The organism is Ferrovibrio sp. (assembly GCF_041906005.1).
Classification (GTDB): domain Bacteria; phylum Pseudomonadota; class Alphaproteobacteria; order Ferrovibrionales; family Ferrovibrionaceae; genus Ferrovibrio.
On sequence record NZ_JAYRJY010000001.1, the window covers coordinates 1,624,302 to 2,066,719 of the forward strand.

A 442,418-nucleotide genomic window follows, 5' to 3' on the forward strand; every position below is an offset into this window, starting at 1 on the left:
GACGCTGGCGATCGCCATTGCCGCCATCGTTGCGATCATTGTGATCGGCCGGCGCGTGCTGGGACCGCTGTTCCGCCTGGCCGGCGGCGCCAGAAGCCCTGAGATGTTCATGGCACTGATCCTCCTGGTGGTGATCGCCATGGCGGCGGCCACCGGTATTGCCGGCCTATCGATGGCATTGGGCGCCTTCCTGGCGGGCCTGCTGTTGGCGGAAAGCGAATACCGCCATGCCGTCGAAGTCAGCATCGAACCCTTCAAGGGCCTTTTGCTGGGGCTGTTCTTCCTGTCGGTCGGCATGGGCATCGACCTGCGCGTCGCGGCCAATGATGTGCTGTGGATCCTGCTGTCGGTGATAGGCCTGTTCGTCATCAAGGGTGGCATCATCGCCGCGCTGGCGCTGCTGTTCGGGCAGAGCCGCGCCACTGCGCTGGAAATGGCTTTGCTGCTCGGCCAGGGCGGCGAATTCGCCTTCGTCGTGGTGGGCCTTGGCGAACGGTATCGCCTGCTGCCGACTGAGACAGCGCAGTTCATGCTGCTGGTCGTATCCTTGTCGATGCTGCTCACTCCCTTCATCGCCCAGGCGGCACGGCGGTTGGCGCAGAAGCTGGCCGATGGCGTCGCGCAGGCGACGCATGGCATCGGCGAGAATGCCGAACACCAGGAGGGGCATGTTGTGATCTGCGGCTATGGCCGCGTCGGCCGCATGATCGCCAGCCTGCTGGATGCCGAACAGATTCCCTGGGTGGCGCTGGATGCCCATGCCGAAACCGTGGCGACCGAACGGCGCGCCGGACGTCCGGTGCATTATGGCGATGCCAGCCGCGTCGAACTGCTGGAGAAACTCTCTGCCGGCCACGCCCAGGCCCTGGTGGTGACGCTGGATGATCCGGCCGCCGCCGGCCATCTGGTCGCCACCGCCCATCGCGCCTGGCCGCATCTGCCGGTTTTCGCCCGCGCCCGCGACCATGGCCATGCCGAGCACCTGCGCAGGCTGGGCGCCGCCCAGGTGATCGCCGAGGCCGCCGAGGCCTCGCTGCAGCTCGGCGCGCTGGCGCTGGAGCAGGCGGGATTGCCCGAGGATGCCGTGCGTCAGCGGCTGGAACGGGCCCGCAGCACCAGACAGGAACCGGCGGAATGACCGGGCCGGACCTGAATACAGGAATAATATCCAATTTTGTTCTCTTTATGTATTGACAATCAGACAGGCTACCCGCATATTACGGTATCTACAGCCAACCCAAGCCATGCCAGATCTCAGCCCGGACGCCGCATCGTCACCAGCAGGATCGCCGCCAGACAGCAGCGGCCGAGGCTGGCGGCTGCTGACCATTCTGCTCTGCGTCCTGCTGGCAATCCCCTTACTGTCCATGATCATTGTCGCCATCGAGGCCTCAGCAACGGTGATCGCCAAGGATTTTGCCCATCCCTATTTGGGATACTGGGTCATACGCGTGAGTGCCTATGCCGCGCTTCTAACATTGGCCGCCTTTGCCATCTTTCGCTTTGTGCCGCAGGGGCGCCGGCGGCCCTACTGGATCGGGCTGGGCATTGCCGCTCCGCTCCTTATCGTGGACGCGAGCGCCAGGGTTCTGGCTCTTTTGATTGGTCTGGTCACGGCCCTGATATTCCGGGCAATTGGCTGACGCCGGCCCGCTTTATTTAAGAAAAAATCATGATCATTTGGAATGGGAGATTTGCATGCCCTCTCGTCGCCCCTCTTCTGCCGAGCAGCGTAGCGCCCTGGACGTCGCCCGCGCCCGTCTGAAAGATGGCGACATCGACGGCTATTGGGCGGCGCTGGAGAAACAGGATTCCTATGCCGGGCTGGCACGCAACGTCGCCGCCAATCGCGGCAAACAGGGCGAGATCGCCAATACGCGATTGGAACGGTTTGCCCGCGAGGCACGCGGCCGGCCGTTGAACGAGGATGAGCGCGATGCCATCCGGCGCGATGTGGCCGCCGCCGACCTGGCGCAGCGCGAACGCAATCTCGCCGAGACCGGTGATCATCGCGTCACCGGCCCACAGAGCGTGGCGTATCACCGCGATGTCTTCGAGGCGCGCGGCATTCCGAACGAAGCCTATTTTCCGACGCTGCTGCAGCCGGCGATCGGCAGCGTCTGGGGTTTCCCAGCCGGGATACATCTGCGCGATGCACCGGATCTGCCCAGCGATCCATTAAACTGGGAAAACTGGGAGCAGGTTGTCGACGGCATGCAGCATGATGTGAAGCCGATCAGCGACCGCTATTTCCGCGACGAAGTCGCCGAGCAGTCGAAGACCCTGCCCCGCCAGGGCCTGATGGAGATCGAGGGATTTCATGGCGATCCGCAGCAGGAAGCGCGGGAAACGCCGCGCAGCGATGCAAATGTAAGTCCTGCATCCTTCGAATCCCGCCTTGCCGCGCTACCGCCGACGCCGGAACGCTGGCTGGATTTCACGCTGGACAAGCAGCCCGCCGATCTGTCTCGTCGCGATCTGCATGCCCTGCAGGCGCATGAGGCCTATCTGAAACCCCAGCATCCGCGCCATGACGACGCTTTTCGTCTGGTCAGCGACACCTATCGCCATCTTTATGGCGACGCGCCGCAGAATACCGATGCCACCGGTCGGCCACAGCGCGACATGCCGCAACGCGATCTGCCTGAACATGCGTGCCGCAGCCGCGTGGAAGTCCGGCGTGAGGATACGTTGCGCGCCTTCGGCCGCGAACTCGATGATTGGTACAAGGCGATGAAGCAATCGCCGCAGTATATGGGCGAGGCCGGAAGCGAACTCGTCAAGCTGATGCAGGATGGCCTGAACGACCTGCTCTGGCCCAACCAGTCCGCGCCACGGCCACAACAGGTGACGCGCGGGCCCTATCGCGGCGGCCCGGTGCTGGTGGATGGCGATCTGGGACCGGTGACCGGGGCAGCGCTGGACCGGGCCGAGGCCGAGGGCCTGCTACCACCCTTGCAGGAAGAGATGAAGCGCAGCCTCAATACCATCCGGGGCCTGATGTTCGTCTCCCCCGCACAACTCGGCCTGCCCGGCGATCTGCTGCAACAGCAGCGTGAGCAGGCCGGACCACTGCCGGACGCCGTGGTCCGCGCCATGCCGGCATACGAGATGGATCGGTAGCCGATTTTCTTTTTCACCATAATGGCTTAGGCGGCTTGGCCAAAGCCCGGCTTTGGGCTACTCTCGCCGGCCAGTGTTTCGAGCCAGGAGCGCCCCAGCGGCTGCGCCGGCCGTCTCGCGCCACAGCCTTACCGGGGGATTTATGTCGCAACCGCAACCGCTCATGCATGGCAAACGCGGCCTTATCATGGGCGTCGCCAACGACCGTTCGCTGGCCTGGGGCATCGCCAAGGCGGTGCATGCCCAGGGCGCCGAACTGGCCTTCACCTATCAGGGCGAGGCGCTGGAGAAACGCGTGAAGCCGCTGGCCGCCACCATCGGCGCCCAGCATGTACTGGAATGCGACGTCACCAATCCGGTCTCGATCGATGCCACCTTCACGGCGCTGGAAAAGGCCTGGGGCAAACTCGATTTCCTGGTCCATGCCATCGGCTTTTCGGACAAGAACGAGCTGAAGGGCCGCTATATCGACACCAGCTTCGACAATTTCGCGCTTACCATGAACGTGAGCTGCTACAGCTTCACCGCCGTGATGCAGCGTGCCGAGAAGCTGATGACCGATGGCGGCAGCGCCATCACACTGACCTATTACGGCGCCGAACGCGTCATGCCGCATTACAACGTGATGGGCGTCGCGAAAGCCGCGCTGGAAGCGAGCGTGCGTTACCTCGCCGCCGATCTCGGCAAGCAGGGCATCCGCGTCAACGCCATCTCGGCTGGCCCGATCAAGACCCTGGCGGCCAGCGGCATCGGCGACTTCCGCTATATCCTGAAGTGGAACGAGTTGAACGCTCCCCTGCGCCAGAACGTGACCATCGAGCAGGTTGGCGGCGCCGGCCTGTATCTGCTGTCCGATCTGGGCTCGGGCGTCACCGGCGAAGTGCATCATGTCGACAGCGGCTATCACAGTGTCGGCATGGTGGCGGTGGACCAGGCCGCCCAGGTGGCCGACCTGCTGCTGTCGCTCGGCGGCAAGAAGGTCGAGTAAGCAGGCCCAATGTTAGGCAATAAGCCCTATGTCGGATAACAGCTTCGGCCGGCTCTTCCGCGTCACCACATGGGGTGAAAGTCACGGGCCGGCGCTGGGCTGCGTGATCGACGGCGCGCCGCCGCGCGTGCCGCTGAGCGAAGCCGACATCCAGCACTGGATGGACCAGCGCAAGCCGGGCACCTCGCGTTTCGTGACGCAACGGCGTGAGCCGGATGAAGTGAAGATCCTGTCGGGCGTGTTCGAGGGCCAGACCACCGGCACGCCGATCTCGCTTCTGATCGAGAATGTCGACCAGCGTTCGAAGGACTATGGCGAGATCATGGACAAGTTCCGTCCCGGTCATGCCGACTATACCTACTGGAGCAAATACGGCATCCGCGACTATCGCGGCGGCGGGCGCAGCTCGGCGCGCGAGACGGCGGCCCGCGTGGCGGCCGGCGCGGTGGCGCGCAATGTGCTGAAGACCCTGATCGACTCAACCGTGCAGATCCGCGGTGCGCTGGTGCAGGTGGGCGAGAAGACCATCGACCCGGCGAACTGGAGCTGGGACAGCGTGACGCAGAATCCCTTCTGGTGCCCCGATCCGAAGATGGCCATGGAATGGGAATACTATCTGGATGGCATTCGCAAGGCGGGCTCCAGTGTCGGCGCCGTGGTCGAGTTGCGCGCGTCCGGGATTCCCGCAGGCCTCGGCGAACCGATCTACGGCAAGCTGGACGCCGATCTCGCCGCCGCGATGATGAGCATCAATGCCGTGAAGGGCGTGGAGATCGGCGCGGGCTTTGCTGCGGCACGTTTGAGCGGCGAGCAGAATGCCGATGAGATGAAACTGGGCCAGGACGGCCGCGCGGATTTCACCTCCAATCAGGCCGGCGGCATCCTGGGCGGCATTTCGACAGGCCAGGAAATCGTGGTGCGCTTCGCCGTGAAGCCCACCTCCTCGATCCTCAATCCGCGTGCCACCATCGACCGTTTCGGCACCGAGACCGAAATCGTCACCAAGGGCCGGCACGATCCCTGCGTCGGCATCCGCGCGGTGCCAGTGGGCGAGGCCATGCTGGCGCTCGTGCTGGCCGACCATCTGCTGCGCCATCGCGGCCAGGTTGGCGGCTTTAAACAGGGTTTCGATCAGAAATAAAACCCGACCGTATTGAAAAGAACTGTCATGCCCGGGCTTGACCCGGGCATCCGCATGATGCCGTTAGGAAAGACGTGGATGGCCGGAACAAGTCCGACCATGACAATGCCGGTTGGGTATTGCTTACCCCCGAGCGGCCGATCTGCGCCCTACTGCAGCACCGGCGCAACAGCATCGCCCACCTGGCGGCAGAGCCGTTCGCAATGACGGCAGGCCGCGGCACAGATGCGGCAATGGCCATGCACCTCGCCATGGTGTTCGCATTCCTCGCCACAGACGCGGCAGGCTTCGGCGCAGGCCGCCAGCAGGGCGCGCAACGTGGTCTGGTTCGCGCCGGTGCGCCGCGAGGCGACCGTGGCCGTCACCTTGCACAGATCGGCGCAATCCAGATTGAGGCGGATGCATTGCCGCAATTGCTCGACGGTGTCTTCCGCCAGGCAGGCATCGGCACAGGCGATGCAGGTCTGGGCACAGTCGAGGCAGGCCTCGATACAGCGGACCAGATTCTCATCGGGCGCGACGTCGCTGCCGACCCGGGGATGCGTGCGGATCATGGATGCAACATGCATGAAAGCCTCCTGCGTCAGATTGCCTTCGGGTAACCCCTGGCAGGACGCTTTGTTCCCTGCGGGTTTCGCCCTAGTCTGGCGCCATCAACGGAGGAAACCATGAGCCAATCCCCAAAGGGCGGAAAACCGCACCCCCATGCGCTGAACATCCCGGTGCCCGCGCGCCAGGAACTCGATCCCGACACCCAGGCCTATTTCGCCAAATGCGACGAGAAGATCGGCTTTGTGCCGAATGTGCTGCTCAGCTACAGCTTCGATGCCAAGAAGCTGCGCGGCTTCTCGGAGATGTATAACGAGCTGATGCTGGCGCCGTCGGGGTTGAGCAAACTCGAGCGAGAGATGATCGCCGTGGTGGTCAGCAGCATCAACCACTGCTTCTACTGCCTCACCGCCCATGGCGCCGCCGTCCGCCAGATTTCGGGCGATCCGAAACTGGGCGAACTGATGGTGATGAACTGGCGCGCCGCCGATCTGACGCCGAAGATGCGTGCGGCACTGGAATTCGCCACCAAGCTGACCGAGAGCCCGGACAAGATCGTGGAGGCCGATCGCCAGGGCCTGCGCGATGCCGGCTGGAGCGACCGCGACATCTGGGACATCGCTGCCACGATCAGCTTCTTCAACATGTCCAACCGCATGGCGGCCGCCATCGAGATGCGGCCCAACGACGAGTATCACGGCAGCTTCCGCTGACCCCGGCCTATAATCAGGCGTATCGCAGGCCCGCTCCCTCATCCGGAGCGGGCTTTTTGCTGCCGGCCTGGATCGTCGATCGGACCGGCCATACAGGTCCGATTCGTCCGTCTACAGCCTTCTGCCCGCTCGTCACAGGCTGGTTAAAAAAGCGGCTGCCTGTGTTCCGGGCGCAACACTCTCGAGTTTTTCGCTACTGCACAAAAGAATGTGGGCTAACAATCTGTCGCGGGATGGGCCGATTCGGCTCAAAAAATATCTCAAGTATATGTTTTTGTTAATGTGACGTCCGACACGACATTTCCCTCTTGCGCTGCAATGGCGAAGGCATTAGTTTGTGCATCGCAACAAGCTTCCGGTTTGTTGCATGCCCTTCTCGGGCGTTTCCTCCCTAGACTTGGGCCGCATCATTGATGCGGCCCCTTTTTTTGCCCGGGTCAGACGCATCCGGACCATCCCCCATACAATGGCGGAATTCCACGCAGGTTCCGGCGCGACCGAAAATTACCTGAGCCGTCTTGCGGTTTGAGAGGAAAGGCCGGCCCGGCCTTGATCAGGAATCATGGGCAGCCACCGCCTCGCGCGGCGGCACCGCCAGCACCTTGTCAATGCGGCGGCCATCCATGTCCATCACCTCGAAGCGCCAGCCATGCCACTCCACCGCGTCGCCGGCCACCGGCAGGCGGCCGAAGCGGGCGAGCAGGAACCCGGCCACGGTATGGCCCTCTTCCTCGGGCAGATGCAGCCCCAGCTTTTCGGCCATGTCTTCGCGCGGCAGGCTGCCGTCGATCAGCCAGGAGCCGTCCTCGCGCTGCACCAGGTCGGGCGCCTCACCATCGGGGAAGGCGAAATCGCCGGCGATGGTCTGCAGGATGTCGTTGGCGGTGACCACGCCTTCCAGGCTGCCGAATTCATCCACCACGAAGGCCATGCCGGCCGGCGAGGCTTTCAGCAGCGTCAGCACATCCAGCACATCGGCGCTTTCATGCACGGCCGGCACCGGCTGCACGAAGGCGGCGAGGCCCTTGGTGGCGAGCTGGTCGCGGCCGCCATCGAGCAGCGCGTCGAACACATCCTTCACGCCGACGATGCCGACCGGCTCGGAGATAGAGCCATGGGCCGCCGGCAGGCGCAGATGCATGGTCTGACGCAGACGCTGCACCTGTTCGTCATGCGGCGCATCGAGATCGAGCCAATCGAGATCATGGCGCGGTGTCATCACGCTGCGCACCGCGCGGTCGCCCAGCTTCAGCACGGCCGCGATCATCTGGCGTTCTGCCGGTTCCACCGTGCCCGCGCTTTCGGCTTCCGCCACCAGATGACGGATTTCCTCTTCCGTCACGGCTTCGGTGTTGCTGGCGCCGGCGCCAAGCAGTCGCAGCACCAGCTTGGATGAGATATCGAGGAGCGACACGACCGGACTGGCGATCCAGGCCAGACCGGCCAGCAGAGGCGCCATGGCGGCGGCGATGGGCTCGGGCTTCTTCAACGCGAGCTGCTTGGGCACCAGCTCGCCGATGATCAGCGACAGGTAGGTGACGGAGCCGACCACCACTGTAAAAGCGATGCCATCGGCAATCGGTTCGGCCAGCAGATACGTGGCCTCGATCCAGGTGGAGAACCGATCCGCCAGCGTCGCGCCAGAGAAGGCACCGGCCAGGATGCCGACCAGAGTGATGCCGATCTGCACGCTGGACAGGAAACGGCCGGGATCACCGGCCAGTTTGATCGCCAGCCTGGCGCCGCGCGACACGGCGCTTTTCTGGCGCGCCATCGCCTCCAGGCGGGCACGGCGAGCCGATACCACCGCCAGTTCCGACATGGCGAGCAGGCCATTGAGCAGGATCAGCGCCGCGATCAGCAACAACTCAAGCGCCAGCGACATGATGCGCCTTCAAGCTAAGCTGGGATGAATGCGGGGCAGCGGGAAGACGGGCGCGGCCGGTGGCGGGCACAACGCCCGGACAAGGTCGGTCTGGCATAGCCGGGGCAATATAGGCGACTGCCCCGGCCGATGGCTAGGGGCTAAGCCGCCGCAGGGTTGTACGGGAAAAGATCAGGACTCTGCTTTGGCTGTGTCGGCCGCAACGCTGCGGCGCCCGCGCTTCGCGGCAACTGGCTGTTCCGCCGCGGTTTCCGCAGCCAGGCGCTTTTCCGCCAGGCGTTGGGCCGCCATTTCCGCCTGTTGGGCATCGCGGGCCAGGCGCAAAGCGCGCAGGCGGTCTACCTTGGCGGTTTCCGCGCGCTGGTTCTCCTCGTGATGTTTGCGCGCTTCGGCCGCTTCGCGTTCGCGCAGGGCGGTCTTCTTGAAACGCTCCTCGGCGCGGAGACGGGCGACTTCGGCGGTGGTGGCGGTCGACATGCGATATCCTTTGTTGAAAACGGCAATTTGCACCATGCCGGCAGGAATGGCGGGGCAGCAGTCGTATGCAGAGATGCGCGTGGCGGCCCGAAAGCGGGACTGCGACGGCCTGGAGTGGAATGGCGCTTCGCGGCCTTGTCCGGCGAAGGGCTACGCTGCCCACGAGAATGGGCCTGAAAATGGCGCCTGCGCCGCGAAGGCGTGGGCTACAAACTTATAATAATATAATGCATCGGGTGCAGATTTACCAGTCCGGCACGGCTCAGACAGATTCAGTCAACGGAATCAACGGCCCAACACGCCATTCCACAATTCGGCGAAGCCCGCGCGGGTGAATCCCGGCCGCTCGGCCAGACGTTCGGGTTCGCCCAGCACACGATGCTGCGCGTCCAGCCGGAAGCGCAGGCCCCAGAAACCCAGGATGCTGTCGCCCGGCATGCCATAGCGATAATCGCGCGCCTCGGCGATGAAACCACCGGCATTGCCCGCCGCCGGATCGGGTTTCAGCGTCCAGTGCAGCCGGCCATCGGCGAACCAGCGGAACACACCCGCATCGTAAGTCGCCTCAACGGCCTGCAAGGCGGCATTTCGGTCGGGCCGCGGGATCGTCTGCCAGACGATCGGCGCCTTGGCGAAGGGCGAAGCGAAACCGATCAGGATGGCATCGGGCAAATCAACCACGATGCGGCGCCACCAGGGCTGGAAGATCACCGGATAGGCGGCGATGCGCGCGACATCGGCCTGCACCAAATTTTGCGCGTGCAGTTCTGCTCGCGCGCGCTCCTGCATATGCAGGCCGATGCCCCAGGCCATGGTGGTGTAGAGCACCACATAGACCAGCGCGAGACGCGCCATGCGCTGAATGTGTCGGGCCTTCTCGCGGCTGACCAGGCCGAACAGGAATACGATCAACAAGGGCAGGGAATAAAACGGATCGATGATCGGCATCGCATCGATGGCAAATCGCGCGCGGCTGAACGGTGCCAGCAGCTGCGTGCCATAGGCCGTAAAGAGATCGAGGATGGGATGCGTCACGCAGGCCAGCGCGCCCAGCCACATCCAGCAATGACGGCGGTTGCGATCCTCTTCCGTATCGGCCGGCTTGCGACGCAGGCGCTCGGCTTTCCACATCAGCCAGCCGATCGCCGTGCCGTAAACCAGCGTGGCCGGAATCGAATGACTGATGGCGCGATGATACAGCCAACCATCGGTGATGCTGGTTGGGCCAAACAGATCGGAGAGCACGTCAAGATCGGGCAGGGTGGCGATCAGCGCGCCAGCGGCCACCGCGCGGCGCCCGAGGATGCGGCGCGCGCCAGCCTGAGCGACCACGCCACCGAACAGAAGCTGGGTCACACTATCCATGGCAGATCATCGGGAAAGTAAAACGGAGGGATCACACATGCCGCGACAATCTGGCATGGCCGGAGACGATTTCAAGGCGCCGCGCTTTGGGGGATGCGAGCCGTGATGGCGGCCGCCGCGGCCTGCAGGCGCGACAGATGCGCGGCCACGATCTGCTCCAGCGGCACGGCACCCGCCACCCAGGTCAGGTTGATGGCCGCCAGCACGCGGCGGCCCTGCCGCACCGGCACGGCAATGGCTTCGGCACCGCGGCCGGGCAGCCACCAGCCATAACCCGGCTCGCGCGTGGCATAACCGCGGCGGCGGCATTCCGCCAGTTCCGCCGCGACGGCGGCGCGATTCCGTGCCTTGCGGTCATAGGGATCGTCCGAGTGCCGCAGCCGCGCCAGGATCTCCTCGCGTTCCCCAGCCGGACAGAACGCAAGATAGGCGCAGCCGACGGCACTCATCAGCATATGGACGCGATAGCCCATGCGGCCGCGATTGACCAGAAAGGGTGTCTGTGGCCGGCTGGTTTCGAGGATCTCCATGGCGCCGTCCTTGTAGACCGCGATGTCGGATGGCCACAGCAGCTCGCGGCACAGCCGGTCGAGTTCCGGCGCGGCCTGTTCGGCAATGGCATCATGCTCGCCCAGATCGCGGCCGAAGAAACGCACATTGGCGCTGACGCGGTAGCGCCCGTCGCCCAGCGAGCGGCGGGCCATTCCGCCTTCCTCCAGGGTTTTGAGGATGCGCAGCAGGGTAGGTTTGGAGAGGCCGGTATCGCGATGCAGGTCCTGCAGGCTGGCCGCCGGCTGCTGCTGCAGGGCCTTGAACACCTCCAGGCCACGCGCCAGCGCGCGCACCGATTTCACGCTGTCGGCCATGGTGCCTCCCGCCGGCAGTGTTACACCAGGTGAAACGCTGATGGAAGGTGGTTTTGCTTTCGCCGCGCCGGGATCACCCTGCAGGGTCAAGAGCCGGACGACCGGCCCCCGGGAGAACCGGAGACGAGGGAGGAAACCAATGATCACACGCCGTTCCATGCTGACGCTGACCGCGTCCGCCGCCCTGGCGGGCATGGCCGCTCCTGCGGCCCTGGGCCAGATCGTCGCCCAGCCGATGCGGATCGTCTTTCCCTTCACCGCCGGCGGCTCGGGCGATGCTCTGGCCCGCCTGCTGGCCGACCGGCTGCGCATGGCCTTGGACCAGCCCGTGATCGTCGACAACCGCACCGGCGCGGCCGGGCGCATCGGGGTGCAGGCCGTGACCTCAGCTGCGCCCGACGGCAAGACACTGCTGCTCACGCCGATCGCCCCGGTCACGGTCTACCAGCATGTCTACCGCGATCTCGCCTATGACCCGATCAAGGATCTTGCGCCGGTCTCGCAGGTCAGCACCATGGACTTTGCGCTGGCCGTCGCCACCATGCTGCCGGTGAAGACGCTGAAAGAGCTGGTCGCCTGGTGCAAGGCCAATCCATCGCAGGCCAATTACGGCACCCCCGGCGCCGGCACGCTGCCGCATTTCTTCATGGTGCTGTTCGGTCGCGCCGCCGGCCTCGATCTGCAGCATGTCGGTTACAAGGGATCGGCCGGCGCGCTTTCCGATCTTGCCGGCGGCCAGGTGCCGATGGTGTTGAGCACCACACCCGACGTGATGGGCCTGCACAAGGCGGGCAAGATCCGCGTGATCGCCACTTCGGGCACAGCACGGTCGCCTTTCCTGCCCGATGTGCCAACCTTCATCGAGGGCGGCCACAAGATCCAGGGCGACACCTGGTATGGCCTGTTCGCGCCGGCCGGCACGCCGACCGACATGATCGCGCGCATCAACGGCATCGTCACAGCCGCGCTGAAGACACCCGAGCTGCAGCAGCAGATCACCAACCTCGGCATGCAGCCCACCGGCACCAGCGCAGAGGAGCTGCGCACGATCCAGCAGCGCGATTCCGCTTACTGGGCGCCGGCCGTGGCGGCATCGGGCTTCAAGCCTGACAACTGACACAGCGTTCCTGCCCGGGCTTCATAAAAAAAGACATGACCGTGATCCGCAACATCCTGTTCATCATGGCCGACCAGCTGCGCGCCGATTATCTGTCCTGCGCCGGCCATCCCACCCTGAAGACACCCAATATCGACGGACTGGCGCGGCGCGGCGTGCTGTTCGACCGCGCCTATTGCCAGGCGCCGGTCTGCGGCCCGTCGCGCATGTCCTTCTATACCGGCCGCTACATGACCAGCCATGGCGCGACCTATAACAACGTGCCGCTGCGCGCCACCGAACTCACGCTGGGCGACTACCTGCGGCCGCTGGGCCATCGCGTCGCCCTGGTGGGCAAGACCCATATGAAAGCCGACGAGGCCGGCCTGAATCGGCTGGGCATCGACCCGCGCTCGTCGCTTGGCGTGCTGGTGTCGCAATGCGGCTTCGAGCCCTATGAACGCGATGACGGCCTGCATCCCGACCAGCTGGTCGATCCAGACCTCGCCTATAACCGCTGGCTGCGCGCCAAGGGCTATGACAGCCCCAATCCCTGGCACGATTTCGCCAATGCGGCACAGGGCGCCGATGGCGAAATCCTGAGCGGCTGGTATCTGCGCCATGCCCGGCTGCCGGCGCGCATTCGCGAGGAGGATTCCGAAACACCCTACATGACCGACCGGGCGATCGACTTCATCCGCGAACAGGGCGAACAGCCCTGGTGCCTGCATCTCAGTTATATCAAGCCGCACTGGCCCTATATCGCGCCGGCGCCCTATCACGACATGTATACTGCCGCCGACCTGCCGCCGCCGCGGCGCAGCGAGGCCGAGCGGAACAACCCGCATCCCGTGGTCGCCGCTTTCATGCAGCACGAGGAATCGGTCAATTTCAGCCTCGACGAGGTGCGCGAGACCGTGATCCCCACGTATATGGGGCTGGTCAAGCAGCTTGACGATCATCTCGGCCGCCTGTTCGCCTTTCTTGAGTCAGCAGGTCGAATGGACGACACGCTGATCGTGCTGACCAGCGACCATGGCGATTACCTTGGCGATCATTGGCTGGGCGAGAAGGAACTGTTCCACGAGGAAAGCGTGCGCATCCCGATGATCCTGTATCATCCGGGTCGCGAAGCCGATGCCACGCGCGGCAGCATCGATTCCGCGCTGGTGGAAGCCATCGATCTGGCGCCGACTTTCCTGGAAGCGGCCGGCGGCGTGGCGCAACCGCATCGCCTGGAAGGCCGATCCCTGCTGCCGCGTCTGACCGGCACGCCGACGCCGGATTGGCGCGATGCCGTGTTCAGCGAATGCGATTATGCCTTCCGCCCGGCACGCAGGACTCTGGGCCTGCCGCCAGACCGCGCACGGGCCTGGATGCTGCGCGACGACCGCTGGAAATACATCGCCTATGACGGGTTCCGCCCACAGCTTTTCGATTTACAGCAAGATCCGCATGAATATGCCGACCTGGGCCTGAGCACGGCTCATGCCGGCATCCGCGCCCAACTGGAGGCGCGGCTGACTGACTGGTTGCGGCACCGGCGCATCCGCACGACGATGTCGGATGCCGAGGTCGAGGCACGCACCGGCAGCGCCAAGGGGCGCGGCATCCTGTTCGGCGTGTGGTGAGGCCGCGCTAGGGCTTGCCAGCGGCGGAGGGTTCGCTGTAGGCGACGAAGACCTCGACGGTATAGAGGCGGAAGAACTTGAGATAGCGGATCAGCATGCCAAGCGCGACCATGGCGGCGAACAGCGCCAGCCACAGCTTGGCGCCCACCATCTCCGACCATCCCTGCTGCCACCACAGCCATAATGCGGCTGCCAGAAAGCCGGTCATCGCCATGGCGGCCGTGAAGGCGATGTTGCGGCAAAAGCTGTATAGGCGGATGAAGATTTCCATGCGGCGATAGGTCTGCTCATCGCGTTTGGCGACGGCATAGGCGGTCCAGTACAGCGACTCGGCCTCCTTGACCGGCTTATGCTCGTGCTCCGCCCGCGTGATGATGCGCTGGCGCATGCCCGCGTCCAGTGGCGTGTAGTATTCCATCAATACATTCCGCTGCAACCAGCCGTGTATGCCACGATGGCTCTCACCGAACAGGATCCGCTTCGGCTCGCCAAACAGCCGCGGCACCAGTTTCCGCTCGATGAGATATCCCGCCGGACCGGCGATGATATGGCCAAGCACATAACCGATCGGAATGGTGATCACCGCCTGCGCCACGTTCCAGTTCGCGCCAATCACCCATGTGGTGCCAAACACCTCATCCCAGGCCGCCATCGCTGCAAGGCCGGTGGCGAGATAGGCAAAGACATCGAAATCCGACAGACCGCCCAGCTTGTCCATGACAGCCTCCGACCCTGCGGCATACGTGGATATGCCGGCCGCGTGTCGAATATAGCATGCCTCTGGCGCGGCGCTCACGCCTCGCAGGATGGCCGGCTGCGCTGGGCCTTTTGCCATTTCGCGCGCAGGGCGCTGGGCCGGTCGGGATAACGTTCGTCGAGGAAGCTGGCGCCCAGGACGCGGTCGGTGCGGAAGGTGCGGAAATCGCCACGCAGCTCGCACCAGGCCACGATCATGCGCACGGTGTCGAAATAGCCCACCGTGACCGGCCAGATCACGCGTTTCGTCTCGCGGCCCTGCTCGTCACGATAATTCAGCGCGATCTTGCGACCGGTGCGGATGGCAAGTCGCGTCTGCACCATGTCGATGGCGTCGGGCTGCAGGTTCCAACTCGGCGGCGCGATGGCCGCCGGTTCGGCCGCATAGGGGCGCAGCCGTTCGGGCACCGCCTGGCCGATCTTGGCGATCAGGTCCAGGGCGGCGCGCGCCAGTTCCGGATCGGCGCGGCGCGACACCCATTGCGCGCCGAGCACCGCTGCCTCGATTTCATCCGGCGTGAGCATCAGCGGCGGCAGGTCGAAGCCATGATCCAGCACATAGCCCATGCCGGCCTCACCGCGGATCGGCACGCGCTGGGCCATCAGCGCCGCGATATCGCGATAGACGCTGCGCTTCGAGGTTTCCAGTTCCTGCGCCAATGCCTCGGCCGTCACCGGATGGCGTTTGGCGCGGCGCAGGATCTGCACGATCTGGAACAGGCGGTCGGCTTTTCTCATGGAACAATGTCTATCCGGGCACTGCTGACAGCATGGTGGCAGCAGGGGGTTGCTACAAGCTTTTCCGACGACATCGCGCCGTCGCCTCCCATTTTCAGACCCCCGGAGCCGCCATGACCCATCTGCCGCCCGCTGCCCGCCAACCGATCCGTTTGCATGGCGGCGGCCCCGCCTTCGGCCTGCCCGAGGTGAGCCCCTATACGATGAAAACCGAGATACAGCTTCAGCTGGCCGGGCTGCCCTATGTGCATGTACGTGCCCAGCCGGCGGAATCGCCCAAGGGCCAGCTGCCCTTCATCATCGATGGCGATGCCCCCGACAGCCGGGTGACAGTGGCCGATTCCACCTTCATCCGCAGCTATATCGAACAGAAATACGGCGTCGATCTGGATGCCGATCTGACGGTCGAGCAACGCGCCGTCGCCTGGGCGGTGGAGCGCATGGCGGAAAACCAGCTTGGCTGGGTGATGAATTATTTCCGCTATGCCGACGAAGCGAGTTTCAATCACGGTCCGGCGCGCTGGTATGACGCCGTGCCAGAACCCCGGCGCACCGAACTGCGCCATGACTTGCGCGAGAAGGTAATGGCCAACCTGTTCGCCGTGGGCATCACGCGCCACAGCCATGACGAGATCGTGCTGCTGGGCGCGCGATCGCTGCGCTCGCTGTCCGTGCTGCTGGGCGCCAAACCCTATCTGTTCGGCGTCCGCGCCACGGGCAGCGAGGCCATCGTGTTCGCCCAGCTCGCCAATATCCTCTCGCCATATTTCGACAATGCGCTGCGCCGTCGCGCCGAGGCGTTTGTCAATCTGGTCGATTACGTGGACCGCATGATGGAACGCTTCTATCCGCATTTCGCCTGGCGCGCCTGCCAGAGGGCGGCTTGAGGCATGCTATCCGTTCTTGCGGAAAATCACCGTGAGATTGTTGGCCGGCATCTCGACCACCTGCATCCGCGTGAAACCGTGCCGCGCGGCCAGCGGTGACACTTCGCTGTCGAGGCAGCGCACGCCCCAGTTTGGGTCGCGCGCCTTCAAACTGTCGTCAAAGACGGCATTGGAGGGTGCGGTATGCTGGCCGTGGCGACGGAACGGGCCGTAGAGGATGAGCGGCGCATTCGGCTCGCTTAACAGCCGCGCCGCGCCGGCCACCAGCCCCTCGGCCGCGACCCACGGCGCGATATGGATCATGTTGCAGCAGAGCAGGGCATCGGCGCGCTGCACCGGCCAGTCCGCCGCGGTGACATCGATGCGCAAGGCCGGGCGGATGTTGGTGGCCTTGCTGTCGGCCGCATGGGCATCGATGGAGGGCAGGGCCTCGGCCTCGGAATCGCTGGGCTGCCAGAGCAGCGGCATGAGCTGTGGCGCCATGAAGGCGGCATGCTCGCCGCTGCCGCTGGCGATTTCCAGCAGGAGGCCGTCTTTTGGCAGCACATCGCGCAATACGGCCAGAATGGCCTCGCGGTTGCGCAACGTGGCCGGGGCATGGCGGCGCGGATCGGTGGTCATGGTCTTGTGGCCTCTCCCGGTTCAAGGCTGCGTAACCGGCATCACAGCCCGTGCGACAAAGCGTCCCGCCGGCTGCGATCCCCGATTGACGGCGACGCGATGCGGCGCTTAGACTTCGCTCCATGACCGCGACCTACCGCTTCTGGCATTATTTTACCACCTCCCATACGGGCGGCGCGCTGGTCATTGTCTGAACCATTGCAGCCGCCGAGGTCGGCGGCTTGCAACATCACAAAAGGTCTCCGGCCCGGCGGCTCAGAACCCGGTCCTCAAGGAGACCTCTCATGCAAAGCCCGCAAAATCCTGACCTGAACCCGGCGCCCGAACTCGGCCTGCCGCCTGACCTGAACCTGCCTGAGGTCGCGCTGCAGAAATCGCATCTGGCCGAAGGCGTATCGCTGGCCGAACTCCTGGTGCTGACTGGCCTGGCGGTGAACCGCGAGGCCGCGCGCAAGCTGATCACCCTGGGCGAGACCAGCATCGACGACCGCCTGATCGACAATGCCATGGAGCGCGTGCGTCTCAGCGACGGCGCCATCCGCATCGCCGCCGGCGCCGCCCAGGTGCTGCTGCGCGCGGTGTGAGGACCGACAGAATGGCGCTCTTGCCAATCCAGCCAAATGTACTATATTTGTTCTCAATGCCGCCCCACCCGGCAGAGCAATCGAGAGTGAACGTGCACAATACCGTATGCCGGCCTGGCATTTCCCCCGCTGGACCGGCATACGGGCTTTGTTCCGTAAACGGCGAATTTCGGGCAAAGCCTTCTGAAGGCCTGCCAAAACAGGCCCAAACACCCGGTCCGCGATGATAAACGGCCTCAGGTCGCCATAAGCCGCTACAAGCAAAACGAACCCGAACGAAGCGTAACGAGCATAAACGAACCGAAACGAAGCCAAACGAACACAAACGACGCGTGACGAATACAGGTGAGCCGGAACGGCCCCGCGCGAACCAAAACAAAGGCCCGTATACCCCCTTCCTCGTGTCGCCCCTTTACTGCACCGGCGGCGGCTGGCTACTGTGCCCGTCCCGCTTTTCGTAGGCGCAACAACGATTTTGGGAAGGAAACCGGCCTTGTCCGTTCAGGCCATGCCCTCGGATCACTCCTCGTCTTCCGCCGTCACCGGACCCTCAACCGGGCCCGTCGCTTTCGCCCAGCCCAACCCGGCCGCCCAGGCGGTGCGCTTCGCCGGGCTGGACATCACCTTTCAATTGCAGACCGGCGGCGTGCACCGCGCTGTCTCCGGCATCGATCTTTCGGTGGCGCGCCATGAATTCGTCGCCATCGTCGGCCCCACCGGCTGCGGCAAGTCCACCCTGCTGAATGCAGCCGCCGGCCTGCTGAAGCCTTCCGCCGGCAGCGTGGAAATCCTGGGCGCGCCGCTGGTCGGCCTGAATGGCAAGGCCGGCTATCTGTTCCAGGCCGATGCCCTGATGCCGTGGAAGACGGCGATCGACAATGTGGCCGTGGCGCTGGAGCCGCAGGGCGTGAAACGCGCGGATACGCTGGAGCGCGCGCGGGTCTGGCTGGGCCGCGTGGGACTGAAAAGCTTCACCGACCGCTATCCGCATATGCTGTCGGGCGGCCAGCGCAAGCGCGTGGCGCTGGCGCAGATGCTGATCCGCGATCCGCAGATCCTGCTGATGGACGAACCTTTCGGCCCGCTGGATGCGCAGACCCGGCAGATCATGGGCAACCTGCTGCTGTCGCTGTGGGCCGCCAATGACCAGGCCGGGGACCAGGCCGGGGACCAGGCCGGCGACCGCAAGGCCGTGCTGTTCGTCACCCATGATCTGGAAGAGGCCATCGCCCTGGCCGACCGCGTGATCGTGATGTCGGCCGGCCCGGCCGCAAAGATCGTCGGCGATTTCCGTGTCGAGCTGCCGCGCCCGCGCGACATCGCCGAAATCCGCACCGAGCCGGCCTTTCACCAGATCCACAAGGCAATCTGGGCCAGTCTGCGTGTGGAAGTGCAGAAAACCTATGAGATGAGCGAGGAGGCCCGGTCGTGAAGCGCAGTATCCTGCTCGCACTCCAGGTACTGGTGGGCTTGGCTTTCCTGGTGCTGTGGCATCTGCTCACCACCATTCCCGTGATCGATGGCAAGCCGCTGCTGCCGCCTTTCTTCTTCTCCACGCCGCTGGATGTGCTGGCCCGCACGGCCAAGGATTTCGCCGGCACCGAAATCTGGCGCCACCTGGGCATCACGCTGCTGGAAACCGTGCTGGCCTTTGCCATCGGCGCGCTGGGCGGCATCGTGGTGGGCTTCGCCTTTGCGCGGCGCGCCTTGTTGGCCGCCGTGTTCGACCCCTACGTAAAGGCGGCGAATGCGCTGCCGCGCGTGGTGCTGGCGCCGATCTTTGCGCTGTGGTTCGGGCTTGGCATCTGGTCGAAGGTGGCGCTGGGCTTCACGCTGGTCTTCTTCATCGTGTTCTTCAATGTCTATCAGGGCATCAAGGAGGTCAGCCCCACCGTGCTGGCCAATGCGCGCATGCTGGGCATGAACGAGCGCCAGCTGCTGCGGCATGTCTACTGGCCGGCGGCGCTGACCTGGATGTTCTCCTCGTTGCATACCAGCGTGGGTTTCGCGCTGGTCGGCGCCGTGGTGGGTGAATATCTCGGCTCGGCCGGCGGTCTGGGCTACAAGATCCATGAGGCGGAAAGCGTGTTCGACGTCACCGGCGTGTTCTCGGGCATGCTGATCCTGGCGATCTTCGTGATCGTGATCGATACCGTGGTGACGATGATCGAAAACCGGCTGCTGGTCTGGCGGCCCGACACGGCGGCAAAGACCGTCTGACTTTCAAAACGGAGGAAACGACATGAAGATCAAGATGCTTCTGGCCGCTGCCGCCGCCGTCATGCTGACGGCTGCCGCTGCCCCTGATACTGCGCAGGCCGCGCCGGAAAAGGCCAAGCTGACGCTGGGCGTCGGCGGCAAGCCGCTGCTGTATTACCTGCCGCTCACCATTGCCGAGCAGAAGGGCTATTTCAAAGCCGAGGGCCTGGATGTCGAGATCAACGATTTCGGCGGCGGCGCCAAGTCTCTGCAGGCGCTCGTCGGCGGCAGCGTGGATGCCGTGACCGGTGCCTACGAGCATACTATCCGCATGCAGGAGAAGGGCCAGGACATCCGCGCGGTGATCGAGCTGGGCCGCTTCCCCGGCATCGTGCTGGCAGTGAAGAAGGAACACCAGGGCAAGGTGAAGACCGCCGCCGACCTGAAAGGCATGAAGATCGGCGTCACCGCGCCGGGTTCGTCCACCAACTTCTTCGTCAATTACCTGATCGCCAAGGCCGGGGGCAATTACAAGGACAGCGCCTTCATCGGTGTGGGCGCCGGCGCCGGCGCGGTGGCCGCGATGCAGAAGGGCGAGATCGATGCGATCTCCAACCTCGATCCGGTGATCTCGAAGCTGGAGATGGACAAGAATGTGTTCGTCCTGGCCGACTCGCGTACCGAAGCGGGTACCAAGGCGATCTTCGGCGGGTCGAACCCGGCGGCCGTGCTTTACCTGAAGAACGAATTCATTGAGAAGAATCCGCAGACCACCCAGGCGCTGGTCAACGCCTTCCACAAGGCGTTGGTCTGGCTCGCCACCGCCAAGCCGGAGGACGTGGCTGCGACCGTGCCCGAGGCTTATTACCTGGGCGACAAGCCGCTCTATATCGCGGCGGTGAAAAACTCGATGGAGACTTATTCGCGCACCGGCGTGATCAGCGCCGATGGCATGAAGAGCGCCTTCAACATGCTGGCGCAGTTCGACGAAGCGCTGGCGAAATCCAATGTCGACCTGAACAAGACCTTCGTCGACAAATTCGTCAAGGCTGTGAAGAAATAAAAGCTTCGCCCTATACAGCCTGCAGGCGTGCGGCCGGGGTTAACATCCCGGCCGCTTTTTTATTTGCGCCATTTTTCATTTGCAATTGCCCGATGCCCGGGCGCGCCTATACTGGATGCCGGGTGGATCTGTTCCATGCGCCATGGGGGGGACAGCCATGGAGAATTTCCTTACGCATCTGCCGGGGCCGCTCTCGGTGCCAAGCCGCCGCTTCTTCGCGGTGTGGAACCGCTGGCGCCACGGCCGGCCGCTGCCCGAATACCGCGATGCCGATCTGACCGATCTGGGTGAGTTGGCGCACAACTGCCTGATGCTGGAAATCCGCAGCCGCGACAACATGCCCATCCTGCTGGCCGGCCCCGGCGTCGCCGAGCGGATCGGCTTCGATCCCACTGGCGGCGACTACCTCGACCTCACCACGCCGGAAAACCGCGCCATGCGCGCGGAGCTGGTGCTGGAGCAGATCCTGCAGCCCTGCGGCGCCATGATGTATTATTGGCTGCGTTATCCTGATGAAAGCATACTGCCGGTGGAAGTGGTCTGCGCGCCGTTCTGCCGCGACGGCGCCGCCATTCCGGACCTGATCCTTGGCTGTCTGACGCCGCTGGCCCATGTCACAGTCGATGGCGTGGCCGACCCGGATTCCTATATGATCGCCGACGGCATGCGGTTCATCGATATCGGCTTCGGCATTCCGCCGGCCAATCCGAATGTTCCACGCAGGCTGCAGCATACCCATTAAGGCAGCATACCCATTGAGTGAGTCGCGATGATTGGTTTTCTGGATGCTTTACCCGCGCCGCTGTCGCAGCGGGCCAAGGATTTTTTCGCCCTGTGGGATGAATGCCGTCGCGGCCGCAAGCTGCCGCTGCGCAGCGATATCACCCCGGAAGTGCTGGGCAGCTTTTTCGAGACCTGCGTGCTGCTCGAGCTGCGCGGCCATGACGACATCCGCGTCGCCATGGCCGGCAACACGGTGAATGCCCATCTGGGTTATGACCTGACCGGCTTCAACTATCTTGATCTGACCAGCGCCGAGAACCGCTCCTGGCGCGCGCATCTGACCATCGCCCAGGCCGCCCAGCCCTGCGGCGTGGTGATCTATTACTGGCTGCGCTTCGCCGACGGTTCGGTATTGCCGGTGGAGTTCTGCGGCGCGCCCTATTGCGAGGATGGCGTCGAAGAGGCCAGCCTGATCCTGTGCTGTGCCACCGGCCTGGCCAAGACCGACATGCGCGGCCTGCCGATGGACCCCGATTCGTATGAGGAAGGCGACGGCATGCGGTTCATCGACTTGGGCTTCGGCGTGCCGCCACTGGTGCCAAGCCAGCGCCAGGCCGCGCGGCCGGTGCAGTGAAGCCCTAGCCTTCCAGTTCCTCTCGCAGCATTTCCAGCTCCAGCCACTGGTCTTCTGCCGCGGCCAGTTCTGAGGTTGCTTTTTCCAGCCCGGCGCTGGCGGCCTGGAATTTCGCCGGGTCGCGGGAGAAGAGTTGCGGGTCGTTCAGCGCCGCCTGGTGTTTGGCGATTTCGGCCTGCAAGTCGGCCATGCGCTTGGGCAGGGTCTCCAACGCGTGCTTTTCCTTGAAGCTGAGCTTGCGTTTCGGCGCGGCGCGCGGCGCTGACGGCGCAGAGGTGTCTTCCGCCTCGGCTTTCTTCTGCACCGGTGCGGCCTTCGCCTGCACGCCAGATCCGCGCTGGGCCACCATGTCGGAATAACCGCCGGCATAAAGCTGCCACCGTCCCTGGCCCTCGGATGCCAGAACAGATGTGCAGACACGATCAAGGAAATCGCGGTCGTGGCTGACCAGCAGCACGGTGCCTGGATAATCGGCCAGCATTTCCTGCAAGAGATCGAGCGTTTCAAGATCGAGATCGTTGGTCGGCTCGTCGAGCACCAGCACGTTGGAAGGCTTGCTGAGCGCGCGGGCCAGCATCAGGCGCCCGCGTTCGCCGCCCGAGAGGACACGCAAAGGCGTGCGCGCCTGTTCCGGCGTGAACAGGAAATCCTTCATGTAGCTCATCACATGACGCGGCTGGCCGTTGATGGTCACCTTGTCGCTGCCGCCGGCCAGCGCGTATTGCAGCGTCATTTCGGGATCCAGCGCATCGCGCTTCTGATCCAGCGCCACCAGTTCCAGATTCATGCCCAGCCGCACGCTGCCCGCATCGGGCTTGAGCTTGCCGGTGAGGATATTGAGCAGCGTGGTCTTGCCGGCACCGTTCGGCCCGATGATGCCAAGCCGGTCACCGCGCTGGATTTTCAGCGACACATCCTGCAGCACCACCTGATCGCCCCAGGCCTTGGAAATGCCCTTGGCCTCGACGATCAGCTTCGACGAGGTTTCGGCCTCTGAAACCGTGAGCGTGACACTGCCGGCCACCTTGCGCTGTTCGCGGCGATCCTTGCGCAGATCCTGCAGCGCGCGCATGCGGCCCATGTTGCGCTTGCGCCGGCCCGATACGCCGTGGCGCACCCAGTCGAGCTCGGCGACGATCTTGCGGTCCAGCTTGTGGCGTTCGGTTTCTTCCTGCTCCAGCAATGCATCGCGCCAATCCTCGAAGGCCGCGAATCCCTGGTCCAGCCGCCGCGTGGCGCCGCGATCGAGCCAGATGGTGGCGCGGGTGAGATTGGAGAGGAAGCGCCGATCGTGGCTGATCAGAACCAGCGCCGAGCGGATGCGTTTCAGCTCGGCTTCCAGCCATTCGATGGCAGGCAGGTCGAGATGGTTTGTGGGTTCGTCCAGCAGCAGGATATCGGGCTCGGGTGCCAGCACGCGGGCCAGGGCGGCGCGGCGGGCTTCGCCGCCCGATAGCGTCCTCGGATCTTCCGCGCCGGTGAGGCCCAGCGCTTCGAGCAGGGTGCGGGCGCGATGAGCGTCGTCGCCCGGCATCAGTCCGCCGAGCACATAGGAGAGCGTGTCGGAGAAGCCGGAGAGATCGGGTTCCTGCGGCAGGTAGCGCATGGTGGTGCCACTCTGCACCACGCGGTCGCCGCTTTCCGGCTGCACCATGCCGGCCGCCACCTTCATCAGGGTGGACTTGCCCGAGCCGTTGCGGCCGACCAGGCAAAGCCGGTCGCCCGCCTGCACCGACAGTTCGGCACCGTCCAGCAAAGGCTGGCCGCCGAAGGTGAGGTGGATGTCGCGCAGAATCAGGAGCGGTGGCGCCATGGCAATCCTTCAATCAGGCCAGGGTGATAGCAACCCCGTGCGGCGGCGGGAAGGATTGGGATGGCCGGAATGGCATGGACTCACTACGTCATCAGTACACACACTATTTTTGTGGGGATTTGTGTTTCTACCATCAGTTACCGGAAAATAACTGATGCAGCTGGTGAGGGTGTCCTAAAACACATCCCGTTACCCCCGTTCCTGAAAATTTCAGACCTTTTCAGCCATATCCCCTGAAGGAGGGGGTAGCGACATGAAGAATTTGCGCCTGGCGCCCCGCTTCTGGATCATCCTTGGCATCAGTGTGATCGGCCTGCTGCTGGTAGGCGCCCTGGGTCTGAACCGGCTCCACACCGTCCTGCTGGAAGACCGCATGATGAAGACGCGCAACCTTGTCGAGGTGGCGCATGGCGTGATCCTGCGTTACCACGGCCGCGCCCAGGCCGGCGAACTGAACGAGGCCGATGCCAAACGACTCGCCCTCGCCGATCTTGAGGCCCTGCGCTACGACGAGAAGGAATATTTCTGGGTCAACGATATGGGCCCGGTGATGGTGATGCATCCCTTCTCCAAACAGCTGGTCGGCAAGGATCTGAGCGAAAACAAGGACCCGAACGGCAAGCGGCTGTTTGTTGAATTCGTCAATGTGGTGAAGAAGGACGGCGCCGGTTATGTCGATTACCTCTGGCCCAAGCCTGGTCTCGACAAACCCGTGCCGAAGATTTCCTACGTGAAGGGCTTCGCACCCTGGGGCTGGGTCGTCGGCACCGGCATCTATATCGACGACGTCGATGCGATTTTCCGGATGCAGCTGATTACCAATGGCAGCATCATCGTTGTTGTCATCCTGTTGCTGGTGGGTCTGAGCTGGGTCATGGTGCGCAGTATCAGCCTGCCCTTGGCTGCACTGACAAACACGCTGGGACGCCTAGCCAAGCGCGATTGGCAGGCCGACGTGGCCGGCCAGGATCGCGGCGACGAGGTTGGCGATATCGCCCGCGCCGTCAGCGTGCTGAAGGAAAACGGCATTGAGGCCGACCGCCTGCAAGGCGAGATAGAGACCGAGCGGAAGCGCAACGAGGAAGCCCGCGTCGCACAGGAAGCAGCCCTTGACCGCGCCATCGGCCAGGTGGTGAGCGCGGCTTCGGCCGGCGAACTGGGCCAGCGCATCGATACATCCACGCTGGCCGGTGTGACCGCCAAGATCGGCGGGCAGATGAACAGCCTGCTGGATACGCTGAGCGATGCCATCGCCAATGTGCAGACCGCCGTGGCCGGTCTGGCCAAGGGCGACCTGCGCAGCCGCATGCAGGGCCGCTATCAGGGCGTGTTCGCCAACCTGCAATCCGACCTGAACAGCATGGCCGACACCCTGACCGGCGTGGTGCAGAACATCACCAATGCCGTCGAGGCGCAAAGCAGCGCGGCGGCCGAGATCTCGACCGGCAGCCAGGATCTGGCCAGCCGCACCGAGCAGCAGGCGGCCGCGCTGGAAGAAACCGCAGCCTCCATGCATGAAGTGACGACGACAGTGAAGCAGAATGCCGACAACGCCCAGGCCGCCAATCAACTGGCCGTCGCCGCGCGCGACACGGCAGAGAAGGGCGGCAATGTAGTGAACGATGCCGTCGCGGCCGTCAGCCAGATCGAAACCAGCGCGCAGAAGATCGCCGATATCGTCTCGCTGATGGATGAAATCGCCTTCCAGACCAACCTGCTGGCGCTGAATGCCAGCGTGGAGGCGGCGCGGGCTGGTGAAGCCGGCAAGGGCTTTGCGGTCGTTGCGCAGGAAGTGCGCGCACTGGCGCAGCGTTCGGCCAATGCGTCGAAAGACATCAAGGCGCTGATCACCGAGTCGAATGCTCAGGTCAAGACCGGCGCAGCCCTGGTGAATCAGGCCGGCAGCTCGCTGACCGAGATCGTCACGGCGATTAAGAAAGTGAGCGACATCGTGGCCGAGATCGCCGCCGCTTCGCGCGAACAGGCCACCGGCCTGGAAGAGGTGAACGTCGCCGTCGGCAACATGGACGAGATGACCCAGCGCAATGGCGCACTGGTGGAACAGACCTCGGCCTCCGCGCAATCGCTGTCAGCCCAGGCGCGTGAATTGTCGAAACTGGTCGGATTCTTCCGCACCGCCTAGCCAAGCCGGCACTTTTGCGAGATCATGGCAGGCAACGCGATAGGAATCGGAGCCTGCCATGACAACCGACTTGACCATGCTGATCGCCAGCGCCGTGCTCTGCCTGCTGCTGGCTTTCCCCTATACGCTCGGCTTCATTTTCAGCCGCGGCCTGTTCGTGGTGGCCGGCAACCGCGAAGACTTTCCGCCCGGCCATGGCTGGATCGGCCGCGCCCATCGCGCCCATCTCAACATGGTGGAAAACCTGGTGCCTTTCGCCGTCCTGGTGCTGGCGGCGGCGGTGACGAACAAGGCCGATGCCTGGACCGCGCTGGGCGCCCAGGTGTTTTTCTACAGCCGCGTGGCGCATGCCGTGGTCTACACCATCGGCGTGCCGTGGCTGCGCACACTGGCCTATGCCGGCGGGTTGGCCGGTATGGCCATGGTGCTGTACGGCATCGTGACCTGAGGCGTGCTACCAAAACTCCGGATCAACCCGGGTTTACCTTGCAGGTCTGGCCTACGGTGATGGTGGCTGTTTTCGGCGCCACCGACTGGCGGCAGCGCATGCGACGTGCGGCGGCATCGTAGATTTCCACCACGATGCCATCGGGCTTGCGCGGGATGTAGCAATCGCGCTGGCCCGGTTTGATCTCTTTCACATAGATCGGCATCGGCGGGCCGCCGGCCTGGATCACGATGTTACCACCGGTCTCGTTCACCACGCAGAAGGCGAAGGCGGGCGAGGTTAGCAGACAACCGAGCATGACAAGGCTGAACAGGCGCATGGCCCGAAGATAGGCCGGACTGGTTTATGAAACAAAAACGCCGCCAGATTTTATCTGGCGGCGTTTCCGCTTCCCTGGAACCCGGCCGATTGGGGCAGGCCGGAACCAGAAGCCTGTATGGCTTACGCGCGCTTTTCTACGCTGGCCGCCGGCGCATCCGACAGCGGATGCTCCAGCCGCGACACCATTTCCTTCGGGCAGACCTGCCAGATCCTGGCCTTCACCGCATCCCAGTCGGCGAACAGGTTGGAGGCATAGACCGACTGGGTCTCGCGGATATGCTCGTCGATCATGCCGCGCAGCACACCTTCCCAGTAACTGGAGGCGAGCCGCTGATAGACAACGCTCTCGTCGTTGATGGCGATCGGCAGCATATCCTCGGGATCGTAGACGAAGGCCATGCCGCCGGTCATGCCGGCGGCGAAGTTATCGCCCACGCTGCCCAGGATAGCGACGCGGCCGCCGGTCATGTATTCGCAGCCGTTTGAGCCGCAGCCCTCGATCACCGCGACCGCGCCCGAGTTGCGCACGGCGAAACGCTCGCCGGCCTGACCCGCGGCGAACAGCTTGCCACCGGTGGCGCCGTAGAGCACCGTGTTGCCGATGATGGTGTTTTCGTTGGTCTTGGCCACCAGCGGCGAAGACGGCGAAGGCCGCACCACGATCATGCCGCCCGACAGACCCTTGCCGACATAGTCGTTGGCATCGCCGAAGACTTCCAGCTTGAGACCCTGCACGGCAAAGGCGCCGAGCGACTGGCCGGCCGAACCGGTGAGGCGCACGGTGATATGGCCGGGCTTGAGCCCCGTCATGCCGAACTTGCGCACCAGATGCGACGACAGCCGCGTGCCGATGGCGCGATGGGTGTTCCGGATATTGTAGGCGAGCTGCATCTTCTCGCCATGGCTGAACACCGGCGCGGCATCGCCCAGCATCTGGGCATCCAGCGTGTCGGGCACCTCGTTGCGGCCTTCCAGGGTGCAATGGCGCGCATGGTCGCCGGTATCGGCCTGGGCCAGGATCGGGTTGAGGTCAAGGTCGTCGAGATGCGCGCCGCCGCGGCTGACCTGGGTGAGCAGGTCGGTGCGGCCGATGATCTCGTTCAGCGACTTCACGCCCAAGGCGGCGAGGATTTCGCGCACCTCCTCGGCGATGAAGCTGAACAGGTTGACGACTTTCTCCGGCGTGCCGGTGAACTTCTTGCGCAGGGCGTCATTCTGCGTGCAGATGCCGACCGGGCAGGTATTCGAGTGGCACTGGCGCACCATGATGCAGCCCATCGCCACCAGGGCCGCCGTGCCGATGCCGTATTCCTCGGCGCCCAGCATGGCGGCGATGACGATGTCGCGGCCCGACTTCAGCCCGCCATCGGTGCGCAGCTTCACGCGATGCCGCAGCTTGTTCAGCGTCAGAACCTGGTTGACTTCGCTCAGGCCCATTTCCCACGGCGTGCCGGCATACTTCACCGACGTTTGCGGGCTGGCACCGGTGCCGCCGACATGGCCCGAGACCAGAATCACGTCGGCCTTGGCCTTGGCGACGCCGGCCGCGATCGTGCCGATGCCGGCTTCCGACACCAGCTTCACGCACACTTGCGCATCGGGATTGATCTGCTTGAGATCGTAGATGAGCTGCGCCAGATCCTCGATCGAATAGATATCGTGATGCGGCGGCGGCGAGATCAGCATCACGCCCGGCGTCGAATGGCGACGCTTGGCGATCAGCTCGGTAACCTTGAAGCCGGGCAGCTGGCCGCCCTCGCCGGGCTTGGCGCCCTGGGCGACCTTGATTTCCAGTTCGCGGCAGTTGTTGAGATATTCCGCCGTCACGCCGAAGCGGCCCGAGGCCACCTGCTTGATCGCGGAATTGGCGTTGTCGCCATTGGGGCGCGGCTTGAAATTCTCCGGTGCTTCGCCGCCTTCGCCGGAATCCGACTTGGCGCCGATGCGATTCATCGCAATCGTCAGCGTTTCATGCGCCTCGGGGCCGAGCGCGCCGAGCGACATGCCCGGTGTGATGAAGCGCTTGCGGATTTCCGTCACGCTTTCCACCTGCTCGATGGGCAGCGGAGTGGTGGCCGGCTTGATTTCCAGCAGGTCGCGCACCGAAATAGGCGGCAGGTCGCGCAGGCCGGCGGTGTATTTCTTGAACAGGGCGTAGTTCTCCGTGCCCACCGCCGTCTGCATCATGTGGATCAGGTTGGCTTCCCAGGCATGGGCCTCGCCGCCGCGGCGGTATTTGTAGATGCCACCCACGGGAAGCGCCGTCACATCCGAGCGGAAGGCCCGCTCGTGCAGCGCCAGCACCTTCTTCTGGATGCCGATCAGGCCGATGCCGGAAATGCGCGAGGGCATGCCGGGAAACAGGTCGGCCACCAGCGAGCGGGACAGGCCGAGCGCCTCGAAATTGTAGCCGCCGCGATAGGAGCTGATCACCGAGATGCCCATCTTGGACATGATCTTGAGCAGACCGCCATCGACCGCTTCCTTGAAGCGGCTGATGGCTTCGTCTGCCGTCAGCTTGCCGAGCAGGCCGCGATTGACGCGGTCGACCAGGCAGGCTTCGGCCAGATAGGCGTTCACCGTGGTGGCGCCAACGCCGATCAACACGGCGAAGTAATGCACGTCGAGGCACTCGCCCGAGCGCACGGTGAGCGAGGTGAACGTGCGCAGGCCCTGGCGCACCAGATGGCTGTGCACCGCGCCCGTGGCCAGGATCATCGGCATGGCCGCGCGCTGGGCATTCACGCCCTCGTCGGTCAGCACGATATGGGCGGCGCCGCCGCGCACGGCATTCTCGGCCTCCGCCCGCACGCGCCTGATGGCGTCGCGCAAAGCGCCCTCGCCGCCATCGACCGGGAAGGTGCAGTCGATCCGCGCCGTGGTCTTCTCGGCGTATTTGATCACCTTGGCCAGGTCGGTATTGGACAGGACCGGGCTCTCCAGCAGCAGGATGGCGATCTGCCTGGCATCCTCGTCCAGCACGTTGGTCAGGTTGCCCATGCGGGTGCGCAGGCTCATCACCCGCTTTTCGCGCAGGCTGTCAATCGGGGGATTGGTGACCTGACTGAACTGCTGGCGGAAGAAATGGTGCAGGCCGCGATACTGTTCCGACAGTACCGCGATCGGCGTATCGTCGCCCATCGAGCCGACCGCTTCCTTGGCATCTTCGGCCATCGGATGCAGGATCAGCTCCATGTCTTCCAGCGTAAGGCCGAAATTGAGCTGGGACCGACGCAGCTCGTCCTTGGAGAAGGTCTTGGCGACCGTGCTGGCATCCTTGATCTTGTCGAGGGTGACGATGTTCTTCACCCACTCGCCATAGGGGTGCTCGGCGGCCAGCTTGTCCTTGATCTCGCGGTCGAGATACATACGGCCCTTCTTCAGGTCCACCGCGATCATCTCGCCGGGGCCAACACGGCCCTTCTTCAGCACCTTGTGCTCGGGCACCGTGACCATACCGGTCTCGGAGCCGACGATCAGCAGGTTGTCGGTGGTCATGGTATAGCGCACCGGGCGCAGGCCGTTGCGGTCCAGGCCGGCGATGGCCCAGCGGCCGTCGGTGGCGCAGATCGCCGCCGGGCCGTCCCAGGGCTCCATGATCGAGTTGCAATAGGCATAGAGGTCGCGGTGCGATTGCGGCATCAGCGGCTTGTTGGAGGCCGATTCAGGAATCAGAAGCGTCTTGACCATCGGCGCGACGCGGCCGGCGCGCACCAGCACCTCGAACACCGCATCCAGCGCGGCGGAGTCGGACGAGCCCGACTGCACGATCGGCTTGATGTCGTCGGACAGATCACCGAAAGCCTCGGAGGCCATCTTGATCTCGTGGCTCTTCATCCAGTTGACGTTGCCGCGCAGCGTGTTGATCTCGCCGTTATGGGCGAGCATGCGGAAAGGCTGCGCCAGCCGCCAGGTGGGGAAGGTGTTGGTGGAATAGCGCTGGTGATAGATGGCAAAGGTGCTGACGAAGCGTTCGTCCTGCAGATCGGGATAGAAATAATCGATCTGCTCGGCCAGGAACATGCCCTTGTAGATCACGCTGCGGCAGGAGAGCGAGCAGATGTAGAACTCGCTGATATGGGCGGCCAGCACCTGCTTCTCGATGCGGCGACGGATCAGGAACAGGTCGCGCTCGAAGGCGTTGTCGTCCTTGGCCAGGCGGTTCTCGATCAGCACCTGTTCGATCTCGGGCCGCGTGGCATTGGCCTTTTCGCCAATGATGGTGGCGTCCACCGGCACCTGGCGCCAGCCATAGATGCCATAGCCAAAGTCGAGGATCGCCGTCTCGACGATGGTGCGGCAGGTTTCCTGTGCGGCCAGATCGGTCTTGGGCAGGAACACCATGCCAAGGCCCAGCTTGCCCTCGCCCGGCTCGAAGCCCGAGCGGCGCACATGCTCGCGGAAGAAATCCTGCGGGATCTGCACATGGATGCCGGCGCCGTCGCCGGTCTTGCCGTCGGCGTCCACCGCGCCGCGATGCCACAAGGCCTTCAGCGCCTGGATGCCGGCCGCCACCACGCGGCGATGCGGCGCGCCATCCAGGGATGCGATCAGGCCGACGCCGCAGGCGTCATGCTCTTCCTCCGGCCGGTACATGCCGGTCTCGGCCAGGTGCTTGGCGGTATCCTGCCACTGCTCGACGTAATTCTGCTTCATCATGTCGGTCATGTCAGGGCACTCCTTACTCTGCGGCCTGCGCGGCGGGCTGCGCCTTGGCCTGGATATACTGGTGAATGGCCGCGGCCGCATCGCGGCCGTCGCGGATCGCCCAGACCACGAGGCTGGCGCCGCGCACGATGTCGCCAGCGGCAAACACGCCGGGCATCGACGTCATCTTGCTGCGGGCCGAAATCTTCACGGTACCCCAGCGGGTGGTTTCCAGATGCGGCGCCTTGAAATGCTGCGGCAATTCTTCCGGATCGAAACCCAGCGCCTTGATCACCAGATCGGCGGGCTGATCGAAATCGGCGCCTTCGATCTCCACCGGCATCTGGCGGCCCGAGGCATCGGCGGGGCCGAGCTTCATGCGGCCGGCATGCACGGCGGTGACCTTGCCCTCGCCGCGGAAGCTCTTGGGCAGCGACAGCCAGACGAATTCGACGCCTTCTTCCTCGGCGTTCTTCACTTCGCGCATCGAGCCCGGCATGTTGGCCTTGTCACGGCGATAGAGGCAATGCACGGCGGTCGCGCCCTGGCGGATCGCGGTGCGCACACAATCCATCGCGGTATCGCCACCGCCGATCACGACGACTTTCTTGCCCTTGGCGTTGAGCTGGCCGTTCTCAAACTCCGGCACCTTGTCGCCCAGGCCATGCTTGTTGCTGGCCGTCAGATAGGTCATCGCCGGCACGATGTTGCTTAGACCCGAACCCGGCGCCTGAATGTCGCGAGCCTTGTAGACGCCGGTGGCGATCAGCACGGCATCGTGCCTCTTGCGCAACTCGTCCAGCGTGGCGTCGCGGCCGACCTCGAAATTCATGTGGAACTGCACTCCGGCCTCGGCCAGCAGCTTGCTGCGGCGCTCGACGACATCCTTCTCCAGCTTGAAATTCGGGATGCCGTAGATCAGAAGGCCGCCGGGGCGGTCATACCGGTCGTAGACATGCACGGCATAACCCAGCCGGCGCAGCTTGTCGGCGGCAGCCAGTCCGGCCGGACCGGCGCCAACGATGCCGATGCTCTGAGGGCGTTCGGCATGCACCGGCTTGGGCGCCTTCACCCAGCCCGAGGCCCAGGCGGTTTCGGTGATGTATTTCTCGATGGCGCCGATGGTGACGGTGCCATGGCCCGACTGCTCGATCACGCAGTTGCCTTCGCACAGGCGATCCTGCGGGCAGATGCGGCCGCAGACTTCGGGGAAGGTGTTGGTGGCCTGGCTCAGCTCATAGGCTTCTTCCAGCCGGCCTTCGGCCGTCATGCGCAGCCAGTCGGGGATATTGTTGTGCAGCGGGCAATGCACCTGACAGAACGGCACGCCGCATTGCGAGCAGCGCGAGGCCTGTTCGCCCGCCTTCTGGGCGGCGAATTCCCGATAGATCTCGTCGAAATCCTTGGCGCGGTCCGCCGCCATGCGCTTTTCCGGCATGGCCTGGGCGGTCTGCACGAATTTCAGCATCTTCTCGGCCATGGCGCTTCCTCGACTCAAAGCTTCCCGGGGACGGGACACAGGGAACAGGGACACCCCGGGCGGCAGGCGCAATGACTGAAGACGCAAAGAACCAATCGCTGGGGCGGAGGGCAACATTTATTGCCTGCTGTCGCCGCAATCAAGCAAAAAATGGACGATAGGTCATGTTTGTTGACCTTTTTCTGGAGACAGCCCCGGTTTTATAGGCCTGCGAATGGCTCTCAGGTCATCCGGGACTCGAAGAAAGGTCCGAAATGATACTAACTTCTGTATAAAATATTGATATTAAAGGAAGGTACGAGAGTAGGTCCATTCGCCAGGCCGAACCACGGCCTGAGCCAGCCGATCCGCCGGATCACTTCGTATCCCAGCCAGCAGGCCAATAGCGTGACCGGCACCAGGATCATCCCCTCCGCCCAGGCTGGCAGGGCGAGCCCGGTCAGATGATGGCCGGCCACCACGATCACCGTCTGGTGCAGGATGTAAAAGGGGAAGACGGCCTGGGTCAGATAACCCCGGGCGGGGTGGTCGAAAGCCAGCAGCCGCCGCGCGAATCCCAGCAGCATGAGGATCCAGGCCCAGAGGTCGAAAGCCCAGAGCAGGCTGCGCCAGGGCGTGAGGGCTGGATTGCCTTCCAGCATGAACCACACCAGCCCGCCATAGCAGAGCATAGCCATGCCCAAGGCGACCCAGCGCAACCGTTCGATGGCTGACCAGACCGCGTCGGCCTTGGCGATGCCATAGCCGAACAGGAACAGCGGCAGATAGACGGCATGCAGGTACCAGTCGTCGACCAGCGCATGGGTTTCACCAAACAGCGGCCGCAGCCAGAGGCGAATTGCCGTGATGAGCAGCGGCGGGGCAAGCAGGAGTGCTGTGCCATTGAGCCGATCGGCCAGCCAGCCAGCGATGCGGCGCACCGGTGTCGACAGCAGCATCGGCCGCAGCAGAATCACCATCATGCTGTAGACCCACAGATAGGCGACGAACCAGAGGTGATTCCAGGTGGGCACGATCAGCGGCCTGCCACCCGGCCGCCAGCCATCGTGAAAGGCGATATAGTTCACGTAAAAGGCCAGCCAGCCGTCTTGGAAGCCCAGTTTTTCGACGATCTCGTAATAGGTCTGCGGCGGCACGATCACCAGCATGCCGAAAACCAGCGGCAGCAGCAGGCGCTGACTGCGGCTTTTCAGCATCGTGGCCCGATCCAGCCGGTCGGCCATGAAGCGTGTGGCGCAGCCGGCGATCAGGAACAGCAGCGCCAGCCGCCATGGACTGGTCAGCAGCATCAACGGCTGCAGGCCAAGTGGATCTCCTGGGCCGGCATGGGCACTTTTCACATGCCAGTCCCACGAGACGAAAAACATGCCGATGTGATAAAGGATCAACAGCCCGAAGGCGCCGATGCGTAGCCAGTCGAGGTCGTAGCGGCGCGTTTGTAACGATGCGATTTCCCGGCCCGAGGACATGGTCATCAACAACTCCAGCGACATTGCAGTGCCGACCGGTGTGTCACACGGTCCCTGCCGCGCAAATGCCGACGGGACGAATGGACGGCTGGCCGACACGAACCGCGGAATGCCATGACCGCGCCGGTGACGAATGGCGGGCCACCCGGGATGAATGGCGTGACGAACGGCGACAGAACTGCAATGTCGGAAATCCGCGCTTTCCGCTTTCCGCTATGGATGTGGATCGCCTATGCCGGCATCCTGCTCGCCGTGGCGGCCCTGGTCGGTTCGTCCTACTGGATCGAGGCCGGTCGCGTCGGGCTCGATATCCCGCTGGGGCATATCGTCACCAACGAATTGACCAGCATCGTGATCGTCTTTGCCGTCACGCCGCTGGTATTTGCCTGGACGGCGCGGCTGGACCCGCGCCGGATCGGCTGGCCGCGCGCGTTGTTGGGCCACGGCGCCGGCATGATCGCCTTCGGCGCGGCGCATATCGGCGGCATGACTCTGCTGCGGCTGGCGCTCTATCCGCTGTTCGGCGGCTCATACGACCTGGGCGAAGACCCGCTGGTGACCGGCCTGATCTATGAAGGCCGCAAGGATGCGCTGGCCTATATCGCCATGGCCGTCGGCGCCTGGCTGCTGGCGGCGGCCCTGCGCAAACCGGCGACGATTGTCGAACAGGCGGCGCAGGCAGGCCAGCAGGCAGTCCGGCGACTGGAAATCCGCGATGGCGCGCGCCGCGTCTGGCTCGATCCGGCCGATATCCTGTGGATAGAAGCAGCCGGCAATTATGTCGAGCTGCAACTGGCCGACCGCAGCTGGCTGCAACGGCAAACGCTCGCGGCGCTGGAAGAACAACTGGCGGATCACGGCTTCGTGCGCATCCATCGCTCGCGGCTGGTGAACCGCCACCGCGTGCGCGGCATCGTCAGCAATGACAGCGGCGATTTCACCGTGACGCTCGATGATGGCCGGCAGATCGCCGGCGGCCGGCGCTGGCGCGATGCACTGCTGCAGGCCGGATGATCATGGCTTACTGCGTGCCGTGCTCCAGTTCTCGGACGATATAGTCACGCAACCGCTCAGCCGGCGCGGAAAGCTGTGGCGCGGCGATTAGCGCGATTTCGGTATCGGCCAGCACCGGCAGTCCGAGCATCTCGTCGTTGAGCACTGTCAGGTCGGTTGGCACCATGGCCTTGGGCAGCACGGTGAGACCGAGGCCCGCGCGTACGGCGGCGTGATTGCCGGTCAGCGAACCGCAGGTATAGGCGATGCGCCAGGAACGGCCCTCTGAATCGAGGGCGTCGGTGGCGCGCTTGCGGTACACACAGGGACGAGGAGAGACAACAAGCGGAAGCGGATCGGCGGTTTCGGCCACCGCGCGGCTGGCCGCGACCCACACCAGCGGTTCGCGCCAGACCCGCACGCCGCCGAGATGCCCCATCGGCTCGCGTTTCACCAGCGCCAGATCGAGGCCGCCGGCATGAAAGCGCTCGAGCAGCTCCAGCGTCAATTCACAGGTGACCTCCAGCGCCACCCTCGGATGGCTGCGGGAAAAACGTGCGAGCACATTGGGCAGATGGCTGGTGGCAAAATCCTCCGGCGCGCCGAGCCGCACCAGGCCGGAGAGTTCGGGCTCGCGCAGGCGGGCGAGCAGTTCGTCATTGAGGCTGAGAATCCGGCGCGCGTGGTCGAGGATCAGTTCGCCCTCGCTGGTCAGCACCACCCGGCGCGGATTGCGATCAAGCAGGCGCACGCCCAGCCGCTCCTCCAGGCGCTTGATCTGCAGCGACACGGCCGACTGGCCCCGCAGCAGCCGTTCGGCGGCCTGCGAAAAGCCGCCGCATTCGACCACCGCCACAAAGGCGCGCAGCAGGTCGGGATCAATATGCGACGGCAGGGTCATCCGGCGACTCATATCATTGAGTTTCTCAATATTTGATCTTTTTATTATCAATTTCAACAATGATATGTGCCCCGGTAGGGTGCCGCTCCGTCAGATCCGCCGTCATAACCCCAGGAGCGATGCCATGACCATCCAGCTGAAACAGCCGAACCAGATACTGGCCCAGGCCAGTCCCGTTCCCGTTCCCATCACGGTCGCCCCCGGCGACGGGATCGGGCCGGAGATCATGCAGGCCAGCCTGAAAGTGCTGCTGGCCGCCGGCGCCAACATCGCGCTGGAGCCGATCGAGATCGGCAAGGCGGTGTATCTGGCCGGCGAGACTTCGGGCATTCCCGCCAACGCCTGGGACAGCCTGCGGCGCAGCCGCGTCTTCTACAAGGGCCCGGTTACGACGCCGCAGGGCGGCGGCTACAAGAGCCTGAACGTGACGGTGCGCAAGGCGCTCGGCCTGCTCGCCAACGTGCGGCCCTGTGTCGCCCATGCCCCGGCGATCGCCACGCGGCATCCGGACATGGACGTGGTGATCGTGCGCGAGAACGAGGAGGATCTTTATGCCGGCATCGAACACCGGCAGACCGACGAGGTCTACCAGTGCCTGAAGCTGATCTCGCGGCCGGGCTGCGAACGGATCGTGCGCTACGCCTTCGACTATGCCCGGGCGCATGGCCGCAAAAAGGTCACCTGCTTCACCAAGGACAACATCATGAAGCTGACCGATGGCCTGTTCCATCAGGTGTTCAACGAGGTTGCCGCCGATTATCCCGACATCGCGAGTGATCACATGATCGTGGATATCGGCGCGGCGCGGCTGGCCGACACGCCACATCTCTTCGACGTCATCGTGATGCCGAACCTGTATGGCGACATCCTGAGCGACGTGGCGGCGCAGATCACCGGGTCGGTGGGCCTGGCGCCATCGGCCAATATCGGCGAGCATTGCGCGATGTTCGAGGCGATCCATGGCTCGGCGCCCGACATCGCCGGGCAAGATATCGCCAATCCTTCAGGGCTTCTGCTGGCCGGCGTGATGATGCTGGTGCATATCGGCCAGCACGAGGTTGCGGAAAAGGTTCATAATGCCTGGCTGGCAACCATCGAGGCGGGCATTCATACCGCAGACATCTTCCGCCCCGGCCATTCCGCGCAGAAGGTCGGCACCGCCGCCTTCGCCGAGGCAGTGATCGCCCGGCTGGGGCAGATGCCGAAGATACTGGCGCCCGTTTCCTATGCTACCGATGCGCCGCCGGTCGCTGTCTGGCCGGCGCAAAAACGCAAAAAAGCCAATAAAGACCTGGTCGGAATCGATGTCTTCATCCACGCCGAGGCATCAGCCTCAGATTTGGCTGCCGCATTGAAGAGCGCCGAGAACGGCTTGTTCGAACTTGCGATGATCACCAACCGCGGCATCAAGGTCTGGCCCAATGGCCTGCCGGAAACCTTCTGCACCGATCACTGGCGCTGCCGCTTCATGGCAAGGGAAGGCAAGCAGTTCAACAGGGCCATGGTGGTGGAACTGCTGCGCCAGCTGACGCTGCAGGGGCTCGATTTCATCAAGACCGAGCATCTCTATACTTTCGATGGCGTGCCGGGTTTCTCGCTCGGCCAGGGTCAGTAGCTAAATGCTTCAGACATGAAAAAGGCCGGGCGCATGGCGCCCGGCCTGTTCTGGTTTTGCCGCCGCGATCAGCTGAAGCGCGGCTCGAACTTGCCGCCGCCACGGCGGAAGCGGAAGAGATACGACTCGATGGTGCCTTCCACCGGCACTGGCACATCGATCCCCAGATCCTTCAGGCCCCTGGCATTCGCCGCCACCACGTTATCGGCTTTCAGCAGTTCGATCTGGTCACGCGTGATCGGCGGCGCGAAGATCGGCTGCAGCTCCATGAAGAAGGCGGCGGGTTTCAGCAGCGCGCCCGGCACGGGCAGCAGCAGGCGCTTCTTGTGGATGGTGGCGAGGGTAAGCTCCAGCAGCTCGCGGAAACTGTACACCTTCGGGCCGCCAAGCTCGAAAGTCTGGCCGGCGGCCTTTGGATCGGACAGAGCGCGGATCGCGGCCTCGGCCACGTCGCCGACATAAACCGGCTGCATCTTCGTATGGCCGCCATCGACCAGCGGCAGGGCCGGCGAGATACTGGCCAGGGCTGCGAAGCGGTTGAAGAAATCGTCTTCCGGGCCGAACACGATGCTGGGGCGCAGGATGATCGCCTGCGGCATGTGGCGGCGGATGCCGGCCTCGCCCTGGGCCTTGCTGCGCGCATAGGCCGAGCCGCTTTCGGCATCGGCGCCGATGGCCGAGATATGCAGCATCTGCTGCACGCCGGCTTCCCGAGAGCACAGCGCGATCACTTCGGCGCCGCGCGCCTGCACGGCGGCGAATTTCTGCGCGCCGCTCTGATACAGGATGCCGACGCAGTTGATCACGATGTCAGCGCCCTTCACGGCCTGCTGCACCGACATGGGCATGCGGATATTGGCCTGCACGATGTCGATCTGGCCGACGCCGCCCATGGGCTTGAGGAACAGGCCCTCGTCGGGGCGACGGATGGCGACGCGCACGCGGGCGCCCTGCTGGGCCAGCTTCTGCACGATATAGCGGCCGACGAAACCAGAACCGCCAAATACGGTGACGAGCTTGTTGCGCAGCGACATGACGCGATCCCCTGCCTGACGCGAAAAACGACTGCCCCGGACTATAGCCAAATCCGCCCTGCCGCCAATGGTTTGACCCGGTTTTGAGACGGCCCGGACCGTAGGCAGGATGGCAGCCGGTCGCTACTCTGCCGCCATCATGGGCGCCGGATTTCCCACCCTTGTCGGCCTGCTGCTGCTGGCGGCCGTTTATTTCCTGCCCAGCCTGCTGGCCTGGCGGCGGGCCCATCCCTGGCGTCAGAAGATCTTCCTGACCAATCTTGCCGTCGGCTGGACCGTGATCGGCTGGGTGGTCTGTCTCGGTCTCGCCCTGCGCCGTCCCTCCTAAATCATTGATAATTCAAAGAGAGTTTTAATCAGCATACCGCTCTATGCTGTTCGTTTGACGTCATGAAACTTTCATGTGAAAGTCATCTCAACGAAAAGAACGGTCTTCAATGTTCATACGAACATGATGCGCCGATTGGGACAGGAAACGATTTCGGGGACCGGGATGCTGGCGGAAGACCGCGCGCGCGCCATCGTTGAGCTTGTCCGCAGCGAGGGTTTCCAGGCCATCGACGCCCTGGCGATCCAGTTCGGCGTCACCCCCCAGACCATCCGCCGCGATGTGAACCTGCTGTGCGACCGCGGCCTGCTGCGCCGGAAACATGGCGGCGTCGAATTACCGCCCGAGGGCGAGAACCTGGCCTATCCCGCGCGTCAGGTGCTGAACATCGAGGCCAAGCGCCGCATCGCCCAGCTGGTGGCACGCGAGGTGCCCGAAGGCGCATCGCTGTTCTTCGGCATCGGCACCACGCCCGAGCAATGCGCGCTGGCGCTCACCGATCATCCCGGCCTGCGCGTGATGACCAACAACCTGAACGCCGCCCTGGCACTGTCGCGCAATCCATCCTGCGAGATCACCATCGCCGGCGGCCGCCTGCGCAACCTGGACCGCGACGTGGTGGCCGGCGAGGCACATGGCTTCTTCAGCGGCTTCGCCGTGGATATCGGCATCTATGGCGTGGGCGGCGTGGCGGAAGACGGCACGCTGCTGGATTTCAGCGCCGACGAGATCACCATGCGCAGCGAACTGGCGCGTCATTGCCGCCAGCGTTTTCTGGTGCTGGATCATTCCAAATTCGGCCGCGGCGCTACCATGCGCGGCGGCCAGATCACCGAGGCGAGCGTCGTTTTCACCGATCGCCCGGTGCCGCCCGCCATCGCCGCGCAGTTGCGCGATGCAGGCGTGCGCCTCGTCGTCTGGTCCGACGACGCCGTTTCCACCGCAGCAGTAAACCATAACGGCAGGAGGGGTTGACCCCATGTTGAAACGTCTCGCTTTCGCAACCGCATTGGGCATCGCCGCGCTCGGCAGTGTCATGGACGCCAACGCCCAGCAACGGGCGATCTGCTACAACTGCCCGCCGGAATGGGCCGATTGGGGCTCGCAGCTCAAGGCGATCCAGTCCAAGCTCGGCATCAGCGTGCCGCCCGACAACAAGAATTCCGGCCAGGCCATCGCCGCCCTGATCGCCGAGAAGGCCAATCCGGTGGCCGACGTGACCTATCTGGGCGGCATCGCCGCCGACCCGGCCAAGGATGCCGGCGTGCTGACGCCGTATAAGCCGAAGAATTGGGAGAAGATCCCGGCGGACCTGAAGGATGCCGATGGCAACTGGTTCACCATCCACTCCGGCACGCTGGGCCTGTTCGTCAACAAGGCGGCTTTGGGCAACAAGCCGGTGCCGCAGAGCTGGGCCGACCTGCTCAAGCCCGAATACAAGGGCCTGGTCGGTTATCTCGATCCGACCTCGGCGGCCGTGGGCCAGCTGGGCGTGATGGCCGTGAACCTCGCGCTGGGCGGCACGTATGACAACCTCGATCCGGCGATCAAATACTTCAAGGATCTGGCCAAGAACCAGCCGATCGTGCCGAAGCAGACCTCTTATGCCCGCGTGATCTCGGGCGAGATTCCGATCCTGTTCGATTACGACTTCAACGCCTATCGTGGCCAGTATACCGACAAGGCCCCGGTGCAGTTCGTGATCCCGAAGGAAGGCACACTGGTCTTCCCGTATGTGATGGGCCTGGTGAACAAGGGCCCCAATGCCGAGAACGGCAAGAAGGTGCTGGACTTCGTGCTGTCGGATGAAAGCCAGGCGATGTGGGGCAATGCCTATCTGCGCCCGGTCTTTGCCGATCGCCTGTCGGCCGAAGCCAAGGCCAAGTTCCTGCCCGATGCGGAATATGCCCGCGCCAAGGCAGTGGACCTGAAGAAGCTGGCCGCCGCGCAGGCCAAGATCGTCGAGCGCTACAAGAACGAAGTGAACTGAACCACGCGTAGTTTAAGGTATGGCGGGGCGGTCGCATGACCGTCCCGCCTTTACCCGTTAGAGGCAAGATGCGCCGCGATACCCAACGCCTGATTTTCCTGCTGTTGCCGGCTGGCATCTTCTTTGCCGCGTTTTTCCTGTTGCCGATGGCGCGGCTGTTTTTCATTGGCGGCAGCGGCAAGACCGGCTGGGCCGCCTATGCCGCGATCCTGACCGACCCGAATTACCTCAACAGCCTGATCGCCACGCTGGGCGTTGCCGCCGCCACTACCTTCGCCACACTGGTGATCAGCGGCATTGCCGGCGTTTTTCTGCAGCGTCACAAATTTCCCGGCAATGGCGCGCTGGTGGCGATGCTGACGTTTCCGCTGGCCTTTCCCGGCGTCGTGATCGGCTTCATGGTGATCATGCTGGCTGGCCGCCAGGGCCTGATCGGCCAGATCACGCAATTCCTCACCGGCGACAAGCTGGTCTTTGCCTATTCGCTGACCGGCCTGTTCATGGGCTATGTCTATTTCTCGATCCCGCGCACCATCCTCACCGTTATGGCCGCCGCCGAAAAGCTCGACCCCAAGCTGGAGGAGGCCGCGCGCTCGCTGGGTGCCTCGCCCTGGCGCGTGGTGCTGGATGTGATCATCCCTGGTCTGAAGCCCGCCTTCATTTCGGCCGGCGCAATCTGCTTTGCCACCGCCGTCGGTGCCTTCGGTACGGCTTTCACACTCGCCGCCCGCATCAACGTGCTGCCGATGGTGATCTATACCGAGTTCACGCTGTCGGCCAACATCGCCATGGCGGCGGCCCTGAGCTTTGTGCTGGGCGCGGCAACCTGGATCGTGCTGGCCGTGGCGCGCACGGCCGCCGGCGGCACCGTCGCGGCGGCAGGCTGAGGGAGAGCAAGGCATGAAACATCGCGGCCTTTTCCTTCTGCAGCTGGGTTTCACATTGCTGGTCTGCGCCTTCCTGATCGTGCCGGTGATCCTGTCGATCATGGCCGGCCTGACGGTGAATTACTTCATCGGCATCGAAAGCGGCCTGACCCTGCGCTGGGTGTTCGAGGTGTGGAACGGCTATCGCGACACCATCTTCCTTTCCATCGGGCTGTCGATTGCCTGCCTTGCCGTGACGCTGCTGCTGGGCGTACCGACCGCCTATGTACTGGCCAAACGCCAGAGCGCGCTGACCCGGGCCATCGAGGAATTGCTGGTGATGCCGGTGGCCGTGCCCGGCTTGGCTACCGCGTTGGCTCTGATCGTCACCTATGGCGCGCTGTCGGGTTTCCGCACCTCCTGGGGCTTCATCCTGGTCGGCCATGTGCTGTTCACCCTGCCGTTCATGGTGCGCAGCGTGCTGGCCGTGCTGATGGCAATCGACCTGCAGACTCTGGAGGAAGGCGCCGCCTCGCTGGGTGCCGGCTTCTGGCAGCGCTTCCGCGACATCGTGCTGCCCAATTGCAGCGCCGGTATTCTGGCCGGTTCGCTGATGGTGGTGACGCTCTCGATGGGTGAATTCAACATGACCTGGCTGCTGCACACGCCGCTGACCAAGACGCTGCCGGTGGGTCTGGCCGATGCCTATGCGTCGCTCAGACTCGAAATCGGCAGCGCCTATACCCTGGTGTTTTTCCTGATGATCATGCCGCTGCTGCTGGCGATGCAGCATTTCGCCAAGCCGCGTGCGCCGAAATTCGTGGCGGAGGAATCCGAATGACCAATACGACCAAGCCGCTCGCCATCGCACTGACAAACTGCGCGAAAACCTTCCCCGATGGCACCAAGGCACTGGAGCCGCTGGACCTTGCCATCCATGCAGGGGAAACGGTGGTGTTCCTCGGTCCCTCGGGCTGCGGCAAGACCACCACCTTGCGCATCATCGCGGGACTGGAAGAGCCAGATGCCGGCGGTCGCGTGCTGTTCGACGGCGAGGATGTGACGCGCCTGCCGATCGAGCAGCGCAACGTGGGCATGGTGTTCCAGTCCTACGCGTTGTTTCCCAACATGACAGTGGCCGAGAATATCGGCTATGGGCTGAAGATCCGCAAAACGCCGGCCGCCCAGATCAAGGCCCGCGTGGCCGAGATGCTGGGCATGATGCGCATCGAGAAACTGGCCGATCGCCGCATCGACCAGCTTTCCGGCGGCCAGCGCCAGCGCGTGGCCCTGGCGCGCGCCATCGCCGTGCGGCCGCGCGCCCTGCTGCTGGACGAACCGCTCACGGCGCTGGACGCCAAGCTGCGCGACACGTTGCGGCTGGAGATCGATACCCTGCTGCGCAGCCTGCAGATCACGGCGATCTATGTGACGCATGACCAGGCCGAGGCGATGGCGCTGGGCGACCGCATCGTCGTGATGGAACACGGCCGCGTGGCGCAGATCGGCAAGCCGCGCGAAATCTATCAGCGCCCCAGCACGCGCTTCGTCGCCGAATTCATCGGCACCATGAACCGCCTGACCGGTGCGTCGCGCGACGGCATGTTCACTTGTCGCGCCGGAGACCTGGCCTGGGCCGAGGTGCCGCAGCATGCCACCGAGATCCTGTTCCGTCCCGAAGACATCCGCATCGCCGAAAGCCATGAGCAGACCGGCCTGCAGGGCACCGTTGCCGCCGCGTTTTTCCTGGGCGACCGTACGCGGCTGTTCGTCGAGGTGGGCGAGGCACAGCCGTTGGTGATCGAAAGCACCGCGCGGCGTGATTTCAGCCACGGCGAAACCGTGCGACTGGCCATCGACCCGCGTGGCCTGCTGGTTCTGTAAGGAGTATCGTCATGCTGATCGCGCAGATCACCGACACCCATATCAAGCTGCCCGGCAAGCTGGCTTACAAGAAGGTGGACACCGCGGCGATGCTGGAACGCTGCGTGCAGGAGCTGCTGGCCCTGAAGCCGCAGCCTGACCTGATCCTGCTGACCGGCGATCTGGTCGATCTGGGCCGGCCGGAGGAATATGACCATCTGAAATCGATCCTCGCGCCGCTGCAGCAGCGCATCATTGCCGTGCCCGGCAACCATGACGAACGCAACGCCATGCGCGATGCCTTCGCCCATAGCGGCTATCTGCCGGCGCAGCGCGACAGCTTCCTGCAATTTTCCATCGACAATGACTATCCGCTGCGCATCGTGGGGCTGGATACCCTGATCCCCGGCCAGGGCGGCGGCGAGTTATGCGCCGAGCGTCTGGACTGGCTGGACAAGACGCTGGGGCAGAAGCCCGATGCGCCGACCCTGGTGATCATGCATCACCCGCCTTTCGAGACCGGCATCGGCCATATGGACAAGATCGGCCTGAAGGGCCGCGAGGATTTCGCCACGATCATGGCGCGCCATTCGCAGGTGGAACTGATCCTGTGCGGTCACCTGCATCGCACCATCCGCGCCGATGTGGGCGGCCGCCCTGCGCTGACCTGCCCCAGCCCGGCCCATCAGGTGGCACTCGACATCGACCCGGAGGCCCCGAGCCAGTTCCGCATGGAACCGCCGGGCTTCATGCTGCATTGGTGGAATGACGGCCGGCTGATCAGCCACACGGCCTTCATCGGCGATTACGACGGGCCCTATCCGTTTTTTGATGCCAGCGGCAAGCTGATCGACTGACGCCGTCAGTCCTTCAGCGCGTCCTTCCAGAACGGACGGATCGCGGCGAAATCGTCCCAGGCATCACCAAGCTGGGCAAGCTGCAGCTGCTGGCGGCCGGCAAACCACGCGGTGATCGCCGCCGTCGCCGTGCCATGGCCGGCATCGGGCAGAAGGTCGCGCACCAGTCGCCCGCCCACATCGGCATCATTCAATGCGCCCAGACAATCCTGCAGGCGGCTGAGGGCGGCAATGAAACGGCGCGTATCCTTCCGGCTGAATAACGGCCGGAAGAATTCGGCGGCATAACGCAGTTTCTTGGCGCGGATGCGCAACTCATGCAGGCTTTCGATCGGCAGCTCGGCATGCTGCACACCCAGCGCCTTCACCTTCTTGCGCCGTTTGCGCAGCATCTGCGCGGCGAACCGCTCGGCCGGCTGGGCGGCCAGATCCGCATCGGCCAGCGCGCTGCCATCCATCACGCGATCGGCCAGCCTGGCGAAGCCGAGCCGCAATGCGGCCAGCCGCGGCGATTGCAGCGCCGAGACCAATGCCACCTGGGCGGCGGCACGGTGGTCTTCCAGGATGATGCGCAGATGCTGCAACGCTTTGACGTCGTCGAGTTCGCGATGCAGCGGTGCCAGCGTTTCGGCCAGGAAGACATCGAGATCGCGTTTGCGTCCCAATGGCCCGTTCAGCCAGCGCAGTTCCTCGACCAGCGGCATCATGACGGCTTCGCGCAGCATCGGCGCGAAGAGGCCCAGCGCCGAACGCAGCCGGCGCAGCGCCACCCGCATCTGATGCACGCCTTCGGCATCGAAGTCGCGCAGCACCGGCAGCAGGTTGGCATCGAATTGCAGCAGGCAATGCCGCAGGATCGCGGCGCAGGCCGATGCCGCGTCGCCATCATCGGTCAATTCGAAGGGGATGGTGCCGGCGCGCTGCGGCTGCGGTTCGATCAGGCCCAGCGTGGCGGCCAGATGCACCAGCGGGGCCGGGCCGCTCCAATACGCCGGCAGATCGGCGTCAAGCTCGGCAGCGAGCCTGTGCAGGATCGGCAGTGTGCCCGGCGGACCCTGCAGCAGGATTTCGCCCGCCTCGGCATTGCGATCATCGCAACGCAGCGTCAGCTTGGCCGTTTCGATGGTGATCTGATGTCCATCGCGTTCCAGGCTGCTGGCTTGCGCGGTGCGGCGCAGCGCGGCCAGACCTTCCAGGGCAAGGTGGGCATCGAAAGCCGGCGGATCGGCCAGAGCCAGGCCGGCCACCGGCAGCAAATCATGCTCGCCACCATGGCTGCCGGCGAGACAGAGCCAGCCGGCGGCGGCGAAGCGGCGGTTGTCGGTATCGCAGAGCATCATGCCGGTCTGGTGGCGGCGCGCGGGCAGGCCCTGCAATAAGGGGGCGCGGCGCGCCTGGGCGAGGCTGCCCGCGGCGAGACCGAGACGCAGCAACGCGGGCTGATCGCTCATGGCGGCGGACTCTACCGGAGCCTCAGAAAAAAAGTCAAACAACTCAGATGTTTACAATTGTTACAGTTCTGCGAAATCAGACTTTTACGCCCTAATTCCGCCCCTTTTGCCCGCTTATATAGCGTCATTGCAGCAGGCGGCTTTCGCAAGCCTGTCTCCGTGCCGCCCGGTTCCCTCCGCCTATCCCCCCAGGCCAGAACCGGGCGGCTTTTTTTATCGCCTGGCCCCGTCCATCATGCACCCCGGTATCCTGCTTAATACTCTCGTTACGCTTGTGCGGCAGGCTTCCAGCCACAGCCGCCATGGCTGCGAGTGAGGTCGGATGGACAAGACCAATGCGGCAATCCGCGCCACCAATAGTGGCGCTCAGGGGCTGGAGCCGATCTACGAGGCGATCTGCCACGACATCGCGGCGCAGTTGGGCTGCACGCGGGCAAGCGTGTGGCTGTTCAGCCTGGCCGGCGATGCCATCCACTGCCAATGCCTGCTGGATCGGCGCGAAACCAATTTTCCGGCCGACATGATCCTGACAGCGGCCAGCATGCCGTTGTATTTCGACATGATCTGCACGGACCGCCTGCTGGTGATTCCCGATTACGCCCAGCATCCGGCCACCCGCAATCTGGCCGCGCCCTATGCCCGCACCAGCGGCATCCGCGCCCTGATCGACATCATGGTGCCCGATCAGCAAGGCCTGCCCATCGCCATCGTTTCCGCCGAACAGGATCGCCCGCGCGAGTGGAGCGAGGCCGATATCCTCTACATGTATCAGATCGCCAACCTGCTGACGCTGACGTTCAAATACCGCGGTCGGGTCGCGGCCTGAGCATTTCCCGGCTTATTCGCCCAACAATACCTTGATCGCTTCGGCCAGTTCGGCCTTGCGGACCGGCTTGTTCAGAATCCGCGTGACATCCTGGAACCGGGTGCCGTGCAAGCGATCCCCTTCGCTGGAACCCGACATGAACAGGATCGGCATGTCAGGCTTCTTCGCCAGGATGCGGTCGGCCAATGCAATACCATCCATGCCGCCGGGCATCTGGATATCGGTCAGCACCAGATCGATCGGCAAACCGCGCCGCATTTCATCCAGGGCGGCGGCAGCCGTGGCGGCAGGCAGCACCGCAAATCCCAGACTGCCGAGCAGGGCTGCCATGGTGGCGCGCACATCGGGATTGTCATCGATGCACAGCACCAGACGGCGGCCGGATTCCTGCTCCGGCCGCAGATGCGCCGCACCGGCATCCAGCGCCGGCAGATAGAGCCGGAATTCCGTGCCCTGGCCCGGTTGACTGTCGACTTCGACATATCCCCCCGATTGGGCAATGAAGCCGTAGACCATCGACAGGCCGAGTCCGGTGCCCTTGCCGATATCCTTGGTGGTGAAGAAGGGCTCGAAAATCCGGGCCAGAACCTCGGGCGTCATGCCGGCGCCCGTATCGCGCAGCCCGATCATCACATAATGGCCTTCGGGCACCGTGCGCGAGGCAATCACCCTCGGCTCATGCAGGTAGGTGGAAGCCGTGCGGATGGTGAGATGACCAGCCCCCTGCATGGCATCGCGGGCATTGAGAGCGATATTCAGGATTGCATTTTCAAGTTCGCCGGTATCGGCTTCCACGACCTGCGAGCCGGATGCCAGGCGCAGGTCCATCGAAATGCTGCCGCCCAGGGTGCGTTCGAGCATATCGAGCATGCCGCCGATCTGCGCGTTGATGTCGATACGCGCCGGATTGAGTTTCTGCCGCCGGCCGAAAGCCAGCAGACGGCGCGTCAGATCGGCACCGCGGCTCGCGTTGCGCAAGGCCTGCTCGATCAGGCGTGTGCTTTCGCCGTCATGCACCCGATCACTCAGCAATTCCAGATTGCCGACGATCACGGCCAGAAGATTGTTGAAATCATGGGCTATGCCGCCAGTGAGCTGACCCAGCGCCTCCATCTTCTGCGCCTGACGCAACTGGTCGCGTAATTCTTCGGCTTGGCGACGTTCCGTCATGTCGCGGGTTATGTTCACGAAGCCGGTCAGGCTGCCCTCGGCATCACGCAGGGCCGTGATCACCACGCTGGCCCAGAAACGGCTGCCGTCCTTGCGCTGGCGCCATTCCTCATTCACATAACGGCCCTTCTCGGCCGCGATGCGCAAGGCCTGGCTGGGTGCATCGATATTCAGATCGTTGTCGATGTAATATTGATCGCGCGGCTGGCCGATGGCTTCTGCGGGGCTGTAGCCGGTCAGGTTCTGCGCACCGGCATTCCAGGTCATCACCTTGCCCTCGGCATCCATCATGAAGATGGCGTAGTCGGTGATCGAATCGACCAGCAGCCGAATGCGCGCTTCGCTCTCGCGGCGCCGTTCCTCGCTGCGGCGATACTTGCTCAGATCATGAATCACACCGACGAACATCGGCCCGCCATCCTCCTCGAAGGAGCCCACCGCGAGTTCGAAGGGGAACACGGTTCCATCCTTGCGCTGGCCCAGCACTTCGCGGCCGATGCCGATAATGCGTTTGTCGCCAGTATCCAGGTGGTGGCGGATATAACCATCATGTGCCGAACGGTGCGGCTCCGGCATCAGCATGGAGACATTGCGGCCCAACACTTCGGCCGGGGCATACCCGAACAGTTTCTCGCAGGCAGGATTATACAGCTTCACACTGCCACGCGCGTCGATCAGGATCAGGCCGTCGATGGCCGTATCCACCACCTGCTTGAAGCGCTCCTCGCTGCGCCGGTATTTGCTCAGATCATGGATCACGCCGACAAACATCTGACGACCATCACGCTGATATTCGCCGATCGCCAGCTCAAACGGGAACGCCGTGCCGTCCTTGCGCCGGCCCCACACTTCGCGGCCGATGCCGATGATGCGTTTTTCGCCGGTATCGCGGTAACGCCGGATGTAGCCGTCATGGGCGGAATGGTCCGGCTCGGGCATCAGCATCGAGACGTTGCGGCCCAGCACCTCCTCGGGGCCATAGCCGAACAGTTTCTCGCAGGCCGCATTGAACAGAGCGATACGGCCGTCGGCCTCGATCAGGATGAGGCCGTCAATGGCGGTGTCCACGACGGCTTGGAGAAAATCGTCGTTCATGCCCATTGCCGTAGATCGTTGATATTACAAAAAAATTCTATCTGAAATAGAGGTTTTCCGATCTGAATTCCCGGCTAGAATGGAAAAAACCCTGTCCAAAGACAACATTTATTTCCATGTCCTAGCGAGCCGATATCTGGATCAACACCATGCCGCGTATTCTGGTGGTCGACGACAATGCCGAATTCGGGCGCATCCTCCAGGCCCATCTGACCGCCCATGGCCATGAGGTCGTGACGGCGCGGGACGGCGATCATGGCCTGGCCCTGATCGAGCAGGAGAGCTTCGATATCGTCCTCACCGACATCCTGATGCCGCAGCGTGACGGCATCGAGGTGCTGCGCCAGGTGAAGCAGCGCTGGCCGGCCCTGCCAGTGATCGCGGTGTCGGGCGGGGGCTGGATCAAGGCCGGGGACCTGCTCGACATGGCCGAGCGGCTGGGCGCCGACCGCGTGTTGCAGAAGCCGGTGCGGCGCGACGATCTGCTGGCCGCCGTCGATGCCCTGCTGAATGAGGTGCTGCCCGACGAGGGCTGACCGCGCTCAGGACGCGCGGATCGCTGCGGCCCTTATTCCGCGATCATGCCACCGCCGACCGGATGAGGTCAGCGGCCTTTTCCGCGATCATGATGGTGGGCGCGTTGGTGTTGCCGCCGATCAGGCTGGGCATCACCGAGGCATCGGCAACCCACAGGCTCTCCATGCCGCGCAGGCGAAGCTGAGGATCCACCACGGCCTGCGCATCATCGGCCGCACCCATGCGGCAGGTGCCGACCGGATGATAGATCGTGTCGGCGCGCCGGCGGATCTGTTCCAGCAGACCGGCATCGTCGGTGATGCCGGCGGTATACAACTCGCGCGGATTGAGGGCCTGGAACGGTGTGGCTTCCATGATGCGGCGGGCCAGCTTCACGCCCTTGAGCAACAGATCGATATCGTCGGGATGACTGAAGAATTGCGGATCGATGCGCGGCGGCAGCAGCGGATCGGCGCCTTTCAGGCCGACACTGCCACGACTTTTCGGTCGCAGCACGCAGGTATGCAGGCTGTAGCCATGGCCCAGATGGGTCTTGCGCGCGTGGTCATCGACCAGCGCGTTGACGAAATGCAGCTGCAGGTCGGGGCGCGGCTGCGACGGGTCGGAGCGCAGGAAGGCGCCGGCCTCGGCGAAATTCGTGGTGAGCATGCCGCGCCGCTCGCGACGCCAGCGTCCGATCTCGCGCAGCAGATGCGCAAGCCCACGCAGCGACACGCCCGGCAGGGTGGGATCGTCGGTCTTGTAGAGCAGGATGAAATCGACGTGGTCCTGCAGGTTCTGGCCCACGCCCGGCAATTCGTGCAGCACCGGCAGACCATGGCGCGCCAGTTCCTCACCCGGTCCGATGCCAGACAGCATCAGCAATTGCGGCGACTGGAAAGCCCCCGCCGCCAGTACCACACCGGCTCGTGCCCGCAACGCGATCTCGCGGCCCTTCTGGCGGCAGGCGACGCCAACGGCACGGCGGCCGGCAAACAGGATGCGCAGCACGCGGGTATCGGTTTCGATATGCAGGTTGGTGCGGGCGCGCACCTCGGGCGGCAGATAGGCGCGGGCGGCCGACCAGCGTTCGCCATTCTTCTGTGTCACCTGGAAATAGCCGACGCCATCCTGGCTCGGGCCATTGAAGTCGCCGTTGCGCGCCAGTTGCAGCGTGTCGCAGGCGGTCAGGAAGGTTTCGTTGATCGGGTGCGGCGAAACCAGATCGCTGACCTGCAGCGGGCCGTCGCTGCCATGCAGGGAATCATCCGCGGTGATGCGCACATTGGCTTCGGCCCGCTTGAAATAGGGCAGCACATCGGTAAACGACCAGCCGCCTGCACCATGAAGCTGCGCCCAGTCGTCGTAATCGGAGGCATGGCCACGGGTATAGATCATCGCGTTGATGCCGGATGAACCGCCCAGCATGCGCCCGCGTGGCTGATAGCCGCGACGCCCGGAAAGGCCGGGCTGCGGCTCGGTCTCGAAGCCCCAGTTGCGCCATTTCACCGGCATGAAGGCGGCAGCCCCCAGCGGCACGCGGCACAGGATATGATTGTCGGCGGGGCCGGCCTCGATCAGGCACACCCTTGTCGTGCCGTCATCGCTGAGGCGCCGCGCCAGGACACAACCGGCCGAACCGCCTCCGATCACGATATAATCGTATTCCATGGCGTTCCCCCTTTTATGCCGGCCGTTTGCCCGACTGACGCGGGCTTGGTGACGGCCTTACATGGTGGTGATCACGACGATCAGCAGCCAGATGGCCGTGATCAGGATCATGCTGAACGTAAGAAGAGTTCCAACGAAGCGGCCGAACGACAGACCGGCCGAAGTGGACAGGCCGATGGCATGCAGGATGCGCCCGAGCAGCAAACCTGCCCCCAGCACATGCAGGGCCCAGAGCGGTGCCTGCCGGCTGAGTTCCAGCAGAAACAGCAGCAGCAGCGCCATCGGCACGTATTCAACGAAATTGCCCTGCACCCGGATCGCCTTCTGCAATGCCCGTTCGCCGCCGTCGCCCAGAGCGACCTTCAGGCTGCCGCGCAACCGCGCCACGCGAAGCGACAACGCGATCAGCAGAATGGCGCAAAGCCCGGCGTAAAGCGGCGTGACGGCAAAAGGCGGCATGATGACTCTTTTCTGGTTCCGGTTTCAGTTGCACGACCCGCCATGCGGGAAGTCCGAGGCGATTCTTCGCTGAATCATACCGTTTTTGTGATCTAGCGGCCACAGGTCGTGTTTTCCGGCCCCGTGATGATCTCCCGATGCTTCCCCCGCGTAAGATTACCAAATCGAAACTTTACCCCTGTCCGCCATCCTGTCTCATTGCCATTATGACACTCCGTCCCCCTTCGCCGGCCCGACGCGGCCTTGCCGCCGTCTTTGGCATCGCCGCAATCGCGATCCTGCCTCTGCTGGCGCTGCTGCTGCCCTCCGCCCCATCGCAGGACGCCGGGCAGGCCCGCGCCGCCAGGCTGATTGTGCTGTTGCCCGGCGCAGCCGCATCCCTGCCCCAGGCCGTTGCCCTGCTGGATCGTGCCGATGCCCGGCCGCTGGGCCAGGGCGCATGGCCCAATCTGTGGCTGGTCGCCAGCAGCGATCCCACCGCCGTATCGCATCTCTATGCCGCCGGCGCGCGGCTGGTGCTGGCCGGCGATGGCCTGCTGGCCGGTTGCCTCGGTTTTTCTGCTAAGACTGTCCGTAGCTAAGGTCCGATAAAAGGAAACACCATGCTCGCCGCCCTGCTTCAACTCGCCTCGCTCGAGGAGCTGCGCCGTCGGGCCAGTTCGGTTTTCATCGTCTGGCTGTGGCTGCATCTGCCGCTGATCGCCGCCGTGGCCTGGCTCAACGGCACCAACCTGCTGGTCAGCGGCATTGGCGCCGCCCTGATTGCCCTGATCGCCACCTGGTTCTGCCGCACCGATCCGGTCGGCACCGCCACCCGCCAGGTGGTAGCGGCCGCCTTCGTCGGCATGGCCTCGCTGCTGGTCTTCGCGGCAAGCGGGCCCTGGCAGATCGATATGCATATGTATTACTTCGCGATCTTCGCGGTGTTGGCGGCCTATTGCGACTGGCGCGCCATCCTCACCGCCGCGACGCTGACTGCCGTGCATCACCTGTCGCTGAACTTCATCCTGCCCTTTGCGATTTTCCCTGATGGCGGCGACTTCGGCCGTGTCGTGGTGCATGCCGTGATCGTGGTGGCCGAATGCGGCGTGCTGATCTGGCTCTGCCTGGTGCTGGAGAACCTGTTCGCCCGCACCGCGACCAGCCTGGCCGAGATGAAAGCCAGCATGGCCGAACGTGAAAAGCTGGAAACCGAAGCCGCCGCCCAGCGCGAACGGTTCGCTGCCGAACAGGCCGCCGCCGAACGGCGGTTCGAACAGGCCATCGGCCAGGTGGTGGCCGCGGCTGCCGATGGCGATCTGGCCCAGCGCGTCAATACCGGCGATCTGAGCGGCGTGATGCAGCGCGTCGGCGAATCCGTGAATACCCTGCTGGCCCGCACCGAGGCCGTGTTCGGCGCCGTGCAGGATGTGACCGGCGCGATGGCCGGCGGCGACCTGCGTCGCCGCATCAAGGACAGCTTCCGCGGCCGCTTTGGCGCGTTGGCCACCGATATCAACGCCATGGGCGACAAGCTGCGCGACTTCGCCGGCCGCCTGGCCCAGAGCGCCGAAGCGGTAAAAAACGCCTCGACCGAGATTTCCTCGGGCTCGCAGGATCTGGCGCAGCGCACGGAAAGCCAGGCAGCCAGCATCGAGGAGACGGCCGCCTCGATGCATGAGATCACCACGACGGTGAAGCAGAATGCCGACAACGCCCAGGCGGCCAACCAGTTGGCGGTCGCCGCGCGCGACACCGCCGAGAAGGGCGGCAGCGTGGTGGCCGATGCGGTTTCGGCGGTGACGCAGATCGAGGAAAGCGCCCGCAAGATTTCCGACATTGTCGGCCTGATCGACGAGATCGCCTTCCAGACCAACCTGCTGGCGCTGAATGCCAGCGTGGAGGCGGCGCGGGCTGGTGAAGCCGGCAAGGGCTTTGCGGTCGTTGCGCAGGAAGTGCGCGCCCTGGCGCAGCGTTCGGCCAACGCGTCGAAAGACATCAAGGCGCTGATCCAGGAGTCGAATGCCCAGGTGAAAACCGGTGCGACGCTTGTGAATCAGACCGGGTCTTCACTGACCGACATCGTCACGTCGATCAAGAAGGTGAGCGACATCGTGGCCGAGATCGCCGCCGCCAGCCGCGAGCAGGCCACCGGCCTGGAACAGGTGAACACCGCCGTCGCCGGCATGGACGAGATCACCCAGCGCAACGGCGCCCTGGTGGAAGAGACCACGGCTGCCGCCCAGGCCCTGGAGGGTCAGGCGCGGCAACTCGCCGATCTGGTCGGCTTCTTCCGCACGGATGCGGCGACAACGCTGTCCGCCGCCACGGGCAGCACCAAGGTGGTGCCACTGAAAGCCGCCACGCGCCCGCCCATGACGAAGCCCGTGACAAAGCCGGCGGCAAAACCCGCAGCCAGGCCGCAGCCCGCGCCGGCCGCGGCGGGCGCAAACGCCGCCGCCGATGAGGATTGGCAGGAATTCTGAGCATAGTTCGCAGTCTGCCGGCCGCTACAGATCGTAGCGGCCGACACGCTCGGGCTGATAGGCCACCTTGTGCAGGGTGATGCGGCGCTGCTCGCCGCTCGCCAGCGTCCAGCCGATGCTGTCGCCTTCGCGCAAACCGATCAGGGCGGCGCCTACCGGCGTGGTCACGGCTATTTTCGCCAGGTCGAGATCGGCTTCGCCAGGATAGACCAGGGTGAGCCAATGGCTGCGCTGGCTGTGCTCGTAGCCGAACACCACATGGCTGTTCATCGTCACCACATTGGGCGGCACCTGCTGCGGCACCACGATGCTGGCCCGCTCGATTTCCTGCTCCAGCATCCCGGCGATGCCGGGCTGGCGCGGGCGTATCTGGCCGCTCAGGGCCAGTAGGCGGTCGGCATCGGTTTCGGTGAGCGTGATGGCGGGACGCGGATCGACGAAAGACATGATGGCTCCAATGGCAGAAGGCCGGCGCCGTCATGGGACGGCCCGGGCGGAAGAACGGGATCAGAGGGATCGTGTTAGCCCCGGCGCGCGAGAAAGCCGGGACGGCGACGCGCGACGAGGCTCAGGCGCCTGCGTGCAGGCGACCGGCGCGGAAAAGCTGCAAATGGCGGCGCGCAAAGATCATGGTGACAGATATATGGAGCCGTTGCGCCGGGCTTTCAAGTCAAAGCCGAAACCGCCGGCAAGCTGCGACAAAGCCGCGCATTCTTGACAGGGGTCAATTTCCTGACCCCCAAAGTGGAGCGGAGATTGATCCAGATCGACCGGCAAGGCGGGCACCGCTCTAGATTGCGCGCCTGTAATTCTGACGGAGCCTTCTCATGCTGCGGTCGATAAGAAGCCGGATCGTTTTTGCCCTCCTGATCCCGAGCCTGGCCTTGCTCGGTTTTGCCGCCCTGGTGATCCAGGAGCGGATGGACAAGCTGCAACAGGCCGAGGCCGTGCAGGCCCTGGCCGGCTATGCCGTGGCGGCCAGCGCCTTTGTGGACGAACTGCAGAAGGAGCGGGGCGGCTCGGCCCTGTTCCTGGGCAGCGGCGGCAAGCAGTTCGGCGCCGAGTTGCAGGCCCAGCGCGGCCGGACCGACGCGGCGCGCGGCAGGCTGGATGCAACCCTGCGGCAGCAGGCGGCCGGCGACGTGGCCACGGCGGCACGGCAAAGCCAGCAGGCTTTGGCGCAACTGGATGCCACGCGTCGCGGCATCGATGCGCTGAGCCTGCCCGCACCGCAATCCTTCGCCTTCTACACGAACGCCATCCTGGCCCAGCTGGATGTGATCCGTCAGGCGATCCATGCCAGCGACAATGCCGACATCAGCCGCGCCACCCAGGCCTATTATTCCCTGCTGCAGGGCAAGGAACTGGCCGGACAGGAACGCGGCCAGGCCGCCGGCGCCTTCGCCGCCGGCAAGTTCGAACCCGCCGTCTATCGTCGTGTGGTCGCCTTGTCAGCCCTGCAGACCCAGATGCTGGATGAAGCGGCCCGGATCGCCGCGCCGACGCCGGCTGCCTTGCTGCAGCGTCTGCCGCAACAGGCCGAGCAGGCCGGCGTGAGCAATTTCCGCCGCATCGCCTACGAAAGCGTTTATGCCGGCAACACGGGCGACGTCGCCGCGCCGGCCTGGTTCGCCGCGATGACCCGTTACATCGACCACATGAAATCGGTAGAGGAGGCCATGAGTGCCGAACTGCTGGCGCTGGCCGATATGCTGCGCGGCGAAGCCGCACGCCAGACGATGCTGGCCGGTGCCGCGATTGCCGCCCTGCTGCTGTTGACGGCGGTGATCGGCACGCTGTTCGTGCGCGCCATCACCGGACCACTGGCTCGGTTGACGAACGCGATGCACCGGCTGGCGGGGGGCGATCTGGCCTGCGAGGTGCCGGCACAGGAGCGGCGCGACGAACTGGGCGCCATGGCCAAGGCCGTGCAGGTGTTCAAGAAGAATGCCGAAGAGAAGGTCGCGCTGGAGCAGACCGCGGAAGACCAGCGCCGTGCGTCCGAACAGCGGCGCCATGAGCGCGAAACCCGCGAAGCGGCGGCGGCGGCCGAGATCGCCGCCTTGTGCGAACGCGTGGCGGAGGGCGATCTGAGCGGCCGGCTCAACGAGGCCGGCAAGGACGGCTTCCTGCTGACATTGGGCCAGCGGCTCAACCAGCTTGTCGCATCGCTGCATGGCATCACCGACGAGCTGGCCGCCAGCATGACGGCGATGAGCAATGGTGACCTGACGAAACTGATCACCGGCGAATACCACGGCGTGTTCGGCGAATTGAAGACCGGCGCCAACGGCATGGCGGCGCGGTTGACCGATCTGGCCGGCCGGCTGGCCGCCAATGCCGCCACCGTGCGCGATGCCGCCGGCGAGATTTCGGCCGGCAGCAGCGACCTGGCGGCACGCACTGAAAGCCAGGCCGCAAGCCTGGAGCAGACCGCCGCCTCGATGCAGCAGGTGACCACCACCGTGCGGCAGAATGCCGACAATGCGCAGGCCGCCAATGCCCTAGCCATGCAGGCACGCAGCAGCGCCGAACAGGGCGGGCAGGTGGTGCATGACGCCGTGGCCGCCGTGCAGCGCATCGAACACAGCGCGCAGAAGATTTCCGACATCATCGGCCTGATCGACGAGATCGCCTTCCAGACCAACCTGCTGGCCCTGAACGCCAGCGTGGAAGCGGCGCGGGCGGGCGAAGCCGGCAAGGGTTTTGCCGTGGTGGCGCAGGAAGTGCGCGCGCTGGCGCAGCGCAGCGCCAATGCCAGCAAGGACATCAAGGCGCTGATCGTGGAATCGAATGCCCAGGTGAAGACCGGCGCGGCGCTGGTGCAGCGCACCGGCGAACAGCTGGCCGGCATCGTCGACGGCATCGCCCGCGTCTCGGATATCGTGGCCGAGATCGCCGGCGCCTCGAAGGAACAGGCCACCGGCCTGGAGCAGATCAATGCCGCCGTGAGCCAGATGGACGAGATGACCCAGCGCAACGGCGCACTGGTGGAGCAGACCTCGGCCTCGGCCCAGGCCCTGGCCGGTCAGGCCCGTGACCTGGCCGAGCTGGTCGGCTTCTTCCGCACCCGGGCCCCGACACAGGCCCCGACACAGGCGCCGACACAGGCGCCGACGTTGCGGCGCGTGGCGTGAGTCTTATTCGGCGGCAGCGGTCCGGCGCTGCTGACGGATCAGCTTGACGATTTCGCTGGCGGCCTGCGGGATGTTGGTGCCCGGGCCGTAGATGCCGGCGACGCCGGCGGCACGCAGGAAATCGTAATCCTGCGGCGGGATCACGCCGCCGGTGATGACGAGGATGTCGCCGGCGCCCTGGTCGTGCAGGGCCTTGATCAGTTGAGGAACAAGAGTCTTGTGGCCGGCGGCCTGGCTGGACACGCCGATCACATGCACGTCGTTCTCGATGGCGTCCTTGGCGGCTTCTTCCGGCGTCTGGAACAGCGGACCCACATCGACGTCAAAGCCCAGATCGGCGAAAGCTGTGGCGATCACCTTGGCGCCGCGATCATGGCCGTCCTGGCCCAGCTTGACCACCAGCATGCGCGGGCGGCGGCCTTCCTCGGCGGCGAACGCCTCGATGTCCTTCTGGATCTGCATGAAGCCCTCGTCATTGGCATAGGCCGCGCCGTAGACGCCGGAGATCGAACGGATGGTGGCCTGATGACGGGTGAAGACGCGCTCCATGGCATCCGACATCTCGCCCACCGTGACGCGGGCGCGGGCCGCCTGCACACACAGCTCAAGCAGGTTGGCCTTGCCGGCGGCGCCGGCTTCAAGCGCCTTGATGGCCGCTTCGGCTTTCGCCTTGTCGCGGGTGTTGCGGATGGTCTTCAGCCGGGCGACCTGCTGCTCGCGCACGCGGGTATTGTCGACCTCGAGCAGGTCCGGCACGTCCTGGCTGGCGGCGCGGTATTTGTTGACGCCGACGATCACATCCTCGCCGCGATCCACGCGGGCCTGGCGGCGGGCGGCGGCTTCCTCGATCTTCAGCTTGGGCATGCCGGATTCGACCGCCTTGGTCATGCCGCCCATGGCCTCGACTTCCTGGATCAATGCCCAGGCGTGGGTCACCAGCGCATGCGTCAGCGCCTCGACGTAATACGAACCGCCAAGCGGATCGACCACCTTGGTGACGTAGCTTTCTTCCTGGATGATGAGCTGGGTGTTGCGCGCGATGCGGGCCGAGAATTCGGTGGGCAGCGCGATGGCTTCGTCCAGCGCGTTGGTATGCAGCGACTGCGTGCCGCCGAGGACTGCGGCCATCGCCTCGATCGCGGTGCGCACCACGTTGTTATAGGGGTCCTGTTCGGTGAGCGAGACGCCAGAGGTCTGGCAATGGGTGCGCAGCATCAGCGACCCGGCCTTCTTCGGGTTGAACTGCTTCATGATGCGCGCCCACAGGAAACGGGCGGCGCGCAGCTTGGCGATTTCCATGAAGAAGTTCATGCCGATGGCGAAGAAGAAGCTCAGACGACCGGCGAAGGCATCAACATCGAGGCCCGAGTTGATCGCCGTGCGCACGTATTCCAGGCCGTCGGCCAGGGTGAAGGCCAGCTCCTGCACGGCGGTCGCGCCGGCTTCCTGCATGTGGTAGCCGGAGATCGAGATGGAATTGAACTTCGGCATATGCTGCGCGGTATAGCCGATGATATCCGAGATGATGCGCATGCTGGGCGCGGGCGGATAGATATAGGTGTTGCGCACCATGAATTCTTTCAGGATGTCGTTCTGGATGGTTCCTGAAAGCTGGTCCGGCTTCACGCCCTGCTCCTCGGCGGCGACGATGTAGCAGGCCAGCACGGGCAGCACGGCGCCGTTCATGGTCATCGACACGCTCATCTTGTCGAGCGGGATGCCGTCGAACAGGATCTTCATGTCCTCGATGGAATCGATCGCCACGCCGGCCTTGCCGACATCGCCCACCACGCGCGGGTGATCGGAATCGTAGCCGCGATGGGTGGCGAGATCGAAGGCGACGCTCACGCCCTGCTGGCCGGCGGCGAGATTCTTGCGATAGAAGGCGTTGGATTCCTCGGCGGTGGAGAAACCGGCATATTGCCGGATGGTCCAGGGCCGGTTGGCATACATGGTGCCGCGCACGCCGCGCGTGAAGGGATCGAAGCCCGGCAGGGAATTGAGTGTCTCCAGACCCTCGAGGTCGGCGGCGGTGTAGAGCGGCTTGACCGTGATGCCCTCGGGCGTCTGCCACAGCAGCTCGGAGAGCGGCTTGTCGCCCAGTTCCTTCTGGGCCATTTTCGCCCAGGCTTCAGGGAAGTTTGCCGGCGCGGTCTTCTCGGTCATCTCTCGCATCCCACTCTCCGCAGGCGTGCTGTACGGAAATCTCCGTTGCTGCGGTGCAAAACCCAGTATGGCCGGGTTTTAACCCCTGTCAATTTGACGTCCCGGCAATTCACAGCGCCAGATTGTGCGTCCCCCGCGTTTTGGCGGGCCCATGCAGGCGAAAGCCACCGCCGTCGCACCGTTTCCATGTCGGTTTCCATCGTTTTGCGATGGTTTTGATGTGTTAAACCATTGAAAAAGCATAAGCGGGTCATATTCCGCCACGCAGACGGCCCATCGCAATCAATACTAGAACAATATAGCAACAAATGGCTGCCGGGAAAAGGCCATTCGAGGCCGCCCCTCATGATTTTGTCGGGGCCCCACAGCGGCTATAACCGCGGCCCCATGCCCGCCGCCTTTCATATCCGCAGTTATACCGACGCTGACGCCGAGCCCCTCGCACAGATTTATCTGCGTGCCGTGCGGCTAACGGGGCCGCGCGACTACACGCCGGCACAGGTGGCGGCCTGGACCTCGCTGGCGCCCGATGCCGCCCGCATCCGCATGCTCAACGGCGATGGCCGCGAAACCTTCGTTGCCGAGGCGGCCGACGGCACGCTGCTGGGCTTCACCGATCTGGAGCCCGACGGCCATGTGAATTTTCTTTACGGTGCGCCGGAGGCGGCCGGGCGTGGCGTCGCCGCAGCCCTGACCGATGCATTGCAGGCACGCGCCCAGGCACGCGGGATGGTGCGGCTGCATGTGGAGGCAAGCGAGGCGGCGCGACGCTTCTACCTGAACCGCGGCTGGAGCGAGCTGGCGCGGCGCGATTTCGAAATCGCCGGCGTCGCCATCCACAATTATGCCATGGAAATACTGCTGTAGTCCGATATCCACTCTGCCGCCGCCCGGCGGAGCCGGCCGGGCCTCTGGCCTGAACGGACCAGCCATGCTGTAGTCCGCCCATGGTCAAGAACGTGAAGAAAAAGACCCCAGCCAAAGCCGCAACCCAGAAACCCGCCGCCCGCCTGCGCGTGGTGCTGGCGCCGGATGTGTTCCTCGGGCCGGGCAAGGCCGATCTGCTGGAAGGCATCGCCGAGACCGGCTCGATCGCGGCGGCCGGGCGGCGGCTGGGCATGAGCTACAAGCGCGCCTGGATGCTGGTGGAGACACTGAACGGCTATTTCGCCAAGCCGCTGGTAACGGCCGCCACCGGCGGCAAGGCCGGTGGCGGCGCGCAGCTCACGCCCTTGGGGCAGGACGTATTGATACGCTATCGCCGCATGGCGGCCGCCACCGAGACAGTCATCGCCAAGGATGTGGCGGCGTTGCGGAAGCAGCGGCAGAAATAAGACAGTTTCATTGATCTTCGTCATGCCTTGGCATCGCCGGGGAGGACAGTAATTTTTCACCCATAAACCGTCATGCTCGGGCTTGACCCGAGCATCCATGAGTTTTTCTTGAAAACAAAAAAGACGTGGATGGCCGGAACAAGTCCGGCCATGACTTTTCAGGATTGACGGCTTGGCCGGCATCGCTATTGCCAGCCGGATATAACGGCCGTTATGGTTGCGTGGACATAACGGAGACCGCCATGCGCTTCCATGCCTTTGTGTTTGCAGCCCTGCTTGCCATCGGCCTTTGCTCCGCCTCGCAAGCGCGGGCGCAAGCGCCAACCAGCGATATCCCCATTGTCGCGGCCGCAGCAGATCTGGCTTTCGCGCTGGAGGACGCGGCAAAGGATTTCACGGGACAAAGCGGCCGGCAGGTGAAACTCTCGCTCGGCTCGTCGGGCAACTTCTTCCGCCAGATCCAGCAGGGCGCGCCGTTCCAGATATTCCTTTCGGCCGACGAGGATTTCGTGTTCAGGCTGGCCGATGCCGGACTGACCAAAGATCGCGGCGTGCTGTATGCCATCGGCCGCCTGGCCCTGATCGTGCCGCCGGGTTCGCCGCTGCAGCCCGATGGCAGCCTGGCCGACCTGAAGGCCGCTTTGCAGGCCGGCCGGGTGACGCGGTTCGCCATCGCCAATCCCGAGCACGCACCTTACGGCCGCCGCGCCGAGGAAACCTTGCGCCATCTCGGCCTGTGGGATGCCATACATGACAAGCTGGTGCTGGGCGAAAACGTGTCGCAGGCGGCGCAATTCGCGGTCAGCGGCGGCGCGCAGGGCGGCATCGTGGCCTATTCGCTGGTGCTGTCGCCGCAGATGGAGCAGCGCGGCCGCCATGCCCTGATTCCCGCCGAATGGCACCAGCCTCTGCGACAGCGCATGGTACTGCTGAAAAATGCGGACGATACCGCGCAGCGGTTTTACGATTACCTGCAAAGCACGGCCGGGCGCAGAATCCTGGTGCGCTACGGCTTCGTACTGCCGGGCGAACAGAGCTGATGCACCGGGACTAGGCAAAAGCAGCAAGCAAGCCCAGACTGCCGCGTATGGACTGGACCGCCCTTCGCCTGTCCCTGCTGCTTGGCCTGTGGACGCTGGCCCTGCTGCTGCCTGCCGCCCTCTGGATCGGCCGCTGGCTGGCCTATAGCGAGTTCCGCGGCAAAAGCCTGATCGAGGCGATGCTGGCCCTGCCACTGGTGCTGCCACCCACCGTGCTGGGCTTCTATATCCTGGTAGCAACCGGCGGCGGCTCCGCGCTGGGCCGGATTTGGCAGGGCCTCTTTGGCGGGCCACTGGCCTTTTCCTTCGAGGGCCTGGTTTTCGCCTCGCTGATCGCCAACCTGCCATTCGCCATCCAGCCGATTCAGCAGGCCTTCGCCGGCATCCCGCGCGACCTGCGCGAGGCCGCGGCCTGCTGCGGCCTGTCGCCCTGGCGCGGCTTCCGGCTGATCGAACTGCCGCTGGCCTGGCCCGGCCTGCTGACGGCCGCCGTGCTGACCTTCGCCCATACGCTGGGGGAATTCGGCGTGGTGCTGATGGTGGGCGGCAGCATCCCCGGCGAGACGCGCACGATCGCCATCGCCATCTACGACCGCGTGCAGGCATTCGACGACACGGCCGCCGGCCTGATGTCGGCTACCCTGCTGGTTTTTTCGCTGGCCGCCATCGCCGCCACCACCGCGCTGTCGAAACGCATCGGCAAGCGCCATGGCTGAAGGACTGCATGTTGAATTGCGGCAGGCCGCGCCCGTGCCGCTGGACGTGCGGCTGGATTGTCCGCCCGGCGAGGTGATGGCGCTGCTGGGCCCTTCGGGCAGCGGCAAGACCACGATCCTGCGTGCCATCGCCGGGCTGCTGCAGCCACAACAGGGACATGTCGCCTGCGGCAAGACCATCTGGCTGGACACGGCGCGCAACATCAATGTGACGCCGCAGCAAAGACGCATCGGCTATCTGTTCCAGCATTTCGCGCTGTTTCCGCATCTGAGCGCGCGGCAGAACGTGATGGCCGCGCTGGAGCACCGGCCGGCGGCAGAACGCGCGGCGCGCGCCGACGACCTGCTGGCGCGCGTGCATCTCGGCGGTTTGGGTCATCGCCGCCCGGCGCAATTGTCTGGCGGGCAGCAGCAGCGCGTGGCGATGGCCCGCGCGCTTGCCCGCGACCCCGCCGCCCTGCTGCTGGACGAGCCGTTCTCCTCCGTTGACCGCGCCACGCGCGACAAGCTGTATCGCGAGGTGGCTGCTCTGCGCCGCGACCTGGCAATGCCCACGATCCTGGTGACCCATGATCTGGGCGAGGCGGCGATCCTGGCCGACCGGCTGGCGGTGCTGCATCGCGGGCAGACCCTGCAGACGGGCAAACTTGGCGACGTGCTGGCCCGCCCCGCCAGTGCCACCGTGGCCAGGCTGATCGATATCCGCAACATCTTCACGGCCCGGGTGTTGGCGCAGGATACGACACGCACGGTGATCGACTGGAGCGGCCTGCCGCTGGAGGCGGCGGCGCAGCCGGATTTCGCGGTTGGCAGCGCCAGCGCCTGGTGCATTCGCGCATCGCAGATCGTGCTGCACCGGCGCGACCGGCCGAGCCAGGGCGAACGGGAAAATCCGGTGCCCGGGCGGATCGCCGAACTGGTGCCCATGGGCGATACAGTCAGCATCGTTTTCGCCGCCGATCACAATGGCGACCGCCTGCAATTCAGCCTGTCCAGCCATGTGGCTGCACGCAACGGCCTGGCGCCCGGTATTGCCGCCATGGTGTCGCTACGGGCCGAAGGCGTTCATCTGATGCCGCCGGAACCCGCCGAAGGCTGACCCGGCCGCCCCCGGCGGGTTGAGCCGCCTGCACACCCGGTCCTATACTGGCGGGCAAAACCGGAGCCTCCGTCCATGTCCGCCCGCTTCGACCCCGCGCTCGCCGCCTGGGTCAGGCCCTTTGCCGAAAACCTGATCGGCCAGACCGCCTTCCACCGCTGGGCCGGACTGGAGCTGCAGCTTGTCGCGCCGGGCCGCTCGGAAGTGGGCTTCACGGCGGCCGGCGACATGCTGATCTACGGGCAGTATGTGCATGGCGGCGTGCTGAACGGCCTGCTGGAGCCGCCGGCTTTGCTGGCGATGCTGGGCGATCTGCGCGAGGATGAGCATGCCATGACGGTGGACATCCATGTGCAGCACATCCGCTCGGTGCAGGCGGGCGAGCGCGTGACCATGGCCGGCAGGCTGCTGAAGCGCGGGCGCAGCACGGCCTTCTGCGAAGTGACGGCATCTGTGGGCGATGTGCTGTGCACCTCGGCGCGCATTACAAAAACGATTCAGAGCAAGACGAGTTGACACCGTGACAGATCTCAAGACCGCCGAAAAAGGCCGCATCCTCTGCGTGCTGGGTCCGACCAACACCGGCAAGACCCATCTGGCCGTCGAGCGGCTGTTGAGCCATCGCAGCGGCATCATCGGCCTGCCGCTGCGCCTGCTGGCGCGCGAGGTCTATGACCGCGCGGTGAAGATCAAGGGCGAGCGCAGCATCGCGCTGGTGACCGGCGAGGAAAAGATCGTGCCGAAGGGCGCGCAGTGGTTCGTCTGCACCGTGGAGGCGATGCCGCTGGACCGGCAATATGACTTCCTGGCCGTGGACGAGATCCAGCTCTGCGCCGATGCCGAGCGTGGCCATGTCTTCACCGACCGCCTGCTGCATGCGCGGGGCGCGGACGAAACGATGTTCCTTGGCTCGGATACCATGCGCGCGCTGGTGCGCCGCCTGGTGCCCAATGCCGAATTCATCGCCCGGCCGCGCCTGTCGCAGCTTTCTTACGCCGGCCAGAAGAAGCTCTCGCGACTGCCCAAGCGCTCGGCCGTGGTGGCGTTTTCAGCCAACGACGTCTATGCCATCGCCGAAGCGATCCGGCGCCAGCGCGGCGGCGCGGCGGTGGTGCTGGGCGCGCTCAGCCCGCGGGCGCGCAACGCCCAGGTCGAGCTGTTCCAGAACCGCGACGTGGATGTGATGGTGGCGACCGACGCCATCGGCATGGGCCTGAACCTCGATATCGAGCACATGGCCTTTGCCGCGCTGTCGAAATTCGACGGCGTGGGCATGCGGCCGCTTTATCCTTCCGAAGCCGGCCAGATCGCTGGCCGCGCCGGCCGCCATCTGCGCAACGGCACCTTCGGCACCACAGGCGACTGCCCACCGCTGGAACCCGAGCTGATCGAGCGGATCGAAAACCATCGTTTCGATCCGGTGACGGCGGCGCGCTGGCGCAACCCGAACCTGGATTATTCCAGCATCGCCGCCCTGGTCGCCAGCCTGGAAGTGGCGCCGCCGCGCGAGGGACTGACCCGCGGCCGCGATGCCGATGATTTATTAAGCCTGCAGGCTTTGCGCACCGATGCCGCCGTCACCGAGCGCGCCACGCGCCGGGATCGCGTGGACCTGCTGTGGCAGGTCTGCGCCATTCCCGATTTCGCGAAAGACCTGCATGACAGCCATGCGCGACTCTTAAGCCAGATCTATGTGCATCTGGTCGACCGCGACGGCCGCCTGCCGCAGGACTGGGTGGCCGGGCAGCTGCGCAACATCGACCGCACCGATGGCGACATCGACACCCTGTCGCAGCGCCTGGCGCATATCCGCACCTGGACGACGGTGGCACATAGAGCGGGCTGGCTGGAGGATGCGCAGGGCTGGCAGGCCAGGACGCGGGCGATCGAGGATCGCCTGTCCGATGCCCTGCATGAAAAGCTGACCGAGCGTTTCGTCGATCGCCGCACCAGCGTTTTGAGCCGCGGTCTGGCGGAAGATCCGGCCAGCCTGAATGTGCAGCTGGGCGAAGACGATGCCCTGACCGTGGAAGGCGAGATCATCGGCCATGTGCGTGGCCTGCGTTTCCGCGCCGTGGGCCATGAAACCGTTGAGCAGCGCCGCATCCTGCGCTCCGCCGCCCTGCGCGTGCTGGGCCCGGCGCTGCAGTCCCATGCCGAGGCGTTGCTGACGCTGCCGGACGAGAATTTCGCGCTGTCGCCCGAGGGTGGCCTGCTGCTGATCACGGCGGAAAAGGAAAGCGTGCCGCTGGCCGTGCTGGTGAAAGGCACGGAGGTGCTGGAGCCCAAGCTGCAATTGCTGGCCGACGACCAGTTGCCGGCGGAGACGCGCAAGGCGGTGGAAGAGAAACTCGGCAGCTGGCTGAAGCGCCATCTGCGCCAGCACTTAAGCGACCTCTATCGTTTGAGGGATGCCGAGCTGAAGGGGGCTGCGCGCGGCCTGGCCTTCCAGCTGGCAGAGAATCTGGGCGCGCTGCGCCGCGACGACGTGGCCGATCTGGTACGCCATATGGGCCAGGCCGAGCGGCATCCTCTGCGCAAGATGGGCGTGAGCTTTGGCGAGACGCATATCCTGGTGCCGAAACTGCTCAAGCCCAAACCGACGCAACTCAAGACGCTGTTATGGGCGGTGGCGCAGGGGCATGAACCCGAGGCGCCGCCGACGCCGGGCCTGACCTCGCTGCCCATCCTGGAATGGCGCGAGGATGCCTGGTGGATGGCCGCCGGTTTCCTGCGCGCCGGCCGCCATGCCTTCCGCCTGGATGTCGTGCAGCGCATCGCCGAGGGCGCGCGCAAGGCCGAACAGGAATCGCGGCAGCCGGTACAGAAGGATGCGCCGAAGCCAGACGATGCAACGCCGCCGGTGGACGCGGCCGATATCGTGCCGCCGGAGCAGCAGCAGGTTGAGCCGGTGGGCGAGCAGATCGAACAGCCGGTGGAAGCGCCGGCCGAGGTGCCGACACCGGAGATTCATGCTGAACAAGCGGCCGCCCCTGCGACCGAGGTGCCGAGGAAAAAACGCCCCCATTCTGATCGTTTGGGCCCGCCCGGCAGCTTCCTGCCCGACACCGCCTGGATGAACCTGGCCGGCTGCGGCCAGGACGAGCTGCATCGCCTGCTCTGGGCGCTGGGCTACAAGCCGATCACCGCGCGCGATCCCGAAACCAAGGCCGATGTGACGCTGTATCTGCGCTCGCACAAGGCCATCGTCGCCAAGCGCAAGCGCGAGCATGAAAAGCGCCGCGAGGACGAGGCGAAGATGGCCGACAGCCCGTTCGCCGCGCTCATGGCGCTGAAACAGCAGCAGCAGACGCCGCCGAAAAAACGCTGAGGAGTCAGCGTTCGCCGGTCATGTGACAGCCGAGCCGGCGGGTGAGGCCGTCCAGCGTGGCCTGCAACTCGGCCAGCACATCCGTATCCAGCGCCGGCTCGTGTTCAAGCAGCGTGCCGTAGACCACGCGCAGCGCCTGCAGCAGCAGCGACAGCAGGGTGATGCGGCCGCCGGGGCTGAGCCGCGCCAGGCGGCAGTCGGCCTGGCTGGTGAAATCGGCCAGCAGGTCGCGGAACAGCGCGCCGCAATGATGACGGTCGCTGGCCTGCAGGATCTCGGCCAGCGCCACCGGGCGGCCGGCGAACAGGCTGGCCTCCACGCTCATCAGGCAGAGCAGCGCGTAATACAGGTTTTCGATGGCGATGCCCCAGTTTTCGCGCTCGGCCTCGCCATGCAATGGCGCATCGAGCGCCGTCATGATCGGCGAATATTCCACAGCACTCAGGAAGCTGGCGCCATCGCGCAGACGGGCCCGCAGATGGGCGCGCAAATATGCGTCATGGCCATCGCCGTTGACCTGCCCCGCCGGTTCCGCCGCCATATGCCCCTCTCCGCCTGCCTGAAATCCGCCAACCTGGAAACCAGAGCCAGTCTTAAAACCGGGGCCAGTCTGGCAGGGCCGGCCCGGGCCGGCAGCGTTACCATTCGGATAGCTGGGGTTATTTTCCGGATACCGGGCGCACGGGGCCGGGGCGGGAATGGTTGAAGCCGGGGACGGTTGAAGGATGGCGGCGGCGCGGCTAGGTTGCCGGCATTCCAAGCCTTGCGTCCCCGTAGCTCAGCTGGATAGAGCGGCTGCGTCCTAAGCAGCGGGTCGGGAGTTCGAATCTCTCCGGGGACGCCAATTTTTCTTATTTTCTGGCTAATGCCTCTTCCACTTCTTGACCTCGTCCACCCTTTTGCCGCCCTTTGCCATCTATATGGCGTCGAATCAATGCATCTCCGCGCGAAACGAATCTGAACCAATGGCGCAATCTGATCGCAACTGTTTTGTTTAATTATCGTACCGTGTGGTGCTGACGACGCTTTTGTTTCTTCTCTCGTACTTCGTTAGACGCAACACGCTTTGATAGATTCACGAGACTGCGGTTTCGCCGCTCATAGAATTTACGAAGATCGATGAATTCTCTGTGAAGAGGAATTTCTTCCAACACAATCTCATCTTCTCCTTCGATCACAGCAGCAAGGCCAATAATCGAATCTTTCCCCTCCGGCGTTTGAGCAAATGCATCGATCGCCTTGAGGATAATCATTTCATGCTCCTCAATCTTCTTAGCAAGAAGCTGGCGAATGCGTACATGGATATTGCCAAGACTTTCAATATAACGGCGGATCATTTCTTGAAGATCGATCTCTTCCTCTAATGCTTCCAGTTCCGCCAAAACCGACGCCTTGAATTTCCCATCTTCTTTCAGGACTGTGCTATCTATAGACAAGCCTATAGAGAAAATAAGCTTCCCATTGTCATCTAAGGAACTCCAACCACTGCTGTAAATTAGGCTATGGAAAGGGAAGCCCCGATGCTGAACATGATTTCGAAGGGCCTCCATAAAGCGATAGGCGAATGATCTGTCATATTCATCCCTGAAATAACGCCCCACATCTTCATTAAGTTCAGCTAGGCGCGATATCTCACTCAAATGGTGTTTGACATGGTCGGTATATAGGCGGCATGCAGACAGTAAATTCACAACACGGCGCGATATACTGTTTTTCTCAATAAAGAGAGACCTAGATTCAGTGAGGCCCGTCAACATGTTCTTGGCTGCTAAGGCCAATATGTCTGTTTCAAAGTCCAGAAGGTCACCAACAATCAGGTCAAATTTTTGTTCGATATATAGCGTCTCAATCAACAAACGCTTTGCCAGACCTATTTTTTCATATTCGGATTTTGTTATCGGAACAAACTCGGCTGCCGAGAGGACCATTGCTGTAAGACCGTACCGCATTTCCCGCTCCAATAATTATTGTCTACTATCAGTCATCAAGTTTCCGATGCAAAAAAGCATTAATGAAGGTGTGAGTGTACTCTTGGGCCGCACGGGCCCAGGTCAGAAGCTCGTCGGGGTCGTCGAACAATCGTTCCGGCGCACGCCAGAAGGCCAGATCGATGGTCTCGCCGCGCTTTTTCGTAATTGAGAGGCGGAAAGGCTTCGGCTTCTTTGAAGACGGCCCGGTTGTCGTCGTCGACGCGGAAATGGAGCGTGTTGTCGCGCACCATTCCGAGCATGACGCCATCACAGAATACGCCGGTCTTGCCGAACATGCGGCGGAGAGCGACATGGCCGAGCGGCGCAAGCTGCTCGCGCAGTAATTCGGCGAAGCTGTCGCTGGCAACCATTCGATCCCCCGTACCACCACACGCTCATTGCGACGACGCCATGATGCTCCGTTCCGGCGATCCAAGGCGCAAGTCTTTTTTGATACCAGAAAAAAACCGCATACCAGATCATCCGCTTCCCCAGGTCGGCCGCATCGCGCTCGGCAGTACGCGATGCGGCCCTGCCTGGCGGTCAGATCACCGCCGCCGCCTTGGCCATGCCGGTGGGGGAGCATGGGCCGGCGCGGCGCGCGGTGAAGAAGTCCTGCATGCGCAGGGCCAGGTGCGTGTTCCAGGTGCGTGTGGTCAGACCGCCGCATGGCGGCGGCGGTCAGGCGATCGGGATCACCAGGCCTTTCCGGATCTTGTAGAGCGTGAACATTTCAACGGTGGCGCCATCCAGCGCCTGCAGCCGCGCCGGATCGACCACCAGCACGCCCTGCAGCGGATCGAGCAGAAACGTTTTGCCGCCATGAGTGACAGCGGCGGCGGCAAGGCTGCCGGCGCCCTTGCCGGCGAAGACGATCAGCACCATCGGCGGCCAGGCGGCCGAAGCCTTGAGGCCCTGCTGGATGCGCGTCGCCATGTCGCCAGCCGTTGAAAAGCCATCCTCGGGCGCGAGCCGGCAGGCGCGACGGCCCTTGCGCGAGGCCAGCTCGACCAGTTCGCTGGCGGGCTGAAACCAGTCGCCGGCGGCGAAAAACCGCGTATGGGCGAGCTGCTGCTGGGCGAGTTGCCTCAGATACCGCAGGCCGGTCTTGCTTTTGATGTTGTCGCGCATGGCGCCCCAGACGAGGCTGGGCGTCTTGGCCGTGGACAGGCTGCAATTCATCGCCCAGGTGATGCCCAGCATCAGGCACAACCCGCCCACAGTCTCCGCATTGCCGGCCACCCGGAGCAATTCGGCCTGGCAGCCGCCATCCGCCGGACCAACATAATCCCTGATCGACATCCTTTTCTCCCTGCTGGCGTCACATTGCGACTGGCAATCCATCGGCGTGGCGCGGGCCGCAGCGCGCGGCGGCGTTGCGGCCCGGCCGGCGATCAGCCGGTGACGATGGACACCACGATGCCGCTGCTGATCCCGTAATCGTCGAACAGGCGGGCAGTGGCGCCATCCAGCGAACGGCTCTTCGCCGGATCGACGATCATCACGCCGTAATTGGGATCGAAGATGTAATGGACATCCCCGACCTTGGCGGCGGCGATGCCATGGGCACCGCCCCGGCATTTGAAGATGATCAGCACCAGCGGCGGCGTGGTGGTGGATGCCGCCAGACCCGAGACGATGCGTTCGGCCATCCCGGTTTTCGTGGTGTAGGAATCATCCGGCGTGAGTTTTTTCGCCTGGCGTGCCTTGCGCGACCCCAGATCCACCAGATCGGTGGCCGACTGCAGCCAGCCGCCGGTGTTGAAATGCCGGGTGTAGCCGACCTGCTGCTGGCCGATCTGCTTGAGATAGGCCTGGCCGGCCTTGCTCTTGATGTTGTCGCGCATGTCGGCCCAGACGGCGTTCGGCGCCTTGGCCCCGGGCTGACTGCAATTGATCGCCCAGTTGATGCTGAGCATCAGGCACATGCCGCCGGCATTCTCCTCGTTGCCGACGACGGCAAGGATCTCGGACTGGCTGCCGCTGTCTTTCGGATCAACATAATCACTGATGGGCATGACTGCCTCCTGTGTTGAGATGGCCGGCTATGCCAGCCGTTCAGCCGGCGCCGCGCCCCACCGCCACGCGGCCCGGATTCCGTGTTGCGCCAGCCGTCAGGCAGCGCCGTTTGCCGGTTTGGCGGCCGTATCGGCCGCGACCGATGCATCGTTCTGCACCAGCAGCCACTTGGCCCGCGCCAGGAAATCGGCGCGGTCGGCCAGGCCGTTGAAGCCGCCATTCACCCGGCGCGTGATCTCGCGCAGGTCATCGCGGTCGGCCAGGGCGTTGAGCTGGCGCCTGTCCCAGAACCAGCCGGCAACATCCACGGCAAGGTCAGGATCGGTGGCCACCAGGGTCGGCTTGTCGGTGGTTTCGAAATTCCTGCCGCAGGCCTTGCCGTATTCGCGGTAATTGGTGCGACCGGTGAGCTGGATCAGGCCGCGGCCCTTGAACAGCGGCCCGTCGCCCGGCTGGGTGTTGCCCAGATCGGCCCGGCCTTCATAGGCTTCGCCGTCGGCGATCTCCTCGGTATAGCGCAGGCAGCCGCTTTCATGGGCGATCTGGGCCAGGAAATGCGCCATGCGCAGCGGCGTGTTGATCTGGTAGCGGTTCATCGTCGCCAGGATGGCCTCGAAGAAGGCGTCGATCTTGGCCGCCTGCGCGCTGGTCATGATGATCCACAGCTTCTGCCGCACCAAGGCGGGTGGCAGGCCGCGCCGCAGGGCGACGAGAATCTCGTCGTTGGCCGTGACCGGCGTGTCGCTGCGGGCGCCGATCGCCTTGCAGAAGGTGGCGAGCGCCGCGGCGCTGCTGGGGCCCCAGGCGCCATCGACCTTGAGATCGCTGGCCAGGCCGCAGCGGTCGCGGTTCATGTTGAGCAGAAGCTGGATGCAGCGCACGTCGTTGGACGCATTGACGCCGCCATTGCCGACCGAATTGCTGATGCACATGAAACACCTCACTGATTGCGGGCCTGTTTGCGGGCACGGCATCCCCGTGCGGCAAAGCGCAACCGCGTTGCCGTGGATCGACCTGTGCCGTGAAGGATGGGCCGGCGGGTCAGGCGCGATCAGCGCCAGCCCGCGCAGCTTTCAGTCGCGCTTCTGCGCCGGCTGCAACTGGATCTTCTGGCTGGCGCCGCGATCGGCACCGACCAGTTCAAGCTGCAGGTTGGCACCGTCGCTCTGCACCCGCGCGTAACCCTGGGTGTAAGGCCGGCAGGCACCGGCGCCCGAACCCTTGAAGGAATAGACCGCGGCCTTTTCGCGGATGCCGGAGTATTCCAGCTCGAAACCGCAGACCCAGGGTTCCTGGAAGCGGATGCGTCCGCCGGCATCGCCGGGCGCCTTGGCGGTTTCCAGGCTCAGGATCACCACCACCGGGCGGCCACGATCTTCCAGGCTGCCGCGATATTCGCCGTTATAGGGCTGGGCCAGAGCAGGCTGAACCAGGGCCGGTGCCGCAGCCAGCAGGGCGGCGGCGAAGAAGGTGAAGGCGGTGCTTGTCATGTTTGTCTCCCGTATCGTCAGGCGTTGGATCAGGCGGCGCGGCGTCAATTCGTCAGCAGCGCCAGGGTTTCGGCGATCATGCGGGCCAGCCGGGGCTGGAACAGGCCGATGGCGATCACCGCCAGCACGAACAGCAGCAGGATCGCGATGGTGATCTGGAGCAGGCGGGCCTTGTCCCCGGCCGCCAGAGGGGGATCGACGATGTCGCGCAAGATGGATGCCTCCTTGTCCGAGAGAACGAGCAGCAAGGTGTCGTCAGAGCGTTTCGCCATCTGTGGTTTTCTCCCCCTGTATGATGGTCTCGGCATTGATGGTGCGGCCGTAGCGGCTGAGCAGCTTGCCTTCCAGCCGCACCTCGATCTGCTCGCCGTCTGCATCGCGCACGCCGATGGAGAGCCGCAGCAGGTTGCCGTCGCGGTCGACGGTCTGCAGTTTCGGTCGCCCGATGCGCAGGGCGAAGGCGCCGGGTTCGGCCATGCCGCCGGTGGCGGCGGCCTCTTTCGGGCCGAGGCGCTCCAGCGTGGCAGCCAGATCGACATCCATCGAGGTGACCTGGGCCTCGGCACCGCCGCGCGTCTGTTTGTGCGCCAGTCCGAAGGCGATGCCGATGGAGCGCGCGAAATCCTCCAGACGACGGATCGTCATGACGTTGCCTTGTCCTCGAGCCAGTAGGGTTTGCGCGGGAACCCGATGTGATAGACCATCGCCTGCAGCACCACCTGGTGTTCGCCGATATTGAGCAGGCTGAAATTCTTCTCGATGCCGATGATGCGGCCGCGCGCCGTGGGCTCGAGGCATTTGTTGAGCAGATCGGCTTCCGCCTGGATGGCCTCTTCCGACGACAGCCTTTCCGGGTCGGTACTGCCGACCGTGATGCGTTTCACGTATCTCACATCCGTCAAATCAAACATTGTGAAACACCTTCCCGGAAAAGCCCGGCCGTTTAGGCCCCCTACGCGTTACCTGCCCTGCACGCGGCTTAGTGCTGGGTGATCGCCTTCGGCGCGACCGAGGTGGCGATCATGTCGAGCACGCGCGCCAGGCCTTCGGGCATGCCGTCGTCGCTGGCATGCACCTCGACATGGTATTTGGCCGACTGGTCGGTGGAGCGGGTGTTCTCCTTGTGCGAGGAGACCGAGCCCGAGATCTTGACCGTGGCGCTGATCGGGCCCCAGCCGATCTTGGCCTGGGCTTCCATCGCCGCCTGCATGTCGGTGGCTTCCTTCGAGGTCTCGGAGTTCTTCACCTCCATGTCGAAGGTGATGTCGACCTTGTTGATCGACAGGTTCGGCACCTTGACCACCGCCAGCAGCGGCACGCTGAGTTCCACCGTCTCCATCGGAAGGGTGGCCGCGCCATCCTCCGGAGCCTTCTGGGTCGAAGGCCGGTCGAACTTGAAGGTGACGTTGCGCACGTCGCCCACGGCATTCGGATCGGCGACGGCACCCTGGGCCGGCGCGGGCGGCGGCAGGAAGCCGATCACCTTGATGAAGTTTGCCGTGGCGTTGGCCAGGCGGATCTGAGCGTCGCAGGCCGCGGTGAGCGGACCGCCGATCAGATCGCCCATGGGCAGGCCGCGGAATTGGTCGGCCATTGAGAAATTCGGCATGGAACGGACTCCTCTGGTTGGTTAGATGGACTTGTCGAGATGGTGGATCAGCCGCGCCATGCCTTCTGACGGAGGCTGACTCTCGACCCGGAGGGTGATGTGGGCCATCGGCCCGCCATCACGATTCTTCGAAGCGCTCATATCGACGCTTAAAGGCGCATGGGTATCGCTGGGCCAGACATCGGGCTTGGCGGCATCCTGGCCGTCCTTCGCCGCGTCGTCCTTGCCGCTGGCACCTTCGGTGGCGGCATCGGCTGCTTTCGCAGGGCTCAGCTTTGGCTCTGGCTTGCCGGGTTCCGGCTGGCCGCCCAGACCGACATCGAAACTGATTTCCATGTCCTTGACGGCGAGCAGCCGCGCACCGATCAGCGACAGCAGCGGCACGCGCACCAGGCGTTCGTCGCCGTCCTGGGCATCCGGCGCCATGGAGGGCAGCCGCACATCGACGCTGACCGGCCGGTTGTCGGCGTCGAAATACTGCCGCACGGTGGAAATCTGATAGCGATGGATCTTGTCCTGCGCCTCGGCGACGGCGCCGGCGATGCTTTGGATCAGATGATGCAGAGACAGGTTGGCCACGTTCCGCTCTCCCCCTTAGCCGTTCCCCGTTGATCACGCGGAGCGGTGCTGCTGGCGGTTCGGGAGGCGGCACATCCGGAGGTGATCCCTTGTGCCCTGCGCCCTATCCGCTTGCGGGTGATCAAAGCGCAAGCGTCCAGGAGCGTCGCGGGATCAGCGTTTCAAAAACTTGGACAGGCGTCCCAAAGGCGGAATGGTGCGTATTGGTACTCTTGTATGCACTCACGCAATCGCCAATTCTCTGATCCAATGGGCGAAAGGTGCCTGCTCGCCGGCAGCGGCAGCGGATGCCGGCGGCAGCACGGCGGCCAGCAGCGCGGCATCGCCACGCTGCACCGCCTGCCGCGCCTCGCGCGGCGAGAGGCCGAAGGCATCGCGGAACAGGCGGCTGAAATGCGCCTCGTCGCTGAAGCCTTTTTCATAAGCGATGTCGGCGATGCGCTGGCCCGATTGCAGCGGATTGCAAATCGCCAGCAGACTCTGGCGCAGGCGACGGCGGCGCACGTAATGGCGTACGCCGCCGAAGGCTTCGAACTGGCGGTAGAGCTGACTGCGCGAGATCGCCAGTTCCTTGACGATCAGCTCTGGCGTCAGCGTCTCGCGATGCAGGTTCTGTTCGATATAGGCACGGATGCGGCGTGCGACGGGTTCCTTTGTCGCCTGCTGCGATGGTGGCGCGCGGGCCGTGGACGGCATGTCGAATCCCAGACAGACGGCGATCAGCCCGAGCACCGTGTTGGCCAGCGCCATCGCCTCGTGCAGGCCGAACCGTGGCGCAACGCTGTTCAGGGCGATGAGATGCTGCGCCAGCATCGCGCCCATCGGCTGGTCGCGGCGCAGGATGCGGCCATGCTGCTGGTCGGGATTGCGCAGCAGCAGCGAGAGGCCGGCACGCGGCACGATCAGACTGATCGTCTCGCCGGCGCCGGCGATGTAGGCCGATGGCAGCGCCAGATCGAAGATTCCCACATCCATCGGCCGCAGGCGACGCGCGACACCGCCGCCGAAGCCGCCACTGAAACCGCCCGCCTGCTGCAGCGGCAGATGAATCAGGTAGTGATCGAGGTCGTCGAGGCGGCTGCGCTGGGCGGAGCGGATGTAGCGGGCGGCATCGGCGCGGCTGTGGCAGAGCAGGAAGGCGCCGAAGTGATAGGCAGTGAGGGAGGCCGAAAAACCGGCCATGCCACGCCGCGGATGAGGCGCGCAGAGATCGAACAGGGCCGAGGTCGCACGGCTCCAGGCGGCAAAACGGTCCCCCGCCGGCAGCCCCGCCGTGGTGAACCGAACGACCGGTATGCGATCCGCTCCCCCGGCGGCCCGGTCCATCTCGCCTGAAGGGAAAGCCATGATTTCCTCCCCCTGAGAGGGAGGAAAAGCCAGATTGATCTATTTTTTATATATGTTTTGCCTATTTCTGGATGTAACAGATGAAATTCTTAAACCTTAGCTTGCATGTTCTTGTATGTAGCTGATGCCTCTGACCTGTCATCGCGGTGGCACGGAACCTGTCATTGCTTGCTGCGTTAATCCCGGTGAAGCCGCCGAGGCCGAAGCCAAGGCCGGAAAAATCCGTCTCCTGCCCCGGATTATGGCTTCCGTCACAGCGGCGCGGCCCGCGCCGCCCTACATGCTTCTTCCGTCTGTTGAAGGAGTACCCGTCATGCTGATTCCCGACTGGAAGATCGACCCCGCCGCCCGCATCGTGGAGAACGAGGATTACGTCGTCTCGCTCTACGATCTGGCCGAAGGGGATTACGGCGTGGCGCATATCCGACCCAAGCATGCCAACGATGACGGCGGGAGCGAAGACCGCGGGCATGATGCCAGCATCGCCCGCGAGGCGCGCGTGGCCTTCACGCTGGCGATGCGCCAGCGCCAGGCCGCCAATTTCTGACGGTCATGCCAGCCTGAAATCGCGCGCCAGCAAGTCGTAACTGCGCCGGCGCGCGGCCTGGTCATGCGTCCAGGTCAGGATCACCAGTTCATCAAGCTGCATCGTCTGCGCATAGGCGCGCAGGCGTTCGCTCACCTGCGCCGCCGATCCCGCGAAGCTGCGCTGCCATAACGCGTCGATCTCGGGCTGCTCGTCGGCTGAGATCTCGACGGCATCGGGTGGCTGGATCTGCTTGAGCAGGCCGCGATTGCGATCAAGCCGCCAGCGCGCGCGGCTGCGGAACAGATGCCGGGCCTCGTCTTCCGTTTCGGCCGCCAGCGCCCAGACGCAGAGCGTGGCCTTCGGGGCGGGGCAGAAGGCTGAGGGCCGGAAATTCTGGCGATACAGCGCCAGCGCCTGCTCGGCGCCGCGCCCGTCGGTGATGAAATGCGCAAAGGCATAGGGCAGGCCGAGATGGGCGGCGAGCTGCGCGCCGTAATCTGAACTGCCCAGCATCCACAGCTCCGGCGCGCTGACGGCGCGCGGATGCGCTTTGATGCTGCGGAAGGCATGGCCCTCGGGCAGCGGCAGACCATGCAGCCAGTGCAGCAGGTCGCGCGTCTGCGCCGGAAAACTCTCGCCGCCGTCGCCATGGGGATTGAGCGCATAGGCGGTGCGGCCGTCGGAGCCGGGCGCGCGGCCGACGCCCAGATCGATGCGGCCCGGCGCGATGGCATCCAGCACGCGGAACTGCTCGGCCACGTGCAGGGCCGAATAATGCGGCAGCATCACGCCGGCCGAGCCGAGCCGGATACGCGACGTGACGGCGGCCATCGCCGCGATCAGGATTTCCGGCGCGGTGCCGACGATGCTTTCGTGATTGTGATGCTCGGAGACCCAGAAGCGGCGATAGCCCAGGGCCTCGCAATGGCGCGCCATCGCGATGGTGTCGCGGATGGCCTGGTCTTCACTGCTGCCGGAAACGGCAATCGACTGGTCGAGGACGGACAGGGCGAGATCGGTCATGGCCCACATCTAGGGCCATGACCGGCCGGCGGCAAGCGGCACGACATCAGCCGTTCAGCCTATCACCCGTTGAGCGCCGCCCACATGGCCTGGTCGCGTTCCGCCGTCCAGATACGCGGATGATCCAGGCCCAGCGCCTCGTCATAGGCACGGGCGACGTTGAAGGGCTGGCAATGTTCGAAGATGGCGAAATTGCCGAAGCGCGGCCGCATGGCATCGTTGCAGCGATCGAACGCCTCTTTCAGCGGCAGGCCCTTGGCGGCCGATTCCGACACCGAGCCGTATAGCGTGGTGAGGAAGTCGCGGGTGAGCGACAGGCCGTCGGACACCTCCTTCGGATTGCGCAGGGCATCGCCGCGGCCGGGCACGATGGCTTTCGGGCTGAACTCGGCGATCTTGTCGAGCGTCCTGGGCCAGTCCTTGAAATGGGCGTCGCCGCAATAGCAGGCCGAGTGGTATTCCACCAGGTCGCCCGAGAACAGCACGCCGGCATCGGGTACCCAGGCCACCGTGTCGCCCGCCGTGTGGCCACGGCCCAGATGCATGATCTCGACGCGGCGCTTGCCCATGTAGAGGGTGAACTTGGTGGGGAAGGTCATGGTCGGCCAGGTGAGGCCCGGGATGCTTTCGGCCGAGCGGAACAGGCGCGGGAAGCGGCCGTATTCCGAATCCCAGTCTTCCTTGCCGCGTTCCACGATCAGGCTGCGGGTCGCCTCGGAGGCCAGCACCTGCTGCGGATTGTAGGCCGAGGCGCCCAGCACGCGCACGGCGTGGTAATGCGACAGCAGCACATACTTGATCGGCTTGTCGGTCACTCTGCGGATATGCTCGATCACCTGGCCGGCCATTTTCGGCGTGGCCTGGGTGTCGATCACCATCACGCCGTCGTCGCCGACGATCACGCCGGTATTGGGGTCGCCCTCGGCGGTGAAGGCATACAGGCCCTCGCCGAGCTGGGTGAAGGAGACCTTCTTGTCTTCCATATCGGCGGTGGAAGCGAATGCTTTCGACATGCTGGATACTCCTTATTTCCCGAACAGGCGTTCCGGCAGCCACAGGGCCAGCTGCGGAAACATGATACACAACAGCAGCGCGATCAACTGGATGATCACGAATGGGATGATCCCTTTGTAGATGATCTTGGTGCCGATCTCGGCCGGCGCCACGCCACGGATGTAGAACAGGGCATAGCCGAAGGGTGGCGTGAGGAAGGACGTCTGCAGGTTCACCGCGAACAGGATGGCGAACCACAGCAGGATCTGCTCCTTGCTCAGCCCGCCGAAATCCAGTCCGGCCATGATCGGCGCGATGATCGGCATGACGATGAAGGTGATCTCGACCCAGTCGAGGAACATGCCCAGCACGAAGACGAAGGCCATGATCACGAACATCACCCAGTAGGGATTGGTGCCGGCCTCGTCGACGCCGAGAGCATCGGCAATCATCACGTCACCGCCCAGCTTGCGGAAGATCACGCTGAAGATGGTGGCGCCGATCATCACGAACATGATCATCGCCGTGGTGCGCGTGGTTTCATTCAGCACCGAGAGGAACTGCTTCCAGGTAAGCTGGCGGGAGGCCAGCGCCAGCAGGAAGGCGCCCAAAGCGCCAAGCGCCGCGGCCTCGGTGGGCGTGGCGATGCCGGCGATGATCGAGCCCAGCACCACCAGGATCAGGATCATCGGCGCCATCAGGTCGCGCGCCAGCCGCGTCGCGGCCTGGCCCAGAGGCAGGCGGTCGCGCGCGGGCAGCGGCGGCATGGTCTCGGGCCTGAAGATCGCCAGGAACACCAGATAGACGATGTACAGTCCACCCAGCATCAGGCCGGGGATCATGGCACCGGCGAACAGGTCGCCCACCGAAATGCGCATGGTGTCGCCCAGCACCACCAGCATGATGCTGGGCGGGATGAGAATGCCCAGCGTGCCGGTGGAGGCGATGATCCCGGTGGCGAGTTTCGGGTCGTAGCGGCTTTCCAGCATCACCGGCAGGGCCAGCACGCCCATCAGCACGACGGAAGCGCCGATGATGCCGGTGCTGGCGGCCATGACGATGCCGATGATCGCCACCGCGAAGGCATAGCCGCCGGGCAGCGGCCCGAGCAGGCCGGCCAGCGAGCGCAGCAGGCGTTCGGCGATGCCGGATTTTTCCAGCATCAGGCCCATGAACACGAACAGCGGCACGGCAATCAGCAGCCAGTTGCTCAAAATGCCGGAGAAGGTGCGCGACACGCCGGTGGACAGGAAAATGATCGGCACGTCGGCGGCAAAGGCGAAGATCACGCCGATACCGGCCAGCGCGATCGCCACCGGATAACCGGAAAAAATGCCCAGCAGCAGGGCAACGCACATCAAGAGGGGCCAGAAATAATCCATGACGGTGATCCTTATGCCCCGATCTTTTTCTCGGCGACGGCGCCACGGGTGAGGATGAGCTGGACGATCAGGCGCAGGGTGCGCGCCAGCCCCAGCAGGCCGAGCAGGCCGAAGCCCAGCGGCATCACCGCCTTGACGATCCAGCGGTCGGCCAGGCCGTCATAGGACGAGCCTTCATGGGACAGGTAGGCCGAGGCCATGAATTTCCAGGCGAACCAGGTCATCACGGCGGCGAACGGCAACAGGAAAATAATATCACCGAGGATGACGATGATGCGGCGCGTGCGCTCGGTGAAATTGCTGGCGATGAAATCGACGCTGACATGGCTGTCGGTATGCAGGGCATAAACGCCGCCCAGCATCACCATCACGGCGAACAGATGCCATTGCAGGTCGGTCAGTCCGTTCATGGTGATCTTGTGCCCGAACAGCGGCACGGTGAAATCCCATTCGAACAGCGTATTGATGCGCAGATGCACCATCAGCACGCTGAGGCAGACACTGATCACCAGGATAGGCGTGGCCCAGCCGACGGCCCGCCCGAACCAGGCGCAGCCTTCCTCGATCCGTTTCAGCAGCGCGATCACCGATCCCTCCCCTGAAGGATCGCGCCGCCGGTGGCACAAGCCACCCGGCGGCGCGGACTCTTTCGTTTTACTCGGTCACACTCAATTGCGCGGAATGGCCTGCAGGTCATTCCAGCGGCCGACGCGCTTCACATAGGCGCTCAGCGACTTGTAGGCCTCGGCGAACAGGGCGTCCTTCTTGGCCTCTTCCTCCATCACCTCGGTGGAGGCCTTCTGCAGCGCGGCCAGCACCTCGTTGGGGAAACGCTGCACCTTCACGCCGGCCGCCTCGATCTTTTCGATCGCGTCGACCTGGGCGTTGATCTGGTCGTAGCTGTTGTAGGTGATGTTGGCGTAGCAGGCCTCGACCATCGCCTTCTGGTGCTTCTCGGGCAGCGACTTCCACACATTCATGTTGACGATGATGGTGTCCCAGCTCGCCGGCTGGTGCCAGCCCGGGAAGTAGTAGTGCTTGGCGATCTTCTGCAGGCCGAGACCGAAATCGAGCTGCGGCGCGGAGAATTCCGCCGCCTCGATGCGGCCACGTTCCAGCGAGACGAAGATTTCGCCGGCCGGCACCAGCTGCACATTGGCGCCCAGCTTGGCCATCGCCTTGGCGCCCAGGCCGGCGATGCGCATGTTGAGGCCCTTGATGTCGGCGACCGTCTTGATCTCCTTGTTGAACCAGCCGCCGGCCTCGGGCACGACGAGATGGCAGGGAATGATCTTCACGTTATGCGGATCATAGGCCTTCTGGATGATCTCCAGACCGCCGCCCTGGAACATCCAGCCCAGGAACAGCTCGGGGTTCGGGCCGAACGGCATCGAGCCGACCAGATTGGCGACGGGAATCTTGTCGGCCCAGTAGCCGACCCAGTCGAAACCCATCGGGATCGAGCCGTTGGAGACCGCGCCGAACACCTCGAACGGCGGCACGAACTCACCGGCGCCATGCACCTTGATCTTGACCTCGTTGTTGGTCATCAGCGCGACGCGCTCGGCCCATTTCACCGGGCTCTGGCCGATCGACGGCACTTGCAGGCCGAACACGCTCTGCAGGTCGAAATTCTTGGCCTGGGCCAACGCCGCCTGCGGCGCGACAAGGCCAAGGCCCAGCGCGGCCACGGCCGCTGCCTTGAGAAATAGCTGACGCATGATCCCTCCCTCGGGGTTTTGCAAACCGACCGAATGACCCGTCCTTATGTGTCCGGACGGGGCGTTTCCTCCAAAGACCGCGATGCAGCCGTCCGTGCGAAACGGATCGCTTGCATTCGCGTCGAGTCGACTATATGAAATAACGAATAAGTTCGCAATACACGAATTGCGGGAGGAAACCGGATGGAAAAGCCTTTACTGGCCGGACAGGTTGTCGTCGTCACTGGCGCGGCCCAGGGCAATGGCCGGGCCATCGCGCTGGGACTGGCCCGGGCGGGCGCCGCCGTGGCGGTGGCCGACATCAACGGTGCCGGGGCCCAGGCCGTGGCGGCCGAGATCGCGACAACCGGCAGCAAGGCATTCGGGGCCGCGCTGGATGTGAGCGATGCAAAAGCCTGCGCCGCCTTTGCCGCCGCGGCCGAAGCCGCTTTGGGTGCGGCTTGCAGCGTGCTGGTCAACAACGCGGGCATCATCCGCCGCGTTGCCATCGACGATCCCGATTACGACCGGCATTGGCTGGAAACCCTGACGGTGAACGTTACCGGCATGAAGAACGTGACACGCGCCCTGCTGCCGCAATTGCGCAAGACGAAAGGCCGCATCGTCAATCTCGGTTCGATCAACTCCTTTGCCACCGGGCCGCGCGCCACCACCTACACCGCCAGCAAGGGCGCCGTGCTGCAATTCACCCGCGCGCTGGCCGCCGAACTGGCGCCGGAAGGCATCCGCGTGAACGGCATTGCGCCCGGCGTGATCGACACGCCGATGACGGAAGCCACGCGCAGTGATCCGGCGGCCATCGGACGCTTCATGGCGCATACGCCGATGGGCCGCACCGGCAAGCCCGAGGAACTGATCGGCCCGGTGCTGTTCCTGGCCTCCGACATGTCGAGTTACGTCACCGGCGCGATGTTGCCGGTGGATGGCGGCTATCTGACGGTTTGAGTGGAGTGACGATGATGAAGACCCATGATTGCGACCTGCTGGTGGTGGGCTCGGGCGCCGGCGGCATGGCCGCCGCGGTGACGGCGAAGCTGCATGGCCTGGATGTGCTGGTGGTGGAGAAGGAAGCCGTCTATGGCGGCACCACCGCGCGTTCGGGCGGCTGGCTGTGGATTCCGGCCAATCCGCTGGCCGCGCGCGAAGGCATTGCCGACAGCAAGGAAGCCGCGCGCACCTACCTGCAGCACGAGGCCGGCAACCATTTCGACGCCGAACGCGTCGATGCCTTCCTGCAGAACGGCCCGCAGATGGTCGATTTCTTCGAGAGCAAAACAGCCGTGAAATTCGTGCTGGGGCCGCAGTTTTCCGACTATCACCCCGACGCGCCCGGCGCGCTGGCCGGCGGCCGTTCGATCTGCGCCGAGCCGTTCGACGGCAACGAGCTGGGCGACAATATCAAGACCCTGCGCCCGCCACTGAAGGAGATCACCTTCGTCGGCATGATGATCGGTTCGGGCAAGGAGCTGCTGCATTTCTTCAATGTCACCCGCAGCGTGGTGTCGGCCGTCTATGTGGCGAAGCTGCTGGTGAAATACATGCGCGACGTGACCCTGCATGGCCGCGCCATGCGGCTGACCAACGGCAACGCGCTGGCCGGCCGGCTGGCGAAATCGGCGTTCGACCTGGGCATTCCGCTGTGGCTGGAGGCGCCGGCGCAGGAGTTGCTGCGCGAGAATGGTGCAGTGACGGGTGCGGTGATCGGCACCAAGGACGGCCCGGTGCGGGTGAACGCGCGCAAGGGCGTGGTGCTGGCCACCGGCGGCTTTCCGCATGACATCGAGCGCCGCAAACAGCTTTATCCCCATGCGCCGACCGGCCAGGAGCATTGGTCGCCGACGCCGAGCAGCAACACCGGCGACGGCATCAAGCTGGCGCGGCCCCTGGGCGCGCATACGGCCGACGAGCTGCCCAATGCCGCCGCCTGGGTGCCGGTCAGCCGTGTGCCGTGGTCGGATGGCAGCTTCGGCACCTTTCCGCATTTCATCGACCGCGCCAAACCCGGCGTCATCGCCGTGACCCGCACCGGCAGGCGTTTCGTGAACGAGGGCAACTGCTATCACGATTTCTGCCAGGCGCTGGTGCAGGCGACCAAGGGCCAGAGCGGCGAGATCTGCGCCTGGCTGATTTGCGACCATCCCACGCTGCGCCGCTATGGCCTGGGCCATGTGAAGCCTTTCCCGGTGCCGATCGCGCATCAGCTGAAGAACGGCTATCTCAAGCGTGGCCGCACGCTGAGCGAACTGGCACAAGCCTGCGGCATCGATCCGCAGGCCTTCGGCCACACCGTGGCGGAATACAACAGGCACGCGGCGCGCGGCGAGGACCCGGAATTCCATAAAGGCAGCACGGCCTATAACCGCTATCTCGGCGATCCGACCGTGAAGCCCAATCCCTGCATCGCGCCGGTGCAGACCGGGCCGTTCTACGCCGTGCAGGTGGTGATCGGCGATCTGGGCAGCTTTGCCGGCCTGAAGACCGACGCGCAGGCCCGCGTGCTGGGCGAAAACGGCCAGCCGGTGCCTGGCCTGTATGCGGCCGGCAACGATATGGCGAGCATCATGGGCGGCAATTATCCCGGCGGCGGCATCACCCTGGGTCCGGCCATGACCTTTGGCTATATCGCCGCGCGCCATGCGGCCGGCATCGCCACGTGACACGACACGCGCCGGCAGCTATGCAATAGGCATGGGGGACGCCATCGACCCGGCTTCGGCCATTCCGCTCTATGGCGGCGAGGACAGCGAGTCCACGCCGCTGAAAGGCCGTGGCGTACAGTCGGTGGAAATCGGCGGCCGGCTGCTGGGCATCCTGGCCCAGCATGGCCAGCCGATGATGCTGCGCGACCTGGCGCAACAGGCCGAACTGACGCCCGGCCAGGCCCATGCCTACATGACCAGCCTGCGTAAACTCGACCTCGTTGAGCAGGATGCCGCCTCGGGCCGTTATCGCCTCGGGCCTTTCGCCTTGCAGCTTGGGCTGGCGCGGCTGCGTGGCAGCGATCCCTATCGCCTGGCCGCCGAACAGGTGGCGGAACTGGCCGAGCGGCTGAACCTGATGGTGGCGATCACGGTCTGGGGCACCCATGGCCCAACCATCGTGCTGGTGCAGGAATCGTCGAACTACATCCACGCCAATGTGCGCCCCGGCGGCATGTTCACCGTGACCGGCACGGCGACGGGCAAGATCTTTGCCGCCTGGCTGCCGCCCAAGCTGGTCGAGCCGGTGATCGAGGCGGAATTGCAGGCGGCGCAGAAGGGCTGGAGCGATGTGGGCGCGCTGGCCGGCGAGGCGCTGGCCCGCGAAGTGGAAAAGGTGAAGCGCGACGGCATCGCCGCCACCACCGACCTGCCGGTGCCGGGCATCAGCGCATTGAGCGCGCCGGTCTTCAACCATAGCGGCCACCTGCAGCTGGCGATTACCGTGATCGGTCCGACGCGCAAGATCGATGTCGCGCTGGGTGGCTCGCATGCCTCGGCGCTGCTGGCCTTCACGCGTCGGCTGTCGGCGCAGCTCGGCTATACCGCCTGACGCAAAAAATATGGCGGATGCCGAAACATCCGCCGAGTTGGGGGGAAGGACCTACAGGGAAAAAGACAAAAGAAGAAGGCACGGCCTGCAAACCGCGCCCGGGAATACCGCCTAGACCGTGGGAGGCCGACGGCCGGTGACCAGATGCGCCACCAGGCTGATGACGAAGACGGCCAGAAAAATGAAAAACAGAATCTGCGCGATGCTGGCCGAGGCAGCCGCAATGCCGCCGAAACCGAACAGGCCGGCGACCAGCGCCAATACAAAGAAAATCAACGCCCAATACAGCATGGTATTCACTCCTTTGCCGTTCTCGCGAAGCTGCGAATAAAACGGCCCAGGCCGACCCTGGTTCCGGCCGGGTTCTGGCTGGCAGGAGTGAAACTGCCTGGAAAATGCGGCGGCAATCGTGGCGGAATGTGGCGATTCCGCGGCGATCTCACACCATGGACGGGTGAAAGGACGCGTCAGCCGTGCAGGATGGTTTCCACCACGCGCTGCACTTCGGCAGCCTCGGCGAGCGTGGCGAGATCCTGCGTCGTGCCATGGGTCAGCGCCGCCACCTTGTCGAGCTGGCGCTTGAGTACCAGGGGGCGCATCTTCTCGTTGGGCAACGCATCCGGCGCCTCGCGCCATGCGCCATCGACCAGGCGTTCGGCAATGGACCAGTCACGCAGACGAACGCGACCCTGCGGCCCGATGATCTCAAAAATGTTGTGGTCGGGCTTGTCGGTGATGCCGACGCCGCCCTTCAGCGTCACCGGCAGGTCGCCGGCGCGCAGGGTGGCAGCAATGGCGCGCTCGGATTTGCCGTCCTCGGGATAGGCGACGCTGTGCGTGAGCAGCGCCAGCGGGCCGAACAGGCGGCGGGCGAGGAACAGGAAATGCGAGCCGACCTCGCGGGCGAAGCCACCCTGGGCGCGGGCATCAAGCCAGCCGGCGGCATCCACCTGCCATGGGCGCGGCCAGGCGGCGAAACCGATCTCGATCTCGACGCGCTGCACCGGCCCGGTAACGCCCTGCTGCATCCATTGCCGCAGCTGGTCGACGGCAAAAGACGAGGCGAAGGGGAAATTGATGCCGCCGCGTCCTTTCTGTCTGGCCGCTTCGGCCACGAAGGCTTCGGCGTCAGCGACATCGACGGCGAGCGGCTTTTCGCAGAACACCGCCTTGCCGGCAGCAAAAGCGGCGCGGGCATAGGCCAGATGCGAGGCCGGCGGCGAAGCGATGTAGAGACAATCACAGGCCGCGATCACGGCAGCGGCGGAATCCAGCCGCGGCACCTGCGGCAGGTCGGCGGCCAGGCGCTGCATGGCAGCAGCGGAGGGATCCCACAGGCCGGCGACAGTCAACACCGCCGGATCGTGATTGAGGGCGGCACGCAGCAGGCGCTCGCCCATGATGCCATAACCGATGATGCCGAGGCGGATGGAGGACATGATGCAGACTTTCACGACTGGGACAAAGGCGGCGCATTATATGCGCCGGGCAATCCGCTGGTGCAACCGCCGCTGCCGGTCTGGCGTGATCGGATAGCGCCGCATCAGCAGGATCGCGGCCAGCTTGAAGCCCACCGGCGCCAGCGCATACAACGCGGCCAATGCGAACAGCGCCGCACCGTCGTTGCCGCCATCGGCCGAAAAGCCCGCCAGGTCAAGCAGCGGAAAGGCGAGGCCCACGGCCGCCGCCAGCGCGAGCTTGGTTGCCATGCCCCAGATGGCGAAGAACAGACCGGCGCGCTGGCGGCGCGTCCTCGCCGTATCAAGATCGACCACATCGGCCTGCATGGCCGGCGGCAGGGCAAGATCGGCACCCAGGCACAGGCCGGTGAGCAACGAAATGGCAAGAAACAACAGCGTATCGCCGGCGCCGAGCAGCGGCACACCGGCAAAGACCACGCAGTTCCACAGCATGGCGCCGATCCAGACACGGTGCTTGCCATGCCGCTGGGCCAGTTTCAGCCACAGCGGCACGGCGGCGATGCCGGCACCGAAGTAGATCAGCAGAACAAGACCCGCGAAGTCGGCCGGCGCCTGCAGCACATGCGACACATACAGCAGGACCAGCGTGGCCGGCAGCCCATTGGCGATGCCGTTCAGCAGCCAGGCCAGCAGCAGGCGGCGGAACGGTCCGTTGCGCCACACCGCTTTCAGGCCGGCAAGGTCAAGGCGCTGCGGCGTGCCGGCATGACCGGCCGGCACATGGCGCAAAGCCAGCAACACGCAGAGCGGCAGCAGCACGGCCACGGCGATGCCGATAGTGCCGATGCCGGCGCGGCTGTTGTCACCGAATAACGCCGGCAGAGCCGCGGCAAACAAGGTGCCGATCACGCCGGCCGCCTCGCGCCAGCCGGCAATACGCGTGCGCTGGTGATAATCGGACGAGAGTTCCGCACCCCAGGCCAGATAGGGAATCTGGATCATGGTGGCTCCGAGATAGAGCGCCATGGTCCAGCCCAGCAGCCAGAGACCGCCGCTGCCATCGGGCGGCAGGAACAGCATAACGGCCGCCAGCATGCAGAGGGGCAACCCAGCCAGCAGCCAGGGCTTGCGCCGGCCCCAGCGCGTGTGGATGCGATCCGACCAGACGCCGATCAGCGGATCGGTGAGCATGTCCCACAGCCGCGCCACAAACAGCAGGCCGCCGACCAGCGTGAGCCCCAGCCCGAGCGTGTCGGCATAGAGAACCGGCAGATGCACATAGAGGGGCAGCAGCAGCATCGCGCCGGGCAAGGCCGGCGCGGCATAGGCGGCAAGCGTGAGGCGGGAAAGCGGTGGGGAAGTGGTCACCGGCGGAGACATAGTCCGCCATGCCGCTGCGGCAAAAGCGGTGCTTACTTCACCCGGCCTATTTCACCCGGAAGGGCAGGTTGGCGGTGGCGGCGGCGCCCTTGCCATCGCGGATGGTGGCGAACAGGCGGTAATTGCCCGGCTGCAGGCCGACGACGGACACGCCCTTTGGGCCCGGTTCGCGCAGGGCCTGCGGGAAGCTGGGCGGCACGGCTTCAGCATCGCCCGAGGTTTTCAGGTCGGTGCTTTCCGCCATCACGCTCCACACCACGCCGATCTGGTCGCCATCGGGATCCTCCACCGCGATCTCGGCGCGGATGGTGTCGCCCCGGTTCCATTCATTGCCATTGGCAAACCGGAACAGCGAAATGCGAGGGGCGCGGTTGCCCTGTGGTGTGTTGCCGCCCCAGGCCAGCGCCATCGCCTCGGCCGCGCGCGTGTATTCTCCGGTGGGCAGCAGCAGGCTGTGCCAGGTGGGCGTCACTTCCTGCTTCTGGCCCCAGTAGAACACGATCTCGCCCTGCACATGAGGCTGCAATGCGCTGAACCAGCGCGACAGCAAGGCCGCCTTTTCATCGCTGTTGGGTTCGATGGCGGCATTCCATGGCGTGCGCTTGGCCTGCCACTGGCCCATCGGCCCCATCTCGCTGACGATCAGCGGGCCTTTCCAGCCCTGGGCGCGCACGCGGGAGGGCAGCGAGGGCAAGGCATCGCCGTAGGAATTCACCCCGAGCACCTGGATGCTGGGCGCATGGCGGATCAGCTTGGCCACCTTTTCGTTGCCGGCTTCGGCCAGCACGGCCAGCGTGGGATGGTGCGGATCAAGCCGGCGCACCAGCCGCGCGGCTTCCTCGAGGCCGGGCCAGACCTGGGTGTCGTCGGCCAGTTCGGCCTCCACCTCGTTGCCCAGGCCCCACATCAGCAGGGCGGGATGGTTCTTGTGGCGATTGACGAACTCGGTGAGGCGCTGGAGCTGCGGCCCGACCTGGGCGAGATCGCGATAGTTGAAACCGCGTCGCGGATGTTCGAGCCAGAAACCGGCGATCACCTTCAACCCGGCCTTCTGCGCCTCGTCGAGCACGAAGCCGGTCTCGTCGCCATAGGTGCGAATGGTGGTGGCACCGAGCTGTTTCAGCAGGCCGAAACGGCTCTGCCCGGCGACACCCAGCACCGCGAAGGCCTTGCCATCCACAAGAATCTTGTCGCCATGCACGGTGACGGTGGCCGCCGCTACAGGCGCCGGCGCGGCGAAGAGCAGGGCAAAAGCGGCAAAGGCAGGTAACAGGAGCTGGCGCATGGCGAGACTCATGCCGTTAAGCCGCGGAGCTTGCAAGCGCTTTGACGCCGCAGCGGAGAATAACATCGGATCGGCGGCACAGGGGGTACCTCTGGCGGCAGCGGGCCGCTTGGGCTAGCGTGCCGGCGGATTTCGACCCCTTTGCCGGATTGCCGCCATGCGCCAGATCGAACGCCTGCTTGAAAAGACCCTGTTCGCCAGCCGCTGGGTGATGGCGCCCTTCTATCTGGGCCTGGCCGTCGCCCTGATCCTGCTGCTGGTCAAGTTCGCCCAGGAGCTGTTCCATACCATCCCGATCGTTTTCAGCATGAGCGAAAGCGATCTGGTGCTGTCGATCCTGGCCTTGATAGACCTGTCGCTGGCCGGCAATCTGCTGCTGCTGGTGATTTTCTCGGGCTACGAGAATTTCGTTTCCAAGATCGATACCGGCGATCACCAGGACCGGCCGGGCTGGATGGGCAAGATCGATTATTCCGGCATGAAGCTGAAGCTGGTGGCCAGCATCGTCGCCATCTCGGCGATCCAGTTGCTGCGCGCTTTCATGAATATCGGCCAGATGAGCCATGCCGATCTGGCCTGGCTGGTCGGCATCCACATGACCTTCGTCGTCTCGGGTGTGCTGCTGGCCCTGATGGACCGGCTGACCGAAAGCAGCGAAGGCCACAAGAAAACCGGCGACAAGAAGACTGGCGCCAACAAGACTGGCGACTGAACCGATGCTGCGCGCGGGGATCGTCGCCGCGCTGCTGCTGCTGGCCGGCTGCGCCGGCGATGCGGGCTACCGCGCATTGCCCGATGCGGTGCAGCGGCCGCATCCGCATACCGTGCCGCATACCGACCGCCAGGGCGTGGCGCTTTCCGCCTATGATCCGCTGCGTTCCTTCCTGCCCCTGGCCCTGGGCGGCGCGCTGGCCGACTATGCCGCCGGCCCCAGCCGGGGCTTCCAGGCGGCCTTCGCCGCCGATTTCAACGCCGTGTCGGCCGATCCCGGCCAGCCATTGCCCGCCCTGCTGAGCGCCGCCAACGGCTCGCGCGTGCAGCTGCTGGTGCCGAAGATCGAAACCGCCGATGCGGCGCTGCTGGATGCAGGCCGCGCCGTGGTGATCGAGATGCCGCGCGATCCGATGCAGGCAGGCCGGTTCGCCGCCAGCGCGCGCGCCCATCCGGACAGGCCGGTCTGGGCCCTGCTGCCAGCCTATGCACGCGGCGAAGAAAAACTGATCGATCCGGCGCAGGCACGGGCGCTGGCCTTTGCCGCGCTGGTGCATGGTGCAACCGGCCTGATCTGGCAGGGCGAGGATAATTACGCCGCGCGCAATGCCGGCGCGCTGGGGATCAGCGCCGCACCCCGGCTGGATTACGGCATCACGATCAACGGCGCCGACATGCCGCCGCCGCGCCGGGTCGGCGCCGACGAAGCGGCGGCCTCAAGGCGGCTGTGGGATGCCGTGGCGCAACTGAACCGGCGCATCGGCCGCCTGCGCGCCGCCCTGCTGCAATCCGATGTCGATGCCGGCTACAGCGTGGAGATCCGCAGCGCCACGGCAGTTGGCGGGCCTGTCCTGCGCACCGCATTGAAACCCTGGGAGGGTGACTGGCTGCTGATCGTCGTGAACCTGCAGGACAGAAGCCATGACATGCGCATCCGCTTCGATGACGGCTTTCGGCGCGTGTTGCATCTGGATAGCGAAATCCCGCTGCAACAGGATGCCGCGCGCGGCCTGTTGCACGACACCATCGAGCCCTGGGGCCTGCGACTTTACAAGGTCACGCGTTAGTTCGCCGCAGAGCCGCGTCGCAAGGCCAGGGCGCAGAGTGCCGGCACGGCTGTCTTGTCCCTGCCTGTCACCACGCAGCTTTGCGCCGGGCGATCAGGCGCGGTGACAGTGACGGCGACGCCCTGCTTGGGACAAATGCCCAGGCACCGCACCCGCGCCACTCGCACATCCTTCTTGTGGCCCGCCGCCTTCACCACATCTTTCAGCTCGGCCGCCAGATCGATGCCGCGCCCGTGATCGCATTCCGAACAGACCAGCACCAAGGCCGTGGACCAGTCGGGTTCGACCGGTTCGATGACGGGCTTCGGGTTGTGGCGCGACATGGCAGGCCTGCAAACAAGAGGAACTGCAGCGCAGCCGCAGCGGAAAACAGAGAAATCCGCCAATCAGGTAGGAAGCAAGCCTCACGATGGCAAGCAGGCGCGTTATGAAAAAATCTGGCGCAACGCCGCAGAAAACGTCCAGTTCCCCCGTGTTGCCCAACCGACACGGTTTTCATCAATGCTTGGCATTGCAGGGCCACGCCATGATTTCGCCACCATAGCTTCGTTCATTCACGGTGACCGCCAGAGACAAAGGCGGCAAGCCTCGCCATCTTTTGTACAGGAGTATTGTCATGACCCGTTACGCTCCGCTCGCCTTCGCGGCGGCCTTGCTGACCACCACCGCCATCGCCCCCGCTTTCGCGCAGGATAACACGACCCTGCGCACCGGCAGCTATGGTGGCCTCAGCTTTGGCGCATTGATGCCGGAGGATACTGATGGTGCCGGCGGCTCGGAAGTCGAGCGCGATACCGGCTATGCCATCTTCGGCCAGTATGGCTATCGCTTCCCCAACCAGCTGCGCCTGGAAGCCGAGCTCGGCTATGGCAACAGTGAATACGATCGCTTCCGCGCCGGTGGCGCCAGCAGCAGCCTGGGCGACGACACCGACATGTATTCGCTGACCGGCGCCGCCTACTACGACTTCACCACCGGCACGCCGCTGACACCGTATCTGGGCGCCGGCGCCGGTGTGGTGCATCAGCGGTTCGACCGCAACACGGTCAGCGCGGGCGGCACCACCCTGGGCGGCAATGACGGCAGCAGCACCGACCTGACCGCCTTCGGCGAAGTCGGCCTGTCGTACCAGCTCTCGAGCAATTTCGAACTGGTGCCAAGCTATCGTTATCAGTGGATCAACGATGGCGAGCAGGGTCTGGAAGACACCACGATGCATCTGGCCCGCATCGGCCTGCGCACCTGGTTCTGACGGCAGCGAATGCCACCGAAAACGGCGGGCCATGCCCGCCGTTTTTTTGCGTCTAATGACAGGCTTTGGCCGGCGGGCCGCCAAGATCGTCGAGGATCGGGCAATCGGGCCGCGCATCGCCATGGCAGGCCTCGGCCAGATGCTGCAACGTGCGTTTCATCGCCTGCAATTCGGCGATCTTGGCCGTCAGGTCGTCGATATGCTTGGTGGCGATCTCTTTCACTGCCGCCGAGGGCCGCGAGCGATCACGCCACAGTCCGAGCAGCAGGCGGATGTCGTCGAGCGCGAAGCCGAGGTCGCGCGACCGCCGGATGAAGCGCAGCATATGCACATCGGACTCAGTATAGACGCGATAGCCGCTGGCACTGCGGCCCGCCTCGGGCATCAGGCCGACACTTTCGTAATAGCGGATCATCTTGGCGCTGACGCCCGAAGCATCGCTGGCCTGACCGATATTCATCTCGCGTCCTCCTGTGCTGCCGGCCGCCACCGCTTGAGCAGCAGCGCGTTGCTCAACACCGATACCGAACTGAGCGCCATGGCGGCACCGGCCAGCATCGGATTGAGCAAACCGAAAGCGGCCAGCGGAATGCCGATCACGTTATAGGCGAAGGCCCAGAACAGGTTCTGGCGGATCTTGGCATCCGTCTCCCGCGCCAGCCCGATCGCTTCGGCCACCAGGGCCGGGTCGCCGCGCATCAGCGTGATGCCAGCCGTCTGCATCGCCACATCCGTGCCGGTGCCCATGGCAATGCCGACATCGGCAGCGCCTAAAGCAGGCGCGTCGTTGATGCCATCGCCCACCATGGCGACAGCCCCACCGCTTTCCTTGCGCAGGGCCGTGATCAGCGCGGCCTTGTCCTGCGGCAGGATCTCGGCCTCCACGCGCTCGATGCCCAGCCGTGCCGCCACGGCCTGCGCCGCGCCCTTGCTGTCGCCCGACAGCATCACGGTATGGATGCCCATGGCCTTGAGCCGCGCGATGGCATTGGCGGCCTGCGGCTTGGGCTCGTCGCCGAAGGCGATCAGGCCCAGCGCGCGCTTGCGCTGTGCATCAGCCAGCCACGATACAGTGCGACCCTGGCCGGCCAGCCTTTCCGCAGCGGCCAACAAGGCAGACGGGTCTATGCCCTCCTCACGCATCAGCCGGGCGTTGCCGAACAACAGCGGCGTACCATCGATCCGGCCGCTGACGCCGCGGCCGGGCCGGTCGCGGAAATCATCCATAACGCCGAGCGGACAGCCAGCAGCCCTTTCACGCAGGGCCTGGGCCAGCGGATGCTGCGAGCCGGCCTGCAGCGCCGAGGCCTGCATCAGCAGAGCCTGTTCGTCGATGCCCGATGCCGCAACAATGTCGGTGACCACCGGCTTGCCCGCGGTGAGCGTGCCGGTCTTGTCGAAGGCCACCAGCTTCACGTTGCGCGCGACTTCCAGTGCCTCGGCATCGCGGATCAGGATACCATGCCGCGCCGCCAGTCCGGTGCCGACCATCAGCGCGGCCGGCGTGGCGAGGCCCAGCGCGCAGGGGCAGGCGATCACCAGCACGGCGATGGCATGCACCAGCGCCATTTCCATGTCGCCACCAGCCAAAGTCAGCGTGAAGGCGAAGGTGACCAGAGCGATCAGGATCACCACCGGCACGAAAACCGCACTGATCTGGTCAACCAGTTTCTGAATCGGCGGCTTGCTGGCCTGGGCGGTTTCCACCAGGCGCACGATGCGGGCGAGCGCGGTTTCGCCGCCCACCGCCATCACGCGCGCCACGATCAGACCGTCGCGGTTCAGCGTGCCGGCATGTACGACATCGTCGATGCCTTTTTCCACGGGCAGGCTTTCGCCGGTGAGCATCGATTCATCGACGCTGCCGCGACCCTCGACGATCAGGCCGTCGGCGGCGAAGGCCTCGCCGGCGCGGACCACCAGCCGGTCGTCGGGCTGCAGCATGACGGTGGCGATTTCCTCCTCGCTGCCATCGGGCCGCCGCCGCCGTGCCGTGGCGGGTTTCAGCTTCATCAGGGCGCGCAGGGCAGCCACGGTCTGGCCCTTGGCGCGCGCCTCCAGCCACTTGCCCAGCCGCACAAAGGCGATGATCGCCGCCGCGCCTTCGTAATACAGATGCGGCATCTCGCCAGGCGCCGCGCGCCACCACAGCCATGTGCTGAGACCCCAGGCCGCCGTGGTGCCGAGCGCCACCAGCAGATCCATGTTGCCGGTGCCCGCCCGCAGCGCGCCCCAGCCGGCACGATAGAAACGCCAGCCGAGGATGAACTGCACCGGCGTGGCGATGACGAACTGCCAGAATGGCGGCAGCATCAGGTCATGCCGGCCGCCCAGCTCGAATACCATGCCGCCGGCCAGCGGCAGGGTGAGCAGGATGGCCAGCAGGGCCAGATTGCGTTCGCGCGCGACCTTTTGGGCTGCCTCGTCCTCGCGCGCGGAAGCCGACGCGGCAGCATCATCAAAAGGGCGCGCCTCGTAGCCCGCCTTCTTCACGGCCGCCAGCAGAGTGGCGATATCGACGGCGCCGCGCGGCGCGACCACCTCGGCGGTTTCGCTGGCGAGATTGACGCTGGCCTTCTGCACGCCGGGCACGGCGTTCAGCGCCTTTTCAACCCGGCCGACGCAGGAGGCGCAGCTCATGCCGCCGATCTTCAGGGCCAGGCGGTCCTGCGGCACCTGATAGCCGGCCTTCTCCACTGCAGTGACCAGCGGCGCCAGAACCGCGAGGTCGGGCGAAGTGAATTCCACATGGGCGGTTTCGCTGGCGAGGTTCACGCTAGCTGACTGCACGCCGGGAAGGGCGGTGAGCGCCTTTTCGACCCGGCCGGCACAGGAGGCACAGCTCATGCCCGCGACCGGCAGGTCGAGGGCGGCGATAGCAGCAGACATGACGAAAAATCCTTTCGGCAGTGGATCACTGCCCCCTCAAATAAGGCTTCCCATCATGGGAAGGTCAAGCGGAAGTCGCAGGCAGCCGGGCGTTACCACCCTAAATTCCCACAATTGTTCACGAATTTTACAATTCTGAAGTTTTTTCGGCCGGCCGCATCTTTCCAGTGGTCAGGACGCTGAGCAGGTTGGATATTCTGCGCCCATGACTTTCATCGACAGCCTGCCGGCGCCGCTCACCGCGCCGAGCCGCAATTTTTTCGCCCAGTGGCATGCCTGGCGCGGCGACCGGTTGTTGCCGCGGCGCAGCGCCATGGATGCCAATGGCCTGGGCGACCTGCGCGGTTATTGCCTGCTGCTGGATATCCGCGGGCGTGATTCCATTCCGATCTGCTTCGCCGGCAGCATGGTGGCAGACATGCTGGGTACAGATCTGGCTGGCCGCAATTACCTCGACCTCACCGAACCGGAAAACCGCAGCCGGCGCGCCGCCCTGCTATTCGCGGAGATCGCGCAGCCCTGCGCCGCGGTAATTTATTACTGGCTGCAAAGCGATCGTGGCCGCACGATGCCGGTTGAACTGGTCTCCGCACCGCTTTGCGCCGACGACAGCGACCAGCCATCGCTGGTGCTGGCCTGCGCCACGCCGCTCGTCGCGGGCAAAGCCGGCGATGTGATGGACGCAACCTCTTATGCCGAAGGTGAAGGCCTGCGCTTCATCGATATCGGCGCCGGTATTCCGCCGGTGGGCGCCGATCTGGCCATGCTGGGACATAGCGTTCAATGATGTACAGTTTCGAACGGCTTCAGGATGTGCTGTCGCAGCCGACGGCCGAGATCGTGACGGTGCGCGACGAAGCTGTGCAACTGAGCGATGACAGCCGGCAATTCCTGACTGCATGGAACCGCTGGCGCAGTGACCGCTTGCTGCCGCGTCGAGCCGACATGGACATCACCATGATTGCCCGCCTGATGCCGCGCGTGGTGTTGCTGGAGGCCCTGGATTCCGAACGCGTGATTTTCCGTCTGGCCGGCGGCGAGATCGAGCAGTATCTGGGCCTGCGCCTGCAGGGCCGGGATTATGTGACCATGGGCGAACCGGATCAGCGGCCGCGGCGGGCCGAACTGATGTGGCGCATCGTGAGCCAGCCCTGCGCGGCGGTGAATGTCTATCGCGTCGCCGATCCCGATGGCAGCCGGCGCCTGATCCAGTTCTGCGGCGCCCCGATCCTGCCTGACGAGGCCGGCGCGCCGATCCAGCTTCTGGCGGTGGCCAGCAATCTGCGCCGGCTGGGCTGGGGCGAGGGCAGCATGCCCTATGACCCCAACGCCACCGGCCTGTGTTTCATCGATATCGGTGCGGGCCTGCCCGCGATCGGCCCGACGCCGTAAAAGATTTCCCGCGCTGCTACCTGGCCAGAAACAACCAAACTGCTGGCAAAGGCGAATTTTTCCGCTAAACTGAAAAGAACAAATCAGCCGGTCGTTGTGGTGCCGGCTCTGTTGCGGGGAGGTCTACCCTGGCGTCGGAAAAAAACTCTCAACCGCAGCGTATCCTGCTGGTCGAGGACTCGGTGCCCGTGCGCGCCGCCTTGCGTGTAGCTCTGGAAGCCGCAGCCTATCTGGTCGACGAGGCACCGACCGGGCGTGACGGCCTGGCCAAGGCCAATGCCGCCGACCTGCTGCTGCTGGATCTGGGCCTGCCCGACATCACTGGCTTCGACGTTCTGGAAGAACTGCGCAAGGACGCCAGCACGCCGGTCGTGGTGCTGTCCGGTCAGGAAGAGGTCGAGGCGAAAATCCGCGCGCTCGACTTGGGTGCCGACGATTACGTGACCAAACCCTTCGATGCCGGCGAGTTGCTGGCGCGCGTGCGCGCGGCCCTGCGCCGCCGTGGTGAAACAGCCGCGCCCAATGGCCCAGTCAGCATCGGGCCGTTCCAGATCGATCCCCTGACCGGCGATACCCGGCGCGACGACCGGCCGGTACGCCTGTCGCCGATGGAAGCGCGTTTCGTGAAGATGCTGGCACAGAAAACCGGCCAGCCCGTCGCCACCAAGCAGCTCACCGTCACGCTGTGGGGCAACGATTCCGCCGAGATGCGCCAGGCTTTGCGCGTGCTGGCCCGTAAGGTGCGCTGCAAGATCGAGAAAGATCCCGACGAGCCGCGCTTCCTGCTGACCGAGCCGCGGCTGGGTTATCGCCTGATCGATCCGGACTACGCCGCCACCTGAGCGGCCGTATGAAGCAACAGGGCTGGCCTGCAAATCCTGCAAGGCATTGAATCCGGCTTGTGCCTCAGGCGTTTGCGTGATGCCGACGGCTTTCACGGAAATGTGCCCGGAGAATATGGCCATCTGCCTCTTGGCAAGCCCGGCCACCCTTCCCATATCGATGCTATGCGACGGCGACTTGCCGTTGCCGGCCCCGGAGACCCCCCCTTTCCGGTGCCTTTCTGGCGCAGATTTATCTTTGCGCAAAACGCCCGGTTCGCCCCCCGACCGGGCGTTTTCTTTTTTGGTAGGCATTTTCTTTTTGCGTGCCGGATTGAATGGCGGCGGGATTGGGTTTCATCCGTAGTCTGATATTGTAGGCGGCAAGCCCGCGACGGATACCGACAAGCCGGGAGACGAGGATGACGCCATGAGCCAGCACCCGCAAATAGACCAGGCCGTGATGCAAGAGCGCCGGGCCTATTACGACAAGATCGGCACGCGCAAGATGACGCCGCTGTGGGAAGTGCTGCATGCCCTGGTGATCCCGCAGCCCAAAAGTGCCTGCATGCCGGCAATCTGGCATTATGCCGATATCCGCGACGACATCATGGAAGCCGGCCGGCTGATCACGGCGAAGGAAGCCGAACGCCGCGTGCTGATTCTGGAAAATCCCGGCATGCCCGGCCAGTCGCGCATTACCACCTCGCTTTATGCCGGACTGCAACTGATCCTGCCGGGCGAAGTGGCCCCGGCGCATCGCCACACGCAATCGGCTTTGCGCTTCATCGTCGAGGGCGATGGCGCCTATACGGCCGTGGATGGCGAAAAGACCATCATGCATGAAGGCGACTTCGTCATCACGCCGAGCTGGACCTGGCACGATCACGGCAACGACAGCGACAGGCCGATGGTATGGATGGACGGCCTCGATATTCCGCTGATCCAGGCGCTGGACTGCTCGTTCATGGAACGCCTGCCCGAAGACAGCCAGCCGCTCTCGCGCCCCACCGGCGACGCGCTGGCGCGCTATGGTTCGGGCCTGCTGCCCGTCGATTTCGAGGTGAAGACGCCCACCTCGCCGGTCTTCAACTATCCCTACCGCCGCACCCGCGAAGCGCTGGAAACCATGCGGCAGGCCGAGGAATGGGATCCCTGCCACGGGCTGAAGCTGCAATACATCAACCCGGCGACCGGCCAGAGCGCCATGCCCACCATCGGCACCTTCATGCAGCTGCTGCCCAAAGGCTTTGCCGGCGCGGACTATCGCAGTTCGGATGCCACGGTGTTCAGCGTGGTGGAGGGCAAGGGCTATACGCTGGTGGGCGAGGGCGAGACACAGCAGCGTTTCGACTGGGGCAAGCGCGATACCTTCGTGATCCCGAGCTGGGTGTCGCACAGCCACCACGCACCGGATACGGATGCCGTGCTGTTCAGTTATTCCGACCGGCCGGTGCAGAAGGCTTTGGGCCTGTGGCGCGAAAGCCGGGGTAACCGTTAAAGGATTCTCATGGCCAAGATCACCAAGATCGTTGAAGTCGCCAATGACGACGAAGACCTCGACGACGATTTCGATATCGGCGGCGATAGCGACAGCAGCGATCTGGACGGCCTGCGCGCCGTGGCGCGACTGGCCAAGCTGGTTGGCGGCCTGCCATGGTTCTCGGCGGTGGGCCGGCCGCTGACGCGCGGCGAACTGGCCGATGCGGAAGGCTATATTGCCGGCATCGGCTTTCCCGATCTGGGGATTGCCGGCGTGGAAGACTGGCTAGCCGCTTCAAGCGCAGCGCAGGCGCCCGACTGGGGCGACGATTGGTGGCAAGCGGAAGAGCAGATGCGCAGGAGCCTGCTGGACGAGGCCCTGCTGCTCAATCCCGAACACGATCTGATGGTGGCACTGGAGCATGTCTCGACACGGGCCAGCGAAAAGGCTTTCGACCGCGCCACGGCCAGCGCGGCGAAACAGGGCGTGAGCGATCCGGCTTTGCTGCAGGTGGCGGCCGGGGCGGCGGCGCAGGCGGCCTATCAGGCAGCGTTGGTGCTGGCCGCCGATGGTGACTCGGATCATCCCTTTGCGCTGAAATTCCGCCTGTTCGAAGCTGGCCGTCTGCCGCTGGGGATTGTCGGCAACACGTTCAACCTGTTTTAGGCCGATTCCTCATCCTGCCGTGATGGCCGGAGCAAAGAACGGCTTATTCCTCGCCCCTGATTTCCCGGCGGCGGCCATAGAGGAACACACCCACCACGATGGCCCCCAGCACCAGGCTGAGCAGCACGCCCCAGATCAGCGGCCATGTGGCGGCCGGATCGAAATCGGCTTCCATGCCGGTCCAGAAACGGAAGGCCATGACGATGGCCATGCCCAGCGCACCCAGCAGGGCAAGCGTGATGGCAATGGCGAAAACCTTGTCGGTGCGCGTTAACATGCATCTATAATGCTGATTTTCAGGCGCCAATCAAGCTGAGACGTCCGGATGCGACAGCGGGTCGCAACCGAGCCGGCGCGGAAGGCACGCTCAACACAACCTGTTGATCGATGGCGGCCCGGAATATGCGGCAAGATGTGCCCTAAAGAGGAGAACAGCGATGCCGAGTCGGCAGACCGTGGAAGATTTCATCGCCCTGGTGGAAAGCAACCGCCATGACGAGGCGATCGAGCGTTTCTATACCGAAGACGCCAGCATGCAGGAAAACCTGACCGAACCGCCGCGCCAGGGCCGCGACAGGCTGGTGGCCCATGAGCGCGCCGTGCTGGCCCGGGCGAAAACCGTGGCCAGCGAATGTGTGCGGCCGGTTCTGATCGACGGCGACACCGTGGTGGTGCACTGGGTGTTCCATTTCGAATTCAAGGACGGCAGCAAGCGCCGCATCGAGGAACTGGCGCACCAGATCTGGAAAGGCGAGAAGATCTGGCGCGAACGCTTCTACTACGACCCGGCGCAGATGAAGGCGCAGGCGTAAGACATGCCTTATAGTGTCACCCCCCGGATCAAGCCCGGGGATGACGACAAATGAACATATTCGCCGTCACTTCACCCATACCTTGTGCTTCTTGTGCCAGTCGGCCAGCGAGAGCTTTGGATAGAGCTCGTAGGTCTCGTCATGGCGGCCGATCTGCGGTTTCACCCAGTCGGGCTTGTAGCGCAGCATGAGATGCACCTTCGCCGGTGGCCGGGGCAGCGGCGTGTCGATCGCCGAGGCGAAGGGATGGATCAGATCGGGCCAGGTGGGGTCGTAAAGCCAGAGCGCGGTGGCGCAGCGCTTGCAGAAATTGCGTTCGCCCGTGCTGGTCTCACAGTTGCGGCCATCATCGTCGCAGATTTCCGCGCGATACACGCCGATGCTGCGCCGGCCTTTGGCGATTTTCAGGCTGGCGGACAGACCACCCAGATTGATGGCATAACCTCCGCCGCCTGCCGTCTTGCGGCATATGCTGCAATAACAGAGCTGGTAGGGAACAGGCGTGTGGCTGTCGAGGCTGAAGCGCACGGCGCCGCAGCGGCATGATCCTTCAAGATGCATCGGCATGGCGACCTCCGCGCTAGATACCCATTATAACGCGGGAAATCGTAATCGTGCGCCGGGCATGCGTATTTTTCTGGCCGGGCGGCTATGCCAGACTACGGCGGCTTACCTGGGGATTCGCACAATGACAAAATGGATTTTCCGCCTGGCCGGCATTTACGGCCTGCTGGTGCTGACGCCGCTGTATTTCCTGGAAGACCGCCTGACGCCACCGAGCACTCACCCAGAGCAGTATTACGGTTTCCTTGGCGTCGGCATCGCCTGGCAGCTGGCCTATCTTGTCATCGCCACCGATCCGGTGCGTTACCGGTTACTGATGCTGCCCGGGATCGTGTCGAAAGTGACCTGGGCCGGGGCACTGGTGGTGCTGTTCGCCGGTGGACGCGTCGCCGCCGACGCGTTCTGGCTGGGCCAGATCGACTGGCTGCTGGCCGCCCTGTTCCTCTATGCCTTCCTGCGCACGCCACGGCAGCAAGCCCGTCTGACGGCCTGAAGCGGCAGTGGCAGACAGCCGGGCTTTGCGCTAGAAAATCGCCATGCCGAAAAAACCCGTCCTCGACAAACCCTTCACGCTGGCGACCTGGAACATCAACTCGGTGCGGGCGCGCCTGCCGCTGATGGACGCCTTCCTGCGCCAGCACGACCCCGACATCCTCTGCCTGCAGGAAACCAAGGTGAAGGACGAGGATTTTCCGCACGAGCTGTTCGAGCAGCGTGGCTATGCCCATCGCCTGATCCACGGCCAGCCGGGCTATAACGGCGTGGCGATTTTTGCCAAGGCGCCGGTGACGCTGAAGGAAAAGCTGAAACTGGCCGGCCGCGACGATCGCCGCCACATCGCCGCCGAACTGGCCGACGGCACCATCCTGCACAATTATTATGTGCCGGCTGGCGGCGACATTCCGGACGCAAAGAAGAATGACAAGTTCGCCCACAAGCTGGAAGTGCTGGATGGCATGACCAAATGGTCAGCGGCACTGAAGAAAAAGGGCGGCAAGGAAATTCTGGTCGGCGATCTGAATATCGCGCCGCTGGAAACCGACGTGTGGTCGCACAAGCAATTGCTGGACGTGGTGAGCCATACGCCCATCGAAACCGAGGGCCTGCTGAAGATGCAGGCCGCCCGTGGCTGGGTGGATGCCGTGCGCCATATCGTGCCGCCGAGTGAAAAGCTGTATTCCTGGTGGAGCTATCGCTCGCCGAACTGGGAACTGGCCGACAAGGGCCGCCGGCTGGACCATGTCTGGGTCAGCCCGCAATTGCAGCCGCGCCTGAAACATGCCCAGGTGATCAAGGCTATGCGCGGCATGGAAAAGGCATCCGATCACGCGCCCATTATCGTGACGCTGGGGCCGGCCTAGGCGAATTCGGACTTCATCATCTTTTCAGCGATGAAAAACCCGAGCCGGCGATAGCTTTCGAAGCCGCGTTCGCTGAAGAACTGATCGTCCGTCGGGCGATGCGGGAAGTCAGGATGGTCGAGCGCATAGGCCAACAGGTCGACCGGCGCATCGCTGACCAGGGCCGGCTTGAGATAGATCAGCCGGCCTTCGGTCTCCGGCCAGCCATCGGCCGCCGGATAATAGATCTTGGCCGAGACAAAACCGTCATGCAGCAGCTTGGCCCGTACACCGTCGCTGATCCCCGGATAGCCTTTGCCACGATAGGCGTCGGGTTCCTCCGGAGCGCGGTCAAGCTGCCGCCACAAGTCCTGGCTGGCGCTGGGCGGCATCGGATAGAAACGCGCGGTGACGCCGAAATCGATCTGTGCCAGCGCCAGCGCGCGGCCAAGATCGTCGAGCGAATAATCCGGATCGCAGGAGGCGTCCGATAAGACGATGGTGGAAACCCGCCGGCGAAACAGCTCATACAGGCCGGTATTGTCGAAATGCCCGCCGTCGCTGAGCTCGACGAAAGCTTCGCCCTCGCTGCCATAATCCGACAGCAGCGACATGGTGCCCGGCTCCAGGAAATTGGGCGGCGGCGTACCGGCACTATCCGCCGCGACCGGCATGCCGGGATTGGGCTGCCAGTAACCGAGCCGGATATTCAACAACGTCATCAGGAAGCTGATTGCCCAGCGCCGCATCAGGCCGTCATCGCCGGTTGCGGTGTTGGGATTCGCGGCCGCCGCCGAAATCGCCATCGCAGTGGCAAGGCTGAGTGAACTCTGACGGGTGCTTCTGCTCTGCCTTTCGGTCCGCAGCCAGCCGGTCGCCAGGCTGCCGGAATAGAGCGGGGAAAGGATGAAACTGTCGCCGCCGCGCTGGTAATAGCGCGGCTGCCGCGAGCGGTTCAGGATGATGTTCGTGTTGATGATGTGATAGGGCCCGCGGTAGGGCTGGGGCTGCGGTTTGCACATGTCCGACAGGTTGGCCACGTCGGCCTGCGCAAAATCCTTGCCATTGGCGGGCGGCATGAAGGCTTCCATGAGCCGGTCGCGGTAAAAGCGGTGCGGCGAGATATAGTTGGGATTGAAGCGCCGGCTGGCCCAAAAGATAAGCCATGCGGCGAGGATACAGCCGGCGCCGGCAATCAGCGCCTGCAGGATATCCTGCTGCGCGATCCAGCGCAGGAGCATCAGAGCGGCAGCGTAAAGCGCGAAAGCCGCCAGATAGCACAGGATCAGCGCGGCGGCGCGCACCAGCAGGATACGCAGGCGATCATCCAGCCTGGTGATCAGCGATAACAAGCCGCCGAGCCCGCCAGCGAAACCCAAGGAGCCAAGCAGACTCACTATGGAACCGATACCCTGTCCGCTCAGATATTCGTAAAGCAATGGAAACGTGGCGCCCAGAGAAACCGCCAGGATGCATGCCCATTCCTTATTCAGAGACATCAGAATCTTCAGGCGTCCCGCATAGGTCGATTCCGGGTTCGAGGGCCGGAGGGACCGCAGCAAAGGCCACAACAGAATCCCTGCGAAATACACTGCCGCGCCCACGAGCAGGGCATAGGCGCCAGAGACCAGCGATTGAGGCGTCAGATATGTCGCATTGATGTCTGCGCAGCCCAGCGTAACCAAAATCGAATGTACGAAGCTTGAAATAGCGCCAAATCCGGCCGTCACCGGCAGCATGACCGAGAATGCGATCAGGCTGTAAATCAGCAACGAACTGAGGGAAAGCCGTATGGTGTTGCCGATGGCTGTCAGCAGATTCAGATCCTGCGTGGGCGCAAGATAACTGGCGCGTTCGCGGATATGGCCGATCAGGGTGACCTCGGTCCAATCGTCCCGCAGATCTTCTGCCTGTCCGTGGTCATCGGGACGGGCGCGACCGGAGCGGCGCCTGATCTTCAGCTCGGGGAAATCATTCGCGCCATGGCCCATCTGGTCATGCAGGGCCCAGGTCAACGCCGATCCCGAATAGCCACCGCCGGACACGGTGGAGAGATAATCGAAACATTCCAGCTTGGCGTTCTGCGCCATGGCCTGCATGACGCCACAGGCAAACGCCGCCGAACGAATACCGCCGCCGGACAGGGCCAGCGCGGACAGCTCGGCCCGGCGCGCGGCTGTCATGTCGGATTTCAAATACGGATACGGTAAAGGCGGCGGTGCATTCTTTGCGCTGCTTTCACGCGGAGCCGCCATGCGCATCACATCATCGCGTGACGGGGCCGACCCTATTTCCGGAGCCGGCGCAAAGCCATCCTCCGGCAGCGGATTGAGGTCGAGCCTGCAAATGGCATGGCCAAGGCAAAGCCGTTCCAGTTCGGCGTCAAAAACCGTATTGAAGTCCGGCGTATAGCCTTGGCTCGACGTGCTGCCCCGGCGACCGAGCAGCCATTTCACGGCCTTGTTCAGAATCTTGCCGTCCGTCCCTGTCATCATGGCCGCCCCCGTAAGGCCAAGTTTTCCGGGACATGCTATCTTTGCTCAGGGAGGCCACAAAGCATACAATGTCAGTTGCTCGCCGGGCCTGTCCGAACAGGACAGGGGTGGTTAAGCTTTGTCATCGTCGGCAAGCATGAACGGGGGATAATAACGATGCTTCTGCGCAAACTGCTTTTTGTTCTCCTGCCGGCCCTGTTGCTGGCCGCCTGCGCGACCCAGCAGGACAGCGCGGCACCCGCCGGCCCGCCGCAGCCGGCCAGCCCGCAGCCCACCGCCACCCAGCTCAGCCCCGGCCTGGCACCGCTGTATTTCAACGTCACGCTGGAGAATGTCGACAACATGCCACGCGGCGCCGACCTGGCGAAAGGCCGGCGCGGTCCGGCGATCCTGCAGCTGGACAGCGAATCCGGTTCGGGCCGCATGTGGGACTCGCAAAGTGATAAGGGCTATGCCGTGCACATGACCGGGCTGATCCAGCTGGAGGCCGGGATCTATCGTTTCGCCGCCTTCTCCAACGACGGCGTGCGCGTCACCCTCGACAGGACCCGCGTGGTGAACGACCCCTATGTGCATGCCGGCCAGATGTCGCCCGTGACGGAAGTGCGCATCAGTGAACCGGCCTGGTATCCGATCACCGTGCAGTATTTCCAGAAAGGCGGCACGGCAGCGCTGAAACTCTACTGGCAGCCGCCGGGCGCCGGCGGGATGCTGGTGGTGCCGGCGGCGGCGCTGGCTCATATTCCAGCGAGATAATACGCCTTACAGGCTCCAGTCCGGATCGGGGATGGTGGCGAAGACCTTGCGCAGGCCCTCGCCCCACAGGCCGCGGATGCTGGAGAAATACGGATCCTGCTCGGTGATGCGCTTGCGCAGGGAAAAGCGCTGCGTATCCCTGGGCAGGATCGCCAGATCAAGCGGCAGGCCGACCGAGATATTCGAGCGCAGGGTGGAATCCATCGACACCAGCGCGCATTTCGCCGCCTGCACCAGCGGCGTATCGGGCTGGATCACGCGATCCAGGATGGGCTTGCCGTATTTGATCTCGCCGATCTGCAGGAACGGCGTGTCCTCGGTGGCACGGATGAAATTGCCCGCGTAGTAAAGCATGTACAGCTCATGCGGCCGGCCGGCGATCTGCCCGCCCAGCAGCATGGAGAGGTTGGGCTCGACGCCCTGCTGCTTCAACCCCTCGCCATCGCGGCGCGCCACCTCGCGGATCGCGGCACCGACTATGCCGGCCGCTTCGAACATGCTGGTGGCCTGCATCAGGTCATGCGCCTTGCCATCCTCGCCGGCGAAGCCTTCGCGCAGCAGGGCCACAACCGACTGGCTGAGCGACAGGTTGCCGGCCGTGGCCAGCGCGATGGCGCGTTCGCCCGGCTGTTCCCAGACATGCATCTTGCCGAAGGTGGCAATCGAATCCACGCCGGCATTGGTGCGGCTGTCGGACAGCATGACGATGCCGTCATTAAGCAGAAGGCCGACGCAATAGGTCATGGCACGCTTCCCGGTTTCCGGTCCCTGGTGTTTTCTTCCTATATCACGCCGGCTGCATGAAATCGCGGGCGATGGCCGCGCCCAGCTCGATATTGCTGTCGATCGTTTCGGTCAGATATTCGTGCAGGCCGGCATCGAAGATAGCCTCGATATTGCCGTAGCGCACCTTCATCAGCATGCCCTCGGCCTGCCGCACCGAGGGGTAGTCATGACGATAGAACTGCCGCAGCTGCTGGAGGATGGTGACGATCTCGGCGAAGCAGGCATGCAGCGAGCGCGGGAAATCCTCACGCAGGATCAGCAGCTCGGCCACGCGCGACGGCCGGATCGAGTCGCGGTAGATCTGGCGATAGATGCGCAGGGCGGAAACCGAGCGCAGCAGGGCGCCCCACTGGTAGTAATCCACCGCGCCGCCGATATCGCCCGGCGAGGGCAGCAGGATGTGATACTTCACATCCAGGATGCGGGCGGTGGAATCGGCGCGTTCCAACAAGGTGCCCAGCCGCATGAAGCGGTTGGCGTCGTCGCGCTGCATGGTGCCCTCGGCGACGCCACGAAACAGCTGGCTGCGTTCGCGCACCCAGTCGAAGAACGGCGAGAAGCCGTCGGCTTCCACGGTCTTGAGGCTCAATGTCTGCATCTCCAGCCAAGCGGCATTGATGCTTTCCCAGGCCTCACTGGTGATCTGCGCCCGCATGGCCCGCGCATTCTCGCGCGCGGCCTTAAGGCAGGCATGGATCGAAGACGGATTGTCGGGCGCGAAGGCGAGGAAATCGATCACCGCACGGCGTGTCACCGCGCCACCATGCAAGGCGAACGACTTGTCGCAACCGGCGATGATCAGAGCGGCTTCCCATTCGTCGCTGCGGCCGTTGCCGCGGGTATTGCCGGCTGTCTGCAGGCTCATACGCTGGGCCACATCGAGGATTCGCGCCATCGCCTCGGCGCGTTCGATATAGCGCGTCATCCAGTAGAGGTTGTCGGCGGCACGGGAGAGCATGCTCAATCCTCCCCGGCCGCGATGTCGGGCGCGTCTTCCAGCACCCAAGTATCCTTGGTGCCGCCGCCCTGGCTGGAATTCACCACCAGCGATCCTTCTCGCAACGCCACGCGGGTAAGCCCGCCGGGCACCACGCGCATCGTCTCGCCGGTCAGCACGAAGGGGCGCAGATCGACATGGCGCGGCGCGATGCCGCTGTCGACGAAAGTCGGGCAGGTGGAAAGCGCCAGCGTGGGCTGTGCGATATAGGCTTCGGGCTTGGCGACGATCTTGGCGCGGAAAGCCTCAAGCTCGGCCTTGCTGGCCTTCGGGCCGACCAGCATGCCGTAACCGCCCGAGCCGTGCACTTCCTTCACCACCAGTTCGGGCAGGTGATCGAGGGTGTATTTCAGATCGTCGGGCCGGCGCAGCACGTAAGTCGGCACATTGGCCAGCAGCGGTTCCTCACCCAGATAGAACCGGATCATGTCGGGCACATAGGGATAGATCGATTTGTCGTCAGCCACGCCGGTGCCGACAGCGTTGCACAGCGTGACATTGCCGGCCTTGTAGGCCTGGAAGATGCCGGGCACGCCGATCAGCGAGTCCTTGCGAAAGACCTTGGGGTCGAGGAAATCGTCGTCCAGCCGGCGGTAGATCACATCGACGCGTTTCAGGCCGCCGACCGTGCGCATGTAGACGATATCGTCCTTCACCGTCAGATCGCCGCCTTCGACCAGCTCGATGCCCATCTGCTCGGCCAGGAAGACATGTTCGAAATAGGCCGAGTTGAAGACACCTGGTGTGAGCAGAACAACGGTGGGCTCGCCCTGACAATGCGGCGGCGCGCTGTCGCGCAGGGTCTGCAAAAGGGCATCGGGGTAATGCCCCACCGGCGCGACACGTACGGCGGCAAAGAGATCGGGGAAGAGGCGCATCATCGCCTCGCGGTTCTCCAGCATGTAGGAGACGCCCGACGGCGTACGGCAGTTATCCTCCAGCACATAGAACTGGTCTTCCGCCGTGCGCACCACGTCGATCCCGGCGATATGGGTGTAGGTCTGGCGCGCGATGGCCACGTCGCGCATATGCGTCACATAGGCGGCGTTCTTCAGGATCAGGTCTTCTGGAATCGTGCCTGCCTTGAGGATGGCGCGGGCGTGGTAGATATCGTCCAGGAAGGCATTGAGCGCGCGCACGCGCTGCTTCAAGCCGCGGCGCAGCTTACGCCATTCTTTTGCGGCGATGATACGCGGCACGATGTCGAAAGGGATCAGGCGTTCTGTATCGCCGCCCTCGCCATAAACGGCGAAGGTGATGCCAAGGCGGCGGAACAGCAGGTCGGCTTCCTGGCGCCGGCGGGTCAGCAGGTCGGACGGCGCGGCATCGAGCCAGCGCTTATAGTCCTGGTAAGGAGCGCGCACGCCGGATTGGCTGCTGGCGGCGCCGGTGTCCATCTCGTCGAAAGCGGTCATGAAGCTGGGTCTCCGCGACGAGAAATTCAGTCAGTGTCTTCCGGGCTGATTAAATCGGAAAACCGGCGGAGAGAGAAGCAGCTTGCGTGGCGGGTACCGACGGACCGTTGCCGGCTGGCGGCAAGGCCACGCTGCCGCACCCCACCGCAAAGAGGAAAGAAGCAACCCGGGCCGGCGGGTGGGAATGCCGGCCCGGGTGTCTTCGCGTGCCTGTTACTGCACCGTCTCGCCGTGCAGGTTCAGGTCGAGACCATCGCGCTCGGTGGCCTCGTCGACGCGTAGACCGATCGTCCAGTCGATGATCTTCAGGATGATCAGGGTCACGATCGCGGTGAACACGATGGTGATGACCACGCCGTAGACCTGGGTCAGCACCTGGCCGGCATTGCCGTCCAGTAGACCGAGCGGCTCGTCCTTGCCGGCGATCGCCGCCTTGGCGAAGACACCGGTGAGGATGGCGCCGACGATGCCGCCCACGCCATGCACGCCGAAGGCATCCAGGCTGTCGTCATAGCCCAGAGCGTTCTTGACCGTGGTGGCGGCGACGAAGCAGATGATGCCCGCCACAATGCCCATGATCAGCGCGCCCATCGGATCGACGAAGCCGGCGGCCGGGGTGATCGCGACCAGGCCGGCCACGGCGCCCGAGACGATGCCCAGCACGCTGGGCTTGCCGCGGGCCAGCCATTCCGAGAACATCCAGGCCAGCGCGGCAGCCGCCGTGGCGATCTGGGTGACAGCCATCGCCATGCCGGCATTGGCGCTGGCGCCAACAGCCGAACCGGCGTTGAAGCCGAACCAGCCGACCCACAGCAGGCCCGCACCGATGATTGACAGCGTCAGGTTATGCGGCGCATGGCTGACCTTGCCATAGCCCTGGCGCTTGCCGAGCACGAGGCAGGCCACCAGGCCGGCAACACCGGCGTTGATATGCACCACGGTGCCGCCAGCGAAATCCAGCACGCCCATGCTGCCCATCAGGCCACCGCCCCACACCATGTGGCAGACCGGCGCATAGACGAAGATCAGCCACAGACCGATGAACCACAGCATGGCCGAGAACTTCATGCGGTCGGCGAAGGCGCCGGTGATCAGCGCCGGGGTGATGATGGCGAAGGTCATCTGGAAGGTCATGAAGACCGATTCCGGAATGGTCTTGGCCAGATCGTTCACGCTGTCGATGGCGAGGCCGGAGAGGAACAGGTTGCCGAAGCCGCCGATGATGGCATTGCCTTCCGAGAAGGCGAGGCTGTAGCCGACGATCATCCACAGCACGGTGACCAAGCAGGTGATGGCGAAGCTCTGCATCATGATGGCCAGCACATTCTGCTTGCGCACCATGCCGCCATAGAAGAGGGCGAGGCCCGGGATGGTCATCATCAGGACCAGCGCGGTCGAGGTGAGCATCCAGGCGGTGTCGCCGGTATCAAGCTTGGGGGCTTCGTCGGCGGCGAAGCCGAGCGAAGGAATCATGGCAATAAGGGCAGCCAGCACCAGGCCGAAACCGACATAGCTGAGCCAGCCGGGCTGCCGCTGATCGGCCGAGACGGCCGCCGAGACGGTGGGGAGTTGCATGACGATAAAATCCTCCTGTCAGTGAAGGTCACGCCAATTCATCAAACCGGCCGCCGGACCAACCCGGCTCCGCCGGCAGAACCGCGCCGGTTCCCCCCTAACGAGACCCCGGCCGGCCCACCCTTGGCGCATACCTCGGACAGGAGAGTTACAAGAAGCATGCCAGCCTGTTGCGGTGCGGCAGAACCCGGCCAAAGCCCGATTCCGCCGGGGAAGGGGGCCGATTCCGCAGGCAGAGCGCTGGAGCTATGGTCAAAAACTGTGCTGTTGGGGGTGTTTTGGTGCTTTTTTAAGCACAGGTGGGCGTATGGCGTGGAATCCGGCGGCGGCCATCAGGTCAGGCCATTATTGCGGCTGGGGCCCGGTGGGCAGGGGCACGAGGACACGGTCGAGCACCCGACCGGCCTGGTCCGGGCCGCCTTTCAGCTTTGCTTCAATCGCGATGCCGCCTGGGCTGTCGATCCTGAAATAGCGGACATAACCCGCCGGCAGATCGGTACGGCCTGCTGGCGGAAATTCGGCGATGAAACGGCGCGCGGCCGCCTCGGTTTCAAAGACGGCGTAATAGGTTTTCTCCCGGTCATAGGTGACGGGCAGCGGATCGTCGGCCAGCGATACGCCGGTCTGGCGCGGACTGTAGTCCCGGGTGAATTTGACGACATAGCCATAGCCCGGCACCTGCTGGACCAGGCCGTCATCCGCCACCTTGTAGCAGGACGCGCCGCCCAGCTGGATCACGATGACCATCACGGCGAGAAGGCGAAGCAGGATGCGCATCTTTGCTCTCCCTAGAAGCGCCAGACCAAACCGGCGCCGAAACGCGCGGCGTTGCCGCGCGCATTCTCGATATCGCGGTCAGCGCGCAGGCTGAGATCGATTTGCGGCGCGGCCCGATATGTGGCCGACATGCCAAGCGTGCCCCAGTCGTCGTCCAATGCCAGCGAGGTGGCTTGCGTGCGCTGGGATAGCACTTCCGTCCAGCCAAGGCTGGCGCCGATTTTCACGCTGTCGGCCAGCCAGTAGCCTATGGAAAAATCGGCCAGCTGCGAATTCACCTGGCCGCTGTCACTGCTGTTGCCGTTGTTGATCTGCGGGCGCGTGTAATCGGTTTCGCTGCGCAGCCGCGCATAGGCCAACAGCAGCGCGACATCGACAGGGCCGAGCGGGCCGGCCAGCATCAGGAATGGTGCGACGCGGTTGCTGGTGCCATCGCGATCGGTGTGGCTGTCGGCCAGGCCGGTCTTGCTGACGAAGGTTTCGCGGCCATCCTCGCGGCGATGCTGCAGTGACAGGCCGGCGGACAGAAACGGCAGGATGAACATGCCGCCGCTGACACCGAGGATGTTGCTGCCGGAATCGCTGTGCAGCACCTCGTTGGTGAAATCGCGTTTGCCGTCGCGCATGGCGTGACCGATTTCGACACGGCCGAAGCCGCGTTCGCCGATACCGGCTTCCAGCCCGGCCACGACCTGATGGTTGCGGCTGAAACCCAGCCGCGTGCCGGCATCGTCGTTCAGCCGGGCCTGCGCGCCGCCGTAGCTGAACGTCGCCTGCCAGTCATGAAAAAATGGCCGGGCGGCGGGCGCAATGCGATAGCGCGGTTCATCGACAGCTTGCTGCCCCTGAGCCGTTGCCGGCAGGGCGAGCAGCACCAGCACCAGGCCGGTCGTGCGGCGAATCGGCAGCATGCGGAGGGCAGGCTAGCACCGCCCCAGGACCCGGCCAATCCTGAAAGTTGTAGTGGCTGCCCTTGCAACAGCCGGTAGGCGCTATTTTGTGTCCGGCTCGAACTGCAGCGCCGCGCCGTTGATGCAGTAGCGCAGGCCGGTGGGCTGCGGCCCGTCCTCGAAGACATGGCCCAGATGGCCCTGGCATTTCGCGCAATGCACCTCGATGCGGCGCATGCCGTGGCTGGTGTCGATCTGGGCAGCCACATTCTCGGCCACCGCCGGGGCCCAGAAACTGGGCCAGCCGCTGCCGCTTTCATACTTGGTGGCCGAGCCGAACAGTTCGGTGCCGCAGCCGGCGCAATAATACCTGCCAGCGCGCTTCTCATGATTCAGCGGGCTGGAGCCCGGCCGCTCGGTGCCATGACCGCGCAACACGCGCTCGGCTTCGGGGGAGAGGGGTTTGATGCTTTTGCTGTCGGGCATGACGAAGAGCCTCCGGGAACAAACAATAGCGCGCCCGGTTCGGGCATCAACACCATCGTCAGGATGTCACGCCTTCACATCTATAATGCCGGCATGACAAACGAGATACAGACATGCTGATCATTCTCGGCGGGCTGCCGGGCAGCGGCAAAACCAGTCTGGCCCGCGCGCTGGCGCGGCGAATACAGGCCGTGCATCTGCGCGTCGACAGCATCGAGCAGGGGATGATCGCGGCCGGCATGCCGGGCGACAGCATCGGCGCGGCGGGTTACGCGGCAGCGCAGCGGCTGGCCACCGAGAACCTGCGGCTGGGCCATATCGTGGTGGCGGACTCGGTCAACCCGGTGCAGGCCAGCCGTATAGGCTGGCGCCGCGCGGCAACAGAAGCCGGCGTGCCGGCCATCGAGATCGAGGTGATCTGTTCGGATACCGCAGAGCAGCGCCGCCGCGTGGAGATGCGGCAGGCCGATATTCCCGGGCACCGCCTGCCGTCATGGCAGGACGTACTGGCGCGGCCTTATGAACCCTGGGCCGCCGACCTGATGATCGACACGGCACGGCAATTGCCAGAAGCCGCCGCCGACACCATCGTTGAACGGCTCAGCGCCGGCTGAGCTTCTTCGCCAGTTCGTCGAGCTGTTCCAGCTTCTGGTAATGCAGGATCAGGCGGCCGGCTTCCGGGTTGTCCGGCTCCCCTTCCACTTCCACCCTGAGGCCAAGCGCGGCGGCCAGGCCACGCTCGAAGGCCAGCGTGTCGGCGTCCTTTTTCAGGGCCGGTTCGTCGGCCGGCTTCTTTGTGGCGGACGATGGCGGGCGGCCGGGCTTCTTGCCGCTCGGGCCGGCAGCTACTGCCTTGCCCACGGCGACCAGTTTTTCCACCTCGCGCACGGAGAGGCTGCCCTCGATGATGCGCTGGGCGAGCTGCTCGGCCAGCGGATGACCGATCAGCGGCCGGGCCTGGCCGGCCGACAGCTTGCCCTCGGTGATCATCTCCACGACGGGCCGAGGCAACTGCAGCAGGCGCATGATGTTGGCGACATGGCTGCGGCTCTTGCCAATCACCTGGGCGATCTGTTCGGCCGAGTAGCCGAATTCGTCGGTGAGTTTCAGGAACGCGCCGGCCTCTTCGACGGCGTTCAGATCCTCGCGCTGCAGGTTTTCGATCAGGCCGATTTCCAGCGCGTCGCGGTCGGAAATCTCCTTCACCACTGCCGGCAGGGTATGCAGCTTGGCGATCTGGGCGGCGCGCCAGCGGCGTTCGCCGGCGATGATCTCGTAATTGCCCGGCGTGGCCGACTTGCGCACCAGCAGGGGCTGCAGCACGCCCTTTTCCTTGATCGACTGGGCCAGCTCTTCGAGCTGCTCGCGTACAAAGGTCTTGCGCGGCTGGTAGGGATTGGGCTTGAGCTGCTCGATGGGAATCTCGCGCAGGCCACGCGGCGCGGCCGCGGCCTCGCCATCCTTACCCGGCGTCTCGCCCATCAGGGCGGCAAGGCCACGGCCCAGACCGCGGCGTTTCGGATCGTCGATCATCTCTACTCAATACCTTCCTGACCGGTCATCCCGGCCAAGCGCAGCGCGAACCGGGGCCCCATTTGAAAATGGGTGCCGGGTCAAAGCCCGGCATGACGAAAACAAAAAACTACGCCGCCGACCGCAGGGCCTGCTCGCGTTTGATCACCTCGCGGGCCAGCGCCATGTAGGCGGTGCTGCCCGGCGCGCGGTGATCGTAGATCAATGCCGGCACGCCATGGCTGGGCGCCTCCGAGATGCGCACGTTACGCGGGATCACCGTCTCGTAGACCTTGTCGCCCAAGAAGCCGCGCACATCGGCCGCGACCTGGTCGGAGAGGTTGTTGCGCTTGTCGAACATGGTGAGCACCACGCCCTGCACATCGAGTTCGGGATTGAGCGTGGTGCGCACGCGCTCGACCGTGCGCAGCAATTGCGACAGGCCTTCCAGCGCAAAGAACTCGCATTGCAGCGGCACCAGCACGGCATCGGCCGCCACCATGGCATTCACGGTGAGCAGCGTCAGCGAGGGCGGGCAGTCGATCAGCACATGATCGAAACCGCCCACGCGGCCATCGATGGCATCCTTCAGGCGATGCTGGCGACGATCGAGATCCATCATCTCCAGCTCGGCGCCGGCCAGCTCCACATTGGCCGGCACGATCATCAGGTTGGGCACCTTCGTCGGCCGGATCACTTCGTCCAGCTCGGCCGCGCCCATCAGCAATTCATAGGTGCCGGGTTCACGCTCGTCATGCGTCAGGCCAAGGCCGGTCGAGGCGTTGCCCTGCGGATCGCTGTCGATCAGCAGCACGCGTTCGCCCACCGCGGCCAAGGCCGTGGCCAGATTGATGGCCGTGGTGGTCTTGCCCACGCCGCCCTTCTGGTTGGCCACCGCCAGCACGCGGCCCATGCGCAGGTTAGGATTGCCGGCCGTCTGTTCCTGTTCTGTACTGGTCACGCGGCTTCGAGCCCCCTCATCCGCACAATGCGCGCCTGCGCCTCGGTCTGGCTCGGCAGCAGGTCGAGCGCGTGAATTGTCCAATATCGCCGGGCCTCGGTCAATTCATCCCCGGCCTGCCGGCCCTTGGGAAAGAGATAAACCGTGTCGGGCCCGGCCAGGCGATGGGCCAGCGGGATCAGCTCCTTCAGCGATGCAAGCGCGCGGGCCGAGATCACCTGCGGCGCGCCGCCCATGGCCTGATGGAGCGCGGCGGGCTCCACCGCCTCGATGCGTTTCATGTGAACCGTGACATGGGCGCCCAGGCCCATGGTCCGCGCGGCTTCGCGCAGGAAGGTGGCCTTGCGCTGGTCGCTTTCCACCAGATGTACGGTTTCAACGCCTAAAGCGGCAATCACCAGACCAGGGAAGCCGCCGCCCGAGCCGAGATCGAGCCAGCGCCTGATGCCTTCCGGCGCCAGGGGCAGAAGCTGGGCGGAATCCAGAAAATGCCGCTCCCAGAGCTGCGGCAGGGTGTTGGGCGCCACCAGATTGATGGCCTTCTGCCATTTGGCGACCTGAGCGGCATAGATGGTCAGGCGTTCAAGGGCCTGATCGCTGCAGCCAGTGGCTTTCTGGAACTCCTGCGGGGTCATGGCCGGGTTATGGCGCATGGCGTGGGTATTGTCATTCCTCCTCTGCCGTCATGGCCGGGCTTGGCCCGGCCATCCACGTCTTTTTTAAAAGGAACCCGTGGATGCCCGGCACGTGAAGCATGCCGCTGGGCTGGCCTTCGGCCAGACCCGGTGGGCCGGGCATGACGATCTAGTTGGATCGGTGTTTCCCGTGAAAAAGCCGGGCGGCTGATCAGAAAATATCGGAAAACCGCTACTCTGCAGCTTCAATGCCCTGTCGGCGGGCCTTTTTGACGTGGCCCAGCAACGCCGAGAGCGCCGCCGGGGTGACGCCCGAGATACGCGCGGCTTGACCCAGCGTGGCCGGGCGATGCTGCTTCAGCTTGGCCCGCACCTCGTTGGAGAGGCCGCCGATGGCGTCGTAATCCAGCCCCTCGGGCAGCACCAGGCCCTCGTCCTTGCGGAAGGCGAGGATATCGGCCTCCTGCCGCTCCATATAGCCGGCATACCGCCCGTCGATCTCCAACTGCTCGACCACGTCGGGGCGCAGGCCGTGCAGTTCGGGCCAGATATCGGCCAGTCGGGCCACGGTCATGTCGGGATAGCCCAGCAGGGTGGCGGCCGAACGGATCTGGCCGTCCTGGTTCACGTTCAGGCCGCGTTTGACCAGTTCCGGGGGGGTCAGTTTCAGATCCCGGACCAGCGCCCGAGCCTCGGCGAGAGCTTTTTCCTTAGTTTTCCAGGCTGTTTCACGGGAAACATCGATACAGCCGACCTCCAACCCCAGCGGGGTGAGGCGCTGGTCGGCATTGTCGGCACGCAGCGACAGGCGGTATTCCGCCCGGCTGGTGAACATGCGGTAGGGTTCGCGGGTGCCCAGACTGACCAGATCGTCGACGAGCACGCCGATATAGGCATCGGCGCGGTCTAGGATGAAGCTTCTGCCCTCCCCACCCCCGTTTCCACCCAGATTTCCGGCTGAAAGCGCGGCATTCAGGCCAGCGATCAGGCCCTGCGCGGCGGCTTCCTCATAGCCGGTGGTGCCGTTGATCTGGCCGGCCAGATACAGCCCGGGCTGCCGCTTAGTCTCCAACGTCGGCTTCAATTCACGTGGATCAACGAAATCATACTCGATGGCATAGCCCGGCCGCAGCATGACGGCGTTTTCCAGGCCCGGAATGGTCTTCAGCAGTCCGGCCTGGACGTCGCGCGGCAGCGAGGTGGAGATTCCGTTGGGATAGACGGTGTCGTCGTCCAGCCCTTCCGGCTCCAGGAAAATCTGGTGCCGCTCGCGCTCGGCAAAGCGCACCACCTTGTCCTCGATGGACGGGCAATAGCGCGGGCCGGTGCTTTCGATCTGGCCGGAATACATCGGCGCGCGATGCAGGTTCTCGCGGATCAGCGCATGGCCTGCGGGCGACGTATAGGTCACACCGCATTCGATCTGCGGCGTGGTGATGCGCTCGGTCAGGAAGCTGAACGGCACCGGCGGATCGTCGGCGCCCTGCATCTCCAAAGCACCCCAGTCGATGCTTTTGCCGTCCAGCCGCGGCGGCGTGCCGGTTTTCAGCCGACCCAGCGAAAAGCCGCATTTTTCAAGGGTTTTCGAGAGGCCGAGTGACGGCGCCTCGCCCACGCGGCCGGCCGGAATCTTCTCTTCGCCGATATGGATAAGGCCACGCAGGAAGGTGCCAGTGGTGAGGATCACCTTGGGCGCGGCGAAGAAACCGCCGTCGCTCGCCAGCACCCCCTTCACCTCGCCATGCTCGATGCGGATGTCTTCCGCCGAGGCCGCATGAATGGTGAGATTGGCCTGTTCCATCAGCACGGCCTGCATGGCCTGGCGATACAGCTTGCGATCCGCCTGGCTGCGCGGGCCGCGCACCGCGGGGCCCTTGGATTTATTGAGCATGCGGAACTGGATGCCGGCGGCATCGATCACCCGCCCCATCACGCCGTCCAGCGCATCGATCTCGCGTACCAGATGACCCTTGGCGAGGCCACCGATGGCCGGGTTGCACGACATCTCGCCGATCGTCTCGACCTTGTGGGTCAGCAGCAGGGTGCGTGCACCCAGCCGTGCCGCGGCCGCAGCCGCCTCACAGCCGGCATGGCCGCCGCCGATCACGATGACATCGAAAGAACCGCTCATGGCGCGGGGGTATAGGTCAGGTGGCCGAGACCGTCAAAAGGAATCGCGGTGAGTAAGCCGGCCACGGGAAAAAAGGGTGTTTCACGTGAAACACCCCACAGGGAATATTGGAGGGAAATCGGCTGTTTCACGTGAAACACCCGGCTATTTGTAATATGTACCTTATATGTTCTGTATAGTCAAGGGATTTTTTGCTGATGTCTCCGATTAAAGAACAAATGAGAACAAAAGCCCTGCCGCCCCAAGTATTTGTGCCATATTGATCAGCATGCTGGCCTGGTGGAGGGCGCGGAATTTCGCCGTGGCGGTGGCGTCGCCCGCCTCCTTGCCGGCTCGCCAGACTTCGATGCGCGGCAACAATATCTGGCGCGAGACCAGTCCCAGCGCCGCGATGGCACCCAGTACGATCACGCCGAGCACATCCTGCGCCATGGCAAAGGCCAGCGCGGCCAGCAAAGCAAGCACAATCGTGACGCTGTAGTAGAGCGGAAAGATCGCGCGCATGAAGCCTGCTGCCGTGGTCGCCGGCAGGTTGGCGAACACCATCGGCGCGACGACGAACGAGAAGAACAGCTTCGCGCCCAGCAGCATCGCGGTGGCATAGAGGGCGAGCTGATGCGACATGTGGCCTCGCAAACAAATATGAAGGACGATGACACGAAACAGCATCGCGGCGATGATGACAATGTTGCAGCAATTCCATCGTTGACCGCCGCATTGCAGTTCCGCATGGTCTGGGCATGACCCAGCCGCATGCCACCCTCACCCGCATCCACCGTTTCCCCGTGAAGGGCCTGAGCCCGCAGCCGCTGGAACAGGCTGCCCTCACGCCCGACCAGCCGATTGCCGGTGACCGCCGCTTTGCGCTGGCCCATGGTGCCTCCGCCTTCGATCCGCAGAAGCCGGCCTTCCAGAAAAAGGCGCATTTCCTCACCTGGGTGCGCAACCCGAAGCTGGCCGCCCTGCATTGTGCTTTCGATCCGACGGGCACGAAGATCACGGTCGCCGATCCCGATCCGGAAACGCCCAAGGATGGCCGGCTCGACAATGCCGACCTGACCACCAGCGATGGACGCGCCGCGCTGGAACGGCTGGTGCTGCAGACCATGGGCGAGGAGCAGACTCGCGGCAGCGTGCGTGTGGCCGAGGCGCCGGGCGCATGGTTCGCCGATGTGCCGCAGCCTTACCTCTCGATCCAGAACACCGCCACCTTGCGCGACATCGGCGTGAAAACGGGCCTGAATGAACCGCTCGACTGGCGCCGCCTGCGCGGCAACCTGCTGGTGGATGGTTTCGATGCCTGGGCCGAGATGCATTGGATCGGCGCGCGGCTGCAGGTGGGTAGCGCCATCCTGGAAGTAGCCGAGATCATCGGCCGCTGCGCCGCCACCCATGTGAACCCGGATACGGCCGAACAGGATCTCGACCTGCTGTCGGGCCTGCGCGGCCATTACGGCCATACGCAATGCGGTGTCTATGCCCGTGTGATCGAGGGCGGCAGCATCCGCCTGGGCGACAGCGTCGCGCGGATCTACTGAAGCATGAGCAGCGGTGGCATCCTCCTCCTCACCGCCATCCTCGGACTGATCGCTTTTACCATAGCCACAAAACGACCCAGGCCTCGGAGTGGCGACCCTTCAGGCACATCAGACAATGCTCATCATGCCAAGAACGACGATGACAATGGCCACGACGGCGACGGCGACGGCGGTGGCGGTGGCGATGGTGGTGCGGACTAGACGCTGATGGGCCAGCGGCATTTCCTGCAGCGCGACGGGGTGAAACTTTCGTATGTCGATTTCGGCGGCGATGCTTCACGCACGCTGGTCGCCCTGCATGGCCGCGCCGGCTGCGCCCGCAATTACGCGCCGCTCTCGCATGCGCTCAAGCCCGACTGGCGCGTGGTCGGCATGGACCAGCGCGGCCATGGCTGGAGCGAGCATGCCGACGACCGCAGTCGCGACGCCTTCATCAAGGATGCCGCCGCCCTGATCGAGCATCTGGCCTGCGGGCCGGTGATGCTGACCGGACATTCCTTCGGCGGCGTGAATGCCTACCAGCTCGCCGCCCGCCGGCCCGATCTGGTGCGCGGCCTGATCGTGGAGGATATCGGCTGCCGTTTCGGGCCGGCCAAACCAGGCGAATCCTGGCCCCTGCGGTGGGACAGCCTGGATGCCCTGCTCGCGCATATGCACGGCTCGGATTTCGGGCTGGACCGCTATTTTCTCGACAGCCTGGTGGAATACGAGGATGGCTGGGGCTTCCGCTTTTCCGATGCCTGGCACGAGCCGGCCCGCGCCGCTCTGGTGGGCGACTGGAGTGAGGACTGGGCGGCGATCCACTGCCCCATCCTGCTGGTCCATGGCACCACCAGCCGCTTTGTCACCACCGATGAAATTCACCGCATGGCCGCGCTGAACCCGCGCACGGAAACCGCCATTTTCGAGGGCGCCGGCCATGTGCTGCATGACGAGCGGCCCGCCGAGTTCGTGGCCAGGTTAAGCGATTTCCTGCGCCGTTATGGCTGATTGCCGCGCGGTGGTCGGCTTGACGCCGGAATTCGACAGGTGCAGGGTCGCCCGCGGCGCATAATGCGCCGGGAGGATGACCGATGCGTAAGCGTGTGACCCGCCGCCACCTGCTGCTGGGCTCAGCCGGATTGGCCGTCACCGGAGGCGCCGCCATCGCCCTGGCGCCGCAGGCTGCCCGGGCCTGCACCGCGCTGCATGAGGCCGCCACCGAGGAATACACGCGCTTCGCCCGCACCGCCGCGCTGGCCGGCTCCAACGTGATGAGCAGCCTGCGCGACATGGCCTGCCCCTGCTGCGGCGAGCCGGTCGTGCTGTTCGACAAGATCGCGCTCTGATCCGGAAGATTCTCCGCCCGCTGGCGCGCCCTTTGCAGCACCCCGGCTGACCTCGAATCCCCGAAAAGGCCGCAGCCGCGCCCATCCCGCGCCACATTCCGGGCGCCTCATGACAGCATGATCAACCTTGTTTGCAAGGTACTGCCATGAACCAGCTCGCCGCATTGCTGCTGCTGGGCAGCCTGGCTGGCGGCACCGCCGCCGAGCCGGCCCAGGCCCAGATGCCCACGCCGGCCGCCCCCGCAGCCGAAACCCCCGCGACCGAACCGCCCAAGCTGGTTGAGCCAGAGGGTCCACCGGCCGGATCGCTGTCGCTGTCGCAGATCATCATCCAGATCGAGAGCCGGCCTGATTACGCCTTCATCAAGGATATCGACTGGCGGGATGGCCGCTATGAAGTGGAATACCGCACGCGCGATGGCCGCGACCGCAACCTGAAGATCGATCCACGCACCGGCCGCGCCGTGCAGGGCCATCTACCCGTGCCACGCTGGCCGCAGCAGAGCGCGCTTTAAACCGGTTGCGCTTCAGGCTTCGCCGGTCTGTGCCGGCTGCCACTCGCTGCGCAGCAGGGCAAACAGGTCGCTGTCGCGCCAGACGCCGCGCATGTTGAAATTCTGCCGCAGCCGGCCTTCCTGCCGGAAGCCCAGCTTGGCCAGCACCGCGTGGCTGCGCGCATTCTCCACATCGGCCAAGGCCGTGATCCGGTGCAGCTCCAGATCACTGAACCCGAAGCGCAGCACCGCGCGCATGGCTTCCGAGGCATAGCCGCGCCCGCGCAGCGTGCCATCAAACGAAAAGCCGATATTGCCCTGGCGATGCTCCGCTGATGCGATGCTCAGGCGCACCATGCCGATGGCGCGGCCCAGGCTCTGCTCCTCCACGGCGAAGATCCAGTCGCGGCCGGACGGGTTGGCGGCATCCCGCACCCGCGCGGCGATGAACTGCGCCACCAGGTCGGGCGTCAGCGACGGGCCGGGCAGGAAGCGCCAGAATTCCTCCTTCACCGCGAATTCGGCGAAAGCGGTCTCGTCTTCGATTTTGAAGGCGCGCAGCAGCAGGCGGCCAGTGACGAATTGGGGGAACAGGTCGGCCGTCATCTCAGGCCGCCCCTCCTGATGTCGCTTCGTCGGGATGATAGACCGTGCAGAGCATGATCATGTCAGCCGCCTGGTTCGGATGAGGCGTGCCCTCGCGCGCCAGCGGCAGGGCCAGGCCGGTGAACCGCACCCAGTCCAGCCCGTCGCGTCCCACCTTCTGCCGCACGCTGGCCCAGCGCGGCGCGCCGCGCTGCAACACCTCGCGCCAGTCCGCCATCATGGCGGCCAGCCCCTGCTCCGGGCCATTCTTCAGCTCGGTTTCGTCGCGGGTCAGGCCGGTGAGGTCGCGGCCATAGAACTGGCGGAAATTGGTGCCGACCAGGCGAAAGCGGATACGCATGGGTTCCAGCCGCTCAACCTCGATCAGCAGCAGGTATTTCAGCAGCAGCGGGATATCCAGCGGATCGATATCGGCCCGCGACGGCCAGGGCCGGCCGGCGCGCTTGGACTGCCAGTAGGCATGCAGCTCGGCCAGCGGCCCGGACGGCAGGGTCGCCATGTCCCACGAACTGCCCTGAACATCATAGGCGGGAATGATCATCGACCAGCTTCTGCCATCCGACAGCTCCCCCAAAGCCCCTTGAATATCTGCCATGGCAGCAGGCTTGGCTATCGGGATAGCGGGGAAAACGGGCAAATTTTTGGAACAAACTAAATGGCCGAAACCGCTCACTTCCCGATGCAGAAGTCGCGGAAGATCACGTCCAGCAGGTCTTCCACATCAATCCGCCCGGTGATGCGGCCCAAAGCACGGGCCGCCAGCCGCACATCCTCGGCGGCCAGTTCCGGCGCAGGGTTGTTGCGGCCGTTGCCGGTAAGGAAACGGTCCAGCGCCGCCACGCAGTCGGTCAGGGCCTCGCGGTGGCGGGCGCGGGTCAGCGTGGCCGAGCCGCTGATGCCGATGCGCGTCACCACTTCACGCTCCAGCGCCTCCAGCAGCGCGGTCATGCCCGCGCCATTGCGCACCGACACGCCCAGCACCGGCCGGCCATTGATCGCATAACCCGCCGGGATGCTGGCGGCGTCGATCTTGTTGGTCACCACCAGAGCATCCGTGTCGATCAGTGCCAGCGTTTCCTTCGGCACGGTTTTTTGCGTGGCATCCAGCACTACAAGCTTCAGGTCGGCGGCCTCGGCACGTTTCAGTGCGCGGGCCACGCCTTCGCTTTCGATCCTGTCGGCGCTCTCGCGCAGGCCCGCCGTGTCAGCCAGAATCACAGGATAGCCGCCCAGATCCAGATGCACCTCGATCACATCGCGCGTGGTGCCGGGAATCTCGGAAACGATCGCCGCCTCGCGTCGCGCCAGGGCGTTGAGCAGCGACGACTTGCCCACATTCGGCGCACCCAGGATCGCCACCATCAGGCCATCGCGCAGCCGCTCGCCACGCCGGTTGTCGGCCAGATGGGCGGCAATCTCCTCGCGCAGGCGGGCGATCTGCGGCATCACTTCGGCGGCCACGCCGGCGGGCAGGTCCTCGTCGGGGAAATCGATATCGGCTTCGAGATGGGCAAGTGCCCGCGTCAGCTGGTTGCGCCAGCCCTCGTATAGCTGCCCCAGCGCACCCTGCATCTGGCGCAGGGCCTGTTTGCGCTGCGCCTCCGTTTCGGCGTTGATCAGATCGCCCAGGCCCTCGGCCTCGGTGAGGTCAAGCTTGCCGTTCTCAAACGCCCGGCGGCTGAATTCGCCCGGCTCGGCCAGGCGCAGGCCGGGCAACTTCGCCAGCGCCTCGAACAGAGCGGCCAGCACGGCGCGGCCGCCATGCACCTGCAGTTCGACCACGTCTTCGCCGGTGAAGCTGTGTGGTTTGGGGAACCACAGCACCATGCCCTCGTCCAGCAACGTGCCATCGGCGGCGCGCAGCTTGCGCAGGAACGCCGTGCGGGCGCGCGGCAGGTCGGCTCCACACAAAGCGGTCAACGCGTCGGCCGCCTGCGGCCCGCTGACACGGATCACCGCCACCCCGGCGCGGCCGGGCGCGGTGGAGAGGGCGTAGATGGTCTGCGGGGTCATGGTGATCATTCGTCCAAACCCGTCATGCTCGGGCTTGGCCCGAGCATCCACGATTTCATTTTAAAAGTAACACGTGGATGGCCGGGCCAAGCCCGGCCATGACAGTGTAAGTTTAAAGGCCGGGCTGCCCTCATCCTCACTTCAGCTTGGCGCTATGGTCCGGGCCGTCTTCGGGCTTGAGCATCAGCCGCGCTACCCGGCCGCCCTGGCGGACATGCACCTCGAGGATCTCGTCGATATCCTCGAATGTCTCGGCGCGGTACCACACGCCGTCGGGATAGATCACAATGGTCGGCCCCAGTTCACAGCGTTCCAGGCAGCCGGCATTGTTCACCCGCACGCCGTCTTCCAGGCCCATGCCCAGTTCCTTGGCGCGGCTTTTCATGTAGTTGCGCAGCTTCTCGGCGCCCTTGCGCGCGCAGGAGCCGCGCGGATGGTTTTCCGGCCGCTCGTTGGTGCAGACGAAGATATGCGCCCGGTAAAAGGGTTTGGGATCGCTGGGCAATACAGTCATGGCGCTTATTTCTTGTCCGAGCCGCCGCCGGGGAACTGGCTGAAAAAGAATTTCTGGATCTGCTCCAGATTCTGCAGGCCCAGCGGCGCCCAGGTCTTGAGCAGGGTTTCCGGATCCATCGCGCTGAGCGAATTCATCATGCGGTCCTGCATCTGGCGCATGACCGCCTCCTGCAGGGGTTGCACATCGGGCAGGCCAAGGAAGCGCCGGGCCTCTTCCGGGGTGCAATCGACATTGACAGTGACCTTCATTGTCGCACCATACTTGTCTGAAACGCCGAAACGAGAAGCAGGACAAATACCTAGCATGGCCCCCGCCCCCTTGTCAGGGACCAACACCGTGAATCTGGACCGCAACAACCTGGACCGGGCGGCCTCGCCCTATCTTCAGCAGCACCGGGACAATCCGGTGCATTGGCAGGTCTGGGGCCCCCCGGTGCTGGCCGCAGCCCAGGCGGCAAACAAACCCATCCTGCTCAGCGTGGGCTATGCCGCCTGCCACTGGTGCCATGTGATGGCCCATGAAAGCTTTGAGAATCCGCAGATCGCCGCGGTGATGAACGAGCTTTACGTGAACATCAAGGTCGACCGCGAGGAACGGCCGGATATCGACACCATCTATATGAACGCCCTGCATATCCTGGGCGAACAGGGCGGCTGGCCGCTCACCATGTTCCTCACGCCCAAGGGCGAGCCCTTCTGGGGCGGTACATATTTTCCGCCTGAGCCACGCTTTGGCCGGCCCGGCTTCGTCGAGGTCTTGCAAAAGGTGCATGAAGCCTGGCGCGACAAGCCGCAGTCGGTAGCGCAGAACGTGAAGATGCTGGTGGGTGGCCTGCGCAACATGGCCAAGCCGCAATCGCGCGACCGGCTGAATCTGAGCAATGACGTGCTGGATCAGGTGGCGGCGCAGATCCTCACCCATGTCGATCCCGAACATGGCGGCGTGGGCGGCGCGCCGAAATTCCCGCAAACCGGCCTGTTCGACCTGCTGTGGCGCGCCTATCTGCGCACCGGCATCCCCGATTATTCCATCGCCACGATCACCACGATCTCGCGCATGGCCCAGGGCGGCATCTACGATCATCTGGGCGGCGGCTTCGCGCGCTATTCCACCGACGCGGAATGGTTGGCGCCGCATTTCGAGAAGATGCTTTACGATAACGCTCAGCTTCTTTCGCATATGGCTATGGTGGAAGCCGAGACGCTGGATCCGATCCTGCGCCAGCGCGTGATGGAGACCGTGGGCTGGCTGCTGCGCGAGATGATCACGGCAGAGGGTGCCTTCGCCGCCACGCAGGATGCGGACTCCGAAGGCGAGGAAGGCAAATTCTACGTCTGGCACAAGCCCGAGATCGAACAGGTGCTGGGACCCGAGGATGCCGCGCTGTTCTGCGCTGCCTATGACGTGACGGATGCCGGCAACTGGGAACACAAGACCATCCTGCGCCGCTCGCTCGAGCCTGACCTGAAGGATGCCGACACGGAAGCGAAACTCGCCGCCTGTCGCGCCAAGGTGCTGGCGGTGCGCGAACAGCGCGTGAAGCCCGGCTGGGACGACAAGGTGCTGGCCGACTGGAACGGCCTGATGATCGCGACTTTGGCCGATTTGTCACGCCAGTATCGCCAGCCTGCATGGCTTGAGGCGGCTGAACGCGCCTATGCCTTCATCGTGAACACCATGGGCGTGGGCGAGGCCAAGCTGGGCCATAGCTGGCGCAACGACACGCTGATCTTCCCCGGCCTGCTCGATGATTATGCGGCGATGATGCGCGCAGCCCTGGCGCTGCATGAGGTCAGCGGCAGCCCGGATTACCTGCACCAGGCGCAGGCCTGGGCCGAAACGCTGGAAAGCGATTACGCCGATGCCGTAAACGGCGGCTATTTCCTGACCTCCCGGGAAGCCGAGAACCTGGTGGCACGCACCCGCCATGCCGCCGACAACGCCACGCCTTCGGGCAATGGCCTGCTGGTGGGCGTGTTCGCGCGGCTGTGGTACCTGACCGGCGATGTGACCTGGCGCGAGCGGGCGCAGAACCTGCTGGATGCCTTCTCGGCCGATGCGGCGCGCAATTTCTTCCCCATGGGCGCCTATCTGAACGGCTTCGATCTCTTCGCCAATGCCGTGCAGGTGGCGATCATCGGCAAGCGCGGCGATGCCGCCACCGAGGCGCTGATCGATGCCGCCTACAGCGTATCGGTGCCGAACCGTATCGTGCAGGTGATCGACCCGCTCGCCGCCATACCGGAAACTCATCCCGCCTATGGCAAGGCGCAGATCGATGGCACCGCCACCGCCTATGTCTGCCTTGGCCCCACTTGCGGCCTGCCGGTCACCGCGCCGGCCGAACTGGCCGTGGCGATGAAAGCGACCCGGGCGATCTGAAGCAATTCAGATCTGCGCGTCATCCAGCGGCAGGCCCAGGCCCGCGCGGCCGATCACCTCCCAGGTGGCCGGGCCGGTCATCATGTGCTGGGTGGTCACATGCACGTCGCGGAAGGCGCGTTGCAGCGGCGATGTGGCAAACACCGCCGAACCGCCAGCCAGGGTGTAAAGCCGCTTCACGGCTTCGGCACTGGCATGCGAGGCATGCGTCGCTGCCTGGCGCAGGGCCACGCGCCGCTGCAGCGAAACGGCGCTGCCCGCTGCCGCCGGCCCCAGCTCGGCCATTGCCGCCTCGACCATGGCGTAAAGGTGACTGCGCGCCGCCAGCACCATCGCCTCGGCCTGGGCGAACTCGGCCTGCACGGTGGCGCGTTCGGCCAGCCGGCGGCTGGAACCCTGCGGCGTCTTCGCGCCGGCCAGCGCGACGAAATCGCGCAGCGCACCACCGGCGATCCCTAGGGCCACGGCGGCGATGCCCAGGCCCAGCAGGGCAAAGACCGGAAAGGCGAAACAGGCGCCCGGCCGCAGCACCGGGCTGGAAAACAGCGACACGGCATGTTCGTGCGGGATCAGCACATCGCGCACCTCGAAATCGCCACTGCCGGTGCCGCACAAACCCATCGCCTGCCAGGTATCATGGAAGAGCACGTCCTTTGCCGGCAGGATCATCATCGTCACGTCGGGTTGGCCGCTGGGAAGGCGGCGCGGTGTCGGCCGGCCTTCGGCATCGGCTGGACCATCCATCAGCAGGCAGCCGGCGAAAATCCAGTGGGCATTGCGCGTGCCGCTGCCCCAGCCCCAGCAGCCGCGCACCCGCCACTGCCCGTCCTCCGGCAGCGCGCGGCCCATCGGCGCGAACACCCCGGCAGTGACGGTGAGTGGATCGGCGAAAACCTGATGCACCACCCTGTCCGGCAGGCGTCCGGCGGAAATCGCCGCGGTGGCGCCGATCATCAGGCACCAGCCGGCCGCCGCATCCCCGCCGGCAATCGTCTCGATCAGGTGCAGCATCGTGGCGGGATCGACACCGGCACCGCCGCAATCGGGCGGCAGCGGCGCGCGATAGAGTCCGGCCTGGGCCATGGCAGCAGCAATGTCATTGGGCAGATACCGGACCTGTTCGATTTCGGCGCTGCGGGTGCGGAAGGACGCTGCGAGTTCGTTTGCGCGCGCGAGCAGGGCTGCTGCCATTTTTGTCATGGTTCCTCCCGATCTTCTTATCGGACCGAACAGAAAATGTCGGTTCCGTCACATTTTCGCCTTGCCCTCGGGCGTAGGCTAGCTATCTGACCCAAAGAGCAAAAGAGCGGGCCGCACCGCCGGCAGGTCATTTCTTGATATCGGGCATCCTTTTCATGATGCCGGAACCATAGCCGCAGCAAGTCGTTGAATTCGCAGTATTGAATCAAAAAGCATCGCGGCACCGCAGGGAGTAGAGTGGGCCATGAGCGGAACCCTCACCATCGAGGACGGCACCATAGAGGCCGGCGCCCGCAGCGGCAGCAGAGCCGGCAAACATGACGCCGCCCGCGCTGCGCTGCTCGCCGGATACCAGGCCGTGCGCCAGCTCACCGAAACCCTGGCCGCGCCGCTCTCCCCAGAAGACCAGCAGCTACAGTCGATGCCCGATGCCAGCCCGACCAAATGGCATCGCGCCCATACCACCTGGTTTTTCGAGACCTTCATCCTGCAGCCGCACAAGCCCGGCTATTGCGTGTTCGACGAGCATTTCAACTACCTGTTCAATTCCTATTACGAGGCGCTCGGCGCTCGGCAGCCGCGCCCCGAACGTGGCCTGATCAGCCGGCCCGCCGCCGCCGCCGTCGCGCAATACCGCCATTACGTGGATGCGGCGATGACCGACCTGCTTGATTGCGCCGAGGATGCCACACTCGCCACACTCGCGCCGCTGATCGCGCTGGGCCTGGCGCATGAACAGCAGCACCAGGAATTACTGCTTACCGACATCAAGCACGCCTTCTCCAAACATCCCTTCGCTCCCGCCTATCAGCCGCCGCCGGGCTTCACGCGCCACGATCCGCCGCCGATGGGGTTCGTCGATTTCGAAGGCGGCATTGCCGAAACCGGCCACGATGGGCACGGTTTCGCATTCGACAACGAAGGCCCGCGCCATCGTGTGCTGCTGCATCCCTTCCGCCTGGCGACGCGGCCGGTCACCTGCGGCGAATATCTGGAATTCATGGCCGATGGTGGCTATGCGCGGCCGGATTTCTGGCTCTCGGACGGCTGGGCCTTGGTGCAGCGCGAAGGCTGGCAGACGCCGCTTTACTGGTCGCGCGATCCCCACCGCGATAATTGGCAGGTCTTCACCCTGATGGGCCGGCGCGCCGTCGATCCGTCAGAGCCAGTCTGTCATGTCTCGTTCTACGAAGCCGCTGCCTATGCCGCCTGGGCCGGCAAACGCCTGCCCACGGAAGCCGAATGGGAGCATGCCGCCGTCTCCGGACGCGCCGAGCATGGCGGCGGTTTTCTTGACCACCAGCATCCGCATCCGCGCCCGCTGCATCCCCATGATGACTCCAATGGCGCCGCAAGGCTGCGCGGCTATGGCGAGGTCTGGGAATGGACGCGCTCGGGTTACGAACCCTATCCCGGCTTCAAGCCGGCAGCCGGCGCCATCGGTGAGTATAACGGCAAGTTCATGGTGGGGCAGATCGTGCTGCGCGGCGGATCCTGCGCCACACCGCACGGCCATATCCGGCCTAGCTATCGCAACTTTTTCCCGCCGGCGGCCCGCTGGCAGTTTTCCGGCATCCGGCTGGCGGAGGATCTATGAACCATCTCGCACTCCTGCGCCGTGACACGGCGATTTCCAATACGACAACAGCCGCATTCGCCGCCGATGTTCAGGCCGGCCTGTCGGCGCGGCAGAAAAATCTGCCGGCGAAATATTTCTACGACCGGCGCGGCTCGGAACTCTTCGAGCAGATCTGCGACCTGCCGGAATATTACCCGACACGTACCGAGATCGGTCTCTTGCGCCGCCATGGCCGCGAGATGGCCCGGCTGATCGGGCCTGACGCCGAGATCGTTGAGTTCGGTGCTGGCGCATTGGTGAAGATCCGCCTGCTGCTCGATGCACTGGACCGACCGCGCGGCTTTCTCCCCATCGACATTTCCGGCGCGCACTTAAGCGATGCGGCCGCCGCATTGATGCGTGATCATCCCGGCCTGCGGGTGCGTCCCGTGGCCGGCGATTTCACTGCGCCCGATCTTGTCTTGCCGGCGCGGCTGCCCGGCACACGCTGTCGCGCCGGATTCTTCCCCGGTTCCACGATCGGCAATTTCACGCCCGAGGAGGCGCTTGGATTCCTGCGCGGCGCGGCGCGCATGCTGGGCGACGACAATACGGGCAACAGTGGCCTGCTGATCGGCGTCGACCTGGTGAAGGATCCCACGCTGCTGCATGCCGCCTATAACGATGCCGCCGGGGTGACAGCGGCTTTCAATCTAAACCTGCTGCGGCGGATCAATCGCGAGCTGGGCGGCGATTTCGTGCTGGAACGGTTCGCCCATTACGCCTTCTACCAGCCGCAGCACCAGCGCATCGAAATGCATCTGGTCAGCCTGGCCGCGCAGAGCGTGCGCATCGGCAACCGGCGCTACGATTTCGGCGCCGGAGAATCCATACACACCGAGAATTCCTACAAATACACGCTCAGCGGTTTTCACCATCTGGCCGAACAGGCCGGCTTCCGGCCCGTCGCGGTATGGACCGATCCCGACAACCTGTTCAGCCTGCACTGGCTGGCGCTCGACTGATACTCACTGCTGCTGGCTGAGGAAGTCGCGGAAGCGTATTAGGCTGAAGGCAAAGGCCGCGGCACCCATGGCCAGGATCGCCAGGAATTCCGGCCACACCACATCCAGCCCGGCGCCGCGCGACAGGATCGCCTGCGTCAGAGCCACATAATGCTTGGTCGGCAGAAGTTGCACCGCCATCTGCAGCCAATCGGGCATCGCTTCCAGCGGCGTGAAAGCACCCGATAACAACTGCATCGGCATCTGCACCAGCATGAACAGCAGGGCGAACTGCGCCATCGTGCGCGCCAGGGTGGCGAGGAAAATGCCTAAGGCGGCGGCGAAGAACAGGTAAATCGCGGTTCCGGCATAGAACAGCAGTACCGAACCGGCCACCCGCAGGCCCAGCAAAGCCTCCAGAACCACGAACAGTGATACCAGCGACATGCTTAAGATCACGCCGCCATTGGCGAAGATCTTGGCCAGCATGATCTCGCTGGCGCGCACCGGCATCACCAGCAGGTGCTCCAGCGTGCCATGCTCGCGCTCGCGCATCAGCGCCGCCCCGGTCAGCAGGATGGCCAGCATGTTCAGAACCTGCAGCAGGGCCATGGCACCGGTGAACCAGGTGGATTCCAGGGTCTGGTTGAAGGCGACCCGCAGTTTCAGCTCCACGGCATCGCTGCCGGCGGCGGCATCGCGGCGCAGGAAGCGGCCGATCTCGTCGGCCACGATCGAACTGATGTAGTTGCCGCCGATACCGGCCTGCATCACCGCCGTGGCGTCGATCAGCAACTGGATTTCCGGGCCGCGACCCGCCAGCACATCGGCCTGGAAATCGGGCGGGATATTCAGCACGAAGGTATACCGCGCATGGTCCATGGCGCGGTCCACCTCCTGCGGTGCCACCATTACCGGCGCCTGGAAACGCGGCGGCTGAAAGGCATCGATAATCCGCTGGGACAGGGCCGACCGATCCTCATCCACGACACCCAGGGATGCCCGCACCAGATCATGCGAGGTGCCGGTGGCCTGGGCATAGACCATCAGCGTGCATGCATAGATCATGAAGATGAACAGCACGCGGTCGCGCAGCAGACTGGTGATTTCCTTGCGGCAAAGCTGCCAGATGTTGCGCAGGCTCAGCATCGTCATGCCTCCTGCTTGCGCAGGAACAGCCACGCCATGGCGAGCAGAATGGGCCAGAAGGCGGCGGTGGCAAGGATGAAGGGTATCAGGTCAACCAGCCCCAGCCCCTTGGTGAAGGCGCCAACGCTGGTGCGCAGAAAATAGGTGGCTGGGAAGCTCGAGCCGATCAACCGTGCCCCGCCCTGCAGGGTCGAAACCGGTTGCATCAGGCCGGAGAAATGCACCGTGGGCATGATGGTCAATACGGCTGTGCCGAACATGGCCGCAACCTGGCTCTGGGTGAAGCAGGACGTGACCATGCCGATGCCGGTGCTGGCCAGCACATAGAAAAACCCGCCAATCAGCAGGCCGAGCAGGCTGCCCTTCAGCGGCACGCCGAAAATGAACACTGCCATCGCGGTCAGCACCAGCACGTTTACATAGGCCAGCGCCACATAGGGCGCCTGCTTGCCCAGCAGGAATTCCAGTTTCCGTACCGGCGTCACGTACAGGTTCGTGATCGAGCCGCGTTCACGCTCCGATACCACGCCCAGCGTGGCGAGGATCGCCGGGATCAGCATCAGCATCATGGCAAACAGGGCCGGCACCATGGCATCGATGCTGCGGAAAGCCTGGTTGTAGCGATAGCGCATGACCAGGCTGGCCGACGGACTCGCGCTGATGCCTTGCTGTCGCGCCAAATCGGCCAGGAAACTGGCATGCGCACCATTCACATATCCCTCGATGGTCTCGGCGCGGAACGGCATGCCGCCGTCGATCCAGACCGAAACCTCCGGTGCACGGCCACGACGCAGATCGGCGCCGAAATTGGGCGGAATCTCGATGGCCAGGGCGATCCGGTTGCCGCGCAGCCGTTGCACCAGCGTCGCGCCATCGGCCGCATCCATTTCGCGTTTAAAATACGACGATCCAGAATAGGTCTCGACATAGGCGCGGCTTTCCGGCGTGCCGTCGCGGTCCAGCACGGAGAATGTGACATTGTCGACGTCGAAGGTGATGCCGAAGCCGAAAACCAGCATCAGGATGACGGTACCAAACAGCGCAAAGGCCAGCCGAATCGGATCACGCAGCAATTCGATGCTCTCGCGCCAGGCATAGGCACGCAGGCGCCGGCCCGAGAACCAACCGCGCGGAGCAGCGGGCGTTTCCGTTTGCGCAGTCATGATCGCGGGTGTGGGTTCCTCCACGCTGCGGCCGCCCAGTTCCATATAGGAGATGAAAGCCTCTTCCAGGCTGGCAGCATTCTGCGCCTGCTGCAACTCAGCCGGTGCGCCGGTGGCGATCACGCGGCCGGCATGCATGAAGGCGACGCGGTCACAGCGTGTCGCCTCTGTCATGTAATGGGTGGAAATGAAAATGGTGACGCCCTGCTCACGCGCCAGACGCAGCAATTCGCGCCAGAAGCTTTCGCGCGCCACCGGATCGACGCCCGAGGTCGGCTCGTCCAGAATCAGGATTTCCGGATCATGAATGATCGCGACCGCCAGAGACAGGCGCTGGCGCACGCCCATCGGCAGGGTATCCGCCACTGCATCCAGATGATCCTTCAGATCGAAATGGCTCACCATTGCCTTGCTGCGTTCCAGGGCACGGGCATTGTCCAGACCGTAAAGCGCGGCATGCAGCATCAGGTTCTGCCGCACTGTCAGCTCGCCATACAGCGAAAAGCTCTGCGCCATGTAGCCGATGCGGCGACGGATGGAAAAATCCCCGGCCGAAATCGCCTGGCCGAACAGAAAGCCTTCGCCTTCCGTGGCCGACAACAGGCCGGTGAGCATCTTCATGGTCGTGGTTTTGCCGCAGCCATTGGAGCCCAGAAAACCGAAAATCTCACCGCGCCGGATCGCCAGATCGACATGATCGACGGCGGTGAAATCGCCAAAGCGGCGCGTCAGGCCCTTGGCCGCGATCACCGGCTCCTCCGTTTCGCCGAAACGCGGCGGCGGCAGGGCCGGTTCACCATCCAGGCCGCCACGTCTTTCCTTGGGCAGCAGCGCGATGAAAGCCTGTTCCAGTGATGCCGTGCCACTCTGTGCCTTCAGATCGGCTGGGCTGCCGCCGGCGAGAATGCGACCCTGGTCCAGCATCATCACATGGCTGAAACGCTCGGCCTCGTCCATCGTCGAGGTGGCAACCAGCAAGGCCAGTTGCGGCCGGCTCTGGCGGATGGTCTCGATCAGGTCCCAGAATTGCCGGCGCGACAGTGGATCCACGCCGGTGGTGGGCTCGTCGAGAATCAGAAGATCAGGGTCGTGCACCAACGCACAGCACAGGCCCAGCTTCTGCTTCATGCCGCCCGAGAGCTTGTGCATTGGCCGGTCGGCAAAGGGCGACAGGCCGGTGGCCTCCAGCAAAATGGGTATGCGGCGGTCGCGCTCGGCACGGTCATGGCCGAACAGGCGGGCGAAGAAAGCGACGTTCTCGGCCACCGTGAGATTGGCATAGAGATTGCGGCCCAGACCCTGCGGCATATAGGCAATGCGCGGCTGCACGCCCTCGCGCGCGTTGCGGCTGGCATAATCGGCGCCCAGCGCCGTGATACTGCCCTGCTGCAGCTTCTTGGCGCCCGAGGCCAGCGCCAGCAAGGTCGATTTGCCGACGCCATCGGGGCCGACCAGCGCCAGCGCGGCCCCCGGCGCCAGATCGAGGCTCACATCCTCCAGCGCGACGGTCTTGCCGTAACGATGGCTGACATGGGCGATGCTCAGACCGCCATGCGGATCGCCGGCATTCATTGCGTCGCTTGGGTTGCGACTTTCGCCGTCAGGTCGGAGTCAAGCCAGGCCGGCCAAACAGCGCCGGCATCCAGCCGTACATAGGCCATGCCGGTCAGGCCGGTTTTCACCTGATCCAGGTATTCCTGAACCAGACTCTGCGGCACGCGCGCCTTGATGCGAAACATCATGCGTTCACGTTCGCTGCGCGTCTCCACCTGCTTGGGCGTGAACTGCGCCCGCGAGGATACGAACGACACCCGGGCCGGCACCGCACGGGTGCTGGCCGCATCCAGCAACAGCCGTGCCTCGGCGCCGATCGCCACGCGGCCGGCCGATTCCGAGGGTAGGAAGAAGGTCATGTAGACATCGGAAAGATCGAGCAGCGTGGCGACTTTGCCGCCGGCGCCCAGCACCTCGCCGGCCTCGGCCAGGCGAAAGAGGATACGCCCCGCCCGCGGTGCAGTGAGGGTGCCATCCTTCAGCAGGTCGCGAATACGTTCGGCCTCGGCTTCGGCGACATGGATTGCCGCGTCGGCGCCGCCGAGTTTGCTTTCGGCCGCCGCCAGCGCGGCTTCCGCCGTGCGGCGGATGTTGCGCTGCTGGTCGACCTTCTGCTCGGAGACGAAATTCTTGCCCGACAGCACCAGTGCGCGCTGCAATTCCTTGTCGGCGAGGGAAAGTTCGCTCTGGCGCTGGTTGATCTCGGCCAACACCTGATTGCGCGATTGCTGGGCCTGGGCGATCTGCGCCTCGGCCGAGCGCAACTGCGCTTCCAGTTCGCGGGTGTCGAGTCTGGCGATCACCTGGCCGGCCTGCACCAGATCACCTTCCTCCACATTCACTTCCAGCACGCGGGCGGCGTATTTGGTGGCGATGTCGATCTCGTTGGCTTCGATGCGGCCATTGCCGGCGGCAAAGCCGGGCGGCAGGGCGGCCCGACGCTGTTGCAGGTACCACCAGCCGCCGGCACCGCCGGCCAGCACGACCAGCAACAGGATCAACAGAATACGACGCATGTCAGCGGCCCCTCCGTCAGGCCCCGGGCCCCGGATCGGAGCGCATTAAAGACTGCGCTGCCAGCCTTGATGCTGCATTGCGGTAAATCAAGCGAAATCCGGCAACTGACGTCGATTGTGACGGCAGTCACCGGCTTGTCTAGCCGGCCTGCGCCGCCCGGCCACGTTCCTTCAGACCGCCAATGAAAGCGCGGATCGCCGGGCTGAGGGCGGCAAAGAGCGGATCGTCGCGGCGTTTCAGCATCACTTCGGAAAACAGCTTCAACCCGATGCCCAGCGAGGCAGCCTCGTCGGGCTGATACGCGCCGCTGGATTGCAGACGCGCGACGATACCCAGGATATCGTCATGGTTCACCGCCTCGAAACACAGCGGCGGCTGGATCGGCGTATCCTCGCGGGGGCCGCCCAGATGTTCGATGGTGACGCGGTACCGATGGCCTCGCATGCTGTGGCCTTTCCAGGTTGCCAGATCACTGCCCCACATTGATCCCCCCTGCACGCTCACTGCTGTCCGCGAATGTCCTTCGCGGCACGCACCAGGATGTCGATGATGCGGCGCTGTTCCTCGGGCGCGGCATCGGCCTTTTCCAGCAATGCAAGCTTCAGATTGCGCCGCGCCGCACGCATGTTGGTTGACGCCTCTGCTCCGGCATCCTCCATATCCTCGCCGCCGCGGAAGAACTGCTTTGCGCGCGCCACTTTCTCACCGATGCGGGCCAGCTGGCCCAGCATGGCATCGGCCTGGGCGCGATGATCGCCCAGATAGGCGGCGCCCGTTTCGGTCAGGCTGTACAGCTTCTTGGTGCCCTCGGCCGCCACGCTGGCATGGCCGATTTCTTCCAGGTATGTCAGCGCCGGATAGATCACGCCGGGGCTGGGCGCATAGAAGCCCGAGGAATGTTCCTCCAGCGCCTTGATGATCTCGTAGCCATGGCGCGGCTTCTGTTCCAGCAGGGCAAGGATCAGCAGCTGAAGGTCGGCCGCATTGACCATGCGGCTGGCGCGGAAACCATGGCCGCCTAGGCCGCCCTCGTCATCGAAGAAAGCGGCGAATTTGCCCCGGAAACCGCCGTGACGATGGCCACGGCGCATACAGCGATGCGCAGCTTTCTCCCGCATCACGTTGAAAATAAAAGGATTCATGTTTACTCCTGTCATTCGATAGTGTCTTTCGACGTATCTTAAGATATAGTTTGCGATAGTAATGTCAAGACTGGCTTTGAAAATACGGTCTGAAAGGATGGTGCCCGCTGCCGGACTCGAACCGGCACGGCCTTGCGGCCTCGGGATTTTAAGTCCCGTGCGTCTACCAATTCCGCCAAGCGGGCAGGCGCCTCCTCTCTACGGGCGACGACCGGCCGGGTCAATCGGCCGCGTTTTGACACAGTCATATACTTTGTTTCCAGGCAGATACTCGCACACCTCGCTTCCGAAAAAGACGACTCTTCCCATCGCTCTTTCCGTTGTGCAGCGGTATATGCTGCGATCATGGATCCTCAGGTCTTCACCCAGATCGCCCGCTGCATCGCCGATGCCTCGCTGGAAGGCGCCAGCGAGGGCGAGATGCTCGCCACCTTCTGCACCGGCCTGAACCGGGCCGGCATTCCGGTCACGCGCGCCCTGCTCGGCGCCGACACCCTGCATCCCGTGCTGGCCGGCCGCATCTTCGGCTGGCACCGCGACCAGCCGGAAACCGTGCTGCACGAATTCGGCCGCTCGGTCAGTGCCGAAGGCCAGCGCAAATGGCAGGAAAGCCCCTTCTATTACCTGGAGCAGAGCGGCGAGGCCGATTTGCGCGTGCGCATGCTGGGCATGAATGGCAGCTATCCGTTCCCCGTCATTGCCGACCTGGCCGCCGAAGGCTTCACCGATTACTTCGTCACCATGACACGCTTCGGCGAGCGCGCGGTGATCGGCCAGCTCGATTCCATCTATGCGTCCTGGAGCACCGATCACGCCGAGGGATACAGTGACAAGCAGATCGAGACGCTGAGGGCGCTGATCCCGTTTGCGGCCGCCGCCATCCGTTCGGCCAGCGTGCGCCGCATCGCCGATACGCTGGCGGAAACCTATCTCGGCCGCAATGCCGCACGCCGGGTTTTGTCGGGCACCATCGGCCGCGGCGAGGCAGAACGGATCTCGGCCGCGTTATGGTTCAGCGATCTGCGCGGCTTCACCCGTCTGGTCGATACCGTTTCGCCCGAGCTGATCATGCCGCTGCTGAACGATTATGCCGGCGCCGCCGTAGCCGCCGTGCATGCCCATGACGGCGAGGTGCTGAAATTCATGGGCGACGGCGTGCTGGCCATATTCCGCGATGACGGGAATCTCGAGAATGCCTGCCGCGCCGCGTTGAACGCACTGAAATCCTGCACGAAGGAACTGCGCAGCGTGCGCAACCAGCGCGCCAACGCCGGCCTGCCGGTCACCGACATGTCGGTGGCCCTGCATGTGGGCGAGGTGCTGTATGGCAATTTCGGCGGCGAGGATCGACTGGATTTTACCGTGGTCGGCCCGGCCGTGAACGAACTGTCGCGCATCTCGGGCATGGCCCGTTCCGTGGACCAGCCCGCGATCCTGTCGGCGGCATTCCGGGCGGCGGCCGGCGGCCTGCGCGAGGAATGCGTATCGCTCGGCCGCTATGCCCTGCGCGGCGTCGAGGCGCCGCAGGAACTCTTCACCCTCGATCCCGCCATGCTGCGGATCTGAGCCGTAGAAAGCCAAAAAGAAAACGGGCCCGGATAACTCCGGGCCCGCTGTCGTTTCGGTCCTGACCGGCTGTCTTGATCGCCAGACTTCTTATTCGCCGGTCTGCGGCTCCACCGGCGGCACGGCGGCAGCCGTGCTGCGACGACGCACGAAGCCGCGCAACACCACATAGAAGACCGGCGTGAGGAACAGGCCCACCAGGGTCACACCGATCATGCCGGAGAACACCGCGGTGCCCAGCGAACGCCGCATCTCGGCACCGGCGCCCGAAGACACCACCAACGGCAGCACGCCAAGGATGAAGGCGAAGGCCGTCATCAGGATCGGCCGCAGGCGCAGGCGGCAGGCCTCGATCACCGCATCCACCGCGCTCTTGCCTTCATGCTCGATCTGGCGGGCGAATTCCACGATCAGGATCGCGTTTTTGGCCGCCAGGCCGATCAGCACCACAAGGCCGATCTGCACCAGCACGTTGTTATCGATGCCAGCAAGCCAGACGCCGAACAGGGCGAACAGCATGCTCATCGGCACGATCAGCATGATCGCCAGCGGCAGGACCCAGCTTTCATACTGGGCAGCCAGCGCCAAGAAGACGAACACGATGGCCAGCACGAACACGAAGATCGCCGTGTTACCGGTCAGGCGTTCCTGCAGGGCGATTTCCGTCCACTCGAAACCCTGACCCGGCTGCAGCACCTGGCCGGCCAGTTGTTCCATGGCAGTCAGCGACTGGCCGGTGGAATAGCCCGGCGCGGTGTTGCCCTGCAGCGGTACCGACACATACATGTTGTAGCGCTGGATCAGGTCGGGCCCGGCTGTCTCTCGCAGCTCGACCAGGGTACCCATCGGCACCAGGTCGCCGCTGGCGGAACGCACCTTCAGACGCTGGATATCCTCCTTGGTGAGGCGGAAGCCGGCATCGGCCTGGGCGCGCACCTGGAAGACACGGCCAAAGGCATTGAAGTCGTTCACATAGGCGGAACCGAGATTCACCTGCAATGTCTCGAACACATTGGCCAGCGGCACGTTCAGCATCTGTGCCTTCACGCGGTCGATCTCGAGGAAGACCTGGGGCGACGAGGCCGAGAAGGTGGTGAACACGCCGGTGACACCCGGGGTCTGCATGGCCCGGCCCATCATCTGATAGGCCGCCGCCAGGAGCGGCCGGACATCATCGCCGGCGCGGTTCTGCAACTGCATCTTGAAACCGCCGCCCGAACCGATGCCGGGCACGGCCGGCGGAGGGATGGCGATAACGAAGGCCTCTTCAATCGCCTGCAACCGGCCGATCATCTGGCCGACGATGGCATCCGAGGTCAGACCCTTGGCCAGACGTTCCTCGAAAGGCTCAAACGGCGTGAACATCACCGAGGCATTGTTGGAGTTCGTGAAGGTCGCGCCGTTGAAACCGGGGATCGCCACGATGTGGGCCACGCCCGGGGTGCTCTCGATCAGCTTGGTGGCCTTCTGCGTCACCTCGTCGGTGCGGCTCAGGGACGCGCCATCGGGAAGCTGGATGACGACGATGGCATAGCCGCGATCCAGCGGGGGGATGAAACCCTGCGGCACCTTGTAGAACATGAAGCCGGTCGCGGCGACCAGCAGGCCGTAGACACCCAGCATCACCACCCGGCGCCGCACGATGCGGCCTACCGAACGGCCATAACTGCTACCCATGCGGTCGAACCCAGTATTGAACTTGTCGGCCGCAATCTGCAGCCAGCGCAATGGCGGGAAGGCCGGGCTGTGGTGTTCGCTCTTTTCATGCCGGCGCAGCAGGATGGCGCCCAGAGCCGGCGACAGCGTGAGCGAGTTGAAAGCCGAGATGATAGTGGCGGCCGCGATGGTCAATGCGAACTGCTTGTAGAACTGGCCGGAAATGCCAGGAATGAAGGCAGTGGGGATGAACACCGCCGACAGCACCACGGCAATGGCGACCACCGCCGTTCCCACCTCGTCCATGGTTTCATGCGCGGCATCGCGCGGGCTCATGCCCAATGCGATATTGCGCTCGATATTCTCCACCACCACGATGGCGTCGTCGACCACGATGCCGATGGCCAGCACCAGGCCAAACAGGCTGAGCACGTTGAGCGTGAAACCAAAGCCCGCCATCACCGCGAAGGTACCGATCAGCGACACCGGGATGGCGAGGATCGGAATCAGTGCCGCCCGCCAGTTCTGCAGGAAGACCAGCACCACCAGCGCGACCAGGATGATCGCCTCGATCAGGGTCTTGTAGACCTCGTCCACCGACTGGGCAACGAATTCGGTCGGGTTGTAGATGATGGTATATTCCAGGCCGGGCGGGAAATCCTTCTTCAGCTCCTCCATTTTCGCGATCACCTCTTCCGAGGTAGCAAGCGCGTTGGTGCCGGGGCGCTGGAATACGCCCATCGCCACGGCGGTCTGTCCATCGAGATAGCTGCGGCTGGTGTAATCCTTGCCGCCCATCTCGACGCGGGCCACATCTTCCAATTGCACGATACGGCCATCAGTGCCGCTCTTGACGATCACGTTGCGGAACTGCCGCACGTCATCGAAACGGCCCTGCGTTGTCACCATGACTTGCAGCGGGTTGCTGTCAGGCGCCGGCTGCTGGCCCAGCGCGCCGCCGGAAACCTGCACGTTCTGCGCCTGCAACGCGGCCACCACATCGGAACCCGAGAGCCCGTAGGCGGACAGCCGGGTTGGGTCGAGCCAGATGCGGATGGCGTATTCGCTGCCGCCGAACACGGTCACGTTGCCAACGCCATCCAGCCGCAGAAGCTGCTCGCGGATGCGCAGGTTCATGTAGTTGGCGATGTAAAGCTCGTCGTAGCGCTTGTCGGGCGAAAGCAGGTGCACGACCATCAAAAAGTCGCCGGCCTGCTTGCGCGTAGTGATGCCCTGACGGCGCACTTCCTCAGGAAGACGCGGTTCGGCAATGGAAACGCGGTTCTGCACCTGCACCTGGGCGTCGTCCAGATTGGTGCCCGGGCGGAAAGTGACGGTGAGCTGCATCACGCCGGCCGCCGTCGAGTAGGACGACATGTACAGCATGTTTTCCACGCCGTTGATTTCCTGCTCGATCGGCGTGGCCACGGTGCGCGCCACCGTCTCGGCATCGGCGCCGGGATAACTGGCGGTCACGTTGATCTGCGGGGGTGCGATTTCCGGATATTCGCTGATCGGCAATTGGGTATAGGCGATCGCGCCGACAATCACCGTCACGATGGAAATGACGGCGGCAAAAATCGGCCGGTCGACGAAGAAATGTCCAAACTTCATGGCTGCCTCGCGGCGTAAGCGGAAAAGGGATTACTTCGACGCACCCTGCGGAGCACCCGCCTGGGCGCCCGGCTGCGGCAACGCCAGCAGCCCCTGCCAAACCGGTGGCAGGGTTACCGGCTGCGGCGTCACGCGGCCACCGCCCAGACGCACGCGCTGCAGGCCATTGATGACGACCGTTTCATCGCCCTTCAGGCCCTCGCGGATGATGCGATAGCTGTCGGTGCGCGAACCCAGCTTCACCGGCCGCTGCTGCACGGCACCCTCGGCGCCGACGACATAGACATAGCGGCGATCGAGGTCGGTCAGGATCGCCTCATCGGGCAGCAGAACGGCCTGGTATTCCGGGCTGCCCGGCACGGCGATGCGGCCGAACAGGCCCGGCGTGAGGAACAGGTCCTTATTCTCAAACACGGCGCGCAGTCGCATGGTGCCTGTGGCGGCATCGATGCGGTTGTCGGTGAAATCAAGTTTGCCCTTGTGGGTGAAGCTCTTCTCGTCGGAAAGCTGCACGGCCACCGCCAGGCCCTTTCCGTTGCCATTCCCACCATTCTGCTTGGCGATCCGCTGGTAGGCCAGGTACGAGCGCTCGTCGATGTCGAAATAGAAATGCACCGGGTCGAGTTGCACGATGGTGGTCAGCAGCGTCTCGTTCTCGCGCACCAGGTTGCCCTCGGTGACCAGCTTGCGCGAGATGCGACCGGCGATCGGCGCGCGGATTTCGGTGAAGCTCAGGTTCAGCCGCGCGGTCTCCAGGGCTGCGCGGGCGCCGGCGATGTTGGCCTGAGCAGCCAGGAAGGTCTGGCGACGCTGGTCCAGCGTGGCGGCCGCAGCAGCACCGGTCTGGGCCAGGCGCTGGTAGCGTTCGTATTCCACCTTGGCCAGGTCGAATTCGGTCTGGCGGGTGTTGAGGGTGGCCTGGGCCTGATTGAAGCTTGCCTGATAGGTGCGACGGTCGATGGTGAACAGCAGGTCGCCCTGGTTCACCGTGGCGCCATCCTGGAAATGCACGGTATCGAGATAACCGCTGACACGGGCGCGGACTTCCACGGCGCCGACGGCATCGAAGCGACCGGTATATTCGTCCATCTCCACGATGGGCTTGACCACCGGCTTGGCTACCGTCACCGGCGGCGGTCCGCCGGGGCCGCCCTGAGCCTGCGCGGCAGCTGCCGTAAGGGAAAGACAGAACAAAACAGCGGCGGCCAGTGGGCCGCTGAGACGCAAGGAACGCACCGACATCGGGAACCCCCGGTTTTTTTGCATGCGCGAAGAAGTAAAGGGCGCAAATAGTATGGACAAGCTAAAGCTGCGGCCCGCTCTGTGATCAATGCCACGAAAACTTTACGCGGCGGCACCTTAGCGGCAGTTGAAACAGGGTGCCTGTAATAAATTGCACCCTTCCTTTATCACGCCGGTAATCGGTGAATCCCGCGATTGCCTGTTAAATATAGCACATATCAGGAACAACAGTCCGTCGCAAGAGCTTGTCGGCCGATGGAAACCAAGCGATCAGAATGGCTTGACGATCACCAGAATCACGATGCCGATCATCAGTAAGGTCGGCACTTCGTTGATGAAGCGGTAGAAACGCTGGCTGTGCCGGTTGCGGTCGGCGGCAAAGTCGCGCTGCCAATGTACCAGCCCGCCATGAGCCCCCTGCATGCCAAGCACCAGCACCACCTTGGCCCAAAACCACGGCTGGTCCCAATGGTGGCCCAGCCAAGCGATGGAGAGACCGAAAATCCAGGTAGCTCCCATGGCCGGATTGATGATGGCTTTCAGCAGGCGGCGTTCCATCACCTTGAAGGTTTCGGATTCCTTCGAACCCGGTGTCGCCTCGCAGTGATAGACATAGAGCCGCGGCAGATAGAGCATGCCGGCCATCCAGGCGATCACCGATATGACATGCAGGGCTTTCAGCCAGTCGTAGAGCATGCGCCTGCTTAACTCCGGGCGCTCAGACCCGCAAGTCTGACGGCTGCGGCTCGCCACAAGCCCCGTCCACCGGACAGCCATTGCGGAAACACGGGCCGGCATCGCAATAGCGGCAGACGGCATGGGCCTCGCGCCGCGAGACCGGCAGATGGCCCAGAATCTTGCGCAGCAATCCATCGAACTGCTTTCGCTCGGTCGCGCTCAAGTTTTCCAGCAACGCCTGCAGCCGGCGCTGGCGCTGGTTGAGGATGTCACGCCGCCGCTGCCGTCCCAGCGGCGTGAGTTTCAGCGCCATGGTGCGCCCGTCTTCGGCCGAAGGCGTCTTTTCCACCAGATCTTCCGCCACCAACCGCTCGACCAGCCGCACCGTGCCCGGATGGGTAAGTCCCAGCACCTCGGCCAGCTTGCCGATGGAAAGGCCGGGCAGGATGCCAATGGTGGTGAGCGCCGCACCGGCCTGGCCGCCATGCTCGCCAGCGGCATCGACGCCGTCGCGGATGCGATCCGTGACGGCAACGCCCAGGGCGCCCAGCAGATTGACGGTGGTGTCTTCGCGCAATGCCATGGCTTTCTCCGCGGAAATCCTGCCGGCCTTTACCTGGCCGGATTTAAGGCTGCCGTCCGGTGGGGGTCAATGCGAAAAGGCCGGTTGACGAAAATATGTATGAGTAATATATATGAGTGAGTCATACATATTTCAAGGGCCGGTGCCATGCAGCGTGATGACGTTCCCTTCCTGTATCCCTACCGGGTCCGCTGGGCCGACCTGGACCCGCAGGACATCGTGTTCAATCCGAATTACTTCGTGTTTTTCGACAGCGCCGCCAACGAATACCTGCGCGCCGTCGGCTACAGCCTGCGCTCAGGGATGGCCAATGATGGCGCCGATATCCTGGCGGTGAAAACCGAAGCCGAGTTTCGCAGTTCCGCCCGGCTGGACGATGACCTCGAGATCGGGGTCGCGGTGCCGCATATCGGCCGCACCAGTTTCCAGTTTGCCTTCCCCGTCTGGCGCGGGGACGAGTTGCTGGTGCTGGGCCGCATCACCTATGTCGCCGTTGGACTGGCCAGCCGGCGACCGATACCAGTGCCGCCTGCCTTCATCGCCGCCATACGCGACTTTGAAAAGACCATGCAACCCGTGGAGGCCTGAGATGACCTGCAGCGATATGCTCTCCATGCCGCTATCACACGATAGACGCTCTGGAATAATCAAACTCCGGTTCAATCGTCTGGTTGCCCTGCTGCGCTGCTGGCAGCGCCGAACACGTGAGCGGCGCCAGCTTGCCGCCATGGGCAGCCTGGCCTGGCGCGATCTGGGCCTGAGCGACGTGGATGTGCGGCGCGAGGTGAACAAGCCATTCTGGCGAGACTGAATACCTCAGCTTTTGCAGACGCAGCGCCGCCACGCATTCCCGCAGGGCCGTTCGCCGCTGCCGCAACGCGGCGCGCCGTCGAACACATCCTGCCGGCCCATGGCGCCGCGCATCAGGCGAACCAGTCCGGCGATGTATTCCGGCTGCACGCCCACAGTGGGAACCCGTATATAGCCGGCCGCGCCATTATGCTGCGCCAGTTCGGCATATTCGATATCCAGTTCCACCAGTGTCTCGGAATGCTCGGACACGAAAGCCACCGGCACCACCACAACCACGCGGCCGTCCTTCGCGGCATGTTCAATTTCTGAATCGGTGGCCGGTCCGATCCATTCCAGTGGCCCGACGCGGCTCTGGTAACAGATCTGCATTTCCAGATCGGGGCGTTTGAGCTGGCGCTGGATCGCCGCCACGCTTTTTTCCACCTGCATCTGATATGGATCGCCGTCGCTCACCACCTTTTTCGGCAGGCCATGGGCGGAAAACAGGATGCGCGGTTTGCCCATCGCCTCGGCCTGCAGCAAGGCGGCCTGCAGCAGTTGCGTCTGCGCCGCGATGAAACCCGGTTCATCGGGATAACAGCCAATTGCCGCCGTGGGTACATCGAGACCGACCTGCTTTGCCGCACGTTGCCAGTCGGCCAGCGACGATCCGGTGGTGGTGGTGGAAAATTGCGGGTAGAGCGGCAACAGGATCACACGTTCCGCGCCCCAGTCCTTCGCCGCCTTCGCCGCTTCGCCAGCAAACGGATGCCAGTAGCGCATGGCGATGAACACCGCGTAGTCATCGCTGCCCAAAGCTGTTTTCAGAGCGGCAGCCTGCGCTTCGGTCTGCGGCAGGATCGGCGAACGTCCGCCCATCTTGTCGTAAATCTCGGCTGCCTTCGGGGCACGGCGGGATGAAATCAGTTTCGCCAGCAGCCAGCGAAACGGATTGGGCAGCCGGATGATCGCCGGATCGTTGAAAAGATTGAACAGGAAAGGCTGAACAGCCGACTGACTGTCCGGCCCACCGAGGTTGAATAAAATGACGGCGGTTTTCTGGGGCATGATGAACAGGGATTTAGACTGAAACCCCACCTCAGCAACAGCCCAAAACGCCGCAGGACTTGAGAAAAAGAATAGAATACGGCGAATTTTCCGACATAAAAGCGCCGCAATCCGGCTCAGGATTTAAAAATGACAGACTTGTCTGTCGGCAGTATCAAGCCGGAGAAATTTCATGTCCCGCCATCATTCCCGTCTGGTTCCATCCCGTCTGTTTATACTGGGTCTTGGCGTTGCCGTTGCCTTGGCCGGTGTAACGCCCAGCCTGCCGGCTTTTGCCGATCCGCCAGGCGGTCATCCAAACAAGGGTCATCCAAACAGGGATCGCGGCGCCGGTCCTCGCAATGGCGGCCCCCATGGTGGCAGCGACATCACGATCAATTTTTCCTTCAACAATAACGACCGGATGATCGTGCATGACTATTTCGGCGGCGTGGCCCTCAGCGGCCGTTGCCCTCCCGGCTTAGCCAGGAAAAACAACGGCTGTCTGCCGCCGGGCCAGGCAAAAAAATGGACTATGGGCCGGCCGCTGCCGCACGATGTGATCTTCTATGATTTGCCGCACGAGCTGATGATCCGTCTCAGTCCACCGCCAGCCGGCTACCGCCATGTGCGCGTGGCGGGCGATATCCTGATGATCGCGATCGGCACCGGTATGGTGGCAGCGGCAATTGAGGATCTGGGTCGGATGTGACGCACACGTCACGTGGCGGTCGTCACACAGCCGTCTCGGTGCCCTTCACCAGCCGCACCAACTCTTCCACATGCCGCACCGGCGTTTCCGGCACGATGCCATGGCCCAGGTTGAAGATGTGATTGCGACCGGGGAAACTGCGCAGAAGGCGCTGCACGGCTTCCGCCATGGCTTGGCCGCCCACCACCAGCAGACGCGGGTCGAGATTACCCTGCACCGGCGTCTTGTTCCACAGATGGTCACGGGCCCAGGCCAGCGGCACGGTATAATCCAGGCCGATGGCATCGGCGCCGGTCGCTGCGGCATAACCTTCGTACAGCGCACCAGCCCCACGCGGGAAAGCGATCACCGGCACCTGCGGGTGCTTTTGCTTGAGCACCGCGATGATACGCCGTACCGGCTCGATGCAGTATCGCCGGAATTCAGCCTCGGGCAGAACCCCGGCCCAGGTATCGAACAACTGCACGACTTCCGCACCGGCAACGATCTGCCGGTCGAGATAATCGGTGGTCGCCTGCACCAGGATATCCATCAGGGTATCGAGGCCACGGGGATTGCCGAAGGCCCAGGTCTTGGCGGCGGCATGGTCGCTGGATCCGCGCCCTTCCAGCATATAGGTCGCCACCGTCCAGGGCGCCCCGGCAAAGCCGATCAGCGTGCAGTCAGGGGGTAGCTCCCCCTTGATACGACTCACCGCCTCGTAGACCGGTTCCAGACGCTTATGGATGCCCTTGGGATCCAGACGTGCCAGTTCACCCACCGCACGGATGGCATCCAGCACCGGCCCTTCGTTTTCCTTGAAGGCCAAACCCTGGCCAAGCGCCTGTGGCACCAGCAGGATATCGGCGAACAGGATGGCGGCATCGAAGCCAAAGCGACGGATCGGCTGCAGCGTTACCTCGGCGGCCAGCGCCGGGTTGTAGCATAGGTCCAGAAAACTGCCCGCCTGGGCACGGGTGGCCCGGTATTCCGGCAGGTAGCGTCCAGCCTGCCGCATGAGCCACATGGGTGGCCGTTCGCTGGGCAAGCCGGCGAGGGTGCATAACAGGGGTTTGGTTGGCTGTTCAGCCTGAGCGGGGGGAAGACGGGCCATTCCTTATTCCTCTTCTATTTTATTTAAAAATAAAAGGGATGTAGTGGTTTGTTGTGCGGTGTGAGTCGGGGATAACTGCTTCTCCGCCATCCGTCCCGGACTCTGTCCCGAAAGGCTGAATTTGCTCATTCCGGCGGCCGGTTTGGGATAAATCGCACCGACTCGTCGCATAAGCGCCACGAATCAGCCACAGGAATGACGGGGATAACGGGGATGATTGGACATGGCCCGGGGTTTGTTCGGTTTTCCCCGTTTTGCACAGGGTGATACAAAAAACCATCCGCCGGTGACAGGTCTGTTGCATGAAAACCGGCTTGCGGGCATGAAAATAACCAGTTTGGGGAAAAGGCTGGCCTTATCCGCTATTTCCCCGTTTTCCACAGCCGGAAAGGCGCTTCTCACCCGATGCCGAAAACCGCACGGCCGCATATCCATCTGGTTTCGGATGCCACTGGCGAGACGCTGAAATCGGTTGCCAAGGCGGCGCTGGTGCAATTCCAGAAATCTCAGGAAGAGGTGGAAACCCATACCTGGGCGCTGGTGCGCAAGCCCTTGCAGATGGAGCGCGTGGTCGAGGCCATCGCCGCCATGGGTGGGCTGGTATTGTTCACCATCGTCGACCCCCAGTTGCGCGAAATCCTGGTGAAGGGCTGTGCCAAGGCCAAGCTGCCCATCGTGCCCGTGCTGGATCCGGTGATCCTGGCTTTTGGCAAATATCTGGGCGAAAAATCCCAGAATCTGCCGGGCCGGCAGCACGAGCTGGATGCCGAATATTTCCATCGCATTGACGCGATGCATTTCACCATCGCCCACGACGACGGCCAGATGACGGCCGATATCGAGAAGGCCGATATCGTGCTGGTGGGTGTGTCGCGCACCTCCAAGACACCGACCTCGATCTATTTGGCCAATCGTGGCTACAAGACCGCCAATGTGCCCATCGTGCCGGGCCTGGTCATTCCACCCGAACTGGAAACCGCGCGTCAGCCCCTGGTGGTCGGTCTGACCACGTCGCCCGACCGTCTGGTCTCGATCCGGCGAAACCGCCTGATCTCGATGAATGAATCGACCGAGACGGCATATGTGGATGACGAACGCGTGCGGGAGGAACTCAATATTGCGCGTAAGCTCTGCGCCAAGCATAACTGGCCCATGATCGACGTGACTCGCCGCTCCATCGAGGAAACCGCTGCCGCGATCCTCAACCTGCATGCCCGCCGGGAAGAGCAGCGCAAGCAGCAGGCGCTGGATCTGGAAACGCCGCCGCAGAAAGGCCCGCGCGCGTGACCCTGATCCTGGCCTCGGCCAGCCCGTCGCGGGCGGCCATGCTGCGCTCCGCCGGGCTGGATTTTTCCATCCAGCCGGCCCGCGTGGATGAAAGCGAGATCAAGCTGGCCCTGCAAGCCGAAGGTGCACCGGCATCGGAAGCGGCCACCGCACTCGCCGAACTCAAGGCGCAACGCGCGGCCACTGCGGCCGGTGGTGATTTCGTCATCGGCGCCGACCAGATGCTGGTCTGCGAAGGACGCTGGTACGACAAGCCGGAAACCATGCAGGCCGCACGTGATCATCTGCTGTCCCTGCGCGGCAGGACACATGAACTGGTTTCGGCGGTGGTGCTGGCCCGGGGCGGCAGTGTGATCTGGCGGCATGTGGATGTGGCACGACTGACCATGCGCGATTTCAGCGAGGAATTCCTTGACGCCTATCTGGTTCAGGCCGGCGAGGCGGTGCTGTCATCCGTCGGCGCCTATCAACTCGAAGGGCTGGGGGTGCAGCTGTTCAGCCGCATCCAGGGCGATTTCTTCACCATCCTTGGACTGCCGTTGTTGCCGCTGCTGGATATCCTGCGTGAAAACAAGGTCCTGCGGTCATGAGCGCGGCCAATGACGATGAAATCATTCCGCGCGCCGGTGTGATCGGTTGGCCGGTAGCGCATTCGCGGTCGCCAAAGCTGCATGGCTTCTGGCTGAAGCAGCATGGCCTGACGGGCCGCTATGACAAACTGCCGGTGCCGCCGGAGGATTTGGCCGGCTTCATCGCCGACCTGCCGAAAGAACCCGGTTTTCGTGGTGTGAATGTCACCATCCCGCACAAGATCGCCGTGTTGCCGCTGATGGCGCAGATCGATGATGTGGCCCGCCGCATCGGCGCAGTGAATACCGTGGTCGTTCAGCCCGACGGCAGCCTGTACGGCAGCAATACCGATGCCTTCGGCTTTATTGAAAGCCTGAAAGCCGATGCCCCGGCCGGCTGGGTTGCCTCGGCTGGACCCGCCATGGTGCTGGGTGCCGGCGGCGCGGCCCGCGCCGTCATCGTGGCATTGCTGGATGCCGGTGTGGCCGAATTGCGTCTGGCCAATCGCAGCATCGAAAAGGCCGTAGCGCTGGCCGATGAATTCGGCCATGCCGTTCAGCCCGTTGCCTGGGACGACCGTGCGGCAGCTTTGGCTGGCGTCAACCTGCTGGTCAACACCACCAGCCTCGGTATGGCGGGCCAGCCGCCGCTGGAAATCGCCCTCGACGACCTGCCGGCCACGGCTTTGGTCAATGACATCGTCTATTCGCCGCTGGTGACCGATCTGCTGGCGCGTGCCAAAGGCCGCGGTAATCCCGTCGTGGATGGCCTGGGCATGTTGCTGCATCAGGGCCGGCCGGGTTTCGAGGCCTGGTTCGGCGTGGCGCCGTCGGTAACACCTGAATTGCGCGAAGCCGTGCTGGCGGATTGAGGCCGTGATGCTCAAGGTCGCACTCACCGGTTCCATCGGCATGGGCAAGTCCACCGTGGGCAAGATGATCGTGGCCCGCGGTATACCGCTGTTCGATGCCGATGCCACCGTGCATGCGCTCTATGCCCCGGGCGGCGCCGCCGTGGCGCCCTTGCGCAAGGCATTCCCCGCCGCGGTGCCGGGCGACAGCGTGGATCGCGACATTCTTTCCCGTCTTGTGCTGGGCAAGCCGGACGAGATTAAAAAACTTGAATCCATCGTGCACCCCCTGGTCGGGATGGAACGCCAAAATTTCCTGGCCGAGGCCGAAGCGCGCGGCGCGCCCTTCGCGGTGCTGGATATCCCGCTGCTGTTCGAGGGCAAAGGCCGCGCCGGCGTGGACGCGGTGATCGTGGTCAGTGCGCCGGCAGAGAAGCAAAAGGCCCGCGTGCTTGCCCGCCCGGGCATGACGGAAGAAAAATTTGCCGCCATACTGGCCCGCCAGGTGCCGGATGCGGAAAAACGCGCCGGTGGGGATTATGTAATCGATACCGGCGTATCGCTGGCTGAAACCGAGGCGCAGATTGCTGAAGTTCTGGCTGATCTACTGAAACGTGCCGAAGGAAAAGATCGTGCGTGAAGTTGTGCTGGATACCGAAACCACCGGCTTCAATCCGCAGGATGGCGACCGCGTTGTGGAAATCGGCTGCATCGAGCTGGTGAATCATGTGCCGACCGGCCGGCATTATCACGTCTATATCAATCCCGAACGGAGCATGCCGGAAGAAGCCTTCAAGGTGCACGGCATTTCCGACGAGTTCCTGAAGGACAAGCCGTTGTTTGCCGATATTGCGCGGCAGTTCTGCGACTTCGTCGGCGAAGACCCGCTGGTGATCCACAATGCGGCTTTCGATATCGGATTCCTGAATGCCGAGTTGGCGCGGCTGGAAGGCTTTCCGCATATCGCCATGGAACGGGCCATCGACACGGTGAAGATCGCGCGGGCCAAATTCCCCGGCGCGCAAGCCAGCCTGGATGCGCTATGCAAACGCTTCAATATCGACAATTCGGCGCGCACCAAACACGGCGCCTTGCTGGATGCCGAATTGCTGGCCGAGGTCTATCTAGAACTGATCGGCGGGCGGCAACAGGGCCTGGGTCTGGCCGGCATGGATGCCAGCGGGCAAGCCATGGCGACCACGCCCATGCAGCGCGGCCCGGCCCGGCCGCCGCGGCCTCATGCCGCCAGCGAGGAAGAACTGGCAGCTCATGCCGCCTTTGTCGCAAAATTAAAAGACCCGCTCTGGCTCAAGACGGAGTGACGGGGTCCGGCATATCGATGTCGGCACAGCAGAACACCATGTCGACATCCTGCCCGTCGCTGGACAAGGGCAGCAGCAAAGTGCCTTTCTCGCGTACCGGCTTGATGCCGAAAGACCCACCATCCGATGCCGGACCAATGGTCGAATTATAATCGTAGACCAAGCTGTGCCGCTCGATGACGATGCGGTAATTCAGCAGGACCTCGCCCTCTTCTTTGCCCAGATGATGGCCGATGTAGTGGCCCCGCACAGGCTCGCCGGTGGGATCGTGGCCGCGCACGGCCACCTGCTTTGTCCCGACCAGGCGGTAGCGCAGGAAGGGCGGCTCGCGCAACACTTCGGTCAGCACGATATAGGGCAACAGATCAGGGATTTCGGTCGGTTCGATGTCGCGCCGTGATGGCATCGGCCGCGCACCGCGTTTGCTGTTCCAGTAATCCCAGAACCGCCGGATGCGCGGCGAGCAGATGGTCAGGAATTCGGCGGTCAGCAGCCGAGGGTGGGTGGAGGCGGCGATGGCGTCATCCAGGGAAACGGTCATGCCGAACCTTCCGTGCCCTCGCCGCCTTTCCCGTCTGTGCCGCCTCGCGGATGGGCTTGGCCTCAGGCCATGCCCTGTTGTTCGGCTTCCAGCTGCTTGCTGCGCTGGTATTGCTGCAGGAAGTCGATGGGATCGAGCATCAGCGGTGGCATGCCGCCATCGCGGGTGGCATCGGCGACGATGCGGCGGGCAAAAGGGAACAGCAGGCGCGGCGCCTCGACCAGCAGCAGCGGCTCAACATGCTCGGGCGGAATGTTGGCGATGATGAACAGGCCGGCATAGTACAGGTCGACGACAAAGGCGGTTTCCTCGCCGTGCTTGGCCTCGCACAGGATGCGCAGCGTCACCTCGAACAGGGTATCGTTCACCCGTTCGGCCTGCGTGCCGACATTGACGGAAATCTGCGGCGCGCCTTCCATGCTGAAGGTGCGCGGCGCCATCGGATGCTCGAACGACAGGTCCTTGGTGTATTGCGCGTTCAGGCCGAAGCGCGGCGCAGTATCGGGATTGAAACCGGACGGCGGGTTGGCGTAATCGGTCATGGCCAGACAATCTCTCTGCTCGATATGTGGGCTGTCCCTAGCATGCTTTGCGCCATACCGACAAGACGGGCTCCTGCCGGCACGGTGTCGCGGCGCTTGTAAAAGCGCGATTTATTCCTATTTCCTTTTCGCTGCGGAGGCAGGACCGGGTTATGTCCCGGATTGGTCTCGGCCGGTTCGGCTGGACCCAGGACATCCCGGGGGTTAGACTTAACAAAAAGGTAAACGGACAGCGCGATGGGCGACGGCGGTTTCCAGTTTCTCGACATTCTTCTGCTTGGCGCCATCGCCGGCTTTATCGCCCTGCGCCTGCGCGCCGTGCTGGGCCAGCGTGGCGGCCATGAGCAGCGCCGCCGCCGCCCGCCCTTCGCCGGCCCCGAAAGCGAGGTCGACAAAGCCGGGGCCGAGGCTGGGCGGGAGGGCGACAATGTGGTCAGCCTGCCGCGCCGCGATGCCCCGGAACAGCCTGTGGACGAGAAGATCGCTCGCATCCGCGCCGTCGACGCCTCTTTCGATGGCGCCGAATTCCTGGGCGGCGCCAAGGCCGCCTATGAGATGATCGTCACCGCCTTTGCCGCTGGCGACAAGGAAACCCTGCGCCCGCTGCTGTCGCGCGAGGTGTTTAACGATTTCGCCGCCGCCATCGACGACCGCGCCAAGCGCGGCGAAACGGTGGAAACCACGTTCGTTGGCCTGCGCGGCGCCGAGATCACCGAGACCCAGGTGAACAACCGTATCGCCGAAGTGACCATCCGCTTCGAGTCCGAGCTGATCAGCGTCACCAAAGATGCCCAGGGTCACGTCATTGCCGGCCATGCCAACAGCGTCGAGCAGGTCACCGATATCTGGACCTTCGCGCGCGACACTCGCTCGCGCGATCCGAACTGGACGCTGATCGCCACCACCGCACCGAATTGATGCGTCTTCTCGCCGCCGTGCTGCTGGCCGGACTGGCGGCCTGCGCGCCGAAACCGCCGGCGGCACCGCCGCTGGCTTTCCGCGCCGCCAGTTTCGCCGATCTGCCGGGTTATGCCGCCGACCGCGTTGCCGAGGCCCTGCCAGCGCTGAGCCGAAGCTGCACCCGCATGGTGGCGCGTGGCCCCGCCGCACTGGATGGCATCGACCGTTACGGCAGCGGCCAGGACTGGCAACCCTTCTGCACGGGGCTGAATGCGTTGAAACCCGGCGACGATGCCGGTCTGCGCCGTCTGGTCGAACGTGAATTGCAGCCGGTGGCGGTGATCGGCGATGGCAGGGCCGAGGGTTTGTTCACTGGCTATTACGAGCCGATGGTGCGCGGCAGTCGCCAGCGCAGCGGGGCTTATACCGTGCCACTTTATCGCCAGCCGGCCGATCTGGTGCAGGTGGATCTGGGCGAATTTCGCGACAGTCTGAAAGGCCAGCGCATAGCTGGCCGGGTGCGCGACGGGCGCCTGCGGCCCTATGACGACCGCGGCGGCATCGAGACTGGCGCATTGGCCGGCAAGAATCTTGAATTGGTCTGGCTCGACGATGCCGCCGATGCCTTCTTCCTGCAGGTGCAGGGTTCGGGCCTGGTGCAGTTGGCCGATGGCAAACAGATGCGGGTCGGTTTTGCCGCGCAGAACGGCCACGGCTATGTGGCGGTGGGAAAGGTGATGATCGATCGCGGCCTACTCAGTCGCGAAGAGGTCTCGATGCAGAGCATTCGCGCCTGGCTGCGTGCCAATCCTGCCGCCGCGCCCGATCTGCTGCGGCAGAATCCGTCCTATGTGTTCTTCCGGGAATTGCCCGCCCCGAAGGATGACAGCGACGGCCCACCCGGCGCCCAGGGCGTGGCTTTGCTGCCCGGTCGCAGCCTGGCCGTCGACCGCGGCCTGCATGCCATGGGTCTGCCGCTCTGGCTGGCGGCCGTGCGGCCCTCTGCCCAGCCGCCGCACGAGGATCTGCCGCTGCAGCGTCTGATGGTGGCGCAGGATACCGGCGGGGCGATCCGCGGCGCTGTGCGCGGCGATGTGTTCTGGGGCCATGGGCCGGAAGCGGAAAGCATCGCCGGCCGCATGAAGCATCCCGGCAAGATCTGGCTGTTGCTGCCCAGAGGCGTGGCCGCGCGGCTGACGGCACAAAGCTAGACGGTCTGGATGTCTGTTCAGCCCCATTTGCGGCCCATGATGCTGAACACCCCGGCCCCGATGATCATGTCTATGGTGTTGCCATCGCTGGCGAGCGGCATCTGGATGCTTTCGAAATCGATCCATTCCTTGCCGAACCACCAGACCAGCTTGCCGGCGTAACCCACCGGCCCGCGCCGTTGCCGCGCCTGGTCGAAGGCATGGCGGAACAGTGTGGCCTTGTTGCCCATCATCTGCTCGATGGTCTGGCCGGTATAGCTGCCGTTATAGATCACGCTCTGCGCTGTGCTGATCAGACGCACCCGGTAATCTGGCCGGGCATCGCCGGTGCCATCGACATCAATCAGGAACAGATGTGGCAGCAATTGCGGCTTGTCGGCCGGATCAATGTCACCGCGTCCCGGCAAGCGACCGCTAGGTCCGCATTTCGATTGCCAATAGACCAGCAGATCCTGCAACAGCAAATCCTGCGGTGCCGGCATTTCGCGGATCCTGGGGGCATCCGGCCCTGTCTCGTTCATATACGGTTCCGATTGTTCCGTCTTTCAACGCACCGCCAAGTAGCGCCGCAATCTAGCCACAGGCCATTGTCAGAAGGAACTGCGCCGAAAGGTGTAGGCATGTGTCATCTACGCCAAAAGGCCAGCAAACACCCTGTCATCCGCATTTCAGCCGGGCATATCGCCGAAATTCTCAAAGGCCCCGGCGCCGAAGATGCAGTCAATGGTGACGCCGTCGCTCGCCAGCGGCGCATGCAAACCTTCGAACCGCAGCCATTCATGGCTTTGCCACCATGTCACCTGGCCGCGATTGATCAGATAGGTGCGCCGCTTCACTACGGCAGAGTAGAGCCGGTTGAATTCGGCTGCCGAATGGGGCGGAAAGATATCGTCGATGATCCGCCCCACCAGTCCGTGACCATAGACGGCCACATGGGCTTCGCCCAACAACCGCAGCCGGAATTTGCCATCTGGCTGCACATCGATCAGATAGATATTGGGCAGCATGCTGCGCAGATCGAGCGGATCAATATCGGCCCGGCTGGGCAGACGGCCATCAGGTCCGCATTTCGACTGCCAATAAGCCAGCAGGCGGCGCAGGATTGGCGCATTAGGCAACACGTTGCCCGCCCCACCGGCTTTGCGGAATTTCAGGGCGGCGGCCGTTTCCGATGGCGACTGGTCCGACGGTGGTTGATTTTCCCCCATAACCAGAATCTGGAGCCGGACCATACTGTCGGCAAGTGTATTTTGTTTCATGCCGGCCCGGGTCTGGTCGGCGCTTTGCCGGACCGGCCCCCCATGCCATAGTCCGGAAAAAGCCTTTACCCATGATATGCCCATGAGCCAGACCAGCAGCGCGTTACCCCTCATCGTCCGCCCATCCGAGGAGGGCGATCTTCCCGCGATTACTGCCATCTACGGCCATCATGTGCTGCACGGCTTCGGCAGTTTTGAGGAAGTGCCGCCCGATCAGGTCGAGATGGGGCGCCGCCGGGCCGAGATCCTGGGCAAGGGTTTCCCCTATCTGGTGGCCGAACTGGGTGGCCATGTGGTGGGCTATGCCTATGCCAATCATTACCGGCCGCGCATCGCCTACCGCTTTTCGGTCGAGGATTCGATCTATGTGGCCCCCGATGCGCCGCGCAAAGGCATCGGTCGCGCGCTGCTGTCCAACCTGATCGCCCGGTGCACCGGCCAGGGTTACCGCCAGATGGTGGCGGTGATCGGCGACACGCAGAATCTTGGGTCTGTAGGTCTGCATGCCGCGCTGGGTTTCCGTGTGGTCGGCACCCTGCCCTCGATCGGCTTCAAGCACGGTCGCTGGGTCGACAGCGTGTTCATGCAGCGGCCGCTCGGCCCCGGCGACAGCTCCTTACCGAACCAGCAGACCAAGCCGGACTGAAACGGCCTTTATATATATTGAAATAGATAAATAATTCATCTAACTTGTCAGGCAGGTTAGCATGACAGCCCTGCCCGAAATCCGCCTGCCTGCTGCACCACTCGGCTCCCGTGTCGATGCGGTGGTCGAGGCCCTGCTGCAGCCGATCCTCTCAGGCGACTGGCCGCCGCATCATCGCCTGCCGTCCGAACATAACCTCGCCGGCCAGCAGGGGGTCAGCCGGGCCGTGATTCGCGAGGCCATCGCGCGGCTGAAATCCGACGGCTATGTCGAAACCCGGCAGGGCAAGGGCGCCTTCGTTGCCGCCGCGCCCGGCGGCAACAGTTTCAAGCTGGCCGAGGACTCCGAGTCCGATCTGCTCGAACTGCGTGCACTGATCGAGGCCGATTGCGCCGCGCTGGCCGCCGAACGCCACACCCTGGCCGACCTGCAGGCGCTGCGTGACGCCCAGGCCGCCATGCGGCGTGTCATCGACCAGGGCGGGCTGGGCCTGAACGAGGATATCCATTTCCATGATGTGCTGGCGGCGGCGGCCCATAACCCGGCCTTGCGCCGTTTCGCCGCTTTCGTCGGCCGTCATGCCCGCGAGGCGATGCAACTCGCGCGCTTAAGCCGCCTGCGTTACGAAAACCGCCTGGCCGAGATCGATGCCGAACATGGCGCCATCGTGGCCGCCATCGCCGCGCGCGATCCGGCGGCGGCCCGCGCCGCAGTGCTGCGGCATATTTCAAATGGCCTGAAACGCCTTGGCCTGCCGCCCCGCTTCACCTGACGATTTCCCGGAGACCAGCCCCCATGTCGTCCCGCCCCCGCGTCGCGTTATTCGTCACCTGCCTGGTCGATCTGTTCCGGCCCAGCGTCGGCTTTGCCACCATCAAGCTGCTGGAAGATGCCGGCTGCAGCGTGGAGGTGCCCGAGGCGCAGGTCTGCTGCGGCCAGCCGGCTTACAATTCGGGCGACCGCAAGGATACGGTGGCCATTGCCAAACAGGTGATCGCGGCCTTTGAAGGATATGATTACGTGGTGGCTCCATCGGGCTCATGCGGCGGCATGATCAAGGACCATTACCCGGCGCTGTTCGCCGCCGAGCCGGACTGGCAAAGCCGCGCCGCGGTACTGTCGGCGAAAACCTTTGAACTCACCTCTTTCCTGGTCGATGTGATGAAGCAGGATGGCGTGGCCGCGAAGCTGGACGCGAAGATCACCTATCACGATTCCTGCTCGGGCTTGCGCGAACTGGGCGTGAAGCAGCAGCCCCGGCAATTACTGCAGAGTGTGGAGGGGCTGGAGCTGGTGGAAATGCAGACGCCGGAAACCTGCTGCGGTTTCGGTGGCACATTCTGCGTCAAGTACGGCGAGGTCTCCACCGATATCGTTGGCCGCAAGACCGCCGACATCAATGCCACCGGCGCCGACCTGCTGCTGGCCGGCGACATGGGTTGCCTTTTGAACATGGCCGGCAAGCTGCAGCGCGAAGGCAGCAAGGTGCAGGTGCGCCATGTGGCCGAGGTTTTGGCCGGCATGACCGACACGCCGGCCATAGGCGAAAGCAAGTGAGGGCGATGCCATGACCATGCCGATCACAGCCCAGGATTTCGAGGCCAATGCATCCAAGGCGCTGCGCGATCCCAACCTGCGCAAGGCGATGGATATCATTGGCGGGCCAATGGCCAGCCGCCGCGTCGAGACCGCGCGCGAACTGCCGGAATTCGAGGCTTTGCGCGACGAAGGCGTGAAGATCAAGAACCATGTGCTGCAGCATATCGACCTCTATCTGGAAAAATTCGAGCAGCAGGTGACGGCGCGCGGCGGCCGGGTGCATTGGTGCCGCACCCCACGCGAGGCGCGCGAGACGATCCTGAGCCTGTGCCAGTCGCGCAACGCGAAGACCGTCACCAAGGGCAAGTCGATGGTGAGCGAGGAAATCGGCCTGAACGATTTCCTGCTCGAACATGGCATCCAGCCGGTGGAAACCGACCTGGGCGAATACATCATCCAGCTCGCCCATGAGCCGCCGAGCCACATCATTGGTCCGGCCCTGCACAAGACGCGCGAACAGGTCGCGGAGCTGTTCGAGGAACATCACCCCGACTACGAGCTGCATGGCAAAAAAGCCGGCCCGCGGTCCACCGAGCCACAGGTGCTGGTCACCGAGGCACGGGTGGTCCTGCGTGATCGTTATTTCCAGGCCGATGTGGGCATCACCGGCGCCAATTTCCTGATTGCCGAAACCGGTGCCACGGTGATCGTCACCAACGAAGGCAACGGCGACCTGACCCAGTCGCTGCCAAAGATGCATATCGTGGTCTCCAGCATCGAGAAGGTGATCCCCAACCTGGAAGACCTGTCCACCATCCTGCGCGTGCTGGCCCGTTCGGCCACCGGGCAGGAGATGAGCTGCTACACGACGCTGTCCTGCGGCCCGAAACGGCCCGAGGATGTGGACGGGCCCGAGGAATTCCATGTCGTGCTGGTCGATAACGGTCGCAGCGAAATGCTGGGCACCGAACTGCAGCCGCTTTTGCGCTGCATCCGCTGCGGCGCCTGCATGAACAACTGCCCGGTCTACCGCTCGGTTGGTGGCCATGCCTATGGCTGGGTCTATCCCGGTCCGATCGGTGCCGCGCTCGATCCGCACATGATCGGGCTGGAAGCCGGCCGGCATCTGCCCAACGCCTCCACCTTCTGCGGCAAATGCGAGGAAGTCTGCCCCATGCGCATTCCGCTGCCCGACATCATGCGCTGGTGGCGCGAGCAGGCCCATGAAAGGCAGATCACACCACCCCTGCAGCGATGGGGTATCGAGGCCTGGGCCTTCGCCGCGAAAACGCCATGGCTCTATCGGCTGGGCACCCGCATCGCCATCGCGGCGTTGCATATGTTGGGAAAAGATAAGGGCAAGTTCAGATCCCTGCCGCTCGCCTCGGGCTGGACTGGTGGCCGCGACCTGCCGGCGCCGCAGGCGGGCGAAACTTTCATGGCCCAGTACAAAAAGCGGAAAGCATCATGAGCAGCAGCCGCGAGCGCATCTTCGCCACCCTTCGCGCCGGCCTTAAGGACACGGTCAATGACCCGGCACGGCCGCGCGCGGTGGCAGAACGCATTGCCAGCCATCCGCGCAACCTGCTGCCGCAGCGGGCGCAGAAACCCCATGCCGAACAGGTGGCTTTGTTCACCGCCAAGGTGGAGGCGCTGACCGTCACGGTAGATCGGGTTTCATCAACCTCCGACGTGCCTGGCAAGATCAGTGACTATCTGGCCCGTCACAACCTGCCATCGCGGCTGCGCGTCTCGCCCGATCCGCTGCTGCAAAACCTGCCCTGGGACCAGCGGCCGATGCTGCAGGTGGAGTATGGCGGCGGCCGCAGCCAGGACCTGGTCAGCGTGACGCCGGCCTTCGCCGCCATCGCCGAAACCGGCACGCTGATGCTGCACTCCTCATCCACCACGCCCACCACCCTGCATTTCGTGCCCGACCATCACATCGTGGTGCTGAAAAGCAGCCAGGTCACCGGCACGATGGAGGAGGCCTTCCAGCGCCTGCGCGACAAGCTCGGAAGCGTGGAGAACTGGCCGCGCACGGTGAATTTCGTCACGGGCCCGTCGCGCACCGCCGATATCGAGGGCGTGCCGGTGCTTGGTGCCCATGGACCGCGCCGCCTGCATATCGTACTCATCGAGAATGGCGCCGAAACGCAGCAAGGTTAAACCCGCTCCCCTGGTGCCGGATCACGAGGTCTGGCACCAGGTAACCGCCAGCGCGCGCCCACTGAAGAAGAACGTGGTACCCGAGCCGCTGGCGCCGCTGCCCAAACTGTTCCGGCCGGAAGGCCCGGGTACAGCGGCCATGGCCAAAGCCGAGGCGCGGCAAAAGGCGCCGCTTCCCCATGGACGGCACGCCGACAAACCGGCGCCGCAGATGGACAAGCGGCTCAAGCAGCGCTTCCAGCGCGGCGAACTGCCCATCGAGGCGCGTATCGACCTGCACGGTCTGACCCTGGCCAATGCCGAACGCGCCCTCAGCCGGCTGATCCGCGACTGCATCGCCCAGCAGAAACGCTGCCTGCTGGTGATCACCGGCAAGGGCACCGTGCGGAGCGAGGCTGAAATCGAGACCATGCAGAAAGGCCGCGGCGTGCTGCGTGCCTGGCTGCCGGACTACCTGAAACGCGGCCCCTGGCGCGACGAGGTGCTGGGCGTCACGCCGGCCCGGCCCGAGATGGGAGGCAGCGGCGCCTTCTACGTGCTGCTGCGCCGGCAGCGCGAAGAAATGCCCTCGAAACGCTGAGCCAATCCGGACCAAACGCCGTCATGCTTGCCAAGCCGCCATATGCGGCGGAAAGTCATTGCAGCTTATCGTTCCCAAAGGTCCACTATGTCGATCCACGATCATTTCTCTCCCGATTACGCCACTGCACGTCAGAAGTTTCTCACTGCCGCACAGGCTGCCGGCGCATCGATCGAAAGCATCCCGCATCCGCTGAAAGGCATTGCCGGCGAGGAGCTGTTCACCGACGTGGCCTGGATCGGGCCGCGTGATGCCCGCGCCGTGCTGGTCACCGTGTCGGGCACCCATGGCATCGAGGGTTATTACGGCTCGGGCTGCCAGGTCGGCTGGCTGAACGAGGGCCATGCGGCAAAGCTGCCGGCCGATACCGCCCTGTTGCTGATCCATGGCAGCAACCCCTATGGCTTTTCCTGGGGCCGGCGGGTGAATGAAGACAACATGGACATCAATCGCAACTTCATCGATTTCGACAGCAAGGCGCCGCCGGCCAATCCGGCCTATGCCGAAGTGCATGCCTGGCTGGTGCCGGAACAGTGGAGCGATGCGGCCGCCGCCGATATCGGGCAGAAAATCGCGGCCTATTATGCCCGCGTCGGCGCGAAGGCGGCCACCGCCGCCATCGTCGGCGGACAGCACAGCCACAAGGACGGCATCTTCTATGGTGGCACGCAGGCCTGCTGGTCGCACCGCACCATCAAGGCCATCGCCGACAAATATCTGCAGGCGGCCAAGCGCATCTGCGTGCTGGATTTCCACACCGGCCTCGGGCCGTTCGGTTATTCGGAGATGATCTGCCGCCATGCGCCGGATTCCGAGCCGCTTGCCCTGGCGCGCCGCTGGTTCGGCGAGGCCGTAACCTCGCCGGCCCTGGGCCAGTCAGACTCGCCCATCATCGAAGGCAATCTGCGCATGGGTCTGGTGCGCTTCTGCCCGCAGGCCGTGACCGTGGCGCTGAATATCGAGGTGGGTACACTGAGTTCGGAGGAAGTACGGTTGTCGGTGATCGCCGATAACTGGCTGCATTTGCGCGGCGATGTTTTTTCGCCGCTGGGCCAGCAGATCAAGGCGCAGATCCGCGCCGCTTTCTATCCCAATACCGATGCCTGGCGGAACCTGTGTTATCCGCGTGCCGTGGAAATCCAGCACCAGGCCCTGGCCGGTCTGGCGTCAGCCTGATCGATCAGCCCGGCCGCTCGCCCGGATTGCGAAGGGCGCCATTCTGCGCCTGTGGCCCGCTGTCCCAGCGGCGCAGGATCTGGTCGTAGAGGCCACTGCGCCGGATGGCTTCCAGGCCACGGTCGAAACTGGTGCAGAGGGCGGCATCGCGGAAGGCGACGCTGTAGTCGGTGGGCGGGAACAGATCATATTCCTGCAGCGCGGCACTGGTGTCGATGCCGATATCGGGGCTGCGCATCAGGTAGCGGAAGATGCGGCGATCCATGATCACCACGTCAGTGCGGTCGCCGAACAATGCGCGCACCTGCAGCATCTGATTGGCCACCTCGCGATAACGTGGATTGCGCACCTGCACATCTGCCATGGCAGGGCCCAGGATGCGGTGGGCGTTCTGAAAGGCCATCACGTCGTAGCCGACCAGATCGACTACGTCGCGCAGCACCAGCCTGCGGCCGGCCAGGGCAAAGGCGGCATTGCGATAGACCAGCAGGGTACGCGTCAGGCAGCCGGGCAGACCCATGCTGGCATTGGCCGGCGTGATGCCGTCAAAGATGCCGCGGCGAAAATCCTCGCCCAGCCGGCCGAATGGGACCAGCACGGCGCGGAAATCCAGGCCCCCGGCCTGCAGCACTGCGGCCACCAACTCGTATTCCAGACCACTCATGCTGCCGTCGGGTTTCGCGGTCACATAAGGCGCCACCGGGCGCAGACCGATGGTTAGTGGCGTGTGTCCAGACGGTTGCGCCCGGGCTGCGGTCATGGGTATCGCGCCTGCCAGCAGGAGGGCTGCAAGCGGAAAAGTCCGGCGGGCGATCCATAACAGGAGGCCGCCAAGGATGTGGCATCGTAACACGCCCAGATATTAGGATGCGGCCGATGATCCGGCAATGTGAACAGATGTATTCAGGCGGCAGACAGGTGCGGAGGGTTACGCGATGACCCCGTTCGGCGCGCGCATCCGCAGCCTGCGCCAGGCGCGCGGCATCTCGCTTAAGCAGATGGCGGCCGATCTGGGTGTTTCGGCGGCCTATCTTTCGGCGCTGGAACATGGCCATCGCGGCCGGCCAAGCTGGTTGCTGCTGCAGCGTATCTGCGGGTATCTCAACATCATCTGGGACGATGCCGAAGAACTGGCTGAACTGGCCAAGATGTCGCATCCGCGCGTCACCATCGACACGGCAGGTTTAAGCCCCCGGGCGACGCTGCTGGCCAACGAACTGGGTCGGCGCATCGACAAACTGGACGATGCGAAACTGGAACAGATGCTCAAGCTGCTGCGCGGCTGAGGCCCTGAAGATACCCTGCGTCAGCGCCCCGCCGCCGGGCGCGGCGCCGCCAGCCGCATGCCGGCATCGATCATCAACGTCTCGCCGGTGATGTTCGGCGCCGAGGTCAGGAAGAAGGCAATGTTCTCGGCAATGTCGGCGGCGGTGTTGGTGCGGCCCAGCGGCGCCATCGCGGCCCAGCCCGCCCGCAGCGCCTCGTAAGCCGTCTCGCCCATGCCCTGTTTCAGCCACTCGCCCTCGACAAAGCCGGGGCAGACGCTGTTGATGCGTACCTCAGGAGCCAGGACACGGGCCAGGCCCAGGGTCAGGCCGTTCAGCGCTGCCTTTGATGCAACATAGGCCAGCGATGAACCGACGGCGACCACGCCGGCGATCGACGAAACATTGACAATGGCACCTTTCGTGGCACGCAGATAGGGCTCGGCGGCGCGCACCATCTGGAAGGGGCCGATGGTGTTCACGGCATAGATGTCGTGGAAATCCTGCGCCGACAGGCCGGCAAGGTCCTTATGGGCGACGAACTTCGTCGTGCCGGCATTGTTGACCAGATAATCCAGATGGCCGAAATGGCTTACCGCCTCATCCACGATGCGGCGGCAATCGGTGTCACGGGCCACGTTACCCTGCACCAGCAGGGTATCGACGCCGCTCTTGCGGCATTCGGCGGCTACGGCTTCGGCCGCCGTCCGGCTTTTCGAGAAATTGATGGCTATGCCGCAGCCGCGCGCGGCCAACAGCCTGGCCGTGGCGGCGCCGATGCCGCTGGAGGCGCCGGTTATCAGCGCCACGCGCCCTGAAAGATCGGTCATCGCTTGTCCTCCCGTTTCTGCGACTAGCAGACGACGGGAGGACGCGCCGGTCAAGTCGGCTTTACAGGATGAACTTGCTCAGGTCGGCATTCTTCGCCAGATCGCCGATGCGGGCCTTCACATAGGCCGCATCGATGGTCACCGTTTCGCCGGAATGGTCGGCCGCCGTGTAGCTGATTTCCTCCAGCACGCGCTCCAGAATGGTGTGCAGGCGGCGGGCGCCGATATTTTCCACGCCTTCATTTACATCCGCCGCGATCTGCGCCAGCGCATCGATGGCATCGTCGGTGAAGCTGAGTGTCACCTGCTCAGTGCCCAGCAGGGCGACATACTGCTTTAGCAGGCTGGCCTCGGGCTCAGTCAGGATGCGCTTGAAATCCTCACGCGTCAGGCCTTTCAGCTCCACGCGGATCGGCAGGCGGCCCTGCAATTCGGGCAGCAAGTCGCTTGGCTTGGCCACCGAGAAGGCGCCTGAGGCGATGAACAGGATATGGTCTGTTTTCACGGTGCCGTGTTTCGTGTTGACCACCGTGCCCTCGATCAGCGGCAGCAGATCGCGCTGCACGCCTTCGCGCGACACGTCGCCGCCACCGCGATATTCGCTGCGCGCGCAGATTTTGTCGATCTCGTCGATGAAGACGATGCCGTTCTGCTCCACCGAGGCAATGGCCTCCTTCACCAGGTTGTCCTGGTCCAGCAGCTTGTCGCTTTCCTCCTGGATCAGGGCCTTCATCGCCTCGCCCACGCTGGTCTTGCGCGGTTTGCCGCGCAGGCCGCCGAATGCCTTGCCCAGCATGTCCTGCAGGTTGGCCATGCCCATCTGCGCACCCGGCATGCCGGGAATCTCGAACATCGGCATGCCACTGCTGCCGGCATCCTTCAGTTCGATCTCGATCTCGCGCTTGTCCAGTTCACCCTCGCGCAGCATCTTGCGGAATTTCTGCCGCGTCTCGACGCTGGCCTTGTCGCCGACCAGGGCATCCAGCAGACGTTCCTCGGCCGCCAGCTCGGCGCGTGCGGACACTTCCTTGCGTTTGCGCTCGCGCGTCATGGTCACGGCGCTGTCCAGAAGATCGCGTACGATCTGCTCGACATCGCGGCCGACATAACCGACCTCGGTGAATTTGGTGGCTTCCACCTTCAGGAAAGGCGCGTTGGCCAGTTTGGCCAGCCGGCGCGAGATTTCCGTTTTGCCCACCCCGGTCGGGCCGATCATCAGGATGTTCTTCGGCAGCACCTCGTCGCGCAGGGCATCAGGCAGCTGCTGGCGGCGCCAGCGGTTGCGCAGGGCGACGGCGACGGCCTTCTTGGCCTCGTGCTGGCCGACGATATAACGGTCGAGTTCGGAAACGATTTCGCGCGGCGAGAACGAGGTCATGACAGGGTTTCGATGATGATGTTGCGGTTGGTGTAGACGCAGATGTCGGCGGCGATTTCCAGGCTGCGCCTGGCAATCTGCTCGGCGGTCATGTCGGACCGGTCGATCAGCGCGCGAGCGGCTGCCAGCGCGTAGTTGCCGCCCGAGCCGATGCCGATCAGGCCGTCTTCGGGTTCCAGCACGTCGCCCGTGCCGGTCAGCACCAGCGAAACGGATCTGTCGGCCACCGCCATCATGGCTTCCAGGCGCCGCAGGTAGCGGTCGGTGCGCCAGTCCTTGGCCAGTTCGACGCAGGCGCGAGCCAGTTGGCCGGGATGACGCTCCAGTTTCGCCTCCAGCCGCTCGAACAGGGTGAAGGCGTCGGCGGTGGCGCCGGCAAAACCGGCCAGGATCGAACCGTCGCCGATACGGCGCACCTTGCGGGCATTGGATTTGATCACGGTCTGGCCAAGGCTGACCTGGCCATCGCCGGCCAGAACCACCTGATCGCCCTTGCGGACGGCAAGGATGGTGGTGCCATGCCAGGTCGGCACGCGGTCGTCGCTGCTGCTCATGACGGGAAAACCTCAAGCATTGGAATGCCCTATCATGTAGGGAGGCATGCCCGTGCATGCAAGCCGCCCCACATCGCCCAGCCATTGTCACGATCCTGGCCTGCAACCGGCAGTCTATGCTGCTTTGGTGGAGAGGCGAGTACGGGTGTAGGTCGCCCCCTCGACTCCTGTCACGCCCTATCCTAGAATTTTATCCACATCGGCCGATGGTCGCGGCCGGGGGGAATGGATGAACTATCTCATTGATCCAAACGGAAACTGGTGGCGCTGGCCGTCTGCGAACCTGGCCGAGCGCCTCGGATATCCCGACCCCGATTTCGACATGCCGTCTTATGCGGCGCGCAATCTCGGTTATGTCTGGCTGCTGGTGCAGCCGAATGTGACCTTCCTGCAATTCCGCGCCGGCATGCTCAGCCGCTTTTGCCTCGACTCGCTCAAGCCCTATCTGCGCAAGGCGGTGAAAGACAAGCCGGTTGGCCTGGTCTATTTCGCCAGCGGCTGGCTTGAGGAAGCCTATGTGGATGCCGAGCCATTGCTGGCGCGTGTTGACGAACTGGCGTTCCTGCGCGAACCGCGCATGCGGGATTTGTTTATTCGCAAGCCACATGAGCCACGCGACTGGGTGCACCATACCCATCGCGATCTGGCTGGCCTGTTTGAGCTATGGCGTTTTGTTGATGGCCAGTATACTCCGCCGGTCGAACGCTATCTAAAACAGACCGGCCTGATAAACAGAACAGTTCATGTTGAGCCCGGCAGTGACGGCAATCTGTATGTGAATACCAGCGGCGCCGGATTCACTGTTTACGATGATTTCTCCTTTCAGAATTGCATCGGCCGTCTACTGACCGATCAGCCTGACAAGGCGTATGGGCGTTGGGTTGAAAACACATATAAGAACTGTCTGGTGACTGGCGACCCAGTGCTCGACGACGTTGATGCCATCATTGAACAAGATGGGCATGATCCCCGCCGCCGGCGTTATCAGCGCGTCATTTTGCGCTGGCGCACGCCGGACGGCAGGCGACTCATTACCGGTAGCTCGCTGGTCAATGCGACTATCTCGATACCACTGGGTGTCGATAAACCTTCCGCTTAGTTTTAGTTCAGTTGGCAATCGGCCGCTGTTCGCTGGTATCCGGTTTGCGGCGCTGCTTTTCTTCTGCTTCTTCTAGCAGAGCTTCGAAGCGTGCCATGTCCGCCAGCATTTCTGCTTGGGGCATCCATACCAGAGTGCCCTGATAATGCGGACCAACAGGCGAATTATACCAATCCATGGCCGGTTCGACGCGCCGATAGCCATAAGCGGCAGCAACACCCACTTCAACGAGCTTGGTGCTGACAAAGCTGATCGTGTAATCGGCATCCCATTTCGTATAGGCCAATGCCCGTGAGATACGGGGTAGAATAACGGCCATATGGCGGCGACGATAATCAGGATGAATCCAGGTGCAGCCCGAATAGACAACACGACCGTTGATGCGCGCAGCACTTGGCGCACTGATGGTGCAGCTTTCGCCATCGTGCCGCATCTTGGTGGGGTCGGCGTAGAACAACTTCAAACTTTCGATTGCCTCGCCCAGATTGCTGTCGCTGAGATCGAACATATGCGCCGCTTGGGTGCTGATAATCTCGCCATCGCTGTTGCGGCCGATCAGCCAGAATCCCTTGCTGGCGTCGATGCCGCTATAATGACAATCAAAGGTCGGTGGTAATCCGTACCAATGTTTGAGGTTCATGCGGTTCACCTCGCGCAGTAGCTCAAAATCGACACTGAACTCCAGGGAGATACCGCGATCTCGGGCGGCCTTGTCGGCGGCCAGAAAGAAGTGGCCGAGCTTTTCACGAGGGCCGTGATTGAGGGTGATCTGGTCGAGAAGACGCCGGGATTTCTGGGTAAGACGCGGGTAGTGGATAGACATACATGCCTCCGTTGCAGGGTGGTAACGGCGGCGAGTCTACACACTTGCGGTTAGGCTGACATTGGGAATGCGTTTCCTAGGTTGTATCGCTGCAATGATGGCGGCATAAAAAAACCGGGCCGTTGCCGGCCCGGTTTAATTGTCAGTGATTGAGATCGCCGGGGTAGCCCCAGAGAAGATCAGGACTGCACCGTCTCCGGTTCCTCTTCGCCCTCGGGCTTGCCACTGTAAGAGGCAGCCGCAGCTTTGATCAGCTGGAAGATCCGGTCGCGCACCATCGGATCGGTGATCTTGCCGAAATTGCGCACCAACTCCAGCGCCTGCCGCCGCGAGACCGGGCTCTTGTCCTGCTCGATCTCGGAAACCACGGCATGCTCGGGCCGTGCGGTCGGCTGCTGCTCGATGCCGGGCATGTCCTCGAAGAAGTAGGAAGGCGGCACGTTCAGGATCTGGGCGAATTGCTGCAACCGGCTGGCGCCAATGCGGTTCAGGCCCTTTTCGTATTTCTGGATTTGCTGAAAGCTCAATCCCACCGAGGCGCCGAGCCGCTCCTGGCTGAATCCCGCCAAGGTGCGGCAAGCGCGCAGCCTGGCCCCGACATGCGCGTCGTAAGGGTTCGGTTTACGCATCGACTTCTCCATCCAAAGTGAGTCAGTACACCCGTTTGATGTAGTGTTTTTACCACCAGTCGGGCGTCGCTGCTACCCGGTTGCAACTTTAGGCTTGCTCCAAAATCGGGGATATTTCCGGCACTTACACTATGTTTCGCGGGCGGGAATCCGCCTGCAACGAGAATGGTTTAGGTCGGGAACAACTATGGCGTCGGCACCAATTTCATCCGTCACGGCCACATCCATCCCCGGTGTAAAATTTTGATAACCCATTCGCGCCGCCGGTCCCTTGACCGCGCCGCAGCCTATCGCGAGGGTAGAGATCACAGGAGGAAACACCGACTAGGCGCAGTGTCGCAATACCCGGCCTGCCGGCCGGTGATCGGTGTCGAGGAGTTCTGTTCATGCGTGATGTTGCGCCGTCTTTCCCGCCCCCTGATCCGTCCCTGGCCGGTTCCGGCCGCTCCCGCCCCCTCTGATCCTTCCCCTGACCGTCCGGTCCGCCGGCCAAGTGCCGCCGGATGCCCATGGAGAATCCTATGGCCGTTTCGCTTCCCCCTGTCGGCACTGTGTCTGCCGATCCCGCCAACGATATGCCGCAGGCAGACGATCCGACCCAGGATGTGGCCCAAGATTCGGCCCGAGGGCCGGCCCAGAAATCAGCCCGGGCTACCACGGCTCTGGCCGCCCTGCTGGCGCGGCTGGGTATCCGTCTGCGTATCGCCATCGGTTTTGCCGTCGCCCTCAGCTTGCTGGCGGTCGTTGCGGCGGCATCGATCTTTGGCGTGCAGCGGGGCGGCGATGCCTTCCTGGTCTATGACCGGATCACCACCAACAACCAGCGCCTGCAGGAATTTGAACGCGATGTGATCGACCTGCGCCGCAGCCTGCTGCTGTTCGTGGAGCGCGATGATCCGCGCGGCCTGCTGACCACGCGCCGGCTGGAACCGAAAATGACAGAAACCCTGGCCAGCCTGCTGGAAAGCGTGCGCGACCCCCAGCGCAGGGCCGCGCTGGCCGAAATCACGCCGCTGATGCAAGCGACATTCACAAAGCTGTCTCAGGCGTTGACGGCGCGCAACAAGCTCAAATCGGTCAGCAGCGGCCAACTGGAAGTCTATGGACCGATGACGCGCGATCATCTGATGCAGCTGATCCGCTCGGCGATCCGCCAGAACAAATTCGTTGTCGCCACCGAAGCCGGTCTCGTGCTGGACGCATTTTCCGAAATCCGCGTCGCGGCCACGGGTTTTGTCGGCATGGGCGATATGTCGCAGGCGGCAGAAGCGCGCGGCAAGGTCACCCAGTTCGTCGATATGATCCAGGATCTCAAGAATCAACTGGATAACGAAGAACAGCTTAAACTCGCGAGCGATGCCGAACGTTATGCCCGCGAATACGAAACCGGCATCAGTGATGCCGTGAAGGCCGCTGGCGATCTCAATCGCCTTGTCTATCAGGAAATGGAACAGGAAATCGCCCAGATCACGGCCAAGCTGGACGAGATCAAAACCAGCCAAAGCGCCACGCTGGCCACCGAACGCGAAGCAGCCACGGCAGCATTCCGGGCCACCTTCGTTACAGTGCTGGTTGTCTCGCTCGCGGCTTTCGCCGTGGGCCTGCTGTTTGCCTGGCTGATCGGCCGCAGCATCGCCAATCCGGTGACCGCGCTGACCGATGCAATGACGGTGCTGGCAAAGGGCGATTACGGCGTCGATGTGCCAGGCCTGACCCGCGGTGATGAGATCGGCCGCATGGCTGCGGCGGTGGCCGTGTTCAAGCAGAATGGCCAGGAAAACCAGCGCCTGCGCGATGCGGTGGAAGCCGAGCGTCAGGCCGCTGAGCGCAACCGCGCCGAACAGGATGCGCTGCTCGATCGCGCAGTGGGCGAGATCGTCGCCGCCGCGGCCAATGGCGATTTGGCCCAGCGTATCGACACCGTGCCACTCAGTGGCGTGGCTGTCCGTCTGGGCGATGGCGTCAATCGCCTGCTCGATGCCATTGGCGGCGCAATCGATGCAGTCGGCGGGGTCCTGTCCGGTCTGGCCGCCGGCGATCTGACGCGGCGGGTCGAAGGTGAATATCGCGGCGTGTTCGCCAAGCTGCAGGGCGACGTGAACATGGCTGGCAATACGCTGGCCGATGCAATGAAGCATATTGCCGATAATGCCAATGCCGTGCGTGATGCCTCGGCCGAGATCTCAACCGGCAGCCAGGACCTGGCGCAGCGCACCGAAAGCCAGGCCGCGGCCCTGGAGCAGACGGCGGCCTCGATGCACCAGGTTACGGCGACGGTGAAGCAGAATGCCGACAACGCCCAGGCCGCCAACCAGCTCGCCACGGCGGCGCGCGACACGGCGTCATCAGGCGGTACCATCGTCCAGCAGGCCGTGGCAGCGATGGGTGAAATCGAAACCAGCGCGCAGAAGATCGTCGACATCGTGTCGCTGATCGACGAGATCGCCTTCCAGACCAACCTGCTGGCGCTGAATGCCAGCGTGGAGGCGGCTCGCGCGGGTGAAGCCGGCAAGGGTTTCGCCGTGGTGGCGCAGGAAGTGCGCGCCCTGGCCCAGCGTTCGGCCAACGCGTCGAAAGACATCAAGGCGCTGATCCAGGAATCGAATGCCCAGGTGAAGACCGGCGCCACCCTGGTCAACCAGGCCGGCAGCTCGCTGACCGAGATCGTCACCGCGATCAAGAAGGTGTCGGATATCGTCGCCGAAATCGCCGCGGCCTCGGCGGAACAGGCGCGTGGCCTGGAAGAGGTGAACGGCGCAGTGGTCAACATGGACGAGATGACCCAGCGCAATGGCGCCCTGGTCGAGCAGACCAATGCCTCGGCGCAGACGCTGGCCAATCAGTCCGATGCCCTGGCGGGCCTGCTGGCCCGCTTCCGCATCGCCTGACATCTGACCAGGGGCCGGCCGGGAACTATTCCATCCGATTGTCGTTTCCGATTTCCCATGATGAATGGGGAAATCGGATGGATACCCCGTGTCGGTGTCTAAGACATGGTAAATGCAAGGAGAATTGATTTTTATCGAGTTCTAGTTTAATTCTTTCATGTGAATACAAGAGCATTCTATAACCTATCGGAAAAGCAGTATTTTTTCTGTTTTTCACTCGCCAAAAAAGAGCAATGCCGCTAGTCTGGACTCGTTAAGCGAGTCCGGCGGTCTGTAAACAAAGGATTTTTTGCTCGCATATCGAGTGGTAGCCACCCAGACGGCATGACAGGCTGCAACCGAACCGAATGGTTAATGACTACGGTGAATCAAGGAAACTTTTCCGCCATTCCTGCCCGACCTGCCTCGCGCCACGCTCCTGCCCTGCAGAAGTCCGGCGAGAGGCGGCATGACGGCTGAGGCGGACGCCATGGTCGAGCGGCTCCGTCGCGTCCTGGCCCTGTTGCAGGCCACGCCTTTTCCGCTCGATCTGATCGACAATCCGGGGCGGACCGGTCAGTGGCTGGTGGCCTTGCAGAATTTGCAGCAATGCCTGGCGGTGTTGCGTGGCGACAGCCGCACATCGGCCGGCTTGCCGGCAGAAAGTCGCGGCGAGCGCCTGGCCCGCATGTTCAATCGCATGATTGCCGGCCTGCCGATGGCCTGCCTGGTCGAATTGTCGCCGGTGATCAAGCTCGGCCTGCTGCGGCCATTGCTGCAGGACCTGGATATGGCAGAGCGCCGCCTGCGGGGCAGCCCGGTTTATGAAGTGACGGCTTTGGGCGCCTGGCTGTCGCAATACCGCATAGTCATGGCGGAAATGGCCGCCCGCCATGTGGCGCCTGATCCGCCCGTCGATCTGCGACCACCCGAAACCGTGCCGGCTGGTTAACCCGCCGGACAAGTCCGTCCGGCAAATCCAGGATAATCCAAGGGCAAAGCTGCCTAGCCTGACCCGCCGGTTCCTGCTATACCGCGCCCGTCCGCGCCCGCTGGCCCCTTTCAGGCCCGATCCGCCCGGCGGACATGCGTTGCTGTCGTTGCCGTATCAGTGCGAGGAGAGTGCCCCATGGCCGCACGTCAGGCCAGCATTGCCCGGAAAACCAAGGAAACCGAGATCGCGGTGAAACTCGATCTCGATGGCACCGGCGTCTACAAGATCTCCACCGGGGTCGGTTTTCTCGACCACATGCTCGAGCAGCTATCGCGTCACAGCCTGATCGACCTCGAGGTTCAGGCCAAGGGCGATATCCATATCGATTTCCATCACCTGACCGAAGATACCGGCATTGCCATCGGCCAGGCCGTGGCCAAGGCTTTGGGCGAGCGCGCCGGCATTCAGCGTTATGGCGACGCCCTGATCCCGATGGACGAGACGCTGACCCGTGTCGCGCTCGACGTGTCGAACCGGCCGTATCTGATCTGGAAGGTGAATTTCACCCGGCCCAAGCTCGGCGACATGGATACCGAGCTGTTCAAGGAATGGTTCCAGGCTTTCGCGCAGAATGCCGGCATCACCCTGCATGTCGAGAATCTGTACGGCGAGAACAACCACCACATCGTCGAGACCTGCTACAAGGGCCTCGCCCGTGCCCTGCGCGCCGCCTTCACGCTGGATACGCGCAGTCCGCATGCGGTGCCTTCCACCAAAGGCACGCTGTAAAGCGGGGCAATCATGCGTTTCTTCACCTTGCATGAACGCCCCGGCCCAACCGGCGGCGATCCGCAGGTCGTGGCCGTGGGCAATGGCTTTTCCTGGTGGGCGGCAATTTTTCCGCCGCTCTGGCTGCTGCGCCATCGCCTCTGGCTTGGCCTGATCGGCTATCTGCTGCTCAGCATGATCTGGGGCATCGCCCTGGAACTCGGCGATATCGCCGAACCCGCCGCCACCGTACTGGCATTGGGGCTGAGTTTCCTGATCGGCGCCATGGCGGCGGATTACCGGCGCTGGACTCTCGCTCGTCGGGGCTGGCGTTTCGTGGGCGTGCTGCGTGCCAGCGATGCGCAAGAGGCAGAAGAAGGATATATCCGCGGCCATGCCACAGCAGGCGTATCTTCGCCGGCGGGTGCATCGGCTGCGCCGGTTCGCATCCTGCTGCCGCAGCAGCAGACCGACGCATTTCCGAGGTTGGTGTGATGAAGCTGTCCCTGATCGATTACGGCTCGGGCAACCTGCGGTCGGCCGCCAAGGCGATCCAGCGCGCCGCCGATGAAAACGGCCTCGCGCTCGATCTGGCAGTCACCGCCGACACGAAGGCCGTTGCTGCCGCCGATGCCATCGTGCTGCCGGGCGTGGGCGCTTTCGCCGACTGCTATCGGGGCCTGAGCAGTTTGCCCGGCATGATCGAGACGCTGAACGAGCAGGTGATCAAAGGTGGCAAACCCTTTCTGGGCATCTGCGTCGGCATGCAGCTGATGGCCACAGTCGGCCGTGAGCATGGCGAGCATAAGGGTCTGGGCTGGATCGACGGCGCGGTGGAAATGCTCCGACCTTCCGATGCCGCGCTGAAGGTGCCGCATATGGGCTGGAACCAGTTGCGCCTGCTGCAGCCGCAGCACCCGGTGCTGGCCGGCATCACGTCCGGTGATCATGCCTATTTCGTGCACAGCTATCACCTGCGACCCAACGATTCCGCCGTGGTGCTGGCCGAGGCCGATTACGGCGGCCCGGTGGTGGCGGCCATTGGCCGCGACAACATGGTTGGCACGCAGTTCCATCCTGAGAAAAGCCAGGCCACCGGCCTGCGGTTGCTGGCCAACTTCCTGCGGTGGCGACCATGAGCAACGAGCCGGACGAGATGCGCACCATGGCGGTTAAGCTGCAGCAGATCACGCCCAATGCGGTGGTCGAAAAGGTGGTCGCGCTTGGCGATGACGAGATCGACGAGCTTTCCGAAGCCGCAGAGAAGGCGATCATCGACGGCAACGGCTTTGGCTGGCTGAAGGTGCCGCCGCGCCGGGTTCTGGAAAGCTACTGGCGTGGCGTGCTGCTGATGCCACAGCGTGATCTGTTCGTTGCCCGGCTGGATGGCGCCATCGTCGGTTCGGCGCAGTTGTTGCGCCCGCCACCCAATAACGAGGCTCAGGCGCATTCTGCCACGCTGACCACCTTCTTCATCGCGCCCTGGGCGCGGGGTCATGGCTTGGCGCGGGGCCTGGTGAAAGTGGTGGAGGATACCGCCCGCGAGGCCGGCTTCCGCCAGATCGACCTCGATTTCCGCGCCACCCAGACGGCGGCGATCCAGCTCTGTGAGCAGGCAGGCTATAAACGCTGGGGTACCAAGCCACGATATGCTTTTGTCGACGGCGCCTATGTCGACGGTTATTTCTACACCAAGGCTCTGATCAGCGAATGAGCGCCCTCAATCTTTATCCCGCCATCGATCTCAAGAATGGCGAATGCGTCCGTCTGCAGCAGGGCGACATGAACCGTGTCACGGTCTTCAATCGCGATCCCGCTGCCCAGGCAAAACAATGGCAGGATGCGGGCTTTCGATATCTGCATCTGGTCGATCTGGACGGCGCCTTTGCCGGCAAGCCGGCCAATGCCGAAGCCGTGCGCGCCATTCGCAAGGCTGTGACCCTGCCGATCCAGCTCGGCGGCGGCATCCGCGATGAGGCCACCATCGAAAACTGGCTTGAGGCCGGCATTTCCCGCGTGATCCTCGGCACGGTTGCCGTGCGTAATCCCGATCTGGTGAAGGCGGCAGCGAAACGCTGGCCCGGTCGTGTCGTGGTCGGCATTGATGCCCGCTCGGGCCGCGTGGCGGTGGAAGGCTGGGCCGAGGCCAGCGATCTGGATGCCATCGACCTGGCGAAGAAATTCGTCGATGCCGGCGTGGCCGCCATCGTCTACACGGATATTGATCGCGACGGCCTGCTGAAAGGCGTGAATGTCGTGGCCACCGCGGCGATGGCGCGCGCCGTGCCGATCCCGGTGATCGCCTCGGGCGGTCTGGCCGGCATCGAGGATGTGATTGCGCTGAAGAAGGAAGCCGCCAACGGTGCGGCGATCGACGGCGCGATCCTGGGCCGCGCGCTGTATGATGGCCGTATCGATCCGGCCGCTGCGTTGCGGGAAGCGGCCTAGGCCGCTTTCGGCAGGGCCGCGTCGAGGATCGCCCCCGCTGCGGCCGCGGCATGATCGGCCATCGCCGGCTGCTGCGTCACCATCGCGGCGACAATGGCGCCATCCATCAAAAGGCCGATCTGGTGCGCCAGCGCATCGGGAGCATTGATGCCCGCCTCGCGGGCCAGACGGCCGAAAAATTCCAGCACCGCGCCTTTGTGTTTCAGCGTCAGGCCACGCAACCGCGTCTCGCCCTTATCATGTTCGGCCACGGCATTGATGAAGGCGCAGCCGAAATAATCCTCGCGTTCGAACCAGCGGCGTAAAACCGGGAACACCGCTTTCAGCTTTTGCGCCGGCGTGCCGCCCGCAGCTTCCACGGCCGAGAAGAACCAGTCGCGCCATTCCTCGCCTTCGCGTTCCAGCACGGCATAGAGCAGGCCTTCCTTGGAACCGAAGCGGTTATACAACGTCATCCGCGCCACGCCGGATTCCGCAATGATGCGGTCGATGCCGGTGGCATGGATGCCGTCGCGGCAGAACAGCAGCTTGGCGGTGCTCAGCAGGCGTTCAGTCGGCTGGGCGGTGCCGTCGGTCTCGGTAACGGGGGCGGGCTGGGACTGCATGGTGCTCTGAGAAGACTCTGAACGGATCGGTCTGTCTAGGGCTTTGTATAAGCTAGCCCCGGTCGGCTGGATAGTCACAATCCGGACTGTGGAATTGCCCAAGATTCCGGCCTCTGCCCGTCGGCGCTGCATGCTTTGCGGTCAGACTCGATCATCGGGTAGTTCGCAAAATCTCTAAGCCATTGATAAAACAGACTTGGCATCAAGCTTGCTCTAGATAGACCGATCATTCTTGTGACGGGTGATCCAGAAAGGACAATAAAGAATGTTGTTCTATTGGATTCACATTTTAAATGAAGCATACTCTATGTATTCACACTACAATGTGTGTTTATTGGAGTCCCCGCCGCATGGCCGTATTCGCCCGCTCATCCATTCTGCCGCCTCCTGCGGAGCCGGCGCCCATGTATAAGCCGGGCGCGCATATCCAGTTACGGGGCATCGGCCACCAGTATCGCCGTGGCCAGCCGGCCCTGCGCGGCATCGAGGCCGAAATCCAGCCCTGCGAAGCGGTGGCGTTGATCGGCCGCTCGGGCTGCGGCAAGTCCACCCTGCTGCATATCATCGCCGGCCTGCTCAAGCCCGCCGAGGGCCAGGTGCTGATCGACGGCGAGATCGTGCGCGGCCCATCGCCGAAATGGAACATGATGTTCCAGTCGCCGTCGCTCTATCCGTGGATGAGCGTGGGCGAGAATGCAGCGCTCGGCCTGAAATTCGCCGGCGTGAAGCCGGCCGAACGACGTGCCGTCGTGCAGGACCTGCTCAACCTGGTGCAGCTGGGCGAGCATTACGACACCCCGGCCCTGCAGCTTTCCGGCGGCCAGCAGCAGCGCGTCGCGCTGGCCCGCTCGCTGGCGACGCAGCCCGATGTGCTGTTGCTCGACGAACCGTTCTCGGCGCTGGATGCCTTCACGCGCGCATCTTTGCAGCGCGACGTGCGTCGCATCTGCCGCGACCGCAAGATCACCCTGGTGCTGGTGACGCACGATATCGACGAGGCCGTGCTGATGGCTGATTGCGCGCTGGTGATGCAGGCCGATCCGGGCTGCATCGCCGTCGTCACCCGGATTGACCTGCCGGAAGAGCGTCATCGCGCCGATCCCGCCGTGCAGGCCGAACGCGACCGGTTGCTGAAACTCTTTGAAGGCTGCACCGGCGAGCAATTGCCGCGCGGCGGAAACGACGCCGACATTTCCCAGACGACATTCAAGATGAACGAGGTGAGCTATGTGCGAGCAGTGTGACAGCGGCAACCTGATCGACCATAGCGCTGGTGCTGCGAAAGGCGGCCTGACGCGGCGCGGTTATCTCGACCTGATGGCGGCCGGCGGCCTGGCCATGATGGGTGCGCTGAAACCCGGCCTGTCCTTCGCGCAGCCAAAAGACGACGTGGTGCGCATCGGCTATCTGCCGATCACCGACGCCACCGCCCTGCTGGTTGCCCACGGCATGGGCTTCTTCAAGGACGAAGGCCTGGTTGCCGAGAAGCCGACCCTGATCCGCTCATGGTCGTCGCTGGTGGAAAGCTTCGCCGCGCAGAAATTCAACCTGGTGCATTTCCTCAAGCCGATTCCGGTCTGGATGCGCTACAACAACAAGTTCCCGGTCAAGATCATGGCCTGGGCGCATACCAACGGCTCGGCCATCGTCGTTGGCAAGGATGCCGGCATCGATAGCTTCGCCGACCTGCGCGGCAAACAGGTCGCCGTGCCCTACTGGTACTCGATGCACAATATCGTGCTGCAGATGGCCATGCGGGTGAATGGCGTGAAGGCCGTGATCAAGGAGCAGGGCCAGCCGTTAGCGGCCGATGAATGCAACCTGCAGGTCATGGCGCCGTCCGATATGCCGCCGGCGCTGGCCGCCAAGAAGATCGACGCCTACATCGTCGCCGAGCCGTTCAATGCCTTAGGCGAATTGCGCGCCGGCGCCAAGACGCTGCGCTTTACCGGCGATATGTGGAAGAACCATCCTTGCTGCGTCGTTTGCATGCATGAAGCCGACACGAAAGAACGCGCCGAGTGGACGCAGAAGGTGGTGAATGCCGTGGTGAAGGCGCAGGTTTATGCCAGCGCCAACAAGAAAGAAGTCGCCAAACTGCTGTCGCGTGACGGCATGGAATACCTGCCGGTGCCGCAGGATGTGGTCGAACGCGCCATGACGCTGTACGATACCGGCACCTATGCGGCGCCGCCGGCGATCAAGCACCCCGACTGGAAAAACGGCCGCATCGATTTCAACGGCTTTCCCTACGCTTCGGCCACCAAGCTGATCGTCAAGGCGATGAACGAGACCGTGGTGTCGGGTGACACAACGTTCCTCGGCGGCCTCGATCCCGATTTCGTCGCCAAGGACCTGGTCGACGACCGCTTCATCCGCAAGGCGCTGGCCAAGTTCCCCGACTGGCGCAAGGACCCGACCGTGCCAACCGGCAGCGACCCCTTCACCCGTGAGGAGGTCATCGCGCTGTGACGCTGGTGCTCGACATGCCGGCTGCGAAGAAGCTGCCCCGCCTGTCGCCGGGAATGCGGGGACAGTTTGCGTCGCTGGGCAATGCGGCGTTGGGCATCGGTCTGCTGCTGGGCCTGTGGTGGATCGGCGGCTGGATCGTCGCCAGCAACCCGGCCACCGCCAATTTCGCCGGCTTCGCACCCGGCCCGGCCTTCAAAAGCCTGTGGAAGCTGATCTCTGGCGGCAGTCTGTGGTCCACTATGCAGCCCAGCCTGCTACGAATCCTGGGCGGCATGGCCTGGGCGATTGCCATCGGCGTGCCGGTTGGTATCGCCATCGGACGGATCGCTGCCCTGCGCAACCTGACCCATGTGCCGTTCCAGTTCCTGCGCATGATCAGCCCGCTGTCGTGGATGCCGATCGCGGTGCTCAGTTTCTCCAGCTGGGAAGGGGCCATCGTTTTCCTGATCTTTGCCGCTGCCGTCTGGCCGATCACGTTTGCCACCGCCAATGGCATACGCAAGATCGATCCTGCCTGGTTCAAGGTGGCGCGCAATCTCGGCGCGCGCTCCTGGCAGATGCTGCTGCAAATCATCCTGCCGGCAGCGGCGCAGGACGTGCTGACCGGCATCCGTCTCGCGCTCGGCACCGCCTGGGTGGTGCTGGTGCCGGCGGAATATCTCGGCGTCACCAGCGGCCTTGGCTATGCCATCAACGACGCCCGCGACACCCTGGAATATGACCGCCTGGCCGCCATCGTGGTGGTGATCGGCGCGGTCGGCTTCCTGCTCGACTGGATCTGTCTGACCCTGATCAAGCGTTATGGCTGGACCAGGGAAGGATGAAACCCGCGCCACAAGACCGAAAACCCTGAAAGGAGTCTAACAATGAGCGCCAATCCCGTACCCGCTACCGCCATTACCGGCTGTCTCGCCCCGATCGACAAGGACGGCCTGCTGGATCTGATTGCCAAGGGCAAGGAAAACCCGAAAGCGATCAAGACCCTGAAGTGCAAGACCGTGGCCGAAGGCCGTTTCCGGCATCTCAACTACATCCGCAACCTGCCGCCCTATATCGTGGACGAGCCGCCGGGCCTGCTGGGCGACGATACCGCGCCGAACCCTTCCGAAGCCTCGCTGGCGGCGCTGGGTTCGTGCATTGCCGTCGGCATCCATGCCAATGCCGTCGCACGCAACATCACCATCCGCAAACTCGAGCTGGAGCTGGAAGCCGATATCAACATCACGGCTGTCTGGGGCACCGGCGACACCTCGCCCAAGCCGGTGGGCTTCGATGCCGTGCGCATCAAGGTCGATCTGGATGCCGATGCGCCCAAGGCCGATCTGGAAGCCCTGGTCCAGCATGTGAAGAAGTGGTCGCCGGTGGCCAACACCTTCATGAAGCCGGTCGGCGTGGATGTCGTGCTGGGCTGACGCCCGGCCGCATCGCTGATCTCAAGAGACGATCGTCGCAGCCCAAGGAGATGCCCATGTCCGCCGCCCTCGCTTCCGTCACCCTGTCGGAACCGGTGCCCGTTACCGCGGCGGGCATGATCCCCGCCGCATCTCTTTCGGGCCGCGACGATCTGCTCGGCCGCCTGCGCGGCATTGTCGCCAGCGATCTGCTGCCGCAGGTGCACAAGATCGACCATGAAGGCATTTATCCCGATGCCATCATGCGCAGCTTCGGCGAAGCCGGTGCCTATTCAGCCCATATCGGGGCCAAGCCAGATCTGATCACGGCCATCGAAGCCATGGCGGTGGCCGGCGAGCATTGCCTGTCCACGGCTTTCTGCATCTGGTGTCAGGACGCCCTGGCCTGGTATCTGGCGCAGAGCCAGAACGCCGCGCCGCGCCAAGCCCTGCTTGGCAAGGTGGCGCAGGGCGCCCTGCTGGGTGGCACCGGTTTGTCGAATCCGATGAAAAGTTTCTTCGGCATCGAGCCGCTGAAGCTGAAGGGTCGCCGCGTGAAGGGCGGCTACGAAGTCTCGGGCGGCCTGCCCTGGGTTTCCAATCTGGGCGACGATCATCTGTTCGGTGCCGTCTTTGAACTGGCCGATGCGCCGCAGCACCGCGTGATGGCAGTGGTGGATTGCAGCCGTGAGGATATTGTGCTGCGCCAGTCCACTCATTTCCTGGCGCTGGAAGGTACCCGCACCATGGCGGTGACGTTCCGCAAGGCCTTCATCCCAGACAGCATGGTTCTGGCCGAACCGGTGGAAGGTTTCATCAAACGCATCCGTGCCGGTTTCATCCTGCTGCAGGCCGGCATGGCCTTTGGCCTGATTCAGGGCTGCATCAACATCATGCGCGGCACCGAAAAGGGCCTGGGCCATATTAATAAATACATCCCCGAACAGCCGGCGATGTTCGAGGATGCCCTGGCCGCCATGCGTGAAACGGTGCATGGTCTGGCCGCCACGCCATTTGACACCGACCCCGCCTACTGGCGCGCGGTGATCGAGGCCCGCCTGGCGGCCGGTGACTGGTCGCTGAAAGCCGCCCAGGCCGCCATGCTGCATGCCGGCGCCTCGGGGTATATCGTCGGCGCCGCCGCCCAGCGGCGCCTGCGGGAATCTTACTTTGTCGCCATCGTCACCCCGGCGACCAAGCAGCTGCGCAAGATGCTGGCCGATCTGGACGCGAAATAAACGCGAATTTCCCGCGTTTCGGCGCCGGCGCTTTCCTGCCGGTGCCGGGCTCGGTTATGGTGGCGGCAGCAAGAGGAAACCCGAGCCGCCACCATGTCCGAATCCGTGTTCCCCGGTCTGTCCCAGAGCGTTGCCACCCTGCGCGCCTCCGAAATCCGCGAACTGCTGAAGCTGATCGCGCGGCCGGAGATCATTTCCTTTGCCGGCGGCATCCCCGATCCGGCCCTATTCCCGCTGGACAGCATCGGCAAGGCTTATCAGTCCGTGCTGCAGAATCCGGCCATGGCCGGCGAAGCCTTCCAGTATTCGATCAGCGAAGGTTATCCGCCGCTGCGCGAATGGATCATTGGCTACCTGAAAAACCATGGCATCGAAGCGGGCATCGAGCAGGTGCTGATCACCTCGGGCGCACAGCAAGCACTGGATTTCCTCGGTCGCGCCCTGATCAATCCGGGCGATGCTGTCGTGATGTCCTCGCCCAGCTATCTCGGTGCCATTCAGGTCTTCGGCACCTACCAGCCGAAATTCATCTCCGTGCCGATGGATGATGAGGGTGTGCTGCTGAATGATCTGGAAGCGGCATTCAAGCAGAAGCCGAAATTCTTCTACCTCACGCCGGATTTCTGCAATCCGGCCGGCATCACCACCTCGCTGGCCCGCCGTCAGGCGATTCTGGAGCTGGCGCATCGTTATAACGTGGCGATCCTGGAGGATTCGCCTTACGAGGAACTGCGCTACGAAAACGCCCGCATTCCCAGCTTCGCGGCGCTGGAGCAGCAGTATCTCGCCGGCCCGGAAGGCGACGGCAAACGCCTCGTGGTCTATATCGGCAGTTTGTCAAAGGTGCTGACCCCGGCTTTGCGCATCGGCTGGGTCTGTGCCGATCCATCGCTGATCAACAAGCTGGTGCTGGTCAAACAGGCGTCCGACCTGCATTGCAGCACGATCAACCAGATGGTGGCCTGCGACATCGCCAAAGCCTCGCATGCCAGCCAGGTGGAGAAACTGCGCAAGGCCTACAAGGAGCGCCGCGACGTGATGCTCGAGGCTCTGGAACGCTGCCTGCCCAAGGAGGTGCGGTTCACCCGGCCCGATGGCGGCATGTTCATCTGGCTGGAATTCCCCGACAGCATCGATGGCGCCGAGCTGCTGGCCGAAGCGGTAAAGGACATCCAGGTGGCTTTCGTGCCTGGTTCAGCTTTCTATGCCAACGACGTGAAACGTAATACCGCGCGCCTGAGCTTCTCGCTCGGCGAGCCGCCCCGCATCCGCGAGGGCATCGAACGGCTGGCCGCACTGCTGCAGAACAAGCTGCGCGCCAACCGCGCGGCCTGAGCGCCAGAAAAGGCCCATTTTGTCAGTAAAACCGCTTCCTCTTGCGGCGTCTATCCGCTATGACCGGACCCGGAAACTGGATCCCGGATCATGACCCTGAAAGTCCGTGTCATACCCTGTCTCGACGTGAAGGACGGTCGCGTCGTCAAGGGCGTCAATTTCGTCAACCTGCGCGATGCCGGCGATCCGGTGGAGCAGGCGGCGGTGTATGACGCCGCCGGTGCCGACGAACTGACCTTCCTTGATATCACCGCGTCGTCGGATGCGCGCGACACATTATATGACGTGGTGGCGCGCACGGCTGAACGCTGCTTCATGCCACTCACCGTGGGTGGTGGCGTGCGCGTGGTGGAAGACGTGCGCAAGCTGCTGCTGGCGGGCGCCGACAAGACCTCGATCAACACCGCCGCAGTCAACCGGCCGGAATTCGTGCGCGAGGCGGCCGAGAAATTCGGCAGCCAGTGTGTGGTGGTGGCCATTGATGCGCGCAATGTGGCACCCGGCAAGTGGGAGGTCTTCACCCATGGAGGCCGCAATGCCACTGGCCTGGATGCGGTGGAATGGGCCAAGCGCATGGCTGCCTATGGCGCCGGCGAAATCCTGTTGACCTCGATGGATCGCGACGGCACAGAGAAGGGCTTTGATCTCGACCTCACCCGCGCGGTGGCCGATGCGGTCAATATCCCCGTGGTGGCTTCGGGCGGTGTGGGCAATCTGGATCACTTCGTCGATGGCGTCGTGAAGGGCCATGCCTCTGCCGTGCTGGCGGCCTCGATTTTCCACTTCGGCCGGCATAGCATTGCCGAAGCCAAACAACGCATGGCCGCTGCCGGTATTCCGGTACGGCTCTAGGGAAGGAACCGACGCGATGGGCGAGAACCGCGACACGCTGGAGCGCCTTTATGACGTGATCCTCAGCCGCAAGGGTGGTGATCCGGCGGTTTCGCATACCGCCAAACTGTTCGCCAAGGGCCGCGCCAAGATCGCACAGAAGATGGGCGAGGAAGCGGTAGAACTCGCCATCGCCGCCGTGTCGGAAACGCGCGAGGAAATGGTTTCGGAAAGCGCCGACCTCGTTTTCCATCTGCTGGTGCTGTGGGCCGAATGCGGCATCACCATCGAGGATGTGCGCGCCGAACTGCGCCGTCGCGAAGGCCAGTCGGGCATCGAGGAAAAGAAGGCGCGCCAGCTTACGTAGGACGCAAGGGAATCCCACAGGCCATGGCTTACGATCCGAACAACGTGTTTGCGAAAATCCTGCGCGGCGAGATTCCGTGCAAGAAGGTACATGAAAGCCGGCACAGCCTGGCCTTCCACGACATCAATCCGTTGTCGCCCATCCATGTGCTGGTGATCCCGAAAGGCGCCTATGTCGATTTCGACGACTTCTCGGCCAGGGCGAGCGCGGAAGAACAGGCCGACTATATCAAGGCCATCGGCGACACGGCCCGCGTGGTCGGCGCCGAGAAGGGCGGCTATCGCCTGCTCAGCAATTGCGGCGTCAATGCCAACCAGGAAGTGCCGCACCTGCATGTCCATATCTTCGGTGGCCGGCTGCTCGGCCGCATGCTGAAGAAGGACGGGGAATAGGTCGTTCGGCGCATTTCATCAGCTGCGTTTCGTTTAGGCGCCTGCCGGTAATCCCGGCGGGCGCCTGTGATTTCAGGGGCTTGCAGGAATGTAATATTATAAAGTAACGTTATAAAATAACGTTACTGCTTCCTGGGGGTCTGCTCATGTCATCCGCATTTCGTCACCGCCTGCTGCCTGGCGTCAGTCTGCTTGTCCTGTTGCCCGCTGCCGTCCTGGCCCAGGAAAAACCAGTCACGCTCGCCCCCGTCTTGGTCACGGCTCCCTTGGGGGCGAGCCAAGAAGATCTGGTGGAAGGCAGCACGGTGTTGCAGGGCGAGGCGCTGGACCGCCGCCGCGCCGCCACACTGGGCGAAGTGCTGGATGGCACACCCGGCGTGGCTGCCACCCAGTTCGGCGCCGGCGCCAGCCGTCCGGTGATCCGCGGCCAGGGTGGCCCGCGTGTACGTGTGATGCAGAACGGCGTTGATACCTTCGATGCCTCCACCCTCAGCCCCGATCACGCGGTGATGGCGCCGCTCGGTGGCGCCGAACGCATCGAGGTGTTGCGCGGCCCGGCCACGTTGCTCTACGGGTCCTCGGCGATCGGTGGCGTGGTCAATGTGATTGATGGCCGCATCCCCGATGCAATGCCGAAAAACGGTACCAGCGGTAATGCCCGACTGGAATATGGCAGCGGCGCCCATGAAACCAACGGATTTGCCAGCGTCAACGCGGCGGTCAGCGATCGCTTCGTGGTGCACGGCGAAGCAGGTTTCCTCGATTCCGACGATTACAGCATCAATGGTTATGCCTCCAATGCGGCGCGCGCCGCCGGTATCAAGGGCCGGGTCGACAATACCGCAGTGGAAAACCGCAACGGTGCCGTTGGCGCATCCTATCTGGGCGACGCCGGCTATGCCGGCTTCAGTCTGACCCAGTTCAACAGCTATTACGGTGTGCCGGGCGACGACCCCGTGCGGATCGACATGCGGCAGAACCGGCTGGATGGCAAATTCGGCCTTTATGAGCCACTTTCCTTCCTGGACGAGCTGCGGCTGAAATTCGGCTATGCCAATTACGTGCATGATGAAATCGAGGCGACCGGCGCGCGCGCCACGCGGTTCGACAGCGAAAGCTGGGAAGCCCGGCTCGAAGCCGAACACAAACCGCTCGGCGCCATTCGCGGCGTGATCGGTTTGCAAAGCGGCCGGCGCGATCTCACCGCCACCGGCGAGGAAGCTTTCATCACGCCCACCGTCACCGACAGCAACGCCTTGTTCGTGCTGGAACGTCATGAAACCGGCAATTGGCTGTTTTCCTTGGGCGGCCGTATCGAGCATGTCGATGTCGAGGCCAGCAGCCTGGGCCGCAGCCGCGATTTCACCCCGGCCAGCCTGTCGGGCAGTGCCACCTACAAATTCCTGCCCGGTTATGCCACGGGCCTTTCACTGTCGCGCACCGAACGGGCACCGACCGCAGAGGAGCTTTACTCTGATGGCTCGCATCTCGCGACGCAGTCTTACGAGATCGGCAACGCCGCCTTGAGCAAGGAAAGCGCCTTGCATGCCGAACTGAGCCTGCGCAAGACCGATGGCGACGTCACTGGCGCGGCGAATGCCTATGTCACCCGGTTCCAGGATTACATCTATGGCCGTTTTACCGGCGCCCAACAGAACAATCTGAACGAACTGCAATATAGTCAGACCGATGCGCTGTTCCGAGGTATCGAGCTGGAAAGTGGCTGGATCTTCTGGCGCACCGCCGGCTATGCGCTCAAGCTGGATGGCCGCATCGATTACGTGCGTGCCGATGACACCGGCAGCAATACCTCGCTGCCTCTGATTCCGCCGGTTGGCTATGGTCTTGGCTTTAATGCGGACAGTGAAGCCATCGGCTTCCGCCTCGAACTCGCCGGTCGCATGGACCAGGACCGTGCCGGCGTGAACGAGTCGCGTACCGAGGGCTATGCTGTTTTGAATACGACGCTGACCTGGCGGCCCTTTTCTGAGAACCGCAACTTGGCGCTGCAGCTCCAGGGCCGCAACCTGACGGACGAGGAAGGCCGCAACCATACGTCAATGTTAAAGAACTTCGCGCCGATCCGTGGCCGTGAAGTGCGCCTGGGTGGCAGCATCGTCTTCTGAGCGGATCATGCCGCCCGTTTGATTTCGATCAGGTGCAAGGCGATGCGGGCCATGGCAGGATACCGCCATGACCCCGCCGCCTGCCCATGATCCGATCCATACGCTGCCAGCCGAAGCCGCGCTCGCCCGCCTCGATACCACGCGTGACGGCCTGAGTGGAACGGAGGCCGCCGCTCGGCTGCGGCTGCATGGCCCCAACCGGCTGCCCGAGGCCCGTGCCCGCACCATGCTGGGCGTCGTGTTGCATCAGTTCCGGTCGCCGTTCATCTATCTGCTGCTGGCCGCGGCAGGAGTTAGCCTGTTGCTGGGCCACGTCGCCGATGCCGGCTTCATCGCCATTGTGCTGCTGCTCAACGGCAGCATCGGTTTCTGGCAGGAATGGCAGGCCGAGACGCGGGCCCGCGCCTTGAAATCCCTGGTGCGCGGTCATGTGATGGTCTGGCGCGACGCCGAGCTGGTATCGCTCGATACCGAATTGCTGGTGCCTGGCGACGTGGTCGAGCTGGAAAGCGGCGTGAAAATCCCGGCCGACCTGCGGCTGATCGAGGCCGATGCGCTGGAAGCCGATGAAAGCCTGCTGACTGGCGAATCCCTGGCGGTGGCAAAAGATGCCGCCCAGGTCAGCGCGGCTGATGCGCCGATGGGTGACCGGTACGGCATGCTGTTTGCCGGCTCGATGGTGCAAAGCGGGCGGGCGCGCGCCGTGGTGGCCGCGACTGGTCGGCACAGCGAGATTGGCCGCCTGGCACTCGCCATGCAGGTGGCCGGCGCGGCGCCGCCGCTGGTGCGCCGCATGGAGGTCTTCACGCGCCAGATCGCCATTGCCGCGCTGGTGTTGATTGCGTTGATTGCCGGGCTGGAAATCCTGCGCGGTGCCGGTGCCGCCGATATCTTTCTGCTGGCCGTGGCGCTCGCCGTCTCGGCCATACCCGAGGGCCTGCCGGTGGCGATGACCGTGGCGCTGTCCATCAGCGTGCACCGGATGGGGCATCGGAATGTGGTGGTGCGGCATCTGCCGGCGGTGGAAGGCCTCGGTGCCTGCACCATGATCGCCACGGACAAGACCGGCACGCTCACCATCAACCGCCTCACCGTCGAAACCATCTGGCTGCCGGACCTGGTCGAAAATGATGGCCGCGTGTCGCCGCAGGATATGCGCGCGCGTGCGCTGGCGCTGGCGGCGGCGCGTTGCTCGGAATCCCATGGCGGCGCGGTGGACCATACCGGCGACGAGATCGGCGATGCCGTCGATCTTGCCTTCCTGCGGTTGGCGCTGCGTTTCGACTATAATGCGGCAATGGAGGCGGTGGATCATCGCGGCCGCATCGCCTACGAACCGGCACGGCGCTATGCCGCCGATTTTCGCGCCGATGGCGACACATTGGTCGCCTATGTGAAAGGCGCGCCGGAAACCCTGCTCGACCTGTGTGGTGCTGCCGAATGGGATGATGAGCGACGCGAAGCCGCCGAACGCGGGGTGCGGGCATTGGCTGCCGATGGTTACCGCGTGATTGCAGTGGCCGCGGGCCCGGTCACCGAGCCGGAAGCGGAATCGCTGGATGGCTTGATCCTGCTCGGTTTCGCCGGGCTGATCGATCCGTTGCGTCAGGAAGCGCGGCTTTCAGTGCGCGCAGCCCAGGCGGCGGGTATCCGCGTCGCCATGGTCACCGGCGATCATCCTCTCACCGCCCTCGCCATAGCGCGCCAGCTCGATCTGGCCGCCGAAGGTCCGGCCGGTGAAGCGCAGCTGATCACCGGTGCTGACCTCAAGCGACTGGCCGATGACGCGGCTGCCTTCGATGCAGCCGTGGCGCGGGCATTGGTCTTTGCCCGCACTGAACCCTTGCAGAAGCTGGCCATCGTCGAAAGCTTGCGGCGCCAGGGCCATGTGGTGGCCGTCACCGGCGACGGCATCAACGATGCGGCCGCGCTGAAGGCTGCCGATATCGGCGTCGCCATGGGACGTGGCGGCACCGATGTGGCGCGCGAAGCCGCCGACCTGATCTTGGTCGATGACAATTTCGCCTCCATCGTTGCCGGTATCGAGGAAGGCCGCGCGGCCTATGACAATCTGCGCAAGGTGATCCTGCTCTGTATCTCGACGGGCGCCGCCGAGATTCTGCTTATGCTGCTGGCCAGTCTGACCGGCTTGCCGCCGCCATTGTCGGCCGTGCAGTTGCTCTGGCTCAATCTGGTCACCAATGGCATTCAGGATGTGGCCCTGGCTTTTGAGAAACCCGAGCCTGGCCTGCTCACCCGCCGGCCACGGCCGAAGCATAGCCGCATCTTCGACCGCCGTATGATTGAACAGGTGGTGCTGTCCGGTGCAGTGATAGGCTTGGCCAGCTTCGCCTTCTATGCCTGGCTTCTGCAAAGCGAACATTTGCCGCTGGTGGTCGCGCAGGGCCTCACACTTTGGCTGATTGTGTGGTTCGAGAATGCCCATGTGCTGAACTGCCGTTCCGAGCGGCGCTCGCTATTCCGCGTGCCGCTTTCGGGCAACTGGCTGCTGATCCTTGGTGTGATCGCGGCCCAGGTCCTGCAATTTGCCGCAGCATCGTTGCCCAACATCGGCCCGATGTTGCGGCTGGAAGATGTATCGCTGCTGCATGGCGCCCTGCTGGCCTTGCCCGCGCTCATGCTGGTGCTGGCGATGGAAATATACAAGGCGGTGCGCAAGGACGACGGTACCGCCTGAGATTTTACCGTCCCAGCACGCGTTGCAGCTTCTTGAGCAGGCGGCGGCGTTCGGCATCCGATTTCGCGCCGCGCAGTTCAGCCTGCACCTGCAGCATCAGACGGGCATAGTCGTTATGCCAGTCATGGCCCGACAACGCCTCGGCCTCGGCATACCGATCCAGCCGCTTTTGCACCTGCGGCGTCTTCAACAGCTTGGGATGCGCATGGTTCAGGGCATAGAACTCGTCCAGTCGCGGCGCATAGATCTGCGGCAGCTGGCCGAGCGGCAAGGTGCTTTTGTCCCATAACGAGATGGCGGCGCGCAGGGCGGCCACCGCATCGGGTTCGCCATGGGTCAGCATCAGGCCGCGCCGTATCGGCAGGCGGTCTTTCAGCCAGTCCAGCAATTCGTCATGGTCGGCATGGCCGGAATAGATTTCCAGCTTGCGGATGCGCGCCCGCACCTCCAGTTCGTCGCCCTGAATGCGCACGGCCCGCTCACCCCGCTCCAGCAACGAGCCCAGCGTACCCGGCGCCATGTAGCCGATCAGCAGGATGGTGGCGTTCGGCCGCCACAGGTTGTTCTTCAGGTGATGGCGGATGCGGCCAGCCTCGCACATGCCCGATGCGGCAATGATGATGGCGCCGCCGGTCACCTGTTCGATCTGCATGCTTTCCTGCACGCTTCTGGTGAAATGCAGGTTGCCGCCGGTGGATGCCATGGTGGCCGCCTGCATCTCCTTTTCATGGTGGAAATGCCGGGCAAAGACCTCAGTGATGTTCAGCGCCAGTGGTGAATCGACGAAAATCGGCACGCGCTTCACGGCGCCGTCATGCATCAGCGTGATCAGATCGGCCAGCAATTCCTGGGTGCGCTCCACGGCAAAGGCGGGGATCACCAGATTGCCGCCCTGGGCCAATGCCTCGTTCACCTCGGCCGCCAGGGTAGCCCGGCGTTGCTGTGAATCCAGTTTGGGTCGCGGCCGGCCACCATAGGTCGATTCCATGACCACGACATCGAGGTCGGTCGGGGCGGCGGCGCTTTTCTGCAGAACCTTGTGCTCGGGCCCGATATCGCCAGAGAACAGCAGTTTCAGCGGCTCGCGTTCACCATTGGCGATCTTCAGCTCGATCGAGGCGGCGCCCAGGATATGGCCGGCATTCCACAGCCGCGCTTCGATGCCGGGAATCACCTCGAACCAGTTATCGTAATCGCGTTTGACGACCTGCTTCAGGCTATCGACGGCATCCTGCTCGGTGTAGATCGGCTGCACGATGCCGCGTCCGCGCCGCTGGTTGCGCCGGTTCAGCCTTTCGACCTCCATCTCCTGGATGCCGCCGGAATCGGGCAGCATGTAACGCAGCAGATCGGCGCTGCCCTCGGTGGTCATGACCGGGCCGCGAAAGCCTGCCTTCACCAGTTTCGGAATCAGGCCGCTATGATCGATATGGGCGTGGGTCAGCAGCACGGCATCGATCTGACGTGGATCGAAAGGCCAGGTGCTGTAATTCAGCTCCTTGAGGGTTTTGTCGCCCTGGAACATGCCACAATCGATCAGAATGCTGCGGTTGGCCAGTTGCAGGCGATAGCAGGAACCGGTGACGACACCGGCGGCACCATGGAAACTCAGCGTGGCGGACATGACGGAACTCTTTCTGTAACGCGGGCTTTGTTTGTTAGGCCGGACTGCCGTTGACGATGAAACCACTATCCTGCGCGGCTAGGTCGGCGGCGAAGCCCAGGTCGGCCGGCAGGGCGGCGTGGATGCGATAGAGTGGTTCGCCCTTGCGCGCGGTGTCGCCGGTTTTCTTCAGCAGGTCGACGCCGGCTCCCTTGAAGGCCGGTGCGCCGGCCACGCGCGCGATACGCGCGATGCGCAGGCAGTCGATGCTCATCACTACGCCGTCCTTCGGCGCCAGCACTTCATAGCCGGTCGGGCTTGGGGTGATGCTCAGGCCGCTGGGGCCCTGGGCTTCGATGATGCGCTCCATGGCTTTCAGTGCCGCGCCGGAATCCAGCAGTTCGCGGGCACGGCGCAGACCCTGGCCACCGGTGATGCCGGCATCGGCCTCGATCAGTACGCCGGCCAGCAGGATGGCCCGCTCGCGCAGATCCTGCGGCGCGGTTTTCTCGTTGCGCAGAACTGCCATTACGTCGCGGGCTTCCAGCATCGGGCCAATGCCATTGCCGATCGGCTCACGGCCATCGGTCAGCACAACTTCAATCGGCAGGTCCAGTGCGCCCGCGACATACTGGAACAGCTTGCGCAGCCGTACGGCCTCTTCCTGGCTGCGCACCTTCGCCGTTGGGCCGACCGGTATATCGAGCACCAGGAAACGCGCTCCGGCGGTGAGTTTCTTGGACAGGATCGAGGCCACCATCTGCTCGCGGGTGTCGATGCGCAGCGGACGTTCCACGGTGATCAGCACGTCGTCGGCCGGCGAAAGATTCACCCGCCCGCCCCAGACCAGACAGCCGCCGATCTTCTCGACGATGGCGCGCATCTCGTCGGTACCGATATCGACCCGCGCCAGAACCTCCATCGTATCGGCAGTGCCGGCGGGCGAGGTGATGGCGCGCGACGAGGTTTTGGGAATCGTCAGACCATGGGCCATCACGATGGGCACCACGATCATAGAGGTCCGGTTGCCCGGTATGCCGCCGATGCAATGTTTGTCGACCACCATCTTGTGGTCCCATTCCAGGCGATGGCCCACATTCGCCATGGCCTTGGTCAGACTCAATACCTCGTCGGGCGTCATGAAGCTGGCGCAGCCGACCAGGAAGGCGGCTATGTCCATTTTGGAATAACGCTGGGCGGCCACGTCGCGGATCACGGCATGATATTCTGCCTCACTTAGCACCCGGCCCTGGATTTTGGCGCGCACAGCCTCCAGGCTTTCCACCGGACGCGGATGCTCGATGCTCACATGGCTGCCCTCGGCGCGGCCGAACAGGCGGAAGGCTTCTTCCGACAGGCCCAGCTCGTCGGGCGCCAGCAGGCTGGGATCATCCACGATGTTCAGCGTAGCGGGAATGCAGTGGCTGCCCGATTTCACTTCGATGCGGCCCAGCGCCTGGAACTCCTCGGCACGATAGAGCGGGCAGGCGCGGCTGAGATAGGCGATGCTCTCGCGATAAGTGTCGATGGCAACGCGTTTAAGCTTCAGCATATTATCTGGCGCCTTTGTTTTACTCTTTGTGGCTTTCGTTTCTCTGGCCGTCCAGTTTCTCGGCCAGGGTATTCACGGCTTTGGTCAGCGCGAGGATTTCCTGCTCGCGCAACAGATCGATCTTCTGGTGCAGCAGCTCGATCTCCAGTTCGGCCTTGATGTTGATGCTGTAGTCGCTCTCGGCGCGCTGGCGGTCGATATCGGCCTGGCGGTTCTGGCTCATCATGATGATCGGCGCCGTGTAGGCAGCCTGGAACGACAACAGAAGATTCAGCAGGATGAAAGGGTAAGGGTCCCAGGCATCACGCCCGCCTATGGCATTGCCGACCAGCCATGCCACCAGCAATGCCGTCTGCAGCAAGATGAAACGCCAGGAGCCGACCACGGCGGCTACGGCATCCGAAACGCGGGCGCCTATATCGCGTGCCGCGGCCTGCGCTGTGCCGGCGGTACCAGAGCGGGATGTGCGGCGGCGGGCGCTATGGCTGCGCAGGTCGCGCAGCAAGGCGGTATCCTGTTCGGTCAGACGGTGAGCATTCGTCATTGCGCTACTCCGTGCGGCGGATGATGCAGCATTCTAGCCGCAATCTAGCCATTCGGTCAGCCATCGGGATTGATGAAGGTCAAGCCGGCGTTATTCCGCCGGCTGTGGTGCTGCGATCTTCTGTGCCACCAGCACGGCCAGCGGCTCGGATTTGCCGCGCAGATGCACGGTTTCATGTTGCCAGGACAGAGCGGCCAGCGCCGCTGGTCCGGCGCGTTCGGCCACCTCGGCCGAGATCACCAGTTCGGCGGCAAAATCCTTTGTGGCGCTTTCCAGCCGGCTGGCAGTATTCACGGCATCGCCGACGGCGGTGAGGTGCATGGCACTGCCATGGCCCATCTCGCCAACGATGGCGGGGCCGCAATGGATGCCGATGCCCAGCTTCAGCATCTGGTCGAGATCCATCTTCAACGCTTCGTTCAGCCGGCTCAAACCCGCCGCCATGCGCTGGGCCGCATCCAGCGCGCGGCGGCAGCCTTCCTCGGGGCCCTCCTCGATGCCGAATAGGGCCATCACGCCGTCGCCGATGAATTTGTCGAGCCGCCCACCGGCGCCTTCCACCGCTTCGCCCATCGTCTTGAAATACTGATTCAGTACAAACACCACGTCATAGGGCAGTTTGCTTTCCGACAGCTTGGTGAAGCCGCGCAAATCGGCAAACAGGATGGCGATGCGCCGCTCGGCGCCCTGGGCATGGCTGGCCGCGCCATAAACCACTTTCGCCGGCACGCCGGCCGGCAGCAGCGGTGTGATGGCGATATCCGCCTCCGGCCGGATCTGACAGGCCAGCCGCACGCCGGGCGGAGCGCCGATACGGTCCAGCACGCGGCGTTCGGCGGCATCGGGTTGTGGCAGCATCGCGGCACCTTCGCCGCTTATCCGCACGCGGCAGGTGGAACAGCGGCCTTGGCCGCCGCAGACGGCGGCATGGGGATAGCCGATGGCACGGCTGGCTTCCAGCACATTTAAAGCACCGGCCTGGCCGCGATAGCGCCGGCCGTCGGGATATTGAATGGTGATGCTGCCACGCCGGCGCTGCAGCAGCGCGGAGAGGCCGCGGCCGACCAGCGCCGAGCCAAGCAGCAGGATCATCACGCCATAGGCGATTTCGATGGCGCGGATGCCGAATTCCTGTCCGGCGGCGCCGGGCCAGTTCAACCCGGTCCGGAAGGCGTCCAGCCATTCCTCGCGCTGCATCAGCAGCATCACCGAACGGCCGCCGGAAACGAAACCGAGAATGGCCAGCATCGGTAGCAACAGCGCGATGGCATACAGGAAAGGCCAGAGCCGCTCGAAAGCCGGTTTCAGCCGCAGCCAGTAATAAACGCCGATACAGCCATGGCCCCAGGCAACCAGGATCAGCAGATTCTGACGCAGGCCGATCTGCGGTTCCTGCACAAACAGCACCATCAGCACATAGGCGTAGGAATCGTTGAGATCAAAAGCGGCATTCAGCGCCCGGGTGCCGATCACATGATCGACGGCCAGCGGCGGCACCAGGAGACCAAGCGTAATCTGTGTCCAGCCCTGCCACGGAATGCCGCGATAGTGGCCGCGGCGCAGCCAGTTATAGAGTGCCAGCATCGGGTGCAGCAGCACGGCACCATACAGCAGGAGGCTGCCTGGCCAGCTGCGCCACAGCAATGTAAAGAGCGCCGAGCCGGCCTCCATGGCCGAGAGCGAGATCACGCCCAATGCATGGTTGGTCAGATGGGTGATCAGGAAGGTGAACAGCACCAGCCCGGAAGCCAGCTTGGTCCGGCTGTAGATGTCCTCGAAACGTCCGCCCCCTGCCATGGACAGAAGCCTAGGCGCACGCCGCTTCCGCGTCCAGCGGGGCCGGTTTCACACTCCCGCTATTAACGGGAGACGGGGCCATCGGCAGGCATGAACAGCAGTTCGAGATAATTGCGGTAATGCCGGAACTGGGCCGCCACCGCTTTGGGATCGCGCTGCACCTTGGAGAGGATATAGGCGCCCTCGGCCTGCACCAGGCTCATCTCGGCCAGGGTTTTCAGGTCCACCGGCAGGCGCGGACGGTAGAGTTTCATCACCGCTTCCAGCTTGTCCAGGATACGCGCGGTCCAGCTGCTGAACACCGCGCGCGCGACAGCCAGCGTCTGATCGTCGAACAACTGTGCCTCGTAGATGAAGGCGGCATAGAGGCAGCCGGGATAGGGAGCCGTCAGCTTTTCCAGCTCTTCCTCATAAAGCCCCATGCAGATCAGGATCTGCTGCAGCGGATCGCGGCTCAGGGCCTCGGCCCGAGTCATATTGGCGTCCAGCAAGGCCGCGTCATGGGCGGCATCGCGCTGCACCAGGGCCAGAGCCAGATCGGCCTTGGTCTTGAAGTGGTAGAAGAAGGTGCCTTTCGTGATGCCGGCGCGCGCGATCACGGCATCCACCGAAGCGGCGGCGAAGCCGGTTTCCAGGATCAGCGCCTGGGCGGCATCCATGATCGCCGTGCGGGTTGCCGTGCCGTCGCGAGCCATTGGAACTCCTCTAAAGTTTTCAATATAGACCGTCTGGTCGGTTTCACAAGACGGTGAATGACAATCCGCAGAATGTCATGAAATCCATGAAAACTCATTGTATTCAAAGAAATAATGAGTTCCTGCGGTTGCAGGCCAAGGGGCCATATATACCTTGACGGCGGGGAAAATTCTTATTTATACCGACTGGTCAGTTCTATAGTACAGTCGGAGACGGACACGATGATCAAGGATTCTCACGGCCAGGTCTGCAGCGGTGCCACGGCCGATGCCCTGGCGGGCTATGAAGACGCACTCGCCCAGTTTCACTGCTATCGCGGCAACCCGGTGGAAGCGATCGAGACGGTGATCGCCGGCCAGCCCGATTTCGCCATGGCTCATGCCCTGCGCGCCCATCTTTATCTCAGCGGCACCGAGGCGGCCGGCCTGGCGACGGCCCGCGAGAGCATCGCGCTGGCCCGTCGGCACGGCCGCACCGAGCGCGAGAAACTGCATGTCGCCGCCGCCGAGGCGCTGGCCGATGGCCGTTTCGACGATGCCGGCGAACGCTTCGACGACATCCTGCTCGACCATCCGCATGATCTGCTGGCCCTGCAGATGGGTCATCTGTTCGACTTCTATCGCGGCCTGTCGCGCAATCTGCGCGATCGCGTGTTGCGTGTATTGCCGGCGTGGGATGCCCAACGGCCCGGCTGGCATGCGGTGCAGGGCATGCTGGCCTTTGGTCTGGAGGAAAGCGGCGATTATGCCCGTGCCGAGGCCGCCGGCCGCGCAGCCTGTGCGCTGGAGCCGCGCGATGCCTGGGCCCATCACGCCGTGGCCCATGTGATGGAAATGCAGGGCCGCACGGAAGACGGCGTCCGCTGGTCGCGCGACCGCATTCCGCATTGGGCCGAAGACAACATGATGGCGGTGCATAACTGGTGGCATCTCGCGCTGTTCCATCTGGACCGCGACGAGCATGACGAGGTGCTGGCGCTGTATGACCGGCATATCCGCGGTGGCCGATCCACCGTGGTCCTCGACATGATCGATGCTTCCGCGGTGCTGTGGAGGCTCTATCTGCGCGGGCTCGATGCGGGCATGAAGCGCTGGAGCGAACTGGCGGAAGCCTGGTCGGGCCTGGTGCAGGACGGTATCTACAGCTTCAATGACATACACGCCTTGATCAGTTTCATCGGCGCCGGCCGGCGTGACCTTATGGAACAGCAGATGACCACGCTGCGGCGCGCTGCTGCCGACAAACGTGGCGATAATGCTGCCATGGCGGCACAGATTGGTCTGCCGCTGGCGCAGGCGTTGGTGTCCTTCCAGGGCGGGCATTATGCGGATACGGTGCAGCGCTTGCGGCCGCTGCGTTATATCGCCGGCCGTTTCGGCGGCAGCCATGCCCAGCGTGACCTGCTCGACCTTACCCTGATCGAGGCGGCGAAACGCGACGGGGATCTTGGCTTGGTGCAGGCCCTGAGCGCCGAGCGGTTGTTCCTGAAACCGGCCAGCCCGATTGCCCAGCGCTATCGCATGGTGGCTTTGTCAGGCCGTGCGGCGGCGTGATCGCAGCGTGTAGATAATAGCGGCAGGGTCTCTATCTACACCGTGAAGGCGGGCCTCACTTGGTCGGCCAGCGCGCGCATTACGGCTTTCCAGTGCTGCTCGGCTTCCGGCCCGGTCGCGGCAAAGGCCTTGGCAAAGGCTTGGTATTGCAGATCTGTCAGCTTGCTCTCCAGTGCCGCGCCCTTGGGCGTCAGCGTCAGCAAAGCGAGCCGGCGGTTGGTCGGCGCCGCCTTCTGCGCGACATAGCCCTGCTTGACCAGATCGCCCAGCGGCCGGTGCAGCGCCTGTCGCGATACCGCCAGCGTCTCGATCAGACCGGCAATGGCTATGCCGGGATGCCGGGCCACCACATAGAGGATGCGGTGATGCGGGCGGCCGAAGCCGAGCTTGTCGAGCACGCGGCCCGGTCCGGCCACGCCGGCACGGTAGCCCAGATAAAACAGCGTAATGATCTCGTCGACGGATCCCGGCGGCGAATCGAAGATGTCCCTGCCGGCGGCCGGGTCGCGCGGGGCAGGTTGTTTTATGGTGGCCTTCATCGGCGGGACCCTGAAACCGGAAGGGATGCGTCGACGCAGCATACACCAAGGATTCCAGAGGGCTACTGGCAACGACCCCGGGCGGCGGCCGGTCCAGGCAAGGGCCGTTCACGGGAATGTAATATCAACTATATTGATATTATCAATATTGTTGCTATGTATCGGCGCGTTCCGTCGCCTGCATCTCGCAAAGGAGTCGCCCCATGGCCGGATTGCTGTTTGCCCTGTTTGCCTATCTCGGATTTGGCCTCGCCTGCGTGGCCCTGCTGCTGTTCATCGCCAGCCCGCTCAGCACCGCTCTGGGACTGCCGATTCATATCGACGCCTCGATCTTTCCGCCGGTTTCTCCCTGGCTCGCCGGCGCTCTCAATCTCGGCCTGATCGCCCTGTTCGGCCTGCAGCACAGCGTGATGGCGCGGCCCGGCTTCAAGCAGTGGCTGTCGGCAACCGTGCCGGTGCATCTGCAGCGCGCCGTCTATCTGGTGGCGTCGTCAATCATGGTGGCAGTGCTGATCATGCTTTGGCAGCCGCTGCCGGCCATGGTCTGGCAGGTGCAGGATGGCTTCAATGCCACGCTGATCTGGATGCTCCATGGCTTCGGCTGGCTGCTGCTGGTCGCCGCCACCTTCATGATCAACCATTTCGAACTGTTCGGCCTGGCGCAGCCTTTTCGTCAGTGGCGCAACCTGCCGGTGCCGCATGACGAATTCCGCACATCCTGGCTTTATCGCTACATGCGGCATCCGATTTATACCGGCTGGCTTGTGATCTTCTGGGCCACGCCGCAGATGTCGGTGGGCCATCTGCTCTTCGCCATTGGCATGAGCGCCTATATCGTGGTCGGCATCATCTATGAAGAGCGCGATCTAATCGCAACCTTCGGCGGCCGTTATCGCGATTATCGCCGCCGGGTCCCGGTCCTGATTCCTGGCCTGAAAATCTAGGAGCTGCTGCGATGCCGATGCTGGAAACGGCTGCGGGCCGCTTGTCCTGGTTCGACAATGGCTGTGTCGAAAACAATGCGCCACGCCTGATGCTGCTGCATTCCGGCGCTGCTTCGCACCGGCAGTGGCGACCGCTGATCGCAGCGCTTGGTCCTGGCTGGCATATCGTGGCGCCAGATCTGATCGGTCATGGCGAAACGCCGATGCCCGATCACGGCAGGCCCACGCTGGAGGAAGAAATTGCATTGTTGACCGCGCTGCTTGAGCGTATGGAAGCCCCGGTGCATCTGGTCGGGCATTCCTACGGGGGCGCCATGGCGCTGGAACTCGCGCGCCACCAGCCACGGCGCATCGCCTCTCTGGCCATGTATGAGCCGGTAGCTTTCGGCCTGTTGCGTGATAGCAGCCAGTACGATGCCTGGCATGAAATCGCATTGGTGGCGCAGCGCCATATCGAACTGGTGGCAAATAGCGATGCGCGCGCCGCAGCCGTCGCCTTCCTCGATTACTGGGTTGGGCCCGGCGCCCTGCAAGCGATGCCGGAGCATATGCAAGCCTATGTCGCGAGTTGCATGAGCACGGTGGCGAGCCAATTCCGCGAGCTGTTGCAGGCAGGTGGAACCAGGGCAGCCGGCCTGAAATCCCTGGCCATGCCGGTGCTGCTGCTTTGCGGCAGCGAGACCACACTGGCGATGCGCGGCGTGATTGCCGAACTGCGCCGTCTGCTGTCGGCTGCGCATTATATAAATTTGGCCGGCGCGGCCCATATGGCACCAGTCGTCCAGCCGGACCGGGTCAATTCATATCTGATCGATTTCCTGCAGTCGGTGGCAGGGATGCCGGAGCCGCAGATGGCCTGAAATGCATGAATGTTCCCCTCATGATCCGCCCTGTCCGTACCAAAGCGCGGAACCGGGGTTGTAATCCGGCGTTCGGCTTCTAAATCTTCTTGGAAATCCGAGAAAATATTTTCTGTTTTCATCACCCGATTTCCGGGGGCCGTTCGTTTTGATGACCGAACCGTTTTTCACCGGCAACGGCGTGCCGGCATTGCCGCCATTGCCGCAAACTGACTGGGCGCTGTTTCTCGATATCGACGGCACACTGCTCGATATCGCCGAGGCGCCTGATCGCGTGGTGGTGCCGTCCGGCCTGCGCGACCACCTTCGCATCGCAAACATTCGGCTCGACGGCGCGATCGCGCTGGTGTCTGGCCGTGCATTGGACAGTGTCGACCGTCTGTTCGAGCCGTTGCGGCTTGCCGCGGCGGGCCAGCATGGCAGCGAATGGCGGCCTACGTCGCAGGCGGATATCCGTCCGGTCGCATCAGCGCCGCTGCCCGAGGCCCTGCACAATATGGCGGCGGATTTTGCTGCCCAACATCCCGGCATCCTGATCGAACGCAAGAGCCATGCGCTGGCCATCCATTATCGCCAGGCGCCGGCCAGGGGGGCCGAACTCGGCGCGCGGCTGGCCGAATTGCTGGAAGATTATCCTGGCTTGATGCTCTTGCCCGGTCGCGATGTCTGGGAGGTGAAGGATGCCGCCCTGTCAAAGGGCTCGGCGGTGAGCCTCTTTCTGGATCAGCCGGCCTTTGCCGGCCGGCGACCGGTTTTCATCGGCGATGACCGTACGGACGAAGACGGCTTCCGCGTTGTGGAACGTGCGGGCGGTTTGGCTTTGCCGGTGGGGGCTTTGGCCCGGTCCTGGCCCGGGCGGGCCTGTTTTGCCGATGCCGATGCGGTGCGCGGCTGGCTCGCGGCCTTTGCGGAGCGCAGGACATGACAGAACCCAAAACTCTTGATCTGGGCGTGATCGGCAATTGCGTGGTGGCCGCCCTGATCGATCGCAATGGTCGCATCGTATGGCATTGCGCGCCACGACTGGATGGCGACCCCGTCTTTTGCGACCTGCTGCAGCCCAAATTTCCCGATGCTGGCGTTTTTGCCATCGAGCTGCGCGATCTCAAGCAGAAGACGCAGCAGTATATCGACAATACCGCAGTTCTGGTCACCACATTGACCGACGAACAGGGCGGCAGCATCCGCGTCACCGATTTCTGTCCGCGTTTCAAGCAGCATGACCGCATCTATCGTCCGGCCATGCTGATCCGCCGTATCGAACCTCTGAGTGGCACGCCGGTCGTGCGCATTCGCGTGCGTCCGCTGTTCGACTATGGCGCCACACAACCAAGCCGCACCCTGGGCAGCAATCACATTCGATTTACGGTGCCGGGCGCAGCCCTGCGGCTGACCACCGATGCGCCGATCGCCTATATCGATGCCGAAAGCGAATTCGTACTGACCGGCCCGGTGACGCTGATCTTCGGTCCCGATGAAAGCTTTACCGCTTCGATCACCCATATGGCGCGCGAATTCCAGGAGCGTACGGTCGAATACTGGGTCGAATGGGTGCGTTACCTGTCGGTGCCGTTCGAATGGCAGGAGGCGGTGATCCGGGCGGCCATCACCCTGAAACTCTGCGCGGCCGAGGAGACTGGCGGCATCCTGGCCGCTCTTACCACCTCGATCCCCGAAGCCGCCAACACGCCGCGCAACTGGGATTACCGTTTCTGCTGGTTGCGCGATGCCTATTTCACCGTGCAGGCGCTGAACCGTCTGGGCGCGACCAAAACGATGGAGGATTTTCTCCGCTATATCACGACGGTTGTGGCACTCCATCCCGACGCCGAATTACAGCCGGTCTATGCGCTCAATCCATCGGGCAGCCTGGAGGAGCGCAATGTTCCGGGCCTGCAGGGTTATCGCGGTATGGGGCCGGTGCGGCTCGGCAATGCCGCCTTCGCCCAGCGTCAGAACGATACCTATGGCTCCATCGTGCTGGCGGTGGCGCAGATGTTTTTCGACCGCCGCCTGCCGCGCCGCGGCGAGGTCGCCCTGTTCGAACAGCTCGAAGGGCTGGGCGAAAAAGCCGCCGCACTGGCGCTCACGCCCGATGCCGGATTGTGGGAATTCCGCGGCCGTGCCCGGGTGCATACCCATTCGGCGGCGATGTGCTGGGCGGCCTGCCGGCGGCTGTCCAAGATTGCCGGCGTGCTGGGACTGGATGCCCGTGCGAGCTACTGGGCTGACCATGCCCAGCGTATCCGCAAGGCGATCTTGGAACAGGCCTGGAACACGGAACTGAACAGCTTCGTCGAGAGTTTTAACGGTAGGGACCTCGATGCGTCGCTATTGCTGTTGCAAGAAATCGGTTTCGTCGCGGCTGACGATCCGCGTTTCCTCGGCACGCTGGATGCCATCGGGCGGGTGCTCCGTCGTGGCAATCATTTGATGCGCTATGTGGCACCGGATGATTTCGGGGCGCCACACAACGCCTTTTCGATTTGTACCTTCTGGTACGTCGATGCATTGGCCGCCGTGGGACGTCGCGAGGAAGCACGGGAAATATTCGAAGGTCTTCTGGCGGCACGCAACCATCTTGGCCTGCTGTCGGAAGATATCGATACAGCCACAGGTGAGTTATGGGGAAACTTCCCACAGACCTACTCGATGGTTGGCTTGATCGTCTGCGCCATGCGTCTGTCAAAGACATGGGAGGAAGCGTTTTGGCGCGGCTCGTAGTGGTTTCCAACCGCGTGGCGATGCCGCGCGAACGTCTCAGCCGGGCCGGCGGCCTGGCCGTGGCTTTGCGTGAGGCATTGCAGGCACATGGCGGCTTGTGGTTTGGCTGGAGCGGTGAGGTGAGCGAACAATCATCCACCAAACCACGTCACGCCCGTCAGGGTCGCGTCGATTATGCCGTGCTGGACCTGTCGCCCGACGAGCACCGCCAGTTCTATCTGGAATTCGCCAACGCCACGCTATGGCCGCTTTGCCATTACCGGCTTGGCCTGATCAATTTCAACCGCGCCAGTTGGGAAGGCTATCTGTCCGTCAATGCCCGCTTCGCCGATGCGCTGGTGCCGTTGTTGAAACCAGACGACGTGATCTGGATTCATGATTATCATTTTATCCCGCTGGCTGCCGAGTTGCGCCGGCGTGGCGTGCAGAATCGCATCGGGTTTTTCCTGCATATCCCCTTCCCGGCACCCGAAGTACTGGCCGCACTGCCTGGGCACGAGCGGCTGATACGCGACCTGTGTGCCTATGACCTGATCGGGTTCCAGACGGCCGGCGATCTGCGTGCCTTGACCGAATATATCCTGCATGAAGCGCAGGGCAGCGTAAGCGACGATGGTCGCATTTCCGCCTACGGCCGTCAGCTGCGTGTCGGCGCCTTTCCAATCGGCATCGATACCGAAGGATTCGTTCGTCTTGCCAAAATCGGCGCCAGCAGCCCGGAAACCTCGCGCCTGAGCGAAAGCCTGGCGGGCCGAAATCTGGTGATCGGAGTTGACCGGTTGGATTATTCCAAGGGAATCCCGCAGCGCTTCGAAGCCTTTCATCATCTGCTCGGGTCTTGGCCGCAGCATCGCGGCAAGGTCACCTTCATGCAGATCGCCCCAATCTCGCGCGGCGAGGTCGCGCAGTATCGCAAGCTGCGCAATGAACTGGACGGGCTTACCGGCCGCATCAACGGCAAATTCGCCGAATTCGACTGGGTACCGGTGCGCTATCTCAACAAGGCCTTCTCGCGCGAGACGCTGTCGGGATTCTACCGCCACGCCAAGGTCGGTTTCGTCACGCCGCTGCGCGATGGCATGAACCTGGTGGCCAAGGAATATGTTGCCTCGCAGGACCCTGACGATCCCGGTGTTCTGGTGCTCTCGCGCTTTGCTGGCGCGGCACGCGAGATGCATGGTGCGCTGATCGTCAATCCCTATGATACCGAAGCGCTGGCCGAAGCGCTCGACCGCGCACTGACCATGCCGCTGGATGAACGCCGCTCGCGCTGGGAAACGATGATGGCCGTGCTGCGGACCAACACCATCACCCATTGGCGCGAAAATTTCCTCAGCCACCTCAGGGCCTGACGGCGCCCGCCGCGCCGGTTATGCTGACGGCATGGACATGATTCTTGCCAGCAGCCTTTCGTCTCCGCCGGACTCATCTGCCGTGCCGTGGTGGAGTTTCACCAAAACCGCAATCGCTACCGCCGCCCTCGCCCTGGTGCGTGACGGTTTGCTCCATCTCGACGACGCCCAGCCCGATGCACCCTATACATTGCGGCATCTGCTGCAGCATCGGTCCGGCCTGCCCGATTACGGCGGCCTGGCGGAATATCTGGCTGCCGTGGAGCGCGGCGACGAACCGTGGCCTGCCGCCGATCTGCTGATGCGATGCGAGGCCACGCGGCTGCGTTATCCGCCGGGCGAAGGCTGGGGCTATTCCAATATCGGTTATTGGCATCTGGCGCAGATTGTCGCCCATGCCGCGGGCGAGCCGTTGGGCATGGCACTGGATCGGCTGGTGTTCAGGCCATTGGGCATCGATGGCGTGCGTCTGGCGCAGACCCGCGCCGATCTCGCCGGCCTGCCGGGTATCGTCGAAGGCTATCATCCGGGTTGGGTCTATCACGGTCTGCTGATCGGGCCGCTTCATGCCGCCGTACTGCTGTTGCATGGCCTGCTGACCGGCGACTTGCTGCCGCCCGATCTGTTGCGAGCGATGCGAAAGCCGCATTGGCTGGGGGGTCCAGTCACTGACCGGCCCTGGCTGGCGCCGGGTTATGGTCTGGGCCTGATGTGTGGCGAAGCCGCAACCGGCCTGCATGTGGAGGGCCATAGTGGCGGCGGGCCGGGCAGCGTGGTGGCCGTCTATCACCGTCCTGCCGAGGGTATCACGGCGGCGGGATTTTCACCCGGCACCGATATGGCCGCGTTGGAGGCGGCGGTTTTCCGATATACTTGACTCAGTCAAGTAATTTGCCGAGACTGGCCGGGCCAAGTTTGAGGAAACGCCATGGCCGTTAAATCCGCCCGTCCGCCGCGGGCTGCCCTTATGCAGCAGGTTGAGCGCATGCGGCAGTTCAACCGATTCTACACCCACAAGATCGGCGTGCTGGAAGACGGCAAACTCTATGCCCCCTTCTCGCTGGCTGAAACCCGCGTGCTTTACGAGCTGGCGCATCGCGACCGCGTCACGGCCAGCGACCTGGTACGCGATTTGGGCCTGGATGCCGGTTATCTCAGCCGCATGCTGGGGCGTTTCACCAAGCAGGGCATGGTGACGCGCGAGCCGGCCAAGGACGATGCGCGGCAAAATCTGCTGCAAATCACGCCGAAAGGCCGCAGGACCATGGCGCCCCTGGAAGCGGCCTCCAACCGCGTACTGGAACCGCTGTTGGCGCGGCTGTCACCGGCCGAACGAACGCGCCTGGGCGCGGCGATGGACGAGATCGAAAGCCTGCTCGGCGGCGCCGCCAGCGCAAAGCCTGCGAAACCCAAGGTCATCCTGCGGCCGCATCGGCCCGGCGATATTGGCTGGATGGTGCAGCGTCATGCCGAACTTTATAGCGAGGAATATGGCTGGGACGACAGTTTCGAGGCCCTGGCTGCCGAAGTTGGTGCGCAATTCCTGCGTGACTTTGATCCCACCTGCGAGCGAGCCTGGATTGCCGAGCTGAACGGCGAACGGGTCGGCAGCGTTTTCCTGATCCGCAAAAATAAAACGGTAGCCAAGCTGCGCGTATTGATCGTCGATCCCAAGGCGCGTGGCCTGGGAGTGGGCAAGGCGCTGGTGGCGGAGTGCATCCGTTTCGCACGGAAGGTGGGCTACAAGAAGATTACGCTTTGGACCAACAGCGTGCTGACAGCGGCGCGTGGAATTTATGAAAAGGCCGGCTTCAAGCTGGTAGCCAGCGAAAAGCATCGTAGCTTCGGCAAGGATCTGGTCGGCGAGACCTGGGATCTGAAACTGTGAAGCCTTCTTGGCCTATTCTGGCGGCCGCCAGTGTCGGTATCCAGGTCGGCGCCGCCATGGTGGCGACGCGGTTCGTGGTGGGCGAGAGCGGGCCGGCCACGCTGGCGATGTTCCGCTATGCCATCGGCGCGCTTTGCCTGCTGCCGGTGTTATGGTGGCAGAAACAGCCGATGCAGTTTGCCCGGCGCGATATCCTGCCCATTGCCGGCCTTGGCATCGTACAATTCGGCTTGCTGATCGCCTTATTGAATTTTGGCCTGTCATTGATCCCGGCGGCGCGTGCCGCCTTGCTGTTCGCCAGTTTTCCGCTGCTCACCATGATCGTGGCGGCACCGCTGGGTCGTGAAAAACTCACCTTGAACAAAAGCATCGGCGTGCTGCTCACCATTCTGGGTGTGGCGCTGGCGCTGGGTGAGCGATTGCTTGATCCCGCCGGTGGAACCGGGCTTCTCGGCGAGTTTGCCGTGCTGCTCGCTGCGCTTTGCGGCGCCATCTGCTCCGTGCTGTACCGACCTTATCTGCAACGGTATCCGACCCTGCCCATGGGTGCTTTCGCCATGCTGGCCAGTGTGGCGTTCCTGCTGCTGCTCAGCATTCCTGAAGGCCTATTCGCCGGCTGGCAGGGTTACAGCGCGCAAGGCTGGGCGGCAGTGCTGTTCATCGGCATTTCCAGCGGCATCTTCTACGCCGTCTGGCTCTGGGCCCTGCGCCATGCCTCGCCGACGCGGGTAACGATCTTTCTGGGCCTGAGTCCGGTAGCGGCCGGTCTGTTCGGCGCGCTGTTTCTGGCCGAGCCGCTCACGCTGCCTTTACTGGCGGGGCTGGCCGTATTGCTGCTAGGGCTTTGGCTGGCAACCCGGCCCGATGCCCCTGCAGAACGATAAGATGGTCGATGAAGATACTGGCGATTTCAGGCAGCCTGCGCGCCGCTTCCACCAACATGGCCCTGTTGCGCGCCGCCTGCCGCCTCGCGCCGCCCGGCATGATTGTCTCGCTCTATGACGGTCTCGGCCATCTGCCGATTTTCAATCCCGATGACGATATTGAGCCGGGAATTCCGGCAGTGGAGGATTTCCGGCGCCGGCTGCGCCAAAGTGATGGCGTGCTGGTGGCCTGCCCTGAATATGCCCATGGCGTGCCTGGCGGCTTGAAGAACGCGCTGGACTGGATCGTGGCCAGCGGTGAACTCGTCGACAAACCGATGGCGCTGTTCCATGCCTCGGCGCGCAGCGATATCAGCCGCCAGGCCCTGGCCGAAATCCTCGTGACGATGTCGGCGCGGCTTATCCGCGAAGCGACAGTCACCGTGCCGCTGCTCGGCCGCAATGTCGGCGAGATGGATGACATTCTGATCCAGCCCGGCGTGGAGGCGGATATCCGCGCAGCGCTTGTCGGCTTTGCAACGGCTGTTGGGGCCATGCGCCAGACTGTCGCCGTGGCCGGCTAGGTTAACACGCAAAAGGCGTGTCTCACCCGAGTGGACAACTTTTGCGATGCGTCAGCCCAAAACCGTACTGCCCGGCTGACAATCCTCGCCGTCTTTTATTTGTAAAATCAGATATTTAGCCGGCGACCTGCTTCTTGGCGACTTCCAGCAGCTCGGCCAGCTTGGCATGCAGCCGGTGATCGGAAATCTCGACATTCTTGGCCTTCAGGTCGGCCTGCACCTTGCGGATCACATCGGCGTCGCCGGCTTCCTCGAAATCGGCGGCCACGACGTCCTTGGCATAGGCTTCGGCCTTGTCGCCGGTCAGGCCGATCTGCTCGGCCACCCACAGGCCCAGCAGCTTGTTGCGCCGCGCGGTCGCCTTGAAAGCGAGCTCCTCGTCATGGGCATGCTTCTTCTCGAAGGCATCCTTGCGGTCGTCGAAGGTGGTCATCCGGGCCTCGTTATCATGCGGTCTGGCGTGCCCGTTATATAGGAGAGCGGCGGGGCGTGCCGCAAGGGTCGGCGGCTGCGGCATTTTGCGGCGGAAAACCGCCCTTCTGCCCCGGCCGCCCGGTGGAATTTCCGGCGCTATTCTGCCGCCGGCCGATTGCGGCAGCGATCCCCTTGCGCTATTCAAGGGCCGAGCAAATCCCCCCGCTTCCCCTAACAGATTACGGGTGTGCCATGACGCGCCGCAGACAGGTCTATGAGGGCAAGGCAAAGGTCCTGTTTGAGGGGCCGGAGCCGGGCACTCTGGTGCAGTATTTCAAGGACGACGCGACCGCGTTCAACAACAAGAAAAAAGGCACCATCACCGGCAAGGGGGTGCTGAATAACCGCATCTCCGAATACCTGATGACACGGCTGGGCGAGGTCGGCATCCCGACCCATTTCGTGCGCCGCCTGAACATGCGCGAGCAGCTGATCAAGGAAGTCGAGATCATCCCGCTCGAGGTGGTGGTGCGCAATGTCGCCGCCGGTTCGCTGGCGACCCGGCTGGGCGTCGCCGAGGGCACCAACCTGCCGCGCTCCATCGTCGAATTCTATTACAAGAACGACGAACTGGGCGATCCGCTGGTTTCGGAAGAACACATCACCTGCTTCGGCTGGGCCACGCCGCAGGAGATCGACGAGATCATGCATCTCGCGCTCCGTATCAACGACTTCCTGTCGGGCCTGTTCCTCGGCATCGGCATCCGCCTGGTCGACTTCAAGCTGGAATTCGGCCGCTGGTGGCAGAATGACGAGATGCGCATCATCCTGGCCGACGAGATCAGCCCGGATTCGGCGCGCCTGTGGGACCTGAAGACCAACGAGAAGATGGACAAGGACCGCTTCCGCCGCGATCTCGGCAATGTCGCCGAGGCCTACCAGGAAGTGGCGCGGCGCCTGGGCATCCTGCCCGAAGGCGGCCCGCGCGACATCAAGGGTCCGGACACCATGCAGTAAGAGGCGCGATACAGGCGCCGTGAGAATACCGCGGCGGCCCTGCTAGAGGCCGCCGCAGCTTTTTGAGCCGCAGTTTTTGAGAAGGACACAGAATTCCATGAAAGCCCGCGTCCATGTCAGCCTGAAGAACGGCGTGCTCGATCCCCAGGGCAAGGCGATCGGCCAGGCCCTGCATTCGCTCGGGTTCAGCGATGTCGCCGAGGTGCGCCAGGGCAAGCTGATCGAGCTGGAGCTTTCCGGCGCGCTGGCTGCCAAGCCGAAGGCCGAGATCGAAGCCGCGGTGAAGGACATGGCGCAGAAGCTGCTGGCCAACACGGTGATCGAGAATTACTCGGTCGAACTGCTGGGCTGACGCCAGATGAAAGCTGCCCTCATCACCTTCCCCGGTTCCAACCGCGAGCGCGACATGCGTCTGGCGCTGACCAAGGTCAACAATGGCAAGCCGCCGATTGACGTATGGCATGGTGACAGTGCGCTGCCCGAAGGCCTCGACCTGATCGTGCTGCCCGGCGGTTTCTCCTATGGTGATTACCTGCGCTGCGGCGCCATGGCGGCGCATTCGCCGATCATGCGCGAGGTGAAGAAGCGTGCCGAGAGTGGCGTGCGCGTGCTGGCAGTCTGCAACGGCTTCCAGATCGCCTGCGAAGCGGGCCTGCTGCCCGGCACGCTGATGACCAATGCCAGCCTGAAATTCATCTGCAGGGAAGTGAACCTGCGGGTCGAGACCACGGCCAGCGAGTTCACGAAGAAATATCGCAAGGGCCAGACCATCCGTGTGCCAGTGGCCCATCACGACGGCAACTACACCGCCGGTGCCGACATGGTGAAGCGGCTGGAAGACAACGACCAGATCGCCTTCCGCTATGCCGATCCGCTCGGCACCGTGTCGCCCGAAACCAATCTCAACGGTTCGGTCGGCAACATCGCCGGCATCTACAACGCCAAGAAGACCGTGCTGGGCCTGATGCCGCATCCGGAAGACGCCACCGATCCTGTCTGCGGTGGCATGGATGGGTATGGTCTGTTTGAGAGCATCGCGGAGAGCCTGTCGTGAGTGACGTTAAGAAGGCCGTGCAGTATCCCAACGACCTGATGGGCCTGACGCGCGACGAATACGACCGCGTGCTGGAGATCATGGGCCGCGAGCCCAACCAGGTGGAACTCGGCATCTTCTCGGTGATGTGGTCGGAGCATTGCTCCTACAAGTCGTCGAAGAAGTGGCTCAAGACCCTGCCAACCAAGGCGCCGTGGGTGATCCAGGGTCCGGGCGAGAATGCCGGCGTGATCGATATCGGCGACGGCCTGGCCGCCATCTTCAAGATGGAAAGCCACAACCACCCCTCCTTCATCGAGCCCTACCAGGGCGCGGCCACCGGCGTGGGCGGCATCCTGCGCGACGTCTTCACCATGGGCGCGCGCCCCGTCGCCAATCTCAACGCGCTGCGTTTCGGTGCGCCGGATCATCCCAAGACCCGCCATCTGGTGTCGGGCGTGGTGCATGGCATCGGCGGCTATGGCAACTGCGTCGGCGTGCCCACCGTGGCCGGCGAGGTCAACTTCCATCCCAGCTACAACGGCAACATCCTGGTCAATGCCATGACCGTGGGCCTGGCGAAGACCGACAAGATTTTCTATTCGGCCGCCGCCGGTCTGGGCAATCCGGTCGTCTATGTCGGCTCCAAGACCGGGCGCGACGGCATCCACGGCGCCTCGATGGCCTCGGCCGAATTCACCGATGATTCGGAAGAGAAGCGTCCCACCGTGCAGGTCGGCGACCCCTTCACCGAAAAGCTGCTGATCGAGGCCTGCCTCGAGCTGATGAACACCGACACCATCGTCGCCATCCAGGACATGGGCGCGGCGGGCCTCACATCGTCGTCCTTCGAGATGGCCTCCAAGGGCGGCATGGGCATCGAGATCGATCTCGACAAGGTGCCCGCCCGCGAAACCGGCATGACGCCGTTCGAATTCATGCTCTCCGAAAGCCAGGAGCGCATGCTGATCATCCTCAAGCCGGGCTCGGAAGCCCAGGCCGAGGCGATCTTCCGCAAATGGGAACTCGATTTCGCCGTGATCGGGCACCTGACCGATACCGGCCGCATGGTGCTGCGCTTCAATGGCAAGCAGGTCGGCGACCTGCCGATCGATCCGCTGGCCCAGGCCTCGCCGGAATATGATCGCCCCTGGGTGAAAACGCCGTCGCAGAAACCGCTGGGCCGCGTCAACCATCCGCTGCCCTTCGTGGAGGCACTCGGCAAGCTGGTCGGCATGCCCGACATGTGTTCGCGCCGCTGGATCTGGGAACAGTACGATTATCTCGTGCGCGGCGACACGGCGCAGGTCCCTGGTGGCGATGCCGCGGTAGTGCGCGTGGAAGACCATCCGAAGAAGGCGCTGGCGATGAGCGTGGACTGCACGCCGCGCTACGTCTTCGCCGATCCGGTCGAAGGCGGCAAGCAGGCAGTGGCCGAAACCTGGCGCAACATCACCGCCGTGGGCGCGCGGCCGCTGGCGATCACCGACAACATGAATTTCGGCAACCCCGAACGGCCCGAGATCATGGGGCAGTTCGTCGGCGCCGTGGAGGGCATCCGCGAGGCCTGCCTGGCGCTGGATTATCCGGTCGTCTCGGGCAACGTGTCGCTCTACAACGAGACCAATGGCAAGGGCATCCTGCCCACGCCGGCCATCGGCGGGGTCGGCGTGCTCGATGACGTGGCGCAGATGGCGACGCTGGCTTTCAAGCTGCCGGGTGAAGCCATCCTGCTGGTCGGCAACACTCGCGGCCATCTCGGCCAGTCGGTCTACCTGCGCGACATCTGCGGCCAGGAAGCCGGTCCGCCGCCTTCGGTGGACCTGCAGGCCGAAAGGAAAAATGGCGATGCCGTGCGGACGCTGATCGCCAAGGGCATGGTCTCGGCCGTGCACGATTGTTCCGATGGTGGTCTGGCTGTGGCTTTGGCGGAAATGGCCATGGCATCCGGGATCGGCGCCGAGGTGGCGCTGCCCGACGGCGATGCCTTCGAGATGGGCTTCGGCGAGGACCAGGCCCGTTACGTGCTGACCTGCCCGGCCGCCAGGGCGGAAGCCGTGATTGCCGCCCTGGAGGCGGCCGGGGTGCCGGTGCGGAAGCTGGGCCTGACCGGCGGGGACGCGTTGACCTTTGCCGGACTCGGTACCATATCGGTGCAGGCGCTGAAATCGGCCCATGAGGGCTGGATGCCGCGCTACATGGCCGGCGAATTGTAAGATTTTCAAGGACCAGGGGAATCCCGACGATGGCGATGGATGCCAGCGAGATCGAGAAGATGATCAAGGAAGCGCTGCCCGACGCCCAGGTGCGTATCGACGACCTGCGCGGCGACGGCGACCATTACGCCGCCACGGTGATTTCGGCCGCTTTCGCCGGCAAGAGCCGGGTGCAGCAGCACCAGATGGTCTACGCCGCGCTGAAGGGCCGCATGGGTGGTCAATTGCATGCGCTGGCCCTCACCACGCAAACGCCTTAACACGAGCTGCAGGGGACATTCGCCATGAGCGAGAAAGAACAGACATTCGAACGCATCCGCGAGGAACTGGCCGGCAACGATGTCGTGCTGTTCATGAAGGGCACGCCGGTCTTTCCGCAATGCGGATTCTCGGCGACCGTCGTACAGGTGCTCTCGCGGCTTGGCCTGAAATTCAAGGGCGTCGACATCCTGGCCGATCCGGCGATCCGCACCCACCTGAAGGAATTCTCCGACTGGCCGACCTTCCCGCAGCTTTACGTGAAGGGCGAGTTCGTCGGTGGCTGCGACATCGTGCGCGAGATGTACCAGAATGGCGAGCTGCAGGATTTCCTGAAGCAGAAGGGTGTCGCCTATCAGGAGGCGTAAGGGCCGCCTTCGCCCGTCCTATGGCAATCACGGGCGCGGACAGTTATGCTGTCCGCGCCCTTTTCTTTTGCTGAGCGTGCCATGCCCAATACCGATGCCGAAGCCCTGATCCAGGCCTATTACGAGGCCTTCAACGCCAAGGATGTCGAGGGTTTCCTGGGTCTGCTTACCGACGATGTGGTGCATGACGTGAACCAGGGTGGCCGCGAAGTAGGCAAGGCCGCTTTCCGCGCGTTTCTCGAGCGCATGAACCGCTGCTACGAGGAAAAAATCGTCGATCTCTTCGTCATGACGAATGCGGATGGCACGCGTGCCGCCGCCGAGTTCACCGTACTGGGCGTGTATCTGGAAAGCGATGAGGGCCTGCCGCCTGCGGAAGGCCAGCGTTACAGCCTGCCGGCTGGTGCCTTCTTCGAGATCCGCGACGGCAAGGTGGCGCGCATTTCCAACACCTACAATCTCAATGACTGGATCCGGCAGGTCGGCGGATGAGCAGCGCCGGCGGCGCCATCCGTGTTGTCCGTTTCACGGGCGAGCAGATGCGCGCCCGGCTGGATGATCTGGCGCGGCTGCGCATCGAGGTGTTCCGCGCCTGGCCTTATCTGTACGAAGGCTCGCTGGATTACGAGCGCGGCTATATCACGCGGTATGCCCGGGCGCGAACCGGCACCATTGTCGTGGCACTGGATGGCGCCGGAAACGAAGCCCGCGTGGTCGGCGCCTCCACCGCCCTGGCATTGGACGAGGAAGCCGATTACGTGCGCGCGCCGTTTGTGCAGGCGGGCATGGATACGGCGCAGATCTTCTATTTCGGCGAATCCGTGCTGCTGCCGCAATATCGCGGTCATGGCATCGGCGTGAAATTCTTCGCGGAACGCGAAGCGGCAGCGCGCGGCTTCGGCTATCCGCTCTGTTGCTTCTGCGCCGTGCAGCGGCCCGAGAATCATCCGATGAAGCCGGCCGATTACGTGCCGCTGGACGCCTTCTGGGACAAGCGCGGCTATGTCAAACGGCCCGATCTGGTCGCCAGTTTTTCCTGGCGCGATATCGGCGATGTGGCCGAGACATCCAAGCCGATGGTCTACTGGATGAAGGACCTGCGGGCATGAGAATAGCCAGATGAAGATTGCCTGCGCGCAATATCCCATCGGACAATTCGCCGCGCTGGAAGACTGGCAGGCCAATGCTGCAGCATGGCTAGGACAAGCCACTGAAGCCGGGGCGCAGCTGCTGCTGTTTCCTGAATATGGGGGCATGGAACTGGCATCCCTGCTGCCCCAGGCTACGCAGCGCGACCTCATCGGTCAGATCGCGGCGATGCAGCATTATCACGATGCCTTCGTTGAGACCTATGCTTCGCTGGCGCGGCAATATGGCGTGTTCGTCGTCGCACCCAGCCTGCCGGTCAAGCAGGGCGATGGCTTCATCAACCGGGCCTATGTCTTCAGCCCCCATGGTGCGATGGGTTTCCAGGACAAACGACAGATGACGCGCTTCGAGCGCGAGGAATGGATCATCCAGGGCGGCGCCGGGCTGAAAATATTCGAGGCAAAGATTGGCGGCGAGACAATCCGTTTTGGCATCAACATCTGCTACGATATTGAATTCCCGCTGATCGCCCATGCCCAGGCCGTCGCCGGTGCCGACCTGGTTCTGGCGCCCAGCTGCACGGATACGCTGGCGGGTGCCAACCGCGTGCTGGTCGGTGCCCGTGCCCGTGCGCTGGAAAACCAGATCTATGTTGCCGTCGCGCCCACGGTGGGCAATGCCGCGTGGTCGCCTGCAGTGGATGTGAATGTCGGCTGGGCCGGCGTGTTCGCCACGCCGGATCGCGGCCTGCCCGATGATGGCGTGATCGTGCAGGGCGAACTCAATCGCCCCGGCTGGATTTACGCCGATCTTGATTTCGGTCTGCTGCGCCGCGCGCGCGACAATGCGCAGGTCTTCATCCGCCGCGACTGGGACGGCCAGATGCAGCCGTCCCTTGCCGTTGCGGTGGAAACGCTCTGAGGCTTACGCATCCACCAGCTCGCGCGCCGGCTTGTAGGCTTTCGCCGTTTCGGCCACGCGCTGGCCCAGATATTTAGCCGTTTCCAGGTCGCTGGCGATCGGACCATGTTCGGGGCCCTGGTCGGCATTCGACTGCGCCATGGCGCCGAGGAAGCTGCCCAGGCGGTTGAGGTCGTTCACGCTGCCCTTGGAATTGTTGTTGCCCGGCATCAGGCCGAGGCTCACCCAGATCATGCCGTGCTGGGCAGCGAAGACCGAGATCTGCATCAGCGTGTTCAGCTTGTCGCCCGACTGCGAAGCCGAGTTGGTGAAGCCGGCGGCCAGCTTGCCGTTCCACTGGCCCCAGACTTTCGAGGTGCTGTCCATCCAGGTTTTGAACGGGCCCGAGACGCTGCCCATATAGGTTGGCGAGCCGAACACGATGGCATCAGCGGCATTCAGCTCGGCGATGCGGGCCTCAGCCTCGGCTACGGGGATCAGCACGGGCTTGGCGCCGGCGACACGGGCGATGCCATCGGCGACGGCTTCGGCCTGTCGTTGGGTGTGGCCGTAGCCGGAATGATAGACAATGGCGACCTTGGTCATTGGATAAACCCCTGTTCTATATGGAAAATAAAGATTACCTAAAACAATCTAGTTACTTTAGGTAATTGCAAATATGCAGCCTTGATTTCTTTAGTAAAGTAGGTACTTAAAAGTAACCTTTGTTCTCTCGCCAGAGTGTAGCCGCCGTCACGTCCCCGCCGTGCCTGTGGGGTCTGCTGCGGTTCCCCGCAAGGATTATGCTGATGTCCGCCATGCCCGATTCAGTCGCCCCCCTGCCCGCCAAATCGACGACAGCCAAGTCTGCCGCCGCGCTGCCGGATACAAAATTCGCCTGTCCGGTCGATGCCGTGCTGCGACTTTTGATGGGGCCATGGACCACCTACATCCTCTATGTGCTGCGCAACCAGGGGCCACGCCGCTTCGGCGAGCTGAAGCGCGAGATCAACGGCATCTCGGCCAAGGTGCTGACCGAGCGGCTGCGTATGTTGGAGGAGGCGCGGCTGGTGCATCGTGATTATCGCGCCACCATTCCGCCCCAGGTGACGTACTCGCTGGCACCGCGCGGCGAGGAGCTCAATCCGATGCTCGACATGCTGCACGATGTTGCGCTGCGCTGGCGCCGGGAAGACACACCGCAATCTGCACCGCACCAGGCGGCGGAATAACAGACCGCAGGTAATCCGTCCGGTCTTGCGACACATCGATGCGCAACAAAAAAGGCCGCTCTGACGAGCGGCCTTTGGTGTTCGGTATGAACCGTCGGATGATTAGCGCGAGTAATACTCGACGACCATGTTCGGTTCCATCTTGACCGGATAGGGCACATCGGCCAGCAGCGGCACACGGGTAAAGGTGGCCTTCAGCTTGCCCTGGTCCATGTCGATATAGTCGGGCACTTCACGCTCGCTCGACTTCACGGCTTCCAGCACGAAGGGATAATCCTTCGCGGCACCACGCACCTCGATCACGTCGCCGACCTTCACCTGATAGCTGGGGATGGTGACGCGCTTGCCGTTGACCGAGATATGGCCGTGGTTGATGAACTGACGGGCGGCGAACACGGTCGCCACTACTTTCATGCGGTAGACCACCGCATCCAGACGGCGCTCGAGCAGGCCGATCAGGTTCTCCGAGGTGTCGCCACGGCGACGGTTCGCTTCCGCATAGGCGCGGCGGAACTGCTTCTCGGTGATGTTGCCGTAATAGCCCTTCAGGCGCTGCTTGGCCATGAGCTGCACGCCGTAATCCGACGGCTTCTTGCGCTTCTGGCCATGCTGGCCGGGGCCGTATTCGCGCTTGTTCAGCGGGCTCTTGGCGCGGCCCCAGAGGTTTTCGCCGAGGCGGCGGTTAATCTTGTACTTGGATTCCTGACGCTTGGTCATTCTTCAGTCCTGAATTCGGCGCATGAGGGGAAGGCAGCCACGACGACCCGTTCATGCAAGGAATGCCGATCCCCCCGGTGAGGAGCCGGGGAGGGCGCGCGCATCATAGGGATGAACGGCCCCCCGTCAAGCTTGCTTTGTCCGGCACGGCCTGGCGTTTCCCGGCGTGTTCACGGTTTTCCGTCCAATAGATGCGGGGATGGCCTGCCGATTTCTGCTTCATTACTGAAAAGAAGCAATCCCAAGGTCTCGAATACTATATTTCTACTTATAGTATAATTTGAAGGATAGCTAAGCCAGCTTGCGCCGGTCTGGGGCAACCTATACTACTTGAGTACTCGCTCCGGCCACGGAGCAGCGTTGGGGGCATAAGCTGGGGGCAAAAATCCACGGCGTTCAGGCAAATACCGCCCGCCCGGCAAAGCGGCGGCGCGCGGTCTTGTGCGGCTTTCAAACAGGCCGCCGCGCCGGCTGTCGGCCGATGGCAAGTAATTCCCAAGACGAAATCAGAAAAAACAGCCAGAAAAACAGGTGATGCCAATGTATAGCCGGACTATTACGCCCGCTGCCGACGGCCGGGCTGCACGGTTTTTCCCGCAGGTCTGACTCATGCGCAACCTGAGCATCTCGCTGCGCATCTCCGCGGCTTTCGGCCTGATCCTTGCCCTGTTGCTGGCCGTTGCCGGCCTGGCTTATCAGAATGTGCGCTTTCTGGAGCGCGCCCAGCAGGAAACCGCGCATAGTTTCCGCCTGCTCGATGCCCTTGCCGGCCTGGCCCAGGCGATGTCGGACCAGGAAACCGCGGTGCGCGGTTTCGCTCTTTCGGAAAACGAAAGCCATCTCGACACCGTCAATACCGGCCGCGATGCCAGCGCCCGCCTGCTGGAACAGTTGAAAGAGCTGATCGCCGGCAATGCCGAACAGGAAGAACGTCTGACCCAGGTGACCGCCCGGATTGTCGACTGGCAACTCAAATTCGCCGAAACGGCGGTCACCCGGTTGAAGGATGAAGCTCGCCGCGAACAGGCCTTGCGCACCCTGCGTTCGCCGCTCAGCAAGGGCCAGATGGATGAAATCCGTCAGGTGCTGGGCGAAATGCGCGATGCCGAGCGCAGTGATCTCGCGCAGCGCAACCAAGCGCAGGATCTGGCCTTCCTGCGGCTGGTGGAAATTTCCGCCATTGGCCTTGCCGTATTGCTGTTGGTGATTGTGGTCGCCGTCTTGATGGTCCGTCGCAGCGTGGTGCGACCGGTGCAGGACATGACGTCGGCCATGCGTCGCCTGGCCGATGGCGATCTGTCGGTTGATGTGACCGGCGCCGATCATCGCGACGAAGTCGGTGAGATGGCTCGTGCGTTGCAGGTGTTCAAGGACGGCATGGTGGCCCGCCGCGACGCCGAGGCCGAGATCGCCCATCAACGCGAGCAATCCGAGCAGCGTCGTCTGGCGCGTGAGGCACAGGAACAGGCGGCGGCGCGCGAGATTGCCGATCTGGTGGGCGCCGTGGCGGCCGGCGATGTGGCACGCCGGTTGTCGGAAGATGGCAAGGATGGCCTCTATCTCGCCATCGCCCAGGGCATCAACCGCCTGACGGCGGCGGTGGAGGGCATGATCGGCGAACTCGGCACCGTGCTGGGCGCCATGGCCGACGGCCGGCTGGATCGCCGGATCACTGGCGATTACGACGGTGCTTTCCGCCGCCTGAAAGACGACACCAACACAATGGCCGAACGCCTGTCGGGGATTGTCATGCGGCTCAGCCAGACGGCCGGGCAGGTGCGGTCGGCGTCCAACGAGATTTCGGCCGGCAGCCAGGATCTGGCCAGCCGCACGGAATCCCAGGCGGCATCGATTGAGGAAACCGCCGCCTCGATGCACGAAGTGACGGCGACGGTGAAGCAGAATGCCGACAATGCCCAGGCCGCCAACCAGCTCGCCACGGCGGCGCGTGACACCGCCGATCGTGGCGGCAGCGTGGTACAGGAGGCCGTGCAGGCCGTGACCCAGATCGAGCAGAGCGCGCAGAAGATTTCCGACATTGTCGGCCTGATCGACGAGATCGCCTTCCAGACCAACCTGCTGGCGCTGAATGCCAGCGTGGAGGCGGCGCGGGCCGGCGAGGCCGGCAAGGGTTTCGCCGTGGTGGCGCAGGAAGTGCGCGCCCTGGCGCAGCGTTCGGCCAACGCGTCGAAAGACATCAAGGCGCTGATCGCGGAATCGAATACCCAGGTGAAAACCGGCGCGGCCCTGGTCAACCGTACCGGCCAGTCGCTGACCGAGATCGTCACCGCGATCAAGAAGGTGTCGGATATCGTCGCCGAAATCGCGGCGGCCTCGCGCGAGCAGGCCACCGGGCTGGAGCAGATCAACACCGCCGTCGCCGGCATGGACGAAATGACCCAGCGCAACGCGGCGCTGGTGGAGCAGACCACGGCGGCGGCCCAGGCGCTGAACGGCCAGGCGGGCGAATTGGCCGATGCGGTCGGCTTCTTCCAGACCGGACAATCGGCGCCGAAAGCCGCGCCGGCTTCGGCACCGGTCGTGGCCGCGCCAGCCATACCTGTTGTCGCCAAGCCGGCCCCCAGGCCCGAGCAGAAGGCTGAAGCGAAGCCTGCTCCGAAACCGGTGCCCAAACCGGTACTGAAGCGCCCGGCCGCTGCCGCCGTCGCCGTCGCCGTGGCGGACGATGAGGATGACTGGAAGGAATTCTAGCAGCCTCCCGTTTGCATAAGCCCGCTCTGCCGGGCCGAGGCTGCTGCCATTTTCTGGCAGGGGTGTCGTCTATGCTGGCTCCGTCGCAACCACAGGGGCCAGCCGTGCAGGATGCCGTTTTCACTCTTCTCTATGCCCGGAATCCGCCGGCCGCAGCGGCTTTCTATGCCGCCATCCTGCAACCGCCGACCGCCATGGATTTTGGCTACACCTTCCTGGCCGCCGATCCGGATGGCCACCGCCTGCGGGTCTTCGCGCCGGGGGTGGCGTGATGCGCCGGCACTGGATCGGCGTCGCCTCGGCCGAGCATGTCGCGCGCGGCCGCGCCGAGGGCTTCATGCAGGTCTGTCACGGCAAGGGCGGGCCGTTGCGCCGCATCGCGCCAGGCGACTGCGTGGCCTATTACTCGCCGACCGGTCATTTCCGGGGCGGCGACCGGCTGCAGGCATTCACGGCCATCGGCGTCGTGCGGCCTGGCACGCCGTATCAGTATGACATGGGCGGCGGGTTTCATCCCTTCCGGCGCGATGTCGCATGGCTCGGGGTGGATCGCGAAGCGCCGATCCAGCCCCTGCTGGAATGCCTGGACTTCACCGCCGGCAGGCGCAACTGGGGCTACGCCTTCCGTTTCGGCCTGCTTGAGATCAGCGAAGCCGACATGCGGGTGATCGCCGTTGCCATGAAGGCGGCGCTGCCGGCCTGACGGTGCGGCTGGACTTTTTGTCCTGCTGCCCTTCTATTGCGAGTCCGGATCATTTCATCGCACGGACTTGTCATGCTGCTGCATCTGAGCACCTGGAAAGAGGTCGAGGATTATCTCAAACGCTCGACCGGGATCATCATCCCGATCGGCTCGACCGAACAGCATGGCCCCAATGGCCTGATCGGCACCGATGCGATCTGCGCCGAGGTGCTGGCCAAGGCCGTCGGCCAGGCGGCCGGTGCGCTGGTCGGCCCCACCATCAATGTCGGCATGGCCCAGCATCATCTGGGATTTCCCGGCTCGATGACGCTGCGGCCCTCCACGCTGATCGCGGTGATCCGCGACATGGTGGTCTCGCTCAGCCGGCATGGCTTCGACCGCTTCTTTTTTCTCAACGGCCATGGCGGCAATGTTGCCACCGCCACGGCGGCCTTTTCGGAAATCTATGCCGAGGCCAGCATGGCTCATGCTGGCAATAATGCACCCAGTCTGCGCTGCACGATCAAGAACTGGTGGGAGGCACCGGCTGCCAAGCGCCTGTCGGGCGAATTGTTTCCTGGCGAGGAAGGCGCCCATGCCACGCCGTCGGAGGTTTCGCTCACCTTCCACGCCTATCCCGAAGCCGTGAAACAGGCCGAGATGAGCCCGCGCACTGCACCCTGGGGCAGTTTCACCGATGCTGCCGATTATCGCAGTCGTTTCCCCGATGGCCGTATCGGCTCCAACCCGGCGCTGGCAACGAAAGAGCATGGCAAGACCATCATGGACGCCGTGGTCCCTGAATTGGCCGACAGCTACCGCAGCTTCATCGCCGCCTGAAACCGCCCTGACGCCGTTCCATGAGCAAGGCGATCCTGAACGACTATTACGCCGCCCTGCGCGACGGCGATTTCGATGCCCTGGCGCGGATCGTGGCGCCCGATGTGGTGGTGCGTTATTTCGGCCCGCCCGGCCTGCTGCCGTGGGTTGGCGTGCATGAGGGCTTCGAGGCTTATCGCCGTTTCCTGAGCCTGGTGCGCGACGCGCTGGAAATCATCGAGGTGGTGCAGGAAGCGGTGATCGCCGAAGGCGAATGGGTGGTGGTGCTGGGCCGCGGCCGCTGGCGCGCGAAGGCGACGGGGCGCGACATCGCGGTGAACATGACCAACGCCTTCCGTTTTCATGGCGGTCGCGTCGCCGAATACCGCGTCTATACCGATACCGCCGCTTTTGCCGCTGCCCTGAAATAAGCGTGCACCTGAAGCAAGCGCAATAAACGGGAAGTGGCCGGCCGGCGGCGACGGTATAGTGCCGTCATGACCGACATCCTTTCCCGTATCACCTCCCTCGACTGGCCCGCCCTGCAGGCCGCGCTGGACGAGCGCGGTTTTGCCGTCACGCCGCCCCTGCTGTCAGATAAACAATGCCGCGATCTGGTCACGCTGTACGACCGGCCGGAGGGTTTCCGCAGCCGCGTGGTGATGCAGCGTCATGGGTATGGTCAGGGCGAATACCGCTATTTCCAATATCCGCTGCCCGAACCCGTGCAGGCTTTACGCGAGGGCCTGTATCCCCATCTGGTGCCGCTGGCCAACGATTGGCAGCAGCGTATGGGCCTGCCGATGCGCTTCCCGGCCCGGCATGACGACTACAAGGCGCTCTGTCATGCCGCCGGCCAGGCGCGGGCGACCTGCCTGCTCCTGAAATACGGTCCGGGCGATTACAATCGTCTGCACCAGGACCTCTACGGCGAGATGGTGTTTCCGCTGCAGGCCACGCTGCTGCTCAGCGATCGTGGCGATTTCGAGGGCGGTGACTTCGTGCTGGTGGAGAACAAACCGCGCAGCCAGAGTCGGGCCGAGGTGGTTTCGCTGCAGCGCGGCATGACGGTGATTTTCGCGGTGAACCGGCGCCCCATGCGCGGTCCGCGAGGCGACTACCGCGTCGCCCTGCGCCACGGCGTCAGCACATTGCGGCGCGGTACCCGCCATACGCTGGGCGTCATTTTCCACGATGCCGGCTGAGTTACTGCGTGCTGTGACAGCGCTCACGTCATGAAAAGACCGCAATCTCGTCACACCCTCTGCACGCTTGCCCCGCTAAGATGAGCGCCATACCTCACTTACAGTTGGCGTTGAGTGAAAGGAGAGGGCGATGCAGGAGAGGCACGAGACGACCACCACCGTCATGACGGTGACGACGGGCAAGCAGGTCTGCTGGCTTGGCCGCGAGCCGGCTCTCAGCGACATGCTGGCCGATCCGATCACCCAGATGCTGATGCGCCGCGACGGTGTGCAGGAAGGCGAGCTTCGCCGCCTGGTCGCCCGCCTGCAGCAGCGCCGTACAGACGGCCTTGACCAGGCTGTTATCGGCTGACCTGGCGGCGAAAGCCGTCAGGAGAAAAGCCCGCACGGGACAATCATGGCCTGAGCGGGCTTTTTATGGGGCTAAATATGCGACTCATTCTCACTTGCATTCGCAGATGATATTCCGTAGTCTGTCTTTAACACGCCGCTTGCGGGGCTTTGGCCCAGGCTGCGGCGCGACGGGGCAGAGGGTGGTTATGACGGAGCTGAACCAGACGCATCATGCCGGGCGAGCAGAAGCTGAGGCTGGCGATCCACTGCTGGTGCAGAAAGACGGGTTACCACGGCTGTCCAGTCGCGTCCTGTTCCAGGCTGCCCGCGAGATCATCATTGAGCATGATGGCGCCGATTACCGCCTGCGGCTCACCGCCAATGGCAAGCTGATCCTGACCAAGTGACCGGAGGCCAAATGATCAGAGGTAAGAGCATGACCACGCGCACCCCACCGATCAACCTGCTGGGCCAGGCTTTGCTTGGCGTGCTTGAGGCCTGCCGCGACATCCGCGTGATCAGCCGCGCCGGCTGAACGGCCAGACTAAGGAATACACAAAACGGCTGCTGCAGCTCCCTCCCACCCTGCCTGCGGTTGCCGTGCGGCCGGCGATGCTCCCTCAGCATCCCGGCCGCCTTCGTTTCAGGCGGCAATCACCCAGCCCTCGGCATCGAGGCGCACGGCAAAGGGGATCAGGCTCTTGCCCTTGCAGGGGCCGAGGAAGCACTGGCCGCTTTCGGGCGCGAACAATGCACCATGGGTGCCGCATTGCAGGGCCGACATGTCGCGGTTGAAAAACGCATCCGGCCGCCAGTCCAGCGACGTGCGCGCATGCGGGCATTCATTCACATAGCCCAGCACCGCACCCTGCCAGCGCAGCACAAAACATTCGAACCGCTCCTTGCCCGCGCCAAACGTCAGGCCCTTCGCGCCGGGCTCGGGGATCTCGGCCAGCGCGACCAGCCGCGTGCCGGGCGATGGCTGGTTGGGGCGGGTGGTCATGGCACTAGCACCATAACCTTATTCGTCATGCTCGGACTTGGTCCGAGCATCCACGAGTTTTTTTGGAAGCAGGACGCGGATGCCCGGCACGAGGCCGGGCATGACGGTGTTTCGTCACAATCACGCACTCACGCCGCCCATCTTGCAGATCAGCTTCCAGCTCGCCGCATCCACCGGCGAAACCGACAGCCGCGACTGCCGCAGCAGGGCCAGGTCCTTCAGTTTCGGCTCGGCCTTGATCTGGGCGAGCGAGACTGGAGTCTTAAGAGGCATGAGCGCCTTCACGCTCACCATGCCGAACTTGCCGGTCTCGTCGGTGGGATCGGGGTGATACAGCTTGCATACCTCGACGATGCCGACGATCTGCTTCTCGTCGACCGAGTGATAGAAGAAGGCGCGATCGCCGAGTTTCATGGCCTTCATGTTATTGGCGGCCTGGTAATTGCGCACGCCGTTCCAGCTTTCGATCTTCTTTTTCACTTGCTGCTCCCACGACCAGGCGGAAGGCTCGGATTTCATCAGCCAGTAGTTCATGTCAGTCCTCGATTTTGAACGGTCGCGCCAACAGGGCGGTCAACATGGCCTCTATGCCGGCACCTCTATGCAGCACGGCATCCACCGCCTGGCAGATCGGCATCTCGATGTGATGGGCGCGCGCCAGCGTGTCGATGGCCTGCGCGGTATGCACGCCTTCGGCCACGGTGCGCCGGCCGGCCATCACCTCGGCCAGGCTTTTGCCCTCGCCCAGGGCGATGCCCAGCGACAGGTTGCGCGATTGCGGGCCGGTGCAGGTCAGCACCAGATCGCCCAGGCCCGAGAGGCCCATCAGCGTCTCGCGTTTCGCGCCGAGGCTGAGGCCCAGCCGACTCATCTCGGCCAGGCCGCGCGTGATCAGGGCGGCGCGTGCGTTGTCGCCCAGTTTGCGCCCCATCACGATGCCGCAGGCGATCGCCAGCACGTTCTTCACCGCGCCGCCGATCTGCGCGCCGGTCACATCATCGGAGAGATACGGCCGGAAGGTCGGCCGGCCCAGACGCTGCACCAGCGCCGCGCCCAAAGTTGCATCTGCGCAGGCGAGCGTCGCTGCCGCCGGCAGGCCGCGCGCGACTTCCGAGGCAAAGGTCGGCCCGGTCAGGATCGCCACCGGCCGCGCCGGCAGCACATCATGCAGCACTTCGCCGGGCAGCTTGCCGCTGCCGATCTCCACACCCTTGGCGGCGATCACCAGGGGCGCATGGCCGGGCAGGGTTTTCCAGATTTCCTGCGCGAAGGTCCGCAGGGTCTGCGCCGGCACGGCCAGCACCAGCGCGTCGCAGTCTTTCAGCGCGGCCAGATCGCTGGTGGCCTTCAGATTGGCAGGCAGTTCCACATCGGGCAGATACAGCGTATTGCGGTGCTGCGCGTTGATGTCGTCGACGACCTCGGCATTGCGTGCCCACAGCAATGTGTCGCCCTGCCCAGGATCATTACTGGCCGAGAGCGCCGCGAGTGCGGTGCCCCAGGCGCCGCCGCCGATGACGCCGATCCTTTTCATGCCCGCCACCTCATGCCTTGGCGCCGGCGAAGGGTTTCGCTGCTGCTTGTGCATCCAGCGGCCAGCGTGCGCGCGCCGGCGCTTCCAGCGTATCGATCATGTTTAAACGAAACCGCTCCAGCCCGGCCCAGGCGATCATCGCCCCATTGTCGGTGCAGAGTTTCAGCGGCGGCGCCGTGAAGCTCATGCCGTATTCCTCGGCCAGCGCCACCAGCCCCTCGCGCAGTTTCGCATTCGCCGCCACGCCGCCGGCCACCACAAAATGTTTCCCGCGTGCAGCATGAGATTCATCGAACATGGCGATGGCATGCCGTGCCCGGTCGAGGATCACGGCCATCACCGTGGCCTGGAAACTGGCGGCCAGGTCGGCCTTGTCCTGCTCCGATGGCTGCGGACCACAGCTTTCCAGCGCCAGCCGTACGGCCGTCTTCAGGCCGGAGAAGCTGAAATCGCAGCCCGGCTTGCGCCATAACGGCCGGGGCAATTCGAAGCGCGTGGCATCGCCCTGGCGCGCCAGCCGCTCGATGGCCGGCCCGCCGGGATAGCCCAGGCCCAGCAGCTTGGCGGTCTTGTCGAAGGCTTCGCCGGCCGCGTCGTCGATGGTTGTACCCAGCCGGCGATATTGCCCCACATCCTCGACGGACAGGAACTGGCAATGCCCGCCCGAGACCAGCAGCAGCAGATAGGGGAATGGCACGTCATCGCTTAAGCGCACCGACAGTGCATGGCCTTCCAGATGGTTCACGGCGATCAGCGGCTTGTTGGCGGCCCAGGCCAGCGTCTTGGCCGTCATCAGGCCGACCATCACGCCGCCGATCAGGCCCGGCCCGGCGGTGGCGGCGATGGCGTCCAGGTCGGCCAGGCCGATGCCGGCCGCATGCAGGCTTTCGGCCACCAGGCCGTCCAGATGCTCGATATGGGCGCGGGAGGCGATTTCCGGCACCACGCCGCCATAGGGCGCGTGTTCCCTCAGTTGCGAGAACAGGCTATGACTGACAATGCGCCGCGCCGGATCGCCCGTATCCTGCACCACGGCACAGGCGGTCTCGTCGCAACTGGTTTCGATGCCCAGAACAAGCATCCGCCGGTGGTCCGTGTCCGTTTCAGTCGGTAGGAAATATAGAGTAGGCCTAGCATTATGACACCGCCGCAGCAAGCACAGGCCAGACAAACACAGGCCAGGCAAGCAAAGGGCAAGCATGTGACTCCGGGCAAGCCCGTTCTCACCATCGGCACGCGCGGTTCGCCCCTGGCCCTGGCCCAGGCGCACGAAACCCGCGACCGCCTGCTGGCCGCCCATCCCGACCTGCGCGATGGCGACATCGTCATCCGCATCATCAAGACCACGGGCGACCAGATCCAGGACCGCGCGCTGGCCGAGGCCGGGGGCAAGGGCCTGTTCACCAAGGAGATCGAGGACGCCCTGCTGGATGGCGGCATCGACCTGGCCGTGCATTCCATGAAGGACATGCCGACCCAGTTGCCGCCCGGGCTTGCCATGGCCGCCTATCTGCCGCGCGAGGATGTGCGCGACGTGCTGCTGGCCCTGAAACCCACCGCGCTTTCCGCCCTGCCGCAGGGCGCCATTGTCGGCACCTCGTCGCTGCGGCGCAAATCCTTCCTGCTGGCGCGCCGTCCCGATCTGCAGGTGGTCACCTTCCGCGGCAATGTGCAGACCCGCATGCGCAAGCTGGAGGACGGCATCGTCTCGGCCACCTTCCTGGCGCTGGCCGGCCTGCACCGCCTGAAACTCGCGCCGCCGGGCATGCAGGTATTATCCACCGACGAAATGCTGCCTGCCGTGGCGCAGGGTGCCATCGGCATCGAATGCCGCGACGGCGACGCCCGCGTGCTGGATCTCCTCGCACCGCTTGACGATGCCGCCACGCGCATCCGTGTCGAAGCCGAGCGCGCGCTGCTCGCCGTGCTGGACGGCTCCTGCCGCACGCCGATTGCGGCGCTGGCTGAACTCGATGGCCCAGGAGCAAATTCTGCCATGCGCCTGCGCGGCGCCATCGCGCGGCCCGATGGCAGCGAGCTGATCGAGATCGAGCGCAATGGCACGGCGAGGGATGGCGTTGCCATGGGCCGCGATGCCGGCGCCGAACTCAAAGGCCGCATCGGCCCGGATTTCTTCAAACCCTGACATGCGCGCGCTGATCACGCGGCCCGAACAGGAAGCGGAAAATCTGCACCGCAAATTGCAAGCGCGCGGCATCCAGGCCGATTGCGCACCGCTATTGGCGATCGATATTTATCGCGACGTAGCGCTGCCGCTGCAGGATGTGACGGCAGTGCTGTTCACCTCGATCAACGGCGCGCGCGCTTTTTGCGCCAATTCGCCACGCCGGGACCTTGCCGTCTATGCCGTGGGCGAAGCCACGGCGACAGCGGCCCGTGCCGAGGGATTCAGTGTTGTCGAGGCGGCCGGCGGCGATGTCGAGAAACTCGCGGCACTGGTGCGCCAGCGGCATCGCCCGGCAGATGGCGCGCTGCTGCATGCGGCCGGCGCCACGCTGGCGGGCGACCTGCAGGCCATGTTGCAGGCCGATGGCTACGATGTTCGTCGCGTCACGCTGTATGCAGCCAAACCTGCCGTGGCCCTGCCCGCAGCAGTGGCAACGGATTTCGCGGCCGGACGGTATGGCGCAGCGCTGTTTTTCTCTCCCCGCACGGCGGCGGTATTTGTTACGCTGGCCCAGCAGGCCGGTATCGGCGGCGGGGCTGCCGCCTGTACGGCACTGGCCCTGAGTGCGAATGTGGCCGCCATGCTGGCGCCGCTGGGCTGGGCGGAAATCCGCATCGCGGCCACGCCGCGCGAGGATGATATGCTCGCCCTGCTGGATGAATGACAACGAACCGGTCGGATGGATCATGAGCGACAAGCCGGACAAGGACAGGATCATCGATGCCGAGGTCGAGCCGCTCGGCGGCAAGCGTGGCCGTTCTGCCAAGTCCGCTTTGCTGCTGGTCGCGGCGGTAATCGTCAGCATAGGCGTTGCCGTCGGCTGGCATTTCTGGAGTAGCGGCAAGCTCGATACGATGGTCGCCGGCAAGACTGCAACGCAGGCCACCATTGCCGTGCCCCAATCGGCACCGGCATCGGCACCTGCGGCTGCGTCGGCTTCCATGCCCGACGCCGCTTTGCTTGCCCGGCAGGATGAACAGGAAAAGCGCCTGGCCGCGCTTACTGCCAGCCTAGAACGGCTGCAACAATTGCCGGCCGCCAATGCCGGCACCGATCCCGCGCTGTTGCAGAAATTGGCCGAGCTGGAACAGCAGATGGCAAGTCTGCGTCAGGCGCAGGAATCGAATGCCGCGCAGCGCAACGCATTGCAGACCCAGCTCGCCGACCTGCAGGCGCGCTTCACGGCGCTCAGCGAGGCGCGGCTCAATGCATTGCGCGAACCGTTGCTGCAGCTCATCGCCTTTTCCGAAGCGCGCGAGCAGGCACGGCGCGGCAGCACCTTTGCCCGCGAAGCTACGTTGCTGGGCACTTACGCCGAGGCCCAGGGCGGGGCGCTGAAAGCGGCCTTCGCCGGCTTGCAACCTTTTGCCGAACGCCGCATTCCGCCGGTCGCGGTTCTGGCTGCCCGCTTTCCCAGCCTGGCCGAGCAGCAGCGTGTCATGCCGGGCAGCGAAACCGCCGCGGCAGCCGAGAAGCCATGGTGGCAGCGCGCCGTCGATCGCCTCACCGGCCTGGTCAGCATCCGTCGCGTTGGCAGCATCGACAGCGCGTCTGTTGAAGGCAGGCTGGAAGCCGCCGAGGCCGCCCTGCGCGACGGCGATCTGGCCGCCGCGGTGGTGGCGTTGGATGGCATGACCCTGATTCCGGCCTTGCAGGATTGGCGCGATCAGGCGCAGGCGCGGCTCGATCTCGATGCCGCGCTGGATGCCCATGGTGTGGCCCTGCGTTCGCATCTGGCGATCCACTGATCATGCTGCGTCTGGTCAGGACAGCGATTGGCCTTGTTCTGCTGATGGTGGTGGCCGGTTTGGCCGCCTGGATCGCCGACCAGCCCGGCCGCATCCGCATCAGCTGGTTCGATCATATCATCGAAGCGCCGGCACCGCTGCTGGCGCTGGGTGTCGTGCTGCTGGTGGTGGCCGCTTTCATCCTGACATGGATCGTCGCCTGGGCTGTTGCCCTGCCGCAGCGTCGCCGGCTGAAACGCCAGGCCAAGGGCTATGCCAATTTTGCCGCCGGCATGGTGGCAGTGGCCGCCGGAGAGGCGGATCGCGCCGCCAAACTGGCTGCCAAAGCGCAGAAGCAACTCGATGATCCCGCGCTGGCACGCCTGCTGGCGGCCCATGCGGCGCAACTTGCCGGCAGAAACGAAGACGCTCAGCGCGCCTTCACCGCGCTGAGCCAGGATCCGGGCACGGCCTTTCTCGGTACGCGCGGCCTGCTGGCCGATGCACGCGGTCGCGGCGACCGCGTGGCGGCTTTGCAGCTGGCCGCCCGCGCCTCCGCATTGCGTCCAGCCTCGCCCTTCGCCGCCGAAGCCGAGTTGCGGTTGCTGGTCGAATCCGGTGACTGGGCCGGAGCGCGCAAGCGACTGGAGCAGGCGCGGCGGAAAAAAGCCGTCAGCCGCGAAGCGGCCTCGGCGCTGGATGCCCGCCTCGATCTGGCCGAAGCGCAGGCAGCACTGCACTCGGGCGATCTGCGCATGGCGCGCCAGCATGCCGAAAAGGCGGCACGATTGCTGCCCGAGCACCCGGTGCCACCCTTGCTGCTGGCGCGTGCAGCCGACCATCACGCTGCCCGGGAAGCGGCCGCCAAGCTGTTGCGCGTTGCCTTTGCGCGCCGGCCATCCGAAGCATTGGCGAATGCCTGGCTAGCCTTGCAGCAGGATGTGACGTCTGCGGATTTGCTGGCGCGGGCTGAGGCTTTTGTGGCCGAACGCCGGCCAGAGGTTGAAAGCCGCCTGTTGCTGGCGGCTGCCGCATTGCAGGCCCATGATTTCGCCGCCGCCCGTGAAGCCCTGGATCAACTGGCCGGGCGCGGCGGCAGTTGGGCGGCGCGATTGCAGGCGCGGCTGGCGCAAGAGGGGGATGGTGATGACGTCGTGGCGGATCGTTGGCGGGCCAGCATCCGCAGCGACCTGTGGCAGTGCGGCCATTGCGGCACGGGCCATGCCGAGTGGCATTTGCTCTGCCCCGATTGCGGCAGTTTCGACAGCCTAGATCCCACCCGGCTGGGCGAGGCCGCGCCGCTGGCGGCGCCACCGCGGCCGTTACTGCTGGAAAAGCATTGAGGATCAGCGAACCGCGTCCTGGTCGCCTTTGGGCAGCAGGTCGTAGGGCGGTTTGAATCCGGGCAGGGCAACGATGCGGTCCCACCAGGATTTCACATTGGGATAGTCGCTCGGCTCGAATTTCGCCTCGGCCATATGCACCACGGCGGCGAAGACGGCAATATCGGCGATGGTAGGGCGTTCGCCAACCAGGAAGCGTTTACCTTCCAGCAGCGCGTTGAACTGGCCCAGCACCATCTCGGCGTATTTGCGGATATATTCCAGCACGGCCGGATCGGGCTTGGCGAAACGCTCGAAGAACCGGGTGCGGCTGAGCGAGGATTCCAGGCGATCGGTTTCCCACATCAGCCATTCCCGAATGCGCTGATGCTCCTCGGATGTGGCGCCGCCGAACTTGCCGGTCTGCTCTGCCAGATAGGTCAGGATGGCGGCGGACTGACACATCTTCAGGCCGTCATGCACCAGGGCCGGCACCTGGCCAAAGCGGTTGAGCGCCAGGAAATCGGGGGTCTTGTGCTGGCCTTTGGCCAAATCGACATGGCGGTAATCGAATGGCAGGCCGCACAGCGCCAGCATCAGGCCGACCTTGTAGGTCGGCGCAGACAGAAAACTGCCATACAGCGTATAGGCGACAGCCATATATTCCACTCTCCCTCTCGCCCCGTCCGCCCGGCACATGCCGCGCGCGGCTCTCCGGCCAACAACAAGCACTTGTATTGCCGGTATTATTTTGGCCGGTTTTGCGACTTGCCAAGCCGGGCGCCGACCCGTATTTTCCGCGCGCAGCCCGCCCGGGTCAACCCGGGTTCGGCCGCCTGGCCGGCGTAGCTCAGTTGGTAGAGCAAGACTTTCGTAAAGTCGAGGTCGGGGGTTCAAGTCCCTCCGCCGGCACCATTTTGCCGTTTCCCGCACCGGCTATTTCCCGCACCGGCTATTTCCACACCATCGCAACATCTGGGCCGATCTGTGTGCTAGATCACAGCCCGCCAGAGATCGCGCCGTCGCCTGCATCATGTCGCCTGCTATACAGCGCGGCATCCAACAGAACCCGGCCCTGAACCCGGCCCTGAACCCGGCGAAGCCATGCTTGGTCAGTCCAAGTGCGGAGCGTTAGCGAAAAGATGTCTGTTTTCAAATTGCCCATGGTTGCTGAATTCGGCTTCGGCAACATTGATGCCGAACACCAGGACATCGCCGATTGCATCAACGATTGCCTGGTGACCGCGGCAAAGGGCAATGATGCCTTGCCGCTGCAGCATTTGACGATGCTGCGGCAGAAAATGGCCGGACATTTCCGGAATGAGGAGGCCCTGATGGAAGACCTCGGTTTTCCGTTGCTGGCGCCGCACCGCGGCCATCACCGCAATATCCTGGACAAGCTCGATCGCCTGCAGGCGGATTGCGCCCGGAAGGGCGGGGTCAGTCTCAACGATGTGCGCGGTTTTCTCGAGGGCCTGATCGAGGACGTGCTCCACGCGGATCTGCCGTTCAAGACCTTCCTGTATGAGCGCGAAATCCTGCGCTGAATTTCGGCTGCGCGCGTAAATCGTATTGACTCACTAATAAATCGCGGCACTATTCTTTTTTTCGTATGCTTCCAACAGGACGATGCAATCTCTGGCTGCGGTGAATTTTTGCCCATAATCAAAAAAACACGTCGCAAGCGGATGACCTGATGACAATCTTCTGTGATCTTCCAGCCAGCACACTTGCATAGCGTAAAAAGATCGCGAGAGATCAATGCCGCGCCCGCAGCCAACCAAGACAGAACGCACTTTCGGCGATGATGAAATCATCGTCAGCAAGACAGATCCGAAAGGCCGGATTCTGTATGCCAACGAGGTGTTCTGCCGCGTCGGTCTCTATGAGGAACATGAGCTGGTGGGCCAGCCGCATTCCATCATGCGCCACCCCGATATGCCGCGCGCGGTATTCCACTTGCTGTGGCAGACGATCGCGAGCGGACGCGAGATTTTCGCCTATGTGAAAAACATGGCCAAGAACGGCGATTATTACTGGGTGTTCGCCCATGTGACGCCGAGTTATGGCAGGGATGGCCAGATTGATGGCTACCACTCCAACCGCCGCCGGCCGCGTGCGGTGGCGATCCGGCAGATCGAACAGCTTTATGCCAAGCTGCTGGAAGAAGAAAACCGCCATGCCGACCGCAAGCAGGGCTTGGCCGCCAGCGTGAAACTGCTGGAAAATATCCTGGCCGAACGCGGCCAGAGCTATGAAGAATTCGTGTTCTCGCTCGATGAAGCCGAGCGCAACGCCCGCGCCGGCAAGCAGGCGGCCTGAGAGCTGCCGCAAGCTGAGACGCGCGTAAACGATATCGGAGGGTGATAATGGCTCTTTTTGGCAAGGATCGACGACAGAAAGTTCTCGATGAACTTGCAAGTGTCTGTGACAAGGCTGCCGCCGGCGACCTGTCGGTGCGCGTGGTCGACACCCAGTCACATGGCGAGCTGGCGCCGGTGCTGCAGAGTCTGAACCGCCTGCTTGATCGCACCGATGCCTTCATCCGGGAATCCGGCGCCTCGCTGACCTATGCCGCGGAAGGCAAGTTCTATCGTCCCTTCCTGCTGCGCGGCATGCCGGGCGATTTCCGCCGTGGCGCGCAGGTGATCAACAATGCGCGCGAGTCCATGCACCAGAAGGCGCTGGCCGCCACCGCGCTGGAAAAACAGGTGGCCGAGCAGCGCGCCGCCATGGAAAGCCAGGCCCGCAGTGAACGCCAGCAACTGGCCGATCAGTTCGAACGCGACGTGATGTCGATCGTCGGCGCCGTCCAGGGTTCGGCCAGCATGCTGTATGCCAACGCCGCCACCATGGCCGGCGAAATCCAGGCCGTGCATACCAAGGCGGATTCCGTATCGCAGTCGGCCGGCAATGCCACCCATAATGCGCAGGCGGTTGCCGCCGCCGCAGAACAGCTCAGCGCCTCGGTAGCCGAGATCGACCGCCAGGTGCGCGATTCCCGGATCGCCAGTGAAGCGGTGAAAGAGGAAGTGTCGCGCGCCAGCCTGGCCGTGCAGGAACTGGCCAGCGCCAACCGCAAGATCGACGAGGTGGTGGAATTCATCAAGTCGGTCGCCTTCCAGACCAACCTGCTGGCGCTGAATGCCAGTGTGGAAGCCGCCCGTGCCGGTGAAGCCGGCAAGGGCTTTGCCGTGGTGGCGCAGGAAGTACGCAACCTTGCGCAGAAGACGGCTGAGGCAGCCAAGAGCATCGCCGATCAGATTTCCGCGATCCAGCATGCTTCCGACAAGACGGTTGCGGCCATCGAGATCATCAAAAACCAGTCCGAGACGCTGAACGAACGCGTCGGCCTGATGTCGGAATCGGTGCAGGAGCAGGCTGGCGCCACCGAGAATATCAGCAACAACATCCAGGACGCCGCCGCGGGCATCGAAAGCGTGTCCTCGAACGTGCACGAGATCAGCAGCGCCGCCGGCACGGCCGGCGAGGTGGCCGATCAGGTCAGCAGCTCGGTCACCAGCCTCAACGATCAGGCCGGCCAGCTCGGTACCCAGGTGCGCAATTTCCTCGGTTATATCCGCGCGCTCTAAGGGCGCGGGGCAGCGTCACGCCGTTGCCGGCGTCTCCATGCTGTAATTGCGGGCAAAGGCCGGCAGCTCGTCTGCCGGCATCGGCCGCGCGATGAGGAAGCCCTGGCCGTAATCACAGCCGGCGCGACGCAGGAAAGCCATCTGCGCCGGCGTCTCTATGCCCTCGGCCACCACTTCCAGTCCCAGATCGTGGGCGATGTCGATGATGGTATGCACCAAACGCTCGCCGCGATCCGTGCCGATCTCGGAAACGAAGGCGTGGTCGATCTTCACCAGATGCGCCGGCAGGCGCGCCAGATAGCTGAGTGACGAATAACCGGTGCCGAAATCGTCCAGCGCGATTTTCACCCCGGCCCTGGCCAGGCGGTCGAGCGTGTCGAGATGGGCGCGGTCGCCCGACAGCATCAGGGTCTCGGTGATTTCGATGGTCAGCGGTTGGGCAATATCGGTCATCCCTTCCAGGGCGGTCGCCACGCGGTTGTCGAAATCCCCCGCCTTGATCTGCTCGGCCGAGACATTGATGGCAATCTCTATATCAAGGCCGGCATCGTGCCAGGCGCGGCGCTGCCGGATCGCTTCGGCCAGCACACGGTCGCCCAGCAGACCGATCAGGCCATATGATTCGGCAAAGGGGATGAATTGCACCGGGCCCAGCAGGCCGCGTTGCGGATGCAGCCAGCGCGCCAGCCCTTCCGCTTTCACGATCCGGCCGCTGCGCAGGTCGGCAATCGGCTGGTAATGCAGGGTCACGCCCTCTTCCTGTAGCGCGGCCCGCAGCTCGGCCACGATGGTCAGCCGCTCGTCGACACTTTCCTGCATATCCGCGGTGAAGAAGCGGCAGGTATTGCGCCCGGCTTCCTTGGCGGCATACATGGCGGCATCGGCATGTTTGATCAGGTCGTCGCCGGAACGGCCATCATTGGGGAATACGCTGATCCCGATGCTGCCCGAGATGAAATAGTCATGCCCATCGATGCGATAGGCCCGCGACAGCACGGCATTGATCTTTTCGGCCACCAGCCTGGCATCTTCTGCCGTGCCGATCTCGTCCAGCAACACCACGAATTCGTCGCCGCCCAGGCGGGCCACCGTATCGCTTTCACGCACTGCGCTCTGCAGGCGTCGTGCAGTCTGCATCAGCAGCGCATCGCCGGCCGTGTGGCCCAGCGAGTCGTTGATTTCCTTGAAATGATCCAGGTCGATCATCAGCACGGCACCCGGCCGGCCATGGCGCATCGCACGCATGATGGCCTGGTGCAGGCGGTCGTTCAGCAGCCGTCGGTTTGGCAGTTCGGTCAGCATGTCGTAATGCGCCTGCCAGGTCACGCGCGCTTCGGCCTCCTTGCGGCTGGTGATGTCGATGAACATGCCGATATAGCTGGTCGGATTTCCGGCCGAGTCGTTGATCTGCGTGATCGACAACCACTCGCAATACACATTGCCGTCCTTGCGGCGGTTCCACACCTCGCCCTGCCAGATGCCTGTCGTGCGCAGCGTCTGCCACATCGCGGCATAGAATTCGCGATCCTGCCGGCCGGATGACAGCAGCGACGGATTCTTGCCGATCACCTCGATGGCGTCATAGCCGGTAATGGCGCTGAAAGCCGGATTGACCGTCATGATCCGGTTGTCGCGATCGCAGACGATAATGGCCTGCGGCGAATTGTCGAACACGGCAGCGGCCTGGCGCAGTTGCAGCTCCATGGCCTTGCGCGGCGTAATATCGGAATGGGTGCCAATGGCACGCGTGGGCTTGCCATTCTCGTCATGGGATACGACCTTGCCGCGCACCAGCGCCCACATATAGGTGCCGGCCTTGGTCCGCAGCCGCATCTCGATGTTCAAACGCTCGGTCTCGCCGTTGCGAAAGGCATTGATGCGCTGGATCGCCTGCTTGGAATCCAGCGGATGCAGCAGATGAAACACGGTCTGCAGCATCGGTGGCAATTCACTGTTCCGATAACCCATCCGCGACAAAAACAGCGGGCTGAATTCCATATGGTCGTGGACGATGTCGTATTCCCATACGCCTTCTTCGGCACCATCCAGCGCATGCTTCAGCCGCTCCTCGCTCTGGCGTATCGCCTGTTCGCGACTGACAACGGTTTCGATCAGACGGTTGACGCCACGAATGATGGTCTGGATTTCCAGCGCGCCGGTCGGCCGCAGCGCCTCGACGCGCTCGCCCTGGGCGGCGCGATGCAGCAATGCGGCCAGGCCATAGACCGGTTCGGCGACGCGCCGGCCGATCAGGCGCAGGATCGCCAGCATGGCGATGATGGCGGCCAAGCCGAGGCCCGCCTGCAATCCCGCCGACCGCCAGACCTGCGCCAGCAACGGTTCGGCCGGCAGGCTGGCCACCACGCGCCAGCCCACCTGGGGCAGATCGCGACTGGCGGCGATCATGCTGTACGGCATGCGCTCATCCTGCACCAGCGGCTCGTTGGCGAGCTGTTCGGTGGTTTGGGTGAACACGCGCCAGTCCGGCGCCGGACGGCCCAGCCGTATGGCCGGGTTGCTGCTGAAAATCACGTTGCCGCGCGGGCTGATGACGTAGAAATCGCTGCTGGCCGCACGGCCTTCCTGGGCCGGCGGGAATTTCTCCAGATCCAGCGGCAGCAGCACGGCGCCGGTCAATTGGCCGGCGGCATCGCGCAGCGGCACGGCAAAGGCGACCAGCATCCGGTCGGTGATGGTGCCGCGCACCGGTTCGCTGACGGCGAAGTCGCTTTGGGCATTTCCCTGGCCGAACCGCTCCAGCAGCGATGGCCAGGAGCGTGTCTGCGGTGGCCGCGGTGCCAGCGGCGAGGCGGAACAGATCGGTATGCCGTTGCGATCCACCGTGACCAGCGTGGTGTAGCGCGGCAGTAGCAGGGCGGAATCGTCGAAGACTTCGCGGCAGCGCTGCGGATCCAGCGCGGTGACGCCGGGATGGCGAACCAGATTGCGGAGGATGCGCTCGGAATTGTCGAGCACGATGCCGACCTGGGCGGCGGCGGCGGCGGCGGTCAGATCGGCGGTGGCATGGGCGGCGGCGATGCGGGTGCGGTAATCCCCGACAATGTGCAGCCCCAATGCCGCCAGCAGGCAGAGGGCCACGCTGGCGAGCAGGATCTGGACATAATACCGCAACGGCCGGGCCGGCTGTCCGGTGGGGTCGGTTCGCGCCATGGCGCAGGGCTACCCCAGTGATGCCGGAAAAATAAGGTATAGATTTGATAATACGCTGAAAATTGCCCCTTCTGCGGGGTGCGACGGGGACAATCGGGGGTGCAATTTCCCGCTTGCCCTACAGAGCGGGGCAGATGTTTGATCGCGCACCACCCGCAATCATCAACACCCGGTCCGTCCAATGTATGTCCCTGCCCATTTTGCCGTCCGTGACGCGGCCCCCCTGCAGGCCCTGATTGCCGAGAACGCCTTCGGCCTGCTGGTTTCCGGCGGGATGGAAGACATGGTGGCCAGCCATGTGCCTTTCCTGTACGAGCCCGGCCACGGCCCCCACGGCCGGCTGGTCTGCCATCTGGCGGCCGCCAATGGCCAGGCGGCGGCGTTGGACGGGCGGCCGGTGCTCTGCATTTTCCAGGGCGTGCATGGCTATGTGTCGCCGAACTGGTACGCGAAGAAGCCGGCCGTGCCGACCTGGAATTACGCCGCCGTTCACGCTTATGGCCGTGCCACGGTCACCCGCGACCCGGCCCGCTTGCGCGATATCGTCGAACGTCTGACGGCGGTTTACGAGGGAGCGGATGGCTGGAAACTGAGCGATGAGCCGGAGAGTTTCGCCGCCGGCCTGCTGCGTGGCATCGTCGGTGTCGAGATTCCGGTCGAGCGGCTGGAAGGCAAGTTCAAGCTGAGCCAGAACCGGCCGGCGGCTGATGTCACCGGGGTGATCGCCAATCTGCGCCGGCTGGGGGGCGATGCGAATATCGCCCTGGCCGAGGCGATGCAGCAGGCAGCGGAAGACGCCGCCGCCCGCCGATCTCAAGATTAGGCAGGGAAAAGCCGCTTCTAGTCAGCCGCATCCTTTGCGGCATCGTCGCCGTTGTCCATTGTGTCGTCGCCGGCCTCCAGCGTATCGATCTCGGCCTGGGCCAGGCGATCGTTTGCTGCTGCCGTGCCCTCGAAGCGGAAATGTCCGACCAGTTCGGCCAACTGCCGCGCCTGATCGGCCATGGCCTGCGCCGAGGCATTGGTCTGCTCGACCAGGGCGCCATTGCGCTGGGTCATCTCGTCCATGTTGACCACGGCGCCGTTCACCTCTTCCAGGCCACGCGCCTGTTCCGCCGAGGCCGCGGCGATTTCGGCGACGATATCCGACACCTTCTTGATCGCGGTGACGATCTCGGTCAGCGAGCTGCCGGCCTGGTTGACCAGGGTGGCGCCGGTCTTCACCTGGGCATTCGATTCCTGGATCAGCGCCTTGATGTCTTTCGACGCGTTGGCCGAACGCTGGGCCAGGGCGCGCACTTCCTGCGCCACCACGGCGAAACCCTTGCCGGCTTCGCCGGCACGCGCCGCCTCCACGCTGGCATTCAGCGCCAGCAGGTTGGTCTGGAAGGCGATCTCGTCGATCAGCGACACGATGTCGACGATCTTCTGCGCGCTGGTTTCGATCTGCGTCACTGCCGCCACTGCACGGCCGACCACGCCGCCGCCCTTCTCGGCGGTGTCGCGCGCCGCCGTGGCGAGCTGGTTGGCGGCCTGGGCGTTGTCGGCATTCTGCTTCACCGTCGCCGTAACCTCGTGCATCGAGGCCGCCGTCTGCTCCAGGGCCGCGGCCTGGCTTTCGGTACGCTGCGCCAGGTCCTGGCTGCCGGTTGAGATCTCGGCCGAGGCATCACGCACGAGCGCCGCCGCCGACGCCAACTGCTTCATCGTGCCGGCGAGACGGTCGCTCACCTGGTTGGCATCGTTGGCAAGCCGCGCGAACAGGCCTTGATAGTTGCCGCGGATACGATGGGTCAGATCGCCATCGGCCAGCTTGTGCATCATGTTGCCCAGGTCGCCCAGAGCGCGATCCATCGTGGTCAGCAGTTGATTGACGCCTTCGCCCAGTTCCCGCATCACGCCATTGATGCGCGTGGTGTCGATGCGCTGGCTGAGGTCGCCGGCATTGGCGGCGCCGACGATCTCGCCCACGGCGCTCTTCAGCAGGGCTTCCTGCGCCTTGCGCTCCTGTTCAAAGCGTTCGCGGTCGGATTCGATCTGGCTTTGCAGCTTGTCCGCTTCCTGGCCCTGTTCCTTGAACACCTGCACGGCACGCGCCATATCGCCGATCTCATCGGTGCGATTCAGGCCCGTCACTTCGGTTTGCCAGTCACGTTTGGCCAGCCGGTCCATGGTGCCGGTGGTGGCAACGATCGGATCGATTACCCGCCGGCCGATATACAGCCAACCGATCACCACCGCAGAGATCAAGCAGATCACCGCAATGATGGCCATGCTGGTTTGTGCGATGTTGATTGCCGTCATCGAGGCTTTGGTCGAGGTATCGGTCTCGGTGCGCGCCGCCGTGACGAGTTGGTCGACGGCATCCGCCAGCGCGCTGGCAGCCGAGCGGGCTTCGCTCAGCGATGACACCGCCTGACGTGCGGCGGCCAGTTCCTGCATGCGAACCTGGAACAGGCCTGTCTCGCCTTCGCTAGCCCTTGCCATCGCTTCCACCGCTTCGGCGATTTCCTTGTTCGGAAACACCGACTGCACAGTATCCAGCGAGCGCAGCATCTCGGCCTTGGTATTGATGTTGTCGACCTGGATCAGTTCGACCTGCTCGGGCGAGTCGGCCTGGGCCGCCACGGCCAACATGCCGACGGTCAGGTTCACCTTGGCCACCAGATCCTGGATGGCGCGGGCGCCTGCCACCTGCTTGTCGAGAATGCTCTGGATCATTTCCGACGCACCTTGGCCGGTGGCGCGCGACACCAGCTCGAATTCCATCGTCATGTCCATCACGGCCTGATCCACCGCCGGCTGGGCCAGGAACAGGAAATTGGCGTGATTGTCGGTCAGCGTCTTGGTCAATTCCTGGCGTTTGCCGGCCAGCGCCAGACGCTCTTTCACTGCGTCGTCGATGCGCTGCATGGCGTCGGCCAGGCGCACCACGGTGCTTTCCACTTCTTCACGGATTTCCGCCGGGGCATCGCTGCTTTTCACCTGGGCCACTGTGCGGTCGATCTGCACGAGCTTGGCCTGCAATTCACCCAGCGCCGACTTGCGTTCGCCTTCGCCGGCAGCATAGGCCAGGGTCGGGGCGGCTGCGGCCAGATCGGCGCTTTGTGCCGCCAGGGTGAGGGCAGCGCTTACGGCCGGTATGCTGCGCTCCGTCACGCCGCTGAGCGCACCGCGCACCTGGCCGAAGAAGCCGAATGAGATCAGGCTTGAGACCACGGCCATCGCAGCGATCACGCCGACGGCGAGGAAAAGTTTCTGACGGATTCCGAGCCGCATTCTTGCGTCCCCCCACAATGACTCTGTGGATAGAATTTGCGCTTCGGCGCAACGCCATGCAACCCTTAAACGTCATTTCACAACTTATGGTTAAAGCCCCTGCAATGCGCCTGCGGGCACAGCAGCGCGCGGGCTCCCGCTGACGTTGATGGTGACGCAGCGGCAGGGCAATGTGAAGGACAGGCCCATATGCGGGCCTGAGCCCGTGTCAGAGCTTGAAGAAACCGACCAGATTGGCCAGTTGGCGACCCTGATCGGCCAAAGCCTGGGCCGAGGCCGAGGTTTCCTCGACCAGCGCACCGTTGCGCTGGGTCATCTCGTCCATCTGGCCGACGGCGGTGTTGATCTGCTCCAGGCCGGTGGCCTGCTCGCGGCTGGCGGCGGCAATCTCGGCCACGATGTCGCTCACCTTCTTGATCGACGACACGATCTCGGTCAGCGACTGGCCGGTGCGGCCCACCAGATCGGCGCCGGTCTTCACCTGGGTATTCGATTCCTGGATCAGCGCCTTGATGTCCTTGCTGGCATTGGCCGAACGCTGCGCCAGGGCACGCACTTCCTGCGCAACGACCGCAAAGCCCTTGCCGGCCTCGCCGGCCCGCGCCGCCTCCACGCTGGCATTCAGGGCCAGCAGGTTGGTCTGGAAGGCGATCTCGTCGATCAGGCCGACAATATCGCTGATCTTCTGCGCGCTTTCCTCGATGCGGCTCACCGCGGAGACCGCATCGCTCACCACATGGCCACCATGTTCTGCCGTGTCGCGGGCGGCGATCGCCAACTGGCTGGCCGCCTGGGCGTTGTCGGCATTCTGCTTCACCGTCGTGGTGATCTCGTGCATCGAGGCCGCCGTCTCCTCGATGCTGGCTGCCTGGCTTTCCGTGCGCTGCGCCAGATCCTGGCTGCCGGTTGAAATCTCGGCCGAGGCATCGCGGACCTGCCGCGCACTCTCGGCCAGCCGACCGGCGAAATCGCGCATGCGCTCGGCCATGGCATCGGCACCGGTTTTCAGTTGACCAAAAATGCCCGGGTATTGCCGGTCCGAACGGCGTGTCAGATCACCGGCAGCCACGGCCCGGATATCTTCGGCGATTTCCTGGGTCATGGCCTGGCATTTATCCGACATGGCATTGATCGCTTCGCCCAAAGCCTTGATGAAACCGGTGCGGGACGAGGTGTCGATGCGTTCGGCGAAACCCTTGTCGCTGGCGCCCTCGATCATCGCGACCAGTTCATTACCGGTTCGTACATCCTCGGTGCGATCCGCCCATTCCACCACGGTGCCGACGCGATCACCGCGCCGGTTCACGGCGGGATTGGCGGTTAGATCGAAAATGCGCCCGCCCACGGTGATCCGCGCCCTGTAGGCCTCCTTGAGGTTGGCCAGCAGCTTTTGCTGATGGGCGGGGTTCTTGTGGAAAATGTCGATATTCTTGCCGATCAGATCCTCAGCGTCGAAATGCGGCAGGTCCTTGCGGATATCATCCTGCGCCCGTCCCAGTGTTTGCAGCACACCGCGGTTGCAATAGATGATGATGTTGTTTTCATCGGCGATCATCACATTGGTGGAAACGTTTTCCAGCCCGCTTTCGGCGCGGGCCGCGGTTACGGAGGTCTGCTTCAGCTTTTCCACCGCGCGCGCCAGACTGCCGATTTCATCGCCACGATCCTGATAACCGATCTGGGCGGAAAGATCGTGTTCGGCCAAGCGATGCGTCGCTTCGGTCAGGCGCGGCAACGGCCGCATGATGGCACGGGTCAACAACACGGCAATGCCAATGCCGATCGCGATGGCGATGGCGCTGACGGTCAGCACTTCCAGCGCGACAATATTGCTGAAGGCTTCGGCGCGGGACTTCAGCACACCGGCATAAAGGATGCCGATCACCTTCCCGGCCGGATCGTGCACGGGGTGATAAACGGTGTAATAGGGTTTGCCCAGGATCACCGCCTCGCCCAGATAGGTTCGGCCGGCCGCAACCGGCGCATAGGCGGCGCTGGCCTTGCCAAGCGGCGTGCCGACGGCGCGGGCGCCGTCGTCGCGTTTGATGTTGGTGGTTTTACGGAAAAAATCCTGGTCCGCTTCCTGCCAGCGGAACAGGGTGGCCGTCTCGCCGGTCGCGACGCCGACCTCGTCGATCATGGCGTGATCGGCAAAATCGGGAATCTCCGCCATCGTCACCCGGCCGACGCGGCCCTGGGCATCGATCTCGAATTTTGTGTCGGGAAAGTATTTGTGCACCAGGATTGCCAGCGTGCGCAGACTGTTGTTCTGGCGGTCGATGACCTGGCTGGCCACTTCCTTGTGCACTTCCCAGATCGCGCCGCCGCCCACCGCAACGGACGTCAGGGTGATCAGGATGGCGACGATGAGGGCGATTTTGGTGACAAGGGACAGAGGCGCGAAAGGAATGCGCGGCGCTGGGCGAGAAGGGTTGGCAGAGGACATGCGGGCATCTCCGGTACACTGCTTCAACCAGTCGTACGGAGACGCTACCAGAAATCGGCAAATGTCCGATGCGTTATTATACCCGGATCGGTCGATAGGCCGAGGCACTGATCATTGGGCGGACGAATAACGGCGTGTTCTTCCCGGCCTCTGCCGCAATGAGCGCATGGCAGTGACCGCGCGGTCAGCTATCGAGCCGGGCGTATTTCCCGCTGAGGGCCAGGGCCTGCACTGTGATCAGACGTTCTTCGCCGCCGGGCTCCAGTTTGCGGATGGCGGCATGTTCGGGCAGGTTCGGCAGTGCGACGATGCGCTCGACACGCCAGCGCGGCTGTGCATCCCGCGGCAGAAAGCGCGAGTGCTCCACGAAGACGGTGCCGATGGGAATGGCGGTTTCGACAGTCATATCGCCGCCCCGCTACAGGCCGCGCGGCTGCAGACAGACTCATGGAACAGAGGATGACTCATCCTGGACGCCATGCCTGATTGCCCCCCAGTTTGCGCCGGTCGGGATATGCGACAGCATATGGCCCGGGTCATGCTCGGCGCCGGCCGGTTACAACAGTACCGACCGTGTCATGATTATGCTTAATTATGTCTGAATAAAAAAGCCGGTTTTCCGGCTTTTTTGGCGAATATATGCGGATCGAATTCGCGCAAGGGCTGCTGGTGCGCAAATTGGATCGGGCAAAAAATATAGAGATTTGGTCTGGTGCGTGGTGGGCGGTACAAGGATCGAACTTGTGACCCCTACCATGTCAAGGTAGTGCTCTACCGCTGAGCTAACCGCCCGTACGCACAGCCTGAAGCGCCGAACCAGGCCGGGCCGCAGGGTCCGGGGGTCGACCGGACCGGCTGGCTTTTAAACATTGACGGGCCGGTTGGCAAGCCCCGCCCCCTGCCCCATAGTCAGGGGGTATTGGTTCGAAATCTTAAAAATTGCCCAGCCTTCAGTTGTCCTGTACCCGCGTTCCCCTTCAGGTCCTCCATGACAAGCAGCGCCAGTCTGAAATCCCGCCAGTTCCTGCCCGATCCGGAATTCCCGGTCGATCCGCCGATCCGCGTCACCCAGCCGGCCAGCGGCCGTTCGGCCCTGGTGCTGTCCTCGCCCCATTCGGGCGACATCTATCCGGCCAGTTTCCGGGGGGCCAGCCAGCTCGATCCGCTCACCCTGCGCCGCTCGGAAGATGCCTTTATCCACGAACTCTATGCCGCCGGTCCGGCTTTGGGCGCACCTCTGCTTGAAGCCCTGTTCCCGCGCGCCTATTGCGACCCCAACCGCGCCGCCTACGAACTCGATCCCGGCATGTTCGATGCGCCGTTGCCGCCCCATGTTGTGACCGACAGTTCCAAGATCGGCGCTGGCCTGGGCACCATCGCCCGCGTCGTGGCCGGCGGGCTGGAAATCTACAAGGGCAAACTGCCTTTCGCCGAAGCCGAGCGCCGCGTCGAGACCTGCTGGCGGCCCTATCACGATGCCATCGAAAGCCTGCTGGCCGAGGCGAAGGCGCAGCATGGCGTGGCCCTGCTGCTGGATTGCCATTCGATGCCCAGCGTGGGTGGCAGCAACCAGCCCGATGCCGGCCAGCGCCGTGCCGACATGGTGATCGGCGATTTCCACGGCGTGTCCTGCGCGCCGCACCTGGTGGATCGCGTCGAGGATTACCTGAAATCCTGCGGCTTCAGCACGACGCGCAACAAGCCCTATGCCGGCGGCTACATCACCCAGTATTACAGCCGTCGCGACCAGGGCATCCACTCCCTGCAGCTCGAGATCAACCGCGATCTCTACATGGACGAAACCCGCATCGAAAAGGCCGGCGGTTTTGCCCGCGTGCAGAGCGCCATGAGCGGCCTGGTCGAATTGCTGATCGCCTCGGCCACCCCCGATTTCCTGAAAGAGTGATGCCATGACAGCGCACCGCCTCGGTTATCTGCTGGCTTTCGCGCTGTTCGCCACCTGCAGCCAGACGATCCCGGTCGATACGGCGCGCGCTTCCGATACCGCCATGGCAGCGCAGGCCGCCGAAGTGGGCGAGCCCGGCCAGGGCCGCCTGCTGACCGAACGCTGGTGTTCGTCCTGCCACGGCACGACATCGCGCGGCAGTGATGCGGCACCTTCCCTGCCGCGCCTGATGCGGGGCCGGCCGAATGACGAGGCTCGCCTGCGCAGCTGGCTTGCCGCCCCGCATCCGCCCATGCGCGGCATCGAACTATCGCGTCAGCAGACCGAGGATATCGTCGCCTGGCTGCGGCAGCTGAGCCGTGAGTGATGCCTTCCCCGGTCGTTCCCCGCCGGATCCGGTTTGCGCTGGATCGGCTTTCGCCGGATTCCCGTCATCGTGTTCTGGAAATCGGCTGCGGCAACGGGGCGGCAGCGGCAATTCTGCACGATGCAAAGGCGTTCGCTTTCCTGCTTGCCATTGACCGCTCTGCCACGGCGGTAACTGCGGCCCGGACGCGGAATGCCGATGCCATCGCGCAAGGCAGGATGGATATACGGCGCGCGGCTCTTGCGGATCTTCCGTCGCCATCGCGACGTTTCGATCTGGCTTTCGCGATCAACGTCAATCTGTTCTGGCGCGGCGGCGCGCCAGAACTGGCGGTATTGCGGCGGCAGCTTGCATCGCGTGGCAGGTTGGTGCTGATCTGGGAACCGCCGGCAGCGGGACAGGCAGCAACCATCCGCAATGCCGCAGCCGTCCTGCTGTCGGAGAACGGTTTTGTCCTGCGGGACACCGTCTGCGATACCGCCGGCCGGCTGCCTCTGCTGGCGCTCGATTGTCGCTTGTCGACGTGCTAGCCCGACGCCTGCTCCAGCGGCAGTGCCGTTGTCTGCTTGATCCGGTGCAGCACGATGCTTGATCGCACGCTGCGCATGCCCGGCACGCGCAGCAGGCGCTGGCTCAGGAAATCGGCAAAGGCTTTCAGATCGGGCGCCACGATGCGCAACACGAAATCCGCCTCGCCGGTCACCGACCAGCATTCCAGGATTTCCGGGCAGGCCAGCACGGTCTGCTCAAATCCCTGTACGATGCCCTCGGCATGGCGCTCCAGCGATACGGCCGTGAACGCCAGCACGCTCAAGCCCACCGCCTCGGGCCGCAGCAGGGCGGCATAACGCTCCACCACGCCCTCCTGCTCCAGGCGGGCGAGCCGCCGGCTGATCTGGCTGGCGCTCAGGCCCACCGCGTCGGCCAGGGCGGCATTGGGCGCGCGGCCATCCTGCTGCAGGGCGGCCAGCAGGCGCAGGTCGAAGACATCCAGGTCAGGCCGCATGCATGATTTCTCCGATTTTGGATAAAATATGCCAGTTTCATGCATATAGCGATCAAAAACCGCGTCATGTTGCGGAGTTTTTGCGCAGCATTCGCCATATCCTTGCCGCAGTAAAATACGGCAGAGGGAGGCCGTCATGGTGGCGCAAGAGCATCTGGCCGATCTGGAGATTGCCGCCGATTACACCCATGCCCAGCCGCTGGAGCGCTACACGGCTGAGGATCATGCGGTATGGCGCAGCCTGTTTGCGCGCCAGGCTGGCCTGCTGCCCGGCCGGGCCTGCCCGGAATTCCTTGCTGGCCTGAAGGGGCTGGGCATGGCATCCGATGGCGTGCCGGATTTCGAACGCCTGTCCGATGTGCTCGACCGCGCCACCGGCTGGCGCATTGTCTGCGTGCCGGGTCTGGTGCCCGACGAGATCTTCTTTGGCCATCTGGCGCAACGGCGCTTCCCGGTCACCTGGTGGATCCGCCGGGCCGACCAGCTCGACTACATCCAGGAACCCGATGCCTTCCACGACATCTACGGCCATGTGCCGCTTTTGATGAACCCGGTTTTCGCCGATTACATGCAGGCCTATGGCGAGGGCGGGCTGAAGGCGGCAGGGCTGAACGCGCTGCATCGCCTGGCGCGGCTCTACTGGTACACCGTGGAATTCGGCCTGATCGAAACGCGCGAGGGCCCGCGCATCTATGGCGCGGGGATTCTATCGTCAAAAGGCGAAAGCGTGTTCTGCCTCGATTCAGCGGCGCCCAACCGCGTGCGCTTCGATCTGCTGCGGCTGATGCGCACGCGCTACCGCATCGACACGTTCCAGAAAACCTATTTCGTGATCCGCAGCTTCGAGGACCTGTTCGCGGCCACACGGCCCGATTTCACGCCGCTTTACGCGGCGCTGGAAAACCAGCCCGATCTGGGCGCTGGCGATCTCGATGCCAAAGACATGGTGCTCACGCGGGGCACGCTCGATGTCGCCGAGGGCGGCTGGGGCGGGTCTGCGGATGTGTGAGCGATAAGACGTGGATGGCCGGCATGAAGCCGGCCATGACGATCCTCAGGTCTTACTTCCGCCGGTCTTACTTCCGGCGTGCCTTGCGGGCGGCATAGCGCGCGTCGCGCGCCGCCTTCAGTTCGGCTTCGGATTTCACTTTGACATTGGCCTTGGCGGCGCGGGCGGCCTCCAGGGCTTCTGCTTCAGCCTGGGCCGCGGCTTCGGCGGCGGCCTTCGCGGCCGCGCGTTCAGCTGTTTTGCGCTCCGCTTCGGCTAGCCTGGCTGCCTTGCGCTCGGCCTCGGCGGCCTCGCGGCGGCGGCTGGCTTCCAGCCGGGCCGCCTGGCGGGCGGCGAATTCGGGGTCGTTGGCGGGGTTCAGGGCCCGCGCCTTGTCCAGCAGGGCCTTACGCGCCGCTGCCGCCGTGCCGAGCCGTTCGGCAAAGCCGTCCTTATCCTTCATGCATCACCTGGTTGTCGGTCGAAAAGGCCAGCCGTCCGGGGATGGAATGCATCCGGGGCCCGCCGGCGGGCCATAGGCGCAGATGGCGGGGTGTTTGTCCAGCCGGCGGCCGCGATGCGGCTTGACCGGGCAAGCATTATGTACTATATATGTTCTCAAATTTCATGTGCCGCTGTCCGGTTAACCGAAACGGAAGCGAGTAGCGAATTTTGCCTGAAAAAAGCGGTCCGGATACCAAAATCGGCCCCGAAAGCATGGAACTCGACCGAAATCGGCGTAACCGGACTGAAAATCTGCCGTTCCAGCCCCGGAAAATGCCCTGAGGCACCGATTCCGGTCATTTTTGTCCGGCTTTGCTGCCTTGGAGGCTAAAAACAGTGCCGACAAGCGCCGGTAGGCATCGATAAACGGCAATTAGTAATCATACGTCAAATGAACGCGAACGAGCAGTAACGAACTCAAACGAGCAGCAACGAACACAAACGAAGCGAAACGAACCCAAACGAACCGCAACGAACTCAAACGAAGCAGAATGAACCGGAATGAACCCGAAGCGGGCTTTTCCGGTCCATTTCATTCCATAGGCACCATTACATGCCGGGCATAACCCGGGCGGGCGCTTAGCCGGGCATGCCAGGCGGCCAGGTGCGGCAGGTTGGGGCGGGTGATGGGGAAACCCAGCCAGCGCTGCACATGGCAGCCCAGCGGAATGTCGCCCATGGTCAGCCGGTCGCCGCCCAGGAAAGGCCGGCCGGCCAGATGGGTGTCGACCCGGGTCCAGAGTTCGGCCAGCCGGCTTTCGGCGGCGGTCATGGCATTCAGGTCGGCATTCACCGGGTCGCGCACAAAGCCCCAGAACAGCACCCGCATGGGTTCGCCCAGGGTGGTCGGCACCCAGTCCATCCAGCGATCGGCCTCTGAGCGCGCCACCGGGTTCTCGGGCCAGAGTGAGCCGGCCCCGTAGCGGGAGGCCAGATAACGCACGATGGCGTTGCTTTCCCAATGCAGGCTGCCATCGCTGTCCTGAACCGTCGGGATCAGGCCGTTGGGGTTCATGGCGCGATAGGCCGGCGAATCGAGGCCGCCAAACGGCCCGCCGGCGGGAATATGCTCATGGGCCAGCCCCAGTTCCTCGAGCGCCCACAGCACCTTCTGCACGTTCACCGAGCTGCCGCGTCCCCAGATTTTCAGCATGCCCTTGGCACCCCTTGCATTTTTCCGACCTGAATCTTTTTCAGCACTCCGAATACGACTAAACTCCGCCCCCATGCGCAAGCTGTACCATCTGTGGCTGTCGCCCCAGTCCCGCAAAGTCCGCGTCCTGCTCCGCGAGAAGGGGCTCGAATTCGACCTCGAGGTCGAGAAAGTGTGGGAGCGCCGGCCGGAATTCCTGGCCATGGACCCCACCGGCGAGGGCCCCGTGCTGGTCGAGCATGACGGCCGCGTGCTGGCCGAAAGCCAGGCGATCTGCGAATACCTCGACGAGGTCTACCCCAACAAGATGCTGATCGGCTTCGATCCGCCGTCGCGCGCCGAGACGCGCCGGCTGGTGTCGTGGTGGGACCACAAATTCGGTCGCGAGGTTTCCGAGCCGCTGGTGTTCGAGAAGGTGATGAAGCGCTTCCTCGGCATGGGCCATCCCGAATCCGCCGTGATCCGCATCGCGCACAGCAACCTGAAGATCCACCTCGACTACATCGGCTGGCTCACCGAGCGGCGCAACTGGCTGGCCGGCGAGGATTTCAGCCTGGCCGACATCGCCGCCGCCGCGCATCTGAGCTGCGTCGACTATCTGGGCGACATTCCGTGGGACGATTATGCCGGTGCCAAGGACTGGTATGCCCGCGTGAAGTCGCGGCCCAGCTTCCGTCCGCTGCTGGCCGACCACATCCCCGGCCTGCCGCCGCCCCGGCATTACGCCGATCTGGATTTCTAAAAACCCGAACCGCAGAAACCAACAAGGAGCGTTCCCCATGTCCATCCGCCGCATCGATGTCGGCCCCCGCATGAGCCAGGCCGTGGTGCATGGCAAGACGGTCTACCTCGCCGGCCAGGTCGCCGCCGATCCCAAGGCCGATGTCACCGGCCAGACCGAGCAGATCCTTGCGCAGATCGACAAGCTGCTGGCCCAGGCCGGCACCGACAAGACGCGCATCCTCTCGGCCAATGTCTGGGTGGCCGACATCAAGACCTTCGCCGACATGAACAAGGCCTGGGATGCCTGGGTGCCGAAGGGCAACACGCCGGCCCGCGCCACCACCGAGGCCAAGCTGGCCGCGCCGGAATACCGCGTCGAGATCGCCTGTATCGCCGCCCTGCCGGACTGAGCCGCGATGTCGGTGAGGGAGCGCATCCGGGCGCGCGCCCTCGCGGAAGGATTCGATGCGGTCGGTTTCACCACCACCGACCGCATCGGCCCGGACCTGGCCGAAAAACTCGATGCCTTCATGGCGCTCAAACGTCATGGCGAGATGGCCTGGCTGGAAGAGAAGGCCGAGCGCCGCCGCCATCCGAACGCGTTGTGGTCCGAGGCGAAAAGCATCATCGCCCTGGGGCTGAATTACGGTCCCGACGACAATCCCCTCGACGTGCTGGCGCAGCGCGAGCGCGCCGCCATTTCGGTCTACGCCCAGGGTCGCGACTATCACCTGGTGGTCAAGAAAAAGCTGAAAAGCCTGGCCGGCTGGATGCATCGCGAATGGGGCGACGACGTGAAGGTCTTCGTCGATACCGCGCCGCTGATGGAAAAGCCCCTGAGTGCTGCCGCCGGCATCGGCTGGCAGGGCAAACATACCAATCTGGTGTCGCGCGACTTCGGCTCCTGGCTGTTTCTGGGCATCATTCTGACCACGCTGGAGATCGAACCGGAGCAGGCGGAAACCGACCATTGCGGGTCCTGTTCGAACTGCCTCGATGTGTGTCCCACCAAGGCCTTTCCGGCGCCCTACCAGCTTGATGCGCGACGCTGCATCTCCTACCTCACCATCGAATATGGCGGCATCATCCCGCATGAATTCCGCAAGCCCATGGGCAACCGCATCTATGGCTGCGACGATTGCCTGGCGGTCTGCCCATGGAACAAGTTCGCATCCGCCGCGCGCGAGGCAACATTGCAGGCAAGGCCGGAGCTGACCGCGCCCTTGCTGCTGGAGCTGGCTGCGCTGGACGACACGGCATTCCGTGAGCGTTTCAGCACCAACCCGGTGAAGCGGATCGGCCGTGACCGCTTCGTGCGCAATGTCTGCATCGCGCTGGGCAACAGCAATGATGCCGCCGCAATTCCGATGCTGGAGAAACTCAGCACCGATCCGGCGGCACCGGTGCGCGCCCATGCCGTCTGGGCGCTAAGGCAATTGATGCCGGTGGACGAGTTCGCGCACTTCGCCGCTTCGCGGGAAAAGGCCGAATCCGATCCCGCGGTGCGCGCCGAGTTCAGTCCGACTTAACGTCCATTTTCTCGATATACAGTCCGGCCGAGATGGCGGCGGCGCTGTCAGGTGCGATCAGTCGCACCTGGATCAGGTCGGCCCGTGCGGCTTTCTTGTCGCCCGCCTCAAAGCGCAGGATGCCGCGTTCCAGCAAAGCCTCGGGCAGGCGCGGATTGAGTGCCAGCGCGGTTTCGGTATCTTCCAGCGCGCCCTTGGGGTCGCCGGTCTGCCGTCGTGCCGAAGCACGCAGGGCCAGGGCATCCTCGCGCGTCGGATCGAGACCCAGCACGCGGTCGAGATCCACGCGCGCGGCCTGATAGTCGCCCAGGGCCGCCAGGCTGAGCGCGCGGTCGATCAGCAGATCGGGCGTGTCGGGCACCGCCTTCAGCGCGATATCCAGAAGCTGTTTCGCGCGCTGCGGCTGTTCGGCCAACAGCCAGGCATTGGCCGCCTGGTCGAGCAGCGCGACGGTCAGGTGGGGCGCCTGTTTCTCGGCCAGCGGCAGCAACTGCTCGATCCGGTCGGCGGCATCGGCGTAATGCTTCATTTCCACCAGCGCCAGGGCCGCGCAATGGGCCGCCGGCAGGCCGCCGCCGGTGGCCTGCCAGAGCTGGGCTTGGGCGAAGCCTTCCTCGGGATTCTTGCGCATCAACGCCAGGCAATCCTCGTAGGCGGCATCTTCCAGCACGCGCGACTGCGGTTGGGCTGGTGCCGGCGTCTGAGCCGGAGCAGCTGCCTTCTGCGGCGTCTGTGCCGCAGGCAGAGCGGCGGCAAAAAACAGCGCGGCACTGGCGCCGCACAGCGCAGGCACTATCTTGGCGAAGGATGTCATGGTGCCGGAGAGTGGCCGGCCGTCATGGCAAAAGCAAGGCATGCGGCGAAAAGGCAGAGCGTGAATGAGCGTATTGTTCTGTTTCGGTCTGGGATTCAGCGCGAAGGTGCTGGCGGCAAGGCTGAAGGCGCAGGGCTGGGGTATTGTCGGCACCAGCCGCAGCCTGGAGAAGGCCGCGGCTCTGGCGGCGCTGGGTTATGACAGCCACGTCTTCGATGGCAGGGCGCCGTTGAGCGATCCCTCGGTGCTGGGGCCCGCCACACATATGCTGATCTCGGTGCCGGCCGAAGAACAGGCCGATGCGGTGCTGCGCTGGCATGCAGCCGATATCGCCAAACTGAAAAACCTCAAATGGCTTGGTTATCTCTCCACCACGGGCGTCTATGGCGATCGTGATGGTGATTGGGTGGACGAACAAAGCGACCTGCGCCCGACCCAGGCGCGCAGCATGCGGCGCGCCGAAGCCGAGGCCGGCTGGCTGAAGCTGCAGGCCGAGCAGGGCGTGCCGGTGCATGTGTTTCGCCTGGCCGGCATCTACGGGCCGGGCCGCAACCAGCTGGAAGGCGTGAAACGCGGCACGGCGCACCGCATCGTCAAGCCGGGGCAGGTCTTCTGCCGCATCCATGTGGAGGATATCGCGCAGGTGCTGCAGGCCTCGATGGCAAAGCCCAATCCCGGTGCAGTATATAATGTCGCCGACGACGAGCCGGCGCCGCCGCAGGATGTAGTGCAGTATGCCGCCGAGTTGCTGAACCTGCCGGTGCCGCCGGCCATTCCGTTTGATGCGGCGCAGCTGTCGCCGATGCAGGCCAGCTTCTATGCCGACAGCCGCCGCGTGCGGAATGACAGGATCAAGGACGAACTGGGCGTGACGCTGAAATACCCGAGCTACCGCGAAGGTCTGAAGGCGCTGCTGCCGACCCTCAAGGCGTAAGGCTCCACACCGTTTCGATCAGCAGGTCGATATCCTGCGGGCGCGAGAGGCGATGGTCGCCGTCCTTGAGCAGCGTGAGGCGGGTGTCGTTGCCGCGGAAGGCCTCGATGGTTTTCACGGCATGCTGGTAGGGTACATCGGGGTCCTGCATGCCCTGTAGGATGCGCACCGGCTTATCGAAGGCGATACCGGCATTCAGGATGCAGTGGTCACGGCCCTCGGTGATCAGTTTGAGCGTATATTCATAGGGCTGGTCGGAATACTGCGAAGGCTCGCGCAGGATGCCGTCGCGCAGCAGGATGGCGCGCTGCGCTTCGGCCATCTGCGCCCACATCAGGTCCTCGGTGAAATCGAGCGCCGGCGCGATCAGCACCAGGCCGGCGACTTTCTCTGGCAGCGCCAGCGCCGCCAGGGCGGCGAGCCAGCCGCCCATGCTGGAGCCGACCACGATCTGCGGGCCATCGCCGCAGACCTCGCGCAACACGGCCAGCGTGTCGTCCTTCCAGCGCCCGATGCTGCCGTCGAGGAAGTTGCCGTCCGACTGGCCATGGCCGAAATAATCGAAGCGCACGAAGCCGGTGCCGCGCTGCCGGGCCGCCGCTTCCAGCGCCAGCGCCTTGCTGCCCGTCATGTCGGATCTGAAGCCGCCGCAGAACAGCACACCGGGCTGGCGGCCGGCGGTCCGGGCTGGTGAGGCGCAATAGGCGATGCGGGTGCCGTCGGGCCGGATGAGGAATTGCGTTTCGGTCATGCCGCCTATTTAGCGGCCTGGGCGACCGGTTTCCATGCCTAATGCTGTTTCAGCCGGGCGGCCAGTTTTTCGATATAGGCCGGAAAGCCCGGGCGCGGCTGGTCGGGATAGGCTGCGTGCCGCAGCTCCGCCATGATCTCGTGCGCCTGGTACAGGGCGGGCCAGCGCTGCAGGCCCGGCTTCATGCGCTCATCGTAGAGGGTGCGCAACAGCAGTTCGTCGGCCTCCGTCATATCCTGCAGTCCGATATTGCCGTAACTCAGGATAGAGTAGGTGGTGTGCGAATGGCCGCGAAATCCGAAGCCGTGCATCAGTTCATGCACGATGCAGTATTCCGGCGTGATCTGCTGCGTTTGCCCATAGAAGGCATTCGGCATATTGATGTTGAGATGCAGGGTAACCTTGGTCATATGGCCATTGTTATCGGCCATCGGCACGGCATAGCAGAAAGGTCTGGAGGCCGAAGGCAGCCCGAACGCCTCCACATTGCTGAAGACGAGAGCGAAATTGGCCGCCGATACATGCGGCACCCTATAGGCTTCGACACCGGCCATCGCCGCCATGCGCAGGAGGGCCGCTTCGGCATAGGCCAACCGTGCGGCGTCTTCGGTGCGCCCGTCTGTTGCATAACGGATCGGCCCTGCCCATTTCATGACGAATCCGCGCGCCAGGGCTGCTTCATCAAACGCGCGGACCAGCTGGTCGTGGCTCTGCAGCGTAGGCTTCCAGTCGCGGCCGCCACAGGCGGAGAGCAGGATGGCGCAGGCCAGGACGGCGCAGGCCCGGGCGGCGCGGCTATCCAGCCAGCCGGGCATAACGGCGTTGCCGTTCACCTGGCGGCCTGGGCGACGGGTTTCCATGCCCCGGCGCGGCGTTCGGCCTCGCCGCGCTCGTCGTCGGCCAGTTCGGCCGAAAGGCTGTCGCGATTCTTTTCCGCCAGCTTGTTGCCGGCCTTTGCCGACAGGATGAACCATTTCAGCGCCTCGATCTTGTCGGTCGCGAGGCCGTGGCCGTTGCGCAGCATGTTGCCCAGATTGTTCTGCGCGGCTGCCTGTCCGGTATCGGCGATGCCGGCATACAGGCGTGCGGCCCGTTCCTGGTCGCGCGGCACGATGCGGCCGAACTGCAGCGCATAGGCGGCGTCAAAACGCTGCACCGGATCGATGCTGGCCGTGGCCCGGTCGAGCCAGGCCTTCGAGCGTTGTGGGTCAAGCTCTGCGCCCTTGCCGCCACGGAATGCCTCGGTCAGATGCAGCATGGCGCGCACATTGCCGGATTCGGCCAGCGCAACGATGCTGGCCCGGATATCGGCCAGCACGGCGTCGGGCGATGTTGCCGGCGGTGCCGCGGGGTTCAGTGCCCGCCGTTTTTCCTCAATGATCCCATTGGCCAGCACCACGGCCTCCAGCCGCGGCATGCCCGCCTTGATGCGGCGGTCATACAGGGTCTGTAGCAGCACGATATCGGCCTCGGTCGGCTCGAAGACGAAGCGTGTCGTATAGTAGCTGAGGATTGAATGCAGCTTGTGCGGATGGCCGCGCAGGCCGAAGGCATGCAGCAGTTCATGCTGGATGCACTGGCTGATGCCAGCCTGGTAGGCCAGGTTGATCTGCAGCTCCGCCCAGTTCAGACGGCCCGTCCAATTGTCGCTGTTCCACGAGGTCAGGCAGCCGACCTTGCCGCCATTGCTGGCCCGCAGGTTGTCGGTATTGCGGAAGACGATGCGGAAATTGACGTCCTTGCCGCCGACCGCGCCCTCCTTGACCACGATCCCGGCCAGATCGGCGAATTTCTTAAGGGTCTCGACCGTCTCGGCGATGCGGGCCTTGTCGTATTGCAGGCCGTCGAGGCTGTAGACGATCGGATTCTCCCACCGTACGACCACGCCGGTCAGCGTGGCGCCGGAACCGAAGCCGGTGGTGCCCTGTGCGGTATCGGCGTAGAGCGCGCTGATGTCGAAACCGCGCAGGATGTCTTCATGGGACGGATTCTTGCCGGTGGTCTGCGCTGCGGCCATCCCGGCGGCCAGCAGACAGACGCCGCCCAGCAACGCGGCCATGGCCGCCCGCATTTTTGCGACCGGGATGCAGGATTGCTGCTCCATGCACTGACCCCCTCTTGCCCCGTACTCCTGCTCCGCACTCTCTTGCTATGGGGGCGGCTTTGCGCTACCCCCGCAGGCACGGCCTGTCCTGGCCAGCCTTCCACCCTGCCGGCCTTTATGTCCGATACCCATATTTCTACCCCAGAGACGCCTCCTTCGGGAAGACCACCCGCAATACTACAGGTTCTGCCGGCCCTGGTGACCGGTGGGGTCGAGCGGGGCACGGTGGATACCGCCAAGGCGCTGGCCAAGGCCGGCTGGGTTTCCTACGTGGCTTCGGCCGGCGGGCCGATGGTGCGTGAGCTGGAGCGGGCCGGTGCCAGGCATTTCACGCTGCCGCTGGCCAGCAAGAATCCCCTTGTCATGCGCCGCAATGCCGACCGGCTGGAAGAGCTGATCAGAACCCTGCCGGTGGACCTGGTGCATGTGCGCTCGCGTGCGCCGGCCTGGTCGGCCCGGGCGGCGGCGCAGCGCTGCGGCGTGCCCTTCGTCACCACCTTCCACAATGCCTACAAGTCGCATAACTGGTTCCGCAAATTCTGGGCCGGGCCGATGGCCAAGGGTGACATGGTGGTGGCGATTTCCGACTTCGTCGCCGATTACGCCAACAAGGCCTTCGGCGTGCCGCGCAACCGCCTGACCGTGATTCCACGCGGCACCGACCTGAGCAAATTCGATCCCGGCCGCATCTATCCCGACCGCATCGCCAACCTGGCGCAGCAATGGCGGCTGGTGGATGGTATGCCGGTGATCCTGCTGCCCGGCCGCCTGACGCGCTGGAAGGGCCATATCGTGCTGCTGCGCGCGCTCAGCCTGCTGGCCAAGCAGCGCGGCAAGCAGGATTTCATCGCCGTGCTGTCGGGCGACCACCAGGGCCGCGAGACCTATCGTGCCGAACTGGAAGGCCTGATCGTGCAGCTTGGACTGGATCGCTGCGTGCGCCTGCCCGGCGACTGCAAGGACATGCCGGCGGCCTACATGCTGGCCGATGTGGTGGTCTCGGCCTCCACCTTCCCCGAAGGCTTTGGCCGTATTGCCGTCGAGGCGCAGGCCATGGGCAAGCCGGTCATCGCCACCGACCATGGCGGCGCGCGGGAAACGGTGCTGCCGGGTGAAACCGGCTGGCTGGTGCCGCCCAACGATCCCAAGGCGCTGGCCGAGGCTTTGGGCCAAGCGCTGATGCTCTCGCCCGAACGCCGCATGGTGATCGCCGAGCGTGCCCGCCGCCACGTGATGGAAAACTTTACCGTGGACGCCATGTGCGCAGCCTATATCAAGGTTTACACGAGGCTGCTGTTCCCGGGGCAGGGCTGAAATCCCGCCTCCGTGGCGGGGCGGGCCCGGCTTGACAGGGGGGCCGGGGCGGCTAGGCTGCGCCCCCTTGGAGGTCCGTTAACCCATGTCCCAGTCCGCTGCAAATCCTGCCGAAATCCGCGTCACGCTGCCCGATGGCAGTGTACGAACTTACGCGGCGGGCAGCACCGGGGCGGATGTGGCGGCCAGCATCGGTGCCGGCCTGGCCAAGGCGGCGCTGGCGATCCGGCTGGATGGCGTGCTGCGCGATCTCAAAACCCCGATCACCCGGGATGCCCGGCTCGAAATCGTCACCATGAAGGACAAGAACGAGGCCGAGCTGCTGGAACTGATCCGCCATGATGGCGCCCATGTGATGGCGCAGGCGGTGCAGGAGCTGTTCCCCGGCACCCAGATCACCTTCGGCCCCGCCACCGACGATGGCTTCTATTACGACTTCGTGCGCGACGAGCCTTTCACGCCCGACGATTTCGCCAGGATCGAACAGCGCATGGCCGAGATCGTGAAGCAGGATTTGCCGATCACGCGCGAGGAATGGCCGGCCGAGAAGGCTGTGGGCCATTTTCGTCGCATCGGCGAAACCTACAAGGCGGAATGGGTCGATGAGATTGCCAAGCGCGGCGAGGCGATCTCGATCTATCGCCAGGGCGAGAACTGGCTCGACCTCTGCATGGGGCCGCATCTGCCCTCCACCGGCAAGCTGCCCACGGCCTTCAAGATCATGAAGGTGTCGGGCGCCTACTGGCGCGGCGACGCCAAGAACCGTCAGCTGCAGCGCGTCTATGCCACGGCCTGGCGCGATCAGAAGGAACTGGACGCCTATCTCAAGCGCCTGGAAGAGGCCGAGAAGCGCGACCATCGCCGGCTGGGCAAGGAAATGGGCCTGTTCCACCAGCAGGAAGAAGCCGCCGGCATGGTGTTCTGGCACCCCAGGGGCTGGACGCTGTATCGCACGCTGGAACGCTACATGCGCAACCGGCTGGAAAAGGCGAAATACGTCGAGGTGAAGACGCCGCAGCTGGTCGATCGCAAGCTGTGGGAAGCCTCGGGCCACTGGGAGAAGTTCCGCGAGAACATGTATCTGGCGGAAAACGAGCAGGGCATCCGCGATTACGGCAGCGACCCGGAAGAACGCGTTTTCGCGCTCAAGCCGATGAACTGCCCCTGCCATGTGCAGATCTTCAACCAGGGGCTCAAGAGCTATCGCGACCTGCCCTTGCGCATGGCCGAATTCGGTTCCTGCCACCGTTTCGAGCCGGGTGGCGCGCTGCACGGCATCATGCGCGTGCGCAACTTCACCCAGGACGATGCGCATATCTTCTGCACGGAAGACCAGATCATCTCGGAGAGCAAGGAATTCTGCGAGCTGCTCAAGAGCATCTACCACGACATGGGCTTCACCGACATCCGGGTGAAATTCTCCGACCGGCCGGACAAGCGCGCCGGCACGGATGCCACCTGGGACAAGGCGGAGAACGCGCTGAAGGAAGCCTGCGTCGCCGCCGGCCTGGACTACACGCTCAATCCCGGCGAGGGCGCCTTCTATGGCCCCAAGCTGGAATTCGTACTGCGCGACACCATCGGCCGCGACTGGCAATGCGGCACCCTGCAGGTTGATTTCGTGCTGCCCGAGCGCCTGGATGCCGACTATGTCGGCGCCGATGGCGGGCGCCATCGGCCGGTGATGCTGCATCGCGCGATCCTCGGCAGTTTCGAGCGTTTCATCGGCATCCTGCTCGAGCATTATGCCGGTCGCCTGCCGCTGTGGATGGCGCCGATCCAAGCCGTGGTGGCGCCGATCGTTTCCGATTGCGATGCCTATGCGCAGAGCGTGGCCGACCGGCTCGATGCCGCCGGCCTGCGCGTCGATACCGATCTGCGCAACGAGAAGATCAATTACAAGATCCGCGAGCTCAGTCTGGCCAAGGTACCGGTCATCCTGGTGGTCGGCAAAAAGGAGGCGGAACAGAACACCGTCACCCTGCGCCGCCTCGGTTCCGAGCAGCAGGAAACCATTGCTTTGGCCGACGCGATTGCTAGATTGGCGGCCGAGGCGCGGATGCCTTCGGCTTGATTTCGAGCCGGCTCCGTCCTAACTCACTGATTATGTTGCAACTACTTTAGGAGCGCGTCATAGCCCGTCCCCCGTTTAATGCCCCGCCGGCGCCCAAAAGCGACGGTCCGCGGGTGAATTTCGAGATCGACGTTCCCCAGGTTCGTCTGATCGACGCCGTCGGCGAAAATCGCGGTGTCGTCCCTATCCGTGAAGCGCTGAAAATCGCCGAAGAGGCCGGGCTGGACCTGGTCGAGATTTCGCCGACCGCCCAGCCGCCCGTCGCCAAGGTCCTCGATTACGGCAAGTACAAGTACGAGGAACAGAAGAAGGCGGCCGAGGCGCGCAAGAAGCAGAAGGTCATCGAGATCAAGGAAATCAAGCTGCGCCCGATGATCGACACGCATGATTATGACGTGAAGATGCGGGCGATGGTGCGGTTCCTGGAAGAAGGCGACAAGGTGAAGGTCACCCTGCGCTTCCGTGGTCGCGAGATGGCGCACCAGGAACTGGGTATGAAGCTGCTCGACCGCGTGCGTGAAGATCTCGGTGACAAGGCCAAGATGGAACAGACGCCCAAGATGGAAGGGCGACAGATGACCATGGTCATGGCGCCCAAATAAGCGGGATGCGACGGATGGCGCCGGCGGATGTCGGCGCCATTTCTGTATCTGCAGACAAGAAAAACCCGGACCATAAGAAAAATCAGGGAGAGTGAGAGATGAGCGCTGCCGTTGCGAAAGCCATGGTGTGCAAAGCCTGGGGCGGGCCGGAAAGTCTGGTACTGGAGGATCTGCCGCTGCCGGCGCTCGGACCGAAGGATGTGCGCATCCGCGTGCACGCCGCCGGCCTGAATTTCCCCGATACCCTGATGATCGCCGGCAAATACCAGTTCAAACCGGCTTTCCCCTTTGCACCCGGCATGGAATGCGGCGGCGAGATCGCCGAGGTGGGCGAGAAGGTGAGCGATCTCAAGGTCGGCGACCGCGTCATGGCCACCACCGGCAACGGCGCTTTCGGCACGCTGGTGAACTGCCCGGCCAGCAACGTGTTCAAGATTCCCACCAGCATGCCCTACGAGATCGCGGCCGGTTTCCCGATCACCTATGGCACCACCTATCACGCCCTGGTCGATCGCGGCCGCATCAAAAAGGGCGAGGTACTGCTGGTGCATGGCGCGGCGGGCGGCGTGGGCCTGAATGCCGTGGAACTGGGCCGCGAGCTGGGCGCCACCGTGATCGGCACCGTGGGCTCCGACGAGAAGGCGGCGATCGTGAAGGAATACGGCGCCGCCCATGTGATCAACTACTCGAAAGAAAGCATCAAGGACCGCGTCAAGGAACTCACCGGCGGCAACGGCGCCGACGTGATCTATGACGCGGTTGGCGGCGATGCTTTCGACCAGAGCCTGCGCTGCATCAACTGGGATGGCCGCCTGCTGGTGATCGGTTTCGCCTCGGGTCGCATCCCGGAAGCACCGGCGAATCTGGCGCTGATCAAGGGCTGCAGCATCGTCGGCGTCTTCTGGGGCGCTTTTGCGGCGCGCGAACCGGAAAAGAACCGCGCCAATTTTGCAGCATTGCTGGCGCTCTATGAACAGGGCCGGCTGAAGCCGCATGTCTCGGCCAGCTATCCACTCGATCAGGTACCGCAGGCGATGCAGGCATTGTTGTCGCGCAAGACCACCGGCAAGGTGGTGATCAAGGTCGCGTGACCGACTCCGTCAAAGGACAGTACGAGGCCTATCCCTATCCGGCGCGCGATCCGGCGGAGGAACGCAAACGGCTGATCACCGGCAGCCCGAGTTTCCTGCCGGAACTCAACCATTACGTTTTCGCCGGCCGGCGTGATTTCAGCCAGCCGTTCCGAGCGCTGGTGGCCGGCGGCGGCACGGGCGACGGGCTCATTCACCTTGCCCAGTATCTGCAGGCCTCGGGCGGCAGGCACGAGGTGGTCTATCTCGATCTCTCGGCGGCCTCGCGCAAGATCGCCGAGGCGCGCGCCGAAGTGCGCGGCCTGAAGAATATCCGTTTCCTCACCGGATCGCTGCTTGATCTGCCGCAGCTCGCGCCGGGGCCGTATGACTACATCGATTGCTGTGGCGTGCTGCATCACCTGCCCGATCCGCCGGCCGGCCTTGCCGTGCTGAAACAGGCTTTGTCGCCTGATGGCGGCATGGGCCTGATGGTTTATGGCAGCTACGGCCGCGCCGGGGTCTATCCGCTGCAGGCCGCCCTGCGCCAGCTCACGGCCGACCTGCCGGCGGCTGGCAGGCTGGCGCTGGCGAAAACGCTGCTGGCCGAACTGCCCGAGACCAACGAGTTCAGGCGCAACCCTTTCCTGGGCGACCACAAGCTGGGCGATGCGGAATTCTACGACCTGCTGCTGCATGCGCAGGATCGTGCCTACACCGTGCCGGAACTGGCCGAGTTTGTCGCCGGCGCGGATTTGGGCATCAGCGCTTTCATCGAGCCCTGCCGTTATGATCCGCTCAGCTACCTGAAGGACGAAAGCCTGCGCGCCCGCGCGGAAAAACTGCCCTGGCTGGAGCAGGCGGCCCTGGCGGAGCGCCTGAGCGGTACGCTGAAAACCCATGTGCTTTATGCCGTGCCGTCGGCGCGCGTGAACCAGGCTGTGGCGCAGCCTGCGCCCGACCTGGTGCCATGGCTGAACGGCATTCCGCCGCAAGCCCTGGCCGAGACGCTGCAAAAGCGCGGCGAACTGGCGATCAGCTTCCAGAACGAACGGCTGGTATTCCCCGCACCGCCGCGTGCACCCGAGATCGCCGCGCTGCTCGATGGCCGCCGCACACTGGCCGAGATGGCGAATGTACTGGGCTTAAGCTGGGAGGATTTTCTCGGCCTCTATCGGCCGGTGCACAAATTGCTCACCGGCATCAACAAGCTGTATCTGCGTCAAGCCTGACGTTTGCCGCGCTGCTGCCTGATCGCGGTGGCAGACAGCGGATTGAGCTTGGATTTCAGCAACAAAAAAGCCGGCGCGGGTTTGCCGGCCAGGGCGGCGGCGTCATGGCGCGCCACGCGAAAGCGCGACAGCCATTGCCCGGCCGGATTCTGCGGCGCCGTCAGGTTGAAGCCGGGGCGGTCCAGCACGGCAATCGGCATCATCTGCGCGATGCCCTGCCAGTCCTGCCAGCGATGGAACTGTGCCAGGTTGTCGGCACCCATCAGCCAGACAAAGCGCGTCTGCGGGTAATGCCGCCGCAGGGCGGCCAGCGTATCGGCCGTGTAGCGCGTGCCGAGCCGGCTTTCGATATCGGTGACCAGGATGCGTGGATGCGCCGAGACCCGGCGCGCTTCGGCCAGTCGCTGCTCCAGCGGTGCCATGCCGGATGTCGATTTCAGCGGGTTCTGCGGGCTGACCAGCCACCAGACCTGATCCAGTTTCAGCCGGTGCAGGGCCGTCAGGCTGATCTCGCGATGCGCGGCATGGGCGGGATTGAACGAACCACCGAGCAGGCCAATGCGCAGGCCAAGGGGAGAGCCGGGGGACGGGATCATGCGGCGCGGCGGCTCCGGCGGATGGTCTCAGGGCCTGATCTGGCCGTTGCCGTGAACGCGGTACTTGAAGGTGGTGAGCTGCTCCACGCCCACCGGGCCACGCGCATGCATCTTGCCGGTGGCGATGCCGATCTCGGCGCCGAAGCCGAATTCGCCGCCATCGGCGAACTGCGTCGAGGCATTGTGCAGCAGGATCGCGCTGTCCAGCCGCTTCATGAACTGCGTCGCGTGATCCGCATCCTCGGTAAGGATCGCCTCGGTATGGCTGGAGCCGTGGCTGGCGATATGGGCAATCGCCTCGTCCAGGCCGGCCACCACGCGCACGGCGATAATGGCGTCCAGGTATTCGGTGGCCCAGTCTTCTTCCGTGGCCGGCTTCACGCGCGCGTCGACCTTTTGCGTCTCGGTATCGCCGCGCACTTCGCAGCCGCGGTCCAGCAGGGCCTTCACCAGACGGGGCAGATGCGTGGCGCTGGCCGCGCGTTCCACCAGCAGGGTTTCGGCGGCGCCGCAGACGCCGGTGCGGCGCAGCTTGGCGTTCAGTACGATCTTTTCCGCCATGTCGGCATCGGCGCTGGCCTCGACATAGACGTGACAATTGCCTTCCAGATGGGCAAAGACCGGCACGCGGCTTTCGGTCTGCACGCGCGCCACCAGAGACTTGCCGCCGCGCGGCACGATCACGTCCAGCCATTGCGCCGCCGTCAGCATGGCGCCGACCATGGCGCGGTCGGTGGTGGGCACCAACTGGATCGCCGCCTCGGGCAGGCCAGCGGCTTTCAGGCCAGCGACCAGCGCGGCATGGATCGCGCGGCTGGAGCGGAAGCTTTCCGAGCCGCCACGCAGGATGCAGGCATTGCCCGCCTTCAGGCAGAGTGCACCGGCATCGGCGGTCACATTCGGGCGGCTCTCGAAAATCACGCCGATCACGCCCAAAGGCGTGCGCACGCGTTCGAATTTCAGACCATTGGGCCGCGTCCATGCCGCCATCACCGCGCCGACCGGATCGGGCAGGGCCGCCACATCCTCCAGGCCCTGGGCGATGGCGTGAATGCGTTTTGAATCCAGCATCAGGCGATCGAGCAGGGCGGGCGTCAGGCCTTTTTCCTTGCCGGCCGCCATGTCCTCGGCATTGGCGGCAAGGATCGAGGTCTCGGAAGCGACAATTGCCTTGGCCGCCTCGCGCAGGGCGGCATTTTTCTGTTCGGTCGATGCCGTGGCGAGGATGCTGGCGGCGCTTTTGGCGGCGCGGCCCATCTCGTTCATCAACGTCGCCGTATCGGCAATGGCGGTATGCGCAGTCATCGCAGCACCAGTTCGTCGCGATGGATCATCTCGTCGCGGCCACCGTAGCCGAGAATTTCGATGATGTCGCCGGATTTGTGGCCCATGATGCGGCGCGCATCCTCATCGGCATAGGCACTAAGGCCCACAGCAATCTCGTTGCCGTCCGGATCGCAGACGCGCACCAGGTCGCCGCGCTGGAACTTGCCATCCACTTTTGTGACGCCAGCGGGCAGCAGCGAACGGCCCGAACGCAAAGCCTTCACCGCGCCGGCATCCAGGGTCAGCGTGCCCTGCGGATTGAGATGGCCGGCGATCCATTGCTTGCGGGCCGCGGCCGGTGTGCCTTCGGCTTCAAACCAGGTGCAGCGGCCACCATCGCGCACGCTCCGCACGGGATGCATCTGCTTGCCATTGGCGATCACCATGGCGCAGCCGGCACCGACCGCGATCTTGGCCGCCACGATCTTGGTCACCATGCCGCCGCGCCCCAGTCCTGAGCGCGAGACGCCGGCCATCGCCTCGATTTCGGCAGTTATCGCCGGTACGGTGGCGAGGAATTTTGCATTGGGATCGACGCCGGGATCGGCGGTGTAGAGCCCGTCAATGTCAGACAGCAGGATCAGGCAGTCGGCCGAGATCATCTGCGCCACCCGGGCGGCGAGACGATCATTGTCGCCGAAGCGGATTTCCGCCGTGGCCACCGTGTCGTTCTCGTTCACCACCGGCACGACACCGAGTTTCAGCAATGTGTGCACCGTCTCGCGGGCATTCAGGTAATGCCGCCGCGATTCCGTATCGCCCAGGGTCAGCAGGATTTGCGCGGTCTTCAGGTCGTGCCGCGCCAGGGCTTCCTGCCAGGCCGAGGACAGGCGGATCTGCCCGGCTGCCGCCGCGGCCTGGCTTTCCTCCAGCCGCAAAGCCTTGCCGTTCAGGCCCAGGATGCGACGGCCCAGCGCGATGGCACCCGACGATACCACCAACACATCCTTGCCATCGGCCCGCAGGGTGGCGATGTCATCGACCAGCGCATTCAGCCATGCGTCGCGCAAGGTGTTCTTTTCCGCGTCGACCAGCAGCGACGAGCCGACCTTGACGACGACGCGTTTGGCGCGGGCGAGCGGATTACTCATCACGGCCCTCGGCTCGTTCATCGATCTGCAGTGCGGCCTTTTCGGCTTCGCGCGCCTCGGCGATCACGGCATAAAGCTGGTTCACCACCGCGTCGATGCCCTCGCCCGAGACGCCCGACAGTGCCAGCACCGGGCGTTTGGCCGAGCGTTTCAGCCTGGCCATCTTCTCCTTCAGCTCGTCGGCTGAAAGCGCGTCGATCTTGTTCAGGCCGATGATCTCGGGCTTTTTGTCCAGCGCCGCGCCATAGGCCTTCAGCTCCTTGCGGATCATCTTCCAGTTGGCGACGGGATCTTCCGCCGTGCCATCCACCAGATGCAGGATCACGGCACAGCGCTCGACATGGCCGAGGAAACGATGGCCCAGGCCGGCGCCTTCGGCCGCGCCCTCGATCAGGCCGGGCAGATCGGCCAGCACGAATTCCTTGTCGTTTGCCTTCACGACGCCGAGCTGGGGCTTCAGTGTGGTGAAGGGATAATCGGCGATCTTGGGTTTGGCGCGGGAGACGCGGCTCAGGAAAGTGGACTTGCCGGCATTGGGCAATCCGACCAGGCCGGCATCGGCGATCAGTTTCAGCCGCAGCCAGATCCACTTCTCCTCACCGGGCCAGCCGGGATCGGCGCGCCGTGGCGCGCGATTGGTGGAGGATTTGTAATGCTCGTTGCCGAAGCCGCCATCGCCGCCCTTGCACAGCAAAACGCGCTGGCCGATCTCGGTCAGGTCGGCCAGCAGGGTCTCGTTGTCCTCGGCCAGGATCTGCGTGCCCTTGGGCACTTTCAAGATCACGTCTTCCGCATTGGCGCCGGACCGCTGACGCCCCATGCCGTGGCCGCCGCGGGCGGCGCGGAAATGCTGCTGGTAGCGGTAGTCGATCAGGGTATTCAGCCCGTCGACGCATTCGGCCCAGACATCGCCGCCCTTGCCGCCATTGCCGCCATCGGGGCCGCCATATTCGATGAACTTCTCGCGGCGAAAGCTGACGGAACCGGCGCCGCCGTGTCCGCTTTCAATATAGACCTTGGCCTGATCGAGGAATTTCATCGGAGTTCACTGGGCAGAAGGCGAAGGGACGCCAGAAAAAGAAAAAGGGGAATGGCCTGCGCCATTCCCCTTGATCCGTGTGATGCTTGCGGGAAAGGCGCGTGTGATCACGCCTCCGGCGGCAGCACCGAAACGTAAGACCGGCCCTGCTTGCCGTCGTGGAACTTCACGATGCCGTTGGCCGTGGCGAACAGGGTGTGATCCTTGCCCATGCCCACGTTCTTGCCGGCATGCACCTTGGTGCCGCGCTGGCGGATGATGATGTTGCCGGCGACGACAGCCTGGCTGCCGTACTTCTTCACGCCGAGGCGCTTGGACTCGGAATCGCGACCGTTGCGCGAGGAGCCGCCAGCTTTTTTATGTGCCATGGAACTGTCTCCTTAAATCTTTGGTCGCGCGCTCAGGCGGCGATCTCGAGAATCTTCACCGCGGTGTAGCTCTGGCGGTGACCGTTCTTGCGACGCGAGTTCTGCCGGCGGCGCTTCTTGAACACGATCAGCTTCGGACCACGGGTCAGGCCGATCACCTCGGCCTTCACCTTGGCGCCGCCCACGGCCTTGCCGGCCTTCACGTCGCCGCCATTGCCGACCGCCAGCACCTGGTCGAATTCGATCTTGTCGCCGGCCTGACCGCCGACCAGCTCGACCTCGAGCACGTCGCCAGCCGCCACCTTGTACTGCTTACCGCCGGTCTTGATCACTGCGAACATGTTGATATTCCATAACAAAGCGGCAGCGCCAGCCGTCCGGCGCCGCCTGAATTCGAGGTGGCGCACTATAACTAGCGGCCAAAGCCTGTCAACCCCGGATTCGCGCGGGTTCCCGAACCTCCGCCATGCCGCCTGGTGCGCCGCCAGTCCCAGGCCGGCTGGGCCCGCACATTGGCGGCCCAGACACCGTTTTCCAGGATCTGCGCTTCCAGTTCCGCCGTTTCATAGGCCCGGCTGTATTGCGTGTAGGCCCAGGCCAGCCCGGCCCGCACCATGGCCCGGTTCAGGTCCTCGCCGCCAGCCCGGCAGATCGCCACCACGCGGCCATAGCGGTCGCGATCCTGCGCCTCGCAGGTCACGCGGCGGCGGGCGACTAGGCCGCGCAGATGGGCGGCGGCCTCCTGCCCGCACAGCCAATCCATTCCATCCCTTTGGCAAACCTGGGTTTTTTCTGGCGCATCGATACCATGCAAACGATAGGTGACGCCGTTCAGCTTTAATGTGTCGCCATCCAACACGCTGGCCGATGGCTCGGCCCATGCCGGCCCGGCAAGCAGCAGCAGAGCCAGAAAGGTCCCCCGAATCGCATACCATGTCATGCATTGGGGTATACCAGCATACTAATGTATGAAAAGCGGCGTGCGTGACTGTCACAAAACCGTCCCTGCCGCGCCGCCCGGAAATCTGCTATTCGGCCGCCATGCCCGATTATCGCCGCCGCCTGCTGGTGATCTACAACCCGACCGCCGGCCGGCGGAAACGTGCGCGGCTGGAAGCCTATCTCGATCTGCTGGAGGATTCCGGCTGCGCGGTGGAATTCCGCCCCACCACAAAACGCGGCGACGCCGAAGCCTTTGCCCATGACGGCACGGCCGACAGGTACGATGCCGTGGTGGCCGCTGGCGGCGATGGCACGATCGGCGAGGTGGCCAACGGCCTGCCGGCCGAAAATCCCGCACCGCTGGGCATCTTCCCGCTGGGCACCGCCAATGTGCTGGCGATGGAGATCGGCCTGCCGCTGCAGCCGCCTGCGGTGATGGAAACGGTACTGCATGGCGATGTGGTGCCGGTTTGGCCCGGCTATGCGAACGAGCGGCTTTTCACCATCATGGCCGGCATCGGTTTCGATGCCCATGTGGTGGCCGCCTTGCCGCCGAGGCTGAAGCGCTGGCTGGGCAAGGGCGCCTATGTGATCGAAAGCCTGCGCCAGCTTCTTGCCTATGACGTGCCGCGTTATCACCTCAGCATCGATGGTCGCGATTACGACTGCGCTTCGGCGGTGATCGCGAAAGGCCATTTCTATGGCGGGCAGTTCGTCTGCGCACCGAATGCGCGGCTGGACGATCCGGCATTTGAAATCTGCCTGTTCAAGAAGGGCGGCCGCATCGGCGCGCTGCGGGCCACGGCCGCGCTGACGCTGGGGCAGCTGCAGCGGCTGCCGGAGATCGAGCTGGTGCGCGGTCGTTTGGTGGAAATCCACGGCCCGGCCGAGCAGCCCGTGCAAGCCGATGGCGATATCGTCACCCATCTGCCGGCGCGTATCATGGTCGGGGTGAAATCGATTCCGCTGATCGTGCCGAAAGGCAGCGCGCTGGGACAAAGCATGCTAGAGAAGGCGGCGGAATAACCCAGCAAGGGACCGCCCCACGATGTCTGCCTCCGGTTTCGCCAATACCCCCAAACCGCCCTATTACGCCGTGATCTTCTCGTCGCAACGCACGGACGGCGACAACGGCTATGGCAAGACGGCCGACCGCATGGCCGAACTTGCCGCCCAGCAGCCGGGTTTCCTAGGGATGGAAAGCACACGCGGCACCGATGGTTTCGGCATCACGGTGGCGTATTTCGACAGCGAAGAGAACATCCGCGCCTGGAAGCGCAACATGGAACACGCCGCCGCCCGGCAGAAGGGCCGCGAGGTATGGTATTCGCATTACGAAATTCGCATCGCGAAGGTCGAGCGCGCCTATAACTTCAACGCGCCGCAGATCGACTGAAGCGGCTTATTTCTTCGGCTGGTCGCCCGGCAGGCGCTTGTAGCGCACGCCGGCTCCGCGCTCGATGGCCGCGGCATGCAGGCGCTCAACGCCCAGCTCGTGCCGCAGCATCTCCAGCCAGCGCAGTTCTTCCTGCCCGCCATGCCCATCCACCGCGACGATATCGCAGGCCAGCGCATAGGCGGTCTCGCACCAGTCCTTGGGCAGGGCTTCTTTCACCAGGCCCAGCGCGGCGTCGATGCCGTCTTCCTGGTCCAGCAGGGCGACGCAGTCGCCCGTGGCGACCTGCATCGCGTCTACGCCGTAGCCCTTGAAGATCGGCAGGTGCCGCACCGCCACTTCCAGCGCGGCGATCTCGGAATCCTTCAGCCTGCCATCCGCCACCGCGGCAATCACCATGGCATAGATCAGGGCATTCTGGGGCGTGATGGTCGACATCGGGTTCCGGGGATGATGAAGGTGGGTTCAGCGATGCGCACTATGCCGGATCGATCCGGCCCGCGCCAGTCACGCCTAGCGGCGGAATGCGGCGAAAGCGTGACGGGTCAGGCTTCCAATGTGTCCTGCGTCACGCGCCCGGACTGCATCTGCTGCAGGAAGCTGCGTGTCTCGGTCACGGCTTCGGCGATGCCGATGCGGCGCACCTCCACGCTGGGCGGGAAAGCCGACAGCAGCCGCGAGGGCAGTTGCGCATCCAGCACGACGAAGACGCCGAAATCCTCGGCCCGGCGCAGCAGCCGGCCATAGGCCTGCTTGAGTTTCAGCCTGGTGAGCAGGTCATCATAGGCCTGACCGCCGAAGGCCGCCTTACGGGCCTTGTGCAAAAGGTCGGGTCGCGGCCAGGGCACGCGGTCGAACACCACAAGACGCAGGGACGCGCCCGGCACGTCCACGCCGTCGCGCATCGCATCGGTGCCCAGCAGGCAGGCATGTTCCTCGGCGCGGAAAATGTCCACCAGCGTGGCATTGTCCAGCGGATCGACATGCTGGGCATAAAGCGGCAGGCCGGCCTCGGCCAGCGGCTTGAGGATGCGTTTCTGCACCGCGCGCAGGCGGAAGATCGCCGTGAAGAGGCCCAAGCCGCCACCACCGGCGGCCAGGAAGAGTTCGCGATAGGCGGCGGCTACCTGGTCCATCGCATCGCGGCGTACGTCAGTGACGACCAGCACGCGGGTGCGCGCGGCATAATCGAACGGCGAGGGGAAGGCAGCATGGCGGCCCGGCTGCGGCAGGTGGCGCGCGCCAGTGCGGATATCGGCGCTGGCCCAATCCTGTCCGGGCGCGGCATCGGCTTTCGCCGGCGCCATGTCGCGCAGGGTGGCCGAGGTGATCGCCACGCCATGGGCGGGTTTCAGCACGGCGGCCGCGAAGGGCAGCATCGGATCGAGATAATGGCGATAAAGCCCGAGGTCGAAATCGCGGCCGTCGATGCGCTCCAGCCCGAACCAGTCCACAAAGGTAGCCGGCGTTTCGGTGCGCAGATCCAGCAGCATGCTGCGCCAGGCTTCCAGGGTGAGCTTGCGGCGCAGCAGGCCGCGCAAGGCGCCTTCGATGCGGGCCCGCGTGGCGGTGTCCAGCTCGGCCGTTTCGTCGGCCAGCATGTCGCTTAAGGACTTTGCCAGCGCGTTCATTGGCTCAAGAATACGCTCGATGCCGGTGACGAAGTTTTCCGCCGCTTCCAGCAGGCCGGCGACGGGCTCCTTCGTCGGGCATTCCAGGCCATAGGGAGAGTCGGGCTGGGCGCTGCGCGCCAGAATCTGCTGGCGCACCTTGCTGAGGAATTTCTCGCCGTGGCCGACCGGATTGCCGTCGCCGATGCGCGCCAGCCAGCCATCGGAGGGCAGGGCACGCGCCGCCTCGCTGACCGCTTCCAGCGCGTTGCGGCCGCGCTCGTCCTGCGCGACCAGATCGCCGATGCGATTCCCTAAACCGCGTGCACGGCTGCGCCGTCCGCCTTCCGGTCCGCGCAGCCAGCGCCGCAGTTCGATGGCTTCCTGCCCTGTCAGATGCGCGGCGAAGGCGCTGTCGGCCGCATCGAACAGGTGATGACCTTCGTCGAACACGTAGCGTAAAGGTTTCTGCGGATCGTCCTCCGAGGCATTCATGCCCTGCGCGGCCTGGATCATCACCAGCGCGTGGTTGGCGATCACCATCTCGGCCTTGCGCGATTTGCGCACGGCGCGCTCGATGAAGCATTTGCGGTAATGCGGGCAACCGGCATGGATGCATTCGCCACGCTGGTCGGTCAGGCCGAGCGTGCGGTTGCGGCCATGCAGGTCCACCGCCCAGGCGGGGAAATCGCCGCCGGCCAGGTCGCCGTCGCGCGTGGCGCCGGCCCAGCGCGCGATCAGGCTGAGCGGCACCAGATCCTGCGGTCGCGCCGCGCCGCCCTGGGCGGCGTCTTCCAGATTGAGCAGGCAGAGGTAGTTTTCGCGGCCCTTGCGGATCACCACCTTCTGCGCCTTTTCGGCCGGATCGGAAAACAGGCGATCGAGTTCGCGGTCGATCTGGCGCTGCAGGTTCTTGGTATAGGTCGACAGCCACACCGTGCCGCCATTCTTCTCGGCCCAGACGCTGGCCGGCGCGATATAGCCCAGCGTCTTGCCGATGCCGGTGCCGGCTTCGGCCAGCACCAGTTCAGGCATGCCGATCATCTCGCGCGGCGCAAAAGCCTGTGCCGCCGTGGCGGCATAGTCGGCCTGGGATTCGCGTAACTCCGATGCCCCATGTTGCTGATTCTGGCCCAGCAGGCGCGCCAGCCGCTCGCGTGCCTCCATGGGCGTGACGTTTTGCGTATCGGGCGGCGGCGGCGGCGCGTAATCCACCCATTCAGGCAACTCCTGCCACACATCCAGGCCGCCGAAGCCGCCGGCCGGCACCTCGGCCGCTTCCGGCCCCATGGCTGCCAGCAGATAGGGTGCCCAGGGCCAGCCGGCTTTGTGCAGCATCTGCGCCAGCCGCGCGGCGCGGCGCAATGTGCGGGGCTTCTGCTGCGGCAATTCGTTCAGCAGAGTCAGCGTTGCTTCATGCAGATACTGCGCGGCTTCTTCGTCATCAGCGGCATCCAGGCCGATGCGCGCCAGCAGACCATGGGGCGTCGGCAGGCAGAACTTCGCCGGCCGCACGAAAGCGAACAGGTCGAGCAGGTCGAAAGCCGGGAAGGGTTCGATGCCCAGTCGCGTGGCCGTCGCGCGGCCATGCACCAGGAAGGGCGCCGTGGCGCGGGCGCGGCGCGCGGCGGCATCGGGCGAAAGTTTCTCGATCCGGCCGCCTTCCGCCCACCAGGCAACACCGCCGCCAGCCACCAGCGCCGGCAGGCGGGCGATGGCCGCGCGCAGGGAGTCGCTCATCGCCGCTACTGCGCCGCCCAGACGATGCGGGCGATCCAGGCGATGTCGGGCACGTCGAAATTGCGGTCGGGATAGGCGGGATTGAACGAAGAGAGTTCGATCCGCGTCAGCGTGCGGCGCGCGAGGATCTTGCACATCACCTCGCCCTGCACGGTCTTGGCGATCACGCGGTCGCCGCGCCGCACATTGGCCGCCGGCGACACGATCACGATATCGCCGTCGCGATAGACCGGCAGCATGCTGTCGCCGCTGATCTCCAGGGCATAGGCCTGCGGATCGTCGATCTGCGGGAAGGGCACCTTTTCCCAGCCCTCGCCGGTGGGGAATCCGGCATCGTCGAAATAACCGGCATTGCCGGCCTGGGCCATGCCGATCAGCGGAATGCGATGCGCGCTGGCCATCGGCGTGCCATCGCCCAGCAGGCTCATGAATTCCGGCACGCTGGCGCCAGTCGCCTCGATCACCTTCGATATGGACTCGGTCGACGGCCAACGCTGTTTGCCGTCGCGTGAGACGCGTTTGCTGCGGTTGAAGGTGGTGGGATCGAGTCCGGCCTTGCGGGCGAGGCCGGACGCGGTGAGGCCATAACGTTCGGCCAGGCCGTCGATGGCGGCCCAAATCGCCCGGTGAGTCAGCATGGGAAGATCGTCTTACAAATCGGTCGATTTGGCTACAGGAATATTCTCTGATTACGGGTTTGACATAAGAACATAATGGGAATTATAAGATACTAGAACGCGGGAATTTTACGAATGTTCCGCTATTTCCGGGATCAGGCCGACATATTATGACGACCGAAACCGATCAAGCCGGCGCTACACTACACGCAGAGACAGCAGAACAGCTTCCAGCCGCAGCTTCGGTTTCGGCGCGGGCCGTGGTGGTTTTCGCCGAGGAAACCCGGCTGCCGAAATTGCGCTGCCTGAAGCCGGGTTTCCGCCACTGCTTTGCCTATCTGGCTCTGGAACAGGGCTGGGTGGGGCTCGATCCCCTAGCACATCGTATTGAAATAAAAGGATTCCATAATTGGAGCCGGGAGGCAGACCTGGCCGCGCATCTGCGCCGGCTGGGGCAATGCGCCCCCACTGTACCGGTTCTGGAACCGCCGCGCCGCCTGGCGCCGCCGCTGCCGTTTTCCTGTGTCGAGACCGTGAAACGCCTGATTGGTCTGCATAGCTGGCGCATAAGAACACCATGGGAACTTTTTCTTGAGGCTCGGAAAATATGCCTTGACGATGTACGATATTTGTTCTATAACTCACCACCATAGGAACATTTAGAAAACTTAATTTTTGAAAAAGGATCATCCCATGGGTGGGATTTTCGGCTCCTCGCCGCCGCCTCCGCCGCCTCCCCCGCCACCGGCCCCCGAGCCGGTGCCGACGGAAAGCGACGCCGAAATCGCCGAGAAGGCCGCGCGCGAACGCCGTCGCCGCGCCCAGGGCGAAACCATCGCCACCTCATGGCGCGGCCTGAACGATGGCCCGCCCTCCGGCCCCGCGCCGAAACGTCTGCTGGGCGAGTGAGTCCAATGATCCGTTCCGCACATCTCTCTCTCGCATCGGGATTGCCAAGGCACGAATCCGCCGCCGCCGATCTGCTGCAGCCCGAGGCATTGCGCCAGCGATACGGGCGTGCGCGCAGCCAGCGCGGTGTCTGGGAGCCGCTCTGGCAGGATTGTTACGATTTCGCCTTGCCGGCGCGCCGGCCGGGCAGTCCCGCCGGGAGGCCGGGACAGACAGCCGAGCGGCTGTTCGATGCCACCGCCGCCGATGCGGCCGAACAACTGGCTGGCAGCATGTTGTCGCAGCTCACGCCGCCATGGTCGCGCTGGTTCAGTTTCCAGCCGGGGCGCGATGTGCCACAGGAGCAGCAGGGTGCGATGGCGGCTGAACTCGATCGTGCGGCGCAACTGCTGCAGGCGCAGTTCGACCGTTCGAATTTCAGCGTCGAGATTCACCAGGCCTTCCTTGATCTTGTCGTGGCCGGCACGGCCTGTCTGGCCTGCGAGGAAGCGCCGCTTGGCGAAGCCAGCGCGTTCCGCTTCGCCGCGGTGCCGCTGAACGATCTGGTGCTGGAGGAAGGCGCCGGCGGTCGGCTCGACACCGTGTTCCGGCGCCAGGACATGAGTCTGGAAACACTGTCGCGCCGCTATCCCGTCCTGGAAGAACAGGCCTGGTTCGTCGAGCGGCGCAAACGTGAACCCGATGCGCGACTTGGCCTGCTGGAATGCGTGTTGCCGGCGCCGCTGCCATTGCAGGGCCATGTCTATGCCGCGCTGCTCGAAGACGCGTCGGTTGACGATGCCTCGGCGATGCTGGCCGAGGGTAGGTTCGATCAGGCCCCGTTCATCGCCTTCCGCTGGCTTAAGGCCCCCGGTGAAATCTATGGCCGCTCGCCGGTGATGAAGGCACTGCCCGATATCAAGACCGCGAATAAAGTGGTCGAACTTGTCCTCAAGAATGCGTCCATCGCCGTCACCGGCATCTGGCAGGCCGATGATGATGGCGTGCTGAATCCGGCCAACGTGAAGCTGGTGCCTGGTGCGATCATCCCCAAGGCGGTCGGTTCCTCGGGCCTCACGCCGCTGGCCGCACCGGGGCGGTTCGACATCTCGCAACTCGTGCTCGACGATCTGCGCGGCCGCATCCGCCATGCGCTGCTGGCCGATCGTCTCGGCCAGGTCGATGCCCCGCGCATGACGGCGACGGAGGTGCTGGAACGCTCGGCCGAAATGGCGCGGCAGCTCGGCGCCACGTTTGGCCGCTTGCAGGCCGAATTGCTCGTGCCCCTGGTTCAGCGTGCGGTGGCAATTCTGCAAAGACGCGGTGAAATCCCGCGCTTCGCCCTCGATGGCCGCGAGGTGTCGCTGGTGCTGCAGTCGCCACTGGCGCGACTGCAGGCCCAGGGTGACGTGCAAAGCACGCTGAACTGGCTGCAGCAATTACAGGCCCTCGGCCCGCAGGCGATGCAGGTGGTGGATGCCCTGGCCGTGGCGCGCTGGCTTGGCCGCACGCTGGGCGTGCCGGGCGAATTCCTGATCGAAGCCGGCGAGCAGCCACAAAGCCAGCCTGCTGCGGATCCGGCCACCGATCTTGCCGCCGATCCGACTGTGGGTGCGGGATTGCAGCAGATGCTGCAGCAGTTGTTGCAGAACCCAGCGATCCAGCGGGGAGCCAGCATATGAGCGAACCCCTCATCGAGAATGACGATCTGGCAGCGGCCTTTGCGCGCTGTTTCCGTGGTGGCGATGGCGAGCGTGTGCTGGGTCATCTGCGGCGCATCACCATCGATCGCCGCGTCGCACCCGATAGCAGCGAGGCCGAATTGCGGCATCTCGAAGGCCAGCGCCACTTGGCGGCCTACATCGCGCAACTGGTCGCGCGCGGCCAACTGGGCGGCGCGTCGTGACACACACTGGAACATACAGGGATCATCGAAAGGAAGGCATCATGACGACACTGCTTGAAAGCGAAACGCGTGACGGCGGCATCGGCGAGGAAGACGCGGGTGTTGACGCGATCCCGGAAAAATTCCGTGATCCGCGGACCGGTGAATTGCGTGTCGACTTGTTGCTGAAATCCTATCGCGCGCTGGAGCAGAAGCTGGCCGGAATGGTCAGTGTGCCAGGCGAGGATGCTGACGACGACAGCCGGCGCCGCTTTTTCCAGGCCCTCGGCGTGCCGGAATCGCCGGACGGCTACGAGATTTCCTTCAAGGACCCGGCGCTCTGGGCCGACCCGGAGGTGAACAAACGCCTGCATGATGCCGGCTTCACACCGGCCCAGGCGCAGCTGGTCTACGACCTGGCCTGCGATCATGTGGCGCCGCACCTGCACCGCCTTGCCGGTGAGTTCCGTTATCGCGGTGAACGCGAGAAACTGGTGCAGCGCTATGGCAGCGAGGTGCGCTTCACCGAGATGGCGCGCACTTTGGAGGCCTGGGGCAAACGCAACCTGCCCGAATCCGTCTTTAATGCGCTGGCCTCGTCCTATGAAGGCATCATCGCGCTGGAAACCATGATGCAAGGCGGTGATCCGAAGCTGGTTTCCGGGGAACGCGGCGGCGATCTGCTGAACGAAGAACAGCTGGTCGGTCTGATGCGCGATCCCCGCTACTGGAAAAAACGCGACCCCGAAATCCTCGCCAAGGTCACCGAAGGTTTCCGGAGGCTTTATCCGGGCTGATCGCGGCCGGCTGGCGCTGGCGGTCGCGCCGTCCGGCAACGGACGCCGCACCGCAGATGCCGGCCGGAGAGTTTCCCGCCTGCCGACAACCGCGAGCCGGGTTTTTCCGGCGCGGCCGGAAGGCGCGGCGGCAACGGCGCCCTGTCCATATTCGACGGGATAACGCCGGAGGGCCGCATGAACCGGCCGCCTGCCATGTGTGCAGGACGGCAGTGCAACCTTGTGACGAAAGGAGCGTCCCGTGACGCCCACTATTGAACAATCCTTCGTCCGCCAGTTCGAGCATGAGCTGAACAAGATCGAGGCGGCGCATCGCAGCGTCTTTGTTGCCGGCTGGCGGCCGGCCGTGGGCTGGATCTGCGCCGCCGGTGTGGGCTGGGCCTATCTCGGCCACCCGCTGTTCCTCTGGGCCGCCGCCCTCTGGGCTCCGGGGATACAGCCGCCGGATATCCGCATCGACAGCCTGTTCGAACTGGTGCTCGCCATGCTGGGCATGGCCGGCCTGCGCAGTTTCGAGAAGTCGACCGGCCGGGCGAAATGACGGCGGAACTCTCCCCGGCCGGCAAGCTTTCTGCTATGCCATCGTCATGACGACGATCTACCGCATCCTGCCGGCCGCCGACTGGGCGGCCGTGAAAATCGCCGGCCGTTTCGCCGGCAGCGCGCATGACATCCGCGACGGTTTCATCCATTTCTCGACATCCGCCCAGGTGGCCGAGACGGCGGCGAAGCATTATGCCGGCCTGTCCGGTCTGGTGCTGCTCTATGTGAAAGCGGAGTCTCTTTCGGCGCCGCTGAAATGGGAAAAGTCGCGCAACGACGACCTGTTTCCCCATCTTTATGGCGACCTGCCCGCGTCGGCCGTGCATCGCGTCGAAAATCTGCCGCTCGGCCCGGACGGCCGGCATGTCTTTCCCGACCTTGAACCATGAGCGGCGGCTTCAGCCTCGACCCCTTCTGGCAGCAGCCGGCGCGGTCCTATGGCGTGGCCGCGCTGGCGCCGGCCGGCACCCAGGGGGCATTGCAGCCGGTGCTGGCGCAAATCGCCGCCACCGCCATGCCTTGCGGTCTGCGCCTCGTGCCATCCTCGCATCAGCATCTCTCGATTTATGCCGTGGCACCGGTGCGGCAGAATTTCGACAAAGACGCCTACTGGGCCGCCAACGCGGCTAAGGTTGAAACTGAGCTGCGGGCCTGGGCGGCCACGCTGCCGCCCGTAATGCTGCGCTTCAGCGGTCTGCGCGCCACGCCCACGGCCGTCATCGCGGTTGCCGATGACTCCTCTGAAGCCGCTGAGGCAGTCTGGGGGCTGCGCCGGCATCTGGCGGCGATCCTGCCGCCGTCGCCTGACGGCGCGCCGCGCTACGATCTCATCCATATCACGCTGGCGCGCTATGCCGCGCCGGATTTCGCCGCGCGGATTGCTGCGCTGCCCGTTGATCTGGAATTTCCGTTGCAACAGGTGGTCCTGCTGCGCGAAACACGCTATCCCGCGTTGGAATTTGATATCCTCGCCACGCTGCCGCTCGGTGTTCCGTCGCCGGTCAGCCCGGAGTCTGTCGCATGAGCCTCTATCGTTGTCTGGTCTGGCCGCTGGTGCGGCATGTCGAGTCCGAACGGGCGCACCGCCTGACGCTCGACCTGCTCAAGACGGGCCTTGTTCTCTCGCCCCATATCATGTTTCGGCAGCAGGCCGACGATCCGGTGCTGGCGACCACGCTGTTCGGGCAACGCATCCCCAATCCAGTCGGGTTGGCGGCCGGCTTCGACAAGAATGCCGAGGTGCCCGATGCGATGCTGCGGCTGGGTTTCGGCTTCGTCGAGGTTGGTGGCGTCACACCGCGGCCGCAGCCCGGCAATCCGCGGCCGCGCCTGTTCCGGCTGGAGGAAGACCGCGCGGTGATCAACCGCATGGGCTTCAACAATGAAGGGCTGGATGCGGTGGCGGCGCGACTTGAGGCCCGGCGGGGCCGTCTGGGCCTGGTCGGCGTCAATCTCGGCGCCAACAAGGATTCCGACGATCGCCCCGGCGATTATGCGATCTCCTATGCGCGGCTGGCCGCGCTCTGCGGTTTCGCCGTGGTCAATGTCTCCTCGCCCAACACGCCGGGCCTGCGCAACCTGCAGGGCCGCGAGGAGCTGGCCGCTTTGCTCGCCCGGCTGCAGCCGCTGCATGCGCAGTACAAGACGCCCCTGCTGGTCAAGATCGCGCCCGACCTGGCCGAGGAGGATATCGACGCGGTGGCGGAACTGGCGCTGCAATACGAACTCGACGGCATCGTCGCCACCAACACCACCATCGCTCGGCCCGACAGCCTGCGCAGCCATCATAAGGCCGAAACCGGCGGCCTCTCGGGCGCGCCTTTGCGCGTGCGCGCGCAGGCCGTGCTCAAGCAGCTCTATGGCAAGATCGGCACCCGCATGCCGCTGATCGGCGTGGGCGGCATTGCCTCAGGCGAAGATGCCTATGCCCGCATCCGTGCCGGCGCCTCCGCCGTGCAGCTTTATTCCGCCATGGTCTTCGAGGGACCCGGCCTGGTCAGCCGCATCAAGGGCGAGCTTGCCGCCCTGCTGAAACGCGATGGATTCAAAAGTGTCGCTGAGGCGGTAGGGAAGGATAGTTGATCGATCCCATCGTCATCACCGGGCTTGTCCCGGTGATCCATCCCACGGTCAGGGCGTGCGGGATGGTGCAGATGGATGCCCGGAACAAGTCCGGGCATGACGGCATGTGATCAAAAAGAAACGGCGCCACGAAGGGCGCCGCTCTAAACCGGAATTCAGCACCGCTTACGCGTTCTTCACCGGGTTGCGCAGCAGGCCGACCTTGCTGATTTCGATCTCGATGATGTCGCCATCCTTCATGTAGACCGGCGGATTGCGCTTGGTGCCAACGCCGCCGGGGGTGCCGGTGGCGATCACGTCGCCGGGCTGCAACGGGATGAAGGTGGTCACATACTTGATGATCTTGCGGATGTTGAAGGTCATCAGCTCGGTATTCGATTTCTGCATCACCTGGCCGTTCAGGCGGCTTTCGATGTCGAGCGTCTGCGGATCGGGGATCTCATCGGCCGTCACCATCCAGGGGCCGAAGCCGCCGGTGGCGACGAAATTCTTGCCCGGGGTGAACTGGCCGGTATGGGTCTGCCAGTCGCGCACGGAGCCGTCATTGTAGCAGGAATAGCCGGCGATGATGCTGAAGGCGTCGGCCTCCGAGACCTTGTAGCCATGCTTGCCGATGATCACGGCCAGCTCGGCCTCGTAATCCAGCTTGTCGGATTCGGCGGGTTTCAGCAGGGGCTGGTTATGGGCGACCTGGCTTTCCGGCCAGCGCACGAAGATGGTGGGCTGGCCCGGCGGCTCGCGGCCCATTTCGCGGCGGTGTTCGTCGTAATTGACGCCGACGCAGACGATCTTGCCCGGATTGGGCACCACCGGCAGCAGGGTGGTGCCGTCCAGTTTCATGTCGGCCGTCACACCTTTGGCAGCGGATTCGACCTCGGCCAGCGCGCCGGCTTTCAGAACCGCGACGAGATCGGCATACTTGCCGCCCAGTTTGGCACCGACATCGACAATGCCGTCGCCGGAGACCACGCCATACGAGCTCTTGCCATTGCGGACGAAGCTCACCACTTTCATCGGACTGCTCCCTAGCCAGAAAAGGAATAATCGGGGTCGATTGTTTGGGGAGCAAACGATACGCTCCGTACACACCCCGATCAAGCGCCGCCAGCCTAATCCAGCCCCAGCCCTTCGCCCATCATGACCGACTTGAAAAAAACGCTACCCGGCTTGCTGATTCCACGACTCTGGCCTGCCAGCCGGCCCGATCTGCGCCGCCGCGTGGTGATCGCGCTGCTGTTCCTGCTGCTGGCCAAGCTGGTCAATGTTGCAGTGCCATATTTCTTCAAGCGCGCCGTCGATCTGCTGGATACCGGCGTATCGGCCGCCCAGATCGCCGTCGGTGCCGTGCTAGCCATGGTCCTGGCCTATGGCGTGGCGCGCATGGCGGCCCAGGGGTTTGGCGAATTGCGTGATGCGGTGTTTGCCAAAGTGGCCCAGGCGGCGATCCGCGACCTGGCCCTGCAGACCTTCAATCACCTGCATGCCCTGTCCCTGCGTTTCCATCTCGAGCGCCAGACCGGGGGCTTAAGCCGGGTGATCGAACGCGGCACCAAGGGCATCCAGTTCGTGCTGCAGTTCATGACCTTCAACATCCTGCCCACCATCGTCGAGATCGGCCTGGTCGGCGGCATCCTGTGGTGGCTCTATGGCTGGAGCTTCGCGCTGATCACGGTGGGCACCATCGCCGGCTACATCTTCTACACGCTGAGCATCACCGAATGGCGCACCAAATACCGGCGCCAGATGAACGACGAGGACCAGCGCGCCAATACGCGAGCGATCGACAGCCTGCTCAATTATGAGACGGTGAAATACTTCACCAACGAGGCGCATGAAGCCCGCCGTTTCGACGAGGCACTCAGCCGCTACGAACGTGCCGCGGTGAAAAGCCAGACGTCGCTGGCTTTGCTGAATCTGGGTCAGGGCGCCATCATCGCGCTTGGCCTGATCGGCGTGATGAGCCTGGCCGTGCTGGGCGTGCGCGACGGCAGCATGACGCTGGGCGACATCGTCATGGTCAATGCCTATCTGATCCAGCTTTACCTGCCGCTGAATTTCCTCGGCTTCGCCTATCGCGAGATCAAGCAGGGCCTGATCGACATGGAGGCGATGTTCAAGCTGCTCGATGTGCCGCAGGAAGTGCAGGACAAGGCCGGTGCGCCGCCGCTGAACGTCACGCGCGGCGAGGTCGAGTTCGATGCCGTGCGCTTTGCCTACGATCCACGCCGCGAAATCCTGGCCGGCGTGAGTTTCCGTATTCCCTCCGGCGCCAAGGTGGCGGTGGTGGGTGCCTCGGGTGCCGGCAAGTCCACGCTCTCGCGTTTGCTGTATCGCTTCTATGATGTCAGCGATGGCTGTATCCGCATCGACGGGCAGGATATCCGCGAGGTCAGCCAGACCAGCCTGCGGCGGGCCATCGGCATCGTGCCGCAGGACACCGTGCTGTTCAACGACACGATCCTCTACAACATCCGCTATGGCCGCGTGGATGCCTCGGACGCGGAGGTGCAAGACGCAGCACGGCTGGCCCAGCTCGATGGCCTGATCGCGCGCCTGCCCGACGGCATGGCGACGATGGTGGGCGAACGCGGCCTGAAACTGTCGGGCGGCGAAAAGCAGCGCGTGGCGATTGCCCGGGCATTGCTGAAACAGCCGAAGATCATGGTGTTCGACGAAGCAACCTCGGCGCTCGACACGCACACGGAACGCGAAATCCAGGCCGCCCTGGCCCGCGCGGCGGAAGGCTGCACGACCCTGGTGATCGCGCACCGGCTGTCTACAGTGGTGGATGCCGACGAGATCATCGTGCTCGACCAGGGCCGCATTGCCGAACGTGGCCGGCATCATGCCCTGCTGCAGGCCGGCGGGCTTTACGCGGCGCTGTGGCACAAGCAGCAGGAGGCGCGCGCCGCCGAGAATGAAGACAGCGTCGGTGTGCTCTCGGCGGCCGGGGATTAGTTGGCGCGCGATCTGCGGCGGCGCCCCTGAATTTTGCTGCCGAGCAGGAGATCCACTGCATGTGCGGCAATGTCGCGCAGCTGGGTCTCGTCGCCGAAGGCACGTTCCAGCACGGCCAGGCCGCGCGTGACGGTCATGATGTGCAAGGCGGCGGCTTCAGGGTCGCCATCGAATTCACCGCGCTCGGCACCCTGGGACAAGGCATCCTCAAGCAGGTCTGTGATGCGGGTAATCAGATCCGCGAAGGCCTGCCGTGCCCTGTCGTCCAGTTCCCCGTCCTGCTCGGACGCCAGTTCCATCAGTCCGCGTGTGGTGGGGCAGCCGCGCGGCGGCGCACCGGACCGGAAATTCGTTATCGTCATGTCGAAAAAGGCCGTCAGGCGTTTTCGCAGGGCCCCTGACCCCAGCACCTTCCGGACAGAAACGAGATAGTCGCCGGAATAGCGTTCGTAGGCGCAGAGGAACAGGGCTTCCTTGCTGCCGAAGGCGTTGTACAGGCTGCCGCGCTGGATGCCGGCGTCGCGCGCGATGTCGGACAGCGAGGTTCCCCGCACACCCTTGCGCCAGAACTGTTCGAAGGCGATGCGGAGAATCTCGTCGTGATCAAATTCCCGCGGCCTCATCCATTGCTCCACTGCGACTGGGGTGAAAGGTATTTGACATGATGTCAAAAACGTGATTTTCTTGACGTCGTGTCAAAAACAATAGCGCGGTTCGCGGCTGGTTTCCATGCCGAAGCGAGCCGACGCCTGACGGAGATCTCCATGATCACCACCCTGACGACCTTTGCCCTGCCGAAGCCGGTCACGCGCGAGGAAGCCCGCAGCATCTTCCTCAGCACCGCGCCAAAGTATCGCGGCGTGCCGGGCCTGCTGCGCAAGACCTATCTGCTGTCAGATGATGGCAGGACCGTGGGCGGTGTTTATTTCTGGAATTCGCGCCGAGAGGCCGAGGCGATGTACACGGATGCCTGGCGTGCCTTTGTGCGTGAGAAATACGACACCGAGCCAAGCGTGACCTATTTCGAGAGCCCGGTCGTGGTCGACAATATCGCGCAGCAGATTCTCAGCGACGCGGCAGCCTGACGTTCGATTGGTTGCGGGCCGTCAAGTCCAGTCGCCTGTCGCGGCCAGCTGCGGCGCGTAATCCGGTTCGCTCCAGCGCAGGGGCAGACCACCTTCAATGATATGGCCGGCCTCGACACGCAGTTTCAGCAGGCGTTCGGCGCCGGCGAAGCTGTCCACCTCGGGCCCGTCCCAGACGATCTCGGCCTGGGCCGTGAGTTGCAGCAGATCGCCGGTCGTATAATCCACCACCAGCAGCCCGGCGCGTGCATTGAGCGCGATGTTGCCCAGCGTGTTGAAGAACTTGTTGCCGCGGAAATCGGGCAGCGTCAGATGCGTGACGCCATTGGTCTGTTCCACGCGCAGGAAACCCGGCTTGCCGCCGCGATGGGACACATCCACCCCTTCGCCATCGGCCGAGGTGGCGATGAACAGCGTATCGGCCTCGGCCAGCATGGCGGTGGCGCGCGATGACAATGACGCGGATTCGGGCCGCCGCGGCGGCACGGCGGATGCGGACACATAGCGCGGCGCACGCGCCTGGATGTATTGCGGGCAATTGCCGAAACTCTGCTCGACGTCCACCGTGAAGCCGCTGTCATCCAGCGTCGTGATGCGTCCGTTCATGCGGTTGCGCCGCCGCGTTTCCGGCTGCAGGCCCAGCAGGCCCAGCTGCGCGCCCGGGCGCAGGTTGTCGTGCAGCGGATCGCCGGCGACGGGTTGGGCCGCCACATGCAGGATCTGCGGGTCGGGCGACAGCACGAAACCTGGCCGGCCGCTCAACACCGAGGCCCAGGGCCGGCCCTGTTGGTCCACGCTGCCGACGAACAGCGTGGGCAACATGGCGAAGAAATCGCGATGCTGGTCGGGCATGAAGTCGCGGATCGCCGGCCCCGCCATCTGCTGCATGCGCGCGGGCAGGGCGGGGTTCAGCCGCGCCTGCAACGCCTGTTCGCCGGCATGGAAGCGTCCCATGGTTCACTCCGCCGCCTGCGGGAGCGGGCTTTTGATCATCGGCACGAAACCGGGCAGGGCCTCGATGCGGCGCAGCCAGGCGCGGATATTCGCATAAGGCTCCAGCGCCACACCGCCCTCGGGCGCATGCGCCGTGTAGGAATAGAGTGCGATATCGGCAATGGTCGGCCCGTCGCCTACGAAGAAATCGCGCGTCGCCAGATGGGCCTCCATCACGCCGAACAGCGCCGTCGCCGCTGTTTTCGCGCGCTCGTGATCGAGAGGCGCCTTGAACAGCAGAATGATGCGCGCCAGTGCCGGCCCCATGGCGAGCGGGCCGGCCGCCACCGAGAGCCAGCGCTGCACCTCGGCGGCCAGCACCGGATCGCGCGGCAGCCAGCGGCCGGTCTTGTCGTATTTGCTGGCGAGATAGACCAGGATGGCGTTGCTGTCGGCCACCACCACGTTGCCGTCCTCGATCACCGGCACCTGGCCGAAGGGATTGAGGCGCAGGAAATCGGGCTGCTTCTGCGCACCGGTGCGCAGGTCGACATCGATATTCTCAAACGACAGGCCAAGCAGGGAGAGGAACAGCTCGGCGCGATGGGCATGGCCGGACAAGGGAAAACGATGCAGGCGGATCGGGGCGGTCATGGCGAGTCCTTGTGAGACGGGTCGCTGGATTGCGGCTGCCCCAGACTGCCATTTCCGCCAAAGATGATAATAATCTGCTTTTACAAATCACTATTTCATATTATGGAATAATCATGGATCGCCTGGAGGCCATGCGGGTCTTTGTTGCGGTGGCCGAGGAATCCGCCTTTGCCGGCGCCGCCCGGCGGCTGCATCTTTCGCCGCCTTCGGTCACCCGCGCCGTCGCCCTGCTGGAGGATCGGCTGGGCACGGCCCTGTTTCAGCGCAGCACCCGCCATGTGCGCCTGACCGAGGCGGGCGAGCGATTCCTCGCCGACGCCCGCCGCATCCTGAGCGACCTGGAGGAGGCCGAGGCTTCGGCTGCCGGCCTGCATGGCGCCCCGCGCGGCCAGCTCAGCATCACGGCGTCCCTCATGTTTGGCCGCCGGCATGTCGCGCCGGTGGTGCTGGATTTTCTCGATCACTATCCTGATGTCTCGGCGCGGCTGCTGCTGCTCGACCGTGTCACCAACCTGATCGAGGAAGGTTTCGATGTGGCGGTGCGCATCGCGCATCTGCAGGATTCGAGTTTAAGCGCCGTGCGCGTCGGCCATGTGCGGCCGGTCGTGGTGGCATCGCCCGATTATCTCGCGCGTCATGGCGCGCCGCAAAAGCCGCAGGACGTGATGGATCACGCCTGCCTGCTGTTCGCACCGCCCATCGTGGCAGAAGGCTGGCATTTCCGCGACGAGGTGATCGAGCCGCCTTCGCGCTTTTTCGTCAATTCGGCCGAGGCGGTGATCGCCGCCGCCGTTGCCGGGCGCGGCATCACGCGGGTGCTGTCCTACATGGTGGCGCCCGAACTGCAGGCGGGAAAACTGAAGGTATTGCTGGCCGAGTATGAAAGGCCGCCGATCCCGGTACATCTTCTGCATGCCGAGGGTCGTCGCGCCAATGCCAAGCTGCGCGCCTTCATCGACTTCGCCGCCGAAGGCCTGCGCGCCAACCCGGTGCTTCAGAATTAGAACCAGAACGATCCATTGTCGCCGCCTATAGTAGACACCGTCTATAATAGAACCGGGCGAAAGCCGCGTCGTACAGGAAAGGACACTGCGATGGATCAGCCAGTGCGGACTCCCGACTCCGCCTTTCGAGCCATCAAGGCCATCGATTATACGGTGATCCATGTGCGCGACCTGGCCGCCATGCGTCGCTTTTATGAAGACGTGCTCGGCTTCGACGTGATCCGTGAACTTTCGCCGCGCTGGATCGAATATCGCGTCGGCGCCAACACGCTGGCGCTCGCCATTCCGGGCTTGACGGCCAAGGACGTCCCGCTTCCGCCGGGCAGCGCGGCTTTACAGCTTGCCTTCAAGGTTGCGACGCATGAGGTGGATGCCTGCGCGGATGAATTGCGGCGGCAGGGTGTCGCGCTGGTGATGCCGCCTACCGACCAGCCTTTTGGTCATCGCACGCTGTTTTTCCGCGATCCCGACGGCAACCTGCTGGAGATATATGCCGACATTCCGCCAAAGGGCGGAGCGGATATGTGATGCGCGCAAATGCGCAATAAAAAGGCCGGCATTGCTGCCGGCCTTTCGGTGTGTCGTGGATGCGAGGACGATCAGTCCGCTTTCGCGCCCGAAGCCTTCACCACCTTTTCCCACTTGGCCAGTTCGGCCTTGATATAGGCGGCGAATTCGTCCGGCGTGTTCAGCACCGGGGCCGCACCCTGCTGGGCCAGTTTCTCGCCCAGGTCGGTGGTCTTGGCCAGCTTCACCACGTCGGCATGGATCTTGGCGATGATCTCCTTCGGCGTACCGGCCGGGGCCAGCATGCCGAACCACGACGCCGCTTCGAAACCAGGCAGGCCGGCTTCGGCAATGGTCGGCAGGTCGGGCATCGCCGGCGAACGCGTTGCCGTGGTGACGGCGATGGCACGCAGCTTGCCCGCCTTCACATGCGGCAGGGCCGACGGCATGTTGTCGAACATCACCTGCACCTGGCCGCCCATCAGGTCGGTGAGCGCCGGGGCCGAACCCTTGTAGGGGATATGCTCCATCTGCACGCCGGTCATTACCTTGAACAGCTCGCCGGCCAGATGGATCGAGGTGCCATTCCCGCTGGACGCCATGTTCAGCTTGCCGGGATTCTTCTTGCCGTAATCGATCAGGTCCTTGACCGTCTTCACCGGCAGTTCCGGATACACCACCAGCATGTTCGGCACGGCGGCGACGTTGGTGATCGGCTGGAAGTCCTTCACCACGTCATAGGGCATCTTGGCATAGAGGCTGGCATTGATGGCATGGGTGCCCACGGTGCCCATCAGCAGCGTGTAGCCATCGGGCGCCGCCTTGGCCACCATGGCCGAGCCGATATTGCCGCCGGCGCCGGCGCGATTGTCGATGATCACCGGCTGGCCCCAGGCCTCGCTCAGTTTCTGCGCCACCAGGCGCGCGACGATATCGGTGGTGCCGCCGGCGGGGAAAGGCACAACCATGGTGACCGGCTTGCTGGGATAAGCCTGGGCGCGGGCATCGCCCGGCACGGCCGGCAGGATGCCGGTCAGGGTGACAGCGGCAATGGCTGCGGCAAAAATTCGGGCAAGACGCTTCTTGGACGCCATGATTACTCCTCCTCAATTCCGTCTGGGGGGTTAGGCTTGCCTGCCCCCTCTAGCATGCTCCCGATACTGATGAAATGAGCGGGCGGGGCGAATAAGTCCGGGCATCAATCACCCCAGGCGATTCTGCCCAGCCGGACCTTTAAGACAGGGGCCGCAATCGCTACATTGCAGCCACTGCATTTTTCAAAGGGTTATGCCGTCTATGGACACGATCCGTTCCGTTCTGGTGCCGATCCATCGCGAAGGCTGGAAGTTCATCGCCATTTTCGCCGTGGTAACGCTGGTGCTGTTCTGGGTCGCCGAGCCGCTGGGCTGGCTGGGTGTGATCCTGACCTGCTGGTGCGCCTATTTCTTCCGCGACCCGCCGCGTGTGACGCCGGTGCGCGATGGCCTGCTGATCTCGCCGGCCGATGGCGTGGTGCAGATGATCGAGCGCGCCGCGCCGCCGGAAGAACTGGGCATGGGCAGCGATCCGCGCCAGCGCATCTCGGTCTTCATGAACGTTTTCGACGTGCATGTGAACCGCACCCCGGCGGAGGGTACTGTCACGACGCTGGCCTACCGCCCGGGCAAGTTCCTCAACGCCGCGCTGGACAAGGCCAGCACCGACAACGAACGCCAGTCGATGCGGCTGAAGCTGAAAAACGGCAAGGAAATCGCCGTGGTGCAGATCGCCGGCCTCGTTGCCCGCCGGATCCTCTGCGAGGTGCAGGAAGGCCAGTCGCTGCGGGCCGGCGAACGCTTCGGCCTGATCCGCTTTGGCAGCCGCGTGGATGTCTATCTGGATGACGGCATGGTGCCGCTGGTCTGCGTCGGCCAGCGCATGATCGCCGGCGAAACCGTGATCGCCGAGGATGGCGCGAGCGAGCAGCCGCGCAGCGGCGAGGTCCGCTAGGGGCGAAGTGCGTTAATACGGCGGTAAAGCAGATCGTCTAGATTGCCTGCCGAGCGAAGGAGACATCCGATGCCGATGAATCTCAAACCGCCGCAGCGCCTGCGCAACCTGCCGCTCAACACGCTCGCGCCCAATATCCTGACTATCATCGCGCTCTGCTCGGGGCTGACCGCGATCCGTTTCGCGCTGCTCGGGCAGTTCAAGTTCGCCGTCGTCGCCATCGCGGTGGCGGCCTTGTTCGACATGCTGGACGGCCGCGTGGCGCGTTTGCTGAAGGGTGCCTCGCGTTTTGGCGCCGAGCTGGATTCGCTCTCCGATTTTCTCAGCTTCGGCGTGGCGCCGGCGATGGTGCTGTATTTCTGGACCCTGCACGACCTGGGCAACGGCAATACCGGCTGGCTGGTGGTGCTGGCCTACAGCGTCTGCACGGCTTTGCGGCTGGCGCGGTTCAACACCGCGCTGGACGATGCCGAAAAGCCGCAATGGACTGGCAGTTTCTTCACCGGCATTCCCTCGCCGGCCGGCGCCGGACTGGCCTTGCTGTTCCTGATCATCAGCCTGGAACTGGAAAGCGATTTTTTCCGTTCGCCGGCGCTGAATGCCCTGTGGCTGCTGATCATCGGCGGCTTGATGATCAGCCGCGTGCCGACCTTCTCGTTCAAGCGCGTGCGGGTGCCGCGCCATCATGTCGGCCTGGTGCTGCTGGGCGTGGGCCTTTTGGTGGCCGGCCTGCTGAACCAGCCCTGGTATACGCTGGCCGCCATCGAGCTGGCCTATCTGGGCTCGATCCCGTTTTCTATCAAGGCGCATGAGCGGCTCAAGCGTGGCGACACCCGTCCGGCGGCGCCGGCCAAACCCGATGAGTACGCCGCCGGCAGCGAAGTGGGTGGCGACCAGCCCGTCTCGAACGACGGACCGCCGCGCACAATCTTGCACTGATGGCCTGCACTGACGGCCTGCCGGATGCTAAGGCCGGCGCGGCCTAGTGGCTGCGGCGCTTCTGGTCTTCCAGCTTGGCTTTCAGCTTGGCGGCGAAATCGCCGCCATCCTGCTTCTGCGCCAGGAACAGTTCGATGGCGAGCGTGGCGCGTTCCTGGTCGGTGACCGGCGGGCCTTTTTTCGCCAGCTTCTCGACAACTTTGAGCAATTGCGGGTTCAGCTTGGCGCGGATCGTCCTGATCTGCTGGGCCAGCATGACGCGCGGATCCTTGGCCGGGCCGGCATATTGGCGCGCCGGCTTCGGCGTGGTCCCTGGTCCAGGCTGCGGCTCGGCGCCGAACAGGCGGGCCAGCAGACCGGGTTTCTTGTCCGTTTTCCGGGATTTATCCGCCTTCGACTGGGTCAGGGTCCAATGTCCTTCGCGTAAAAAAAGTGGGTTGATTCGGTGTTAACCACTTTGGGAAACAATCTTCTTGTCAAGAGTTATACCCCATCATACATGTAAAACATGAGCTTTTTGGTTCCACCGATCACCTCTCTGCCCCAGACCCAGACGCCGTCCCCGGCCCAGGGCCTGGCCCAGCAGAACCAGGCCCCCAACGCGGCCCAGGCGGCCGCGGCGGTGACGGCCGTGCCGGTGCGGGCCGAGACGCGCATGGCGGCCACCGCTTCGGGCAATTCCGGCGGTTCGGACCAGGCCAAGGCGAAGAAGGGCAAGGACAGCGACAACGGCGCTGCCGCCACCGAGGCCAAGACCGACCGCAGCCGCCCGCGCGGCATGGGCCGCAACGCCGACCTCAGCGTCTAGGCGCATCCCTCTCGCACCGTTTTGAATCTGGTTTCGCCGCTTCGGCATCCGCTGCGGCATTCGCCACGGCATGGTCGGCGCGCGACAAAATTTCCTCTTGAAACCGGAGCGGCAATGGCCAAATTTTTTCGAGCCGGCGCAACCCTGCCGGCCCCGATGCGGCCTGACGGAACTTTAAGGAGGCAACCGTGCACCGCCCGAATCCGATGTCTTATGGTCAGATCACGCTTGAAACCCGAGGGTATGGGGCAAAGCAGTTCTTTGTCCGCGATGTCCAGCCGCTGGTGCTGGAGGCCTGCCGCCGCCACGGCATGAGCTTCGAGGAGTATGCCGCCAAGCTCGGCGTCACCCGCGCCGCCCTGGTGCTGATCCTCAAGGGCCACGATCCCGTGCCGCGGCATATGCTCGACAGCATCCGCCATTTCACCGGTGAGGCGCAGCAGGGCGCGGCTGCCTGATCCCGGCGATCTGATCTGGCGCTCTCAGGTTTTGTTAACCATGCAGACGGCACTCTCCGTCGGGTGATGACTGATTCGCCTGAGGGGGAGAAGGATATGCCGGGTCGTATACGGCACCTGCGCGCTATGCTCGCATCGATCAACGAACAACTGCAGCAGGAAGACCTTCGTCCCGAAGCGCGTTCCTATCTGGAGCGTACGGCAGATGCCTGTCGCGATGCGATTCGCGATCTGGCGATGAAGCTGTAGGCTCTCTCAAGCCACGGCGGGATTCTGCCGCCAGCGCGTCAGCAGTCCGGCATTCACCATCAGTCCCAGCAGGATCAGCGCCGAGCCGGCCAGCTCGGGCGTCGATGGCATTTCATCCAGCACCAAAGCCGCGCTGGCCAGGCCGAACACCGGCACCAGCAAGGTGAAGGGCGCCACCAGCGAAGCCTTGTACTGCCGCAGCAGGAAACTCCAGGCGGCGAAGCAGGCCGTGGTGGAGAGCAGGCCGATATAGAGCACGGCGAGGATGCCCTTGGCATCCAGTCCGGCAATGGCCTGCGTGATCGCGGCCTCGCCTTCGAAGGCCCATGACAATCCCAGCATGGGCAGCGGCGGCACGGCGCTGACCCAGACCATGAAAGCCAGCGGGCGTTTCGCTGCGGCACGACGCGTCAGGATATTGGCAAAGCCCCAGCAGGCCGCGGCCGCGATCAGCATCAGGAAGGCCAGCAACGGCGTGTTGACGCCCAGATCGCTGCCGATCACCACCAGGCCGGCGGCGGCGATGCCCAGGCCGATCCACTGAACCATGCCCGGCCGCTCGCTCAGCAGCAGGGCGGCGAAGACGACGCTGAACAAGGCCTGGGCCTGCATCACCACCGAGGCCAGGCCGGCCGGCATGCCATGGGCCATGCCGAGGAACAGCAGGCTGAATTTCGCCACGCCCAGCACCAGACCGGTACCGATCACCCAGCGCCATTTCACGCCGGGATGGCGGAGGAACAGCAGGAACGGCAAAGCCGCCACGGCAAAGCGCAGGCCGTTGAACAGGAAGGGCGGGAAGCTGTCGAGCCCGATGCGGATGACCACGAAATTGAAGCCCCAGATCGCGGCGATCAGCACGGCGAGGGCGATATGCGGCAAGGGCATCGGGCAGGCTTTTTTGTTATCGGTGCCGGCAATCTGCGCTGCAGCCATGGTCGAAGCCAGCAAAAAAATTGTCGGGGTGCATTTCTGTCCCGATTTGGGCAGTGGCAGGCCGGAATGGTGCCGCTAAGCTCGGGCCATGACCACACAGATCCCGCCCAGACTGCTCGCCTCGCAGCGCGCCCTCTTCGATATCCCCGACGACATCGCCTATCTGAACTGCGCCTATATGTCGCCGCTGGCCAAGCCGGTGGTGACGGCGGGCGAGGCCGGCGTGGCGCGCAAGGCCCGGCCCTGGCTGGTGACCCCGCAGGATTTCTTCACCGATACCGAAATCGTGCGCGGGCTGTTTGCGCGGCTGGTCAATGCGTCAGCCGAGGATATCGCGCTGGTGCCGGCGGCGTCCTATGGCCTGGCGGTTGCCGCCCATGCCCTGCCGCTGAAGGCGGGGCAGAGCGTGCTGACACTGGCCGAGCAGTTTCCCTCCAACGTTTATCCCTGGATGGAAAAGGCGCGGGCGGCGAATGCCGCCCATGTGCAGGTGCCGCGTCCGGCCGACGATGACTGGACCTCGGCCGTGCTGGCGCGCATCGATGCGACGACGGCGATTGTCGCCCTGCCGCATTGTCACTGGACCGATGGCGGCCTGCTGGATCTGATCGCCATCCGGCGCGCCTGCGCGAAAGTTGGCGCTGCATTGGTGATTGATGCCACGCAGTCGCTCGGCGCGCTGCCCTTCGACGTGCAGAGCATCGATCCGGATTTCCTCGCCGTCGGCGGTTACAAATGGCTGATGGGTCCCTATTCCCTCGGCTACCTCTATGTGGCGCCGCGCTGGCAGCAGGCGATGCCGTTCGAGCAGAACTGGATCGCGCGGAAGGATTCCGAGAATTTCGCCGGCCTGGTGGATTACAAAAGCGACTACCAGCCGGGCGCGCGCCGTTTCGATGTGGGCGAGCGCAGCAATTTCGCCCTGATGCCGGCGGCGATGGCCGCGCTGGAGATGCTGCTCGGCTGGGGCGTGGAAAACATCCAGGCCACGCTGGCCGCCCGTACGGCGGCGATTGCGACACGGGCGCAGGCGGAATTCGGCCTCGGCTCGGCGCCGGCGGCGAAACGCGCCGGCCATTTTCTCGGCCTGCGCTTCAAGGATGGCGTGCCGGCCGACCTGCCGGCGAAACTGGCGGCGGAGAATGTTTTCGTCAGCGTGCGCGGGCAGTCCATGCGGGTGACGCCGCATGTCTACAACACCGATCAGGATGTGGAGCGGCTGTTCGGCGTGCTGAAAACCGCACTGGGCTGAAGCCCGGTTACGCCACCATGGCGGCGGTGCGCTCGGTGGTGGTGCGTTCGGCGGCGGCCATGGCGAGCGGGTAGATCCATTCGCGTTCGATACTGGTCCGTTCGGCGCCATGGCCATGGCCGTCGCGGCTGCTGAACACTGAAACGCCCAGCACATGACCGATGGCGTCATTGTCATTGCGCAGCGGCAGTGCCAGGCGATGGAACGGCACGGTGAAGCTGCGGTTGGTGGGCAGGCTGCGCGCATGCTGCAGAAGGATGGCTGGCGTCCCGCTCACCTGCTGCACCATGCCCTGTACGACCGGCAGGGTTTCGGCATTGTAAATGACATCCAGCGGCACGCCCTTCAGGCAGCGGCCGAACCAGTCGGCCAGCGTCTCGCCGGCGAGGCGAATCCGCGGCATGCCATCGTCATGCAGATCGAGAATCCAGATGTCGGCCAGCGCCAGCCGCAATTGCAAGGCGTCGATATCACGCAGGCGGGGAATGCCGCCGGTGGCGTAATACAGCGTGGCCCAGTGCCGCGCCACGGCCTGCAACTTGGCATCGGGCATGTCGACAATCAGGGAGGCGAGGCCGTGTTCCATGCCGGCAAGGTAGAAAGCCCGTTGCCGGAATGGAAATTACAAAGCTGTAATGCAAACGAATTTAACTGGCCGAATTTAAGCGGCAGTGAGTGAATACCAATGATCGGCGTCGACAAACGTCGCCTCGACGCCGCGGCCCAGATCATTCTGACCCTTGAACAGCGTCGCACCCAGGATGTGACGGCAGCGTCCCTGTGCATCGGCCAGCGGCAGCGCCAGACGCTCGAAAGCGGCGGGCACGGTCCAGTCGGGAATCGTGCTGTGCATGTGGTGATAGCCGATGCAGGGCCCCTGCAGGACGCGGCGGGACTGCGCGGTCACCACCGGCAAAACCGTCGCCGGGAAAATATCCTCATAATAGCGGCCCTTGGGATTGAAACCGTACCACTGCACCAGCCCCTCGCCGGCCAGGCGCATGCGGAAGCGGCCGTCATCCTCGGCATCAACGATCCAGCTGTCGTTCAGCGCCTTGGGAAAGCGCGTGGCATCCAGATCGCCCAGCGCCGGCAAACGATGGCCGGCGCGGCCGTAGAGGTCGAGCCAGTGCTCCGCCATCTGCCGGTGGCCCGGCAGGCGCAGATCCTGCAGCAGGCTGCTTAAAGGGCGATCCAACCTGTCGCCTCTGGCAGCCGCATATGGGATCAGCCCTCGCCGTTGCCGTTGCCGTTCAGGTCGGCCGGGTTCGGCATGCCCAGCGCATGGAAGCCGCTGTCGACATGGACGACCTCGCCGGTGACGCCGGCGCCCAGATCGGAGAGCAGGAACAGCGCGGCGCCGCCCACTTCTTCCAGGCTGGCGTTGCGGCGCAGCGGGCTGTGCTGGGCGGTGAACTTGAAGGTGGCGCGGGCCGAGCCGATGGCCGACCCGGCCAATGTGCGCATCGGCCCGGGCGATACCGCGTTGACGCGGATATTCTGCGGGCCGAGATCGACGGCGAGGTAACGCACGCTGGCTTCCAGCGCCGCCTTGGCCACGCCCATCACGTTGTAGTTCGGCATCACCCGCGTCGAACCTTCATAGGTCAGGGTGATCAGCGAGCCGCCCTTGCTCATGTAGGGCATGGCCAGCCGCGCGACCTCGGTGAAGGAATAGCAGGAGATCAGCAGCGACCGGCTGAAATTGCCGCGCGTGGTGTTCAGATAGCGGCCCTTCAGCTCTTCCTTGTCGGAATAGGCGATGGCGTGCACCACGAAGTCGATCTGGTTGTCGAAGGCGGCGCCGACCTTCTCGAAGGCCTGGCGCATCGAGGTCTCGTCCTCGACATCGCAGGGCACCACGGCCCTGGCGTTCACGCTCTCGGCCAGCGGGCGCACGCGGCGCTCGAACGCCTCGCCCTGGAAGGTGAAGGCCAGTTCGGCGCCATGCTTGTGCAGCATGTCGGCGATGCCCCAGGCGATCGAGTGATCGTTGGCAACCCCCATGATGAGGCCGCGCTTGCCACTCATCAACGCGCGCATTTCGGTCATATCGGAAATCCGGAAAGGAAGGAGGTTTTTGTTATGGGCGGAAAGTGGCGGTCAGGCAGCGTAGCGCTGGAAGACCAGCGACGCGTTGGTGCCGCCGAAGCCGAAGGAATTCGACATCACGCGATTCAGCGTCACGTTATCGCGGCGCTCGCGCACAATCGGGAAACCCTCGGCACCGGGGTCGAGGTTCTCGATATTGGCGGACGCGGCGATGAAATTGTCGCGCATCATCAGCATGCTGTAGATGGCTTCCTGCACGCCGGCGGCGCCCAGGCTGTGGCCGGTCAGCGATTTGGTCGAACTGATCGCCGGCACGGCTTCGCCGAAGACTTCGCGGATGGCTTTCAGCTCGGTGATGTCGCCGGCTGGCGTCGACGTGCCGTGGGTGTTGATGTAGTCGATCGGCGCGTTGCTGCCGCGCGCGCTTTCGGCCAGCGCCATCTGCATGCAGCGCACCGCGCCTTCGCCCGAGGGGGCAACCATGTCGGCGCCGTCCGAGGTGGCGCCATAGCCGACCAGTTCGGCATAAATCTTGGCGCCGCGTGCCTTGGCGTGCTCCAGTTCTTCCATGATCACGATGCCGCCGCCGCCGGCGATCACGAAACCGTCGCGATCCTTGTCATAGGCGCGCGAAGCCTTCTCGGGCGTGGCGTTATAGGCCGAGCTCATCGCCGGCATGGCGTCGAACAGGCAGCTCAGGGTCCAGTCCAGTTCCTCGCCGCCGCCGGCGAAGATGATGTCCTGCTTGCCGAGCTGGATCAGTTCGGCGGCGTTGCCGATGCAATGCGCCGAGGTCGAGCAGGCAGAGCTGATCGAATAGTTCACGCCCTTGATCTTGAAGGCGGTGGACAGCACCGCCGAGCAGGTGCTCGACATGGTGCGCGGCACCATGAAGGGGCCGATCTTCTTCGGGCCGCCTTTTTCGCGCACGATATCGGCTGCGGCAACCAGGTTCTTCGTCGAGGCGCCGCCCGAGCCGACGATCAGCCCGGTGCGCGGATTGATGATGTCGCTTTCTTCCAGGCCGCTATCGGCAATCGCCTGTTCCATCGCCAGATAGGCATAGGCCGCGCCATCGCCCATGAAGCGTTTCTGGCGCCGGTCGATGGCGGCGTCGAGGTCGATCTTGACGGTACCATGCACCTGGCTGCGGAAGCCCAGCCGGGCATAGTCCTCGGCGAAGACGATGCCGGAACGACCGGCCTTCAGGCTGTCGGCGACCTCGGCGACATTGTTGCCGATGGACGAGGTGATGCCGATACCGGTGACGACGACGCGACGCATGGGCGTGAAACTCCTCAGGATGCGGGCCGGATCGTGGATCGGGCGAATCCGGCAGCCGCAGTCATTGCACCCGTTTGATAAACCGACGCAGCCTTTCGGGGGCTGTTACGTGGCGGCCGGCGCCATGCCATCGGGGAAAACGCCGACCCGCATGTCCTTGCATTCATAGGCCGGTTTGCCGTCGATATACATGGTGCCGTCGGCGATGGCGATGCCGAACTTGCGCAGCAGCAGTTTCTTGATGTCGATCTTGTAGGTGATCTTCTTCGCCGCCGGCGTCACCATGTCGGAGAACTTCACCTCACCGACGCTGAGCGCGCGGCCGCGGCCGGGCGCCTTCATCCAGCCGAGGAAAAAGCCGACCAGCTGCCACATGCCATCCAGGCCCAGACAGCCCGGCATGATCGGATCATTCTCGAAATGGCAGGGGAAGAACCACAGGTTGGGCTTGATATCCAGTTCGGCCTCGATCTCGCCCTTGCCGTATTTACCGCCGTCGCTGACGATCTTCACGATGCGGTCGAGCATCAGCATGGGCGGCAGCGGCAGACGGGCATTGCCCTCGCCGAACAGCTTGCCATGCGCGCAAGCAAGAAGATCCTCGTAGCTGTAACTGTTCTTCTGTTCCACGTTGGGAAACCCTCAACCCCGTTAGCAATGCCTGCTGTCAGCTAGGCCCGATATGGCTGGCGACCTTATTGCCGGACGGACACCTTGAATTGCCGGCCGGACAATGCATCGGCAACCGCCCCGAACCATAAGTAGCGGGCAGTCCTTCGCCTTCCGGGCACAATGTAGTGATCCGGGGGCGGGTCGCAACAGTTTCGTTGCACTTTGTTACATCTGTGCCATCGCCGGCCGGCCGGGCCGAGGGCGGGGCTAAAAACCGCCGGGAACCGCCAAGTATGACATTCCTGTGGCCGAGGGGCGGATCCTGCTATATATGCAAATCATGACCAAGGTGATCGAACCCCGTTTCCGGGCCGCCGCCGAACAGTTGCGGGCCGCCGGCCTGCGCACCACGCGGCAGCGCTTGGTGCTGGCCGATATCCTGTTCGAACGCGGCAACCGGCATGTGACGGCGGAAAGCCTGTTCACCGAAGCCGCCGAACGGGGCTCCCGCCTGTCCCTCGCCACCGTCTATAACTGCCTGCACCAGTTCACGGCCGCCGGATTGCTCCGTATGGTGACGGTTGATGCCGGTCGGGCCTATTTCGACACCAACCTGTCGGCGCATCACCATTTCTATTACGAACGCACCGGCGAGCTGCGCGACATTCCGGAAACCGAGGTGGCGGTGGCCCGTCTGCCGGCCGCGCCCAACGGGGCCAAGATCGCCCGGGTCGATGTGATCGTGCGGCTGGAAGACTGATCTGCCGCAGCGCGGGAAGGGTCGTAGCGACCCTGCATAAGTTAGAATAATTCCAAAAAACCTTGACAGTGAAAGGCGCCGGTCCATAATCCGCAGCGTCCCGAATCTCTGTCCCGCTGCCCCCCATTGGCAGTGGGGGGCCAGAGCGGGGCGCCCGCCCCGGGGCCAACCCGGCTCCGGCGGTTTGCAGGGAAGAACCAGGAGGACCAGCCATGCCCGCACTCAAAGGCACCAAGACTCACGCCAACCTGAAGGAAGCCTTCGCCGGTGAAAGCCAGGCGAACCGCCGCTACCTCTACTTCGCCCAGAAGGCCGACGTGGAAGGCTACAACGACGTCGCCGCCGTGTTCCGCTCCACCGCGGAAGGCGAGACCGGCCACGCCCACGGCCATCTCGAATTCATGGCCGAAGTCGGCGATCCGGCCACCGATCTGCCGATCGGCCCCACCGCCTCCAACCTGAAGGCCGCCGTTGCCGGTGAGACCCACGAATACACCGACATGTATCCCGGCATGGCCAAGACCGCCCGCGACGAAGGTTTCGACGAGATCGCGGAATGGTTCGAGACGCTGGCCAAGGCCGAGAAGAGCCATGCCGGCCGTTTCCAGAAGGCGCTCGATACGCTCGGCTGATCGCCGCGCGTTTCAACGGTGACGTACCGCCCGGAGTCCGTTCGGACTCCGGGCCTTTCCCGTAGACGCACCCGCATTCCCGGAGACGATCATGCGCGAAGGCAGCCTCGAGGCGCCCACCCGGCATCCGCTGGACTGGCAGAATCCCGATTTCTACGATCTGGAAAAGCTCGACGCCGAAATGCGGCGCGTGCTCGATATCTGTCACGGCTGTCGCCGCTGCTTCAATTTGTGTGATTCCTTCCCGCGCCTGTTCGATCTGGTCGATGCCTCGCCCACCGGCGAACTGGACGAGGTCGAGTCGAAGGACTTCAAGCCGATCGTGGATGCCTGCACGCTCTGCGATCTGTGCTACATGACCAAGTGCCCCTATGTGCCGCCGCACGAGTTCAATCTCGATTTTCCGCATCTGATGCTGCGCTACCGCGCGGCCGAGCGGCATCACGGCCACAAGGATGCCATTGGCGACCAGCTCTCGCAGACCGACCGCAACGGCAAGCTGGCCGGCCTGGTTGCCCCGATTGCCAACTGGGCATCGGAGCGCGGCAACGGCCTGACCCGTCCGATCATGGAAGCCGTCGCCGACATCCATCGCGACGCCGAACTGCCGAAATTCAATGCCAGGACGCTGGTGGCGCGCGCCAAATCCGAACCGGCGGCGATCAACACCGCCGCGCCGGCCTATGGCAAGCGCAAGGCGGCGATCTATGCCACCTGCTTCGGCAACTACAACAATCCCGATATCGGCGTCGCGGCGCAGAAGATCCTCGCCCATAACGGCGTCGACCTGCGCGTGGAATATCCCGGCTGCTGCGGCATGCCGCGGCTGGAGCAGGGCGACATTGCCGATGTGGCGAAAAAGGCCCGCGTGGTGGCCGAGGCCTTCGCGCCGCTGATCGACCAGGGCTACGACATCGTGGCGCTGGTGCCGAGCTGCGCGCTGATGCTGAAATTCGAATGGCCGCTGATCCTGCCCGGTGATCCGCTGGTCAAGAAGCTGGCCCAGGCCACCTTCGACATCTCGGAATACATCGTCGACATCGCCAAGAAGGAAGGCCTCGCGCCTGGGCTCAAACCGCTGGAAGGCGGTGTCACCCTGCATCTGGCCTGCCATGCCCGCGCGCAGAATATGGGCGCGAAAGCCACCGAGCTGATGAAGCTGATCCCCGAGATGAAGCCGGGCCAGGATCTTGCCGTGATCGAACGCTGCGCCGGCCATGGCGGCTCATGGGGCGTGCGCAAGGAGTTCTTCGAGGTCGGCATGAAGGTGGGCAAGCCGGTGGCGCGCACGGCGGTGAAGGAAAACAAGGCGCATATCGCCTCGGAATGCCCGCTGGCGGCGATCCATATCCGCCAGGGCATGGAGCGCGAAGGCAAGGATGCAGCCGGCTTCAATCTGCCGGCCAAGGCCGATCACCCGGTCGAGCTGTTCGCCCGGGCCTACGGACTGATCTGAAGTTCAAGCTGAGGGGGCGGAGGGGCTTCGCGCTTTCAGAAGGATGATGTGTACATGGCTTTGAAAACCACGATCACCCACGCCGATATCCTGCCGCTCGATGAATTCCAGAAGCTGCGCAAGGACAAGCGCGCCGAAGTGGTGGCGATCAAGAAGAACCGCCGCGTCGGCGTCGGTCCGTTCTGCACCTTCTATTTCGAGAATTACGCCACCATGTGGTGGCAGATCCAGGAAATGCTGTTCATCGAGAAGGGCGGCGCCGAGCAGCTGGAGGACGAGCTGCGCGCCTACGAGCCGCTGATCCCGAAGGGCCGCGAGCTGGTCGCCACCTTCATGATCGAAATCGAGGATGCGGTGCGCCGGCCCGTCGTGCTGGCCCAGCTCACCAATATCGACCAGACCGTGATGCTGGAATTCGCCGGCCACAAGATCCGTGCCGTGCCGGAAGGCGATGCCGAACGCAACCGCGAGGACGGCAAGACCTCAAGCGTGCATTTCCTGCGTTTCCCCTTCACGGCGGAACAGATCGCCGAATTCCGCAAGCCCGGTACCCGCGTGCTTCTGGCCGTCGAGCATCCCCATTACGGTCATATCGCCGTGATGCCGGAAGCGGTACGCGACAGCCTGGCGCAGGATTTCGCATAAGCCATCGGGCCTGGACAATAAAAACGTGGATGCCACGCCCAAGGCGTGGCATGACGGATATATTCGTTTTCGAATATCGTCATGCTCGGACTTGGTCCGAGCATCCACGTGTTGTTTTGAGGCCAGGCATGATCGTTCTTTCCAGTGAATCCGACCTGCGCGGCTGCTACGACCAGCCTAGCGACCTGGTGCAGAAGAAGATCCTGCCCCGGCTCGACAAACACGCCAAAGCCTTCATCGCGTTGTCGCCCTTCGTGGTGCTGGCCACCCACGGGCCGGATGGCGCCGATGCCTCGCCGCGCGGCGACGCGCCGGGCTTCGTGCAGGTGATCGACGACGCCACGCTGCTGCTGCCCGACCGGCGCGGCAACAACCTGATCGATTCCTTGCGCAACGTGGCGCAGAGCGCCGATGTGGGCCTGCTGTTCCTGGTGCCCGGCATCAATGAAAGCCTGCGCGTGAACGGTCGCGCCGAAATCGTCACGGATGCGGCCGTGCTTGCGCCGCTGGCGGCGCAGGGCAAGATGCCGGCCTCGGCGCTGAAGATCGCCGTGCGCGAGGTGTTTTTCCATTGCGGCAAGGCGATGATCCGCTCCGGCCTGTGGCGGCCGGAAAGCCGGGTGCCGCGTGATGCCTTTCCCACGCTGGGCCGCGTGATCGCCGACCAGGTCGGCGGCCTGGATGCGGACGCCGCCGATGCCAATCTGGAAGAAAGCTATCGCACGCGGCTCTACTGAGCCGGTCCGCTCTTCACCGGCTTGCTCTTCACCGGCTCGCTTTTTACCGGCCCAAGCCAGTCGGGCAGTTCACCGCGGCTGAACTGCACGCCCTGCAGCAGCGAGGCGGCGATCTTCTGCGCGCGATCCTCAAACAATGCGGCGGCGGCCGGCGAGCAGCGCTCGCGCACGGTCGCGCGGAACAGCTCCAGCCAGTGGGCGAAATGCGCGTCAGACAATCCGGCACCCTGCCCGACATCGATGCGGATATGCGCCGGCATCGGCCGGCCATCGTAGCGGCCGGTCATCAGCAGCACCGACGACCAGAAATCGCACATCTTGGCCAGGTGGTGATCCCAGTTATCCCGGATCACGCCCTCGAAGATCGGCCCCAGCACGGCGTCGGTGCGGATGCGGCCGTAGAAGGTATGCACCACGTCATGCACCATCGCTTCCGTCACGCCGGCGACATGGCCGGGCGCAAGCTGGGCGCGGCGGGCCTGGCGTTCAGCCAAAGTTGTGTCGGTTTCGTCCTGATGGGCCATGATGAAGACTATATAGGGGATGGAAGGAAAGGAAACGAGTCGGGTCAGCCCGGTTTGCCGTCGATGCGCGGCCGCAGCAGGATCGGCAGGTAGCGCAGCAGGAACAGGCCGAAAGCGGCCTCCCAGGCGATGCCGGCGCCCAGCAGCAGCGGCCATTGCAACGCGGGGTGCAGCAGGGCGCAAAGCCGCAGCAGGGCAGCGAGCATGATGGCGCCATAGATGCCGATCTCCACCGGTCCGGCTTTCAGCTTGCGGCCGGTATGGCCCAGCGCGCTGCGCGTCATCATCGCCAGCATCAGCCCGGCCATGGCGCCCACGCCCAGCGCATGATCGGCCATGGCCGGCGTCACCGCGTCGCTCCATGCGCTGGCGGCGCGCAGGGCGAATGCCAGCGGCAGCCAGAGATAGGCGATGTGCAGGATGGCCAGCAGCGGGATGCGGCGCGCCGACCAGCTATGCCATTGCTGCAGGCGGCTGGCATGCAGCAGGGCGGTGGCGGCGTTGGCGGTCACCAGCAGCAGGGGTGGCAGCGGCCACAACACGGCGGCAAGATCCAGCGCCACAGCCAGAACCAATACGATCAAAGCGATACGGTCGCGCCGTAGGGCGGCGGGAATGAAAACGCCGGCACCCGACATGGTGAAGCTGGGCACGATGCGCGCCGCGATCACGCTGATCAGGATGGCGACCACGCCAAGCGCCAGATGTCGACCGAATACGACACCTTCGGCCCACAAGCCCAGCGCGCCGGCGTGATACAGCAGGTTGGCGATGGTCAGCAGGCTCAAAACCACCAGCGGAAGCCAGGGCCGCTGCGAGGCCTTGCGCACACGCATCAGGAAAATCGGCTGCGCCAGTGCAACGGCCAGGACGGGCAGGAACGCCAGATCGGCCATGGCGGCGAAGCCGGCCGGCAGCAGGAAGGGCGCGACACGGCCGGCCAGCCATACCAGCACCAGCAGGACAAGCGGCGTGCCTGTGGGGGTTTCTCCGCCAGTCCAGTTGCGCACCGCCGTCAGCAGGAAGCCGGCAATGATCGCGGCGCCGAAGCCGAACAGCATCTCATGGCCATGCCAGGCCAGCGCGTCGGAAACCTGCAATGCCACATGGCCGCCATAGACGGCGAGCCAGAGCGGCAGGACCAGCACGGCATAGGCGGCGCCGGCGAGATAGAAGGGCCGGAAGCCAAGCGCGAACAGGGCCCGGCGGCGGCCGGCCGGCTCGTGACGTGGCTGATCCTGCGGCAACGCGAAGGCGGCGGCCATGGCGATCAGCGCGCCATCGCCACGGCGATGCAGATGCCCAGCGTGGCAAAAGCCAGGCCGACGGGAATCAGCGTCACTTGGATCAATGCGCTCCAGCCGGTCATCGGGCCGGTCCAGGTCTGGATGCCGGTCTGCAGGAAATCGTCCAGCTTCGGCGCGGCGCGGCCGCCATGGCGCTGGCGCAGCATGGTTTCGCCCAGCCGCGCCATCACCCAGGGCACGCCGAAGAACATGATCACGTAGACGGTGCTGACCGCCACCATCAGCGCGCCCTCGGCCTCGGCGCCGAAAGTCATCCAGTAGACCAGCAGCATCAGGCCATAGGCGCCGGCCGTGATGCCGAAAGCGGCGCGCGGCAGGCTGTCATGCCATTGCGGCGCGCGGTTGTGCAGGCGGTGCGGCAGGGTGCCGGCATGCAGGCTCATGTCGTTCATGGCTGGTCCTTTCCGGGAGCGGGCGAGAAGAAGCGGCTGAACTTGTCGGCGACGCCGCGCCACGCATCCGCATCTTCGGGCGGCGTGCCCTTGCGGGTGATGTTGGGCCATTGGGTCGCGTAATCGCGGTTGAGCCTGGCCCAGGCGTCCGTGCGGCGGTCGGTATCGGGCAGGATGGCCTCGGCCGGGCATTCCGGTTCGCAGACGCCGCAATCGATGCATTCGTCCGGATTGATCACCAGCATGTTCTCGCCGACATAGAAACAGTCGACCGGACAGACCTCGACGCAATCCATGTACTTGCACTTGATGCACTGCTCGGTCACGACGTAGGTCATCGGAAGCCTCCGGGGGCGACTCCAAAAGAAGTATTTTATATGCATGATATTGAGCGGGCCGCCGATATCAAGTAAATTAAATGCATATTTTGTCGCACCCCCGGCCAGGATTACGGACGTTCCCGCCATGCATCTGACGCTGCATACCGATTACGCCCTGCGCATGCTGATGTATCTGGCGCTGAATCCCGACCGCCGCTGCACCATCGAGGAAATCGCCGAGCAATACGATGTCTCGCGCCATCACCTGATGAAGGTGGCGCTGACGCTGGCGCAGGCCGGTTTCGTCGACAGCCTGCGCGGCCGCAATGGCGGCCTGCAGCTCAGCCGGACCGCCGGGCAGGTCGGGATCGGCGCGGTGGTGCGCGCCACCGAGGACAATTTCGATCTGGTGGAATGTTTCGACGGCGCCAGCAACACCTGCTGCCTGGCGCCGGCCTGCCAGCTCAAGCAGCCCTTCACCGAAGCAGTGAAGGCATTCCTCGCGGTGCTCGACCGCTACACGCTGGCCGACATGCTGGGCAATCCGGTCACGGCGCGCAGCCTGCGCCGCCTGCTCGGCGCGACCTGAGTCAGTCGAAGACCTCGTTCGGATACAGGCCCCACAGATGGCCGCGCGGCATCCAGCCTCTGGTGCCGGCGATTTCCACCTGGCACCAGGCCAGGTCGGGGCATTTGCGCAGCCGGGCCATCACGCCGGGCTCGGCGGTCAGCAACACATCGGCGGCGGTATCGGGTTTCTTGAACAGGCTGCGCACCGTGCCGTCCACCACGGCAAAACGCTTGCCCGAGGTCAGGTTCTTGTGCACCCAGGTTTCGGTGCCGTCATGGTCGCGGATGCGGCGCCAGTATTCGTATTCGGCCACCACTTCCACCGGCAGGCCGCGGCGCTGGTATTGCCAGGCGATGGGATAACGCGAGCCCGGCCCGGTGCGGGCATTCACCTTGTCGGCGGCGAGGCTGACGAAACGCGGCAGCGGCAGGCCGGAATCGGCGCCTTTTTCGGCTACCGGCGAGGCGGCTTCGGGGGTCTGCGCTGTCTGTGCAGCGGCCGGGGCATGGCCCGGCACCAGCAGCTGGGCAACCAGCGGCAGAAGCAGCACAAGGGCGAAACGCAACAGCATGAAGCGGGACTAGCGCAAAGCAGCAAAGGAATGGTTAACCCAACCGCGAATCGGGCGGTTGCGCTCGGATCGTAGCAGGGTGCCGTCGCCACGCAATCAGCGCAGGAATCAACCTTCCCGGTCGATCAGATGCAGGTAGCTGCCGAACACGCTGCCCTGCCGGCAACCGGATGGGCCAAGCTCGGCGCCAACCGCGTCCGTGGCCATGAACAAGGCGGCGCCTGCATCCTTGCCGCCGGTCTGGACGGAATAATGGAATTCATGGCCGCGGAAGCGGCTGCCTTTCGGCCCCAGCATTGTATCGGCCAGGCTTGTGATACGGCGATATCCCAGATGCCGTTTGCGTTCGGCGAAGCTGGTCTCGACCGGCAGCAGGCCGGCCATGGCATGCCGGTTGCCCTCGGCATCGGTCAGGCCGCGGCCCAGCAGCATGAAGCCGCCGCATTCGCCGTAGATGGCCGCGCCACGATCCGCCGCCGCGCGCAGGCCCTGCATCAGGTGGCCGTTGCCGGCCAGTTTCGCCGCATGCAGTTCGGGATAGCCGCCGGGCAGGAAGACCGCGTCGCAATCCGGTGCCGGCGCCTCGTCGGCCAGGGGCGAGAAAAAACTCAGGCTTGCGCCCTGGGCCTGCCAGCCCTGCAGCAGATGCGGATAGGCGAAGGCAAAGGCCGCATCGCGCGCCACGGCGATATGCTGGCCCAGCGGCGGCAGGGCGGCGAGCGTCGCCGGCCGGCTGACCTGCAGGGGCTGCAGCAACTGCTCCAGCGCCGCGCGGTCCAGATGCAGATGCAGCCAGTCGGCCGCGCGGTCGAGAAAGAAATCCAGGCCGTCGCGTTCCTCGGCCTGCACCAGGCCCAGATGCCGGCTCGGCATCGTCAGATCGCCTTCCGGCGGCAGGGCGGCCAATACCGGCAGGCCAAGGGGCGCCAGCGCGTTGCGCAGCAGCATCTCGTGTTTGGGTGAGGACACGCGGTTGAGGATCACGCCGGCCAGCACGACATCGTCGCGGAAACTGCGGAAGCCGTGCACCAGGGCGGCAATCGACTGGCTCTGGCGCGCGGCGTCGATCACCAGCACCACCGGCAGGTCCAGTTTTGCCGCCAGATCGGCGGTGCTGCCTTCGCTGCTGACGGCGCCGTCGAACAGGCCCATCACGCCTTCGATCACCACGATCTCGGCGCCGGCACTGCCGTAATCGAGCACCCCGGCCAGCGTCGCGGGCCGCATGGCGAAAAGATCGAGATTGTAGCAGGGCCGGCCGGCGCTGGCGGCGCGATGGAAGGCGCCATCGATGTAATCCGGGCCGGCCTTGAACGGCGCGACGATGCGGCCTTCACGCGCCAGCAGGCGCAGCAGCGCGAGCGTCACGGTGGTCTTGCCGCTGGCCGAGGCCGGCGCGGCGACCACCAGGCCGCGGGTCAGATGGCGATTGGGCATGGCGGCGCGAGCCTGGCCTGCAGGTCGCTGGTGCCGAACAGCGCGTGCAGGTCGACCACCTCGCCCACCACCAGCAGGGCCGGCGGCTCGATCTTTGCCGTCTCGGCATCGGCCACGATACGGTCCAGGCTGCTGCGCAGCACGCGCATCTGCGGCAGGGTTGCGTGGCTCACCAATGCGGCCGGCCGCTCGCCGGCCAGACCGGCATGGCGCAGCTTGGCGACCAGGATGTCGAGATGCTTGATTGCCATATAGATCACCAGCACCGGCGAGGCGCGCACCATGGCGGCCCAGTCGACGCTGTCGGGCACCTCGCCGCTGGCATTGTGGCCGGTCAGGAAGGTGACGCAGGAATTTGTGTCGCGATGGGTGAGCGGAATGCCGGCATAGGCCAGGCCACCCACGCCGGCCGAGATGCCGGGAATGACACGGAAGGGAATGCCGGCGTCGCGCAGCGCCAGCGCTTCCTCGGCGCCGCGGCCGAACACGAAGGGATCGCCGCCCTTCAGGCGCAGCACGCGTTTGCCCTGCCGCGCCAGCTCGACCAGGCGCAGGCTGATGTCGCGCTGCTTGGGCGAGGGCTTGCCGCCGCGCTTACCGGCATATTCCAGCAGTGCGCCGGGCCGGGCGCAGGCCAGGATCGCCTCGCCCACCAGGGCGTCGTAGATCACGACATCGGCCTGGTTCAGGGCGTTCACCGCATGCAGGGTCAAAAGCCCCGGATCGCCGGGGCCGGCGCCGGTCAGCCAGACCCAGCCGGGGGGAAAAACCGGCATTTGCAGAGATGGCAATTGCATGGCGGCAAGGTACACCGGCCGCGCCCCGGTGTATACTTCGCCCCCATGACCCCGGCTGCCGAGACGCCTCCCGAGATGCCTGCCGACTCCGCTTCCGCCCTGCGCCGGGGCTGGACGACGGGCGCCTGTGCCACGGCGGCAACAGCGGCGGCCTATCAGGCTTTGCTCACCGGCGCTTTCCCCGATCCCGTCACCATCACGTTGCCCAAAGGCGAGAGGCCGAGCTTCGCTCTGGCGCATGAGGCTCGCGGCGAAAACTGGGCCGAGGCCGGCATCGTCAAGGATGCCGGCGACGATCCCGATGTGACGCATCAGGCCTTGATCCTGTCCCGCATACGTCGCGGTGCGCCGGGCAGCGGGATCGTGTTCCGTGCCGGCGAGGGCGTGGGCATGGTCACGCGTGCCGGCCTGCCGATCCCGCCGGGCGAACCGGCAATCAACCCGGTGCCACGCCGCATGATGAGCGAAGTCGTGTCGGCGCTGGCCGCGCGGCATGGCGCGGTGCCGGATGTCGAGATCGAGATCGCCGTGCCGGGTGGCGCAGAGCTGGCGAAGCAGACCTGGAATCCGCGCCTGGGCATCGTGGGCGGCCTGAGCATCCTGGGAACCACCGGCATCGTCGTGCCGTTTTCCTGTTCGGCCTGGATCCATTCGATCCATCGCGGCGTCGATGTGGCGATTGCCGCTGGCCTCGATCATGTCGCCGGCTGCACCGGCTCAAGCTCGGAGGCTGCCGTGCAGTCGCTTTACGCCCTGCCCGAAATCGCATTGCTCGACATGGGGGATTTCGCCGGTGCGCTGCTGAAATACCTGCGCCAGCATCCGCTGCCGCGCCTCACCATCGGCGGCGGCTTCGCCAAGCTGGTCAAGCTGGCCCAGGGCCAGATGGACCTGCATTCCGGTCGCAGCCAGGTCGACAAGGCCGTATTGTCGCAATGGCTGCGCGACTGCGGCGGCGATGCCGCGCTGGTCACGCGCGCTGCCGACGCCAACACGGCACTGGAAGTGTTGCAGATGGCACAGCAGGTGCATCTGCCGCTGGGCGATCACGTGGCGCGACTGGCGCGTGATGCAGCCGGGCGTATCGTGGCGCCGGCCCGCATCGATATCGACGTGGTGGCGGTGGATCGCGCCGGCAATATTGTCGGCCGCAGCGGGGGAGCGGCCTGATGGCGCGCAAACGCAACCTGCTGCTGCTGGGCGGTACCGGCGAGGGCCTGCGGCTGGCGCGTGAACTGGAGCATCATCCGAAGATCCATTGTATTTCCTCGCTGGCTGGCCGCACCGAGAATCCGGAAAGGCCGCCAGGCACCGTGCGCATCGGCGGTTTCGGCGGCGTGGCGGGCCTGAGCGAGTATCTGGTGACCGAGAAGATCGATCTGGTGCTGGATGCCACGCATCCTTTTGCCGCCCAGATGGCGCGCCATGCCTTCGAGGCCTGTCAGGCGCTGGGGATTCCGCGCGCCAAGCTGGTGCGGCCGCCCTGGGTGCCTTCGCCGGGCGACCGCTGGACCATGATGCCCAGCGTGACGGCGGCGGCGATATTCCTGCGCTTCCATCCGGCGCAGCGCATCTTTCTTACCCTCGGCCGGCAAGAAATCGCGCCCTTTGTGCCGCTGGGACGCGAAGACAAACCCCATGGAAATGGGCGCTGGTTTCTCACCCGCATGATTGATCCGCCAGCCGATGGCGTCGTGCTGCCGCCGGGCGACCTGATTCTCGGTCGCGGGCCGTTCCGGCCAGAGGACGAGCGCGCATTGATGCAGCAGCATCGCATCGATCTGCTGGTGACCAAGAATGCCGGCGGCGCAGCAGCCAAGATCGCCGCCGCCGCCGAGCTGCATATTCCCGTGCTGATGATCGAGCGTCCGCCCCTGCCGCCGGGCGAGACTCTGGATTCGGTCGGCGCTGCCCTGGCCTGGGCGAATCTCAGCGCGGTTTAGGCGTCAGCGGATCTCGAAGCTGTAGATCGCCTCGCGCGCCGCCGGGCCATTAGGCTCGAAGGGCCGGCGATAGACAAAATACAGGATGGTCGGTCCGGTGCCGGTTGCGCGGAAATGCCAGACTTCCGTGCCGCCGCGGCCGGGCATGGTGCCCTCGGCGGTGTAGGCCGGCTCCTCGGCCAGGCTCAGCACCTCTACGCCGGGTGCCTCGTTGACCATGCTCCAGCGATAGCCGGTGCTGTGATTGGCGGCCAGCCGGATGCGCACCTCTTCGCCCTGCATCAGGATGAAACGGCCGCCGGATTGGGCGAATTCCAGCGTCAGCGGCTCCGGCTTTTCCACTGCCTTCTCGCCAGTGCCGGCGCAGGCGGCCAGGAAGCCGCAGAACAGCAGAACGGGAAATATGCGCCAGGTCGCCATGGTCCGCCTCATCGCTTCGCTGTCTTGGCCTTGGTTTTGGCTTTCGGGCCGGGCCGCAGCACATGCACGTGATTCGGATCGTACAACGCGCTGTCGCTGAAATCAGCAGCCTCGTCCAGCACCCGGCCCATCAGGATCAGGGCCGTGCGGGTGATCTTGGCGGCGCGCACCTTGGCGGCGATGTCGGAGAGGCGGCCGCGGATGATCTGCTGGTCAGGCCAGGTGGCGCGCACCACCACGGCTACCGGGCAGTCGGCGCCATAATGCGGCGTCAATTCTTCCACCACATGGCGGATGTTGCGGATGGAAAGATGGATGGCCAGCGTCGCGCCCGTGCGGCCGAAATTCGCCAGCGTTTCCCCTGCCGGCATGTCGGAGGATTTCATCGCCGTGCGGGTCAGGATCACCGACTGTGCGATGTCGGGCAGGGTCAGTTCGGTCTGCAACGCGGCGGCGGCGGCGGCGAAGGCCGGCACGCCGGGCGTGATGGTGTAGGGGATCCCCAGTTTCTTCAGGCGCCGGATCTGCTCGGCGATGGCGCCGTACAGCGAGGGATCGCCGGAATGCACGCGCGCCACATCCAGGCCCTTGTCATGCGCCGCCACGATCTCGGCCATGATCTCGTCCAGGTTCAGCGGCGCGGTATCCACCACGCGCGCGCCCTTCGGCGCCAGCGTCACGACGGCCTCCGGCACCAGCGAGCCGGCATAGAGGCAGACGGGGCAGGATTCGATCAGCTTCGCGCCGCGCAGGGTGATCAGGTCGGGCGCGCCGGGGCCGGCGCCGATGAAGTGAACTGTCATGCGCCGAACTTCTTCTCGTAGCCGCGCGGTGTGTAGACGAAGCGGCGGCCGTTGGGCAGTTGGATGCTGCGGCTGGCGCTGCTGCCCACCAGCACGACGGTCAGCATGTCGACCTGTTCGACATCCAGGTCGCCCAGCGTGGTCTGCGTCACCCGTTCGCCCTCACGGCCCAGGTTGCGCGCCAGCACCACGGGCGTTTCGCGCGGACGATGCTGCAGCAGGATGTCCTTCGCCATGGCAAGCTGGGTGCGGCGACGCTGCGATACCGGATTGTAGAAGGCAATCACGAAATCCGCCTCCGCCGCCTTCTTGATGCGCAGCAGGATCATGTCCAGCGGCGTCAGCAGGTCGGACAGCGAGATCGTGCAGAAATCATGGCCCAGCAGCGCGCCCGACCGTGCCGCGGCCGCCTGCAGGGCCGAGATGCCGGGCGCCACGTTGATCGCCACGCGCTGCCAGTCCTTGCGCCGCGGTTCCTGCTCCAGCAGGGCAAACACCAGCGTCGCCATGGCATAGATGCCGGGATCGCCCGAGCAGACCAGCGCCACGCGTTTGTCCTGCGCCGCCAGGTCGAGCGCGGCGCGCACGCGTTTTTCCTCTTCGCCCAGCTCGAAACGGTGCTGCGTCTTGCCGGTCGCGAGTTCGGGATAGAGGTCGAGATACAGGCCATAGCCGACCCAGTCGGTGGCTTCCGCCAGCGCGATGCGCGCTTCCGGGGTCAGCCACGCCGCATCGCCCGGCCCGGTGCCCACCACATGCAGCTCGCCGCGCGGCAACCCGCGCGAGGCACCGTCGAAAGGCGATGGCGAAAGCGCGATGGCGCAGGTGGCGCGCTCGGATTTCACCTTCGGTACGATCAGCGTGGCAGTCGGCCCGGCGGCGGCCAGGGCCGCGCCTTCGGCCACGCCATGGCAGCCGACCTCGGCGAACACGGTGTCGGAAGGATTGGCCAGCCGGGGCGTTTCGGCCTCCAGCGTGGCGGCATCGAAGACGCGGAAGGGCACGCCCAGCCAGCGCGCCAGTTCCTGCATGGCCGGTTCGTCGGCCTTCAGGTCCAGCGAATAGACACCGGCGATGCTGTCGCGCGCGATGCCGTGGTCGGACAGCGTGGTCTGCACCAGGCGGATCAGTTCCACCGGTTTGGCGTTGCGTTCGCAGCCGACGCCGATGGCAATGTTGCGTGGATGATAGATCAGGTGATCGGCACTGCCCTCGATGGCGCGGTGCGTGACTTCGATCACCATGCGGCCATCGGCGCTGAGCGGCAGGTTGCTCTCGGCCAGCCAGGGTGCATCACCCACGATGCGCAGGCCGCCGCCGCGCAGCAGGTTCGCCATCAGGCCCTTGGCATCTTCGGGATTGGCGAGCATGTAGCCTTCGGGCGGTTCGTCCAGGCCCAGTCCGAAGGCAAGGTCGCCTGCGGTGGTGATCGCCGGAATGCCCTGCAGCACGCTGGCGATGCGGCGGCTCAGCAGGTTGGCGCCGTGATGGCCGCCCAGCAACGGCACGACAGACGAGCCATCGGCCGCCACCGCGATCAACGGCGGTTCGTTGCGCTTGTCGGAAAGCTGCGGCGCCACGGCGCGGATCAGGATGCCGGCGGCGCAGATGCCGATCACCGGCCGGCCGGCCGCGAATAACTGCGCGATGGTGTCTGTTGCCCTGCCGCCCGATGGCGCTATGGGCAGGGCATGCACCAGCGCGGTATCGTCGGGGGCATAGACCTCCCAGGCCGGGAAGGCGGCCATCAATGCCTGCGCCACGCCGCGCGCATTGGGGGTCAGCAGCACAAGGGCCGGTTTTCCGCTCATGCCCCGAACTCCATGAAATGCTGCTGGCCTTTGCGATGCACCACGATCATGGCGAAATAGGGAATGGCCGAAGGATCGACTTCCGACAGCGGCAGGATGCGCTGCTCGGCCATGGTGGCGCGTTCGATATAGCGCGCATGGTCGGCCAGATGCAGGCGGTTGAGCAGGTCGATCACGCGCGGCCCATGGCGGCCCAGTTTCAGGATCGCGGCGGCATCGGTATGCAGCAGTTTGTGCGCGATGGTCTCGTCGTCCAGCGGGGCGGGGATCACGGTCAGCACGTCGTTGCGCGAGACCAGCGGATATTGCAGGGCGGCGGCGCAGGCGGTGAGCGACGACACGCCCGGCACGATCTCGACCGGGAAATCCTCGCTCAGTCGGCCGAACAGATACATGAACGAGCCATAGAGGAACGGATCGCCCTCGCACAGAACCGCCACGTTGCGGCCGGCCTTGAGATGCGCGGCGAGATCCCCGGCAGCCTGTTCATACACGGTCTGTGCCGGGAACCGCGCCACGCTGAGTGGCATGCGGATCGCCAGCTCGGTCTGGCCGCCGCTTAAATGCGGCGCCACGATGCGGCGCGCCAGGCTGTCGCCCTGTTCCGGTGCGGGATAGGCCACCACATCGGCGGCCTGCAACAGGCGCAGGGCTTTCAGGGTAATCAGCTCGGGGTCGCCCGGGCCGATGCCAAGGCCATACAGGGTACCAGTCATTCCTTTGTCACGCTCCACTGCGTCACCGGCATCATGGCATGCCAGCCATGGAAACGGCCGACCGGTTCGGCGCGATAGACGGCGAAGCGACCGAGATCGCCGCCATAGCTCTGGCGCGCCTGCACCACTTTTGCCTCGCCTTCCAGCGTGACGACGTTGGCGACCAGCCGGCCGCCGGGCTTCAGCGCGTCCCAGCAGCGCGCCACCAGCCCCTCGGCCATGATGCCGCCGCCGATGAAGATCGCATCCGGTGCCGGCAGGCCATCCAGCGCCGCCGGCACGCTGCCGCTCACGATTTCCAGATGCGGCACGCCCAGGGCCAGGGCATTCTGCGCGATCATGCCGCGCCGGCCGTCACGCACTTCGATGGCAATCGCGCGATTGCGGCGGTCGGCGCGCAGCCATTCGATGCCGATCGAGCCCGAGCCTGCGCCCACATCCCACAGCAGGTCGCCGGCAAAGGGCGCCAGCCTGGAAAGCGTGACGGCGCGGATTTCGCGTTTGGTGATGTTGCCGTCATGCAGGAACAGGTCGTCATCCAGTCCGGCCAGGCGGCTGAGGCCGGGTCCATCGTGCAATTGCACCGCCAGGGTGTTGAAGTCGGCGCAGGCGGCGACGCTCCAGCTTTTCGCCACGCCGTCATGCCGGCGTTCCGTCACGCCGCCCATATGCTCCAGCACGGTGATCGTGGCGCTGCCGAACCCGCGTTTGGTGAGAAGGGCGGCCACCTGTGCCGGCGTCTGGCCGCTGTCGGACAGGATCAGCAGTTTCGCATTGGGCTGCAGATAAAGGCCGAGCAGATCGAGCGGACGTCCGTGCAGCGTGAGGCAGTCGCAGGCATCCACCGTCCAGCCCATGCGGGCGGCGGCCAGGCTGAAGGCGCTGACATGCGGGAAGATGCGCATCTCGGCGACGGGCACACGCTTGGCCAGGGTCACGCCGATGCCGAACCACATCGGATCGCCGGTCGCCAGCACGCAGACGCGCCGCCCGCGATAATCGGTGATGCGTTCGACCAGATCGAGCAGCGGCCGCGTCCAGGTCATGCGCGTCTGGTTCGGCAGTTCGGGCAGCAGGGCCAGATGGCGTTCGCCGCCGATCAGGATTTCCGCATCCTCGGCCAGGGCGCGTGCCGCCGGCGCCAGGCCGTTCAGGCCGTCCTCGCCGAGGCCAACCACCGAAAGCCAGGGCAGGGTCATGGTGCCACCTTTTCCTTCACTGGTTCCCAGGCCGCCAGCGCATTGATCGCGGCCGCGGCCATGGCGCTGCCACCGCGCCGGCCCTTCAGGGTGGCAAAAGCCACGCCTTTTGGCGCGGCGTCGATCAGTGCCTGCTTGGATTCCGCCGCGCCGACGAAACCGACGGGAAAACCGAGAATGGCGGCCGGCTTGGGCGCGCCTTCGTCCAGCAGCTCCAGCAGGCGGAACAGGGCGGTCGGCGCATTGCCGATCACCACCACGGCGCCCGCCAGATGCGGTTGCCACAATTCCACGGCCGCCGCCGAGCGGGTGATCTGCTTGGTGCGGCCGATCTCGCGCGCTTCCGGCGTGTTGAGGAAACTCAGCACCGGATTGTTTGCCGGCAGGCGCGAACGGATCACGCCATAGGCCACCATGTCCACATCGCTCAGGATCGGCCTGCCGGCGCGCAGCGCATCATGCACGGCCAGCGGCAGGTCCGGCGTCCACACCATGTCGGGCAGGATATCGGGCATGGCGCAGGCATGGATCAGGCGCAGGGCCAGTTCGTCGATGCCCGGCGGCAGGTGCGACAGGTCCACCTCGTCGCGGATCATCTGGAACGACAGGCGATAGATCGCGTCGGGATCGCGCAGGTAGTCGTATCTGGCCTTGCCGGTCATCACTTGGTCAGCGTCTTGGGGCCGAGCGGATGGTCGGCATGGGGATAGGGGTGGTGGCCGTGATTGTGGTCGTGCCCATGGCTGTGCCCGTGATCATGTCCGTGATCATGACCGTGATGGTGGTGATCGTGGCCGTGATGATCATGGCTGTGGTGATGATCGCCGTGGTCATGCTTCCCGGTGCCGATACCCTCCACATGATGGTGGTGGCTTTCCTGCGCCAGGCCGACCTCGTCCTCGAAACCCAGAACCTGCGCGCGATATTTGCACATCTGGCAGTTCATGTTGTTGGTGCCGGCCAGGATTTCCTGCAGCCGGTCCTCGAACACCTCCAGCACCAGCGGGTGATCGTTCAGATAGCCGGCCTTGACGAATTCGATTTCGGGATGGGCGGCGGCCACGCGGTCGGTGTGTTCGTAGATGCGTTCGACCAGGATGCCGGTGAACAGGAAATACGGGAACACGATGACGCGCCTGTAGCCGAGCTTCGCCACATGCTCGAGCGCGGGCTGCACCAGCGGGAAGGTGACGCCGGAATAGGCGGTCTCGCCCCAGCCGAAGCCAAAGCCTTCCCACAGCATGCGCATCACCTTGGCGATGTTGGAATTGGCATCGGGATCCGACGTGCCGCGCCCCACCACCACCAGGGCTGTCTCGTGGCGGCCGATATGTTCGCCAGCAGCATCCAGCGCCTGCTGCACGCGCTCGCCGGCGGCACGCAGCATCTTCAGGTCGATGCCCAGATCGCGGCCATACTGGATGGTCACATCCGGATGTTCCGCCTGATAGCGGTTGAGCACGCTGGGAATGTCGTTCTTGGCATGGCCGGCGGCGAACAGCATGCCGGGCAGGGCCAGGATCTTGGTGTTGCCCTTGGCGCGCAGGGCATCCAGGCCGTCGCGGATGATCGGTGTGGCGAATTCCAGGAAGCCGAAATCGACATCGTATTGCGGCAGGCGGCGTTTCATATGCTCGGCCAAAGCGGTGAATTCCGCCACGGCGCGTTCGTCGCGGCTGCCATGGCCGCAAAGCATGACGCCAGTTTTTTCAAATGGGGTCTTCTGGAAGGGGGTCTGGAACATGGGGCTGTATGCTCTCTTCAGAATTCGATGCCCTTCTGGGCCTTCACGCCGGCCTGGAAGGGATGCTTGATCTCGGTCATCTCGGTCACCAGATCGGCGGCCTCGATCAGCTCGGGCTTGGCGTTGCGGCCGGTTACCACGATATGGAGCATCGGCGGTCGCTGGCGAAGGGTTTCCACCACCTCGGCGGGGTCGAGATAGTCGTAGCGCAGCACGATGTTGAGTTCGTCGAACACCAGCATGTCATAGGCGGGCGGCTGGGCGCGGCAGGCTTCGATCATGCGCTTGGCCTCGGCCCAGGCGGCCTGTGCGGCGGCGATGTCGCGGGCACGGTCCTGGGTGTCCCAGGTAAAGCCCTCGCCCATGGCCTTGATCGTCACCTGATCGGGGAATGCCTCCAGCACCGGCCGTTCGCCGGTCTGCCACTTGCCTTTCACGAACTGCACGATGCCGACGCGGAACCCGTTGCCGATGGCGCGCATCACCAGGCCGAAGGCGGCGGTGGACTTGCCCTTGCCCTTGCCGGTATGGACCATGAGAAGGCCCTTCTCGATGGTCTTGGTCGCCAGCATGCGGTCGCGCACTTCCTTGCGCTTCTTCGCCTTTTCGTTGGCGCGGGCGTTGATCTCGTCCTCGCTCAGGCCCTGCTCCTTCACTTTCATGCGGCCAGCATCCTTTCCAGCAGGTCGGCGGCGGAATTGGCGCGCGGCCGCCACAGGCCGCGCCGGATCGCCTCGGAAAAGCGTTCGGCGATTTCGCGCGCCGCCGCCGGGTTGTTTTCCTCGATGAAGAGGCGCGTTTCCACGTCGTTCAGATAGGCGTCGTACAGCGCGTCGAATTGATGATCGCGCACAAGGCCCGTGGTGGCGGCGAAGGCGAACAGGTAATCCACCGTGGCGGCGATCTCGAAGGCGCCCTTGTAGCCATGGCGCTTCACGCCGGCGATCCATTTCGGATTGGCGGCACGGCCACGCACCACGCGGGCGATCTCTTCCTCCAGGCGGCGGATGCGCGGCGCCTCGGGGCGGGAATGATCGTTGTGATAGGCGATCGGCGCGCTGCCCGAGGCGTATTGCACGGCGGCGAAGGCACCGCCCTCGAACTGATAGTAATCGTCGGAATCGAGCAGGTCGTGTTCGCGGTTATCCTGGTTCTGCACAACCGTATCGGTACGCGCCAGGCGACGGGTGAAGCCGGCATAATCCTCGATGCCCTCGGCCTCCGCGCCATAGGCATAACCGCCCCAGGCGATATAGGCCCGGGCCAGGTCGTCGTTCGTGTCCCAGCCGCTTTCGTCCACCAATGCCTGCAGGCCCGCGCCATAGGCGCCCGGCTTGGCGCCAAAGACGCGATAGCCCGCGCTGCGCTTCGCCGCGTCCAGCGGCAGGCCGTTGCTCACCAGCCGTTCGATCTCGCCGCGCGCATGCATGGCCAGCGGATTGAGGTGGTCGGGTTCGTCCAGCGCCTGCACGGCGCGGCTGGCGGCATCGAACAGCGCCACCTGGGCCGGGAAGGCGTCGCGGAAAAACCCGCTGACCTTCAGCGTGACATCGACACGCGGCCGGTCGAGCAGGTCGAGCGGCACGATTTCATAACCGGTGACGCGGCCCGAGCCTGTCTCCCAGGTCGGGCGTGCCCCGATCAGGGCCAGGGCCTGGGCGATATCGTCGCCGCCGGTGCGCATGTTGGCGGTGCCCCAGGCATTCAGCAGAATGGCGCGCGGCCATTCGCCGTGATCCTGCCGGTGACGCTGCAGCAATGCATCGGCCGATTGCCAGCCCAGGGTCCAGGCTGCCGGCGTCGGCAGGCTGCGTGCATCGATGGAAAAGAAATTCCGGCCGGTCGGCAGCACATCGGGCCGGCCCCGCGTCGGCGCGCCGCTTGGGCCCGGCGGCACGAAACGGCCATCCATGCCGCGCAGCAGGTTTTCGATCTCGGCGTGGCCGCAGCCCAGCACGGCCGGCCGCAATTCGTAATCCACCACATGCAGCACGGCCTGCGTGGCGGTCCAGTTGTCCTCGGGCAGGCGACGATCGGCGATCAGCTGTTTGGCCAGGATCTCCAGCCGTTCCACGGTATCGCCAAAGCTGCGCCAGGGCGTGGCGACCAGATCGGCCAGTGTGTCGGGTTTCGGGCCGGTCCAGTCGGCTGCGTAATCGATGCCCAGGGGATCGCAATCCAGCTTCAGGTCGGCGGCCAGTGCACGCAGGATCGAGTCGTCGCCCAGCCGGCTGCGGCCGGTGCGGCCGCGCGGCAGACGCACCAGTGCCACCAGCAGGTCGATCAACTGTTCGCCCTGCGGCTTCACGCCATAGACATGCAGCCCGTCGCGGATCTGAAGTTCCTTCAGGTCGCAGAGATGGTTGTCGAGCTTGAGCAGCGCGCTTTCGGTCGGCTCGCCGGGCTTGATGTCGCAATCGGCATCCAGGCCCAGCCGCCGCGCTTCGTCGATGATGCGTTCGGCCAGCAGGGGCAGGCGGCGGCGGTCGAGCCCGGCGGCCTCGTAATATTCGTCGACCAGTTGTTCCAGCGCGGCCAGGTCGCCGTAGATTTCCGCCCTGGTCAGCGGTGGCGTCAGGTGATCCAGGATCACCGCCGCTGTGCGGCGCTTGGCCTGGGTGCCTTCACCCGGATCGTTGACGATGAAGGGATAGAGTTGCGGCAGCGGGCCGAAGATGGCTTCGGGGAAACATGCCTCGCTGAGCGCCAGCGCCTTGCCGGGCAGCCATTCCAGGTTGCCGTGCTTGCCGCAATGGATCACCGCGTCGGCGCTAAAACTTTCGCGAAGCCAGGCATAGGCGGCGATATAATTGTGCGGCGGCACCAGGTCGGGATCGTGATAGCTGCGCGCGGGATCGATGTTGTAGCCGCGCGCCGGCTGGATCATCACCGCCACGTTGCCCAGCGGCAAGACCGGCAGGGCGAAGGCATCATCCTGCAATTGCGGATCGTCTTCCGGCGCGCCCCAGCGCGCCGTCACGGCCTCGCGCACCGGGGCAGGCAGGCCCTCGAAGAACCGGCGATACAGCACCAGTGGATAGCTGGCGCGCACGCGGCGCGCGGCGGTCTGGCTGAAATCGTTGGTGACGCCTTCGGTCAGCGCGGCGATCAGGCGGTTGCCGCTGACCGGCAGGGCGTTCAGTTCGTAGCCGGCATCTTTCATGGCGCGCAGGATCTGCACCACGCTCTGCGGCGTATCGAGGCCGACGCCGTTGCCGATCCGGCCGTCGCGGTTCGGGTAATTGGCGAGCACGATGCCGATCCGCCGCTCGGCCGGCGACAGGCGGGCCAGCCGCGACCAGGCGGCCGCCAGCTTGGCCGTGAAGGTGCAGCGTCCGGCATCGGGCACGAGCTGCACAATGCTGCATTCGGTGCGCCGGTCGAACACCGCTTCGGCCTTGAAGGCGACGGCGCGGGTCAGGATGCGGCCGTCGATCTCGGGCAACGCGACGGCAATGGCCAGGTCGCGCGCATTCAGGCCGCGCGTGCCGTCCTGCCACTGCTCATGCGGGCTGGAGGCGAACACCACCTGCAGCACCGGACAATCGCTCTGGCCCAGCGGATCGTCGCTGCCGCCTTCGCCGCGCGGATTGCCGATGGCAAAGCTGGTGGCGTTCAGGATCACATCGGGCAGGGCCTGCTCGATCAGCGTCGAGGCCATGTCGGCCGACAGGCGGTCCTTCAGGCTGGTCACGTAGATTGGCAACGGGCTCATGCCCTCGGCGGCCAGCGCCTCGATCAGCGCATCGATCGCGGCGACGTCGCCCGCCTGCAGCAGCGCCCGGTAAAACACGATGGCCGCCACCGGCTGGGCCGCGCATTTATGGTCGGCCCAGATCCGGCGCAGGGTGTTGATATCCGGCTCGGCATGACCCGGCCAGTAGAGTCCGGCCGCCGGCAGGGGTTTTGCCGGCAACGGGTCTTCAAGCCGGCCGATCAGGGCGGCGGCGCAGCGCAGCATCTGGCCCAGGTTGTCGATGCCGCCTTCACGGAAATAACCGAATAGCGTGGTGCGGGTATCGTCGCCCAGGGTGGAGAAACCATCCAGCGCCGGATCGGGCTGGCGGTCGCCGGGCAGGAAGGCCAGCGCGATGCCTTTGCTGCGGCAGATATCGCTCACGCGCTCCACGCCATAGGTCCAGTAGCTCTGGCCGCCCAGCAGGCGCACGATCACCAGCCGGGCCTTGGCGATCACCTGTTCGACATAAAGGTCGACGGCATAGGGATGGCTGAGCTGCAGCAGGTTGGCGAGCCGCAGGCTGGGGAAATCCGGCGGCAAGGCGGCATAGGCGGCGCTCAAGCCCGCCAGTTCGGAATCGGCGGCACTCAACACCACGATGTCGCCGGGCGATTGCTGCAGGTCGACGGGAGAATCCGTCGCCGCCGTGCCGCCCGGTATGGCATTGAGCAGATGCAAGCCGGTCCTCCCCCTTCAGCCGTCCGCGTCAGGCCGCCAAGGCGGCGCGGATCGCGGCTTCGTCCAGTCCGGCCCGGCCGATCACCACCAGCCGTGTGGCGCGATCCTCATCGCTCTGCCAGTCGCGGTCGTAATAATGCTGCAGCCGCGCGCCCACGCCCTGCAGCACCAGCCGCATGCCCTTGCCCGCCACGGCCACGAAACCCTTGATGCGCAGGATGTCGTGTTCGGCGATCAGCGGGCTGAGCCGCGCCACCAGCGTTTCCGGCGCCGCTTGTTCGGGCAGCGTCACGGCAAAGCTCGCGAAATCCTCGTGGTCGTGGTCTTCTTCGGCATCGTGATGCGACTTGCGCGCCGCGAGGTCGTCTTCGGCGGCGGCGGCCAGGCCCAGCAGGATGTCGGCAGCCACGTCGCCCTGGCGCACGGGAAGGATTTTCACGCCCGGCCGCAGATGCGTCGCCAGCTCCGCCTGCACGCGCGGCAGGTCATCCTGCGCCAGCAGGTCGGCCTTGGTCAGCAATACAAGATCGGCGCAGCCAAGCTGGTCCTCGAACAGTTCTTCCAGCGGATTGTCGTGATCCAGGTTGGGATCGGCCTCGCGTTGCGCCGCCAGCGCGGCTTCATCATCGGCGAAGCGGCCGGCGGCGACGGCGGCGGCGTCCACCAGGGTGATCACGCCGTCCACCGTGGTCCGCGTCTTCACGCCGGGCCAGGCGAAAGCCTGCACCAGTGGCTTGGGCAGCGCGAGGCCCGAGGTCTCGATCACGATATGCGATGGCGGATTCGGCCGCTGCAGCAGCTTCTCCAGCGTGGGCAGGAAATCGTCGGCCACCGTGCAGCACAGGCAGCCATTGGCCAACTCGACGATGTCATCCTCGCCGCAATCCGGCGCGCCGCAGCTTCTCAGCAGCTCGCCATCGATGCCCACTTCGCCGAACTCGTTCACGATCAGCGCGATGCGGCGCCCGCCGGCATTCTGGATCAGGTTGCGAATCAGCGTGGTCTTGCCGGCGCCGAGAAAGCCGGTGACGATGGTGGCCGGGATTTTGGTTGCTACAGTCTTGTGCATGGAATCAAGCGCCTGATCGTAGGACGCCGTCGCGGAACAGGAGCGCCGATCCGCCACTGGCCGGGCAGGATGGCACAAACCGGGCGCCGGCACACCCCGTCCGACGGATCCGCTTCGACCGACAGCGATGGCAGGTCTCCGGGCTTGCGGGTCGATGCGGATCGCGCGCCTTCCCGGACGAGATGACATTCTGTCCAGTGGCCTGATGCGCGCCGCTCACCGCCTACCGTAGCGGGGGCTGCCGCGGCTTTGGGCAGTTCCATATGGCCCCACCCGCACCGCATTCCCTTTTCACCGCCGTATCGGCACAGGCCGAGCCGGCGAACCATCGCGGCGGACCGTAAGCCCCCGGTTCTGCCTTGTCAAATTGCCGCCCGAAGGCCGTATGCGACCTCTCGGTCTTGTCAAATCCGGCCTGCTTGGGCACAAAGGGAGCGGGTGGGTCGCAACTGCGCCAAGAGGATTTCCGATGTCGTTTCACCGCACGCTGACCATGTCTGCCATGCTGGTCCTGGCCGCAGGCACTGCTTTTGCCCATCCCGGCCATCCGGGCGGCGAACCTGCTGCCCTCGGTTTCGCCGGCGGCTTCGTGCATCCCCTGGGCGGCCTTGATCACTTGCTGGCGATGGTGGCGGTCGGTCTGTGGGCGATCCAGCATGGCGGCCGTCGCGCCCTGTGGCTGCTGCCGCTGTCGTTTGTATTGCCGATGGCTGGCGGCTTTGCCCTGGCGCTGGCCGGTATCGGTCTGCCCGGCGTCGAGGCCGGCATTGCGCTCTCCGTTCTGGTTCTCGGCCTGCTGGTGGCCTTTGCCGTCCGTCCGCCGCTGCCGGCGGCCATGGCGGTCACTGCGGCTTTTGCCCTGCTGCATGGCCATGCCCATGGCAGCGAAATGGGCGATGCATCCCATGCGCTGCTGTATGCCGGCGGCATGGTGCTGGCCACCGCCTTGCTGCATGCCGGCGGCCTGGTCGCCGCCCGTCTGGCGCAGCAGGTTGCCCTGCCCATGCTGACCCGCGCGGCCGGGGCCGCCGTGGCGGTGGCCGGTATCGTCATTCTTGTCGGCTGAGGCTTTTCTCGCCCTCATCGCGGAACCGCGTTACTGGGTCGTGATCGGCGCCGCGGCGCTGGCCGGGCTGGTGCGCGGATTTTCCGGCTTCGGCGGCGCCATGATGTTCATGCCGGTCGCCAGCCTGCTTTACGAACCCAAACTCGCGGCGGTCTGGCTGTTGATCGCGGACGATGCCGCCGCCTTGCCGATGCTGCCCGATGCCCTGCGCCGCTGCGTCTGGCGCGAGGTGCTGCCGCTGGGTCTGGCGGCCGTCACCGCCATCCCCTTTGGCGTGGTCCTGCTGGTGATCGCCGATCCCGATGTGATGCGCTGGGCGATCTGCAGCCTGATCCTGGTGGCGGTTCTGCTGATGGCCGCCGGCTGGCGCTATCAGCGCCGGCTCTCGCTGCCGGCCACACTGGGCACCGGCGCGCTGGCGGGTTTGAGCGGCGGCGCGGCGGCTCTGCCCGGGCCGCCGGTGGTGCTGCTGTGGCTGGGTGGTCAGGCCGCTGCGGCCACAGTGCGGGCCAATCTGGTGGTGTTCTTCGGCCTCACGGCCATCGCCACGGCGTTGTCCTATTGGTGGAACGGGCTGTTCACGGCGGAAAATCTGCTGACGGCGCTGCCGCTGATCCCCGCCTATCTGCTGCCCCTGCGCTGGGGCAGCCGGCTGTTTGCCCGCAGCAACGAACAGCAATTCCGCCGCGTGGCGCTGGCGCTGTGCGCCTTCGCCGCCCTCAGTGGCCTGCCCTTGTGGAGAATGCTCTAGCCGCTTAGGCGGTCTTGTGCCGCTCGACGGCCTGGTTGAGCGCCGCGAGCAGCTCCTGTTCCAGCTTGCCGCCCTGGCCCTCGATACGCTGGCCCATCACCACATACAGCGCGTCGATCTGCGCGGCGATGATATCCAGCTGCAGCGGCGTGGGCTGGTCGATGCCCTTCACGAAATCATTCAGCGATTTGGCGAATTCAGTCAGCAGCGGATAGTTGAACATGCCGCCGGCGCCCTTGATGTCGAGCGAGAGCATGCGGATGGCGCGCATCGCGCGATCCGTCTGATCGCCACGGGCGACCTCTTCCAGCGCGGCGCGCAACTGCTTCAGCTTTTCGGAAACATCCAGGCTGAGCGCGTCGCTGGCCTTTTCCACCACCGCTTCCAGACGGCGCAATTCGGCCGGTTCCAGCTTGAGGCGAAAGCCCTTGCTGAAATTCACCGCCTTGCGGCGGAGATCCTGCTGCGGCGGCAGGAATTCCGGTTTTTTTCTGGCCATTCAGGAAAGCTGTGCGGCTGGGGTCACAGGGCATCCGTGGGGATGCGCCGCTCGGGACCGGCATAATCGTCGCTGCGACGCCGGCGGCGATCGGGGCCGAAATACTCGTCGATACGCACGAACTGGCGCGGCCGTGCGATGGCCGAAACCAGGCGCGTGTAAAAGGCATTCACCGTATAGGGCTTGGCCACGAATTCCGAAACGCCGCAATCGCGGGCGCGGCAGACATATTCCTCTTCCGAATTGGCGGTCATCATCACGATGGGCATCATGCGGTTGGGCGATGCCGGATCGTTGCGGATCCAGTGCACGATATCCATGCCGGTGCGCCCCAGCTTTTCGTCGCGCAACGCCCATTCGGTGATCATGACGTCGGTGCGGCCCAGGCGCAGCACGGTCAATGCGCTGTCGTAGTCGCGGGCGCGGTCGAGATACTGGGCATCCAGCATCATCAAGACATCGCGCACCATCTGACCCATGACCCGGTTCGGCTCAACAATCAGGAAATTGATTTTCGAAAAATCAATGCGCTCGTGATCGGCCATGCTTTCACTCATTGCTGGATCCCTCCCGCAAGGAACCCGAAAACCATGCCCAAGAATAGTACTAGAAAGAGCCCTGCGGATGAAGCTCGCTCAGGTAGTAAATCCCCTGACTTGTGTGGTTAGCATGGTGCTTACCCATGCATGCAGTTATTTCCCGATAATGATCATGCGGTGAAAGGCCGCAATCGGCCGGCTTGGTGGGCGGCTGACGTGGCTGGCACCGACTCAGTTGGTCGGCTGCTGAAAACTGGCCGGCGCCGGATCAATCACCCGGCTGCCGCGCCGCTGCACTTCCAGAACGGCGAGGCCGCGCTGCACCAGACCATTGGGCAGAAAGCGGAAAATACCATCGTAACCGGCAAAGCCGTCGGGATTGGTCAGCGCCTCGTCGCTGAAATCGCCGCGCCGCGCCAGGATGCCGACCAGGGCGGTGGCATCGTAGGCGAGGCTGGCCAGCCGGACCGGCCGGCGGCCGAAACTTTGCTCGAAGCGGCGGCTGAAGTCGGCGAATCCATCCGGCGCGGGGGCGGCATACCAGCCGCCCAGCAGGGCCGGCTCGCTGCCCAGGCTGGCATCTTCCCACAGGCCGGTGCCCAGGAAACGCACGGCGCGCGGATCGATGTCGAAATACGGCAGCAGCGGCGCCAGGGCCCGCAGCTTGGCGCCGCCCTCGGGCAACAGCAGCGCATCCACCGGACGCGGCAGATTGGGGTCGACGCCATCCACCGGCGGCTCTTCCAGTCCGCGCGGCGGCAGGGCCCGCAAGGCCGCGGCAAAGCGGCGCACCACGGGGGTCAGGTCTGTGGTGTCGCCGGGATAACGGTCCTGCCGCAGCAGCTGTCCGCCGGCCTGCTGTGCGGCCAGTCCGGCCGCCTGGGCCACGGCATTGCCATACGCCGAATCCGGCGCCAGCAGGGCATAACGCGTTATGCCCTTGCCCCGGGCGAAACTGATCACCCGCTCAACCTGCTGGTCGGGCGTGAAGCCGAGCAGAAAGATGCCGTTGCCGGCCACGCTGCGGTCGGTGGAGAAGCTCAGCACTTTCACGCCGCGCTCCCGCGCCAGCGGGCCCACGGCGGCGGCTTCGTTGGCAAAAAGCGGTCCGATGATGATCTGCGCGCCTTCGGCCAGGGCCTGCTGGGCGGCGGCGGCGGCTTTCTCGGGCTGGCCCTCGGTGTCGCGCGGCAACAGGGCGATGCGGTCGTCGGCCAGATCAAACAGCGCCAGCTGGGCCGCATCCAGCAGGGCGCGGCCCAGGCCGGCCTGCGGCCCGCTCAGGGGGGCCAGGAAGGCGACGCGCACCATGTCGGCGCCGCCGGGGCGGACCAGCATCGGACCGGGCAGGGGCTGGGTCTCGATCGCCAGCGACGGCGCGGCCGGCCGGGGCATTTGCGGCGCGGGCTGCGGGATGTTTGCCTGCCTGCCGGGCTGGGTGGATGGCTGCGGGGCGACGCGCTGCGGCGCGCCGGGAGCGATCTTTTCCAGCAGGCCGGGCAAGCCACCCTGGGCATTGCCGCTCTGGCAGGCACCCACAAGCAACGGCAGGGAGATGGCCGCCAGCATAGACAGCGTGGAAAGGCCCGACTTAAGGTAACGCACGCAGCTCATTCCGACGCCCATGACAAACCCGATCCTGCCGCCGCCCGAAACTCTGGTCTCCGGGGTGGACACGGCACAATTCACCCCCGGCTTATATCTGGTGGCAACCCCCATCGGCAACGCCGCCGATATCACGTTGCGGGCCCTGGCCCTGTTGCAGCGGGCCGATCTGGTGGCCTGCGAAGACAGCCGGGTGACCGGCCCGTTGCTGCAGCGCTACGGCATCCGGGCCCACCTGCTGCCATACCATGAGCATAATGCGGCGAAAGTGCGGCCCCAGCTCATCGAAAAGCTGCAGGCGGGCGCGGTGGTGGCGCTGGTCTCCGATGCCGGTACGCCGCTGATCAACGATCCGGGCTACAAGCTGGTGAAGGAGTGCATCGCGGCCGGCATTCATGTCACCGCCCTGCCCGGCGCTTCCGCCGTGCCCACCGCGCTTTGCCTTTCGGGTTTGCCCAGCGACCGCTTCCTGTTCGCCGGCTTTCCGCCGCCCAAATCGGCGGCCAGGCGCAGCTGGCTGGCCGAATTGAACGCCGTGCCGGCCACGCTGGTCTTGCTGGAAAGCGCCCAGCGCCTGGCCGACAGCCTGGCCGACATGGCCGCGATGCTGGGGCCCGACCGCGAGGCGGCCGTGGCGCGGGAGTTGACCAAGAAGTTCGAGGAAGTCCGGCGCGACAGCCTGAAGGCACTGGCTGCGCATTATGCCGAACATGGCCCGCCGAAAGGCGAGGTGACGCTGGTGATCGGCCCGCCGCCGGCTGCGGTCGCGCCATCGGAAGCCGATCTGGATGCGGCGCTGGCCGAGGCGATGCACCGCCTGCCTCTGCGTCAGGCGGTGGACGAGGTATCGACCCTGCTGGGCCTGCCGCGCAAGCCGGTTTATGCCCGCGCCCTGCAATTGCGGGACGATGGAGAACACTGAGCGCAACCGCCGCAACCGCGCCGGCCGCCGTGGCGAAAGCCTGGCGGCCTGGTGGCTGCGCCTGCAGGGCTATCGCATTCTGGCGCGCAACTGGCGTCATCCGGCCGGCGAGATCGACATTCTGGCCCGCCGCGGCCGGTTGCTGGTGGCGGTGGAGGTGAAATGGCGGGCGGAACAGGCGCGCGCCGCCGAGGCGATCCAGGCCGCGCAGCGCCATCGCATTGCCCAGGCGGCTGCGGTATTCTTGGCCCGGCAATCCGATGCCGCCGCCCTGTCGCTGCGCTTCGATGCCGTGCTGCTTGCCCCCGGGCGTCTGCCGCGCCATATCCGCGATGCCTGGCGGATCTGAGCGGCGGCCGGAGAGGCATTGCGTTTTTATACCGTGTGTTGTTGCACCGTATGTTGCTGCAGCGTGTGTTAGTGAACCGTTACAGGCAGGGGAGTCGTCCGTGCGTTCATCCACCCATTTCCGCTTCGTCCCGCTGATTCTGTTGCTGCTTGCGGCTCCGCTGTTGAATGGCTGCGTCGGCATCGCCGTTGGTGCCGGCGCCACCGCCGGCATTGCCGCCGCCGAGGAGCGTGGCGCCAAGAATGCCGCCAACGACAAGGGCATCCAGCTTCTGATCAACGACAAGCTGCTCAAGGAAAACCAGTATCTGTGGCGCAAGCTCTCCATCACCGTGGTCGAGGGCCGCGTGCTGCTGACCGGCGTGGTGGGCACGGAATTCTCGCGCGACGAAGCCACGCGCCTGGCCTGGGCGGCCTCCGACCGTATCCAGGAAGTGATCAACGAGGTGCAGGTGACCAGCTCGGGCGACCTGCTCGATTCCGCCAACGACAGCTGGATCACCACGCAGCTGCGCGCCAAGATCGCCACCGACAAGAGCATCGTCGACATCAATTATTCGATCGAGACGGTGAATGGCACGATCTACCTGATCGGCCTGGCGCAGAGCGAAGACGAAATCCAGCGCGTGACTGAACACGCGCGCATCATCAAGGGCGTGCGGCGCGTGGTCAGCCATGTCTGGCTCAAGACCGATCCGCGCCGCCGGCCCGTGTAAAGCAACCGGAAACGGGCGGGCGATGGGCGATACGGCGGCAATCGAAACGGCCCTCAAAGCCCTCGGCGCCGCGCCCGATGACGGCCTCGATATCGCCGAGGCGGCCCTGCTGCTGGCGGCGCTCGATCGTCCGGCTCTCGACCTCATGCCCTACCGCCGGCACTTAAGCGACATTGTCGGCGCGCTCAGCCGCCTCGATGCCGGGCCGGAAGTGGCGCCGCGCGCCATGGCGCTGGCCGGTGTGATCAGCGTGGAATTCGGTTACCGCGGCGATACGGAAACCTACGACGATCCGCAGAATGCCGACCTGATCCGCGTGATCGATCGCCGCATGGGCCTGCCGGTCAGCCTCGGGATTCTCTACATCTACGCGGCGAAGGCGCAATCCTGGCCGGTCTGCGGCATCGATTTTCCCGGGCATTTCCTGATCCGGCTGGAAGGCGAGGATGGCAGTCTGGTGCTCGATCCCTTCCATGGCGGACGGGTGGCCGCGCCGCCGGAGATGCAGGACCTGCTGCGCCGGCTGGGCAGCGGCGAGGATGTGCGGCCCGAACATGTGCGGCCGATGACGGCGCGCGAGGTGCTGCTGCGCCTGCAGAACAACATCAAGGGCCGCGCCTGGCGGGCCGGCGATATCGAACGCACGGCCGAAATCCTGCGCCGCATGCTGCTGGTGGCGCCGAATTTCGCGCCGGCCTGGCGCGAACTGGGCGTGGTGGAAGGCAAGCTCGGCCGCATCCGCCAATCCATCGCCGCCACCGAGCGGTTTCTGATGCTGGCAGGCGACGAGGCGGCAAGCCTTGAGGCCGAGGCCTTCCTGCGCCACATTCGCCTGCAGCTCAACTAGCATTCCATACCAAGCGAACAGAAGGACTGTGCCATGGCCCTCAAGGTGGCGATCCAGATGGACCCCATCGAACATATCGATTTCGATGGCGACAGCTCCTTCATGCTGGGCCTGGAGGCTGAGCGGCGCGGGTATTCCCTGATCCATTATCTGGCCAAGGATCTGAGTTTCCGCGATGGGCGCGTGCTGGCCCGCGCCCGGCCGCTGCGGCTGCGCTACGAGCGCGGCAATCATTACACCCTGGGCGAAGCGGCGCTGGTGGATCTGGCCGAGATGGACGTGGTGCTGATGCGCCAGGACCCGCCCTTCGACATGGCCTACATCACCGCCACGCATATCCTGCAGCATATCCACCCCAAGACTCTGGTGGTGAACAACCCGGTGGCCGTGCGCAACGCGCCGGAAAAGCTGTATGTCACGCATTTCGACGGCGTGATGCCGCCCACCCTGATCTCGTCGGACATGGAGGCGATCAAGGCTTTCCGCGCCGAGCATGGCGACATCATCCTGAAGCCGCTGTTCGGCAATGGCGGCGCCGGCGTGTTCCGCCTGCGGCCCGATGACGAGAATCTCGGCTCGCTGCTCGAGATGTTCACCAAGCTGTCGCGCGAGCCGGTGATCGTGCAGCGCTACCTGCCCGAGGTGCGCCAGGGCGACAAGCGCATCATCCTGATCGACGGCCGGCCGGTTGGCGCGGTCAATCGTGTGCCGGCCAAGGGCGAGGCGCGGTCCAACATGCATGTCGGCGGCCGGCCGGAGAAATCCACGCTGACCGACCGTGAACGGGAAATCTGCGACATCATCGGTCCGCACCTGAAACGCGAGGGCCTGATCTTCGTCGGCATCGATGTGATCGGTGGCTATCTCACCGAGATCAACGTCACCTCTCCCACCGGCATCCAGCAGATCAACCGCTTCGACGGCGTGAAGCTCGAGGCCGAGATCTGGGATGCCATCGAGGATGCGCTGAAACGGCGCGTGCTGGCGTAAATAAAAATAGAGAGTTCGCAGGGGGAATTATGGGTACAGAAATTTTGCCTGATTTCATTCGCGAGAAATACGAAGTGCATGAGTGGCGGCATGCATGCGCGATATTGCAGCAAGACTTCCCGAATGAGTGGCGCGACATCGTAGAAATGCTCACTGCGTTTCGTCTGCGCCGTAGTTGGATAACGACAGGCGGTAAGAACAAATCTGAAGTGGCTATTTGGGTAGATGAATTTCTTGGCGCTCGGAATTGGGTAGAAAAGCAATTCAGAACCCAAATTGTTGTCGATGATAAGCGCCTCGATTCGCCCACGCATAAAGTGGATTGTTTTAAAAACCAAGTTGCTCTAGAGGTCGAATGGAACAACAAAGACCCCTTTTATGATCGTGATTTGAACAATTTTCGTTTGCTTTTTGATCTCAGGGCAATTAGTGTTGGCATAATCCTTACCCGATGCGATGAACTCCAGGATATTTTTAATGTGCTGGGCCGAGGTAAGTCATACGGAAATTCGACCACGCACATGGGCAAATTGCTTCCACGCATTGAGGGTGGTGGCGGAGCAGGTTGCCCGTTGCTTGTTTTTGGCATCTCTCGCTCGCTGTATGTGGAGGATTAACGGATGGATGCTATGGTGAATCGCTTCGATTTTCCGCTTGTGAAGGGCGGGTATCGAACGATCCTTGCTGATCCTCCATGGCAGTTTGCCAACCGGACGGGGAAAATGGCCCCTGAGCATCGGCGTCTATCGCGATACTCTACAATGTCGCTTGATGACATCGCCGCTATGCCGGTGGCGGCAACCACTGCTGATACCGCTCATCTGTATCTTTGGGTACCGAATGCGCTTTTGCCGGATGGTTTGAAGATTCTGGAAGCTTGGGGCTTCAAATATAAGTCAAACATCGTTTGGCATAAGGTTCGTAAAGACGGCGGTTCGGATGGCCGTGGCGTCGGTTTCTATTTTCGGAATGTAACGGAATTGGTTTTGTTCGGCGTGAAAGGAAAAAACGCAAGAACGCTGGCTCCGGGACGTACACAGGTCAATCTGCTCAGCACGCGCAAGCGCGAACATTCCCGTAAGCCGGATGAATTCTACGACATAGTTGAGGCCTGTAGTCCCGGCCCATACCTAGAGCTTTTTGCTCGAGGGACTCGTAAGGGGTGGGCGTCGTGGGGCAACCAAGCCGAAGATTATCAGCCCACTTGGCCGACGTATTCTCACAACTCAGCAAGAGACCAACTGCGGTTTCGCTAGCTCTACTGGGCTTCTCGGGAGAGGTCGTAAGGTGACGGGTTCCCGCGAACAGCATTGGCAGGAGGTCTACTCCACCAAGGGGGAGGCCGAGGTAAGCTGGTTCCAGGACCGGCCGCAGACCTCGCTCGGGCTGATCGCGCAGACCGGATTGTCGTCTGATGCATCGCTGATCGATATCGGCGGCGGTGCGTCGCGGCTGGTGGACGCGCTGCTGGCGGCCGGCTGGCGCGACATCGCCGTGCTCGATATCGCCGGCGCGGCTTTGGCGAAAGCCCGCGCGCGCCTCGGTCCGCAGGGCGCGGGCGTGGACTGGATCGTCGCCGATATCACGGCATGGCAGCCAAGGCGGCGCTACGATCTGTGGCATGACCGTGCGGTGTTCCATTTCCTCGCCAGTCCCGGGGATCGGGCCGCCTACAAGGCGGCCTTGCGTTCGGCCATTGCGCCCGGTGGTCATGTGGTGATCGGCAGTTTCGCGCTGGATGGCCCGGAACGCTGCAGCGGCCTGCCCGTGCAGCGCTACAGCCCGGAAACCCTGTCCGCCGAACTGGGGCCCGATTACGTGCTGGAGCAGGCGCTGCAGGAAGACCACCACACGCCGGCCGGCCGCGTGCAGCATTTCCAGTTCAGCCGTTTCCGTCGCGTGTGACGCTGGCCCGCAAGCCCAAACAGTTGAATCTGCACAGTATGATCGCGTGGCGCGTGCAGCCGCTGGATGCATACGAAAGTAAACCGCTCACCGCGCGGTAACGGCAGCATTCGCCATTCTCCATCGGCGGTCGCAACAGCGGTGGATTTGATCGTGACATTTCGATTTCCTTTGCTATTGTCCGCCGCCAACATCGGGTCGCGGGGGCAGGATTTCGGTGTCACAGGGGGCATTTCTCAGCATTCAGGATGTCGAGCGGCTGCTGGCGGATCCATCGCCGGCGGCCCGCGCCGACACGGCTGCGAAAGTGGCTCGCGCCTATAACGGCCCCGTGCTCAGCGCCAGCGAACGCGATCTGGCCCAGGCGATCATCGCAGCCCTGGCCCGCGACACCGAAGCCAGCGTGCGACAGGCGCTGGCCGAGCAGCTGCGCGACAGCCGCGATATGCCGCGCAGCCTGGCGCTGCGCCTGGCCCGCGATATCGCCGCCGTGGCCATGCCGCTGCTGCAATATTCGCCGGTCTTCACCGATGCCGATCTGATCGAGCTGCTGCAGGCGGTGTCGCCGCAGCACCAATCCGCCATCGCCAGCCGTGCCGCCGTGTCGGTGGACCTGGCCGATGCGCTGATCGCCCATGCCGCCGAACCGGCGGTGGTGGTGCTGATGAACAATCGCGGCGCCAGTGTCGGGCCGGCGCAGATGGATCGCGCGCTGGATCGCTTCCCCGACAGCCGTGGCCTGGGCGATGCGCTGGCGCGTCATCCGAACCTGCCGCCGAAATTCGCTGCGCGCCTGATCGCGCAGGTATCCGATGCTTTGCGCGAAGCGCTGATCGCGCGCTATCACATCCCGCCGGCCATGGCGGCCGACACCATGATGCAACTGCGCGAGCGCACGCTGCTCGGCCTGCTGGGCGGTGGCGCCGCGCCGCCGGCGCTGGCCGATCTGGTCGCCGACCTGCAGAAACGCGGCCAGCTGACCAGCATGCTGGCACTGCGCGCGCTGGCTGGCGGCGACCTGGCCTTCTTCGAGCAGACGCTGGCCCAGCTGGCCGGAATCTCGCTGGGCAATGCGCGGCTGCTGATCCACGATCCCGGCCGGCGCGGCCTGGCCGCGATCTATCAGCGGTGCCGCCTGCCGCAGGATTACTTCAGGATGGTCGAGGCGGTGATTGAACTGGCGCGTGGCTTCGATTTCCTGCGCGGCGCCGTCGAGCGCGCGGAATTCGCCGAAATGGTCACCGCGATGGTGCTGGCCGATTTCGCGGCCCTGTGGGATCCCCAGGAACAGCGGTGGCTCACGCGCCGACGGTCCCGCGCCCAGGCGGCGCAGCGGATGGCGGCCTGAGCGGGCTCTGACGATCATGATCGCTGTGCCGGCCGACAGTCTTCCCAGCGAAACCCTCACGATCCCCAGCCGTGTTGTCGATCCGGCTCTGGCGCGGCCATTAACCATAAAGGCGAGCTATTATCCGGCCCCGGCCACGACTTTGGCCGTGGCGCCGCTGGTGGTGTTCAATCATGGCTCCACCGGCCAGGGCGCCGAACGCGGCCGCATCCCGCGCCATGCCATGCTGCGTTACGAGTCTCAGGCCCGCTATTTCCATGCGCGCGGGTTCGCCTTCCTGGCGCCGATGCGGCGCGGGCGCGGTGAATCGGAAGGCGACTATCTGGAAAGCTATGCCTGGGACGCGCTGAAACTGGCCGAGGGCCTGCAGCATGCCCTGGACGATGTCGATGCGGTGGTGGAGTTCATGCGGCGCCGGCCCGAGATCGACGGCCGGCGCATCCTGGTGGCCGGGCATTCGCGTGGTGGCCTGCTCAGTGTCGCCTATGCCGGCCGGCATCCTGCCGGCGTGATCGGCAGCATCAGCTTTGCTGGCGGCTGGATCGCCGAACGCGGCATGATGGAAGACTTCAACCGCGAGGTCTTCGTGCGCGCCGGTGCCGGTGCCGAAACGCCGTCGTTATGGCTCTACGCCGAGAATGACCGTCATCACAGCATGGCGACGATCCGTCGCTGGCATGATGGCTACACCGGTGCCGGCGGCAATGCGGAGCTGTATCTGTTCGGGCCGATCGAGGATGACGAAGGCCATCAGCTGCTGGAGCGACCCGGCCTGTGGCAATCGGCCATGGATGCCTTCCTGCATCAGCTAGGCTTTTTCTGGTAGGACTCAGGTCCGGCGCGTGCGCTCGGCGGGGAAGGTCACGGTGATGCAGGTGCCTTTGCCGGGGGCGCTGTCGACCGCGATGCGGCCCTGATGGGCCTGTACGAAGGCGCGCACCAGCGACAGGCCCAGGCCGATGCCGCCAAAACTGCGGCTCAGCTTGGTGTCGGCCTGCTCGAAGGGGTCGAAAATCCGCTTCTGGTCCTGCGGCGCGATGCCGATGCCGTGATCGCGCACCCACAGCGATATCTCGTTGCTCGGCTCGTCCAGCCGGGCGCCGACCTCGACCGACGCGCCGGGCGGCGAGAATTTCAGCGCATTGCCGATCAGGTTGATCAGAATCTGGCGCACCAGCCGCGCATCGGCATGCAGGGTCGGCAGGTCCGGTGGAATATCCGCCGTCATCAGGTTGGCGGCGCGGTCGAATTGCCGTCCGGCCAGGCGGATGCTGGTGTCGGCTTCCTCGGCTATGTCCACCAGGCTTTCGTGCAGCACGATCTGGTTGGCCTCGATGCGGGCCAGATCGAGGATGTCGTTGATCACGGCCAGCAGATGGCGTCCGCTGCTGTAGATGTCGTCGACATATTCGGCATAACGCGGCGAGTCGGCACCGAACATCTTCTGCCGGATGATGTCGGAAAAGCCGATGATGGCATTCAGGGGCGTGCGCAGTTCATGGCTCATGTTGGCCAGGAAGATCGACTTGGCCTGGCTGGCCCGCAGGGCGGCATCGCGTGTCTGGCTCACCTCGCGAAACAGTTCCTCCAGCCGGGCATGCTGCTCCTGCAATTGGGCGCCGGCCTGCTGCTGGTCCGTCACATCCACCAGGATCAGGGCGCGTTCGCCATGCGGCAGCAGGCGCAGGCTGGCGCGCACCCAGCCGTGGCCGGGCAGTTCCAGCAACGGCCGGCTGCGGTCGTGGCGCATGGTGGTTCCGGGCGGATCGATGTCCAGCCGTTCCAGCAGGTCGGCCGGCATGCCGGCCTTGAGCAGCAGCGGCGCCAGCGCGTCGTCGCGCTTCACGTCGCTTTCGGCCAGGCCGAGCAGCAGGGGGAACCGGTTGTTCCAGAGCTGGATGCGGCCATCGCTGTCGAAAAACACGAAGGCTTCGCTGCTGTCGGCGATGTCCAGCAATTCATCCTGGGCGTGGCGGATGCGGTCATACAGCGCGGTATTTTCCGCGCTCAGGCTCCAGTTGCGCAGCAGAACGCGATGCAGCACGCGGTTGGCGATGATCATCGCCGCCACATAGCCGGCGATCAGCAGGCTCATGCCATACCCGATCACGCCGCCCTGCAGCAGGAAAAACACCGCGTAGGGCCAGGCGACATTGATGATGAACGCCGCGCCGGCCGAGGGCATCAGGGCCAGGGCCGGTGCCGAGCCGCCGATCACCCCGGCGATCACGGCCACCAGCAGAAGCTGGCTCGGTGTGTCGAGTTGCGGCATGGCCAATGCCGCGGCGCCCCAGACCAGGCCCGAGAAACCCGCCACCGCGATATCCAGCGGACCCTGCCAGTGCGGCGGATTTTCCGGGCGCTGGCGGCCACGCAGGAACCAGTCGAACACGATGATGGCGGCGGCCAGCACATGCAGCAGCCACCAGGCCGGAATCCATTCGGCGTTGGTCTGGTGCCACAGCAGCAGGCTGGTTATGGAGGGGAATACGACCGTGGTGCCGGCATAGATCAGCAGCACCATCTGGAAGCTGTTGTGAAACGGCGCTCCCGCGCCTGGCGAGGCCGCAGGTTCCATGGGGAAATCTGCTGCGCCGCCATGGGGGGCGATATGTGGGAGGGGCTGGGACATGGTTGGTTGGGAAGCCTTGCGGGCCACTCAACCGTAAATCATGTCCGGCGTCCAATGCGCCGTGCGGCGGTAACCGCAATTTAATGCCTTTTCCGGGGATTCGCCGCCGTATGGCCGCTTTCCCGGGTTTCAGGCTTTGCTTGTGCGATCGGCCGGAAAGGTGGCGGTGATCAGCGTGCCCTTGCCCGGGGCGCTGTCGATGCTGATGCGGCCCTTGTGGGCCTGCACGAAGGCGCGCACCAGCGACAGGCCGAGGCCGACGCCGCCGTAATTCCGGCTGAGCTGGGTATCGGCCTGTTCGAAGGGATCGAAGATGCGGGCCTGGTCCTGCGGGGCGATGCCGATGCCGTGATCCCGCACCCAGAACGATATCTCGTTGCTCTGCCCGTCCAGCCGGGCGCCGGCTTCCACGGTCATGCCGGTGGGCGAGAATTTCAGGGCGTTGCCGATCAGGTTGATCAGGATCTGGCGCACCAGCCGCGCATCGGCATGCAGGGCCGGCAGCGAGTCGGGCAGGGCAACGGTCACGGCATGGGCCGCGCGGCCGTAATGCGATGCGGCCAGCCGGGCGCAGATCGGGATTTCCTCATCCAGCATCACGTCGCTTTCATGCAGCACGATCTGATTGGCCTCGATGCGGGCCAGGTCGAGGATGTCGTCGATCACCGCCAGCAGGTGCCGGGCGCTGCCGTTGATGTCGTTCAGATACTCGTCGTATTTCGGCGAGGCAGGACCAAACATCTTTTTCTGCACGATGTCGGAAAAGCCGATGATGGCATTCAGTGGCGTGCGCAGTTCATGGCTCATGTTGGCGAGGAAGATCGACTTGGCCTGGCTGGCGCGCAGCGCGGCGTCACGGGCCTGGCTGACCTGGCGGAACAGTTCCTCCAGCCGGGCATTCTGCGCCTGCAGCTGCGCGCTGGCCTGCTGCTGTTCGGTCATGTCGCTCAGGATCAGCGCCAGATCACCCTGTGGCGTGACGCGGCGTCCGATCTGCACCCAGCGGCCATTGGGCAGTTGCAGCAGGCCGCCGGAGATTTCGCTGGTCAGCAACGCATCCGGCAGGCCGGCGCGCCGCAGCAGCACTTCAAAAACGGCGCCGCGTTCAAGCTGCGCCTGCTCCAGCCCCAGCAGGGCGGGCAGTCGCCGGTTCCACAATTGCAGCCGGCCCTCGGCATCGAGGAACGCAAAGGCCTCCGTGCTTTCCGCGATATCCAGCAGTTCGTTCTGGGCCGCGCGGATACGGCCATACAGCGCGCGGTTCTCCTCATAAAGGCGACGGTTGCGGCGGATCACGCCGTTGACGATCCGGTTGGTCAGCACCATGGCGCCGACATACAGGATCGACATCACGGCCATCGCCAGGCTGATCGTCGTGCCCTGCTGGATGAAGAACACGATATAGGGTGCCGCCGTCAGCACCATGAAGGTGGCAGCGGCGCTCGGCACCACGGCCAGGGTGGCGGCCGAGCCGGCAATCATGCCGGCTGCCACCATGATCACCAGCAATTGCTGCTGCTCGCTCAAAAGCGGCAGGAAGAGCGCCGCGATGCCCCAGCTGCCGCCGGCGATGGCGGCCACCAGGGTATCGTACTGGCGCATGCGCTGCTGCGTGGCGTTGCCATTGCTCCGTCGCGTGCGCCGCCACCAGCGAAAGCCCATATAGACGATCGGCACGACATGCAGCAGCCACCAGGCCAGCAGCCATTGGCCCGGTACCGTATTGGCCAGCAACAGGGCCAGCGCGGAAACATTGATCAGCGTGACGCCGGCGTTGATCGGCACCACCTGGCGGAAGCTGCCCAGCACCGGGTCATGGTGACGGCTGCGCGGCGCGCTGGCGGCCAGCGGCAGCGCTTCCGCGAACTGGCCGGCCATCGGTGGCTGTGGGTCGGTCATTGGCTGGAAAATCCCCCTCGCCAACTCAACCGGAAAAGCCACCCGGCTGGCAATCTATCTTTTTGATTACCAGCCGTTTACCCGGTCCCATTCGGCCACCACCACCGGGCTGCCGCCATCGGTGCGGCCATCGATGACATGATAACGGTCATACATCGCGCCGGTCATGCAGACATGGTTGGGCAAAACTCGCAGGCGGCTCCCTGCCGGATGGGCCGCGAAATCCACCGGCCCAGACTGTGGTCCGGCCTGCGCTCCGCCGACCAGCCCGTGTTCCTGGTGTACATCATGCACGGCAAGGCCGGGCAGGGGCAGTGCGGCATCGGGCCGGCAGACCCGGCCATAGCCGGTGCCCGGCGCATGTTCGTTGGCACCGGTGTCTTTCGACAATGCCAGGCCGCCGGCATCGATCAGCAGATGGTTGCGGCCATGATGATGGCTCACCACGCTGGCCAGCACGCTGACCGCGATATCCTCCATGCCGCAGCAGCCCAGTCCGGCCTGGAACAGATCGAAGAACACGAAATTGCCCGGCCGCATCTCGGTCACGCCGTCCAGCGTCCTGGCAAACAGTGCCGTCGGCGTCGAGCCGACCGAAACGATGGCGCAGTCATGCCCGGCCGCGCGCAGCCGCGCTGCCGCCAGCAGCACGGCCTGGCGTTCGTCCTCCGCGATCCGCTCGATCTCGGGGATGCTTTTGGCGTGATAGGAATGGCCGGCATGGGTCAGCACGCCGGCAAGCTTTGCGCCGGGTTGCGACAGGGCTTGTGCCAGCGGCAGCAGCAGGTCGGAATCCGGTGCGATGCCGGCGCGGCCCAGGCCGCAATCGATCTTGATCAGCACGGCGAACGTCACGCCCTGCGCGCGGCCCTGTTCGGCCACGGCGCGCGCCACATCCAGGTTGTCGGTGATCAGCTTCAGGCCGGGCGCATCGCGCATGATGGCGGCCGCCTGCGGCAGTTTCGCCGGCGCCATCGGCACGGCATAGGTGATGTCGGTGAAACCGGCCCTGGCAAAATAGGCCGCCTCGGCCAGCGTCGAAACGGTGAGCGGGCCGCCTTTGCCCACGGCCAGTTCGGCTACCTTCGCCGATTTCGCCGTCTTCAGATGCGGCCGCAGCATGACGCCCAGCTCGCGGGCACGGGCCTGCATGCGGGCGATGTTGTTCAGCAGCCGGCGCTGGTCGAGGATCAGCGACGGCGTGGGCAGATCGGCAAGGGTGATGGTCATATGTCCCGCTTAGTCTGTTTATGTGCGTGGCGCCAGCACGAGCTGCGTCTGCGTCACGATGGCGGCGAGTTTGCCGTCGGCCCGGCTGATTTTCGTCTGCCAGACCTGGGTGGTGCGGCCGCGATGGATCGGCGTGCATTCGGCATGGGCCGTCTCGCCGGCCGGGATGGCGGCCAGGAAGTTGGTCTTGCTCTCGATCGTCGTGGTGCTCCAGCCATCGCCCAGATTGGCCTTCAGCCAGGCCATGGTGGCGACCGCCCCCAGCGTGTCGGCAAAGGCCATCACCGCCCCGCCATGCAGCACCGCGGGCCGGGTGCACAGATCGGGCCGCACCGGCAGTTCGGCCGTCACCCTGTCGGGCGAGACCGCGGTGATGGTCAGCCCCATCAGGTCGGCGAAGGGCAGGCTGGTCTCGGCGGTCATGGTGTCCTCCCCGGTGAATACTCATCCCGGCCGTTTCCCCGACAGGCTAGCCGGCGGCGCCGGCCGCGTTAACACCCGGGCCGGCCACAGAAAAATTATGGCGGAATCCGGGCAAGCCTCCTTGACGGGGCGGGGGAGGCTGCTTAAGTGTCTGGCGCTCTCCGACCGAGAGTGCTAACAACCGGGCGAAATTAATCTTAAGTCATTGATTTTGCTAGGTTGAACGAAATTCTGACCCTGAATCTATGCGACAACACTCAAGGAGGATCGCATGAAGTTTCGTCCGCTGCATGACCGCGTGGTGGTGAAGCGCGTTGCCGAAGAAGAGCGCACCGCCGGCGGCATCATCATTCCCGACAGCGCCAAGGAAAAGCCGATGCAGGGCGAGATCATCGCCGTCGGCGCCGGCGCCCGCGACGAGAATGGCAAGGTGCAGCCGCTCGACGTCAAGGTCGGCGACCGCGTGCTGTTCGGCAAGTGGTCGGGCACCGAGGTGAAGCTGGATGGCGAGGATCTCCTGATCATGAAGGAGTCCGACATCATGGGCATCATCGAAGGCACCCCTGCCAAGAAGTCCAAGGCCGCTTGATAGCGCCTATCCATCAGACAGACATTCCAAGGAGAAACAGCAATGGCTGCTAAAGACGTCAAGTTTGGCGCCGAAGCCCGTGGCAAGATGCTGCGCGGCGTCGACATCCTCGCCGATGCCGTCAAGGTGACGCTGGGCCCGAAGGGCCGCAACGTCGTGATCGACAAGTCGTTCGGCGCGCCGCGCATCACCAAGGACGGCGTCACCGTCGCCAAGGAGATCGAGCTTTCCGACAAGTTCGAGAACATGGGCGCCCAGATGGTGCGCGAAGTGGCCTCGAAGGCGAACGACCAGGCCGGCGACGGCACCACCACCGCCACCGTGCTGGCCCAGGCCATCGTGCGCGAAGGCGCCAAGGCCGTTGCCGCCGGCATGAACCCGATGGACCTGAAGCGCGGCATCGACCTCGCGGTCGAGAAGGTGATCGAGGACGTGAAGTCCCGCGCCAAGAAGATCGCCGGCGCCAAGGAAATCGCCCAGGTCGGCACCATCTCGGCCAACGGCGATGCCGAAATCGGCAACATGATCGCCAAGGCGATGGAAAAGGTCGGCAACGAGGGCGTCATCACGGTTGAAGAGGCCAAGAGCCTGGAGACCGAGCTGGACGTCGTCGAGGGCATGCAGTTCGACCGCGGCTACCTGTCGCCGTATTTCATCACCAATGCAGAGAAGATGCTCTGCGAGATGGAAAACCCCTACATCCTGCTGCATGAGAAGAAGCTGTCGGGCCTGCAGGCCATGCTTCCGGTTCTGGAAGCCGTGGTGCAGACCGGCCGTCCGCTGCTGATCATCGCGGAAGACGTGGAAGGCGAGGCCCTGGCCACCCTGGTGGTCAACAAGCTGCGCGGCGGCCTGAAGGTTGCCGCCGTGAAGGCGCCGGGCTTCGGCGACCGCCGCAAGGCCATGCTGGAAGACATCGCCATCCTGACCGGCGGCCAGCTCATCTCCGAAGACCTCGGCATCAAGCTTGAGTCGGTCACCCTGCAGATGCTGGGCACCGCCAAGAAGGTGACGATCGACAAGGAGAACTCCACCATTGTCGGCGGCGCCGGCAAGAAGAAGGACATCGACGCCCGTTGCGCGCAGATCAAGGCGCAGATCGAGGAGACCTCCTCGGACTACGACCGCGAGAAGCTGCAGGAGCGTCTGGCCAAGCTGGCTGGCGGCGTGGCCGTCATCAAGGTCGGCGGCGCCACCGAGGTCGAGGTGAAGGAGCGCAAGGATCGCGTTGACGACGCCCTGCACGCTACCCGCGCCGCGGTCGAGGAAGGCATCGTTCCGGGCGGCGGTACCGCCCTGCTCTATGCCACCCGCGCCATCGAGAAGGTGAAGGTTGAGAACGGCGACCAGAAGCATGGCGTCGAGATCATCCGTCGCGCCCTGCAGGCGCCGGTCCGTCAGATCGCCGAGAATTCGGGCGTCGACGGCGCGGTGGTTGCCGGCAAGCTGCTGGAGTCGAAGGACACCAACTGGGGCTTCAACGCCCAGACCGAAGAATATGTCGACCTGGTCAAGGCCGGCGTGATCGACCCGGCCAAGGTCGTGCGCGTCGCCCTGCAGGGCGCGGCTTCGGTTGCCGCCCTGCTGATCACCACCGAAGCCATGGTGGCCGACAAGCCGGAGCCGAAGGCCCCGGCCGGCGCCCCCGGCGGCATGGGTGGCATGGGCGGCATGGGCGGCATGGACTTCTAAGTCCAAAGCCCATCAGTCCTGCACTGAAACGGAAAGGCCCGGTCGCAAGACCGGGCCTTTTTCGTTGCCATGATACTATGTCTAGCGTTAGCACTTTGACTACAAATTGAATTTTAGCGTTTCCTAGGAGGGAAGAGTGGCGGGGGGTGGAGATTATAAAGCCTTTGCTCTGCAGCTATTGAATGACTTGATGCCTTTGTACTACGGGCGCCTATGGCAAGCGCTTGAAAGTAAGCAGGCAGATTTGAGTGATTTTACAGGATTTCTTCTTAACCCTGAGCGTATCGTTATACATATGGGAAGAACTCATGTTGGATTAGAGTATTATGGTAAAGAGCGGGTAGATTCTATCAAAGGCAGTGATTGGAATGCCAAGGTAGAGGTGCTTGACTATTCTCTTTCTGACGAAGACTTCTTCGATAGAGTGATTGGCTTTTCAATAGACGATGGAGTGCTCAAGCTTCCAATAGCTGGGCCTCCAGTTGAGAATTTGATTATTGCCAGCAATGCTGGCTTCGATGAGTTGCAAGCACTTGGTTGGAATTTCGCCGCAGAGGGTATGAACTTTGCCATTAATACTAAAGGATTTTATGTGCCAGCTGGGAAATTTGGTCGCCTTATAAATGCGAGATTTTTTTCAAAGGACGCCCACGGCCTTTTAACTCGTCATATTAAGTGGATCGATTTTATTCCGCTCGATTATGACGACAGCGGAGAAGAGGTTGATGTATTCCGGATTCACATTGGGCCGTATGAAAAAATATGGCAATTGGATCTACGGTACGTATATCCGTTGCCACCCAAGAAGGACTATCGCTACTCTAAGCTGCCTCAGATAAATAGGTTTGTCGAGTTAATCGGGACAACGAAACATAAAGAACCCAACATCACTAACTTTCTGGCTGATCCAATTAATAAGTTCATTTTGTTAATGAAGTTTGGAGCAACAGAATTTTTTTCGCAATTGGAATGTGAATGGCAAGGCGATGAGCGCCCCTCAATCAAGCCAGATTTCTTTGTCCTACAGCCGAACGGGTATGCCGACATAGTTGAATTTAAACTGCCAACATTAAAAAACTCAGTCATTGTGGGTAGGGAAAATCGCGAGGCGTTTTCGGCCGAGCTTGCATCATGCGTTGCTCAAACGCGGGTTTATAGGCAGTATTTTGACGACTCAAGTAATCGACGCTGGTTTGAGGAGAAGTACGGCTTCAAGGTATATAAGCCAAAGAGAATCATTGTTATTGGAAGACGTTTTGATTTTACAGCAGATGAATGGAGAGGGATTGTGGATGATTACCACGATGTACAAATTGTGACCTATGATGATTTGGTCGACGGCGTAACGGCGCAATTGTATTTGTAAGCAGAATCCGCCAAAGCTTCATTGTCGCCAAAGTAGGCGACTAGCGAGATACTTGGTTATTATCGTAACGACAAAGGCCCGGTCGCAAGACCGGGCCTTTGTCGTTACGGTCCTGTTATGCGGGATTTGCTGTTCGTCAAACGGCGTTATTGAACTTTAAGCACGTGTTGCAAGGTTGAAATTTCCAATTGCAGCGCGGCGGGCGCAAAGAAGCGGTCATTAGATACCGCTTATCGAGAGCCCGTCATGCAACGCCCGACACCAACCACCACCGAACGCACATTTGCCGAGAACGAGATCATCGTCAGCAAGACCGACCTCAAGGGCCGGCTGCTGTATGTCAACGACGTGTTCTGCCATGTCGGCCTTTATGACGAGGCCGATGTGCTCGGCCAGCAGCACAGCATCGTGCGTCACCCCGATATGCCGCGTTCGGTGTTCCACCTGCTGTGGCAGCGCATCCAGTCCGGCCGCGAGATCTTCGCCTATGTGAAGAACATGGCGAAGAACGGCGACTATTACTGGGTGCTGGCCCATGTCACGCCCAGCCACGACCTGCAGGGCAATATCGACGGCTATCATTCCAATCGCCGCCTGCCCGGCCGCACGGCCCTGAATGCGATCGCGCCGCTTTATCGCCAGATCCTCGCCGAGGAGGAACGCCATGCCGACCGCAAGCAGGGCATGCATGCCGGCGTGGCCCTGCTGGAAAAAATCCTGGATGACCGCGGCCTGAGCTACGACGAATTCGTGCTTGGCCTGGCCAGCCAGTCCTGATCAATCCCCAACCCATTCATACGGAAGGATAGCACATGGTTACGATGCTGATCGGTTCCAAGCACAAGAAAGCGCTGCAGCAGATCGATGCGATCTGCAAGCGCGCCGCCCAGGGCGACATGTCCGGGCGCGTCCTGCATCTCGGGCAGTATGGCGATCTGGCCCCCACTTTGGCCGCCTTCAATCGCCTGCTCGATCTGACCGATGCCTATATCCGCGAATCCGGCGCCTGCCTGGAGCATGCCTCCGAGGGCAAATATTATCGCCCCTTCCTGCCGCAGGGCATGGTGGGCAGTTTCCGCAAGGGCGCCGACATCATCAATCGCGCCCGCGAAAACATGGGCCAGCGCGCGAAGGACACCGCCGCTTTGCAGGAGGAAGTCTCCGGCCTGGTGGTGGCGGCGGCGGCCGGCGACCTGAAGCAGCGCATCGATCTCAACGGCAAGGATGGCTTCATGCGCCAGCTCGCCGATGGCATCAACACCCTGGTCGATCGCAGCGGCAGCGTGATCACCAACATCGCCGTGGTGATCGCCGGACTGGCGCGCGGCGATCTGAACCGGCAGGTCGATGGCGAGTATGAAGGGGTTTTCGCCTCGGTGCAGAACGACACCAACAGCACCATCGACAAGCTGCGCGATGTGGCCGGCATGCTGACCCAGAATGCCAGCGCCGTGCACGATGCCGCCCGCGAGATTTCCGAGGCCAGCCGCGATCTGGCCCAGCGCACGGAAAGCCAGGCCGCCACGCTGGAGCAGACGGCGGCGGCGATGCATCAGATCACCGCGACGGTGAAGCAGAATGCCGACAACGCCCAGGCCGCCACCCAACTGGCGATGACGGCCAGCGATACCGCGGAAAAGGGCGGCGATGTGGTGCGCAGCGCCGTGCAGGCGGTGTCGCAGATCGAGCAGAGCGCGCAGAAGATCAGCGACATTGTCGGCCTGATCGACGAGATCGCCTTCCAGACCAATCTCCTCGCGCTCAATGCCTCGGTCGAGGCGGCGCGTGCGGGCGAGGCCGGCAAGGGTTTCGCCGTGGTGGCGCAGGAAGTGCGCGCCCTGGCGCAGCGTTCGGCCAGCGCCTCGAAGGATATCAAGTCGCTGATCAGCGAGTCGAATACGCAGGTCAAGACGGGCGCGGCACTGGTCAACCAGGCCGGCGCCTCGCTGACCGAGATCGTCGGCGCGGTGAAGAAGGTGAACACGATCATCGCCGAGATTGCCTCGGCCTCGGCCGAGCAGTCGCGCGGCCTCGACGAAGTGAATGTCGCGGTCGGCAATCTGGACGAAATGACCCAGCGCAACGGCGCCCTGGTCGAGGAAACCAATGCCTCGGCGCAGAGCCTGGCCGAACAGGCCGAGCAGCTGGCCAGCGTGGTGCGCTTCTTCCAGGTGCAGCAGCGGCAGCCGGTCGCGGCGCCGCGTCTGGTCGAATGCCAGCCGATGCTGGACGCGGCGGAGTGACGTCGATACTGCGGGCATGCAGCCATGGCGGGTCGGGAACCATCCCGGCCCGCCGGCGATTCCGGTGAAAATTGCCGGAATACGCGACGGAAACTGGAACTGATTTAAGTCAAATTCTTCGTGAATCTTATTATCGACTCAATATCTTAAGTGATGTTTTAAACATAAATTATTCTTGCCATGACAATCTCCTGCTGAGACTAATAACGCAGTATTCAACCTTCGGGGGGAGGGGGAAATGCAGCGGCCGGAGCCAACCGGGCGGGAACGACAATTCGCCGAGAACCAGATCATCGTCAGCAAGACGGATCTGAAAGGGCGCATCACCTACGTCAACGACATCTTCTGCCAGGTCGGCCTCTACGAGGAAGAGGAAGTCCTGGGCCAGCCGCATTCCATCGTGCGCCACCCCGAGATGCCGCGTGCGGTGTTCCATCTGCTCTGGCAGCGCATTCGCGATGGCGAGGAAATCTTCGCCTATGTGAAAAACCTGGCGAAGAACGGCGATCATTACTGGGTGCTCGCCCATGTCACGCCCAGCCGCGACCTGCAGGGCAATGTCGATGGCTTTCATTCCAACCGCCGCGTGCCGGGCCGTGCGGCGCTCTCGGTGATCGAGCCGTTGTATCGCAGCATCTGCGACGAAGAGGATCGCCATGCCGATCGCAAGCAGGGCATGCAGGCCGGCATCGCCATGATTGAAAGCGCATTGCAGGCGCGTGGCCTGGATTACGACCGTTTCGTGCTGGGGCTGGCCGCGCAGGCCTGAGACATTCTCGATAAACCGGGAGACATCACATGCTGGGTGCGTCGCGACACCGTAAGGCATTGGCACAGATCGACGCGGTCTGCGCCAGGGCGGCGCAGGGCGATATGTCGGGGCGCATCCTGCATCTGAAGGAGTATGGCGATCTGGCACCGACCCTGGCGGCCTTCAATCGCCTGCTGGATCTCACCGATGCGTATATCCGGGAATCCGGCGCATCGCTCTCCTTCGCGGCCCAGGGCAAATATTTTCGTCCCTTCCTGCCGCAAGGCATGGTCGGGAACTTCCGTGGCGGCGCCGATATCATCAACGGCGCGCGCCAGACCATGGAAGTCGGCGCGGAGGAAACCGCGCGCCTGCAGGCCGAGGTGGCGCAACTGGTGGCGGCTGCGGCCGCCGGCGATCTGGGCGGCCGCCTCAGCCTGGATGGCAAGGACGGCTTCATGCGCCGCCTGGCCGAGGGCATCAACATGCTGGTCGATCGCACCGGCACAGCCTTCGGCGAGGTGGCGCGCGTCATCGCCGCGCTGGCCAATGGCGATCTCGGCAAGCAGATGGAGGGCGATTACCAGGGTGTCTTCGCTACCGTGCAGCAGGACACCAACCGCACCGTTGCCGCCCTGCGCGACGTGGCGCAGCAGCTCAGCCAGGCCGCCGAGGCCGTGCAGGCCGCCGCCGACGAGATCGATGAAGGCAGCCGCGACCTGGCGGGCCGTACCGAAAGCCAGGCCGCCACCCTGGAGCAGACGGCGGCGGCGATGCACCAGATCACCGAGACGGTGCGCCAGACGGCCGACAACGCCCAGGCGGCCAGCCAGCTCACGGTGGCGGCACGCGATACGGCGCAAAAAGGCGGCGCCGTGGTGCAGGAAGCCGTGCAGGCGATGACGCGCATCGAGGAAAGCGCCGCGAGGATCTCCGATATCGTCGGCCTGATCGACGAGATCGCCTTCCAGACCAACCTGCTCGCCCTGAACGCATCGGTCGAGGCGGCGCGGGCGGGCGAGGCCGGCAAGGGCTTTGCCGTGGTGGCGCAGGAGGTGCGCGCCCTGGCGCAGCGCTCGGCCAATGCGTCGAAAGACATCAAGGCGCTGATCGCCGAATCCAACGCCCAGGTGAAAACCGGCGCCGAACTGGTCAATCGCGCCGGTGCTTCGCTGGGCGACATCGTCAATGCGGTGAAGAAGGCCAGCGACATCGTGGCCGAGATCGCGGCGGCCTCGATCGAGCAGTCGCGCAGCCTGAACGAGGCCAACACCGCCGTCGCCAGCCTGGACCAGATGACCCAGCGCAACAGCGCCCTGGTCGAGGAAACCTCGGCCTCGGCGCGCACGCTGGCCGATCTGTCGCGTCGCTTAAGCGGTATTGTCGGTTTCTTCCGCCTGTCGCACAGCTAGCCGTTTTCCGCGTCGCCATGCCGCCTTTCGATTCCAGTACCGTCACGCTGTGCCGCCGTTGTCTGGCTGCCGGCAAGCAGCCCTGCAAGGCCAGCCTGTTGCGCCTGCATGATTACTGGGAGGCCAAACGCGGCTCGCGCGCCTTTCCTGCCCGCGCCGATATCGATCCGCTGGAACTGCGCGATCTGCTGCCCAACATCTTCATCATTGAAGTCCTGGCCGAGGCGCCGCATTTCCGCTACCGCCTCTCGGGCAGCGGCGTCGATGAACTGCATGGCCAGAGCCTGACCGGCAAATCGCCGCGCGACATCAAGACGGCGGAAATCGCCGCCGTGGTGGAGGAGCAGTATCGCGCGGCCCTGACCGACCGCCGGCCGCGCTGCGACCATGTGAAGCTGCTGGCGCGCGACGACACCTACTGGCATTTCGAACGGCTGATCCTGCCGCTCTCCGATGATGGCGAGCGGATCAACATGTTCCTGTGCGGGATCTACGCGACCTGAGCGGATGATCGCCGCGCCGCGCGCCCTTCGGCCAGCAGGCCGGACTTGCCCTCGAACAGCGCGATCATGAAATCCATCACCATCCGCACCCGTGGCGACCGGCGCAGGTCCGGATGGACCAGCAGCCAGATTTCGCGGTCGGCGCCGCCGGCATCCAGCGGCAGCCGTTTCAACAGCGGGTCTTCCGCCGCAAGGAAATGCGGGATGGCGGCGATGCCGAGGCCAGCACGCGCCGCCTGATAGAGGCTGGCAAGATCGTTGGCAGTGAAAGCCAGCGGGCGGCCCCGGGTCTGTTTCATGAGCAGACGCTGCTGCGGCACATGCTCCAGACTGCTGTCATAGCCGATATAGTCGCGCTCGGCGGGCTTGCGCGCTGCCAGATAGTCTCGCGCCGCATAGAAGCCATAGCCGAGCCGTCCTATCCGTCGCGCCACCAGCCGGCCGTCGTCGGGTTTGCTCAGGCGCACGGCCAGATCGGCCTCGCGGCGTTCCAGGTTGGCAGCGGGAGCACCGCCGACCAATTCAATGCGAATGGCCGGATGGCGGTCGCGGAACGGACGCAGGTGCGGTGCGATGAAAGCCGAGGCCACCACCGGTGGCGCGGCGACGCGCACCACGCCGCCTGGTTCCGCGCTGGCGCTGCCGGCCAGCCTGCCAAGGGTGATGGCCTCGTCCTCGACCCGTTCCGCCGCGGCCAGCAGCCGCTGGCCTTCTTCCGTCAGCACGTAGCCACGCGCCAGCCGGTCGAACAGTTTCAATCCCATCCGTCGTTCCAGCGCGCCGATGCGCCGCGCGACGGTCGAGTGATCCACCTTCAGCCGCCGCGCGGCCTGCGAGAGCGAACCGACACGGCCGAGCTCGAGGAAGTAGCGGATGTCATCCCAGTTCTTCATGGCGATCACGGTTCCAGGCGGTTGCGGGACAGGCGGCTGCGGGCAGGCCGGTCATTCTCCTATCTGGGCAAAATCACCCAGATGATTTGCAAAAATATCATCTATCGAGATTTTTTGCAGAGACTAGTTTTCCGGCCGAGGCGCATGTTCCGGCCGAGGAGGGCCATCAGCCATGAACAGCATGACCAGCGGGATGACTGGCGGCGTGACCACGCGGGTCATCGAGATGCGGCAGCCCGGCGGGCCGGCGATGCTGCAACTCGCGGACCGGCAGATCGCGGCGCCCGGACCGGGAGAGGTGTTGCTGCGCCAGCACGCCGCCGGGGTCAATTTTGTCGATATTTACCATCGCACCGGCCTGTATCCGCTACCTGTCTGGCCGGCAGTGCCAGGCATCGACGGGGCCGGCGTGGTTGCTGCCATCGGCGCAGAGGTGGAGGATGTCGCGCCCGGCGACCGCGTTGCCTGGATGGGCCAGCCGGTCGGCGGTTATGCTGAATGGCGGCTGCTGCCGGCGGCCAAGCTGGTGAAATTGCCGCAGGATATCGCCACTGACGTCGCGGCGGCGGCGATGACGCGCGGCATCACCGCCCATATGCTGCTTTGCCATGTCTATCCGGTCGGGCCGGGCAGTACGGTGCTGGTGCATGCCGCCGCCGGTGGCCTTGGCCTGATTCTCACCCAATGGGCAAAGCGGCTCGGCGCCACGGTCATCGGCACGGTCGGTTCGCCAGCCAAAGGCGAACTGGCGCGACGCCATGGCATCGATCATGCCTTGCTCTACCGCGACCGGGATTTCGTCACCGATCTGCGGGCGCTGACGGACGGCGCCGGCGTCGACTATGTCATCGACGGCATCGGCGGCGACACCCTGCGCCGAAGCCTCGACTGCGTCAGGCCGTTCGGCATGGTTGCCAGCATCGGACAGGCCGGCGGACCGATCGCCCCGCTGGATGTCTTCGAGATCGGGCCCCGCCGTTCGCTCACCTTCGCGCGGCCAAGCGTGATGGCTTATGCCGGCAACCCGCATCTGTATGGCCGGGCCACCCGGGCGGTGCTGGCCGAGTTGCAGGCCGGCCTGCGGATCGAGATCGGCGCACGCTATCCGCTGGCCGCGGCCGCCGCGGCCCAGTGCGCGCTTGAGGCCGGCAGCACCACCGGCTCGATCCTGCTGGAAATGTGAGTTGCTCCGGCCTCAGCCAAACATCTGCCGCGCCAGCCTGGTGCCCTCGCCCAAAGCCGCCACTTTTGCGATGGCGACCTCGCGCGACAGCGGCGCCAGGCCGCAATTGGTGCAGGGGATGATGCGCTCCTTGGGCACATACTGCATCGCCGTCCTGATCGTCTCGGCGATCTGCTGCGGCGTCTCGATGGCATCGCTTGCCACATCGATCACGCCCACCATCACCTCCTTGCCCTCCAGCAGGGCCATCAGATGCGGCGGCACGCGCGAATTGAAGCATTCCAGCGACACCTGGTGGATGCGGCTTTTCGCCAGCGCCGGGAAGAAATCCTCATACTGGCGCCATTCGCTGCCCAGGCCCTGCTTCCAGTCGATATTGGCCTTGATGCCGTAGCCGTAGCAGATATGCACGGCGGTCTTGGTCTTCAGGCCGTCGATGGCGCGGTGCAGGGCCTCGATGCCCCAGCCCGCCGCTTCTTTTGTGTAGGCATTGAAGGCCGGTTCGTCGAACTGGATGATGTCCACGCCCTCGGCTTCCAGGGCTTTCGCTTCCTGATTCAGCAGGTCGGCGAAAGCCATGGCGCATTTCACCCGGTCGCCGTAATGGCGGTCGGCCACCGTGTCCATGATGGTCATCGGGCCGGGCAGGGTGAACTTGATCGGCAGCCTGGTATGGGCGCGCAGGAACTTGCCTTCCCAGGGATGGGCGCGGCCCTTCAGTTTCAGCTCGCCCACCACCTGCGGCACCATCGCCTTGTAGCGGTCGGCGCGGATGCCGATCTCCACCTTGTGGGCGCGGTCGATGCCGTCCACATTCTCCACGAAGCCATGCACGAAATGCTGGCGCGACATCTCGCCGTCGCCGATCACGCTCAGACCCGCATCTTCCTGCCGCTTGATCCACAGCAGCGTGGCATCGCGCTTGGCGGTCTCCAGCGCCTCGCCGCTCTGCTGCCATTGCGGCCACAGCTTGTTGGTCTCGGCCAGCCAGAAGGGTTTCGGCAGGCTGCCGGCCAGGGTGGCGGGGAACAGGATCGGTGCGGCCATTTTATTTTCCTCCCGGAAATACGCTTCGGCGGCAATCTAGTCCGCCTCATCGCCAATGCAAACCACCGTGGCGGTCAGGCCGGGCCGTACCAATCCGGACCAGCTAGGTCCGGTCCGGCCGGGTATCGGATGTGGCGAAGTCGGGGATCTGGAACTGCCGCCGGTAATGGCCCGGCGTCACGCCGGTCAGCCGTTTGAACAATCGACGGAAAAAGGCCGGATCCTCATAACCGACGCGCCAGCCGATCTCCTCGACCGAATCATTGGTGCGTTCCAGCCGGCGCTTGGCGTCCTCGATGCGCAACTGCTGCACATAGGCCAGCGGCGCATGGCTGGTGGCGTTCGAGAAGCGCCGGTTGAAGGTGCGCTCGGCCAGGCCCGAGCGGCGGATCATCTCATCCACCGGATCGGCCACCGAGAAATGCTTCGCCAGCCAGTCCTGCGCCTCGAGAATGGCGGCATCGCCATGATCGCGACGGCCCTCGAACAGCATGTATGGCCCCAACCCGTCGCGATGCCATTGCAGGGCGAAGAAACGCGCCACGGTCTGCGCCGTCGTGGGACCCACATGGCGCGCCACCAGGTATAATGCCAGGTCGTGCCACGACATCGAGGCGCCGGAGGAAACGAACTGTCCGCGTTCGCCGGCGACGACCAGCGTTTTCTCCGGGCAGATCGGCACGTTTGGATAAAGCTTGTGGAAATCGGGCGCGTAGCTCCAGTGCAGGGTTGTGCTGCGTCCATCCAGCAGGCCGGTTTCAGCAATCAGGAATGCGCCCGAGCAGGCCGAGCACAGCGTGGCGCCACGCTCATGCACCTGCTGCAGCCAGTCGACCAGTCCGGGATAGCGGCCGACGCGCCAGTCCGGATTGAGCACGACCGACGGCACGATGACGATGTCGGTGGCGTGAATGCCGGCAATGCCGCGATGGGGCTGCACCGGCAGGCCGCTGGCCAGGCGGATCGACTCGGTGGTCTGGGCGACGATCTCCACCGTGAATGGCGGCGTCTCGGGCAGCGATGAATCCGCTCCCTTCAGCATCCTGAAGCTGTTCAGCACGTCATACAGGCCATGCAGCGTCGAGATCGACGCATCCGGAATCGCGATCAGACTGACATGAAGCGGTTTCGGCATATTCGGCGGCAATGGCGGAATTGAACCTGTATCGGCAGGTTACGCTCTCGTGCCGTCCTCCGGCAACCGCCATTGTCCGCGCTGCGGCCCACCGGTCTTGCGGGCCGGTTTAACGTTACGGAGGCGTAGGATGAATATCGATCAGGCCAAGCTGGAAACAGTCGTGAATACGGCGCTCGCCGATATTGCCGGGGCCTATGGCGGCGTGATGGTCAGCGTCGGCCACAAGCTCGGCCTGTACAAGGCGATGGCCGGCGCGGGGCCGCTCAGCTCGACGGAAGTCGCCCGGCGCAGCGGCTGCGCCGAACGCTATGTGCGGGAATGGCTCAACTCGCAGGTGGCGGGCGGCTATGTCGCCTATCATCCCTCCAGCCAGACCTATGAACTGACGCCCGAGCAGGCGATGGTGCTGGCCGAGGAAAGCAGCCCGGTCTTTTTACCCAATGCCTGGCATGTCGTTGCGTCGCTCTGGGCCGACGAACCCAAGACGGTGAAGGCATTCAAGACCGGCCAGGGCATCGGCTGGGGCGAGCATGACCACCGGCTTTACTGCGGCATCGCCGCTTTCTACCGCAACGGTTACGTGGCGAGCCTGGTGCCGCAATGGCTGCCGGCGCTGGATGGCGTGGTGCCCAAGCTCGAGGCCGGCGCGAAGGTGGCCGATGTGGGCTGCGGCCATGGCCATTCAACCGTGCTGATGGCACAGGCCTTTCCGAAATCGCGCTTCTGGGGCTTCGACGTACATGCGGATTCGATCCGTGAAGCCCGCCGCAATGCCGAACAGGCCGGCGTGGCCGACCGCGTCACCTTCGAGGTGGCAAAGGCGACCGACTATCCGGCGCAGGATTACGACCTGATCTGCTATTTCGACTGCCTGCATGACATGGGGCATCCCGACAAGGCATTGCGCCATGCGGCCACCGCGATGGCATCCGATGGCAGCATCATGCTGGTCGAGCCCTTCGCCAATGACCGGCTGGAAGACAATATCAACATCGTCGGTCGCCTGTATTACGCGGGTTCCACTGCCCTGTGCTGCGCCCATGCCATATCGGAACAGGGTGATTACGTGCTGGGCGCCCAGGCCGGGGAAGAGCGTCTGTCGCGCCTGATCAAGTCCAGTGGCTTCACACATGTCCGTCGTGCGACGGAAACGCCCTTCAATATGGTTCTCGAGGCGCGGCGCTGAGCATGCAGGCGATCGTTTGGGCGGTTTTCGGCCGGCGGGCCGAAGACCGCCAGACCGGCTGGCTGACCCGTGTGACCCAGGCCTTGCGCGTGCGGCACCGGCGCATCCGGGCGCGCCGCGTGCTGGCGCGGATCGATCCCCGCACCCTGCGCGATGCGGGGATCGATCCTGTCGCCGCAGATTACGAAGCCACGCGGCCATTCTGGATCGCCGAACGGCGTCTCAGGGATTTCTGAATCAGGGATTTCTGAATCAGGGATCGCTGAAGACCGGCGGCCGCGTGTCACGCCGCGGCCGCCGACACCATTGCGCGACAAGTGACCAAAGCAGGAGTGAACGATGTCCACGGCCAATGCCGAATATGTATCCAGCGTCAAAGCGACGGCGGGCTGGGCGCTGTATGCCGGGGAAGGCCGGTCGCTGCTGCGGCTGGCCATGCCGATTGCGCTGATCGCATTGGTCAACATGGGCATGAGCGTGACCGATACCGTGATGGTGTCGGCCTTGTTCGGTGCCGATGCGCTGGCGGCGGTGGCGGTCGGCAGCGATCTTTACTCGATCCTGTTTTACCTCTGCGCCGGCACGCTGGGCGGCATCGCGCCGTTTTACGCCGCCGCCGTGGCCCGGGCGGATGCAGCCGAGCGCGCGCGGCTGGAGCGCATTGGCTGGATGCTGGTTGTGGTGCTGGCGGCTGTCGCCATGCCGCTGATCTGGCTGGCGCCCATGTGGCTGGCATGGTTTGGCCTGGATGCGGCCCTGCTGGCGCAGGGCGAAGGCTACACGCGCAGCATGGCGCTGATGCTGGTGCCGATGCTGGGCGTCGCGCTGTATCGCACCCTGCTGACGGCGGCCGAGAAGCCGAAGGTCTTCCTCAAGGTGACGCTGGCCATGCTGCCGCTGAATGCCGCGGCCAACTACATCCTCATGCTCGGCCTTGGCCCGATTCCGGCCTTTGGTCCGACCGGCGCGGGCCTGTCCTCCCTGCTGGTGGCTTTGGCCAGCTTCATCGCGCTGCTTGTCATCGCGCGCCGTGCGCCATCTGTCGCTGCCACGCAGGCATCGTTCGATTGGCGTGGCCTGCTGGCCGTGCTGCGCGTCGGTCTGCCGATCGGCGTGATCACCGCCACCGAAACCGGCATCTTCCTCGGGGCGACGCTGGTTGCCGCCACGCTCGGTGCCGCCGAGGTTGCCGCGCACACACTCACCCTGCGCATGGCGGGCATCGCCTATGCCGGATCGGCGGCCTTGCTGCAGGCTGCCATGGTGCGGATTGCCCGCGCCGACGCAATGGAGGACCGGCATCTCGCCCGCATTGTCTTCATCAGCAGCCTTGCGCTGGCCGCCATGTTCGGCCTGGCGGTATGCCTTCTGCTGGTGTTCGGCGCCGCGCCGCTGGCACATGCCTTCTTCGATGCCGGCGCCGTGGGCCTGGCAGCGGCCCAGACCGCGACCGGCCTGCTGGTGCTGCTCGGCCTGATCCAGTTCGGCGGATATCCGGGCCTGACTGCCGCCGGCCTGCTGCGCGGGCGCAAGGATACCCGGGCGCCGATGGTCTACATGCTGGCCGGCTATTGGGGCGTCGGCGCGCCGCTGGGTCTTTATCTCTGCGGGATGCAGGGCCTCGGCGCGACCGGATTGTGGATCGGCCTCGTCGCCGGCACCTTCGTCAACAAGGGCCTGGTGATCGCGCGGCTGTTGCGCAGCTTCCGCTGACCCGGCGGGGCCGGCCGCGGGTCATTCCGCGGCCACCGCCGCGCGCTGGGCAGCCAGCACGCGTTCGGTCGGCCGCGTGTTCATGAACAGCTGCATCACGCCGGCCGCGGCGCCGATGCCGGCCGCCAGTTGCCAGGCCAGCGTATACGAGCCGAGCGCGTCATAGATCACGCCGCCGGCCCAGGCGCCCAGGAAGCTGCCCACCTGGTGGCTGAAGAAGGCGATGCCGGTGAGCGTGGCGAGATAGCGGATGCCGAAGATCTGTGCCACCAGACCGTTGACCAGCGGAATCACGCCCAGCCACAGCGTGCCCATCACGGCGGCGAAGACCAGCGTGGAGACACTGCTGACCGGCAGCATGAAATACAGCGCGATGGCCACCGAGCGCGCGATGTAGATCAGGCCCAGCAGCATCGGCTTGTGATAACGGTCGCCCAGCCAGCCGAACAGCCACGAGCCGAACACGTTGAAGGCGCCGATCACGGCCAGGGCCTGCGCGCCCAGCATGGGATCCGCGCCGCAATCGGCCAGGAAGGTCGGCAGGTGGGTGGTGAGGAATACCAGCTGCAAACCGCAGACGAAGAAGGCGGCGGCCATCACCACATAACCGCCATGGCGGCGCGCCTCGGCCAGGGTGCTGCGCATCGTCTCGGCGGCACCGCCGGCGGGCGCATCCACCGGAACCTTGTCGGCGCGGCCGCCCATCAGGGCTGCCGGCAGCATCGCGGCGGCCAGGGCCACGAAGGCGAACATCGCCATCTGCCAGCCGCTGGCCTGGATCACGCCCTGGGCCAGCGGCGCGCAGAAGAAGGTGCCGATGGAACCGGCCGCCGAGACCAGGCCGAAGGCCAGGCTGCGCCGTTCCGGCCGCACGACCTTCGCGGCGATCTTGGCGGCGATGCCCGATGTGGTGCAGGCCAGCGCCACGCCGATCATGGCGCCCGAACTCAGCGTGATCATCCAGGCGGCATCGGCATAGGCGGTGATGATCAGGGCCGCGGCATACAGCAGGCCGCCGAACAGTGCGATGAACCGCGTGCCGAACCGGTCGACCAGCGCGCCGGCGAAAGGCTGCGCGATGCCCCAGACGATATTCTGCACCGCCAGCGCAAAGGCGAAATCGGCGGCCGAGATGCCGATGTCGCGCGTGATCGGCTGCATGAACAGCCCCAGGCTCTGGCGCATGCCCATGGCCAGCGACAGCATGATGGCGGCGCCGGACAGGATCGACACGCTCTGCCACTGGTTGAGCGAATCGTGGTGGAAGGGAGTGCGGGCGGAAAGGCTGCGGGTGGCCATTCAAGGAGCTCCTGGGCGAGCGGCTTATTTATGTTTGTTGTCTCGGGCGGCCTGACGGACAGGCAGGCGGGATGATGGGGCTGGCTCGCGCTTTAGTCCAGAGGGTGTAATGTATCGGTGCAATTCCCGGCCGGGTCCTCTTGCCAGCCGGCCGGCTTGGTGCTGTGCTGACGGCCGCTTTCCCGGCCATAAAACTTCCCAGCCATAAAACCAACGCACCAAAAGGTAACCGTCATGAGCAAGGACCTCCTGAAGGAGATGCAGGCCCATCGCGAGGAACTCACCGCGATCCGCCACGACATTCACAAGCATCCCGAAACGGCCTTCGAGGAGAACCGCACGGCCGACATCGTGGCGGCCCGGCTCACCGAATGGGGCATCCCGATCCATCGCGGCCTGGGCAAGACCGGCGTGGTCGGCACGCTGAAAGGCAAGCGGCCAAATACTTCCAATATGGGCCAGCGGGCGATCGCGTTGCGCGCCGACATGGATGCCCTGAACCTGCAGGAAAAGAACAGCTTCGCGCACAAATCCGTGCATGACGGCAAGATGCATGCCTGCGGCCATGATGGCCATACCACCATGCTGCTGGGCGCGGCCAAGCACCTGGCGCAGAATCCTGATTTCGCCGGCACGCTGCATTTCATCTTCCAGCCGGCCGAAGAGGGCGAGGCCGGCGCACGGGTGATGATCGAGGACGGCCTGTTCGAGAAATTTCCCTGCGATGCCGTCTATGGCATGCACAACATGCCGGGCCTTCCCACCGGCCATTTCGCCATCCGGCCCGGTCCGATGATGGCGGCGTCCGATACCTGGACCGTCACGTTCCGTGGCACCGGCGGCCATGGCGCCATGCCGCAGATGGGCACCGACCCGACCCAGCCGGCAGCGAACTTCATCACCGCCACCCAGGGCATCATCGGCCGCAATGTCTCGCCGCAGAATGCCGCCGTGATCAGCGTGGGGCATATCGCGGCCGGCGCCTATGGTTCGCCCAACGTGATCCCGTCGGAGGTCCTGATCCGCGGCACGGCGCGCAGCTACACGCCGGCCGATCGCGATCTGCTGGAACGGCGCCTCGCCGAAGTGGCGCAGGGCATCGCCCAGGCCCATGGCTGCAGCGCGGAATATCACTACCTGCGCCGGTATCCGCCGCTGGTGAATGCGTCGGAACAGACGGCGTTGGCCCTGAAGGCCGCCGCCCTGACGGTGGGCGAGGCGAAGACCGACGGCGATGTCGAGAAACTGACCGGTGCCGAGGATTTCGCCTTCATGCTGGAGCAGAAGCCCGGCGCCTATATTCTCATCGGCAATGGCGGCAGCATCGAGGACGGCTCCTGCCATTACGTGCATACGCCGCATTACGACTTCAACGACCAGATCCTCGTTACCGGCGCGGCCTATTGGGTGAATCTGGTGAATGTGGAGCTGGGCGACGCGGCCTGACACGAGTAATGTCATGGCCGGGACAAGCCCGGGCATGACACTAAATTTTCGGATTTAGGCTGTTACCAGCCGAAGCTATAGCTGATTGTCAGGCCCAGGCGCGCCTGAGTGGCTGAACCGGCCTGGTCGACGATGGGCGAGTCTGCCGCATCGCCACCGATCTGCTCGACGCCGGCGAAAGCCCCCAGCCTGACCTGCCGCGTCAGCTTGTAGCCAAGCGCGGCATTCAGTCCGTAACTGATGAAGACGCCGTCCGCATCATAGCGGCGATAGCCGGAGCGTGCCGCCTGGCCGGCGTCGATACCGAAATAGGTTTCGGTGAAATCGCTGCTGGCCAGCGTCAGTTTCGGGCCGATGTTGAAATCTAGCCTCTCGCTCAGGTTGAAGCGCCGATTGAGCCACAGCTCGCCGATGACCGCCTCATGTCCGCCGAAGCCCTGGCGCAGTTCGGCGCCCATGCTGAGCTTGGCGACGCTGTATTTCACAAAAGCGCCGGCCTCGCCGGCCGGATCGATGTCGCCCAGGCCGCGCAGGGCATCGTCGTCATCCTGATCGCGGCCGAAGCGGTATTTCAGGACCGGGCCGGCGCTAAAGTTTCCGTCGCGCAGCAGGTTGGCACCCAGACCGTCGCGCGTGGACAGGAAAACACGGTCGGCGTAACGCAGATCGATGAGCGGCACGGCGCTGACGTCATAGTCGTCCGATCCGAGATAGCTCGGCGCCATCATAGCGCCAGCCCCCAGCGTCAGGCGCCACTCTGGTTTGCCGCCGCCTCCCTCCTGCGCCAGGACGGGCGGCGCGACGGCAAGCAGCGTGACTGAAACGAAAACTCCGGCAAACAGGCGGCTCATTGCCATGATTCTCCCATAACACGTCGCAAACAGCAGTTAACCGACGTGGCATAGATATGTCGGGAAGAAAATCTGGCGAGACCAGCCCGGCTGTGATTTGCATCACACCGGCGGCATGATGCCCGGCTCAGCGCCCGCTTTCAGGCAAAGAAATAGTGCTGTGTCATGCGCTGGAGCGCGGCGCGCATGCCGTCGTGCCCGAGTGTGCCGCTTTCTTCCAGCAGGGCCGGCGCCATGGCGCGGAAACGCGCCAGCAGGTCGGGGTCGAAATGGCGGCCCGCGCCTTCGCTCAGGATGTCGATTGCCTGGGCCAGCGGCATCGGCTCCTTGTAGGGTCGTTTTGATGTAAGGGCGTCGAAAACGTCGACAATGGCGAAAATGCGCGCCACCAGCGGGATCGCCTCGCCCGCCAGGCCGTTCAGATAGCCGCTGCCGTCGTATTTCTCGTGGTGATATCGCACCACATCGCCTGCCTCCGACAGCCATTCGGACTGGCCGATGATATCCAGCCCCAGCGCGACATGCTGCTGCATGGTGCTGAATTCCTCCGGCGTCAGCTTGCCGGGTTTGAGCAGGATGTTGTCGCTGATGCCGATCTTGCCCACATCATGCAGGAAGGCGCCCTTGATCAGGCGCTGCATCATGATCCGGTCCAGGCCTACCGATTCCGCCAGCCGTACCGCATACCAGGTCACCCGGTAATTATGCGTATCGGTGTCGCTGTCGCGCTTGGCGATGGCGCTGCCCAGAACTTCCAGCATCTCCAGGTTGGCGCGCAGCAGTCTTTCGGCATGCAGGAACAGATTGCGGTTCAGCGACAGGATGACCGGGTATAGCAGGATCGAGGTTGCAAGCACGGCAATGATGACGATCGCCAGCGAATGCACCACACCGCGGCGGATATCGGCCATCGTCATCGCGTCGACCTCGTAGATGCCCTCGAAAAACGCGACGACGCTGCCTCTGTCGTCCCGGATCGGGGTGATCATCTGCAGATACAGCGATCCATGCACCAGATGCTTGGTGTAATAAGAGGCCATGCCGTCTGGAAAGCGATGCGGGCTTCGGTCCAGCGCGACTTCAACATCGTGATAGCCCGGCCGGCTGCGTTCGATCAGGGCCTTCTGGCCGGCATCGTAGATTTCGACGATGACGAAGTGGTTCGATTCCAGCAGGGTTTCCACGGCCCGCACGAAGTCCGGCGTCAGCGCGCCGGCATCAGGTCGGGCCAGCGCGGCATGGTTGTCGCGCAGGAATTCCGCCGCCGCCGCCTCGCCCAGATGCACCACCCGGTCATCCACCGCTTCCAGGTCGAAATAGACGACAGCCGATCCGATCAGAGCCGATAGAATGGCGAATCCAGCAAGCAGGCGCGTGATGATGCGCCGATGCAGGCCATGCATGCCTGTTCCCTCCCGATAGCAGATCCGGCAAGCCTAGGCTCTGCCCGGAAGGCAATCAATGCATGGGCCGTTAGGGAGAAAATAGTTGCGATTCGCTACACAACCTGACGCCGGCGTTTTGCATGAGCGATGCGCGGCATTGATCCGCGCATCGCAGGGCCGCGTTTTATCTTTCAATGCAGGACCCGGTCGGCCAGCGGATAGAGTTCACGATCCTCGCGCTCGATCCGGGCCCGCAGGGTGGAAAAGATCGCCCGCGCTTCCTTGAGGAAGTCGCCGGTATCCTTCTGAAGCTGCGCCGCCGAACGCCAGCGCTTCCAGAAATCCATGTAGGATCCATACAGGTTCCCCATCTCGGCCTTGTAATGCGTTGCCATGCGCACGAGGTCGGCATGGCCCGAAGCCAGCAGGTTCGGGTACAGGGTGTTGTCCTCGACCGACAGATGGGTCGAAAGCCGCGCGGTGAATTCCGACAGCAGGCGGGTCGTGTCATGGGCCCATTTGTCGCCGACGGGATTGTGCAGCTGGTGGACGACCTTGTTGAACAGCGCATCGAGTTCGTTGTGATGCTGGCGATAACGGTCGGTGGCGGCCATGGGAAACTCCGTTTCTTATCATGTTGAGACGGAGTGTCAGATAATGCGGGCCGCTATAAGATGCAAGTAATATGCATCTTATAGCTCTAGGGCAAACTGTCGCACGCCATTCAGGCTCAATGCCCCAGCTTGGCGTAACGGTCGCGCACCGCATCGGCCAGGGCCGTGTCACGGCCAATACTGCCGTGACCCGTGCTGCCATGATGGCCGTCCGCCTTGGCTTTCGCGGTCTTCGGATGGGCGCGCAGCGGTCGCAGCAGTAGACCCTCGGGCCGGTCCTCGATGCTGAATTCGGTGCCGGCGCGCCAGTGATGGCTGCCGATCAGTTCGGCGGGCAGGCCCAGCCTGCCCTGTTTGTCCAGACGAATGGTTGCCATGATCGCCTCGCAGCAAGAGAAAGCATGCGCAGGCAACGGCGGCGGGCCGGGGAAGGCGCGACCAGTGAAGCGCCTAATGCTTTGGCAGACAAGAGGGTGGGAGTGCCAGGGGCACCCACCAGTTTTAGTGATTTGCCCGGAATCAGGGCTGATGCAGGGTGGCGCTGCCCGCCTTTTCGGCAAAGGCGGCCCTGGAAATCCCCAGCGCCTTGATCCGCGAGGCCAGCGTGGTGGGTTTCACGCCCAGCAGGGCGGCCGCGCCGTCCGTGCCGAAGATCTTGCCGCCACAGGCCGCCAGGGCGGCGCGGATATTGGCGCGGTCGCGTTCGCGCCGCTCTTCGTCGGTCAGCAAAGCGCCATTGGCATCGCTCATGGCCGGCATTTGGCGTTGCGGCGCCTGCGCCTCTGGCAGTTCGATGCGCAGGCGGCCGTCGCGCGCCAGGATGGCGGCGCGTTCGATCACGTTTTCCAGTTCGCGCACATTGCCGGGCCAGTCGTAATGACTCAGCCGGCGCGCATCGCCCTCGGTCAGGCGCAGGCCGCCGGTCTTCAGCTTGCGGCTGGCGCCGCGCAGGAAATGCGCGGCCAGCAGCGGGATATCCTCGCGCCGCTCGCGCAGGGGCACCGATTCGATCGGCACCACGTTGAGGCGAAAATACAGATCCTCGCGGAAGCGGCCCAGCCGCACTTCCGATTTCAGGTCGCGGTTGGTGGCGGCGATCACGCGCACGTCCACATGACGCGTGCGTTCCTCGCCCACGCGTTCGAACTGGCCTTCCTGCAGCACGCGCAGCAATTTGCCCTGCAGCTCCAGCGGAATCTCGCCGACCTCGTCGAGGAACAGCGTGCCGCCATCGGCCAGCTCGAAGCGGCCGATGCGGTCCCGCAAGGCGCCGGTGAAGGCGCCGCGCACATGGCCGAAGAATTCGCTTTCAAACAGCTCGCGCGGAATGGCGGCGCAGTTGACGCGGATCAGCGGGCGGTCGCTGCGTTTGCTGGCCTCATGAATCGCGCGTGCGATCAGCTCCTTGCCGGTGCCGCTTTCGCCGGTCACCAGTATGGTGGCATCGGTGGGCGCCACCAGCTCCACCTGGCGCAGGATGTTCTGGATCGCCGCCGATTTGCCGATGATGCCGCGATGGTTGCTCTCGGCGCGGATTTCCTCCTGCAGATAGGCATTTTCCAGCTCCAGCTTCTGCCGCAGGCTTTCCACTTCCTCCAGGGCGGCGCGCAGCTTGTCGTCAGCCTCGCGTTTCAGGCTCACGTCGCGGAACACCACCACCGCGCCCACCAGCGCGCCGCGGTCGCGGATCGGCGTCGAGGTGTATTCCACCCAGAACGGCGTGCCGTCGCGGCGCCAGAACACCTCGTTGTCCACCGTATGCACATGGCCGTCGCGGAAGGCACCGTAGATGGGGCAGTCATGGCCGTGGTAATGCGAGCCGTCGGCATGGCTGTGATGCACCATCGAATGGATGTCCTTGCCGACCAGTTCGTCGGCGCTCCAGCCCAGCATGCGCTCGGCGGCGGGATTGACGAAGGTGGTCTTGCCCTCGGCATTCACGCCATAGATGCCTTCGCCGGCGGCGCGCAGGATCAGCTGGTTCTCGCGCTCGATGTCGCGGAAGAAGCGCTCCACGCGCTGCCATTCCGCCAGGCCGCCGCGCACGTAGTGATCGGCTTCGTCGTCGACGGTATGGCGCTGCAGCTCCTCCAGGTCCTGCGCGATCAGCAGCAGGCGCGGCGACTGGCTGGAATTGTCGGCCAGCGGCGCGCCGACATATTCCACCTTCACCTCGCGGCCGCCGGCATGGCGCGGGCTTAAGCTGCGGGTCCAGTAGCGGCCCTTGGCGGTTACGGCCTCGGTGAACACGATCAGGGCCGGGCGCTGGCCGGGATGCAGGTCGGTCATCTTCAGGGCGCATAACGCCGTGCGGTCATAGCCCAGCAGGCGGCAGGCCGCCGGATTGGCATCGACGATGCGGTCCTGCGCCGGGTCGACCACCAGCATGGCCTGGGGATTGGCCTCGAAGGCACGGCCGAAATCGGCGGTATCGCGGTCCATGGCAGGCCCCGGTGATCTCTACGAATAATCGTAATTCAGACTACGAAAATTCGTATATTACGAATAATCGTAGTATAGGCGCTGCCCCAAATGCCTGGCAATGGTGAATTTTGCCTCCATGGCACGCTCCTTGCTGTTTTCGGCCTGAGGCATCCGCAACAGAAGAGGCAGGCAGCATGTCACTGTTCAAGAATCCGTTCGATCACCAGAGCGATCTGTCCGCCTGCCCCTGCGGCGCCCACCGGAGCCTGGGCGAGCACAATGCCGAGCTGGCCCTGCTGCAGCGCGACCAGCAGCTGCAGACGGCCGCCGACGAGGAAAAGCGCCTGACCAACGCGGTCGACCAGGCCGTGGTGCGCGCCCTGATCCCCAACGACATCACCCGCCGCCGGGTGCTGCACACCATTGGCGCCGGCACGCTGCTGGCCGCGATCGAACAGTTCTTCCCGCTCGCCACCGCGCGCGAGGCCTTTGCCCAGGACAAGGGCCCGCTGGAAAAGAAGGACCTCAAGGTCGGCTTCATCGCCATCACCTGCGCCACGCCGATCATCATGGCGCATCCGATGGGCTTCTATTCCAAGCACGGCCTGAATGTCGACGTGATCAAGACCGCCGGCTGGGCGGTGATCCGCGACAAGACCATCAACAAGGAATACGACGCCGCCCACATGCTGTCGCCCATGCCGCTGGCGATCACCACCGGCACCGGCTCGAACCCGATCCCCTACACCATGCCGGCGGTGGAAAACATCAACGGCCAGGCCATCACGCTGGCGATGAAACATAAGGACAAGCGCGATCCGAAGCAGTGGAAGGGCTTCAAGCTGGCCGTGCCTTTCGACTATTCGATGCACAATTACCTGCTGCGCTATTACCTGGCCGAACACGGCATCGATCCCGATACCGACGTGCAGATCCGCGCCGTGCCGCCGCCGGAAATGGTGGCCAACCTGCGCGCCGACAATATCGATGGCTTCCTGGCGCCCGACCCGGTGAACCAGCGCGCGGTCTATGACGGCGTCGGCTTCATTCACCTGCTGACCAAGGAAATCTGGGACGGCCATCCCTGCTGCGCCTTCGCCGCCAGCCAGGAATTCGTCACCACGGCGCCCAACACCTATCGCGCCCTGCTGCGCGCCATCATCGAGGCGACGGCCTATGCGACCAAGGCCGAGAACCGCAAGCAGATCGCCGAGGCCATCGCGCCGGCGGCCTACCTCAACCAGCCGGTGACCGTGGTTGAACAGGTGCTGACCGGAACCTACGCCGATGGCCTGGGCAACGTGAAGAAGGTGCCCGACCGCATCGATTTCGCGCCCTTCCCCTGGCAGAGCTTTGGCATCTGGATTCTCACCCAGATGAAGCGCTGGGGCCAGCTCAAGGGCGATGTCGATTACCAGAAGGTGGCCGAACAGGTCTTCCTCGCCACCGACACCCAGAAGCTGATGCAGGATGTCGGCCTCACCCCGCCGAGCAGCCCGTACAAGACCTTCTCGGTGATGGGCAAGCCCTTCGATCCATCCAAGCCGAACGAGTATATCAACTCGTTCAAGATCAAGCGCGTCTGATCGGCGGGGCGCCAGTGGAGTCGAGCGTGGAGTCTTGCGCATGAAGATGTCGTTCCGCCTGCGCGCCGCCATCGTGTCGGTGGCCCTGCTGGTCGCACTGCTCGGGGCCTGGCATATCGCCACCTCAGGCCCCGGCCAGACCCAGGCCATGGACCCGGAATACGCCAAGCTGATGGGGCTCACCGCCACCCAGGGCAAGTCGGCCATGCCGGGGCCGCTGGATGTGGGGGCTGTGTTGTGGAAGCACCTGGCCGATCCCTTCTACGTGAAGGGCACCAACGACCAGGGCATCGGCATCCAGCTTGCCTATTCCGTCGGCCGCGTCGCGCTCGGCTTCGGCCTGGCGGTGCTGTTCGCCGTGCCGCTCGGTTTCCTGATCGGCCTGTCGCCGCTGTTCCGCCAGGCGCTCGACCCCTTTATTCAGGTCATGCGACCGGTCTCCCCACTCGCATGGATGCCGCTCGCGCTCTACACGATCAAGGACAGCGCGATCTCGTCGATCTTCGTGATCTTCATCTGCTCGGTCTGGCCGATGCTGACCAACACGGCCTTCGCGGTCGCCAATGTGCGCCGGGAATGGCTGAACGTGGCGCACACGCTGGAGGTCGGCACGTTCCGCAAGATCTTCCGCGTCATCCTGCCGGCCGCAGCCCCCACCATCCTCACCGGCATGCGCATCTCGATCTCGATCGCCTGGCTGGTGATCGTGGCCGCCGAGATGCTGGTGGGTGGCACGGGCATCGGCTACTTCGTGTGGAACGAATGGAACAACCTTTCGATCGCCAACGTGATCAACGCCATCCTGTTCATCGGCGTGATCGGCATGCTGCTCGACCAGCTGCTCGGTTTCCTCACCCGTCTCGTCACCTATCCGGAGTGAGGACGCAGCCATGAGCCAGCATTTCATCTCGGTCGAAGGTCTCAAGCGCCAGTTCCCCGGCAACGACAAGGCGGTGTTCGAGGATCTGTGGTTCGGCGTCGAGAAGGGCGAATTCGTCTGCGTGATCGGCCATTCCGGCTGCGGCAAGACGACCGTGCTCAATATCCTCGCCGGGCTGGACAAGCCCAGCGACGGCGCCATCATCTTCGACGGCAAGGCCATCGAAGGCCCCAGCCTCGACCGTGCCGTGGTGTTCCAGGGCCATGCCCTGATGCCGTGGATGAGCGTGCTCGACAATGTGCTGTTTGCCGTGCAGTCGCGCTGGCCATCCTGGTCGAAGGCCAAGGCGGCGGAACATGCCCGCAAATACATCGCCATGGTCGGCCTGGCCGGCGCGGAAGCGAAAAAACCGGCACAGCTTTCCGGCGGCATGAAACAGCGCGTCGGCATTGCCCGCGCGCTGTCCATCGAGCCCAAGACGCTGCTGATGGATGAGCCTTTCTCGGCTCTCGATGCACTCACGCGTGGAACATTGCAAGACGAGGTGCTGCGCCTGCGCGCCGCCACCAACCTCACGGTCTTCATGATCACCCACGACGTGGACGAAGCCATGCTGCTGGCCGACCGCATCGTGCTGATGACCAACGGGCCGGGCGCCAGGATCGCGGAAATCCTGGTCAACACCCTGCCGAAGGATCGCACGCGCGAAACCCTGCACCAGCAGCCCGATTACTATCCGATCCGCAACCACCTGCTGGATTTCCTGGTGCGCCGCTCGAAAGCCTTCACGCCGCCGGCGGGCTGGGAGTCGCGCAAACCGCCGCATGTCTATGCCGCCGCGCCCAAGGTCGGTCTGGGGGCCGGCCTGGGCGGTGCCGCGGCGGAATGAGATTGCCATTGTCCGTCGCCATCTGAAGAAACAGGAGAACCACCGTGAAGCGCGAGTCCGTCACCGAAAAGATCCTCGATACCAAGCGGCTGAAAGGCTGGAGCTGGAAAGAGATCACCAAGAAGATCGATCCCAAGCAGTCGCCGATCTTCCTCACGGCCGGTCTGCTCGGCCAGATGAAGCTGACGCCGCAGCAGGCCGCCAAGACGGCCAAGCTGTTCGGCCTGGGCAAGCTGGAAGAAAAGCTGCTGGCCGAGGCGCCCTATCGCGGTTCGCTGCCGCCGGGTCCGCCGACCGATCCGCTCATCTATCGTTTCTACGAGCTGGTGCAGGTCTACGGCACCACCTGGAAGGAACTGATCCAGGAGGAATTCGGCGACGGCATCATGTCGGCCATCGATTTCAACATGACGATGGAGCGTCTGCCCGATCCCAAGGGCGACCGCGTCAAGATCGTCATGACCGGCAAATTCCTCGACTACAAGCGCTACTGAGTCTGAGTCACCGGCGTACTGGGTCCTGCGGCCGCACGCCGCCTCGCGAAGCGCATCAGTATCATGCCGTCCGGCTTGTGCCGGGCGGCATTTGTTTTCTGCATGCTGTCGCGGCGCTCCACACGCGAACCGTGCGCGATGAGCAATCCTGTTTTCGTCAAGGTTTTCTTGGCACGGATCATGCTTGCTTTTGAGTCATGGTGCTGCCCCCAGCAGCTACCCAAAAGCGATAAATGAGGTGCCGCATGCCTGCTTCCGCCCAGACCTCGCCCCAAACACCCGCAAACCGCAATCTCGCGATTCTCGATTTCGTAGGTTTTGCCGCCACCCGGCTGTTCGAGGAACGGCAACTGCGCAACGAAGCGCCGGCCGCCGAAAAGGCCATCGCCTACGCCATCGCCATCGGCCATCTGGCCAACGACCTGCAGCGTGAACGCGGGTCCAGTGCTTTGTTCATCGGCAGCAAGGGTCGTGAATTTCGTGAACAGCTGCAAACGGCCCGTCTAGCCATGGACCAGAGCGCGATCGCCGTGCGCACCGCCGTCGCGGATTGCCGTGCGCATGCATTGCTGGCGCCGCTGGTGGTCGCTGGCGATGAATTGGGGGCATTGCTCGACCGCGCGCGGCTGGCGCGGCCGGCCATCGACCGGCTGGAATTCACCACCCAGCAATCCTTCGCCAACTGGACCACGCCGATTCGCCACGGGCTGGAAAGCGTGCGCGGCATCGGCTACCTGCTCAACAACATGACCATCGCGCGTGGGCTGGATGCTTATCTGGCCCTGCTCGAAGGATTGGAAAAATCGGCCCAGGAACGCGCCACCGGTTCGGCGGCCCTGGCGGCGGGCCGTTTCGATCTTCCGGTCTTTCAGCGCTTCATGAGTCTGGGCTTCCTGCAGGAAGCCGATTTCGCCGTCTTCAAGTCCCATGCGACCGACAGTCAGGCGGCTTTCTTCGATGCCGTGTGCACGGAGCCGGTTTTCGCCGCCGTGCAGGATTTGCGCGGCACGATCTACGACGGCTTCGCCCATGGCTCCACCGGCGGCATCGCCGCGCCGCACTGGTTCCAGGTCACCACCCAGCGTATCGAGCAGATCAACCGGGCGCGCGATCACGTCGCGGCCGATCTGCGCCAGACCTGCGCGCGGCTGCTGGCGCAGCCCAGGGATCGTTTCGCCACGATCTTCGCCGCCTGCCTGACGCTGGGGTTGCCCGTGGTGGTTCTGGCCAGCCTGCTCGGCGGCGCCAATGGGCGGTTCGATGCTTTGCGCCAGGCCTGGCGCGACTGGCGCGCTGCCAGCCGCGCGCGGCGCAAATCCTCGCGCGAGCGTCAGGTGGTGCGCGATGGCGAACGGCTCAGGCTCGCCGAACGCGAAGCCCGCGAAAAGGTGGCCGCCGCCGAGATCACCGAACTGGTCAACCGCATCATCGCCGGCGATCTCGCCGGCCGGCTGGCGCAGGATGGCAAGGAAGGCTTCTTCCTGGATGTGAGCCGCCAGCTCAACCGCCTGACCGAAATGCTGCAGGGTATGGCTGGGGAATTGGCCGAGGTGACCGAGGCGCTCGGCCGTGGCGACACCAGTCGGCAGGTGACGGGCGATTACGCCGGCATCTTCGGGCAGCTCAAGGACAGCGCCAACCGCATGGCGGCGATGTTGCGCGATGTTTCCCGGCGCCTGAGCGACAGCACGGCGATGGTGAAATCGGCGGCCGGCGAGATTTCCACCGGCAGCCTGGATCTGGCCCAGCGCAGCGAAAGCCAGGCGGCCGCCCTTGAGCAAACCGCGGCCACGATGCAGCAGATCACCGCCACGGTGAAGCAGAATGCCGACAATGCCGCCCGCGCCGATGGTTTGAGCAATGCGGCGCGCGACAAGGCGGAGGCCAGCGGCGTGGTGGTGCGCGGCGTGGTCGATGCCATGGGCAAGATCGAGGCCAGCGCGACGCGTATCGGCGACATCGTCTCGGTAATGAACGAGATCGCCTTCCAGACCAACCTGCTGGCGCTGAATGCCAGCGTGGAAGCTGCGCGTGCCGGCGAGGCCGGCAAGGGGTTCGCCGTGGTGGCGCATGAAGTGCGGGCCCTGGCCCAGCGTTCGGCCAATGCGGCGAAAGAGATCAAGGGCCTGATCGAGGCATCCAACGGCCATGTGCGCGAGGGTGCCGGCCTGGTCGGGCGGGCCGGCGCGGCGCTGGACGAGGTGAACGCGGCGATCCGGGGCGTGACCGATATCATCGCCGAGATCGCGGCGGCGTCGCGGGAACAGGCCACCGGCCTGGAACAGGTGAACATGGCGGTGGCGCAGATGGATCAGGCCACCCAGCGGAACGCGGCCCTGGTGGAGGAAACCACCGCCTCGGCGCAGGCCCTGGCCGAGCAGTCGCGCGAACTGGCGGATCTGGTGGGGTTCTTCAGGACGGCCGAAACGGCGAAGCCGGCGATGGCTGCCCCGGGAACTGTTCCAGTGGCCGAGGCCGCCGCCCGCGCGGCCTGATCACTCGATCGCTTTATGGAGGATGTCGAGCACTTCGCCGCTCGAACGGCGCAGCATGATGATGCCGGTGCCGACGACCAGTCGTTCGGTATCCGGCCGCGCGGCCGGCAGGTCCCGCAGCAACGGGCCGGGCAGCCGATGCAGGCTCGCCACCACGCCAGGGGACAGGACGTCGCCTTTTTGGGGCATCTTCTCGATGCCCTTGGGCAGCGCGCGCTGGTACTTCTTGGCCCGCGAGGCATGGGACTGATTGCCACGGACATTTGAGAAATAGCGCGGGATCAGCCAGCGTTCGGTGTGGTTGAAGGCGACATTCTCGTCGATGGCCGCCGTTGGCTGCGGCGCCGTCGCCGGCGCAGATGGCTGCTGCATCGGTATGGGTGCCGGCGGCGCCAGGTTGACGCCTTGCCCCATCGCCGCAGGTCCGCCCAGCAATGCCGCCATCAGGCCCGTCATCAGGGCGGTGGCGGCGAGGGCGGCGCGGGAAAGGGGCGGCAATCGCATGTCAGGCCGGCAGGGCCGCAACGGCGGCGGCTTCCTTGGCGGCCTGCTCGCGCAGGATGTCGGCCTTGCTGCGTTTCACGCTGGCCGACTTGAGCTGGCCGCAGGCGGCCATGATGTCGCGGCCGCGCGGCGTGCGCACCGGCGAGGAATAGCCGGCATTGAACACGATGTCGCTGAACTTGCGGATCGCCTCGTCGCTGGAACATTCATAGGGCGCGCCGGGCCAGGGATTGAACGGGATCAGGTTCACCTTGGCCGGAATGCCCTTCAGCAGCCGCACCAGTTCCTTGGCATCGGCGGGCGTGTCGTTTACGCCTTTCAGCATCACGTATTCAAAGGTGATGCGGCGCGCGTTGCTCAGGCCGGGATAGGCGGCGCAGGCGGCCAGCAGCTCCTTGATCGGGTATTTCTTGTTGATCGGCACGATCACGTCGCGGATGTCGTCGCGCACGGCATGCAGGCTGATCGCCAGGTTGACGCCCAGCTCGGCGCCGCAGCGTTCGATCATCGGCACCACGCCGGCGGTGGACAGCGTGATGCGGCGCTTGGAAATCGCGATGCCTTCGTTGTCCATCACGATCTTCAGGGCCTTCGACACGTTGTCGAAATTGTACAGCGGCTCGCCCATGCCCATCATCACGATGTTCGACAGCATGCGGCCATCCTTGGGCGAGGGCCATTCCTCCAGGTGGTCGCGCGCCAGCATCACCTGGCCGACGATCTCGCCGGCATCCAGGTTGCGCACCAGCTTCATCGTGCCGGTATGGCAGAATTTGCAGGTCAGCGTGCAGCCGACCTGGCTGGAAACGCACAGCGCGCCCCGATCGTCTTCCGGGATATGCACGCATTCGGCCTCTTCGCCATCGGCGAATTTCAGCAGCCATTTGCGCGTGCCGTCCACGCTTTTCAGGTCGCGGCTGGCCTGCGGCCGGCCCACGGTGAAACGGTCGGCCAGGCGCTCGCGCATATCCTTGGCCAGCGTGGTCATCGCGGTGAAATCGCGGCTGCCGCGATAATAGATCCAGTGCCAGAGCTGGTTGGCGCGCATCTTCGCGCTTTTTTCCGGCTCGCCGGCGGCCACCAGGGCGGCGGCGATTTCCGCGCGCGTCAGGCCCAGCAGGTCGGTGTGACCCGTGGCGGCTGCGGCCGGGGTGCCGGCGCGGGCGGCGATATCGGGTACGATCGCGGTCATGGCGTTATGAGGTGGCTCCCATGCCGCAGGCTTTGTCGATCGCCTGCAGCGCGGGGCCGAAGCCCTTCAGGTCATACGTGTCGGTGGTCTTGGTGCCGCGCGATGACTCGCCCTTGACCACCAGCGTCTTGCCCTTGCGCAGGGCATCCACCAGCTTCTGGTCGGTGGCGGAATCCGCCGCCCAGGCCGCTTCCTGATGGGTGAACATCTCGATGGTGGCCGTGCCGATCACCGCCTGGGCGGGCGCCTGCTCCTTCAGCGGATAGCCGAAGTAGATGCTCACCTCGTTGCGGATCTTTTCCTTGGGCTTGTGCGTCACCAGGATATAGATCTCGCCGCGTTTGGCCGCGGCCGGTTCTTTCTTCTCCGGCTGGGCGTGCAGGTAGCACAGCTTGGCGCCTTTGTCGGTATGCTCATAGGCATCCCAACCCGAGAAGCTGCCAATGCGCTTGGTCTCGCTTTTGGCCGCGCTCTGCTTGTTCTGCGGTTTCGACTGGGCCTGGGCATCGCCAGAGCCGGCCGGCAGGAAAAGGAGGAGCGAGGCGAGCAGCGGAGCTGCCAGTCGATAAGCCTTGTTGTCGGTCATGGCGGGGAACATAGCTGCGGTGCTGGGGGATTTCCACCCGATTTCATGGCAACATCATGGCAAGTCAAGGGTATGGCGCTTAAATCCTTGGCTGCCTTGCCTTATCTGTCGGCTTCGCGCAGCATGGCGGCATGGGAACGGGAGGCATGGATCGCGACAGGCAGGCGGCGCTGATGCAGGCTGTGGCCGAAGCCGGCGACCGTGCCGCTTTCGCCACGCTGTATGATCATTTCGCGCCGCGGCTGAAAGCCTACATGATGCGCCACGGTGCCGCGGAAGATGTCGCCGAGGAACTGGCGCAGGAAAGCCTGATTTCCGCCTGGCGTCGCGCCGCCACCTTTGATGCGGCGCAGGCTTCGGTGGCCACATGGCTGTTCACCATCGCGCGCAACAAGTGGATCGATCGCCTGCGCCGCGAAAAACGGCCCGAGATCGATCCCAACGACCCGGCCCTGGTGCCCGACGACATGCCATCGCCCGACAGCGGCGTCGATCAGGCGGAAGTCGAGGCACGCCTGCGCCGCGCCATGCAGAGCCTGCCGGCCGAGCAGACCCATCTGCTGCAGCTCGCCTTTTTCAGCGACCTGTCGCACCGCGCCATCGCCGAGCGGGAAAACCTGCCGCTGGGCACGGTGAAATCGCGTATCCGCCTCGCCCTGGCCCGGTTGCGGACACAGCTTGACGGTGAAGGAAACGGGGCCTGACCGGCCTTTGGCGATATTTCCGCTGATAACGATTCGCCGTTAGGTTGCAAGTCATTGTAATAAAATGAAATTTGTCTGACTGTCGCGTCACCTTTCCCCTGAACCGATTCGCACATCACGCATTTGTTACCTGAGTGACCGCCGGCCTCCCGCTTCCCTTCGCCGATGATCGCATCCTGCTCAATCTGGCGGCCTACTGGTCGGCCAGGCGGGTCGAGGATGCGATGCCGCTCCGCAGCACGATCGATCCGCTCGACATGCCGCGCCGCCTGCTGCCGTTCCTGGCGCTGGCCGAGCCGACCGGCGAGGGCCAGGTGGTGCGTTTCCGCCTGGTCGGCACCGAACTGGTGCAACGCTTCAAGCGCGACGCCACCGGCAAGACCAGCGCCGAAATCTACAGCGGTCCCTATCGCCAGCATATGGAGCAGCTTTACGCCATCGTGATCGGGAGGGCGCAGCCGCTCTATGCCGAAAGCACGCAGCGCTGGCCCGAGGAAGGCATGAGCCGCGTGCGCCGTCTGTTGCTGCCGGTGGCCGCCGATGCCGATGCCCGGCGCGTCGCCTTTGTGCTGGGTGCCGTAAGCTGGAGTGTTTCGGCGGCGCCGGCGAAACAGCCCGAGCCGCAGCTCATCCCGATGCAGGCCCTGGAAAAAGGCGTGTTGCAGGCCACCTTCCGCGGCATGCTCGACGCGCTGTAGCGATCCTATTCGGCGGCGGTCTTCTCGGCGGTTGTCTTCACTGCGGCCTGGTCCGCCTGCCAGCGGGCGCGCAAAACATCCGACGTCACGCCGCTGCCGCCGGGCTGCCAGCCCGGCGGGCCGAACAGATAGCCCAGCGCCTCTTTCAGCGATGCGGCGCGGCGCAGGTCGCGGCCGATCTCCACCCATTCATGGAAGGCGATGCGCAGCGGATTGAAGCTGCCCAGATTCTTCACGATGCCATAGCGGCAGGGTTCGGCATCGTCTTCCGGCGCGAAGCTGCCGAACAGCTTGTCCCAGATGATGAAGATGCCGGCATAGTTGCGGTCCAGGTAGCGCGGGTTGGTGGCATGATGCACGCGGTGATGCGATGGCGTGTTGAAGACGGCCTCGAACCAGCGCGGCAGGCGGCGGATCTGCTCGGTGTGGATCCAGAACTGGTAGACCAGGCTGATGCCCTTCTGGAACACGATCAGCGCCGGCGGAAACCCGACCAGCGCCAGCGGCAGCCACAGCGCCCAGGTGAAGACCAGGTTGCCGGTCCAGTGCTGCCGCAGCGCCGTCGACAGATTGTAATGCTGCGACGAATGGTGGTTCACATGCGCCGCCCACCAGATGCGATGCTCGTGGCTCAGGCGGTGGAACCAGTAATAGACGAGATCCTCGGCGAACAGCAGCGCGACCCAGGTCCAGATCGTGAAGGGCAGGTCGAACAGCCGCCACTGATGCGTGGCCTGCAGGCTCCACCAGATCAGGCCGGAAAACAGCACGGCCTGCACCAGGTTGACCAGGCCCATGGTCAGCGAGGCGGCGGTGTCGCGCAGTTCGTAGGCCGGATGCCGGCGCAGGCGTGCCACCAGGATTTCCAGCGCAGCCAGCCCGACAAAGGCGGGAATCGCCAGGATCACCGGATCGGGCAGCGTGAAAGCCAGATCGCTCATGCCGGCATCTCCGTGACGCGCCGGCGCCAGTCTTCCGCCGCGGCCTGGTCCAGCCGCAGCACGAAATCGGGATGCGTGAAGGCCTGCGTGCGGATTGCCAGCATGGCGCTGCCGTCATCCTGCGGCGTCAGCGTCACCGTCGCGATGTCGCCGCGCTGCAGTTTGCGCACGGCCAGCTTCGCGCCGCTGGTGAACACCATGGCGAGATGGCCCTGGCCGTCGCGCGCAATGGCGCAGTCGCCGGTCCGTGACACGGCGATGTCGGCCGCCAGGAATCCGGTTTCGGGTGCGGCCAGCAGGGCGGCGGCATCGTCGCGGCCGGCGAGCAGCGCGCAACGGTTGCCGCCGGTCAGCCAGACCAGCAGAAGGATCATCGCGATGCCGGCCAGCGGCACGGTCGGATCAAGCGGCAATGCCATGGCCGCAGTATGCCGGCTTTGCCACGGCCAGCAAGCGGCGATGCCGGCATGTGGCGATGCGCGGCCGGCTCTCTTGGCAAGCCGGCGGCAGGCCCTTACTTTGTCGCCATGTCGAACGATACTGATGCCTGGCTGGAACGCCGCCGATTGACCCGCCGCCTGAACTGGTGGCGCCTTGTTGCCGTGCTGGCCATCGTGGCCGCCGCCCTGGGGGCCCTGTACTGGGCCGATCCGGGCAACGTGATCCGCCGCCACCAGGCCCATGTCGCCCGCCTGGAGATCAACGGCGTCATCGCCGAAAACGACTGGTGGATGGAAAAGCTGGACGAGGCCGCCACCGATGATCGCGTGAAGGCCCTGATCCTTCATATCAACAGTCCCGGCGGCAGCACCTATGGCGGCGAAGCCCTGTTCCAGGCGATCCGCAAGGTTTCCGAGCATAAGCCCGTCGTCTCGGTGATCGGCACCCTGGGCGCCTCGGCCGGCTACATGATCGCGGTGGCCGGCGACCAGGTCCTGGCGCGCGAGACTTCGCTCACCGGTTCGATCGGCGTGCTGTTCCAGACCGCGGAATTCTCCAAACTGATGGAAAAGATCGGGGTCAGCGCCGAAACCATCGTCTCCGGCCCGCTCAAGGCCGAGCCCAACCCGACCCGGCCGATGAGCCCGGAGGGCCGCGCCCAGATCCAGCGGATGGTGCAGGAAACCCATGTCTGGTTCGTCAATCTGGTGGCCGAACGCCGGAATCTGCCGCCCGAAACGGTGGCCCGGCTGGCCGACGGGCGGGTTTATTCCGGCCGGGCGGCGCTGGAAAACCGGCTGATCGACGGTCTGGGCGGCCTGGCCGAGGCCCGCGACTGGCTGGCCCGGAATCGGGGAATCGCCTCTGAATTGCCCCTTCGCGACATCCCGTCCGAGCCCCCGACGGGCTGGCTGGACGGGGTCGGTAGTCGCGCCTTTGCCACTCTGATTGGAAAAAGCCTTTTCTCCGAACGGCTTAAGCTTGACGGGCTGATCTCCCTTTGGCACCCTGAGTAAAGAACGAGGGGGCCCCGCCACCGCTGCGCAGGGAAACGCCGATGATCAAGTCCGAACTCATCAACCGTCTGGCCGAACGTAACCAGCATCTGACGCAACGCGATATCGAGCGGATCGTCGGCACCATTTTCGATGAAATCGCCAACGCACTCTCGCGTGGCGATCGCGTTGAATTGCGCGGTTTCGGAGCCTTTTCGGTCAAGCGCCGCCCGGCGCGCACCGGCCGCAATCCGCGCACCGGCGCCGCTGTCGAGGTGCAGGAGAAATTCGTGCCGTTCTTCAAGACCGGCAAGGAGCTGCGTCAGAAGCTCAACCTGTCGGGCGACCAGAACGCGGATTCCGACGACTGATCCGATAAGGGGCCGCCATGCGCTTTCTGCGCGTCCTGTTCGCTGCCCTGCTGCTGATCATCCTGGTGGTCTTCGCGGTTTCCAACCGCCAGGGCGTTGCCGTCAGCCTTGAACCGTTGCCCTTCATCCTCGATCTGCCGCTGTATCTGCTGGTCTTCCTGGTTTTTCTGGCCGGCCTGGTGGTCGGTGCCATTCTCGGCCGGCTGAATGCCTGGTCGGCGGCCCGGCGCAAGCGCCAGATCGCCGCGCAGAAGCCGGCCGCAGCTTCGACCGAACCGGCCGGCACGCTGCCATCCGTGCCGCCGCCGGCGGTCTAGGGCAGCCCTGATGCGCAGCATCGAAGCCGCTGCCGTCCATGCGGCCCTGCCGTACGGAAAACTGATCCAGCATCTGCGCAACGCCTTTCGCAGCGAAGGCGGCCAGACACCGCTGCGCAGCCATTTCCGTATCGACGATCCCGCCGGCGGTGCCGGCGGCACCTTGCTGGTGATGCCGGCCTGGATTCCAGGCGGCCATATCGGCATCAAGGCGGTCAGCGTCTATCCCGACAACGCCAAACTCGGCCTGCCTTCGGTCACCGGCTCCTATCTGCTGCTCGATGCGAAAACCGGCACGCCGAAGGCGGTGATCGATGGCGTGGCGCTCACCTTGCGGCGCACCGGCTGCGCCTCGGCGCTGGCGGCCGATTATCTGGCGCGGCGCGATGCGAAACAGCTTCTGATGGTCGGTGCCGGTTCACTCGCGCCGCACCTGATCCGCGCCCATTGCGCGGTGCGGCGCTACAAGCGCATCGAAATCTGGAACCGCAACCGTTTCCGTGCCGAGGCGATCGCGGAAAAGCTCACCGACCTCAGCGCGTCGATCGCCGTGGTCGACGATCTGGAAAACGCCGTGCGGTCCGCCGATACGATCTCCTGCGCCACGCTCAGTCGCGAACCGCTGGTGCGCGGCGACTGGCTGCGGCCCGGCACCCATGTCGACTTGGTGGGCGGTTTCACGCCCGACATGCGCGAGGCCGACGATGCCGCGTTGCAGCGCGCATCCGTCTGGGTCGATACCCGCACCGGCGCGCTGAAAGAGGCGGGTGATCTGGTTGTGCCGCTGAAGCATGGCCTGCTGACGCCCGAGCAGGTGCGCGGCGACCTGTTCGACCTGTGCCGCGCGGATGTCTATGCGCGGCGCGATGACGGCGAGATCACGCTGTTCAAATCGGTCGGGACGGCGCTGGAGGATCTGGCGGCCGCCGAACTGGTGGCGGAAAGCGTTCTGGCCAACGAATGACCCAACGAATGACAACGAGCGGGCGGATATGAAAACCATCATCGTTGGCGGTGGCATCGTCGGGCTGTGCACGGCCTGGGCGCTCAAGCGCGCCGGTGTCGATGTCAGCGTGGTGGAGCAGGGGGCATTGCCCAATCCGCTGGGCAGCTCGGTCGATCAGCACCGCCTGATCCGCTATCCCTACGGCGCGCAACGTGGCTATCTGCGCATGGTGCGCGAGGCCTATCACGGCTGGGAAAGGCTGTGGGGCGATCTCAAGATGCGGCTCTATGCCGAGACCGGCACGCTGGTCCTCAGCGGTCCGGGCGATGGCTGGGCCAAGGAATGCGTCGTCGCCTTGGCAGCCGAAGAGATCGAGCATCTGTCTTTCGATGCCGAGACGGTGACGGGCCGCTGGCCCATGCTGGTCGGCGACGGGCTGGAGGATGCCTATTACTGTCCCTCGGGCGGCGCGCTGTTTGCCGAATCGATCATCGCGGCCCTGAGCAGCCACCTGCGCGAACGCGGCGTGCCGCTGCTGACCGGCAAGGCGGTCGCCGCCGTCGACGCCGAAGCCGGCAGCCTGAAGCTTGCCGATGGCAACAGCCTGCGTGCCGACCGCATCCTGATCGCCGCCGGGCCATGGACCGGGCGGCTGCTGCCCGATCTGGCGCCGGTGTCGCGGCCTTCGCGCCAGAGCGTCGTCTATCTGCAGCCGCCGGCGGAATTCACCGCCGCCTGGCATGCCGCGCCCATGCTGCTCGAGATCGGCGCGACGAAGGGATTCTACCTGGTGCCGCCGCGCGTGACGCGCGATGGCATGCGCACGGGATTGAAAATCAGCGACCATCGTTTCGGCCCCACCGCCGATCCGGACGGCAATCGCGATCCGTCACCGGCCGAGATCGATGCCATCCTGGATAACGCGCGTCACCGCATCGCTGGGCTGGAAAACTATCGCATCCTGCAGGGCAAGACCTGCTTCTACGATGTCGAACCAGAGGAACGCTTTCAGTTCCGCCGCATCGGCGCGCGCGGCTATGCGCTGTGCGGCACCTCGGGCCATGGCTTCAAGTTCGGCCCGGCGCTGGGCGAGAAGATCGGCGCCGTGCTGCAGGAGAAGGCGGAGTTCGAGACGACCGCGCGCTGGGCCGCCGGTCACATCATGGACGTGCCGGCCGCCGCATCCGACAGCAGCGGATAGCGGCGCGGCTGGAAAAGCTGGTAGTGCCACCATTCGTTGCGGTAGAAGTCCCAGCCGGCGGCGGTCATGACGCCCAGCAGCAGGGCGCGGTTTTTCTGCTGCGCGGGCGTGATATCGAGATTGCCGTGGAAGGCGAGCGGCGTGAAGGCATCGAAATCGGTGCCCATGTCCAGCTCGCGGCCATCGGCATCGACCAGCGTGACATCCACTGCCGCGCCGCGCGAATGGGGCGAACCCTTGCGCGGATCGGCCAGGAAATTCGGATCGGGATTATGGTTCCACAAAGCCCAGGCCGCCTCGGTGGGGCGAAAGGCATCGAAGACTTTCAGCCGCAGCTCCATCTGCGCGGCCAGCTGAACGGCGCGCCGCAACAGTTCGGCGGCTTCGGCGTTCAGGAAGCAGGCCGGGCGTTGGTAGATCGGCCGGCCGGTGATGTTGTCGGCGCCGGCATAGCGCATGTCGATCAGCACCGGATAATCGGGGCCGGCGATCTCGACCAGGCCGGCATTGTGTGGGGAAGGCGCGGTCATGCCTTCTCCTACCATTGCGGATCGCGGCCGTGAAGCTGCTCGCCATCGATACCGCGCTGGATGCCTGTTCGGCGGCGATCCTGGAGGGCGTGTCCGGCGATGAATGGCGTGTGCTCGCGCGCGTCGTTTCTCCGGGCGGCAAGGGCAATGCCGAACGCCTGCTGCCGGTGCTGGAGCAAACGCGCGCGGCCGCCGGCATCGCGCTGAACCAGCTGGATGCCATCGCGGCCACCATCGGTCCGGGCTCCTTCACCGGTATCCGCACGGCGCTGGCCACGGCGCGCGCGCTCGGCCTGGCGCTGAACCGCCCGGTGCATGGCGTCATCACCACCCAGGCGCTGGCGTTTGCCGCAGCACAGCCCGGGCGGAACGTCGCGGCCGTGATCGATGCGCGTCGCGGCGAGGTGTATATGCAGGTTTTTGCCGCCGCCGATGCCGGTCTGGGGTCTGCGCTGACCGAGCCGCAGATTCTGCCGGTCGACGCCGCCGTCGCGGCTTTGCCGGCCGGCGCCACGGTCTTGGTCGGCAGCGGGGCTGCCCTGTTGCAGCAGGCGGCGGGTCGGGCCGATCTGCTGCTGTCTCCCGCCGATCCGAATCCCGATCCGGTGATCGTCGCGCGGCTGGCGCTGGCGCAGCCGCGTCCCCAGCATGCCCCGGCGCCGCTTTATATCCGCCCGCCCGATGCGGCCCTGCCCGCCGTGACGCAGCCGCGCGCCAGCCTGAGCGTGACGGTGCAGCCCTGCGGCGCCGAGGCGGCCGATATCCTGGCGCTGCTGCATGAAGAGGCTTTTGCCGGGGATGCCCGCGGCGAGATCTGGAACGCGCAGAGTTTCCGCGAATTGCTGGCCATGCCGGGGGCGCTCTGCCTGCTGGCGGTCAGCGGCGACCAGCCGGTCGGCCTGCTGCTGCTGCGCATCGCCGCCGATGAAGCGGAAGTGATCACGCTGGGCGTCAAGCCGCGGCTGCGACGCCTGGGCGTGGCGGCGGCCCTGATGCAGGCCGGACTGGCGCAACTGGCCGGGCGCGGCGTGGCGCGCTGCTTCCTCGAGGTGGCCGACGGCAATGCCGCCGCCCGGGCACTTTATGCGGGCCTCGGATTCGCGGCCGTGGGGCACCGGCGCGGCTATTATGCCGCCGGCGGCGACGCGGTCGTGATGCAGCTTTTATTGTCAGTTCCAAGCAATTCTAAAAAATGAACTGTATTTGATCGCTGGATTTATTGGCTTCCCGCCCTTTATACTTCTGCATCACTTCATTTTACTTCAGATGTTGGGAGCGGGATCATGGCCACTGCCGCTGACCGGTCGGAATTGCTGGCGCTGACGGTTGAAGTCGTCGCCGCCCATGTCTCGAACAACAAGATCGAGGCTGGCGACCTGCCGGCGCTGATCCGTCAGGTTTATGCCACGCTGGCCGGCATCGACGGTGCGGCTGCCGCCACATTGCAGGCCCCGATGCCCGGCGCGGCCGGCGAAAAACCGCAGCCGGCGGTGGCGGTGAAGAAATCGGTCACGCCCGATTACATCGTCTGTCTGGAAGACGGCAAGAAACTGAAGATGCTCAAGCGGCATCTGATGAGCCATTACAAGATGACGCCCGAGCAATATCGTGAACGCTGGGGGTTGCCGCCGGATTATCCGATGGTCGCCCCGAACTACGCCCTGCATCGTCAGGTGCTGGCCAAGAAGATCGGCCTCGGCAAGGGTCGCCGCCGCCGCTGACGGCATTGGATTTTGACGGTCAAAAGGCTTATTTGAGGACCGGAAAGCCGGAGCGGTGCGTTTCATCCATGGATGGGACGTGCTAGAAATAGCGGGTCGCTTCGACAGGGATTGAACAGCATAAAAAGGGCAGCCGGCCGATGAGCAGCCGTCTCGAACAACTCTGCGAACAACTGGGCATGCGGATGACCGACCAGCGCCGGGTGATTGCCCGTGTGCTGAGTGCGTCCGACGATCATCCGGATGTGGAAGAGCTGCACCGCCGCTCGGTGGCGGTGGACCCGCGCATCTCGATTGCCACGGTTTACCGTACGGTCCGCATGTTCGAGGAAAACGGCATCCTCAGCCGGCTCGATCTGGGCGATGGCCGTGCCCGCTATGAGGAGATGCCCGAATCGCATCACGATCACCTGATCGATACGCGTTCGGGCAAGATCATCGAATTCAACGATCCTGAACTCGAGGCGCTGCAGGAAAAGATCGCCGCCCGTCTGGGCTACAAGCTGGTTGATCACCGGCTTGAATTGTTCGGCGTGCCGCTTGAGGACAAGGACGGCAAGAAAGGCAAAAGCGGTCGCTGACCGCCGCCCGACCACATGAGTCTTTCAAGCATAAGGGCAATCCTGACCCTCGCGATCTTCCTGGCATGGACGGTGCTGCTGATCCCCGTCCAGATCCTGCTGATCAAGACGGGCAGCCCGCTGATGCGCAGTCTGCCGCATGCCTATCATCGCAGCGTCGCCTGGCTGCTGCGCGTGCGGGTGCGCCGCGTCGGCCATGCGCCGGCGCTGGCGCCGACGCTGTTCGTCTCCAATCACATCTCCTGGCTCGACATCGTGGTGCTGTCGGCGGTGCTGCCGGCCAGCTTCATCGCCAAGCATGAAGTGGGCACCTGGCCGTTTTTCGGCACCTTGGCGCGGCTGCAGCGCACCGTTTTCGTCGAACGGGAAAACCGCCGCCGCACCGCCGAGCATCGCGACGAGATGCGCGAGCGGCTGGAGCAGGGCGACAACCTGATCCTGTTCCCCGAGGGCACCTCGTCGGACGGCCTGCGCATCCACAGCTTCAAATCCGCCTTCTTCGCGGCCGCCGAGCATCCGGTGCGTGGCCGCATGCTGAATGTCCAGCCGGTCAGCATCGGCTATGCGCGGCTCAACCACATGCCGGTCGGCCGGCGCTGGATGCGCATCTTCGCCTGGGTCGGCGACGAGGACCTGGTGCCGCATCTGTGGCGTTTCCTCAAGGCCGGTCCCTGCGAGGCGGTGGTCGAACTGCACCAGCCGGTGACGATGGAGGATTTCGCCTCGCGCAAGGGCATGGCCGCCTGGTGCCACCAGCGCGTGCTGGAAGGCCTGAGCGACATCAATGCCGGCCGCGCCCCCGGCGACCGCAGCCTGCCCAGGCCGCATCACCATCATGTGCATGGCCATGTGGCGGCAGCGCCGGCGGCCGGAGAAACACCCGCCTCGCTCCCCCCGGCTTGATCCCCCCGGCTTGATCCCCCCGGCTTGATCCCCCTGGGGCCTGATCTCGGCGTCTGATTCCGGGGAGGGCTTGATCCCCTTGGGCTTGATCCCCTTGGGCTTGATCCTGGGCGTCGCCGGCGCCACATCCTCTCTGGCCCCGCATTCGGCAGCGCATCTGGCCGGCTTCCCGCCTGCCGCCGCTTTTGGCGATGGTTGGCCGGAATTGGCAATAATTGTCGATCATTGGCGATTATTGTCGATAATTGGCGAGGTTTGGCCGGGGCCAGGCGGCATCGCGGCGGGCCAGGCGCCGGCCGGGCGCTCCCCTGGGCGCAAATAGGCGGCATTAAGCCATTGATTCTCCTGTGAAGAATCTGTGACGCCGTGTTGGCGGGCCCGCCGTTCCGCTTGGCTTGGCGGCCCCGGGATGCTAGGTTGCAACGGTCGAAACATCGCAAGGAGCGTCTGGGGCCTCGTCACCGTCTGGCGATTCGCCCCGCTGAAACCCGGACTTGGCCAAGAAGCTGTTCATCAAGACCTACGGCTGCCAGATGAACGTCTACGACTCCGCCCGCATGGCGGACGTGCTGGCCCCGCTGGGATACGCCAAGACCGAGACGCCCGATGACGCCGACATGGTGATCATCAACACCTGCCATATCCGCGAGAAGGCCGCCGAGAAGGTGTTCTCCGAGCTGGGCCACTGGCGCATCCGCAAGGCCGAGGCGCGCGAACGCGGCGGCGACGTCACCATCGCCGTGGCCGGCTGCGTCGCCCAGGCCGAGGGCGAGGAAATCCACGCCCGCGCCCCCTTCGTCGACCTCGTGGTCGGTCCGCAGGCCTATCACCGTCTGCCCGAACTGCTGGCGAAAGCCGAACGCCACCGCGCGCTTGCCTCGGGCAAGGGCAGCGGCGTGCTGGATACCGAATTCCCGGTCGAATCGAAATTCGACCATCTGCCCGAACAGGTCGCCACGCCGCCCGGCCCGGTCGGCTTCCTGGCGATCCAGGAAGGCTGCGACAAGTTCTGCACCTTCTGCGTGGTGCCCTATACGCGCGGCGCCGAATATTCGCGCCCGGCGGCGGCCGTGATCGCCGAGGCCGAACGGCTGATCGATGCCGGCGCGGTCGAGGTCGCCCTGCTGGGCCAGAACGTGAATGCCTGGCACGGCGAAGGCCCTGACGGCAAATCATGGTCGCTCGGGCGCCTGCTGCGCGAGCTGAACGACCGTTTCGCCCACAAGCATCCGAAACTGCGCTGGCGCTACACCACCTCGCATCCGCGCGAGATGGATGACGAGCTGATCGCCGCCCATCGCGACGTGGCCGGCCTGATGCCGTTCCTGCACCTGCCGATACAGTCGGGTTCGGATGCCATCCTGAAAGCGATGAACCGCGGCCATCGCGCCGAGGATTATCTGCGCATCGTCGGGAAACTGCGCCAAGCCCGTCCCGATATCGCGCTGACCTCCGATTTCATCACCGGCTTCCCCGGCGAGAGCGATCGCGATTTCGAGGCCACGCTGCAGCTCGTGCGCGATGTCGGCTTCGCCCAGGCCTATTCCTTCAAGTATTCGCCGCGGCCCGGCACGCCGGGCAGCCTGATGCCGCAGCAGGTGTCCGATGCCGTCAGCACCGAGCGCCTGTATGCCTTGCAGGCCCTGCTGCAGGAACAGTCGGCCGCTTTCAATCGCGCCTGCGTCGGCCGCAGCATGGATGTGCTGGTCGAACGCCCCGGCCGCCAGCCCGGTCAGCTGCTGGGCCGCTCGCCTTACATGCAGTCGGTCGTGCTGAATGATCCGGCCGTGAAGATCGGCGATTTCATCACGGTGACAGTCACCGACGGCCATGCCAATTCGCTGTTCGGCGTCGTCGCCGGCGCCAGCCGCGAGGCGGCGTGACGCGGGCGCGGCACAAGGATTTGCTGGTAACCGAAAGGCTGAAGCCTGTGAGCGATCTGCGCGGTCCGGAATCATCCGGCCAACCGACTATCCTCGATTTCGCCGACAACCGCCTGCTGGCGTTGCTGTTCGGCGAGCATGACCGCCATCTGGCGCGCATCGAGGAACGCCTGGGCGTGGCGGTGACGCCGCGCGGCAACCGCGTGATGATCAGCGGCCCGAGCGACGGACAGGCGCAGGCCAGCCGGGTGCTGAACGAACTTTACGGTCGTCTCGAAGGCGGCCGGATGATCGAGATGGGCGATGTCGATGGCGCCATTCGCATGATCCAGGGAGGTCAGATGAACGCACCGGTGACGGCAAGGCTGCGGGACAAGGCGAGTGACATGCCGCGCGAGGGCGAGAAACTGCCCGAGGGCGCGGTGCGCACCAAGAAGCGCATCATCCTGCCGCGCTCGGTGACGCAGAAGACCTATTTCGATGCCCTGCAGAAGCACGAACTGGTCTTCGGGCTTGGCCCCGCCGGCACCGGCAAGACCTATCTCGCCGTCGCCATGGCCGTCTCCATGCTGCTGGAGGGCCGCGTCGATCGCATCATTCTGTCGCGGCCCGCCGTGGAGGCCGGCGAACGCCTCGGCTTCCTGCCCGGCGACATGCGCGAGAAAATCGATCCCTATCTGCGCCCGCTATACGACGCGCTTTACGACATGCTGCCGGCCGAACGGGTCGCCAAGGGCCTGGAAAGCGGCGAGATCGAAGTGGCGCCATTGGCCTTCATGCGCGGCCGTACGCTGTCGAATGCCTATGTCATCCTCGACGAGGCGCAGAACACCTCGCCGGTGCAGATGAAGATGCTGCTCACCCGTCTGGGCGAGAATTCGCGCCTGGCGGTGACGGGCGACCTGTCGCAGATCGATCTGCCCATCGGCGTGCCTTCGGGTCTGCGCCATGCGCTCGATATCCTTGAGGGCGTCGAGGGCATCTCCTTCGTGCGCTTCGGTGAGGCCGACGTGGTGCGCCACCCGCTGGTCACCAAGATCGTGCGGGCCTATTCCCAGCACGAACAGGAACTGGGCCTGGCCCGGCCGGATGCCGCCGGCCGGCCGCGGCGCTGAGTCTTCGTCATGCCCGAGGGTTCCAGTATCGACATCGATATCCGTATTGCCGCCGCCGGCTGGCGCACGGCCCTGCCCGGTCCGGCGGCGCTGGTGCGCCGTGCCGTGCGCACGGCCCTGAAGGCCGAGCTGCCGGCAAACGCCAAAACCGGCCTGAGCATCCTGCTCACCGACGATGCCGAGATGCGCAAGCTGAATGCGGGCTGGCGGGCCAAGGACAAGCCGACCAACGTGCTGTCTTTTCCTGCCGACGCGGCGGTGAACCCGGCAAAGCCGCCGGCCTATCTGGGGGATATCGCATTGGGTCTTGCCACCTGCCGGCGCGAGGCGAAGGAGCAGGGCAAGACCCTGGCCGACCATGTCACGCATCTGGCCGTGCATGGCGTGCTGCATCTGCTTGGCTATGACCACATGAGCGACGAAGAGGCGGCGGCGATGGAGCCGCGCGAGGTGGATATTCTCGCCGGCCTGAAGGTCGCCGATCCCTATCAGCTGGCGCGCAAGCTGCCGGTGAAACCGAAGGCGGCCAGGAAGAAGGCCGTGAAAAAGAAGAAGGCCGCGCCGGCCCGAACGAAAAAGCCTGCGGCGCGGAAGAAGAAGGCAGCATGAGCGAGTCCCGTGAAAACGGTGCCAACACCCTGTGGCAGCGCCTGCTGACGCTCCTGCGCGGGCGCAGCGAGGAAAGCCTGCGCGACAGCATCGAGGAATTGCTGGAGGAGCACGCCGACGACACCACCACGCCGGAAGAAACCGCCGAGCGCGCCCTGCTGCGCAACGTGCTGGAAGTCGGCGAGATGCGGGTGGGCGAAATCCGCGTGCCGCGCACCGACATCATCGCCGTGCCGGCGGATATCGATTTCGAGAAGCTGGTGAAGACCCTGGTGGATGCCGAGCATTCCCGTCTGCCGGTCTATCGCGAGACGCTGGATGACGTCATCGGCATGCTGCATGTGAAGGACGTGCTGCCCTATCTTGCCGGACGCACCGGGTTCGCGCTGGAAAAGGTGGTGCGCAAGCTGCTGGTGGTGCCGCCGTCGAAATCGGTGCTCGAACTGCTGCGCGAGATGCGCGATACCCGCATCCATATGGCGATCATCGTCGACGAATACGGCGGCGTGGATGGCCTGGTGACGATTGAGGACCTGGTCGAGCAGATTGTCGGCGAAATCGACGACGAGCATGACGAGGCGGCCGGTGGCCTGCTGATCCAGCGCGCCGATGGCGTGCTGGAGGCCCATGGCCGCTGCCCGATCGAGGATGTGGAAAAAAAGCTCGGCCGCCAGCTGCTCGATCCGGAGAAGGACGAGGATGTGGATACCGTTGGCGGCCTGATCGTGTCGCACCTGGGCCGCGTGCCGCTGCGCGGCGAACAGATCGAGCATCCCGCCGGCCTGACCATCGATGTGCTGGATGCCGATCCGCGCCGGGTGAAGCGTGTGCGCATCCGCCCGCTGCCCCAGCAATCCAGCGCCGACGCCGCCTGACATGATCCGCCTGACCGCGCTGATCGCCCGCTGGCAGGGTCTGGGCGGCTGGCGCCGCTATGGTGCGGCGGCGGTGCTTGGCGTGCTGCTGGCCGGCGCGCAGGCGCCGCTCTCTCTGTGGCCACTCGGTCTGCTCGCGCTGATCGCCATGCAGCTTCTGGCCGAAGGCGGGCCCAGGAGCGGCCCCGGGCGCAGCCGGCGGCACGTTTTCTTCACGCTCTATGTCTTCGCCTACGGCTATTTCGTTGCCGGGCTGTATTGGATTGGCATCGCCTTTTTCGTCGATGCCGAACGGTTTGCCATCCTGCTGCCGTTGCCGGTTCTGGGCTTGCCTTTGCTGCTGGCGGTGTTTCCGGCCGGCGGCGCATGGCTTGGATATCTGGCCGGCGGCCGCAGCATGCCCTGGCGATATCTGTTGCTGCCCTGTGGCTGGCTGCTTGGCGAATGGCTGCGCGGCTGGGTTCTGACCGGCTTTCCATGGAACCTGGTCGGTTATGTCTGGGCTGCTTCGTCGTTCACCATGCAGCCGGCGGCCTGGATCGGCACCCACGGCCTGGGCCTTGCCACCATGCTGGCCTGCAGCGGCCTGGCGCTGGCCGTCGCGCCGCCGGTATCGCGCCGCCTGCGTCTTGCCGCGCTGATGCTGCCGTTCGGGTTTGTCCTGCTGCTCGGCGCTGGCGCGATGCGCGTATGGCAGGCGCCGCTCGGGTCGATGCCGGGCGTGCAGTTGCGCCTGGTCCAGCCCAGCGTGGCGCAGACGCTGAAATGGCGCGACGATCTGCGGCAACAGCATCTGCAGGCCCATATTGCCCTCACGCTCCAGCCGGCCGCGGTGCCGCCCACCCACGTCATCTGGCCCGAAACCGCGATCCCCTACCTGCTGGATGAGGAAACCGCCCTGCGCGATGCGCTGTCGCGGCTGGCGCCCACTGGCGGCGCGCTGGTCACCGGCGCACCCCGAAGGAGCTTTGACCAGAACCGGAAGCTGGTGCTCTACAACAGCATCTTCGCGCTGGGCCCCGATGGCACGCTGGCCTCGCAGTATGACAAGATTCACCTGGTGCCCTTCGGAGAATACCTGCCGTTCCGCAACCTGCTGCGGCCGCTCGGCCTCGATGCCCTGGCCGTCGGCAGCGTCGATTTCTCGTCAGGCGCGTCCGCGGCTCCGATGGAAATTCCGGGCTTGCCGGCGGCGCGCGCGCTGATCTGCTACGAAGCGATATTCCCGGCCGAGGTTGCGGCCAATGGCAAAGCTGTCCGCTGGCTGCTGAACATCACCAACGATGCATGGTTCGGTCATTCCTCCGGCCCCTATCAGCATCTGGCGGCCGCGCGTTTCCGCGCCGTCGAGCAGGGCCTGCCGCTGGTGCGTGCCGCCAATAACGGCATCAGCGCCATCGTCGATCCGTATGGCCGCATCATCGCCAGCCTGGGGCTCGACGCGGTGGGCGTGGTCGATGGTCCGTTGCCTGCGCCGCTGGATGCGGCAACACCTTATGCGCGTTTGGGTGACTGGCCGGCCTTGGGCTTTGCCGCCCTGCTGGTATTATTGGGCGGCTTGGTTAACCGTAGGCGGATTAATCATTGACCCAGCCCGACGGGGCGGCTTTATTCAGCGGGTGCTCGCAGAAGCGGTACCCCACCTCCTCCGGCCGGTCGGCCGGGCAGAAAGCATAAAGGACAGTCCAGTGCCGAAGAATTCGGTTGATGTGCATGTCGGAAACCGTCTGAAACTGCGTCGCGCGATGATCGGCATGAGCCAGGACCGGCTCGGCCAGCTCGTCGGTCTGACCTTCCAGCAGATCCAGAAATACGAAAAAGGCGCCAATCGCATCGGCGCCAGCCGCCTGTTCCAGTTCGCCACGATCCTGGACGTGCCGCCGGCCTATTTCTTCGAGGGCCTGGAGGGCCGGCCGGTCGAATCGCGGAACGGCCGCCTGCTGGAACCGGTGGTAACACCTGACGGCCAGCTGCCATCCTTCAGTCGCGAGGATGTGGAATTGCTGCGGGCCTTCCACCAGTTGCGCCAGCCCGGCCTGCGCCGGCGGATCATCGATCTGGTGCGCGCCATGAGCGGCCAGGAGTTGACGGAAGAGGCGAACCTGGCCCCATTACGGTCACTGCATTCCGCCTGAATCGCTCATCCCGGCGGCCCCATTATACTTGACCCCTGAGCCTAGCTCTGCGAAATAACCGAACTTTCGCAATTTCCCAATCCCGGCGTGCGCCAAACGCCGGTGCGGGGCGAAAGAGCTTCGGGCCGGTTGGCGCGGCCGCTTGAGGAGACAATATCGTGGCGCGTTCTTCTTATCTGTTCACCAGTGAATCGGTTTCCGAGGGCCATCCCGACAAGGTCTGCGACCAGATTTCGGATGGCGTGCTCGATCTCTTCCTGAAGGAAGACCCCTATGCCCGCGTGGCCTGCGAGACGCTGACCACCACCAACCGCGTGGTGATTGCCGGCGAAGTGCGCGGCCCGAAAAGCCTGGTGTCGAAGTCGGGCGCGGTGAACAAGAAAAAGATCGAAGAGGTGGCGCGCGCCACCATCAAGAAGATCGGCTACGAACAGAAGGGCTTCCACTGGAAGACCGCCAAGGTCGACGTGCTGCTGCACGGCCAGTCCGCCGATATCGCCGTGGGCGTTGATGCCGCCGGCAACAAGGACGAAGGCGCCGGCGACCAGGGCATCATGTTCGGTTATGCCTGCAACGAGACGCCGGAACTGATGCCGGCCCCGATCCAGCTCTCGCACAACATCCTCAAGCTGCTCGCCGATGCCCGCCACAGCGGCAAGGAGCCGCTGCTGGGCCCGGATGCCAAGAGCCAGGTCACGCTGCTCTACAAGAACGGCAAGCCGACCGGTGCCACCGCCATCGTCGTCTCGACCCAGCACGCGCTCAAGGACAAGAAGGGCCGCGAGCTGGAATCGGGCGACATCAAGCGCATCGTGCGCCCCTATGTGCTGAAGGCCCTGCCGAAGGGCTGGATGTGCGATGACGAGCATTTCTACGTCAACCCGACCGGCCGCTTCGTCATTGGCGGTCCGGACGGCGATGCCGGCCTGACCGGCCGCAAGATCATCGTCGACACTTACGGCGGCGCGGCGCCCCATGGCGGCGGCGCCTTCTCGGGCAAGGATCCGACCAAGGTGGACCGTTCGGCCGCCTATGCCGCGCGCTATCTGGCCAAGAACGTGGTGGCCGCCGGCCTGGCTCAGAAATGCCTGATCCAGCTGTCCTACGCCATCGGCGTGGCGCATCCGCTGTCGGTCTATGTCGATACCTTCGGCACCAGCAAGGCCGACGAGAACAAGATCGCCAAAGTGCTGCAGGAACTGATGAGCCTGTCGCCGCGCGGCATCCGCGAGCATCTCAAGCTCAACCGCCCGATCTATGCCCGCACCGCCGCCTACGGCCATTTCGGCCGCAAGCCGGACAAGGATGGCGGCTTCTCGTGGGAGAAGACCGATCTGGTCAAGGACCTGAAATCGGCCTTCAACGTCCGCTGAGGACGTACACGAGGTTTCGTGTCTGACGAGTCCCATGATGCGGCCGCGCCGCGACGCCTGATCTACGGGCGCCGGCGCGGCCGCAAGCTTTCCCCCACCCGCGAAAGCCGCTTCGGCGACTGGATGCCGCGCGTGTCCTTCGCGCTGCCCGCGCCGGGCGTGCCGCTCGATCCGGCTTCATTGTTCGCCAGTCCGAAACAGGCCTACTGGGTCGAGGTCGGTTTCGGCGATGGCGGGCACATGTTTGAACTCTCCGAACGCCATCCCGAGATCGGCTTCATCGGCATCGAGCCCTACGAGCATGGCGTCGCCAAGCTGGTGATGCGCATCGCCGAGCGTCATGAGCGCGGCGATCATCGTGACAATATCCGCATCCTCACCGACGATGCCCGGCTGCTGCTCAAGGCGCTGCCCGACAAATCGGTGCAGCGCGGCTTCACGCTGTTTCCCGATCCCTGGCCGAAGAAGCGGCACCAGTGGCGCCGCATCGTGAATACCGACACGCTGGCCGAATGGGCGCGGCTGATTCCCTCGGGCGGCGAGCTGCGCGTGGCGACCGATGTGCCGGATTACCAGCGCTGGATGCTGCGCCATATCCTGGCTGAGCCGCGTTTCGAATGGCTGGCGGAAGGCAGTGCCGACTGGCTGCGGCGACCCGATGACTGGCCGGCCAGCAAATACGAACAGAAAGCCATCGCCGCCGGCCGGACTCCGCACTACTATCGATTGCGCCGGGTCTGACCGGTCGATCCTTGCGGGGGAGGGCGCATGCCGTTCCGGCTGGGTGCTGCGGCGGCCATGGCCGCCATCAGCGCGACTTTGGTGCTGATGATCGTCAAGGCGGTGGTAGCGCCGCCTGACACCCCCGATATTGCCGGCCGCGAGGCCTTTCTGCTGCAGCATATCGTGACCGGATTGGGCGGCGGATTGGTCCTGCAGCTGATTTACCGCCAGGTCGGCGTGCCCAGTTATGCGGGCGGCCTCGCCTGGGGGCTGGGCGGATTCCTGACGGTGGTGCTCATGCCCTGGCTGGTTCTGCCGCTCGAACTGCCCGGCGCCTGGCCGCGCGATGCCGTGGGCTTGCTGATCTGGCTGTTTACCGCGCTTTGCACCGGCATCGGCTTCGCCCTGCTCTGGCTTGGCCGCCCGGTGCTCGGCCTGGTCCACCCCGGCCGGCATGTCCGCATCCTGGGGGGCGGCCTGCTGCTCATGCCCATGCTGGTGGTTTCCTCCCTGCCGGAATGGACCGCCCTGCCGGCGGAAGCCGACGATCCCCTGGCCGGCCTGAATCCGGGGCTGGACTTCGCGCCCGGGACCACGGACGCCGCGCTCGGGGTCGAACTGAGCCTGGCGCTCGACCTGCTGTTCTGGCTGCTGCTGGGATTTTTCTCGGTTCTGGCGGCCCGGCGGGTGGTCCAGCGGCAGGGCTGAGCCGAGGCCGGAAAAGCCTTGCATTGACGGAATTTGCCGCTATAACAGCCTCCGACATTGCTGGCCTGGTCCATGGTCGGATCGGGAAATTGGATATGGGCCGGTCGGCCCATTTTTTGTTTGTGCCGTATGGGTTTAGCAGCCTGCCGGCAGAACCGGGCCGGCGGGTTTCAAACCTGAGTTTTAAGGACGACTGCGCACGCATGGATGCGGCGACCCGGATTGCGGACATGATCGCGCCCACCCTGGAGGCCATGGGCTTTCAGCTGGTGCGCGTCAAGCTGCTTGGCGCCCAGCGCCCGGTGCTGCAGATCATGTTCGAACGCGACACCGGCGGTGCCCCCCATGACGGCGGCATCACGGTGGAAGACTGTGCCGATGTCAGCCGCGCGGTCAGCGCCCTGCTGGACGTGGAAGACCCGATCAGCGGTGCCTACCGGCTGGAGGTTTCCTCGCCGGGCCTCGACCGCCCGCTGACGAAGCCAGTCGATTTCGAGCGGTTCAAGAGTTTCGAGGCCAAGATCGAGCTGGCCCGGCCGCTGGATGGCCGCAAGCGCTTTCGCGGTCGTCTCAAGGGCCTGCGCGGCGACACCGTGCTGCTGGCCGATGAGGAATCGGGTGCGGAGACGCCGCTGCCGGTGGCCGAGATCGCCAATGCCAAGCTGGTCGTCACCGACGACCTGATCGCCGCCTCGCTGGCCGGCCGCCAAGATCAGGCACGGACGGGCGCGGCGCAGCAGGGCGCAGCAGAGTGAAGTTTCAATCAGGGATTTGTACGGGTAACGAGTTCGAGGAACAGGAACAATGGAAACGGTGACCAGTTTCAACCGGCTCGAGCTGCTGCAGGTGGCCGATGCCGTGGCCCGCGAGAAGGCCATTGAGCGCGACGTCGTGCTGATGGCGATGGAAGATGCGATCCAGAAGGCGGCGCGCTCGCGCTATGGCCTGGAGAACGACATCCATGCCGAGATCGACCGCAAGACCGGCGAGATTCGCCTGGAGCGGCATCTGCAGGTGGTCGACAAGATCGAGAACGACGCCGTCGAGATCGGCGTGATCGAGGCGCAGCGCCGCAACCCCGACGCCCAGGTGGGCGACGTGATCGCCGAGCCGCTGCCGCCGATCGATTTCGGCCGCATCGCCGCCCAGACCGCCAAGCAGGTGATCGTGCAGAAGGTGCGCGAGGCCGAGCGCGAGCGGCAGTATAACGAATACAAGGACCGTATCGGCGAGATCGTGAACGGTCTGGTCAAGCGCGTGGAATACGGCAACGTCACCATCGACCTGGGCCGCGCCGAGGCGATCCTGCGTCGCGACGAGCTGCTGCCGCGCGAGACCTTCCGCCAGGGTGACCGCTGCCGCGCCTATATCTACGACGTGCGCCGCGAACCGCGCGGACCGCAGATTTTCCTGTCGCGCTCGCATCCGCAGTTCATGGCCAAGCTGTTCGCCCAGGAAGTGCCGGAAGTCTATGACGGCATCATCGAGATCCGCGCCGTGGCGCGCGATCCGGGCAGCCGCGCCAAGATCGCCGTACTGTCGAACGACAACTCGATCGATCCGGTCGGCGCCTGCGTCGGCATGCGCGGCAGCCGCGTGCAGGCCGTGGTGAACGAACTGCAGGGCGAGAAGATCGACATCATCAAGTGGTCGCCCGATCCGGCCACCTTCATCGTCAACGCGCTGGCTCCCGCCGAAGTGGCCAAGGTGGTGCTGGACGAGGAAGCCAATGCCGTGGAAGTCGTGGTGCCGACCGACCAGCTTTCGCTGGCCATCGGCCGCCGCGGCCAGAATGTGCGTCTGGCCTCGCAGCTGACCGGCTACGACATCGACATCCTGACCGAGGAAGAAGAGTCCGAGCGTCGCCAGAAGGAATTCCGCGAGCGCAGCCAGCTGTTCATCGACTCGCTGGACGTGGACGAGACTCTCGCGCAGCTGCTGGTCACCGAAGGCTTCACCAAGGTCGAGGAACTCGCCTATCTGCCGGTTGAAGAGCTGGCCGAGATCGAGGGCTTCGATGGCGACATTGCCAACGAGCTGCACGAGCGCGCGCTGGAATTCATCGAGAAGCGCAATTCCGAATTCGAGGAAAAGCGCAAGGCTCTGGGCGTCAGCGACGAGGTGGCCGGGATCGAGGGGCTGACGCCTGCGATGCTGGTCGCGCTCGGCGAAAAGGGCGTCAAGACGCTGGACGACCTGGGCGACCTGGCCGGCGACGAATTGCAGGAAATCGTCGGCGAGGGCCTGTCGAACGACGATGCGAACGCCATCATCATGGCGGCGCGTCAGCACTGGTTCGAAGGCGAAGAGGAAGGTGCCGGCCAGGCGGATGCCTGACGGCGCGGCGTTGGTATCGGGCCCGCGGCGCCGCTGTCTGCTCAGCGGCACGCGGACCACGCCGGATCGGCTGTTGCGGTTTGCCGTTGATGCGGCGGGCGCAGTGGTGCCAGACCCGGCGCATCGGTTTCCCGGTCGCGGCCTCTGGCTGACGCCGGCTCCCGATGCGGTGGCGGCGGCCAGGGCCAAGGGCGCGTTTGCCCGCGGCGCGAAACGCAGGCTGCAGGTGCCAGAGGATCTGGCGGCCCGCAGCATCACAGCCTGGACGGCGCATGCCGCTGCTCAGGTTGCAAAGGCCCGGCGTGCCGGGCTGGTACTGGCCGATGGAGCCGCGGCGGTGGACAGCGATGCGCTGGTCGCCGACGCAGCACCGCTCGGCCTCGAACGGCTGGCGCTGAAACGCACGCCGTTCACCGGCCGCCTGGCGGCCGATCTGGCATTGCTTGCCAGGCTTGTCGGCACCGGCATTTAGCCGGTTGACGGGCCGGGTGGGGGGTGCCATCACCCGGGGCGTGCCTTAGATGGTGCGTCGCGGGCCGGAGTTTGGTGCATCGGACCGATGCGGATGAGTTTTGAGCGGTAGGCGGAAGCGGACTGTATGAGCGACGTGAACGAGCAGGACAAGGACAAGGCGGCAGCGCGGCCCAAGCGGCTGGAGCTGAAGAAAACCGTCGAGACCGGCCAGGTGCGCCAGAGCTTCAGTCATGGCAGGACCAAGGCGGTGACGGTCGAGGTGCGCAAGAAGCGCACCATCGTGCCGCCGGGTGCCGCTGCCGGTAAGGCCGAGGCCGCGCCGCCCGCTGCCGCGCCTGCGCCAACGCCTGCTGCCGCACCCAAGGCCGCTGCTGCCGCGCCGAAGCCGGCCACGTCCAGCGTGACGGTGCCGTCGCGGGCCGAGATCATTGCCGAACACGACGCGGCACAGGCCGCCAAGGCTGCCGAAGAGGCCGCTGCCCGCGCCGCCGCCGAAACCGCCAAGGCCGCCGCTGCCGCGCCAGCCGCGCCTGTCCCGGCAGAGCCGAAGCCTGCCGCCGTCACGCCGCGTGCCGCCGAAACGGCGCGTCCGGAAGCTGGCCGGGCTGGCCCGCGCATGACCGCGCAGCCGACCGGCGATGTGCGCCCGGGCCGCGACCGTGACCGCGAGCGGGGCGCCGCGCAGCGCCCGCAGCGTCCGACCGGCATGGTGCTCAAGCCCATGTCGGACGAGGAACGCCAGGCGCGTAGCCGCGTGAACGAGGACGAGCGCCGTAAATTCGCCGAGATGCGTCGCGTGGCCGAAGAGGACATGCGCCGTCGTCAGGAAGAGCTTTCCCGTGTTCATGCCGAGCGTGAGGCGGCTTTGCGCCGCCAGGCCGACGAGGACGCGCGCAAGAGGGCTGAAGACGATGCGCGCAAGAAGGCCGAGGCCGAAGCGGCCCGCCGCCTGAACGCGCCGGAAACCACGGGGACGGAAGCATCGCCGGGTGCGCCGGCCGCCATTGCCCGCGCCGCCGTGGATGATGAGGACGAAGCTGGCGGCAAGCGCCGTGGCGCTGGCGCCAAGGCCGCGCCCGCCAAGGCCGCGCCCAGCCGCGGCCGCGACGGCGCCGAACGCCGCGCCGGCAAGCTCAGTGTGACCAAGGCGCTGGACGACAACGAGCGTGTCCGCTCGGTGGCGTCCTTCCGCCGTCGCATCGAGCGTGAGAAGCGCGCGATGCACCAGGGCACCGCCGAACAGCAGAAGATCCTGCGCGACGTGGTGATTCCCGAGACCATCACGGTGCAGGAACTGGCCAACCGCATGGCCGAGCGTGGCGTGGACGTCATCAAGGCCCTGATGAAGATGGGCGTGATGGCCACCATCAACCAGACCATCGATGCCGATACCGCCGAACTGGTGGTGAGCGAGTTCGGCCATCACGTGCAGCGTGTGGCCGAATCCGACGTCGAACTGGGCCTGGGCGGCGAGAAGGACGAGGAGGGCGCGCTGCAGCCGCGTCCACCGGTCGTCACCGTCATGGGCCACGTCGACCACGGCAAGACCTCGCTGCTCGACTCTCTCCGCGAGACCGACGTGGTCAGCGGCGAAGCCGGCGGCATCACCCAGCATATCGGCGCCTATCAGGTGCGCCTGAAGTCGGGCAAGGCCATCACCTTCCTCGACACGCCGGGCCATGAAGCCTTTACCCAGATGCGCGCCCGCGGCGCCAAGGTCACCGATATCGTCGTTCTGGTGGTTGCCGCTGACGACAGCGTGATGCCGCAGACGGTGGAGGCGATCCATCACGCCAAGGCGGCCGGCGTGCCGATCGTGGTGGCGATCAACAAATGCGACAAGCCGCAGGCCAATCCGCAGAAGGTGCGGCAGGAACTGCTGAACCACGAAGTCGTGGTCGAGCAGATGGGCGGCGACGTGCAGTCGATCGAGGTTTCGGCCAAGACCAAGAAGGGGCTGGATGCGCTGGAAGAGGCGATCCTGCTGCAGGCCGAAATCCTCGATCTCAAGGCCAATCCCGATCGCCGCGCCGAAGGCGTGGTGGTGGAAGCCAAGCTGGAGCGCGGCCGTGGTTCGGTCGCCACCGTGCTGGTGCAGCGCGGTACCCTGCATGTCGGCGACGTCTTCGTGGCCGGCACGTCCTGGGGTCGCGTGCGCGCCCTGATCGACGATCACGGCAAGAACGCCGTGTCGGCCGGTCCGGCCGTGCCGGTGGAAGTGCTGGGCCTGCAGGGCACGCCGGAAGCCGGCGACGAATTCGTCGTCGTCGACAACGAGGCGCGCGCCCGCGAGGTTGCCGAATTCCGCGAGCGCAAGCAGCGCGAAGCCAAGAGCGCCATTTCGGCGCGCGGTTCGCTCGACCAGATGTTCGCCAAGATCAAGGCCGGCGAGCAGAAGGAACTGCCGATCGTGGTCAAGACCGACGTGCAGGGTTCGCTGGAAGCGATCATCGGCGCGGCGCAGAAACTGGCCACCGAGGAAGTCAGCGTCCGTATCCTGCATGGCGCGGTCGGCGCGATCAGCGAGTCGGATATCGCCCTGGCGGCGGCGTCCAAGGGCGCCATCATCGGCTTCAACGTGCGTGCCTCCAAGCAGGCGCGCGAGATGGCCGAGCGCGATGGCGTCGATATCCGCTACTACTCGATCATCTACAACGTGCTGGATGACCTGAAGGCCCTGCTTTCGGGCATGCTGGCGCCGTCGATCCGCGAGCGTTTCCTCGGTTATGCCGAGATTCGCGAGGTGTTCAATATCACCAAGGTCGGCAAGGTGGCGGGTTGCATGGTCACCGAGGGCCTGGTCAAGCGCGGCGCGAAGGTGCGTCTGCTGCGCGACAACGTGGTCATCCACGAAGGTGCGCTCTCGACCCTCAAGCGCTTCAAGGACGACGCGCGCGAGGTCAAGCAGGGCATGGATTGCGGCATGTCGTTCGAGAATTACGACGACATCAAGCAGGGTGACGTCATCGAGTGTTTCGAACTCGAGAGCGTGGCGCGCGAGCTGTAAGCGCGCGCCACAATCCGACGGAGTGATGGGTCATGGCACAGCGCGGCAAAGGCGCCCATAGCGGCGCGCGCGGCGGTCGTCCCCAGGGTAGCCGTGGCGCTCGTTCCCAGGCTGACCTGCCCGGCGGCCGCAGCCAGCGGCAGCTCAGGGTCGGCGAGGAACTGCGCCATATCCTGAGCGATATCCTGCTGCGCGGCCATTTCCGCGATCCCGACCTGGTGGATGGCGTGTCGGTCACCGTGACCGAAGTGCGGGTCAGCCCGGACCTGCGCAACGCCACGGCCTTCGTCATGCCCCTGGGTGGCGAGGATGCCACGAAAACCATCGCGGCGCTGAATCGCGCCCATGCCTATATCCGCACCGAAGCGGCACACCGCATCAACCTGCGTCTGGCACCGAGTTTCTCTTTCAAGCTGGATGAAAGCTTCGACGAGGCCGCCCGCGTCGAGCGCGCGCTGCTGCATCCCGTCGTGCAGGCCGATCTGAAAAAGCCGGCCGACGACGAGACCGAGGAATGAAACGGAAGGGCCGCCCGGTCCATGGCTGGGTGATCGTCGACAAGCCGCTTGGTCTGACCTCGACCCAGTGCCTGGCGAAAGTGCGCCGCCTGACCCAGGCGGCCAAGGCCGGCCATGGCGGCACGCTCGACCCGCTGGCCACCGGTATCCTGCCGATCGCGCTGGGCGAGGCGACCAAGACGGTCGCCTATGTCATGGGATCGGGCAAAACCTACCGTTTCACCGTGCGCTGGGGCGAAGCGACCAGCACCGACGATGCCGAGGGGCCGGTGATCGTCCGGTCCGATGTCCGCCCCGACCGGCCGGCGATCGAGGCCATGCTGCCGGCATTCGTGGGCGAGATCATGCAGCGTCCGCCGGCCTATTCGGCCCTGAAAGTGGCGGGCGAGCGGGCCTATGACCTGGCCCGGGCCGGGCAGGCCCCCGACCTGGCCCCCCGGCCGATCCGGATCGATGCCCTGCGCCTGGTGGATATTCCGGATCCGGATCATGCCGTGTTCGAGGTGGATTGCGGCAAGGGGGCCTATGTGCGGGCCCTCGCCCGGGATTTCGGCGAAGTTCTGGGCTGTTTCGGCCATGTGGTGGCCCTGCGCCGCACCCGGGTCGGCCGCTATGGCCTGGACCGGGCTTTTTCGCTGGATTCCCTTGAGGAACTATGCCAAAAGGACGCCGCGCACGCGTATCTGCTGCCGGTTGAAACCGCGCTGGACGACATCCCGGCCTTGGTTGTAACCGGCCCCCAGGCCGACCGCCTCAGGCACGGCCAGTCGATCCGGATCGCGATGGCGGCACCCGGACTCCCGCCGGAAGGAGAAATGCTGGTGACAGCCGACGGCAAGGCCGTTGGAATTGCCGAGCGTCTCGCCGACGAGGTCAGGCCGCTGCGTTTGTTTAACCTATGATGTCGCGGAGTTAGTCGCATGACCATCACTGCCGAGCGCAAGACCGCGCTGGTTTCCGAATTCGCCACCAAGAAGGGCGACACCGGTTCGCCGGACGTTCAGGTGGCTCTGCTCACCGAGCGGATCAACAATCTCACTGAACACTTCAAGACCCACAAGAAGGACGTGCATTCGCGCCGCGGCCTGCTGATGATGGTCAGCAAGCGTCGCAGCCTGCTCGACTATCTGAAGCGCACCGATCCGGCGCGCTACGATGCGCTGATCCAGCGCCTGGGTCTCCGCAAGTAACGATATGGCCGCTGGCGCGATACAAGACGCGAGCGGCCGTATTCCGGACACGACATGCCACGCCCGCCTGCGGCAGATCAGCCGGGGGCGGGCGTTGGTGTTTCATCAATAGTCCGGACAGGCCGGCATTCGGGATGGGCCCGCAATGCCGGTTTGCCGAGGTCGGCTGAAGATCAGCCGCATCGGCCGGGCGGGAGGCGATGGGCGCCGTCCCGCCGGGTGCTGCAAGTCAGGGACTGCAGCGCTGCAGGAAGGAAGAAGGTCAATATGTTCAATATCCACAAAACCGAATTGATGTGGGGCGGGCGCAAGCTCGTGATCGAAACGGGCAAGATCGCCCGCCAGGCCGATGGCGCCGTGATGGTGACCTATGGCGATACCATCGTGCTGTGCACCGCCGTTGCCGCCAAGCAGGCCAAGCCGGGCGTGGATTTTTTCCCGCTCACCGTGAATTACCAGGAGAAGACCTTCGCCGCGGGCAAGATCCCCGGCGGCTTCTTCAAGCGTGAAGGCCGTCCGAGCGAGAAGGAGACGCTGGTCTCCCGCCTGATCGACCGCCCGATCCGTCCGCTGTTCGCCGACGGCTTCCGTAACGAGACCCAGGTGGTTGCCACCGTTCTGTCGCATGACATGGAAAACGATCCCGATATCGTTGCCATGGTCGGCGCCTCGGCCGCGCTCACCATCTCGGGCATTCCCTTCATGGGTCCGATCGGTGCCGCCCGCGTCGCCTATATCAACGGCGAATACGTGCTGAACCCGACCAAGTCGCAGATGACCGATCCGAACAACAAGCTGGATCTGGTCGTCGCCGGCACGGCCGATGCCGTGCTGATGGTGGAATCCGAAGCCCAGCAGCTGCCGGAAGACATCATGCTCGGCGCCGTGATGCATGGTCACAAGGGCTTCCAGCCGGTGATCGAGGCGATCATCGGTCTGGCCGAACGCGCCGCCAAGGACGCGATGCCGCTGGCTGAACGCACGGGCTATGAAGCCGCGCTGAAGAAGCTGGAGGAATCCGGCATCGAGGCCGATCTGCGCGTCGCCTATCAGGAGAAGGTCAAGCAGGCCCGCTACGCCAAGGTCGGCGAAGTGAAGGCCAAGGCCAAGGCGCTGTTCGCCGAGGGCGAGGCCAATCCGGTCGACGTGTCCGATGCGTTCAAGGATCTGGAAGCCAAGGTCGTGCGCTTCAACATCCTCGATACCGGCCTGCGTATCGATGGCCGCGACACCAAGACCGTGCGTCCGATCGTTTCGGAAGTCGGCGTGCTGCCGCGCGCCCATGGCGCCGCGCTGTTCACCCGTGGCGAGACCCAGGCGCTGGTGGTCACCACGCTCGGCACCGGCACCGACGAGCAGATCATCGATGCGCTCGACGGCGAATACCGCGAAAGCTTCATGCTGCACTATAACTTCCCGCCCTACTCGGTCGGTGAAGCCGGCCGCATGGGCTCGCCGGGCCGCCGCGAAATCGGCCATGGCAAGCTGGCCTGGCGTGCCGTGCGCCCGCTGCTGCCGGCGAAGGAAGAGTTCCCCTACACGATCCGCGTCGTCTCGGAGATCACCGAGTCGAACGGGTCTTCCTCGATGGCCACCGTCTGCGGCAGCTCGCTGGCGCTGATGGATGCCGGCGTGCCGCTCAAGGCGCCGGTGGCGGGTATCGCCATGGGCCTGATCCTGGAAGGCAGCCGCTATGCCGTGCTGTCGGACATCCTGGGCGACGAGGATCATCTCGGCGACATGGATTTCAAGGTGGCCGGCACCGAACAGGGTGTCACCTCGCTGCAGATGGACATCAAGATCGCCGGTATCACCGAGGAGATCATGCGTGTCGCGCTGGATCAGGCCAAGCACGGCCGTATTCACATCCTGGGCGAAATGGCCAAGGCGATCTCGCAGAACCGCTCCGGTGTGAAGGAGAATGCCCCGCGCATCACCACCATGAGCGTGCCGAAGGACAAGATCCGCGAAGTGATCGGTTCGGGCGGCAAGGTGATCCGCGAAATCGTCGAGAAGACCGGCACCAAGATCGACATCGAGGATGATGGCACGATCAAGATCGCGTCCAGCGATCCGGCCGCTGCCGATGCCGCGGTGCAGTGGATCAAGTCGATCGTCTCGGAGCCCGAGGTCGGCATGATCTACAAGGGCAAGGTCGTGAAGATCGTCGATTTCGGCGCCTTCGTGAACTTCTTCGGCAGCCGCGATGGCCTCGTCCATGTTTCGGAAATGGCGCCCAAGCGCGTCAACAAGCCGAGCGACGTGGTGTCGGAAGGCCAGGAAGTGCGCGTCAAGGTGCTGGGCATCGACGAGCGCGGCAAGGTCCGCCTCTCGATGAAGGTGGTCGACCAGGCCACCGGCGAGGACCTGTCGAACAAGCCGCGCGCCGATGAGGGCGAAGCCGTCCAGGCTGACTAAACCTCGCGCGGCAATGCTGCAAACGAAAAGGCCGGGAGCGATCCCGGCCTTTTTCATGTGTGCTGCATCACCCACGCATCATGATCAGGCGTGCATCATGATGGGGCGGTCAGGGCCGCCAGCGGCGCGATGATGCGCTGATAGCGGCCGTCGGCCCGCATCGCCCGGTAGCTGGCCCGCAGTTTCGCCACGGTGGCGGGCGGCAGGTTGGCCGATCCCGCGATCCAGAAGGAGAGCAGGGCGAAAGGCTCGCCCGACCGCAGATCGGCCGGATTGAAATCCAGTTCGCGCCAGGTGGCGCGTCCCACGGCCTCCAGGGTGAACCAGCCGGAAATCCGGTCGGCCTGCAGCAACCGGGCGTTATCGTTTTCCGAGGCATTGACCTCGATCTGCTCCAGCCCCAGCGATTGCAGGATGGATTGCAGTTCCGAGCCGCGCATGACCCCGATCACCGGCAGGCCACGGGCGGCAGTCAGTGCATTCACGGCCTGCTGGTCGCGGCGGGTGAAGAAGACGGCACGGTCGACGTAAACCTCGCCGATCCAGGCATATCGCTTTTCCCGTTGCGGCGTGCGCAGCAGGGCGGGGTAGAGCGTGTTGCCCTGGTCCAGGGCGAGCACGGCGCGCTGGAAGGGCAGGATGCGCACGGTGGGATCGCTGCCGATGCTGCGGGCCAGATGCTGCACCAGTTCCACGGCGGGGCCGGTGCCGAAACCGTCCTGGTCGACGATATATGGCGGCCGCGCCGGCGCCACGATCTGCAAGTCCGCCTGGGCTTGGGCGCGAATGGGCGTCTGGCCGGCCAGCAGACCCAGCAGGGCCATGATTATGATCGCGATGCCGCGCAACCGGCTCTCCCCTATCCTGATGCGTTTATTTTCGCGGAATTTTGCTTTTGTCGCGACTTATGAATTGATTACCCCGGGCGCAGATCGTTGCGGTGCAGTAAAATCCCCACATTCCCGATTCGCTGCACAAAAAATCCGGGAATTCTTGGGATTTCTCTGATGATGCCGTTGCCTGATTCCTGCCGCTTTCCCGAGGCATGCTGCCGGTCATGACGATGTTGCCTGTCATCGGCTCCGGATGTTTCCCCCGGCTGGCCGGCTTTGTCCTCCTGCTGGCCGGCCTGGGCATTCCGGCATTAGCCCAGACCAGCGAACCGGCCCAGCAGATGCCCGGCGAAACCGAGGATGTCACAGCCGGCGCAACTATTGTGCGCGGACGCTACACCGCCGGCGATGCCAATGCCGAATGGGAAGCTGCGATCCGCGACGGCAAGCCTGAACGGATTGCCGAATGGCGCAGTTACGGCGATTTCGGCAGCGCCAATGTGGTGTTCACCTTCCACAACGGCGAATTGATGCATTACGGCGAGCATGGCCGTCGCCGTGGCGGCCAGGCCGGTTCGATGGATGGTTTCCGCCGCGTTGAATTAAGCCTGTCTTTCGCCAATGGCCGTTTCCGCGACGGCCTCAAGACGGTGGACGGCATCGAAACCGAGCCGACCGATGCCGAAATCCGTGCCGCCCAGCTGCAGGCCAAGGCGGCCCTGGAACGACTGGCATCCGCCCGGCCGGCCTGGCAGGACACCAGCCGCTCGACCAGTTTCTCCATAACATCGGTGCCTGAAACCGTCCCCTCGGAGGAGGCGCGCCGTCTGGCCGGTGCCGGTGGCGAGATCGTGTTCCGTTGCAGCGACACCCTGCATGCGGTGTTGGGTGCGGCGGAGGACAGGCTGGTGGTGGAAACCCGCGACCGTCCGCCGGTCACGCTGATGCGCCAGCCGCCGGGCGCCCGCTACGATTATTTCGGTGCCGGTTGGGGCGCGGAGCGGAGTGGCGAGGAAATCCGTCTGGAAGAGGCCAGCGGCCGCGCCCTGATCTGCCGCATCGTTTCAGCCGCCCCGCCGCCCTCGGCCCTGCCGCCTGCCGGGCAGTAATCCGTCAGGCCGGCGCGCGGTCGGAGACCTTGAATACGGCCGTTGCCTTGTTGGTGATCACCGGGTTTTCCGCCGGGCCCTGCAATCCCGGGCCGGTCTGCAGCACGCAATCCACGGTCACAAAAGCGCCCTCGCGCCGGATATCGGCCAGATGGCATTCCAGCCAGGCGCCCATCGGAGCCGGGCGCTTGTATTCCATGTTCAGACGGATGGTCCACATGGTGCCGATCTCGCGGCGCTGATGATGCACGAAGGCCGCCATGAAGGTATCCGCCAAAGTGGCGAGAAACCCGCCATGGCCGGTGCCGTGGCGGTTGGCATGTTTGGGCCGCACATGCAGGCCGTAGACCGGGGCCAGGCCGGGCCGTTCCAGGATGTAAACCTTGCCAAGCGTGCGGAAGAAAGGGGAGACCGGCGGCAGAATCTTGAAGCCGGCCGGCACGGGATGTGGTCTGGGTTTCATGACCGTGTCATCGCCCATGCATGGCGCGAAGGCAAGCCATGCGGTCCCTGCATTGCCGGTAAAAGTCCGGTCAAAAAAAGTGAGGGGCGGCCGGGGGGAGGGCCGCCCCTCGAGGGGGGATCGTTGGGGGAGGAAAAAGGAAGGGACAACGCTGCAACATCATCCGCTCCTGTGCATTCTATATAGGCGCGCGGCGGCAAAGTTGCAGTGATGGCAATCACGATTCACGTGTGCCGCAAAATTGTCATTTTTACCGTTAACAAACGGGCCGTTACGGCCTATCGGCTTCAGGCGCGGCGACGCAGCAGCAGCGGCAGGACCAGCAGCAGAACGGCCGATGCCAGCAGCGTGGCGCTGAGGGGGCGCGTGACGAAGACGCTGAAATCGCCGCCCGAGATGGTCAACGCCCGGCGGAATTCCTGTTCGGCAAAGGGACCGAGGATCATGCCGATCACGGTCGGCGCCACCGGAAAATCGAAACGCCGCATCAGGTAGCCGACCCCGCCGATCAGATAGAGCAGAACCAGGTCGACGGCCGACTGGCTGATGCCATAGGTGCCGATGGTGGCGAAGACGAGAATGCCGCCATACAGCCATGGTGACGGAATGGCGAGGATCTTGGCCCACAATCCGGCCAGCGGCAGATTCAGCACCAGCAGCATGACATTGCCGACATACAGCGAGGCGATCAGGCCCCAGACCAGCTCGGGCTGGTTCTGCAGCAGCAACGGTCCGGGATTGATGCCGTAGGACTGGAAGGCCGACAAAATGATCGCCGCGGTGGCCGAGGTCGGCAGGCCCAGTGCCAGCATCGGCACCAGCACGCCGGCCGCCGATGCGTTGTTGGCGGCTTCCGGCCCGGCCACGCCTTCGATGGCGCCATGGCCGAATTCTTCGGGATGTTTCGACAGTTTCTTCTCGACGAAATAACTGACGAAGGTTGGAACTTCCGCGCCGCCGGCCGGCAGCGCGCCGAACGGGAATCCGATGGCCGAACCACGCAGCCAGGGCTTCCACGAGCGCCGCCAATCCTCGCGCGTCATCCATGCCTTGCCCTTCAACGGCGTCAGCGTGGCATTCACCTGCGGACGCGCCGCCAGATACAGGGTCTCGCCGACGGCAAACAGGCCTACGGCGACCACGATCACGTTGATGCCATCCAGCAGTTCGGGCAATCCGAAGGTGAAGCGTGGCTGGCCGGTCTGCAGGTCGATGCCGATCAGGCCAAGCAGGATGCCGAGGGCCAGCGAGGTCAGGCCGCGCAGCACAGAGCTGCCCAGCACGGCCGACACGGCGATGAAGGCTAGCACCATCAGGGCGAAATAGTCGGCCGGACCGAATTGCAGGGCGAATTCGACCAGGGGCGGCGCCAGGAAGGTGATGCCCAGCGTGCCGATCGTGCCGGCGATGAAACTGCCGATCGCGGCGGTGGCCAGGGCCGCTGCCGCCCGGCCCTTGCGCGCCATGCGGTGGCCTTCCAGCGCGGTGATGATGGTGGCGCTTTCGCCCGGCGTGTTGAGCAGGATGGATGTGGTGCTGCCGCCATACATGGCGCCGTAATAGATGCCGGCAAACAGAATGAAGGCGGCCGTTGCCGGAACATGGAAGGTGATCGGCAGCAGCAACGCGATGGTCAGCGCCGGGCCCAGGCCCGGCAGCACGCCGACGGCCGTGCCGAGCGTAACGCCGACAATGGCCCAGAGCAGGTTCGCCGGCTGCAAGGCAACCGCGAAACCATCCGCCAGCAGGCTCAAGGTTTCCATGTCAGATCCAGCCTTCCAGGATTCCGGCGCCGATATTGATGCCCAGCAGTTGCGCGAAACCGAAATAGGCTATGGCGGCGAAAGCCGCGCCGATCATCGCGTCGCGCAGCGGCCGCCTGCTGCCGAAGGCGCGCGCCGTGCAGGTAAACAGCAAGATGGAAGCCGGCACGAATCCCAGCGGTCCGATCAGGCCGACATTCAGCACAAGGCCCAGCAACAGCCACCCCGCCGCGCGTGGATTGACCGGCGTTTCGGCCTCTTCCGGCGCGGTGACCCAGCGGCCCCGCCAGGACTGAATCAGCAGCGCCAGGCCAAGGCCGATCAGCAGCAGGCTGGCGGCATACGCCATCGCCGTGGGGCCGACCCGGGCATACATCGGCGAGACCGGGATCCGCGTCGTCTCGTACAGGGCAAGACAGCCCAGTCCGATCACGCCGATGGCGACAAGGCTTTCCGGTTTGCGCAGACGCTGCATGCCGGCGGCTTAGGCCAGTCCGATCTCTTTCAGGATCGCCTCGATGCGGGTGTTTTCCTGCTCGATGTATTTGGCATAGGCATCACCGGCGAGGAAAATCCCGGTCCAGTCGCGTGCCTTGAGCTGCTCCGCCCAGGCCGGGCTGGCATTCAGCTTGGTCATCAGGTCGATCATGGCGGCGCGGTCGGCATCCTTCACGCCGGGCGGAGCAAACACGCCGCGCCAGTTGAACAGTTCGACGTCCAGGCCCTGCTCCTTGATGGTGGGAATGTCGATGCCGGGCTGGCGCTTGTCGGCCGAGATCGCCAGGGCACGCAGTTTGCCGGCCTTCACCTGTTCGCCGAACTCGCCATAACCGGAAATGCCGCAGGTAACCTGGTTGCCCAGCAGGGCGGCCAGGGCCGGGCCGCCGCCCGAATATGCCACATAGGAAACCTTCTTCGGGTCCGCGCCGGCGGCCTTGGCGATCATGCCGGCCAGGATGTGGTCAGAGCCACCGGCGGAACCGCCGGCCCAGGATACCTTGGCCGGATCGGCTTTGAAGGCGGCAACGAGATCGGCCATTGATTGGATCGGCGAGGCTGCGGGCACGACCACGACCTGGAACTCGCCGGTCAGGCGCGCGATCGGCGTGACCTGCGACAGTTTCACCGGCGACTTGTTGGCGATCAGGGCGCCAACCATCACCATGCCGGCCACCATCAGGGCATTGCCCTGGCCTTTCCACTGATTGACGAATTGCGGCAGACCGACGGCGCCGCCGGCGCCACCCACATTGGTCACCTGCGCGCCCTTGATCAGATTGGCCTGTTTCAGCGCCAGTTCGATGCTGCGGGCGGTCTGATCCCAGCCGCCGCCCGGATTGGCCGGCACGAACAGCTTCAGCGTATCGACAGCCTGCGCCTGGGCCGGCATCGACAGGGCCGGCAGCAGGCTGAAAGCGGCAGCACCATAGACGCTGGAACGAAGGAAGTCGCGGCGGTGCATCATGATGTCCTCCCTGGACGATGTCGTATTCATTACCGGGAGTAGAGCCGCCTTGCCGGGGAAATGACAAGGGGAGGCGACAGGAAATTTGCACCTTATGGGAAAGCCGTCTTTATCAGGCCGGCAGCAGCACCTCGACGCAGGTGCCTAGCCCCGGCCGGCTGCGGATCTCCAGCCTGCCGCCATGCAGTTCGATCAGACTACGACAGATCGAAAGGCCCAGCCCCGCGCCGCTATTGGCGCGGGCGCGATAGGCGTCGATGCGATAGAAGGGCTGGATGACGGCATGGCTTTCCGCCGTGCTCATGCCGATCCCCGTATCCTCCACACGGATGCACAGCACCCCGTCTGTACTTTCTGCCTGCAGACTCACGCTGCCTTCGGGGCGGTTGAACTTCACCGCGTTGCCCATGAGATTGACCATGATCTGCACCAATGCCCGCTCGTCGGCGCGAACCTTCAGCTTGCATGGCGTGAAGGCCAGCCTGATGCCGGCCTCGCGGGCCTGCGGCTCCACCATGGCCAGCGCACTTTGTGCCAGGGTATCGAAATCGCAGGTCGTGATGTTGAGTTCGACCCGGCCATTCTCCAGCCGCGACAGATCGAGGATGTCGTTCACCAGCCGCAGCAGGTGTTCGCCGGACCGGCTGATGTTGACGGCGTACTCCTTCTGGCGCGGCGTCAATGCGCCTGTATAGCCAGCCGCCATCATCTCGGCGAAACCGATGATGGCATTCAGCGGCGTGCGCAATTCGTGGCTCATATTGGCCAGGAAGGCGGTCTTGGTGCGGCTGGCGGTTTCGGCGGCTTCGCGCTGTTCGATAAGCTGCGCCTCGGTTTCCTTCAGGCGCGTGATGTCGATGCCGCAGGTGATGATGCCAACTACGCGGCCATCTTCATCCTTCAGCGGCACTTTCTGGGCCAGGGCGATGATCGGCCTGCCGTCCGGTCCGGTCCAGCCCTGTTCCATATGCATGGATTCGCCCGTGGCAAGAATGGCGCGGTCCTGCTGCTCGACCACGGCGGCGGTTTCGGGGCCGGCGATTTCACTCCAGGTCTTGCCGATCGGATCGGTCTTGTAGGGTCTCAGCAGCTCACGCAGGGCCCGGTTGGCGAGGCGATACCGCAGCTCGCTGTCCTTGTAGGTGATGGTCGCCGGCATGGCATCCATCAGGGTCTGCAGGAATTTGCGGGTTTCCTGTTCGTCCTCGCGCGTGATGTGTTCGCGCTGCCGTGCATTGTCGAACTCGATCATCATCAATCCGAGCCCGGTAAGCAGATTGGCAAAGATCGCGCCTGCCAGCGCACCGTTCAGCTGATCGCCAAGCGCGGTCAGGCCAAGCGCGTAATAGATCGCCATGCCGCCACGCGCCATTTGCAGGCCGCCGGTGAGGAAATAGAGCAGCGACCGCCGGTGCATCATCAGCAGCGCGCCCGCGTATAACAGGCATATCGCGCCCACGGCGATGGGAATGGCATAGGTCAGGCCGGTGACATGCTGGATCAGCAACGTGCCGACAGTGAGCGCGACCGCCACGGCTAACGACACTTCCAGCCGGTCGCTGCGGCCGGTCTGCACGCGGATGCCGCTGGCCAGCATCACCGCCGACAGCAGAATGGCGCTGACCGCGGTCACCGACAAAAGCCGGTTGGGATTGATCGGCCAGTCGGTGAAACCGATGAGCGCGAACGGGATCGGCAGGCAGGCATGGGCAATGGCCCAGAACAGCAAATGGCGGCCGCCGCCCAGTTTACGATGGGCGAACAGGCAGGCCAGGGCGACGATCAGGGGGGAAACAGTCGCGGTAACGGCAATCGTCGGAATGACCATGAAAACGCCACGTTGTATTTGTGCTTTCGTTAATCTTCCTATCTCGGACGTGGTCTGCGCAATCAAAACTTCGGACTTCCGTTTTGTGATTGCAGCAAGCCCTTGAAAGCGAAAATCATTCTCTTCACAGTGCAACCATGACGATGCAATGGTCCCGGCTGCTCTCCGCCCAGAGACTTGGTCACCGTGGCGCCGAGCCGGTGACGCCATCCCGCAATCCCTTCCAGAAGGACTGGGATCGCGTGGTGTTTTGTTCCGCCTTCCGCAGGTTGCAGGACAAGACGCAGGTCCACTCGCTTCCCGAGAGCGATTATGTGCGCAACCGGCTGACCCATTCGCTGGAGGTTTCCTCCGTCGGCCGCTCGCTGGGCGCGCAGGTCGGTGAAACCGTGTTGCAGCGCCATGGCAATGGCCTGAAGGACATCACGGCCGCCGAATTCGGCCATATCGTTGCCGCCGCCTGTATCGGCCATGATATCGGCAACCCGCCATTCGGCCATTTTGGCGAAGCCACGATCCAGCACTGGTTCCGCAGCGGCCCGGGTGCTGAACTGATCGCGCCGCTGCCTGAGCAGCAGCGTCGCGACTTCCTTCATTTCGAAGGCAATGCCCAGGGTTTCCGGGTGATGACCCGCCTGCAGAACTGGCGCGATGCCGGTGGCCTGCGGCTGACCTGTGCCACATTGGCCACCTTCATGAAATATCCTTTCGGCAGCCTGGCCGCCGATCCGGCCAAGGGCAAGTTCGGCCATTTCGCTGCCGAGACCCTGCTATTCGAAGAAATGGTGGAAACGGTGGGCCTCAGCCGGCTGGGCGAGGATCGATACGCCCGCCACCCGCTGACCTATCTGGTCGAGGCCGCCGACGACATCTGCTATTCGGTGATCGACATCGAAGACGGCTTCAAGCTGGGCCGCATCACCTTTGCGGAAGCCGAGGAACGGCTGCACAGCCTGCTGCGGCGCCGGCCGCCGCGCTATAAGGAAATCGACGACGAAACCTGGAAGATCGCCTATCTGCGCGCCAAGGTGATCGGCGACCTGATCGACCAGGCCGTGGATGTGTTCTGCGCCAACGAAACCGCCATTTTGCATGGCGGCTTCACTGGCGATCTGATGGGGCAGTCGCCGATGGCGCCGCACCTGGCCGAAATCGCCGCATTCACCCGCAGCCGGATTTTCCAGACCCGCGAGCGTTTCCAGACCGAGGTGATGGGCGGTGAAATCCTCACCAGTTTGCTGGCGGCCTTCTGTGATGCCCATCTCGCCCTGGAGAAGGCGGGCGATATCGTCGTCATCAGTCCACGCCAGCATGCCCTGCTGCGGCTGATGCCGCGTCTGCCCGATCCGGCCGCCGATCGATATGACTGGCTGCTGAGCGTTACGGATTTTGTCAGCGGCATGACCGATTCGTATGCATTGAAGCAATTCCAGCGCCTGCGCGGCCTGCAATGAATTCTGAGGGAGGGCCGCATGGCCAAGATCGTTGACTACTATGTATTCCTCGCATCGCCCTGGGCCTATCTGGGCTCCAGGCGGTTCGCCGAGATCGCAAAGCGCCATGGCGCCAGCATCCGGATCATTCCCATGGCGGCGGCCGAAGTGTTTCCGGTCAGCGGCGGCCTGCCGCTGGCCAAGCGTGCGCCGCAGCGCCAGGCCTACCGCATCGTCGAGCTGAAGCGCTGGCGCGAGTTCCTCGGCGTGCCGCTCAATCTGCAGCCCTCCTTCTTTCCGATGAACGAGGCGCTGGCGGCGCGGCTGGTGATCGCCAGCCGCGAGGCCGGGCAGGATGCGGTCGGCCTTGCCCACGCCATGATGCATGCCATCTGGGCCGAGGATCGCAATATCGCCGATCCCGATGTGCTGGAGCAGATCGTCACCGAATGCGGACTGGATCCGGCCAAGCTGTTTGCCGCGGCTGAAAGCGATGCGGTTCAGGCCGAGTATGCACGCGGCACGCAGCAGGCCATCGAGGCCAATGTGTTCGGTGCGCCGTCCTACGTGATCGATGGTGAAATCTTCTGGGGACAGGATCGCCTGGATTTCGTCGATCGCGCCCTGGCGAAGGCATAATCGAAGAACCGGCGAGGAAGCAGCCATGTCAGAGAATGATACCAAGGCCCTGTTCGATCGCGGCCTGAAGGTGCGCCGCGAAGTGCTGGGCGCCGACTACGTCGACCGATCACTGGCCAATGCCAACGATTTCATGATGGCCTTCCAGCATGTGACCACGGAATGGTGCTGGGGTTACGTATGGGGTCGTCCGGGGCTTGATCGCAAGACGCGCAGCATCATCAATCTGGCCATGCTGACGGCGCTCAATCGCGCGCCCGAGCTGCGCCTGCATGTGAAGGGCGCGCTGAATAACGGGCTCACGCCGGACGAGATCAAGGAAGTCCTGCTGCAGGCCACCATCTATTGCGGCATTCCCGCTGGTCTGGAGGCTTTCAAGACCGCCAATGAGGTGCTGCAGGAAGCCGGCGCGGTGAAGAAGAAGGACTGAGACGGCCTCAGGTCTTCGCCGCGGGGCGGAAGGCGCGGCAGACGGCGGGATCGGTTTCCAGATAGGGCCCGCCGATCAGGTCGATGCAATAGGGAATCGCCGGAAACACGGCCGCCAGGCATTCGGCAATCGCCGTGGGTTTGCCGGGCAGGTTGATGATCAGGCTGTTGCCACGGATGCCGGCGGTCTGACGCGACAGGATCGCCGTTGGCACCGATTGCAGGCTGACGCTGCGCATCAGTTCGCCGAATCCCGGCATCATCTTTTCGCAGACATCTTCGGTCGCTTCCGGTGTCACGTCGCGCAGGGCCGGCCCCGTGCCGCCTGTGGTGACGATCAGGGGACAATGCAGCCGGTCGCTGAGATCGGTCAGCGTATAGGCGATCAGCGGGCGCTCGTCGGCAATCACGCGGCTTTCAGCGCGCCAGGGCGTGGTCAGAATCCGTTGCAACTCGGCAATGATCGCCGGCCCGCCGCGATCTTCGTAAATGCCGGCGCTGGCCCGATCCGAAACCGTGACGACGCCGATCGGTATGCTTGTCATGATTCTAATCTCCGGATTTTCTGACGGACCGTTGTGCCAACAAGTTGCTTTTACAAGTTTTGCGCGGGCGGATTTTTGATGCGGATCAACGGCGCTGTGCAGCGAACCACATAACGCGGCAAAACACCGCAGAGCTTATTAACCGCCGATTCAACACTGCGGCGCAGCGTCGTCGCATCCCTGATCTCCGGAAAGGATGCGACCATGACGATCACCGACCGTATCGATGCCGTCACCTTTATCGAGCCCGCGCGTGCCCACGCCATCGCGCCCGTGCCGCGCTCGGTCAAGATCGAACTGACCGGCCGCTGCAATTTCGCCTGCGCCTTCTGCGCCCGCGACATGCGGCTGCGTGACCAGAAAGACATGGACAAGGGCCTGTTCCGCCGGCTCGTGCGCGAGATGCGCGATGCGGGCGTGGAGGAGCTTGGCCTGTTTTACCTGGGCGAATCCTTCATGGTGCCATGGCTGCCCGAAGCCATCAGCTACGCCAAGCAGGATTGCGGCTATCCCTATGTCTTCCTCACCACCAATGGCTCGCTCGCCTCGCCCGAACGGGTGCGCGCCTGCATGGAGGCGGGGCTCGACTCGCTGAAATTCTCCTACAATTACGCCGACGCCGAGCAGTTCAGCGATGTTGCCGGCGTGAAGCCGCGCTATTTCGATGCCATCCAGAACAATATCCGCTCCGCCCGCGCCATCCGCGACGAAGCGGGTTACGGCTGCGGATTGTATGCCTCCTATATCGAATATGACGGCGAGCAGGGGGAGCGGATGCAGAAGGCGCTCGACGAGATCCGGTCCTATGTGGATGAGGTTTACGCCCTGCCGCTCTACAGCCAGGCCGATCTGGTCAGTGGCGAGGAGGATATGCGCGGCTGGTCGGCGGTGGCCGGCAATCGTGGCCGGGCGGCCGCGTTGCGCGACCCGTTGCCCTGCTGGGCGGTGTTCACCGAGGGGCATGTCACCTGGGACGGCAAGCTGTCGGCCTGCTGCTTCGACCATGACGGTCGTTTCCATATGGGCGACCTGACAGCGGAAAGCTTCACCGGAGCCTGGAATTCGCCGGTCTTCCAGGATTTGCGCCGGGCCCATCTGAAGGGGGATGTGCGCGGCACGGTGTGCGAGGGTTGCGCCGCCTACAAGTGAATTTGACCCGCGACGCTACTACGACAGCGCCAGGCCTTCATGAGGCGTGGCGCTGCCGGCCGTTGCATGAGCGTTAGAGGCCGCGCGCGCCACCGGGCGATAGAGATCACGCAGCTTGCGTACATCTGCGATCTCCACGCGGCTGCCACTGGCGCGAATGCCGTAGCCGCGCAATTGCTGGAAAGTCCGCGACAGACATTCCGAACTCATGCCCAGTTCGGCGGCTATGGTTTTCCGATCGTCGGCCAGCCGGAAGCGGGCCGCGCCGCTGGCAACAGGGCTATGGCGCACCAGATAGCTGGCAAGCCGCTCGATGGCGGTATGCAGTTTCAGTTCGCGCAGGTGCTCCACCAGCAGGCGCCAGTGGCGGGCCAGGCGGTCAACCATCATCAGGGCCAGGGCATGCTCGGTTTCCAGGGCCTGGCGGAACCGTGCGCTCGGAATCAGCAATACGCGCGAGGGGGCGGTGGTTTTGGTTGTGACCAGATAGGGCATCTGCAGGATTGTCGCTGCACTAACGAATATTTCACCGCTGCCGAAGGTGGTGACGACTGTCGTTTCGCCATCGCAGCATTCAGCCATGAGTGCAACGCGGCCGCTCAGGATCAGATGAACGTATTCCGAGGCATCGCCCTGCTGCGTGAGAATCGCATTCTTGGGGTATTCCCGCACCGGGCAATCACGCACCAGGCGCTCGACAATCGCATGGTCGAGCCTTTGATAAATCTCGGTCTTTTCCAGCAATTCCTGGTCAACGGCACGCATGTTTCACCTCCATGAACAGGGGCAGAATAGAGTGCACAGCCAATCGGGCATTGACTGATATCAAGCATAGTCTTGCAGGCAATCCCAGCGTTTTTTGACACATGTCAACTTATCGCAGTGCAAAAGAACCATCGCGACCATGGGCTTGATCTAACGCAATCGGTTTTCCGGCGGCCTCACACATCGTGGCTGCGCATTCCGCTGCTGCAATTCGGGATGCAGGAGAAGACGACAATGGCCTCCCAAACCGCCCCCACCGACAATCCTGCCGGCCAATCCACCGCTCTGGTGATGAGCACGGTGGCTTTCACGGTCTGCTTTGCCGTCTGGACGATCTTTTCGATCATTGGCATCCAGATCAAAAAAGACCTTGGCCTCAATGAGACCCAGTTCGGCCTGTTGATCGGCACGCCGATCCTGACCGGTTCGCTCAGCCGTCTGCTGCTCGGCATCTGGACCGACCAGTATGGCGGGCGCTTGGTCTACACGGTCGTCATGGTGGCGGCCGCGATCGCTACCTGGCTGCTCACCTCGGCCTATTCCTATGAAACCTTCCTGCTCGCGGCCCTGGGCGTCGGTATTGCCGGCGGTTCCTTCGCCGTGGGCGTGGCCTATGTGTCGAAATGGTACCCCAAGCAGAAGCAGGGCACCGCGCTTGGCGTTTTCGGCATGGGCAATGTCGGCGCCGCCGTCACCAAATTCGTCGCGCCCTTCGTGATGGTGGCCTTCGGCTGGGAAATGGTCGCCAAGGTCTGGGCTGTCGCCCTGCTGGTGATGGCGGTGCTGTTCCTGCTGGTGACCAAGGACGATCCCGCCCTGGCCGAGCGCAAGCGTACGGGCGCCAAGCCCGAGCCGCTGCTGGCCCAGCTTGCACCGCTGAAGAACCTGCAGGTCTGGCGCTTCTCGCTGTATTACTTCTTCGTCTTCGGCGCCTTTGTCGCGTTGGCCCTGTGGCTGCCGCGCTACTACATGGGTGTCTACGGCCTGGATGTTAAGGCGGCCGGCATGCTGGGTGCGGCCTATTCGATCCCGGCCAGCCTGTTCCGCGCCTATGGCGGCGTGCTGTCCGACAAATACGGCGCCCGCCGGGTGATGTACTGGACCTTCATCGTCTCGGTGATCTGCACCTTCCTGCTGTCCTACCCGGCCACCGAATACACGGTGCATGGCATCAAGGGCCCGATCAGCTTCACGATCGCCATCGGCTTCATTCCGTTCACCGTGATCGCCTTCGTGCTCGGTTTCTTCATGTCGCTGGGCAAGGCCGCCGTCTACAAGCACATCCCGGTCTACTACCCCAATCATGTGGGCGCCGTGGGCGGTGTGGTCGGCCTGATCGGCGGCCTGGGCGGTTTCATCCTGCCCATCGCCTTCGGCGCGCTGAACGACATCGTCGGCGTGTGGACCAGCTGCTTCATGCTGCTGTTCGTGCTGGTCGCCACGGCGCTGACCTGGATGCACTTCGCGATCATCCGCATGGAACGCCGCAAGCATCCGGCCCTGCGCGGTCCGCAGGATCTGCCCGAACTCGCCGAAGGCGGCGCGCCAGCCAAGCTGGCTGGCGCATCACAGGCGACCGCCGCTTCCGTCCGGCCCAAGGAGGCCTGAACCATGACCATCGCCACCGACAACGCCCCTGTCCGCAAGGGGGCATGGCTGAACCGCTGGGAACCGGAAAATCCCCAGTTCTGGGAAACCACCGGCAAATCGATTGCCTGGCGCACCCTGATCATCACCACGGCCAACCTGACCATGGCCTTCATCGTCTGGTTCATGGTCTCGGCCCTGGTGGTGCGCCTGCCGGGCGCCGGCTTCAAGCTGACACAGAGCGAACTGTTCTGGCTGGCGGCCATGCCGGGCCTTGCCGGCGGCACGCTGCGCATCATCCAGACCTTCCTGGTGCCGCTCTATGGCACGCGCAACGTGGTGGCGATTTCCACGCTCAGCCTGCTGATCCCGGCCATCGGCTGGTTCTATGCCGTGCAGGATCCCACCACGCCCTACTGGGTGCTGATGGTGCTGGCCTTCCTGGCCGGCCTGGGCGGCGGCAACTTCTCGTCCTTCATGCCCAGCACCAGCCTGTTCTTCCCCAAGCGCCTGCAGGGCACGGCGCTGGCCATTCAGGCCGGCATCGGCAATTTCGGTGTCAGTATCGTGCAGTTCGTCACGCCGTGGATCATCGGCATGGCCCTGTTCGGCAGTCTGGCCGGCGAGCCGCTGGATTTCACCCGCGCGGGCGTGCAGAGCAAGATCTGGCTGCAGAATGCCGCGCTGGTCTACGTGCCGCTGATTGCCCTGTTCGGCATTCTGGCCTGGTTCATGCTGCGCAGCGTGCCGGTACGCGCCAACTTCCGCGACCAGCTTGACATCTTCAAGCTCAAGCACGGCTTCTTCATGACAACGCTGTATGTCATGACCTTCGGTTCGTTCTCCGGTTTCTCGGCCACGTTCCCACTGCTGATCCGCCAGACCTATGGCGGCTTCCCGAACGCCCCCGATCCCCTGGCCTATGCTTTCCTCGGGCCTCTGATCGGTTCGATCATGCGCGTGATCGCCGGCCCGCTGTCGGATCGCTTCGGTGGTGCCATCGTCACGCAATGGTCGGGCATTGGCCTGATCGCCTGTGCCGTGGGCGTTACTTTCTATACGTCGCCCACTTCACTGGCCGACTTCCCGTATTTCCTCGCCTTCATGCTGGGTCTGTTTTTCTTCTCTGGCATCGGCAATGCCTCGACCTTCAAGCAGATGCCGATGCTGTTCGAACCGCGGCAGGCTGCCGGCGTGATCGGCTGGACTAGTGCGATCGCCGCCTATGGCCCGTTCGCCGCTGGCATCATGCTGGGTTATTCGATGACTCTGTTCGGCTCGCCGAATGCCTTCTTCTACTGGGCCGCGTTCTATTACGCGGTCAACGTAGGCATCAACTGGTGGTACTACGCCCGCAAGGGCGCCGAGAGTCCGTGCTGATCACCTCAATGGAGCCCCAACCATGAGCCGCTTTCTTGATCGTCTGACGTATTTCCGCAAACAGGTCGGTGATTTCTCCAACGGGCACGGACTGGTCACCACCGAAGACCGCGCCTGGGAAGATGCCTACCGCAACCGCTGGGCCCATGACCGTATTGTCCGCTCCACCCATGGGGCCAATTGCACGGGTTCCTGTTCGTGGAAAATCTATGTAAAGGGCGGCATCGTCACCTGGGAAACCCAGCAGACCGACTATCCGCGCACGCGGCCCGATCTGCCCAACCACGAACCGCGCGGCTGTTCGCGTGGCGCCAGCTATTCCTGGTACCTCTACAGCGCCAACCGCGTGAAGTATCCGATGATCCGCGGCCGCCTGATGCGGCTGTGGCGCGCGGCGAAGCAGACCCACCGCGATCCGGTGGCGGCCTGGCAGTCCATCGTCGAGGACAAGGCCAAGGCGAAGGAATACAAGTCGGCCCGCGGCCTGGGCGGCTTTGTCCGTGCCACCTGGGACGAGGTGAACGAAATCATCGCCGCCTCCAACGCCTACACGATCAAGGCCTTTGGGCCGGATCGCATCATCGGCTTCTCGCCCATCCCGGCCATGTCGATGGTGTCGTATGCGGCCGGCAGCCGGTATCTGTCGCTGATCGGCGGCGTCTGCATGAGTTTCTATGACTGGTATTGCGACCTGCCGCCCAGCTCGCCGCAGACCTGGGGTGAGCAGACCGACGTGCCGGAATCGGCCGACTGGTACAATTCCACCTTCCTGATGCTGTGGGGCTCGAACGTGCCGCAGACCCGCACGCCGGACGCCCATTTCATGACCGAGGTGCGCTACAAGGGCGCCAAGGTGGCGGTGGTGACGCCGGATTATTCCGAAGCGTCGAAATTCGCCGACCTGTGGCTGCATCCCAAGCAGGGCACCGATGCGGCGCTGGCCATGGCGATGGGCCATGTGATCCTGAGCGAGTACCACGCCAAGGGCCGCAGCGAGTATTTCCAGGATTACTGCCGGCGTTATACCGACATGCCGAATCTGGTGATGCTGGTCGAACGCGACGGACGCCTGGTGCCGGACCGTTTCCTGCGCGCATCCGATTTCGCCGACAATCTGGGCCAGGCCAACAATCCGGACTGGAAGACCATTGCCATCGACGAGGCCACCGGCAAGCTGGTGACACCGCTGGGTTCGATCGGTTTCCGCTGGGGCGAACAGGGCAAGTGGAATCTGGAAGAGAAGGAAGCCGGCGGCGCCGAGGCCAAGCTGCGACTGGGCCTGAAGGGAATCGAGGACGAGGTGAAGGCGGTGGCCTTCCCCTATTTTGGCGGAATCGTCCACGAGCATTTCAATCACAGCGTCCATCCCGATGTGATCGAGCGGAAAATCCCGGTCAAGCGGATCGAAACGAAGACCGGCCCGGTTCTGGCCGCGGCGGTCTACGACCTGTTCCTGGCCAATTACGGCGTCGATCGCGGCATCAATGATCCGAACACCGCGAAAAGCTTCGACGAGGATCTGCCCTATACGCCAGCCTGGCAGGAACGCATCACCGGCGTGCCGCGCGAGCAGGTGGTTGCCGTGGCGCGTGCCTTCGCCGACAACGCCGACAAGACCAAGGGCAAGTCCATGGTCATTCTCGGTGCGGCAGTGAATCACTGGTACCACGCCGACATGAACTACCGTGGCATCATCAACCTGCTGGCGATGTGTGGTTGCATCGGCCAGTCGGGTGGCGGCTGGTCGCATTACGTGGGCCAGGAGAAACTGCGCCCGCAATGCGGCTGGCTGCCGCTGGCCTTTGCGCTGGACTGGCACCGTCCGCCGCGCCAGCAGAATTCCACGTCGTTCTTCTACGCCCATACCGGCCAGTGGCGGTATGAGAAGCTGGCGGTTGAGGAGATCCTCTCGCCGGTGGCGCCGAAGAAGCTGACGGGCTCGCTGATCGACTTCAACGTGCGGGCCGAGCGCATGGGCTGGCTGCCCAGTGCACCGCAGATCGAGCGCAATCCCCTGCATCTGGCCAAGGAGGCCGTGGCCGCCGGGCAGGAGCCCGGGCCCTACCTGATCGACAAGCTGAAAAGCGGCAATGTCCGCATGTCCTGCGAGGATCCGGACAATCCGGTCAATTTCCCGCGCAACATGTTCGTCTGGCGCTCCAACATCCTGGGCTCCAGCGGCAAGGGGCACGAATACTTCCTCAAATACCTGCTCGGCACCCAGCATGGCGTGCAGGGCAAGGACCTGGGCGAAGAGGGCGGCCGCAAGCCGGAAGAGGTAGTCTGGCGCGACGGCGTGGAAGGCAAGCTTGACCTGCTGGTGACGCTGGATTTCCGCATGTCCACCACCTGCATGTATTCCGACATCGTGCTGCCCACAGCCACCTGGTACGAAAAGCACGACATGAACACCTCCGACATGCATCCCTTCATCCATCCGCTGTCGGCGGCGGTCGATCCTGCCTGGGAGGCGCGCAGCGACTGGGAAATCTTCAAGGGCATCGCCAAGAAGTTCTCCACCGTCTGCGAGGGCCATCTCGGCGTCGAGAAGGACATCGTGCTCACGCCGCTGATGCACGATACGCCGGCCGAGCTGGGCCAGGCATTCGAGCCGAAGGACTGGCGCAAGGGCGAGATCGAGCCCATCCCGGGCAAGACCATGCCACAGATCACGGTGGTCGAACGCGACTATCCGAACACCTACAAGAAGTTCACCTCGCTCGGCCCGCTCATGAGCAAGATCGGCAATGGCGGCAAGGGCATCAGCTGGAATACCCAGCACGAGGTGGATTTCCTGGCCAAGCTGAACGGCAAGGTCACCGAGCCGGGCATCAGCCAGGGCCTGCCGAAGATCGAGACCGATATCGAGGCGGCCGAGGTGATCCTGTCGCTGGCGCCGGAAACCAACGGCGAGGTGGCGGTGAAATCCTGGGCGGCGCTCTCGAAGGCGACCGGCCGCGACCATACCCACCTGGCCGTGCCGCGCGAGGACGACAAGCTGCGCTTCCGCGACCTGCAGGCGCAGCCGCGCAAGATCATCTCGTCGCCGACCTGGAGCGGACTCGAATCCGAGCATGTCAGCTACAACGCCTGCTACACCAACGTGCATGAGCTGATTCCCTGGCGCACGCTCACCGGCCGCCAGCAGCTTTACCAGGATCACCCCTGGATGCTGGCCTTCGGCGAGGGTCTGTGCACCTACCGCCCGCCGATCGACACGCGCAGCGTGGCCGAGGTGCATGGCAAGCGCAGCAACGGCAATCCGGAAATCCTGCTGAACTTCATCACGCCGCACCAGAAATGGGGCATCCACAGCACCTATACCGACAACCTGATGATGCTCACGCTGTCGCGCGGCGGGCCGATCGTCTGGCTCAGTGAGGTGGATGCGAAGAAAGCCGGCGTCGAGGACAACGACTGGGTCGAGGTCTTCAATTCCAACGGTGCGCTGGTGGCGCGCGCGGTGGTCAGCCAGCGCGTCAACGAGGGCATGATCCTGATGTATCACGCCCAGGAGAAGATCGTGAACGTGCCAGGCAGCGAGATCACGGGTGCCCGCGGCGGCATCCACAACTCGGTGACGCGCGCCACGGTCAAGCCGACCCATATGATCGGCGGCTATGCCCAGCTCAGCTACGGCTTCAACTACTACGGCACGATCGGCACCAACCGCGATGAGTTCGTCGTGGTGCGCAAGATGGCCAATGTGGATTGGCTGGAAGGCCCGCGGCCCGGCACCGCGGCGGCCGAATAAGCCAGCACAGACCAAGGAGACAGCCCCATGAAAGTCCGTGCTCAAATCGCCATGGTCCTGAACCTGGACAAGTGCATCGGTTGCCATACCTGTTCGGTGACCTGCAAGAATGTCTGGACCTCGCGCGAAGGCGTCGAATACGCCTGGTTCAACAACGTCGAGACCAAGCCTGGCATCGGCTACCCCAAGGAATGGGAAAACCAGGACAAGTGGCAGGGTGGCTGGAAGCGCACCCGCAGCGGCAGGATCGAACCGCGCATCGGCGGCAAGTGGCGCATCCTGGCGAAAATCTTCGCCAATCCGCATCTGCCCGAGATCGACGATTATTACGAACCCTTCACATTCGAATACGACCACCTGCAGACGGCGCCGGAATCGGAAGCCATGCCGGTGGCCCGCCCGGTATCGCTGATCACCGGCAAGCGGATGGAAAAGATCGAATGGGGCCCGAACTGGGAGGAAATCCTCGGCACCGAATTCGCCAAGCGCTCGAAGGACAAGAATTTCGAGGGCATCCAGAAGGAAATCTACGGGCAGTTCGAGAACACCTTCATGTTCTACCTGCCGCGCCTGTGCGAGCATTGCCTGAATCCGGCCTGCGTCGCCGCCTGCCCCTCGGGCTCGATCTACAAGCGCGAGGAAGACGGCATCGTCCTGATCGACCAGGACAAGTGCCGCGGCTGGCGCATGTGCGTCAGCGCCTGCCCCTACAAGAAGATTTACTACAACTGGAAATCCGGCAAGGCCGAGAAATGCATCTTCTGCTTCCCGCGCATCGAGGCGGGCGAGCCGACGGTCTGCTCGGAAACCTGCGTCGGCCGCATCCGCTATCTTGGCGTGCTGCTGTACGATGCCGACCGCATCGAGGAAGCCGCTTCGGCGCCGACCGAGCAGGACCTGTATCAGGCGCAGCTCGACATCTTCCTCAATCCCCATGATCCGGCGGTGATCGAACAGGCCCGTCGTGACGGCGTGCCGGAGAACTGGCTGGAAGCGGCGCGCAATTCGCCGACCTACAAGATGGCGATCGACTGGAAGATCGCCTTCCCGCTGCACCCGGAATACCGGACGCTGCCGATGGTGTGGTATGTGCCGCCGCTGTCGCCGATCCAGGCCGCTGCCGACGCCGGCAAGATCGCCATGGCTGACGAGATCGCCGATGTGCGCAGCCTGCGCATTCCGGTGAAGTATCTGGCCAACCTGCTCACCGCCGGCGCCGAGGAGCCGGTTGTGCAGGCGCTGGAGCGCATGATGGCGATGCGCGTGTTCATGCGCAGCCGCCATGTCGAGGCCAAGGAAAACAAGGCCGTGCTCGAGCAGGTGGGGCTCAGCCTCGCCCAGGTCGAGGACATGTACAAGATCATGGCGATCGCCAATTACGAGGATCGCTACGTGATCCCGTCCACCCATCGCGAATATGCCGAGAATGCCTTCGACCTGCGCGGCGGCTGCGGCTTTTCGTTCGGTTCGGGCTGCTCCGGCGGCAAGGAGCCGGCCAACCTGTTCGCGCCGGGCCGCCAGGCCGCGGCCGGGGAGTGATCATCATGCGCATCCTCAAGGCCCTATCGGCCCTGCTCGATTATCCCACCGCCGACCTGCAGGCGGCCCTGCCGGAAATCCGTGCCATCATCGAGGCCGATCTCAAGCCCAGCCCGAAGGTTGCCGGCGCGCTCGGCAACCTGGCCGCAGAACTGAGTGCTTCCGATCTGATGGCGTTGCAGGAACGCTTCACCAACCTGTTCGACCGTGGCCGCTCCGTCGCCCTGCATCTGTATGAGCATGTGCATGGCGACTCGCGCGATCGCGGTCCTGCCATGGTGGCGCTGATCGAGCTTTACCGCAGCCACGGTTTCGAGCCGCATCCGCGCGAACTGCCCGATTACCTGCCGCTGCTGCTGGAATTCCTCAGCCAGATCGATCCGAAGGAGGCGCGCGGCATCCTGCGCGATGCGGCGCCGATCTTCGCATTGCTGCGCGACCGGCTGGAAAAACGCCAGTCGGCCTATGCCGCGGTGCCGGCGGCTTTGCTGGCGCTGGTCGATGCCGGCGCCGTGGTTGCTCCGGTCCGGCCGCCCGAGGAAGAGGATGACAGTTTCGAGGCGCTCGACAGAGCCTGGGAGGAAGCCGCCGTCACCTTCGGGCCGGAGAATGATCCGACCCGTGCCGGGAATGGCTGCGGCAAGGCCTCGGCCTGGGTGCAGGCCATGAACAATCCATCCCCGCGCTGAGACGGAGGACAAAACCATGATGCAGTATGTCGAGCATTTCCTGTTCGGGATCTATCCCTATATCGGCCTCAGCGTCTTCCTGATCGGCAGCCTGGTGCGGTTCGAGCGCGGCCAGTACACCTGGCGCAGCGGCTCCAGCCAGATGCTGCGGGCGCGCCAGCTCCGTTGGGGATCAAATCTGTTCCATATCGGAATCCTGTTCCTGTTCGCCGGACATTTCGTCGGCCTGCTCACGCCGCATTGGCTGTATGAGCATTTCATATCGGCCGGCGCCAAGCAGATGGTGGCCGTGGTGTCGGGCGGCACGGCCGGCACGATCTGCTTCATCGGACTGACCATGCTGCTGCATCGCCGCCTGACCGATCCCCGCATCCGCGTCACCTCGTCGCCGATGGATATCGCCATCCTGCTGGTATTGTGGCTGCAGCTTGTACTTGGCCTCGTCACGCTGCCCTTCTCGGTGCAGCACAGCGATGGCGGCACCATGCTGGCCCTGTCGGAATGGGCGCAGCGCATCGTCACCTTCCGCGGCGGCGCCGCCGAACTGGTCGCCAATGTCGACTGGCCGTTCAAGCTGCATCTGGTGCTGGGCATCACCATCTTCGTGCTCTTCCCGTTCAGCCGCCTGGTGCATATCTGGAGCGTGCCGGTCGGCTATGTGTTCCGCAGCTATCAGGTGGTGCGGCGCCGCTCGCCGGCCCGCCCCACTCTGTAATTCGACCCTGTAAGGAGGCGCATCATGGAAGTGATCCGCGTGAATGGCACGGCTATCGACGAGGCCGCCGTTCTGGCCGAGATGCAGTATCATCCCGCCGCCACGGCCGAAGAAGCCGGCCGCCGCGCCGCCGAGGCGCTGGCGGTGCGCGAGCTGCTGCTGCAGCGGGCCGAGGCCTTGGGGTTCGATCGCGAGGACGAGGATGCCATCGATCGCCTGATCGCGGCGGAAGTCTCGCTGCCGGCGCCGGACGAGGAAAGCTGTCGGCGGTATTTCGATGCCAACCGCAGCCAGTTTCACAGCCCCTCGCTTTATGAAGCCCGCCATATCCTGCTGGCGGCCATGCCGGACGACGAGGCGGAGCGTGAAACGGCACGCCTTCAGGCCGAGACGCTGATCGCGGCCCTGCAGCGAGACCCGGAACTGTTTGGTCAGCTGGCGCAGCAGCACTCGGCCTGCCCGTCGAAAGAAGCGGGCGGTCATCTGGGGCAGTTCGCCAGCGGCAGCACGATCCCTGAATTCGAGACCTTCCTCGACAGTCTGGAGGTCGGCCAGCTTGCGCCGGTGCCGGTGCCCAGCCGGTATGGCTTCCATGTGCTGCAGCTGCTGCAGCGCGAAGCCGGTCGCGAGATGGCATACGAGCAGGTGCGCGAGCGCGTCGCGGACTACCTGGCGGAGTCGGTGTTCCGCACCGCGATCCGCCAGTATATCTCTGTGCTAGCAGCGGAAGCCGAGATCAGCGGCGTGGCGCTGGCCGGCGCCGATTCGCCGTTGCTGCAGTGACAATCTCATGCCGGATCGGGAACGCAGCTCCGGCACGCTGGCCCTGCGCCGTCTGCTGCGCGGATTCGAACATTTCCACGATAACTTCTTCGAGGGTGACGACCGGCCGTATGAACGGCTGGTCAGTGAGGGCCAGTCGCCGCGCGTCCTGGTAATCGCCTGTTCGGATTCTCGGTCCGATCCCGCTCTGCTGACCGAGGCCCAGCCGGGCGACCTGTTCGTGATCCGCAATGTTGCGGCGCTCGTGCCAGCCTATGAAAAGCCGCGCGGCGTGCCCAAGGGCACCAGTGCCGCCGTGGAATTCGGCGTGCGCGCACTGGAAGTCGACCACATCATCGTCTTGGGCCATTCCCATTGCGGTGGAATCCGCTTCCTGGCTGAACGTCGGGGTGGCAGCGCCGATTTCGAATTTCTGCCCGACTGGGTCGCCATGGCTGGCGAAATGGTGGCGGAGATGGAGAATCTCGCCAGCGAGGCCGGTGAGGCGGAACGCCTGCGCTGGCTGGAAAAGGCCGCTATCGGCCTGTCGCTGCGCAACCTGCAAAGCTTCCCCTGGATCGCGGAGCGTGTGCAAGGCGGCAAGCTGGCCTTGCATGGTTGGCATTTCGATCTGCAGCACGGCCAGATTCAGGCGCTTGATGGCGCCAGTGGCCGTTTTCGCGCGGTGGCGGCCGGTGAATTGCCGGCACCGGCCTGTGGCTGCTGCGAAGGCCTGATGGGATTGGTGGAACGATGACGCAGGCGGGGACTGCCACGGTTCGCGGCAAACCGGCATCGCGCTGGCCGGCCCTGCTGCAAAGCGGATTCCGGCCCTTTTTCCTCTTTGCCGGCATGCAGGCCTGCCTGTTCATCCTGCTGTGGACGGCAGGCTGGGCCCTGGGCTGGGATCTGCCGTTGGGTGACAATCCCATACTGTGGCATGGCCATGCCATGCTGTTCGGTTTTGCTGCGGCCGCCTTGGCGGGTTTCCTGTTGACGGCGGTGCCGAACTGGACGGAAGCGGGGCCGGTGCGTGGTTTGCGGCTGGCTTTGCTCGCCGGTTTCTGGCTGGCGGCGCAGATCCTGTCGCTATTGCCGTGGGCCGCGCTCTTTGCCGCGGCCGATATCGGCTTCTGGCTGCTGCTGATCGTCTTCATTGCACCGGGAATCCTGAAGCGGAATGCCAAACGCAATGGCGTGTTTGTGGTGATCCTGTCCACGCTCACCGGACTGAACCTGTTATGGCATCTGTCCCTGCATTATGACTGGCAGGATACCGCCATGCTCAGCCTGCAGGCCGCGCTGGGGCTTTTCCTACTGGCGATTGGCATTATCGGAGGACGCATCATACCCGCCTTTACCATCGGCGGTCTGCTGCAGTCCGGTCACAGCGTTTCCATCGTGCCGGCGCCGAAGCTGGGGCTGGCGGCCAATGTCGCCCTGGTGCTGGCTTTGATTGCCAAGCTGGCGGCGCTGCCCGCTCCCCTTCAGATCGGCGCCTATCTTTTGGCTGCCGGCCTGCATGGCTGGCGATTGCTGCACTGGTGGCGGCGCGAAGTGCTTCAGTTGCCGATCATCTGGTCGCTGCATCTGGGTTATCTGTTCCTGCCGCTGGGCCTGATGCTGGAAGCGGCGGGTGCCGCGGGGCTGGTGCCGGGTCCGACCGGGATTCATGCCCTGGGCAGCGGTGCGGTCGGCCTGATGATCCTGGCGGTGATGACCCGCGCTTCGCTCGGCCATACCGGCCGGCGGCTGGCCTCACCGCCGGAGGCCACCGCCGCCTATATCCTTGTTGCCATTGGCGCGTTGCTGCGCGTTATCGCGGCGGCCATGCCGGGCCTGGCTTTCGGCCATGGCCTGCTGGTGGCCAGTGGCCTGCTTTGGTCGGCCGGCTTTGCGGCCTTCCTGTTCGGCTATGCGCGCATCCTGGTATTGCCGCGCGTCGATGGCCGGCCCGGGTGAAGAAAAGGAACAGCATCATGGTGAAACGTCCCGCTCCGTCTGCAAGTCTTCCGCCTGCCGCGCGCAATTTCGCCGCGCGGCACAAGGCCGTCTGGCAGGCCTATGAAACACTGGGCGAGGCGGCCGCCAAGTCCGGCCCGCTCGATGCCCGCACCCGCCGGCTGGTGAAGCTGGCCCTGGCGATCGGCGCCCAGGCACAGGGTGCGGCCAAATCCCATGCGCGTCGCGCCAAGGCCGATGGCGTAAGCCAGGCCGAGATGTATCACCTGGCCGCCTTGGCAGTGACCACGCTGGGTCTGCCGGCCGCCGTGCGGGCCATGGCGTGGATGGATGAGGCGTCGGGAAGCACCGGTAAGAAGGCAAAGGCAAAGTAGAAGCAGGAAAGGTTGGTATCATGAAGTTCTTGACCTACGGCGACCGCACGCTGGCCGATATTGCCGTCCGTCTGCCGGGCGCCACCGGCGTATTTCGCGCCCATAAGCTAGATTTCTGCTGCGGTGGCGGCATCAGCCTGAAAGAGGCTGCCGCCAAGCGTGGCCTGGCCGTCGAAGACCTGGAAGGTGAATTGCAGGCACTGGATGTCGCCGCGTCGGCACCCGCGCCAGCCAATACCGCAGATCTGATCGACCATATTCTCACCCGCTATCACGCCGTGCATCGCGCGGAACTGCCCGAACTGGTCCGGCTGGCGCGGCGGGTCGAATCAGTCCATCGCGGCCACCCGGATGTGCCGGCTGGGCTGGCCGACCTGCTGGCAGAGACATTGCAGGAACTGGATACCCACATGCAGAAGGAGGAGATAATGCTCTTCCCGATGATGAAACAGGATGGTCATCCCATGATCGTCCACCCCATCGCCGTAATGCAGGGCGAGCATGAGGAGCATGGTGAGCGGCTGCGCCTGATCGAGGCGCTGACCAATGGCGGCGTGCTGCCGGAAGACGTCTGTTCAACCTGGCGGGCACTCTATGCCGGAACGCGCAAGCTGGTGGATGACGTGATGGAACACATTCACCTGGAAAACAACCTGCTGTTTCCGCGGTTCTTCGAGACGGCGGAGCGGTAAGAATCCGGTCGGACCACTGCGGTTTGCGCTGTAGACTGACAGGGCAAACCGGGCCGGGCCATGACCGTTCACAATAACGATATTGCCGCGATCTTCCGTGAGATCGCCGACCTGCTGGAAATCGAGGCGGCGAATCCCTTCCGTGTCCGCGCCTACCGCAACGCTGCCCGCATGCTGGATGGCAGCAGTCTGGATATCGCCGGCCTGATCCGGCAAGGACGCGACCTGCCGCATATTCCCGGCATTGGTGCCGACCTGGAAGGCAAGATGCGCGAGATCGTCGCCACGGGCCGCTGCCAGACGCTGCAGAAACTGCGCCGCGAGGTTCCACCCGGCCTGGCCGACCTTCTGGTGCTGCCGGGACTGGGCCCCAAGCGGGTCAAGGCGCTGTATGACGAACTCGATATCCATACAACCGCCCAGCTTGCACGCGCCGCCCGCGACGGCCGTATCCGCAACCTGCCGGGCTTCGGCGTCAAGACCGAACAGCGCTTGCTGCAGGCGCTGGCGAAACACAGCGAAACGGGCAGGCGCTTCAAACTGGCCACGGCGGCCGAATATGCGGGTTCGCTGGCTGACTATCTGCGTGCAATTCCCGGGGTGATGCGGGTCGAGATCGCCGGCAGTTATCGCCGGGCACGCGAAACCGTGGGTGATCTTGACATCCTGGCCACCGCGAAGGCCGGCGCGAAGGCGATCGAGAAATTCACGACCTATGACGAAGTGGCGCAGATCGTCGCCAGCGGCACCACACGGGCAACGGTGATTCTGCGCAGCGGATTGCAGGTGGATCTGCGCGTGGTGCCGCCGGCCAGTTACGGCGCGGCGCTGGTCTATTTCACCGGCAGCAAGGCCCACAATATCCTCATTCGCCGCCTGGCGCAGGAGTGTGGCCTGAAGATCAGCGAGTATGGCGTCTTTCGCGGCGAAAAGATGGTGGCCGGCGAAACGGAGGAATCGGTATACAAGGCTGTCGGGTTGCCGTGGATTCCGCCGGAGCTGCGCGAGGATCGTGGCGAGATCGACGCGGCCCGGGCCGGTCGGCTGCCCCGGTTGGTCGAACTTCAGGATTTGCGGGGCGATCTGCATTGCCACACCAAAGCGAGCGACGGGCAGGAAACCATCGCGGGCATGGCGGCGGCGGCGCGGGCATCCGGGCTCGATTACATTGCCATCACCGAACATTCCCGCAAGGTGACGATCGCCCACGGGCTCGATACGCGGCGTCTGCTGAAGCAGATTGAAGAAATCGACCGGTTCAACGAGACAACATCCGGCATCACGATCCTCAAGGGTATCGAGGTTGATATCCTGGATGACGGCGGATTGGATCTGCCCGATGATGTGCTAGGCCGGCTTGATCTGGTGATCGGTGCCGTGCATAGCAGCTTTGGCCTGAGCCGCGACAAGCAGACGGCGCGGATCATGAAGGCGATGGACCATCCGCATTTCACCATTCTGGCCCATCCCACCGGCCGCCTGATTCCGGATCGTGAGCCTTACGATGTCGATATGGCGCGGCTGATCCGGCACGCAAAGGTGCGGGGATGCCATCTTGAACTCAATGCCCATCCTGAGCGACTGGATCTGCTTGATATCTATTGCCGGCAGGCGAAGGATGAAGGGGTGCTGGTCGCGGTCAGCTCCGATGCCCATCGGGCAGCAGACTTTGCTAACCTGCGTCATGGCATTGGTCAGGCCCGTCGGGGTTGGCTGGAAAAGGGCGACATCCTGAATACACGCCCGCTAAAAGCGTTGCGGCCCTTGTTGCGGCAGACCATGTAGGGCGGAAACCGCCTATTTTTTCTGTCCACAGGCGGCATTAAAAATAAGTATTGACTTAATTAAGTTATAAATTAAATATAAGCGTCATGGAACATTTCACTGCCCTGGCCGACCCCACCCGCCGTCAGATCGTCGAACTGCTCGGTCGCGGCGAGCGCGCTGCGGGCGAGATCGCGGAAGGTTTCGCGATCTCGGCGCCTGCCGTGTCGCAGCATCTGAAAGTCCTGCGCGAGGCGGGCCTGGTGCGTGTGCGCATCGATGGCCAGCGGCGCATTTATGAACTCAATCCCGCGGGCCTGGCCGAGATCGATGCCTGGCTCGACCGCGTGCGCCGTTTCTGGGCGCCGCGGCTGGATGCCCTGGAAGAAGAGTTGCGCAAGCCGGCCCCGGCCAAGGGGAAAGCGAAAGGAAGCAAGCGATGAACAATCTCTCCATGAAGCATGTGATCGACAACGACGCCTACGGAACCGTGCTGGAATCGGGTGCCGTGCGGTTCCAGCGCCTGCTGCCGGGCCCCATCGAGCGGGTCTGGGACTACATCACCGATCCGGAAAAACGCGCCACCTGGCTGGCGGCAGGCGAGATGGACCTGCGTGTCGGCGGTCAGGTCGTTCTGAATTTCCGCAATGGCGATCTCGCGCCCAAGGGCGAGCCGGTGCCCGAGCGGTTCCAGAAATACACCGGTCCTATCGCCCATGGCGGCCGCATCACCCAGCTCGATCCGCCGCGCCTGCTGGCGATGACCTGGGGCGAGAGCGTGAATGGCGGGGAAGCCGGCTGCGGCACCAGTTCCGAGGTCATTTTCGAACTGACGCCGCGTGGCAAGGACGTATTGCTGGAGCTGACGCACCGCCGGCTGGGCAGCCGCAGCGACATGCTGAGCGTGTCTGCCGGCTGGCATGTCCATGTCGCGGCCCTGATCGACCAGTTGCACGGCAGGCCGGTGCACAGTTTCTGGACCATGCTCGACCGCCTGAACAAGGATTACGACCGGCAACTGCCGGCCTGACGCGCAAGCAGGTCGCAGATGCAAGGAAGCCCGGCCCAGAATTCTGGGCCGGGCTTTTCCATGGAAGCGTAACCGGGCTGCGGGTCAGTTCACGCTCTGGATGGCGTCTTTCAGGATGCCGAAGATGTCGTCGATATGCTGCTTCTTCAGGATCAGCGGCGGCGACAGGGCGATGGTGTCGCCGGTCAGACGCGCCATCAGGCCGTTTTCATAGGCCTTCACGAAGACTTCGTAGCCGCGCTTCGTCGGTCCGTCTTCGCGTGGTGCCAGTTCAATGGCGGCCATGATACCGCAATTGCGGATATCGATGACGTTCTTCACGCCTTTCAGGCTATGTGCGGCTTCCTCCCAATAGGGCGTAAGCGCCTTGGCATTTTCGAAAATGCCTTCGTCGCGATAGAGGTCCAGCGTGGCAATGCCGGCGGCGCAGGCCAGCGCATGGGCGGAATAGGTATAGCCGTGGAACAGCTCGATCATGTGCTCGGGGCCCTGCATGAAGGCGTCGTGCACATGCTTGCGGGCAAACACCGCCGCCGCCGGCACGGCCGCATTGGTCAGGCCCTTGGCCACGGTCATCATGTCGGGGATCACGCCAAAGGTATCGGCGCCAAAGGCGGCACCCGTGCGGCCGAAGCCGCAGATCACCTCGTCGAAGATCAGCAGGATGCCGTGCTTGTCGCAGATCTGCCGCAGTTTCTGCAGATAGCCCTTCGGCGGCACCAGCACGCCGGTCGAACCGGCCACCGGCTCGACGATCACGGCGGCTATGGTACTGGCATCATGCAGGGCGATGATGCGTTCCAGGTCGTCGGCCAGGTGCGCGCCCCATTCGGGCTGACCCTTGGAAAAGGCCATGTCCTTCAGGCTGTGGGTATGCGGCAGGTGATCCACGCCGGCCAGCATCGGGCCGAACACCTTGCGGTTCGAGACAATGCCGCCGACGCTGATGCCGCCAAAGCCAACGCCGTGGTAACCACGCTCGCGGCCGATCAGGCGCGTGCGGGCGCCTTCGCCGCGGGCGCGGTGATAGGCGATAGCGATCTTCAGGGCGGTATCCACGGCCTCCGAGCCCGAATTGGCGAAGAAGACATGGTTCAGGTCGCCCGGCGCGAGATGGGCAAGGCGGGCGGCGAATTCGAAGGCTTTCGGATGACCCATCTGGAAGGTGGGCGCGAAATCCATCTCCTCGGCCTGCTTCTTGATCGCATCCACGATCGGCTGGCGGCAATGGCCGGCATTCACGCACCACAGGCCCGCAGAGCCATCGATCACCTGGCGGCCGTCATGGGTGGTGTAGTGCATGTCCTTGGCGCCGACCAGCAGGCGCGGCTTGGCCTTGAACTGGCGGTTGGCGGTGAACGGCATCCAGAAGGATTCGAGATCGTTCGGGACGGCGGCGGGGTTGGCGGACATGGGTGTCTCCGGTCAGCGCAGAAAGAAGGAGGTAGGGGTGAAACTCAGCCGATAATCAGGGAGTTTGAGATGTCGAAACAACGCTTTTCTTGTCAACCGTAAGGCTTTGAAAATATTGAAATCGTAGTCGCAACTGTTCAATATAATAAACAGAGAAACAGACATTTGAGGGTACGGCATGGAGATCGATATCGGCAGCCGGCTGAAAGGCGTGCGGATTGCCCGAAAATTGTCGCAGCGCGAGCTGGCGCGGCGCGCCGGCGTGACGAATGCCACCATTTCACTGATCGAGTCGAATCAGGTGAATCCCTCGGTCGGCGCGCTCAAGCGTGTGCTGGATGGCCTGCCGATGAGCCTGGCGGAATTCTTCGCCATGGAGGAACAGCCGGCACCGCGCAAAGCCTTCTATGCCGCCGAAGAACTGGCCGAGGTGGGCAAGGGCAAAATCAGTTACCGCCAGATCGGCGCGGACTTGAGCGGGCGTGCCTTGCAGATCCTGGTCGAGCGCTACGCCCCCGGCGCCGATACCGGCCGTGTCATGTTGCGTCATGAAGGCGAGGAGGGCGGCGTGGTGATCCGCGGCCGCATCGAGGTGACGGTGGCGGGTCAGGCGCGGATACTGGGGCCGGGCGATGCCTATTATTTCGAGAGCGCCCAGCCGCACCGGTTCCGCAACTTGAGCAGGGAACCCTGTGAACTGATCAGCGCCTGCACGCCGCCCAGTTTCTGAGCCGGCGACAGGGCCCTGATCAGTCCTTTGTCGCGGCCACCGCGACGATTTCGATCATATGCGGATATTCCAGCGTCGCGCCGATGCAGGCGCGCTGCGGTTCGTTGGCGCGGTCGACCCAGCCGAGCCAAACGTCATTCATCGCCGCCTTATGCGCCATGTCGGCAATATAGACCGTCACCGACAGCAGGCGCGATTTGTCGGTGCCGGCCTCGGCCAGATGCCGGTCGATCTTGGCCAGGGTTTCCTGTGCCTGTTTGCGCATGTCCTGTTCGGCCGTGTCGGCCACGGCCACGGTGAAGACCAGATTGCCATAGGCAACCGCGCGGCTGCGGCCCGGCGCCATGCCGGGATAACGGGTGATCGGCAGCATTTTCGTTTACCTCACTTGATGGCGTTGCCGATCATCTGGTTCGGCAACCAGGTGACCAGGCCGGGCACGAAATAGATCAACGCCACAGCCACGCACATCAGCAGGAACAGCGGCAGCGCGGTTTTGGCGATGTAGGTGATCTGGTGGCCGGTCATGCCCTGCAATACGAACAGGTTGAAGCCCACCGGCGGCGTGATCTGCGCCATCTCGACGACCAGAACGATGAAGATGCCGAACCACACCAGGTCGATCCCCAGTCGCTCGATCATCGGCAGCACGATGGCCATGGTCAGCACAACCATCGAGATGCCGTCCAGGAAGCAGCCCAGGATGATGTAGAAGATCATCAGCACGACGATCAGCGCACCAGGGCTGAAGTCCATCTTGTCGATCCAGTCGGCCAGATGGCGGGGCAGGCCGGTGAAGCCCATGGCCAGCGTCAGGAAGGCGGCGCCGGCTAGGATCAAGGCGATCATGCAGCTCAGGCGCGTCGCGCCCAGCAGGCTCTCGGCAAAGGTCTTCCAGTTCAGGCTGCCCTGCAGCCCGGCCACGATCAGCGCGCCGACCACGCCCAGGCCGGCGGCTTCAGTCGCGGTGGCGATGCCGGTATAGATCGAGCCCAGCACGGCCACGATCAGGCCGACAGTGGGCAGCAGATGCCGCGAGGCATAAATCTTCTGCTTGAAGGTGTAGCGCTCGGTCGGCTCGGGAATCTTGCCCGGATTGAGCAGCGACCAGACGATGATATAGCCCATGAACAGACCGCCCAGCAGGATGCCGGGAATGACGCCGCCGATGAACAGCTTGGAGATCGAGACGTCGGTGGCCACGCCATAGACGATCATGATCAGGGATGGCGGGATCAGCAGCCCCAGTGTGCCGGCACCGGCCAGGGTGCCGATCACCAGATCTTCCGGATAGTTGCGGGCGCGCAATTCGGGCACCGTCATCTTGCCGATGGTAGCGCAGGTGGCGGCGGACGAGCCGGAGACAGCAGCGAAGATGGTGCAGCCAATCACGTTGGTATGCAGCAGGCGGCCGGGGATGCGCGTCATCCACGGCGCCAGGCCGCGGAACATGTCTTCCGACAGCCTGGTGCGGAACAGGATCTCGCCCATCCAGATGAACATCGGCAGGGCGGTCAGTGTCCAGCTTGAACTGGCGCCCCAGATGGTGGTGACCATGGCATCGCCCACCGGGCGCGAGGTGAACAGGGCCATGGCAAGCCAGCCGCAGGCCAGCAGCCCCAGCCCGATCCACAGGCCGGCGGCGAACAAGACGAAGAGAGCGGCGATCAGAAAGCCGGCGATAACGATCTGGTCCATGGGCGGGCCTTATTCGGTATGTGCGATTTCGGCCGACTGGCCGTCGAGCTTTTTGCCGCGCAGCACGAGCACGAATTCCTCGATGAAGGCGATGCAGAAAATCACCGTGCCGAGCGCCATGCCGATCTGCGGAATCCACAGCGGCGTCGCATCGTTGGCAGTGCTGATGTCGTTAAACTTGTACGACCACCAGGCCATCTTCACGGTATAAAAAGCAAAGGCACCCGAGATGGCGATGGCAAGGATCAGGCAGAACAGTTCCAGCCCGCGGCGGGATTTGCCGGTGAAGCGGCTGATCACCAGCGTCACGCGGATATGATCGCCCTTGGCCAGCGTGCCGGCCAGCGCCAGGAACGAGGCTGCCGCCATGAAATAGCCGGCATAGGAGTCGATGCCGCGAATATAGAAATCGAATTGGCGGCCGAGGATGCTGAGGATGATGGTCGCCAGCAGGGCGATCATGAACAGGCCGGCCAGCCAGAGGCTGGCCTGATAGAGCGGTGCGAGCGGAGAGCGCATGGAAAATCGGTATCCGGAAAAGAGCCGGGCGGGGTTTTATCCCCGCCCGGTTGGTGATTACATCTTCTTGTAGTTGTCGACGATGGTCTTGCCATCGGCGCCGGTCTTCTTGACCCATTCCTCGATCATGGTGGCGCCCACCTTCTCAAGACCTTCCTTCAGGGCCGGCGAGGGCGGCAGCACCTTCATGCCGTTCTTGGCCAGATCGGCCTTGGCGGACTCGGCCTCTTCCTTGGAAACCTGCCAGCCGCGCTTCTCGGCGGCGGCGGCGGCATCCAGCACCGCCTTCTGGGTGGCGGCATCCAGCTTCTTGAAGGCGTCGTTGTTCACGAAGACCAGGTTCTTCGGCAGCCAGGCCTGGGTGTCGTAATAGTGGGTCAGGCTTTCCCAGACCTTCGAATCGCGGCCGGTGGCGCCCGAGGTCATCATCGTGTCGACCACGCCGGTCGCCAGCGCCTGAGCCAGTTCAGCCACCTGGATGGTGACCGGCTGTGCCTGCACCAGTTCAGCGATGCGCGCGGTGGCCGGGCTGTAGGCGCGCCATTTCACGCCCTTCAGGTCCTGGACCGTGTTGATGTCTTTCTTCGAATAGATGCCCTGCGGCGGCCACGGCACGGAATACAGGGCGGTCATGCCCTGATCGGCCAGTTTCTTGTCGATCACCGGCTTCTGCGCCTTCCACAGCTTTTCGGCCGCTTCGATGCTGGTTGCCAGGAAGGGCACGCCATCGGCGCCGAAGACCGGGATTTCATTCTCGATGTTCACCATCAGCACTTCGCCGATCTGAACCTGGCCGGTCTGCACCGCGCGCTTGATTTCCGGTGCCTTGAACAGCGAAGCGCCCGGATGCACGGTGATCTCCAGCTTGCCGCCAGACATCTTCTTCACGTCCTCGGCAAACTGCACCATGTTCTTGGTGTGGAAGTTGCCGGCCGGATAGGCACCCGGCAGGTCCCACTTGGTCTGGGCCAGCGCCGCGCCCTGCGCACCAGCCACAAGCGCGCCGCCGAGCACGGCAGCGGAAAGCCACGTCTTGTAAGACATTCGAAAATCTCCCCGTTGGATCATGCGCCCCTCGGCTTGAGGGAAATGCGCACTGAAAATAGTTTGTCATCGTATGACCGGACTTGGCAAGACCAAGGCGCGCGAAAATTGGGCTGGCGCGAAAAGATGCATCGATCCGCACTATTGATTCGGCCGCGCTGGTGGGCATGCCACATCCAGTGGGCGAACCATCCGGACCAATCCGGTTGACGGACTGCGCGTGATTGGCGTCATGGCGCTGTCACGGCAATCGTATAGCGCTAAATTAACATTGGTGCGGCATCGGAGAAGCGGACTAGGATGCTGAACAAGCAGATAAAACAGGGAAGCGTGTGATGCCGTCGGCGGGGAAGGCAGCAATCGGGGCGGCAGGACGGTCTGAGGGAGACGGGAAGGCCCCGGCCTCATGGCTGGCGCGATTGTCATGGGCGATGTTCGATTGGGCGAACCAGCCTTATTTCACCGTCATCACCACCTTCATCTTTGCTCCTTATTTCACAGCCAAGGTGATCGGCGATCCGGTCGAAGGCCAGTCGCTCTGGGGCTTCACCATGGCCTTCTCTGCGGCCGTGGTGGCTTTGGGTGCGCCCTTCCTTGGCGCCATCGCCGATGCCGGCGGCCGTCGCAAACCCTGGCTGTTTGCCTTCCAGATCCTGCTGGCCTTCGGCTGCGCCCTGCTCTGGCTCGCGCAGCCGGGGCAGTTGCAGTTGTTGCCGCTGGTGATCCTGGGCCTGGTGCTCGCCAATATCGCGGCGGAATATTCGATCATGTTCAACAACGCGCTGCTGCCGGCGCTGGAAACACCGCGCCATGTCGGTCGCCTGAGCGGCATCGGCTGGGGGCTTGGTTATGCCGGCGGCCTGATAGCGCTGTTTGCCGTGCTGATCGTCTCGCAACCCGAACTGATCGGCATCAAGCCCCCCGAGGGCGAGGCATTGCTGGGCTTGAAACGCGACAGCTTCGAAGCTGAACGCATCATCGGCCCGGTGGCCGCGCTCTGGGTGGCATTGTTCGTGCTGCCGATGTTTCTGTTCACGCCCGATCGTCCCGGCGCCAGGCTGCCTTTTCTGGCGGTGGCCAAAGCAGGCATCGCCCAGGTCTTCGCCACCGTGCGGCATATGCGCGATTACGGCAACCTGCTGCGGTTCCTGGTCGCCTACATGATCTATTACGATGGCCTGGTGGCGGTGATCGGGTTCGGCGGCATTTACGCGGCCGGCATTTTCGGCTGGGGCACCACCGAGCTCGGCATTTTCGGCATCGCTCTGAACGTGATCGCGATTCCGGCCGTGATCGCCGGTGGCTGGCTCGATGACCGTATCGGTTCCAAACGCGCGGTACAGTGGTCGATCGCCTCGGTGGCGCTCGGCACGTTGGGCATCCTGTCGATCACTGCCGATACGGTGTTCTTCGTCGTCGATGTCGCGCCGCGTGCAGCCGGCGCTGGTCTTTTCAGTTCCACCGGCGAACAGGCTTTCTTTCTGTGCGCCCTGTTGCTGGGGCTTGGCATGGGGCCGATGCAGGCGGCCAGCCGCACGCTGGTCGCGCGGCTCAGTCCGCCGCAGATGGTGGGCGAATTCTATGGCCTTTTCTCGTTGTCGGGCCGGGCTACCACCTTTCTGGCGCCGCTGCTGATCGGGATTGCCACCGCTTTGTTCGACACCCAGCGCATCGCCGCCAGTATCGTGCTGGTTTTCCTGGCCGTGGGTTTCGTGCTGTTGTGGAACGTGAAAGAGCCGGTGCGTGACTGACGCCCGGCTCTTTCAAAGAGGCTTGGCTCTTTCAGGTAGAAGATGATGGATCGCTGTTACGCCGTCTTCGCAAACCGCTGCGGTTTCTCGCGGGCGGCGAGGGCGCGCTCGCCTTCATTCATGTAATCCCGCGTGATCGGCAGGGCATCCACCTTTTTGGCCAACTGGGCCTGGAACACCATATGGCCCCAATGGCGGAAGGTGACTTCCGAGGCAGCCAGATAGAATTCCCACATCCGGCAGAACCGTTCATCGTATAACGATTTTGCCTTGTCCCACTGGGCGAGGAAGCGTTCGCGCCAGTGCTTCAGCGTTTCAGCGTAATGCAGGCGCAGGATTTCGATATCCGTCACCCAGAGCTGACTCTGCTCCACCACGGGAATGACTTCCGACAAAGCCGGAATATAGCCGCCGGGGAAGATGTATTTGCGGATGAAGGCCGGTGTGGTGCCGGGGCCTTCCGAACGACCGATGGAATGCAGCAGCGCCACGCCATCGTCTTTCAGCAGGCGATGAATGCCGGTGAAATACTCTCGGTAATGCGGCACACCCACATGTTCGAACATGCCCACGCTGACGATGCGGTCGAACTGACCGGCCAGCGTGCGGTAATCCTGGATGTGGAATTTCACGCGGTCGCTCAAACCCCGTTCCTGGGCGCGCCGGGTGGCAATGGCATGCTGCTCGTGACTCAGTGTGATGCCGGTGACCTCGACGCCGCAGGTTTCCGCCAGATACAGCGCCAGCCCGCCCCAGCCACAGCCGATTTCCAGCACCTTCATGCCGGGTTCCAGTTTCAGCTTGGCGGCGATGTGGCGCTTCTTGGCCAGCTGCGCCTGTTCCAGCGTGGCCTCGGGCGTCGGGAAATAGGCGCAGGAATACTGTTTGTCGGTATCGAGGAACAGGTCGTAAAGCCGGCCGTCCAAGTCGTAATGATGCCGCACGCGGCGGCTGGCGGCGGCTTCGGGATTGAACTGGTACCACAGGCGCAGGCCACGTTCGAACAGTCGCTGCACGCCCTGGAAAGGCAGCGCACCATGGGGGCCCATATCCTGCACCACCGTGGTCAGGAAATCGAAGATCGATCCCTGCTCCATGGTGAGCTCGCCATCCATGTAGGCCTCGCCCAGCGCCAGTTTCGGATTCAGCGCAAGGCGCCAAGCCGTCGAAGGCTTGTGCAGACGGATCACCACGCGGCGATCATTCGGCCCGTCAGTATTGGCGGCAATACCATAATCGCGGGGTCGGCCATGATGGTCGATCACCGTCAACGCGCCGGTTTTGACCAGCCGTTTGAGGACGCCATGAAGCAACATGCGGAATCTCCATACCAAGAAAGAGATAACGCCCCATCCGCAGTCATATTGGCGCGCAGTGTGTTGATGGACAAGAGGGGTTGTTCAGGCCAGCTCCCCGGTCTGGTGAAAGACATACCCAGCAGTTGGTTACGCGGGTATTCTATTCTCGGGCCAGTTCCGCCGGGCTGCTTAATCCCGAGGCCAGTTTTCCGCCCAGGCGATGCCCTGCTTCTGCATCATGCGCTGGAAAGCCGGACGGATATACGTGGCGCCCACCACGCGGCGGATATTCGGCCATAGCCACATGGGCTTGTCGAGAAACCGGCTCCAGCGGGCGAGCATGGCGAGATAGATGTCGCAGATCGTGAACTGCTCGCCGGTCATCCAGCGGTTATTGCCGATGCCATCGTTCAACACCTGGAAGCTGCGATACAGTTTGGGCTCCGCCGCCGCCTTCAACTCCGCCTGTCGGCCGGCATCGGCGAAAGTCCAGTCGGGATGGAACCAGTCGAGGAAACCGACCTGGAGAGTATTGGTCATATAGGTCAGCCATTGGTAATGCCGGCCGCGGGCCTCACTGCCCAGTGCCGGAACAAGATTGGCTTCGGGATGCTTGTCGGCGAGATACTGGCAAATGGCGGCGGTTTCGAAGATGACGAAATCACCGTCCACCAGCGTCGGGATGCGGCCATTCGGGTTGAACTTCTTGTATTCGGCCTGTTCGTGTTCCTTGGTCGCGATATCCAGCTTCGCCATCTCGTAGGCGACGCCGATTTCCTCCAGCACGGCCTGCGGCGCCATTGCCGCGGTGGCCGGCGCCCAAAACAGCTTGTACATTGCGTAACGTCCCCGGTTGTTTTTCTGATGGTTAGTGCCGGAAATGGCGCATGCCGGTGAAGACCATGGCAAGGCCCGCCTTGTTGGCGGCGTCGATCACTTCCTGGTCGCGGATCGAGCCGCCGGGCTGGATCACGGCCGTCGCGCCGGCTTCCACCAGAACTTCCAGGCCATCGGCAAACGGGAAGAACGCATCGGAGGCCGCCACCGAGCCCTTGGTCAGCGCATCGCTCAGGCCAGCGGCTTTCGCGGCATCCTGGGCCTTGCGATAGGCGATGCGGGCCGAGTCCACGCGGCTCATCTGGCCGGCGCCGATGCCCACCGTCGCGCCGTTCCTGGCATAGACGATGGTGTTCGACTTCACATGCTTGCCGACGCGGAAGGCGAACAGCATGTCGGCCAGTTCCTGCGGCGTGGGCGCACGCTCGGTCACCACCTTCAGGTCGGCCTGCGTGATGCGGCCGGCGTCTCGCGTTTGCACCAGATAGCCGCCGGCCACCGATTTGACGAACCAGCCCGGCGCCACCGGATCGGCCATGCCGCCGGTGATCAGCAGGCGCAGGTTCTTCTTCGCCGCCAGAAACGCCTTGGCGTCTTCGTCGGCATCCGGGGCGACGATCACCTCGGTGAAGATGGCGCCGATCTTTTCGGCGGTGGCCTTGTCCAGCTTGCGGTTCATGGCGACGATGCCGCCATAGGCCGAAGTGCTGTCGCAGCGCAGCGCCGCGTCCCAGGCGTCGGCCAGCGTGTTGGCCATCGCCACGCCGCAGGGATTGGCATGCTTGATGATGGCAATCGTCGGTTTGTCAGAAAATTCCGACACCAGCTCGAAGGCCGCATCGGTGTCGTTCAGGTTGTTGTAGGAGAGTTCCTTGCCCTGCAGCTGCTTTGCCGTCGCCACGCCCGGGCGCTGGTCGCCGGGGACCACGTAAAAAGCTGCCTGCTGGTGCGGGTTCTCGCCATAGCGCAGTGTCTGCTTGCGCTCGGCCGAGAGCAGCAGGGTCGGCGGGAAATCCTCACCATTCTGGCGCGCGAACCAGGTGGCGATCATGCTGTCGTAGCTGCCGGTATGGGCATAGGCTTTCGCCGCCAGTTCGCGGCGTAATTTGAGCGGCGTGGCGCCGTTGTTGGCTTTCAGGGCCTCCAGCACCTTCGCGTAATCGGCCACGTCCACCACCACGTTCACATAGCCGTGGTTCTTCGCCGCCGAGCGGATCATGGCCGGGCCGCCGATATCGATATTCTCGATGCAGGTGGGGAAATCGGCGCCCTTGGCCACGGTGGCGGCGAAGGGATAGAGGTTCACGACCACGAGGTCGATCGGCGGGATGTTGTGCTTGTCCATCGCCGCCTTGTGCTCGGGCTCGTCGCGCAGGGCCAGGATGCCGCCATGGATGGTGGGGTGCAGGGTCTTCACCCGTCCGTCCATCATCTCGGGGAAGCCGGTATGCTCGGCCACTTCCTTCACCGCCACACCGGCATCCTTCAGGGCCTTGTAGGTGCCGCCGGTGGACAGGATCTCGATGCCGAAGCCGGCCAGGGCCTTGCCGAACTCGACCAGCCCGGTCTTGTCGGAAACGGAAAGCAGAGCACGGCGCACAGGGATCAGGTCGGCGGACATTGGCTGGGGCCTCGTTGGCGAGAGAAGGAAGGCGGCGAGGCTATAGCATGATGCGGTCACCCCCGGAAGGCGTGTAAAATCCATCCCAATTCAATGGTTTACAGGGTTTGTGCCGGGCCGCGATCCATGCTACACGAGGCCCCCATGCGCTCCTATCTGGAATTCGAGAAGCCGATCGCCGAGCTTGAGGCGAAGATCGCCGAACTCAGGCAGCTGGTCGACAGCGGCAACACCGACATCGCGGAAGATCTGGAAAAGCTGGAGGCCAAGGCCGCCCAGCAGCTGCAGGCCACCTATGCCAGGCTGGGTGCCTGGCAGAAAACCCAGGTCGCCCGCCACCAGGACCGGCCGCATTTCGCCGATTATGTGGCCGGCCTGATCGAGGATTTCGTGCCGCTGGCCGGTGACCGCAATTTCGCCGAAGACGCCGCCATCGTCGGCGGCCTGGGCCGGTTCCGCGGCCGGGCCGTTATGGTGATGGGCCATGAAAAGGGCCGCACCACCGAAAGCCGGTTGAAGCACAATTTCGGCATGGCCAAGCCGGAAGGCTACCGCAAGGCGATCCGCCTGATGCGCATGGCCGACCGCTTCCGCCTGCCGGTGATCACGCTGGTCGATACCGCCGGCGCCTATCCCGGCGTGCAGGCGGAGGAACGCGGCCAGGCCGAGGCCATTGCGCGGGCCATCGACTGCTGCCTCGATATCCGCGTGCCGCTGGTGGCCGCCATCGTGGGCGAGGGCGGCTCGGGCGGCGCGGTTGCTTTGGCGGCTGCCAACCGCGTGCTGATGTTCGAACACGCGATCTATTCGGTGATCTCGCCGGAAGGCTGCGCCGCCATCCTGTGGAATGATGGCTCGAAGGCACAGGATGCCGCCGAAGCTTTGCGCGTGACGGCGGAAGACCTGCTGAAGCTGAAAGTGGTCGACGAGATCGTGAAAGAGCCCATCGGCGGCGCCCATCGCGATCCGACGCGTGCCATCGCCGCCCTGGGCGATGCGCTGGAGGCCAATCTGCGTGGCCTGCTGGGCCAGGAACCCGGCAGTTTGCGCGAGGCGCGCCGGCGCAAATTCCTCGACATGGGCAGTTACGGCCTGTAAGTCGCCAATTGCCTGAAAACGGCATCAGGCCCGCGGCATGCGCTGCGGGCCTTTTTGTATCCGGTTGGGGTCTTGGGCAGTGGCGCTGCCGGATTCACGCTCTGATGAAATCCGCCACCGATGGCGCGATATCGGCGGCGCGGTCACGCGGGAAGCCGTGATCGCCGCCTTTGATAATCTGCAAGCGGGCTTGCGGAAGCAGGTTCTGCAGGTGGCGGCCGATGCTCACCGGGCTGATCCTGTCGGCATCGCCCCAGAGCAGCAGCACGGGGATGCGGATGTCGCCGATCTGCGGCGTATGGTCGGCTTTGGCCTGTGTGATCCAGCCGGCCGCGCGCGGATATTCGGCGCGATACTCCGGCCGCCAGTCGGCGGCGCCAAACCGCGCCACATCGACGCCGCCGGAACTGGCCGTCAGTACCAGATGGGTAATGCGCTCCGGCCAGCGCAGCGCCAGGCGGATGGCGAAGATGCCACCCATCGAATGAGCCAGGATGACATTGCCGGCCGGTGCCAGATGCTTTTCCGCATGATGCGTCAGGGCATCCAGGCTGTCGTAACCCGGCGCGTGCGGCTCATGGCCCAGCCCCGGCCAGTTCAGGTAGGCCTTGTCCCAGTCATCGGGGAGCAGCCGGCCCAGCGGATGCCAGAACGCGGCCGCACCGCCGGCACCGGGCAGGAACAGCAGATGGCGTGGAACCGTCATACCCGGATGGGTATCACAGGCCGCGCGCAATCAGCAGCCTTATCCATCCCAGCCAAGCTGATTGTCGTGTTCGACATAGATGCGGCGGATGGTTTCCGACCGGGCGGCAAAGGCCGCCATCACGTCCGGATGGAAATGGCCGGGCCTGGTGCGCTCGTCGCCCCGGGTCATCACCTGCATCGCCTCGTCATGGGTGATGCCCTTCTTGTAGGGGCGGTCGGCCCGCAGGGCGTCGTAGACATCGGCAACGGCGATGATGCGGGCCATCACCGGAATCGCATCGCCAGCCAGACCGCGCGGATAGCCGCTGCCGTCATGGCGTTCATGATGCATCAGCGCCACGTCGGCAGCGAGGTCGAACCACGGATGGCCGATCCCGGCCAGCAGATTGTGGCCGCTGGCGGAATGGTCGGCCATGACCTGGATTTCCACGGCGTCGAGCCGACCGGGCTTGAACAGGATCGTATCCGGCACCGTGCATTTGCCCACGTCATGCAGCAGCGCGGCGATCTTCAGTTGTTCGACCGTGGTCGCATCGCAGCCCAGGGCGTCGCAGATGGCCGCGCTGGCTTCAATCATCCGGCTGCCATGCTCGAACGTGGCGTCGTCCTTGGCGTGGGCGGTGCGTGCCAGCGCACGGGCAGCGGGGAAAATGGCGACGAGCTGTGACGAAGGCATATGAAGGAGGGGTCCTGCGCGGCGTATTCGGGTGGTCCACCCGGAAGGTAGGATTGGCGAGCTGCGGGCGTCGCTGGCAGCAGCGCACACGCCATTACCCAGAAACACTGTACCCGGACTTTGGACGAAGAATTACAAGTTTGAAATGCAAATCTGACAGAAGTCAAAAATAGTCATAGCGCATCGATACCATCTGCGCGTTGTTCTGCAGCGCGATGACGAAGGAACGGGCGGCTGACGTAATATGGTGGTGAAGGGTTAGCTTTGCGCCGGCCGCTTCAGCACCATCTGGGTGCCGAAGAAACTCATCACCGTTTCGCCCTTCTGGTTCTCGATCCAGTATTTCATGCGCACGATGCCGCGATCGGGCTTGGATGCGCTTTCGCGCTTGTCCTCGATGCTGGCACGGCCATAAAGCGTGTCACCCGGCCGCACCGGCATGAACCAGCGGATTTCATCCAGCCCCGGCGAGCCCATGCTGCCTTTACCCAGCAGGCCGGCCTGCAGCAGCATGCGGAAGCCCAGCAACCCGGTCTGCCAGCCCGAGGCGATCAGCC

453 protein-coding genes, 4 tRNA genes, 1 pseudogene and 1 riboswitch (2 of these 459 cut by a window edge) are annotated in these 442,418 nt (G+C 64.4%); of the genes and pseudogenes, 260 read left to right on the forward strand and 198 right to left on the reverse strand.

The genetic code is table 11. The features are described 5' to 3' along the window. The 5 genes from ACE3OO_RS07790 to aroC form a co-directional block, all read left to right on the forward strand. Positions 1-1,138: the 3' portion of a cation:proton antiporter gene (locus ACE3OO_RS07790; RefSeq protein WP_374301490.1), read on the forward strand. Its footprint begins 605 nt before the window's first position; only the last 1,138 of its 1,743 coding nucleotides appear in the window; the start codon falls outside the window, past its left edge; it ends in the stop codon at positions 1,136-1,138. Between the two features lie 106 nt (positions 1,139-1,244). Beyond that, positions 1,245-1,643 (forward strand): hypothetical protein, encoded by a 399-nt coding sequence (locus ACE3OO_RS07795; RefSeq protein ID WP_374301492.1) that lies wholly within the window; start codon positions 1,245-1,247, stop codon positions 1,641-1,643. A 55-nt stretch (positions 1,644-1,698) separates the two neighbouring features. After that, a complete protein-coding gene (locus ACE3OO_RS07800) occupies positions 1,699-3,123 on the forward strand; it encodes a hypothetical protein (RefSeq protein WP_374301494.1) in 1,425 nt (474 codons plus the stop codon). A 142-nt stretch (positions 3,124-3,265) separates the two neighbouring features. After that, positions 3,266-4,111 (forward strand): enoyl-ACP reductase FabI, encoded by an 846-nt coding sequence (gene fabI, locus ACE3OO_RS07805; RefSeq protein WP_374301496.1) that lies wholly within the window; start codon positions 3,266-3,268, stop codon positions 4,109-4,111. A 28-nt stretch (positions 4,112-4,139) separates the two neighbouring features. Then, positions 4,140-5,252 (forward strand): chorismate synthase, encoded by a 1,113-nt coding sequence (gene aroC, locus ACE3OO_RS07810; RefSeq protein ID WP_374301498.1) that lies wholly within the window; start codon positions 4,140-4,142, stop codon positions 5,250-5,252. Between the two features lie 149 nt (positions 5,253-5,401). On the opposite strand, the gene ACE3OO_RS07815 is transcribed toward aroC, so the two are convergent. Beyond that, a complete protein-coding gene (locus ACE3OO_RS07815; protein ID WP_374301500.1) occupies positions 5,402-5,821 on the reverse strand; it encodes a four-helix bundle copper-binding protein in 420 nt (139 codons plus the stop codon). A gap of 99 nt (positions 5,822-5,920) precedes the next feature. Here ACE3OO_RS07815 and ACE3OO_RS07820 point away from each other — a divergent pair, with 99 nt between their 5' ends. Beyond that, positions 5,921-6,514, forward strand: coding sequence for a peroxidase-related enzyme (locus ACE3OO_RS07820; protein WP_374301502.1), 594 nt, complete (start codon positions 5,921-5,923; stop codon positions 6,512-6,514). A gap of 553 nt (positions 6,515-7,067) precedes the next feature. Here ACE3OO_RS07820 and ACE3OO_RS07825 read toward each other — a convergent pair. The 4 genes from ACE3OO_RS07825 to ACE3OO_RS07840 all read right to left on the reverse strand — a co-directional run bounded on the left by ACE3OO_RS07825 (position 7,068) and on the right by ACE3OO_RS07840 (position 11,107). After that, positions 7,068-8,399 carry a hemolysin family protein gene (locus ACE3OO_RS07825; RefSeq protein ID WP_374301503.1) on the reverse strand — a complete coding sequence of 444 codons (1,332 nt, stop codon included), beginning with the start codon at positions 8,397-8,399 and terminating at the stop codon, positions 7,068-7,070. A 171-nt stretch (positions 8,400-8,570) separates the two neighbouring features. Further along, entirely contained in the window at positions 8,571-8,876 is a 306-nt protein-coding gene (locus tag ACE3OO_RS07830; protein ID WP_374301505.1) for a hypothetical protein, read from the reverse strand. Between the two features lie 285 nt (positions 8,877-9,161). After that, a complete protein-coding gene (locus tag ACE3OO_RS07835; RefSeq protein ID WP_374301507.1) occupies positions 9,162-10,241 on the reverse strand; it encodes a metal-dependent hydrolase in 1,080 nt (359 codons plus the stop codon). A gap of 71 nt (positions 10,242-10,312) precedes the next feature. Beyond that, positions 10,313-11,107, reverse strand: a complete 795-nt coding sequence (locus ACE3OO_RS07840) for a helix-turn-helix domain-containing protein (RefSeq protein WP_374301509.1) — start codon at positions 11,105-11,107, stop codon at positions 10,313-10,315. A gap of 139 nt (positions 11,108-11,246) precedes the next feature. Here ACE3OO_RS07840 and ACE3OO_RS07845 point away from each other — a divergent pair, with 139 nt between their 5' ends. Beyond that, positions 11,247-12,224, forward strand: a complete 978-nt coding sequence (locus ACE3OO_RS07845; protein ID WP_374301511.1) for a Bug family tripartite tricarboxylate transporter substrate binding protein — start codon at positions 11,247-11,249, stop codon at positions 12,222-12,224. Positions 12,225-12,259: 35 nt separating this feature from the next. Beyond that, entirely contained in the window at positions 12,260-13,834 is a 1,575-nt protein-coding gene (locus tag ACE3OO_RS07850; RefSeq protein ID WP_374301512.1) for an alkaline phosphatase family protein, read from the forward strand. 7 nt (positions 13,835-13,841) lie between these two features. On the opposite strand, the gene ACE3OO_RS07855 is transcribed toward ACE3OO_RS07850, so the two are convergent. Together ACE3OO_RS07855 and ACE3OO_RS07860 are read right to left on the reverse strand one after the other, a co-directional pair. Then, positions 13,842-14,552 carry a hypothetical protein gene (locus ACE3OO_RS07855; protein WP_374301513.1) on the reverse strand — a complete coding sequence of 237 codons (711 nt, stop codon included), beginning with the start codon at positions 14,550-14,552 and terminating at the stop codon, positions 13,842-13,844. Positions 14,553-14,626: 74 nt separating this feature from the next. Next, positions 14,627-15,328 carry a helix-turn-helix transcriptional regulator gene (locus ACE3OO_RS07860; RefSeq protein WP_374301515.1) on the reverse strand — a complete coding sequence of 234 codons (702 nt, stop codon included), beginning with the start codon at positions 15,326-15,328 and terminating at the stop codon, positions 14,627-14,629. A 113-nt stretch (positions 15,329-15,441) separates the two neighbouring features. On the opposite strand from ACE3OO_RS07860, the gene ACE3OO_RS07865 reads away from it, so the two are divergent. Continuing rightward, a complete protein-coding gene (locus ACE3OO_RS07865) occupies positions 15,442-16,215 on the forward strand; it encodes a glutathione S-transferase family protein (protein WP_374301517.1) in 774 nt (257 codons plus the stop codon). Positions 16,216-16,221: 6 nt separating this feature from the next. Here the strand turns inward: ACE3OO_RS07865 and ACE3OO_RS07870 are convergent, their stop codons facing one another. Next, the gene (locus ACE3OO_RS07870) at positions 16,222-16,836 is read right to left on the reverse strand and encodes a DUF938 domain-containing protein (protein ID WP_374301519.1); all 615 of its coding nucleotides are present in this window, start codon (positions 16,834-16,836) and stop codon (positions 16,222-16,224) included. A 284-nt stretch (positions 16,837-17,120) separates the two neighbouring features. Here ACE3OO_RS07870 and ACE3OO_RS07875 point away from each other — a divergent pair, with 284 nt between their 5' ends. The 6 genes from ACE3OO_RS07875 to ACE3OO_RS07900 all read left to right on the forward strand — a co-directional run bounded on the left by ACE3OO_RS07875 (position 17,121) and on the right by ACE3OO_RS07900 (position 22,039). Beyond that, complete coding sequence (locus ACE3OO_RS07875; RefSeq protein WP_374301521.1) at positions 17,121-17,420, forward strand: hypothetical protein; 300 nt, start codon at positions 17,121-17,123, stop codon at positions 17,418-17,420. Positions 17,421-17,913: 493 nt separating this feature from the next. Further along, positions 17,914-18,852 carry an ABC transporter ATP-binding protein gene (locus tag ACE3OO_RS07880; RefSeq protein WP_374301522.1) on the forward strand — a complete coding sequence of 313 codons (939 nt, stop codon included), beginning with the start codon at positions 17,914-17,916 and terminating at the stop codon, positions 18,850-18,852. Beyond that, on the forward strand, positions 18,849-19,640 hold the full coding sequence (locus ACE3OO_RS07885) for an ABC transporter permease (protein ID WP_374301524.1): 792 nt from the start codon (positions 18,849-18,851) through the stop codon (positions 19,638-19,640). The genes ACE3OO_RS07880 and ACE3OO_RS07885 overlap by 4 nt, the downstream gene beginning before the upstream one ends. Before the next feature lie 22 nt (positions 19,641-19,662). Then, entirely contained in the window at positions 19,663-20,682 is a 1,020-nt protein-coding gene (locus ACE3OO_RS07890) for an ABC transporter substrate-binding protein (protein WP_374301525.1), read from the forward strand. A gap of 157 nt (positions 20,683-20,839) precedes the next feature. Beyond that, positions 20,840-21,424 (forward strand): PAS domain-containing protein, encoded by a 585-nt coding sequence (locus ACE3OO_RS07895; RefSeq protein WP_374301527.1) that lies wholly within the window; start codon positions 20,840-20,842, stop codon positions 21,422-21,424. A gap of 27 nt (positions 21,425-21,451) precedes the next feature. Next, the gene (locus ACE3OO_RS07900; protein ID WP_374301529.1) at positions 21,452-22,039 is read left to right on the forward strand and encodes a PAS domain-containing protein; all 588 of its coding nucleotides are present in this window, start codon (positions 21,452-21,454) and stop codon (positions 22,037-22,039) included. A gap of 4 nt (positions 22,040-22,043) precedes the next feature. Here the strand turns inward: ACE3OO_RS07900 and ACE3OO_RS07905 are convergent, their stop codons facing one another. Further along, complete coding sequence (locus ACE3OO_RS07905; protein ID WP_374301531.1) at positions 22,044-23,852, reverse strand: ABC-F family ATP-binding cassette domain-containing protein; 1,809 nt, start codon at positions 23,850-23,852, stop codon at positions 22,044-22,046. A 253-nt stretch (positions 23,853-24,105) separates the two neighbouring features. Here ACE3OO_RS07905 and ACE3OO_RS07910 point away from each other — a divergent pair, with 253 nt between their 5' ends. Both ACE3OO_RS07910 and ACE3OO_RS07915 read left to right on the forward strand, forming a co-directional pair. Beyond that, a complete protein-coding gene (locus ACE3OO_RS07910; RefSeq protein WP_374301533.1) occupies positions 24,106-25,995 on the forward strand; it encodes a methyl-accepting chemotaxis protein in 1,890 nt (629 codons plus the stop codon). Between the two features lie 58 nt (positions 25,996-26,053). After that, entirely contained in the window at positions 26,054-26,443 is a 390-nt protein-coding gene (locus ACE3OO_RS07915) for an MAPEG family protein (protein ID WP_374301535.1), read from the forward strand. A 22-nt stretch (positions 26,444-26,465) separates the two neighbouring features. Here ACE3OO_RS07915 and ACE3OO_RS07920 read toward each other — a convergent pair whose 3' ends face one another. The 4 genes from ACE3OO_RS07920 to ACE3OO_RS07935 all read right to left on the reverse strand — a co-directional run bounded on the left by ACE3OO_RS07920 (position 26,466) and on the right by ACE3OO_RS07935 (position 34,366). Beyond that, entirely contained in the window at positions 26,466-26,741 is a 276-nt protein-coding gene (locus tag ACE3OO_RS07920; RefSeq protein WP_374301537.1) for a hypothetical protein, read from the reverse strand. Positions 26,742-26,884: 143 nt separating this feature from the next. Next, positions 26,885-31,432, reverse strand: a complete 4,548-nt coding sequence (gene gltB, locus ACE3OO_RS07925; RefSeq protein ID WP_374301539.1) for a glutamate synthase large subunit — start codon at positions 31,430-31,432, stop codon at positions 26,885-26,887. 13 nt (positions 31,433-31,445) lie between these two features. After that, positions 31,446-32,891, reverse strand: coding sequence for an NAD(P)-dependent oxidoreductase (locus ACE3OO_RS07930; RefSeq protein WP_374301541.1), 1,446 nt, complete (start codon positions 32,889-32,891; stop codon positions 31,446-31,448). A gap of 260 nt (positions 32,892-33,151) precedes the next feature. Then, a complete protein-coding gene (locus ACE3OO_RS07935; RefSeq protein ID WP_374301543.1) occupies positions 33,152-34,366 on the reverse strand; it encodes an acyltransferase family protein in 1,215 nt (404 codons plus the stop codon). Positions 34,367-34,474: 108 nt separating this feature from the next. On the opposite strand from ACE3OO_RS07935, the gene ACE3OO_RS07940 reads away from it, so the two are divergent. Further along, complete coding sequence (locus ACE3OO_RS07940; RefSeq protein ID WP_374301545.1) at positions 34,475-35,374, forward strand: LytTR family DNA-binding domain-containing protein; 900 nt, start codon at positions 34,475-34,477, stop codon at positions 35,372-35,374. Between the two features lie 7 nt (positions 35,375-35,381). Here ACE3OO_RS07940 and ACE3OO_RS07945 read toward each other — a convergent pair whose 3' ends face one another. Then, positions 35,382-36,254: a LysR substrate-binding domain-containing protein gene (locus ACE3OO_RS07945; protein WP_374301547.1), complete on the reverse strand. Its 873-nt coding sequence runs from the start codon at positions 36,252-36,254 to the stop codon at positions 35,382-35,384. Positions 36,255-36,378: 124 nt separating this feature from the next. Here ACE3OO_RS07945 and ACE3OO_RS07950 point away from each other — a divergent pair, with 124 nt between their 5' ends. After that, the gene (locus ACE3OO_RS07950) at positions 36,379-37,869 is read left to right on the forward strand and encodes an NADP-dependent isocitrate dehydrogenase (RefSeq protein WP_374301549.1); all 1,491 of its coding nucleotides are present in this window, start codon (positions 36,379-36,381) and stop codon (positions 37,867-37,869) included. A gap of 68 nt (positions 37,870-37,937) precedes the next feature. Here the strand turns inward: ACE3OO_RS07950 and ACE3OO_RS07955 are convergent, their stop codons facing one another. Further along, the gene (locus ACE3OO_RS07955) at positions 37,938-38,903 is read right to left on the reverse strand and encodes a complex I NDUFA9 subunit family protein (protein ID WP_374301551.1); all 966 of its coding nucleotides are present in this window, start codon (positions 38,901-38,903) and stop codon (positions 37,938-37,940) included. Between the two features lie 109 nt (positions 38,904-39,012). Between ACE3OO_RS07955 and ACE3OO_RS07960 the strand changes: the two genes are divergently transcribed. The 7 genes from ACE3OO_RS07960 to ACE3OO_RS07990 all read left to right on the forward strand — a co-directional run bounded on the left by ACE3OO_RS07960 (position 39,013) and on the right by ACE3OO_RS07990 (position 44,807). Continuing rightward, entirely contained in the window at positions 39,013-39,231 is a 219-nt protein-coding gene (locus tag ACE3OO_RS07960) for a superinfection immunity protein (protein ID WP_374301553.1), read from the forward strand. A gap of 165 nt (positions 39,232-39,396) precedes the next feature. Then, the gene (locus ACE3OO_RS07965; protein ID WP_374301555.1) at positions 39,397-40,206 is read left to right on the forward strand and encodes a DeoR/GlpR family DNA-binding transcription regulator; all 810 of its coding nucleotides are present in this window, start codon (positions 39,397-39,399) and stop codon (positions 40,204-40,206) included. Positions 40,207-40,210: 4 nt separating this feature from the next. After that, entirely contained in the window at positions 40,211-41,221 is a 1,011-nt protein-coding gene (locus tag ACE3OO_RS07970; RefSeq protein ID WP_374301557.1) for an extracellular solute-binding protein, read from the forward strand. A 68-nt stretch (positions 41,222-41,289) separates the two neighbouring features. After that, positions 41,290-42,108, forward strand: a complete 819-nt coding sequence (locus ACE3OO_RS07975) for an ABC transporter permease (RefSeq protein ID WP_374301559.1) — start codon at positions 41,290-41,292, stop codon at positions 42,106-42,108. A 13-nt stretch (positions 42,109-42,121) separates the two neighbouring features. Beyond that, the gene (locus tag ACE3OO_RS07980) at positions 42,122-42,928 is read left to right on the forward strand and encodes an ABC transporter permease (RefSeq protein WP_374301561.1); all 807 of its coding nucleotides are present in this window, start codon (positions 42,122-42,124) and stop codon (positions 42,926-42,928) included. Next, positions 42,925-43,971: an ABC transporter ATP-binding protein gene (locus ACE3OO_RS07985; RefSeq protein WP_374301563.1), complete on the forward strand. Its 1,047-nt coding sequence runs from the start codon at positions 42,925-42,927 to the stop codon at positions 43,969-43,971. The genes ACE3OO_RS07980 and ACE3OO_RS07985 overlap by 4 nt, the downstream gene beginning before the upstream one ends. An 11-nt stretch (positions 43,972-43,982) precedes the next feature. Further along, positions 43,983-44,807 carry a phosphodiesterase gene (locus ACE3OO_RS07990; RefSeq protein ID WP_374301565.1) on the forward strand — a complete coding sequence of 275 codons (825 nt, stop codon included), beginning with the start codon at positions 43,983-43,985 and terminating at the stop codon, positions 44,805-44,807. A 5-nt stretch (positions 44,808-44,812) separates the two neighbouring features. Here the strand turns inward: ACE3OO_RS07990 and ACE3OO_RS07995 are convergent, their stop codons facing one another. Continuing rightward, entirely contained in the window at positions 44,813-46,258 is a 1,446-nt protein-coding gene (locus tag ACE3OO_RS07995; RefSeq protein WP_374301566.1) for a CHAD domain-containing protein, read from the reverse strand. A gap of 322 nt (positions 46,259-46,580) precedes the next feature. Here ACE3OO_RS07995 and ACE3OO_RS08000 point away from each other — a divergent pair, with 322 nt between their 5' ends. After that, positions 46,581-47,084, forward strand: coding sequence for a GAF domain-containing protein (locus tag ACE3OO_RS08000; protein ID WP_374301568.1), 504 nt, complete (start codon positions 46,581-46,583; stop codon positions 47,082-47,084). A 12-nt stretch (positions 47,085-47,096) separates the two neighbouring features. Here ACE3OO_RS08000 and ACE3OO_RS08005 read toward each other — a convergent pair whose 3' ends face one another. After that, positions 47,097-49,349, reverse strand: a complete 2,253-nt coding sequence (locus ACE3OO_RS08005; RefSeq protein ID WP_374301570.1) for a PAS domain S-box protein — start codon at positions 49,347-49,349, stop codon at positions 47,097-47,099. Between the two features lie 149 nt (positions 49,350-49,498). Between ACE3OO_RS08005 and ACE3OO_RS08010 the strand changes: the two genes are divergently transcribed. Continuing rightward, positions 49,499-49,885, forward strand: coding sequence for a response regulator (locus tag ACE3OO_RS08010; protein WP_374301572.1), 387 nt, complete (start codon positions 49,499-49,501; stop codon positions 49,883-49,885). 43 nt (positions 49,886-49,928) lie between these two features. On the opposite strand, the gene ACE3OO_RS08015 is transcribed toward ACE3OO_RS08010, so the two are convergent. Continuing rightward, the gene (locus ACE3OO_RS08015) at positions 49,929-51,536 is read right to left on the reverse strand and encodes a GMC family oxidoreductase (protein ID WP_374301574.1); all 1,608 of its coding nucleotides are present in this window, start codon (positions 51,534-51,536) and stop codon (positions 49,929-49,931) included. 57 nt (positions 51,537-51,593) lie between these two features. Further along, positions 51,594-51,995 carry an MAPEG family protein gene (locus tag ACE3OO_RS08020; RefSeq protein WP_374301576.1) on the reverse strand — a complete coding sequence of 134 codons (402 nt, stop codon included), beginning with the start codon at positions 51,993-51,995 and terminating at the stop codon, positions 51,594-51,596. A 206-nt stretch (positions 51,996-52,201) separates the two neighbouring features. On the opposite strand from ACE3OO_RS08020, the gene ACE3OO_RS08025 reads away from it, so the two are divergent. Together ACE3OO_RS08025 and ACE3OO_RS08030 are read left to right on the forward strand one after the other, a co-directional pair. Continuing rightward, positions 52,202-52,576: a hypothetical protein gene (locus tag ACE3OO_RS08025; RefSeq protein ID WP_374301578.1), complete on the forward strand. Its 375-nt coding sequence runs from the start codon at positions 52,202-52,204 to the stop codon at positions 52,574-52,576. A 21-nt stretch (positions 52,577-52,597) separates the two neighbouring features. Beyond that, a complete protein-coding gene (locus ACE3OO_RS08030; protein WP_374301580.1) occupies positions 52,598-54,460 on the forward strand; it encodes a methyl-accepting chemotaxis protein in 1,863 nt (620 codons plus the stop codon). A gap of 24 nt (positions 54,461-54,484) precedes the next feature. Here ACE3OO_RS08030 and rnk read toward each other — a convergent pair whose 3' ends face one another. Beyond that, positions 54,485-54,907, reverse strand: coding sequence for a nucleoside diphosphate kinase regulator (gene rnk / locus ACE3OO_RS08035; RefSeq protein WP_374301582.1), 423 nt, complete (start codon positions 54,905-54,907; stop codon positions 54,485-54,487). Between the two features lie 380 nt (positions 54,908-55,287). Here rnk and ACE3OO_RS08040 point away from each other — a divergent pair, with 380 nt between their 5' ends. Continuing rightward, entirely contained in the window at positions 55,288-57,597 is a 2,310-nt protein-coding gene (locus ACE3OO_RS08040) for a methyl-accepting chemotaxis protein (protein ID WP_374301583.1), read from the forward strand. 3 nt (positions 57,598-57,600) lie between these two features. Here ACE3OO_RS08040 and scpA read toward each other — a convergent pair whose 3' ends face one another. Next, the gene (scpA, locus tag ACE3OO_RS08045) at positions 57,601-59,763 is read right to left on the reverse strand and encodes a methylmalonyl-CoA mutase (protein ID WP_374301585.1); all 2,163 of its coding nucleotides are present in this window, start codon (positions 59,761-59,763) and stop codon (positions 57,601-57,603) included. Between the two features lie 387 nt (positions 59,764-60,150). On the opposite strand from scpA, the gene ACE3OO_RS08050 reads away from it, so the two are divergent. The 7 genes from ACE3OO_RS08050 to ACE3OO_RS08080 all read left to right on the forward strand — a co-directional run bounded on the left by ACE3OO_RS08050 (position 60,151) and on the right by ACE3OO_RS08080 (position 67,283). Continuing rightward, a complete protein-coding gene (locus ACE3OO_RS08050) occupies positions 60,151-60,630 on the forward strand; it encodes a GNAT family N-acetyltransferase (protein WP_374301587.1) in 480 nt (159 codons plus the stop codon). Positions 60,631-60,710: 80 nt separating this feature from the next. After that, positions 60,711-61,097, forward strand: coding sequence for a winged helix-turn-helix domain-containing protein (locus tag ACE3OO_RS08055; RefSeq protein ID WP_374301589.1), 387 nt, complete (start codon positions 60,711-60,713; stop codon positions 61,095-61,097). A gap of 242 nt (positions 61,098-61,339) precedes the next feature. Beyond that, complete coding sequence (gene modA, locus ACE3OO_RS08060) at positions 61,340-62,137, forward strand: molybdate ABC transporter substrate-binding protein (RefSeq protein ID WP_374301591.1); 798 nt, start codon at positions 61,340-61,342, stop codon at positions 62,135-62,137. A 47-nt stretch (positions 62,138-62,184) separates the two neighbouring features. Continuing rightward, positions 62,185-62,853 (forward strand): molybdate ABC transporter permease subunit, encoded by a 669-nt coding sequence (modB, locus tag ACE3OO_RS08065; RefSeq protein WP_374301592.1) that lies wholly within the window; start codon positions 62,185-62,187, stop codon positions 62,851-62,853. Then, positions 62,846-63,952, forward strand: a complete 1,107-nt coding sequence (locus ACE3OO_RS08070; RefSeq protein WP_374301594.1) for an ABC transporter ATP-binding protein — start codon at positions 62,846-62,848, stop codon at positions 63,950-63,952. Before modB ends, ACE3OO_RS08070 begins: the two co-directional genes overlap by 8 nt. A gap of 75 nt (positions 63,953-64,027) precedes the next feature. Beyond that, complete coding sequence (locus ACE3OO_RS08075; protein ID WP_374301596.1) at positions 64,028-64,468, forward strand: PaaI family thioesterase; 441 nt, start codon at positions 64,028-64,030, stop codon at positions 64,466-64,468. Between the two features lie 4 nt (positions 64,469-64,472). Further along, positions 64,473-67,283, forward strand: coding sequence for a helicase-related protein (locus ACE3OO_RS08080; RefSeq protein WP_374301597.1), 2,811 nt, complete (start codon positions 64,473-64,475; stop codon positions 67,281-67,283). Positions 67,284-67,287: 4 nt separating this feature from the next. Here ACE3OO_RS08080 and ACE3OO_RS08085 read toward each other — a convergent pair whose 3' ends face one another. Further along, positions 67,288-67,824, reverse strand: a complete 537-nt coding sequence (locus tag ACE3OO_RS08085) for a hypothetical protein (protein WP_374301599.1) — start codon at positions 67,822-67,824, stop codon at positions 67,288-67,290. Between the two features lie 226 nt (positions 67,825-68,050). Here ACE3OO_RS08085 and ACE3OO_RS08090 point away from each other — a divergent pair. After that, positions 68,051-68,127: transfer RNA gene (locus tag ACE3OO_RS08090), tRNA-Arg, on the forward strand. 154 nt (positions 68,128-68,281) lie between these two features. Here the strand turns inward: ACE3OO_RS08090 and ACE3OO_RS08095 are convergent. From ACE3OO_RS08095 to ACE3OO_RS08150, 12 genes are all read right to left on the reverse strand, one after another. Next, positions 68,282-69,232: a hypothetical protein gene (locus tag ACE3OO_RS08095; protein ID WP_374301601.1), complete on the reverse strand. Its 951-nt coding sequence runs from the start codon at positions 69,230-69,232 to the stop codon at positions 68,282-68,284. A gap of 59 nt (positions 69,233-69,291) precedes the next feature. Then, entirely contained in the window at positions 69,292-69,624 is a 333-nt protein-coding gene (locus tag ACE3OO_RS08100; protein ID WP_374301603.1) for a TfoX/Sxy family protein, read from the reverse strand. Positions 69,625-69,934: 310 nt separating this feature from the next. Next, entirely contained in the window at positions 69,935-70,555 is a 621-nt protein-coding gene (locus ACE3OO_RS08105) for a hypothetical protein (protein ID WP_374301605.1), read from the reverse strand. A 92-nt stretch (positions 70,556-70,647) separates the two neighbouring features. Continuing rightward, positions 70,648-71,271, reverse strand: coding sequence for a YopT-type cysteine protease domain-containing protein (locus ACE3OO_RS08110; protein ID WP_374301607.1), 624 nt, complete (start codon positions 71,269-71,271; stop codon positions 70,648-70,650). 96 nt (positions 71,272-71,367) lie between these two features. After that, on the reverse strand, positions 71,368-72,204 hold the full coding sequence (locus ACE3OO_RS08115; protein ID WP_374301609.1) for a glycoside hydrolase family 19 protein: 837 nt from the start codon (positions 72,202-72,204) through the stop codon (positions 71,368-71,370). 141 nt (positions 72,205-72,345) lie between these two features. Next, entirely contained in the window at positions 72,346-72,762 is a 417-nt protein-coding gene (locus ACE3OO_RS08120) for a hypothetical protein (protein ID WP_374301611.1), read from the reverse strand. A 44-nt stretch (positions 72,763-72,806) separates the two neighbouring features. Further along, positions 72,807-73,034, reverse strand: coding sequence for a hypothetical protein (locus ACE3OO_RS08125; protein ID WP_374301613.1), 228 nt, complete (start codon positions 73,032-73,034; stop codon positions 72,807-72,809). After that, on the reverse strand, positions 73,018-73,407 hold the full coding sequence (locus ACE3OO_RS08130; protein WP_374301615.1) for a hypothetical protein: 390 nt from the start codon (positions 73,405-73,407) through the stop codon (positions 73,018-73,020). Before ACE3OO_RS08130 ends, ACE3OO_RS08125 begins: the two co-directional genes overlap by 17 nt. Beyond that, positions 73,404-73,646: a hypothetical protein gene (locus tag ACE3OO_RS08135; RefSeq protein ID WP_374301617.1), complete on the reverse strand. Its 243-nt coding sequence runs from the start codon at positions 73,644-73,646 to the stop codon at positions 73,404-73,406. The genes ACE3OO_RS08130 and ACE3OO_RS08135 overlap by 4 nt, the downstream gene beginning before the upstream one ends. A 95-nt stretch (positions 73,647-73,741) precedes the next feature. Further along, a complete protein-coding gene (locus ACE3OO_RS08140) occupies positions 73,742-74,371 on the reverse strand; it encodes a DUF2589 domain-containing protein (RefSeq protein WP_374301619.1) in 630 nt (209 codons plus the stop codon). 21 nt (positions 74,372-74,392) lie between these two features. After that, on the reverse strand, positions 74,393-74,950 hold the full coding sequence (locus ACE3OO_RS08145; protein WP_374301621.1) for a DUF2589 domain-containing protein: 558 nt from the start codon (positions 74,948-74,950) through the stop codon (positions 74,393-74,395). A gap of 222 nt (positions 74,951-75,172) precedes the next feature. Next, a complete protein-coding gene (locus ACE3OO_RS08150) occupies positions 75,173-76,297 on the reverse strand; it encodes a helix-turn-helix domain-containing protein (protein WP_374301623.1) in 1,125 nt (374 codons plus the stop codon). Between the two features lie 313 nt (positions 76,298-76,610). Between ACE3OO_RS08150 and ACE3OO_RS08155 the strand changes: the two genes are divergently transcribed. After that, positions 76,611-76,844 carry a hypothetical protein gene (locus tag ACE3OO_RS08155; protein ID WP_374301625.1) on the forward strand — a complete coding sequence of 78 codons (234 nt, stop codon included), beginning with the start codon at positions 76,611-76,613 and terminating at the stop codon, positions 76,842-76,844. Positions 76,845-76,847: 3 nt separating this feature from the next. On the opposite strand, the gene ACE3OO_RS08160 is transcribed toward ACE3OO_RS08155, so the two are convergent. The 5 genes from ACE3OO_RS08160 to ACE3OO_RS08180 form a co-directional block, all read right to left on the reverse strand. Then, entirely contained in the window at positions 76,848-77,849 is a 1,002-nt protein-coding gene (locus ACE3OO_RS08160) for an LLM class flavin-dependent oxidoreductase (protein WP_374301627.1), read from the reverse strand. Positions 77,850-77,911: 62 nt separating this feature from the next. Next, on the reverse strand, positions 77,912-78,862 hold the full coding sequence (locus tag ACE3OO_RS08165) for an MBL fold metallo-hydrolase (RefSeq protein WP_374301629.1): 951 nt from the start codon (positions 78,860-78,862) through the stop codon (positions 77,912-77,914). Positions 78,863-78,874: 12 nt separating this feature from the next. Continuing rightward, on the reverse strand, positions 78,875-80,224 hold the full coding sequence (locus tag ACE3OO_RS08170) for a TRAP transporter large permease subunit (protein ID WP_374301631.1): 1,350 nt from the start codon (positions 80,222-80,224) through the stop codon (positions 78,875-78,877). 11 nt (positions 80,225-80,235) lie between these two features. Then, positions 80,236-80,811 (reverse strand): TRAP transporter small permease subunit, encoded by a 576-nt coding sequence (locus ACE3OO_RS08175; RefSeq protein ID WP_374301632.1) that lies wholly within the window; start codon positions 80,809-80,811, stop codon positions 80,236-80,238. Positions 80,812-80,892: 81 nt separating this feature from the next. Further along, positions 80,893-81,945, reverse strand: a complete 1,053-nt coding sequence (locus ACE3OO_RS08180; protein WP_374301634.1) for a TRAP transporter substrate-binding protein — start codon at positions 81,943-81,945, stop codon at positions 80,893-80,895. A 183-nt stretch (positions 81,946-82,128) separates the two neighbouring features. Here ACE3OO_RS08180 and ACE3OO_RS08185 point away from each other — a divergent pair, with 183 nt between their 5' ends. The 3 genes from ACE3OO_RS08185 to ACE3OO_RS08195 are packed head-to-tail and all read left to right on the forward strand — an operon-like array spanning position 82,129 to position 85,476. Next, the gene (locus ACE3OO_RS08185; protein WP_374301636.1) at positions 82,129-82,890 is read left to right on the forward strand and encodes an SDR family NAD(P)-dependent oxidoreductase; all 762 of its coding nucleotides are present in this window, start codon (positions 82,129-82,131) and stop codon (positions 82,888-82,890) included. Positions 82,891-82,901: 11 nt separating this feature from the next. Further along, positions 82,902-84,602: an FAD-dependent oxidoreductase gene (locus tag ACE3OO_RS08190; RefSeq protein ID WP_374301638.1), complete on the forward strand. Its 1,701-nt coding sequence runs from the start codon at positions 82,902-82,904 to the stop codon at positions 84,600-84,602. A gap of 31 nt (positions 84,603-84,633) precedes the next feature. Continuing rightward, positions 84,634-85,476 (forward strand): IclR family transcriptional regulator, encoded by an 843-nt coding sequence (locus ACE3OO_RS08195; protein WP_374301640.1) that lies wholly within the window; start codon positions 84,634-84,636, stop codon positions 85,474-85,476. Positions 85,477-85,587: 111 nt separating this feature from the next. On the opposite strand, the gene ACE3OO_RS08200 is transcribed toward ACE3OO_RS08195, so the two are convergent. The 4 genes from ACE3OO_RS08200 to ACE3OO_RS08215 all read right to left on the reverse strand — a co-directional run bounded on the left by ACE3OO_RS08200 (position 85,588) and on the right by ACE3OO_RS08215 (position 89,562). After that, the gene (locus ACE3OO_RS08200; RefSeq protein WP_374301642.1) at positions 85,588-85,767 is read right to left on the reverse strand and encodes a DUF1328 domain-containing protein; all 180 of its coding nucleotides are present in this window, start codon (positions 85,765-85,767) and stop codon (positions 85,588-85,590) included. Positions 85,768-85,943: 176 nt separating this feature from the next. Continuing rightward, positions 85,944-86,915, reverse strand: coding sequence for a Gfo/Idh/MocA family protein (locus ACE3OO_RS08205; protein WP_374301644.1), 972 nt, complete (start codon positions 86,913-86,915; stop codon positions 85,944-85,946). Between the two features lie 36 nt (positions 86,916-86,951). After that, complete coding sequence (locus ACE3OO_RS08210) at positions 86,952-88,265, reverse strand: MFS transporter (protein ID WP_374301646.1); 1,314 nt, start codon at positions 88,263-88,265, stop codon at positions 86,952-86,954. A 58-nt stretch (positions 88,266-88,323) separates the two neighbouring features. After that, a complete protein-coding gene (locus ACE3OO_RS08215) occupies positions 88,324-89,562 on the reverse strand; it encodes a glycoside hydrolase family 2 TIM barrel-domain containing protein (protein WP_374301648.1) in 1,239 nt (412 codons plus the stop codon). Between the two features lie 166 nt (positions 89,563-89,728). Here ACE3OO_RS08215 and ACE3OO_RS08220 point away from each other — a divergent pair, with 166 nt between their 5' ends. Next, positions 89,729-90,274, forward strand: a complete 546-nt coding sequence (locus ACE3OO_RS08220; RefSeq protein WP_374304671.1) for a TIGR00645 family protein — start codon at positions 89,729-89,731, stop codon at positions 90,272-90,274. A 4-nt stretch (positions 90,275-90,278) separates the two neighbouring features. Continuing rightward, complete coding sequence (locus ACE3OO_RS08225) at positions 90,279-91,340, forward strand: hypothetical protein (protein ID WP_374301650.1); 1,062 nt, start codon at positions 90,279-90,281, stop codon at positions 91,338-91,340. Here the strand turns inward: ACE3OO_RS08225 and ACE3OO_RS08230 are convergent. Beyond that, a complete protein-coding gene (locus ACE3OO_RS08230) occupies positions 91,337-91,663 on the reverse strand; it encodes a hypothetical protein (protein WP_374301652.1) in 327 nt (108 codons plus the stop codon). The two genes, ACE3OO_RS08225 and ACE3OO_RS08230, sit on opposite strands and share 4 nt — an antisense overlap. Positions 91,664-91,956: 293 nt before the next feature. Here ACE3OO_RS08230 and ACE3OO_RS08235 point away from each other — a divergent pair, with 293 nt between their 5' ends. After that, positions 91,957-92,592, forward strand: a complete 636-nt coding sequence (locus ACE3OO_RS08235; RefSeq protein WP_374301654.1) for an outer membrane protein — start codon at positions 91,957-91,959, stop codon at positions 92,590-92,592. A 52-nt stretch (positions 92,593-92,644) separates the two neighbouring features. Here ACE3OO_RS08235 and cueR read toward each other — a convergent pair whose 3' ends face one another. Continuing rightward, on the reverse strand, positions 92,645-93,052 hold the full coding sequence (cueR, locus tag ACE3OO_RS08240) for a Cu(I)-responsive transcriptional regulator (RefSeq protein WP_374301656.1): 408 nt from the start codon (positions 93,050-93,052) through the stop codon (positions 92,645-92,647). After that, positions 93,049-95,481, reverse strand: coding sequence for a heavy metal translocating P-type ATPase (locus ACE3OO_RS08245; protein ID WP_374301658.1), 2,433 nt, complete (start codon positions 95,479-95,481; stop codon positions 93,049-93,051). The genes cueR and ACE3OO_RS08245 overlap by 4 nt, the downstream gene beginning before the upstream one ends. Before the next feature lie 205 nt (positions 95,482-95,686). Here ACE3OO_RS08245 and ACE3OO_RS08250 point away from each other — a divergent pair, with 205 nt between their 5' ends. From ACE3OO_RS08250 to ACE3OO_RS08270, 5 genes are all read left to right on the forward strand, one after another. Further along, a complete protein-coding gene (locus ACE3OO_RS08250; protein WP_374301660.1) occupies positions 95,687-96,268 on the forward strand; it encodes a PAS domain-containing protein in 582 nt (193 codons plus the stop codon). Then, positions 96,265-96,873, forward strand: a complete 609-nt coding sequence (locus tag ACE3OO_RS08255) for a PAS domain-containing protein (protein ID WP_374301662.1) — start codon at positions 96,265-96,267, stop codon at positions 96,871-96,873. Before ACE3OO_RS08250 ends, ACE3OO_RS08255 begins: the two co-directional genes overlap by 4 nt. Before the next feature lie 167 nt (positions 96,874-97,040). After that, entirely contained in the window at positions 97,041-97,715 is a 675-nt protein-coding gene (locus ACE3OO_RS08260) for a response regulator (RefSeq protein ID WP_374304672.1), read from the forward strand. 409 nt (positions 97,716-98,124) lie between these two features. Further along, positions 98,125-99,195, forward strand: coding sequence for a gentisate 1,2-dioxygenase (gene gtdA, locus ACE3OO_RS08265; RefSeq protein ID WP_374301664.1), 1,071 nt, complete (start codon positions 98,125-98,127; stop codon positions 99,193-99,195). A 9-nt stretch (positions 99,196-99,204) separates the two neighbouring features. After that, complete coding sequence (locus ACE3OO_RS08270) at positions 99,205-99,843, forward strand: hypothetical protein (protein WP_374301666.1); 639 nt, start codon at positions 99,205-99,207, stop codon at positions 99,841-99,843. Positions 99,844-99,886: 43 nt separating this feature from the next. Here ACE3OO_RS08270 and ACE3OO_RS08275 read toward each other — a convergent pair whose 3' ends face one another. Continuing rightward, positions 99,887-100,120: a hypothetical protein gene (locus tag ACE3OO_RS08275; protein ID WP_374301668.1), complete on the reverse strand. Its 234-nt coding sequence runs from the start codon at positions 100,118-100,120 to the stop codon at positions 99,887-99,889. A gap of 160 nt (positions 100,121-100,280) precedes the next feature. Here ACE3OO_RS08275 and ACE3OO_RS08280 point away from each other — a divergent pair, with 160 nt between their 5' ends. After that, positions 100,281-100,655, forward strand: coding sequence for a nuclear transport factor 2 family protein (locus tag ACE3OO_RS08280; RefSeq protein WP_374301670.1), 375 nt, complete (start codon positions 100,281-100,283; stop codon positions 100,653-100,655). Between the two features lie 66 nt (positions 100,656-100,721). Here the strand turns inward: ACE3OO_RS08280 and ACE3OO_RS08285 are convergent, their stop codons facing one another. After that, a complete protein-coding gene (locus ACE3OO_RS08285; protein WP_374301672.1) occupies positions 100,722-101,222 on the reverse strand; it encodes a GFA family protein in 501 nt (166 codons plus the stop codon). Positions 101,223-101,343: 121 nt separating this feature from the next. Between ACE3OO_RS08285 and ACE3OO_RS08290 the strand changes: the two genes are divergently transcribed. Together ACE3OO_RS08290 and xth are read left to right on the forward strand one after the other, a co-directional pair. Next, complete coding sequence (locus ACE3OO_RS08290; protein ID WP_374301674.1) at positions 101,344-101,712, forward strand: hypothetical protein; 369 nt, start codon at positions 101,344-101,346, stop codon at positions 101,710-101,712. A 43-nt stretch (positions 101,713-101,755) separates the two neighbouring features. Next, complete coding sequence (xth, locus tag ACE3OO_RS08295) at positions 101,756-102,580, forward strand: exodeoxyribonuclease III (RefSeq protein ID WP_374301676.1); 825 nt, start codon at positions 101,756-101,758, stop codon at positions 102,578-102,580. Here the strand turns inward: xth and ACE3OO_RS08300 are convergent. Continuing rightward, entirely contained in the window at positions 102,577-105,054 is a 2,478-nt protein-coding gene (locus ACE3OO_RS08300) for a patatin-like phospholipase family protein (RefSeq protein ID WP_374301678.1), read from the reverse strand. The two genes, xth and ACE3OO_RS08300, sit on opposite strands and share 4 nt — an antisense overlap. A gap of 156 nt (positions 105,055-105,210) precedes the next feature. Here ACE3OO_RS08300 and ACE3OO_RS08305 point away from each other — a divergent pair, with 156 nt between their 5' ends. Beyond that, entirely contained in the window at positions 105,211-105,810 is a 600-nt protein-coding gene (locus ACE3OO_RS08305) for a PA14 domain-containing protein (RefSeq protein ID WP_374301680.1), read from the forward strand. Between the two features lie 6 nt (positions 105,811-105,816). Here the strand turns inward: ACE3OO_RS08305 and ACE3OO_RS08310 are convergent, their stop codons facing one another. The 7 genes from ACE3OO_RS08310 to msrB form a co-directional block, all read right to left on the reverse strand. After that, positions 105,817-106,554 carry a peptidase gene (locus ACE3OO_RS08310; protein WP_374301682.1) on the reverse strand — a complete coding sequence of 246 codons (738 nt, stop codon included), beginning with the start codon at positions 106,552-106,554 and terminating at the stop codon, positions 105,817-105,819. 43 nt (positions 106,555-106,597) lie between these two features. Next, on the reverse strand, positions 106,598-107,554 hold the full coding sequence (locus ACE3OO_RS08315; protein WP_374301684.1) for an alpha-E domain-containing protein: 957 nt from the start codon (positions 107,552-107,554) through the stop codon (positions 106,598-106,600). 2 nt (positions 107,555-107,556) lie between these two features. Next, positions 107,557-109,008 carry a circularly permuted type 2 ATP-grasp protein gene (locus tag ACE3OO_RS08320; protein ID WP_374301686.1) on the reverse strand — a complete coding sequence of 484 codons (1,452 nt, stop codon included), beginning with the start codon at positions 109,006-109,008 and terminating at the stop codon, positions 107,557-107,559. 213 nt (positions 109,009-109,221) lie between these two features. Continuing rightward, entirely contained in the window at positions 109,222-110,481 is a 1,260-nt protein-coding gene (locus tag ACE3OO_RS08325) for an ammonium transporter (protein WP_374304673.1), read from the reverse strand. A 447-nt stretch (positions 110,482-110,928) separates the two neighbouring features. Then, the gene (locus ACE3OO_RS08330; RefSeq protein WP_374301687.1) at positions 110,929-111,360 is read right to left on the reverse strand and encodes a hypothetical protein; all 432 of its coding nucleotides are present in this window, start codon (positions 111,358-111,360) and stop codon (positions 110,929-110,931) included. Between the two features lie 11 nt (positions 111,361-111,371). Next, on the reverse strand, positions 111,372-112,271 hold the full coding sequence (locus tag ACE3OO_RS08335; RefSeq protein ID WP_374301689.1) for a hypothetical protein: 900 nt from the start codon (positions 112,269-112,271) through the stop codon (positions 111,372-111,374). 81 nt (positions 112,272-112,352) lie between these two features. Further along, positions 112,353-112,736, reverse strand: coding sequence for a peptide-methionine (R)-S-oxide reductase MsrB (gene msrB, locus ACE3OO_RS08340; RefSeq protein WP_374301691.1), 384 nt, complete (start codon positions 112,734-112,736; stop codon positions 112,353-112,355). Positions 112,737-112,849: 113 nt separating this feature from the next. On the opposite strand from msrB, the gene ACE3OO_RS08345 reads away from it, so the two are divergent. Beyond that, the gene (locus ACE3OO_RS08345; protein ID WP_374301693.1) at positions 112,850-113,350 is read left to right on the forward strand and encodes an AAA family ATPase; all 501 of its coding nucleotides are present in this window, start codon (positions 112,850-112,852) and stop codon (positions 113,348-113,350) included. Here ACE3OO_RS08345 and ACE3OO_RS08350 read toward each other — a convergent pair. The 5 genes from ACE3OO_RS08350 to ACE3OO_RS08370 all read right to left on the reverse strand — a co-directional run bounded on the left by ACE3OO_RS08350 (position 113,337) and on the right by ACE3OO_RS08370 (position 118,599). Further along, on the reverse strand, positions 113,337-114,269 hold the full coding sequence (locus ACE3OO_RS08350; RefSeq protein ID WP_374301695.1) for a ParB/RepB/Spo0J family partition protein: 933 nt from the start codon (positions 114,267-114,269) through the stop codon (positions 113,337-113,339). The genes ACE3OO_RS08345 and ACE3OO_RS08350 overlap by 14 nt on opposite strands. Positions 114,270-114,378: 109 nt before the next feature. Then, the gene (locus ACE3OO_RS08355) at positions 114,379-115,161 is read right to left on the reverse strand and encodes a ParA family protein (protein ID WP_374304674.1); all 783 of its coding nucleotides are present in this window, start codon (positions 115,159-115,161) and stop codon (positions 114,379-114,381) included. Between the two features lie 44 nt (positions 115,162-115,205). Then, positions 115,206-115,844, reverse strand: a complete 639-nt coding sequence (gene rsmG / locus ACE3OO_RS08360) for a 16S rRNA (guanine(527)-N(7))-methyltransferase RsmG (RefSeq protein ID WP_374301697.1) — start codon at positions 115,842-115,844, stop codon at positions 115,206-115,208. Between the two features lie 232 nt (positions 115,845-116,076). After that, entirely contained in the window at positions 116,077-117,975 is a 1,899-nt protein-coding gene (gene mnmG, locus ACE3OO_RS08365) for a tRNA uridine-5-carboxymethylaminomethyl(34) synthesis enzyme MnmG (protein ID WP_374301699.1), read from the reverse strand. A 207-nt stretch (positions 117,976-118,182) separates the two neighbouring features. Continuing rightward, positions 118,183-118,599: a DUF4149 domain-containing protein gene (locus tag ACE3OO_RS08370; RefSeq protein ID WP_374301701.1), complete on the reverse strand. Its 417-nt coding sequence runs from the start codon at positions 118,597-118,599 to the stop codon at positions 118,183-118,185. 116 nt (positions 118,600-118,715) lie between these two features. Here ACE3OO_RS08370 and ACE3OO_RS08375 point away from each other — a divergent pair, with 116 nt between their 5' ends. From ACE3OO_RS08375 to ACE3OO_RS08390, 4 genes are all read left to right on the forward strand, one after another. Beyond that, positions 118,716-119,513: an MOSC domain-containing protein gene (locus ACE3OO_RS08375; protein WP_374301703.1), complete on the forward strand. Its 798-nt coding sequence runs from the start codon at positions 118,716-118,718 to the stop codon at positions 119,511-119,513. 207 nt (positions 119,514-119,720) lie between these two features. Further along, positions 119,721-120,503, forward strand: coding sequence for an alpha/beta fold hydrolase (locus tag ACE3OO_RS08380; protein WP_374301705.1), 783 nt, complete (start codon positions 119,721-119,723; stop codon positions 120,501-120,503). An 83-nt stretch (positions 120,504-120,586) separates the two neighbouring features. Continuing rightward, entirely contained in the window at positions 120,587-120,841 is a 255-nt protein-coding gene (locus ACE3OO_RS08385) for a hypothetical protein (protein WP_374301707.1), read from the forward strand. Positions 120,842-120,987: 146 nt separating this feature from the next. Then, positions 120,988-121,356 carry a PepSY domain-containing protein gene (locus ACE3OO_RS08390; RefSeq protein WP_374301709.1) on the forward strand — a complete coding sequence of 123 codons (369 nt, stop codon included), beginning with the start codon at positions 120,988-120,990 and terminating at the stop codon, positions 121,354-121,356. A 12-nt stretch (positions 121,357-121,368) separates the two neighbouring features. Here the strand turns inward: ACE3OO_RS08390 and ACE3OO_RS08395 are convergent, their stop codons facing one another. The 5 genes from ACE3OO_RS08395 to ACE3OO_RS08415 form a co-directional block, all read right to left on the reverse strand. After that, positions 121,369-121,941, reverse strand: coding sequence for a GNAT family N-acetyltransferase (locus ACE3OO_RS08395; RefSeq protein WP_374301710.1), 573 nt, complete (start codon positions 121,939-121,941; stop codon positions 121,369-121,371). A 1-nt stretch (position 121,942) separates the two neighbouring features. Further along, positions 121,943-122,536 carry a PAS domain-containing protein gene (locus ACE3OO_RS08400; RefSeq protein WP_374301712.1) on the reverse strand — a complete coding sequence of 198 codons (594 nt, stop codon included), beginning with the start codon at positions 122,534-122,536 and terminating at the stop codon, positions 121,943-121,945. A gap of 74 nt (positions 122,537-122,610) precedes the next feature. Further along, a complete protein-coding gene (gene mnmE, locus ACE3OO_RS08405) occupies positions 122,611-123,954 on the reverse strand; it encodes a tRNA uridine-5-carboxymethylaminomethyl(34) synthesis GTPase MnmE (protein ID WP_374301714.1) in 1,344 nt (447 codons plus the stop codon). A gap of 136 nt (positions 123,955-124,090) precedes the next feature. Further along, positions 124,091-124,468, reverse strand: a complete 378-nt coding sequence (locus tag ACE3OO_RS08410) for a ferredoxin (protein ID WP_374301716.1) — start codon at positions 124,466-124,468, stop codon at positions 124,091-124,093. A gap of 5 nt (positions 124,469-124,473) precedes the next feature. Further along, entirely contained in the window at positions 124,474-124,719 is a 246-nt protein-coding gene (locus tag ACE3OO_RS08415) for a DUF6489 family protein (RefSeq protein WP_374301718.1), read from the reverse strand. 55 nt (positions 124,720-124,774) lie between these two features. Between ACE3OO_RS08415 and ACE3OO_RS08420 the strand changes: the two genes are divergently transcribed. Further along, positions 124,775-126,853 carry a thioredoxin domain-containing protein gene (locus ACE3OO_RS08420; protein ID WP_374301720.1) on the forward strand — a complete coding sequence of 693 codons (2,079 nt, stop codon included), beginning with the start codon at positions 124,775-124,777 and terminating at the stop codon, positions 126,851-126,853. 6 nt (positions 126,854-126,859) lie between these two features. Here the strand turns inward: ACE3OO_RS08420 and ACE3OO_RS08425 are convergent, their stop codons facing one another. Then, entirely contained in the window at positions 126,860-128,053 is a 1,194-nt protein-coding gene (locus tag ACE3OO_RS08425; protein ID WP_374301722.1) for an acyl-CoA dehydrogenase family protein, read from the reverse strand. A gap of 244 nt (positions 128,054-128,297) precedes the next feature. Between ACE3OO_RS08425 and egtB the strand changes: the two genes are divergently transcribed. Beyond that, positions 128,298-129,650 carry an ergothioneine biosynthesis protein EgtB gene (gene egtB / locus ACE3OO_RS08430; protein ID WP_374301724.1) on the forward strand — a complete coding sequence of 451 codons (1,353 nt, stop codon included), beginning with the start codon at positions 128,298-128,300 and terminating at the stop codon, positions 129,648-129,650. Then, on the forward strand, positions 129,647-130,636 hold the full coding sequence (gene egtD, locus ACE3OO_RS08435) for an L-histidine N(alpha)-methyltransferase (protein WP_374301726.1): 990 nt from the start codon (positions 129,647-129,649) through the stop codon (positions 130,634-130,636). Before egtB ends, egtD begins: the two co-directional genes overlap by 4 nt. Before the next feature lie 3 nt (positions 130,637-130,639). On the opposite strand, the gene ACE3OO_RS08440 is transcribed toward egtD, so the two are convergent. The 6 genes from ACE3OO_RS08440 to ACE3OO_RS08465 form a co-directional block, all read right to left on the reverse strand. After that, positions 130,640-131,770: an ABC transporter permease gene (locus tag ACE3OO_RS08440; RefSeq protein ID WP_374301728.1), complete on the reverse strand. Its 1,131-nt coding sequence runs from the start codon at positions 131,768-131,770 to the stop codon at positions 130,640-130,642. Next, positions 131,767-134,499 carry a ribosome-associated ATPase/putative transporter RbbA gene (gene rbbA / locus ACE3OO_RS08445; RefSeq protein ID WP_374301730.1) on the reverse strand — a complete coding sequence of 911 codons (2,733 nt, stop codon included), beginning with the start codon at positions 134,497-134,499 and terminating at the stop codon, positions 131,767-131,769. Before rbbA ends, ACE3OO_RS08440 begins: the two co-directional genes overlap by 4 nt. Then, positions 134,496-135,497, reverse strand: a complete 1,002-nt coding sequence (locus ACE3OO_RS08450; protein ID WP_374301732.1) for an HlyD family secretion protein — start codon at positions 135,495-135,497, stop codon at positions 134,496-134,498. The genes rbbA and ACE3OO_RS08450 overlap by 4 nt, the downstream gene beginning before the upstream one ends. A 139-nt stretch (positions 135,498-135,636) precedes the next feature. Next, complete coding sequence (locus ACE3OO_RS08455) at positions 135,637-135,942, reverse strand: DUF3861 domain-containing protein (RefSeq protein WP_374301734.1); 306 nt, start codon at positions 135,940-135,942, stop codon at positions 135,637-135,639. Positions 135,943-135,998: 56 nt separating this feature from the next. Further along, a complete protein-coding gene (locus ACE3OO_RS08460; RefSeq protein ID WP_374301736.1) occupies positions 135,999-136,640 on the reverse strand; it encodes a PadR family transcriptional regulator in 642 nt (213 codons plus the stop codon). Positions 136,641-136,738: 98 nt separating this feature from the next. Next, a tRNA-Leu gene (locus ACE3OO_RS08465) sits at positions 136,739-136,825 on the reverse strand. A 160-nt stretch (positions 136,826-136,985) separates the two neighbouring features. On the opposite strand from ACE3OO_RS08465, the gene ACE3OO_RS08470 reads away from it, so the two are divergent. Continuing rightward, on the forward strand, positions 136,986-138,206 hold the full coding sequence (locus tag ACE3OO_RS08470; RefSeq protein WP_374301738.1) for an adenylate/guanylate cyclase domain-containing protein: 1,221 nt from the start codon (positions 136,986-136,988) through the stop codon (positions 138,204-138,206). 90 nt (positions 138,207-138,296) lie between these two features. Here the strand turns inward: ACE3OO_RS08470 and ACE3OO_RS08475 are convergent, their stop codons facing one another. The 4 genes from ACE3OO_RS08475 to ACE3OO_RS08490 all read right to left on the reverse strand — a co-directional run bounded on the left by ACE3OO_RS08475 (position 138,297) and on the right by ACE3OO_RS08490 (position 143,979). Beyond that, complete coding sequence (locus ACE3OO_RS08475) at positions 138,297-141,476, reverse strand: efflux RND transporter permease subunit (RefSeq protein WP_374301740.1); 3,180 nt, start codon at positions 141,474-141,476, stop codon at positions 138,297-138,299. Between the two features lie 30 nt (positions 141,477-141,506). Beyond that, on the reverse strand, positions 141,507-142,718 hold the full coding sequence (locus tag ACE3OO_RS08480; RefSeq protein ID WP_374301742.1) for an efflux RND transporter periplasmic adaptor subunit: 1,212 nt from the start codon (positions 142,716-142,718) through the stop codon (positions 141,507-141,509). Between the two features lie 270 nt (positions 142,719-142,988). After that, positions 142,989-143,414 (reverse strand): protoporphyrinogen oxidase HemJ, encoded by a 426-nt coding sequence (gene hemJ, locus ACE3OO_RS08485; protein ID WP_374301744.1) that lies wholly within the window; start codon positions 143,412-143,414, stop codon positions 142,989-142,991. Between the two features lie 22 nt (positions 143,415-143,436). Next, positions 143,437-143,979, reverse strand: a complete 543-nt coding sequence (locus tag ACE3OO_RS08490) for a MarR family winged helix-turn-helix transcriptional regulator (protein WP_374301746.1) — start codon at positions 143,977-143,979, stop codon at positions 143,437-143,439. 147 nt (positions 143,980-144,126) lie between these two features. Between ACE3OO_RS08490 and ACE3OO_RS08495 the strand changes: the two genes are divergently transcribed. Then, complete coding sequence (locus tag ACE3OO_RS08495; protein WP_374301748.1) at positions 144,127-144,567, forward strand: acyl-CoA thioesterase; 441 nt, start codon at positions 144,127-144,129, stop codon at positions 144,565-144,567. Position 144,568: 1 nt separating this feature from the next. Continuing rightward, positions 144,569-144,790 (forward strand): DUF1127 domain-containing protein, encoded by a 222-nt coding sequence (locus ACE3OO_RS08500; protein ID WP_374301750.1) that lies wholly within the window; start codon positions 144,569-144,571, stop codon positions 144,788-144,790. A gap of 5 nt (positions 144,791-144,795) precedes the next feature. Here ACE3OO_RS08500 and hemH read toward each other — a convergent pair whose 3' ends face one another. Then, positions 144,796-145,839, reverse strand: a complete 1,044-nt coding sequence (gene hemH, locus ACE3OO_RS08505) for a ferrochelatase (RefSeq protein WP_374301752.1) — start codon at positions 145,837-145,839, stop codon at positions 144,796-144,798. Positions 145,840-145,993: 154 nt separating this feature from the next. Beyond that, on the reverse strand, positions 145,994-146,254 hold the full coding sequence (locus ACE3OO_RS08510) for a hypothetical protein (RefSeq protein WP_374301754.1): 261 nt from the start codon (positions 146,252-146,254) through the stop codon (positions 145,994-145,996). On the opposite strand from ACE3OO_RS08510, the gene ACE3OO_RS08515 reads away from it, so the two are divergent. Then, positions 146,243-146,530, forward strand: coding sequence for an RcnB family protein (locus ACE3OO_RS08515; RefSeq protein ID WP_374301755.1), 288 nt, complete (start codon positions 146,243-146,245; stop codon positions 146,528-146,530). The two genes, ACE3OO_RS08510 and ACE3OO_RS08515, sit on opposite strands and share 12 nt — an antisense overlap. A gap of 22 nt (positions 146,531-146,552) precedes the next feature. Here ACE3OO_RS08515 and hemE read toward each other — a convergent pair whose 3' ends face one another. Next, positions 146,553-147,623, reverse strand: a complete 1,071-nt coding sequence (gene hemE / locus ACE3OO_RS08520) for a uroporphyrinogen decarboxylase (RefSeq protein ID WP_374301757.1) — start codon at positions 147,621-147,623, stop codon at positions 146,553-146,555. A 405-nt stretch (positions 147,624-148,028) separates the two neighbouring features. Between hemE and ACE3OO_RS08525 the strand changes: the two genes are divergently transcribed. From ACE3OO_RS08525 to dnaQ, 5 genes are read left to right on the forward strand one after another with little or no spacing between them, the layout of a single operon-like run. Further along, positions 148,029-148,910 (forward strand): pyruvate, water dikinase regulatory protein, encoded by an 882-nt coding sequence (locus ACE3OO_RS08525; RefSeq protein WP_374301759.1) that lies wholly within the window; start codon positions 148,029-148,031, stop codon positions 148,908-148,910. After that, positions 148,907-149,500 carry a nucleoside triphosphate pyrophosphatase gene (locus ACE3OO_RS08530; RefSeq protein WP_374301761.1) on the forward strand — a complete coding sequence of 198 codons (594 nt, stop codon included), beginning with the start codon at positions 148,907-148,909 and terminating at the stop codon, positions 149,498-149,500. Before ACE3OO_RS08525 ends, ACE3OO_RS08530 begins: the two co-directional genes overlap by 4 nt. Next, a complete protein-coding gene (locus ACE3OO_RS08535; RefSeq protein ID WP_374301763.1) occupies positions 149,497-150,351 on the forward strand; it encodes a shikimate dehydrogenase in 855 nt (284 codons plus the stop codon). The genes ACE3OO_RS08530 and ACE3OO_RS08535 overlap by 4 nt, the downstream gene beginning before the upstream one ends. Before the next feature lie 7 nt (positions 150,352-150,358). Next, a complete protein-coding gene (gene coaE, locus ACE3OO_RS08540) occupies positions 150,359-150,970 on the forward strand; it encodes a dephospho-CoA kinase (RefSeq protein ID WP_374304675.1) in 612 nt (203 codons plus the stop codon). Beyond that, complete coding sequence (dnaQ, locus tag ACE3OO_RS08545) at positions 150,963-151,652, forward strand: DNA polymerase III subunit epsilon (protein WP_374301765.1); 690 nt, start codon at positions 150,963-150,965, stop codon at positions 151,650-151,652. The genes coaE and dnaQ overlap by 8 nt, the downstream gene beginning before the upstream one ends. Here dnaQ and ACE3OO_RS08550 read toward each other — a convergent pair. Both ACE3OO_RS08550 and secB read right to left on the reverse strand, forming a co-directional pair. Continuing rightward, on the reverse strand, positions 151,639-152,193 hold the full coding sequence (locus ACE3OO_RS08550) for a PAS domain-containing protein (protein ID WP_374301767.1): 555 nt from the start codon (positions 152,191-152,193) through the stop codon (positions 151,639-151,641). The two genes, dnaQ and ACE3OO_RS08550, sit on opposite strands and share 14 nt — an antisense overlap. A 62-nt stretch (positions 152,194-152,255) precedes the next feature. Next, on the reverse strand, positions 152,256-152,735 hold the full coding sequence (gene secB, locus ACE3OO_RS08555; RefSeq protein ID WP_374301769.1) for a protein-export chaperone SecB: 480 nt from the start codon (positions 152,733-152,735) through the stop codon (positions 152,256-152,258). Positions 152,736-152,972: 237 nt separating this feature from the next. Here secB and ACE3OO_RS08560 point away from each other — a divergent pair, with 237 nt between their 5' ends. Both ACE3OO_RS08560 and ACE3OO_RS08565 read left to right on the forward strand, forming a co-directional pair. Beyond that, positions 152,973-153,653: a Tim44/TimA family putative adaptor protein gene (locus ACE3OO_RS08560; protein ID WP_374301771.1), complete on the forward strand. Its 681-nt coding sequence runs from the start codon at positions 152,973-152,975 to the stop codon at positions 153,651-153,653. Beyond that, on the forward strand, positions 153,653-154,846 hold the full coding sequence (locus ACE3OO_RS08565; protein WP_374301773.1) for a murein transglycosylase A: 1,194 nt from the start codon (positions 153,653-153,655) through the stop codon (positions 154,844-154,846). The genes ACE3OO_RS08560 and ACE3OO_RS08565 overlap by 1 nt, the downstream gene beginning before the upstream one ends. A gap of 17 nt (positions 154,847-154,863) precedes the next feature. On the opposite strand, the gene ACE3OO_RS08570 is transcribed toward ACE3OO_RS08565, so the two are convergent. Further along, entirely contained in the window at positions 154,864-155,328 is a 465-nt protein-coding gene (locus ACE3OO_RS08570) for a PAS domain-containing protein (protein ID WP_374301774.1), read from the reverse strand. 186 nt (positions 155,329-155,514) lie between these two features. Next, positions 155,515-156,264, reverse strand: a complete 750-nt coding sequence (locus tag ACE3OO_RS08575) for a PAS domain-containing protein (protein ID WP_374301776.1) — start codon at positions 156,262-156,264, stop codon at positions 155,515-155,517. A 13-nt stretch (positions 156,265-156,277) separates the two neighbouring features. On the opposite strand from ACE3OO_RS08575, the gene ACE3OO_RS08580 reads away from it, so the two are divergent. The 7 genes from ACE3OO_RS08580 to ACE3OO_RS08610 all read left to right on the forward strand — a co-directional run bounded on the left by ACE3OO_RS08580 (position 156,278) and on the right by ACE3OO_RS08610 (position 162,215). Then, positions 156,278-156,751, forward strand: a complete 474-nt coding sequence (locus ACE3OO_RS08580) for an N-acetyltransferase family protein (RefSeq protein ID WP_374301778.1) — start codon at positions 156,278-156,280, stop codon at positions 156,749-156,751. A gap of 61 nt (positions 156,752-156,812) precedes the next feature. Beyond that, entirely contained in the window at positions 156,813-157,523 is a 711-nt protein-coding gene (locus ACE3OO_RS08585) for a FadR/GntR family transcriptional regulator (protein WP_374301780.1), read from the forward strand. A 23-nt stretch (positions 157,524-157,546) separates the two neighbouring features. Continuing rightward, positions 157,547-158,308 carry a (Fe-S)-binding protein gene (locus tag ACE3OO_RS08590; RefSeq protein WP_374301782.1) on the forward strand — a complete coding sequence of 254 codons (762 nt, stop codon included), beginning with the start codon at positions 157,547-157,549 and terminating at the stop codon, positions 158,306-158,308. A 16-nt stretch (positions 158,309-158,324) separates the two neighbouring features. Next, complete coding sequence (locus ACE3OO_RS08595; RefSeq protein WP_374304676.1) at positions 158,325-159,761, forward strand: LutB/LldF family L-lactate oxidation iron-sulfur protein; 1,437 nt, start codon at positions 158,325-158,327, stop codon at positions 159,759-159,761. Further along, on the forward strand, positions 159,758-160,459 hold the full coding sequence (locus tag ACE3OO_RS08600; RefSeq protein ID WP_374301784.1) for a lactate utilization protein C: 702 nt from the start codon (positions 159,758-159,760) through the stop codon (positions 160,457-160,459). Before ACE3OO_RS08595 ends, ACE3OO_RS08600 begins: the two co-directional genes overlap by 4 nt. Beyond that, entirely contained in the window at positions 160,434-161,039 is a 606-nt protein-coding gene (locus tag ACE3OO_RS08605; RefSeq protein WP_374301786.1) for a Smr/MutS family protein, read from the forward strand. Before ACE3OO_RS08600 ends, ACE3OO_RS08605 begins: the two co-directional genes overlap by 26 nt. Before the next feature lie 87 nt (positions 161,040-161,126). Further along, on the forward strand, positions 161,127-162,215 hold the full coding sequence (locus tag ACE3OO_RS08610) for a M14 family metallopeptidase (RefSeq protein WP_374301788.1): 1,089 nt from the start codon (positions 161,127-161,129) through the stop codon (positions 162,213-162,215). Between the two features lie 4 nt (positions 162,216-162,219). Here ACE3OO_RS08610 and ACE3OO_RS08615 read toward each other — a convergent pair whose 3' ends face one another. Beyond that, a complete protein-coding gene (locus ACE3OO_RS08615; protein WP_374301790.1) occupies positions 162,220-162,975 on the reverse strand; it encodes a substrate-binding periplasmic protein in 756 nt (251 codons plus the stop codon). A 175-nt stretch (positions 162,976-163,150) separates the two neighbouring features. Here ACE3OO_RS08615 and ACE3OO_RS08620 point away from each other — a divergent pair, with 175 nt between their 5' ends. Further along, a complete protein-coding gene (locus tag ACE3OO_RS08620) occupies positions 163,151-163,501 on the forward strand; it encodes a helix-turn-helix domain-containing protein (RefSeq protein ID WP_374301792.1) in 351 nt (116 codons plus the stop codon). Positions 163,502-163,521: 20 nt separating this feature from the next. On the opposite strand, the gene ACE3OO_RS08625 is transcribed toward ACE3OO_RS08620, so the two are convergent. The 3 genes from ACE3OO_RS08625 to hslV all read right to left on the reverse strand — a co-directional run bounded on the left by ACE3OO_RS08625 (position 163,522) and on the right by hslV (position 166,242). Beyond that, a complete protein-coding gene (locus tag ACE3OO_RS08625; RefSeq protein WP_374301794.1) occupies positions 163,522-164,310 on the reverse strand; it encodes an SDR family NAD(P)-dependent oxidoreductase in 789 nt (262 codons plus the stop codon). A gap of 61 nt (positions 164,311-164,371) precedes the next feature. Then, positions 164,372-165,688, reverse strand: a complete 1,317-nt coding sequence (gene hslU / locus ACE3OO_RS08630; protein ID WP_374301796.1) for an ATP-dependent protease ATPase subunit HslU — start codon at positions 165,686-165,688, stop codon at positions 164,372-164,374. Next, on the reverse strand, positions 165,685-166,242 hold the full coding sequence (gene hslV / locus ACE3OO_RS08635; protein ID WP_374301797.1) for an ATP-dependent protease subunit HslV: 558 nt from the start codon (positions 166,240-166,242) through the stop codon (positions 165,685-165,687). The genes hslU and hslV overlap by 4 nt, the downstream gene beginning before the upstream one ends. Before the next feature lie 229 nt (positions 166,243-166,471). Between hslV and ACE3OO_RS08640 the strand changes: the two genes are divergently transcribed. Next, a complete protein-coding gene (locus ACE3OO_RS08640) occupies positions 166,472-167,341 on the forward strand; it encodes a hypothetical protein (RefSeq protein ID WP_374301799.1) in 870 nt (289 codons plus the stop codon). 7 nt (positions 167,342-167,348) lie between these two features. Here the strand turns inward: ACE3OO_RS08640 and ACE3OO_RS08645 are convergent, their stop codons facing one another. Together ACE3OO_RS08645 and ACE3OO_RS08650 are read right to left on the reverse strand one after the other, a co-directional pair. Beyond that, on the reverse strand, positions 167,349-168,164 hold the full coding sequence (locus tag ACE3OO_RS08645) for a hypothetical protein (protein ID WP_374301801.1): 816 nt from the start codon (positions 168,162-168,164) through the stop codon (positions 167,349-167,351). Between the two features lie 179 nt (positions 168,165-168,343). Then, the gene (locus ACE3OO_RS08650; protein WP_374301803.1) at positions 168,344-168,793 is read right to left on the reverse strand and encodes a helix-turn-helix domain-containing protein; all 450 of its coding nucleotides are present in this window, start codon (positions 168,791-168,793) and stop codon (positions 168,344-168,346) included. A 521-nt stretch (positions 168,794-169,314) separates the two neighbouring features. Here ACE3OO_RS08650 and ACE3OO_RS08655 point away from each other — a divergent pair. The 7 genes from ACE3OO_RS08655 (at position 169,315) to hisA (ending at position 175,810) form a co-directional block, all read left to right on the forward strand. Beyond that, a complete protein-coding gene (locus ACE3OO_RS08655; protein ID WP_374301805.1) occupies positions 169,315-171,681 on the forward strand; it encodes a methyl-accepting chemotaxis protein in 2,367 nt (788 codons plus the stop codon). Between the two features lie 448 nt (positions 171,682-172,129). Then, entirely contained in the window at positions 172,130-172,612 is a 483-nt protein-coding gene (locus tag ACE3OO_RS08660; RefSeq protein ID WP_374301807.1) for a hypothetical protein, read from the forward strand. Positions 172,613-172,789: 177 nt separating this feature from the next. Further along, the gene (hisB, locus tag ACE3OO_RS08665) at positions 172,790-173,383 is read left to right on the forward strand and encodes an imidazoleglycerol-phosphate dehydratase HisB (protein ID WP_374301809.1); all 594 of its coding nucleotides are present in this window, start codon (positions 172,790-172,792) and stop codon (positions 173,381-173,383) included. A gap of 12 nt (positions 173,384-173,395) precedes the next feature. Further along, positions 173,396-173,857 (forward strand): DUF2628 domain-containing protein, encoded by a 462-nt coding sequence (locus ACE3OO_RS08670; protein ID WP_374301811.1) that lies wholly within the window; start codon positions 173,396-173,398, stop codon positions 173,855-173,857. Next, complete coding sequence (gene hisH / locus ACE3OO_RS08675; RefSeq protein WP_374301813.1) at positions 173,857-174,501, forward strand: imidazole glycerol phosphate synthase subunit HisH; 645 nt, start codon at positions 173,857-173,859, stop codon at positions 174,499-174,501. The genes ACE3OO_RS08670 and hisH overlap by 1 nt, the downstream gene beginning before the upstream one ends. After that, positions 174,498-175,076 carry an N-acetyltransferase family protein gene (locus ACE3OO_RS08680; RefSeq protein ID WP_374301815.1) on the forward strand — a complete coding sequence of 193 codons (579 nt, stop codon included), beginning with the start codon at positions 174,498-174,500 and terminating at the stop codon, positions 175,074-175,076. The genes hisH and ACE3OO_RS08680 overlap by 4 nt, the downstream gene beginning before the upstream one ends. After that, on the forward strand, positions 175,073-175,810 hold the full coding sequence (gene hisA / locus ACE3OO_RS08685) for a 1-(5-phosphoribosyl)-5-[(5-phosphoribosylamino)methylideneamino]imidazole-4-carboxamide isomerase (protein WP_374301817.1): 738 nt from the start codon (positions 175,073-175,075) through the stop codon (positions 175,808-175,810). Before ACE3OO_RS08680 ends, hisA begins: the two co-directional genes overlap by 4 nt. Here hisA and ACE3OO_RS08690 read toward each other — a convergent pair. Then, positions 175,807-176,415 (reverse strand): TetR/AcrR family transcriptional regulator, encoded by a 609-nt coding sequence (locus ACE3OO_RS08690; RefSeq protein WP_374301819.1) that lies wholly within the window; start codon positions 176,413-176,415, stop codon positions 175,807-175,809. The genes hisA and ACE3OO_RS08690 overlap by 4 nt on opposite strands. Positions 176,416-176,819: 404 nt before the next feature. On the opposite strand from ACE3OO_RS08690, the gene ACE3OO_RS08695 reads away from it, so the two are divergent. The 11 genes from ACE3OO_RS08695 (at position 176,820) to ACE3OO_RS08745 (ending at position 189,265) form a co-directional block, all read left to right on the forward strand. Then, positions 176,820-177,659: an ABC transporter ATP-binding protein gene (locus ACE3OO_RS08695; protein WP_374301821.1), complete on the forward strand. Its 840-nt coding sequence runs from the start codon at positions 176,820-176,822 to the stop codon at positions 177,657-177,659. After that, entirely contained in the window at positions 177,643-178,887 is a 1,245-nt protein-coding gene (locus tag ACE3OO_RS08700) for an ABC transporter substrate-binding protein (protein ID WP_374301823.1), read from the forward strand. Before ACE3OO_RS08695 ends, ACE3OO_RS08700 begins: the two co-directional genes overlap by 17 nt. After that, the gene (locus ACE3OO_RS08705; RefSeq protein ID WP_374301825.1) at positions 178,884-179,711 is read left to right on the forward strand and encodes an ABC transporter permease; all 828 of its coding nucleotides are present in this window, start codon (positions 178,884-178,886) and stop codon (positions 179,709-179,711) included. Before ACE3OO_RS08700 ends, ACE3OO_RS08705 begins: the two co-directional genes overlap by 4 nt. Positions 179,712-179,753: 42 nt before the next feature. Beyond that, entirely contained in the window at positions 179,754-180,299 is a 546-nt protein-coding gene (locus tag ACE3OO_RS08710; protein ID WP_374301827.1) for an OsmC family protein, read from the forward strand. A 56-nt stretch (positions 180,300-180,355) separates the two neighbouring features. Beyond that, positions 180,356-181,516 (forward strand): acyl-CoA dehydrogenase family protein, encoded by a 1,161-nt coding sequence (locus ACE3OO_RS08715; protein ID WP_374301829.1) that lies wholly within the window; start codon positions 180,356-180,358, stop codon positions 181,514-181,516. Positions 181,517-181,609: 93 nt separating this feature from the next. Beyond that, positions 181,610-182,851 carry a PLP-dependent aminotransferase family protein gene (locus ACE3OO_RS08720; RefSeq protein ID WP_374301831.1) on the forward strand — a complete coding sequence of 414 codons (1,242 nt, stop codon included), beginning with the start codon at positions 181,610-181,612 and terminating at the stop codon, positions 182,849-182,851. Positions 182,852-182,941: 90 nt separating this feature from the next. Then, complete coding sequence (gene hisF / locus ACE3OO_RS08725; RefSeq protein WP_374301833.1) at positions 182,942-183,703, forward strand: imidazole glycerol phosphate synthase subunit HisF; 762 nt, start codon at positions 182,942-182,944, stop codon at positions 183,701-183,703. Positions 183,704-183,719: 16 nt separating this feature from the next. Next, complete coding sequence (locus ACE3OO_RS08730; RefSeq protein ID WP_300299876.1) at positions 183,720-184,049, forward strand: phosphoribosyl-ATP diphosphatase; 330 nt, start codon at positions 183,720-183,722, stop codon at positions 184,047-184,049. Between the two features lie 23 nt (positions 184,050-184,072). Continuing rightward, the gene (locus ACE3OO_RS08735) at positions 184,073-184,441 is read left to right on the forward strand and encodes an HIT domain-containing protein (RefSeq protein ID WP_374301836.1); all 369 of its coding nucleotides are present in this window, start codon (positions 184,073-184,075) and stop codon (positions 184,439-184,441) included. A 146-nt stretch (positions 184,442-184,587) separates the two neighbouring features. After that, positions 184,588-186,567 (forward strand): TonB-dependent receptor, encoded by a 1,980-nt coding sequence (locus tag ACE3OO_RS08740; RefSeq protein ID WP_374301838.1) that lies wholly within the window; start codon positions 184,588-184,590, stop codon positions 186,565-186,567. Between the two features lie 67 nt (positions 186,568-186,634). Further along, a complete protein-coding gene (locus ACE3OO_RS08745; protein WP_374301840.1) occupies positions 186,635-189,265 on the forward strand; it encodes a cation-translocating P-type ATPase in 2,631 nt (876 codons plus the stop codon). Between the two features lie 4 nt (positions 189,266-189,269). Here ACE3OO_RS08745 and ACE3OO_RS08750 read toward each other — a convergent pair whose 3' ends face one another. The 5 genes from ACE3OO_RS08750 to ACE3OO_RS08770 all read right to left on the reverse strand — a co-directional run bounded on the left by ACE3OO_RS08750 (position 189,270) and on the right by ACE3OO_RS08770 (position 195,456). Further along, entirely contained in the window at positions 189,270-190,889 is a 1,620-nt protein-coding gene (locus ACE3OO_RS08750) for an MBL fold metallo-hydrolase (RefSeq protein ID WP_374301842.1), read from the reverse strand. Between the two features lie 34 nt (positions 190,890-190,923). Continuing rightward, positions 190,924-192,420 (reverse strand): thymidine phosphorylase family protein, encoded by a 1,497-nt coding sequence (locus tag ACE3OO_RS08755; protein WP_374301844.1) that lies wholly within the window; start codon positions 192,418-192,420, stop codon positions 190,924-190,926. Positions 192,421-192,439: 19 nt separating this feature from the next. Continuing rightward, positions 192,440-192,964, reverse strand: a complete 525-nt coding sequence (locus tag ACE3OO_RS08760) for a DUF1003 domain-containing protein (RefSeq protein ID WP_374301846.1) — start codon at positions 192,962-192,964, stop codon at positions 192,440-192,442. A gap of 90 nt (positions 192,965-193,054) precedes the next feature. Further along, positions 193,055-194,761, reverse strand: a complete 1,707-nt coding sequence (locus tag ACE3OO_RS08765; RefSeq protein WP_374301848.1) for an adenylate/guanylate cyclase domain-containing protein — start codon at positions 194,759-194,761, stop codon at positions 193,055-193,057. A gap of 62 nt (positions 194,762-194,823) precedes the next feature. Further along, entirely contained in the window at positions 194,824-195,456 is a 633-nt protein-coding gene (locus ACE3OO_RS08770; protein ID WP_374301850.1) for a TetR/AcrR family transcriptional regulator, read from the reverse strand. 222 nt (positions 195,457-195,678) lie between these two features. Here ACE3OO_RS08770 and ACE3OO_RS08775 point away from each other — a divergent pair, with 222 nt between their 5' ends. Further along, positions 195,679-197,010, forward strand: coding sequence for a tetratricopeptide repeat protein (locus ACE3OO_RS08775; RefSeq protein WP_374301852.1), 1,332 nt, complete (start codon positions 195,679-195,681; stop codon positions 197,008-197,010). Positions 197,011-197,045: 35 nt separating this feature from the next. Here ACE3OO_RS08775 and ACE3OO_RS08780 read toward each other — a convergent pair whose 3' ends face one another. Continuing rightward, positions 197,046-197,549, reverse strand: a complete 504-nt coding sequence (locus ACE3OO_RS08780) for a MarR family winged helix-turn-helix transcriptional regulator (protein ID WP_374301854.1) — start codon at positions 197,547-197,549, stop codon at positions 197,046-197,048. A gap of 203 nt (positions 197,550-197,752) precedes the next feature. On the opposite strand from ACE3OO_RS08780, the gene ACE3OO_RS08785 reads away from it, so the two are divergent. The 9 genes from ACE3OO_RS08785 to ACE3OO_RS08825 all read left to right on the forward strand — a co-directional run bounded on the left by ACE3OO_RS08785 (position 197,753) and on the right by ACE3OO_RS08825 (position 206,764). After that, positions 197,753-198,493: an isoprenylcysteine carboxylmethyltransferase family protein gene (locus tag ACE3OO_RS08785; RefSeq protein ID WP_374301856.1), complete on the forward strand. Its 741-nt coding sequence runs from the start codon at positions 197,753-197,755 to the stop codon at positions 198,491-198,493. Positions 198,494-198,504: 11 nt separating this feature from the next. Beyond that, positions 198,505-199,353, forward strand: a complete 849-nt coding sequence (locus tag ACE3OO_RS08790) for an alpha/beta fold hydrolase (RefSeq protein ID WP_374301858.1) — start codon at positions 198,505-198,507, stop codon at positions 199,351-199,353. Positions 199,354-199,504: 151 nt separating this feature from the next. After that, entirely contained in the window at positions 199,505-200,278 is a 774-nt protein-coding gene (gene otsB / locus ACE3OO_RS08795) for a trehalose-phosphatase (RefSeq protein ID WP_374301860.1), read from the forward strand. Further along, positions 200,275-202,077 carry a glycoside hydrolase family 15 protein gene (locus tag ACE3OO_RS08800; RefSeq protein ID WP_374301862.1) on the forward strand — a complete coding sequence of 601 codons (1,803 nt, stop codon included), beginning with the start codon at positions 200,275-200,277 and terminating at the stop codon, positions 202,075-202,077. The genes otsB and ACE3OO_RS08800 overlap by 4 nt, the downstream gene beginning before the upstream one ends. Then, positions 202,062-203,429, forward strand: a complete 1,368-nt coding sequence (gene otsA / locus ACE3OO_RS08805) for an alpha,alpha-trehalose-phosphate synthase (UDP-forming) (protein WP_374301864.1) — start codon at positions 202,062-202,064, stop codon at positions 203,427-203,429. The genes ACE3OO_RS08800 and otsA overlap by 16 nt, the downstream gene beginning before the upstream one ends. Positions 203,430-203,460: 31 nt before the next feature. After that, complete coding sequence (locus tag ACE3OO_RS08810) at positions 203,461-204,306, forward strand: serine hydrolase domain-containing protein (protein WP_374301866.1); 846 nt, start codon at positions 203,461-203,463, stop codon at positions 204,304-204,306. A gap of 90 nt (positions 204,307-204,396) precedes the next feature. Next, positions 204,397-205,317 (forward strand): GNAT family N-acetyltransferase, encoded by a 921-nt coding sequence (locus ACE3OO_RS08815; RefSeq protein WP_374301868.1) that lies wholly within the window; start codon positions 204,397-204,399, stop codon positions 205,315-205,317. Continuing rightward, a complete protein-coding gene (locus ACE3OO_RS08820; protein WP_374301870.1) occupies positions 205,314-206,201 on the forward strand; it encodes a DMT family transporter in 888 nt (295 codons plus the stop codon). The genes ACE3OO_RS08815 and ACE3OO_RS08820 overlap by 4 nt, the downstream gene beginning before the upstream one ends. 8 nt (positions 206,202-206,209) lie before the next feature. Beyond that, positions 206,210-206,764: an NADPH-dependent FMN reductase gene (locus ACE3OO_RS08825; RefSeq protein ID WP_374301872.1), complete on the forward strand. Its 555-nt coding sequence runs from the start codon at positions 206,210-206,212 to the stop codon at positions 206,762-206,764. Positions 206,765-206,879: 115 nt separating this feature from the next. Here the strand turns inward: ACE3OO_RS08825 and ACE3OO_RS08830 are convergent, their stop codons facing one another. After that, complete coding sequence (locus tag ACE3OO_RS08830) at positions 206,880-207,197, reverse strand: DUF1476 domain-containing protein (RefSeq protein WP_374301874.1); 318 nt, start codon at positions 207,195-207,197, stop codon at positions 206,880-206,882. A gap of 233 nt (positions 207,198-207,430) precedes the next feature. Between ACE3OO_RS08830 and purC the strand changes: the two genes are divergently transcribed. From purC to ACE3OO_RS08875, 9 genes are all read left to right on the forward strand, one after another. Then, positions 207,431-208,195 carry a phosphoribosylaminoimidazolesuccinocarboxamide synthase gene (purC, locus tag ACE3OO_RS08835; RefSeq protein WP_374301876.1) on the forward strand — a complete coding sequence of 255 codons (765 nt, stop codon included), beginning with the start codon at positions 207,431-207,433 and terminating at the stop codon, positions 208,193-208,195. 97 nt (positions 208,196-208,292) lie between these two features. Then, positions 208,293-208,547 (forward strand): phosphoribosylformylglycinamidine synthase subunit PurS, encoded by a 255-nt coding sequence (purS, locus tag ACE3OO_RS08840; protein WP_374301878.1) that lies wholly within the window; start codon positions 208,293-208,295, stop codon positions 208,545-208,547. A 6-nt stretch (positions 208,548-208,553) separates the two neighbouring features. Next, a complete protein-coding gene (gene purQ, locus ACE3OO_RS08845) occupies positions 208,554-209,249 on the forward strand; it encodes a phosphoribosylformylglycinamidine synthase subunit PurQ (protein WP_374301880.1) in 696 nt (231 codons plus the stop codon). A 38-nt stretch (positions 209,250-209,287) separates the two neighbouring features. Beyond that, positions 209,288-211,444: a phosphoribosylformylglycinamidine synthase subunit PurL gene (gene purL / locus ACE3OO_RS08850; RefSeq protein WP_374304677.1), complete on the forward strand. Its 2,157-nt coding sequence runs from the start codon at positions 209,288-209,290 to the stop codon at positions 211,442-211,444. 29 nt (positions 211,445-211,473) lie between these two features. Then, entirely contained in the window at positions 211,474-211,704 is a 231-nt protein-coding gene (locus ACE3OO_RS08855) for a BolA family protein (RefSeq protein WP_374301882.1), read from the forward strand. A gap of 24 nt (positions 211,705-211,728) precedes the next feature. After that, positions 211,729-212,070: a Grx4 family monothiol glutaredoxin gene (grxD, locus tag ACE3OO_RS08860; protein ID WP_374301883.1), complete on the forward strand. Its 342-nt coding sequence runs from the start codon at positions 211,729-211,731 to the stop codon at positions 212,068-212,070. Between the two features lie 81 nt (positions 212,071-212,151). Beyond that, a complete protein-coding gene (locus ACE3OO_RS08865) occupies positions 212,152-212,562 on the forward strand; it encodes a ketosteroid isomerase-related protein (protein ID WP_374301885.1) in 411 nt (136 codons plus the stop codon). After that, on the forward strand, positions 212,559-213,179 hold the full coding sequence (locus tag ACE3OO_RS08870; protein ID WP_374301887.1) for a GNAT family N-acetyltransferase: 621 nt from the start codon (positions 212,559-212,561) through the stop codon (positions 213,177-213,179). Before ACE3OO_RS08865 ends, ACE3OO_RS08870 begins: the two co-directional genes overlap by 4 nt. Positions 213,180-213,189: 10 nt before the next feature. Next, positions 213,190-214,080: a carbon-nitrogen hydrolase family protein gene (locus ACE3OO_RS08875; protein WP_374301889.1), complete on the forward strand. Its 891-nt coding sequence runs from the start codon at positions 213,190-213,192 to the stop codon at positions 214,078-214,080. A 3-nt stretch (positions 214,081-214,083) separates the two neighbouring features. On the opposite strand, the gene ACE3OO_RS08880 is transcribed toward ACE3OO_RS08875, so the two are convergent. After that, positions 214,084-214,665 carry a flavodoxin family protein gene (locus ACE3OO_RS08880; RefSeq protein WP_374301891.1) on the reverse strand — a complete coding sequence of 194 codons (582 nt, stop codon included), beginning with the start codon at positions 214,663-214,665 and terminating at the stop codon, positions 214,084-214,086. A 203-nt stretch (positions 214,666-214,868) separates the two neighbouring features. Between ACE3OO_RS08880 and ACE3OO_RS08885 the strand changes: the two genes are divergently transcribed. Continuing rightward, positions 214,869-215,291: a winged helix-turn-helix transcriptional regulator gene (locus ACE3OO_RS08885; protein ID WP_374301892.1), complete on the forward strand. Its 423-nt coding sequence runs from the start codon at positions 214,869-214,871 to the stop codon at positions 215,289-215,291. 102 nt (positions 215,292-215,393) lie between these two features. Here ACE3OO_RS08885 and rpsD read toward each other — a convergent pair whose 3' ends face one another. Then, entirely contained in the window at positions 215,394-216,008 is a 615-nt protein-coding gene (rpsD, locus tag ACE3OO_RS08890) for a 30S ribosomal protein S4 (protein WP_374301894.1), read from the reverse strand. 609 nt (positions 216,009-216,617) lie between these two features. Between rpsD and ACE3OO_RS08895 the strand changes: the two genes are divergently transcribed. The 8 genes from ACE3OO_RS08895 to hemP all read left to right on the forward strand — a co-directional run bounded on the left by ACE3OO_RS08895 (position 216,618) and on the right by hemP (position 222,166). Continuing rightward, on the forward strand, positions 216,618-218,720 hold the full coding sequence (locus tag ACE3OO_RS08895) for a methyl-accepting chemotaxis protein (RefSeq protein WP_374301896.1): 2,103 nt from the start codon (positions 216,618-216,620) through the stop codon (positions 218,718-218,720). A gap of 104 nt (positions 218,721-218,824) precedes the next feature. Continuing rightward, a complete protein-coding gene (locus tag ACE3OO_RS08900; protein WP_374301898.1) occupies positions 218,825-218,992 on the forward strand; it encodes a hypothetical protein in 168 nt (55 codons plus the stop codon). Beyond that, complete coding sequence (locus ACE3OO_RS08905; protein ID WP_374304678.1) at positions 218,992-219,423, forward strand: EVE domain-containing protein; 432 nt, start codon at positions 218,992-218,994, stop codon at positions 219,421-219,423. The genes ACE3OO_RS08900 and ACE3OO_RS08905 overlap by 1 nt, the downstream gene beginning before the upstream one ends. Positions 219,424-219,495: 72 nt before the next feature. Then, positions 219,496-220,242, forward strand: a complete 747-nt coding sequence (locus tag ACE3OO_RS08910) for a creatininase family protein (RefSeq protein ID WP_374301900.1) — start codon at positions 219,496-219,498, stop codon at positions 220,240-220,242. Between the two features lie 20 nt (positions 220,243-220,262). Then, on the forward strand, positions 220,263-220,652 hold the full coding sequence (locus tag ACE3OO_RS08915) for a nuclear transport factor 2 family protein (RefSeq protein WP_374301901.1): 390 nt from the start codon (positions 220,263-220,265) through the stop codon (positions 220,650-220,652). A 66-nt stretch (positions 220,653-220,718) separates the two neighbouring features. Next, on the forward strand, positions 220,719-221,426 hold the full coding sequence (locus ACE3OO_RS08920; protein WP_374301903.1) for a 2OG-Fe(II) oxygenase: 708 nt from the start codon (positions 220,719-220,721) through the stop codon (positions 221,424-221,426). A 130-nt stretch (positions 221,427-221,556) separates the two neighbouring features. After that, on the forward strand, positions 221,557-221,778 hold the full coding sequence (locus tag ACE3OO_RS08925; protein WP_374301904.1) for a hypothetical protein: 222 nt from the start codon (positions 221,557-221,559) through the stop codon (positions 221,776-221,778). A gap of 187 nt (positions 221,779-221,965) precedes the next feature. Further along, complete coding sequence (gene hemP / locus ACE3OO_RS08930; protein ID WP_374301906.1) at positions 221,966-222,166, forward strand: hemin uptake protein HemP; 201 nt, start codon at positions 221,966-221,968, stop codon at positions 222,164-222,166. 236 nt (positions 222,167-222,402) lie between these two features. Here hemP and ACE3OO_RS08935 read toward each other — a convergent pair whose 3' ends face one another. The 4 genes from ACE3OO_RS08935 to tsaD all read right to left on the reverse strand — a co-directional run bounded on the left by ACE3OO_RS08935 (position 222,403) and on the right by tsaD (position 225,377). Next, the gene (locus ACE3OO_RS08935; RefSeq protein ID WP_374301908.1) at positions 222,403-222,762 is read right to left on the reverse strand and encodes a Rieske (2Fe-2S) protein; all 360 of its coding nucleotides are present in this window, start codon (positions 222,760-222,762) and stop codon (positions 222,403-222,405) included. Between the two features lie 120 nt (positions 222,763-222,882). Next, positions 222,883-223,296 (reverse strand): EVE domain-containing protein, encoded by a 414-nt coding sequence (locus ACE3OO_RS08940; RefSeq protein WP_374301910.1) that lies wholly within the window; start codon positions 223,294-223,296, stop codon positions 222,883-222,885. Between the two features lies 1 nt (position 223,297). Then, positions 223,298-224,296, reverse strand: coding sequence for an NAD(P)H-dependent glycerol-3-phosphate dehydrogenase (locus ACE3OO_RS08945; RefSeq protein ID WP_374301912.1), 999 nt, complete (start codon positions 224,294-224,296; stop codon positions 223,298-223,300). A gap of 10 nt (positions 224,297-224,306) precedes the next feature. Then, positions 224,307-225,377, reverse strand: coding sequence for a tRNA (adenosine(37)-N6)-threonylcarbamoyltransferase complex transferase subunit TsaD (tsaD, locus tag ACE3OO_RS08950; RefSeq protein WP_374301914.1), 1,071 nt, complete (start codon positions 225,375-225,377; stop codon positions 224,307-224,309). 120 nt (positions 225,378-225,497) lie between these two features. Here tsaD and hemC point away from each other — a divergent pair, with 120 nt between their 5' ends. The 4 genes from hemC to ACE3OO_RS08970 are packed head-to-tail and all read left to right on the forward strand — an operon-like array spanning position 225,498 to position 229,554. Next, positions 225,498-226,442, forward strand: a complete 945-nt coding sequence (hemC, locus tag ACE3OO_RS08955) for a hydroxymethylbilane synthase (RefSeq protein ID WP_374301916.1) — start codon at positions 225,498-225,500, stop codon at positions 226,440-226,442. Position 226,443: 1 nt separating this feature from the next. Beyond that, positions 226,444-227,148 (forward strand): uroporphyrinogen-III synthase, encoded by a 705-nt coding sequence (locus tag ACE3OO_RS08960; RefSeq protein WP_374301918.1) that lies wholly within the window; start codon positions 226,444-226,446, stop codon positions 227,146-227,148. Between the two features lie 22 nt (positions 227,149-227,170). Beyond that, positions 227,171-228,232, forward strand: coding sequence for a COG4223 family protein (locus ACE3OO_RS08965; RefSeq protein ID WP_374301920.1), 1,062 nt, complete (start codon positions 227,171-227,173; stop codon positions 228,230-228,232). 2 nt (positions 228,233-228,234) lie between these two features. Then, positions 228,235-229,554 (forward strand): heme biosynthesis HemY N-terminal domain-containing protein, encoded by a 1,320-nt coding sequence (locus tag ACE3OO_RS08970; protein ID WP_374301922.1) that lies wholly within the window; start codon positions 228,235-228,237, stop codon positions 229,552-229,554. A gap of 3 nt (positions 229,555-229,557) precedes the next feature. On the opposite strand, the gene ACE3OO_RS08975 is transcribed toward ACE3OO_RS08970, so the two are convergent. Continuing rightward, on the reverse strand, positions 229,558-230,193 hold the full coding sequence (locus ACE3OO_RS08975) for a glutathione S-transferase family protein (RefSeq protein WP_374301924.1): 636 nt from the start codon (positions 230,191-230,193) through the stop codon (positions 229,558-229,560). A gap of 179 nt (positions 230,194-230,372) precedes the next feature. On the opposite strand from ACE3OO_RS08975, the gene ACE3OO_RS08980 reads away from it, so the two are divergent. The 4 genes from ACE3OO_RS08980 (at position 230,373) to ACE3OO_RS08995 (ending at position 233,126) form a co-directional block, all read left to right on the forward strand. Further along, positions 230,373-230,448 (forward strand) — tRNA-Thr (locus ACE3OO_RS08980). 227 nt (positions 230,449-230,675) lie between these two features. Beyond that, complete coding sequence (locus ACE3OO_RS08985) at positions 230,676-231,080, forward strand: hemerythrin family protein (RefSeq protein ID WP_374301925.1); 405 nt, start codon at positions 230,676-230,678, stop codon at positions 231,078-231,080. Between the two features lie 214 nt (positions 231,081-231,294). Then, the gene (locus ACE3OO_RS08990; RefSeq protein ID WP_374301927.1) at positions 231,295-231,855 is read left to right on the forward strand and encodes a PAS domain-containing protein; all 561 of its coding nucleotides are present in this window, start codon (positions 231,295-231,297) and stop codon (positions 231,853-231,855) included. Between the two features lie 47 nt (positions 231,856-231,902). Beyond that, on the forward strand, positions 231,903-233,126 hold the full coding sequence (locus ACE3OO_RS08995; RefSeq protein ID WP_374301929.1) for a methyl-accepting chemotaxis protein: 1,224 nt from the start codon (positions 231,903-231,905) through the stop codon (positions 233,124-233,126). A gap of 15 nt (positions 233,127-233,141) precedes the next feature. Here the strand turns inward: ACE3OO_RS08995 and ACE3OO_RS09000 are convergent, their stop codons facing one another. Next, complete coding sequence (locus ACE3OO_RS09000) at positions 233,142-236,297, reverse strand: EAL domain-containing protein (protein WP_374301932.1); 3,156 nt, start codon at positions 236,295-236,297, stop codon at positions 233,142-233,144. 181 nt (positions 236,298-236,478) lie between these two features. On the opposite strand from ACE3OO_RS09000, the gene ACE3OO_RS09005 reads away from it, so the two are divergent. Beyond that, complete coding sequence (locus ACE3OO_RS09005) at positions 236,479-237,120, forward strand: FMN-binding negative transcriptional regulator (RefSeq protein WP_374301934.1); 642 nt, start codon at positions 236,479-236,481, stop codon at positions 237,118-237,120. 17 nt (positions 237,121-237,137) lie between these two features. Here ACE3OO_RS09005 and ACE3OO_RS09010 read toward each other — a convergent pair whose 3' ends face one another. The 4 genes from ACE3OO_RS09010 to ACE3OO_RS09025 all read right to left on the reverse strand — a co-directional run bounded on the left by ACE3OO_RS09010 (position 237,138) and on the right by ACE3OO_RS09025 (position 242,814). After that, positions 237,138-239,576, reverse strand: a complete 2,439-nt coding sequence (locus tag ACE3OO_RS09010) for a methyl-accepting chemotaxis protein (protein ID WP_374301936.1) — start codon at positions 239,574-239,576, stop codon at positions 237,138-237,140. 208 nt (positions 239,577-239,784) lie between these two features. Then, the gene (locus tag ACE3OO_RS09015; protein ID WP_374301938.1) at positions 239,785-242,022 is read right to left on the reverse strand and encodes a methyl-accepting chemotaxis protein; all 2,238 of its coding nucleotides are present in this window, start codon (positions 242,020-242,022) and stop codon (positions 239,785-239,787) included. 184 nt (positions 242,023-242,206) lie between these two features. Further along, positions 242,207-242,428, reverse strand: coding sequence for a hypothetical protein (locus ACE3OO_RS09020; protein WP_374301940.1), 222 nt, complete (start codon positions 242,426-242,428; stop codon positions 242,207-242,209). A gap of 311 nt (positions 242,429-242,739) precedes the next feature. After that, positions 242,740-242,814: transfer RNA gene (locus ACE3OO_RS09025), tRNA-Val, on the reverse strand. Between the two features lie 196 nt (positions 242,815-243,010). Here ACE3OO_RS09025 and ACE3OO_RS09030 point away from each other — a divergent pair. The 3 genes from ACE3OO_RS09030 to ACE3OO_RS09040 are packed head-to-tail and all read left to right on the forward strand — an operon-like array spanning position 243,011 to position 244,825. After that, on the forward strand, positions 243,011-243,928 hold the full coding sequence (locus tag ACE3OO_RS09030; protein ID WP_374301941.1) for an N-formylglutamate amidohydrolase: 918 nt from the start codon (positions 243,011-243,013) through the stop codon (positions 243,926-243,928). A 4-nt stretch (positions 243,929-243,932) separates the two neighbouring features. After that, positions 243,933-244,295, forward strand: coding sequence for a cytochrome c (locus ACE3OO_RS09035; protein ID WP_374301943.1), 363 nt, complete (start codon positions 243,933-243,935; stop codon positions 244,293-244,295). After that, positions 244,295-244,825: a methyltransferase domain-containing protein gene (locus ACE3OO_RS09040; RefSeq protein WP_374301944.1), complete on the forward strand. Its 531-nt coding sequence runs from the start codon at positions 244,295-244,297 to the stop codon at positions 244,823-244,825. The genes ACE3OO_RS09035 and ACE3OO_RS09040 overlap by 1 nt, the downstream gene beginning before the upstream one ends. Here ACE3OO_RS09040 and ACE3OO_RS09045 read toward each other — a convergent pair. After that, positions 244,822-245,301: an Lrp/AsnC family transcriptional regulator gene (locus tag ACE3OO_RS09045; RefSeq protein WP_374301946.1), complete on the reverse strand. Its 480-nt coding sequence runs from the start codon at positions 245,299-245,301 to the stop codon at positions 244,822-244,824. The genes ACE3OO_RS09040 and ACE3OO_RS09045 overlap by 4 nt on opposite strands. A 136-nt stretch (positions 245,302-245,437) precedes the next feature. On the opposite strand from ACE3OO_RS09045, the gene phhA reads away from it, so the two are divergent. Next, positions 245,438-246,310, forward strand: coding sequence for a phenylalanine 4-monooxygenase (gene phhA / locus ACE3OO_RS09050; RefSeq protein ID WP_374301948.1), 873 nt, complete (start codon positions 245,438-245,440; stop codon positions 246,308-246,310). A gap of 67 nt (positions 246,311-246,377) precedes the next feature. Here phhA and ACE3OO_RS09055 read toward each other — a convergent pair whose 3' ends face one another. Together ACE3OO_RS09055 and ACE3OO_RS09060 are read right to left on the reverse strand one after the other, a co-directional pair. Next, positions 246,378-246,752: a DUF6481 family protein gene (locus tag ACE3OO_RS09055; RefSeq protein ID WP_374301951.1), complete on the reverse strand. Its 375-nt coding sequence runs from the start codon at positions 246,750-246,752 to the stop codon at positions 246,378-246,380. Positions 246,753-247,325: 573 nt separating this feature from the next. Continuing rightward, positions 247,326-247,946, reverse strand: a complete 621-nt coding sequence (locus tag ACE3OO_RS09060; RefSeq protein WP_374301953.1) for a glutathione S-transferase family protein — start codon at positions 247,944-247,946, stop codon at positions 247,326-247,328. Between the two features lie 73 nt (positions 247,947-248,019). Between ACE3OO_RS09060 and ACE3OO_RS09065 the strand changes: the two genes are divergently transcribed. The 3 genes from ACE3OO_RS09065 to queG are packed head-to-tail and all read left to right on the forward strand — an operon-like array spanning position 248,020 to position 250,198. After that, entirely contained in the window at positions 248,020-248,688 is a 669-nt protein-coding gene (locus ACE3OO_RS09065; RefSeq protein WP_374301955.1) for a glutathione S-transferase family protein, read from the forward strand. Positions 248,689-248,725: 37 nt separating this feature from the next. Next, on the forward strand, positions 248,726-249,079 hold the full coding sequence (locus tag ACE3OO_RS09070; protein WP_300303704.1) for a RidA family protein: 354 nt from the start codon (positions 248,726-248,728) through the stop codon (positions 249,077-249,079). Between the two features lie 6 nt (positions 249,080-249,085). Further along, entirely contained in the window at positions 249,086-250,198 is a 1,113-nt protein-coding gene (gene queG / locus ACE3OO_RS09075; protein ID WP_374301957.1) for a tRNA epoxyqueuosine(34) reductase QueG, read from the forward strand. Here the strand turns inward: queG and ACE3OO_RS09080 are convergent. Next, complete coding sequence (locus ACE3OO_RS09080) at positions 250,185-251,012, reverse strand: tetratricopeptide repeat protein (RefSeq protein WP_374301959.1); 828 nt, start codon at positions 251,010-251,012, stop codon at positions 250,185-250,187. The genes queG and ACE3OO_RS09080 overlap by 14 nt on opposite strands. 64 nt (positions 251,013-251,076) lie before the next feature. On the opposite strand from ACE3OO_RS09080, the gene ACE3OO_RS09085 reads away from it, so the two are divergent. Beyond that, positions 251,077-251,946 (forward strand): SDR family oxidoreductase, encoded by an 870-nt coding sequence (locus ACE3OO_RS09085; RefSeq protein ID WP_374301961.1) that lies wholly within the window; start codon positions 251,077-251,079, stop codon positions 251,944-251,946. On the opposite strand, the gene ACE3OO_RS09090 is transcribed toward ACE3OO_RS09085, so the two are convergent. From ACE3OO_RS09090 to ACE3OO_RS09100, 3 genes are read right to left on the reverse strand one after another with little or no spacing between them, the layout of a single operon-like run. After that, positions 251,936-252,697 (reverse strand): alpha/beta hydrolase, encoded by a 762-nt coding sequence (locus ACE3OO_RS09090; protein WP_374301963.1) that lies wholly within the window; start codon positions 252,695-252,697, stop codon positions 251,936-251,938. The two genes, ACE3OO_RS09085 and ACE3OO_RS09090, sit on opposite strands and share 11 nt — an antisense overlap. A gap of 38 nt (positions 252,698-252,735) precedes the next feature. Beyond that, positions 252,736-253,557, reverse strand: a complete 822-nt coding sequence (locus ACE3OO_RS09095; protein WP_374301965.1) for a DUF2927 domain-containing protein — start codon at positions 253,555-253,557, stop codon at positions 252,736-252,738. Next, positions 253,527-254,801 (reverse strand): DUF2927 domain-containing protein, encoded by a 1,275-nt coding sequence (locus ACE3OO_RS09100; protein ID WP_374301967.1) that lies wholly within the window; start codon positions 254,799-254,801, stop codon positions 253,527-253,529. Before ACE3OO_RS09100 ends, ACE3OO_RS09095 begins: the two co-directional genes overlap by 31 nt. Positions 254,802-254,999: 198 nt before the next feature. Between ACE3OO_RS09100 and ACE3OO_RS09105 the strand changes: the two genes are divergently transcribed. The 5 genes from ACE3OO_RS09105 to ACE3OO_RS09125 all read left to right on the forward strand — a co-directional run bounded on the left by ACE3OO_RS09105 (position 255,000) and on the right by ACE3OO_RS09125 (position 261,093). Continuing rightward, on the forward strand, positions 255,000-256,115 hold the full coding sequence (locus ACE3OO_RS09105) for a glycosyltransferase family 4 protein (RefSeq protein ID WP_374301970.1): 1,116 nt from the start codon (positions 255,000-255,002) through the stop codon (positions 256,113-256,115). An 85-nt stretch (positions 256,116-256,200) separates the two neighbouring features. Further along, a complete protein-coding gene (thrS, locus tag ACE3OO_RS09110) occupies positions 256,201-258,189 on the forward strand; it encodes a threonine--tRNA ligase (RefSeq protein WP_374301973.1) in 1,989 nt (662 codons plus the stop codon). Positions 258,190-258,248: 59 nt separating this feature from the next. Next, positions 258,249-258,791: a translation initiation factor IF-3 gene (infC, locus tag ACE3OO_RS09115; protein ID WP_374304679.1), complete on the forward strand. Its 543-nt coding sequence runs from the start codon at positions 258,249-258,251 to the stop codon at positions 258,789-258,791. 98 nt (positions 258,792-258,889) lie between these two features. Beyond that, the gene (locus ACE3OO_RS09120) at positions 258,890-259,882 is read left to right on the forward strand and encodes an NADPH:quinone oxidoreductase family protein (RefSeq protein ID WP_374301975.1); all 993 of its coding nucleotides are present in this window, start codon (positions 258,890-258,892) and stop codon (positions 259,880-259,882) included. Then, the gene (locus tag ACE3OO_RS09125) at positions 259,879-261,093 is read left to right on the forward strand and encodes a class I SAM-dependent methyltransferase (protein ID WP_374301977.1); all 1,215 of its coding nucleotides are present in this window, start codon (positions 259,879-259,881) and stop codon (positions 261,091-261,093) included. The genes ACE3OO_RS09120 and ACE3OO_RS09125 overlap by 4 nt, the downstream gene beginning before the upstream one ends. On the opposite strand, the gene ACE3OO_RS09130 is transcribed toward ACE3OO_RS09125, so the two are convergent. From ACE3OO_RS09130 to ACE3OO_RS09160, 7 genes are all read right to left on the reverse strand, one after another. Next, positions 261,084-261,689 carry a nicotinate-nucleotide adenylyltransferase gene (locus tag ACE3OO_RS09130; protein WP_374301980.1) on the reverse strand — a complete coding sequence of 202 codons (606 nt, stop codon included), beginning with the start codon at positions 261,687-261,689 and terminating at the stop codon, positions 261,084-261,086. The two genes, ACE3OO_RS09125 and ACE3OO_RS09130, sit on opposite strands and share 10 nt — an antisense overlap. 27 nt (positions 261,690-261,716) lie before the next feature. Next, positions 261,717-262,994 (reverse strand): glutamate-5-semialdehyde dehydrogenase, encoded by a 1,278-nt coding sequence (locus tag ACE3OO_RS09135; RefSeq protein WP_374301982.1) that lies wholly within the window; start codon positions 262,992-262,994, stop codon positions 261,717-261,719. Then, on the reverse strand, positions 262,991-264,106 hold the full coding sequence (proB, locus tag ACE3OO_RS09140; protein WP_374301985.1) for a glutamate 5-kinase: 1,116 nt from the start codon (positions 264,104-264,106) through the stop codon (positions 262,991-262,993). The genes ACE3OO_RS09135 and proB overlap by 4 nt, the downstream gene beginning before the upstream one ends. After that, positions 264,099-265,145 carry a GTPase ObgE gene (gene obgE / locus ACE3OO_RS09145; RefSeq protein WP_374301988.1) on the reverse strand — a complete coding sequence of 349 codons (1,047 nt, stop codon included), beginning with the start codon at positions 265,143-265,145 and terminating at the stop codon, positions 264,099-264,101. Before obgE ends, proB begins: the two co-directional genes overlap by 8 nt. A 107-nt stretch (positions 265,146-265,252) precedes the next feature. Continuing rightward, entirely contained in the window at positions 265,253-265,513 is a 261-nt protein-coding gene (gene rpmA / locus ACE3OO_RS09150; RefSeq protein ID WP_374301990.1) for a 50S ribosomal protein L27, read from the reverse strand. 32 nt (positions 265,514-265,545) lie between these two features. After that, entirely contained in the window at positions 265,546-265,854 is a 309-nt protein-coding gene (gene rplU, locus ACE3OO_RS09155) for a 50S ribosomal protein L21 (RefSeq protein ID WP_374301992.1), read from the reverse strand. 71 nt (positions 265,855-265,925) lie between these two features. Then, the gene (locus tag ACE3OO_RS09160; RefSeq protein ID WP_374301995.1) at positions 265,926-266,453 is read right to left on the reverse strand and encodes a thermonuclease family protein; all 528 of its coding nucleotides are present in this window, start codon (positions 266,451-266,453) and stop codon (positions 265,926-265,928) included. A 44-nt stretch (positions 266,454-266,497) separates the two neighbouring features. Here ACE3OO_RS09160 and ACE3OO_RS09165 point away from each other — a divergent pair, with 44 nt between their 5' ends. Both ACE3OO_RS09165 and ACE3OO_RS09170 read left to right on the forward strand, forming a co-directional pair. Continuing rightward, positions 266,498-267,481 (forward strand): diacylglycerol kinase family protein, encoded by a 984-nt coding sequence (locus ACE3OO_RS09165; RefSeq protein ID WP_374301998.1) that lies wholly within the window; start codon positions 266,498-266,500, stop codon positions 267,479-267,481. A gap of 22 nt (positions 267,482-267,503) precedes the next feature. Continuing rightward, complete coding sequence (locus tag ACE3OO_RS09170; protein WP_374302000.1) at positions 267,504-267,851, forward strand: antibiotic biosynthesis monooxygenase; 348 nt, start codon at positions 267,504-267,506, stop codon at positions 267,849-267,851. Between the two features lie 6 nt (positions 267,852-267,857). Here ACE3OO_RS09170 and ACE3OO_RS09175 read toward each other — a convergent pair whose 3' ends face one another. The 3 genes from ACE3OO_RS09175 to ACE3OO_RS09185 all read right to left on the reverse strand — a co-directional run bounded on the left by ACE3OO_RS09175 (position 267,858) and on the right by ACE3OO_RS09185 (position 271,839). Next, a complete protein-coding gene (locus ACE3OO_RS09175) occupies positions 267,858-268,289 on the reverse strand; it encodes a tellurite resistance TerB family protein (RefSeq protein WP_374302002.1) in 432 nt (143 codons plus the stop codon). A 107-nt stretch (positions 268,290-268,396) separates the two neighbouring features. Then, the gene (locus tag ACE3OO_RS09180; RefSeq protein WP_374302004.1) at positions 268,397-271,201 is read right to left on the reverse strand and encodes an ATP-dependent DNA helicase; all 2,805 of its coding nucleotides are present in this window, start codon (positions 271,199-271,201) and stop codon (positions 268,397-268,399) included. Positions 271,202-271,206: 5 nt separating this feature from the next. After that, positions 271,207-271,839: a helix-turn-helix transcriptional regulator gene (locus tag ACE3OO_RS09185; RefSeq protein ID WP_374302005.1), complete on the reverse strand. Its 633-nt coding sequence runs from the start codon at positions 271,837-271,839 to the stop codon at positions 271,207-271,209. A 149-nt stretch (positions 271,840-271,988) separates the two neighbouring features. On the opposite strand from ACE3OO_RS09185, the gene ACE3OO_RS09190 reads away from it, so the two are divergent. The 9 genes from ACE3OO_RS09190 (at position 271,989) to ACE3OO_RS09230 (ending at position 278,013) form a co-directional block, all read left to right on the forward strand. Next, a complete protein-coding gene (locus ACE3OO_RS09190; protein ID WP_374302008.1) occupies positions 271,989-272,471 on the forward strand; it encodes a hypothetical protein in 483 nt (160 codons plus the stop codon). Positions 272,472-272,511: 40 nt separating this feature from the next. Continuing rightward, positions 272,512-272,727 carry a hypothetical protein gene (locus ACE3OO_RS09195; protein WP_374302010.1) on the forward strand — a complete coding sequence of 72 codons (216 nt, stop codon included), beginning with the start codon at positions 272,512-272,514 and terminating at the stop codon, positions 272,725-272,727. A gap of 5 nt (positions 272,728-272,732) precedes the next feature. Next, the gene (locus tag ACE3OO_RS09200; protein ID WP_374302011.1) at positions 272,733-274,388 is read left to right on the forward strand and encodes a portal protein; all 1,656 of its coding nucleotides are present in this window, start codon (positions 272,733-272,735) and stop codon (positions 274,386-274,388) included. Next, the gene (locus ACE3OO_RS09205) at positions 274,385-274,612 is read left to right on the forward strand and encodes a hypothetical protein (protein ID WP_374302013.1); all 228 of its coding nucleotides are present in this window, start codon (positions 274,385-274,387) and stop codon (positions 274,610-274,612) included. Before ACE3OO_RS09200 ends, ACE3OO_RS09205 begins: the two co-directional genes overlap by 4 nt. 41 nt (positions 274,613-274,653) lie before the next feature. Further along, complete coding sequence (locus ACE3OO_RS09210) at positions 274,654-275,388, forward strand: hypothetical protein (protein WP_374302015.1); 735 nt, start codon at positions 274,654-274,656, stop codon at positions 275,386-275,388. Between the two features lie 241 nt (positions 275,389-275,629). Then, positions 275,630-275,929 (forward strand): 3TM-type holin, encoded by a 300-nt coding sequence (locus ACE3OO_RS09215; RefSeq protein ID WP_374302017.1) that lies wholly within the window; start codon positions 275,630-275,632, stop codon positions 275,927-275,929. A gap of 46 nt (positions 275,930-275,975) precedes the next feature. Then, a complete protein-coding gene (locus tag ACE3OO_RS09220; protein WP_374302018.1) occupies positions 275,976-276,320 on the forward strand; it encodes a DUF952 domain-containing protein in 345 nt (114 codons plus the stop codon). Then, positions 276,317-276,955, forward strand: coding sequence for a 2'-5' RNA ligase family protein (locus ACE3OO_RS09225; protein WP_374302020.1), 639 nt, complete (start codon positions 276,317-276,319; stop codon positions 276,953-276,955). The genes ACE3OO_RS09220 and ACE3OO_RS09225 overlap by 4 nt, the downstream gene beginning before the upstream one ends. Beyond that, the gene (locus ACE3OO_RS09230; protein WP_374302022.1) at positions 276,952-278,013 is read left to right on the forward strand and encodes a quinone-dependent dihydroorotate dehydrogenase; all 1,062 of its coding nucleotides are present in this window, start codon (positions 276,952-276,954) and stop codon (positions 278,011-278,013) included. The genes ACE3OO_RS09225 and ACE3OO_RS09230 overlap by 4 nt, the downstream gene beginning before the upstream one ends. Positions 278,014-278,178: 165 nt before the next feature. On the opposite strand, the gene ACE3OO_RS09235 is transcribed toward ACE3OO_RS09230, so the two are convergent. Continuing rightward, positions 278,179-279,027, reverse strand: coding sequence for a fumarylacetoacetate hydrolase family protein (locus tag ACE3OO_RS09235; RefSeq protein ID WP_374302025.1), 849 nt, complete (start codon positions 279,025-279,027; stop codon positions 278,179-278,181). A 123-nt stretch (positions 279,028-279,150) separates the two neighbouring features. Between ACE3OO_RS09235 and ACE3OO_RS09240 the strand changes: the two genes are divergently transcribed. Further along, the gene (locus ACE3OO_RS09240) at positions 279,151-280,971 is read left to right on the forward strand and encodes an ABC transporter ATP-binding protein/permease (RefSeq protein WP_374302028.1); all 1,821 of its coding nucleotides are present in this window, start codon (positions 279,151-279,153) and stop codon (positions 280,969-280,971) included. On the opposite strand, the gene ACE3OO_RS09245 is transcribed toward ACE3OO_RS09240, so the two are convergent. Continuing rightward, positions 280,968-281,594, reverse strand: a complete 627-nt coding sequence (locus ACE3OO_RS09245; RefSeq protein WP_374302030.1) for a TetR/AcrR family transcriptional regulator — start codon at positions 281,592-281,594, stop codon at positions 280,968-280,970. The two genes, ACE3OO_RS09240 and ACE3OO_RS09245, sit on opposite strands and share 4 nt — an antisense overlap. Before the next feature lie 141 nt (positions 281,595-281,735). On the opposite strand from ACE3OO_RS09245, the gene ACE3OO_RS09250 reads away from it, so the two are divergent. After that, positions 281,736-282,056, forward strand: coding sequence for a hypothetical protein (locus tag ACE3OO_RS09250; protein WP_374302033.1), 321 nt, complete (start codon positions 281,736-281,738; stop codon positions 282,054-282,056). Between the two features lie 21 nt (positions 282,057-282,077). Here the strand turns inward: ACE3OO_RS09250 and ACE3OO_RS09255 are convergent, their stop codons facing one another. Together ACE3OO_RS09255 and ACE3OO_RS09260 are read right to left on the reverse strand one after the other, a co-directional pair. After that, positions 282,078-283,010 (reverse strand): pyridoxamine 5'-phosphate oxidase family protein, encoded by a 933-nt coding sequence (locus ACE3OO_RS09255; RefSeq protein WP_374302035.1) that lies wholly within the window; start codon positions 283,008-283,010, stop codon positions 282,078-282,080. A gap of 3 nt (positions 283,011-283,013) precedes the next feature. Beyond that, entirely contained in the window at positions 283,014-283,643 is a 630-nt protein-coding gene (locus tag ACE3OO_RS09260) for a glutathione S-transferase family protein (RefSeq protein WP_374302037.1), read from the reverse strand. A gap of 113 nt (positions 283,644-283,756) precedes the next feature. Here ACE3OO_RS09260 and ACE3OO_RS09265 point away from each other — a divergent pair, with 113 nt between their 5' ends. Both ACE3OO_RS09265 and ACE3OO_RS09270 read left to right on the forward strand, forming a co-directional pair. After that, positions 283,757-284,647: a LysR family transcriptional regulator gene (locus tag ACE3OO_RS09265; protein WP_374302039.1), complete on the forward strand. Its 891-nt coding sequence runs from the start codon at positions 283,757-283,759 to the stop codon at positions 284,645-284,647. A 90-nt stretch (positions 284,648-284,737) separates the two neighbouring features. Continuing rightward, complete coding sequence (locus tag ACE3OO_RS09270) at positions 284,738-285,175, forward strand: VOC family protein (RefSeq protein ID WP_374302042.1); 438 nt, start codon at positions 284,738-284,740, stop codon at positions 285,173-285,175. 71 nt (positions 285,176-285,246) lie between these two features. Here the strand turns inward: ACE3OO_RS09270 and ACE3OO_RS09275 are convergent, their stop codons facing one another. Then, positions 285,247-286,248, reverse strand: a complete 1,002-nt coding sequence (locus tag ACE3OO_RS09275; RefSeq protein ID WP_374302044.1) for a Bug family tripartite tricarboxylate transporter substrate binding protein — start codon at positions 286,246-286,248, stop codon at positions 285,247-285,249. A 202-nt stretch (positions 286,249-286,450) separates the two neighbouring features. Here ACE3OO_RS09275 and ACE3OO_RS09280 point away from each other — a divergent pair, with 202 nt between their 5' ends. Then, positions 286,451-287,143, forward strand: a complete 693-nt coding sequence (locus ACE3OO_RS09280) for a phosphatidylserine decarboxylase (RefSeq protein WP_374302046.1) — start codon at positions 286,451-286,453, stop codon at positions 287,141-287,143. 69 nt (positions 287,144-287,212) lie between these two features. Beyond that, a complete protein-coding gene (pssA, locus tag ACE3OO_RS09285) occupies positions 287,213-288,082 on the forward strand; it encodes a CDP-diacylglycerol--serine O-phosphatidyltransferase (protein ID WP_374302048.1) in 870 nt (289 codons plus the stop codon). Positions 288,083-288,125: 43 nt separating this feature from the next. On the opposite strand, the gene ACE3OO_RS09290 is transcribed toward pssA, so the two are convergent. Beyond that, complete coding sequence (locus ACE3OO_RS09290; protein ID WP_374302049.1) at positions 288,126-288,338, reverse strand: hypothetical protein; 213 nt, start codon at positions 288,336-288,338, stop codon at positions 288,126-288,128. Positions 288,339-288,590: 252 nt separating this feature from the next. Between ACE3OO_RS09290 and ACE3OO_RS09295 the strand changes: the two genes are divergently transcribed. The 3 genes from ACE3OO_RS09295 to ACE3OO_RS09305 all read left to right on the forward strand — a co-directional run bounded on the left by ACE3OO_RS09295 (position 288,591) and on the right by ACE3OO_RS09305 (position 289,597). Further along, positions 288,591-288,890: a hypothetical protein gene (locus ACE3OO_RS09295; RefSeq protein ID WP_374302052.1), complete on the forward strand. Its 300-nt coding sequence runs from the start codon at positions 288,591-288,593 to the stop codon at positions 288,888-288,890. Positions 288,891-289,078: 188 nt separating this feature from the next. After that, positions 289,079-289,348: a hypothetical protein gene (locus ACE3OO_RS09300; RefSeq protein WP_374302054.1), complete on the forward strand. Its 270-nt coding sequence runs from the start codon at positions 289,079-289,081 to the stop codon at positions 289,346-289,348. Between the two features lie 96 nt (positions 289,349-289,444). After that, positions 289,445-289,597: a hypothetical protein gene (locus ACE3OO_RS09305; protein ID WP_374302057.1), complete on the forward strand. Its 153-nt coding sequence runs from the start codon at positions 289,445-289,447 to the stop codon at positions 289,595-289,597. Between the two features lie 6 nt (positions 289,598-289,603). Here ACE3OO_RS09305 and ACE3OO_RS09310 read toward each other — a convergent pair whose 3' ends face one another. Further along, complete coding sequence (locus tag ACE3OO_RS09310; protein WP_374302059.1) at positions 289,604-290,533, reverse strand: EamA family transporter; 930 nt, start codon at positions 290,531-290,533, stop codon at positions 289,604-289,606. Positions 290,534-290,621: 88 nt separating this feature from the next. Between ACE3OO_RS09310 and ACE3OO_RS09315 the strand changes: the two genes are divergently transcribed. Continuing rightward, a complete protein-coding gene (locus ACE3OO_RS09315; protein WP_374302062.1) occupies positions 290,622-291,785 on the forward strand; it encodes an aminotransferase class V-fold PLP-dependent enzyme in 1,164 nt (387 codons plus the stop codon). Positions 291,786-291,792: 7 nt separating this feature from the next. Here ACE3OO_RS09315 and ACE3OO_RS09320 read toward each other — a convergent pair whose 3' ends face one another. The 5 genes from ACE3OO_RS09320 to fabA form a co-directional block, all read right to left on the reverse strand. Continuing rightward, a complete protein-coding gene (locus ACE3OO_RS09320) occupies positions 291,793-292,338 on the reverse strand; it encodes a PAS domain-containing protein (RefSeq protein ID WP_374302064.1) in 546 nt (181 codons plus the stop codon). A 108-nt stretch (positions 292,339-292,446) separates the two neighbouring features. After that, positions 292,447-292,983: a PAS domain-containing protein gene (locus tag ACE3OO_RS09325; RefSeq protein WP_374302067.1), complete on the reverse strand. Its 537-nt coding sequence runs from the start codon at positions 292,981-292,983 to the stop codon at positions 292,447-292,449. Positions 292,984-293,012: 29 nt separating this feature from the next. After that, positions 293,013-293,837 (reverse strand): enoyl-ACP reductase, encoded by an 825-nt coding sequence (locus tag ACE3OO_RS09330; protein ID WP_374302069.1) that lies wholly within the window; start codon positions 293,835-293,837, stop codon positions 293,013-293,015. 51 nt (positions 293,838-293,888) lie between these two features. Continuing rightward, on the reverse strand, positions 293,889-295,121 hold the full coding sequence (gene fabB, locus ACE3OO_RS09335) for a beta-ketoacyl-ACP synthase I (RefSeq protein WP_374302071.1): 1,233 nt from the start codon (positions 295,119-295,121) through the stop codon (positions 293,889-293,891). Between the two features lie 105 nt (positions 295,122-295,226). Next, complete coding sequence (gene fabA, locus ACE3OO_RS09340) at positions 295,227-295,751, reverse strand: bifunctional 3-hydroxydecanoyl-ACP dehydratase/trans-2-decenoyl-ACP isomerase (RefSeq protein WP_374302074.1); 525 nt, start codon at positions 295,749-295,751, stop codon at positions 295,227-295,229. A gap of 313 nt (positions 295,752-296,064) precedes the next feature. Here fabA and irrA point away from each other — a divergent pair, with 313 nt between their 5' ends. The 5 genes from irrA to ACE3OO_RS09365 all read left to right on the forward strand — a co-directional run bounded on the left by irrA (position 296,065) and on the right by ACE3OO_RS09365 (position 299,963). Further along, positions 296,065-296,493: an iron response transcriptional regulator IrrA gene (gene irrA / locus ACE3OO_RS09345; RefSeq protein ID WP_374302076.1), complete on the forward strand. Its 429-nt coding sequence runs from the start codon at positions 296,065-296,067 to the stop codon at positions 296,491-296,493. A 212-nt stretch (positions 296,494-296,705) separates the two neighbouring features. Next, positions 296,706-297,125, forward strand: coding sequence for a rubrerythrin family protein (locus ACE3OO_RS09350; protein WP_374302078.1), 420 nt, complete (start codon positions 296,706-296,708; stop codon positions 297,123-297,125). Between the two features lie 91 nt (positions 297,126-297,216). Beyond that, positions 297,217-298,581 carry a (Fe-S)-binding protein gene (locus ACE3OO_RS09355; protein ID WP_374302080.1) on the forward strand — a complete coding sequence of 455 codons (1,365 nt, stop codon included), beginning with the start codon at positions 297,217-297,219 and terminating at the stop codon, positions 298,579-298,581. 54 nt (positions 298,582-298,635) lie between these two features. Beyond that, positions 298,636-299,226, forward strand: a complete 591-nt coding sequence (locus tag ACE3OO_RS09360; RefSeq protein WP_374302082.1) for a DUF3501 family protein — start codon at positions 298,636-298,638, stop codon at positions 299,224-299,226. Positions 299,227-299,354: 128 nt separating this feature from the next. Beyond that, the gene (locus tag ACE3OO_RS09365) at positions 299,355-299,963 is read left to right on the forward strand and encodes a pyridoxamine 5'-phosphate oxidase family protein (RefSeq protein ID WP_374302084.1); all 609 of its coding nucleotides are present in this window, start codon (positions 299,355-299,357) and stop codon (positions 299,961-299,963) included. On the opposite strand, the gene ACE3OO_RS09370 is transcribed toward ACE3OO_RS09365, so the two are convergent. The 4 genes from ACE3OO_RS09370 to fdxA are packed head-to-tail and all read right to left on the reverse strand — an operon-like array spanning position 299,957 to position 302,524. Further along, complete coding sequence (locus ACE3OO_RS09370) at positions 299,957-300,487, reverse strand: group III truncated hemoglobin (RefSeq protein WP_374302086.1); 531 nt, start codon at positions 300,485-300,487, stop codon at positions 299,957-299,959. The two genes, ACE3OO_RS09365 and ACE3OO_RS09370, sit on opposite strands and share 7 nt — an antisense overlap. Positions 300,488-300,531: 44 nt before the next feature. Then, complete coding sequence (locus tag ACE3OO_RS09375; protein ID WP_374302088.1) at positions 300,532-301,752, reverse strand: NnrS family protein; 1,221 nt, start codon at positions 301,750-301,752, stop codon at positions 300,532-300,534. 5 nt (positions 301,753-301,757) lie between these two features. Further along, complete coding sequence (locus ACE3OO_RS09380; RefSeq protein ID WP_374302090.1) at positions 301,758-302,186, reverse strand: hypothetical protein; 429 nt, start codon at positions 302,184-302,186, stop codon at positions 301,758-301,760. Further along, positions 302,183-302,524, reverse strand: coding sequence for a ferredoxin FdxA (gene fdxA, locus ACE3OO_RS09385; protein WP_374302092.1), 342 nt, complete (start codon positions 302,522-302,524; stop codon positions 302,183-302,185). Before fdxA ends, ACE3OO_RS09380 begins: the two co-directional genes overlap by 4 nt. Positions 302,525-302,651: 127 nt before the next feature. Here fdxA and ACE3OO_RS09390 point away from each other — a divergent pair, with 127 nt between their 5' ends. Then, positions 302,652-303,095, forward strand: a complete 444-nt coding sequence (locus tag ACE3OO_RS09390) for an Rrf2 family transcriptional regulator (RefSeq protein WP_374302094.1) — start codon at positions 302,652-302,654, stop codon at positions 303,093-303,095. Position 303,096: 1 nt separating this feature from the next. Here ACE3OO_RS09390 and ACE3OO_RS09395 read toward each other — a convergent pair whose 3' ends face one another. From ACE3OO_RS09395 to cobA, 3 genes are all read right to left on the reverse strand, one after another. After that, on the reverse strand, positions 303,097-303,648 hold the full coding sequence (locus ACE3OO_RS09395) for an SH3 domain-containing protein (protein ID WP_374302095.1): 552 nt from the start codon (positions 303,646-303,648) through the stop codon (positions 303,097-303,099). Positions 303,649-303,756: 108 nt separating this feature from the next. Continuing rightward, positions 303,757-305,085, reverse strand: coding sequence for a cobyrinate a,c-diamide synthase (locus ACE3OO_RS09400; RefSeq protein WP_374302097.1), 1,329 nt, complete (start codon positions 305,083-305,085; stop codon positions 303,757-303,759). After that, entirely contained in the window at positions 305,067-305,861 is a 795-nt protein-coding gene (gene cobA, locus ACE3OO_RS09405; RefSeq protein ID WP_374302099.1) for a uroporphyrinogen-III C-methyltransferase, read from the reverse strand. The genes ACE3OO_RS09400 and cobA overlap by 19 nt, the downstream gene beginning before the upstream one ends. Positions 305,862-305,957: 96 nt before the next feature. Between cobA and ACE3OO_RS09410 the strand changes: the two genes are divergently transcribed. Continuing rightward, a complete protein-coding gene (locus tag ACE3OO_RS09410; RefSeq protein ID WP_374302101.1) occupies positions 305,958-307,052 on the forward strand; it encodes a cobalt-precorrin-5B (C(1))-methyltransferase in 1,095 nt (364 codons plus the stop codon). After that, positions 307,052-307,825, forward strand: a complete 774-nt coding sequence (locus ACE3OO_RS09415; RefSeq protein WP_374302103.1) for a cobalt-precorrin-6A reductase — start codon at positions 307,052-307,054, stop codon at positions 307,823-307,825. The genes ACE3OO_RS09410 and ACE3OO_RS09415 overlap by 1 nt, the downstream gene beginning before the upstream one ends. 3 nt (positions 307,826-307,828) lie before the next feature. Here the strand turns inward: ACE3OO_RS09415 and ACE3OO_RS09420 are convergent, their stop codons facing one another. From ACE3OO_RS09420 to cobW, 10 genes are read right to left on the reverse strand one after another with little or no spacing between them, the layout of a single operon-like run. Further along, the gene (locus ACE3OO_RS09420) at positions 307,829-308,245 is read right to left on the reverse strand and encodes a protease inhibitor I42 family protein (RefSeq protein WP_374302105.1); all 417 of its coding nucleotides are present in this window, start codon (positions 308,243-308,245) and stop codon (positions 307,829-307,831) included. An 8-nt stretch (positions 308,246-308,253) separates the two neighbouring features. Continuing rightward, complete coding sequence (gene cobM, locus ACE3OO_RS09425; protein WP_374302107.1) at positions 308,254-309,048, reverse strand: precorrin-4 C(11)-methyltransferase; 795 nt, start codon at positions 309,046-309,048, stop codon at positions 308,254-308,256. Further along, positions 309,045-310,859 carry a precorrin-3B C(17)-methyltransferase gene (cobJ, locus tag ACE3OO_RS09430; protein ID WP_374302109.1) on the reverse strand — a complete coding sequence of 605 codons (1,815 nt, stop codon included), beginning with the start codon at positions 310,857-310,859 and terminating at the stop codon, positions 309,045-309,047. Before cobJ ends, cobM begins: the two co-directional genes overlap by 4 nt. After that, positions 310,856-311,575 (reverse strand): precorrin-2 C(20)-methyltransferase, encoded by a 720-nt coding sequence (gene cobI, locus ACE3OO_RS09435; protein WP_374302111.1) that lies wholly within the window; start codon positions 311,573-311,575, stop codon positions 310,856-310,858. The genes cobJ and cobI overlap by 4 nt, the downstream gene beginning before the upstream one ends. Beyond that, positions 311,572-312,774 (reverse strand): precorrin-6y C5,15-methyltransferase (decarboxylating) subunit CbiE, encoded by a 1,203-nt coding sequence (cbiE, locus tag ACE3OO_RS09440; RefSeq protein ID WP_374302113.1) that lies wholly within the window; start codon positions 312,772-312,774, stop codon positions 311,572-311,574. Before cbiE ends, cobI begins: the two co-directional genes overlap by 4 nt. Beyond that, positions 312,771-313,436, reverse strand: a complete 666-nt coding sequence (locus ACE3OO_RS09445) for a precorrin-8X methylmutase (RefSeq protein WP_374304680.1) — start codon at positions 313,434-313,436, stop codon at positions 312,771-312,773. The genes cbiE and ACE3OO_RS09445 overlap by 4 nt, the downstream gene beginning before the upstream one ends. Next, positions 313,436-314,518 carry a sirohydrochlorin chelatase gene (locus tag ACE3OO_RS09450; RefSeq protein WP_374302115.1) on the reverse strand — a complete coding sequence of 361 codons (1,083 nt, stop codon included), beginning with the start codon at positions 314,516-314,518 and terminating at the stop codon, positions 313,436-313,438. Before ACE3OO_RS09450 ends, ACE3OO_RS09445 begins: the two co-directional genes overlap by 1 nt. A gap of 17 nt (positions 314,519-314,535) precedes the next feature. Continuing rightward, positions 314,536-315,180 carry a cob(I)yrinic acid a,c-diamide adenosyltransferase gene (cobO, locus tag ACE3OO_RS09455; protein ID WP_374302117.1) on the reverse strand — a complete coding sequence of 215 codons (645 nt, stop codon included), beginning with the start codon at positions 315,178-315,180 and terminating at the stop codon, positions 314,536-314,538. Then, the gene (cobN, locus tag ACE3OO_RS09460) at positions 315,177-318,935 is read right to left on the reverse strand and encodes a cobaltochelatase subunit CobN (RefSeq protein ID WP_374302119.1); all 3,759 of its coding nucleotides are present in this window, start codon (positions 318,933-318,935) and stop codon (positions 315,177-315,179) included. The genes cobO and cobN overlap by 4 nt, the downstream gene beginning before the upstream one ends. Positions 318,936-318,963: 28 nt before the next feature. Continuing rightward, positions 318,964-320,004: a cobalamin biosynthesis protein CobW gene (gene cobW / locus ACE3OO_RS09465; protein WP_374302122.1), complete on the reverse strand. Its 1,041-nt coding sequence runs from the start codon at positions 320,002-320,004 to the stop codon at positions 318,964-318,966. A gap of 111 nt (positions 320,005-320,115) precedes the next feature. Continuing rightward, a riboswitch (cobalamin riboswitch) is annotated at positions 320,116-320,349 on the reverse strand. A gap of 124 nt (positions 320,350-320,473) precedes the next feature. Here cobW and ACE3OO_RS09470 point away from each other — a divergent pair. Both ACE3OO_RS09470 and ACE3OO_RS09475 read left to right on the forward strand, forming a co-directional pair. Further along, positions 320,474-321,070: a HupE/UreJ family protein gene (locus ACE3OO_RS09470; RefSeq protein ID WP_374302125.1), complete on the forward strand. Its 597-nt coding sequence runs from the start codon at positions 320,474-320,476 to the stop codon at positions 321,068-321,070. Then, on the forward strand, positions 321,060-321,821 hold the full coding sequence (locus ACE3OO_RS09475; protein ID WP_374302127.1) for a sulfite exporter TauE/SafE family protein: 762 nt from the start codon (positions 321,060-321,062) through the stop codon (positions 321,819-321,821). The genes ACE3OO_RS09470 and ACE3OO_RS09475 overlap by 11 nt, the downstream gene beginning before the upstream one ends. 4 nt (positions 321,822-321,825) lie before the next feature. Here the strand turns inward: ACE3OO_RS09475 and ACE3OO_RS09480 are convergent, their stop codons facing one another. The 3 genes from ACE3OO_RS09480 to ACE3OO_RS09490 all read right to left on the reverse strand — a co-directional run bounded on the left by ACE3OO_RS09480 (position 321,826) and on the right by ACE3OO_RS09490 (position 324,464). Further along, positions 321,826-322,320 carry a hypothetical protein gene (locus ACE3OO_RS09480; RefSeq protein WP_374302130.1) on the reverse strand — a complete coding sequence of 165 codons (495 nt, stop codon included), beginning with the start codon at positions 322,318-322,320 and terminating at the stop codon, positions 321,826-321,828. A gap of 23 nt (positions 322,321-322,343) precedes the next feature. After that, a complete protein-coding gene (locus ACE3OO_RS09485) occupies positions 322,344-322,877 on the reverse strand; it encodes a response regulator (RefSeq protein ID WP_374302133.1) in 534 nt (177 codons plus the stop codon). A gap of 213 nt (positions 322,878-323,090) precedes the next feature. Beyond that, positions 323,091-324,464 (reverse strand): penicillin-binding protein activator, encoded by a 1,374-nt coding sequence (locus tag ACE3OO_RS09490; RefSeq protein WP_374302136.1) that lies wholly within the window; start codon positions 324,462-324,464, stop codon positions 323,091-323,093. Positions 324,465-324,483: 19 nt separating this feature from the next. On the opposite strand from ACE3OO_RS09490, the gene rsmI reads away from it, so the two are divergent. From rsmI to ACE3OO_RS09540, 10 genes are all read left to right on the forward strand, one after another. Continuing rightward, the gene (gene rsmI / locus ACE3OO_RS09495; protein WP_374302138.1) at positions 324,484-325,386 is read left to right on the forward strand and encodes a 16S rRNA (cytidine(1402)-2'-O)-methyltransferase; all 903 of its coding nucleotides are present in this window, start codon (positions 324,484-324,486) and stop codon (positions 325,384-325,386) included. Continuing rightward, positions 325,373-325,735, forward strand: coding sequence for a YraN family protein (locus ACE3OO_RS09500; RefSeq protein WP_374302141.1), 363 nt, complete (start codon positions 325,373-325,375; stop codon positions 325,733-325,735). Before rsmI ends, ACE3OO_RS09500 begins: the two co-directional genes overlap by 14 nt. 100 nt (positions 325,736-325,835) lie before the next feature. Continuing rightward, on the forward strand, positions 325,836-326,450 hold the full coding sequence (locus tag ACE3OO_RS09505; RefSeq protein WP_374302144.1) for a BON domain-containing protein: 615 nt from the start codon (positions 325,836-325,838) through the stop codon (positions 326,448-326,450). Between the two features lie 22 nt (positions 326,451-326,472). Beyond that, positions 326,473-327,297, forward strand: a complete 825-nt coding sequence (locus tag ACE3OO_RS09510; protein ID WP_374302146.1) for a SirB1 family protein — start codon at positions 326,473-326,475, stop codon at positions 327,295-327,297. A gap of 33 nt (positions 327,298-327,330) precedes the next feature. After that, entirely contained in the window at positions 327,331-328,287 is a 957-nt protein-coding gene (gshB, locus tag ACE3OO_RS09515) for a glutathione synthase (protein ID WP_374302148.1), read from the forward strand. Positions 328,288-328,316: 29 nt separating this feature from the next. After that, on the forward strand, positions 328,317-328,904 hold the full coding sequence (locus ACE3OO_RS09520; protein WP_374302151.1) for a BglII/BstYI family type II restriction endonuclease: 588 nt from the start codon (positions 328,317-328,319) through the stop codon (positions 328,902-328,904). 3 nt (positions 328,905-328,907) lie between these two features. After that, positions 328,908-329,543 carry an MT-A70 family methyltransferase gene (locus ACE3OO_RS09525; RefSeq protein ID WP_374302153.1) on the forward strand — a complete coding sequence of 212 codons (636 nt, stop codon included), beginning with the start codon at positions 328,908-328,910 and terminating at the stop codon, positions 329,541-329,543. Positions 329,544-329,574: 31 nt separating this feature from the next. Beyond that, on the forward strand, positions 329,575-330,192 hold the full coding sequence (locus tag ACE3OO_RS09530; RefSeq protein WP_374302155.1) for a trans-aconitate 2-methyltransferase: 618 nt from the start codon (positions 329,575-329,577) through the stop codon (positions 330,190-330,192). Between the two features lie 217 nt (positions 330,193-330,409). Further along, positions 330,410-331,540 carry a DUF2336 domain-containing protein gene (locus ACE3OO_RS09535; protein WP_374302157.1) on the forward strand — a complete coding sequence of 377 codons (1,131 nt, stop codon included), beginning with the start codon at positions 330,410-330,412 and terminating at the stop codon, positions 331,538-331,540. A gap of 16 nt (positions 331,541-331,556) precedes the next feature. After that, positions 331,557-332,366 (forward strand): dienelactone hydrolase family protein, encoded by an 810-nt coding sequence (locus ACE3OO_RS09540; protein WP_374302159.1) that lies wholly within the window; start codon positions 331,557-331,559, stop codon positions 332,364-332,366. Positions 332,367-332,369: 3 nt separating this feature from the next. Here ACE3OO_RS09540 and ACE3OO_RS09545 read toward each other — a convergent pair whose 3' ends face one another. From ACE3OO_RS09545 to ACE3OO_RS09560, 4 genes are all read right to left on the reverse strand, one after another. Beyond that, positions 332,370-334,118: an ATP-binding protein gene (locus ACE3OO_RS09545; RefSeq protein WP_374302160.1), complete on the reverse strand. Its 1,749-nt coding sequence runs from the start codon at positions 334,116-334,118 to the stop codon at positions 332,370-332,372. A gap of 183 nt (positions 334,119-334,301) precedes the next feature. Continuing rightward, positions 334,302-336,071, reverse strand: coding sequence for an ATP-binding protein (locus tag ACE3OO_RS09550; protein WP_374302162.1), 1,770 nt, complete (start codon positions 336,069-336,071; stop codon positions 334,302-334,304). 66 nt (positions 336,072-336,137) lie between these two features. After that, positions 336,138-337,301 carry an alanine racemase gene (locus tag ACE3OO_RS09555; RefSeq protein WP_374302164.1) on the reverse strand — a complete coding sequence of 388 codons (1,164 nt, stop codon included), beginning with the start codon at positions 337,299-337,301 and terminating at the stop codon, positions 336,138-336,140. Positions 337,302-337,319: 18 nt separating this feature from the next. Then, the gene (locus ACE3OO_RS09560; RefSeq protein WP_374302166.1) at positions 337,320-337,724 is read right to left on the reverse strand and encodes a PaaI family thioesterase; all 405 of its coding nucleotides are present in this window, start codon (positions 337,722-337,724) and stop codon (positions 337,320-337,322) included. 271 nt (positions 337,725-337,995) lie between these two features. On the opposite strand from ACE3OO_RS09560, the gene groES reads away from it, so the two are divergent. From groES to ACE3OO_RS09600, 8 genes are all read left to right on the forward strand, one after another. Continuing rightward, the gene (groES, locus tag ACE3OO_RS09565; protein ID WP_300295056.1) at positions 337,996-338,313 is read left to right on the forward strand and encodes a co-chaperone GroES; all 318 of its coding nucleotides are present in this window, start codon (positions 337,996-337,998) and stop codon (positions 338,311-338,313) included. A gap of 42 nt (positions 338,314-338,355) precedes the next feature. Then, positions 338,356-340,005, forward strand: coding sequence for a chaperonin GroEL (groL, locus tag ACE3OO_RS09570; RefSeq protein ID WP_374302168.1), 1,650 nt, complete (start codon positions 338,356-338,358; stop codon positions 340,003-340,005). Between the two features lie 136 nt (positions 340,006-340,141). Then, positions 340,142-341,371, forward strand: coding sequence for a Shedu anti-phage system protein SduA domain-containing protein (locus ACE3OO_RS09575; RefSeq protein ID WP_374302171.1), 1,230 nt, complete (start codon positions 340,142-340,144; stop codon positions 341,369-341,371). A gap of 246 nt (positions 341,372-341,617) precedes the next feature. Next, positions 341,618-342,148, forward strand: coding sequence for a PAS domain-containing protein (locus ACE3OO_RS09580; RefSeq protein ID WP_374302173.1), 531 nt, complete (start codon positions 341,618-341,620; stop codon positions 342,146-342,148). 35 nt (positions 342,149-342,183) lie between these two features. Next, the gene (locus ACE3OO_RS09585; RefSeq protein ID WP_374302175.1) at positions 342,184-343,614 is read left to right on the forward strand and encodes a methyl-accepting chemotaxis protein; all 1,431 of its coding nucleotides are present in this window, start codon (positions 342,184-342,186) and stop codon (positions 343,612-343,614) included. A gap of 238 nt (positions 343,615-343,852) precedes the next feature. Continuing rightward, positions 343,853-344,383, forward strand: coding sequence for a PAS domain-containing protein (locus ACE3OO_RS09590; protein WP_374302178.1), 531 nt, complete (start codon positions 343,853-343,855; stop codon positions 344,381-344,383). Between the two features lie 29 nt (positions 344,384-344,412). Next, on the forward strand, positions 344,413-345,777 hold the full coding sequence (locus tag ACE3OO_RS09595) for a methyl-accepting chemotaxis protein (protein ID WP_374302180.1): 1,365 nt from the start codon (positions 344,413-344,415) through the stop codon (positions 345,775-345,777). A gap of 17 nt (positions 345,778-345,794) precedes the next feature. Further along, the gene (locus ACE3OO_RS09600; RefSeq protein ID WP_374302182.1) at positions 345,795-346,280 is read left to right on the forward strand and encodes a PAS domain-containing protein; all 486 of its coding nucleotides are present in this window, start codon (positions 345,795-345,797) and stop codon (positions 346,278-346,280) included. Here the strand turns inward: ACE3OO_RS09600 and ACE3OO_RS09605 are convergent. After that, positions 346,268-347,173: a LysR family transcriptional regulator gene (locus ACE3OO_RS09605; RefSeq protein ID WP_374302184.1), complete on the reverse strand. Its 906-nt coding sequence runs from the start codon at positions 347,171-347,173 to the stop codon at positions 346,268-346,270. The genes ACE3OO_RS09600 and ACE3OO_RS09605 overlap by 13 nt on opposite strands. Before the next feature lie 172 nt (positions 347,174-347,345). Between ACE3OO_RS09605 and ACE3OO_RS09610 the strand changes: the two genes are divergently transcribed. Further along, on the forward strand, positions 347,346-348,356 hold the full coding sequence (locus ACE3OO_RS09610; protein WP_374302187.1) for a quinone oxidoreductase: 1,011 nt from the start codon (positions 347,346-347,348) through the stop codon (positions 348,354-348,356). A 12-nt stretch (positions 348,357-348,368) separates the two neighbouring features. Here the strand turns inward: ACE3OO_RS09610 and ACE3OO_RS09615 are convergent, their stop codons facing one another. Further along, on the reverse strand, positions 348,369-349,403 hold the full coding sequence (locus ACE3OO_RS09615; protein WP_374302189.1) for a methionine synthase: 1,035 nt from the start codon (positions 349,401-349,403) through the stop codon (positions 348,369-348,371). Positions 349,404-349,506: 103 nt separating this feature from the next. After that, positions 349,507-350,538 (reverse strand): GlxA family transcriptional regulator, encoded by a 1,032-nt coding sequence (locus ACE3OO_RS09620; protein WP_374302191.1) that lies wholly within the window; start codon positions 350,536-350,538, stop codon positions 349,507-349,509. A 130-nt stretch (positions 350,539-350,668) separates the two neighbouring features. On the opposite strand from ACE3OO_RS09620, the gene ACE3OO_RS09625 reads away from it, so the two are divergent. The 3 genes from ACE3OO_RS09625 (at position 350,669) to ACE3OO_RS09635 (ending at position 353,440) form a co-directional block, all read left to right on the forward strand. Then, a complete protein-coding gene (locus tag ACE3OO_RS09625; protein WP_374302194.1) occupies positions 350,669-351,727 on the forward strand; it encodes a class I SAM-dependent methyltransferase in 1,059 nt (352 codons plus the stop codon). A gap of 2 nt (positions 351,728-351,729) precedes the next feature. After that, positions 351,730-351,963, forward strand: coding sequence for a DUF1127 domain-containing protein (locus tag ACE3OO_RS09630; protein ID WP_374302196.1), 234 nt, complete (start codon positions 351,730-351,732; stop codon positions 351,961-351,963). 103 nt (positions 351,964-352,066) lie between these two features. Continuing rightward, the gene (locus ACE3OO_RS09635; RefSeq protein ID WP_374302199.1) at positions 352,067-353,440 is read left to right on the forward strand and encodes an MATE family efflux transporter; all 1,374 of its coding nucleotides are present in this window, start codon (positions 352,067-352,069) and stop codon (positions 353,438-353,440) included. 21 nt (positions 353,441-353,461) lie between these two features. Here the strand turns inward: ACE3OO_RS09635 and ACE3OO_RS09640 are convergent, their stop codons facing one another. Beyond that, the gene (locus tag ACE3OO_RS09640; RefSeq protein WP_374302201.1) at positions 353,462-354,739 is read right to left on the reverse strand and encodes an MFS transporter; all 1,278 of its coding nucleotides are present in this window, start codon (positions 354,737-354,739) and stop codon (positions 353,462-353,464) included. A gap of 234 nt (positions 354,740-354,973) precedes the next feature. Between ACE3OO_RS09640 and ACE3OO_RS09645 the strand changes: the two genes are divergently transcribed. Then, positions 354,974-356,185: a M20 aminoacylase family protein gene (locus ACE3OO_RS09645; RefSeq protein ID WP_374302203.1), complete on the forward strand. Its 1,212-nt coding sequence runs from the start codon at positions 354,974-354,976 to the stop codon at positions 356,183-356,185. A gap of 62 nt (positions 356,186-356,247) precedes the next feature. Here the strand turns inward: ACE3OO_RS09645 and ACE3OO_RS09650 are convergent, their stop codons facing one another. The 5 genes from ACE3OO_RS09650 to ACE3OO_RS09670 all read right to left on the reverse strand — a co-directional run bounded on the left by ACE3OO_RS09650 (position 356,248) and on the right by ACE3OO_RS09670 (position 361,477). Beyond that, positions 356,248-357,042: a MipA/OmpV family protein gene (locus tag ACE3OO_RS09650; RefSeq protein WP_374302205.1), complete on the reverse strand. Its 795-nt coding sequence runs from the start codon at positions 357,040-357,042 to the stop codon at positions 356,248-356,250. A 134-nt stretch (positions 357,043-357,176) separates the two neighbouring features. After that, positions 357,177-358,439, reverse strand: a complete 1,263-nt coding sequence (locus tag ACE3OO_RS09655) for an HD-GYP domain-containing protein (protein WP_374302206.1) — start codon at positions 358,437-358,439, stop codon at positions 357,177-357,179. 173 nt (positions 358,440-358,612) lie between these two features. Then, the gene (locus ACE3OO_RS09660; RefSeq protein ID WP_374302208.1) at positions 358,613-359,035 is read right to left on the reverse strand and encodes a hemerythrin domain-containing protein; all 423 of its coding nucleotides are present in this window, start codon (positions 359,033-359,035) and stop codon (positions 358,613-358,615) included. A gap of 116 nt (positions 359,036-359,151) precedes the next feature. Next, positions 359,152-359,412 carry an AbrB/MazE/SpoVT family DNA-binding domain-containing protein gene (locus tag ACE3OO_RS09665; protein ID WP_374302211.1) on the reverse strand — a complete coding sequence of 87 codons (261 nt, stop codon included), beginning with the start codon at positions 359,410-359,412 and terminating at the stop codon, positions 359,152-359,154. Between the two features lie 142 nt (positions 359,413-359,554). Beyond that, the gene (locus ACE3OO_RS09670) at positions 359,555-361,477 is read right to left on the reverse strand and encodes a sigma 54-interacting transcriptional regulator (RefSeq protein ID WP_374302214.1); all 1,923 of its coding nucleotides are present in this window, start codon (positions 361,475-361,477) and stop codon (positions 359,555-359,557) included. A 176-nt stretch (positions 361,478-361,653) separates the two neighbouring features. Between ACE3OO_RS09670 and ACE3OO_RS09675 the strand changes: the two genes are divergently transcribed. The 5 genes from ACE3OO_RS09675 (at position 361,654) to ACE3OO_RS09695 (ending at position 367,803) form a co-directional block, all read left to right on the forward strand. Continuing rightward, positions 361,654-363,045: a CmpA/NrtA family ABC transporter substrate-binding protein gene (locus tag ACE3OO_RS09675; protein WP_374302216.1), complete on the forward strand. Its 1,392-nt coding sequence runs from the start codon at positions 361,654-361,656 to the stop codon at positions 363,043-363,045. 40 nt (positions 363,046-363,085) lie between these two features. Next, complete coding sequence (gene ntrB / locus ACE3OO_RS09680; RefSeq protein ID WP_374302219.1) at positions 363,086-363,925, forward strand: nitrate ABC transporter permease; 840 nt, start codon at positions 363,086-363,088, stop codon at positions 363,923-363,925. A gap of 10 nt (positions 363,926-363,935) precedes the next feature. Continuing rightward, positions 363,936-364,814, forward strand: coding sequence for an ABC transporter ATP-binding protein (locus ACE3OO_RS09685; protein ID WP_374302221.1), 879 nt, complete (start codon positions 363,936-363,938; stop codon positions 364,812-364,814). Between the two features lie 44 nt (positions 364,815-364,858). Continuing rightward, a complete protein-coding gene (gene cynS / locus ACE3OO_RS09690; RefSeq protein ID WP_374302224.1) occupies positions 364,859-365,308 on the forward strand; it encodes a cyanase in 450 nt (149 codons plus the stop codon). Between the two features lie 245 nt (positions 365,309-365,553). Next, on the forward strand, positions 365,554-367,803 hold the full coding sequence (locus ACE3OO_RS09695) for a methyl-accepting chemotaxis protein (protein ID WP_374302225.1): 2,250 nt from the start codon (positions 365,554-365,556) through the stop codon (positions 367,801-367,803). Here ACE3OO_RS09695 and ACE3OO_RS09700 read toward each other — a convergent pair whose 3' ends face one another. Genes ACE3OO_RS09700 through ACE3OO_RS09710 form a run of 3 tightly spaced genes read right to left on the reverse strand, consistent with a single transcriptional unit; the run spans position 367,804 to position 370,085 of the window. Beyond that, complete coding sequence (locus ACE3OO_RS09700; protein WP_374302228.1) at positions 367,804-368,307, reverse strand: hypothetical protein; 504 nt, start codon at positions 368,305-368,307, stop codon at positions 367,804-367,806. A 1-nt stretch (position 368,308) separates the two neighbouring features. After that, complete coding sequence (gene rlmN / locus ACE3OO_RS09705; protein WP_374302231.1) at positions 368,309-369,499, reverse strand: 23S rRNA (adenine(2503)-C(2))-methyltransferase RlmN; 1,191 nt, start codon at positions 369,497-369,499, stop codon at positions 368,309-368,311. A 4-nt stretch (positions 369,500-369,503) separates the two neighbouring features. Further along, complete coding sequence (locus tag ACE3OO_RS09710) at positions 369,504-370,085, reverse strand: invasion associated locus B family protein (protein ID WP_374302233.1); 582 nt, start codon at positions 370,083-370,085, stop codon at positions 369,504-369,506. A gap of 146 nt (positions 370,086-370,231) precedes the next feature. Between ACE3OO_RS09710 and ACE3OO_RS09715 the strand changes: the two genes are divergently transcribed. Further along, a complete protein-coding gene (locus ACE3OO_RS09715) occupies positions 370,232-370,789 on the forward strand; it encodes a sigma-70 family RNA polymerase sigma factor (RefSeq protein ID WP_374302235.1) in 558 nt (185 codons plus the stop codon). A 134-nt stretch (positions 370,790-370,923) separates the two neighbouring features. Continuing rightward, the gene (locus ACE3OO_RS09720; protein ID WP_374302237.1) at positions 370,924-371,487 is read left to right on the forward strand and encodes a PAS domain-containing protein; all 564 of its coding nucleotides are present in this window, start codon (positions 370,924-370,926) and stop codon (positions 371,485-371,487) included. Positions 371,488-371,492: 5 nt separating this feature from the next. Here ACE3OO_RS09720 and ACE3OO_RS09725 read toward each other — a convergent pair whose 3' ends face one another. Continuing rightward, positions 371,493-372,428, reverse strand: coding sequence for a sterol desaturase family protein (locus ACE3OO_RS09725; protein ID WP_374302239.1), 936 nt, complete (start codon positions 372,426-372,428; stop codon positions 371,493-371,495). After that, a complete protein-coding gene (locus ACE3OO_RS09730) occupies positions 372,425-372,847 on the reverse strand; it encodes a hypothetical protein (protein WP_374302241.1) in 423 nt (140 codons plus the stop codon). Before ACE3OO_RS09730 ends, ACE3OO_RS09725 begins: the two co-directional genes overlap by 4 nt. Before the next feature lie 108 nt (positions 372,848-372,955). Between ACE3OO_RS09730 and sppA the strand changes: the two genes are divergently transcribed. From sppA to ACE3OO_RS09755, 5 genes are read left to right on the forward strand one after another with little or no spacing between them, the layout of a single operon-like run. Next, a complete protein-coding gene (gene sppA, locus ACE3OO_RS09735; protein WP_374302244.1) occupies positions 372,956-373,885 on the forward strand; it encodes a signal peptide peptidase SppA in 930 nt (309 codons plus the stop codon). Between the two features lie 41 nt (positions 373,886-373,926). After that, the gene (gene ihfB, locus ACE3OO_RS09740) at positions 373,927-374,235 is read left to right on the forward strand and encodes an integration host factor subunit beta (protein WP_374302245.1); all 309 of its coding nucleotides are present in this window, start codon (positions 373,927-373,929) and stop codon (positions 374,233-374,235) included. A 17-nt stretch (positions 374,236-374,252) separates the two neighbouring features. After that, positions 374,253-374,552, forward strand: a complete 300-nt coding sequence (locus tag ACE3OO_RS09745; RefSeq protein ID WP_374302248.1) for a hypothetical protein — start codon at positions 374,253-374,255, stop codon at positions 374,550-374,552. A gap of 10 nt (positions 374,553-374,562) precedes the next feature. Continuing rightward, positions 374,563-375,516, forward strand: coding sequence for an ornithine cyclodeaminase family protein (locus tag ACE3OO_RS09750; RefSeq protein WP_374302251.1), 954 nt, complete (start codon positions 374,563-374,565; stop codon positions 375,514-375,516). Positions 375,517-375,544: 28 nt separating this feature from the next. Next, a complete protein-coding gene (locus tag ACE3OO_RS09755) occupies positions 375,545-376,699 on the forward strand; it encodes an NAD(P)/FAD-dependent oxidoreductase (protein ID WP_374302253.1) in 1,155 nt (384 codons plus the stop codon). Here the strand turns inward: ACE3OO_RS09755 and ddpX are convergent. Further along, the gene (ddpX, locus tag ACE3OO_RS09760; protein ID WP_374302255.1) at positions 376,654-377,229 is read right to left on the reverse strand and encodes a D-alanyl-D-alanine dipeptidase; all 576 of its coding nucleotides are present in this window, start codon (positions 377,227-377,229) and stop codon (positions 376,654-376,656) included. The genes ACE3OO_RS09755 and ddpX overlap by 46 nt on opposite strands. Before the next feature lie 29 nt (positions 377,230-377,258). Between ddpX and tsaB the strand changes: the two genes are divergently transcribed. The 21 genes and pseudogenes from tsaB (at position 377,259) to pnp (ending at position 399,799) form a co-directional block, all read left to right on the forward strand. Further along, positions 377,259-378,425, forward strand: coding sequence for a tRNA (adenosine(37)-N6)-threonylcarbamoyltransferase complex dimerization subunit type 1 TsaB (gene tsaB, locus ACE3OO_RS09765; protein ID WP_374302257.1), 1,167 nt, complete (start codon positions 377,259-377,261; stop codon positions 378,423-378,425). An 87-nt stretch (positions 378,426-378,512) separates the two neighbouring features. Next, positions 378,513-378,950 (forward strand): MucR family transcriptional regulator, encoded by a 438-nt coding sequence (locus ACE3OO_RS09770; protein WP_374302259.1) that lies wholly within the window; start codon positions 378,513-378,515, stop codon positions 378,948-378,950. 140 nt (positions 378,951-379,090) lie between these two features. Then, positions 379,091-379,531 carry a Fur family transcriptional regulator gene (locus ACE3OO_RS09775; protein WP_374302261.1) on the forward strand — a complete coding sequence of 147 codons (441 nt, stop codon included), beginning with the start codon at positions 379,091-379,093 and terminating at the stop codon, positions 379,529-379,531. Positions 379,532-379,546: 15 nt separating this feature from the next. Beyond that, positions 379,547-380,434 (forward strand): lysophospholipid acyltransferase family protein, encoded by an 888-nt coding sequence (locus ACE3OO_RS09780; RefSeq protein ID WP_374302263.1) that lies wholly within the window; start codon positions 379,547-379,549, stop codon positions 380,432-380,434. Positions 380,435-380,928: 494 nt separating this feature from the next. Then, the gene (miaB, locus tag ACE3OO_RS09785; RefSeq protein ID WP_374302266.1) at positions 380,929-382,317 is read left to right on the forward strand and encodes a tRNA (N6-isopentenyl adenosine(37)-C2)-methylthiotransferase MiaB; all 1,389 of its coding nucleotides are present in this window, start codon (positions 380,929-380,931) and stop codon (positions 382,315-382,317) included. Between the two features lie 47 nt (positions 382,318-382,364). Then, positions 382,365-383,432, forward strand: coding sequence for a PhoH family protein (locus tag ACE3OO_RS09790; protein WP_374302268.1), 1,068 nt, complete (start codon positions 382,365-382,367; stop codon positions 383,430-383,432). 9 nt (positions 383,433-383,441) lie between these two features. Beyond that, positions 383,442-383,921, forward strand: a pseudogene (ybeY, locus tag ACE3OO_RS09795) (rRNA maturation RNase YbeY); the annotation flags it as partial. Positions 383,922-384,037: 116 nt separating this feature from the next. Further along, positions 384,038-384,916 (forward strand): hemolysin family protein, encoded by an 879-nt coding sequence (locus tag ACE3OO_RS09800; RefSeq protein WP_374302270.1) that lies wholly within the window; start codon positions 384,038-384,040, stop codon positions 384,914-384,916. Between the two features lies 1 nt (position 384,917). Continuing rightward, on the forward strand, positions 384,918-386,504 hold the full coding sequence (lnt, locus tag ACE3OO_RS09805) for an apolipoprotein N-acyltransferase (RefSeq protein ID WP_374302272.1): 1,587 nt from the start codon (positions 384,918-384,920) through the stop codon (positions 386,502-386,504). Between the two features lie 100 nt (positions 386,505-386,604). Beyond that, positions 386,605-387,051, forward strand: coding sequence for a helix-turn-helix domain-containing protein (locus ACE3OO_RS09810; protein ID WP_374302274.1), 447 nt, complete (start codon positions 386,605-386,607; stop codon positions 387,049-387,051). A gap of 158 nt (positions 387,052-387,209) precedes the next feature. Beyond that, positions 387,210-388,424: a methionine adenosyltransferase gene (gene metK / locus ACE3OO_RS09815; protein WP_374302276.1), complete on the forward strand. Its 1,215-nt coding sequence runs from the start codon at positions 387,210-387,212 to the stop codon at positions 388,422-388,424. 18 nt (positions 388,425-388,442) lie between these two features. Continuing rightward, positions 388,443-389,165: a tRNA (guanosine(46)-N7)-methyltransferase TrmB gene (gene trmB, locus ACE3OO_RS09820; protein ID WP_374302278.1), complete on the forward strand. Its 723-nt coding sequence runs from the start codon at positions 388,443-388,445 to the stop codon at positions 389,163-389,165. Positions 389,166-389,192: 27 nt separating this feature from the next. Beyond that, a complete protein-coding gene (locus ACE3OO_RS09825; protein WP_374302280.1) occupies positions 389,193-389,855 on the forward strand; it encodes a CbtA family protein in 663 nt (220 codons plus the stop codon). Between the two features lie 203 nt (positions 389,856-390,058). Further along, entirely contained in the window at positions 390,059-390,610 is a 552-nt protein-coding gene (rimP, locus tag ACE3OO_RS09830; protein WP_374302282.1) for a ribosome maturation factor RimP, read from the forward strand. Positions 390,611-390,659: 49 nt separating this feature from the next. Further along, complete coding sequence (gene nusA / locus ACE3OO_RS09835; protein ID WP_374302285.1) at positions 390,660-392,192, forward strand: transcription termination factor NusA; 1,533 nt, start codon at positions 390,660-390,662, stop codon at positions 392,190-392,192. After that, a complete protein-coding gene (locus ACE3OO_RS09840) occupies positions 392,185-392,664 on the forward strand; it encodes a DUF448 domain-containing protein (protein ID WP_374302288.1) in 480 nt (159 codons plus the stop codon). The genes nusA and ACE3OO_RS09840 overlap by 8 nt, the downstream gene beginning before the upstream one ends. Before the next feature lie 126 nt (positions 392,665-392,790). Further along, the gene (gene infB / locus ACE3OO_RS09845) at positions 392,791-395,673 is read left to right on the forward strand and encodes a translation initiation factor IF-2 (protein ID WP_374302289.1); all 2,883 of its coding nucleotides are present in this window, start codon (positions 392,791-392,793) and stop codon (positions 395,671-395,673) included. A 32-nt stretch (positions 395,674-395,705) separates the two neighbouring features. Further along, complete coding sequence (gene rbfA, locus ACE3OO_RS09850; RefSeq protein ID WP_374302292.1) at positions 395,706-396,191, forward strand: 30S ribosome-binding factor RbfA; 486 nt, start codon at positions 395,706-395,708, stop codon at positions 396,189-396,191. Beyond that, positions 396,188-397,093, forward strand: a complete 906-nt coding sequence (gene truB / locus ACE3OO_RS09855; RefSeq protein WP_374302294.1) for a tRNA pseudouridine(55) synthase TruB — start codon at positions 396,188-396,190, stop codon at positions 397,091-397,093. Before rbfA ends, truB begins: the two co-directional genes overlap by 4 nt. An 18-nt stretch (positions 397,094-397,111) precedes the next feature. After that, positions 397,112-397,381 (forward strand): 30S ribosomal protein S15, encoded by a 270-nt coding sequence (rpsO, locus tag ACE3OO_RS09860; RefSeq protein WP_374302297.1) that lies wholly within the window; start codon positions 397,112-397,114, stop codon positions 397,379-397,381. 267 nt (positions 397,382-397,648) lie between these two features. Further along, complete coding sequence (pnp, locus tag ACE3OO_RS09865; protein ID WP_374302300.1) at positions 397,649-399,799, forward strand: polyribonucleotide nucleotidyltransferase; 2,151 nt, start codon at positions 397,649-397,651, stop codon at positions 399,797-399,799. Between the two features lie 95 nt (positions 399,800-399,894). Here the strand turns inward: pnp and ACE3OO_RS09870 are convergent, their stop codons facing one another. Then, positions 399,895-400,623, reverse strand: coding sequence for a substrate-binding periplasmic protein (locus ACE3OO_RS09870; protein WP_374302302.1), 729 nt, complete (start codon positions 400,621-400,623; stop codon positions 399,895-399,897). 233 nt (positions 400,624-400,856) lie between these two features. Between ACE3OO_RS09870 and ACE3OO_RS09875 the strand changes: the two genes are divergently transcribed. Next, positions 400,857-401,741 carry a hypothetical protein gene (locus tag ACE3OO_RS09875; RefSeq protein WP_374302304.1) on the forward strand — a complete coding sequence of 295 codons (885 nt, stop codon included), beginning with the start codon at positions 400,857-400,859 and terminating at the stop codon, positions 401,739-401,741. Positions 401,742-401,745: 4 nt separating this feature from the next. Here ACE3OO_RS09875 and ACE3OO_RS09880 read toward each other — a convergent pair whose 3' ends face one another. The 5 genes from ACE3OO_RS09880 to ACE3OO_RS09900 form a co-directional block, all read right to left on the reverse strand. After that, on the reverse strand, positions 401,746-402,204 hold the full coding sequence (locus ACE3OO_RS09880) for a PaaI family thioesterase (protein ID WP_374302307.1): 459 nt from the start codon (positions 402,202-402,204) through the stop codon (positions 401,746-401,748). A gap of 287 nt (positions 402,205-402,491) precedes the next feature. Continuing rightward, positions 402,492-403,967, reverse strand: coding sequence for a tripartite tricarboxylate transporter permease (locus ACE3OO_RS09885; protein WP_374302310.1), 1,476 nt, complete (start codon positions 403,965-403,967; stop codon positions 402,492-402,494). Position 403,968: 1 nt separating this feature from the next. Further along, the gene (locus ACE3OO_RS09890) at positions 403,969-404,442 is read right to left on the reverse strand and encodes a tripartite tricarboxylate transporter TctB family protein (RefSeq protein WP_374302313.1); all 474 of its coding nucleotides are present in this window, start codon (positions 404,440-404,442) and stop codon (positions 403,969-403,971) included. A 9-nt stretch (positions 404,443-404,451) separates the two neighbouring features. Beyond that, positions 404,452-405,432, reverse strand: coding sequence for a Bug family tripartite tricarboxylate transporter substrate binding protein (locus ACE3OO_RS09895; RefSeq protein ID WP_374302316.1), 981 nt, complete (start codon positions 405,430-405,432; stop codon positions 404,452-404,454). 112 nt (positions 405,433-405,544) lie between these two features. Beyond that, positions 405,545-407,260, reverse strand: coding sequence for an ATP-binding protein (locus ACE3OO_RS09900; protein WP_374302318.1), 1,716 nt, complete (start codon positions 407,258-407,260; stop codon positions 405,545-405,547). Between the two features lie 137 nt (positions 407,261-407,397). Between ACE3OO_RS09900 and ACE3OO_RS09905 the strand changes: the two genes are divergently transcribed. Genes ACE3OO_RS09905 through ACE3OO_RS09915 form a run of 3 tightly spaced genes read left to right on the forward strand, consistent with a single transcriptional unit; the run spans position 407,398 to position 409,762 of the window. Then, complete coding sequence (locus tag ACE3OO_RS09905; protein ID WP_374302321.1) at positions 407,398-408,714, forward strand: deoxyguanosinetriphosphate triphosphohydrolase; 1,317 nt, start codon at positions 407,398-407,400, stop codon at positions 408,712-408,714. A gap of 18 nt (positions 408,715-408,732) precedes the next feature. After that, complete coding sequence (locus ACE3OO_RS09910; RefSeq protein ID WP_374302323.1) at positions 408,733-409,332, forward strand: 2-hydroxychromene-2-carboxylate isomerase; 600 nt, start codon at positions 408,733-408,735, stop codon at positions 409,330-409,332. Between the two features lie 25 nt (positions 409,333-409,357). After that, positions 409,358-409,762: a carboxymuconolactone decarboxylase family protein gene (locus ACE3OO_RS09915; RefSeq protein ID WP_374302325.1), complete on the forward strand. Its 405-nt coding sequence runs from the start codon at positions 409,358-409,360 to the stop codon at positions 409,760-409,762. A 7-nt stretch (positions 409,763-409,769) separates the two neighbouring features. Here the strand turns inward: ACE3OO_RS09915 and mog are convergent, their stop codons facing one another. Both mog and ACE3OO_RS09925 read right to left on the reverse strand, forming a co-directional pair. Continuing rightward, the gene (mog, locus tag ACE3OO_RS09920; RefSeq protein ID WP_374302326.1) at positions 409,770-410,306 is read right to left on the reverse strand and encodes a molybdopterin adenylyltransferase; all 537 of its coding nucleotides are present in this window, start codon (positions 410,304-410,306) and stop codon (positions 409,770-409,772) included. Positions 410,307-410,356: 50 nt separating this feature from the next. Beyond that, positions 410,357-410,521, reverse strand: a complete 165-nt coding sequence (locus tag ACE3OO_RS09925) for a hypothetical protein (protein ID WP_374302328.1) — start codon at positions 410,519-410,521, stop codon at positions 410,357-410,359. Here ACE3OO_RS09925 and ACE3OO_RS09930 point away from each other — a divergent pair. After that, on the forward strand, positions 410,511-411,455 hold the full coding sequence (locus ACE3OO_RS09930; RefSeq protein WP_374302330.1) for a radical SAM/SPASM domain-containing protein: 945 nt from the start codon (positions 410,511-410,513) through the stop codon (positions 411,453-411,455). The two genes, ACE3OO_RS09925 and ACE3OO_RS09930, sit on opposite strands and share 11 nt — an antisense overlap. 18 nt (positions 411,456-411,473) lie before the next feature. Here the strand turns inward: ACE3OO_RS09930 and ACE3OO_RS09935 are convergent, their stop codons facing one another. After that, on the reverse strand, positions 411,474-412,220 hold the full coding sequence (locus ACE3OO_RS09935; RefSeq protein ID WP_374302333.1) for a cyclic nucleotide-binding domain-containing protein: 747 nt from the start codon (positions 412,218-412,220) through the stop codon (positions 411,474-411,476). Between the two features lie 234 nt (positions 412,221-412,454). On the opposite strand from ACE3OO_RS09935, the gene ACE3OO_RS09940 reads away from it, so the two are divergent. The 14 genes from ACE3OO_RS09940 to ACE3OO_RS10005 all read left to right on the forward strand — a co-directional run bounded on the left by ACE3OO_RS09940 (position 412,455) and on the right by ACE3OO_RS10005 (position 428,468). Continuing rightward, positions 412,455-413,828: a nitrate/nitrite transporter gene (locus ACE3OO_RS09940; protein WP_374302335.1), complete on the forward strand. Its 1,374-nt coding sequence runs from the start codon at positions 412,455-412,457 to the stop codon at positions 413,826-413,828. 3 nt (positions 413,829-413,831) lie between these two features. Beyond that, positions 413,832-415,187, forward strand: a complete 1,356-nt coding sequence (locus ACE3OO_RS09945) for an MFS transporter (protein WP_374302337.1) — start codon at positions 413,832-413,834, stop codon at positions 415,185-415,187. A gap of 22 nt (positions 415,188-415,209) precedes the next feature. Then, positions 415,210-418,941: a nitrate reductase subunit alpha gene (locus tag ACE3OO_RS09950; protein ID WP_374302339.1), complete on the forward strand. Its 3,732-nt coding sequence runs from the start codon at positions 415,210-415,212 to the stop codon at positions 418,939-418,941. A gap of 27 nt (positions 418,942-418,968) precedes the next feature. Continuing rightward, positions 418,969-420,480 (forward strand): nitrate reductase subunit beta, encoded by a 1,512-nt coding sequence (narH, locus tag ACE3OO_RS09955; RefSeq protein ID WP_374302341.1) that lies wholly within the window; start codon positions 418,969-418,971, stop codon positions 420,478-420,480. A 5-nt stretch (positions 420,481-420,485) separates the two neighbouring features. Further along, positions 420,486-421,169 (forward strand): nitrate reductase molybdenum cofactor assembly chaperone, encoded by a 684-nt coding sequence (gene narJ / locus ACE3OO_RS09960; protein ID WP_374302343.1) that lies wholly within the window; start codon positions 420,486-420,488, stop codon positions 421,167-421,169. 16 nt (positions 421,170-421,185) lie between these two features. Then, the gene (gene narI, locus ACE3OO_RS09965; RefSeq protein ID WP_374302345.1) at positions 421,186-421,884 is read left to right on the forward strand and encodes a respiratory nitrate reductase subunit gamma; all 699 of its coding nucleotides are present in this window, start codon (positions 421,186-421,188) and stop codon (positions 421,882-421,884) included. 24 nt (positions 421,885-421,908) lie between these two features. Further along, positions 421,909-422,667 (forward strand): peptidylprolyl isomerase, encoded by a 759-nt coding sequence (locus ACE3OO_RS09970; RefSeq protein ID WP_374302347.1) that lies wholly within the window; start codon positions 421,909-421,911, stop codon positions 422,665-422,667. 7 nt (positions 422,668-422,674) lie between these two features. Beyond that, the gene (locus ACE3OO_RS09975; RefSeq protein ID WP_374302349.1) at positions 422,675-423,403 is read left to right on the forward strand and encodes a carbonic anhydrase; all 729 of its coding nucleotides are present in this window, start codon (positions 422,675-422,677) and stop codon (positions 423,401-423,403) included. Further along, the gene (locus ACE3OO_RS09980; protein ID WP_374302351.1) at positions 423,400-424,608 is read left to right on the forward strand and encodes an NnrS family protein; all 1,209 of its coding nucleotides are present in this window, start codon (positions 423,400-423,402) and stop codon (positions 424,606-424,608) included. The genes ACE3OO_RS09975 and ACE3OO_RS09980 overlap by 4 nt, the downstream gene beginning before the upstream one ends. Before the next feature lie 17 nt (positions 424,609-424,625). Beyond that, positions 424,626-424,982: a carboxymuconolactone decarboxylase family protein gene (locus ACE3OO_RS09985; protein ID WP_374302353.1), complete on the forward strand. Its 357-nt coding sequence runs from the start codon at positions 424,626-424,628 to the stop codon at positions 424,980-424,982. A 20-nt stretch (positions 424,983-425,002) separates the two neighbouring features. Continuing rightward, positions 425,003-425,674: an iron-sulfur cluster repair protein YtfE gene (gene ytfE, locus ACE3OO_RS09990; RefSeq protein WP_374302356.1), complete on the forward strand. Its 672-nt coding sequence runs from the start codon at positions 425,003-425,005 to the stop codon at positions 425,672-425,674. A 60-nt stretch (positions 425,675-425,734) separates the two neighbouring features. After that, positions 425,735-427,459: a DNA polymerase/3'-5' exonuclease PolX gene (gene polX, locus ACE3OO_RS09995; RefSeq protein WP_374302358.1), complete on the forward strand. Its 1,725-nt coding sequence runs from the start codon at positions 425,735-425,737 to the stop codon at positions 427,457-427,459. Between the two features lie 86 nt (positions 427,460-427,545). Then, positions 427,546-427,881 (forward strand): ArsR/SmtB family transcription factor, encoded by a 336-nt coding sequence (locus ACE3OO_RS10000; protein ID WP_374302360.1) that lies wholly within the window; start codon positions 427,546-427,548, stop codon positions 427,879-427,881. Next, positions 427,878-428,468: an SRPBCC family protein gene (locus ACE3OO_RS10005; protein WP_374302362.1), complete on the forward strand. Its 591-nt coding sequence runs from the start codon at positions 427,878-427,880 to the stop codon at positions 428,466-428,468. Before ACE3OO_RS10000 ends, ACE3OO_RS10005 begins: the two co-directional genes overlap by 4 nt. Positions 428,469-428,552: 84 nt before the next feature. On the opposite strand, the gene ACE3OO_RS10010 is transcribed toward ACE3OO_RS10005, so the two are convergent. After that, complete coding sequence (locus ACE3OO_RS10010; RefSeq protein WP_374302364.1) at positions 428,553-429,881, reverse strand: aspartate aminotransferase family protein; 1,329 nt, start codon at positions 429,879-429,881, stop codon at positions 428,553-428,555. Positions 429,882-430,059: 178 nt separating this feature from the next. Here ACE3OO_RS10010 and ACE3OO_RS10015 point away from each other — a divergent pair, with 178 nt between their 5' ends. Beyond that, positions 430,060-430,611, forward strand: coding sequence for a cupin domain-containing protein (locus ACE3OO_RS10015; protein ID WP_374302366.1), 552 nt, complete (start codon positions 430,060-430,062; stop codon positions 430,609-430,611). 19 nt (positions 430,612-430,630) lie between these two features. On the opposite strand, the gene ACE3OO_RS10020 is transcribed toward ACE3OO_RS10015, so the two are convergent. Genes ACE3OO_RS10020 through ACE3OO_RS10035 form a run of 4 tightly spaced genes read right to left on the reverse strand, consistent with a single transcriptional unit; the run spans position 430,631 to position 433,872 of the window. Beyond that, positions 430,631-430,984 carry a RidA family protein gene (locus tag ACE3OO_RS10020; protein WP_374302368.1) on the reverse strand — a complete coding sequence of 118 codons (354 nt, stop codon included), beginning with the start codon at positions 430,982-430,984 and terminating at the stop codon, positions 430,631-430,633. 11 nt (positions 430,985-430,995) lie between these two features. Continuing rightward, a complete protein-coding gene (locus ACE3OO_RS10025) occupies positions 430,996-432,309 on the reverse strand; it encodes a TRAP transporter large permease (RefSeq protein WP_374302370.1) in 1,314 nt (437 codons plus the stop codon). 9 nt (positions 432,310-432,318) lie between these two features. Continuing rightward, positions 432,319-432,828 (reverse strand): TRAP transporter small permease, encoded by a 510-nt coding sequence (locus tag ACE3OO_RS10030; RefSeq protein ID WP_374302372.1) that lies wholly within the window; start codon positions 432,826-432,828, stop codon positions 432,319-432,321. A gap of 57 nt (positions 432,829-432,885) precedes the next feature. Beyond that, a complete protein-coding gene (locus ACE3OO_RS10035) occupies positions 432,886-433,872 on the reverse strand; it encodes a TRAP transporter substrate-binding protein (protein WP_374302374.1) in 987 nt (328 codons plus the stop codon). A gap of 431 nt (positions 433,873-434,303) precedes the next feature. Here ACE3OO_RS10035 and ACE3OO_RS10040 point away from each other — a divergent pair, with 431 nt between their 5' ends. After that, positions 434,304-435,623 (forward strand): MFS transporter, encoded by a 1,320-nt coding sequence (locus ACE3OO_RS10040; protein WP_374302376.1) that lies wholly within the window; start codon positions 434,304-434,306, stop codon positions 435,621-435,623. Positions 435,624-435,679: 56 nt separating this feature from the next. On the opposite strand, the gene ACE3OO_RS10045 is transcribed toward ACE3OO_RS10040, so the two are convergent. The 3 genes from ACE3OO_RS10045 to purH form a co-directional block, all read right to left on the reverse strand. After that, entirely contained in the window at positions 435,680-436,939 is a 1,260-nt protein-coding gene (locus tag ACE3OO_RS10045) for a class I SAM-dependent methyltransferase (RefSeq protein ID WP_374302377.1), read from the reverse strand. Positions 436,940-437,110: 171 nt separating this feature from the next. Further along, complete coding sequence (locus ACE3OO_RS10050) at positions 437,111-437,758, reverse strand: glutathione S-transferase family protein (RefSeq protein ID WP_374302380.1); 648 nt, start codon at positions 437,756-437,758, stop codon at positions 437,111-437,113. Between the two features lie 31 nt (positions 437,759-437,789). Beyond that, the gene (gene purH / locus ACE3OO_RS10055; protein ID WP_374302382.1) at positions 437,790-439,379 is read right to left on the reverse strand and encodes a bifunctional phosphoribosylaminoimidazolecarboxamide formyltransferase/IMP cyclohydrolase; all 1,590 of its coding nucleotides are present in this window, start codon (positions 439,377-439,379) and stop codon (positions 437,790-437,792) included. Positions 439,380-439,523: 144 nt separating this feature from the next. Here purH and ACE3OO_RS10060 point away from each other — a divergent pair, with 144 nt between their 5' ends. Beyond that, the gene (locus ACE3OO_RS10060; protein WP_374302384.1) at positions 439,524-440,477 is read left to right on the forward strand and encodes an acetyl-CoA carboxylase carboxyltransferase subunit alpha; all 954 of its coding nucleotides are present in this window, start codon (positions 439,524-439,526) and stop codon (positions 440,475-440,477) included. A 94-nt stretch (positions 440,478-440,571) separates the two neighbouring features. On the opposite strand, the gene ACE3OO_RS10065 is transcribed toward ACE3OO_RS10060, so the two are convergent. The 3 genes from ACE3OO_RS10065 to ACE3OO_RS10075 all read right to left on the reverse strand — a co-directional run. Next, on the reverse strand, positions 440,572-441,183 hold the full coding sequence (locus ACE3OO_RS10065; RefSeq protein WP_374302387.1) for an alpha/beta fold hydrolase: 612 nt from the start codon (positions 441,181-441,183) through the stop codon (positions 440,572-440,574). Positions 441,184-441,222: 39 nt separating this feature from the next. Next, the gene (locus ACE3OO_RS10070; RefSeq protein WP_374302389.1) at positions 441,223-441,861 is read right to left on the reverse strand and encodes an HD-GYP domain-containing protein; all 639 of its coding nucleotides are present in this window, start codon (positions 441,859-441,861) and stop codon (positions 441,223-441,225) included. Between the two features lie 258 nt (positions 441,862-442,119). Beyond that, positions 442,120-442,418 carry the 3' portion of a MaoC family dehydratase gene (locus ACE3OO_RS10075; protein WP_374302391.1) on the reverse strand. Its footprint extends 163 nt past the window's final position, so the window shows 299 of its 462 coding nt (coding positions 164-462); its start codon lies off the right edge, out of view — the gene reads right to left on this strand; the stop codon is at positions 442,120-442,122.

Excerpts from the sequence above, each read along its gene's own strand:
- ACE3OO_RS07795 (WP_374301492.1), top strand. The coding sequence starts at position 1,245 with ATGCCAGATCTCAGCCCGGACGCCGCATCGTCACCAGCAGGATCGCCG.
- ACE3OO_RS07800 (WP_374301494.1), top strand. The coding sequence starts at position 1,699 with ATGCCCTCTCGTCGCCCCTCTTCTGCCGAGCAGCGTAGCGCCCTGGAC.
- fabI (WP_374301496.1), top strand. The coding sequence starts at position 3,266 with ATGTCGCAACCGCAACCGCTCATGCATGGCAAACGCGGCCTTATCATG.
- aroC (WP_374301498.1), top strand. The coding sequence starts at position 4,140 with ATGTCGGATAACAGCTTCGGCCGGCTCTTCCGCGTCACCACATGGGGT.
- ACE3OO_RS07815 (WP_374301500.1), bottom strand. The coding sequence starts at position 5,821 with ATGCATGTTGCATCCATGATCCGCACGCATCCCCGGGTCGGCAGCGAC.
- ACE3OO_RS07820 (WP_374301502.1), top strand. The coding sequence starts at position 5,921 with ATGAGCCAATCCCCAAAGGGCGGAAAACCGCACCCCCATGCGCTGAAC.
- ACE3OO_RS07825 (WP_374301503.1), bottom strand. The coding sequence starts at position 8,399 with ATGTCGCTGGCGCTTGAGTTGTTGCTGATCGCGGCGCTGATCCTGCTC.
- ACE3OO_RS07830 (WP_374301505.1), bottom strand. The coding sequence starts at position 8,876 with ATGTCGACCGCCACCACCGCCGAAGTCGCCCGTCTCCGCGCCGAGGAG.
- ACE3OO_RS07835 (WP_374301507.1), bottom strand. The coding sequence starts at position 10,241 with ATGGATAGTGTGACCCAGCTTCTGTTCGGTGGCGTGGTCGCTCAGGCT.
- ACE3OO_RS07840 (WP_374301509.1), bottom strand. The coding sequence starts at position 11,107 with ATGGCCGACAGCGTGAAATCGGTGCGCGCGCTGGCGCGTGGCCTGGAG.
- ACE3OO_RS07845 (WP_374301511.1), top strand. The coding sequence starts at position 11,247 with ATGATCACACGCCGTTCCATGCTGACGCTGACCGCGTCCGCCGCCCTG.
- ACE3OO_RS07850 (WP_374301512.1), top strand. The coding sequence starts at position 12,260 with ATGACCGTGATCCGCAACATCCTGTTCATCATGGCCGACCAGCTGCGC.
- ACE3OO_RS07855 (WP_374301513.1), bottom strand. The coding sequence starts at position 14,552 with ATGGACAAGCTGGGCGGTCTGTCGGATTTCGATGTCTTTGCCTATCTC.
- ACE3OO_RS07860 (WP_374301515.1), bottom strand. The coding sequence starts at position 15,328 with ATGAGAAAAGCCGACCGCCTGTTCCAGATCGTGCAGATCCTGCGCCGC.
- ACE3OO_RS07865 (WP_374301517.1), top strand. The coding sequence starts at position 15,442 with ATGACCCATCTGCCGCCCGCTGCCCGCCAACCGATCCGTTTGCATGGC.
- ACE3OO_RS07870 (WP_374301519.1), bottom strand. The coding sequence starts at position 16,836 with ATGACCACCGATCCGCGCCGCCATGCCCCGGCCACGTTGCGCAACCGC.
- ACE3OO_RS07875 (WP_374301521.1), top strand. The coding sequence starts at position 17,121 with ATGCAAAGCCCGCAAAATCCTGACCTGAACCCGGCGCCCGAACTCGGC.
- ACE3OO_RS07890 (WP_374301525.1), top strand. The coding sequence starts at position 19,663 with ATGAAGATCAAGATGCTTCTGGCCGCTGCCGCCGCCGTCATGCTGACG.
- ACE3OO_RS07895 (WP_374301527.1), top strand. The coding sequence starts at position 20,840 with ATGGAGAATTTCCTTACGCATCTGCCGGGGCCGCTCTCGGTGCCAAGC.
- ACE3OO_RS07900 (WP_374301529.1), top strand. The coding sequence starts at position 21,452 with ATGATTGGTTTTCTGGATGCTTTACCCGCGCCGCTGTCGCAGCGGGCC.
- ACE3OO_RS07905 (WP_374301531.1), bottom strand. The coding sequence starts at position 23,852 with ATGGCGCCACCGCTCCTGATTCTGCGCGACATCCACCTCACCTTCGGC.
- ACE3OO_RS07910 (WP_374301533.1), top strand. The coding sequence starts at position 24,106 with ATGAAGAATTTGCGCCTGGCGCCCCGCTTCTGGATCATCCTTGGCATC.
- ACE3OO_RS07915 (WP_374301535.1), top strand. The coding sequence starts at position 26,054 with ATGACAACCGACTTGACCATGCTGATCGCCAGCGCCGTGCTCTGCCTG.
- ACE3OO_RS07920 (WP_374301537.1), bottom strand. The coding sequence starts at position 26,741 with ATGCTCGGTTGTCTGCTAACCTCGCCCGCCTTCGCCTTCTGCGTGGTG.
- gltB (WP_374301539.1), bottom strand. The coding sequence starts at position 31,432 with ATGACCGACATGATGAAGCAGAATTACGTCGAGCAGTGGCAGGATACC.
- ACE3OO_RS07930 (WP_374301541.1), bottom strand. The coding sequence starts at position 32,891 with ATGGCCGAGAAGATGCTGAAATTCGTGCAGACCGCCCAGGCCATGCCG.
- ACE3OO_RS07935 (WP_374301543.1), bottom strand. The coding sequence starts at position 34,366 with ATGACCATGTCCTCGGGCCGGGAAATCGCATCGTTACAAACGCGCCGC.
- ACE3OO_RS07940 (WP_374301545.1), top strand. The coding sequence starts at position 34,475 with ATGACCGCGCCGGTGACGAATGGCGGGCCACCCGGGATGAATGGCGTG.
- ACE3OO_RS07945 (WP_374301547.1), bottom strand. The coding sequence starts at position 36,254 with ATGACCCTGCCGTCGCATATTGATCCCGACCTGCTGCGCGCCTTTGTG.
- ACE3OO_RS07950 (WP_374301549.1), top strand. The coding sequence starts at position 36,379 with ATGACCATCCAGCTGAAACAGCCGAACCAGATACTGGCCCAGGCCAGT.
- ACE3OO_RS07955 (WP_374301551.1), bottom strand. The coding sequence starts at position 38,903 with ATGTCGCTGCGCAACAAGCTCGTCACCGTATTTGGCGGTTCTGGTTTC.
- ACE3OO_RS07960 (WP_374301553.1), top strand. The coding sequence starts at position 39,013 with ATGGCAGCCGGTCGCTACTCTGCCGCCATCATGGGCGCCGGATTTCCC.
- ACE3OO_RS07965 (WP_374301555.1), top strand. The coding sequence starts at position 39,397 with ATGCTGGCGGAAGACCGCGCGCGCGCCATCGTTGAGCTTGTCCGCAGC.
- ACE3OO_RS07970 (WP_374301557.1), top strand. The coding sequence starts at position 40,211 with ATGTTGAAACGTCTCGCTTTCGCAACCGCATTGGGCATCGCCGCGCTC.
- ACE3OO_RS07975 (WP_374301559.1), top strand. The coding sequence starts at position 41,290 with ATGCGCCGCGATACCCAACGCCTGATTTTCCTGCTGTTGCCGGCTGGC.
- ACE3OO_RS07980 (WP_374301561.1), top strand. The coding sequence starts at position 42,122 with ATGAAACATCGCGGCCTTTTCCTTCTGCAGCTGGGTTTCACATTGCTG.
- ACE3OO_RS07985 (WP_374301563.1), top strand. The coding sequence starts at position 42,925 with ATGACCAATACGACCAAGCCGCTCGCCATCGCACTGACAAACTGCGCG.
- ACE3OO_RS07990 (WP_374301565.1), top strand. The coding sequence starts at position 43,983 with ATGCTGATCGCGCAGATCACCGACACCCATATCAAGCTGCCCGGCAAG.
- ACE3OO_RS07995 (WP_374301566.1), bottom strand. The coding sequence starts at position 46,258 with ATGAGCGATCAGCCCGCGTTGCTGCGTCTCGGTCTCGCCGCGGGCAGC.
- ACE3OO_RS08000 (WP_374301568.1), top strand. The coding sequence starts at position 46,581 with ATGGACAAGACCAATGCGGCAATCCGCGCCACCAATAGTGGCGCTCAG.
- ACE3OO_RS08005 (WP_374301570.1), bottom strand. The coding sequence starts at position 49,349 with ATGAACGACGATTTTCTCCAAGCCGTCGTGGACACCGCCATTGACGGC.
- ACE3OO_RS08010 (WP_374301572.1), top strand. The coding sequence starts at position 49,499 with ATGCCGCGTATTCTGGTGGTCGACGACAATGCCGAATTCGGGCGCATC.
- ACE3OO_RS08015 (WP_374301574.1), bottom strand. The coding sequence starts at position 51,536 with ATGGAATACGATTATATCGTGATCGGAGGCGGTTCGGCCGGTTGTGTC.
- ACE3OO_RS08020 (WP_374301576.1), bottom strand. The coding sequence starts at position 51,995 with ATGCCGCCTTTTGCCGTCACGCCGCTTTACGCCGGGCTTTGCGCCATT.
- ACE3OO_RS08025 (WP_374301578.1), top strand. The coding sequence starts at position 52,202 with ATGACACTCCGTCCCCCTTCGCCGGCCCGACGCGGCCTTGCCGCCGTC.
- ACE3OO_RS08030 (WP_374301580.1), top strand. The coding sequence starts at position 52,598 with ATGCTCGCCGCCCTGCTTCAACTCGCCTCGCTCGAGGAGCTGCGCCGT.
- rnk (WP_374301582.1), bottom strand. The coding sequence starts at position 54,907 with ATGTCTTTCGTCGATCCGCGTCCCGCCATCACGCTCACCGAAACCGAT.
- ACE3OO_RS08040 (WP_374301583.1), top strand. The coding sequence starts at position 55,288 with ATGCTGCGGTCGATAAGAAGCCGGATCGTTTTTGCCCTCCTGATCCCG.
- scpA (WP_374301585.1), bottom strand. The coding sequence starts at position 59,763 with ATGACCGAGAAGACCGCGCCGGCAAACTTCCCTGAAGCCTGGGCGAAA.
- ACE3OO_RS08050 (WP_374301587.1), top strand. The coding sequence starts at position 60,151 with ATGCCCGCCGCCTTTCATATCCGCAGTTATACCGACGCTGACGCCGAG.
- ACE3OO_RS08055 (WP_374301589.1), top strand. The coding sequence starts at position 60,711 with ATGGTCAAGAACGTGAAGAAAAAGACCCCAGCCAAAGCCGCAACCCAG.
- modA (WP_374301591.1), top strand. The coding sequence starts at position 61,340 with ATGCGCTTCCATGCCTTTGTGTTTGCAGCCCTGCTTGCCATCGGCCTT.
- modB (WP_374301592.1), top strand. The coding sequence starts at position 62,185 with ATGGACTGGACCGCCCTTCGCCTGTCCCTGCTGCTTGGCCTGTGGACG.
- ACE3OO_RS08070 (WP_374301594.1), top strand. The coding sequence starts at position 62,846 with ATGGCTGAAGGACTGCATGTTGAATTGCGGCAGGCCGCGCCCGTGCCG.
- ACE3OO_RS08075 (WP_374301596.1), top strand. The coding sequence starts at position 64,028 with ATGTCCGCCCGCTTCGACCCCGCGCTCGCCGCCTGGGTCAGGCCCTTT.
- ACE3OO_RS08085 (WP_374301599.1), bottom strand. The coding sequence starts at position 67,824 with ATGGCGGCGGAACCGGCGGGGCAGGTCAACGGCGATGGCCATGACGCA.
- ACE3OO_RS08095 (WP_374301601.1), bottom strand. The coding sequence starts at position 69,232 with ATGCGGTACGGTCTTACAGCAATGGTCCTCTCGGCAGCCGAGTTTGTT.
- ACE3OO_RS08100 (WP_374301603.1), bottom strand. The coding sequence starts at position 69,624 with ATGGTTGCCAGCGACAGCTTCGCCGAATTACTGCGCGAGCAGCTTGCG.
- ACE3OO_RS08105 (WP_374301605.1), bottom strand. The coding sequence starts at position 70,555 with ATGTCGATCAGGGATTATGTTGGTCCGGCGGATGGCGGCTGCCAGGCC.
- ACE3OO_RS08110 (WP_374301607.1), bottom strand. The coding sequence starts at position 71,271 with ATGCCCATCAGTGATTATGTTGATCCGAAAGACAGCGGCAGCCAGTCC.
- ACE3OO_RS08115 (WP_374301609.1), bottom strand. The coding sequence starts at position 72,204 with ATGTGCATCAGCAATTCGGTCGGCAATGGCGGCGTCAATGCGTCCAAC.
- ACE3OO_RS08120 (WP_374301611.1), bottom strand. The coding sequence starts at position 72,762 with ATGACAAGCACCGCCTTCACCTTCTTCGCCGCCGCCCTGCTGGCTGCG.
- ACE3OO_RS08125 (WP_374301613.1), bottom strand. The coding sequence starts at position 73,034 with ATGGCGAAACGCTCTGACGACACCTTGCTGCTCGTTCTCTCGGACAAG.
- ACE3OO_RS08130 (WP_374301615.1), bottom strand. The coding sequence starts at position 73,407 with ATGACGATCCGTCGTCTGGAGGATTTCGCGCGCTCCATCGGCATCGCC.
- ACE3OO_RS08140 (WP_374301619.1), bottom strand. The coding sequence starts at position 74,371 with ATGCCGAATTTCTCAATGGCCGACCAATTCCGCGGCCTGCCCATGGGC.
- ACE3OO_RS08150 (WP_374301623.1), bottom strand. The coding sequence starts at position 76,297 with ATGGCTTTCCCTTCAGGCGAGATGGACCGGGCCGCCGGGGGAGCGGAT.
- ACE3OO_RS08155 (WP_374301625.1), top strand. The coding sequence starts at position 76,611 with ATGCTGATTCCCGACTGGAAGATCGACCCCGCCGCCCGCATCGTGGAG.
- ACE3OO_RS08160 (WP_374301627.1), bottom strand. The coding sequence starts at position 77,849 with ATGACCGATCTCGCCCTGTCCGTCCTCGACCAGTCGATTGCCGTTTCC.
- ACE3OO_RS08165 (WP_374301629.1), bottom strand. The coding sequence starts at position 78,862 with ATGTCGAAAGCATTCGCTTCCACCGCCGATATGGAAGACAAGAAGGTC.
- ACE3OO_RS08170 (WP_374301631.1), bottom strand. The coding sequence starts at position 80,224 with ATGGATTATTTCTGGCCCCTCTTGATGTGCGTTGCCCTGCTGCTGGGC.
- ACE3OO_RS08180 (WP_374301634.1), bottom strand. The coding sequence starts at position 81,945 with ATGCGTCAGCTATTTCTCAAGGCAGCGGCCGTGGCCGCGCTGGGCCTT.
- ACE3OO_RS08185 (WP_374301636.1), top strand. The coding sequence starts at position 82,129 with ATGGAAAAGCCTTTACTGGCCGGACAGGTTGTCGTCGTCACTGGCGCG.
- ACE3OO_RS08190 (WP_374301638.1), top strand. The coding sequence starts at position 82,902 with ATGATGAAGACCCATGATTGCGACCTGCTGGTGGTGGGCTCGGGCGCC.
- ACE3OO_RS08195 (WP_374301640.1), top strand. The coding sequence starts at position 84,634 with ATGGGGGACGCCATCGACCCGGCTTCGGCCATTCCGCTCTATGGCGGC.
- ACE3OO_RS08200 (WP_374301642.1), bottom strand. The coding sequence starts at position 85,767 with ATGCTGTATTGGGCGTTGATTTTCTTTGTATTGGCGCTGGTCGCCGGC.
- ACE3OO_RS08205 (WP_374301644.1), bottom strand. The coding sequence starts at position 86,915 with ATGTCCTCCATCCGCCTCGGCATCATCGGTTATGGCATCATGGGCGAG.
- ACE3OO_RS08215 (WP_374301648.1), bottom strand. The coding sequence starts at position 89,562 with ATGCGCCAGCTCCTGTTACCTGCCTTTGCCGCTTTTGCCCTGCTCTTC.
- ACE3OO_RS08225 (WP_374301650.1), top strand. The coding sequence starts at position 90,279 with ATGCTGCGCGCGGGGATCGTCGCCGCGCTGCTGCTGCTGGCCGGCTGC.
- ACE3OO_RS08230 (WP_374301652.1), bottom strand. The coding sequence starts at position 91,663 with ATGTCGCGCCACAACCCGAAGCCCGTCATCGAACCGGTCGAACCCGAC.
- ACE3OO_RS08235 (WP_374301654.1), top strand. The coding sequence starts at position 91,957 with ATGACCCGTTACGCTCCGCTCGCCTTCGCGGCGGCCTTGCTGACCACC.
- cueR (WP_374301656.1), bottom strand. The coding sequence starts at position 93,052 with ATGAATATCGGTCAGGCCAGCGATGCTTCGGGCGTCAGCGCCAAGATG.
- ACE3OO_RS08245 (WP_374301658.1), bottom strand. The coding sequence starts at position 95,481 with ATGTCTGCTGCTATCGCCGCCCTCGACCTGCCGGTCGCGGGCATGAGC.
- ACE3OO_RS08250 (WP_374301660.1), top strand. The coding sequence starts at position 95,687 with ATGACTTTCATCGACAGCCTGCCGGCGCCGCTCACCGCGCCGAGCCGC.
- ACE3OO_RS08255 (WP_374301662.1), top strand. The coding sequence starts at position 96,265 with ATGATGTACAGTTTCGAACGGCTTCAGGATGTGCTGTCGCAGCCGACG.
- gtdA (WP_374301664.1), top strand. The coding sequence starts at position 98,125 with ATGAGCCAGCACCCGCAAATAGACCAGGCCGTGATGCAAGAGCGCCGG.
- ACE3OO_RS08270 (WP_374301666.1), top strand. The coding sequence starts at position 99,205 with ATGGCCAAGATCACCAAGATCGTTGAAGTCGCCAATGACGACGAAGAC.
- ACE3OO_RS08275 (WP_374301668.1), bottom strand. The coding sequence starts at position 100,120 with ATGTTAACGCGCACCGACAAGGTTTTCGCCATTGCCATCACGCTTGCC.
- ACE3OO_RS08280 (WP_374301670.1), top strand. The coding sequence starts at position 100,281 with ATGCCGAGTCGGCAGACCGTGGAAGATTTCATCGCCCTGGTGGAAAGC.
- ACE3OO_RS08285 (WP_374301672.1), bottom strand. The coding sequence starts at position 101,222 with ATGCCGATGCATCTTGAAGGATCATGCCGCTGCGGCGCCGTGCGCTTC.
- ACE3OO_RS08290 (WP_374301674.1), top strand. The coding sequence starts at position 101,344 with ATGACAAAATGGATTTTCCGCCTGGCCGGCATTTACGGCCTGCTGGTG.
- xth (WP_374301676.1), top strand. The coding sequence starts at position 101,756 with ATGCCGAAAAAACCCGTCCTCGACAAACCCTTCACGCTGGCGACCTGG.
- ACE3OO_RS08300 (WP_374301678.1), bottom strand. The coding sequence starts at position 105,054 with ATGATGACAGGGACGGACGGCAAGATTCTGAACAAGGCCGTGAAATGG.
- ACE3OO_RS08305 (WP_374301680.1), top strand. The coding sequence starts at position 105,211 with ATGCTTCTGCGCAAACTGCTTTTTGTTCTCCTGCCGGCCCTGTTGCTG.
- ACE3OO_RS08310 (WP_374301682.1), bottom strand. The coding sequence starts at position 106,554 with ATGACCTATTGCGTCGGCCTTCTGCTTAATGACGGCATCGTCATGCTG.
- ACE3OO_RS08315 (WP_374301684.1), bottom strand. The coding sequence starts at position 107,554 with ATGCTCTCCCGTGCCGCCGACAACCTCTACTGGATGACGCGCTATATC.
- ACE3OO_RS08320 (WP_374301686.1), bottom strand. The coding sequence starts at position 109,008 with ATGACCGCTTTCGACGAGATGGACACCGGCGCCGCCAGCAGCCAATCC.
- ACE3OO_RS08325 (WP_374304673.1), bottom strand. The coding sequence starts at position 110,481 with ATGATTCCTTCGCTCGGCTTCGCCGCCGACGAAGCCCCCAAGCTTGAT.
- ACE3OO_RS08330 (WP_374301687.1), bottom strand. The coding sequence starts at position 111,360 with ATGCGCATCCTGCTTCGCCTTCTCGCCGTGATGGTCATCGTGATCCAG.
- ACE3OO_RS08335 (WP_374301689.1), bottom strand. The coding sequence starts at position 112,271 with ATGCTGCCGATTCGCCGCACGACCGGCCTGGTGCTGGTGCTGCTCGCC.
- msrB (WP_374301691.1), bottom strand. The coding sequence starts at position 112,736 with ATGCCCGACAGCAAAAGCATCAAACCCCTCTCCCCCGAAGCCGAGCGC.
- ACE3OO_RS08345 (WP_374301693.1), top strand. The coding sequence starts at position 112,850 with ATGCTGATCATTCTCGGCGGGCTGCCGGGCAGCGGCAAAACCAGTCTG.
- ACE3OO_RS08350 (WP_374301695.1), bottom strand. The coding sequence starts at position 114,269 with ATGATCGACGATCCGAAACGCCGCGGTCTGGGCCGTGGCCTTGCCGCC.
- ACE3OO_RS08355 (WP_374304674.1), bottom strand. The coding sequence starts at position 115,161 with ATGGGCCGCGTGCTGGCGGTGGCCAACCAGAAGGGCGGCGTGGGCAAG.
- rsmG (WP_374301697.1), bottom strand. The coding sequence starts at position 115,844 with ATGACCCCGCAGGAGTTCCAGAAAGCCACTGGCTGCAGCGATCAGGCC.
- mnmG (WP_374301699.1), bottom strand. The coding sequence starts at position 117,975 with ATGAGCGGTTCTTTCGATGTCATCGTGATCGGCGGCGGCCATGCCGGC.
- ACE3OO_RS08370 (WP_374301701.1), bottom strand. The coding sequence starts at position 118,599 with ATGTCGCATCAGCTCGCCCTCTATGCCACCGCGATGCTGCTGGGCGCG.
- ACE3OO_RS08375 (WP_374301703.1), top strand. The coding sequence starts at position 118,716 with ATGACCCAGCCGCATGCCACCCTCACCCGCATCCACCGTTTCCCCGTG.
- ACE3OO_RS08380 (WP_374301705.1), top strand. The coding sequence starts at position 119,721 with ATGGGCCAGCGGCATTTCCTGCAGCGCGACGGGGTGAAACTTTCGTAT.
- ACE3OO_RS08385 (WP_374301707.1), top strand. The coding sequence starts at position 120,587 with ATGCGTAAGCGTGTGACCCGCCGCCACCTGCTGCTGGGCTCAGCCGGA.
- ACE3OO_RS08390 (WP_374301709.1), top strand. The coding sequence starts at position 120,988 with ATGAACCAGCTCGCCGCATTGCTGCTGCTGGGCAGCCTGGCTGGCGGC.
- ACE3OO_RS08395 (WP_374301710.1), bottom strand. The coding sequence starts at position 121,941 with ATGACGGCCGACCTGTTCCCCCAATTCGTCACTGGCCGCCTGCTGCTG.
- ACE3OO_RS08400 (WP_374301712.1), bottom strand. The coding sequence starts at position 122,536 with ATGGCAGATATTCAAGGGGCTTTGGGGGAGCTGTCGGATGGCAGAAGC.
- mnmE (WP_374301714.1), bottom strand. The coding sequence starts at position 123,954 with ATGACCCCGCAGACCATCTACGCCCTCTCCACCGCGCCCGGCCGCGCC.
- ACE3OO_RS08410 (WP_374301716.1), bottom strand. The coding sequence starts at position 124,468 with ATGACTGTATTGCCCAGCGATCCCAAACCCTTTTACCGGGCGCATATC.
- ACE3OO_RS08415 (WP_374301718.1), bottom strand. The coding sequence starts at position 124,719 with ATGAAGGTCACTGTCAATGTCGATTGCACCCCGGAAGAGGCCCGGCGC.
- ACE3OO_RS08420 (WP_374301720.1), top strand. The coding sequence starts at position 124,775 with ATGGCCCCCGCCCCCTTGTCAGGGACCAACACCGTGAATCTGGACCGC.
- ACE3OO_RS08425 (WP_374301722.1), bottom strand. The coding sequence starts at position 128,053 with ATGACAAAAATGGCAGCAGCCCTGCTCGCGCGCGCAAACGAACTCGCA.
- egtB (WP_374301724.1), top strand. The coding sequence starts at position 128,298 with ATGAGCGGAACCCTCACCATCGAGGACGGCACCATAGAGGCCGGCGCC.
- egtD (WP_374301726.1), top strand. The coding sequence starts at position 129,647 with ATGAACCATCTCGCACTCCTGCGCCGTGACACGGCGATTTCCAATACG.
- ACE3OO_RS08440 (WP_374301728.1), bottom strand. The coding sequence starts at position 131,770 with ATGACGATGCTGAGCCTGCGCAACATCTGGCAGCTTTGCCGCAAGGAA.
- rbbA (WP_374301730.1), bottom strand. The coding sequence starts at position 134,499 with ATGAATGCCGGCGATCCGCATGGCGGTCTGAGCATCGCCCATGTCAGC.
- ACE3OO_RS08450 (WP_374301732.1), bottom strand. The coding sequence starts at position 135,497 with ATGCGTCGTATTCTGTTGATCCTGTTGCTGGTCGTGCTGGCCGGCGGT.
- ACE3OO_RS08455 (WP_374301734.1), bottom strand. The coding sequence starts at position 135,942 with ATGCGAGGCCATCGGTACCGCGTCACCATCGAACATCTGGGCGGCCCC.
- ACE3OO_RS08460 (WP_374301736.1), bottom strand. The coding sequence starts at position 136,640 with ATGAATCCTTTTATTTTCAACGTGATGCGGGAGAAAGCTGCGCATCGC.
- ACE3OO_RS08470 (WP_374301738.1), top strand. The coding sequence starts at position 136,986 with ATGGATCCTCAGGTCTTCACCCAGATCGCCCGCTGCATCGCCGATGCC.
- ACE3OO_RS08475 (WP_374301740.1), bottom strand. The coding sequence starts at position 141,476 with ATGAAGTTTGGACATTTCTTCGTCGACCGGCCGATTTTTGCCGCCGTC.
- ACE3OO_RS08480 (WP_374301742.1), bottom strand. The coding sequence starts at position 142,718 with ATGTCGGTGCGTTCCTTGCGTCTCAGCGGCCCACTGGCCGCCGCTGTT.
- hemJ (WP_374301744.1), bottom strand. The coding sequence starts at position 143,414 with ATGCTCTACGACTGGCTGAAAGCCCTGCATGTCATATCGGTGATCGCC.
- ACE3OO_RS08490 (WP_374301746.1), bottom strand. The coding sequence starts at position 143,979 with ATGGCATTGCGCGAAGACACCACCGTCAATCTGCTGGGCGCCCTGGGC.
- ACE3OO_RS08495 (WP_374301748.1), top strand. The coding sequence starts at position 144,127 with ATGCAGCGTGATGACGTTCCCTTCCTGTATCCCTACCGGGTCCGCTGG.
- ACE3OO_RS08500 (WP_374301750.1), top strand. The coding sequence starts at position 144,569 with ATGACCTGCAGCGATATGCTCTCCATGCCGCTATCACACGATAGACGC.
- hemH (WP_374301752.1), bottom strand. The coding sequence starts at position 145,839 with ATGCCCCAGAAAACCGCCGTCATTTTATTCAACCTCGGTGGGCCGGAC.
- ACE3OO_RS08515 (WP_374301755.1), top strand. The coding sequence starts at position 146,243 with ATGATCGTGCATGACTATTTCGGCGGCGTGGCCCTCAGCGGCCGTTGC.
- ACE3OO_RS08510 (WP_374301754.1), bottom strand. The coding sequence starts at position 146,254 with ATGCACGATCATCCGGTCGTTATTGTTGAAGGAAAAATTGATCGTGAT.
- hemE (WP_374301757.1), bottom strand. The coding sequence starts at position 147,623 with ATGGCCCGTCTTCCCCCCGCTCAGGCTGAACAGCCAACCAAACCCCTG.
- ACE3OO_RS08525 (WP_374301759.1), top strand. The coding sequence starts at position 148,029 with ATGCCGAAAACCGCACGGCCGCATATCCATCTGGTTTCGGATGCCACT.
- ACE3OO_RS08535 (WP_374301763.1), top strand. The coding sequence starts at position 149,497 with ATGAGCGCGGCCAATGACGATGAAATCATTCCGCGCGCCGGTGTGATC.
- coaE (WP_374304675.1), top strand. The coding sequence starts at position 150,359 with ATGCTCAAGGTCGCACTCACCGGTTCCATCGGCATGGGCAAGTCCACC.
- ACE3OO_RS08550 (WP_374301767.1), bottom strand. The coding sequence starts at position 152,193 with ATGACCGTTTCCCTGGATGACGCCATCGCCGCCTCCACCCACCCTCGG.
- secB (WP_374301769.1), bottom strand. The coding sequence starts at position 152,735 with ATGACCGATTACGCCAACCCGCCGTCCGGTTTCAATCCCGATACTGCG.
- ACE3OO_RS08560 (WP_374301771.1), top strand. The coding sequence starts at position 152,973 with ATGGGCGACGGCGGTTTCCAGTTTCTCGACATTCTTCTGCTTGGCGCC.
- ACE3OO_RS08565 (WP_374301773.1), top strand. The coding sequence starts at position 153,653 with ATGCGTCTTCTCGCCGCCGTGCTGCTGGCCGGACTGGCGGCCTGCGCG.
- ACE3OO_RS08570 (WP_374301774.1), bottom strand. The coding sequence starts at position 155,328 with ATGCCGGCACCGCAGGATTTGCTGTTGCAGGATCTGCTGGTCTATTGG.
- ACE3OO_RS08575 (WP_374301776.1), bottom strand. The coding sequence starts at position 156,264 with ATGGCAGTAATCGCGGGAAGATCGCCCTCCTCGGATGGGCGGACGATG.
- ACE3OO_RS08585 (WP_374301780.1), top strand. The coding sequence starts at position 156,813 with ATGACAGCCCTGCCCGAAATCCGCCTGCCTGCTGCACCACTCGGCTCC.
- ACE3OO_RS08590 (WP_374301782.1), top strand. The coding sequence starts at position 157,547 with ATGTCGTCCCGCCCCCGCGTCGCGTTATTCGTCACCTGCCTGGTCGAT.
- ACE3OO_RS08595 (WP_374304676.1), top strand. The coding sequence starts at position 158,325 with ATGCCGATCACAGCCCAGGATTTCGAGGCCAATGCATCCAAGGCGCTG.
- ACE3OO_RS08600 (WP_374301784.1), top strand. The coding sequence starts at position 159,758 with ATGAGCAGCAGCCGCGAGCGCATCTTCGCCACCCTTCGCGCCGGCCTT.
- ACE3OO_RS08605 (WP_374301786.1), top strand. The coding sequence starts at position 160,434 with ATGGCGCCGAAACGCAGCAAGGTTAAACCCGCTCCCCTGGTGCCGGAT.
- ACE3OO_RS08610 (WP_374301788.1), top strand. The coding sequence starts at position 161,127 with ATGTCGATCCACGATCATTTCTCTCCCGATTACGCCACTGCACGTCAG.
- ACE3OO_RS08615 (WP_374301790.1), bottom strand. The coding sequence starts at position 162,975 with ATGACCGCAGCCCGGGCGCAACCGTCTGGACACACGCCACTAACCATC.
- ACE3OO_RS08620 (WP_374301792.1), top strand. The coding sequence starts at position 163,151 with ATGACCCCGTTCGGCGCGCGCATCCGCAGCCTGCGCCAGGCGCGCGGC.
- ACE3OO_RS08625 (WP_374301794.1), bottom strand. The coding sequence starts at position 164,310 with ATGACCGATCTTTCAGGGCGCGTGGCGCTGATAACCGGCGCCTCCAGC.
- hslU (WP_374301796.1), bottom strand. The coding sequence starts at position 165,688 with ATGACCTCGTTCTCGCCGCGCGAAATCGTTTCCGAACTCGACCGTTAT.
- hslV (WP_374301797.1), bottom strand. The coding sequence starts at position 166,242 with ATGAGCAGCAGCGACGACCGCGTGCCGACCTGGCATGGCACCACCATC.
- ACE3OO_RS08640 (WP_374301799.1), top strand. The coding sequence starts at position 166,472 with ATGAACTATCTCATTGATCCAAACGGAAACTGGTGGCGCTGGCCGTCT.
- ACE3OO_RS08645 (WP_374301801.1), bottom strand. The coding sequence starts at position 168,164 with ATGTCTATCCACTACCCGCGTCTTACCCAGAAATCCCGGCGTCTTCTC.
- ACE3OO_RS08650 (WP_374301803.1), bottom strand. The coding sequence starts at position 168,793 with ATGCGTAAACCGAACCCTTACGACGCGCATGTCGGGGCCAGGCTGCGC.
- ACE3OO_RS08655 (WP_374301805.1), top strand. The coding sequence starts at position 169,315 with ATGGCCGTTTCGCTTCCCCCTGTCGGCACTGTGTCTGCCGATCCCGCC.
- ACE3OO_RS08660 (WP_374301807.1), top strand. The coding sequence starts at position 172,130 with ATGACGGCTGAGGCGGACGCCATGGTCGAGCGGCTCCGTCGCGTCCTG.
- hisB (WP_374301809.1), top strand. The coding sequence starts at position 172,790 with ATGGCCGCACGTCAGGCCAGCATTGCCCGGAAAACCAAGGAAACCGAG.
- ACE3OO_RS08670 (WP_374301811.1), top strand. The coding sequence starts at position 173,396 with ATGCGTTTCTTCACCTTGCATGAACGCCCCGGCCCAACCGGCGGCGAT.
- hisH (WP_374301813.1), top strand. The coding sequence starts at position 173,857 with ATGAAGCTGTCCCTGATCGATTACGGCTCGGGCAACCTGCGGTCGGCC.
- ACE3OO_RS08680 (WP_374301815.1), top strand. The coding sequence starts at position 174,498 with ATGAGCAACGAGCCGGACGAGATGCGCACCATGGCGGTTAAGCTGCAG.
- hisA (WP_374301817.1), top strand. The coding sequence starts at position 175,073 with ATGAGCGCCCTCAATCTTTATCCCGCCATCGATCTCAAGAATGGCGAA.
- ACE3OO_RS08690 (WP_374301819.1), bottom strand. The coding sequence starts at position 176,415 with ATGCAGTCCCAGCCCGCCCCCGTTACCGAGACCGACGGCACCGCCCAG.
- ACE3OO_RS08695 (WP_374301821.1), top strand. The coding sequence starts at position 176,820 with ATGTATAAGCCGGGCGCGCATATCCAGTTACGGGGCATCGGCCACCAG.
- ACE3OO_RS08700 (WP_374301823.1), top strand. The coding sequence starts at position 177,643 with ATGTGCGAGCAGTGTGACAGCGGCAACCTGATCGACCATAGCGCTGGT.
- ACE3OO_RS08710 (WP_374301827.1), top strand. The coding sequence starts at position 179,754 with ATGAGCGCCAATCCCGTACCCGCTACCGCCATTACCGGCTGTCTCGCC.
- ACE3OO_RS08715 (WP_374301829.1), top strand. The coding sequence starts at position 180,356 with ATGTCCGCCGCCCTCGCTTCCGTCACCCTGTCGGAACCGGTGCCCGTT.
- ACE3OO_RS08720 (WP_374301831.1), top strand. The coding sequence starts at position 181,610 with ATGTCCGAATCCGTGTTCCCCGGTCTGTCCCAGAGCGTTGCCACCCTG.
- hisF (WP_374301833.1), top strand. The coding sequence starts at position 182,942 with ATGACCCTGAAAGTCCGTGTCATACCCTGTCTCGACGTGAAGGACGGT.
- ACE3OO_RS08730 (WP_300299876.1), top strand. The coding sequence starts at position 183,720 with ATGGGCGAGAACCGCGACACGCTGGAGCGCCTTTATGACGTGATCCTC.
- ACE3OO_RS08735 (WP_374301836.1), top strand. The coding sequence starts at position 184,073 with ATGGCTTACGATCCGAACAACGTGTTTGCGAAAATCCTGCGCGGCGAG.
- ACE3OO_RS08740 (WP_374301838.1), top strand. The coding sequence starts at position 184,588 with ATGTCATCCGCATTTCGTCACCGCCTGCTGCCTGGCGTCAGTCTGCTT.
- ACE3OO_RS08745 (WP_374301840.1), top strand. The coding sequence starts at position 186,635 with ATGACCCCGCCGCCTGCCCATGATCCGATCCATACGCTGCCAGCCGAA.
- ACE3OO_RS08750 (WP_374301842.1), bottom strand. The coding sequence starts at position 190,889 with ATGTCCGCCACGCTGAGTTTCCATGGTGCCGCCGGTGTCGTCACCGGT.
- ACE3OO_RS08755 (WP_374301844.1), bottom strand. The coding sequence starts at position 192,420 with ATGCTGAAGCTTAAACGCGTTGCCATCGACACTTATCGCGAGAGCATC.
- ACE3OO_RS08760 (WP_374301846.1), bottom strand. The coding sequence starts at position 192,964 with ATGACGAATGCTCACCGTCTGACCGAACAGGATACCGCCTTGCTGCGC.
- ACE3OO_RS08765 (WP_374301848.1), bottom strand. The coding sequence starts at position 194,761 with ATGGCAGGGGGCGGACGTTTCGAGGACATCTACAGCCGGACCAAGCTG.
- ACE3OO_RS08770 (WP_374301850.1), bottom strand. The coding sequence starts at position 195,456 with ATGGCTCGCGACGGCACGGCAACCCGCACGGCGATCATGGATGCCGCC.
- ACE3OO_RS08775 (WP_374301852.1), top strand. The coding sequence starts at position 195,679 with ATGATCAAGGATTCTCACGGCCAGGTCTGCAGCGGTGCCACGGCCGAT.
- ACE3OO_RS08780 (WP_374301854.1), bottom strand. The coding sequence starts at position 197,549 with ATGAAGGCCACCATAAAACAACCTGCCCCGCGCGACCCGGCCGCCGGC.
- ACE3OO_RS08785 (WP_374301856.1), top strand. The coding sequence starts at position 197,753 with ATGGCCGGATTGCTGTTTGCCCTGTTTGCCTATCTCGGATTTGGCCTC.
- ACE3OO_RS08790 (WP_374301858.1), top strand. The coding sequence starts at position 198,505 with ATGCCGATGCTGGAAACGGCTGCGGGCCGCTTGTCCTGGTTCGACAAT.
- otsB (WP_374301860.1), top strand. The coding sequence starts at position 199,505 with ATGACCGAACCGTTTTTCACCGGCAACGGCGTGCCGGCATTGCCGCCA.
- ACE3OO_RS08800 (WP_374301862.1), top strand. The coding sequence starts at position 200,275 with ATGACAGAACCCAAAACTCTTGATCTGGGCGTGATCGGCAATTGCGTG.
- ACE3OO_RS08810 (WP_374301866.1), top strand. The coding sequence starts at position 203,461 with ATGGACATGATTCTTGCCAGCAGCCTTTCGTCTCCGCCGGACTCATCT.
- ACE3OO_RS08815 (WP_374301868.1), top strand. The coding sequence starts at position 204,397 with ATGCAGCAGGTTGAGCGCATGCGGCAGTTCAACCGATTCTACACCCAC.
- ACE3OO_RS08825 (WP_374301872.1), top strand. The coding sequence starts at position 206,210 with ATGAAGATACTGGCGATTTCAGGCAGCCTGCGCGCCGCTTCCACCAAC.
- ACE3OO_RS08830 (WP_374301874.1), bottom strand. The coding sequence starts at position 207,197 with ATGACCACCTTCGACGACCGCAAGGATGCCTTCGAGAAGAAGCATGCC.
- purC (WP_374301876.1), top strand. The coding sequence starts at position 207,431 with ATGACGCGCCGCAGACAGGTCTATGAGGGCAAGGCAAAGGTCCTGTTT.
- purS (WP_374301878.1), top strand. The coding sequence starts at position 208,293 with ATGAAAGCCCGCGTCCATGTCAGCCTGAAGAACGGCGTGCTCGATCCC.
- purQ (WP_374301880.1), top strand. The coding sequence starts at position 208,554 with ATGAAAGCTGCCCTCATCACCTTCCCCGGTTCCAACCGCGAGCGCGAC.
- purL (WP_374304677.1), top strand. The coding sequence starts at position 209,288 with ATGGGCCTGACGCGCGACGAATACGACCGCGTGCTGGAGATCATGGGC.
- ACE3OO_RS08855 (WP_374301882.1), top strand. The coding sequence starts at position 211,474 with ATGGCGATGGATGCCAGCGAGATCGAGAAGATGATCAAGGAAGCGCTG.
- grxD (WP_374301883.1), top strand. The coding sequence starts at position 211,729 with ATGAGCGAGAAAGAACAGACATTCGAACGCATCCGCGAGGAACTGGCC.
- ACE3OO_RS08865 (WP_374301885.1), top strand. The coding sequence starts at position 212,152 with ATGCCCAATACCGATGCCGAAGCCCTGATCCAGGCCTATTACGAGGCC.
- ACE3OO_RS08870 (WP_374301887.1), top strand. The coding sequence starts at position 212,559 with ATGAGCAGCGCCGGCGGCGCCATCCGTGTTGTCCGTTTCACGGGCGAG.
- ACE3OO_RS08875 (WP_374301889.1), top strand. The coding sequence starts at position 213,190 with ATGAAGATTGCCTGCGCGCAATATCCCATCGGACAATTCGCCGCGCTG.
- ACE3OO_RS08880 (WP_374301891.1), bottom strand. The coding sequence starts at position 214,665 with ATGACCAAGGTCGCCATTGTCTATCATTCCGGCTACGGCCACACCCAA.
- ACE3OO_RS08885 (WP_374301892.1), top strand. The coding sequence starts at position 214,869 with ATGTCCGCCATGCCCGATTCAGTCGCCCCCCTGCCCGCCAAATCGACG.
- rpsD (WP_374301894.1), bottom strand. The coding sequence starts at position 216,008 with ATGACCAAGCGTCAGGAATCCAAGTACAAGATTAACCGCCGCCTCGGC.
- ACE3OO_RS08895 (WP_374301896.1), top strand. The coding sequence starts at position 216,618 with ATGCGCAACCTGAGCATCTCGCTGCGCATCTCCGCGGCTTTCGGCCTG.
- ACE3OO_RS08905 (WP_374304678.1), top strand. The coding sequence starts at position 218,992 with ATGCGCCGGCACTGGATCGGCGTCGCCTCGGCCGAGCATGTCGCGCGC.
- ACE3OO_RS08910 (WP_374301900.1), top strand. The coding sequence starts at position 219,496 with ATGCTGCTGCATCTGAGCACCTGGAAAGAGGTCGAGGATTATCTCAAA.
- ACE3OO_RS08915 (WP_374301901.1), top strand. The coding sequence starts at position 220,263 with ATGAGCAAGGCGATCCTGAACGACTATTACGCCGCCCTGCGCGACGGC.
- ACE3OO_RS08920 (WP_374301903.1), top strand. The coding sequence starts at position 220,719 with ATGACCGACATCCTTTCCCGTATCACCTCCCTCGACTGGCCCGCCCTG.
- ACE3OO_RS08925 (WP_374301904.1), top strand. The coding sequence starts at position 221,557 with ATGCAGGAGAGGCACGAGACGACCACCACCGTCATGACGGTGACGACG.
- hemP (WP_374301906.1), top strand. The coding sequence starts at position 221,966 with ATGACGGAGCTGAACCAGACGCATCATGCCGGGCGAGCAGAAGCTGAG.
- ACE3OO_RS08935 (WP_374301908.1), bottom strand. The coding sequence starts at position 222,762 with ATGACCACCCGCCCCAACCAGCCATCGCCCGGCACGCGGCTGGTCGCG.
- ACE3OO_RS08940 (WP_374301910.1), bottom strand. The coding sequence starts at position 223,296 with ATGAACTACTGGCTGATGAAATCCGAGCCTTCCGCCTGGTCGTGGGAG.
- ACE3OO_RS08945 (WP_374301912.1), bottom strand. The coding sequence starts at position 224,296 with ATGAAAAGGATCGGCGTCATCGGCGGCGGCGCCTGGGGCACCGCACTC.
- tsaD (WP_374301914.1), bottom strand. The coding sequence starts at position 225,377 with ATGCTTGTTCTGGGCATCGAAACCAGTTGCGACGAGACCGCCTGTGCC.
- ACE3OO_RS08960 (WP_374301918.1), top strand. The coding sequence starts at position 226,444 with ATGCGCGCGCTGATCACGCGGCCCGAACAGGAAGCGGAAAATCTGCAC.
- ACE3OO_RS08965 (WP_374301920.1), top strand. The coding sequence starts at position 227,171 with ATGAGCGACAAGCCGGACAAGGACAGGATCATCGATGCCGAGGTCGAG.
- ACE3OO_RS08970 (WP_374301922.1), top strand. The coding sequence starts at position 228,235 with ATGCTGCGTCTGGTCAGGACAGCGATTGGCCTTGTTCTGCTGATGGTG.
- ACE3OO_RS08975 (WP_374301924.1), bottom strand. The coding sequence starts at position 230,193 with ATGGCTGTCGCCTATACGCTGTATGGCAGTTTTCTGTCTGCGCCGACC.
- ACE3OO_RS08985 (WP_374301925.1), top strand. The coding sequence starts at position 230,676 with ATGTCTGTTTTCAAATTGCCCATGGTTGCTGAATTCGGCTTCGGCAAC.
- ACE3OO_RS08990 (WP_374301927.1), top strand. The coding sequence starts at position 231,295 with ATGCCGCGCCCGCAGCCAACCAAGACAGAACGCACTTTCGGCGATGAT.
- ACE3OO_RS08995 (WP_374301929.1), top strand. The coding sequence starts at position 231,903 with ATGGCTCTTTTTGGCAAGGATCGACGACAGAAAGTTCTCGATGAACTT.
- ACE3OO_RS09000 (WP_374301932.1), bottom strand. The coding sequence starts at position 236,297 with ATGGCGCGAACCGACCCCACCGGACAGCCGGCCCGGCCGTTGCGGTAT.
- ACE3OO_RS09005 (WP_374301934.1), top strand. The coding sequence starts at position 236,479 with ATGTATGTCCCTGCCCATTTTGCCGTCCGTGACGCGGCCCCCCTGCAG.
- ACE3OO_RS09010 (WP_374301936.1), bottom strand. The coding sequence starts at position 239,576 with ATGCGGCTCGGAATCCGTCAGAAACTTTTCCTCGCCGTCGGCGTGATC.
- ACE3OO_RS09015 (WP_374301938.1), bottom strand. The coding sequence starts at position 242,022 with ATGTCCTCTGCCAACCCTTCTCGCCCAGCGCCGCGCATTCCTTTCGCG.
- ACE3OO_RS09020 (WP_374301940.1), bottom strand. The coding sequence starts at position 242,428 with ATGACTGTCGAAACCGCCATTCCCATCGGCACCGTCTTCGTGGAGCAC.
- ACE3OO_RS09030 (WP_374301941.1), top strand. The coding sequence starts at position 243,011 with ATGACAAGCAGCGCCAGTCTGAAATCCCGCCAGTTCCTGCCCGATCCG.
- ACE3OO_RS09035 (WP_374301943.1), top strand. The coding sequence starts at position 243,933 with ATGACAGCGCACCGCCTCGGTTATCTGCTGGCTTTCGCGCTGTTCGCC.
- ACE3OO_RS09040 (WP_374301944.1), top strand. The coding sequence starts at position 244,295 with ATGCCTTCCCCGGTCGTTCCCCGCCGGATCCGGTTTGCGCTGGATCGG.
- ACE3OO_RS09045 (WP_374301946.1), bottom strand. The coding sequence starts at position 245,301 with ATGCGGCCTGACCTGGATGTCTTCGACCTGCGCCTGCTGGCCGCCCTG.
- phhA (WP_374301948.1), top strand. The coding sequence starts at position 245,438 with ATGGTGGCGCAAGAGCATCTGGCCGATCTGGAGATTGCCGCCGATTAC.
- ACE3OO_RS09055 (WP_374301951.1), bottom strand. The coding sequence starts at position 246,752 with ATGAAGGATAAGGACGGCTTTGCCGAACGGCTCGGCACGGCGGCAGCG.
- ACE3OO_RS09060 (WP_374301953.1), bottom strand. The coding sequence starts at position 247,946 with ATGCTGAAAATCTGGGGACGCGGCAGCTCGGTGAACGTGCAGAAGGTG.
- ACE3OO_RS09065 (WP_374301955.1), top strand. The coding sequence starts at position 248,020 with ATGCGCAAGCTGTACCATCTGTGGCTGTCGCCCCAGTCCCGCAAAGTC.
- ACE3OO_RS09070 (WP_300303704.1), top strand. The coding sequence starts at position 248,726 with ATGTCCATCCGCCGCATCGATGTCGGCCCCCGCATGAGCCAGGCCGTG.
- queG (WP_374301957.1), top strand. The coding sequence starts at position 249,086 with ATGTCGGTGAGGGAGCGCATCCGGGCGCGCGCCCTCGCGGAAGGATTC.
- ACE3OO_RS09080 (WP_374301959.1), bottom strand. The coding sequence starts at position 251,012 with ATGACATCCTTCGCCAAGATAGTGCCTGCGCTGTGCGGCGCCAGTGCC.
- ACE3OO_RS09085 (WP_374301961.1), top strand. The coding sequence starts at position 251,077 with ATGAGCGTATTGTTCTGTTTCGGTCTGGGATTCAGCGCGAAGGTGCTG.
- ACE3OO_RS09090 (WP_374301963.1), bottom strand. The coding sequence starts at position 252,697 with ATGACCGAAACGCAATTCCTCATCCGGCCCGACGGCACCCGCATCGCC.
- ACE3OO_RS09095 (WP_374301965.1), bottom strand. The coding sequence starts at position 253,557 with ATGGAAACCCGTCGCCCAGGCCGCCAGGTGAACGGCAACGCCGTTATG.
- ACE3OO_RS09100 (WP_374301967.1), bottom strand. The coding sequence starts at position 254,801 with ATGGAGCAGCAATCCTGCATCCCGGTCGCAAAAATGCGGGCGGCCATG.
- thrS (WP_374301973.1), top strand. The coding sequence starts at position 256,201 with ATGTCCCAGTCCGCTGCAAATCCTGCCGAAATCCGCGTCACGCTGCCC.
- ACE3OO_RS09120 (WP_374301975.1), top strand. The coding sequence starts at position 258,890 with ATGAGCGCTGCCGTTGCGAAAGCCATGGTGTGCAAAGCCTGGGGCGGG.
- ACE3OO_RS09130 (WP_374301980.1), bottom strand. The coding sequence starts at position 261,689 with ATGATCCCGTCCCCCGGCTCTCCCCTTGGCCTGCGCATTGGCCTGCTC.
- ACE3OO_RS09135 (WP_374301982.1), bottom strand. The coding sequence starts at position 262,994 with ATGACTGCGCATACCGCCATTGCCGATACGGCGACGTTGATGAACGAG.
- proB (WP_374301985.1), bottom strand. The coding sequence starts at position 264,106 with ATGAGTAATCCGCTCGCCCGCGCCAAACGCGTCGTCGTCAAGGTCGGC.
- obgE (WP_374301988.1), bottom strand. The coding sequence starts at position 265,145 with ATGAAATTCCTCGATCAGGCCAAGGTCTATATTGAAAGCGGACACGGC.
- rpmA (WP_374301990.1), bottom strand. The coding sequence starts at position 265,513 with ATGGCACATAAAAAAGCTGGCGGCTCCTCGCGCAACGGTCGCGATTCC.
- rplU (WP_374301992.1), bottom strand. The coding sequence starts at position 265,854 with ATGTTCGCAGTGATCAAGACCGGCGGTAAGCAGTACAAGGTGGCGGCT.
- ACE3OO_RS09160 (WP_374301995.1), bottom strand. The coding sequence starts at position 266,453 with ATGACATGGTATGCGATTCGGGGGACCTTTCTGGCTCTGCTGCTGCTT.
- ACE3OO_RS09170 (WP_374302000.1), top strand. The coding sequence starts at position 267,504 with ATGTCTGCCTCCGGTTTCGCCAATACCCCCAAACCGCCCTATTACGCC.
- ACE3OO_RS09175 (WP_374302002.1), bottom strand. The coding sequence starts at position 268,289 with ATGTCGACCATCACGCCCCAGAATGCCCTGATCTATGCCATGGTGATT.
- ACE3OO_RS09180 (WP_374302004.1), bottom strand. The coding sequence starts at position 271,201 with ATGAGCGACTCCCTGCGCGCGGCCATCGCCCGCCTGCCGGCGCTGGTG.
- ACE3OO_RS09185 (WP_374302005.1), bottom strand. The coding sequence starts at position 271,839 with ATGCTGACTCACCGGGCGATTTGGGCCGCCATCGACGGCCTGGCCGAA.
- ACE3OO_RS09190 (WP_374302008.1), top strand. The coding sequence starts at position 271,989 with ATGACGACCGAAACCGATCAAGCCGGCGCTACACTACACGCAGAGACA.
- ACE3OO_RS09195 (WP_374302010.1), top strand. The coding sequence starts at position 272,512 with ATGGGTGGGATTTTCGGCTCCTCGCCGCCGCCTCCGCCGCCTCCCCCG.
- ACE3OO_RS09200 (WP_374302011.1), top strand. The coding sequence starts at position 272,733 with ATGATCCGTTCCGCACATCTCTCTCTCGCATCGGGATTGCCAAGGCAC.
- ACE3OO_RS09205 (WP_374302013.1), top strand. The coding sequence starts at position 274,385 with ATGAGCGAACCCCTCATCGAGAATGACGATCTGGCAGCGGCCTTTGCG.
- ACE3OO_RS09210 (WP_374302015.1), top strand. The coding sequence starts at position 274,654 with ATGACGACACTGCTTGAAAGCGAAACGCGTGACGGCGGCATCGGCGAG.
- ACE3OO_RS09220 (WP_374302018.1), top strand. The coding sequence starts at position 275,976 with ATGACGACGATCTACCGCATCCTGCCGGCCGCCGACTGGGCGGCCGTG.
- ACE3OO_RS09225 (WP_374302020.1), top strand. The coding sequence starts at position 276,317 with ATGAGCGGCGGCTTCAGCCTCGACCCCTTCTGGCAGCAGCCGGCGCGG.
- ACE3OO_RS09230 (WP_374302022.1), top strand. The coding sequence starts at position 276,952 with ATGAGCCTCTATCGTTGTCTGGTCTGGCCGCTGGTGCGGCATGTCGAG.
- ACE3OO_RS09235 (WP_374302025.1), bottom strand. The coding sequence starts at position 279,027 with ATGAAAGTGGTGAGCTTCGTCCGCAATGGCAAGAGCTCGTATGGCGTG.
- ACE3OO_RS09240 (WP_374302028.1), top strand. The coding sequence starts at position 279,151 with ATGACCGACTTGAAAAAAACGCTACCCGGCTTGCTGATTCCACGACTC.
- ACE3OO_RS09245 (WP_374302030.1), bottom strand. The coding sequence starts at position 281,594 with ATGAGGCCGCGGGAATTTGATCACGACGAGATTCTCCGCATCGCCTTC.
- ACE3OO_RS09250 (WP_374302033.1), top strand. The coding sequence starts at position 281,736 with ATGATCACCACCCTGACGACCTTTGCCCTGCCGAAGCCGGTCACGCGC.
- ACE3OO_RS09255 (WP_374302035.1), bottom strand. The coding sequence starts at position 283,010 with ATGGGACGCTTCCATGCCGGCGAACAGGCGTTGCAGGCGCGGCTGAAC.
- ACE3OO_RS09260 (WP_374302037.1), bottom strand. The coding sequence starts at position 283,643 with ATGACCGCCCCGATCCGCCTGCATCGTTTTCCCTTGTCCGGCCATGCC.
- ACE3OO_RS09265 (WP_374302039.1), top strand. The coding sequence starts at position 283,757 with ATGGATCGCCTGGAGGCCATGCGGGTCTTTGTTGCGGTGGCCGAGGAA.
- ACE3OO_RS09270 (WP_374302042.1), top strand. The coding sequence starts at position 284,738 with ATGGATCAGCCAGTGCGGACTCCCGACTCCGCCTTTCGAGCCATCAAG.
- ACE3OO_RS09275 (WP_374302044.1), bottom strand. The coding sequence starts at position 286,248 with ATGGCGTCCAAGAAGCGTCTTGCCCGAATTTTTGCCGCAGCCATTGCC.
- ACE3OO_RS09280 (WP_374302046.1), top strand. The coding sequence starts at position 286,451 with ATGGACACGATCCGTTCCGTTCTGGTGCCGATCCATCGCGAAGGCTGG.
- pssA (WP_374302048.1), top strand. The coding sequence starts at position 287,213 with ATGCCGATGAATCTCAAACCGCCGCAGCGCCTGCGCAACCTGCCGCTC.
- ACE3OO_RS09290 (WP_374302049.1), bottom strand. The coding sequence starts at position 288,338 with ATGCTGGCCCAGCAGATCAGGACGATCCGCGCCAAGCTGAACCCGCAA.
- ACE3OO_RS09295 (WP_374302052.1), top strand. The coding sequence starts at position 288,591 with ATGAGCTTTTTGGTTCCACCGATCACCTCTCTGCCCCAGACCCAGACG.
- ACE3OO_RS09305 (WP_374302057.1), top strand. The coding sequence starts at position 289,445 with ATGCCGGGTCGTATACGGCACCTGCGCGCTATGCTCGCATCGATCAAC.
- ACE3OO_RS09310 (WP_374302059.1), bottom strand. The coding sequence starts at position 290,533 with ATGGCTGCAGCGCAGATTGCCGGCACCGATAACAAAAAAGCCTGCCCG.
- ACE3OO_RS09315 (WP_374302062.1), top strand. The coding sequence starts at position 290,622 with ATGACCACACAGATCCCGCCCAGACTGCTCGCCTCGCAGCGCGCCCTC.
- ACE3OO_RS09320 (WP_374302064.1), bottom strand. The coding sequence starts at position 292,338 with ATGCCCGATGCCAAGTTGCAGGCCGTGGCGCGGCACTGGGCCACGCTG.
- ACE3OO_RS09330 (WP_374302069.1), bottom strand. The coding sequence starts at position 293,837 with ATGACCGAAATGCGCGCGTTGATGAGTGGCAAGCGCGGCCTCATCATG.
- fabB (WP_374302071.1), bottom strand. The coding sequence starts at position 295,121 with ATGCGTCGCGTCGTCGTCACCGGTATCGGCATCACCTCGTCCATCGGC.
- irrA (WP_374302076.1), top strand. The coding sequence starts at position 296,065 with ATGCAAATCATGACCAAGGTGATCGAACCCCGTTTCCGGGCCGCCGCC.
- ACE3OO_RS09350 (WP_374302078.1), top strand. The coding sequence starts at position 296,706 with ATGCCCGCACTCAAAGGCACCAAGACTCACGCCAACCTGAAGGAAGCC.
- ACE3OO_RS09355 (WP_374302080.1), top strand. The coding sequence starts at position 297,217 with ATGCGCGAAGGCAGCCTCGAGGCGCCCACCCGGCATCCGCTGGACTGG.
- ACE3OO_RS09360 (WP_374302082.1), top strand. The coding sequence starts at position 298,636 with ATGGCTTTGAAAACCACGATCACCCACGCCGATATCCTGCCGCTCGAT.
- ACE3OO_RS09365 (WP_374302084.1), top strand. The coding sequence starts at position 299,355 with ATGATCGTTCTTTCCAGTGAATCCGACCTGCGCGGCTGCTACGACCAG.
- ACE3OO_RS09370 (WP_374302086.1), bottom strand. The coding sequence starts at position 300,487 with ATGGCCCATCAGGACGAAACCGACACAACTTTGGCTGAACGCCAGGCC.
- ACE3OO_RS09375 (WP_374302088.1), bottom strand. The coding sequence starts at position 301,752 with ATGGCCGCCGCCTTCGCGTTGCCGCAGGATCAGCCACGTCACGAGCCG.
- ACE3OO_RS09380 (WP_374302090.1), bottom strand. The coding sequence starts at position 302,186 with ATGAACGACATGAGCCTGCATGCCGGCACCCTGCCGCACCGCCTGCAC.
- fdxA (WP_374302092.1), bottom strand. The coding sequence starts at position 302,524 with ATGACCTACGTCGTGACCGAGCAGTGCATCAAGTGCAAGTACATGGAT.
- ACE3OO_RS09390 (WP_374302094.1), top strand. The coding sequence starts at position 302,652 with ATGCATCTGACGCTGCATACCGATTACGCCCTGCGCATGCTGATGTAT.
- ACE3OO_RS09395 (WP_374302095.1), bottom strand. The coding sequence starts at position 303,648 with ATGCTGTTGCGTTTCGCCCTTGTGCTGCTTCTGCCGCTGGTTGCCCAG.
- ACE3OO_RS09400 (WP_374302097.1), bottom strand. The coding sequence starts at position 305,085 with ATGCCCAATCGCCATCTGACCCGCGGCCTGGTGGTCGCCGCGCCGGCC.
- cobA (WP_374302099.1), bottom strand. The coding sequence starts at position 305,861 with ATGCCGGTTTTTCCCCCCGGCTGGGTCTGGCTGACCGGCGCCGGCCCC.
- ACE3OO_RS09410 (WP_374302101.1), top strand. The coding sequence starts at position 305,958 with ATGCCTGCCGACTCCGCTTCCGCCCTGCGCCGGGGCTGGACGACGGGC.
- ACE3OO_RS09415 (WP_374302103.1), top strand. The coding sequence starts at position 307,052 with ATGGCGCGCAAACGCAACCTGCTGCTGCTGGGCGGTACCGGCGAGGGC.
- ACE3OO_RS09420 (WP_374302105.1), bottom strand. The coding sequence starts at position 308,245 with ATGGCGACCTGGCGCATATTTCCCGTTCTGCTGTTCTGCGGCTTCCTG.
- cobM (WP_374302107.1), bottom strand. The coding sequence starts at position 309,048 with ATGACAGTTCACTTCATCGGCGCCGGCCCCGGCGCGCCCGACCTGATC.
- cobJ (WP_374302109.1), bottom strand. The coding sequence starts at position 310,859 with ATGAGCGGAAAACCGGCCCTTGTGCTGCTGACCCCCAATGCGCGCGGC.
- cobI (WP_374302111.1), bottom strand. The coding sequence starts at position 311,575 with ATGACTGGTACCCTGTATGGCCTTGGCATCGGCCCGGGCGACCCCGAG.
- cbiE (WP_374302113.1), bottom strand. The coding sequence starts at position 312,774 with ATGACCCTGCCCTGGCTTTCGGTGGTTGGCCTCGGCGAGGACGGCCTG.
- ACE3OO_RS09445 (WP_374304680.1), bottom strand. The coding sequence starts at position 313,436 with ATGACCGGCAAGGCCAGATACGACTACCTGCGCGATCCCGACGCGATC.
- ACE3OO_RS09450 (WP_374302115.1), bottom strand. The coding sequence starts at position 314,518 with ATGTTCCAGACCCCCTTCCAGAAGACCCCATTTGAAAAAACTGGCGTC.
- cobO (WP_374302117.1), bottom strand. The coding sequence starts at position 315,180 with ATGAAAGTGAAGGAGCAGGGCCTGAGCGAGGACGAGATCAACGCCCGC.
- cobW (WP_374302122.1), bottom strand. The coding sequence starts at position 320,004 with ATGCACAAGACTGTAGCAACCAAAATCCCGGCCACCATCGTCACCGGC.
- ACE3OO_RS09470 (WP_374302125.1), top strand. The coding sequence starts at position 320,474 with ATGTCGTTTCACCGCACGCTGACCATGTCTGCCATGCTGGTCCTGGCC.
- ACE3OO_RS09480 (WP_374302130.1), bottom strand. The coding sequence starts at position 322,320 with ATGGCCAGAAAAAAACCGGAATTCCTGCCGCCGCAGCAGGATCTCCGC.
- ACE3OO_RS09485 (WP_374302133.1), bottom strand. The coding sequence starts at position 322,877 with ATGAGTGAAAGCATGGCCGATCACGAGCGCATTGATTTTTCGAAAATC.
- rsmI (WP_374302138.1), top strand. The coding sequence starts at position 324,484 with ATGACAAACCCGATCCTGCCGCCGCCCGAAACTCTGGTCTCCGGGGTG.
- ACE3OO_RS09500 (WP_374302141.1), top strand. The coding sequence starts at position 325,373 with ATGGAGAACACTGAGCGCAACCGCCGCAACCGCGCCGGCCGCCGTGGC.
- ACE3OO_RS09510 (WP_374302146.1), top strand. The coding sequence starts at position 326,473 with ATGGGCGATACGGCGGCAATCGAAACGGCCCTCAAAGCCCTCGGCGCC.
- gshB (WP_374302148.1), top strand. The coding sequence starts at position 327,331 with ATGGCCCTCAAGGTGGCGATCCAGATGGACCCCATCGAACATATCGAT.
- ACE3OO_RS09520 (WP_374302151.1), top strand. The coding sequence starts at position 328,317 with ATGGGTACAGAAATTTTGCCTGATTTCATTCGCGAGAAATACGAAGTG.
- ACE3OO_RS09525 (WP_374302153.1), top strand. The coding sequence starts at position 328,908 with ATGGATGCTATGGTGAATCGCTTCGATTTTCCGCTTGTGAAGGGCGGG.
- ACE3OO_RS09540 (WP_374302159.1), top strand. The coding sequence starts at position 331,557 with ATGATCGCTGTGCCGGCCGACAGTCTTCCCAGCGAAACCCTCACGATC.
- ACE3OO_RS09545 (WP_374302160.1), bottom strand. The coding sequence starts at position 334,118 with ATGGAACCTGCGGCCTCGCCAGGCGCGGGAGCGCCGTTTCACAACAGC.
- ACE3OO_RS09550 (WP_374302162.1), bottom strand. The coding sequence starts at position 336,071 with ATGACCGACCCACAGCCACCGATGGCCGGCCAGTTCGCGGAAGCGCTG.
- ACE3OO_RS09555 (WP_374302164.1), bottom strand. The coding sequence starts at position 337,301 with ATGACCATCACCCTTGCCGATCTGCCCACGCCGTCGCTGATCCTCGAC.
- ACE3OO_RS09560 (WP_374302166.1), bottom strand. The coding sequence starts at position 337,724 with ATGACCGCCGAGACCAGCCTGCCCTTCGCCGACCTGATGGGGCTGACC.
- groES (WP_300295056.1), top strand. The coding sequence starts at position 337,996 with ATGAAGTTTCGTCCGCTGCATGACCGCGTGGTGGTGAAGCGCGTTGCC.
- groL (WP_374302168.1), top strand. The coding sequence starts at position 338,356 with ATGGCTGCTAAAGACGTCAAGTTTGGCGCCGAAGCCCGTGGCAAGATG.
- ACE3OO_RS09580 (WP_374302173.1), top strand. The coding sequence starts at position 341,618 with ATGCAACGCCCGACACCAACCACCACCGAACGCACATTTGCCGAGAAC.
- ACE3OO_RS09585 (WP_374302175.1), top strand. The coding sequence starts at position 342,184 with ATGGTTACGATGCTGATCGGTTCCAAGCACAAGAAAGCGCTGCAGCAG.
- ACE3OO_RS09590 (WP_374302178.1), top strand. The coding sequence starts at position 343,853 with ATGCAGCGGCCGGAGCCAACCGGGCGGGAACGACAATTCGCCGAGAAC.
- ACE3OO_RS09595 (WP_374302180.1), top strand. The coding sequence starts at position 344,413 with ATGCTGGGTGCGTCGCGACACCGTAAGGCATTGGCACAGATCGACGCG.
- ACE3OO_RS09600 (WP_374302182.1), top strand. The coding sequence starts at position 345,795 with ATGCCGCCTTTCGATTCCAGTACCGTCACGCTGTGCCGCCGTTGTCTG.
- ACE3OO_RS09605 (WP_374302184.1), bottom strand. The coding sequence starts at position 347,173 with ATGAAGAACTGGGATGACATCCGCTACTTCCTCGAGCTCGGCCGTGTC.
- ACE3OO_RS09610 (WP_374302187.1), top strand. The coding sequence starts at position 347,346 with ATGAACAGCATGACCAGCGGGATGACTGGCGGCGTGACCACGCGGGTC.
- ACE3OO_RS09615 (WP_374302189.1), bottom strand. The coding sequence starts at position 349,403 with ATGGCCGCACCGATCCTGTTCCCCGCCACCCTGGCCGGCAGCCTGCCG.
- ACE3OO_RS09620 (WP_374302191.1), bottom strand. The coding sequence starts at position 350,538 with ATGCCGAAACCGCTTCATGTCAGTCTGATCGCGATTCCGGATGCGTCG.
- ACE3OO_RS09625 (WP_374302194.1), top strand. The coding sequence starts at position 350,669 with ATGAATATCGATCAGGCCAAGCTGGAAACAGTCGTGAATACGGCGCTC.
- ACE3OO_RS09630 (WP_374302196.1), top strand. The coding sequence starts at position 351,730 with ATGCAGGCGATCGTTTGGGCGGTTTTCGGCCGGCGGGCCGAAGACCGC.
- ACE3OO_RS09635 (WP_374302199.1), top strand. The coding sequence starts at position 352,067 with ATGTCCACGGCCAATGCCGAATATGTATCCAGCGTCAAAGCGACGGCG.
- ACE3OO_RS09640 (WP_374302201.1), bottom strand. The coding sequence starts at position 354,739 with ATGGCCACCCGCAGCCTTTCCGCCCGCACTCCCTTCCACCACGATTCG.
- ACE3OO_RS09645 (WP_374302203.1), top strand. The coding sequence starts at position 354,974 with ATGAGCAAGGACCTCCTGAAGGAGATGCAGGCCCATCGCGAGGAACTC.
- ACE3OO_RS09650 (WP_374302205.1), bottom strand. The coding sequence starts at position 357,042 with ATGGCAATGAGCCGCCTGTTTGCCGGAGTTTTCGTTTCAGTCACGCTG.
- ACE3OO_RS09655 (WP_374302206.1), bottom strand. The coding sequence starts at position 358,439 with ATGCATGGCCTGCATCGGCGCATCATCACGCGCCTGCTTGCTGGATTC.
- ACE3OO_RS09660 (WP_374302208.1), bottom strand. The coding sequence starts at position 359,035 with ATGGCCGCCACCGACCGTTATCGCCAGCATCACAACGAACTCGATGCG.
- ACE3OO_RS09665 (WP_374302211.1), bottom strand. The coding sequence starts at position 359,412 with ATGGCAACCATTCGTCTGGACAAACAGGGCAGGCTGGGCCTGCCCGCC.
- ACE3OO_RS09670 (WP_374302214.1), bottom strand. The coding sequence starts at position 361,477 with ATGGACCGCGATACCGCCGATTTCGGCCGTGCCTTCGAGGCCAATCCC.
- ACE3OO_RS09675 (WP_374302216.1), top strand. The coding sequence starts at position 361,654 with ATGTCACTGTTCAAGAATCCGTTCGATCACCAGAGCGATCTGTCCGCC.
- ntrB (WP_374302219.1), top strand. The coding sequence starts at position 363,086 with ATGAAGATGTCGTTCCGCCTGCGCGCCGCCATCGTGTCGGTGGCCCTG.
- ACE3OO_RS09685 (WP_374302221.1), top strand. The coding sequence starts at position 363,936 with ATGAGCCAGCATTTCATCTCGGTCGAAGGTCTCAAGCGCCAGTTCCCC.
- ACE3OO_RS09695 (WP_374302225.1), top strand. The coding sequence starts at position 365,554 with ATGCCTGCTTCCGCCCAGACCTCGCCCCAAACACCCGCAAACCGCAAT.
- ACE3OO_RS09700 (WP_374302228.1), bottom strand. The coding sequence starts at position 368,307 with ATGCGATTGCCGCCCCTTTCCCGCGCCGCCCTCGCCGCCACCGCCCTG.
- rlmN (WP_374302231.1), bottom strand. The coding sequence starts at position 369,499 with ATGACCGCGATCGTACCCGATATCGCCGCCCGCGCCGGCACCCCGGCC.
- ACE3OO_RS09710 (WP_374302233.1), bottom strand. The coding sequence starts at position 370,085 with ATGACCGACAACAAGGCTTATCGACTGGCAGCTCCGCTGCTCGCCTCG.
- ACE3OO_RS09715 (WP_374302235.1), top strand. The coding sequence starts at position 370,232 with ATGGATCGCGACAGGCAGGCGGCGCTGATGCAGGCTGTGGCCGAAGCC.
- ACE3OO_RS09725 (WP_374302239.1), bottom strand. The coding sequence starts at position 372,428 with ATGAGCGATCTGGCTTTCACGCTGCCCGATCCGGTGATCCTGGCGATT.
- ACE3OO_RS09730 (WP_374302241.1), bottom strand. The coding sequence starts at position 372,847 with ATGGCATTGCCGCTTGATCCGACCGTGCCGCTGGCCGGCATCGCGATG.
- sppA (WP_374302244.1), top strand. The coding sequence starts at position 372,956 with ATGTCGAACGATACTGATGCCTGGCTGGAACGCCGCCGATTGACCCGC.
- ihfB (WP_374302245.1), top strand. The coding sequence starts at position 373,927 with ATGATCAAGTCCGAACTCATCAACCGTCTGGCCGAACGTAACCAGCAT.
- ACE3OO_RS09745 (WP_374302248.1), top strand. The coding sequence starts at position 374,253 with ATGCGCTTTCTGCGCGTCCTGTTCGCTGCCCTGCTGCTGATCATCCTG.
- ACE3OO_RS09750 (WP_374302251.1), top strand. The coding sequence starts at position 374,563 with ATGCGCAGCATCGAAGCCGCTGCCGTCCATGCGGCCCTGCCGTACGGA.
- ACE3OO_RS09755 (WP_374302253.1), top strand. The coding sequence starts at position 375,545 with ATGAAAACCATCATCGTTGGCGGTGGCATCGTCGGGCTGTGCACGGCC.
- ddpX (WP_374302255.1), bottom strand. The coding sequence starts at position 377,229 with ATGACCGCGCCTTCCCCACACAATGCCGGCCTGGTCGAGATCGCCGGC.
- ACE3OO_RS09770 (WP_374302259.1), top strand. The coding sequence starts at position 378,513 with ATGGCCACTGCCGCTGACCGGTCGGAATTGCTGGCGCTGACGGTTGAA.
- ACE3OO_RS09775 (WP_374302261.1), top strand. The coding sequence starts at position 379,091 with ATGAGCAGCCGTCTCGAACAACTCTGCGAACAACTGGGCATGCGGATG.
- ACE3OO_RS09780 (WP_374302263.1), top strand. The coding sequence starts at position 379,547 with ATGAGTCTTTCAAGCATAAGGGCAATCCTGACCCTCGCGATCTTCCTG.
- ACE3OO_RS09800 (WP_374302270.1), top strand. The coding sequence starts at position 384,038 with ATGAGCGAGTCCCGTGAAAACGGTGCCAACACCCTGTGGCAGCGCCTG.
- lnt (WP_374302272.1), top strand. The coding sequence starts at position 384,918 with ATGATCCGCCTGACCGCGCTGATCGCCCGCTGGCAGGGTCTGGGCGGC.
- ACE3OO_RS09825 (WP_374302280.1), top strand. The coding sequence starts at position 389,193 with ATGCCGTTCCGGCTGGGTGCTGCGGCGGCCATGGCCGCCATCAGCGCG.
- rimP (WP_374302282.1), top strand. The coding sequence starts at position 390,059 with ATGGATGCGGCGACCCGGATTGCGGACATGATCGCGCCCACCCTGGAG.
- nusA (WP_374302285.1), top strand. The coding sequence starts at position 390,660 with ATGGAAACGGTGACCAGTTTCAACCGGCTCGAGCTGCTGCAGGTGGCC.
- ACE3OO_RS09840 (WP_374302288.1), top strand. The coding sequence starts at position 392,185 with ATGCCTGACGGCGCGGCGTTGGTATCGGGCCCGCGGCGCCGCTGTCTG.
- infB (WP_374302289.1), top strand. The coding sequence starts at position 392,791 with ATGAGCGACGTGAACGAGCAGGACAAGGACAAGGCGGCAGCGCGGCCC.
- rbfA (WP_374302292.1), top strand. The coding sequence starts at position 395,706 with ATGGCACAGCGCGGCAAAGGCGCCCATAGCGGCGCGCGCGGCGGTCGT.
- truB (WP_374302294.1), top strand. The coding sequence starts at position 396,188 with ATGAAACGGAAGGGCCGCCCGGTCCATGGCTGGGTGATCGTCGACAAG.
- rpsO (WP_374302297.1), top strand. The coding sequence starts at position 397,112 with ATGACCATCACTGCCGAGCGCAAGACCGCGCTGGTTTCCGAATTCGCC.
- pnp (WP_374302300.1), top strand. The coding sequence starts at position 397,649 with ATGTTCAATATCCACAAAACCGAATTGATGTGGGGCGGGCGCAAGCTC.
- ACE3OO_RS09870 (WP_374302302.1), bottom strand. The coding sequence starts at position 400,623 with ATGGCCCTGCTGGGTCTGCTGGCCGGCCAGACGCCCATTCGCGCCCAA.
- ACE3OO_RS09875 (WP_374302304.1), top strand. The coding sequence starts at position 400,857 with ATGACGATGTTGCCTGTCATCGGCTCCGGATGTTTCCCCCGGCTGGCC.
- ACE3OO_RS09880 (WP_374302307.1), bottom strand. The coding sequence starts at position 402,204 with ATGAAACCCAGACCACATCCCGTGCCGGCCGGCTTCAAGATTCTGCCG.
- ACE3OO_RS09885 (WP_374302310.1), bottom strand. The coding sequence starts at position 403,967 with ATGGAAACCTTGAGCCTGCTGGCGGATGGTTTCGCGGTTGCCTTGCAG.
- ACE3OO_RS09890 (WP_374302313.1), bottom strand. The coding sequence starts at position 404,442 with ATGCAGCGTCTGCGCAAACCGGAAAGCCTTGTCGCCATCGGCGTGATC.
- ACE3OO_RS09895 (WP_374302316.1), bottom strand. The coding sequence starts at position 405,432 with ATGATGCACCGCCGCGACTTCCTTCGTTCCAGCGTCTATGGTGCTGCC.
- ACE3OO_RS09900 (WP_374302318.1), bottom strand. The coding sequence starts at position 407,260 with ATGGTCATTCCGACGATTGCCGTTACCGCGACTGTTTCCCCCCTGATC.
- ACE3OO_RS09905 (WP_374302321.1), top strand. The coding sequence starts at position 407,398 with ATGACGATGCAATGGTCCCGGCTGCTCTCCGCCCAGAGACTTGGTCAC.
- ACE3OO_RS09910 (WP_374302323.1), top strand. The coding sequence starts at position 408,733 with ATGGCCAAGATCGTTGACTACTATGTATTCCTCGCATCGCCCTGGGCC.
- ACE3OO_RS09915 (WP_374302325.1), top strand. The coding sequence starts at position 409,358 with ATGTCAGAGAATGATACCAAGGCCCTGTTCGATCGCGGCCTGAAGGTG.
- mog (WP_374302326.1), bottom strand. The coding sequence starts at position 410,306 with ATGACAAGCATACCGATCGGCGTCGTCACGGTTTCGGATCGGGCCAGC.
- ACE3OO_RS09930 (WP_374302330.1), top strand. The coding sequence starts at position 410,511 with ATGACGATCACCGACCGTATCGATGCCGTCACCTTTATCGAGCCCGCG.
- ACE3OO_RS09935 (WP_374302333.1), bottom strand. The coding sequence starts at position 412,220 with ATGCGTGCCGTTGACCAGGAATTGCTGGAAAAGACCGAGATTTATCAA.
- ACE3OO_RS09940 (WP_374302335.1), top strand. The coding sequence starts at position 412,455 with ATGGCCTCCCAAACCGCCCCCACCGACAATCCTGCCGGCCAATCCACC.
- ACE3OO_RS09945 (WP_374302337.1), top strand. The coding sequence starts at position 413,832 with ATGACCATCGCCACCGACAACGCCCCTGTCCGCAAGGGGGCATGGCTG.
- ACE3OO_RS09950 (WP_374302339.1), top strand. The coding sequence starts at position 415,210 with ATGAGCCGCTTTCTTGATCGTCTGACGTATTTCCGCAAACAGGTCGGT.
- narH (WP_374302341.1), top strand. The coding sequence starts at position 418,969 with ATGAAAGTCCGTGCTCAAATCGCCATGGTCCTGAACCTGGACAAGTGC.
- narJ (WP_374302343.1), top strand. The coding sequence starts at position 420,486 with ATGCGCATCCTCAAGGCCCTATCGGCCCTGCTCGATTATCCCACCGCC.
- narI (WP_374302345.1), top strand. The coding sequence starts at position 421,186 with ATGATGCAGTATGTCGAGCATTTCCTGTTCGGGATCTATCCCTATATC.
- ACE3OO_RS09970 (WP_374302347.1), top strand. The coding sequence starts at position 421,909 with ATGGAAGTGATCCGCGTGAATGGCACGGCTATCGACGAGGCCGCCGTT.
- ACE3OO_RS09975 (WP_374302349.1), top strand. The coding sequence starts at position 422,675 with ATGCCGGATCGGGAACGCAGCTCCGGCACGCTGGCCCTGCGCCGTCTG.
- ACE3OO_RS09980 (WP_374302351.1), top strand. The coding sequence starts at position 423,400 with ATGACGCAGGCGGGGACTGCCACGGTTCGCGGCAAACCGGCATCGCGC.
- ACE3OO_RS09985 (WP_374302353.1), top strand. The coding sequence starts at position 424,626 with ATGGTGAAACGTCCCGCTCCGTCTGCAAGTCTTCCGCCTGCCGCGCGC.
- ytfE (WP_374302356.1), top strand. The coding sequence starts at position 425,003 with ATGAAGTTCTTGACCTACGGCGACCGCACGCTGGCCGATATTGCCGTC.
- polX (WP_374302358.1), top strand. The coding sequence starts at position 425,735 with ATGACCGTTCACAATAACGATATTGCCGCGATCTTCCGTGAGATCGCC.
- ACE3OO_RS10000 (WP_374302360.1), top strand. The coding sequence starts at position 427,546 with ATGGAACATTTCACTGCCCTGGCCGACCCCACCCGCCGTCAGATCGTC.
- ACE3OO_RS10005 (WP_374302362.1), top strand. The coding sequence starts at position 427,878 with ATGAACAATCTCTCCATGAAGCATGTGATCGACAACGACGCCTACGGA.
- ACE3OO_RS10010 (WP_374302364.1), bottom strand. The coding sequence starts at position 429,881 with ATGTCCGCCAACCCCGCCGCCGTCCCGAACGATCTCGAATCCTTCTGG.
- ACE3OO_RS10015 (WP_374302366.1), top strand. The coding sequence starts at position 430,060 with ATGGAGATCGATATCGGCAGCCGGCTGAAAGGCGTGCGGATTGCCCGA.
- ACE3OO_RS10020 (WP_374302368.1), bottom strand. The coding sequence starts at position 430,984 with ATGCTGCCGATCACCCGTTATCCCGGCATGGCGCCGGGCCGCAGCCGC.
- ACE3OO_RS10025 (WP_374302370.1), bottom strand. The coding sequence starts at position 432,309 with ATGGACCAGATCGTTATCGCCGGCTTTCTGATCGCCGCTCTCTTCGTC.
- ACE3OO_RS10030 (WP_374302372.1), bottom strand. The coding sequence starts at position 432,828 with ATGCGCTCTCCGCTCGCACCGCTCTATCAGGCCAGCCTCTGGCTGGCC.
- ACE3OO_RS10035 (WP_374302374.1), bottom strand. The coding sequence starts at position 433,872 with ATGTCTTACAAGACGTGGCTTTCCGCTGCCGTGCTCGGCGGCGCGCTT.
- ACE3OO_RS10040 (WP_374302376.1), top strand. The coding sequence starts at position 434,304 with ATGTTCGATTGGGCGAACCAGCCTTATTTCACCGTCATCACCACCTTC.
- ACE3OO_RS10045 (WP_374302377.1), bottom strand. The coding sequence starts at position 436,939 with ATGTTGCTTCATGGCGTCCTCAAACGGCTGGTCAAAACCGGCGCGTTG.
- ACE3OO_RS10050 (WP_374302380.1), bottom strand. The coding sequence starts at position 437,758 with ATGTACAAGCTGTTTTGGGCGCCGGCCACCGCGGCAATGGCGCCGCAG.
- purH (WP_374302382.1), bottom strand. The coding sequence starts at position 439,379 with ATGTCCGCCGACCTGATCCCTGTGCGCCGTGCTCTGCTTTCCGTTTCC.
- ACE3OO_RS10060 (WP_374302384.1), top strand. The coding sequence starts at position 439,524 with ATGCGCTCCTATCTGGAATTCGAGAAGCCGATCGCCGAGCTTGAGGCG.
- ACE3OO_RS10065 (WP_374302387.1), bottom strand. The coding sequence starts at position 441,183 with ATGACGGTTCCACGCCATCTGCTGTTCCTGCCCGGTGCCGGCGGTGCG.
- ACE3OO_RS10070 (WP_374302389.1), bottom strand. The coding sequence starts at position 441,861 with ATGCCTTCGTCACAGCTCGTCGCCATTTTCCCCGCTGCCCGTGCGCTG.